The organism is Sphingomonas lacunae (assembly GCF_012979535.1).
Taxonomy (GTDB): Bacteria; Pseudomonadota; Alphaproteobacteria; order Sphingomonadales; family Sphingomonadaceae; genus Sphingopyxis; species Sphingopyxis lacunae.
Window position 1 is genome coordinate 919,339 of sequence record NZ_CP053015.1, and the last position, 449,492, is coordinate 1,368,830.

A 449,492-nucleotide genomic window follows, 5' to 3' on the forward strand; every position below is an offset into this window, starting at 1 on the left:
TCTTTACCATATTGACGCCCGGAAAAGCGCCATTCCTCAAAATTGGCACACCCCCTGCATAGTATCCCATGTTCCTGAGGGTATTCGCCCACATGAAGCGGGTTGGGGCAAAGTCTGGTCCCTTTGATCCCCAACCCGCTTCACCCCGGCCCCTCGGTTCCTTCCCCGGCATCTCCGCAACACCGCAGCGCCAGCGCCTCGCTGCCTGCCCTTTGCTGTCGCGCAAAAAGGGCCGCCGGATCGCTCCGACGGCCCCTGCGAAGCAGATGCTGAGAAGAGGTTCAGCCTTCCTTGCCGAACAGCTGGTGCAATTCGCCAGCCTCGTACATTTCCATCATGATGTCCGAACCGCCGACAAATTCGCCGTTGACATACAGTTGGGGAATGGTCGGCCAGTCAGAAAAATCCTTGATGCCGGCGCGAATGTCCTGGTCCTGCAACACATCGACGCTGCTGTATTCGACGTCCATCCGGTCCAGGATGGCAACAGCGCGGCTGGAAAAGCCGCACTGCGGAAAGAGCGGCGTGCCCTTCATGAACAGGACAACGGGGTTTTCGGTGACGATCTGACTGATACGGTCATGGGTGGACTGGGTCATGAGCGGGGGGCTCCTCTCGATCATTTGGGCCGGTCAATCGGGAACGGCAGTGGTCAGTTGCAGCGCGTGCAGCTCCCCGCCCATCCGGCCGCCCAGCGCGGCATAGACCGCACGCTGCTGCTGGATGCGCGGCTTGCCGCGAAAACTCTCCGAAACGACGCGCGCGGCATAATGATCGCCGTCGCCCGCCAGATCGGTGATGGTCACCTCGGCGTCAGGAATGCCTGCGCGAATCAGCGCGACAATATCGTCAGCCGCCATCGGCACGGGTCAGACGCCCTCGATGAACTGGCGGCGGGCTTCGACACCCTTGGCATCAAGCGCGGCACGCACGGCGGCTTCGTCGATCTCGACACCGGCGCTGAGCAGGTCGCCAAGCAGTTTGCGGATCACATCCTCGTCGCCGGCTTCCTCAAAATCGGCCTGCACCACAGCCTTGGCATAGGCGTCCGATTCCTCGGCCGTCAGGCCCATCTTGTCCGCTGCCCATTCGCCCACCAGACGATTGCGGCGGGCAACGATCCGGAATTGCAGGTCCGCATCGCGGGCAAACTGGTTTTCAAAGGCGCGTTCGCGATCATCGAAGCCGGTCATGGCTCACCCCTTGCTGAAAGTCAGGCGGACGGGCCGGGGACGGCCATCCGTTCGAAGGCGATGTAGGAGCGCGGCGGCGGTGACGCAACCGCAAAGCCGACTTTGGTGGCGTCAGTGGTGGACTGCCCGGACTCCGGGCGTTGACCTGAAGCGCCCAGTCGCGCAATTGGCGAACCATGACCGAAACCGTGCCCCTGACGCTGTTCAACAGCCTTACCCGACAGCTTGAGCCGTTCGAGCCCGTCCATCCGGGCGAAGCGCGCGTCTATACCTGTGGCCCGACCGTCTATAATTACCCGCACATCGGCAATATGCGCGCCTATGTCTTTGCCGACACGCTTGGCAGGGCGCTGTCGTTCAAGGGCTACAAGCTCACCCATGTCATCAACATCACCGATGTCGGCCACCTGACCGACGATGCCGACGCCGGTGAGGACAAGATGGAAAAAATGGCCGCGGCCAAAGCCCAGTCGATCTGGGACATCGCCCGCCATTATACCGAAGCCTATTGGGCCGATGTGAAGGCGCTGGGCATTCGCCAGCCGGCGCACTGGTCGATCGCCACCGACTATGTGCCCCAGATGATCGCCTTTGCCCAAAACATCGCGGACAAACATTGCTACCTGCTCGACAGCGGGCTCTATTTCGACACATCAACCGTGGCCGATTATGGCCGGTTGGCGCGCGCCGCGACCGAAGAGGGCGAAGGCCGGATCGAAGCTGTCGAGGGCAAGCGCCACGCCGCCGATTTCGCCATCTGGCGCACGACCCCGCCGGGCGAAAAGCGCCAGATGGAATGGGACAGCCCATGGGGCAAGGGCGCGCCGGGCTGGCACCTCGAATGCTCGGTGATGAGCAAGGAATTGCTCGGCCTGCCGTTCGACATCCACACCGGCGGCATCGACCATCGCGAAATCCACCACCCCAACGAGATAGCCCAGAATCAGGCGATCACCGGCTGCGGCTCGCTCGACTGCGCCGAACACAGCGGCGCGCGGATGTGGATGCACAATAATTTCCTGATCGACCGGACCGGAAAGATGTCCAAGTCGTCGGGCGAGTTCCTGCGCGTCCAGCTGCTGATCGACAAGGGCTTCCATCCGCTCGCCTACCGCCTGATGTGCCTGCAGGCGCATTACAGGAGCGAGCTGGAATTCAGCTGGGATGGGCTGCAAGCGGCGCTGGTGCGGCTTAAGCGGATGCTGATGGCGCACCGCAAATGGATCGACAAGCTGAAGGAAGGGCGCATGACGCCCGGTGACAGCTGGGAGCGCGATCGGGTGACAAATGCCCTGGTCGCCCGGTTCGATGCGGCTGTTTCCGGCGATCTCAATACGGCTGACGCGCTGACAGTGCTGGAAGAGACACTTGCCCTGAAGGGGACCTCGCCCGAATGCGTGGCAACCGCCGTGACGCACATGGACAGGGTCATGGGCCTTGGCCTCGACCAGCTTGATCGGGCAGCCCTGCGGATCCGGCCAAAAGCCTCCACCATCGCAGAGACCGAGATCGAAGCGGTCCTCACCCGGCGCCAGGAAGCCCGCGCCGCCAAGGATTTCGCCACATCCGACCGGCTGCGCGACGAACTCGGCGCCCAAGGTGTCGAAGTGATGGACGGCGACCCGCTAGGCTGGGATTGGCGGATCGAGGTTTAACCTCTCCGTCACGGGCTGCGCCCGCACCACCTCCCCGATGCAAGTCATTGGGGAGGGCAGTCGCAAGACCGTCCTGCATTGACTCCATGATGGACAGCAGCCTGCTTTCGGTCGACTTCAACGGTCCGACAATCCGTCGCCTTGCGCATCGACCGGCAGCCCGCCCTTCCCCTGCAAATATCCTCCCCATCGACTTGCTATGGGGAGGTGGCAGCCCGCAGGACTGACGGAGGGGCAGCGGTCAGGCGCCATGCCCCGCCGCTTGACAGGCCCCGGCAGATGATGGTTACTCCTCCGTAACCGGGGGGGGGGTGAACGACAGCAACCCTTGGTAACGATCGCAACAATTGGGGGGTCGGCGGAACTGTCGCCGGACGATCCGACCAGAGGGGTTAAGTTCATGGCTGGAGAAAAGAGCAAGATTGTCGCGGCGTTGCTCGCCTTCTTCCTGGGGATGCTCGGCATCCACAAATTTTATCTTGGCAAGACCACGGCCGGTATCATCATGCTGATTTGCGGCACCATCGGCTGGCTCTTGCTCGCGATTCCACCGATGATCATCGGCATCATCGCCTTCATCGAATTCATCATCTACCTCGTCACGCCGGACGATGAGTTCCAGCGCAAATATGTTGAGGGCGACAAGTCCTGGTTCTGAACCGGACCCACCCGATGGTCTGAACCGTCAGATCTGGCACAGGCCCTGCCCGCAGTGCGCGGCGCAGGGCCTTGTTGTCTGGGGCTGGCGCCCATTGCTTACAGGCGTGTCAGTTATTATGCTGGGCCATGTTTGACCGTTTCCTGTGGCTGCTGCTTGCCGCCGTCCATGCCCTGCCGGCTCTAGCCCTTGTCCGCCCGGCCATGATCACCCGACTTTATGGCGTGGCGCCGGCTGACGATCTTTTCCTGATGATCCGGCATCGCGCGGCCCTGTTTCTCGCCATTGTGGTGATTGCCATCTGGGCAGCCGTTGATCTGGCCACGCGCCGCATGGCCGGGGTCGCCATCGCCATCAGCATGCTCAGTTTCCTGTGGCTTTACTGGCAGGCCGGGGCTCCTCCCGGGCTGCGGCTGATTGCGCGGGTTGATCTGGTTGCCCTGCCGGTGCTGATACTTGCCATGTGGCGGGCATTGGCGCAGTGACAGCGGCGACATGCATCTCCCGAAGGTTACTGCCCGATGACCACCCTCGTCGCTTCCGCCATGGCGCGACCCTTTCTCGAACCGCGCTTGCCGGCATGGGTGGTGCCGCGCTGGTTTGCGACGACAGCAGAACTGTTTGACCTTGCTCCCGAAGCGGACATCGGCTGGTTCGATCTCTACAAGAAAAGTGACATGGCCGAAGCCGTCCGACGCGCGGCCAAGCTGAAATGGCTCAACTCCATCTATGCCGGGGTTGATGGCATGCCGCTCGACCTGATGGCCGAACGCGGGGTCATCTACACCAACGGCAGCGGCATCAACGCCATCACCATCGCCGAATATGTCATCATGGGCATGTTGACGATGGCCAAGGGCTATCGGGACGTGGTGCGGGCACAGGACCGGCAGGAATGGCTGCTCGATTCGCCCGGCAAGGCGGAATTGTTCGGATCACGCGCACTGTTGCTTGGCTACGGCGCGATCGGCAAGCTGGTCGAGGAACGGCTGCGGCCCTTTTCAGTGGATGTCACGGTGGTGCGCCGCTCACCCGGGCCGGGGGTGCTCGGGCCCGATGAATGGCGCGCACGGCTGCATGAATTTGACTGGGTGATACTGGCGGTACCGGCCACCCCCGAAACAGACGGCATGATCGGTTCGGCGGAGCTGGCGGCGATGAAACGCTCGGCGGTGATCGTCAACATCGCCCGCGGGACTGTGATTGATCAGGATGCGCTGGTAGCTGCCTTGACCGAAAAGCGGATCGGCGGCGCCTTTCTCGATGTCACCACGCCCGAACCCTTGCCCGCCGGCCACCCCCTGTGGTCGCTCGACAATGCCCATGTCACCATGCACCTGTCGGGCCGGGCGCAGGACAAGATGTTCGCCCGCTCGGTTGACCGGTTCCTTGCCAATCTTGACCGATGGCATTCAGGCGAACAGGTCGAACCACAGGTGGACCTCAAGCTGGGGTATTGATCATGATCGCCGCCAGGGATCGTCGCGACGCCATTCTCGAAACCTTGGCCGATTTTGTGCTACAGCACGGCCTAGACGCGGCGCAGCTGCGGGCCATGGCGCGGGCCTGTGGCACCAGCGACCGGATGCTGCTCTATTATTTCCCGGACAAGGCCAGCCTGCTTGCCGCGGTGCTCGAACGGATCGCGGGGCGCATTACCGAAATGATGAATGCGGTGGCGCCGCCGCACCCCTTGCCGCCGGACAGGCTGCGGGCAAGGCTGGTGCCGCTGCTGCTCGATCCGGCGCAATGGCCATATATGCGCGTATGGCTCGCCATCGCCAGCCGCGCTGCGCATGGCGACCCGCTGTGCCGGACCGTGGGGGAGCAATTGGGGCGCGGATTCCTTGCCTGGGGCAGAGCCCATGTGGACGCCTCCGATGAGGCCGAGCGGGACCGGGAGGCAGGGAAATTTCTCGCGCTGATTGAAGGGCTTGTGCTCTTGAAGGCGCTCGGCCTCGATGATGTGGTGGAGGGGGTGGGGGGCCCCGTTTAGTCACTCTATCTCGCCCTCTACCGGCGCGGCTCAGCGCGCCATCAGCGCCGCATTCCCCCCCGCCGCCGTAACATCGGTGCTGACGGTCTTTTCCTCGGCAAAACGGAGCAGATAGTGCGGTCCGCCCGCCTTTGGCCCGGTACCTGAAAGACCCCGACCGCCAAAGGGCTGTACCCCGACAACTGCGCCGATTTGGTTGCGGTTGACATAGATGTTGCCGACCCGCGCCCGCGCCGCAACATGCGCCGCCACTGCGTCAATCCGGCTGTGCAGACCCAGTGTGAGCCCATAGCCGGTTGCGTTGATCGCATCGATGACCGCGTCGAGCTCATCGCCCTCATAGGTGACGACATGCAGCACCGGCCCGAAAATTTCGCGCCTGAGATCGCTGATCGCATCCAGGCGGATCAGTGTCGGCGCAACGAAATGTCCCACTTCCGCCCTACCTGTCATGCGATGTGCCCGGGCAATAACCCGCCCTGCCGCTTCCGCCTCAGCGACATAGGCGGCGATGGCCTCCCGCGCCTCAGCGTCGATGATCGGCCCGACATCGGTGGCGGGATCAGCCGGATTCCCCACCGCGAGTTCTGCCATCGCTCCGGCGATCATCTCGATCATCGGTTCAGCGACGTCACGCTGGATGATCAGCAGCCGCAGTGCCGAACAGCGCTGTCCCGCGCTCTGGAACGCCGATGCCACCGCGTCACGCGCCACCTGCTCGGGCAGCGCGGTCGAATCGACGATCATCGCATTGATGCCCCCGGTCTCGGCAATCAGCGCAGCGATCGGGCCATCACGATCAGCCAGGGTGCGGTTGATGATACGGGCCACTTCGGTCGAGCCGGTGAAACAGACACCGGCAATGGCCGGGTGGCTGGTCAGTGCCGCACCAATGGTCTCGCCCTGGCCGGGCAGGAAATGGAGCACTTCAGGCGGTACTCCTGCCCTGTGCAGCACCTCCACTGCCGCAGCAGCGATCAGTGGCGTTTGCTCGGCTGGTTTGGCAATGACTGCATTGCCCGCCACCAAGGCGGCACTGACCTGCCCAAGGAAAATGGCCAGCGGAAAATTCCATGGGCTGATGCAGACGAACAGGCCCTTTCCTTCCAGGATGAGTTCGTTGCGTTCACCGGTGGGTCCCGGCAAGCTTGTCGCGCGGCTGAAATGGCGTCGTGCCTCGCAGGCATAGTATCGCAGGAAATCAACCGCTTCGCGGACTTCGGCAATCGCGTCGGTCAAGGTCTTGCCGGCTTCCTCCATCGCCAGCGAAAGGAATCGCGCCTCTTCCGCCTCAATCAGGTCAGCCGCCCGTTCAAGCCTGTCGGCGCGGAAATCTCCGCCCGCCAAGCTCCAGTCCGTCTGTGAAACCAGCGCCGCCTCAACAGCCATATTCACCATCGCGGCATCGCCTTCGATGACCATGCCAACAGGCGCACCGGTTGCGGGATTGAGGACGGGAAGCCGCAGTCCGCTCAGGGCTCTGCCGGAAATAACGGGGGTGGCCAGCCGAATGGATCGGCTGCTGGCGGCCATTGCATCGAATAGTGCCTCGGGCACCCCAGGCTCGCCAAGGTCATGCCCAATGCTGTTGCGCCGATCCGGCAGATAGAGATCAAGCCCTGTCGGCAAGGCTGGACCTGTTGGTCGCGCCGCCGGTTCGCGCGGATCGAGCGCCAGTTCTTCGACGGTGACATGCGGATCGGCAAACTGGTGGACGAAGCTGGAATTGGCTCCGTTTTCCAGAAGCCGCCGGACGAGATAGGCCAGAAGGTCTCGGTGCGTTCCAACCGGCGCATAGACCCGCACCGGTCGCCCGGGCCGAGCAACGCCCATCAGCGCGTCATGCGCACCTTCGCCCATACCGTGCAGTCGCTGCAGTTCATGGTCGGCACTCTGGCCAAACAGGCTGGCGATATACGCTATGGTCATCGCATTATGCGTCGCGAACGCCGGATAGATGCAGTCCTGCAAGCCGTGCAACAGTTGCGCACAGCGCATGTAATTGATGTCGGTATGGTTCTTTTCGGTGAACACCGGGAAGTCTGCCAGACCGGCGACCTGCGCGCGTTTGATCTCGCTGTCCCAATAGGCGCCCTTGACCAGACGAAGAGCCACCTTGACACCGAAAGAGCGGGCAAGCGACCCGACCCATTCGATGACCGCGGTTGCGCGCTTTTGATAGGCTTGGACGACTATGCCCAAGCCAGGCCAGCCGTCAGCGATGCCCTCTTCAATCAGAGACTCAAAAATGTCGAGATGCGGTTCAAGCCGATCGCTCTCTTCAGCGTCGATCATCAAGGGAACATTGGCTTCACGCGCAGCCCGTGCCAAGGAAACGACAACCGGCAACAGCTCTTTGCGGCGCCGATCAGCCTGAAGATACTCATAGCGCGGATGCAGTGCCGACAATTTTATCGAGATGCCGTGATTTGCGTGGGGATCACCCGCCTTTGCACCTGCGCCCAGGGCAAGGATGGCGTCCCCATAAGCCCGGGCGTAGCGGGCCGCATCGGCTGCGGTTCGCGCCGCTTCGCCAAGCATGTCGAACGAAGCCAGGTCGCCACTCTCCCGATTGGCCCGTCGGATAGCCGCCTCAATGTTCTCTCCCATGACAAACTGCTGTCCCAGCAGCTTCATGGCCGCATAGGCCGCCTGTCGGATCACCGGTTCGCCTGACTTGCGGACCATACGCCGCAAAATGGCAGCAGGGGTTGATCGACTACCGATCTGATCAAGCAGCAAGGTCGCAGATCCAAGGCTGAGGCCAAATGCGCTCATCTGGATGAGGAAGGAGCTGCCGTCTCCGTCCTCTTGACCCTCGGTCCAATGGCGGCCCGCAATCTTGTCCCGGATAAGGGCATTTGCTGTGTCGCTGTCTGGCACCCGCAACAGAGCCTCTGCCAAGCACATCAGCACGACACCTTCCTCGGTTGAGAGGCGGTATTTGTTCATCAACGCCCCGACCAACGTATCGCGCTCGCCTTCGGCCTTGGCGACGGTGATGATACGCCGGCCAATGGACTTGACCGTGCCGATATCCGGCCCCGCCGCAGCCAGTGCGGCAAGGTTCGAGGCTACAATGGCGGCTTCATCCTGACGGGCGAGTGAGCGAATGGCGGAGCGAGGTGGCTGAATCATGACTTCCCCTAGCGCAGGGCAGTTGCATTTGAAACCGGCTGCCGGTGCCCACGTCTGTCACATCACAAAAATGGTGAAGGCCAGAGCGGCAAGCAGACTTGCCAAAGTCGCGCCCATGACCGGCATCACCGCTTGCCAGCCCATTTGCATGATGAGATCCATGCGGCTGCGCATGGCAGTCGCCGTGACCGCCAACAAAAGCAGGGCCTTTGACAAGCTCAGCGACCATGTCGTCGCAATTTCCGGCAGGCTGATCATCGAATTGAGCACGACAGTCGTGAGAAATGCTGTGATAAACCAGGGCAGGGCGAGACGGCGCCAAATGGGAAGTCTTGCGCCCGGATCGTCACCGCCGGCGGGAGCAAACGCTAGGGCGACCAGGGCGACAACGGGTGCCAGAAGTGCCACCCGGGCCAATTTGACGATGGTCGCATAGGAACCCCCCTCGTCCGAGAAGGCATAGCCTCCGCCTATCGCCTGCGCGACATCATGAATGGATGCACCGATCAGAAATCCTGCCTGTCGATCCGTCAGATGCAACAGATCGGCGATGATCGGATAAAATGACATGGCGAGCGCGGACGCTACAGAAATGCCGACTAGGGTCAGAGCGAACTGCGCCTGACTCAGCTTTTCTTTTCCCAGCACGCTATACAGCGCGAGTGCTGCTGAAGCTCCGCAAATGGCTGTCGCCCCGCCAGCCAGAACTCCAGATTCAGGCTTTTGGCCTGCAATCTTCGCACCGAGCATACCGCCAGCAAAGGCCAGCAGCATGACAAGGGCAAGGCCTACGAAGGGCAGCAGGCCAAGTGCAGTGATCTGGGCAATGGTCACTTGCGTCCCGAGGATGACAATACCGACGCGCAAAAAAGTCCGTGAAGCAAAATCAAGGCCGCGATGGGTGCGCTGATCCGACGCGACAAAGTTGAGGGAGAGGCCCAGAAGCAAACCCATCAGGATGATGGGCATCCCATAATGTTCCGATAACCAGGCCGCAGCGCAACTGGCTATCACACAAATCGCAAGACCGGGAAGAAGCGGCTGGCCGGGGGCCTTGCTGCCCGATTCCGCCAAGGTCAGCTCACCATAAAGATCGCCCGCATATTGGTTGGGATCATTCGCCAACTTAACCATCTGTGTCGATCAAGGCGTCTGCCTTGCTCCCTTGGAATTTGATACCACGAGCGACGTCCTTCACACAGCCTTCAAAGCGCAACGCTAGCCAATGCGCCTTCATCGCGTCGGATCGACGGCATCAGCAGATGCAGCCACAAGAGGGCGAGCAGATAGGATGCGGAAGCAAAGATGAACAATGGTGCAAAGCCGAGGCCTGCATCAAGCACCCGTCCCGCAATGAGGCTGATGGCCACGCCGCCCATGTTGCCCATGAACGCTCCAAAGGCGGTCACACGCGCGACCTTGGCTGTGGGAACAACATCGGTGATCACGGAAAAGATTGAGAGAGAAAACCCCTGATGGCCGGCCATCACCAATCCCATCATCACCGCCACCGGCCAAAAACTGTCGAGTTGGGCAACCAAGGGCAATGGCGCAACGATCATCGCCGATGCCAGCATGACAGTCTTGCGAACCCGATTAACTGTCCATCCGTTCTCGAGCAGTCGGGTTGAGACCCACCCTGCAAACAAGGCTCCGATACCTGAACCGGCAAATGCAATCGCCAGCGGAACAGCCAATTCCAGCGTAGAGAGGCCGAATTCCTTTCGATAATAATCAGCAAGCCAGAAGTTGATGAACCACCAGGTCATATCGGACAATGCTTTGGCCACGCCGATTGCCCATGTGCGGCGATTTGCCAAAACCGATCCGTAGGCAGCATGTTGAATGTCATCCCCGGCACTGTCCGGAGAACGAGCAGTGGCGGGGACAGTGGCCAATACCGAGCCAACCCCCCGAGCCAGCCACATCCAGAGGAAAAGCGAGAACAAACCGCCAACACCCCCGACAACCAGTGCTCCGCGCCAGCCAAAGAGAAAGGCTAGGGCGGGCACGACGAATGGCAAGACAATGGTGCCGGTACTGGCGACCAATGTTGCCACGCCGAAGGCGAATGAACGGCGATCCGGTTCAAACAATGTGGCAACAGTCTTGATCGTCAGTGGCGTCTGAACCGCTTCTGTCACACCTAGACCCGCTCGAGCAGCCACGACCTGCCACATGGTGGTCGCCCAACCATGGGCGATCGCGGCCGCGCTCCATGCGGAAGCACCCAGTTGCATCGATCGATTGACCCCCAGCCGGTCAACCAGCCAGCCGGTGAAGAGAAAGGCAAAGGCAGCCGAAAATTGCGTGACCGCAGCGAGATCACCGAAATCACTGTCAGTCCAGCCGAAGTCAGCCATCATATCTGGCTTGAGTATCGCAATGACAGGCCGATCCATCGCGTTGAATATGCCTGCAAGGCACAAGGTGGCGAACAACGCCCAACGCAGATTTCGAGATATACCTGTCATCGGCATCTATCCTGAGCGGCAGGGCCGATCATGGCAATCCCCATCCCCTGGCTGCCCGCCCGGAGGCAAGTGCGCAAGGAATGGGGATCGCAGATTTTGCAATCAGCGCATCTTCACACGCAGACCGATGCCGAAATAGCGGTCGGCGTCGCGCGGAATGTGGAGGCGCTGACCTGCACTGGTGTTGAGCAGTACATAGCTGGTGTCACCAATATTGCGGGCCATGAGTGACAGCCGATAATTGTCATCCGCATCGCTGATGCCGATGCTGGCGTTCCAGATTCCATAGCTGTCAATCGGACCGGCATTGCCGAGGTCGGAGAACTGGCTGCCAGTATAGCTGTAGCTGGTGTTGGCATAGAACCGCATGCTGTCACCGATCGGCGTTTCATAGTCCGCGCCAACATTCCAGCTCCATTCCGGTGCCAACGGCAGACGGGTGCCGTTGAGCGCGCTTGGCGCGTTGGTCAGCGGGTTCGGGTTGAAGCGACGCACCTTGGCATCGGCATAGGCGATGCTGCCACGCAGGGTAAAGCCCTCAGCCGCCTCGATAACCGTGTCGACCTCGAAGCCGGTTGATCGCACCTGACCGGCATTGGTCAGGTTTGAAACCAGAACTGGTGGCGTTCCAAGCAGGATGAAATTGTTGGCCTGGAACCCGTCATAGGTCACCTGGAACGCGGTTGCGTTGAACGTCACGATATCGGCGAACTGGCTGCGCAGACCGATTTCATAGCTGTCCGAAGTTTCCTCATCAATCGCGACCGCATTGGTGGGAGCGGTGTGGTTGAAGAAGACGTTGAACGCTGGCCCCTTGTAGCCACGTGTATAGCTGACATAGAGCATCAGGTCATCGCTCGGCTCATATTGTGCCGACACCCGGCCAGACCAGTTGCTATTGTTGCTGTCACCGGTCGACGTGTTAGTGCCATTGCCCGGCGGCGTGGCGGTCGTCAGGCCGCCAGCAGGGTTACCCGACACGCCGGCACCCGTTGCCGGCAATCCGGTCCGGGCATCGACACCCGGCGCACGGGTATGGGTGTAGGACAGCTCATCCTTTGTCCAACGCAGGCCTGCGGTCAGGCTGAACTGGTCGCTGAAGCGATAGGTTGCTTGGGTGAACAGCGCATAGTTGGTGGAATCGACGTCGCTGGTCGACGAGGCGGTCGGGAAAATGGTGTTGTTGGCCGCATCAAACACGGTGGTGTTGCACGGGATGGCTCCGCCCGGCAGCGCCGGCAACGACGACAGGGTGCACTGGATGTTGCTGCGGCGGAACAACTGCGTGTTGTGCGAATACCAGATAAAGGCACCAGCTTGATAGAAGAACGCTTCATTCGGGTCCGAAGCGATACGCGCCTCAAAGCTGTACTGATCGGTGTTGACCGTGCCGCGGTCATGGAGTTCACCGCCGCCGATCACCGCACGCGGCAAAAAGTCACCTTCACGGATTTCGGTGTTTTCCCAGCTACGGTAGCCAGCGACGAGGCTGAGCGTGTGGCTGTCGCTTACGTCAAAGTCGCCAGACGCGGTCAGGCTCCACTGCGTATCCTTCGTCCGGGTTACAAGATTGTGGTTGACGATACGCTGGTCTTCACCACGTGCATTTCCGCCCGGGATGGCAAGCAGAGCATCAAGAGTTGCACCTCGCGAGACACCGGTAACTTCGGCGCAGCAATCATCATTGCCGCGGAAATAATCCGCAATGAAGCGGATTTTCGATGTACCATTGTCGTAATCGACAATAGCGCGCAGGCCATAATGTTCATAGCCGTTGACGTCGGAATTCACAGCGGGGTTGATATTGCGGATGTTACCATCATAGCTGCCGTAGAAGCCGGTCAAACGACCCGAGAGGCTATCGCCCAGCGGACCCGAAAGCGATCCGCGCAAACGATACTCCTGACCTTCGTAAAGCTCTGCACTGGCTTCGGCTTCAAAGGTGTCGGTTCCGCCACGACTGATGATGTTGATCAAACCGGCACTGGCGTTCTTGCCAAACAGTGTGCCCTGCGGGCCGCGCAGAACCTCGAGGCGGTCGATGTCGACGAGATCGATGAAACTCTGGCCAGAGCGGCTAAGCACGACGCCATCGACAACGGTCGACACGCTGGGCTCGGCCGCGACCGAGAAGGTGATGGTGCCAACGCCGCGCATGACAATCGCGCTGTTTGCACTGGTCGTGCCCTTGCGGAACGTCACCGAGGGAACGATGTCACCGATGTTCTCGAGGCTGTTGGTGCCGCTGTCGAGCAGGCGATCACCCGAGACCGCACTGACGGCGATCGGCACATCCTGAAGATTCTGTTCGACGCGGTTGGCTGTGACGATGATGTCACCGCTGTCTTCATCAGACGCCGTCTGGGCGAATGCAGGGGCGGCAATGGCGAGGGCGAGCCCCGACGCGCTGATTGCGAGCAGGCTGCGGCGCAGCCCGGTGGAAATGCGGGTCATGAAAATTCCTCCCTATGGCGCGCCGGAGAGTGCGCGCAATCGCCCGGCCCTGCTTCGTCGCGGCAGGCCATGGCAGCAAAAGTGTTGCGTGAGGCCAGAGCATATGTCAAGCGGTGTCATACGATCTCGACGAGAGGCTCGCCATGAGTGATGCTTTCCCGCAACAGCAGGGAGTCTCAGGTTTCGTGGCGAAAGGGAGTGTCGGAGTGACAGGGCGTTTTGTCGTGGCGGGACCTGAAGATAAGGGCGGCGGGTTTGACCTGTTGCTCGGTGATCGGGTCATCCTACGTCATCGCGTTGAAGCACCCGCGTTCCGTATTGCCAAAGGCAATCCCAGCGTCACGATGGTTCGCGGCAATTTCCGCATGGAGGATGCGCCGAGTGACGAGCGGGCACTTCGGTATATGGTGCTGCCACAGGCGGCGATGACGCGCATCGGCTGGGCAGACGGCATAGCCGGGAATCTGGATAAAGGCTTCGTTTTCCTTTCTGATTCGCCAGACGGGCCGCCATTGCTCGACCTGTTCTTCACTCTCGACATGTCGTTGTTCAATGCCAACGGCCGTGATCCGTCATTTGACCGGATCAGCGTTGACTGGGTTGTTGAACCGAACACCATGGTCTGGGGTGGTGGTGAACAGATGAGCCATCTGGCGCTCAACGGTCGAAACTTTCCGATGTGGACGAGCGAACCGGGGGTTGGCCGGGAGCCTGGCACCGCTTTGACTGATGTGATGAGTGCCGATGGGTCCTTTGCTGGTGGGGATTTTTGGACAACCAACTATCCCCAACCGACCATGATTTTCTCAGGAGGCCATGCCGTACAGATAGAAAACAGCTGCTACACTGAGCTGGACCTGACGAGTGCGGGCCGCGCCACCACCCGTCTTTGGACAGGCAGCGCCGATTTCGCGCTGTTTGTCGGAAGGGACGTTGCAGATTTGGTGGGGCAATTGGCCCGTGACGCTGGACAACGGCCTGCCTTGCCTGACTGGACCGCCGGTGGTGCCATCGTTGGCCTTAAGGATGGCGGGAACAGCTTTGAGCGGCTCGAAAAGATCATTGCGGCGGGCGCGGCGGTGGCCGGCCTGTGGTGCGAGGATTGGGTTGGCATTCGCCAGACGAGCTTTGGCCGCCGCCTGTTCTGGGACTGGCAGTGGAACGCGGCGCGTTATCCGAATTTGCCCGAGCGGATTGCGGAATTGAAGGCACGCGGCATCCGCTTCCTCGGCTATGTGAACCCCTATTTGGCCGTCGATGGCCCGCAATATGCCGAGGCCGAACAGCTGGGCTATCTGGCGCTCAAGCAGGATAGCGACGAGCCTTTTGCGGTCGATTTTGGCGAATTTGGCGCGGGCGTGGTCGATTTCACCAACCCCGCCGCCGCCGCCTGGTTCGCCGAGGAAATTATCGGCAAGCAGATGATCGACTTCGGGCTCGACGGCTGGATGGCCGATTTTGGCGAATATCTGCCGGTCGACTTGAGGTTGCACGATGGCGACCCGATGGAGATGCACAATCGCTGGCCGGTGCTGTGGGCCGAGGTCAACCATCGTGCCGTCGCCTCGCGCGGCAAGACCGGCGAGGTCGTATGGTTCATGCGTGCAGGCTTCACCGGGGTTCAGGCCTATTGCCCACTGCTCTGGGCAGGCGATCAGTCGGTCGATTTTAGCCGCCACGATGGCATTGGCACCGTCATCACCGCAGCTCTTTCCTCGGGTCTCGTCGGCAATGCCTTTTCGCATTCGGATGTTGGCGGTTACACCAGTCTGCATGGCAACATTCGGACTGAGGAGCTGATGATGCGCTGGTATGAACTAGGCGCTTTTTCGCCGGTCATGCGAACTCATGAAGGCAACCGGCCTGACGATAATCTGCAGATCGACTCTACGCCGGATCTGCTCGCCGGCTTTGTCAGGTGGAGCAGGGTACATGAGGCTCTGGCTCCGTGGATACGGCATCTGCGCGACGAAGCGACGACGACGGGATTGCCGGCCCAACGCGCGCTGTTCCTGCATTATCCCGATGACCGAGAAACCTTCATCATACAGGACCAGTATCTCTATGGAGCCGAGCTGATGGTAGCGCCGGTGATTGAGGAAGGCGCGGTGTCGCGTCGGGTGTATCTTCCGGGTGACAGCGCGACAGTCTGGCGGCATGTCTGGTCGGGCGAGGACCGCGGCCCGGGCTGGCATGTAGTAGTAGCGCCAATCGGCGAGCCACCAGTGTTTTACCGGCCAGACACTGCCACAGCACCGCTGTTTGCCAGCCTGAAGCAAGTAAGGGACCGGCAATGAGTGAAAGAGCCAACAGTGAGCGGGCCAATATCCGCGATGTGGCTGCAAGGGCAGGGGTGGCGATCAAGACGGTCAGCCGGGTCCTGAACGACCACCCCTATGTGAGCGCCGATACGCGCGAGAAGGTTGAACGGGCCATGCAGGAGCTGGGGTTCAAACCCAGCGTCGCTGCGCGCATATTGGCCGGGACGAAGTCGAACCAGATTGCCCTAATTTACGACAATCACAGTCCCTATTACATGCACCAGATCCAGTCGGGATGCTGGGACCGCTGTCATGGCGCGGGGGTGCGCTTGCTGGCGCAACCAGTCAACGTCGACGACCCTGATGTCGGCGAGCAGGTGCGTGGCCTGATCACCGAAACCCATGTTGATGGAATCATCCTCTCTTCCCCAGTGACCGACTGCGGGCCTGTGTTGCGCGCTCTTGAGGCAATGAACATTCCTTTTGTTCGCATTTCGCCGGGCACCAACCATGCGCTGACGTCCAGCGTTTTCATGGATGATGCCCAGGCAGCCGATGACATGACCACCCATCTCATCAACCTCGGGCATCGACGGATCGGCTTCATAAAGGGACATCCCAACCATATGGCGTCGGACGAACGGCTGTTCGGATATCGCCGCGCGCTCGATCGGGCAGGGATCAGTTTCGAACCTTCACTCGTGGCACTTGGCCGTTTCGATTTTGACAGCGGCACCGAAGCAGCGACCGCGTTTCTGAGCATGGATCGTCCGCCAACCGCCATTTTTGCCAGCAATGATGATATGGCCGCCGGGGTGCTGGCTGTCGCGCATGACCGTGGGGTAGACGTTCCGGAACAATTGTCGGTGGCCGGTTTCGACGACACCACACTGGCACGCACCGTTTGGCCTCCGCTCACAACTATTCGCCAGCCCGTTTTCGAACTGGCTGACACCGCCGCCCAATTACTGTTGGGTGGCGGTGACATAACCCACAAGCGACTGCCGCACGAGTTGATCGAACGGCGCTCAACCACCCAATGCCCCGCCAAAACACACAGGAATTGACATGAGTTTGTTGCCTTCACCACCGACCACCCGCACACTTGGCAAGAGCGGGATTGCCGTATCGAGCCTCGCTTGGGGCATGTGGCGATTTTCCGGCCAGAGCCTTGAGGCGGCAACTCGCCTAGTCCATAGCGTGCTTGATGCGGGGATCACCCTGTTTGACACGGCTGACATCTATGGTTTTGATGGCAGTGGCGGCTTTGGTGATGCCGAAGTGCTGTTCGGCGAAGTGATGGCGGCTGACCGCAGCATCCGTGAGCAGATTGTGCTGGCGACCAAGGGGGGGATCATGCCACCTCTCCCTTATGACCAGAGCGCCACCTATTTGTCTGGCGCGATCGACGCGTCGCTCAAGCGGTTGGGGGTCGAGCGGGTCGAGCTTTACCAGATTCACCGGCCCGACATCCTGACGCACCCGCAGGAGGTAGCGCGAACGCTGGCGGATGCGGTGGCAGCGGGCAAGATCGCCAGCGTAGGTGTTTCGAACATGACGATAGCGCAGATCGCCGCGTTGCAGACGTTCCTCGGTGACATTGCCATTGTCGCCACCCAGCCGGAAATCTCGCCGGTGCGGATCGACTGTTTTGAAAATGGCGAGATGGATCAGGCAATGATGCAGGGGCTGACGCCGCTCGCCTGGTCGCCGCTGGGCGGTGGACGACTGGCGGCGCCGACGACGGAGCGGGAGCGCGCCGTCGTGGCTGCACTAGAGGGTGAGGTAGAGCGGCAAAACGCCCCTCTGGCTGCGGTGGCTTACAGCTGGTTGATGGCGCATCCTGCTGGAATCATTCCGATAATTGGCACCCAGCGACCCGAGCGCATCGCCGAGGCGGTAGAGGCCTATAAGGTGCGATGGACCCGCGAGAGCTGGTACGCCGTCCTGGTCGCCGCACGCGGCGTGCCATTGCCCTGAAGCCGCCCCCAATCGCTTTTCACCGGAGCCCCCGTTCCCAAGAGTCAGGAAGGCAAAGCCATGACCCAACAATGCGAAATCAGCTGGTTTTCCGCACTGTGTGACGATGATTACGAATTTCTGGGCGTCCCCGACCCCGCGCTCCAGTCAAGCTGGGAGCATTGCCGCAACATCGTGCTGACAGCGGAAAAGTCCGGTTTTGACAATATATTGCTGCCATCGGGCTATCAGCTGGGCGTGGATACAACGATGTTCGCCGCCGCCATTGCCCCCTACCTGCAGCGACTCAAGCTGTTGATGGCGGTGCGCATCGGCGAGGACTGGCCACCTGTGCTGGCCCGCCGGATCGCGACACTGGACCGCATCCTCGGCGCCAATGCCGCCGGCACCGGTGGCAGGCTCAACGTCAACATCATCTCCTCCGACATCCCCGGCGAAGTGATGGAAGGCGGCCCGCGCTATGCCCGCACCATCGAAGCGATGCAGATTGTCCGCCAGCTGTTGAACGGCGAAGCGGTCAGCCACAAGGGTGAGTTCTATGATGTCGAGGTCGCCCCGCCGCGTATGACAACGCTGTCAGGCAAGTGCCCGCCCTTTTACTTCGGTGGCCTGTCCCCGGTGGCGCGTGACGTTGCCGCCGCGGCCGCTGACGTCTATCTGATGTGGCCGGACACGATGGACAATGTGAAGGCGGTGGTCGCCGACATGACAGAACGCGCTGCCGCCAAAGGCCGCACGCTCAAGTTCGGTTACCGCGCCCATGTCATCGTTCGCGAAACCGAGGATGAGGCCCGCGCCTATGCCGACCGGTTGCTCTCGAAACTCGATGCACAGGCCGGCGACGCGATCCGCAACAAGAGCCTGGACGCCCAGAATTTCGGCGTGCAACGACAGGCTGAGCTGCGCAGCGCGGCGGATGGTGACGGCTTTGTCGAGGAAAATCTGTGGACCGGCATAGGCCGGGCCCGGTCAGGCTGCGGCGCCGCGATTGTCGGCAACCCCGATCAGGTGCTGGCCAAGCTGCGCGCCTATCAGGCGGTCGGCATGGAAGCCTTCATCCTGTCCGGTTACCCGCACGCGGCCGAATGCGACCTGTTCGCCCGGCACGTCCTGCCGCACATCGAGCATGGGCCGCTTAATTTCTGAGCGGCCCATCGGCCCACCGCAGGTTCAGGGAATGGCGTAAGTGACCGTCGCCTGTCCGACCAGCCGGTCGGGCGAGGCGGTCCATATCTGCACGTCGCTGACCGAAAGGCGGCGGCCAAGCTTGAGCAGGCGGACATCGGCGTGGATTCGCTCGACCGGGCAGGCGCGCAGGAACTGGTAAGTGAGCGACGAAGTGACCGTCATCGCAACCGGCCCGATATGCGCGAGCGTCATGGCATAGGCAGCCGTATCCGCCAGCGTCATCAGCGTCGGGCCAGAGACGATGCCGCCGGGCCGCAAATTGCCGTCACCCGGCATCAGCGAGAGCCGGGCGCGACCCGGCGAGACACTGTCTATCTTCGCCAGTCCTTCGCGGCCGCCCGGAAACAGCGATTGCAGAAAGGTATTGAGCGCATCGGCATCCATTTGCACTGTTGCCATGTCGGCCATGATCGTTCCGCCCCTTCTCTTGCCAGATTGACCAGCATTCATCGCAGGGACAGGCCGTGGATTGCAACTGACAGGCTTGCCCATTGGCATCGGAGCCGACCAAGGGGCCGGCCTTCGCTTTTTCCTCTTTTCAGCCCCTGTTGTATCGAGATAATACAGCCTCAACATGCGTGACGATGACTTTGATTTGCCGGAAGGCTATGGCGGGACAGGCGCCGGCAACGAGGATGCCGCGGCACGCCGGGCGCGGTTGGCGCAACTGGAAGCCGAAGTGGCCGCATCATCCGCACGCGATGCAACTGTTGGCCAGCATGCCCCTGTTCCACCGTTCAGCACGACCATCAGCCGCGAGCCCGTGCCGCCGAGCCGCTGGCCCTGGACGCGGCGCTGGAAATGGATAGGTCGCGGATCGCTGGGTCTGGCGATTCTGTTGATGCTCACGATCGGTTGGCTGGCGATCACCGCGCCACTGTCCAAATCACTCCAGCCGATTGCCCCTCCACAACTGACGCTGGTTTCGGCCGATGGTCGGCCGATTGCCCGCAATGGTGCGATTGTCGACCGGCCAGTCGATGTGACCAGGTTGCCACCACATGTCATTCACGCCTTTCTGGCGACCGAGGACAGGCGTTTTTATGATCATTGGGGGGTCGATCCGCGCGGTATCGCAAGGGCGTTCTGGACCAACCTGACCACCGGACAGCGTCATGGCGGCAGCACCATTACCCAGCAACTGGCCAAATTCACCTTTTTGACCGCCGACCAGACCTATACCCGCAAGGCGCGGGAAATGCTGATTGCCTGGTGGATGGAAGCATGGCTCACCAAGGACGAGATCCTCTCCCGCTATCTGTCGAACGCCTATTTCGGCGACAATGTTTACGGGCTGCGGGCGGCATCGCTGCATTATTTCTATCGCCAGCCGGAACGACTTACCCTGACCCAGGCGGCGATGCTGGCAGGGCTGGTCAAGGCCCCGTCCCGCCTCGCCCCGACCCGCAACCTGCGCGCGGCGCAGGAACGGGAAAAGGTCGTGCTCGCCGCAATGGTCGAGGCCGGTTACCTGACCGAGGCAGAGCGGCGCGCGGTGCGGCTGGCGCGGACCGACACGCGCGCGCGGTCCAGTTTGCCGACGGGCACCTATTTCGCCGACTGGGCAATGCCACAGGCGCGGGCCACGGTGCAATCGGGCTATGGCGAGGCGCAGGTGACGACGACGCTGGATGCCCGCTTGCAGGATATTGCCCGGCGGGTCACCGCGCGCGGTGACCTGGGCCGGGCCCAAGTGGCGCTGGTCGCCATGCGGCCCAATGGCGAGGTTGTCGCGATGATTGGCGGACGCAATTATCGTGACAGCCCGTTCAACCGGGCAACCCAGGCGCGCAGGCAACCGGGATCGACGTTCAAGCTGGTGGTCTATTATGCCGCCTTGCGGGCAGGCATGACCCCTGAAACCATGGTCGACGACAGCCCGATCACCAACGGCACGTATCGGCCCGCCAACAGTGGCGAGCGCTACCGCGGGATGATCACGCTGCGCGAGGCCTTTGCCCGGTCGAGCAATGTGGCGGCGGTGAGGCTGTACCATCAACTGGGCAGCGACGCGGTCAATGATGCGGCCCGCGATCTGGGCGTTGCCAGTCCCCTGGCAGAGAATGCCAGCGTCGCCCTTGGCAGTTCGGGTGTCACCCTGATCGAGCTGACTGCGGCCTATGCCGCCTTTGCCGGGGGTGAACGACCGGTTGAGCCTCATGCACTGCGGCGCGAGGAGCAAGGTTTTTTCGAGAGGCTTTTCGACGGACGATCAGCCATTGCCAGCGATGAGCGGGAGGCGATGCGCAGCATGTTGCGCGCCGTGGTTGAAGAGGGCACCGGGCGGCGGGCGCGCCTGGCCATTCCGGCCTATGGCAAGACAGGCACATCGCAGGACAATCGCGACGCCTTGTTCATCGGTTTTGCCGCCGAGCTGGTCGTTGGCGTGTGGATCGGCAATGATGACAACAGCCCGCTGCGCCGCATCAATGGCGGCGGGTTGCCCGCCCAGATCTGGCAGGATTTCATGAGCCGGGCTATCCCTGGTGCCGCGCCGCGACGCTCTCCCGATCCGCGCCCCGAGCCGGAAACGCCACAGATATTCGATGATCTGCCGATTGCGATTGGCGAACCGCAACTGACCATTGACCCCGAAAGCGGCGTGGCGGTGGACACGCGCATCGGCGAGATGGGCATCACCATTGACCGGAACGGCGTGTCGATCAGGCCCGGCGGCGGCAACGAACCGCAGGTCCGACCTCCGCCCGGTTCCGCCGGACCGGTCAACGGTTCAGGCGAAAGCCGCCAGCGCTAGCGCCGAGGGACAGGATCAGATGTCGACGACAATCTTGCCGAAATGACTGCCGCTCGCCTGATGACGGAAGGCATCGGCAAGGTCGGCAAGGGGGAAGTGGCGGTCGATCACCGGCCTGATGCCGTTGACATTGATCGCATCGATCATGTCGAGCTGTTGCTGGCGGCTGCCGACGGTGAGGCCCTGCACCCTCAGCTGGCGCGCCATCAGGATGGCGGTGGTGACCGGGCCGGCGAAACCGGCGAGCACCCCGATCAGAGCGATATGGCCACCGATGCGCGTGGCGATCATCGACTGGTCGAGCGTGCCCGATCCGCCGATCTCGACAACATGATCGACGCCCTTGCCGCCCGTCAGCCCCAGTGCGGCAGCCCCCCAAGCGGGATTGTCCTTGTAATTGATCAGCTCATCCGCCCCCATAGCCTTTAACCGGGCGAGTTTTTCGTCGGAGGAGGAGGTGGCGATGACGCGGGCGCCCATCGCCTTGGCAAATTGCAGGGCAAAGATGGATACGCCGCCGGTGCCCTGGATGAGGACGGTGCTGCCCGCCTTAAGCTGGCCATCGACAACCAGCGCCCGCCATGCGGTGAGCCCGGCACAGGTCAAGGTTGCAGCCTCGGCCGCGCTGTAACCGTGCGGGACATGGGTGAAGCTGGTGGCGGCAGCCACCACCTCTTCCCGGGCATAGCCGTCGATACCGTCCCCCGGCACGCCGGTGAAAGCCGTCAGCGGCGGCGTGCCGTCCAGCCATTCGGGAAAGAAGGTCGAGACGACAAGGTCACCGATGGCAAATTCGCTGACTCCTTCGCCAACCGCTACCACTTCACCCGCGCCATCCGACATGGGGATGCGGCCATCGGCGGCCGGGATCATGCCCGTAACAACGGCAAAGTCATGATAGTTGAGCGAGGATGCGCGCAAGCGGACGCGAATCTGCCCCGGTGCCGGCTGGCCCGGATCAGGCAGGTCAACGAGGGTAAGGGTGTCGAGCGAGGCCGGAGCCTTGACCTGAATGGCTTTCATCTGTCTCTCCCGTCTGGTTGGACTGGCTTTGGTCCAACGAGTGACCCAGCAGAGACCGAATGACAAGCGCGATGGGGCGCACCCTGCCATGAACGGCAGGCGGAGCGCCCCCGCTGACTCAGCCGCGCGGGACCATGCGGTAGAGGCGACCCTGACCATTGCGGCTGCCGTCTTCGAGAAGCCACAGGCCTCCCGAGGGATCCTCGGCAATGGCGCGGACGCGGAACTCCAGATTCCAGCGGTTGGCCTGACGGGCATTCTCGCCATCAAGATCGACATGGACCAGGCCGGTGCCGCTGAGGGCCGGGATGAAGGCATCCCCGCGCCAGGCGGCGAAGGTGGCGCCACGATAGATGAGGAGGCCGCCGGGCGAAATCGCCGGGTTCCACCACAGGCGCGGCGCAACGAAGCCATCCCCCGCGCTGTGATCAGGAATATCGCGCCCGTCATAATGATCACCGTTGGACACGGTCGGATAGCCATAGTTGCCGCCACGGGTGGCAATGTTGAGCTCGTCACCGCCGGCTGGGCCCATTTCCATTTCCCACAGGCGGCCATCGGCATCAAAGGCGATGCCGAGCGGATTGCGGTGGCCGAGCGACCAGATCTGGGCCGTCACCCCGCCCTGCGCGGCGAAAGGATTGTCTGATGGCACGGCACCGGCATCGGTCAGGCGAACGACCTTGCCGAGATTTTGTGCCATATCCTGTGCGGGCGTGAACTTCTGACGCTCGCCTGAAGCGATGTAGAGCATGCCATCCGGGCCAAAGGCCATGCGGTGGCCGAAATGGCCATTGCCATCAACCTTGGGCGATTGGCGCCAGATGATCTCCAACCCTTCAAGCGCGGGGGCGGCCAGATCCAGAGACAGGCGGGCACGGGCGACGACCGCGCCCTTGCCACCCTCTCCTTCCTCCGCCCAGCTGAGATAGACGAGGCGGTTGCTGGCAAATTGCGGGTGGAGGACAACGTCGCCCAGCCCGCCCTGACCGGCGTAGGAGACAGGCGGAATACCACTCACCTCAACCGTGCTGCCGTCGAGGCGCCACAGGATCAGCCGGCCAGCCTGTTCGGTGACGAGGGCCGATTGACCATCGGGCAGGAACGTCATGGCCCAAGGATCCTCAAAATCACCGCGCTGTTCGAGGGTGAAGGGCGCATCGGCCAGCGCGGCGGCTTCAAACGGGCCGGCATTTGCGCTGTCGGCCAAGGCGGCGGCGGACGGTTGCTGGGCCTGACAGGCAGTGACCGCGAGACTGGCGGCAGCAAGGCCAAGTGGGGCGAACAAGGCGAAACGGAGCGACATTGGGCATTCTCCCTGGGGGGTGGGGCGGTCCGCGATCAGGCAGGAGCCGGGCGATGAATGACCCGGCTTGCTTGTCATGGCATTTGCGCCTATATCCGCATTGCTTCCTGACATCGCAAGAGGTTCGGCAGCGTCGGCACCAACAGGGACCGGCGACCCTCACCCCTTGCCGTTGCAGGACCAGAATCGCGCAGCAACCCGGAGACCCCATGGCGGATATCGCCACCATCACAGCATTGGTCGAACCCGAGGTGAAGGCTTTGGGCTATGAACTGGTGCGCGTGCGGTTCCAGGGTGGCGAAGACCTGACCTTGCAGATCATGGCCGAGCGCCCGGACACCGGGCAGCTGACCATCACCGACTGCACCGAGATTTCCCACCGCCTGTCCGACCTGTTCGACCAGCTGGAAGGGGAAGGCCGCGACCCGATGGACGAGCCCTATCGTCTGGAGGTCAGCTCACCCGGCATCGACCGCCCGTTGACCCGTGTGCAGGACTTTGCCAACTGGGCCGGGCATGATGCCCGCGTCGTGCTGACCGAAGGCGTGGTGCCGCCGGTCGAGGCCGGCATCGGCGACGGCGCTCGCAAAAACCTGTCCGGCAAGCTGATGCATGTCGACGAATATGCGGCCTCCGAAGATGCCGACGAGGCAGAGAGCGAGTTTTTCATCACCATCGACGACCGCAAGGCGGGTCCGCTGACCTTTCCCTTTGCTGATGTCGTCGATGCCAAACTGATCCTTACCGACAAGCTGATTGCCGCCACCCGTCCGCTCGACACGAGCGGTGCGGACGATGTGGTGGAAGTTGGCGCAGACGAATCCGAAGCAGAGGACTGAGAGACCCATGGCCAACGCCATTTCCGCCAACCGGGCCGAATTGCTCGCCATCGCCAATTCGGTGGCCAGCGAAAAGCTGATCGACAAGGCCATCGTCATCGAAGCGATCGAGGAGGCGATCCAGCGCGCCGCCCGCGCCCGTTTTGGCCAGGAAAATGACATTCGTGCCAAGCTTGACCCGGTGACCGGCGACCTTCGCCTGTGGCGTGTCGTCGAAGTGGTCGATCTGGTCGACGACTATTTCAAGCAGGTCGATGTGACCCGCGCCAATGAGTTGCAGCCGGGTTCCGCGGTGGGCGACTTCATTGTCGACCCCCTGCCCGCCATCGATCTGGGCCGCATCGACGCCCAATCAGCCAAGCAGGTCATTTTCCAGCGCGTCCGCGAAGCCGACCGTGAGCGGCAATATGAGGAATATAAGGACCGCACCGGCGAAGTGATTACCGGCGTGGTCAAATCGGTTGAATTCGGCCACATCATCGTCAATCTGGGCCGCGCCGAAGGCGTCATCCGCCGCGACCAGCAGATCCCGCGCGAAATGGTCCGCATGGGCGACCGCATCCGCGCCATCATCCTGAAGGTCGTGCGCGAAACCCGCGGGCCGCAGATTTTCCTGAGCCGCGCCCACCCCGACTTCATGAAGAAGCTGTTCGCGCAGGAAGTCCCCGAAATCTATGATGGCATCATCGAAATAAAGGCCGCCGCCCGCGATCCGGGCAGCCGCGCCAAGATCGGCGTCATCAGCTATGACGGCAGCATCGATCCGGTCGGCGCCTGCGTCGGCATGAAGGGCAGCCGTGTGCAAGCCGTCGTGCAGGAATTGCAGGGCGAAAAGATCGACATCATCCCGTGGAGCGAAGACACCGCGACCTTTGTCGTCAACGCCCTCCAGCCCGCCACCGTCAGCCGCGTCGTCCTCGATGAGGATGAAGGCCGCATCGAAGTGGTCGTCCCCGACGATCAGCTGAGTCTGGCCATCGGCCGCCGTGGCCAGAATGTCCGCCTCGCCAGCCAGCTGACCGGCCGCGCCATCGACATCATGACCGAGGCCGATTCGAGCGAAAAGCGCCAGCGCGAGTTCCTCGAACGGTCAACCATGTTCCAGGAAGAACTGGACGTTGACGAGACGCTGGCCCAGCTGCTGGTCGCCGAAGGCTTCACCGAGATGGATGAAGTCGCCTTCATCGCACCGGAAGAACTGGCCGCCATCGAAGGGTTCGACGAGGAACTGGCCGAAGAGCTGCAGAGCCGCGCCCAGGAAGCGCTCGAGCGCCGCGAGGCTGCAGCCCGCGAACTGCGCCGTTCGCTGGGCGTCGAGGACGCTCTGGCCGAAATGCCGCACCTCACCGAAGCCATGCTGGTGACGCTGGGCAAGGCAGGCATCAAGACGCTCGATGACCTCGCCGACCTCGCCACCGACGAACTGGTTGCCAAGAAGCGCAGCGAGCCGCGTCGCGGTGGCCGTGAACGGCCCGAGGACAAGGGCGGTGTGCTGGCCGAATATGGCCTGAGCGACGATCAGGGCAACGAGATCATCATGGCCGCGCGGGCCCACTGGTTCGAAGACGAAGACGTCAGCGAATCCAACGGGGAGGCCGCCGATGCGGACCCCGCACAATGACCGCGAGCTGACGCCGACATCCCAGCTCCCCGAAGGGGGAGAGGCCCGGGTTCCGGGTCAGGAAATCCGCGCGCCCAAACCGGTGCGCAAGCCCGCCGCCGATGGTGACGGGCCGGAGCGGCGCTGTATCCTTTCGGGCGAGCATGGATCGCGTGAGGCGCTGATCCGCCTCGCCCTGTCGCCCGATGGCGTGCTGGTGCCCGACATCATGGCGCGAGCACCGGGACGCGGCGCCTGGATCGGCGTTGACCGGGCGGCGCTGGAAGCTGCCATTGCCAAGGGCAAGATCAAGGGCGCTCTCGCCCGCGCATTCAAGGGTGCGCCGGTGAACCTGCCGGCCGATCTTGGCGCGCAGATTGATGCCGCTTTCCACCGCACGCTGATGTCCCAGCTGGGACTGGCAGCAAAGGCCGGCGTCTTGTTGACCGGCGCGGAAAAGGTCGATGTCGCGGCCCGCTCCGGGCAGGTCGCCCTGCTCTGCCACGCCAGTGATGCTGCCGACGATGGCCGCCGCAAGCGCGACCAAAGCTGGCGGGTGGGCGAGGATGCCGAAGGATCGGGTATGACAGGCCGCGTCCTGCCGGTGGACCGCACCGCCCTGTCTGTGGCATTGGGCCGCGACAACGCGGTGCACATCGCCATTATCGACGCCGGATGGGGAGAACGCCTGTCGGCGTTGCTCGACCGCTGGCACCAATTTGCCGGATCGTCTATGGACCCTCAGGGCTCCGATGCGACGACCACCGGAAACGCGTCACCGACCGAAACGGTCGATGGCGGCCATGCTGCTGTTTGAAGGATAGAATCAGGTCAATGAGTACGGATGATCAGGACAAGTCGACCCTCACCCGCAAGCCTTTGGGGCTGAAGCGGACGGTCGAGGCTGGCCAGGTGCAGCAGCAGTTCAGCCATGGACGCAAGAATACTGTCGTCGTCGAGGTTAAGCGCCGCCGGATGATCGGCAAGCCGGGAGAGGCCGAAGCGGCTACGCCCGAACCCACGCCGGCACCGGCCCCGGTCGAAGCGGCGCCCGAGGTGGCGGCTCCCGCTCCCAAGCCGACGCCGGCACCGACCCCTTCACGCGCACCAAGCGATAGTCTGGAATCCCGTCAGGAGCGGCAGGCCCGCCTGCTGCGCGAAGCGGAAGAGGCCCGGCTGGCAGCCCTGGAAGAAGCACGTCGCCGCGAAGAAGCGCAGCGCGCCGCAGCCAGTGAGGAGGAAAAGCGCCGCGCCGAAGAAAAGCGCCGCGCCGAGGAAGAAGCTGCAGCGGCCGCGGCCAAGGCTGCCCCTGTTGTCGCTCCTGAACCCGCTGCTGCGCCAGCCGAAGCGCCGCAGTCGACCGAAACGGTCGCTGAGCCGGCCGATAGCACCGCCGAGGAACCGGCCAAGGACAACGCAGGCGAGAAATTCCCGCCACCGCGGCGCTTTACCCCGGTCGAGTCGCCCAAGCGGCCCGAGCCCAAGGCGCCGGCCCGCGACAAGCGTGTGCCCGACAATCGGCGCCAGTCGGGCAAGTTGACCGTGACCAAGGCCCTGGGCGACGATGAAGGCGCCCGTGCGCGCAGTCTGGCCGCCCTGAAGCGCGCCCGTGAGAAAGAACATCGCCGCAGCTTTGGCGGTTCGTCACAACCGCGCGAGAAGCAAGTGCGCGATGTCGTGGTGCCTGATTTCATCACCGTGCAGGAACTGGCCAACCGCATGGCCGAAAAGGGTGCCGATCTGGTCAAGGCTTTGTTCAAGATGGGCACGCCCGTCACGATCAACGAAACCATCGATCAGGACACCGCAGAACTGTTGGTCACCGAATTTGGCCACAATGTCACGCGTGTGTCCGAAGCCGATGTCGACATCATCACCGACAGCGATGTCGATGCACCCGAAACGCTGAAGGCCCGCCCGCCAGTCATCACTATCATGGGCCATGTCGATCACGGCAAGACCAGCCTGCTCGACGCACTGCGTGGCACCAATGTGGTGTCCGGCGAAGCCGGCGGCATTACCCAGCATATCGGCGCCTATCAGGTGACGACCAAGGATGGGCAACAGCTGACCTTTCTCGACACGCCGGGCCACGCCGCCTTTACCGAAATGCGCGCGCGCGGTGCCAACATTACCGATATCGTCATTCTGGTGGTTGCCGCCAATGACGGCCTGATGCCGCAAACCATCGAAGCCATCCGCCACACCAAGGCGGCAGGCGTGCCGATGATCGTCGCGATCAACAAGATCGACCTCGACAGTGCCAATCCGCAAAAGGTGCGCGAGCGGCTGCTCGAGCATGAAGTTGTGGTCGAAGCGATGGGTGGCGACGTGCAGGACGTCGAAATTTCCGCCCTCAAGCGCCTGAACCTCGACAAGCTGATCGACGCCATCGCCTTGCAGGCGGAAATCATGGAGCTCAAGGCCAATCCCGACCGCAGCGCCGAGGCGACGGTGGTCGAAGCCAAGCTCGACAAGGGTCGTGGCCCGGTGGCGACGGTCCTGGTGCGTCGCGGCACACTCAAGACCGGCGACATTTTTGTCGTCGGTTCGGAGAGTGGCCGCGTGCGCGCGATGATCGACGACAAGGGCAAACAGATCAAGGAAGCCGGCCCGTCGGCCCCGGTCGAAGTCCTCGGTCTGGGCGGTGTGCCGTCCGCCGGTGACACGCTGACCGTGGTCGAAAGCGAGGCCCGCGCCCGCGAAGTCGCCGCTTTCCGTGCCGAACAGGCCCTGCGCAAGCGCACGGCTGTTGCCCCGGCGAGCCTCGAGAACATGTTCTCCGCGCTTGAGAACAAGGCCAGCGTCATCGAATATCCGGTGGTGGTGAAGGCCGATGTGCAGGGCTCGGTCGAGGCGATCGTCAGCGCGCTCAACGCCCTGTCGAACGACGAGATCAAGGTCCGTGTGCTGCATTCAGGCGTCGGCGCGATCACCGAGAGCGATGTGACGCTGGCGTCAGCATCGAACGCACCGCTGATCGGTTTCAACGTCCGTCCCAATGCCAAGGCGCGTGACGTCGCCAAGCAGCGCCAGACGCGACTGAAATATTTCGATGTCATCTATCACCTTACCGAGGATATCGCGAAGGAGATGGCCGGCGAGCTGGGCCCCGAAATCATCGAAACGGTTGTTGGCCGGGCCGAGGTCAAGGACGTCTTCCCGGCGGGCAAGCGCGACAAGGCGGCCGGTCTGCTGGTGCTCGAAGGCATCATCCGCAAGGGACTGCATGCCCGCCTCACGCGGCAGGATGTCATCGTTTCCAAGACGACCATTTCGTCGCTACGCCGGTTCAAGGACGATGTCACCGAAGTGCGCGCGGGGCTCGAGTGCGGTGTCTTGCTGGCGGATACCAACGACATCAAGCCGGGCGACAATCTCGAAGTGTTCGAGGTCGAAGAGCGTGAACGCACGCTCTGAGGCCCTGATCCGCTTGCCGGAATTGCAGCGATGAGTCGCCGTCCTGCCGCGCAGGGCGACGGCCCGTCGGTGCGCGTGCTGCGTGTTGGTGAGGAGGTGCGTCACGCCCTGTCCGCCGTGCTGATGCGCGGCGAGGTGCATGACCCGGTGCTGCAGAGCCATGTCGTCAGCGTCACCGAAGTGCGCATGTCACCCGACCTGAGACATGCCACCGCCTTTGTGAAGCCACTGCTCGGCAAGGATGAGGAGGCGGTGCTGAAGGCGCTGCGCACCAACACCGCCTATCTGCAGCGTGAAGTGGCGCGCTCAGTGAAGCTCAAATTCGCGCCACGCCTCAAATTTCTCGCTGACGAGAGTTTTGACGAGGGCAGCCATATCGACGCCCTGTTGCGGGCGCCCAAGGTCGCGGCTGATCTGGCAAAGGATAACGGGGACTGAAGCGGTGGGTGGCGGTGGCCGCCTGTCCTGCTAAAGACCGCGCATGGCCAAGCTTTATTTCTATTACGCCAGCATGAACGCCGGCAAATCGACAACGCTGTTGCAGGCGGATTTCAACTATCGCGAACGCGGCATGGAAACGATGCTGTGGACTGCCGCGCTCGACGACCGGTATGAGGTCGGCGCGATCACTAGCCGCATCGGACTTAAGGCCGAGGCGCACAAGTTCACGCCCGAAACCGACATCCATGCCGAGGTGTTGGAGGAACATGCGCGGCGGCCGCTCGCCTGCGTGCTGGTCGACGAGGCGCAATTCCTCTCCCGGGCACAGGTGCTGGGGCTGGCGCGACTGGCCGATGAGGCGAACATCCCGGTCGTCACCTATGGGTTGCGCACCGATTTTGCCGCCGAGCTGTTTCCCGGCTCCGCCGCGCTGCTGGGCATTGCCGACGCGCTGGTCGAGCTGAAGGGCGTGTGCGAATGCGGGCGCAAAGCCACCATGAACTTGCGTGTCGATGGCAGTGGCAAGGCAGTACTAGCGGGTGCACAGACCGAAGTCGGCGGCAATGACCGCTATGTCGCGCTGTGCCGCAAGCATTTCATGGAGGCGCGCCGTGCCGCCGGTTGATGATGGTCTCTATGTGCCACTGGGCGATGATGACCTGGAACTGGTGCCGCTCGCCGAAGAGCATCGCGAAGGGTTGCGCGCGGCCTGCGATGCCGATGGCGAGATCTGGCAGATTTATCCGTTCAGCTATGCCGGCGAAGCGTTTGACCGGCAGTTTGACCTGATGCTGTCCCCCGATCGGCCGCGGCGATGCTATGTCGTCATGCTGGCTGGTGAGATTGTCGGCATGACCGCGTGGATCGAGCATGGCGCGCCGGGCCATTCGATTGAGATTGGCAACAGCTACATCATCCCGCGCCTGCGTGGCACCGGCTTCAACCGGCGGGTCAAGACTTTGCTGCTCGACCATGCCTTTGGCCAGGGGCTGGTGCGGGTGGGATTCAAGGTCGACGAGATCAACCAGCGATCACAGGCGGCGGTGCTCAAGCTGGGCTGCACCAAAGAGGGCGTGTTGCGCTCTGAACGCGTCACGTGGACGGGGCGGATGCGGGACACCGGCGTGTTCAGCCTGTTGGCCAGCGAATGGGCCGCGCAAAGGGCCGCTGGCGCGTGAGCGGTGGTGAGCGTGACGGGCCGGCGCTACATGGCTGGATGATCCTCGACAAGCCGCTCGGACTCGGCTCGACGCAGGGTGTGAGCGCGGTGAAGCGGGCGCTGCGAGAGGGTGGCTATGCCAAGTTGAAGGTGGGCCATGGCGGCACCCTCGACCCGCTGGCGACCGGCGTGCTGCCGGTGGCGCTGGGCGAGGCGACCAAGCTTGCCGGGCGGATGCTTGATGCGAGCAAAGTCTATGACTTCACCATCGGTTTTGGCACGCAGACCAGCGGACTCGATGCCGAGGGGGAGATTGTCGCGACCAGCGAGGTGCGCCCGACACTCACCGATGTACAGTCGGTGCTGCCCCGCTTCACCGGGCTGATCGAGCAGGTGCCACCGGTCTATTCCGCGATAAAGATCGACGGGCAGCGGGCCTATGACCGCGCTCGTGCTGGCGAGGATGTGCCGATGGCGGCGCGGGCGGTGACCATTCACACCCTATGCGTCAAAGAGAAAGATGGCCCTTCAGCAAGCCCAGCGCGAGCGGATTTGAATGGTGCGCCACTCGATTCGATCACCCTCACCGCCCATGTCTCCAAGGGCACCTATATCCGCAGTCTGGCCCGCGACATCGCGCTGACGTGCGGGACAGTGGGGCATGTGACGATGCTGCGGCGGGTGCGGGCCGGGCCGTTCGGGCTCGATCAGGCGATTTCGCTGGACAAATTGGCGGATATGGCTAAGGCCCGCAGCCTTGAAGAGGTGATCTTGCCATTGGAGGCAGGGCTGGACGGTATCCCGGCTCTCTCTCTCGCACCCGGCGAGGCAAGGTTGATCCGCCAAGGGCGGACCCTTCCGGGGCAATCCGTGGACGACGGACTTTATCTGGCGATGGACGGTGATGTGCCGGTCGCGCTGGTCACGGTCCATGCCGGCGTGCTGGCAGTCGAACGCGGGTTCAATCTTTAGACTCGATACCGTGAAAGACTGACATGACGATCACCACCGAGAAAAAAGCCGAAGTCATCAAGGACAACGCCCGCGCCGCTAACGACACCGGTTCGCCGGAAGTGCAGGTCGCGATCCTGACGACGCGCATCAACCAGCTGACCGACCACTTCAAGGCCCACCACAAGGACAACCACTCGCGTCGTGGTCTCCTGATGATGGTCAACAAGCGTCGCTCGCTGCTCGACTATCTCAAGCGCAAGGACGTAGCCCGCTATCAGGCGCTCATCGCCAAGCTCGGCCTGCGCAAGTGACGTAAATGCTCGGCTCCCCACTGGGGAGCCGATTTGCATTTGCGTCATCCCCGCGAAGGCGGGGATCCAACTGATGCCATCTCCATCGGCTCTGTCGGGAGATGGGCTCCTGCCTTCGCCGGGGCGCTAACAGTAAAGGGGCTCTCCCGCACACGGCGGGATGGCCAAGGGGCACCAAGCAGCCCCGCACCGCCGCAGGCCGGTTTGCCTGCTCCAAGAAGAGGCCCCGCACGTAATAGGGCGAGCGGGTGATACACATATGACAATGTTCAAGACTGAAACTGTTTCGATAGAATGGGGCGGCAAGACGCTGACCCTCGAAACCGGGCGCATCGCGCGCCAGGCGAATGGCGCGGTTCTCGCCACCTATGGCGAAACCGTGGTGCTGTGCGCCGTGACCGCCGCCAAGTCGGTCAAGGACGGGCAGGATTTCTTCCCGCTCACCGTCCATTATCAGGAAAAATTCTCCGCAGCCGGCCGCATTCCGGGCGGCTTCTTCAAGCGTGAACGCGGCGCAACCGAAAAGGAAACGCTGGTTTCGCGCCTGATCGACCGTCCGATCCGCCCGCTGTTCCCCGAAGGTTTTTACAACGAAATCAACGTCATCGCTCAGGTGATGAGCTATGATGGCGAGACCGAGCCCGACATTCTGGCGATGGTCGCCGCGTCGGCTGCACTGACCATTTCGGGCGTCCCCTTCATGGGCCCGATCGGCGCGGCACGTGTTGGCTTCAAGGATGGCGAATATCAGCTCAACCCGTCGATGGCCGAAGTCGCCGAAGGTCGCCTCGACCTCGTCGTCGCCGCCACCGATGAAGCGGTGATGATGGTCGAATCGGAAGCCAAGGAGCTGACCGAAGAGGAAATGCTCGGCGCGGTGATGTTCGCCCATGCCGAAAGCCGCAAGGTCATTGGCGCGATCATCGATCTGGCTGAAAAGGCCGCGAAGGATCCGTGGGAAATCGACCTCACCGACAATACCGCCGACATCAAGAAGAAGCTGAAGGATCTGGTCGGCGCTGACGTCGCCGCTGCCTACAAGCTGACCGACAAGTCGGCGCGGTCGAATGCGCTCAACGCCGCGCGTGACAAGGCCAAGGCTGCTTTCGCCGACGAAACGCCGCAGACCCAGATGGTCGCGATCAAGACGATGAAGAAGGTGGAAGCCGACATCGTCCGTGGTGCGATCCTGAAGGATGGTCAGCGCATTGACGGTCGCACCACCACACAGATCCGCCCGATCGAGGCGATCTGTGGCTTCCTGCCCCGCACCCATGGTTCGGCGCTGTTCACCCGCGGTGAAACGCAGGCGATCTGCACCACCACGCTGGGCACCAAGGACGCCGAGCAGATGATCGACGGCCTCGACGGCCTGTCCTATTCCAACTTCATGCTGCACTATAACTTCCCGCCCTATTCGGTCGGTGAAGTCGGCCGTTTCGGCGCGCCGGGTCGTCGTGAAGTCGGCCATGGCAAGCTGGCCTGGCGTGCGCTGCACCCGGTGCTGCCGTCGAAGGACGAGTTCCCCTATACCATCCGTATCCTCAGCGACATCACCGAGTCTAACGGATCGTCATCGATGGCGACTGTCTGCGGTGGCTGCCTCAGCATGATGGACGCCGGTGTGCCGATCGCCCGTCCGGTGTCAGGCATCGCCATGGGCCTGATCCTCGAAGGCAAGGATTTCGCGGTTCTCAGCGACATCCTTGGTGACGAAGACCATCTCGGCGACATGGACTTCAAGGTGGCTGGCACCGCTGAAGGCATCACCACGATGCAGATGGACATCAAGATTGCCGGCATCACCGAAGAAATCATGCGCAAGGCGCTGGAACAGGCCAAGGAAGGCCGCCAGCATATCCTCGGCGAGATGGCCAAGGCGCTCGGCGAAGCCCGCACCGAACTGTCGGCCCATGCTCCGCGCATCGAGACGCTGCAGATCGACAAGTCGAAGATCCGCGACGTCATCGGCACCGGCGGCAAGGTCATCCGCGAGATCGTCGCCACCACCGGCGCCAAGGTCGACATTGACGATGAAGGCCTGATCAAGGTGTCTTCGTCCGACCTCAGCCAGATCGAAGCCGCGATCAACTGGATCAAGGGCATTGTCGAGGAAGCCGAAGTCGGCAAAATCTACAATGGCAAGGTCGTCAACATTGTTGATTTCGGTGCGTTCGTGAACTTCATGGGCGGCAAGGACGGTCTCGTCCACGTTTCCGAAATGCGCAACGAGCGCGTCGAAAAGCCGACCGATGTCGTGTCCGAAGGCCAGGAAGTGAAGGTCAAGGTCCTTGAGATCGACCCGCGCGGCAAGGTTCGCCTGTCGATGCGCGTTGTCGATCAGGAAACCGGTGAGGAACTGCCCGACACCCGCCCCCCGCGCGAACCGCGTGAAGGCGGCGACCGTGGCCCTCGTGGCGACCGTGGCGGTCGCGACCGTGACGGTGACCGTGGTGGACGCCGCCGACCGGGCGGTGACCGTGGCGGTGATCGCGATCGCGGTCCGCGTCGTGAACGCAACGATCGCGATGGTGGCAATGGCGGTGGCGAAGGCGACGGCGGTCTGCCGGGCTTCATCACCGGCGAATAAGCCCACAACCACATGGTTGAATAGCATGCGAAGGGGACGGGCAACTGTCCCCTTTTTGCTTGGGCGGCGGCCAACCAAGAGAGCGGGCGCCGCCGCGCTCCTGTCAGTTGGCGACCAATTCCGTGGCCTTGCCAAGATCGACTGACACCAGCCGGCTTACCCCCCGTTCGACCATCGTCACACCAAACAACCGGTGCATGCGTGCCATCGTCACGGCATTGTGGGTGACGATGAGGTAGCGGGTCGCTGTTTCGCTGACCATCCGGTCCAGCAGGTCACAAAAGCGTTCGACATTGGCGTCATCGAGCGGCGCGTCGACTTCATCGAGAACACAAATCGGCGCCGGATTGGTAAGAAAAAGGGCAAATATGAGGGCGACCGCGGTCAGCGCCTGTTCCCCGCCTGACAAAAGGGTGAGCGACGCCAGTTTCTTACCGGGCGGTTGGGCCATGATTTCAAGCCCTGCTTCGAGCGGGTCATCCGAATCGACCAGGGCCAGATGGGCCTGACCGCCGCCAAAGAGGGTTGAGAAAAGGCTGCGAAAATGGCCATCGACCTGCTCAAAGGCTTCCGTCAGCCGCTGCCGCCCCTCGCGGTTCAGATGGCCGATTGACCCGCGCAGGCGATTGACCGCGAGTTGCAATTCCTCTGCCTCGGCAGCAGAGCTGGTCTGCTCGACCTCGAGATCGGCGAGTTCCTGGGCGGCGACAAGGTTGACGGGCCCGATTCGCTCGCGCTCGTGGTTGAGCCGCTCATGCGCCTGGCTTTCATCCTGAGGGCTGCCAACCTCTGCTGCATCAAAGCCTGCCTTTTCTGGCAATAGCGGTGGCGGGCAGGAAAAACGTTCGCCCGATATCCGACCCATTTCAATCCGCCGTTGCTCGGCGTTTTCGGCGCGGGCCATGGCTCCCGCGCGGGCTTCTCTGGCAGCGGCCAGTGCCTCGCGCACCGCTTCAAGCTGCTGATCGGCGACGCGCGCGGCTTCGCCGGCAGCCCGTTCGCCGGCCACTGACTCGGCAACGCGGGCGGCGATCGCGGTAACGGCGGCTGCAGCCTCGGCAATGGCCGTGTCGAGCGCCTCGGGCTTTCCATGAAGGGTGCCGAGTTCAGTGCCGATGTCATTCAGCCGCTCATTCATCGCGGCGATGCGGCGGGCCGCTTCTCCGGCGCGCGCTTTCCAGCCACGCACCTCGGCCTGCGCCTCAATTTGAGCCTCTCGCAGACGGGCGACGTCGCGGTCAAGCAGGGCCAACGCCTCCCGGTCGGCAGCGAGCGACTGGCGCGCGGTGGCGGCATGATCATCGCGTTCACGCAGCCGGGCAGCCGTGGCCTCACCATCAGGCAGCGCTGCCAAGGTGGCAGCGGTAGCTGAATGGGCCGCGCGTGCCTCACCCAGTTCAAACCGCGCGGCATCAGTGCGATCGGCGATATGAGCCGCTGTGGCTGTGTAGCGTTCCAGCGCCGAGTCGGCAGCATCCGCTGCGCGACGGGCGGCGCGGGCGACATGTTCGGCAGTAGCCAAGGCCTGGTGCGCGGCCTGCTGCGCTGCGTCGGCGGCAGCAAGCGATCGTGTCTCTTCTGCCAAGGCAGCAGCGATTTGATCCACCCCTGCGCGAACATGTGGCAGCTGTTTGGAGACGGCGTCACGGCGATTTCTGCGGGCCAATCGTTCGGCGGTAGCGGCTCCATCACCGATCGAGACGAAACCGTCCCAACGGCGCATCTGACCATCGCGGGTGACCAGACGCTGGCCGACCAGCAAAGCTTGCCCTTCATCGCGATCTGCCACACCGATCTGGGCGAGCCGCCGCGCCAGCGCCGGAGGCGCAGTGACATGGTCGGACAAGGCGGTCAGCCCGGCAGGCAAGTGGGGATCGGCGGCCCCGGGAGGATCACCCGCACCTTGCCAGCCGCGTCCTTGCATATCCGCCCCATCAGCCAGCAGTGGGGCAGTGAGGTCTTCACCCAGCGCGGCCGCCAGTGCGGCCTCAAAACCCGGCTCGGCCCGGAGATGGGCAAGCACTTGGTCATCGCTGACCGCAGACGCCTGAAGCGAACGGTCGAGGGCGGCAGCTTCGCTTTCAAGCGCCGAGAGAGCGGCCTTTGCCTCGGCAAGCGCAGCGGCGGCCTCGGCGTGCCGGTCGGCAGCGACAGCCCGAGCGGCCGTAGCGGCTGCCAGTGCGGCATCACAGGATCCGATCGATTCCTGTGCGCGAACCACATCCCGCCCGGCCTGATGAGCGGCGCCGGTCAGCGCATCGCCATCACCAGCGGCGCTAGCTTCCTGCTCCAGTCGCGCCAATTCCGCCTCGATCCTGGCCAGGCGACGGCCCGATTCGGCGTGCGCCGCTTCGGCAATGCGGCGCTCGGCGCTTTCATTGGCGGCTTCGGCCCGCGCCTCGGCAAGCGCCACCTCGGCGTCACGCAGACGATCCGCGCCGGCCATCAGGCGTGCGTCAAGGCCGGGACGCTCCTTTTCGCGCGAGGCAATTTGCCGGGCCGACTGGCGCGCCAAGTCCTCAAGACGTTCGATTGCGGCCGCCCCTTCACGGGCCAGGGCATCCTCAGCCTCCCGGTCGCGTTCAATCCGGGCTTGTTCGGCAGCCAGATCGGCAATGCGACGATCCAGCGTCTGCCGCTCGGCCCGCAACTGCGTCAACCGCGTCGCAGCACCATGCTCGGCCTCACGCTCACTGGTCGCCTGATCGCGCAGGTGGACGAGTGCCGCCATGGCTTCCGCCTGAGCGGCAGATGCGGCTTGCTGGTCGGCGCTGGCGGCTTCTACTCTGGCTTCGGCAGCCTGTGATTCGGCCCGTGCAGCATCCGCAGCGGCAGCCGCATCACGCCACCGGGCGAAGATCATCCGTCCCTCGGCCACACGTATCTGATCGGACAGGCGGGTATAGCGCTCCGCGGCCCGTGCCTGACGCCGCAAAGCTCCGGCACGTTGCTCCATATCGCCGAGAAGGTCTGCCAGTCGGGCGAGATTGGTTTCGGTGGCTCGCAATTTCTGTTCGGCATCTTTGCGACGCACATGCAGACCGGCGATTCCCGCTGCTTCTTCAAGTAATTGGCGCCGTTCCTGCGGCTTGGCAGAAATGATCCCGGCCACCTTGCCCTGGCTGACCAGCGCCGGACTGTGGGCACCGGTGGCGGCATCGGCAAAGATCAGGGCGACATCGCGGGCGCGGACATCCTGCCCGTTGGCGCGATAGGCAGAACCGGCACCCCGTTCAATGCGACGCACCACCTCCAGTGCATCCCCGTCACCAGCAGCGACAAGGCCTGGCAACGGTGCTCCCTCGGTATCACAGACCAGTGCCACTTCGGCGAAATCCCGCGATGGGCGGGTTTCAGTCCCGGCAAAGATGACATCATCCATGCCGCCCGAGCGCATGGATTTCGGACTCGATTCGCCCATGACCCAGCGGATCGCCTCAAGCAGGTTGGATTTGCCACAACCATTGGGGCCAACGACACCGGTCAGCCCCGGCTCGATCCTGAGTTCGGTCGGCTCAACAAAGCTTTTGAAGCCGGTGAGGCGCAAACGGCTGATCCGCATCAGCGGTGCTGCCCGAAAGTCAGTCCAAGGACCACGCCCCGCCCCCCGGCGTCAGATGATCAACGGGCTCCTGCAGCCTGCAACCGCTGACGCAAGCTCGGCCAATCGGCAGTGCCCGCCAGAAGTTCGCCATTGAGCACAAAGCTGGGCGTTCCGCTTATCTCGAACTCCTTGCTGTTGCGTTCGGTCGATTCGGCCCAGTGATTGACCTTGGCGACATCGGTCAGGCAGCGATTGAGCTGATCCGCCGGCAGGCCGCGTGCGGCAAAGAAGGTGTCGATCTTGAGCCCCTGAGCCAGAAAGGCAAAGCGTTCCGCTTCAGGCTGGGCCGAAGCTTGTTGCAACAGATCCTGCGGCGCAGAAGAGAAACCGGCCTGCAACTCTTCCTGCGAGGCATAAAGATTTTCGAGCAGCGGGAAATAGCGGTCGGGCCCGGCACAATTCACACCGCTGGCCAGCACCAGGTCGATTGCATTGAGCATGAAGGGCCGGATTTCCAAGCTGACGCGACCGGAATCGACAAATTCACGCTTCAGCGGTTCTGACCCGGTGCGGGAAAAGTCTGCACAATGGCTGCACGTCGGCGAGACGAATTCAATCAGCTGCAAGGGGGCATCCGGGTTGCCCATGCGCATACCATCCGGCGTTGCCTCGACAACTTGCGACCAGCTCTTGCCCGCGGGAGCGGCAACAGGTTCAATCCTGTCACCACCCGATGTGGTGGTGTCCCCGCCGCCACAGGCGGCCAGCGCCAATGCCAAGGCGGTTGTGCCAGCAACGGCAAGCGAACGAAGCGAAGTAGCAATGGGCATCATGTCATCCTTGGTCAACAAAGACTGTGAGAGAAGGAATAGGCAATAGTCGCTCAGCGCGCCAGTGCCGCGTCGAGCGCAGGGCGCAAGGCCGTCCAGCTATACGCGTTCGGAACCAGCGTCCCGTTAAGCGTGAAGGAGGGCGTCCCCTGAACCCCAACCGTTGCCGCCTGGTTCGACTGATCGATCAGCCGCTGTGCCATGGTCATGTCACTTAGACACTGGTTGATTTGAGCGGGAGTAAAGCCCCGACCCCGCATCCATGTGGTGACGCCACTATCGTCGGCGACACGGCGCAACCGCTGCGCAAGCGGAAGGGCTCCCCATTGTTGCAAGGTCGCCTGCGGCAGGGCCCGGACCCGGTCAAGGATAGCGCTTTGTTGGCCCATCATGGATTCATGGCGGGAAAAAAAGCGGTTCGGCGCACCGCAATTGGTCGCCGCAGCCATCGCCAGGTCAACCGGATCACGAACGACATGGCGCACCTCCACACTGACGGTGCCCCGTGCGACATAGTCACTGCGCAGGACCCGGCCTGCCTCCGCAGAAAAATGTGCACAGTGGGGACAGGTGTAACTGACATATTCAGCCAGGCGGACACGCGCAGACGGGTTGCCGAGGATATGGCTGCCCTGATCCCCGGTGCGAACCATCGCTGTCCATGCCGGTGCTGCCGGAGCAGCTTGTGCCAATAGGGCCTGACTGCCAAAGGAAAGAGCCGCCGTTGTCCCGGCCACCATGATGGCGCCTTGCATCGAGCGGCGACGAAGCAGGGCAAAGATGCTGTTTGCGGACATGGGCATCCCAGTAACTGGCGGGCCATCAGCCCTGATGGAGAATGACGGGCGACTTAGCTGATTTTAGGCAGGGCGTCACGCCTTGCCAGACTGGTCGCCAACCCTTCCAGCACAGCGCGCAATTCGGGATCGGCTATCCCATTGAGAGTAGGGGAAACCGGCACCGTCGGAGCACTTGCACCGGGTTCGACGAGTGGCAGGCGAGCCGTCGGCGCCTTGCGCCGGACCACACCCTGGTTCAGCCGCACGCGGGAGACCGCCGCATAGCCAAAGAAGCGGTTCACCCGTTCGATGATGTCCGGCACCACATGCTGAACCACGGTGGCATGAGCGCTGCCAACAGTTATCGACAAAGTTCCATCCGCTTTCCTGCCTTGCGGAAAGCGGAGCGATTCGGGTGACGTCACCATCGCCAGCTTGGCTCCGACGATTTCCGGCCAGCGTGTAATGATGGAACTTTGCACAAAACCGAATTTGCGAAAGGCCATTTCACCAATGGCCGGCACCAGATCAGCAACACGCCGGGCCTCCCCGCCGCGGGGACGGTCAGGCCGGACGTTGGCCGGAGAAGCCTTGCGCGCCTTTTGGCCGCTGTCAGGAGGAGACGCTTTCGTCATTCTGCCTGCCATGCCATAGCCACCCCATGCCCGTCGAGAGCCAGTCCGCCCAATCCATCGCAGCCCTAAGGTCGGCGTTGTTGCGATGGTATGCTGCCCATGCCCGGTCCCTGCCCTGGCGCGCTCCGCCAGGGACCAACGCCCGCCCCGATGCCTATCGTGTCTGGTTGTCGGAGGTCATGCTGCAGCAAACAACCGTTGCCGCTGTTACGCCCTATTTTGAGCGGTTCACCCGGCGATGGCCGACACTATCCGACTTTGCGGCTGCAGAATCAGCGGACATTCTCGCGGCCTGGGCGGGCTTGGGTTACTACAGCCGGGCGCGCAACCTCGTGGCTTGCGCCAGACAGGTCGTTGACGAACATGGCGGCATGTTCCCGGCCAGCGAAGCGGCTTTGCGCCAATTGCCAGGCATCGGCGACTATACAGCGGCCGCCATCGCCGCCATTGCCTTTGGCGAGGCAGCGGTGCCGGTTGATGCCAATGTCGAGCGGGTTATCGCGCGCCTCTATGCGATTGACGAACCCTTGCCGGGTGCACGCAAGGCCATTGGACAAGCTGCGAGGGAATTGTGGCCCGCAGATGGTGCCGCGGGCGATTTTGCCCAGGCCATGATGGACCTCGGCTCATCCATCTGCACCAACCGCGCACCCGCTTGCCTGACCTGTCCGCTGGTCAGGCAATGCCGCGCCGCGTGTAGCGGCGCGGCAGAGTCCATTCCCGTCAAACCGGCAAAAAGGCCGCGACCCGTTCGCCACGGCGAAGCGCGCTGGATTGAACGCAATGGTGACGTCTGGCTCATCAGACGGCCCGAAAAGGGCATGCTGGGGGGCATGCGGGCGCTACCTGGGGGGGAATGGCTGGATCACGCAGAGACCCCCCCGGCCCCGGACGGAACATTGGGCGTGGTTCGGCACCTCTTCACCCATTTCGAGCTGAATCTGAGGGTCGTGCGCGGTGAAGCATTCTCAGATGCCGTAGGGGAAGGCGAATGGTGGCCCATCTCGCGACTTGACGAGGCAGGCCTGCCGACGCTCTATCGCCGCGCGGCAGAGATCGCAGTGGAGGAGAGACCATGAGCCAGACAGCGCAACTGGAACGGAAAACCACGTTCATTGCGACCCGCAGACAGATGTTCGGCTGGGCACTGGGCGGTGCGGCGCTGGCCGCAACCAGCAGTCCCGCACGGGCTTTCTGGCAATCTACCGAACGCTTTGCCGGGCTGCGTAGCTATATCAATGACTATGTGTCCTCGCGTCGCTTGCCCGGCGCGCTGGCCGCCTTTGCCTTTGGCCAGGGGCCGGTGCAAACCGTCGCCGCCGGAACGCTGGCGATGGAAAGCGACACCAAGGTTGATCTCAACAGCCTGTGGCGCATCTATTCGATGACCAAGCCGATAACCGGCATGGCTGTGATGCAATTGATCGAACAGGGACGCCTGGCGCTCGACCAGCCACTTTACGACCTATTGCCGCGTTTCCGCACGATGCGCGTGCTGACCAGCGCCGATGCGCCGATTGACCAAACGGTCCCTGCCGAGCGGGCAATCACGATGCGGCACCTGCTTACGCATACCGCTGGCCTTGGCTATTCGATCGTCCAGCGGGGCCCGATCAAGGACTATTATGAACAGCATGGCATCGTGCCCGGCCAGGTCAGCCGCCTGTCGATCCCGGGACTTGATCGTGGTCGCCCCGCGCCGAGCCTGGAGGCCTTTGCCGATGCACTGGCCGATGCACCACTGGTCTATCAGCCCGGGACAAGGTGGAGCTATTCGATCTCGCTGGACCTGTTGGGCCGGGTGATAGAGGTTGTCAGCGGAATGCCGTTCGACACCTATCTGAAACAGCAGATTTTCGAACCGCTGGGCATGACCAGCACCGGTTTTCGGGTGCCCCAGACCAATATTCCGCGGCTGTCGACCAATTATGCGCCGGTTGGCGGCATACTCCTGCCGATCGATCCGGCGAGCACAAGCATTTATCTCGACCAACCGGCCTTTCCCTTTGGCGGTGCGGGACTGGTCAGTTCGGCGCATGATTATGACCGTTTCCTAGCCATGCTGATGAATGAAGGCACGCTGGACGGAGAGCGCGTTCTGGCGCCCGAAACGGCGAGACTGGCCATGTCCAACCTGTTACCCGAAGGAATCGATACGCGTGGCACCTTTGCCGACGGCGCCGGTTTTGGTGCCGGGGGCCGGGTTTCACTGCCTTCATCGCCCGATGGCGAGGGCACTTTTGGGTGGGGCGGCGCCGCCGGCACAATCGCCCTGGTCAACAGTCGCCGTCGACTGCGTTTCGCGGGCTATGCCAATTACATGCCGTCCGAAGCCTATGACTTCCAGCGGCGGGTTGCCGAAGTCTTTCTGGCCGATCTGCGCGCTATGGTGGGGGCATGAGCATTCCCGGATTCACCGGCGCTCGCATTGACCGGTGCGACGCCACCCGCAATGACCCCGCCTTGCTGGGCGAAGCCATGGCATCAATGTCGGCCCGGCTGTTGCGGTTGGAAGGTATCGATCCCGTCGATGATGGCGAGGGGCGGCTGGCATGGGGATCGATGGCCGAAGCGGAACCTGATGCGGACCTTTTGTTCCTCGGCAAGCTCGACGGCAAGCCACGCTTTGTCGCGCTGCCCGGTCAAGGATCCGGTCTCAACGCACGATCGCGCAGCTGCATGCGCATCCTGCCTTTTCTGGCCCCGGAAGAGGTCGCCCTTTATGGCGCGGCGCGCAGTCTCGTCGATTGGCATGCCCGGCACCAATTCTGTTCGAACTGCGGGGCCCCCACAAGGGCGGCAAAGGGCGGCTGGCAGCGCAGTTGCAGCAGCTGTGGGGGCGAGCATTTCCCGAGAACCGACCCGGTAGTCATCATGCTTGCTGAACATGGCGACGATGTGCTGGTCGGCCGCCAGCCCATGTTCCCCAAGGGCAATTATTCGGCGCTCGCCGGCTTTGTCGAACCGGGTGAATCCCTCGAAGAGGCGGTTTCCCGCGAGTTATTCGAAGAAGCGGGCATCAGGACATCGTCGGTCCGCTATATTGCGAGCCAACCCTGGCCATTTCCGTCATCATTGATGGTGGGCTGTGTCGCGGTGGCGACCAATCGTGACATCACCCTCGACACAACCGAACTGGAGGATGCGATGTGGGTGAGCAGGGATCAGGTTCTTGCCGCACTCGCGGGCGACCCCGAGTCACCGTTCAAGGTGCCGCCACCCATGGCCATTGCCCATACCTTGTTGACGCGTTGGGCTGCTGGCGCCTGAACAGCGGCACTGGCGGGAAACCAGGTCATCGTCCGGTTGCTATAAGGGTGAACCGGGTCTGGCGACCATCAATGTAGCGCACGCTGTTGCCATCGAAGAAGGCATTCTCCTCGGTCCGGAAGTCAACCCGCTGCCCGCCCCATTCGGGCACTGCGGCATAGGAAGTCAGCTCGATGGACCAGGCGGTGTTGGGACGGACTGGCCCGGCACCCCTGGGGTCAGCGTTTTGATTGTCCCAGAAACCGATGGAAGGCCCGGCGCCGTGGCCATGCAACCCGATGGGGTGGGAATAGATCGACGGATCAAGCCCGGCAGCCAGCGCCTCCGCCCTGGCCAGTGCCAACACTTCATTGCCGCTGCGGCCTGTGGCGAAATGCCGCGTTAGAATATCCTGCACCCGGTTGCTGTTGGCCAACCCTTGCCTGAGCCCGGCAGGCGCGTCAGTCTCTCCAGGCTTCAGAACATAGGCTAGATGCTGTGTGTCGCTGCTCAGCCCGAGATAGGTGATACCGAAATCGGTCCACAGCAGATCGCCGGGCTGGATCACCTCGTCCCCTTCGAGCATGCCGGTCACACCTTGGCGCTGGATACCCACCGAGGGGTGGAACCAGGGATCGAGACCGAGTTGCAGAAGCCGGTCCCGATACCACCACTGCACCTGTTCGGCAGTGGTGACGCCCGGCGTGATGACTGCCGGCGAAAAGGCCTCGGCAATCAGCGCATGCGCCGTGCGCAAGATGGTTGGATACAGGTTCATTTCACCCGGCGTGCGCGTCTCAAGCCAACGGATGGCCAGCCTTTCCCCGCTAACGATCCTCGAACGCAGTTCAGCGGGCAAAACAGCGTTCAGCCGGACATATTGGCTGAGCGTCATGCCGTCAGCGAACTGATAGAGGTCGGAGCTGTTGATGGCGATTCGGGCAGGATCGCGCGCGGCGATGATGTCCGCGACCGCCTGCCACTGATCCGGCTGCTCGGCCGGATTCCATGCAGGTGCAAACAGACCGCCCAGCCCATAGCGGCTGACCGTAAGGCGTTCGATCGGCTGACCATTACCCGGGTCATGAAAGATCAAGATCGTCCGCCGCCGCGCATGCATGTTTTCGGCATCCAGCATCGATGCGACCACCGGCTCCTCAAAATATTCGCGCGCGACGAGCAGCCACAAATCTATGCCTTCTTCGCGCATGATGGCAGGGATGAGGGTGTCAAGCCGCTCCGCCAGGACGCGATTGGCCGTTTCAGCCCGGTCCCGGGCTGAAAGAACAGGAGGAACCGTGGGCGCTGCCTCTTCGGTCTGTGACATTGTGATCGGCGCGGACCCGGCCGCATCCTGGGCCGTCAGGGGCCAGAGGGTCAATGCTGCTGCCACTATCGCCCACTTTGCCATGCTGACCCCGCCAGTTGTAACAAGACACTGACACTGGCCGTTGGCCGCCCCCGGATCAAGCGCAGGCTTTGGCATTCGCACCGATGATCCAACGCCGCACATATATTATATCTTGCTAATATCATTGATATCTAATATTGCTTGATCCTTGCAATGGCGCAAGCCGGGCGGGCGGCCTTCCGCTGCCGGTCGATCAAAACCCAGGCGAGGAGCTCGCATCTCCATGAGCAAAAGTCATGTCAAGGACTGGCCCGACATGGCCAGCAAGATGAACCCAGCAGTGGGCGAGCTGCGTCGCAGCGCGCCAGACACAATGGCCAGCTTTTCGGCGATGGGGAAGGCTGCGCTCGCCCCCGGCGCGCTCGACACCAAGACCAAGGAGTTGATCGCTATGGCCATCTCGGTCGCGGTCCGCTGCGATCCTTGCGTCACTTACCATTCCGCCGCCGCTGTGAAACAGGGTGCATCGCGGGAGGAAGTGGCCGAAGCCATGGCAGTCGCGATGTACATGGGTGCAGGGCCAAGCGTCATGTACGCAGCGCAGGCGTTGGAGGCTTTCGACCAATGGGCCGAACAGGCCTGATCACCGCGCATCAAAGCGACACCGCTTCTTGATGACAATCGGCCAGCGTTGGCTGGCCGAATCCCCTCAAGCTGAAAAGTGGCAGATGGTTGGCGTTTGATGCTGGTCAATGAACTCTGGTCGCGTCTGGTTCACCGGGCAAGCATGGTCATGGCAGAGCCCACATGAAAGTTCCCGGCCACTCGCGAATGCCAAGCATGCGCCGTCAGCTGACCAAGAACCGCGGCTTGGCCTTGGCCTTTCTCGCGTTCGCCCTGCTCATCCGGGCAATGGTTCCCGCAGGCATGATGCCAGTGGCGACGTCGCTTGGCTTGTCCGTACAGATCTGCTCGGGCCAATCACAAGCACTGACACATATTGTTGTGCCCCTGAACCGAGAGGAACAGCACAAGCGGCCTTTATCGGCCCTTGGTGATGGCGGGCCATGTCCATTCGCCGGGCTGAATGCCCATGCCTTTCCGTCAAAGGCCCCGGTTTTTAGGCAGCCCGGACTTCCCATCGCTGCTTTGGGCCTAGTGGCGGACCAATCAACCCTCGCTCTCGACACATTTCGATACCGACTGCCGCCATCACAGGGGCCACCTCTCAGACTTTGACAGTCCGCGGGGCGCACTTGCCCCGCTCCACCCAGAGTCCCTGAATGTCTCAGCGCTGACCAGTCGGGCCAGTTGCTGACGGCACACTGTTCGAGATCCACCATGAGAATTTCACTTTTCGCCGTCGCGGCAGCACTTGGCGCGCCTCTCCCCGTCTATGCGGGGGACCTTGACACCACATCTCCGGAAATGATCGTTGTTACCGCTCCTCGTCTCACGGCAGTCGACGACCGGAAACAAGCAGATGAGGAATTGGTGTCAGGGCCAGACGCCGCTGCCTTCCTTGCCCGGCAACCGGGCATGGATCTGGTCAGCAACGGGCAATTGTCCGGCCAAGTGCAAATGCGCGGCCTGTTCGGCGAGCGCATCTTGCTCAGGATCAATGGCCAAAGATTCGCGACCGGAGGGCCCAATGCGATGGACCCGGCGATGCATTATGCCCCAATGCCATTGCTTGACCGATTCGAGATTGCCCGAGGCATCTCCCCGGTTCGCGATGGCCCCGGATTGGGAGGCGGCATCAATGCCGTCCTCAAACAAATCGGATTTGGCGACGCCGGACCACTTGCTCCCCATGTCGATCTTGCCAGCCAGTATCGCACGGTCGACCAAGGCACCGCGCTGGGCGGTCTTGTCGGGCTATCCAACGACTGGTTGCGCATCGGGGCGACAGCCTCCCGCGAGCAGGGTGATGATGGCCGCTTTCCCGGCGGTCGAATTGCTGCAACCTCATACAACCGGGCGGTATACGGAATTCACGCCGGCGTCCGCGTCGGATCCGGCGAAGTGTCGATCGAATATCGGCGGCAGAATACCGGTCGGTCTGGCAACCCGCCTTTTGCCATGGATATCGTCTATTTCCACACCGACTTCGTGCAGATGGGCTTTACCGGCACCCTTGCGCCGACCATCGAACTGCGCGCCCGTGCCAGCTATACCGCTGTCGATCACCGGATGAACAATTACAGCCTTCGCCCGGCACCAGCCACTGCTGCTCACCGGCAGTCAGATACATATGCCGACACCATGACGGCAGATGCCGCGCTCAGGTTCGGCACGGCCACACGCCATGTGCAAATCGGCATCGATGCAGAGATCATCGACAAGGGCTATATGCTCTACGATCCCCTGCAGCCCGCCTTCTTCATTCATCCGCTCGATGGCGCAACGACCCAGCGGATCGGTGCCTTCGTCGAGTGGCGTACCGCGCTCGGGCCAATAGAAGCAGAAGCAGGCATCAGGCTCGACAATCATCGCGCGAGCACTGGCGATCCACGCTTTGGACCCGGCGTGCCAGTCGGGCCAGTCAATCTCGCGCGCAGCTTTAGTCAGTTGGATCGCCGCTGGTCTGCCAGTAGCGCTGACATCGCTTTGCGATTGTGGTCCGAACAAGACGACTGGACGCCACGTCTGACTTTGGCCCGCAAGACACGCGTCCCCAGTCTCATCGAACGATTCTCCTGGTTGCCGACAGAAGCGAGCGGCGGGCTGGCGGATGGAAACATCTATGTCGGAGACGTCAATCTGAAGCCCGAAACGGCATGGGTCGCCGAAATCGGGACAGACTGGGCGACGAATGGTTTTTATGCGCGTCCGGTCGTCTTTTATCGGCGCATCGACAATTTCATTCAAGGCGTTCCGTATGACTCCACGCCCGGCCTCATCAACACCCCGGTTGAAATGGTAGCGAGCGCAAGCGGTGACAGCACTCCCCTGCGCTTCGCCAATACCGACGCGACCCTCTATGGATTTGATATCGCATTCGGCGCGCACATTGTCGGCCCTTTGCGATTCGATGGAATGTTCAGCCACGTGCGGGGCAAGAGACGGGACATCAAAGACAACCTGTATCGAATGGCACCTGATAACGGCCGCATTTCAGTAAGTTGGGTTGACGACAGTTGGTCGGTTTCTGGCGAAGCCGAATGGGTCTCGACCCAAAGGAAAACTTCCGCAACAAACGGGGAGGCCGCGACTGCAAGCCACCTGCTGGTCCATGCTCATGCCCGTTGGTCACCGACGCCCAATCTTCGACTCGATGTCGGAATCGAGAACATCTTCAACCGGGCCTATGTCGATCACCTGGCAGGTTACAACAGGATAGCTGGCTCGGACGTCGGGATTGGTGAACGCTTGCCCGGCCTAGGTCGGTCCGCCTTCCTCAAGGTGAGCTGGGCAGTCTAGGCATGCTCGCCTGCGCGACATTCGTCCATGACCAAGTGTTGCGTGCATCCAGCGCTTGAAGCCCTGGCCCACAGCCGAAATGACAAGATCATCCCGGCTGTGGGCAGCAGGAGCAGGAAAAAGTCAGGTATTCCTAACCGCTTCGCGGAGACAAGGAGGCCGCATGCACACTATCCGAGCCCGCATGCGGGCCGCTTCCACGCCCTTTCTGGCGTTAGCGAATCGATTTTGGGAATTCGCGCAACTGGTTGGAGGCCCGAGCCGGAATCGAACCGGCGTGCAAGGATTTGCAGTCCTCTGCGTCACCACTCCGCCATCGGGCCTCACCAGTGGTTTGAGATTGGCGCGACTAGCGCAGAGAGCAGGCCATTGCAACCGTCTGTGCGCCGGTTGGGCCGCTATCTGCCGGCTCTGCCGGTAATCACATCCGACCTTTGCATGGAAGCACATGAGTGGGTATGGGCAGATCGATCAGACCCTCGTGGTGTATTATGGTTGCAACACGGAAGCGCCGCTTCTATGTTCGTGCCGAAAGCAGGAAAGTCCGTTCAATGACCGCCGCTTCCGTTCAGGCCGTTTCCACCGACAGCACCGCTTTGCGGCGTGCGATGGTCGACAGCCAGCTGCGCACCAATGAAGTGAATTCGCCGGCCCTGATTGCGGCGATCGTCGCCACCCCGCGCGAAGCCCATGCCCCAGAGACGTCGCGGGCCGGCGCCTATAGCGATCGCGCCCTGCCATTGGGTGGTGGCCGCAGCCTCAATCCTGCCTTGACGACCGCCCGTTTGATCGCCGAACTCGGCAATGTTACGGGTCGTTCGGTCCTGTTGATCGGAGCGGCAACCGGCTATGCCGCTGCCATTCTCGCAAGGCTCGGTGCCCGGGTTACCGCGGTAGAGGAATCAAAAGCCTTGATGGACATGGCGCGGACCGCTCTCGCCGGCATGGCAGGCGTCACCCTCGTCGAAGGGCAACTGTCTGCTGGCGCGCCTGACCTTGCGCCTTTTGATGCGTTGATCATCGACGGAGCGATCGAGCAATTGCCCGCCGCCCTTCTGGGCCAGCTGGCCGAGGGTGCGCCCATCGTCACCGGCATGAATGACGGGGGTGTTACACGGCTTGGGCGGGCGATTTATGCCTCTGCATCACCATCGATTCGCCCGCTGTCCTTCATTGATCTCGAATGTGTTCGGTTACCTGGCTTTGCCCCGCCCGAACGCTTTTCCTTCTGATCGGAACTCCATGCGCATTTCTCCCCGCTCCCTGTTTTTCGCCGGGACAGCCCTGTTGGTATCAGTATCGCCTGTCCGGGCTGAAACGCTGCGCGATGCGCTGATCCGCGCGTATGAGAGCAATCCGACGTTGACTGCCGCCCGATCTGGGCAGCGGGCCAACGACGAGAATGTTCCTATTGCCAGAGCGGAAAGCCTGCCGAGCCTAACGGCGACCGGCAATTATAGCGAAACCTTTGACAACAGTGCCGCCACACTATTCACGCCTGACCGTACGCTGGCCTCGCAGGCCAATCTTTCAGTACCCCTTTATGCCGGTGGCGTGATCCGCAACACGATCAGGGCAGCCGAGACCAGGGTCGAGTCAGGCCAGGCGCTGCTTCGGGGCACCGAAGCCAGCGTGTTCAGTCAGGTGGTGGGCGCCTATATGGATGTCCTGCGTGACGAGGCGGTTGTCGCCCTCAACCGTAACAATGTCGAAGTTCTCGGCGTGAATTTGCAAGCCACACGCGACCGGTTTGACATTGGTGACCTGACGCGGACCGACGTGGCGCAGTCGGAAGCAAGGCTAGCCCTTGCCCAAAGCCAGTTGCAGGCCGCCGAGGCACGACTGATTGCCAGCCGCGAAGCCTATGTCAGACTGGTAGGTAATCCGCCCGGAGAACTAGCGGCGCCGCCACCTCTCCCCGGCTTGCCGTCCACTGTGGATGCGGCGGTCGAAGTCGCCCTGGCAGACAATCCGGATTTGGAAGCGGCGAGGATAGACGCAGAAGCCAGCGGTTATGATGTCCGCGCGGCCCGGGGAACCCGCTTGCCGCGGGTTACACTGACGGGGACGGGCGGATACACTGACTTTCCCGGTAGCACCAATCTGGCTGCCATTCATTCGGCCAGCGCCGGCCTCAATGTTTCTATCCCCCTGTTTCAGGGCGGCCGCCCGGCAGCGCGGGTCAGGCAGGCCCAGGCGCGGGAAAGCCAGTCTTTCGAGCGGTTGATCGGAACCGAACGGAATGTCATCGCCCAGACGCGGTCGGCCTTTGCAAGCTGGCAAGCGGCGAATGCCGTGGCCGAATCCAGTCTTGTCGCTGTCAGCGCCAGCCGATTGAGCCTCGAAGGTGTTCGGGCGGAAAATAGTGTCGGCACACGGACCATTCTCGATATTCTCAACGCGGAACAGGAGTTGCTGAACGCTCAAGTGCAGTTGGTAACGGCTCGACGCGATGCCTATGTCGCCGGCTTCACGCTTCTGGCCAGCATGGGCAGGGCTGAAGCCGAGGATTTGGGTCTGGATGGTGGCGCCCTTTATGATCCTGATGCCAATTACGAGCGTGTCAGATCCATCATCGGTGATTGGAGCGATGATCCCGCCCCTGAACCGGTCGCCACACGAACCAATGGTGTCGGGGCACAAACGGCAACTGTTGCTGAAACCGACACGCCGCAACTGGCACAGTAGGTTTCGCTCGCTTGCAAGCCGTGCAAGAATCGATTTCGTCGCCGTCAAGACTTGACCAGAGCGTGCCAAACAGGGACAAGGCCGCGACCAAACCACGCTTGGCTTGCGGTGGGGGCAGTCAACGGGGAAGTCAGTTCAATGGGTGATATGTCTCGTGAACCGTCGATGGAGGAAATACTCTCCTCGATCCGACGTGTCATTTCCCGGGATGAATCGGCGCGCGCCACGGGTGGGTTACGGCATGCACATGCCACACAATCTGATACTGACGACCTGACCGGCGACGGCGAAGAAGCTCAGGACGATGTCCTTGAACTGACCGAAATGAGTGGTGTTGACATGGCAAGGCGGCCTTCTGCCAGTACCAATGAAGACAAGGCAGGCGCGGCCGCTTTCGACAGCGCTGATCTGGTCTCTCCGACATCTGCGGCTGCCTCGCGGCAATCGATAGATGCCCTGGCCGCCGTTTTGGCAGGCGGTCGCGAAACAGTTGCTCCTGCGTCGGCCATGGCGAATGGGGATGTAACGGTGCAGGCAATGGTAGAGGCCGCCCTTCGTCCGATGCTGAAGCAGTGGCTTGATGCCAATCTTCCTTCCATTGTCGAACGAATCGTCGCCACGGAAATCGCCCGGATCACGGGAAGCCGCTGACGAACGGAATCTTGGCCTTTCGGCCTTGACCAGACAGGGTGTGGCGCCCAGTTGGCAGCCATGCCGCTTCATCTCACCAGAGTTGCCTTTGGCTGCAGCAGTTTGGCCGTGCTCGAGTCGCGGCTCCATGTTGCTGACCATGAAGCACGACTGACGACCCGTTACCGCCCAAAACAGGCGGACGAAGTGATTGGCGGATCACTGTACTGGATCATTGGGCACCAGCTGGTGGCTCGCAGCCCAATTCTGCGCTTTGATGATGCTGAGGCCGGCCGGACCCATATTGTGGTTGAACCACGCTGTATTGCTGTCGTTCCACGGCCCCGCCGGGCCCATCAGGGTTGGCGGTACCTTCATGAACAGGATGCGCCACCGGATTTGACTGCATCCCAACCGAATGACGCGGCCATGCCCGAGTCATTGCGGCAGGAATTGGCCATTCTGGGTCTGTTGTGAAGCCCGGATCATTCGGGTCAGGATGAGCCGGAGCCCGCCATCTGCGCGCGCGCAGCGCCTTCAACCTTGGCACGGTCGGCCAATGTGAGTGTCGAGCTGGCCTTGGCCAGAATCTTGCCGGCACCGTCAACCAGTCGGCCTTCGAAGAAGCAGTTTGAACGCCCCCGCTTTTCCACCCAGGCCTCGGCGAATACTGGTCCCGGCCGCGTAGGCGCAAAAAAGCTGACCTTTATCTCCAGGGTCATGGGCACAACATCTGGGCCAGACATGGCAATTGCCGCATGCGCCATGGCAGCATCCACCCAGCCAGTGACAAAACCGCCCTGCACCACCCCACCCGAGTGGCACATGTGCGTGCCGGCAAGATATTCGATCCGCGCACGGCCCGCAGGGTCCATTTCGATGACCCTTACCAGTCCCAGGGCTTGGGACAATTCATCAGCGGCAGGTCTGATCGACATTGGTGGCGGGCCCTTCCCTTGTTGCGAGGCCACAGGCGTTAGCGGGCTGGTGACGCCTTGGTCAATTGACCGTGGGGGGAAGAAGGTCCCGGCGTGGCTGATCGGTGGCTTGACATGGCGTCGGTGAGGCGCGAAGCGGGGAGCGACGGGCGGGTGTAGCTCAATGGTAGAGCAGAAGCTTCCCAAGCTTACGACGAGGGTTCGATTCCCTTCACCCGCTCCAAGGTTTTCCGCCATTTTGGCCGGTGTGTTAGTCGCCTGTTCCGACTTTATTCTTGTCGGAATTCCGACTCGGTGGCGTATTTTCCATGCGGGCGACGATGGCGCGGGCGGCCATTTTGGTGGTGCGGGGCATATAGACTTCGAGGATCTTCTTGATCGTTTCGAGCTTGTGCCCGGTGATCGCGGCGATCAGCGGATCCTCCAGCCCCAGCTCGCCCAGGCGGACGACGCAGGTGCGGCGCAGGTCGCGGAATTGCAGGGTGGCCAGCGTCTTTGCCAGATCTGTCTGGCCGGCCTGTTCGGTGGTGGCGATCGCGGCGGTGCGGACGGCGGCGAAATCCCGGATGAAATGGCGTTCGCTGTAGGGCAGGCCGGTGCGATCATTGATAATCAGGTTGGCGACGGCGACAGCGCCGGGGCGCTTGGCGCGTTCAGCATTGGCGGCAATCACCGCCTCGACGCGGCGGCGCATGTCGCCGGCGACGGGCACGCCGACCCAGCGGCTGGTCTTGCCCTGCCGAATCGAGAAGCCCATGACCTGCCCCGCGTTCGGCCCGTCATCATGCGACAGGGCGGCGGCCGTCGCGGGATCCAGCCCGAGAACCTCCCGCCACTGGTTGCTGGTGAGTTTCAGCAGGTCGGCCTCCCGCTGGCCGATGCATTCGGCCAGGTGCAGGGCGAAGGCGATGGCCGGTCGACCAAGGGCGATCGCAGCCGCGTCAAAGGCGGCGATGGCGTCGGCTTCCCATATCTGGTGCCGGGGCGGCGGTGCGGCCAGCCCGAATTCCACAAAGGGATTGTCGGCCATCAGCTCCTGTCGCTTGGCCCATGCGCACACCTCCCGCCCGACCTTCAGCGTTTTGAACGCGGGATCGGCCGACAGGTTTTTGACCAGCGCATCGCGCAGCACGCGGACGCGGGCGCGCGTGATGTAGATGGTCGGTTTATCCCCAGCCCATTGATCGAGCCGATCGAGCGCGACCTTGTTGACGCGCTGGGTGCTCTTGGCCTTGCGGGGCAGCTCCTCTGCCCGGTAGCGGGCGATGATGCTGCCAAAGGTGCGCGGCGCGGTGAAGCGGCTGACGGCACGCGGCCGCGCCCCGCCCATGCGCCATTGCTCTATCTCGGCATTGCGCGCCTCGGCCGCCTTGACCGCTGCCGCGAGATCCGTGCCCAGCGGCAGCGCCGTCCATTTGGCCCGCCGTTCGGCGGCGTTGGGTTCCCAGAAAAAGCGGATGCCGCTGGCGCAGGGTTTGGCCCGCAGGCCCTTGACCGAGAGTTTCATGATTCGGCCCTCGGAGTGAAGAGCGGGCACGCCCGGGCGTTGAGCGCTGCGGCATATGAGCTGGCCGGATCAAAGAGGGCAATGTTCATCGGCATACCCTCTGGATAGCGAAGCCAGAAACCACCAAAGGCGGGCAGGACCGGCGTTGCGGTGCATCGCCAGAAGTCCCCGCCCGCCCCGTTCAATTCCGGCGCGGCAACCCGGTTTGAGCAGTGAGGGCAGGTCCGGCCAGCCGGAGCATTTGCTGCTGACAGGCTGGTATCATATGAAAAATCGGTCATGCCTCTGTCCCCAGATGATCGGCGATGATGCGCACGAGGGCGCCGACGCGTTGGCGGTGGGCGATCAGTTCGGTGCGGACATCGGCCAGCAGTGATTCGCGGCAGCGGCGTTTGCCCGCAGCGAGGGCGTAGATGGTGCGTTCCCCGATATCGAGTTTCTCCGCCAGCGCGCGATAGCCGATCAGCTCCGCCGCCGCGCGGACGAGGGCGGCACGTTCGATTTCCTGTGGGGTCAAAACGGAATCAGCGGCCATGGGCCTGTTCCTCCTGGTCTGGTGAGGGGCGCGCCGGCCAATTGCCAGCGCGCCGGGGATGGTGCGCCCGACCGGGCGCGGTGTCAATCGCGGCGAGGGTGATAGTGGGTGGGTGTGCGCTCGATCGCCATGGGCTGTTCAAAGCCCTGTCGCGGATAGACCCATTGGCCATCGAGCCATGCGGCGCGGTAGAGCGTCGCCTGATCATCCATGACGATGTAGTTGCGGCCGTCCTGGGCGGCGGGCTCGATCGGCAGGAAGGTGAGGCCGTTGCGGGTGACGGTGCAGGCGCTGCAAATGTCCGGCCCGGTCCAGTGGCACGCCTCCCCATTGGTGACGCAGGCCCGCTGTTCGGTGCAGCCGCAGAAGCGGCAGGCGCGGATGGGGGTGGTGTCAGTCATTTGAGGGATTCCGCTTTTCGCGTGCAAGTCTGGCGCGCTCCTTGCCGGTGGTTGATCGGTAAGAGCTCGGTTTCCCGGTCGGCCCGCCGAAAAGGACGGTAACCGGGATATTGTCCCTGTTCGGGCGTGACGAATTGTCAGTCATGGGGTTGTCTCCGCGTTGGCGGCAGAGCCATGCTTCAACAGATTGCTTGCTGCCTCGCTGCGCTCCTGGATCAGAGTGACCAGTTCATCCCAACCGTTTCCGGAAAAACTGATGCCCCAGCATGCAGTGGCGTGTTCCGCGTCAAGGGAGCAGAAATCAAATGACGCCTCCTCAAATCGTCCGTCAGCTGTATCGAGCGGAGCAAATTCCTCGCGTGGTTCGGGCAGGTCGTCTCCCTCCGCGCTTGCAGTGACATAAGCTTGGAGCCGAATGCCGCCGAGACGGGATGCGGCCAGCAGCTCAAGCACAAGATCATGGATCGGCTGTTCAATGGCAGGGCCAAAGGTGCCCAAGATGGAAATGAGACAGACCGGCTCTTTGACGCCAATACCTTCGGCGCTTTCATAGGCGTAGGGCAGTGCGCTATGCAGGAAGTTGAAGACTTGCTGCCAAGTGTCATCGCCGACAGCATCGGCGCGACAATAGAAACCCATGATGTCTCCCGAATCCATGTTAAAGTAAATCGGGTTCCACCCTGTTATGGGTTTTTCACTCGCATTGCCTGCCCAGATCGGAAAATTTGCCTCTTCCAATACAGCGGCTTCGGCATTGTGTTCTGCCAGTGTGATGTTGGCAAAGTTGCCAAACATAGAGCGGGTATAGCGCCGGGTCCACAGGCGGAATTGTTCAGCAATAGCCTGCACTCTGGGACAGACATCTTGGGGTGCGGATGTCAGGATGGATGTGTCAGTCATGATCGACCTTTCCGGTGGATTTTTGGATGATGATGGTCAGCGCACCCTGGTCGGTTTCGACGGTGCCGCTGTGTTGGATGATGAAGGATCCGTTTTCTTCCGAGCTGCCGACAAATCTGGCTTTGCTGTGCAAGTCTTGGGCGATGGCTTCGAGCTTGTCCCAGAGGCGATGCTTGACCAGGACGACGGTGGCAGGGCGCTGATAGACGGCCATCCATGCGCCGCCGAAGATCGCACCGCAGGCGTACCAATTGAGCATCTGAAACAGGTCGTGGATCACGGCGGGCATGGCGAAATCAGACCGCGACGATTTCGGTGTGCGGCACATAGGGGAAGGTGACATAGACCCGGCTGTCTTGCGACGTGTACCGGCCTGTCGCATCCTCAAAGACCTTGCCCTCGATGTCATAGGCGCGGCCGTCGGGATCCTTGAAAACGCGGCTGCACCGCCTGTTCTGCCATCGGCCGCCCCCCAAATCGTTCCATTCATGATCGGCGCCGGTCAACGGCGAAAAGGGCTCAAAGCGCAACGCGGCATTGATGTAGTGAAGGGCGTAGCTGGCGCTACCGCCGCTGTGTCCTTCGGCGCTGAACATGGCCACCATATCCAGCACATGTTCGCCCATTTGCCGCTGCATCTCGCAGTCGCCGGGGAAAGACAGCGCCCATTCATCTCGTGCATGTAGTAGGCTGTTGCAGTCGCGTTGCGACCAGCGGATCAAGCGACGGCCAAGCCGAGCGGCGAGTTCGTTGATCCGCCACCCATATCGCCAATTTAATCTTGAGAGCATGGTTCACCTCAAATGTGGGTCGGAAAATTAAACAGGGGCGGCGGTGAACCCACTTCGACCGCCGCCCCTGCTGTGCGTCAGGCTGCTTTGGCGGCGGGGGATTCAGCGTCGCTGGCGCGGCCTGCCGGACAGGGTTGGCACGAGAGCAGGTAGCGGATGCCATCCATGGTGGTGGCGATGGGATCCGGCATGTCGGATTCGATGCTGCGGACATAGCGAAGCTTGATCTTTGAACCATCGGCGGTGCGGCCGTCGATCGTGATGCCTTCGCCCGAACGGCGGGCGGTCCAGTCGTGGATGCTATTCATGCTGCTTGCTCCTGTTGCGGTGGAAAATTGTGGTCCGGCCTTTCCCGCTCGCAGGCGAGCGCGGCATCGGTGAGGGGCATCATCAGTCGGCTTCCAGCATTTCGGCCGAGGCGCTGAACGTGATCGATGGGGGTTGGCGATCAGAGCAATGTGGGCGGATGTCGAGCACGCAAAAGGTGGGAAATTCAAGGGCGAACAGGCCGTCGGCGGTTGCCTCGTTAATGGTCAGGAACCATTCGCCCTTCTTGTTCGCCTTGGCAGTGAAGCGACCTGCGGTGGCGTCCACGGCGATCCTGATCTTGCCGGCATCGGTGCCTATGCCGAACAGGACCGAACAGAGCAGCTGTTGCCCATGCAGGGCCATGTCCTTGGCCAGTTTCTTGCCGATATCGATACGGATGTAGCGCACGAATTTCTGTGGCTCATTGCCCCGCACCTTCAAGCCCAGCCGCTGCGCGGTGACGCGGACGCCGTCGATCGGGACCGCCTTGGCTTTCGGGGTGACGGTTGGTCCGACATAATCCAGTGCTTCAAACGGCATTGCTTTTCTCCTGACGGGTGGCGCGCAGGGCGTCGAGGACGTCCATGGCGGCGATGGTGAGGGCGGCGGACTTGGCCAGCCGGGCGTAGATGACGTGAATGTCGCGATCAGTGAGCGCATCGATGCTGCCGATGGTCTGATCCAGTGCCATTTGCTGATGATCCCGCGCGGCGTCGGCCATGCGGCGGGCGGCGCGCAAGGTGGCGCCATGCGCCATGTCGATCAGCCGGTGCGCCCCGGCCTGCACATCCTGATCGAGCGTGTGGCCATGGGCCTGTTGCTGATCGAGCCGGACGCGAATGACCGATTCAAAGGCGCGGGTGAAGATGGCCAGCGGCTGGCCGGCAGGGTGGTGCTGGGCGGTCATGCGTCGATGTTCCGCTGCTCAACGTCAAAGCTGATCGCGGTGACCCATGGGTTGGCTTGCCATGCACCTCGCCCATGGATGCTGTTCCAGAGGGTGGCGTAGCTCTTGATCGGGTTTCGGACCCAAATGCGGCCTTGCTCGACGGAATAGTCCATCCAGTACCCGTCAGGGACGACGCCGCTGCCATTACTGGAGCTTTTCACCCCCTCGGCAATGGCGTCCGCTTCGCTGATGTCCTGCAACCGCTGCACCCGAACATCGGTGACGGTGAGGGTCAAGCGGCTGGCCCAGCGGGGCATGTAGATGGCGGGGCGAACTTTTCCGTGCTGGTCGCAGTTGTCGCGCTCGTCGGCTTCATGCCAGACACGCGTTGCATCAATTGCGCTTGGCTGTTCTGCATCCCATCGCCGGTGGGTGCGCCAAGTTTCCTTGACCCAAAGGCGGTCGCCGATGGCGTAGGGCAGCGGCAAATCGGACTGGCGATGATCGCACCAGCAGCCATCGGCGCGGCGAAAGTGCCAGTCATAACCAGGTGTGTCGCTTGGCCCGAATTCACTGAATTGCTTGTGACGGCGGAGCTTCAACATCCGCCGTGTCTGGGTCTTGCTGCCTTCAATCAGGGCGCGGACCATGGGGGCGGAGAAGAGGATGGGGCGGTCAGTCATGCGATGCCTGCCTTTTGCAGCCAGAGGTCGAAGGTGGCTTCGACACAGGTCTTGGCGCCTTCGATCGTCCGGACGCTGATCCATTCGATGGCCTGCCGGTTGAGGGTGAAGAGCCAGCGCGGCGAGTTCTTCTTTCCGCCGGTGGCCATGGCGCGCCCGATCTCGACCTCGCCCATGTAGAGCACCTCGATATCGCCTTCGGTGCGCCATTCGGTTGCGGGGCGGCTCATGCTGCACCTCCGGGCAAACCACCGTGATGCTGGTTGCAGCTGCACAGTGGCGTTGCGCCGGAGGGTGGGGCGCAGCCATCCATTTCGATCACATCGACCGGCGGGCACATTTTGCCGTCGCTGCATTGATGCCAGCCGGCGGCGAGCAGGCGGCGGATGCCTTCCTGTTCATCGACCTGTTGTGCGGTGAGAATGGCATGTGCGGTCATTTTTTCCTCCGTTGCAGCCAGGTGCGCCAGGCCAGCGCGACGTCGGCAAAGGTGGTGCCAGTGATGATGACGATGGAGGCGACGGCCGCGCCGATGAACAGCAGGCCGGAGAGCAGCGAGCCCAGGGCAATGGCGGCGGGGGTCATGCGCGGCCCGCCCCACGTTCCGCTGCGCCGGGGTTCGCCAGAATATCGTTCAGCAAATCCCTTTGCTCAGGTGGAATTACGCACAATGTTGAGCTTCCATCTTTGCGATGAACGCCAATGACCATGCACAATCCGTAAGTCGGAATTTCAGTTTCACTGACCACGAGACCTTGAAAGCCGACCGGCAATGTGGAAACTGCGCCTTCGGATTCAGCAACAATGCCCGTAACGGCGCGCATCATTGGCGCGACGAAGATATCTGTATCACTCATGCCGCAGTCCTCCCGGCAGAAAGGGGCGGGCGATCGGTATGGGGGACCGGATCGCCCGCCAGTGGGCCGTCGCCTCCGGGGGCCAGAGCAATGGGGTCGCGGTTGGCCCAAGCGACGGGTAAGGTGAGGCTGGTGAAGCTGTAGTGTTGGTGCAGGATGGTGCGGACGCGGGCGACATAGTCGGCCAGTCCGGCGCGTTCGAGCATGGCGAAGTCTGCCAGTGTGAAGGCGATGCCAAAGGCGCGTTCGATGCCGATATCAAAATTGACCAGATCGGTTTCGATGATGCCGGGGAAGCTGCCGAGCGGGCGGTACCAGTCTTCCTCTGTCACCAGAACCGGGCAGCGCAGGCCGAAGTTTTCGCGCAGCAGCTGGTGCAGGCGCGCGGTGATGAAGTCGGGCCTTTCCCGCTCGCAGGCGAGCGCGGTGTTTTCTGGCCTTTCCCGCTCGCAGGCGAGCGCGGTGTTTTCTGGCCTTTCCCGCTCGCAGGCGAGTGCGGTGTTTTCTGGCCTTTCCCGCTCGCAGGCGAGCGCGGTGTTTTCTGGCCTTTCCCGCTCGCAGGCGAGCGCGGCGGGATCTATGACGGTGGGACTGGCGGTCATGACAGGATCCATCGTTGAAAGGTGAGGCTGGCGGGGGTGGTGAATGGCAACCGCCCCCGCCAGAGGTTGGCCGCGAGAGGGGAGCGGCCAGCCATTTCCATCCCGCCCGAGAGACAAGACGGCGGATTCATGATCAGTGGGCCATGGCCCAGAGGCAGCCGGCAGCGCTCATGATACCCGACAGGGCCAGCGCGGCGACGATGCGCCAGCGTTCGGCCGCGCTGGCGTCGCGATCAGCGAGCGGGGCGAGGCGGCGGGTCATGGAATGATCCTCCAATCGCGGGAAAAGGTGCGCCGGGGGCGGGTGAGGTCGCGCCAGATGCTGCGGCCGCACAGGACAAGCAGGACGGCCCAGAGGGCGGCGCTGATCCAGGGCAGGGCGGCGGTCATGACCGGCCCCCCTTGATGGTGCGCAGGCCGATGGCGGCGGCGCGGGCATCCAGATCCTCCGCAGCGGCGCGTTCGGCGCGGGCGGTGGTGCCGCCGCCCTGTGGCAGCTGGACATCAAACCAGTAATCGACCGCAGCGGCGGGCCAGCGGCTTTTGACGCGGGGCATGGTGTCGACCGTGTCGCCATGTTGCAGCGGCAGCGGTGCCGGGAAGCCATGGCCATCGATCAGTTTGGCGACATAGGAGAGGAGCCAGCGGGTCGAGCGGTCCATCTGGCCCAGCCGGACCTGAATGTCCGACAGGGAATAAGTGAATTGCGGCAGCGCAAGGCCGGGAAGCGGCCTGAGCTGGGGAGTGGAATGTGCGTGTGCCATCAGGGCCTCCGTTGCTGTACGGCCCTTTTGTTCGCAAATCGCTTACAAGGTCAAGAGAAAAAATTCTCGTTTCGCTTACTTATGCAAACACAAGCAGAACAGATTTGCGACGAGTTGCACGAAAAAGCGGGAGTTTTGGCCAAAAAGCCGTGCGCAGAGCGCGAACGGCTGGTGCTGCCGGCGATGATGCCTGGCAAAATCGGGTCGTCGCGAAAGAGCAACGTTTCGTCTGGCTGGGGTGCGCCTGGCGCGGGTCAGCCGGTGCGGCGGGTCGGTTCAAAATGACCAAAACCGCTCAACGCCTCAGTCACGCGCAAGACATTGTCGCGCTGTTCGGGCGGGGCATTGCGGTAATTCGCCAATAGACGCCGTTCATCGGCGGTGAGTTGCAACGGATTGTCTGCCGACGACAGTAAATCGGCGGGCGTTACACCGAGAGCATCGGCAATCCGCCGCATCCATTCGGTATCGAGGCGTGGTTTTCCTCTTTCAAGGCCGCTGATCTGAACTTTTGAACAGCCGACAGCTTCGGCCAGCCGGTCCTGCGACCAGCCCCGGCCAAGCCGGATTTCACGAATGCGATTGGGATATTCCGCCATAATGGCGAATAATAGGACATCGGCGCTCATGCCGCTAATCATGGACTGCTAACGCCCCCTTGTCAAAATGTAAGCATTTCACTTACAAGGGGGGCATGCAGAACAGAGCCGGACAGTTGATGCGGGCATGGCGCGGCGAGCGATCGCTGGCCGAGGTGGCGCATCTGGTACCATCATCGCGCGTCGCCTGGCTGGACTGGGAACGCGGTGCGCGGATCCCCAACCGACGGATGATGCCCCGGGTGTGCGCCGTGGTGCCGGGGCTGGAGCCCGGCCATTTCCACGAACCGGCGTGGCAAGAGGCGGCCTGAGCGGTGCCGGCGCGCACGGACGAGCTGATCGGCCATGGGCTGGTGCCGAGCGAGGCGCGGGTGATGGACCTGTGGGACAAGGGCCTGTCCAACCGCGATATCGCGCGGCAGCTGGGCATGGCGCTGTCGACCGTGCGGCAGATCACCAAAATCTATCACACGCCAGAGGATGGGCAGGCGGCGCGCGACGCGGCGATGGCCAATATCCGGTTCATTGACCGGATGCGCGCCATTTACCCCTGGCGGTTCGGCACGGCGACACTGGACGATGATGGCGCCGGCGAGGGGTTGGTTGCGTGAGCATCCCCATGGCCGTGTCCGAAATCGAGGCGATGCTGAAAGACCGGGTCGAGCAGCTGGCGCGCGAGCTGTTGCCGGGCGGGCGCAAGGACGGCAAGGAATGGTGCGTCGGATCCATCCATGGCGAAAAGGGCCAGAGCCTGCGCGTGTCGTTGCGCGGATCCAAGCAGGGATGGTGGCGCGACTTTGCCGCCGGTGAGGGTGGCGACTGCCTGAAACTGATCGCCGCCGTGCTGTTTCGCGGTGACCTGGGCAAGGCGGTGCAATGGGCCAAGAGCTGGCTGGGCATCGACCATGTCGATGCGCCGTCGATCGAGCGGTTCCGCATCGAGGCGGCGGCGTTCCGCGAGGCCAAGGCGGCCGAGGCCGAAAAGGAACGGCGCAACCGGGCGGCGTCGGCGCGATCGCGCTGGCAGCAGGCGGTGCCGATCCCCGGCACGCTGGCCGAAACCTATTTGCTGAACCGGGCGATCGACCTGCGGCGGCTGGGCCGCGCGCCGGGGTCGCTGCGGTTTCACCCCCGGCTGATGTACGGATATCAGGGGCCGGAAGCGCCGGCGATGGTCGCGTGCTGCACGCTGTTGTCGGGCGAGCATGTCGCGACGCACCGCACCTGGTTGAAGCGCGATGGCAGCGGCAAGGCCGGGGCCGACGAGATTGGCTGTGATGCCGAGGGCAGGCCGAATGACCCGAAAAAGGTGATGGGCCTGTATGCCGGGGCGCATATCCCGCTGTGGAAGGGGACGCACCGCGCGCCATTGCGCGACGTGCCCAAGGGCACCGACATTTATGCCAGCGAGGGCATAGAGGATGGCCTGACCGCCGCCTGTGCCGACCCGTCGCAGCGGGTCATCTGTTTCATATCGCTGTCGAACCTGGGCGAGCTGGAGCTGCCGCCGCAGATGGGGCGGTTGATCATCCTGGCGCAAAATGACCCGAAGGGCAGCCCGGCAGACAAGCAGCTGAACCGGGCGATCGCGGCGCACCGCGCCAAGGGGCGGACGGTGCTGATCGCGCCGCCGCCACCGGGATTCAAGGACCTTAACGATCTGGTGCGGGGCATCCGCAGTGATGAAGCCCGGGGAGGGAAAGCCGCATGAGTGATTTGTCTTTGGTCGCGGCCGCGCTGGACCGGGCGCATGAACCCGGCATCGATGTTCCCCCCGCCGAAAGCGGCGGCGATGGCGACGGCGACCGGGGTGCGCGCAAGGGCAAGTGGCTGCCCGAGGGATGCCCGGTGACGGCGCTGGGTACCGAAGGCGGCATGTTCTATTTCCTGACGACGCTGGGCGAGCTGCGCGGCCTGACGGCCGACAAGGTGGCCAACAAGCATATCCTGGGCATGTTCGCCCCCGATTGTGATTATCTGTTTGACCAATGGCCGCGCAAGAAAATGGTCAAGCGCAAGGACGAGCATGGCGACGAGGTCGAGGAATGGATCGTCACCGGCTGGCGCACCGATGATGTGTCGATGCTGTTGATGGATGCGGCGGCAACCCGGGGCGTGTGGAACGCCCAGGAGCGGGTGCGCGGCCGTGGTGCCTGGACGGCCGATGACGGCAGCCTGATCCTGCATCTGGGCACCCATGTCCTGATGCATGGCCGGTGGCTGAAACCGGGGATGTATGAGGGAAAGGTCTATCCCGCCGCGCCGGCGCTGCCCAAGCCGCACCCCGACCCGGTTTCCATCGACGAGCTGGGCCCTGGGCATCAGATGCTGAATTATTTTCGGACATGGAATTGGGCGCGGCCATCGCTGGACCCGATATTGTTGCTGGGCTGGATTGTCGCAGCGCGCATGGGCGCGGCCATCGAGTGGCGGCCGATGGCGTGGATCACCGGGGACAAGGCGACCGGCAAATCGACCCTGCAAAAGCTGGTCAAATGGACGTTTGACGGCGCGCTGTTGCAGACAACCGACGCGACCGAGGCGGGCATTCGCCAGATATTGGGGCAGCAGAGCCTGCCGGTCGCAGTGGACGAGGCCGAGGCGAGCGAGGACAACCGCAAATTGCAGGCGCTGCTCAACCTGGCGCGACAGGCGGCGAGCGGCGGCATTGTGGCGCGTGGCGGGCAGGACCACCAAGGTCACCAGTTCCAGGCGACGAGCGCGTTCCTGTTCAGTTCCATCTATACCCCGCCGATGTTGCCGCAGGACCGCAGCCGCATGGCCTTGCTCGAGCTGGGCGAATTGCAGGCGGGGCAGCGCAGCAAAACCGAGTTCACCATGCCGGTGTTCCGTGAGCTGGGCGCGCAAATATCCCGCGTGATTGCCGACCGGTGGCACGAGTGGCCCAAGATATTGGAAGCCTATCGCGACGCATTGATCGATGAAGGCGGGCAGGGCGGCCGCGCGGCCGACCAGTTCGGCACATTGTTGGCTGCGGCGCACCTGGTCATCGAGGACGGGCTGCCCCATGCCGAATCGCTGCGCAGCTGGGGCGCGATGCTGAACGTGTCGGTGATGGCCGAGACGGCAGGCGCGGAAGATGACAAGATGTCGTGCCTGCAACATCTTATGACCTATCCGGTCATGCTGGAACGTGGCGGCACGCAGCGGCTGGTTTCCGAATGGCTGTTGCAGGCGACGAGCGGCCTGAAACCCGGCGAGTTGCCCGGTGACGAAGTGGTGCGGCAGCGGGCGGCGGCCGAGGCGCTGGCCCGGATCGGCGTGCGGGTCGCCAGCAATCTGAAAGGCATGACGCCGGGCCGGCACTATCTGGCGGTCGCCAGCCGGCATCAGGGGCTTGCCCGGATCTATGAGGGCACGCACTGGCAAGGCCGATCGGGTGCCGAGGGCGTCTGGGCGCAGGCATTGAAGCGCATATCCGGCGCCATGGCCAATTACACCATCAAGATGGCCGGCACGACGATGAAAGCCACGCTGGTGCCGCTGGAAGTGGCGATCGAGCAAGACGCCGACGAATGGGCGCGGGCCGACCGGGAGCTGGTGGAGTGAGCCAGCCAGTTTGCAGATGCGGCTGGAAGGGGCCGAGGCAGCGCGGCCGTTGCTGCCCGGAGTGCAAGGCAACGCCGCTGGAAATGCAGGCGTGGGTAAACCGCCAAGACAAAGCAAATCTGTCGGCGCGAGCCAAAGCTGAACGTGTTGGCCTGTTTCATGATTGCGGCCATGAGGTCGGCCATTGGGTGGAGCGATCGCCCCTATGCCCGGATTGCGAGCGGCAAAGCTTGCGGCCTGAGCGCATTCCCGCCGTGTTGACCATCACCATCCGCGACAGCGGCAAGGTGCACCGCTTTGCCATCCCCAATGGCATGGTGCCGGCGAGATTGCGCAGCCCTGGCCGTCGGCGACGGGCAGGCCGGGCATGACGGCGGCCACACAAGCAAAGGGCCCCGGCATTGCTGCCGAGGCCCCGAACCCGTGGCGGGTGACGCGATCAGAGCAATGTGGGCTCAAACAGGGGCAGGCCGATGACGTCGCTGCTGTGCCGGCCCGCGTCGCCCATCGGGCGCAGCGGTGCGGCGGCGCGCAGGGCGATCAGCTGCGATTCCTTGGCCGTCGGTCGCATGGCTGCCATGCTCTTTTCCGCTTCGCGCTTGGCATGCGCCAGTTCGCCCCTGATGCGATATTCATGGGCGCCGGTGCCGCGTTCAAGCCAGCTCCAAAAGCCGCCCGTGCTCCAAGACAGAGCGCCGATGACTTCGCCGGCGCTGTTGTAGGCGACGTGATGCGTTGCCGTGTGCCGTTGCCAATGATGAGCGAGATCAACCATGATTGCGCGTCCTTTCTGACGATCGCCCCGGCCCGTTGCCAGCGGCTAGTTTGTGCAGATAGTCTGCACAAACTGACTTGTCAAGCGGGTGGTGCACCAGCGGGGTGGCGGACGCGCCATGCGGCGTCGGCGCTTTCGGTTTGGACGAGACGCCATGCGGCGTCTCGCGGCCAGCGGCAGGCGATAGCCTGGCGCGGTACGGCCGCGTCCTTCTGCTCTCTCCTTCGCCCTGGCGCCGATCGATCAGCGGCCGCGCCCCGGCCCCTGCCGCCTCGATCCTTTCCCCCTCTTTATTTTTTTGACTTGCACCCCCGCCCCTTTGCGGCAAATAAGGGGTGCAGCGGCGTTGATCGCCCGACAAACGGGCCGGGGGGTAACCCGGTAACCGCATCGGTAACCGGACAGGTAACCGACAACCATCTGAAATTGCAGGACAATTGCGCCGGTTACCACGGTTACCGCCTTCGCGCGCGTGTAATACACATGCGCACACGCGCACGCGCACGCACGTATAGGGATACAAACATACAGGTAACCTCGGTAACTTGTATAAATATCCATCTAAATCAGGGCTTTAGCAGTTACCGAAAGCGGTTACCGGGCGGTTACCGCCTGTGGCGACCGGTAACCGGGCGCACCTTTCGATCAGCCAAAACGGCTGAAATCCGCCATTTTCAATAAAATAGAGGGAAAAAGCAGTGTCGGGGACGGGCGGTGTGGAGAAATTTTCGGGCGACGCGATGCGCGAGCTGCGGGACGAGTTCGAGGCCGTCCAGGCGGCGTCGGCCGGCGAGCAGGTGGCGCTGCCGATCGACCTGACCGAGAGCGATGCGCACCATGCGCTGCCCGACGCCAGCGAGATCGTCGCGATCCAGATGGAGCTGGGCTGTGACGTCGGCGAGGCGGTGCGCGAGCATCGGCGGCGCGGGCGCGGTGGCAGGCCAAAGGGGGCCAAGAATCGCAGGACCGAGGAATTCAGCCGCTACATCCTGCAATTCGGGCCGCATCCGGGGGTCACGCTGGCGCGGATACAGGGGCGACCAACCGAAGTGCTGGCAAAGGAGCTGGGCTGCTCGATGGAAGCGGCCATGGGGATGCAGATCCGCGCGGCGGCGGAGTTGTTGCCCTATGTCGAGGGCAAGAAGCCGGTCGAGGTCAACATGCACCACGGCGGGCACATGTCGCTCGTCCTGGAGCAGGGCGGGGCGATGGACGGCGGCCTGATCGAGGGCGCGGCGATCGAGCCGATGCTGGCATTCGCACCGATGCCCGACGATGGGGTAGAAATGGCGGAAAAGCGTGGGTTTGACGAGGCAGAAGAAGGGCATTCGGAATGACATTGTCGGAACGCTGGGCGCAATGCCTTGCAAAATCTCGCTTTTTGGCGGGGAGTCGTAAGCTTTCGCAGCTTCACGGCCTCGCCGCCCTGGTCGGTTTGCAACCGACCCCCCCGGCCCCCCCCAGCCGGTCGATCCCAATCCCTCTCCGGGTCGCGCACGCGCGGTTCGGAATTTTTTGCCGGCCCTTCGGGCCCGCCCCGACCCTCTTGACCGGTTCAGGAGCCGCGAAATTTCGTCGGCCTGTAGTGGGGTCGGGGATATGAGCGGGGTCGAGCGGGTCATGAAACCGGTAGGGCCGGTTGCAGGGGCGTTCATGGAAAGCCGCGCGGTGATCGCCGGCATCATGGGGCCGGTGGGCGCGGGCAAGACAGTGGCGAGCATCGCCCATTGTGTCAAGCTGGCCAGCTGGCAAAATGCCGTATGGGATCCCCAGCGCGGCTGCCACGTCAAGAAATGCCGGATCGCCGTGGTGCGCGACACCTATCCGAACCTTGACCGCACGGTGATCAAGAGCTGGCACCAATGGTTTCCGGCGACGATGGGCAAATGGAGCTGGGGTAGCCCCAGAACGCATAATTTCACGATGACCGCCGGGACCAAGGGCCTGCGGGGTTACCATGAAATCGACATGGAGATGATCTTTACCGCCATCGGCGAGCACGCGGTCGAGGATGTGCTGCGCGGGCTTGAGCTGACCGGCCTGTGGTTCAACGAGGCCGACCTGCTGCCGCGATCGGCGGTTGACGTCGGTATCGGCCGTATCGGCCGGTACCCATCGGCGATCGAGGGTGGTTGTGCCGTGTCGCAGATCTTTTGCGATTTCAACGCGCCCGACGAGGACAATTGGGCCTATGACCTGTTTGTCGACCAGAGCATCGATCCTGAGATTCGCCAACAGATCGAGGAGGAAATCGGCCAGGATCAACCGCTGATCGCTTTTTACCGGCAGCCCGGCGCGCGGGAAAAAGGTGCAGAGAATCTGCACAACCTGCCCAAAGGATACTATGCAAAACAATTAGTTGGGATGCGCGCCGATAAAATTCGCCGTTTGATCGACAATCAGTTTGGTGCGGTCAAATCGGGTATGCCGGTCTATCCCGAGTGGAATGACAGTCTGCATGTGGTCGACAAGCTGGCCCCGGTGCGCGGCCTGCCGCTGCGGATCGGGATGGATGCCGGCCTGACGCCAGCGGCGGTGATAGGCCAGCGCAACGCGCTTGGCCAGACACTGGTGCTGGCCGAACTGGCGGTGTTCATCGATGAGGAAGACGGTTCGCTGGGCAGCATTGGCCCCACGGCGTTCGGCGAGGCATTGGCTGACCTGTTGCAAAGCCGGTTTCCGGGGTTCCCGGTGGAGTGGGCGGCGGTCGATCCTGCGGCGGCGGCGGGGACGGATGGCAGCGGTAACGAGCTCAACTGGTTGCAGATTGCCGCCAAGGCGTCGGGCCTGCGGATCAGGCCTGCCCCGGTGCCGAACAATTCGCTGGATGTCCGGTTGGAAGCGGTGCGCAAGCCGCTGTCGCGGCTGGTTGAGGCCGGTCGGCCGGGCCTGTTGGTGTCGTCGGAATGCAAGGTATTAAGGCGCGGCTTCAACAGCGGCTATGTGTTCCGCCGAACCGCCCTGGCTGGCGGCGATGGCCGATATGAGAACAAGCCGGTGAAGAACCAATACAGTCACGTCCATGACGCCTTGCAGTATCTGATGGTGACCAGCGGCGAAGGCCGCATGGCCGCCGCTGCGGCTGATGGCGGGCGGCGAGGTTCGGGCCCGCGCGTCCAAGTTGTCGGCGAGTACAACCCTTTTGCGTGAGGATGATCCGATGAAGGCTCTCGGAAAAGTCGGAAAGGCGCTGGTTTCCCCGCTGGGTGCGGCGGTTGGCGTGTTCAAAAAGCCCAAGATTCCGGCGCCGACGCCGGTGGCGACCCGCGACAATGTGCGCATGTCCCAGATTGCCGAGGACCGGATGCTGAAACGGCGCGGTGGCCTGGCTGACCTGTTCACCGGTGCCACTGGTGCCGAACCTGCCCCGGTCGGGGCGAAAGCCCTGTTGGGGCAGTGATGGAGACGATGATGGCAAAAACCACGACAGAAGCCCCGGCCAGCGAAGGGCTGGGCGGCCCGGGCCTGACAGACCTGGCGACCGATCCGGCAGCGGCGCCCTCCACCGATCCGGCGCCTGTTGACGAGCCGACCCCGCTGGAAACGGCGGTGGCGGCGGCGGACGCTGCGCCGGCAGATCCTGCTGCCGATCCGGCAGTGGCATCCGCTGAGGCCGAAGCCGAAGCCAAGGGTGCGGCTGACGAGGCGGCAAAGGCCAAGGGTTTTGCCAATGCGCAAGCCGAAGCGGATGCCAAGGCCGCTGCCGAGACGGGGGACAAAAAGGCGGCAAAGCCGCGCCAGCGCAAGCCCAAGGCCCCGGTTGCAGCTGACTTGCCCGAGCTGGCTGACTGGCTGGCATCCGGCCATGGCGAGCTGTCGATCGGCTTTGGCGATGTTGCCGCGCCAGCGGCATCGATGCCGTCAACGCCGGTGGCAGGAATGACCCGTCGCGGCGGCCGATTTGTTACCGATGGTGCGGTTGTGCCGCGCACGGCACGGCTGCCGGGTGCGCTGTCGGTAACCCATGCCTGGCTGATCGATGGCACCACGCCGATCGCGCGGTGCGAGCTGGGCGCGGCCATGACCCTGCAACCCAATGTGCAGGTCGAGTTCAAGGCCGGATCGCTGGCCTTTTCCTGATCCTGACCCACGTCAAAGGAGATTCCCATGGCTGCAACGGAGCAGGTTGACGACATCCTGCATCGATTTTCCGAGATGGAAAGCGCCCGGCAGCCGTGGGAATCGGCCTGGCGCGAAATTGATGAGCGGATCAACCCGCTGGGCCAAGGCGGGTTTTCGACCAAATCGCAAGGGGGTGTGCGTGGTGTCGATATTTTTGACCATACGGCCAGCGAGGGGCTGAACCGTTTTCAGGCCGCCTATACCGGCATGATCATCCCGCGCGGCGAACGCTATCACCAGCTGATCACGACAGATTCGGCGCTGAACGATTTGCCGGCAGCCCAGCGGTGGCTGGAAGAAGCAAACGACAAGCTGTTTGCCATGCGGTACGCGCCCATGGCCGGGTTTGACCCGGAAGCCGGCATGAATATCCGTTCGCTGGGTAGCTATGGCTGTGGCCCGCTGTGGATCGATCATTGGGTTGGCCGCGGCATTTTCTACAAATGCCTGCACATGTCCGAGGTCTATATTGCCGAGGATTTCCGGGGGCGGGTTGATACTGTGGCCCGCAAGTTCAAGCAGACGGTGCGCCAGTTCCTGCAACAGTTCGGCAGAGACAATCTGCCGCCGTCGATCGCCAAGGCGGTCGAGGGCAATGAGTTGTCACGCGAGTTTGACGTGCTGCATGTCGTGCGGCCGCGCGCCGATGTCGATCCCGAGCGGCTCGATTTCCGGCGCCTGTCGATCGAAAGCCTGTATGTGCTGATGGCCGACAAGGTCATCGTGCGCGAGGGCGGATATTCGTCAATGCCGATCACGGTATCGCGCTATGTCACCGGCCCGCGCGAGATCTATGGCCGGTCGCCGGCGCTGCAAGTGCTGGGCACCATCCGCACCGCGAACGAGATCATGAAAACGCTGCTGCGACAGGCGCACAAGGCGGTCGATCCGCCGCTGTTGCTGCCGGAAGATGGCGTGCTGACGCGGGTAGGAACAATGCCCGGCGGCGCCAATGTCGGCGGCCTTGACTTCAACGGCCGCCCAATGGTGGTTCCGTTGCAGACAGGCGGGCAGCTGGGCATCGGCATGGACATGCTCAACAATGAGCGCGAAGTCGTGCGCGATGCGTTCCTGGAAAAGGTCTGGTCGCTGATCCTTGACCGCAAGGACCGCATGACGGCAACCGAAGTGCTGGAAATCAGCCGCATGCAAGGCATGTTGCTGGCCCCGATGGCCAGCCGGCAGGAAGCCGAATGGCTTGGCCCGCAAATCGAGCGCGAGCTCGATATCGGCATGTCGTCAGGCTATATCCCGCCGATGCCGCCCGAGATGCGCGAAGCCGGCGCGCGGGTGAAAGTGATCTATGACAACCCATTGTCGCGGGCGGCCAAGGCCGAGGAAGCCATTGGCTTTTCGCGCTATATCGAGACACTGATTCCGTTGGCCAATATCGTCGGCGAAGAGGTGTTCGACGTGATCGACACTGAAGCCGCCCCGCGCGAGTTGGGAAGAGCGTTGGCCGTGCAGCAGAAGTATATGGCACCGCCAGATGCGGTTGCAGCCAAGCGCGAAGATCGCGCACAGCGAAAGGCGCAAGAGTCTGTCTTGGCCGCGCTGCCTGCCGCCGCTGGCGCGGTGAAGGATCTGGCATCGGCGCGAGCACAGGAAACCGCCTATGCCGGATGAAAGCCATCTGTCGGTCATTGAGCGGGTGCAGCGATGGTGGAATGCCCGCCGGGCGCACCATTACCGTGAAACCTTTCTGGGCCCGGACGGCACGCCGCATGTCCATGCCCGCAAGGTGCTGGCCGACCTGAACCGTTTTTGCCGGGTCAACAGCAGCACATTTGACCCAGATCCCCGCACGCACGCGCTGCTCGAAGGGCGGCGCGAAGTGGCGCTGAGGATCCTCGCGTTCCTGAATATCGATAGCGCGGATATCGCGCCCTATGTGGAGGTGCAAAATGAGTGAAGCTGTTGCTGGCGGCGATGCCGTCGTGGCGCCCCCGGCTGATGCCGGGGCTGGTGGTGCTGATGCGGGCGGCGCGGCCGCACTGTTGTCCGGTGGCGGCGACGGTGCTCCGCCTCCCGATGGTGGGTCGGGTAATGGCGGCGGCGGCGATCCCTGGTATGCCGGCCTGCCGGACGAGGACCGCAGCTGGGCGGAAAAGAAGGGTTTTGCCGACCTGCCCGCCGCGCTGAAATCCTATCGCGAGCTGGAAGGGCGCTATCTGTCGGGCGACAAGCTGGTCGTGCCGAAGGAAGGTGACCCGCAAGAGGTGTTCGATCGCTATTATGCGGCGATCGGGCGGCCCGAAGCGCCGGACAAATATGAGTTCAAGGCCCCCGACGGTCACGAGCTGGACGCCGACCTGACGGGCCGGATCGGCAAAAAGGCGTTCGAGGCGGGTGTGCCGCAAGCGATGCTGGCCCCCTTGGTCGATGAATTCAACGCCTATGTCCTGGAGCAACAGCAGACCGCCGAAGCGGCCCGGATTGCGGCCAAGAATGAGGGGGTTGCCGAGGTTCGCCGCGAATGGGGTGACAATTTCGACAGCCGGATTGCCCAGGCCAATCAGGCGATGCGAATGCTCGAACTGACGCCGGACGACATTGGCGCGCTGGAGGACGCATGGGGTACCCCGCGCGTGCTGCGGTTGATGCACAAGCTGGGCGCCGGCATGGGCGAGGATGCCCTGATCGGCGGCGGTGCGGCGCAACGGTTTTCGCTCAGCCCCGCCGAGGCGCGAGCCGAGCGTGAGCGACTGGAATCCGACCCGGATCATATCAAGCGATACATGTCTGGCGACAAGGCGTCGCGCGAGCGGATGGCGATGCTCAACCAGATCATTGCGGCCGACGAGGAGCGCCGTCGCAACGGCTGAGGCGGGTGGTGGAAAGCTCGTCCCCGGTTGGGGAAATGTGGGCCGGCAGCATTGGTATTAATGGGGGCGGGTCCGCAGGGATATACCGCCCCCTTGTCTGACAAGCCCAAGGTTTCCCGATGTGGCCCGGACTCGTCGCCCCGCAGACAGGGGTCGCCCAAGCGGGCGTTACCGCCAGAAAGGCCCGGCCCCCGGCTGACAAGCCCTTCGCTCTGATGAACGAACCCATCCCAGTGAAGGAATTGACCCATGTCCCAGTTTGTTACCGCGACCCATCGCGAAACCTATGGCAGCAACATGCGCATGGCGCTGCAACAGCGCGTGCCGAAGCTGCTTTCGGCGATCACCACGCGCACCGTATCGGGCGAAATGCACAAGATCGAGGACGTTGTCGGCGCGGTCAATGTGCAGCGCAAGCAGACGCGCCATGCCAACACCACCTATAACGACACGCCGCACGACGGCCGCTGGCTCGGGATGCCCGAACCGATTTTCTATGCCGACCTGGTCGACAAGGAAGACAAGCTGGCGTCGGGCATCGACATCGAGGGCGGTTATACCAAGGCCGGCGCCATGGCGATCGCACGCGGCACCGATGACGCGATCATTGGCGGGTTTTTCAACCCGGCGCAGACCGGCAAGAAGGGCACGATCCTGACGCCGTTCGATACCAGCAACATCGTGCCCTATACCGAGGGCGCAACCGACGGCATGAACGTCGAGAAGCTGGCCGCTGCCCGCGAGATCCTGATCGGCAATGATGTCGATATCGACATGGACGAGCTGTATGTCGCCCTGACATCCAAGCAGGAACGCCAGCTGTTCAGCGATGTCACCGCTACGTCGCGCGATTTTGGCGCGACCGGCATGGAGATCCGCGAGGGCAAGCTGTCGCGCCTGATGGGTTTCAACCTGATCGTCATCGAATTGCAGAGCCCGCGCTTCACCAATGCCAGCCTTACCGTCGATGGCAGCAGTCGGCGCAAGAACCCGTTCTGGGCCAAGAGCTGCATGTTTGGCGGCATGTGGGAAGAAAGCTTCACCAGCGTCGATCAGCTGCCGACGAAGCATTTTTCCGCCCAGGTCTATGCCCGTCGCCAGTTCGATGCCTGCCGCACCGACGAGGGTGGCGTGGGCTACATCGAAAACGTCGAATGATGATTTGCGGGCGGGTGGGGTGACCCACCCGCCTGACCGCATCGATCCCGCGATCCTGCCCGCTGTTGCCGGCAAAAGAGGAACAACATCATGCCACAGACATTTTCCCGTGAAACCAATGGCAAGCTGGATACTGCCGGCCTGTCACTGCTCGATGGCCGCACCTATCGCGCCAAGGTCAAGTCGATCCGCGCCACCATCGATTATGATGGCCAAGCGTCGGGCGACACGATTGTCCTGGGCGAGCTGCCGGTCGGCGCCACCTTTCTCTATGGCGTCCTCATCGCGTCGGCGACCGCCGGTGCATCGGCGACCATCGCGATCGGCACTGCCGCCGCCGCTGGCAAATACCGGACGGCCGCAACCTTTACCGCCGCGAACACGCCGACGATGTTTGGCAATGCCGCAGCGGTCGATGATGACCTGCTGGCCGCCGCCGAGCGCGTCATTGCGACGGTCGGCACGGCCGCCCTGCCGAACAGTGCCGATTTCCTGATCGTCGAACTGTTCTACGCTGACGCCAGCTGATGATTGCCGTCCGGCGCCCGAGACGCCGGACAGCAAGGACGTGCCCGGTGGCGATGCACCTTCCCCACCGGGCCGTTTTCTCCCTTTCCCTGCCCCGATATGAGCGGATGACGCCATGGTTGACCGTGTAGCTGTTTCCAATCTGGCCCTGTCGATCATCGGGGAAGATGACCAGCTGGTTGATCCGCTGGATGATACCAAGGCCGCCCGTACGATCGCCGCTGTGTGGGATGCTGTCCGCGACGAGGTGTTGCGCAAGCATCCGTGGAATTTCGCCATCCGCCGGACGATGCTGACCGCTGTCGATGGCTATGCGCCGGTCAATGATTTCACCCATTTGTACACCCTGCCGCCCGATTGCCTGCGGGTGCTGGACGTGGCGATCGGCGGCACGCTGACCCGCGACTATGCGATCGAGGCGCAGGGGCTGTTGTCCTATGGACCCGGCCCTGTCGGCCTGCGCTATGTGTCGCGGGTCGAAAATGCCGCCTTGTGGGACAGTTGCTTTGTCCGGGCATTCGCCTGCCGTCTGGCCTGGCAGATCAGTGAGCGGATCACCGGCGATCTGAACCGCAAGGCGGCCATTGACCGGGATTACCGACTGGCGCTGGCCGAGGCCAAGGCGGTTGACGGCCGCGAGAACCCGCCCGAACCGGCCATGGACAGCAGCTGGATCACGTCGCGCATCACCGGCCCGTCCGGCATCGGCGAGGGCAGTGGCTGGTGAGCGGTACGAATGTCATCCAGGCCAGTTTCAACGGCGGCGCGCTGTCGCGCCGGCTGCAATCGCGTGTCGACACACAGATTTACGGCACGGCGGTTGCCGAGCTGACCAACATGATCCCGACAGTCGAGGGGCCGCTGATCAAGCGCCCCGGCACGCGCTGGCGGGCAGAAGCGCCGGCCAGCGCAAGCTGGTTGAGCCCGTTCGTGTTCAATGCGACGCAAGCCTATGTGCTCGTCTGGAGCGATCAGCTCGTCCATTTCATGACCAATGACGCGGTGTTGCTGGACGAGAGCGACAATCCGGTCGAGGTCGAGGTGCCGTACAGCGAGATCGAGGCGACGCAGGTGTCGCAGATCCAAAGCAATGATGTGCTGCGGCTGGCGCATGAGAATCACCCCCCGGCCAAGCTGATCCGCACCGGCGCGGCAACATTCACCTATGCCCCGCTGGCGCTGAAAGTGGAGCCGTTTGCCACGCCTAACAGCAATGAGGCGGTGTTTGTCTATGCTGATGACGTGACCGGCACGGTCACGCTGAACGCGATTGGTGGCGATGTTTGGCAGGCAGGCCATGTGGGTGCTCAATTTCGTATTGAAGCCGAGGATTTCAGCGATATCGAGGCATGGCAGCCCGGCATTGACGGCATTACCATCGGCACGTTGCGGCGATCAGAGGGCAAGGTGTATCGGGCCGAAACCAGCGGGCGCACCGGCAATGAGCAGCCGCTGCACACACGCGGGGCCGAATGGGACGGATCAAGCGGCACGGACATCAACAGCAAGGGCCCCTATGGCGTCCGCTGGGCCTATGTTCATGACCGGTTCGGCATTGTGCGAATCACCGGATTCACGTCGGCAACAGAGGTCACGGCCGAGGTTGTCCGCCGCATTCCGTCAAGCGTGACGACAACCGGCAGCTATCGCTGGTCGCATGGCTGGATGTCCGACGCGGCGGGATGGCCGCACCTGGTCACCATCTATCGCGGGCGGTTGTGCCTGTTCAAAGCCAATGAATTCGCCGGCAGCGTGCTGGGCGATTATGAGGATTTCAGCGAGTATAACGAGGATGCCGAGCGATCCGAGGATATGGGGTTCCGGCGCCTGATCGATGCGCCCGACAGGCCCCTGTGGTGCCAGGTCGATGGCGACGCCCTGTTGATCGGCACGAGCCGGGGGGAGTTTTCGATCACCCCGCAAAACACGTCCGAGATTTTCTCTGGCGGCAACATGCAGATCAAGCCGAACAGCTGGCATGGCAGCGAGGCGGCCGACACGGTGCAGACCGCGACTGAAACCATTTTCATCCAGCGCGGCGGCCACAAGATCCGCGCGGCGCGTTATGCCATCGAACAAGACCGTCGCACGGCGCGCAACCTGTTGCTTTATGCCCGGCAGATGGGTCGGCCGAAGCTGACGCAGCTGGCCTATCAGGCCGAGACAGAGGAATTGCTGTGGGCGCTGCGCAGCGACGGGACGGTTGCAGTGCACAGTTACAACCCCGACCAGGATGTCAAGGGATGGGCCATGGGCCTGTCGATCGAAGGGGCGGCAGTGCGTTCCATCTGTGTTATCCCGTCAACCGACGGCAGCCGCGATGACCTGTGGCTGCTTGTCGATCGCGGCGGGACCATCAGCGTCGAGCAGCTGGCCGAATGGTGGGACGAGGATGCCGGTTTGACGCCGGCGGACAGTTACCATCTGGACAGCGGCGTCAGCCATGTGGGCGCCCCGGTGAGCAGCATCGGCGGCCTGCTGCATCTGGCCGGCGAGACTGTCGCCATTTTGGCCGATGGCGCCATTCAACCGCCGCAGGTGGTGGCAAACGACGGGACGGTGACCATCAGCCCGGCAGCATCCAAGGTTCATGTCGGGAAGCTGTACACTGCCCGGATGACGACGCTGTCGCCCGATGTGCCTATGCGCGACGGCACGAGCCAGGGGCGGCGCCGTCGCCTGAATCGCCTCATTGCCCGCCTGATCGACAGTTTCCGGGTGTTCGGCGGTGACAAGGGTGGCAAGCTGGATGAGCTGACCGATCGGCCGAACAGTGCCCTGATGGGCAGCGGCCCCGGCCTGTTCAGCGGCACGGTGACCCGCAGCGTTGGCGGCGGGTGGAATAGCGATGGGCAGGCCACGCTGGAATCACGCACGCCCTTCCCCTGGATATTGTCGGCGATCATCGCGCGGATCGAGCTGGGGGATCAGTGATGGCGCGGATCCGTGCATTCCAGCCAACCGATGCGGTGGCCATCCATTTGCAGCAAAGCCAGATTGGCCAGATGGGCGCGTTCGAGCCGGTGCGCAACCTGCGCTATGGCATGGAACTGGACCTGATGGGGCCGGCCTGGACAGCCGTTGACGATGCCGGCGAGATATTGATGTGCGCCGGGCTGGGCGAAGTGTTTCCCGCTGTGCAAGTGACGGCATGGGCGCTGATCGGCAAGCTGGGCGTGCACCAGCTGAGCGTGATGCGAGAGATGCGCCGGATCCTCGACAGTCAGCCCTTTGTCCGCATTGAGGCGCTGGCCCGGGCCGCCGTGCCATCCGAGGGGCAGTTTCTGCGGCTGGCAGGGTTCCGGCTGGTTGCCCGGCTGGCCAAGTGGGGGCCGCTGTCCGAAGATTATGAGCTGTATGAGAGGGTGCGATAATGGCGCAGCTAGCGGTTCCGATGATGGCAGCGGGCGGTATCGTCAAAGCCGTTGGTGGCGTGCGCGCCGGTCTGTTCAACCAGGCGGTTGCCCAGACGCAGGCTGATGAAGCCCTGGCAATCGGCAATGCCGAAGCCATGCAGGTGCGCGATGCCGCGCGGGCGACGATGGTCAACCAGTTGGGCAGCATGGCCGAAAGCGGCTTTGCGATTGGTGAAGGAACGGCGCTGACCGTGCTGGAGCAAAGCCTGTTGAACCGCGAGGTCGATGTCATGCAGGCCCGCCGCAACGCCGCCGGCAAGGCGGCTGGGCTGCGTGCACAAGGCAGGATGGCGATGGAGCAGGGCCTGTTCGGCGCGGCGGCGGAGCTGATCGGCGCGGCAGGTGCCATTGGCAATTACCGGGCGGACTATGCGGCGGCACGCGGACCTGTTGCGCCACGTGGATCGAACCAACCCGGATCAAGCAGCGGCGGCCGTGGTGGCCCGAGCAGCGGAAAGGGGCAGTAGATCATGGCCAGCGTCTATCGTCCCCAGATTGCCCCGCAGATGACGAGCGGGGCCCTGCCCACGGCCAATCCCGACAGTTTCGGTGCCGGCATCGGCGATGCCATTGCCGGTATCGGCATGGACATTGGCCAGCGCGCGGTGCGCGAAGCCCGGATGGAAGCCGAGCGCAAGCGCGACATCGATGTCAGTCAGGCGATGGCAGGTCTGGCAACACTGCGCGGGGAATTGGACGCGGCCGACAATGAAGCGCGGATGACAGCCCGCGCAGGCGCCCCCGGCCATGCGGCGGCGATGGGCCAGTTGTTTGACGAGCGGGCCGCAGCATTGCTGGACAGCATCGGCGACCCGGACGTGCGTGCCCGCTTTGCTCCGCAAATTGCGGCGGCGCGGGCAAGTTTTGTCAGTGAGGCGGATGCCTTTGAACGGGGTCAAACGGTACGGGCAACGGTGGACAATGTGGGCGTGGCCGGCAATGCCTTTGCCAATCGCGCAGCGCGGGCGGCGACGCCCGAAGCATTGCAGACGGAAATTGACGGATTCACCGCATCAATCAATGCCCTGTCGCTTGATGGCCGGACCAAGGCCGAATTGACGCGGCAGTACCGGCAACAGGCGGTGGCGGGATGGGTCGGCAACCGCCCGCCCGAACAGATTGGCCCCTTGCTCGCCAGTGGGGCATTTGATGCCGAGCTGACGCCGCAACAGCAGGACGCGCTGCGCAATGGCGCGGATGTCGAGATCCGCCGTCGCGAGCTGGCCGCCCAGGCCGAGGCCCGTGCAGCGGCGGCGGCGGCCAAGGAGGAGATCGACCAGCTGCAACGCGAGGCGGCCGACGGCATCCCGATTGATCCGGCACGGCTTGACCGGGCCCGCGCGAACGCCGCGACCTATGGATTCACCGGCGATGCCTATGACATGGCGAAGCTGGCAGTAAAGGACGCGCTCAACCGGGAGTTCCGTTCGGCGACGCCATTGCAGATCGAGCAGCGTCTGCGCGCCCTGAACGGACAGATTGCCCAAGCTGGCGAGCGGGCCGAACCGGCCTGGATCATTGCGCGCGACCATTTGCAGTCCATGTTGGGTGCCCGGACAACACAGGTGGACAATGATCCGCAAGCCTTTGGCGCGGCGCTGGGCATCCAGTATGAACCGATCGACCTATCGAATCGAAGCAGTGTCGGCCGACGGGTGGCGGCAGCCAGAGCGACAGCCGAGGCAACAGGCAGGCCACCGGTCTATCTGTCGCCGCAGGAGGTGACCCAGATACAGGCCGACATGGACACGCCGACAGGGCGCCGGCAGGCGCTGGCGACGGCACAGGCGTTCATGGGTGTGGATCCGCAGGCGGTGCGACAAGTAGCGACGCAGTTGGCGCCGAATGATGAGTTGTTCATTCATGCGGCGGGCCTGCCCGGACAGGTCGGTGGGCAAGTCCTGGAAGGGCGTAGTCTAATCGGCAACAGCTATACCGCGCCGCGTGCGCTGGATGCCGGGTTGCAGCAGGCGATCGGGGCGGCCATGGCACTGATGCCGCCGCAATCGCGCAACAATGTGCTGGCGGCCGCGCGATCGCTCTATGCCTATCATGCCAGCCGGGACAATGTGCCGGATACGGCGGAATCGCGGGTGGATCCTGCCCGCGCGCTGCGCATGTTGCACCTTGCGACCGGCGCGACGACGCGCAGCGATGGCCAGCGGCAGGGTGGCATCGGCAATTGGGAAGGGCAGCCGGTCCTGCTCAATCCCCGGCTGACGCAGCGCGAGTTTGAAAGCCGCATGGCATCGCTCCGCACGACAGGGCTGTTCATGCGCGACGGTACGGAAATCAGCGGTGAGATGTTGAGGACCAACTATCTGCCGGTCATGCAGGCGGATGGCCGCTATCGCTTCCGCGACCGGCGGGGCGGCTTTGCCGTCCTGCAAAATGGCCGGGTCGGTGCGATTGACCTGCAAAGGCTTGGCCGGTGAGTGGCGGCGGTGTCTTTGGCATTTATGCCCCCGAACCGGAAGCGCCCGTAACCGCGAGCGAGGGGCCGGATTCGGGCTTTCTTGAAACGATTGGCGCGGCGTTCCGGCTGGGTGTTGATGAGCAGGTGCTGGTGCAGGATGGCCGGCTGGCCGAACGCTATGTCGGACTGGTGCGTGACCTGCAAGCATTGGGCGTTCCCCGTGACCGGCTGTGGAAGCCGCAGGAAATCGACATTTCTGCCCGCATGGGCAATGGCCCGACGCCCGCCGGCATGGAAGAAATTGACCGGGATGCTGTGTGGCGCGAGATTGCGGCGGCGCGGGCGCGCGGTCATCGCGGCTTTGCCAGTCTGCCGGCGACGCGCGACGAGTTTGACCGTGCCATCCTGACCCGGAACGGAGAACGGGCACGCGACCAAGGCATTGTCGATCGCGGTGGCTTCCTGCCCAATCTGATCGGATCGGCGGGATCATCCTTTACAGACCCGGTCAACCTGCTGACGCTGCCGATCGGCGGCGGCGGCAAGACATTGTTGCAGATATTTGCCCGCGAGGCGTTGGCCAACAGCGCGGTCGAGCTGTTGCAGACGCCGATGTTCATGCAAGGCCGTGCCAATCTGGGCGAGGATGTCACCGCCAGCGATGTCGCCCGTAACGTCGGCGCGGCTGCGCTGTTTGGCGGCACAGTGGGCGTAGGCGGCAGGGTTCTGGCCGATGCCGCAATGACCGCGACAGCCCCACTGGCGCGGGCATGGAATGAGCGGGGCAGTGTTGACCAGCAGATTGCGCGTGCGCTGTCTGGCGCGGTGGTGGACGAGAATAGCTGGCGCGGTGTGCGCCTGTCGCAGGATCTGTTTGACGGACTGTCTGACATGGACCTGGCCGAGGGTGTCCGCGTGGCGCGCGACGGTGTGCTGACGCCGACCGAGCGGGCGGCTGTGGCGGTGATCGAGCGGCAGGCCGAGATTGACACGGTCAACCCCTATCAGGGACCCAATGCGGCCGATGCCCATGCCGAACGGCTGGGTGATGCCATCAGCCGCGTGCTGAACGACCTGCCGGCGATCGATTATGAGGCGGCCGCGCGTGCGGGATTGCCGCAGGTGTCGGGCGAGCTGGCGACTGCGTCACCGATGCCTAGCGCCCCTGGCCGAGCAGCAGCGGCGGGTGAGGTCACGTCCGTAGGTGGTGACGCCTGGCGTGTTGTCAAAAACCGGATTGGCCATTTTGAAAGCGGCAATGGCCGCGCCTATAACAACGGCACTGGATCTAATGCTGCCGGCATATATCAGTTTATGCCCGACACATGGGTCGGCCTGTATCGCCGCCGGTTTGGCAATGACGGTCGAACCCGCGCGCAGATTTTGGAGTTGCGGCGTAGTCCGCAAATGCAAGAGCAGCTGATGGATGATGCCGGCGCAGGTTACATGCGCAATTTGGCCAGTTGGGGATTTCCAGCGACGCCAGCAAACCTGTATTTGCATCATCATTTCAGTCCCGCCAGTGCCCGTGCCATATTGGCATCACCGCGCGGCCGAACATTAGAATCGATTTTTCTCGAGGCCGAAGGCGGGCGGATGACTCGCCTGATCTTTGATCAGAATCCCCATTTGCGCCGCACCATGACCGCTGGTGACATATTGGACGAAATGGCGCGCCGGACCAGCGCAAGGCCCGGAAGGGCGCCACGCCGACCGGCAGCAGAGACGGCGCCGCCACCATCGAGTAATCCGGTTGCTGATACCGGCGTAACCACAGAAGCCTTGCGGGCCGAGGCGACGGTGCTGAACCAGCAGGCGATGATGTTGCCCGACATGAGCACGCTGACGACAGCGCGGTTTCGCCCTGACGAAGTGGATGTCGATGCCGAGCTGATGCAGTTCAAAGGCGGTGGCGATGCCTTTGGCGTCACTGAGCGGCTGCAAGGGGTCGAAACCTGGAATCCGGTGCTGGCCGGTCGCACCATTGTCTGGGAAGCCGAAGATGGGCGCCGCCTTATCGCTGATGGCCATCAGCGGCTGGGCCTTGCCCGGCGCATTGCCGCTGCTGATCCCGGCCAAAACCCGATGATTGACGCGATCGTGATGCGCGAGGCTGACGGCTGGGACGCGCAGAGCGTGCGGACCTGGGCGGCGTTGAAGAACATTGCCGAGGGCAGTGGCACGCCGGTTGACGCGGCCAAGGTGTTTCGTGCCATGGGGCCCGACGCGGCCGCCCGCTATCTGCCGCCGCGATCGGCGCTGGTGCGCGATGCTGGCGGTCTGGCACGGCTGGGTGACGAAGCCTTTGGCGCGGTGGTCAATGAGCTGGTTGACCCTGCCCATGCGGCGATTGTCGGCCGCGCGGTCAATGACCCGGGCACACAGGCGGCGCTGGTCAACCTGTTGATCCGTCTGCAACCGCGCACGCTGGGCGAGGCCGATGGCATTGTGCAGCAGGGCATTGCCGCCGGTTTCACGCGCGAAACGCAGGCCGACATGTTCGGCACGCTGGATTCGACCGTATCGCTGATGGTCGAGCGGTCGCGTGTGCTCGATCGCGGCCTTGCCGAATTGCGCAAGATGCGCCAGATTTTCACCACGGCGGCAAACAATGCCGAGACATTGGGCACGGCGGGCAACCGCATCGATGTGACCCGGAGCGCGCAGGAGGCGCTGGACAATGCGACAGCCGTTGACATCATCGCCCGCCTCGCCTGGCGCGCCGGTCCGGTCAAGGACGCCATCGACCGGGGGGCAAGAGCCCTTGCCGACGGCCAGCGGCAATCCGACGTCGTCCGCCAGTTCGTCCGCGATGTCCGGGCCATCGATGTCAACGAGCTTGTCCGGCGCGGAGCCGAAGTGGAAGGACCCGGCGTTGACGCGATCGATGGTGTCAATGCTGATGCAATCGGACGCGGAAGCGATGTTGCGGGAGAGGATGCTGGCATACCGCCGCAGTCAGGCTATTCCGACCAGCCCGACCTGAACGACAATGCCTGGCCGAGCCGTGCCGAGATAGAGGCGGCGGGCCAGACCGGTTTTGCCCTGTTTGACGAGCCGACGCTGCGGCCGTTTGATGATGCGGCCGAAGGGCCCGGCCCGCGTGCCCAGGTGGACAGCATTGACCATGACCTGAAGGCGCTGGCCGACGAGCTGGCGCAGGACGGCCCGGACATGTTCGCCCTGGATGATGGCGACCCGCGCCCGCTGGCCGACATTTTCGACGAGTTTGACCGTGACGCGGCCGCCATCGAGGCGGTGCGCGGATGCCTGTGAAGGGTAAGCCATGAGCCTTGATGTCTGTATTCCCGACCTGGTCGCCAAGGGGCAGCTGACGCAGGAGCAGGCTGACGAGCTGACCGGCCTGTATGGCGAGCTGAAGCGCAATTACCGCCGCCAGTTTGGCGATCAGACCGCTGCCGGCATGGCGACGCAGGAGACGCTTCGGGCGATGGAGCAGGCCGCCGCGCTGAAAAAGCGGCGGACGCTGTTGCAGGTGCAGGCCCAGCGGCAGGCATGGCTCAACATGCAAAGCTATGGCACTGGTGCGGGCGGCTTGCGCGTGCTGGATCCCGACCGGCCCGGCCATATGGGCGAGGCGGCCGACGCATTGCTGGCCCGGCGCGAATATGCGCCCTATGCCAATGTCGAGTATCAGGCGGTGGCGATCAAGGGGCAGGCCCATGCGACTCTGGCCGGATTTCTGGCCCGTCACCGCCGTGACATCATTGGCCGGGTGCAGGACAAGGCCGGGCTGGACGACATTGTGCGGGCGCTGTTTGGCGAGACGGTCGAGAATGCCAATGCGCGCGAGCTGGCCGACGCGGTGCGCGAGACGTTCGAGATGCTGCGGCTGCGGCGCAACGCGGCGGGGGGCAATACCGGCAAGCTTGACAATTATGGCCTGCCCCAGAGCCATGACAGCCAGGCCATATCCGATGCCGGCTATGCTGTCTGGCGCGACGAAATCTGGCCCCGGCTGGACCGGCAACGGATGATCGACGAGCGGACCAATGCGCCGTTCAGCGATGAGGCGTTGGAGCTGGCGCTGCGCGATGTCTATGAGACGATCAGCAGCGACGGCATCAGCAAGATGACCCCCGGTGCGTTCACGCGGGGCAGTCTGGCCGGACAGCGCGACCACAGCCGGTTCCTGCATTTCAAATCGGCCGATGACTGGATGGCCTATGCCAACCGCTTTGGCGGCAAGGGATCCCCGTTCGACACGATCATGGGCCATATCGAGCATATGAGCCGCGAGATCGCCGCGATGGAAATGCTGGGCCCGAACCCGGCGCAGACGGTGCGGTGGCTGGGCGACATGCTGCAAAAGGATGCGATCGCCAAGGGCGGCAGCAAGGCGCGGCGAGAGGCTGCCCGGCGCGCGGGTGACCGGGTGCAGCGGTTTTATGACGAGTTCATCGGCACCAATCGCCGCCCCGACAGTGAGACGCTGGCGCTGGGGTTTGGCGCGTTGCGGGCATGGCAGGTGGCGACCAAGCTGGGCAGTGCCGTGCTGTCGACAACGAGCGACCAGGCGACGCAGATCCTTGCCCGCCGATTCAACGGCCTGCCGGTGGCACGCATGATCCGCACACAGGCCGGCCTGTTGAACCCGGCCAGCGATGCCGACCGGCAATTTGCGGTCCGCGCCATGCTGACATGGGAGGGTGCGGCACAGATAGCGGCGGCCCAGGCGCGCATGACCGGCGAGGAAATCACCGGCGATATCGCCCGTCGCACGGCGGAAGGCGTGTTGCGCGCCAGTGGCCTGAACGCGATGACCGATGGCGGCCGCTGGGCATTCGGCATGGATTTCCTGTCCACCATCACCGGCAACCGGCATCTGCGATTTGCCGAGCTCGATCCCGATTTTCGCGGCAGTTTCGAGCGGCATGGCCTGACGGCGAGCCAGTGGGACGCGCTGCGCGCCACGCCGATCGAGAACCACAAGGGGGCCGAATGGATCCTGCCGGGGAACATTGGCGACCAGAAGGTGCGCGACGCCGTGCTGCGCATGATCATGGCTGAAACCGACATGGCGGTGCCGGTGGCAACGCTGCGCACGCGGGCGGCGTTCAACAGCACGTTGCAGCGCGGCACATGGGTCGGTGAGGCTGGCCGGACCATGCTGCAATTCAAGGCGTTTCCCATCACCCTGATGTGGCAGCAGATTGGCCGCATCATGGCGCAGCAGGGTTTTTCCCGCGCGACCTATGCGGCCAACATGATGATCCTGACGACATTGGCCGGGGCCGCCGCGATCCAGCTGAAAGAGGTGAGCAAGGGGCGCGACCCGCGCGAAGTGTATGACCCTGATGATCCGCAGGCGACAGCGTCATTCTGGGCTGCGGCATCGCTGCAAGGCGGCGGGTGGGGCATAGTCGGCGATTTCCTGAAAAGCTCCACCAACCGGTTCGGATTCGATGTCATGACGACCGTGGCCGGTCCATCGGCGCAGACGATCAACAATGTCGGCAACCTGTTGCTGACGCAGCCGGTCAAATATCTGATGGACGATGTGCCGGGCGATGGCAGCGGGGATGCCAACCCGGGCCGGGCGGCGGTCAGGATCCTGAAAAGCGAAACGCCGGGCGGCAGCCTGTGGTATGCGCGGCTGGCATTCGAGCGGATCATCCTCGACAATCTTTCGCGCTGGGCCGACCCCAATCATGAAGATGGTTTCCGCCGTCTGGGCCAGCAGGCCGAGGATATGGGCACCGAATATTTCTGGGCCCCGGGCGCTGGTATTAATGAGGCGCGGGCGCCTGATGTAACGGGCATTGTGGCCAGCGAGGAGCCATAGCAGCCGACGGATTTACCGATGACCGTGCCCGTTTCCGAGCCCATCGCAACCTATAGCGGCGATGGAACGGCCAACCCGCTGAGTTTCCCGCACCGGTTCTTGACAGTCGGCGACCTGAGGGTGACGGCCATCGCCGCCGATGGCGGCGAGACGGTGCTGACCATAAACATCCATTACACGGTGACCGGCGCCGACAATCCGGCAGGCGGCACAGTGACCCCATTGGCAGTTCGGCCGAGCGGTACGAGCTGGCGGATCGAGCGCGTTACACCGATCGAGCAACCAACCGATTATGTCAGCGGCAATGCCTTTCCCGCCGAAAGCCATGAGCGGGCGCTGGACCGGCTTGCCATGATTGCGCAGGATCAAGCGCGCGATGTGGCTGATATTGCCGCGCGTGCGCCGATGGTGGCATTTGGCGAAACCGCGCCAGCCATCGGTGAGATCAGCGATGGGCAGTTGCTGGGGCAGGTTGCCGGCAAGCTGGTCGGCATTAACGCCGATGTGTCGGGCGCGGCGCAATATGTTGCGGATGCAGCCGAACAGGCGGGCATAGCGACGGATCAGGCAGACTTGTCGTTGATCCGTGCCGCTGCGGCGCTTGGCGGGCAGGAGGCAGCCGAGGACGCGGCGGCGCTGGCCGAGCAGCAGGTTGACCTGGCCGAGATACAGGCTGACCGCGCGGCATCGGTGGCGTTGGTCAATGGCTGCTATCCGAACGCCTATGCCGCCGCCGTGCCGCGCGGTGTCACCGCGCTCGCCTTTGTTGGTGGCTCTGGCTACACCAATGGCACCCATGCGTTGGTGGCCAGTGGTGGGCCGACTGATTTTGCTGGAACGATCACGGTGGCGGGTGGCGCGATCACCGCCGCGACGATCCTCAATCCCGGCCTGTCAACCAGCGGCACCGCGCCAACGCTGACATTCCCGGCGGCGGGGGCTGGCACTGGCGGTTCGGTCACGGCGACGGTCGGTTATCGGGTGCCGCTGGGTGAAACCTATTGGGCCGCCGACGCCAGCGGGCGGGTGGCCAATCAATGGCGCAACACGGCGGGCAGCCCGGTACCGGTGACAAGCGGCGGGGTGCAGCATTCGCATTCGCTGCGACCGATGGTCGAGGAAGCGCTGATTGCGCACACGCCGTTGCTCAATTCGGCCATATTGTCCACGCGGCCCGAGCTGCGCCGCCTCAAGCGGTTGTGGATGCTGGACAACAGCAAGGAATATGCGGTGCAGTGGTTCGACCGGCAGACCGGCTTGCTGCGCTGTCGCTTTGCCGAAGTGGCGGACCCGACCAAGGTTTATTATGCGCACCTGTTCGGCGGCAACCCCAACCCTTCGACCGATCCCGGCCTGAACGGCGGTGTCGGCAAAGTGCTGGTCAATGTCATTGGGCCGACTGCCGGGGTGATCGCCGGGCAGGCGTTGATCGATCTGGACGATGGTGCCAACTATGGCCCGCCATCGATCCTGACGCTATCCACCACGCGGTTGGACCCCAACGCGCTGGGCTTTACCGCGTTTGAGCAGCAAGCCATCCTGACGGTGATGAACAGCGGCAAGCCGCCGGACTATGGCGTTTTTCAGCCGAAGGCGACGGTGACGGCGCTCAACGAATTCATCACCTGGATTGGTTGTGACCATGTGCCCGCGTCCTCTCGGGAAAGCCTGTATGTCAGTCAGGTGATTTTGCAGCGGCCCGGCGCTTCAACGACATGGACCGCGCGGCTGACCGTATCGTGCGAGCGCATGGGTGTGATCGTCGGCACGTTCTACACTTCGATTGAGAGCGCGACGAACCCGTTTCTGGCCGGGGGGTATTTCCCCACCAACCTGTCCCGCATGACTTTGCGCATCGCCAGTCTGACCGGTCCCGCCGTCAACAGCGGCATCGAAGTGCATTTGCGGCTGGACTGGACGAAGATGTCGGGCTTGGCGAACCTGACCTATACCAGCTATTCGCAGACAGGCATCCACCCGCGCAACGTCCGCACCCCGCGCACGGTGCGCGCCGAGGCTCGGGCCAGCACGGTTGAGCCCTATCGCACCATCTTTTGGGGCACCGGGCTGGACCCTGTGACGCCAAACGTGTCGGGCCTGACCGGCTATCCCAGCTTGTTGGCGGCGGTGCAGGCGCAGATGTTCCCCGGCACAACCTATGACATCTCCAATTTTGAGATGTTCCAGATGATCGCGCCGGGTGCGCCGATCCTGTTCCAATGCGTGGTTGACGGTCATGTCGAGGACATCACCTATCGCAATGTGCCGGGGCGCGGCCTGATTTCCGACCTGATTATCCCGCATGGGGCGATCATCCGGGGTCTTGGCATGGGCAACACGGTGCTGCGCACTGACGGAGGCAGCGATGTTCGCCCGGTGTGGGAGCGCATTTTCAGTTCCGAGGTTGAGGACTTGACCATCTATAACCGCAATGCAGGCGGTTATGTTGAGCATAACGATAATCAGTCTGAGCGGTCGAAGGCATCTGGCGTCGGTGAAAAAATCCAGAATTTTGCCATCACGCAAATTGCGCGGCGGGTCGAGTTCAAGACCGATAATGCCACACAGTCCGGCGTTGGTATGGGCATTTCGTCCGATCAGCTGGGTCGATACGAGGAATGCGTTTTCAAGCGCACTGTCTCGTCAACGCTGCCGTTTTTCTACAGCCATGGCAGCGTGACGACGAGTAACCCGACGCGAAAAGGGCGGCTCGAATTCATCAACTGCCGCGATGAAAGCCACCCCGATTGCCTTAACTCCATCGCGACGGCGGCGAACGCCGGGCAGGACACTTTGCCGCACGAGCTGCTGGTTTCCGGCGGCACGCTGCGCGCGATCACGCTGGCGAGCAACTGGCGGAGGATTGGCGGATGAGTGAGCGCCGCACGCTGACTGATGCTGACGTCGCCGCCATCGCTGATGCGTTGGAAACCAAGCTGGAGAGCCGTTTCTATGCCAACCTGGGCAAAGGCGTGTGGGCCATTGTCTGGAAAGTGATCATTGCCGCTTTGTTGTTCATCGCGGCCTATGGCGCGGTCAAGGGCGGGGTTATGCCACCAACGGAGGTGAAGCAGTGAAGCGCGCCATTACCCTGATCGCTGTGCATTGCACCGCCACGGTCGAGGGCCGGCCCTTTACCGTCGAAAGCATCCGGTCGATGCACAAGGCACAGGGCTGGTCTGACATCGGCTATCACTGGCTGATCGGCATTAACGGCGAGGTGTGGGCTGGCCGCCCGGAAGCGGTGCAGGGCAGCCATATCAAGGGTCATAACCGGGACAGCATCGGCATTTGCTATGTCGGCGGAATCGGTCGTGACGGCAAGGCGAAGGATACGCGGACTCCTGCACAGCTGGCCGCGCTCAAAACCCTGTTGGAGATGAAGCGCGCGGAAAATCCGGCTGCGAAAATCCGTGGCCACCGGGATATGTCGCCCGACGCGGACGGCGATGGCAAGGTGGAGCCGCATGAGTGGCTGAAAATGTGCCCCTGCTTTGACGTGGTTTCGTGGTGCAAGGCCCAAGGGATTGATCCCCTATGACACCGCCGCGCCCCGAATGGCGCGTGTGGCTCTATGGCCTTGCCTGGCTGGGCGGCGGCGTCGCCGCCTTTGGGCTGGCGATATGGCTGATCGTGCTGATCCGATGGGACTGGCCCGCCGCCACGGCGGCCCAGCGGCTCGACATCCTTGGCAAGGGGCTGTTCGCCGCGTTGGGCATTGTCGCCCTGGTCGCCTTTGGCCTGACCATGCGGGCGGCCATCCGCAATTTCAAACTGACCGGCGCCATGGGATCGGCCGAGGCGCACAGTTCGGCAGAGGATGACCGATGACGCTGCGCCTGCGCCCGACCCCTCCATCGCCGCAGCGGCTGGCGCGGCGGCAAGCGTTGGTCACCAATGCGGCCGTGGTCCAATCAGCATCGATCGCATCGGTCGCGACGGCCGATGTCGGCGAGCTGCAAGAGGTGATCGCGGCACAAGCCGAAACCATCGCCACCATCAACGAACGGCTGGACAACGCCGACATTCCATAGGAGCCCGCCATGGACCTGCTTGCCCTTGCCCGCCGATTGACCTGGCCGTTCCTTGCCGCGCTGATCCTGCTCGGTCTGGTCGCTGTCACCTTTCAGCAATGCTCAAAGGCCCGGCAGGCAAGCAGTGCGGCCGCTGTGGCGCAAAGTCAGGCAGGGGCGACTTCCGCGTCAGGGCGCGACGCCGTTACCACTGTCGGACGCACTGAGCGCCATTCTGACACTATCGACCAAATGCACCGGGAGAATGCCCATGTCATCCAATCGTCGCCGGGCGCTGATGCGCCTGTGGATCCTGCCCTGTCTGGCGCTGCCCGTCGCGGCCTGTGTCGGTACGCCGCCAATCGTGGCAAGCCCGAGTGCGTGCAGCTCGCTCCTGCCGCCGGAGTGGCAAGCGGGCGTTGAGGGTGCGCCGCTGCCGGCAGGCGAGACGATCGGCGAGTGGATCAGCTATGCCGACGCGCAGACGGGGCAGCTCGACAAGGCCAATGATCGCTATGTCGCGGCGACGGGCATCATCAGCCGTTGCGAAGAACGCGACCGGCAGGCCATCGAGCGCAACCGTCGGCGGTGGTGGCAGATCCTTTGATCATTGAAGTGCCTTCCCAGGAATGGTACATGCTGAACATCCCTAGAGGTGGGAACCGCCACCCCACGCACCCGCAAGGGTAGAGGCTTCGAGCCGAGAGATCGCGGATGGCATCGCGCTAGGGACTGTCCACTGTCTTTGTCAGGGGATCTCGGAAAATCCCGTCGAGCGATCGGCGGGGTTTTTCGTTTCATCTGCGGCCGCGCCACACGGCGATCGCCAGAATCACAATGACCAGGAGCAGAACCGCGCCGTCGATCAGCAGCAGCTGGTGCTGATCGGCAAAGGTGGGCGGGCCTTCGCTGATTGTGACCGGCCCCTCTGGTTCGGGCGCGTATCCATCAAACACGTTGGGGGGCGTGCCGATAGCTAAAGGGGGTTGCTCTTCAACAGGTATCGTGGCCATTACGCATTGTACCGCATTCCGACAAAATGCGGAAGCTGATGCAATTTCGGACTGTTTTTGGAAAGCTAAGTTATTGAAAAATCATAATAGCTTGCAGCTTCCCAAGCTTACGACGAGGGTTCGATTCCCTTCACCCGCTCCAGCTTGGGCAATGGTCGTTCCGACCGGCAGATAGAGGGCGAGTTAGAGTGACCTTGCGCCCTCTGCACCCCCTCCCTTTTTTGACTGGAAAGCAGACAATACAGGCTGGAATTGCACAGAGACTTTCAGGCGCGCCGGGATATTTTACGCGCCACAATAAATGCTTGCTGTGACTCTTTTTGCTCTAATATCTCCTGATTCTCTGGCGTCGCGGGCAGCGTCGAGCGATAAGCGATGAGCAAACGACCGCATGCCATCCTGTTCATTGTTGCGACCATTTTTGTCGACGCGATCGGCTTTGGCATCATCATGCCGGTGCTGCCACAGCTGGTGATGGATGTGGCGAACAAGCCGTTGGACGAGGCCATCAGCATCGGCGCCTGGATCGGCTTTGCCATGGCGCTGGCGAGCTTTTTCGCCGCACCCATCCTGGGCAACCTGTCCGATGCCTATGGCCGCCGCCGCGTGCTGCTGATCGCGCTGGGCGGTCTCGCGCTCGATTATCTGTTGCTGACGGTCGTACAGACATTGCCATGGCTGTTCATCGCCCGGATCATCTCGGGCGTGGTCGGCGGCAGCTATGCCGCAGCGCAGGCGGCGATTGCCGACATCACCGCGCCCGAAGAGCGCGCCCGCAACTTCGGCTTTGTCGGCGCGGCGTTCGGCGTCGGCTTCATCGCCGGACCGGTGATCGGCGGCCTGCTCGGCGAGATGGGCCCGCGCGCGCCCTTTATCGCCGCCGCGATCCTCGCCGGGCTCAATTTCCTCTATGGCCTGACGCTGTTCCCCGAGACGCTGCCGCCCGAGCGCCGCCGCCCGTTCGACTGGCGCCGCGCCAACCCGCTCGGCGCGCTCAACACCGCGCGCGCCGTGCCGGGCGTGATGGCCGTGGTGGTGATCCTGACGCTGTGGCAGGTCGCCAGCCTGGTCTATCCGTTGACCTGGACCTGGTATGCGATCGCCCGCTTTGACTGGACCCCGGGCATCATCGGCGCGAGTCTGGCGGGGGTTGGCGTGGTACTGGCGCTGAGCCAGATTTTCCTGACCGGCAGGGCCGTGGCGACACTGGGCGAGCGCAACGCCGCATCGGTCGGCCTGGTCGGCGCGTCAGGATGCTTCCTCGCCTATGCCTTTGCCACACAGGGGTGGATGGCGGTCGCCGTCACCCCCTTCCTCGCGATCGGCGCGCTGGTGCAGCCCAGCCTGATGGCGATGCTGTCCCGCCGGGCGTCCGCCGACACACAAGGGGAAATGCAGGGCGTTGCGTCGATGGCAATGGGCGTGGGCTCGCTGGTCGCACCGCTGTTGCTGACCGGCACGATGGCCCGCTTTACCGGCCCGGATGCCCCGGTCGATTTTCCCGGCGCGGCCTTCATCGTCTCGACAGGCTTTGCGCTGGCGGCGCTGGTGCTGCTACGCCAGCTGCCCAAGGCGAGCCCGGCCTGACCGCCGCCGGCCGGCTCAGATACCGCCGGGGGTCGACTCATAGCCGAGCGCGGCGAGGCCGGTGGCGATGGCGGTGCTGCATGCCTGTGCCGCGTCGGCATCGGTCGAGCGGGTGACGAAATTGGCACCGACACGCCCCTCACGGAAGAAGGGATAGCTGCCGATGGCGCAGCCGTCATGCGCCTTTTCGGTCGAGCGGAGCAGGTCCGACACTTCGCTTTCCGCCACCCAGGCGCCGAGCGTGATCGAGACCACCGGCTTGCCGCCCTGAAGCGTGCCGGTCAGCGCGTCGAGCATGCCGGCGGTGATGTGCGGTACGCCGGCCATGACGAAGATATTGCCGAGCCGGATGCCCGGCGCGCCCGACATCTTGTTGGGGATGAGGTCCGCCCCGTCTGGCACACGGGCCATGCGCAGCCGTGCCTCGGTCACGCCGCCCCGCGTTTCATAATAGCGGGTGAGGATGGCGACGGCATCGGGATGATGGACCACGCCGACGCCGAGCGCGGCGGCAATGGCATCCACGGTGATGTCATCATGCGTCGGGCCAATGCCGCCGGTGGTGAAGAGATAATCATTGCGGGCGCGCAATATGTTCACCGCCTCGATGATCGCCTCCTGATCATCGGCGACGACGCGCACTTCGGCGAGGCGGATGCCCTGCACATTGAGCCAGGCCGCGATCTGCGCGACATTCTTGTCCTGCGTACGGCCCGAAAGGATCTCGTCGCCGATCACCACCAGAGCGGCGGTCCAGATTTTTTCCTGCGTCATGATGCCTGCCATAGCCGAGCGCGCAGGCATGGCAAACTGTCGCGTTTGCCATTATATCCCCCTCCATGATCGATTATGTCACCGTTTCATCCGCCGACACACCCGTCCGTGACGGAGCCATCCGCCTGCATGGGCCCGAGGGCTTTGAGGGGATGCGCAAGGCGGGGCGGCTGGCGGCGGCGGCGCTGGACCATATTGTCCCGCTGGTCGTGCCGGGTGCGGTGACGCAGGTGATTGATGATGCGGTGCGCGATTTTGTGCTGGCGGCAGGCGCGCTGCCCGCGACGGTCGGTTACCGCGGCTATGCCCATTCGAGCTGCATTTCGATCAACCATGTCGTGTGCCACGGCATCCCGTCGGAAAAGGCGCTGAAGGATGGCGACATTGTCAACATCGACATCACGGTGATTGTCGATGGCTGGCATGGCGACACCAGCCGCATGTTCCTGGTCGGTGATGTGCCGTTGAAGGCGCGGCGGCTGGTCGATGTGACCTATGAGTGCCTGATGATCGGCATCGAGCAGGCCAAGCCCGGCAATACGGTGGGTGACATTGGCCATGCCATCCAGAGCCATGCCGAGAAGCAGCGTTATGGCGTGGTCCGCGATTTTTGCGGTCATGGTCTGGGCCGGTTGTTCCATGACGCGCCCGAGATTGTCCATGTCGGGCGGCCGGGGCATGGGCCCGAACTGCGCCCCGGCATGTTTTTCACCATCGAGCCGATGATCAACCTCGGCAAGCCGGGGGTGAAGGTGCTCGACGACGGTTGGACGGCAGTGACCCGCGACCGGTCGCTATCGGCCCAGTTCGAGCATAGCATCGGCATCACCGAAACGGGCTGTGAGATCTTCACCAAAAGCCCGGCTGGCCTCGACAAGCCGCCCTATCAGGGCTGAATTTCCGGGCAGCGGCCTGCCTGAAAAACGGGCAGCATTTTGGGCGCTTGCCCGATTTTCTTGCAGCGGCCTCGGGGTGCCGGAGCGAAGTGCGGCGGGATTCGCGGGACTCCGCCCTGTGGGCAAAGTGGCACAGTTCCTGCATCCAACCGGACACACACCTCATCCTGCGCCAGTGGCGGGCATTTGCCCCGTGCCGGCGGCAGCGTGGGAACTGATCATCACGTCGACCGACATTTGCGGGGGATGCATGAAAAAGATCGAAGCCATCATCAAGCCGTTCAAGCTGGATGAAGTGAAGGAAGCGCTGCACGAAGTCGGCGTATCCGGCATCACCGTGACCGAGGCCAAGGGATTCGGCCGGCAAAAGGGCCACACCGAACTGTATCGCGGCGCCGAATATGTCGTCGACTTTCTGCCCAAGGTGAAGCTGGAAGTGGTGGTTGATGATGTGATGGCCGAACGCGTGGTGGAAGCCATTGCCAACGCCGCGCAGACCGGCCGCATCGGCGACGGCAAGATTTTCGTCATGCCTGTCGAGACCGCCCTTCGCATCCGCACCGGCGAGCGGGACAACGACGCCATCTGATCCCTTTTTCACGAAATTGATGGTCGTCATTCCGCCCCGGGGCGGGCGGGACCACAATAGACCAACCCAAACGCCCAATGGCCCAACCGCCACAGGCACTGCAGACGAGGACTCACACCCATGGCCAACACGCCGAAAGACATTGTCGCGATGATCAAGGACAAGGAGATCGAATGGGTCGATCTCCGCTTCACCGACCCCAAGGGCAAGTGGCAGCACCTGACCATGACCGCCGCGCTGATCGATGAAGACCAGCTGGAAGACGGCCTGATGTTCGACGGTTCGTCGATCGACGGGTGGAAGGCGATCAACGAATCGGACATGATCCTCAAGCCCGACCTCGATGCCATCCACATGGACCCGTTCAGCGCGACGCCGATGCTCGTGGTCTTCTGTGATATTGTCGAACCGTCGACCGGCGAACTTTATGCCCGCGACCCGCGTTCGACCGCCAAGCGCGCCGAAGCCTATGTCAAGGCAACTGGCATCGGCGACACCATCTATGTCGGCCCCGAAGCCGAATTCTTCATGTTTGACGATGTCCGTTTCGAAAATGGCTATGCCGGTTCGGGCTACACCATCGACGATGTCGAGCTGCCGACCAACACCGGCCGCAGCTATGATTCGGGCAATATGGGCCACCGCCCGCGCGCCAAGGGCGGTTATTTCCCGGTCGCCCCGGTGGACAGCGCCGTCGACATCCGCGCCGAGATGACCTCGACCATGCGCGAAATGGGCCTCAACATGGACAAGCACCACCATGAGGTGGCCGCTGCCCAGCACGAACTCGGCCTGACCTTTGACACGCTGGTCAAGACCGCCGACAATATGCAGATCTACAAATATGTCGTGCACCAGGTTGCCCATGCCTATGGCAAGACCGCGACCTTCATGCCCAAGCCGATCAAGGACGATAACGGCAGCGGCATGCACACCCACATGTCGATCTGGAAGGGCAAGGAGCCGTTGTTCGCCGGCAATGGCTATGCTGGCCTCTCTGACCTGTGCCTCTATTTCATCGGCGGCGTCATCAAGCACGCCAAGGCGCTGAACGCCTTCACCAACCCGACCACCAACAGCTACAAGCGCCTGGTGCCGGGCTTTGAAGCCCCCGTTCTGCTGGCCTATTCGTCGCGCAACCGCTCGGCATCGTGCCGCATCCCCTATGGTGCGGGCACCAAGTCGAAGCGCGTCGAGTTCCGTTTCCCTGACGCGATGGCCAACCCCTACCTGTGCTATTCGGCGCTGCTGATGGCGGGCCTCGACGGGATCCAGAACAAGATCCACCCCGGCGACGCGATGGACAAGAACCTCTATGACCTGCCGCCCGAAGAACTGAGCCAGGTGCCGACGGTCTGCGCCTCCTTGCGCGAAGCGCTGGATTCGCTGTCGGCCGACCATGACTTCCTGCTCAAGGGCGACGTGTTCACCAAGGACCAGATCGAAGCCTATATCGAGCTGAAGTGGAGCGAAGTGCACCGCTGGGAAATGACCCCCAGCCCGGTCGAATTCGACATGTATTACAGCTGGTAACAGCGACGCCCGGGCAGCCGTCCGGAGCGGGAAGAGAGGGGGTCGCGAGGAAGCTCGCGGCCCCCTTTCGCTTGGGAAGGGGAATCTTGCCCAGGATCGGCACGCAGAGGCGGCAGGTGCTTGCACCCTGCCATGGCGCTGCTAGGCTGGCGTCATGAAGAGATTTGCCCTGACCATCGCCCTGTTCGCCGCAACCATGCCCTTTGCGGCGGCGCCGTCACCAGTGTTGGCCGCTCCATCGTCCGCAGAGCGCCGCATGGCGGACTTTGTCGCCAGCGATGCCCCGCGCGGTGAGGCGTTGCTCGAACGGCTGGTCAACCAGAACAGCGGCACCCTGAATCTGGAGGGCGTGCGCGCCGCTGGCGACATGGTCCGTCCCGAATTTGAGGCGCTGGGCTTTGCCGTCAGCTGGATCGACATGGCCGAGACCGGTCGCGCCGGTCATCTGGTCGCCACGCATCGCGGCAATGGCCGTGGCAAGCGCATCCTGCTGATCGGGCATCTCGACACGGTGTTTGAACCGGGCAACCCGTTCCAGACCTATCGTCGGGAAGGCAACCGGGCGATCGGACCCGGCGTCGGCGATGACAAGGGCGGTGTGGTGGTCATCATCCAGGCGCTGCGCGCGATGCAGGCGGCCGGGACGTTGCGGGGTGCCGACATCATGGTCGTGCTGACTGGCGACGAGGAACGGACCGGTGACCCGTTACCCATTGCCCGGCGTGACCTGATCGCCGCCGGCGAGTGGGCGGATGTCGCGCTGGAATATGAAAATCTGGCGACCAGCGGCGAGGGCGAAACGCTGGCCGAATATGGCACGGTGGCCCGCCGCAGTTCAGGCAGCTGGGAAATCCGCACGACCGGCGAGACTGGCCATTCGAGCGGGATTTTTTCGGAACGGCAGGGGTATGGCGCAGCCTATGAACTGGTGCGCATTCTTGACGCCTTCCGGCGCGAACTGCCCGAAGCCAATCTGACCTATAATGTCGGTGTTATGGCGGGCGGCACACCGGCGAGCATCGATGCCGCCGGGGAGACAGTAAGCGCCACCGGCAAGACCAATATCATAGCCTCGACGGCCATTGCCCGGGGCGACATCCGCACGCTGACCGTGGAACAGGACGAGCGCGTGCGCGCCGCGATGCGGGCCATCGTCGGCCAGCACCTGCCGGGCACGACTGCCACAATCAGCTTTGATGAAAGCTACCCGCCGATGGCGCCCACTCCCGGCAACCGCGCACTGCTCGAGCGACTGAACGCGGTCAACCGGGATCTGGGCCTGCCGGTGATGGCGGAATATGACCCGGCACGGCGGGGAGCGGCCGATTCCAGCTTTGTCGCGGCTCTCGCCGACACGATGGGTGGCTTGGGCGCAGCAGGTGGCCTGGCTCATGCCGATGGCGAGTGGATCGACCTTGAAAGCCTGCCACGCCAGGCGCTGCGCTCCGCCGCGCTGATCAGCCGCCTGTCCCGCGAGCCCAGGTGAACGGGAAAGCCCGCTCGTTTCACCTCGTGCTTCCGCCAGCTTGTCTCTCCATCCGGGCTGGATAGGGTTGCATCCTGAAACGGGAAACCCCATGCCTGTGGGGGAAGGATTCATCCTGTCAGGAGAGAGAGCATGCGCGAAATTTTGCAGCATTATATCGACGGCCAATGGGTCGACAGCGAGGGCGGTGCCCGTCGCGAAGTGATCAATCCCGCGACCGAGGAAGCCTGTGCGGTCATTTCGGTCGGTACGCAGGCCGATGTCGACAAGGCGGTCGCCGCTGCCCGGCGGGCCTACAAGACATTCAGCCAGACGACACGCGAGGAGCGGTTGGCGCTGCTGGGCCGGATTGTCGAGGAATATAAGAAGCGCGGTGCTGATCTGGCCGTCGCCATGGCCGAGGAAATGGGCGCACCCGTCTCCTTTGCCGGAACCGCACAGGTCGGCGCCGGCATCGGCGGTTTCCTGAGCACCATCGCCGCGCTCAAGGATTTCAACTTCATGGAAGACGGCCCCGGCTACAAGGTCGCCTATGAGCCGATCGGCGTTGTGGGCATGATCACGCCGTGGAACTGGCCGCTCAACCAGATCGCGCTCAAGGTCGCGCCAGCTTTGGCAGCGGGCAACACGATGGTGCTCAAACCGTCGGAAGAATGCCCGACCAACGCCAAGATCTTTGCCGAGATCCTCGATGCTGCCGGTGTCCCGCCGGGCGTGTTCAACCTGGTGCAGGGTGATGGCCCGACCACCGGCAACGCCATTTCGAGCCACCCGGACATTGAGATGGTCAGCTTCACCGGATCGACCCGCGCCGGCATCGCCGTCGCCATCGCCGCCGCGCCGACGGTCAAGCGCGTCCATCAGGAACTGGGCGGCAAGTCACCCAACCTCGTCCTGCCCGATGCCGATTTCGCCACCCAGCTGGCGCCGGTTGCGATGGGTCCCCTGGTCAACACCGGCCAGTCCTGCATCAGCCCGACCAAGGTGCTGGTCGCCAAGGAACGCGAAGCGGAAGCGGTCGCTTTTTATACGTCCATGTATTCGGCAACCAAGGTTGGCGATCCGATGGCCGAAGGCGGTCACCTCGGCCCGCTGGTCAACAAGGCGCAATATGACAAGGTGCGCGAGCTGATCCAGTCGGCCATTGACGAGGGCGCCAAGCTTGAGACCGGCGGCACCGACCTGCCGGCCGAAGTCAATCGCGGTTTCTTTGTCCAGCCGACCGTCTTTTCGGGCGTCACGCCCGACATGCGCATTGCCAAGGAGGAGATCTTTGGCCCCGTCGCGACCATCATGACCTATGATGACCTCGAACAGGGCATTGAGCTGGCCAATGCCACCGAATATGGCCTGTCCGCTGCGATCACCGGTGACCCGGAAAAGGCAGCGCCGGTCGCCGCCAAGCTGCGTGCCGGCATGGTAGCGATCAACAACTGGGGCCCGACACCGGGTGCGCCGTTCGGAGGCTACAAGCAGTCAGGCAATGGCCGCGAGGGCGGCCTCGCCGGCCTCAAGGACTTCATGGAAATGAAGGCGATCAGCGGCATTCCCGCCTGATCCAAAGGCTCAACGGAACAAGAAAGCCGGGGCAGCGATGCTCCGGCTTTTTTGATTGGCTTTCCCGCCGGCAGGCCGGCGCGGCCTCTTGTTAGCCTTTCCCGCCGGCAAGCCGGCGCGGCCTCTTGTTAGCCTTTCCCGCCGGCAAGCCGGCGCGGCTATCGGGTCAGCAAAAACACCGCATGTTCGGCGCGGAAATTGGCGGCGGCGGGGCTGATTGGCTTGTCGCCGTTGAGAAACCAGCTTTTTTCGACCTTTATGCCGCGTTCGGCAACGAGAGCGCGGAAATCATCGACTGTGACGTGGTGGATGTTGGGCGTTTCATACCACGCGATGGGCAGCAGCCGCGTCACCGGCATCCGGCCACCCCACAGCAGGCTCAATCGCACGCGCCAATGGGCGAAGTTGGGGAAGGAAACAAAGGCGCGTTTGCCGATGCGCAGCAATTCCTCGACCACCAAGTCGGGCCGCATGGTCGTCTGCAAGGTCTGGCTGAGGATGGCGTAATCAAAGGCATCGTCGGGATAGAAGGCGAGGTCAGTGTTGGCATCACCCTGGATCACCGGCAGGCCGCGCGCCATGCAGGCGGCAACACTGTCGCGATCAAGCTCCATGCCGCGCGCATCGACGTGCCTGTCATGACGCAATGCCTGCATCAGTTCGCCATGGCCGCAGCCGACGTCAAGAACGCGACTGCCCCGCGCGACTTCGGCAGCAATGACGGCAAGGTCGGGCCGCAGTGCGGTCATTGCCCACCGCCTTTCACAAATCCGTCAATCACCCGGTCGAGGCCCGGTGTATCCATCAAAAAGGCATCATGGCCAAAGGGACTGGTCAGTTCGACAAAGCTGACCGGCGCGCCCGCCGCATTGAGCGCGTGGACGATCACCTTGGATTCCGCGGTGGGATAGAGCCAGTCAGTGTCGAAACTGACGAGGCAAAAACGGGTCCTGGTGCCGGTGAAGGCATGCGCCAGCACGCCGCCATGATCCTCTGCCAGATCCCAATAATCCATGGCGCGGGTGATATAGAGATAGGAGTTGGCATCGAACCGGTCAGTGAAGCTGATCCCCTGATGCCGCAGATAGCTTTCGATCTGGAAATCGGCGTCAAAGCCAAAAGTCTTGGCGTCACGGTTTTGCAACTGGCGGCCGAATTTTTCGGTCAGCCCCTGTTCGGACATATAGGTGATGTGCGCCGCCATGCGCGCAACGGCGAGGCCGGCATCGGGCGATTGGCCGTCGGCGTAATAATCGCCGCCACGCCATTGCGGATCGGCCATGATCGCCTGACGCCCAACCTCGTGAAAAGCGATATTCTGGGCGCTGTGGCGGGCGGTCGAGGCGATGATCATCGCCGCCTGCACCCGGTCGGGATAAGTCGCCGCCCAACTAAGTGTCAGCATCCCGCCCATGGACCCGCCAATGACGGCATAGAGCCGTTCAATGCCCATCTGATCGAGCAGCATGGCCTGCGCCCGCACCATGTCGCGGATGGTGATGACCGGAAAGCGCATTCCCCAGTGGCCACCATCGGGGGCCATGGTTGATGGACCCGACGAACCCATGCAGCTGCCGATGACATTGGGACAGATGACACAGAAACGGTCGGTATCAATCGGCTTGCCCGGACCGACCATGTCCATCCACCAGCCCGGTTTGCCGGTGATCGGGTGCGGACTGGCAACATGCTGGTCCATCGTCAGCGCATGACAGATGAGTATGGCGTTCGACCGGTCGGCATTGAGCTCGCCATAGCTTTCATAGGCGATTTCGACCGGCGCAAGGCTCTGTCCGCCGTCGAGCGCCAGGGGGCCAGGAAGCCGGATATGCCGGTTAAGACCAAAAAGCGGATTTGCAGTCATTGTTTGGGGGGCTAGGGGCCAATGGCCCACCTTGTCAACGCGGGCAATCAAGCGTAGCGGGGAAAAGATGACCGTTTCAAATGAAACCAGTTCGGTGCCGGTGCCCAAGCCATGGGTGATGGGCATCGCCCCCTATGTGCCCGGCCGCGCCACCGGCGATGATGGCCGCCCGCTCGCCAAGCTGAGCGCCAATGAAAATCCGCTGGGCTGCAGTGCGAAGGCACGCGAGGCCTTTGTCGCCGAGGCGGACATGTCACGCTATCCCGATCCCGGAGCGACCCTGTTGCGTGAGGCTCTGGCAGCTGAATATGACCTTGATCCCGCACGGATCCTTTACGGCACCGGTTCGGACGAGCTGCTTCACCTCGCCGCCGGGGCCTTTGCCGCGCATGGCGACGAAGTCGTCTATGTCCGCTATGGCTTTGCCGTCTATGATATTGCCGCCCGCCGGGTAGGGGCGACACCGGTGATTGCGCCGGACAAGGATTATGGCACCGATGTCGATGCCATACTGTCGGTCGTCACTCCGCGGACGAAGATCGTCTATCTCGCCAACCCCAACAATCCGACGAGCACGCTGGTCAGCCGCGACGAAATCGCCCGGCTGCACGCCGCCCTGCCCAAGGATTGCCTGTTCGTGCTCGACCAGGCCTATTCCGAATATCTTGAGCCGGAACAGGATGATGGCGGACTTGAGCTGGCGAAAAGCCAAGACAATGTTTTTGTCACACGCACCTTTTCCAAGATTTACGGCCTTGCCGCAGAGCGTATTGGCTGGGGCTATGGCAGCGCGGCGATGATCGACGCGATGCACCGCATCCGTGCGCCATTCAACGTCACGACAGCAGGTCAGAAAGCGGCGATTGCCGCGCTGCACGACCATGAATTTGTGGCCATGAGCCGGGCGCACAACGCCAAATGGCGGACATGGCTGGCTGAAGAAGTGGCAGCGCTGGGCAATCATGGCCTGCGCGCTGTGCCATCCGCCACCAATTTCCTGCTGATCCTGTTCGAAGGCGATGTCACCGCCGAGCGGGCCTATAAGGGACTGATGGAAGCGGGGTATATCACCCGCTGGCTGCCCGGACAGGGCCTGCCCAACGCACTGCGCATCACCATCGGCACCGAAGAGGACACGCGCGGGGTGGCTGCGGCGCTGCGGACACTGGTCGCCGGCGCCTGAACGGCCTGCTAGCGGCGTACCTGATCAAGCAGCACGCCGGCCCGTCTGACAAACTCCTCGACCACTTCGGGGGCATAGGGATTCAACGTCTGGATGGCGGTGAACAATTCGAAACTGTCGTTGCCGATCAGGCCGGTGAGATCGAGCAGATGCTGATAGGTCTGGGTCTTGAGCATTTCATCGGGAATCCGCATCTGCGCGAGGCTGCGTCCGATGAGGTGGGTTAGCGCCTGGACATAGGCCATTTCCCGGTCGTGCTCTTCCGCCGAAGTGATACGGACGCGCAAGCCGAGCGCCTCGCCCAGCGCCGCCACCTTGAGATGGCGATCCCCGCGGATCGGGCAAATGACCAATTGCCGTCCCTCCAGCCCGCGCACCGCACTTTGCGGCCCGAACAGGGGGTGCGTCGCGACGATATGCGCGCTGTCGGGAATATGCCGACTGAGCCACTCACTGGGCAGCATCTTCACCGACGCGACATCGATGACCGTCGCGCCGGGACGAACATGGCGACCAACATCGGCCAGTACCTGTTCCATCGCCTGAACCGGCACAGCGACAAGGATGATGTCGGATGCCGCCGCATCCTTGAGCGATTGGGGCGCAAAGCCCGCGCTGCGCACCTCTGCTTCGGCCACTTGCACATCATGCACGCCAATCGCGAAGCGACCGGCCAATTGGGAGGCGGCAAGCCGGCCAAATGCGCCAAAGCCGATGATCGCAAGCTGTTTCATGTGCCCGCGCCTATTGTCGCAGGGCGGGGAAGTCCACCCTAAAGCGGGCGGTTGAGGGCATTGATGGCACGATGGGCCAGCGCCTCTGCCTCTTCGCGCGCCAATCCGGGCGGAATGACCGGGCCGACGCGATAGGTGATGACCCCGGGATAACGGCGCCAGCCCCGCTTTAGCCGGCCGCTATCAAGCGCCACCGGATAGACGGGCAGGCCAAGCAATTTGTAGATGCCGGCAAAGCCTGAATGGATCGGCGGCTGTTCGCCATGCGGCACCCGTGTGCCCTCAGGGAAAAGGACCAGAGGCCGCCCCTGTGCCATGGCACCAAGGGCGGCCTTGCGCATCGCACGCAGGGCGCTGGCGCCGGCCGTCCTTTCAATCGAGATCAGCCCGTAGACATGGGCAAGCCGCCCCCACAACGGTATGTTGAACAATTCCTGCTTGGCAAAGACCACCGGCCGGACAAGCAGCATCGGCATGTCGATCGTTTCAAACTGGTCTTCATGCTTGAACAGGAAAAAGGCCGGACCTGCCGGCAGATCTCCTTCGACCCGGACCCTTTGGCCGAGCAGTACCCTGGCGCAATAGCGGTTCCACCCGGCCCAACTGCGGACAATCGCGACAAAGCCATCGCGGGAGAAGGGCGCCACCAGTGCCGCAAAGGATACCAGCAAAGCCGATCCGCCATAAAAGAATGGCATCCAGACCAAGGTTCGAACGGCAGCAAGCACATGCTTCATCGGTCAAATCCCGAGCAGCGCGCCGATACTGCGCAGGATCAGCTTGTGATACTCCACCCACAAGGTGCGGAACGATGGACGCGACGGGACTGCATCGGAAACAATGACAACTTCAGCCGGCAAGGATTGTTCAAGCTCGAAGCGGGCACGGCGCATGTGCCAATCGGTCGTTACCAGCCGGATCGAACGATAGCCTCGCCGCTCGACCCAGCGGGCGACTTCCTGACCATTGGACCGTGTGTCCACCGCCTCCCGACCGAGCGCAACGCAGCAGTCGAACAAGGCGACCGGGCGCCGATAGGTGGCCGCAAGATCCACCGGGCGGACATCGAGGCCCACACCAGAGATCAATACGCGCTTGGCCTGCCCTGCTTCGAGCAAATCCAGAGCGCGGCTGATCCGGTGCGGACCGCCCGTGAAAACCACGATGCCGTCAGTCCGCCAGTCCCCCAATGGCTGGGGCAGGAACATGGAAAACCACACGAAGCCGAGCAACCAGATCAGCGCCAGGGCCGAAATGAGACGGCGAATCATGGCATTCGCCTCAATGCACGCAAGACCGCGATGCGGGCCGTCACCACCGCGACAGCCAGAACCAGCGGCGGCACCAGCAACAGCCACAGGAAGTGGAGCGGCGCCGGGGCATCGCCCACCAGGCCCGAGACCACCCCCTGCATCTGCCAGGCGACACCCAGAACAATGGCCAGGGCGAACACGCCGCCCAGCGCCACGCCCGCGAGCACATCGCGGGCCGTGCGTCGTTGAAAAAGCCGGGCTATCTGGACATCGGTGGCACCAACCATGTGGAGCACATCAATCGTCGGCCGTTGGGCGGCAAGGGCGGCGCGGGCCGAGACCATGGCCACAGCGGCGGCGGCCAGCACCAACAGCAGGGCGATGATAGCCGCAATACCACCTATCAGCCGGATGAGACCAGCGACAGGGCCCAGCCAGTCGGCGTGGGCGATGACCCGGGCAGCCGGCACTGACTGGCTAACCACCGAACGCAACCGGGCCAGGCCTGCACCGCTGTCTCCCGGAACCAGATCGACATCAACAAGCGCCGGGAGGGGTAACCCGGTTTCGCTGACCCCTTCACCAAGCCATTGGCTGGCCATGCCCGCGAGTTCGGATTCGGGAACCGTGCGCAAATCCATGACATAGGGTTGATCACGCACGGCATTGCGGACAGCCGCCACCGCCGCGCGCCGCGCCGTGACATCAGGTTCGACAATCTGGATCGTGGCGCGGCCACTGATCTGCCCTGACAGGGATGCCGCAGCCGGTGCCAGAGTCAGCGCAGCAGCAAGCCCGAGCATGGCAAGACAAGTCATCACCGCGACAATCCAAGGCATTGGCCCGCCAATGTCACGGTTCGACAGAACCCCCGACAAGCCAACCATGCGGCTGACCCGATATTTGGTGGGCCGGTTCATACCAGAGGTCCATCAGGGACGAGGCGCGACGCAGGCGGAAAACGCAGAGCCCCGGTAGGATCGGCCAGCCGGCCCTTGGTCACTCGCATCATCTGGGCACCCGGCACACGGTTCATCAGATGGATGTCGTGGGTGGCAACCACCACCGTCGTACCCATCCGGTTTAGCCCTTCAAACAACTGCAACAGACGAACCGCCATATCGGGATCGACGTTGCCGGTCGGTTCGTCGGCCACCAGCAGTTCAGGCCGGGCAATGACCGCGCGGGCAATGGCAACCCGTTGCTGTTCCCCCCCGGACAAGGTCGATGGCAGGGCATGGGCCCGAGCCGTCAGATCAACCCAGTCAAGCATTTCATTGACCGGTCCGATCAGGTCCGGTTCGGAAACCCCCGCAACGCGCAGGGGCAAGGCGACATTGTCAAAGGCGGAGAGATGCGGGACGAGGCGGAAATCCTGGAACACCACGCCAATGCGTCGGCGAAAGCCGGGCAAGCGGTTGCGCGGCAACGTCACCATATCCGACCCAAAAAGTGTTACCAAGCCGCGGGACGGGCGCAGGGCCAGATATAATAGCTTGAGCAAGGTGGTTTTGCCCGCACCTGACGGGCCAGCGATGAAATAGAAGCCACCCTTGGCCAGACTGAAGCTGATGTCCGACAGGGTTTCGGCACCCGTGCCATAGCGCAGTCCCACATTGTCGAACCGCACGATTTCCGATGATGTCGTGCGCGTGGTTGCTGTCACAGCCCGTTCCCGGCCCGACACGGACAAGCGCCTGTGGCATCTGGTCCGGCAGACAGGCCCTTTTTCACCGGATGGCCACCCCGGCACCCGTTTCCGTCGCCACGAATGGCCTTTTGCGGGACATTTCGCAAGAGGACATGCAGCGTGATGCGGCAGTGCTTGCTTAGGGCGGGCAAGGCAGCTTAGAGCATGGGCATGATACTGAGCTGTCCTGCCTGCCACACCCGCTATGTCGTGCCAGACAGCGCCATCGGTCCCACCGGCCGGTCGGTGCGATGCGCCTCCTGCGGCCATAAATGGTTCCAGGCGCCCGCTGGCGTGAATCTGGACGAGGATCGCGCCCCTGAACCGGTCGCGACAGCGCATGAAAGTCGCCCGCTCGATGAGGTGGCGGAGGCCAGGACAGAACCGCGAATCACCCCCGCGCCTTCAGAACAAGATATTGATAAACAACCTGAAATAAGAAAATCGTCGGAACCGGCGCCGCGCCGCGACTTTGACGAATTGCCGCCACCACCCTTTGGCCCCGGATCAGACCGCAGCGACAATCCGTCTGAGTCAGGCGATCAGCCATTGGGCAATGGCCTGTCAGACCGCCGCAAGCCCAGCCGCAACCCGGCCCGCCGCTGGACGATGATTGCCATCCTGTTTGCCCTGCTGGTCAGCGCAGCCGGTGGCGCGATTGCCTGGTTCGGGCTGCCGGACTGGGCAGATGACTGGCTGGTCGGCAGCGCCGCCGACCAACCTGACCTGATCATCGAGCTGCCGGTCGAGGATCAGGTGCACCGGACCCTGCCCGATGGCACCATTTATTTCGCCATCAAAGGCAGCGTGGTCAACCCGACAGACCGGCCGCAACGGGTGCCGCCGATCAAGGCGGAATTGCGCGATGCGAGTGGTGCGATTGTCTTTGACTGGATCATCAATCCACCGGTCGATGTGTTGCCGCCCGGTGAGCGCGTCGGTTTTGACGGCGCCAAAACGGACATTCCGCGCAGGGCCGTATTGCTGACAGCAAGCTGGGCGTCCCCGCGCTGAACCGCCGTGTCCTTTCGGCACAGCGCGGTTGATCACGAGCCATGAAAAGCTTGGCATAGGGCAGTCTTCCCCTTGCGCCCCCGTCCCCGCTTTGCTAACCGCTCCCGCCTGCCCCGCCGTTCGTGCGGGCGCTGTTCCCTTGGCTGCGGTCGTGGCGGAATTGGTAGACGCGCAACGTTGAGGTCGTTGTGGGCGAAAGCCCGTGGAAGTTCGAGTCTTCTCGACCGCACCAGAGGAACAAGGAAGGGCCGGCCAAACCGGCCCTTTTCTTTTGCCTGAATCACAAGGGCGAAGGCCATGCCGCCCGCTGGCTCATCGGGCTGATGTACTCGGTGCCGAATCGGCCTGTGGCGTTCCCTCTGCCGGCGGTGCGCGCGCCAGTTGCGAACGGGCATTGACCGACAGCGGTGGCAGGCGGACACGCTGATGATCCCGATCAAGCCGAAGAGTCGCCAGAGTCGGCACGAGGCCAAGAGCCTGGGCCGAAAGGTCGGCAATGCGCAGCGTATAGTTCCCATATGGCACTGATTCAAATAGGAAAAACCCATCGAAATCGGTGCGCGTCGTGGCGCGGACATGGCCGCTTGCATCGACGACTTCGAGATCAACGCCCTCTATGCCAGCGCCGCCGGCACGGATCAGGACGCCTTCCACCTCTCCCGCCGATACCAGCGGCAGCGCGAGGCTGGTAAAAACACCGGGGCGCGGCGTGACCACGATGCCAGGCACGGCCGGGCGAACCAGCGGATTGCCGATAGATGTTTCATCTATGCCAATGACAACCGGCCGGAACGGCGTCAGTTCACCAACGATAGTCTGTCCATCGGCCCCGGTTGGCGCATCGGCAATAGCGCTGCCAGCCGTCAGCACAACGCCTTCGGCCAGCCGCTCTCCCGCCTGGCGCAAACCATCGCCATTATCGTCATAAAAAACGGTTGCCAGAGCCTGACCTTCGGTCGCGAGTCGTTCCCGGGACACGCGGATGCCACCGCCGCGCGGATCCGGCCCAATGCCAAAGGTCAGGGTAACCCCGGCGCCATAAGAGCCGTCGCTGGCCGCTTCGGCAAAAGTTGTGAGCGAAAGGCGGTCAAAGCGGCGGGTATAGCCGATGCCGAAGCGGGCGCGACTGGCGGCGGCCTCATAACCCAGCTCGACACGCCAGTCCGACCGCTCAGACTGGCTCCATTCGGTGACAATCGCCACCCTATCCTGACCCGATGAGCCGGCGACACCAAGCTGTGCCTCTCCTCGCACGCGGAATTTGCCGATTCGAGCGTTGGCGAGGAGCGTGGCGACCACATCATCAGCATCCCCTGCACCTACAACCGCTCCGCCACGACCCGCTGCGACGCTGTGCAGCCAGTCGAGCTGGCCGGTCAGCGAAATATGGCGCCAGTTGGCCGAGACACGGGCGGAGGCTTCCATTCGGTTTTGCCCATCCACACGCTCAAGATACCGCGCTTCGAGATGAAGCGGAACAATAGTCGATGCGCCAAGACGAACCGACTGGTCCCAGGAGAGGCTGTGAATACCGGTGACGCCCAGTGCAACCCGATCCGAACGATAGCCCTGGCCAGCCATGATTGATTCGGCTTGAAAAAAGCTGTTGCCCCACTGCCCGAGCCAGAACAGTCTTGCCGCCCGACCACCGCCAGACTGATAGCTGCCCGACAATTCGACCAGACTTGAGGCAAAGGAGCGACGGACACTGGCATCAACCATGGTGTACCGCCGATCATCGATCATCAGCGTGGTCCCCCAGGCACCGATCGACGTTCGGCGGTTAAGGCCGCGTTCGATCCCGAATGTCCCGCGCCATCCACGCCGATAAGGGCGCCGGTCCCCGGTAAGGCGGATAAGATCACGTTCTTCCTGGAGAATTCCGGCCCAATAATAGCTTTGCTGGGGCGGAATGGCATCAACCCCGACCGGGATGGAGTGGATCTCCCGCCGCACCTGACCTTGTGGACCATACAGCACGATTTCAAAGCGGTTCATGCCGTACATCAGGCGGACATCGACGAATTCGTAGCGGCCGTTGGCATCAGGCGAGGCAAAGCCCAGCAACTGGCCATTGCGATACAGTTCGGCTTCCCAACCATCAGGCAAGTCACCACGAAACGTGGTGCGGTCAAAGCTTTCCGGCAAATCCAGCGGACGGTTGGTGACGATGGCACCGCGCCCGGTCACAGTCTGTGTCGCAAGCGGGCTGGTAAAGCTGCTGACGTCCCCAGCCGCGACATGGGTAGCGGCAAGCGGCCCGAGCAATTCGCCCGACGGATCCGAGCGATACGCCCGGACACGCAGGCTTTGCGGCCGCGCCGCATTGTCGGTCGCGAAGCGTGCGTCGACCGATGCGCCGAGCAATTCCCCGCTGGCAAACAGTTCAAACCGGGTCTGGCGGGTCGTACGGCCAATCCGGGCATCATGAACACTGGTCGCCGAAGCGGCAATGTCCACAGAGGGCAACTCCACAATGCGATAGGGCCGACGCGCCTGAGGCAGATCGGCAAGGCTGAACTGAGCCTGTGGGCGGATCGCCGCAGCACGTGCACGCCGCTGGGCGGCGAGCTCGAACGGCAGGGGTTGATCGGATTCGAGCCGGATGATCGAGTTCGACAGGTCGGTGGCCAGGGTGACACCAAGCCATTCGCCCAATTTGTCCGGATCAACGCACCAGCCCTCTGGCGTATCGACGATGGTGCCGGGCTGCAGCACCTCACTGCGGCTGGCGATGGTTGCCCGGCCATCTTCCCGATCGATCAGAAGCGTGCGCCGTTCGTCAAAGGCCCAGCCAGTTGCGCGGCGCAACTGGCGATCAAGCCGGATCGGCAGATCAAGCGCCAGAATCAGGTCGCCAAGATCGACACAGGTCCGATCGCCATTCGAATAGCCGCGGACACCGTTACCCAATGTGTACCGGCTGGTGCGCACCTCAAACAACCATTGTTCGTCAGGATCGGGGCGCCAATCCGCCGTTTGGGCCTGTGCCGCAGATACGCCAAGGCTGCCAGGGACAAGCCCCAGCAGCATCGGAAGCGCCAGCATTGCGGCGAGGAGGCTGCGGATCATCTGCATGGCGACTGGCCGACCCGATGAGGCTGGCCACTGGTCCGTCGCGCCGTTTCAGATCAGAGCACAGCCTCGACTTCGGCAAGTGTCGCGCCACCCACATCCCGATCCTCTATGTAGCGGACGATCACCGGGCCGCGCATGACCGCAGCCTGTTCGGGACTCAACGGCAATGCCAATGTACGCTGGTCACGTTCGGTATAGACGGCGACACCGCGCGCCTGCATCAACACCTCGCCGCTGCCCTGCCGCAGCACCTGTATCTCCCCATAGACCGAGCGATTGCCCTGGCGGCTGATTTCCAGTTCGAGCGTCGGATTGGGTTCGCCGGCAACGATCCGCGGATTGGCAAGGCCGGCCGTCGCCTGCAGCGTTCCCTGGCGGATGATGACGGGGATGGTCACACCATAGATGGGGGTCAGGCTGATCGAAACGCCGCGTTGCGGGTCCCCTTCGGAAGCGACAACCGGACGTGCTTCCGGCACGGCACGGAACAACAGATGGGCCCGATATTCGCCATCAGCCAAACCCTCCGGCGCCCGCGCACCAAGACGGATGGTCTGCGGCTGATTGGGCGGCAGAGTGACCCGCCGCGGGCTGTAAAAGAGCATGTCGAGCGTGGCCCGTTCCTGCGGTGTCGCATTGTCGAGCGGAATGTCTTCCAGACTGCCGTCGGCGCGCATCCGTCGCAGTTCGAGGGAAATGCGATAGGTCGCCGGCGCGCTGCCGATATTGTTGAGCACCACCTCGGCACCGCGCGGCCCATCCAGAACGATGCGGGTCGGGGCCACGAGCAGGTCTCCGGCTGCGCCGGCAGGCGCAGTCAGGCCGGCCATCACCAAAAGGGCGGCGAAGGGCGCGGAAATGCGCCGGAAAATCGCTGAAAACATGAATTGATCCTCTGCTGGTCCCGGCCAGGTCAATGCCCCGGCCCTCATCGCTTGAACGCTAGGCCGATCATGGTTTCCAATTTGCTAACCATGGCCCGGCAAGCGCCGGATTCCCGCCAAACAACGCGCTTTTCATCAGCGTCAAACGAACAGGGGGCACCGGATTGTACCGGGCCCCCTGCGTGCGCCGCTCCCTAAGGGCGGAAATGACTGCCGCAGGCCTGCTGACCTGCGGGCCGGCGATTATTGGTAATCGACCGAAACGTTGAAGGTGCCGGTGTAGGAACCGTCAGCCTGGTTGGCATCAACGCCAAGCGAACCACCAACGGTGAACGAGCCGTTGACCGCGCCAGCGGCCAGGGTCAGCGTCGAGGCGCTGCGCGTCAGGGACGCCGTCATGGTGTCGGTGCCGTTCGACAGCGACACGCTGTTGTCGCCCGAGATGGTGACAACCGAGGCAACCGTGCCGGTGATGTTGAAATTGGCGGCCGAAACGGTGCCAGTGCAGGTCATGCCGGCGCCGCAGGTGCGTGCACCAGCCGTCGAAACGTCAAGGTTGGCAGCCGATGTGCCGGCGACAACCGTTCCGAAATCCAGGTCGCTGGTGTTGGCGACCGTGATCTGCTTGAGAACAGCTGCACGTGCCGTAGCCGAAGCATTGGCCGGAGCAGCCTGGGCGGCACCAGCCGACAAACCGAAGGCAGCGATGAGAGCGCCAGCGACGGCGCGATGCATGAACTTGCTCATAGATATTTTGGTCCCTGATTAGCCGAGACATTCGGCTTCCTAGATGCCCGACTCCCCGGTCGACCATGTATCTAGTTAGGACCAAGGCTGTTCAGGAAATGCTGATGACCATGGTTAACGTAACGAAACGGATTTTTCCCGTTTTATTTCAATTGATTGGGGCGAATCCAGTTTAGATGGGTTCACCACTGAGCCGCTGACACAGCATGTCCAGCTGTTCAAGACTGCTGTACTCCAGGCTCAAGGTCCCGCCACCGCGGCCCTGCTCGTGGGTGATTCGCACCCTGACCCCGATAAGGTCGGCCAGATGCGATTCGAGAGCTGCTATATCGGCATCCGGCATGCTGCCCGTTGCCAGAGTGCCGGTTGCGCGGCCCCCGCCCGGCCTGCCATCCGCCCGGTTACGGCGCGCAGCGCGAACCAGCGCTTCGACCTTGCGCACGGAAAGACCCTGGGCAACCGCCTTCCGGGCCAAAGCCTCGGCATCCTCATGACCGATCATGGCCCGTGCATGCCCCATGCCGAGTTGCCCTGTGGCGACCAGCGCGCGCACTGATTCGGGGAGATCAAGCAAACGCAGCAGGTTGGCGATGTGGCTGCGCGACTTGCCGGTCATGCTACCGATGGCTTCCTGACTATGGCCGAGCTGATCGCGGAGCCGGGCATAGGCCTCGGCCTCTTCTATCGCGGTCAGTTCCTGTCGCTGGATATTCTCCACCAGGGCGATAGTGAACGTGTCGTTGTCGTCCAGATCACGGACGATGGCGGGAATCTGGTGAAGACCAGCCCGCTGTGACGCACGCCAGCGGCGTTCGCCCGCAACAAGTTGCCAACCACGCCCGGATGGCGCCGGACGCACCACAATCGGCTGGACAAGGCCTTTGGTGCGAATCGAGGCTGCAAGTTCATCAAGCGCCGCGTCATCGAAATGCCGTCGCGGCTGATCGGGATGCGGACGGACATCAGCGATAGGCAACAAGGCAAGGCCATCACGGACAGCGCCGCCATTGCCGGCCGCGCCGCCAACAGCCACCGGCACCGCACTATCAGCCTGGACATCGCCCAGCAGGGCCGACAAGCCGCGGCCCAGGCCAGCGGGTCGTTTTGCCTTGGTCGCAGGTGTCAACGGGTTGCTGTTTTCCTGTGTCATCGGCTCGAAACTTCCTTATGCCGCCTGTCGCAACGATGGCAGCCGGGCGATCACTTCCCGTGCCAGTGCAATATAGGCCACCGAACCCGAGCAGCGATGATCATACACCAAAGCTGGCAAGCCATGACTCGGTGCCTCGGAAAGACGGACATTGCGCGGAATGACGCTGTCAAAGACGACCGGCCCAAGACATTCACGGACATCAGCGGAAACCTGATCAGTCAGGCGATTGCGGCGGTCAAACATTGTCAAGGCCACACCCAGGATCGCCAAATCAGGATTGAAGCGTGCCCGTATCCGTTCAACCGTCTGTAACAACTGACTTAATCCTTCGAGCGCAAAAAACTCGCACTGGAGCGGCACCAGCAATGAATTGGCGGCCGTCAGCGCATTAAGGGTGAGGAGGCCAAGCGACGGCGGACAATCGATCAGACAAATGTCCCATTGGCCGGCCGGCACATCGTCGAGCGCCCGATCAAGCCGATGCGTGCGATCCTCCACAGAGACAAGCTCAACTTCCGATCCCGAAAGGTCAACAGTCGCGGGAATGATATCAAGCCGGGGGATGCGGGTTGGCTGGGCTGCGTCCACCACCGAAGATTCACCGGCAAGAATGTCATAGGTCGTGACGTCACGCGACGTGGTGGCAATGCCGAGACCAGTGGAAGCGTTACCTTGCGGATCCAGATCGATCAGCAACGTCCGCCAACCCGTGGCCGCCAGCGCGGTGGCGAGGTTGATCGCCGTCGTTGTCTTGCCGACTCCACCCTTCTGATTGGCGATTGCGATGCGAATCATGCGCCTGTCCACCCCTGCTCGATGGTACCCGGACCGAATCAGTCCGAAACAATGCCCTGCCCAACCAGAATGCCAGCTTCGGCATCGGTCACACTGGGTTCCACGTGAAACAATCTTTGCCACGCGGGCGCGATGCTTGAAAGCTCATTTACTGCATTTCGACCTTTTGGCAGCAACCAACGCGTGTTTTTTCCGGCCAAATGGACAGAATTGGCCAACAGCTTTGACAAAGGCGCGAACGCCCGGGCCGAGATCACGTCATGGCCAGCGGGTGCGACCTGCTCGACTCGCCCCTCGATGACGTTGACATTGGTCAGGCCAAGCTCGCTGACACAGTCCCGCAAAAAGTCACATCGCAATCGACGCGATTCAACCAACCGGACCGACCAACCTTGCAAGAGTATGGCGATGACCAGACCAGGCAAGCCGGGGCCGCTACCCAGATCAATCCAGCGACCCTCGCGCCGCAGTGGAAACAGGGTCAATAGTTGGGCGCTGTCGGCTATGTGCCGCACCCACATGGTCTCACCAACCGTCGAGGCTGCAACGAGATTCTGGCTGGCATTGGCGATTCGCAGCCGTTCGACAAATTGGTCGAGAGTCGCCATCGTTTCACGTGAAACAGATGGCAGTGCTGCCAACCAGGTCCGGGCCTCAGCCTCGTTCGCCAACACCATCAGGCAGCGCTCCGGCGCCGGCTGTGAACCATGATCGCCGTCAAAGCCGCAGGTGTCACTCCCTGAATCCGGCTGGCCTGACCAAGGGTTTCTGGCTGGGCAGCGCTGAGTCGCTCAACCATCTCGTTGGAAAGCCCGCCGATCGCGCCATAGTCGAGAGCCGGATCAAGGTGGATGGCTTCATTGGCTGCCAACGCTCGCAACTCTGCCTCATGCCGAGCGACATAGGGCGCATAGCGCGCATCTTCGACCAGTTCGGCACGGATTGCAGGTGGTAAAACCGATAGCTCTGCATCAACGGCAGCCAGTCGGTCAAAGGCTGTGGCATCGAGAGCCGCCGCCCATTCGGCAAAACTCCGCTTTACCCCATCAGGCGGGAGAGGGAGGTCAGCGCCGCGCAGCCCGGCTGTGCCGACCTGACGCGCCAGGGCTGCCCTGCCCTGCTTGCGCTGACCCTGGCGGATCTCCACGCCTTCGGCCCGGGATTCCGACAACAAGCCATGATCCGCTGCCACGCCTGACAGGCGGCTTTCGCCATTATCGGCTCGCAGCCGGAGGCGATGTTCGGCGCGGGCCGTCAACATCCGATAGGGTTCCGTCACACCCTGAAGCACCAGATCGTCAATCATCACGCCGATGTAACTTTGCCAGCGTTCGAGGATCAGCGGCGCCCGACCCGCCACTCTGAGCGCAGCATTGGCTCCGGCAATCAGACCCTGTGCCGCGGCTTCCTCATAACCCGTGGTGCCGTTGATCTGGCCAGCGCAGAACAGCCCGGGAATCGCGCTCACCATCAACGTCCGGTCAAGGGCTCGTGGATCGATATGATCATACTCAACCGCATAGCCGGGCACTTCCATCACAACGTGTGACAATCCCGGCATTGTCCGGAGCATGGCCAGCTGCACATCAGCAGGAAGCGACGTGGAAATGCCATTGGGATAGACAAGATGTGTATCCAGACCTTCCGGTTCCAGAAAAACCTGATGGGACTCACGGTCGGCAAAGCGGTGAATTTTGTCCTCGATTGAGGGGCAATATCGTGGACCCCTTGCCCCGATAGCGCCTGAGAACAGCGGAGATCGATGCAGATTGGACCGGATAATATCATGTGATTCGGTAGTGGTGCGGCTGATGAAACAGCTGAGCTGCGGCAAAAGGCGCCCGGCCGTCGCGGCGGACATGGTCCAGTCACCCCCATCGCTCGGCTGTTCGGGAAGACTGGCCCAGTCGATGGTGCGCCCGTCCAGGCGGGGGGGCGTACCCGTCTTGAGGCGGGCCATCGGCAAGCGGGCTTCACGCAACTGAGCCGCAAGTCGACTGGCGCCCGCTTCACCTATGCGACCGCCTTCGATGATGTCCTCTCCACGGAACAGGCGGCCGCCAAGGAAAGTGCCTGTGGCCAGCACCACCGCATGCGCCGACAGATGTCTGCCATCGGCAAGGTCGACACCAGCGACAGCACCATCCGGGCCCTCGACCAAGGCAGCAGCTTCGCCGGCGATGACGGTCAGCCTCTCCTGGGCGACCACCAGCCGGCGCACTTCGGCACCAAAGCGCGTGCGATCAGCCTGAACCCTGGGGCCCTGAACCGCTGCTCCCTTGGAGGCATTAAGCATGCGGTGATGGATGGCTCCGGCATCAGCTGCGCGGGCGATGATGCCGTCAAAGGCATCAACTTCGCGCACCAGATGACCCTTGCCGAGTCCGCCGATCGCAGGATTGCAGGACATGGCACCAATCATGGCCGGATCAAAACTGACCAAGCCCACAGTGAGACCCTCACGCGCGCCCGCCCGAGCAGCCGCACAGGCCGCCTCAACCCCGGCATGACCGCCGCCTATTATGATGATGTCATAGTGCACGAGCGGGCCTTAGCCCAATTGCGCGGTCCGGCCTAGACGGAAGGCAAGACAGAGGCTGATTCGCACGCAGAGTTGACCTCCCGTCAGAGACGCGCCGTCCTGTTTCACGTGGAACACTATTGTCGGTGGCTCGTCTATTTCCCGATGCAGAAACGTCCAAACAGGGCATCGAGCATGGCCTCCGTTCCTGCCCTGCCGGTGATTCGGTCTATCGCCACCCGGGCTGCCCTGAGGTTTTCGGCAATCAACAGGAGATCAGGCGGCGTGGTGGCTAGCGCCGCAGCTGCATCGGCAAGAGCTGCTGCCTGACGCTGGTTGATCGCAACCTCTCCGTCGCCCGGCAGCAATGTGCGGGCTGATTCAACCAGCCATTGGTGCAATGCGTCCAACCCCTGCCCCGTCCTTGCCGATACAATGACATCGGCGGCGCAGCTGCGGTCGGCCCAATCAGCTATCGCTTCGGCACGGTCGGCTTGCGCTGCCACACGACACAGGCCGGGGTGCGTCGGGGCTTCCGCTGGATTGCCCAGCCAGAGCAAGAGATCGGCGCAGTCAATCCAAGCCCGTGCCCGTGCCATGCCCTCAGCTTCGACAAGATCGCCTGTGCCTTCGTGCAGCCCGGCCGTATCGGCAATACGGAAGGGCATACCCGACAGAGCCAAAGGCACTTCTATGATGTCCCGTGTTGTGCCTGCCATCGGAGAGACAATCGCGGCATCACGCCCTGCCAAAGCATTGATCAAGGTCGACTTGCCGGCATTGGGCGGGCCGGCGATGGCAACTCTGATTCCATCGTGCAGACGTTCTGCCCGTGGTCGGGCCAACCAACCCATCCATTCAGCATGCAAGGCGGCAATACCTGACTGCAACCCTGCAATATCGACAGCATCAGCACCGACATCATCCTCATCGGCAAAATCGAGCAATGCCTCCACCCTGGCCGAGAGCATCAGCAACTGCTCCTGCCAACCGGCAACGGCGCGTGACAAGGCACCACCCGCCACCGCGATAGCGGCCCGCCTCTGTCCCTCTGTCTCGGCGGTCAGCAAATCGCCAAGCCCTTCGGCCTCTGCAAGGTCGATCACGCCATTGGCCAAGGCGCGGCGGGTAAACTCCCCCGGTTGGGCCGGGCGAAGATGCTGAACGAGGCCAAGCGCGGATTCGACAGCGCGGACAATGGCGCGACCACCGTGAAGATGCAGCTCGGCCAAATCCTCACCCGTGGCGGTAGCCGGTCCGGGAAACCAGAGCATCAGGGCTCGATCAAGCAACTGACCATCCAAAGGATGTCGAAGCGTCGTCAGCGATGCCCGGCGCGCGGCGGGCAGCCGGCCGGCGAGCGCTCTCAACGCCTCCCCTGCCCCCGGACCACTTATACGGATAACCGCAATCGCAGCAGGCGGCAGCCCACTGGAGAGGGCAAAGATGGTATCGTTCGTCATGGCACTTTGGCGCGTCGCTCGAATCAGCTTTTGCCAGCCTTGCCAGCCGCGCCCTTTGTTCCACCACCGGTCAGCGTGCTGCCAATCTGGCCGAACAACTGCTGGGCTATGCCCAAGCCAACATCCCCCATATTCGACCAGCCCTTCATCATCTCGCTCACCAAATCTGGCGTCACACCCTGCTCGACAAGCGTCTTCATCCGTTCGAGATAGATGTCATGGAGCGGCGAAACATCGGGAAGGCCAAGAAAGGCGCGCGCCTCGACCGGTGTGCAATCGACGGTGATCTTTATCTTCATCGCGCATCTCCCCGCGCTTGAGCCGGTGCCCTGTCGCCTGTTAGACTGGCGCATGACTTATGCACCGCATCACGCCACGCTGGCAACGCCGATCGGTCCGGTGACGATCAGTGGTGATTCGCATGCCGTCCATGGCATCCGGATTGGCCATCAGGGTGAGGCAGTGACAGATTTGGTCGACGCGCCGCATGGCAGCCCGGTCGCTGAGGCAATGCGGCAGATCAAGGACTATTTCGCCGGCGTCCGTCAGGGCTTTGACCTGCCGCTGGTATCGTTGGTCAGCGCGAGGGGTGAAGCCTTGCGCCAGGCGATTGCCGCCATCCCCTATGGCGAGACGATGAGCTATGGCGCGCTGGCCAACAGCATCGACAGCGCCGCCCGGGCAGTCGGCGGTGCCTGTCGGCGCAATCCCTATCCGATCATCATCCCCTGCCACCGGGTCACATCGAGCAACGGCGCCCCCGAACATTACAGCGGCGGTGACGGGCCGACGACCAAGGCCTGGCTGATCGCGCATGAGCGACGCCATGCCGTCATAAAAACAAGTAATTGAAACAAGAGAGGAAAATCATGACCACCAATGCCAAAGTCGGAGAAATGGGCGTCTATGTCGCCGCTCCCAAGGGTGAAGCCAAAGCGGCAATCATCGTTGTCCCCGAGATTTTCGGAGTGAACCCCGGCATCGTCAAGAAATGCCAGAAGCTGGCTGCCGAAGGTTATCTCGCGGTGGCGCCGGAAATTTTCTGGCGCTTTGCCGCCGGGGTCGAGCTCAATCCCGACGTCGAATCCGAGCTTCAGCAGGCATTTGGCTATTTCCAGCAATATGATGCCAATGACGGTGTGATCGACATTGAGGCAACGATCAAGGCGATCCGCGCGGGCATCGCTGGCCATGCACCGGTCAGCAAGGTCGGGCTGGTCGGATACTGTCTGGGTGGCAAGCTCGCCTATCTGGCGGCAGCGCGCACCGATATTGACGCCTCGGTCGGCTATTATGCGGTCGGTGTTCCGGACATGCTGAACGAAAGCCATGCCATCGCCAATCCGCTGGCGCTGCACATCGCGGGAGCGGACGGCTTTGTCCCTCCCGAGGCGCAGGCGGCGATGCACGCCGGGCTTGATGGCCATGCCAAGGTGACGCTGTTCGATTATCCGGGGCTCGACCATGGCTTTGCCACCGAAGAGGGTGACCGGCGCCATGAAGAAGGTGCGACTCTGGCTGACAGCCGCACCGCCGCCTTTTTCCGCGAGCATCTGGCATGAGTGGCGCGCAGCTAGGCCGCGAACGCTGGCATGCCTATTTCAGCGGGGGCAAGGATCCCGCCGACCTCAGGGCAATGCTGGCCGAGGATGCGGTGTTCCACTCGCCCGTGGTGCACAGCCCACAAGCCGGGCGCGACAAGGTGTTCATGTATCTCGACGCCGCGAGTGAAGTGCTCGGCGGCGAACCGAGCTTCACCTATGTCCGTGAACTGGTCGACGGCGACCATCTGATGATGGAATTCACCGCGATGATCGATGGCATTCACATCAACGGCATCGACCTCGTTACCTTTGATTCCGACGGAATGGTCAAGGATTTCAAGGTGATGGTCCGTCCGCTCAAGGCGGTGAACATGCTGTGGGAAAAGATGGGAGCCCAGCTCGCCAAGGCGGGGTGATGTCACCTGGACGGCTTTGAAACAGGAAAGGGCCGGGATCGCTCCCGGCCCATTTTCTGTGACGCACGAGGATGGCTCAGCTGAACAAGGTGCCGATACCAACAGCCGGATCAACCCAGCCTTCGTAGATCATCTTGGCCGCGACATAGACGATGACGGCAAGGCCGATGTAGGCAATCCAGCGATAACGCTCGATATATTTGGCGATGATGTTGGCGGCGACGCCCATCAGCGCGACGGCAAAAATCAGGCCAACGATCATGATACCGGGGTGCTCGCGTGCAGCCCCTGCGACAGCGAGGACGTTGTCGAGGCTCATCGACACGTCGGCAACGGCAACGGCCCAGGCGGCGCCGGCAAAGCTCTTGGCCGGGCGAAGGCCGGAGTGCTCGTCGCCCTGGACCTCCGGCGAACCTGGCGATTCAGTGGTGTGGCGCAGTTCCCGCCACATTTTCCAAGCCACCCAGAACAGCAACACGCCGCCAACGAAGATCAGGCCGACGATTGCCATCAGCTGCGTGACGACGAGGGCAAAGGCAATACGCAGGACAAGAGCGGCAAGGACACCAATTATGATGACCTTGCGCCGCTGCTCCGCAGGCAGCCCTGCGGCAAGAGCACCAACAACGATCGCATTGTCCCCGGCGAGCACCAGGTCGATCAACAGCACCTGGACAAATGCGGCGAGTGCCGAAGGAGAGGTGATGTTCGAGAAATCGGCAACAATATGCTGCCACATCTGCGCCGGGCCACCGAGATCGGCCGAAACGGATGTCAGCATGGGCAAGAGATCGATCATGTCAGTATCGCGTCCTTGAAATAGGTGACGCCGGGCAGGACGTCATAATAAGGGTGGAGCAGAGCCCGCCACTCCTGGTATCGGTCCGAACCCCTGAAACCGATGCGGTGATCATCTATGGAGTCCCATCGAACCAGCAGAAGATAGGTTCCCGGCTGGTCGGCCGAGGGGCGAAGTTCGAGACCGCAAAAGCCCGGAGAGGCGGCGATGAAGGGGCGGGCGCGAACGAAATCGGCTTCGAAATCCGCGACCCGCCCGGGTGCCACCTGCAAGAGTGCCTGTTCGACGATCATCGCCCCATCCCCCGATGGCGAACGACGGCCTGTGGCCGGTTACTGGTTCATGCTTTCGAAGAAATCCTCGTTGGTCTTGGAATTCTTCATCTTGTCGAGCAAAAACTCCATCGCGTCGACGGTGCCCATCTGCATGAGGATGCGGCGCAGCACCCACATCTTGCTGAGCTTGTTCTTCTCGACCAGCAGCTCTTCCTTGCGGGTGCCGGACTTGCCGACATCAAGAGCCGGGAAGATGCGCTTGTCAGCAACCTTGCGGTCGAGGACGATTTCGCTGTTGCCGGTGCCCTTGAACTCTTCGAAGATGACTTCGTCCATCTTGGAGCCGGTATCGATCAGCGCGGTGGCGATGATCGACAGCGATCCGCCTTCCTCGATATTGCGCGCGGCGCCAAAGAAGCGCTTGGGACGCTGCAAGGCGTTGGCATCGACACCGCCGGTCAGCACCTTGCCCGATGAGGGGACAACGGTGTTGTAGGCGCGGCCCAGACGGGTGATCGAGTCGAGCAGGATAACGACATCCTTCTTGTGCTCGACGAGGCGTTTGGCCTTTTCGATCACCATTTCAGCGACCTGCACGTGGCGCGAGGCGGGTTCGTCAAAGGTGGACGAGACGACCTCACCCTTGACGCTGCGCTGCATGTCGGTGACTTCCTCCGGCCGTTCATCGACCAGCAGGACGATCAGGAACACCTCCGGGTGATTGTCGGTGATCGCCTTGGCAATGTTTTGCAACAGTACGGTCTTGCCGGTGCGCGGCGGCGCGACGATCAGGGCGCGCTGGCCCTTGCCCTGCGGGCTGACCAGATCGATGACGCGGGCCGACATGTCCTTTTGCGTCGGGTCGATCGTATCGAGGGTTAGCTTCTCATCGGGATAGAGCGGCGTGAGATTGTCGAAATTGACGCGGTGACGGACGGCTTCGGGATTATCGAAATTGACGCTGATCAGCTTGGTCAGGGCAAAATAGCGCTCGCCATCCTTGGGCGCCCGGATCTCCCCTTCAACAGTGTCACCTGTGCGCAGGCCATAGCGGCGGACCTGGTTGGGGCTGACATAAATGTCATCCGGACCAGCGAGATAATTGGCTTCGGCACTGCGCAGGAAGCCGAAACCGTCGGAGAGCACCTCGATAGTGCCCGAACCAATGATTTCCTCCCCATCCTCGGCCATCGCCTTGAGGATCGAGAACATGATGTCCTGCTTGCGCAGGGTCGAAGCACCCTCGACGCCCAGCTCTTCGGCCATTTCGACCAGCTCGGCGGGGGTTTTCTTCTTCAGGTCTTGCAAATGCATGATGGTGGTTCCGGTGGGAAATGGCGCGGCGGCAACAAAATGGAGCAGGTGCCGATGCGATGGGGAATCGCTACAACGCGCAAAAGCGGGAAAAATGACGCGACCTGCTGCCGCGACATACCCTGCCAATTAGGTATTGCGCACGAACCTGTCAATCAGCCGGGGACCAGACGAGTGCGTCCCGCGTTCAGAAGGGTTTGACAAAGACCAGTATGACAATGGCGATGGTGGCCAGCCCTGGTACCTCGTTGAGCAGGCGCAGCTTTTTTCCGCTCAGCCGATGCTCACCACGGCGCAATGCCTTCATATAGCCGATGACCCAGCCATGATAGGCTGACAGGCCGATGACCAGTGCCAGCTTGACCAGAAACCACCCGTCCAGCCAGAATCCACCATGAGCGGCCAACACCATGCCGAATACCCACACCAGGACAATCGAAGGGTTGAGAATGATCGACCGCAGCTTGTTCTCCCGATCGATCCAGCGGTCGATTTCCGGTGATCCCGGCTCGCATTCCTGATGATAGACGAAAAAGCGCGGCATCATGAACAAGGCGGCCATCAGGAAAATGACGAAGATGACGTGCAGCGCCAAGACCCAAAGATAGGCACCGCCAAGAAATCCGATCCAGTTTTCAAGCATGGCTTATGCCGCTCCGACGCCATTGCTGCCTTCATCCAGCCGTACACGCCGCACCAGTTGCTCGACATGGGCAATCGGCGTGTCGGGCAAAATGCCGTGACCGAGGTTGAAGATATGTGGCCGCGTCGGGAAAGCGGCGCGGATGGCATCGATCCGGGCGTTCAGCGCGTCTCCACCAGCAATCAGCAGCAATGGATCAAGATTGCCCTGGACCACCATCTTTTCCGGCAGGACGGCATTGGCCCACACCGGATCCACGGTTTCATCAAGGCCGATGACGTCAGGTTGCACACCCAGAGCATAAGCCAGCAGCTTGGCACCGGCACCCTTGGGAAAGCCTATCACCGGCACGCCCGGGCAGGATGCGCGAACCCGGTCAACAATCGCCCGGTTGGGGGCAATGACCCAGCGTTCAAATTCATCGGGCGCCAGACTGCCGGCCCAGCTGTCAAACAGTTGCACCGCATCAACGCCCGCCTCAACCTGTTTGATCAGATAATCGGCAGTGGCATCAACGATGGCATCAATCAGCGCGGCGAAACGGTCGCGCTGCGTATAGGCCATCCGCCGGGCGGCGCCATGATCCTTGGAGCCTTGCCCATCAACCATATAGGTGGCGACTGTCCAGGGACTGCCCGCAAAGCCCAGCAGGGCCCGTCCTGACGGCATCGACTGTTTGAGCAGGCGGATGGTTGCATAGACAGGCTCCAGCCGCTCAGGGGCCGGTGTGAGCGTCTCCAGCGCGGTTTCGGCGAGGCGGGGAGCGAGACGGGGGCCTTCGCCTGCCTCGAACCACAAATCCTGACCCATCGCATGCGGGATGACGAGGATGTCGGAGAAAAGAATAGCGGCGTCAAAATCAAAGCGGCGCAAAGGTTGCAGCGTCACCTCGCAGGCCGCTTGGCTGTCATGCACCAGTTCGAGAAAGCCGCCCTTTTCGGCCCGCAGTTCACGATACTCCGGCAGATAGCGCCCGGCCTGGCGCATCAGCCACATGGGTGGTGGCGTGACACGCTCACCCCGAAGGACGGTCAGCATGGCGTCGTCGCGCAGGGCAGGCGGGCAATCCATCATAATATAAAGAGACTCTTGATTGATGATGATAGTTGGGCCGTGGATTGCGGGGGCATAGTCCCCCCTGCCCGAATTGCCAACAGGCCGGTGGAATCGACTCGCGGGTTCATGACGAGTCGCGGAATCTGTCCCGACTATCCACAGGCTGTGGATGATCGGCAGATATGGTGGACCATCCTGTGGACAGAATCGGTGCGGCTGTGGGGCAATGGCGATACCCGCTTTCATCCCTTGAATTATCCACAGCTTGCCCACAAAGATCGGGCATCAGGGCATGGCTGCCCGGTAAGCGGGACCCGTCATTGAAACTGCACCTTCACCTGTTATCCGATTCTACCGGTGAAACGCTGGAGAATATCGCCAAGGCGGCACTGGCCCAGTTTGATGATGTTTCGGTCACCCGCCATTTCTGGCCGATGGTCAGGTCGGCGGCCCATCTGGAGCGTATATTGGGTGAAGTGGCGGACAATCCTGGTCTGGTGCTGTTTACCCTGGTCAATCGCGAATTGCGCGCGGAACTGGAACGCCGCTGTGCTGCATTGGGCTTGCCGGTGGTTGCCGCGCTTGATGCGGTGACGGATTCGCTTGAACGGATGCTGGGTCAGCAGGCCAAGGCGCGGCCTGGACGCCAGCATATGCTTGATGCGGCTTATTATGCCCGGGTCGAGGCCATTCATTACACCATGGCGCATGATGACGGGATCGCGTGGGAAGATTGGGAAGAGGCCGATATTGTGCTGGCCGGCGTCTCCCGCTCATCGAAGACGCCGACATCCATCTATCTCGCCAATCGCGGATACAAGACCGCCAACATCCCGATTGTCCCGGAATCGCCGCCACCGCCTATCCTCTATGGACTTCAAAATCCGTTGATCGTCGGCCTGACCACCAGTGCCGACCGATTGGTTGCGGTGCGGCGCAACCGGCTCTCCGCACTGGGGGAGGACCGGGCGACCGCCTATGCTGATGAGGAAGCGGTCAAGACCGAACTTGCCTATGCCCGGCGGATGTTTGCTGACAATGACTGGCCGGTGATTGATGTTACCCGCCGGTCGATCGAGGAAACTGCCGCGGCGATCATCAAATTGTGTGAGGACCGTCGCGGCGAGCGCCGCGCCAACGGTCATGAACCGTCATGACTGGTCCGCTGATCCTCGCTTCCCAGAGTTTCAGCCGCCGGGCGATGCTGGATGCGGCTGGCGTCAGCTATGACGCCTGTCCTGCCCATGTTGACGAAGATGCTGTGAAACAGGCGTTGCTCCGGGAAGGACAGCCGGCCCGCGCGGTGGCCGATGCCTTGGCCGAGCTCAAGGCCCTGAAAATATCCCTGGCCGATCCCACTGCACTGGTGATCGGCAGTGACAGCGTCGTGTCGGTTGACGGGCGCCTGTTCGACAAACCGGTCAGCCGCGCCAATGCCGCCGAGCATTTACGTGCCTTTTCGGGCAAGACCATGCTGTTGACCAGCGCGGTTGTGCTGGCTGAGGGGGGGCAACCGGTCTGGCGGCATGTGGGCGAGGCCAGGTTGGACGTCTGGCCGCTGAGCGAGTCTTTCATTGACGCCTATCTTGACGCTGAATGGCCGGCCATCGCCGGCTGTGTGGGCTGTTTCCGTATCGAAGGACCGGGGGTCCAGCTTTTCTCGGCCTTGCATGGCGACTATTTCACCATATTGGGCATGCCTTTGCTGCCGTTGCTCGGCCAGCTTCGCCAGATGGGACATATGCCCGCATGAACCAGTTGGACATCGCAACACCTGAAACGCCCGCACCGGGCGGTCGCTATGCCGAAGTCATTGGCGATCCCATTGCCCAGTCGAAATCGCCGCTGATCCATGGCTTCTGGCTCGACAAGCTGGGTCTGGAGGGGAGCTATCGGCGGTGCCATGTTCGCGCTGACCAGCTGGGCGACTATGTTGCGCGCCGCAGTGCCGACCCGGACTGGCGCGGATGCAATGTCACTGTTCCCCACAAGCTGGCCGTACTCGATCACGTCCTTGATCCTGGCGGCGTTGGCGACAGCATCGGTGCGGCCAATACATTGTTCAGGAGTGAAGGCGGGGCGTTGCACGCCACGAACACCGATGCGGCGGGTTTTTTTGCGCCGATTGCCGACGTCGATTGGGCAGACAAGCCGGTTGTGGTCATCGGCGCGGGGGGTGCCGCGCGGGCGGTGCTGTTTGCGCTCGCGCGCATGGGTGCAGGTCCCGTGACGATCCTCAACCGCAATGTCCTGAAAGCCAGCGCCTTGCTGGCGGCGATGGGGCTGAAGGGTAAGGCACTGCCTTTGGGTTCGCGGATTCCGCCGGCGGCCCTGCTGGTCAATGCCTCTTCGCTGGGCATGGTCGGCCAGGATCCGCTGGAGATTGACCTTGCGCCCTTGCCCGCTGACGCGATGGTCTATGATCTGGTGTACGCCCCGCTGGTCACCGATCTGCTTGCCCAGGCCGAAGACCGGGGGCTCGTGACTGTTGACGGGCTTGAAATGCTGGTCGGGCAGGCGGCAACCGCCTTTGAGCTGTTCTTTGGCGTCGAGGCGCCGCGCCAGCATGATGGCGAATTGCGCGAAAGGTTGATGGCATGAGCGCGCCACCCTCCCCGGTTGACCATGGCCGGCCGCTCCTGGTCGGGCTGACCGGATCCATCGGCATGGGCAAATCGACCGTAGCGGCGATGATGCGTGACGAAGGGGTGGCAGTGTTTGACGCCGACGCCGAAGTCCACCGTTTGCAGGCGCCCGGCGGCGCCATGCTGCCGTTGATTGAAGCGGCCTTTCCCGGCACCACCGGGCCGGCCGGGCTTGACCGGGCCGCCTTGGGTGCACGGGTGTTCGGCGATGATGAGGCGTTACGCACGCTCGAACGGATCGTCCATCCGGCGGTGGCCGAGAGTCAGGCGGAATTCATGGCGCGTCACAGGCATGATCCGCTGGTGGTTCTGGACATTCCGCTTCTGTTCGAAAAAGGTGGTTTTTCGGCGGTTGACCGCATCATCGTGGTCTCCGCGCCAGCCGATGTCCAGCGTGAAAGGGTGCTTGCCCGGCCCGGCATGACGGTCGAAAAGTTCGAGGATATTGTCGCTCGCCAGACGCCCGACGCCGACAAAAGGGCGCGGGCGGATCATGTCATCGATACCAGCGCCACACTGGACGAAACACGGGCCCAGTTGCGTCATGTCCTCGCTTGCCTAAGGGCCGAGAGGGGCGCATAGTTTGCCCAGACCATGCGCGAGATAGTGTTCGATACCGAGACGACAGGGCTCAATGCCGGAGGGGGAGACCGCCTCGTAGAGATAGGCTGTGTCGAACTGGTCAACCGGGTTGAGACTGGTCGCGTTTTCCACGCCTATTTCAATCCCGAACGGCCGATGCCGCCCGAAGCCCAGGCGGTTCACGGCCTTTCTGACGCTTTTCTGGCTGACAAGCCGCTGTTCGCCGATGTCGTGGACGAACTGCTCGAATTTCTTGGCACCGACGCCAAGCTTGTGGCGCACAATGCCATGTTCGATTTCGGCTTTGTCGATGCTGAACTGGTCCGGCTCAAACGCTTGCCGCTCGACCGGACCCGGATGATCGACACGGTGGCGATGGCGCGACGGATGCATCCCGGCGCCAAACACAGTCTCGACGCGCTGTGCACCCGCTATGGCATCGACCGCAGCCATCGCGTCAAGCATGGCGCGTTGCTCGATGCCGAATTGCTTGCGCAACTTTACGTGGAAATGACCGGCGGTCGTCAGATCGGCCTTGAGCTGGGCGCGCAGTCGGCAACCCCGGACAGCAGTCCCATGGCGGCGGTGGGGCGGGCGATGGCTGACCGCAAAAGTTTCCGACCGCCCAGGCCCCATGCCGCCACGAATGAGGAACTGGCCCGTCACGGCGCCTTTATTGCCTCCATCAAGGGCGCGCTTTGGGACGATCGGCCCTAGACCAAGACCATAAGAAACCAGGGAGACAGAAGAGGGGAATTGAAGCGTTACCAACCGAACCATCCAGCAGACGACATAGAAAAGGAGAAATATCATGGAAATCCGTGTTTCGGGTCATCAGATCGAAACGGGCGAGGCCCTGCAAACCCATGTCGCTGACCGGATGAACGCCATTGCCGACAAATATTTCTCCCGCGCCATTTCGGCCCACGCGACCTTTGGCCGCGGCCCGCATGACTCGATCACCTGCGATATTATTTCCCACGTCATGCAGGGAGTGGTGCTCAAGGGGCATGGCCAGGCCCAGGACGCGCATGTCAGTTTTGAATCGGCAGCCGAAAAGATAGAAAAGCAGCTGCGTCGTTACATGCGTCGGCTCAAGGACAAGGGCGCGGCCAACGCTGCCGGCAACGGTGCCGACGCACCCACGCTCGACGATCTTGATCTGGATGCGGGTTACACCGTGTTCGAGGCGACCGAGGCAGAGGAAGAGGGGGGTGATGCCCCGGCTATCATTGCCGAAACACGGGTTGATATCCCGACCGCCAGTGTTTCGGATGCCGTGATGATGCTCGACTTGCGCAACACCACCGCGCTTTTGTTCGTCAACGCCCGAACAGGCGCCCACAACATGGTCTATCGCCGTCCGGACAACATGATCGGATGGGTAGAACCGAAGCGCAACTGACGCTGTCTTGTCGCCAGTGGTGATGGCGTTTCCTTGCCGTCACGTCATCACTACTGGATATTTGCTTCCGGCGCGGCTATGGGCCCGCCAGTCTCCCCTTGCCGGATGGCCGCGCGGCCTGAGCCTTGATCATCAGCCCAGGGTCGTTTCACGCTGTCATCCCATGATATTGCGAACCCGATGAACCGATTGACCAACCTCGTCTACCCTGCGACCGTAAGGGCGCAATTGCAGGTAGAATCCAAAAGGGCATTCTTTCCCCTGGCTGGCGCTATTGCCGCTACCGCGCTAGGCCTTGACGCCAGCGAAGTGACCGAAGCCCTTCTCGAACGCGAACGGCTTGGCTCGACGGCCTTTGGCCGGGGCATGGCCCTGCCGCATGCCAGGATTCCCGGCCTTTCCGGAGTACGCGGACTGTTTCTCCAGTTCAGCCGTCCGGTTGATTTTGACGCCATTGATGCTTTGCCGGTCGATCTCGCCTTCGTGCTTTTGTCGCCAGTGGATGCTGGCGCTGATCATCTCAAGGCGCTCGCCCAAGTTTCTCGTTTCCTGCGTGATGATGCTACGGTTTCACGGTTGCGAGGGGCCCGGTCGTCGGAAGCCGTCTACGCGATACTGACCGGGGAAGAGGCGCGTGACGCGGCCTGACCGGTCATGAGCGGTGCCGATGCAATGGCTGCTACGTCAGGAGAAGACGTCCATTTCCGGGCGCTTGAGTCCCTTTATGCCGCCGCGCCGATCAATCGCAGCTTTCCATCAAGGCTGGAGATCATCCGTGCCGGCGAGGCGCGCATCCTGTTTGATGTTCAGCCCGAACATTTTCACGCCGCCGGTGCCTTGCATGGCACCGCCTATTTCAAAATGCTCGATGACGCCGCATTTTATGCCGCCAACAGCCTTGTGCCAGACCGCTTTCTGCTGACGACCGCGTTCAACCTGCTGTTTACCCGGCCGCTGCGGTCCGGGCCGGTGACCGCCCATGGTCGATGGATCAGCGGCCGACGCCGTGTCTATGTTGCCGAAGCCAGTCTGACCGATGCCGAGGGTGAGGAAGTCGCACGGGGAACGGGTACCTTCATGCGCTCCAACTATGCGCTGTCCGGTCTGCCCGGCTACAGCATGGCGGCAGACTGATCCGCTGTGACGTATGCCCCGCCGCCCCGGCTGACCAGCGCCATGCTGGTTTCGGCGATGATCAGGCGGGTACAGGCAGCCGGGGGATTTGCCGCGATCATCCAGCGCGGCGATGATCAGGCCGGTGCCATATGGGTAGAATGTGCCGACCGCGGACAGACGCAACTGCTGCTCGAACGAACCACCGGCTTTGACGGCACGGATCAGTGGCGCGTGGCCGATCCGGACCCTGCCGTTGATGCGGAGCGCTATCGTGAGCGGATGGAACGCCGGCGACGGAGTGACCCCGACCTGTGGGTAGTTGAACTTGATATCGCGGATGCGGCTCGCTTCGCCGCCGAAACGATTGGCGCGGCTTGACCTTTGCGGTCAGCGCGGCCAAGGGCTCTTTCCGTAAACGTCAACGCGCAGGTTACCCGTGTCACCGGCATCGTCCTCCGGACAGGCCGTGTGTCGGTTCCCATCCAGGGCACCACCGGGAAAACACGCAGACGGACGGCGCGGCGAGTCGGAATGGCTGTCTTGGGCAGCATGTGCCCGGCTCTCTCCGCGACCATCCGCCCATTTGGTCGAACACGTGAGTCGTATTTTCCAGGCCGCCTCGGTGCTGGCCATTGGCGCAACCGCGCTGCTTGCTGCTCTTGTCTCTGTGCCTGTTCTGGCCGGCGATGTAGCCCCTGCCCCTGTTGCGGAGCCTGCTGCTGATATCACTGCCGATGCAGCTGACGCAGCAATGACTCCTCCTTCAATTCCCTTTCCTCCCGCTTCGTCCGAGACACAGCTTGTCATCCGTCATGACAGCCTGGCTGCGCTGGTTGCCGCGACCCCGCATCGCGAACCCGAAGACAATGATCTGCGCTGTCTCGCAACCGGTGTTTACTTCGAATCCCGCGGCGAGCCGCTCGACGGACAGTTGGCTGTCGCCAACGTTATCCTCAACCGCGCCAGCAGCGGCCGTTTTGCCAGCAGCGCCTGTGCCGTGCTGACTCAGCCCGGCCAATTCTCCTTTGTCCGTCGCGGTGTCATCCCGTCGCCGTCAACGTCTGCCGCCTGGCGCGCCGCCGTCGCCGTTGCCCGCATTGCCCGCGAGGAACAGTGGCACAGCCCCGCCCCTGGTGCGCTTTTCTTTCACGCCCGCCACGTTTCCCCTGGTTGGGCACGGCCGGTTGTGGCCCGGCTGGGGAACCACATATTCTACCGTTGACAGGCTGGCCAATCAGCAAGGGTCTTGCTTTGTTCCCTGCTGCGGCTAGACTTTCCTGATGACGGGCTTGCTTGATATTTCCCGCGCGGATGATGTGGCCCGCGGTCTGTCGCGGCTGTTTCACCGCCGGTCCCTCACGGTTTTGTGCGAAGTGCCGCTGCCCAATGGCCGCCGGGCAGATATGGTGGCGATTGATGGCAGGGGCCAGATCAGCATCGTCGAGATAAAGGTGTCGAGGGCCGACCTCTTGGCCGACAGCAAATGGCCGGATTATCTGGACTGGTGTGACCGTTTTTACTGGGCGCTGTCGCCCGCGCTGGATCCGGGGCTGATAGCGGGGCCGGCCTGGCAGCCGCAGCGTTGCGGCCTGATCATTGCCGACCGTTATGATGCCACTGTCCTGCGTGAAGCCGCCGCCTGCGCCCTGGCACCTGCACGGAGGCGCAGTGAATTGCTGCGTATCGGCCGGTTGGCAATGCGCCGGCTGATGGTCAGCCTTGATCCCGATCTGGCCGTCCATGCCGGCGAACAGGATATTGGCTTGTAAAGGGAGATACCAGCGTGTCCCGAAGCTGTCAGCGCGGGCCCTGGACTGGTCCCTGGATAACAATGCCGGTGGTGTTTGATGTGCGCGGCGCATTGATTGCCGCCAGAACAGCGGCGGAGCGCCGATCTTCGCTGGCATAATCGCGTGGCGACTTGCCTGCCAGATTATCGGTAATGTCCGCATCGGCGCCAAGATCCATCAACAGCCTGACCATCGCCACATCGCGACGATGGACGGCGGCGTGGAGGGCGGTTTCGCCGCCGCCATTGGCGTGGTTGACGCGGGCGCCGCGTTCAATGAGCGCGCGAGCTCCCGCCACATAGCCGGCCTGCACCGCAGAGATCAGGGGCGTCACACCCTGACGGTCGGCAATATTGGCATCGGCACCGCGGCCGAGCAGATAGTTCATCCAGCCGATATCCTGCCGACCCACGGCAATGAGCAGCGGCGTTTCCCCGCTGGTTATGTCCCGCGTGTTGACCAATTGCGGTGTTGCGTCGATCAGTTCGCGCGCCTTGGCCAGGTCGCGGTCGCGCACCGCTTCAAGCAGACGATAGGCCGGAGATCCCTGAGCGGTGACGGCAACTGGACCAGCCAGTGAAGCTGCCGTCATGCCACCAAACAGCAAGGCAAAGGCGAGACGGCGGGACAGATGGCGATGCATGTGACGAGCGAACCCCAATTCTATGCCCTTTTGCGCGCAGGGCGGGATAACAGGACAAGCGGACAACGACCGGTCGCACCGCTGTTGATTTTCCATCCGTGCCGACGCAAGGCTGAGCCTGTCATGAACAGCACTCCTCATATCGCGCGCTCGCTTGCCCTTGCAAGCCTGATGCTGACCGGAACCATGTTGACTGGCTGCAGTGGTCAGCCCCCCGTGGAACCTGCACCATTGGAAGGCGCCGCCATCGGCGGCAGTTTCTCCCTGACCGACCAGACCGGACGGACAGTGACCGATGCCGATTTCAACGGCCGCTATCGGCTGATCTATTTCGGTTACAGCTTTTGCCCTGATGTCTGCCCGGTTGACCTCAACTGGCTGATGCTGGGGCTCAAGCAGTTTGAACGAAGCGAACCCGCCCGGGCAGCCAAGATTGCGCCGATCATGATCACCGTTGATCCGGAACGCGATACACCAGAGGTGATGGCCGCCTATGTCAGGCAATTTCACCCACGGCTTACCGGCCTGACCGGTTCGCTCGACCAAATTCAACAGGTTGCCCGTAAATATGCGGTATCCTTTCAGAAACAGCCCGGTGTCACGCCGGGCGCCTATCTCGTCGCCCATGTCCAGATTGCCTATCTCATGGGTCCTGACGGGAAACCCGTGGCCTTGATCCCCGTTGATCAGATTGGCACCACCGAGGTCAATGAAGGTTCGCCCGACAAGGTCGCTGCCGAACTGGCCCGCTGGGTCCGCTGACCGGCGTGGCCAGTGAGCCGCCATTCTGGGAACGCCCGCTGTCCAGCCTGACCCGGGACCAATGGGAGGGGTTATGCGACGGGTGCGGCAAATGTTGCCTGCACAAGCTGGAAGATGAGGATAGTCATCCCGACGAGGTGCGGATTTACCCGACCAATGTCGCCTGCAAGCTGCTCGACCGGGACAGTGGCCGTTGCACCGATTATCGCAACAGGCGCAAATATGTTCCGGACTGCCTGCAACTCACCGCTTCGAGGGTTGATGATCTGCCCTGGCTGCCGCTGACCTGTGCCTACCGGTTGCGGGCGCAGGGCCGGCCGCTGCCTGACTGGCACTATCTTGTCTGTGGTGATCGGGAAGCCGTGCACCGGGCGGGGCAGTCCGTGCGCGGCTGGACGATCAGTGAAATTGATGCAGGACCGCTCGATCACCATATTGTTGACCGCCCGGTCTGAACGATGGGGTTGCTGGACCGCTTGTTGTCGCCGCGTCAGCCTGGGGCCCGCCGCGTGCCCCAAATGGCACCCTCCGGGCGGATGGTAGCGTCGTCGACCAGCGACTTTTTCATCACATTCGGTGAAGAAAGGTTGCTGGTCAGGGTCAGGCGCCATCCACGGGCCCGCCGGTTAAGGCTGCGCTATGATGCGGCACTGGGTGAACTCAAACTGGTGATTCCGCCCCGCGCTGGATTGGGTGATGCTCGGCGCTGGGTGGAAGGGCAATCAGCCTGGATCGAACGGCAGCGGGCGATCCGACCGCAGGGGGAACCCGTCCAGCAGGGAAGCGTCCTGCCCTGGCGCGGAGGCACGCTGACCGTCTGTTGGTCCGCGCAATCCCCTCGAACGCCACGTATCGATGGTGACAGGTTGTGCCTCGGAGGTCCGCAATCAGCCATTGGCCGCCGCATCAGGCGCTGGATGGAACAGGAAGCCAGGCAAGAATTTGCCGCGGCCAGCCAGGCAATGGCTGATCGTGCCGGCCTGAAACTGTCGGCGGTAAGCGTTGGCGATCCACGCAGCCGGTGGGGCAGTTGCACATCGACCGGGCGTATCCGCTATAACTGGCGGCTGGTCATGGCGCCTGATCATGTGCGGCTGGCGATTGTTGCGCACGAAGTGGCGCATCTGGCGCATCTCAATCATGGACCGGCCTTTTATGATCTCGTCCACAGCTTGTGCGGGGATGCGCACGACCGCTCACGCGAGTGGCTCAGGCATCACGGATCGGATCTTCACCGCTGGCGGTTTGACGGGGTTTGAGCGGGCGGGTGGGGGCCTACGGCCCGCCTTGACCCGATCCCCGCTGGCCGGTGGCACGATTGCCATTGTCACCACCGCTGCCAGTGACTTCGTCGATCCAGCGTCGGTCCAACCGCGGCTTGTCTGCAGTGTCCGGGCCGGGGCCATCTCCAGGTGTATCTCTCGGCTGAGGGCCCGGTTGAGCGGGATCCAGCTCGATTGGCTGGCCGTTCTCGTCGACAAACTGCGCTTCGAGTGACGGGTCGCCATAATAAGCTTCCTCGTCACTTTCGAGCTGCCACTGGGGGAGCTCCACTTGCGTGGTGAACTCCTCAACCGGACGGTTGGCCACCGCGACACGCATGAAATCAGCGAAAGCGCGGGCAGGCGCGGCGCCGCCCTGTAATCCCGTGACCGGCCGGGCATCATCACGCCCCATCCACACACCTGTGGTCAGCCCGCTCGAAAAACCGAGGAACCAGCCATCCTTGTTGCTGCTGGTTGTACCGGTCTTGCCGGCAACCGGGCGACCGATCTGGGCCGCCCGACCGGTGCCAGTGTTGACGGCGGTCTGTAACAGATCGGTGATTCCGGCGGCCACCCAGGCATCGACCAGTATGTTTTGCGGTGGCGGCGCACGCTCATACAAGGTGCGGCCCTCGGCAGTGGATACTTTGGTGATCCCGTAAGGCTGGATCGACTTGCCCCCGGCCGATACGGCGGCAAAGGCGGCGGTCAGGTCGATGACCCGGACATCCGCGGTCCCCAGCACCATCGATGGCTGCGTGTTCAGTTCGGAGGTGATACCAAAGCGGCGGGCCATGTTGGCTACGGTCGAATAGCCTATCGAATCACCCAATTTGGCAGCTACCGTGTTCACCGAATAGGCAAAGGCGGTGCGCAGATCGATCGTGCCGGAAAAACGGCCATTGCTGTTTCGCGGGGTCCAGCCATTGATCGTCACCGGCTCGTCGACGACCTCGTCATCGACCTTGTAGCCGGACTCGAGCGCCGCCATGTACACGAACAATTTCCACGCGGAGCCGGGCTGACGCTCTGCCTTGGTTGCGCGATTGTAATTGGAACTCACATAATCGCGCCCACCGACCATCGCACGCACCGCACCATCGCGATCAAGGGCCACCAGCGCGGCTTGGGCCCCTTCGGGGGTGTTGGACTGGATAGAGGCCGTGGCGGTGCGCTGCATATCAAGATCAAGCGTTGTCCATACGTCGAGCGGCTCAACACTCTCGTCGATCAATGCATCCAGTTGCGGGATGGCCCAATCGGTGAAGTAACGGGCGCTGTTCTGGTTGGGTTCAGAGGCCAGCCGCACTTCGGCAGGCGCCGCTGAGGCGCGCTGCGCCGGGGTGATCACACCGGCATCCACCATCACGTCCAGAACAACATTGGCCCGACCAACCGCCGCCTGGGCATCGGCTGTCGGTGAATAGCGGGACGGCGCCTTGACCAGGCCGGCGATGATGGCCGCTTCTGACAGGCTCAATTCTTCGGCACCATGGCCAAAGAAGGTACGTGAAGCCGCATCCACGCCATAGCTGCCGCCGCCGAAATAGACCTTGTTCAGATAAAGTTCGAGGATTTCGTCCTTTGAGAACTTCCACTCTAGGGCCATGGCGAGAATGGCTTCGCGGGCTTTGCGGGCCATCGAATAATTGTTCGACAGAAAGACGTTGCGGGCCAATTGCTGGCTGATGGTCGATGCGCCCTGCAAGCGACGACCGGTGCCGCGCCGTTCAAAGGCGACCTTGACGGATCGGGCAAGGCCAATCGGGTCAACGCCAAAATGGTAGCGGAAGCGGCGGTCTTCGACCGCGACCATGGCATCGCGCATCACGGCCGGCGTTTCAGACACTTTCAGCCAGCGACCGTAATTGGGGCCGATCGAGACGATAACCGTGCCGTTGACGTCGCGAAGCCGGATGGTCTGCGCGGTGGGGGAGCGGCGAAGCTCCTCGAAGCTCGGCAGGTTCCTGACCGCTGCTGCCACGGCGACAGCGACGCCCAGCGCAACCAGCAATGCCAGAATCAGACCATAAGTGATGGTCTTGCCAAGGATGCGCCGAAACCGGCCTTGCGTCGGCTCAGGCGCCGATGACCTTGATGAGCGTGCCATGCGGACGCCTGATTAAATCGCCGAGGGCGCGGCGACAAGCGGTTTCACCGGCGTCTCTCCGCCATGGCACCGGTCGTGGCGTCTCAGCGCGACGAGTCCGCATCGCGATCCTCAAAGCCCAGTGCGACGCTGTTCATGCAAAAACGCAGGCCGGTGGGATTGGGGCCATCGGGGAAGACATGGCCAAGATGGCCGTCGCAGCGCGCGCAGCGCACCTCGTCACGGATCATGCCATGGCTGGTATCGCGATGAATGGTAACGACATCTTCAGACAGGGCGGCCCAGAAGCTCGGCCAGCCGGAACCGCTTTCATATTTGGTTTCGCTGTCAAACAGGGCGGCGCCGCAACCCGCGCAGACATAATGGCCATCGCCCTTGTGCAGGTTGAAATGGCCGGCAAAGGCGCGTTCGGTGCCATGCTGGCGCAGCACATGATATTGCTCAGGGGTCAGGCGTGCACGCCATTCGTCGTCGGTGAGGTCGAGTTTGTCCATGACGCTATCATGGCCTTGAATCCCCGGCCTTTCAAGCGTTGCCAGGCACCCGGGTGCCGCGCGCCAGCACCCCGGTCAACATCGGCAGCTGTTGCAGCAGGGCAACTCCGGCACCGTTCCAGCGAGGATGTTCGGCCAGTGCCCAGATAATCCGGGCCAGCGTCATGGGCGGGGCGAGTCGGCGCGCCATGCGCCGTTGCCAATCGGCAGACCTGTCCCCCTGACGCCATGAGGCCACGGCCGACGACGCTGTGGACAGGGCGATACCCATGCCCTCCCCCGCCAGTGACGGGATCACCGCCGCCTGATCGCCCAGATGCCACAGGCCATCGGGTCCGCTCGAACGGCGCCAGCCATAGGGAATGGCGGCAATGGCATCAATCGGCCCGACCGGATCGGCAGCCGCCAACCGCTCACCCAGGGGGCCATTGGACGCACCCCATTGGGCTATCAGCACCTCGGGCTTTCCTCCTGCTTCGCTGAGCCGGGATTTGTGGACGGCCAGACACAGGTTGGCCGTGCCATCTTCTTGCCGAACCAATCCGGCATAACCACGGTCAAACAGGAACAGCTCGACCGCCTCACCCACCAACATCGCTATCTGCCTGGTTGCGCTGAGACGCAGGCGCAGGCCCACAACAGGGTCGGCCGCCACTTTGGCGGGAGGATGTCGTTGATGGCCCGCCACGCCATATTTGCCATGAGCGACGAACAGATCAGCCGGCTTCAGTGTGGCACCGTCCGACAACATCACCGCATCCGGGCCATAGGTGCGAACACTGATGCCCCGCTCGACCGAGGCACCGGCCGCCAGCGCCTGGTCAAGCAAGGCCGTATCCAGCGCCCGGCGGGAGAGGCCCATACCGCGCTGGGGCAGGGGCGCGCGGGCCATCCGCCGGCCGGCAAACAGGCGGACTTCATTGACCGGCTGACCGCCAAGCAGTTGTGGTGACAGCCCGAGCCGTTCGAGTGCGGCCAACGATTGCCAGGACAGGAAGCCTCCGCAAATGGCGTCCCCGATCTCGCGGTTACGTTCGATGATCAGTGGTCTTTGGCCGGCGCGGGCCAGGTCGATGGCCGCCGCGGCGCCGGCAATCCCGCTGCCAATGATCAACAGGGGCAACGTCCCCGTCATCGGCGGATGCGCTCGACACACAGCCGCCATGGGAACCAGCGCCGGACCCGCGCTTCCCGGATTCCGGCTTGCGCCAGGATCGACTGCCATTCGCCAACCCGGAAACTGCGCGCGATCGACAGTTGCCCGTCGCGCCGGACGATCGGGTCCACCCACAGCAGGCTGGCAAGCAGGGGATAGCCGACAAAGGGCAGGCGCTGGCGATGGAGATCGTTGATCAGCCAGCCTAATCGCGCTTCGCCTTCCATGAAATGGAGGAAGCAAAGCCGCTCCGCTTCGGTCATGTGGTGGGTCACCAGACTTGAAATCACTATGTCCCAGCCTTGCCCGGCGAGTGCCTGATAATCGCCGGTAACCCACCGGATCGGCAGGTGCGGATCGCTGGCCGCGCGGGCCGCCATTTCGCTGCGCGGGTTCAGATCGACGCCGACCAGATCGACTGGCCGGCCATGCACGCGGGCCATTGCCGCGATGGCGCGCAGCATGTCGCCCTGCCCGAAACCGACGTCAAGCAACCGTAGCGGCCTGGTGTCATCGGCAGTCAGGTTCATGATATGTTTGATGAAAATCAGGGTCGGGCGCTGGGCCATTGTTACAAGATTGATTCTTGCCAGATCATTCAGGACCCGGACATAGCGTTCATCAGGCAGGTCGAGCGCGTCCATTTCCTCTTCGCGGATCACAGGCCTGTCCAACGCGGTGAAGGGGTTCACGGGATGAAGTCCAGCCGTATCGCTTCGGCTGCCAGTCCCGGCCCGAACGCCAGTGCCAGCCCCGGCCCGCTGGCCGCGTCCCGCCGCAGCCGCTCGATGACAAACAGGACAGTTGCCGATGACATATTGCCGCATTCGGCCAGCACAGCGCGGCTTGCGGCCAGAGCCTGTGGCGGCAAGGCCAACGCCCGTTCAACGGCGTCCAGAATGGATCGTCCGCCGGCGTGGATGGCAAGGTGCGTTGGCGCGTCGTTGCCAAACAGCGCGGTCTGGGTCGATCCGTCGTGCAGGGCTGCCTCTATGCGGGCCGGGACTTCGCCCGACAGCCGCATGACAAAACCCTGCTCGCCAATGTCCCAGCGAATCAACTCGTCCGACTGTGGCAAGGCGAGGCTGATGCCGTCTCCCAACATCACACCGGGGCCGGATCGCCCGTCGATGATCCCCGCTGCGGCACCATCGCTGAATTGCAACATTGCCAGCAAGGGTTCGATCGCGTCCGTATCTTCCAGATGCAACGTTGACAGCTCGACACTGACCATCAGCACCACAGCATCAGGTTGGGAGCGCACGATATGGCGTGCCGCACGCAGCGCGGTGACGCCCGCATAACAGCCCATGAAGCCGATCAGCAGTCGTTCGACAGACGGCGCCAGATGCAAATGCCGGGCGATGATCTGGTCAATGCCGGGCGCGACAAAACCGGTACAGCTGGCGACCACGATATGCGTCACCTCGGCGGGATCAAAGTTCAGTTTCTCAATGGCTTGCATCGCCAGTTCGGGTGCCAGCCGGGCATAGAGAGCCATGCGTTCGGATGTCCCGGGTGCATGTTTGCCGGCATAGAATCCTTCGTGATCGACCGGCGACCCGCCGTTCTTTCCGGGAGGCAGCACCGACCAGCGATGATCAATGGCTGACCGGTCGGCCATGCGTTCAAACAGACGCCGGGTGCGCGGGTCGGCAATCCGGTTGGCAGCCCAGCGAATGAACGCATGATGGATGTCCTGGCTCGGGCGGGCACAGGCCAGCGCGCGCAGCCTCGCTGTCCCGCTCATCGCTTGCAACTATAGGAAATGGCGGACAATATACCCTTCCTTTACCATGTCGGCGCCAGATGGAACCATGGTGACATACCGTCCCTTTGCCCTTGTGCTGCTGGCACTTGGCTTGCTTGCGGCCCTTTCTCCCTCGGAGATTTCGGCGCAATGCCTGCTGTGCACTGACAGGGACACTGGTAGCACGGTCACGGACAACAGGGCCAGCAATGATGAGGATCGCATCCCGCTGAGGGTCACCGTCGTTGCGGATCTTGATTTCCCGCTGCTGGTCAGTGACGGTCGAGGCGGCAGCATAACGCTCGATCCTTCTTCCGGGCAAAGCCGGGCTGACGGTACGGTTTCGACCATGGGCGGTTCGGGATTTTCCGGCCGGGCCGTCGTCGAGGGGTCACCCGGCCGCACCATCCGTATCGATTTGCCGCAAGAGGTGCGGCTCAGTTCGACAGGCGGCGGTGAGGTGCGGATCACGAATATTGTCAGTTCCCTGCCCCCCCGTGCGCGGCTGGGCCCGGACGGCAGGCTGGAATTCTCATTCGGCGGGCGGCTTGAGCTCGATGGCCGGGCCGATGGCGACTTTCGCGGACGTATTCCGATCACCGTCAGCTATGAATAGCGTTGTGTAGCCAGTCAGCGTGCACTCGCCGCGGCCCGCGCAATATCCGTCAAGGCGTGGCGAAGCAGCAGGGTTTCTGCATTCATCGGCGCCTTGAGTTCACGTTCCAGCTGGTGCAACCGTTCGATGAGCCGGGCGAGGCGGGGACTGTCCCATTTGCCTAGCTGGCGGGTAATGCCTTCCTTTTCTTTCCAGAAAATGGCCTTGCCCTGCGCCTCGACCACCTGCCGCGGTGACTGCCCTGCATCGACCTGACTGCGTAAACGGGCGAGCAGGTGGGCGCGTGTCGCAAGAGACCGGACCAGCCGGATATCCGCGACGCCGGTTGCCGCCAGGGTGATGAAGAGATCAGGCAGATCCGCCACCTTGCCTTCAAACAGCAGATTGACGGCGGCGCCCACATCCTCCTCTGGCAGGTCGGCGCCGATCGCCCGCCAGGCCTCGATGCCCACCTCGACACGCCCACCGGGTTGCGCATCGACAAACAGGGCCAGCTTGGTAACTTCCTGAGCCATCAGGCCCTGGTCACCACCTGTTGCCGAGGCAATTGCCCGCGCCACGTCGCGGGACAGCAGCATCCCCTGTTCCGTTGCCAGCTCTTCGGCAATCCGGCCTGCCTCATCGGCGCTCGGGGCATAAGCGATGACAGCGATGGCGGCCGGGTCCTTTTCCGCCAGCTTGACCAGCCTTGATTTGGCGGTCAGCGATCCGCCGATCACCACCACCGGATTGCCGGCTGCAGGCGCGGCCAGCAGATTTTCGATTGCCGGCAGCACATCATCCCCACCACCGGAAAAGAGGGTGACGCAAATCCAGCGCTGTCCGCCGAACATGCTGATCGATGCCGCCTCATCCGCCAGCAGCGCGGGATCATCCTTTAGCTTGGCCGGGGTGAAATCGATTCGCTCCGCCTCCTTGCCGACGGCCCGGGCGATGGTTGCCATTAGCGAGCGGGACAACGACTCGTCGGGTCCAGCCAATACATAGAGGCGGATGGCGGGGTTGAGCGTTGCCAGCGTTCGCGCCGCGCCCTGCGCCTTGAGCAGCATCAGTTGGCGGCAGGCTGGGCCGCGCGATTGCGGGCATAGACAGCGACGCGGGCGACTATCTGGTCAGCCACCGCCTCTGATAAACGCTCCAGCGCGGTGCGCTCGGCGGCGATGGTGGCATATTCGCTTCCCACCACATCCAGGCCGGTGTCCGATCCGGCGGTATCGTCGATCAACGTTGAACCATTGCTGGTATCAACCAATTGCCAGCGGGCACGCAACGTCCGCCGTTCCCGCGTTACCGAATCGTCGGCGCGCACGCCAAAGCCGGCAATCTCGTCACTCAGCCGCACATCGATGCGATAGCGGGTCGCCGTTCCATCGCCCGCCGCGCGCAGCCTGTCGCGCAGCGCGCCGCGCACCAGCCAGCCGGCCTCTCCCTCGATCGGGGCGACCGACACCGACGAAAGGGTGCTGCCGACAGCGCCGCCGGTGCCGCCCGCATAAAGCGGCTGCAATCCGCAGCCGGCCAGCAGCGGCGCGGCAAGCAGCGAAAGGGTGAGGGCGGCGGAGCGTATCATGCGACGATATTGACCAGCCTGCCGGGAACGACAATCACTCTTTTCACCGCAGCCCCGTCAAGCGCCCGCTGGACATTCGCCGATGCCAGCGCCAACGCCTCAAGGTCAGCCTGGGCAATATCCTTCGCGACAGTAAGCGTATCGCGCAATTTGCCCATCACCTGCACCGCGACCGTTACTTCATCATCGACCAGCAGTGCCGGGTCGGCCACTGGCCAAGCGGCGTCGGCAATCAACCCGTCCTCACCCCACCGCGCCCAGATTTCCTCGGCAATATGCGGCAACATTGGCGACACCAGCAGCACAATCGTGCGTGCCGCATCGTCCCGGCTGGCACCGGCTTTGGCCTTTTCAATGGCATTGGCCAGCGCGTAGAGCCGCGCGACCGCCTTGTTGAAGGCGAGCGCGTCGATGTCGGTAGTGACGCCGGCAATCGTCTTGTGGGTCAGCTTGTCGAGCGCGATGTCGCGCTCACCGCCGGTCCGCTCGGCCGTGGCAAGGCGCCACAGCCGCTGGACGAAGCGCCAGCATCCCTCAATTCCACTCTCCGACCATTCAAGGTCGCGCTCGGGCGGCGAGTCCGACAGCATGAACCAGCGCACCGCATCGGCGCCATATTGGTCGATGATGCCATCGGGATCGACGACATTCTTCTTGGACTTCGACATCTTGATGACCCGACCGACGTCGACCGGTTGGCCGTCGCTGCGCAAGGTGGCACCATGGCCGGTGCGCTCCACCTCTTCGGGGGTGAACCACAGCGGGGCAATGCCCTCACCCTGATCACGACTATAGGTTTCGTGGGTCACCATGCCTTGCGTGAACAGGTTGGCGAACGGCTCCTTCACATCGATCAGGCCGATATGCGCCAGCGCCCGTGTCCAGAACCGGGCATAGAGCAGGTGCAAAATCGCATGCTCGATACCGCCGATATATTGGCCGACCGGCAACCAGCGGCGGATTTCCTCCGGGTCGAACGGCTTGTCCTTGGGCTGGCTGGCAAAGCGCAGGAAATACCAGCTCGAATCGACAAAGGTGTCGAGCGTGTCGGTCTCGCGTCGTGCTGCCGCACCGCAGGACGGACAGTCGACATGTTTCCAGGCCGGATGCCGGTCGAGCGGATTGCCCGGCACGTCAAATGTCACATCCTCAGGGAGGGTTACCGGCAACTGGTCCTTGGGTACCGGTACCACGCCGCAGGCATCGCAATGGATCACCGGAATGGGTGTGCCCCAATAACGTTGCCTGCTGACGCCCCAGTCGCGCAGACGCCAGACGGTCTTGCCCTCACCCCAGCCTTCCTGCTCGGCCTTGGCAACCACGGCCGATTTGGCGCTGGCAATGTCCATGCCATCGAGGAAGTGCGAGTTCACGATGCGGCCGGGACCGGTATAGGCTTCATCGCCGATGAAATGCGGGTCGGTCTCGTCCCCGTCGGCGACGACGCGGATCACCGGCAGATCATATTTGCGGGCGAAATCAATGTCGCGCTGGTCATGGGCCGGGCAACCAAAGATGGCGCCCGTACCATAGTCCATCAGCACATAATTGACGACCCACACCGGCAGGTGCCAGTCTGGATCCAGCGGATGCTCGACGCTGAGCCCGGTATTGAAGCCCAGCTTTTCGGCCGTGTCGAGTTCAGCCTGCGCCGTGCCACTGGCGCGGCAGGTGGTTATGAACTCGGCGAGTTCGGGCGCATTCGCCGCAAGCTGCTCGGCAAGCGGATGATCGGGCGCAATGGCGACAAAGCTGGCACCGAACAGCGTGTCGGGCCGGGTGGTGAAAACAGCGATGCTGTCTTGCGACGCCGGGAATTTGAACCGGAACTCCAGCCCCTGCGACTTGCCGATCCAGTTTTCCTGCATCAGCTTGACCTTGTCGGGCCACTGGTCGAGCGTACCGAGGCCATCGAGCAGTTCGTCGGCAAAATCGGTGATCTTGAGGAACCACTGGCTCAGCTTGCGCCGTTCAACCGTCGCGCCCGAACGCCAGCCCTTGCCATCGATCACCTGTTCATTGGCCAGCACGGTCATGTCGACCGGGTCCCAATTGACGAAGCTTTCCTTGCGGGTCACGAGCCCCGCCGCCATCAGGTCGAGAAACAGCGCCTGTTCATGGCCATAATAGTCGGGTTCACAGGTGGCGAGCTCCCGGCTCCAGTCGATCGACAGGCCCAGCCGCTTCAGCTGCGCCTTCATCGCTGCAATATTGCTCCGGGTCCAGCCACCGGGATGGACGCCCTTTTCCATCGCGGCATTTTCGGCCGGCATGCCGAATGCATCCCATCCCATCGGGTGCAACACGGCGTGTCCGGTCATGCCCTTGTAGCGGGCAATCACATCGCCCATCGTATAGTTGCGGACATGGCCCATATGGATGCGGCCGGATGGATAGGGAAACATTTCCAGCACATAGGCTGCTGGCCGGTCCGGGAAGCGATCAGCGCGGAAGGACTGTTCTTTTTCCCAAGTGGCCTGCCATTTGCCATCGGCGGCGAGCGGGTTGAACCGCTGGTCGGTCATGTCATTCTTCCCATGCTTTGTCCGGTGCATTGCGGCATGGGGCCCTTGTCCCGGCCGGTCACCGTGCATCTGCTTCGTTCAAATGGGTCGGGCCAGTCGGGCAATGGACCGGCACATGGCCTGATCCACGCCCACTGGCCCGTTGAAGTCACCTGATGCACCCGTCAGGCCGGGCGCAACACACCAGGTTCACTCCCCGGCGATCGCCGTACGGCGCAGGTCGCGAGCCTTGGTAAGGATGATTTCCTCGATCCGTTGCACTGTGGCTGCCTGCAACGGCGCGTCGACCCAGTTTCCAGCCTGGGCCACCTGGCGCGAACCCGACACGCGCAGCGCATCGGCACGCAAGTCACGGTCGAGGATGGCAACCGTCAGCTTGACGCGCTCGCCCGGATTCTGCGGATTGGCGTACCAGTCGGTGACGATCACGCCGCCATTGGCATCGGCTTGCAGCAGTGGTGCAAAGGACAGGGCGTCGAGGCTGGCGCGCCACAGATAGGCGTTGACGCCAATTGTCGTAACATTGGATGCGGCGAGGTCGGCGCGCGGACGCTCCTGCCCACCGCCGCAGCCGGCAAGAGCCAGCGCAGCGGCAAGCGGGGCGGCCATCGCAAGGCGCCGCAGCGCGGCTGTACGACGGGAAAGCACGGATTGGGGCAGAATGGGCATGGCTTCGGCTGTCTTCCTTCAGCACGATGGTCCGGACAGGCAGGGCGCGGGTGCACCCGGCGCACAGCCGGTCGGTCAGGGGCTTCTAGCGAGCCTGCGGGCTGGCCGCAAGCCGCGCGGAGCCGGGCACCTTGGGCCTGGCACCGGCAATGCTTTGCACCGAAGCGGTACGCCGGCAACAAGTTGCCGGGGAAACCACTGTGCATAACATGCAACACATGCACTAAATCCATGCGTCAGTGCTGGCATTCCGTTGTGGAATGGTGATATGACGGTGTCCCGACAGGAGAGAATGACCGGTCATGATGTCCGATCGCACCTTTGCCGCCCTTGGCCTGACTGCCCTCGTCGCAGTCGGTCTTGCAGCGACTCCTGCGATCAGCGCTATCAGCCACAGCGCTACCGACCGTGCAGAGGCCTTGTCCGCGCTGGTGGGGCGCTTCACGCCTGCAACCGGCGACCCTGTTCTGCTTCAGAGATACGCCAATCTGCCGGATGAAGCGCGCCGCAATTTCCGGTTCACGCCTGCCATGTCGCGCAGCGAGAATCGCGCTGTAACGCTGGTCGTGCGCGCCCGGCCGACGACGATGACGAGCGCTGCCGCATCCTCGACCGGCGAATCGGCCCGCCCGGCCCAGCCTATTGCCATCGCTCCGGTCACCTACCGACTCGGCTCGGCGGTGGGATACACATCGTTCGCCAGTTCAACGGCTTCGCGCGAATCGGTTGATATTGCGACTCTGCCGCAGGCGCGTCAGCCGGTCGATCCGACAATTCGCCCGTCGCGCTTTGGCGCTGACATGCGACTCGACAGCCGCTCGCTGCCCGGCGCCTCAGAGCGTGCGCTGGATCCTGATCGCGCCTATTCGGTTGATGTGACTGGCAGCTATCGCCTGTCGCGCAATGTCGATCTGACGGCTGGTGTCCGCCTCCAGCGTGAGAATGACCGTCTCGCGCCTCTGACCGATCAGCGTCAGGACAGCCAGGCTGTCTATGTCGGAACCCAGTTCCGCTTCTGATTTTCAGGCAAGTCCCGACACAGTGTCGAACGGGATGATGTCCGTGCGGACCTGACTCACGCCGGATCGACCTGCCAGCCATCGATCGCCGCCCATCCATTGGCGCCATGGCGGCGCAGGGTCCGGTGTGACCGGGCTGTCATCCCGCCCAGCGCGATGACGTGGGTATCCTTGCGCAGCCGGGCTGCCAGGCGGGCAAAGCCCCGCACGCCCAATGTCACCGCGCCCGGATGGGACCGGGTCGCCCACACCGGGGAAATAAGGCACAGGCTGACCTTGGTCCTGAGTGCTCGGGCTGCCTGGCGTTCATCATGCACGGGCATTGATTCGATGCCGTTTCGACACGGCTGCGGCAGCCGCGTCACAGCACCGCCGCGATGACGACCGTCAAAGCCCGCCGCCCGGGCATCGGCGATCAGCAGCACATGCCGCTTGGCCCGTCCTGCCCGGCGGATGCTGCGGATCAGGGCCGCCCGGCCATCGGCCTCCATCGCATAGGGGCGGACAATCACGCCGGACCGTGGTGGCATGGCCGCAACGATACGCGGCATCGCTGATCCCAGCCGCCGGTCGGTCATCAGCCAGCAGAACGGCATCGGCGTTCGACGCCGGACAGGCTGGTCAGCGGAGGCAAGCGGGGACTGGCGCGGCAGCATGGCCCTTTCTATAGCGCCAGACCATGACTGCACCAGCCACGCCTACCGCGAACGTGACCGACCCGGCACGCGTCCGTCTCGAAACGATCAGCAGCGGCATTGCCCGCGCCTGTGCCGATGCGCGTCGATCTCCAGCTGATATTACCCTCATCGCCGTTTCCAAGACGCAAGCGGCTGACTCGATCATGCCGCTGATCGAGGCAGGTCATCGCGTCTTTGGAGAAAATCGAGTCCAGGAAACAGCTTCCAAATGGCCACCTTTGCGCGAACTGGTACCGGATCTCGAACTTCATCTGGTCGGCCAGTTACAGAGTAACAAGGCAGAAGAGGCGGTGCGGCTGTTCGATGTCATCCATTCGCTGGACCGGCCCAGCCTGCTCCATGCCCTCGCACGTGCGATGGACAAGGTCGGCCGGCACCTGCCCTGCTTCATTCAGGTCAACCTTGCCGGGGAAGAACAGAAGGGCGGTTGTGCGCCGGCTGAACTACCCGCCTTGCTCGACGCCGCCCGTCTCGCCAATGTGCCGGTGATTGGCTTGATGACCGTTCCGCCGGTCGATCGCGAGCCCGCACCATGGTTTGCCCTGCTCGCGAAGATCGCCGATGACCATGGTCTTGCCGGTCTGTCGATGGGCATGTCGGATGATTATCCGACAGCCGTGCGCATTGGCGCCACGCATATCCGGGTTGGCACAGCCCTGTTCGGGCAGCGCAACTGATCGTCCGGTAACGTCCATGAAAAAGGGCCCGCCTTGGCGAGCCCTTTTCCTTTTTGCCGTCGATGGGTCACCGGTTGCCCGGCGACCGACCCGATCAGAAGCGCGTACGGACCGTCAGGCCATAGGTGCGCGGTTCGGCGAGGAACATCGAGAAGATCTGGCGACCACCCGGATATTGCGGATCGACGAACGGAGCCGCGGTCGCACCAGCCTGGAACGGCGTGTTGAACGCCACCTGAGCATAATCGACGTTGAACAGGTTCTGGGCCCACAGCTCGACCGACCAGCGATCGTCCGGACCACGCAGGCCGACGCGTGCGTTGATCACGGTGAACGCATCCTGTTCCTTTTGCGGGAACAGGTCAGACCCGGTGTTGAAGTCGCTGGTCATGCGGCCATCGATATAGACCAGACCCGAAAGTCCGCTCGAACCGATTTCCGGGGTCCAGGTGATGGAACCCGTGGTCACCAGTTCCGGCGCGTTCGACAGATTGTCGCCCGGCAGCTTGCGCAGGGCCGGATCGAGCGGTGCACCGTTGCCGGTACCCACCAGATTGTTGCGATAGCTGGTGTTGGCATAGGTCAGGCCGGCGGCGACGCGGAAGTTGCGGGCCGGGACCAGCGAGGCCTCGACTTCAACGCCCTGCGAACGGACACCATAAGTGACGTCGCCAGCGGCACAAGCACCGGTGGCGGCGCTGGTGTCGCGGTCAGCACCGCCCAGGTTGGTGGCGCAACCATTGACATTCTGCACCAGGAAGACGGTGCCGTTGAAGGTGTTCAGCTGGAAGTCGCTGAAGTCCTGACGGAAGCCAGTGACGGTCAGGCTGAACGGACCGGTCGAATATTTGGCACCGATTTCATAGGCATCGACGGTTTCGGCATCGAATTCCAGATTGCGGACCAGATTCTGGGCGCCGCCCACCGAAGCGAAGCTGGCGATCGGCGACTTGAGGGCCGAACGGTCAAGGTTGAAACCGCCCGCCTTGTAGCCATGCGAATAGCTCGCATAGACCATCAGGTCGTCGGTCGGACGCCACGACAGGTTGAACGTGCCACTGAACTCGTCTTCGGTGCGACGGTTGTTGATCGTCACGCCGTTGAGTTCGGCGGTCGAGTTGCCCTGGCAGGACAGGCCGATGATGCCGCCGGCCAGAGCCGCGAGACCGGGATTGGTCAGGAAGCCCGACAGCGCCGCCTGGTTGGCGGTGCAAACGGTGTTGTCATTGCCAAAGCGCGCATCCAGCGTCTTGCGCTCGCTGGTGTAACGCAGGCCCAGCGTCACGTCGAACGTGTCGGTCACGTGGAAGATATTGTGCGTGAACAGGGCCCAGTTGCGGCTGTTCTGTTCATAGCGGTCAATCGTCGAACCGACATTGCTCATGCCGTCAAGCCGCGTCAGGCTGGCCAGAATGGCCGGGGCCGCCGCGCCAAAGGCACCAGTGATGGTGGCCTGGCCAACGCCCGGGATGATGCACGACGGGCTGGTCGGCGAATAGAGGCCGTTGAGGCCGCTGCCCGAAATCAGGCGGCACGCGGCAAAGCGGCCATATTCGCTGCCGAAGCGCAGATTGTCCTGAAGCGTCAGGTCTTCATTGGCGAAATAGCCGCCGATCAACCAATCGAGCTTGCCGTCAAAGGCTTCGCCCTTCAGGCGCAGTTCCTGGCTGAACGTCTGGAACTGGCGGAACGCATCATCGCTCGGTGCACGATAGAGGATATCGACCGCGCTATAGTCCACGTCGCCGCCCTGACCGCTCTTGTAGTCGCGATAGGCGGTGATCGACGTCAGCGTCACGCCGCCGAACTCGATATTGGCCTCGAGGCTGACACCGCCGTCGGTGGTTTCACCGGCAAAGCTGCGGCCGCGGGTCACCCAGATGTCACGGCTGTAGCCCTGGTTGAAGCCCGAGAGCGGCTGGCCAAGATCACGCAACACGTTGATGATGTTGTTGCCGGTCGTCGAATTGAGCGGCGTCGCGACATTGTTGAGGTTGCCGATGTAGGGATTGACCGACTGGTCGACATAAACGGCGCCGCAGCAGCTTTCGGTGCGGCGGGTATAGTCACCGATCAGGCGGAAGCTCAGCGTGTCAGACGGTTCGAACAGGAACTGGCCGCGCACGAAGAAGCGGTCGCGGTCATTGACGTCAGTGCCGTTGCGCACATCGTTGAGGAAGCCGTCACGCTGGACATAGACGCCGTCAAGACGGGCGGCGAGGGTTTCGCTCAGCGGGCCGGTGATCGATCCGGCCAGGCGGATGAAGTCATAATTGCCATAGGTGGCTTCGAAATTGCCACCAAGCTGGAATTCGGGCTTCTTCGAGAAGATGCTGATGACGCCGGCCGACGCGTTGCGGCCACCCAGCGTGCCCTGCGGACCACGCAGCACTTCGACACGGTCGATTTCGCCCAGTTCGTTGAGGCCGATGCCCGAACGCGAACGATAGACGCCATCGATGATGACCGCGACCGAGCTTTCCAGGCCGGGGTTGTCACCCACGGTGCCGATACCGCGGATACGGGCCGAACCATTGGCTTCCGAACCCGTCGACGAGACGAGCAGCGACGGGGCCACCTGGTTCAGCTGGCGGATGTCATTGGCGCCGCTGTTCTGCAGCGTGACGGCCGAAACGGCCGAAACGGCGACCGGAACGTCTGAAAGCAGCTGGGCGCGGCCCTGCGCGACGACGACGATGTCGCCCGTGTTTTCCGCTTCTTCGCTGGTCGCTTCATCCTGCGGGTTGGCATCCTGCGCCATGGCGGGGCTCGCAATGGCGGCAACGCTCGCAGACAGGAGCAGCGCGCCGAACAGGGCGCGCGACTGGGGGGTACGCATGGGACTCTCCTCATCCTCAAAAATGCCGGACACAGGCACGCTGGGTGGCCGTTTCCGATCAAACCGCTTTTATGAAAAATCGCCGGAAACTGCCAATGCCGACTGGCCTTGCCTGCCCCGATTTGCCGGGGTGTGCGGCATCCATGCCACAGTTGACAGCTTGACTGCCGCATCATCCGGACGTCTGGCGCCGACTCCGGATGGGTCTGTCTGGCCTGTCATCGGCCAGCGGCACCCGCAATAGCCGATGCCGGGTGGCCACCAAAGCCTCGCCACCCTGCGGAAACAGCGCCATAATTGCCGGCGAACGCACGTCCAGCCCGCCGGTCAGGGCACCAAAGGCTGGCAGGATGATGCGGTTCGACCCGATGACCGCACACGGGCGGGACATGGTCCGCATCGCCGTGGCAATCCGCACCTTGGGATGAAAATGACCGGACAGTTCGGGCATTGGCTCGTCCGGTCTTGCCTCATGCCTCAGGATCAGCCCGTTCACATCGGCTTCCTCCATCCGATCCCCAGGCATGGTGGCGGCGGCATCATGGTTGCCTGCAATCCAGACCAGCCGCCGCCCGCGGGCGATGGCATCGATCAACCCCCGGGATTCGGCGTCCAGCCGCTCTGGACCGACCGCGTCGTGAAAATTATCCCCCAATGCCCAAAGTTCGCGGGCGTCACAGGAATCGGCGATCGCCGCCAGCCGGGTCAGGGTGGCCCGGCTGTCGAACGGCGGCAGCATTTGTCCGGTGGCGGCAAACCAGCTCGCTTTTTCCAGGTGCAGGTCGGCCACCAGCAATGCACGGCGTGAAGGCCAGAACAGCGCCCGCTCGGGCAGCAGGCGAAACTGCTGGCCGGCAAATTCGAACAAGGACATGGGCGTGCTCATAAGCGCCGGCGGCAACCGCCGGCAAGGGGGGGGGCAGCGGTTTGCCAGTCAGCGCGCTGGCACCAGTCCGCGCAGATCGAGCGGCTGGCTTCGCGATCTTGCGCGCGCGCCACCGGGCAGGTCAAACGTCACCCGGCGATTGGCAAAATCGACCCCGACCCGGTCGAACATCTGCAAACTGTCCATGCCGAGCAACAATGCCGGTCGCTCCTCGAGGCCGAGCACCGCAAAGACCGGGGAGTCGGCATAGGCCACCGGCACATTGTTGAGGTCGATGCCGGCGATGCTGATCACGTCGATACTGCCCATTTCCACCGCCAGCTGTGCCCCGGTGACGCTGGTCAGTTGCCCGTCGGTCAACCGGTTGCCGCGGCGCCCGGCCTGCACCAGACGCCTCAGGGCCCGGTTGCCGACGCTGGACTGCCCGCCGGTATCAATCACCAGATCGACCCTGCGCCCGTTATAGGTCGCGCTCGACAGGATCATGCGCCCGGCTTCACGCCGGGCCGTCACGACAATGGCGTCGCTGTCAAATTCCGGTTGGCGCTCACGCCTCCGGGTCCGCTGCGATTCCAGTATGTCGATCTGCCTGGTGGTGAAATCGATCACCAGCCGGTGGTTTTCCAGGCTGTCGATACCGATCAGGCCCGGCCCGCCGATGGCCGCCTGACCAAAGGCCGGCACAATCAGGCTACCGAGCTGAAGATGGTTGAGGTGAACCGAATCGATATGGAACAGATCGGCCATGGTGGCTTCGGCAATGCCGACGACCCGCGCCTGTCCCGCACTGGCCAGACCCAGCCGCGCGGCCAGCTCGCGCGAGACCACAGTGCGCTCCGCGCCAGTGTCGACGATGAAGCCGAATGGCCCCTGCCCCCCGACCCGGACCGGCAAGGTCAGCCGGTTATAGCGGTCCTCCCGCATCATCTCCACTAGCAGCGGCGCCTCTGCCGTCGTTTCCAGCGGATCTGCCGGTGCATGGACATGCGGCGGCGAATTGGCGAACGAGGCGGCCGGCGCCAACAGGCTGGCGATCATCGCCAGGGCAAGGCCTCGCAAGCGGAACCGCGATATGGCGTCTGCCATCATTGCTCTCCTCGGCGTGCCGGCCATTCTGGTCCGCGCGGGAGTGCGCGTCGGCCGGCTTCACCGTCTGAGGGACAATCTAGGGTCGCGAAGGACAAGCGGCAAGCGGGACGACAAGGCGATTGGCCAACGGTTCAACGGCGTGCCGCTGTCGCCTCCACCTGCCGCATCACCCGCAGGATATTGCCGCTCCAGATCTTGCCGACATCCTCTTCGCTATAGCCCCGTGCCAACAGGGCGGCGGTGATGCGCGGCAGGGCGGCGACATCATCCAGCCCGGCAACGCCGCCGCCGCCATCCCAGTCGGCACCAATCCCGCAGTGGTCGACGCCGACAACCTCCAGACAATGGAACAAAGCCCGCATGAACAGGTCGAAATCGCCCTCATTGACCCGCTCGGTCCGGTCAAGCGAAGCCCAGTCCGCCGCCAGCCTGCGCTGCTGCTCCGGGGTCAGATGTTCAATGTCGTCAAACTGGTCATACAGCGGCGCGCGTGCCGCGCTGTTGTTGAATCGGGAGAGAAAGACGCTGTTGATGTGGATCACCCCGCCCTGTGCAGCGACTTCGCGCGCCAGTGCGTCATCAACATTGCGGCGATGGTCAAAAATCGCCTTGAACCCGGAATGGGAGAGGATCACCGGTGTGGAGGAAAGCGCCATCATCTCCCGCAACGCCGCGTCGGACGAATGGCTGCCGTCAATCACCATGCCCAGCCGGTTCATCTCGGCCACCCACTGCCGCCCGAGCGGTGAGAGGCCGCCCCAGCGGTTCTGCCCGGTCGCACTGTCGGCAAACTGGTTGTCGCGACTGTGGACCGGTCCGGCCATGCGCACGCCCCGCGCATACCAGTCGGCCAGTCCCGCGACGGATTCGCCCAGCGGATAGCTGTTTTCAATGCTGATGTAGCTGATCCGCCGGCCGGTTGCGGCAATCCGCGCGGCATCGTCCGCCCTTGTGGCCAATGTCATCGCTTCGCGCTGTTCGCGCAATATCCGCTCAACCGATGCCAGGCGGCTCTCGGCATGGCGGGCCGCGGCGGCATAGCCTGCGGCATCGACCGGCCCTTGCGAGGTATAGACGACGAAAAATCCGCCATCGAGGCCGCCTTCACGCATGCGCGGAATATCGACATGGGTCAGGTGGCTGGCAAATGTCTGCCGTTCGGCAATCGACCAACCCGGCCGATTGAAATGCATGGGCGTGTCGAGATGTGTGTCGAGCGCCAGCACCCGCTCATGGACCGCCGCCGGGTCGTTGGACAGGGGGGTCGGCGCGGGTGACGTGGCTGGCGCACAGGCGGCCATGGTCAGAAGGGCGGGCAGGATCAGCGCGGGCAACGCATGGCGGGTCAGACGTGTCATGCCGGACAGCCTAATGCAGCCCGGCGCAGGGTGCAAATCCCCTAAGCCATCGCCCGCTCGACCAGTGCGGCCTCCATGTCGAGCAACGCCTCTTCGGTCGCTTCGGTGCTGACACCTTCGCGGCCGATGATGGTCAGGACCGGGACGGCAAGCGGACTGAGGCGCGACAGTTGCTCATGCACCATCGTCGGCCCGGCACGTTCGATGAGGTCACCCAATCGTCCGACATCGGTCAATCGCGCCCGGGCATCGGCCCAAGCCGCCTCGATCAGCAGATGGTCGGGCTGGTAGCGCATCAGCACGTCAAAGATGAGGTCGGTGGAAAAGGTGACCTGACGCCCGGTCTTGCGCTGGCCAGGATGCTGGCGCTCGATCAGCCCGCCGATCACCGCCACTTCCCGGAACGCGCGTTTGAGCAGATGCGATTGTTCGACCCATTCGACAAATTCGTCGGCCATGATTGTCGCGGTCAACAGCTCGGCCGGCCGCTCGACCGGCTTCACGCTCCAGATTGCGAGGGCATAATCGGTCGCCTGAAAACCGAGCGGTTGCAGCCCGGCCCGCTCCATCCGCTTGGTCAGCAGCATGCCCAGCGCCTGATGCGCATTCCACCCCTCGAACGGGTAGAGCAGCCAGTAGTGACGCCCTTCATGGGGGAAGGTTTCGACCAGCAGCTGGTCGGGGCGCGGCAGGCGGCTTTTCCACATCTGCATGCGCAGCCATTCGGCGACATCATCGGGAAAACCGCGCCACTCATCGGGGTCGGCAATCATCCGCCGTACCCGCTCGGCAAGATTGGTGGTCAGTGCCATGCGCGCGCCCATATAGGCGGGAATGCGCGCCGATTTGCTGGTTGCCCGGACCAAGAGGTCGCTATCCCTGATTCCTTCCACTTCCAGCGCGATGCCCGCGAACTGGAATGTGTCGCCCGGGACCAGGGTCGAGGCGAAATATTCCTCTACCGTGCCCAGCTTGCGGCCATTTTTGAAGCGGACGGTGAGCGCCGGTGCCTCGACGATGATGCCGGCATTCAACCGGTGCTGTTGGACAAATTTCGGCCCGGCGATGCGCCACTGTCCCGGCCCCGCCGGCGCCAGGCGGCGGAACCGGTCATAGGCCTTGAGCGCATAACCGCCATCGCGGACGAACCCCAGCGTCCGGTCGAACGTCGCCCGGTCGAGTGTGGCATAGGGCAGGGCGCTGCGCACTTCGGCGAACAGCGCGTCCTCGTTGAACGGCCCGCTGCACGCCACCGCGGTGATATGCTGCGCCAGCACGTCGAGGCTGCCGGGGCGGAATAGATCGGCGTCGCGTTCCCCCGCCTCGATCGCATCGAGCGCGGCGCGGGTTTCGAGCCATTCAAAGCGGTTACCCGGCACCACCATCGCCCTGGACGGTTCGTCGAGCCGGTGATTGGCCCGGCCGATGCGCTGGATCAGCCGGCTTGCGCCCTTGGGGGCCCCCATCTGGATGACGCAGTCGACATTGCCCCAATCAAGCCCGAGGTCGAGGCTTGCCGTCGCCACCAGCGCCCGGATGCGCCCGTCGGCCATCGCCTCCTCGACCTTGCGCCGGGCCTCAAGGCTCAGGCTGCCATGGTGGATGCCGATGGGCAGACCCTTGTCATTGGCCTTCCACAGCTCCGAAAAGATCAGTTCGGCTAGGCCGCGCGTGTTGACGAAGACGATGGTCGTCCCATGCGCCTCGATCGCCTCCATCACTGCGGGTATCGCATATTTGCCCGAATGGCCCGACCAGGGAACCCGGCCTTCGGGCAGCAGGATGCCGATTTCGGGATCGGCCCCCGCCTCGCCCACGACCAGCCGCACCGCTTCAATATCCCCACCAGGCGCAAGCCAGCCTCGCCAGTTGTCGGGATCTGCAACTGTGGCGGACAGGGCGACCCGGCGCAGCGCAGGGCGCATGGCCTGCAATCGCGCCATGCATAATTGCAACAAGTCGCCGCGCTTGCCGGTACCGAATGCGTGAACCTCGTCGATGACTATGCAGGCAAGGCCCGAAAAAAGGTGCGCCGCATCCTCATGGCTCAACATCAGGCTCAGCGATTCAGGTGTCGTCAGCAAAATGTCGGGCGGGTTGCTTTTTTGTCGCGCCCTTCGGTCTGCCGGCGTGTCGCCAGTGCGCGTTTCGACCCGGATGGACAGGCCCATTTCCTCGATCGGCATCAACAAGTTGCGCCGAACATCGGTGGCCAGCGCCTTGAGCGGGCTGATGTAGAGCGTGTGGACCCGCCCGCTGCCTCCGCCCCGATGTAGTTCGATCAGGCTAGGCAGGAATCCCGCGAGCGTCTTGCCCGCCCCGGTTGCTGCGACCAACAGGGCATGACGGCCAGTCGCGCCCGCCTCGATCATCCCGCGCTGATGTGCGCGCAGGCGCCAGCCGCGCCGGACCAGCCAGTCGGCGAAGACCGGCGGCAGCAGGTCATGGTCACCGGATTCGACCGATGGCTGGGGCAGGGTGGATTCGCCGCTCACAGCCGCCATATAGGCAAGATGGACGCGCTTGCTCAGCCCCTCTCTCCGTCACGGCTCGGCCGCTGGATCGAACCGCGCCGCCAGGGCATCTATGTTCCTGCCGCCGATGTCTGGATTGACCCGTCCATTCCTGTCCCTCGTGCGCTCGTCACCCACGGCCATGCCGATCATGCCCGTGGCGGCCATGGCGCGGTTTGGGCAACACCGGAAACGCTGGCGATCATGGCGGTCCGCTATGGGGATCAGGTCGCCGGGCACAGCCAGCCGATCCGTTATGGCCAACCACTTGGTCTCGGCGGTGGCGTCACGGCTTCCTTCCATCCTGCCGGCCATGTGCTCGGCTCGGCCCAGATATGCCTTGAAAAGGATGGGGAGCGGATTGTCGTTTCGGGCGATTACAAGCGGCGTGCCGACCCGACCTGCACCCCTTTTGAAGTTGTTCCCTGTGACGTCTTCATCACCGAGGCGACCTTTGGCCTGCCCGTCTTCCGCCATCCGCCGACTCAGGACGAGGTTGCCAAATTGCTGGCCGCCCGTGCCGCCAATCCTGACCGCTGCATCCTTGTTGGCGCCTATGCGCTCGGCAAGGCGCAGCGGCTGATTGGCGAGTTGCGTGCCGGCGGATATGGCCGCGCGCTGTTTCTTCATGGTGCACTGGTTCGCCTGTGTGACCTCTACCGCGAACATGGCGTGGATCTCGGCGAGTTGCGCCTGGTGTCAGAGGTGAAAAAGGCGGATCTTGCCGGAGAAATCATCCTCGCTCCGCCCTCTGCACTGGCCGACCGCTGGTCGCGCAGCCTGCCCGACCCAGTCACCGCCATGGCGTCAGGCTGGATGCGGGTGCGTGGCCGGGCGCGGCAACGCAATGTCGAACTGCCGCTGATCCTCTCCGATCATGCCGATTGGGACGAACTGCTCGATACCATCCGCGATGTCGGTCCGCGCGAAGTCTGGGTCACCCACGGGCGCGAGGAGGCGCTGGTGCACTGGTGCCAGACGCACCAGATCAGGGCCCGCGCGCTCCACCTCGCCCATTATGACGATGAGGATGACTGATCCCTATGGGGCTGGCGGCGCAGGTTGAGGCGCCACCCGCCGGGCTGATGTTATCCGCACCGGCTCGGCAAGCATCTGTCCGCGCATCACGCCTTCGCCTGCATTGGGGTCGGTTGGCAGCGCCATGATCGCGCGGATCAGGTCCATCCCCTCGACCACCCGGCCGAATGCCGCAAAGCCATCAGGGTCTCCGCCGCTGCCCGCCGGCTGCGCGTCCAGACTGACCAGATCTCCGACTGTGATAAAGAAATCTCCGGTGCCGGTGCCGGGGGCCAGCCGGGCCAGGCTTATTGCGCCATCCGTGTGTGACAGGCCGGTCTGGCTGGTGGGTTCATGGGCCACCGGGCGAAGCGTACGTTGCGGCATCCCCCGCGTGCCCATCTGCACCAGCCCATAGCCCTGCCCCAGGTTCATCGCCCGATAAAATGTCGTGCCGTCCAGTCGGCGCTGGTCGACATAGCGTAGGAAATTGGCGGTGGTCAGAGGCGCGCGCTGTGTTTCCAGTTCGATGATGATGGTCCCCAGGCTGGTGGTCAGCGCCACTCTGGGCAGGCTGGGCGCGGGCGTCGGCGCGGCAGGCTGAGCTAGCGGCGGCGCGGGCGGCGGCGTGCCTGTCTGTGCCGACACAGGGGATGCGCTCAGCAGCATGAAGGTCGAAAGGGCGGTGAGCGGGAATCGCATGGTCATGCCGACAGGATTAGCCCGCCGCACCTGAACCGCAAGTTTCTCCTGCGCCCTGCCTATCCAGCCAGTGCCTTGGCCCGCCGCCGCTGCACGCTCGACCCGATGCCCATGGCCTCCCGATACTTGGCCACGGTCCGCCGGGCGATGTCGCACCCTTCCTTGCCGAGCAGTTCGACCAGCGTGTCGTCAGACAATATCGCCTTGGCGCTTTCTCCGTCGATCAGTGCCTTGATCCTGCTCTTGATCGCCTCGGCGGACATGCCGCCTTCGCCATCGGCCGAGGCGATGCCGCTGGAGAAGAAATATTTCAGCTCATACATGCCGCGCGAGCAGGACAGATATTTGTTGCTGGTCACCCGGCTGACGGTCGATTCGTGCATGGAAATCGCCTCGGCCACCTGCCGCAGCGTCAGCGGTTTGAGCGCCGATACCCCATGCAGGAAAAACCCCTCCTGCTGTTTGACGATTTCGCGCGCGACCTTGATGATCGTCTGTTGGCGTTGGTCGAGCGCCTTCACCAGCCAGTTGGCGCTGGCCAGGCAATCCGCCAGCCAGGCTTTGCCGTCCCTGGCGCCGGGGCCCTTGCCTGCACCCGCCGCCAGTTCGGCATAATATTGCCGGTTGACCAGAACGCGGGGCAATGTCGCATTGTTGATTTCGATCGCCCAGCCTTCGCTGGTCTGGCGGACGAACAGGTCGGGGACCACCGGCGTCGCATCCGATGCTGCAAAACGCAGGCCAGGCTTTGGGTCGTAGCCGCGCAGCTCGCGGATCATGTCGGCCCAATCTTCCTCATCCACCCCGCACATCCGGCGCAGTTGTGCCGACTGGCCCTTGGCCAGCATGTCGAGATTGTCGATCAAGCGCGCCATTGCAGGGTCATAACGGTCGGCCTCGCGCGCCTGTATGGCAATACATTCGGACAGCGACCGTGCGCCCACACCTGCCGGGTCAAAATGCTGCACTGTGCCCAAAACGCTTTCAACATGCCCGCGCCCCACCTCCAGCCGCAGCGCCAGCTCATTGAGGTCGGCATCCAGATATCCTGAATCCTCGACGGATTCGATCAGCGCGACGGCAATGGCATGGTCGATGCCGGACAGGCTCTGGCCCGCCTGTGCCAGCAAATGATCCCGTAATGTCGTCTCGGCACAACGGAAACTGTCAAAATCAATCGCTTCGCCGGCCTCGCCTGCCCCCGCTTCGCCAATGCCGGAAAAACCCGGGCCTTCGGCATTGTCCGGACCTTCCGCGGCCGCCACCGGTTCCCATGCCGAATCAGCGGGCGAATCATGGTGGAATGTTTCGCTGCTGAAATCGACGTCCAGCTCTCCCGGCGCGGCGCCCATGCCACTTTCGAACAGGCGGTCGGTGGCTTCGGCGCGGTCGCTGGTCGGCGTTGCACTTGTCTCACCGCTCTCGCCGCTGTCGAGCAGAGGATTTTTGGCGAGTTCCTCGGCCAAAACCCCTTCCAGTTCGAGGTTGGACAGCGCCAACAGCTTGATCGCCTGCTGCAATTGAGGCGTCATCACCAGCGATTGCGTCTGTCTCAGATCGAGGCGGGGAGCCAGCGCCATGGTCTGCCCTAGAGCGAAAAGCCTTCGCCGAGATACAATCGGCGGACATCGGGATCGGCAACAAGTTCCTGTGGACTGCCGGCAAACAGCACCGACCCGCCATAGATGATGCACGCACGATCAACGATATCGAGTGTTTCGCGCACATTATGGTCGGTGATCAACACGCCGATGTCCCGGGTTTTCAACTCCTTCACCAGATCCCGAATGTCGGAAATGGAAATGGGGTCGATACCGGCGAATGGCTCATCGAGCAGCATGATCGATGGGTCAGCAGCCAGGGCCCTGGCAATTTCGCAGCGCCGCCGCTCGCCACCCGAAAGCGCCATGGCCGGGGAGGTGCGCAGCCGGGTCAGCCCGAACTCGTCGAGCAGCTGGTCAAGCCGTGCAGCCCGCGCATTCTTGTCCGGTTCGACCAGTTCAAGAACCGCGGCAATATTCTGTTCGACTGTCATGCCGCGGAAAATCGAGGTTTCCTGGGGCAAATAGCCCAGGCCAAGAATCGCGCGGCGGTACATCGGCAGCGGCGTAATGTCCGACCCGTCGAGCATGATGCGGCCCGAATCGGGTTTGACCAGGCCCATGATTGAATAAAAACAGGTGGTCTTGCCCGCGCCATTGGGGCCGAGCAGGCCGACGACCTCACCCCGCGCCACCGAGAGCGAAACGTCAGACAGCACCGATCGCTTGTCATAGCTTTTGGCCAGGGAAACGACAGAAAGCCCCCGTCCCGGGATCGCCGAACCGGCGGTGGAATCTGGCTGGCCCTTGGGGGCTTCAGGGTCGGCGAGTGCGGTCATGGGCCATCCAATTGCAACGGCAGTGGTTATCAAATGCTCACTGACGGCAAGCATTGGGTCCAATTTGGCAGGATGCTTGCATGGAAACAAGCTGGACCGGCGCAAATCGTCGCTTTTCGGCGATCTGTCGCCCGTCGGCCAGTCCGGTTCCGCCGGTCAGTTGCGTTCCGGCACCGTAAAGCGGCCGGTGACTCGCCCGCCATTGTCGCCGGCGGTCCCTGCTCCGACCGTATCACTGGCAACGCCTCGAGCGTCCCCGTCAACCGTCGCCCGTCCGCTTGTCAGGTCGATTACCAGCCGTCCGCCAGACAGGCGGTTGCCGCCCTGGTTGAGTTCGACGCCGCCCACCAGGGTGATCAGCCGACGGTCGAGATCATAGACGGCCGCATTGCCGCGTGCGCTGTCCGCGCCTTTGGTTACGGTCACGCCCCCGACCGCGTCGATGCGGTTGACATCGACGCCGCTGCTGTCGGCATAGGCGACGGTCATCCGCTGCGCGGTCAGGGTCAGGCCGGCCTGACGGACAACGACATTGCCAGCGATGACAATGCGGTCCGCGCGCGATTGCACCTCGATCGAATCCGCTGCGAAATCCACCGGCGCCGCGCTGTTGTGATTGATCAGCGCCTGCGCTGCGGCCTTGTCGCCCCAGGAACCTGCGGTGATCACACCCGCCATCAGGACAAAGCCGGTCACCCCGCTGGCCAGCATGGTGGTGAACTGGCCGCGAAACAGCCTCGACATCATCGTTTCTCCGGTCGGGCGCCTCAACGGACGACCCCTTGGTTGATCCGCAGCCGGGCGTTGCCGCTCAACCGGACGGTGCGTCCGACCAGATCGGCACTGATCCGGTCGGCGCTGAAATTGCCTATCGGCAACTGGCCGGTCACCGGTTCCCCACTGCTCAGCCTGCGGGTGGTCAGGTCAATGGAGACACTGCCGGTCTCCAGCCGATACCCATCGGCGGCAGTAAAGGCCATCCGGCCATCGACCATCACCATCTCGCGTGTCGGGTCATAGCGGCCTGCGGTCGCGGTGAGCCGTGCCGGACCGTCGTCCATCATGATGTCGCCGATCAGCCCGCGCATTCGAACCACCGGATCCGCGGAGCTTCGCTGTACTGCGCTGACGGCCGACAAGTTGAACGGGCGGCCCAGCTTGTCGGTGCCGCGATAGCGCGCTTCCTTGACCTCGATTCGCTGGTCGGTGACCTCGATCCTGTTCTTCGCGAGCAGGAAGCTGATTTCGCCTCGATGACTGAACGGCGCGAACAGCAAGACCGCTGCCAGAGCGCCTACCGCCAGCGGCAGGCCGATCTGCAATGCGCGCACCAACCGGTCATGCGAACTGCCGACCGCTGCCCACAGGCGGCGCTTGTTGCGTTCGGCGTCGGCCAGCTGGGACATGGGTCAGCCCGCCTCAGCCATGCGCAAAAATGTCGATGTCCGGCCAGCCGGCCAGGTCGATCCGCGCGCGCATCGGCAGGAAGTCGAAACAGGCCTGCGCCATGGCGGTCCGGCCCTCGCGGGCCAGCCGCACGTCAAACGCTTCTTTCAGGGCATGCAGATAGCGCACGTCGCTGGCGGCATAGTCGCGTTGCGCCTCGCTGATCTCGGGCGCCCCCCAATCGCTGGACTGCTGCTGCTTGGACAATTCCTGGCCCAGCATTTCGCGGCACAATTCCTTCAGACCGTGGCGGTCGGTATAGGTCCGCACCAGTCTGGAGGCGATCTTGGTGCAATAGACCGGCCCGGCCTCGACGCCCAGATATCGTTCGATCGACGCCAGGTCGAACCGCGCGAAATGATAGATTTTCAGTCGAGCCGGGTCGGCCAGCACGGCTTTCAGATTGGGGGCGGCAAAATCACTGTCCGGCGCGAATCGCACCAGATGCTGGTCCGGACCGCCATCGCTGATCTGGACCAAGCACAAACGATCACGACCGGGCATCAGCCCCATCGTTTCGGTATCAACAGCGACAGGTCCGGGGGCGAGCACGCCCTGCGGCAGGTCTTCTTCATGGAAATGCACGGTCATGACCGGCCCTTAGGCCAAGTGGGCCCGCGCCTCAATGCCCGATCATGGGGCAATGACAGGCCGTTGCGTTGGCGCAACAACTGGCCATCACCTGTTGCCCCCGCGCTTTTTTGTTAGCTGTTGCATATTTTTGGGTTATGGTGGGGTGGGCATGGAAGTAATTTCCTGACTCGTGGCGCCGCATACTGGTCCGTTCGGGGTGGTCTGCCAGTTTAGCAGGACGGAATTTGAGTGTTGATTGGCGCATGAGTTTTGATCGGGAACGCCGCGGTGGTGGCGGCAATGGCAGCAAGCGTGGCGGACGTGGCCGGCGCGACGACTTCGGACAGGATTTCTACGGCGGTGGCGGTTTTGGCGAACCCCCGCGCGGCGGTGGCTTTGGCGACCGCGACCGTGGCTTTGGCGGCGGCGATCGTGGCGGCTTCGGCGGTGGTGATCGTGGCGGTGGCTTCGGCGGAGGACGCCCCGGCGGCGGTGGCTTCGGTGGCGGCGACCGTGGCGGTTTTGGCGGCGGTGATCGTGGCGGCGGTGGCGGTTTCAGCCGCGGCCCGCGCCCGCAGATGCCGGCCCAGGTTGTTGGCGAAGGCACTGGCGTCGTAAAGTTCTTCAACAAGGACAAGGGCTTCGGTTTCGTCGCCCGTGACGATGGCGGTGAGGACGTGTTCGTTCATATCAGCGCTGTGGAACAGGCCGGTCTCGAAGGCCTCGCTTCGGGTCAGACGCTGGCCTTTACCCTGGTTGATCGCAATGGTCGCATCTCGGCCATTGATCTCAAGATCACCGGTGAACAGCTTCCGCTCGACGCCCCTGCCGAACGGCCGCAGCGCGCCCGTCGCCAGCTGACCGGCGAACGCGCATCGGGTGAGGTGAAGTTCTTCAACGGGTCAAAAGGCTTCGGCTTTATCAAGCGTGACGATGGCGGGGCGGATTGCTTCGTCCACATCAGCGCGGTTGAACGCGCCGGCATTCACAGCCTCAACGAGGGCGACCGGCTCGAATTTGACATCGAAGTCGATGATCGCGGCAAGTATAGCGCGGTCAATCTCGCTGCGTCGAACTGACACGGCCTGATCAATTCACAAAAGGCCCGGGCGCTCAGCAAGCGTCCGGGCCTTTTTGATTGGGCCGTGCTGGCCCTGCTTGACCGGGAAACGCCCCGGCACCCGCTTTTGCGGGGCCGGGGCCCGTCTCACATCAATGGGCATGCCCTTCCTGGCCGTCCGTCGCTGCATCGGCCGCGGTTTCGGGCGGCGCGTCGGCCGCGATCAGCGTGTAATGGCCCGTATCGCTCGACAACGGGCTGACGCGGATCAATATGGTTCCCGTCGTCTTGAACTTGACGCGCAGGCGGCTGTTGAGCCCGTCATCCTCGCCACCGCCATCATCGTTGGATGACATGACGGCAAAGCCCAGCGGTGAATCCACCCCGGCTTCGAGGAAGGCATCAAACTCTTCCGAATCAAGACTCAGCAACACTTCCTGCCCGGCGGTGCCGCTGAAGGAATAGAGGTGGTAGGGGCGCGACGACTCGATGATGGACGTCCCCATTTCGCTGTCAAAGCCCTCACCCCACATCGGTTCCACTGCTTCTTCGATCACCGCGTCATTGGCGGTGAGTTCGCCCTCGACCTTTTGGCCCAGCGCAAGGGTGATGGGTGCCGGCGGCGGCGGCAGCGCTGGCAGTGCGGTCAGCGTCAGGTTGAACTTGCCAACGCCGGTGTCTCCCAGCGACCGGGCGCGGATCACATAGGTGCCCGTTTCGGGCAGGCGGGCGACAAGCCTGCTGTTGAGGCCGTCCTCAGCGCCGGCACCGTCGTCGTTGGAGCCCATCGGGACAAAGGTGCAGCCATCCATCTTGCCAATCTCGACCATGGAATCGAAATCATCGGCGCTCTGGGTGATCTGGACGCGTTGGCCGGCTTGCCCCTGGAAGCGATAGCTGCGCACTTCCGGTCCGTCAGGTGTGCAATTGGTACTGGTCGATGCGGCCGCAAGCGTCCCTTCGACCGACTGGCCAAATGTGATGGTGGCCGGCGCTGCGGTGCGGCCGCGCTGGGCCATGGCGGGGGAGGCGATGGCAATGGCTGCCACGCCGAGGGCGAGAAATGTCCTGGTACCGATCATGCTGAGTCCCCTGTCTTCTGACCGGATGGCAAAACGCCAGGCTTGGGCCGGTCGTCCCCTTTGCTAAGGCCATAATCCTTGCTGCACCCTGACTGACAGCAGATGCCTGTGCGGGATAGTAAAAAATTCCCGGTTGGTGTCGCGCGGGTCCGCTCAGCCGGTGCCAGGCCCGTCGATCATCGCCATCAATGTCGCGACATGGTCGGCTTCTGCCGCAGGCTTGTCCCGCCGGATGCGGGCAATGCGGGGAAAACGCATGGCCAGGCCGGATTTGTGCCGTCGCGACGCGTGGATCGAATCAAAGGCCACCTCCAGCACCAGCGAGCGGTCCACTTCGCGCACCGGTCCATAGCGGGCGACCGTATGGTCCCGCACATATTTGTCGAGCCAGCGCAGTTCCTCGTCGGTGAAACCCGAATAGGCCTTGCCCACCGGCAGCAAGTCGCCGTCCGACCCGGGATCCCCCGACCAGCAACCGAAGGTGAAGTCGCTGTAATAGCTGGACCGCTTGCCGCTGCCGCGCTGGGCGTACATCAATACGCAATCGGCGCGCAGCGGATCGCGCTTCCATTTGTACCACAGGCCAACGCGCCGTCCCGGCACATAAGGCGAATCCCGCCGTTTCAGCATAACGCCCTCGATGGCCGAATCGCGGGCCCCGTCGCGGATTGCCGACAGCGCGTCAAAATCCGCCGCCTCTATGATCGCCGACAGGTCAAACCGGTGAGGGGGCAGTTCGGCCATCAACGCTTCCAGCCTGTCCCGCCGCCGATGCCAGGGCAGCGCACGCAAATCGTCGCCCTGATGATCGAGCACATCATAAAGGCGGACAAAAGCGGGGGAATCGCGCAGCATGGCCGCGCTTACACTCTTGCGGCCAAGCCGCTGCTGCAAGGCATTGAAACTGGCCGCGCCCCCTGCGCTGCCGCCCTGCACCTCGCCGCGCACCAGCAATTCCCCGTCGAGCACGGCGTCGATGGCGAAGTCGCCAGCCACATCGGGAAAGGCGGCGGTAATGTCATCGCCGCCCCGGCTGTAGAGCCGCGTCTCCCCGCCACAATGGACCAGCTGCACCCTGATGCCATCCCATTTCCATTCGGCGACATATTCGGAAAGATCCACGCTGCCGTCTTCCAGCGGATGGGCCAGCATGAAGGGGCGGAATGTCGGACGTCCGCGCAGGTCAGGGGCCCCACCGCGGCCCTCGGCCCAGTCAAACAGTTCGGCATAGGGCGGTGCCAGCCCGTGCCAGACCTGTTCAATGGCATCGACCTCCAGCCCGAATGCCTCCGCCACCGCTGTGCGCGCCAGCCGCCCCGATACGCCGACGCGCAAGGCCCCGGTGGCCAGTTTGAGCAGGGCAAAGCGGCCACCACTGTCGAGTCGGTCGAGCATGGCTGCCAGCACAGCCGGCCCCTCGCCACGTTTGAGCGCGGCCAGCCGTTCAACAGTCGCGGAGAGGGACAAGGTCTCCTCCTCCGGGACTGTCTCGCCAGGCTCAGGCCACATCAGCGCCACCGTTTCGGCTGTGTCGCCGACATAATCGCGGCTCATGCGGAACAACAGCGGGTCGACGCGTTCCTCGATCATCGCGCGAATGGACGCCGGCTTGACGGCGGGCAGGTTGACCTCCCCTGTCAGCGCCGCCAGCGCCCAGCCCCGGTCGGGATCCGCCGTCCCCTTCAGATAATCGCCGATCAGCCGCAACTTGGCGTTGCGGGACCGTGTATAGGTCAGGCGGTCAATCAGCTCGGCAAAGGCGCGCATACGCCTGTCCTAACAGAAATTGGCGGCTGATGGTCCCCTTTCGCGGCTTCAGCCGATCAGATCCCACAGCGCCCATCCACCCAGCAGGGCGAACAGCACGGCCGTCGCCGTCCGCATCCAGTGGAGCGGCACCAGCCGTGTCATCCGTTCGCCCAGGAACACGGCCGGCACATTGGCCAGCATCATCCCCAATGTCGTGCCGATCGCGACCAGCAGCACATCCTGATATTGCGCGCCGAGCGCGACGGTGGCGATCTGTGTCTTGTCACCCATTTCGGCAGCGAAAAAGGCGATGGTGGTGGTCAGGAACGCACCCCGCGCCGTCCCGTTGACGCCGGTGTCCGCCTCGTCAATCTTGTCGGGGATCAGCGTCCAGGCCGCCATGGCCAGAAAGCCGATCGCCACAGCAAAGCGGAACCACCATCCTTCGAGCAGACCCGCCACTGCCGATCCGGCCCAGGCCGCCAACGCGTGATTGACGATGGTGGCGGCAAATATGCCGGCAATGATTGGCATGGGTTGGCGGAAACGCACCGCCAACAGGATGGCGAGCAGCATCGTCTTGTCGCCGATTTCGGCAAAGGTGACGAGCAGGGTGGAGGCAAGCACGATCGACATGAGCAGATTCCCGGCCGGGCGGATTTGACACGATAACGATCAACCCACCCCGCCCGGCATGGCGGAGGGCCGTCGTCATCGGTCTCGCCCGACAGGTCATGGTGACCCGCCTGATTGCGCCATGGCCTCTCGGCCAAGCATGTTGACGCACATCACCGCAATGTTGCGGTCGGCTACTCCCCGGTAGACAGATGGGCCGCTAGGCCAGCACTCGTGCCGGGTCAAGCCTTGCGGCCTCTCCCTACAGCCGTCCCAATGCCGACAGGGCAACGATCAGGCCGATCAGCAGGAACAGCACACCGGCCACCCAGCGGATCCGCTGGATAGCCTTCACGCTCAACAAGCCGGGCGGCATCATCATGGCCGCCAGCGCCGAGGCCCCAAGCCCTGCCACGCCGCCAAAGCCGGCGAGCGCCGCATCGCCCGTGCGCGCGGCAGTAGCCAATATGATGAAGGGTGCGCTGTCGCCGATCAGGGCGGCGAGCAACAGGATGGTGGCAGTCACAGGCCCTTTCGCCCCGGCCAGCATTTTGTCGCTGGCTGCCTTTGTCGGCCAGCACAGACCCGCTCCGGCTGACAATATCGCCAGCGCAAGGAACAGCAGCATGCCGGGCCCGCGAATCTGCAGGGCCATCTGACCGCCAAATATGGCCGACGCAGCCACCGCGACCAGCGTCGAGACCGCCAGCGCGCTCCCCAGCTGTACGGCCGGCAGCCGTCCCGCCATGCCATGCGCCAGCATCCACCAGCGCCCGCCAATGGCACCGATGGCACTGGCCAGCAGGCAAATCATGATTGCGTCCATGGTGGTGCGGTGCTCCGCTCTGGCCGTCGTCGTGCCTCAGTGGCCGACGCGCAGCGCGACCGACGCCAGCAAGGCCGCTTGTGCCGGTGAACGCATCGGCTCCAATGTCACCGCATCGTCCATGGCATCGAGCCAGATCAGCAATGTCGCCGGTGCCGTATCGCGGCCGAGCGCTGATTCGAGCCGTCCGGCGAGACTGGCTACCGTCGCAAAGCCATAGGTGCTGGCTATTGTCCGGATGGTGTCGACACCTTCGACCAGTTCGACGCGGCTGAGCCGACCCTTGTCGCGGGCCAGGGACGCGATTCGCCCGTGCAGTTCCTGCCTTATCCGGCTGGCCCTTGCCTCGGTCATCGCCATAGCCTGTCTCCCGCCTGCTGGGGCCCGCTGGTTGCTCACCGGCCCGGTTGGCGGGCGCTGTGCCCCTGGCTGCAACGCCCGCCGTCCGGTCCCTGTTGATCCCTGCATCATGCGCCCGCATGGTTAAGGGCGCGCTAATGGCGTGCGGCGAGCGGTATGTCGGCGACTCTGCGCTTGACAAGGCGCCGCTTTTTGCCCAATTGCGCCGCGACATGCGGGCGGCTTCGCGGCTGCCCTTTTTCTTTTGATATCGACTGGACAGGATACGGGTCATGGCAAAGCCGACCACCGTCAAGATCAAGCTTGTCAGCACCGCTGACACCGGCTTTTTCTATGTGACCAAGAAGAACCCGCGCACCAAGACCGAGAAGCTCTCCTTCTCGAAGTACGATCCCGTCGTGCGCAAGCATGTCGAGTTCAAGGAAGCCAAGATCAAGTGATCCATGCCGGGGCGGCAGTGCTGCCTTGAGCGTCACTTGATTCGCATGCTGCCAGATGGCGCAGAATCGCACCGGCGATCCTGCGCCTTCTTCGCGTGCGGTGCTGATGCCAATTGGGGGTGGGCATGTCGGGCAAGGCGGTAATTTTCGATGTCGGGCGGGTGCTGTTCCACTGGGACCTGCGCCACCTGTTCGGGCAGCTGATAGCCGATCCGGCCGAGCTTGAATGGTTCGTCACCCACGTGATCAGCCCCGAATGGCATTTCCAGCATGATGCCGGGCGCGATCTTGATTCGATGCTGGCCGAGCGCATTGCCGAATTCCCCGGTCACGCCCCGCTGATCCATGCCTATCGCGCCCGCTTCAACGAGACGATTCCCGGACCGGTCGAGGGGATGCACGATCTGGTGCACGACCTGCACCAGGTGGGCGTGCCGCTGTACATCATCAGCAATTTCGGCGCCGAATTCTGGGACGCGTTCCGTCCCACCCAGCCGATCTTCGACCTGTTCGACGATCTGCTGATCTCCGGGCGGGAGAAACTGATCAAGCCCGACCCCGCCATCTACCGGCTGGCGCTCGACCGCTTCGGTCTGACACCTGAGCAGGCGCTGTTCATCGATGATGTGCCCGCCAATATTGCCGGGGCGCAGAGTGTCGGCATTGCCGGCCATGTCTTTCGTGATGCCGATGGTGCGCGCGACTGGTTGCGTGGCTTTGGCCTCCCCTAGGTGCTGCCGCCGGGTTTATTCCACGCCCAGCTCGGTCAGGATGAACGCCATTTCCTCGGCATCCTCCTTCAATGATTCGAACCGGCCCGATTTGCCGCCATGCCCCGCGCCCATGTTGGTCTTGAGGATCAGTGTGGCGTCATTGGTGCGCGTCGCGCGCAGCTTCGCCACCCATTTCGCCGGCTCCCAATAGGTGACGCGCGGGTCGTTGAGGCCGGCGGTGACCATCAGCGGCGGATAGGCCTGGGCTGACACCTGATCATAGGGGCTGTAGCTGGCGATCAGGTCATAGGCGGCGACATCCTCGATCGGATTGCCCCATTCGGGCCATTCGCCCGGCGTCAGTGGCAGGCTGGCGTCGAGCATGGTGTTGAGCACATCGACGAACGGCACATGCGCGACCGCCGCGCCCCACAGTTGTGGTGCCATGTTGATCGCGGCGCCGACCAGCTCGCCACCGGCGCTGCCGCCGGCAATCGAGATGCGCCCCGGCCGCGTCACGCCCCGGTCCACCAGCGCCTCGGCAATGTCGATGAAGTCGTGGAAGGTATTGGTCCGCTGGGTCAGCTTGCCTGACTGGTACCAGTGACGGCCCAGATCATCGCCGCCGCGGATATGGGCGATGGCATAGACAAAACCCCGGTCGAGCAGGCTGAGCCGGTTGGTCGAGAAACCGGGCGGGATGGCAATGCCATAGGCGCCATAGCCATAGAGGTGGAGCGGCCGGTCTTGTGGCAGGGCGCCCTCGGCTTCGCCCGCCCGCTTCCAGACGAGGCTGACCGGGACAGCGGTGCCATCGCGCGCGGTGACCATCAACCGGGTGGTCGCATAGAGGCTGGCCTCATAGCCCGAGGGCACCTCCTGCACCTTGCGCACGGTCAGGCTGCGGGCCTTGACGTCATAGTCATAGACGGTGCCGGGGGTGACCATCGATTCATAGCCGAGCCGCAACGTGCCGGTGCACCATTCGGGATTTTCGCTGAGGCCCGCGTCATAGCTGGCTTCGGGGAAGGCGATGCGCTCGACGCGGGCGGGGTCATCATAATAGCGGACCTCGATCTGATCGAGGCCATCCTCGCGCCCCTCGACGACATAGAAGTCGGCAAAGGTCGTCACGTCGGTCATGTAGAATCGGTCCGACCCCTCAATGAGGCCGGTCCACTTGCCCGGATCGGCGAGCGGCGCGGTGGCGAGGCGGAAATTGGGGTGGCTATCGTTGGTGTGGATGAACAGCGTCTCGCCATGATCCTCCACCGCATATTCGACGCCCTTGCGCCGCGCGGCGACGAGGATCGGCTCGGCCAAAGGATTGTCGGCAGGCAGCAGCCGCACCTCGCTTGTCTCATGGTCGCCGGTGGTGATCACGAGGAACCGCTCGGACTGGGTCACCCCAACATCGACGCGGAACCCCTCATCGGCCTCGCGGAACAGCTCGATATCCTCGGCAGGATCGCTGCCCACCCAGTGCAGGCGCGCATTGTCGGTCCGCCACTGCGCATTGGCAAGACCATAGAGTAGCCCGCGCGAATCGGCCGTCCAGGCAAGTGAGGACAGCGTGCTGGGGATGGTGTCGGGTAACAGATCACCGCTGGCGAGGTCGCGCAGATGGACGGTAAAGCGCTCCGACCCGTCGGTGTCGGTCGAATAGGCGAGGGTGCGGCCATCGGGGCTGACGGCAAAGGCCCCCAGCCGGAAATAGTCATGCCCCTCGGCCAGCGCAGGCTCGTCAAGGATGCACTCATGCCCCGACCCCTCGGGCGCATCGGCCGGACGGCGCCACCAGGTGCGATATTGCGCGCCCTCGGCAAATTCGCGCCAGTAAAGCCAGTCGCCCTCACGCGCCGGGACTGATCGGTCCTCTTCCTTGATGCGCCCTTTCAGCTCTTCATACAGCCGGTCGAGCAGCGGCTGGTGCGGTGCCATATGCGCCTCAAACCAGCGGTTCTCCGCCTCCAGATGCGCCAGCACCTCGGTATCCTTGACCTCGGGATAGCCGGGATCACGCAGCCAGGCATAATCATCGCTGAGCGTGCGGCCATGGTGGCTGGCGCTGTGCGGCTTGCGGGCGGCGATGGGGGCAGAGGCGGGGGCGGAAGCGGGCGTCGTTTCGGTCATGCTTGCCATGTAGGCGATTGGCCGACAGAAGGAAGGGGAAAGCGGGAGGCAGGGGACCGGATGATGCGCAGGATAGGGATTGGGCTGGCCTCGGCCTTGCTTGCCAGCGTGACGACTGTGGCACAGGCGCAGGATAGCCTGCCTTCCGCGCCCGTGGCGCCCCCTGCCTCACCGGCCCCGCCCTGTGCCGGAGCGATCATCCGTGCCGTCGATGGCACTGTCCATTGCCTCACCTTCGAAACCCGGCCGATGATCCGCCTCGCAGGATCGGCCCAGCGCTGGGTTGCCGGCGCGTTGCTTGACTGGATCCGCTGGCCAAGGGCGCTCAATGCCCCGGCAGACTGGATCAGCGAGAGCGAGCCGGCTGTGCAGCAATGGCTGGCCGACCCGGCCCGGCGCAGCCGTGGGATTACCTATCTGCTCGACGTGGGTCCCGACGGTGGCGTGCGCGGCTGCACCATCCAGCGCCACACAGGCTTTGCCGAAGCACCCTCACCAGCCCACGCCAGCCTGTGCGACACCTTGCGGCGCACGGTGCGGCTTCGCCACGCGCTGGATGCCAATGGCCAGCCTGTTGCCTCGGCCTTCGAGGTCACGGTCGATTTTGCCATGGCGATGGTTCAGGCGGGCGGGCCGCCGCAGCCCCTGATCACCGAACTGCAACTGTCGCCGGCCCCGCCCCCACCCCCGCCGGCGGTGCCGCAATGGCCACCGTCATGGGCCCAGTTGCCAACTGCGGTGACCATCCCCCTCGCTCAAGGCGGAACGACGGCCTTTGCACCCCACACGCCGGGGTGGACGGGCGTGCTGGTCACCTCGGGCCCGGATGGGGTGCGCTCATGCCAGATCGTTCGCCCCTCCGCCGATCCCCGTTTCGACCGGCGTGCCTGTCAGGCCGCTTCGCGGCGCGGTGCCCTGAGCTATGACTGGCCGACCAGCGGGCGGGTGTATCCGATGCGCACCCCGATTCACTTTGTGCCGGTCGATGGACGGCCCCACGCCATCATGCCGGTTGCCCGGGGTGTTGTCGGCGCCGCTATCCCTTCCGAAGTCCTGCAAATGCTGGCGGATCGTGCTGCCGCCGCCGCGACCGGACAACCCGCGCCGGATCTCGCTGCCCTGCGCCTGTCGGCCGGCTTTGACCGGACGGGCCGCGCCACCCGCTGCGAAGTGGTGGAAACGAGCGGCAATGATGCCGCTGATGTGGCGGCCTGCACGGCCTTGCGTTCGGCGCAAGGCATCCTGCCCGGCCATGACATTTTTGGCTGGCCGGTCGAGAGCACGACCTATGGCCTGTCGCTGGCCCGCGCAGCCCCCTAGCGAGGGCGGGGCGCTGGTCCTATAGTGCGGCCATGACTGAACAAAGTGATACGCTGCTGAGCGCCGCCGCCCGTCCCGACCACCCCGCCCATGCGCGCACCGCCGCGTTGAGGGCCGAGCTGGCAAAGGCCGGGATTGACGGCTTTGTCGTGCCGATCTCCGACGAGCATATGAGCGAATATGTCGGCGCCTATGCGCAGCGACTATGCTGGCTGACCGGCTTCAATGGCTCGGCCGGGACGGCGGTGGTGCTGACCGATCCGGCCAAGGGCGCCGCCATCGCCATTGATGGCCGCTATGAACTGCAGGTGCGCGATCAGGTGCCAGCGGGGCTCTATGACTATGTCGACACCCCCGGAAAGACGCTGTCGGGCTGGCTCGCCGGCCACGCGGGTGAGGGCGCGCGGATCGGCTATGACGCCTGGCTGCATGGCGAACAGTGGGTCAAGGCGATGAGCGACGCGCTGAAGCCCGTCGGCGCCACCATGGTGCCGGTCGACTCCAACCCGGTCGATGCCGTCTGGACCGACCGTCCGCGGCCGAGCGATGCCCCGCTGCGGGTTCAGCCCGATGTCGTGGCCGGACAGGGTTCTGCCGACAAGCGGGCCAAGGTTGGCGAGTGGCTGAAGGAGAAAAAACTCGACGCCACGGTCATCACCGCGCTCGATTCGGTGGCATGGCTGTTCAACGTGCGCGGGGCGGATGTCAGCCGCACACCGGTGCCGCTGTCCTTCGCGATTGTTCATGCCGACGGCACGGCGCAGCTGTTCGTCGATGATGTGAAGCTGCCGCCCGAGGTGAAAGCGCATCTTGGCAATGCCGTGCGCGTCGCCCCCTATGGTGAGATCATCCACGGGCTCGACGCACTGGCCGGCAAGAAGGTCGCGGTCGATCCTGAACGCACGGTGCAGGCGATCATCGCCCGGCTGGAGGCGGCGGGCGCCCAGATTGAACGGCTCCGTGACCCGACGATCCTGCCCAAGGCGGTGAAGAATAGTGTCGAACTCGACGGCATGCGCGCCGCGCACGTCCGCGACGGCGGTGCGCTCAGCCGCTTCCTGCGCTGGGCGTCGCTGGAAGCACCCAAGGGCGGGATCGACGAGATCAAGGCGGCCACCCAGCTGGAGGCGTTCCGCCGCGAAACCGGCGAACTGATCGACCTGTCCTTTGACTCCATTTCGGGCGCCGGGCCCAATGGCGCGCTGATGCATTATCGCGTCAGCGAGGAGACCAACCGGCCACTCGAGAATGGATCGCTCTATCTGATCGATTCGGGCGGCCAATATATTGACGGTACGACCGACGTGACGCGCACCATCGCCATCGGCACGCCGAGTGAGGAAATGCGCCGCCGCTTCACCCAGGTGCTTAAGGGGCATATCGCGCTGGCCACTGCCGTTTTCCCGGCAGGCACGCGGGGCAGCCAGCTCGACACGCTGGCACGCATGCACCTGTGGGCCGATGGGGTCGATTATGCCCATGGCACCGGCCATGGCGTCGGCCAGTTCCTGTCGGTCCATGAAGGGCCGCAGCGGATCGGCAAGTCGGCCGGCGGGCAGGCGGGAACCGAGGAAGTGCTGCAGGCCGGCATGGTCCTGTCGAACGAGCCAGGTTATTACAAGCCCGGCCATTATGGCATCCGCATCGAAAATCTGGTCATCGTCGTCGAGCGCGAGGTCGCCGGGGCAGAGCACAGGATGCTGGGCTTTGAAACCATCACCTTTGCCCCCATCGACCGCAACCTGATCGACCTTGAGATGCTGTCGGGCCCTGAACAGCGTTGGGTCGATACCTATCATGCCGAAGTGCTGACCAGGGTCGGACCGTTGGTCAATGCGGAGGAGCGCGCCTGGCTCGAAGCGGTCTGCGCGCCGCTTGGCAGCGCCTGAGCGGAACCCGCTGCTGATGAACCGTAATTGGTGGCAGGTCCCGGAAGACCGCTTTGCCAGCCACACGCCGACGCGTGTGCGCTATAATGAGATCGACCATCAGGGGATCGTCTTCAACGGCAATTACCTGATCTATGCTGACATTGGCGTGACCGAATTGTTCCGGGCGCTGGGTGAAGGGACGCCCGGCCCCTTCTTCGCGCAATATGGCACCGACATTGTCATGGTGAATGCGGAGATTGACTATCACGCCTCGGCGCGGCTCGACGAAATGATCGTCGTCGCGGCGCGGGTGGCGCGCTTTGGCAGGACCAGCTTCACCATCCATGTCGGCCTGTTCCGCGATGACGGGCAGGGCGGGCGGGAAAGGCTCACCGACATGGCGCTGACCTACGCCCATGTCGAACAGGATCTGTCCAAGGCGGTGCCGCTGCCCGCCAGCTTCATTGCCGATGTCCGTTCCTTCCAGCCTGACCCGCCCGAACAGGCGGCCGCCAGGGGATAGGGCCTGTCGCCAGGCCCTGTGGCTGGCATGCCCTTGGCCACCAGAACCGCTCTACTCTTCCCGCGCGATAGACAAAAAAAGGGCCGCCCGGAGGCAGCCCTTAAGGAGGATTGGGAGAGAGTGCCTCGAAAGGCACCCCCTTTATGGGTAGGCGCGGCTTATGCTGCAACTGCGAAAGGAACAAGGAGGGTTGCATTTTTTGCAACCATCTGGCCAATGGCAAGGGTCAGTGGCCTGCCTGTGCTGTACGATCAACGCCGCTCAGCGCCAGCTGCCGGTCAATCTCGGTAACCAGCCGCTGCAGGCCTGCCTCATCGCCAGCCTCCGCCCGCGCAACCAGCACATCCTGGGTGTTGGATGCACGCAATAACCACCAGCCATCGGCGGTCATGACGCGTGCACCATCGGTGCGGTCAACCTTCGCGCCATCGGCAGACAGGCGATCAAGCACTTCATCGATCACCGCGAACTTGCGGCTCTCGTCGACCTGGAACCGCAGTTCGGGGGTGTTGACCATCGGCTGCATGGCGCCACGGGACTGGGTGACAGAACGCCCCAATTTCCCCACGGATTCAATTAGCTGCACTGCAGCATAAAGGGCGTCGTCAAAGCCGTAATATTTGTGGGCAAAAAAGATGTGGCCGCTCATCTCGCCTGCCAGCGGGGAGTGCACCTCTTTCATCTTCGCCTTGATCAGGCTGTGGCCGGTCTTCCACATCAGCGGCGTGCCACCCAGCGCCTCGACCTTGTCGAACAGGGATTGGCTGGCCTTCACATCGGCAATGATGGTCGCCCCCGGTGCCTCTTTCAGCACCATTTCGGCGTAAATCTGCAGCAACTGGTCGCCCCAGATGATGCGGCCTTCACCGTCAATCGCACCGATCCGGTCGCCATCACCATCAAAGGCAACACCGAAATCGAGTCGGTTGTCGGCGACAAGCTTGCGCAGGTCGACCAGATTCTTCTCCTCGGTCGGATCGGGATGGTGGTTGGGAAAATGCCCGTCAACGTCAGTATAGAGCGTCAAATGCTCCCCCGGCAGGCGCGCGACGAGCGCTTCTACCACCGGCCCGGCGGCTCCATTGCCGGCATCCCATCCGATTCGCAGCGGCGGGCCACTGAAGCCCTGCACCAGCCGGTCGACATAGGCATCGAACACCGCGACCTGTTCGACCTGCCCGGATCCGCTGTCCCAGTCGCCCGCCGCTGCCATGCTGCCGATTGTCCGGATCTGCTCACCATAAAAAGGTGCGCCATGCGCCACGAATTTGAAGCCGTTATAGTCGGGGGGATTATGGCTGCCGGTTATCTGTATGCCGCCATCGGCTGACAGGTGGTATGTCGCAAAATAGAGCATCGGCGTCGCCGACGGGCCTATGGCCAGCACGGTGCAACCGGTGGAAACCAGCCCGGCGGTCAGGGCCTCGGCCAGCATCGGTGACGACAGGCGCCCATCATAACCCACGGCCACCCGGCTGCCACCGGCGCGGCGGATCATCGTGCCGAAACTGCGGCCAATGGCATTGGCATCGGCGGCGCTCAGGGTCTGGTCGATAATGCCGCGAATGTCATATTCACGCAGCATGGTCGGGTCGAATTCATGGGTCATGGTCGCTGGTCCTGCTGAATTGGCCGAAATCAAACGGCGCGGTCTGTCGTCGCCTGACGACGGGAGGCGATGGCCGCGGTGTCGGGCAGCGCCAGTCCGGCCAGCATCTCCCGCAATTCCTGCCTGGCGGCAATGTGGCTGGTGCCCAGTTCACCCAGCTGCCCCTTGTCGAGCAAGGTCAGGCCGGCGGGGAAAAGTTCGCGAAAGATGACGCGTTCGGACAGGCCGGGGACAATGCGGAAACCGACCCGCCGCGACAATTCGCTCATCGCGTCGCCGACCCGGCGCTTGTTGCGCGCTTCCAGGTGCTGGATGCGGTTGCGCAAAACGACCCAGTCGATCGTGCCGCCGTCAATCTGCGCACGGGTCTTGCGCGCGTTCCAGATCAGCTCGGCATAAAAACTTGGGCGGGCGAGGCGGAAACTTTCTGCATCGACCTGGCCGATCAGGTCGAAATCGACGAAACTGTCGTTCATCGGCGTGACCAGCGTGTGCGCCAGCGTGGCCATATATCGCGCCAGCGTATCGTCACGGCCCGGTGTGTCGACCACCAGGAAATCGACGCCGTCGATCAGCTCTAGCACCTTTTCCTGCAACGCTTCCACCGGCGCGTCGCCCAGCACGCCGAATCGCGGGATAGGCAGCTGGGCATTGCGCCGCTGAGCGGTGTTGGTGCGATTCTCGAGATAGCGGTAAAAGGTGCGCTGGCGATGGTCGAGGTCGAGCCCGGCCACCCGTGCGCCCATGGATGCCAGCGCCACGGCGACATGCACGGCACAGGTCGATTTGCCGGTGCCGCCCTTTTCATTCGCAAAGACAATGATGTGTGGATTGGATGACACAGTCTGCCCGGTCTCTCACATTAGGGGCTGGCGCGGCCAGCAATGCGGTTGCTACTGGCACGGCTCTAATCACAGGGACGGCACCATGCAAACCATCCGTACGCTCGGCGCGTTGCGCGCCGCCACTGCAGCCTGGCGCAAGGCGGGCGAGCGAATCGCGCTGGTGCCGACCATGGGCGCGCTTCACGACGGCCATATGACGCTGGTGCGCGAGGCCCGGCGCCTCGCGGATCGGGTAATTGTCTCGATCTTCGTCAACCCGATGCAGTTCGGTCCCAATGAGGATCTGGATGCCTACCCCCGGCGAGAGGCGGCCGATGCGGCCTTGCTGGTTGCCGAATCGGTTGATCTGTTGTGGGCGCCCGATGCTGCGGTGATGTATCCACAGGGCCATGCCTCCCGAATCAGCGTCGCCGGGCTCGATGCGCCGCTGTGTGGTGCCGCGCGCCCCGGCCATTTCGACGGGGTCTCCACCGTCGTCGCCAAATTGTTCAACCAGACGGCCCCCGATCTCGCCCTGTTCGGTGAAAAGGACTGGCAACAGCTTGCCATCATCCGTCGCATGGCGCTGGATCTCGATTTTGATCTGGACATCGTCGGTGTCCCGACCGTGCGGGAGGCCGACGGCCTCGCCCTGTCGTCCCGCAACGCCTATCTGACCGCAGAGGAACGGGCGGCCGCTTCGGCCCTGCCGCGGACCATGGCCCAGGCGGCCACCGCGATCAGTGGTGGCGAATCGGTGGCCGCCGCCCTCGACACTGCCCGTCAAGCACTGCTCGCGGCCGGCTTTGCCAGCGTCGATTATCTCGAACTGCGCGATGCCGACTCTCTCGCGGCGCTTGATTCACCGTGCGACACTGCCCGCCTGTTCGTCGCCGCGCGGCTCGGCAAGGCCCGTCTGATCGACAATATTCCATTGAATTGACACAGCTTTGGACAATTTATTGATCTGGTAACGAACGCGTTAACCATTTGTTGACCCTGTTGGGGTGAATTTCCGTTCCGGAGCAAACACGCTCCGTAATGGGGAAGACCAATGGGAACCAAACTTTCAACCGCCAGCCAGCTGTTCGACAGTCATCTCGCCGCCGCCTCGCGGGGCAGCGCCGAAGCCTATTTCGAACTGGGCGTCGCCTATTCGACCGGCACCGACGGTTGCGAAGTCAACATGATCGAGGCGCATAAATGGTTCAACCTTGCCGCCCTGTCGGGTGTGCGTGAAGGCGGCCTGTTGCGCGCCGAAGTCGCTGCCGAGATGGACCGCGAGGAAATCGCCGAAGCCCAGCGCCAGGCCCGCGCCTGGATCGCGGCGATGAGCGGCAACAACCTGCGCAGCGCCGCCTGACCCAATCGCCGGTCAGCCGTCGCCGCGCCTGAACGGTGCATGCCCGGCCAGCCACTGGCTCTCCTGCTCGACCGCCGCGATCTCCCGCTCGAGGAAATCAGCCACTGCCGCACGAAAACCGGGGTGCGGAATGAAATGCGCCGACCAGGTCGGCACCGGTTCATACCCTCTGGCCAGCTTGTGCTGCCCCTGCGCCCCCGCCTCGACCCGTCCGAGGCCGCGTGCCAGCGCAAAATCGATCGCCTGATAATAGCATAGCTCGAAATGCAGGCAGGGGATGTCGGCCAGGCACCCCCAATAGCGCCCATACAGCGCATCCGTCCCGATCAGGTTGAGCGCCGCCGCCACCGGCCTCCCCGTGTCGCGTTCATGCGCGACCACCAACAGCACCCGGTCCGCCATCCGTTCGCCCAAAAGGGCAAAGGCCTCGCGCGTCCAATAGGGCGTGCCCCATTTGCGCGCGCCAGTGTCCTGGTAACAGGCCCACATCACGTCCCAATGCTCGGGCCGGATGGCATCGCCGGTCAGCGCCTCGATGCGCACCGCCGCCTGCGCCGTGGCGCGTTCCTTGCGCAGATCCTTGCGCTTGCGTGAGGACAGGGCGGCGAGAAAGCCGTCGAAATCGCCATAGCCGCGGTCAAACCAGTGGAACTGGCTGTCGCGCCGGATCAGCCAGCCGGCCGCGCGGAACGCGTCAAGCTGATCCTCTGTTACAAAGGTCGCATGGGCTGACGACAGGCCATTTTGCGTCACCACCGCTTCCAGCGCGCCGATCAGTGCCGGGACATGCGCCGCGTCACGGGTCAGCAGCCGCCGCCCCGGCACCGGGGTAAAAGGCACCGCCACCTGCAATTTCGGATAATAATCGCCGCCCGCCCGCCGCCAGGCATCAGCCCAGCCATGGTCGAACACATATTCGCCCTGGCTGTGTGCCTTGAGATAGGCCGGCGCAGCGGCCGCCAGCCTCCCGTCCGGCCCGTCGATACAGACAGGCGCGCTTTGCCAGCCCGTCCCCGGCCCGACGCTGCCCGATTCCTCAAGCAGCGTCAGAAAGGCATGGCTCAGAAACGGATCGTCACCGCCGGCCAGCGAATCCCACGCGTCGGCCGGCACAGCGGCCACACCGGAGGCTATGCGGGCAATGACGGGGTCGGATTCGGCCATGGAGTCGATATGGGCCCTGCCACTGCGGCGCGAAAGGGGTGTCAGTCCCTGATCGCGATCACCGCGTCCACCTCAACCGCCGCACCGCGCGGCAGGGCGGGCACGCCAACGGCACTGCGCGCATGGCGACCGGCATCACCAAAGGCCAGCAACATCAGCTCCGACGCGCCATTGGCGACGAGCGGCTGATCGGTGAAATCGGGGGTAGAGGTAACGAACACGCCCAGCTTCACGATCCGCTCGACGCGCGAAAGGTCGCCCAGCGCTGCCTTCATCTGGGCAATCAGCATCAGGCCGCACAGCTCCGCCGCTGCCTTGCCTGCCTCGACATCCATTGTCTCGCCCACCCGGCCGGTGACAACCGCGCCATCCTTGAAGCTGACCTGACCCGAGATGTGGAGCAGCTTGCCGACCTGCACCGTCGGCACATAGGCGGCGATCGGCGCAGCGGCCTGGGGAATGGCATGGCCGGCTTCGGCCAGCCGGGCTTCGGGTGTCTGGGTCATGATGGTCTCCTGAAAGGGGTGAACGGGTCAGGCAGGGTCGGCGGCTGGCTCGTGGCGGGCAATGGCGGGGGCCGGAACGGCCTCGGTCAAGCGGTCGAACAACCAGCTTTCGGCGCTCGCCCAATCGTCGATCCGGGCGTGGGCGCGCTTGGCGGTGGGAATCTTGGGGGCAATCACCGGTTCGCCGACCATGTGCAACCGCCACACATCGGGGATGACCGACGCCACCGAACTGTGATGCTGCGGCAAATCGTCGATGAATATGGTGACGCTCGGCTGCATTTCGGCGATCAGCGCCGCGACAGGCTCGCCCTTGGGGCCGCGATTGCCGATGACACGGTGGTTGAGCCCGATGTCGGCAAGCTGGGCGATGCGGCGGTCCTGATGGTCCGGGCCGACATTGGTGAGGATGACGATGTCGGCTATGCCGGCCAGCCGGTTCATAGCCTCGACCGCGCCTGCGATTGCCGTCTGGCGGTGCATCTCGTGGCGGAAAAAACCGTCGAGCAGCGGCCATACTTCGGCCGCCTCCAGCGGGGTGCCACAGGCACGGCGCTTCAGCGCATTGCCGAATGTCGCATCTTCCAGTTTGAACTCAATGTCATGGTCATCGGCGAGCCAGGCACCGAATGGCACGACCATGTGCATGAGCACTTCGTCACAATCACTGATGATCAGGGGACGGGGCATGGATTATCCTGTCAGTCGGCCCGCCGCCGCGGCTAGCGTGGCAGGGGCAAGGGAAAGGGCATCGGCACAGGCGATCAGGTCGGGCTCATGGTCGGCGAGAAATTGCCCCACCGCAGCCAATATTGCCGGTTCGGTAGCCCGTGCCCGCAATTCGCCGACATCAATGCCGGTCAGCGCCAGGAAACGGTGCGCCCGGTCATCCTCCGCGCACACCCAGGCCAGCGCGCCGAGCAGCACCACGGACGCGTCCGTCTCACTCGTCTTGCCCCTGTCATCCGACAGCATGATGGCGGTTCACCCAATCTGTTTGTTTCCCGTCCGTCCTTGGCCTATGAGGCGCCCGTGGGCAAGGGTGTGGGGACCCGCCTGACTGTGCAGGGAGCGGGAAAGCATATGGGCGGCGGCAAAACGGTGCTGGTGGTCGAGGATAATGAACTCAACCTGCGGCTGTTCTGCGATTTGTTGACTGCCCATGGCTATGGCGCCGAGCCGGTGCGCGACGGGCGCGATGTCATGGCCCGCGCCACGGCCGTGCGCCCGCATCTCATCATCATGGACATCCAGTTGCCGCATGTCAGCGGCATGGACCTGATTGCCGCGGTAAAGGCTGATCCTTTGCTCAATGCGACGCCGATCCTTGCCGTTACCGCCTATGCCGGGCGGGATGATGAACAACGCATCCGCGACGCCGGGGCCGAAGCCTATATCTCCAAACCCATTTCGGTCATCCGCTTCATAGAGGCTGTCAGCGCGCTGATCTGAACTGGCGCTTCATTGTGCGTCGGGGCCGACCGACCTCACCCGTTCCCAAACCGTGACAGTTCAGGCGAACGTCCACGTCAAAACCGCCCCCGGGTTACCCCGACGGCGGTTGAAACCTCACCACATCGACGGGGCCGTGGCCCCGGCCCGTCAGCCCTGGCGGGCCTTGAAACGGCGGTTGGTCTTGTTGATCACATAGGTGCGGCCGCGACGACGGATCACGCGGTTGTCCCGGTGCCGGTCCTTGAGCGACTTCAGGCTGTTGCGGATCTTCATGTCTCTGGCTTTCGCTTGAAAAACTTGTTGATGTGCCTCCTGCGGCCGGCGATTGCGGTCACCCATGCGCGACAACAGGATATTGGCGAAGGCGCGCCACTATGGCCTGGGCCCGGCAAAGTCAACCGGACTCTGGCCTGCATGGCCATGAACATGTGTTTTTGCCGGTTCCGCCGTTCATTGCCGGGCCAGCTGTAAAGCCTTAGGTTGCTCCTGCGCCGCCCGGCTGGCGGATCGCACCGGTTCAGAAAGAAAGTCGCCATGCGTAGCACCGCCTTTTTCACCCTGCCCTTGCTGGCTGCCACACTTGGCGGCTGTGCGACCGCCCTGCCACCGATCGAAGCGACCCGGTTTCACCGTGTTGATTCGCCGGCAATCGCGCCCGGCACCTATGTCTTTGTTGCCCAGGGCAATGCGGCTGGTGATGCTGCCGGTGACGCGGGTTCCGGTCTGGCCAGCAGGGGCTATGAAATTGCCGTGGCGCGCCAGCTTGATCGGCTCGGCCTGCGGAATGGCGGCGCCGCTGCCTCCGATCAGGCCGACTATCAGGTCAGCCTGCGCGTCTCGCGTGACCGGGGACCGGCTGATGCCTCGGCCAATGGCACCGGAGTCAGCGTCGGGGTCGGGGGCGGGACCGGCGGCTATCATTCGGGGGTTGGTGTCGGGGTCGGGCTCGATCTGACGCGGTTGCTCGCCGACCGGCGCGATGTGGTGACCACGCGGCTGGCGGTGCAAATCACCCGTCGCGGAGATTCGCTCCCCCTGTGGGAAGGGCGGGCGCAAAGCGTTGCCCGGGCCGGCTCACCGGCGGCCCAGGCAGACCTTGATGCGGACAAATTGGCGACCGCGCTGTTCCGGGACTTCCCCGGTCGCTCCGGGGAAACTATCACTGTCCCATGACCATCCACATCAGTTCAGCCTTTGACTCGGGCAATATCGTCGTTGACGCCATTGCCGGTCACACTGCCACCCTGTCGATCCGCAAGGATCAGGACAGTGACTTTTACCAATGGTTCCATTTCCGGCTGGTCGCACCGGCAGGGGAAACGGTGACCTTGCGCATCACCGGCCTTGCCGGTTCGGCCTATCCGGATGGCTGGCCTGGCTATCGCGCCCGGGTCAGCACCGACCGGCAGGATTGGCGGCTGGCTGATACCAGCTATGATGCCACAGAGGATGGTGGAACGCTGACCATCCGCTACGATAGCGACGGGGCGCCTGCCTGGTTCGCCTATTTCGCGCCCTATTCGATGGAACGCCATCATGATCTGGTGGCAGAGGCGGCCTCGGCGCCCGGCGTCACCTATCGCCTGCTCGGCCACAGCCTTGATGGCCAGCCGATCGACTGCCTCGAACTGGGGGAGGGGGACCGGCAGGTCTGGCTCTACGCGCGCCAGCATCCCGGGGAATCGATGGCCGAATGGTGGATGGAGGGTGCGCTCGCCATGCTCACCGACGAATCGGACCCGCATGCCCGGCTGCTGCGGCAGAAATGCCGCTTCCACATCGTCCCCAACATGAATCCCGATGGCTCGCGGCGCGGGCATTTGCGCACCAATGCGGTCGGCATCAATCTCAACCGCGAATGGGCGACGCCGAGCAACGACAAGAGCCCCGAAGTGCTGTGCGTGCGCAATGCGATGGATGAAAGCGGCGTCGACATTGCCATGGACATCCACGGGGATGAGGCGATCCCGGCCGTGTTCATCGCCGGCTATGAGGGTATTCCGGGCCTGATCGACGCGCATCGGGCGCGCTTGCACCGCTACACACAGCGGCTGGCGGCGCGTACGCCTGATTTTCAGACCGCAAAAGGCTATCCCGTTTCGCCGCCGGGTACCGGTAATCTCGCCATGTCGACTAACCAGCTCGCGCACCGCTTTGGCGCGATGGCGCTGACGCTCGAAATGCCGTTCAAGGACCATGACGATCTGGCCGATCCGCGCGCCGGTTGGAGCCCCGAACGCTCGATGCAGCTCGCCCGCGATTGCCTTGCGACATTGGCGGAGCTGATCGACGAGGTGTGAAGGGGGCTAGCGCAAGGGGATGGGGCAAATGCGCATCATCGAAGACGATCTTTCAGGGGCGGCGATCCGCGCCCTGCTCGACGTGCATTTTGCCGGCATGCTCGCCAACTCCCCGCCGGACAGCTGCCATTTTCTCGACGTCGAGGGGCTGAAGGCACCGGGCGTCACCTTCTGGTCGATCTGGGATGGCGATGACCTCGCCGGCATGGGAGCCCTCAAAAGGCATGATGCCGTGCTGGGGGAGGTCAAGTCGATGCGAACGCATGACGCTTTCCAGCGGCGCGGGGTGGGCGCGGCGATGCTCACCCACATTGTCGCCACGGCGCGGGCCGAAGGGCTTGGGCAGCTCAGTCTCGAAACCGGCTCATCGCCCGCCTTCGATGCCGCCCACGCCCTCTACCAGCGTTTCGGCTTCTCTTATTGCGAACCGTTCGCGGATTATCGGCCCGATCCGTTCAGTCGCTTCATGACATTGAAACTGGGCGATTAAATTTTGGGTGGACTCGCGAATACCCACTCTAACTGGCCGTACACTTCACCCCGCCCTTGCGCCCTGCCCGCCCCCGCCCTAATCGCCGCGGCACATCCCCGAAACGGAGTCCCGCCATGCCCCAGCTTGTCCTCATCCGCCACGGCCAGTCGCAGTGGAATCTGGAAAACCGCTTCACCGGCTGGTGGGATGTCGACGTCACCGAAAAGGGCGTCGAGGAAGCCCGCGCCGCCGGCCGCCTGATGCGCGACAAGGGTCTCGATTTCGATTGCTGCTTCACCAGCCTGCAAACCCGCGCCATCAAGACGCTGAACCTCGCGCTGGAGGAAATGGGCCGCTTATGGCTGCCGGTCGAAAAGGACTGGCGCCTCAATGAACGCCACTATGGCGGACTTACCGGCCTCGACAAGGCAGAGACCGCAGCCAAGCATGGCGACGATCAGGTAAAGATCTGGCGCCGCAGCTTCGACATCCCGCCGCCGCCGCTTGAACCGGGCAGCGCATTCGATCTCAGCAAGGACCGCCGCTATGCCGGCATCGCCATCCCATCGACCGAAAGCCTCAAGGACACGATCGCCCGGGTCCTGCCCTATTGGCAAAGCCGCATCGTCCCGGAACTGCAGGCCGGCAAGCGCGTGCTGATCTCCGCCCATGGCAACAGTCTGCGCGCGCTGGTCAAGCATCTCTCGAACATCGCCGATGCCGACATCACCGGCCTCGAGATCCCCACAGGGCAGCCAATTGTTTATGACCTCGCCAACGACCTGTCGGCCAATGACCGCTATTATCTGTCGGAACGCTGACCGGGCTAAAAGGTGCCGCTGATGGTCAGCACGCCGATCAGGTGAATGCGACGGGTCTGAATCTCGCTGAAATCAATAGGCCCGTCGCGCCGGTCAACATAGAAATCCCGGCGGATATAATCCTCGCCGTTGAGCACATTGCGCAGGCCCAGCCGAACCGTGAAGCCGGCGACATTCTTATGCTCGACAAACACTGTCGCGATCGGTTGATCGAGATATGTTTCAAACAGCTGGTCGAGTCGAAACGTCCGGGCTTTCAACTCTTCGGATAGGGATCCGCCCCATGCGATGTCGGTTCCGGGGATGTCGTGCCTGATATCGACGCTCCAGCGTCTCACCAGATCCTGGCTGATCCGCCGGAAGGTGCCGGTAATGGGATCGCGGACACGCGAGTCGCGAAATTCGCTGCTGGCGTTGATCCGTCCGCCCCGCCACCCGATCGTGTCCAGCAGCAATGTCCCCCGCGCGATCATTCCCCATCGCCGCGCTGTCGGCAGATTGCCGATACTCTCTTCGGTGGCATTGACCGGAATGCGGTCAACAATGTCACTGATCGCTTCGCCATAGCCACCAAGGGTGACTGAACCTGCGCTGCCGAACGATCTGACCAGTTGGCCTTCGAAGCGCCAACTTTGCTCAGGTACCAACGCAGTGTTGCCGGCATTGGTTACCCCATTGATCAGGTCAACGGCGGCACTGAAATCGAGAAAGTCGAGTTGGCCCACCTGTCGTTCGAGGCTCGCGTTGAACGTCAGGCGCGGACTCATTGTCCACGACAGGGTAGCTGAACCCTTCGGCCGCCAGAACTGCCGAGACAGTCCGCCGGCACCCGTTTGCCGTATTTCGCTAAACTCCGCGCCAATCAGCGTTTGCAGGGAAACGTGCTCATTCAGCCGCCAACCGCGAGTCAGTGAGATGTTGCTGCGCCATTCGTCGACAAAGATATTGCCACCGCGAAGAATGGTCCGCGAATAGCTGCCATCGGGACGCAAGGTTCCGACAGCAGAAGAAACCTCCAGAAAATTATAGGCACCCTCGAACGCGGCTTGCCACTTTTCTTCGTCCTCGCCCCAAACAAATTCGGCACGCAGAACGCTCTCGCCGTCGCGGGCTGTCCGTTCATAAAGGGTCCCGGTCGCCACTGCACCCAGCAGTGACTGGCGCGCGCGCGAGGTCGCCATAAGTGGCCCATGGGCGTAGCGCTGCAACCCTATAAGCTTGAGTCGGCCCGGGCCGACCGGAAATTCGTAATCTGCTCCAGCTTCGACGTTCCAGCTATTGTCGGTTTGACGAAATGTCTCCTCGACCAAGGGCTCGGGGGGCAGCGGCGTGGCGATGCCATCGAAAGCAACTCTGAAATCATAACGCTCTGCCGACAGGCTTGCGTTGAAAACCGATCCTGCTGCAGACTCCCGGTGAATGGTTCCTGCCAACCTCGGGCTGTCGATGAAGAACACATCGCGCTGCCAGCGAGACAAAAGCAGCTGGCCATTGCCGTCGAGGACCAGTTCGGGGCCTTGGCCACCGCGCCGGGACGCGTCATTGTTTGACAGGCTGAGTGTGAAGTCAGTCGTTCCCAGCCGACCGCTTGCCGACATGGATGCGCTCGTCCATTGATCCGGGATATTCCGGCGGTTCTGCAGCTCCCAGCGAAATTGTACACTGATTTGCTGGTTTCGGACGATCACATTGGCCACTCGGCCACTCAATCCGGGAATGCCGAGTCGCGCTCCGTCTGTGACCTCGATTCTTTCAACGGCATCGGCCGCGATCTGGCCCAGTGTTGTGCGGGCGTCATTGCTCTTTCCCGCGACCCGCTGGCCGTTAATCAGGACATTTTGGCTGGCCTCTCCAAGTCCCCGATCATCTCTCGTTTCCGAAAGAGAGAAATCTGGGATCTTGTCGACAATATCCAGAGCAGTGCGAGGGGCAAAACGCGCAAATTCTGAAGGCAAATAGACTATGGTGTCGGCCGTTCCGACACTGGCAGCCGCACTGTCGGAGTGTTGCGCCGAAGCACCAACCGGGTCCAGAACGGACAGAAACGCAACGCCAGCGATACAGGGGGTGCTTCGCGCTTTTGTCCAGAACGTCATGATGCTCTCATAGGCGCCCAAAGGTTACCGTCAAATAATCGACAACATGCTGTGAGCACTTATTCAGTCCATTGTGGCGCAATTGACACGAATAGTTTCGTCAATCGCGCAACAGGTCATTGATTGCAGTCTTGGCTCGAGTTTGAGCATCGACCCGTTTTACGATAACCGCGCATGACAGGGCCGGGCCGGCACTCCCATCCGGCAGAGGCTTGCCGGGGATCGAACCCGGAACGACAACCGAGTAAGCTGGCACGCGACCGATGAAGACTTCTCCAGTCGTCCGGTCAATGATTTTGCTGGTCGATGAAATGAATACGCCCATGGCCAGAACAGCACCGCGTTCCACCCGGACTCCTTCCACCACTTCCGATCGGGCGCCAATGAAACAGTCATCTTCGATGATTACTGGCTCGGCTTGCAGGGGCTCCAAAACGCCGCCGATGCCCACACCTCCCGAAAGATGGACGTTGGCACCTATTTGTGCGCAGCTGCCGACGGTAGCCCAAGTGTCGACCATCGTGTTCTCGCCAACATGTGCGCCGATGTTGACAAAACTCGGCATCAGGACAACCCCTTTGCCGATATGGGCACCCTGCCGCACGATGGCGCCGGGCACTGCGCGAAAGCCCGCGGCACGAAACTGTTGATCAGTCCAATGGCTGAATTTGGAAGGAACCTTGTCGAACCAGTTAGCGTGATCCGGGCCTTCTATGACCCGATTGTCGTTAAGCCGGAATGACAGTAGGACGGCCTTCTTAAGCCATTGGTGGACCTGCCAGGAACCGTCTTCCCGTGCCTCTGCGACCCTCGCCCTGCCGGAATCCAGAAGCGCGAGCGCTTCCGCCACAGCTGCGCGCACCGGGCCGGACGTGGAAGGATTGATGGCAGCTCGATCCTCCCAAGCGGCTTCAACAATGGCCTTGATATCCTCGCTCATCATCTTTCCTCGTTCTCATTAAGGCCGCAAACGCTCAGCAGCCGGTGATGGCACGGAGCCAGTCATGCAGGTTGTTGATGTGGTGATCGACATGGGCCGGATCATGGTCCCTGTTGCCAGCCTCGCTTCCGTTATCGAGCCAGACTGTCGTGATACCCAAAGCATGAGCAGGTCGCAGATTTCGGGACATGTCGTCGACAAACAATGTGTTCGTCGGCTGCATATCAGGGATAAGCCGAAACAGATGCCCATAGGCGTCCTGTTCGGGTTTGGGCGAATAGTCAGTTGCCCTGATGTCGACAATAGATTGGAAGAGGTCATCAATGCCGATTCGCGTCAATATTCGCGTAGCGTAACTGGCGTCGGCATTTGTGAAGATGTGGCGTGACCCCGGGAGTTTTGACAGCGTTTCGCGCAAAACAGCGTCAGGTTCGAGATTTGCCAAGTCAATGTCATGAACAAATTCAAGGAAGTCATCGGCAGCCACACCATGATGACGCATCATTCCTGCCAGAGTGGTGCCATGATCATGAAAATAGCGCTTTTGGATTGTCCGGGCCTCTGTGGCGTCGCATCCGACAATTTGCATGATGAAGGCGCCCATCCGCACGTCAATCTGCGCGAAAATTCCAAGCTTGGGTGAATACAGCGTGTTGTCGAGATCAAAGATCCAGCAGTCGATATGCTGCGACAGCAGGCTGACGTCGAGAAGCGATGGCATCGGCGGCTTTAGTCATGAAAATGCTTGCGCTGCAAGCCTCTGCTAACCCTTTGTTGACAGGCTGTGGTCCATCGCATGGCCGGGGATCAAGTGTGCCGATCATCTCGGCAGAGGCATGGCAGGACATGGGCATGACAGCCAGATTCAGGCCCAATGGGCAGGAGAGGCGGCGCTTTTTCAATGGCACCTTGCCAATAGGCGCCTTGTTGCTCGGTGGTTGCGGCGGTGCTGGCCAAACGGCGCCCTCCGTTATCGCGGCTCCGCCGCCCCCAGCCGTGTCGACGCCCGCTCCGACGCCGACGCCGCCTTCCGTGCCGGTCGAAAATTTCAATACCCAGGAGTATCTCCGGTCTGATGGCGCGAATTATCATGACGCCAGTATCGCTTGGGGCCGCGGTGTCAGTGGTGCAGGCGTGACAGTGGCGATCATTGACTCAGGCATTGATGCCGACAGTCCCGAGTTTGCCGGGCGCTTGCATCCCATGTCTGCAGATGTTGCCGGCGGCGCGAGAGGTTTTGATGATGTCGGCAGTGACGGGCATGGGACCAATGTTGCACAGTTACTCTTGGGGGCGAGAAATGATCGAGGCACTGTCGGCATAGCCTGGGGCGCCACATTGCTGGCTTTGCGCGCCGATCGGCCGGGCAGCTGTCTGGATGGTAGTGCGTCTGGACGCGACCGCGGATGCCGCTTTTCTGACGTAGCAATCGCAGCCGGCCTGGACCGCGCCGTTTCGGCCGGCACGCGGATAGTCAATATTTCGCTTGGTGGAGGGGCGCCCACATCGGTCCTTCTCGATGCCGTTGACAGGGCTACGGCTGCAGGGGTGCTCATTATTGTGTCCGCGGGCAATAATGGCGAGAGCACTGATCCGGCAGTTGACCCGTCCAATCCCGACCCGTTTGCCAGAGCCGTGCTGCAAGCGGGTAACGGACTGGTCATTGTCGCAGGCGCGAACAGTGAAACGGGCGCAATCTCCAGTTTCTCCAATCGTGCCGGCGCCAGTGCTTCAAACTATCTTCTCGCGCTGGGGGACCGGCTGTGTTGTGATTATGACAATGGCGATCTGCGCCGGGAGGTGACGACCGATGGCAGCTTTGTCTTTGTGGTCAGTGGCACATCCTATTCGGCCCCGCAGATTGCCGGCGCTGCTACGCTGCTGGCCCAGGCCTTTCCCAATCTCAGCGGCAAGCAGATTGTCGATCTTTTGTTGACTACGGCCACGGATGTCGGGCCGCTTGGAACCGACAGTGTTAACGGGCGCGGTATCCTCAATATTCCCAGGGCCTTTGCCCCACAGGGTGCGACGACATTGGCGGGCACATCAATTGCTCTTCCGGCAGACAGGCTGCTTGGCGGTTATTCCGGAGCCATGGGTGATGCGGCCGTGCGTGACGCTGCGCCTGCCGTGATGCTCGACGGATATCAGAGAGCGTATGAACTCCATCTCAATCGCCTAATGGCCATGCCGATGAATGGCCGACCTGCCTTGTTTCCCGCTCTGGCTGCAAGGGGTCGCGATTTTTCCGCCGGCGGTTCCGCTGTCGCCTTTTCCGTTTCGGTGGATCCTGGGCGCGGCCATGCTGATCTGATGCCGCTTCACGTTGGTCCCGACCAACGCCACGAAGCGCGCCTGCTCGCTGGCAGCATGATCATGCGCCTGTCTTCCGTGGCCAGCGTTGGCCTCTCGGCCAATCGGAGCGTCGATGCGCTGACTGCCATGATGGGCGGGCGCGATGGTAACGCCTTTGTCGTGGCCGATCCCGCCTACTCTGCCCGTCTCCTGGGCTTCCGCAGTGTCACTGGCTCGGCAGTGCGCGTTGCGGTGGCGCCGGGATCGACACTCGCCGTGTCGGCGGAACAGGGCGACGTGGATGCTTTGCTGCGCGCCAGGCGACAGCATGATCCGGCGATGCTGGATCGGCAGTCACGCTATGCCTTGTGGTCGTTTGGCGTGGATCGAACTGTTGTGGTCGGGTCCTCACAATGGGAAGGGCGGCTGACGGCCACGATGCTGACGGAGAACGCCAGTTTGCTTGGCGCTCGCTGGTCGGCGCTTTTGGGTGGCGCCGGTGCGCGGAGCGTGCTGATCGATGGCCATGCAAGGGTGGAACTGGGTCAGCGCTCGCGCATCGACCTGCAATGGCGCGAAGGGTGGACCCATGCGCGCTCGGCGGGTCTGGTCGCGGGAAGTTCGCCGATCCGCACCCGTGCGTGGGCGCTGGATGTCGCGCAACGGGACCTGTTGGTCGCTGGCGACCATTTGGCGCTGCGGGTGGCGCAGCCTCTCCGCGTTGAGGCCGGCGGCTTGTTGCTCGATGTGCCGACCGGCTATGATTATGCGACATTGATGGCCACCCACGGGCGCGTCACTATGCCACTGGCGCCGGTCGGGCGGGAGCATGTTGTCGAAGCCGCGTGGACGGTTCCTGCCTGGGGCGGTGTGCTGACACTGAACGGATTCTGGCGCGACGAGCCGGGGCATGTTCAGGCGGCGGGCGACGATCTGGGCGCAGCGGTTCGGTTTGCGCTGGGCTTTTGATGTTTTGACAGGCGGTGACGGCTTTGCCACTCTGGTCGCGACAGCGGGCAGGTAGATGGCGAGGTAGAGCGGCTATTCGGCTCCGCAGCAGCCTCTACCAGACCCTGCCGAATGAGGGTGAGGGGGAAGCCATGCCGAGTGTAAGTGCCAGACTTTTTGGGAGTTTTTTGCGGCTTACGGGCTATGTCAGCAAGAATTTCAACGGCGGCCCGGATATGCCCAAGGTGATCGCGGCGGCGCGGGCCCTGCCTGTGCCATCACCGACCGCCAAACACCGTTCCCGCATTGATGTGCGCGAAGAGAATTTCAACGGCCTGCCGATGTTTCACCTGTCACCCAGGGGCGGGGCGACGCCCAAGGGGCATATGCTGTTCTGGCATGGCGGCGGCTATGTTTTTGCCATCAGCCCCTTCCACTGGAATGCCCTGGTCAACATTGTCGAACGGCACGGCGTGGCAATCACTGTGCCCTATTATCCGCTCGCCCCTGAACATGATGCGCTGGAAACGACGGCTCATGCCATGGCGGTCTATCGGCACTATCTGGATCAGGTGCCAGGTCCGTTCGTCATGGGCGGCGATTCGGCGGGTGGCGGCCTGACGGCAGTGACAGCGATGGCGGCGCGCGACGCCGGCCTGCGCTTGCCTGCCGCGCTCAGCCTGATCTGTCCCTGGCTCGATGCCGAGGCGCCCCATGCCGAACAGGCCGAAATAGAGAAGCGTGACGCCATTTTGCGCATCCGCGGCATTCGTGACGCCGGCAAGCTCTATGCCCGCGATCTGCCGCCGAGCGATCCGCGCGTTTCCCCGATCCACGGCAATTGGGACGGATTGCCGCCGATGCAGGTGTTTGCCGGGGGCGATGACATATTGGTCATGGATTCGCGCAGCCTCAAGGCGAAGCTGCCCGGTATCAGCCTCGACGAGCGCGCCGGTATGATCCACGATTGGCCGATCTTCTTTTTCCCCGAGGCGAAACAGGCACAGGATGCCATCGGCGCCCATGTCGCTGCCGCCCGCTAGGGGGACGGCAAGCGGCAGGCCCGGTTTCGACCGCAACCATTGACGGCGGGCGCGTCTGGCGCTAGGGGCGCGCTCGTCCGAAAGACTTGGGGTCGCTGGTTTGTCCGGCGGATTCGCGGATTTCGGGCAAACACATATTGCCTGAACACTGTTTGAATCGGTGATCGGTCCGGGGGCGTTCGCGCCATCCGGCACTTTTCGCGTTCATGGGACAAGCGTCCGATGGGCAAGCCGCTGATGCAGAGTAACCAGCTATTAGGTGAAGACTTCATGCCTACGATTAACCAGCTTGTCCGCAAGGGCCGGGTTTTGCAGAAGACGAAATCCAAGGTCCCGGCGATGGAAGCGAACCCGCAAAAGCGCGGCGTTTGCACCCGCGTTTACACGACGACCCCGAAGAAGCCGAACTCGGCTCTCCGCAAGGTGGCCAAGGTCCGTCTGACCAACAGCCGCGAGGTCATCACCTACATCCCCGGCGAAGGCCACAACCTGCAGGAGCACAGCGTCGTGCTCATCCGCGGCGGCCGTGTGCGCGACCTTCCGGGCGTGCGCTACCATGTGCTGCGCGGCGTGCTCGACACGCAGGGCGTCAAGGACCGCAAGCAGAGCCGTTCGAAGTACGGCGCGAAGCGTCCCAAGTAATCGGCCGGGATAAGGAGACCTACCATGGCACGTCGTCGTCGTCCCGAACGTCGGGAAATTCTGCCGGATCCCCGTTTCGGGGATGTGGTTCTGACCAAATTCATGAACAGCGTGATGTATGACGGCAAGAAAGCCGTCGCTGAAGCCATCGTCTATGGCGCGCTGGAAACCGTTGAAGCCAAGGCGAAGAAGGAGCCGCTCGGCGTGTTCCATGACGCGCTGAACAATGTGAAGCCGGGCATTGAAGTGCGCAGCCGCCGCGTCGGTGGTGCGACCTATCAGGTGCCGGTCGAAGTCCGCCATGAGCGGGCTCAGGCCCTGGCCATCCGCTGGCTGATCACCGCCGCGCGCAACCGCAGCGAGCCGACCATGGCCGGCCGTCTGTCGGGCGAAATCCTCGACGCTTCGAACAACCGCGGCAACGCCGTCAAGAAGCGCGAAGATACGCACCGCATGGCCGAAGCCAACCGCGCCTTCAGCCACTATCGCTGGTAAGCGCGTTCCGGTTTTCCCCTTCCGCCACAATGACTGTCACCGGATTGTCATGACTGGCTGGAAGGGGCGACCGAACCCCTTCATTCGCACCGCCGCCCCCGGCACAGCACCGGACCGGCACAGGAGTAAAGACCATGGCCCGCAGCCATCCGCTCGAGAGATATCGCAATTTCGGTATCATGGCGCACATTGACGCCGGCAAGACCACGACGACCGAGCGCATCCTCTATTACACCGGCAAGTCCTACAAGATCGGCGAAGTGCACGATGGTGCCGCGACGATGGACTGGATGGAGCAGGAGCAGGAGCGCGGCATCACCATCACCTCCGCCGCCACCACCTGTCTGTGGAAGGCCGAAGAAGGCAATGGTCCCGAGCATCGGCTGAACATCATCGACACGCCGGGACACGTCGACTTCACCATTGAAGTCGAGCGTTCGTTGCGCGTGCTCGACGGTGCTGTCGCCGCCTTTGATGGCGTCGCCGGCGTTGAGCCGCAGTCGGAAACCGTGTGGCGCCAGGCGGACAAGTACAAGGTTCCGCGGATGTGCTTCATCAACAAGCTCGACCGCACCGGTGCCAATTTCTATTATTGCGTCCAGACGATCATCGACCGTCTCGGCGCTACCCCGGCTGTCCTCTATTTGCCGATCGGCGCCGAAGGCGACTTCAAGGGCCTGGTCGATCTGGTCAACCAGCGCGGAATCATCTGGAAGGATGAAAGCCTGGGCGCCGAATTCGAATATACCGAAATCCCCGACGACCTGAAGGACAAGGCCGCCGAATATCGCGAAAAGCTGATCGAGCTTGCCGTCGAGCAGGACGATGACGCGATGGAAGCCTATCTCGAAGGCAATGAGCCCGACGTCCCGACGCTCAAGGCGCTGATCCGCAAGGGCACGCTGAAGCAGGCGTTCGTTCCGGTGCTGTGCGGTTCGGCGTTCAAGAACAAGGGCGTTCAGCCGCTGCTCGACGCGGTCGTTGACTATCTGCCGTCGCCGCTCGACATTGAGGACGTGCAGGGCGTCAACCCCGACACGGACCAGCCGGACAGCCGTGCGACCGCCGATGATGCGCCGTTCAGCGCGCTGGCGTTCAAGATCATGAACGACCCGTTCGTCGGTTCGCTCACCTTCGTCCGCATCTATTCGGGCACGCTGACCAAGGGCAGCTACCTGAACTCGGTGAAGGGCAAGAAGGAAAAGATCGGCCGCATGCTGCTGATGCATTCCAACAACCGCGAAGACATTGAAGAGGCCAATGCCGGCGACATCGTCGCGCTCGCGGGTCTGAAGGAAACGACGACCGGTGACACGCTGTGCGCCGAACGGGCACCGATCATCCTTGAGCGCATGGAATTCCCCGAGCCGGTCATCGAACTGTCGGTGGAACCCAAGACCAAGGCTGACCAGGAAAAGATGGGCATCGCGCTCAACCGCCTGTCGGCCGAGGATCCCTCGTTCCGCGTTTCGACCGATCACGAATCGGGTCAGACGATCATCAAAGGCATGGGCGAACTGCACCTCGACATCATCGTCGACCGCATGCGTCGCGAGTTCAAGGTCGAAGCCAATGTCGGTGCGCCGCAGGTGGCGTATCGTGAAACGCTGGCCAAGCCGGTCGATGTCGACTTCACCCACAAGAAGCAGTCGGGCGGCACCGGCCAGTTCGGTCGCGTCAAGCTGAAGGTCCAGCCGGGTGAGCGCGGTTCGGGCATCACCTTTGTCGATGAAGTCAAGGGCGGCAATATTCCCAAGGAATATATCCCCTCGGTTGAAAAGGGCATGCGCGAAACGGCCGAAAACGGCCATCTCGTCGGCTTCCCGATCATCGACTTCCAGATCACGCTGTATGACGGCGCCTATCACGACGTCGACTCGTCGGCACTGGCGTTCGAAATCACCGGCCGTGGTGCGATGCGCGAAGTGGCATCCAAGGCTGGCATCAAGCTTCTCGAACCGGTGATGAAGGTCGAGGTGGTGACGCCAGAGGAATATATGGGTGACGTGATTGGCGACTTGAACAGCCGTCGCGGCATGATCCAGGGCACTGACAGCCGGGGCAACGCCCAGGTCGTCGAAGCCATGGTGCCGCTGGCCAACATGTTCGGTTACGTCAACCAGCTGCGTTCCTTCACCCAGGGCCGGGCGAACTACTCGATGCAGTTCTCCCACTATGAGGAAGTTCCGCAGAACGTCGCCGACGAGGTCAAGGCGAAGCTTGCCTGATCGGACAAGAGTGATTAAGGGCGGCGCCTGATTCAGACAGGCGCTCGTCCGACTGATGAAACAACCCTTCGTTTTTGAGGAAGTGAACAATGGCCAAGGCTAAATTTGAGCGGACGAAGCCGCACTGCAACATTGGTACCATCGGTCACGTCGACCATGGCAAGACCTCGCTGACCGCTGCGATCACCAAGGTGCTCGCCGAAACCGGTGGCGCCACCTTCGTTGACTATGCCAACATCGACAAGGCTCCCGAAGAGCGTGAACGCGGCATCACCATTTCGACCGCCCACGTCGAATATGAAACCGAAGCGCGCCACTATGCGCACGTCGACTGCCCGGGTCACGCTGACTATGTGAAGAACATGATCACCGGTGCTGCCCAGATGGACGGCGCGATTCTCGTCGTTTCGGCCACCGACGGCCCGATGCCGCAGACCAAGGAGCACATCCTGCTCGCCAAGCAGGTCGGCGTGCCGACCATGGTCGTCTTCATGAACAAGGTTGACCTGGTCGACGACCCCGAAATCCTCGAGCTGGTCGAGCTGGAAATCCGTGAAGAACTGTCGAAGCGCGATTTCGACGGCGACAATATTCCGATCATCAAGGGTTCGGCCGTGGCTGCCCTCGATGGTTCGAACGACACCATCGGTCGTGAAGCCATTCTCGAACTGATGCGCGCTGTCGACACCTGGATCCCGCAGCCGGAGCGTCCGATCGATCAGCCGTTCCTGATGCCGATCGAAGACGTGTTCTCGATCTCGGGCCGTGGTACCGTTGTCACCGGCCGTGTCGAAACCGGCGTCATCAACGTTGGTGAAGAAGTCGAAATCGTCGGCATCAAGGACACCGTCAAGACGACCTGCACCGGCGTCGAAATGTTCCGCAAGCTGCTCGACCGCGGTGAAGCCGGCGACAACATCGGCGCGCTGCTGCGTGGCACCAAGCGTGAAGACGTTGAGCGTGGCCAGGTTCTCGCCAAGCCGGGTTCGATCACCCCGCACACCGAGTTCTCGGCCGAAGTCTATGTCCTGTCGAAGGACGAAGGCGGCCGTCACACGCCGTTCTTCAACAACTACCGCCCGCAGTTCTACTTCCGCACGACCGACGTGACGGGCGAAGTGATCCTGCCGGAAGGCACCGAAATGATCATGCCTGGCGACAATGTCACCATCGGCGTGAAGCTGATCGCTCCGATCGCCATGGACCAGGGTCTGCGCTTCGCCATCCGCGAAGGTGGCCGGACCGTCGGCGCAGGGGTTGTCGGCACGATCACGAAGTAATATAGGCACGCCAACGCCGCCCGGGTCAGGTGATTCGGGCGGCTTGGTATTTTGCCAAACAGTTGGAATTGACGGGGTGTCCCGCAGCAGGCTTCGGCCTCTTCGGGTGGCCCCGTTCGGCTCTTTCGCATCGGTAAACGGGATTATTTGGGTAACACCATGGACACGCAGAATATCCGCATTCGCCTCAAGGCCTTCGACCATCGCGTCCTTGACCAGGCCACCAACGAAATTGCGGAAACCGCCCGCCGCACCGGCGCGCTGATTCGCGGTCCGATCCCTCTGCCGACGCGCATTGAAAAGTTCACCGTGAACCGCGGCCCGCATGTCGACAAGAAGTCGCGCGAGCAGTTTGAGGTTCGCACCCACAAGCGGCTGCTCGACATCGTGCAGCCGACGCCGCAGACCGTCGATGCGTTGATGAAGCTCGACCTGGCTGCCGGCGTGAACGTCGAAATCCGACTGGCCTGACAGCCGGTCAAACTGCCCGGAGACCGATAGGTTGCCGGTCAGCAAGGGATACCGCCGGATCATCCATAAACGATCCGGGCTGCGTCCCCCGTCTCGCCAGCGCCGCAAGGCTTGGCACTTCAGCCCGGACGGGGCGACGCATGACAATCTGGGCTGGCAAGCCCCCGGCAATGGTGCAGGGGGCCTCTGTAGGAGCAAAGATCATGCGCACTGGCGTGATCGCCAAGAAGGTGGGGATGACCCGGCTGTTCCAAGAGGATGGCCGTCATGTTCCCGTTACCGTTCTGGCCCTTGAAGGGTGCCAGGTCGTCGGTCAGCGTACTGCTGAAACCGATGGCTATGTCGCTCTTCAGCTGGGTGCCGGTTCGGTCAAGGCGAAGAATGTAGCAAAGCCGCAGCGTGGCCAATTCGGCAAGGCCGAAGTCGAGCCAAAGGCGAAGGTTGTCGAATTCCGCGTCGCGGACGACGCCCTTGTCGATGTCGGCACCGAAATTTCCGCAGACCATTTCGTCGCCGGCCAGATGGTCGATGTCAGCGGCACCACGCAGGGCAAGGGCTTTGCCGGTGCCATGAAGCGTTGGGGCTTTGGTGGTATGCGTGCGACGCACGGCGTTTCCATCTCGCACCGTGCCCATGGTTCGACGGGTAACCGCCAGGATCCGGGCCGCGTTTTCAAGAACAAGAAAATGGCCGGTCACATGGGTGCGCGCAACCGCACGCAGCAGAACCTCGAAATCGTCCGCACCGACGCCGAACGTGGCCTCCTCTTCGTCAAGGGCTCGGTCCCTGGCTCGAAGGGAGCATGGCTGCTCGTCCGCGACGCGGTGAAGATCGATCGCCACGCCGAAGCGCCCTATCCGGTCGCCGCCCGCACCGCGCAGGTTGTTGCTCCCGTCGAACCGCAGGTCGAAGCCGCCCCGGCTGCTGACGCCAACGAAGCAACGGAGGCTTGAGCGCCATGAAGATCAAGATTCAGACGCTCGACGGTTCCGCCGCCAAGGGTGACATCGAACTCAACGATGCCATCTTCGGTCTGGAGCCGCGTGCAGACATCCTGCACCGCGTCGTCACCTGGCAGCTCGAAAAGCGCCGTGGTCCGGCCCGTGCCGCCCGCGAGCGCAGCGAAGTTGCCCGCACCGGCAAGAAGTTCGGTCGCCAGAAGGGCGGCGGTACCGCCCGTCACGGCGATCGTCGCGCCCCGATCTTCATCGGTGGTGGCAAGGCGCATGGTCCCCGGGCCCGCACCTTTGGCCATTCGCTGAACAAGAAGGTTCGCGCACTCGGTCTCAAGATGGCGCTCTCGGCCAAGGCCAAGGGTGGTTCGCTGATCGTTGTCGACAATCTCGACGTCGCCAGCGGCAAGACCCAGACTCTGGCCGGCCAGCTCGCCAAGCTCGGCGTCAACCGCGCCCTGTTCATTGACGGTGACGCGACCAACGTCAGCTTTGCCCGCGCATCGGCCAACATCGGTGGCGTCAACCTGCTGCCGGTGATCGGTGCCAACGTCTATGACATCCTGAAGCATGACACGCTGGTGCTGACCCGTGCCGCTGTCGAACAGCTGGAGGTCCGTTGCAATGGCTAAGAAGCAATCAGCAGCGGTCGACACCCGTCACTATGACGTGGTGCTCAGCCCGGTCATCACCGAAAAGTCGACCATGGCGTCGGAACACAACGCTGTTGTCTTCCGCGTCGCCAAGGACGCGACCAAGCCAAGCATCAAGGCAGCGGTCGAAGCCCTGTTCAACGTCAGCGTCACCAAGGTGAACACGCTGATCGTCAAGGGCAAGACCAAGAAGTGGAAGGGTCGTCCCTACACGCGCTCCGATGTCAAGAAGGCCGTCGTGACCCTCAAGGAAGGCGACAGCATCGACGTCACGCAGGGGGTCAATAACTAATGGCACTCAAGCAATATAATCCGACGAGCCCCGGCCGCCGCGGCCTGGTCCTCGTTGACCGCTCTGCCCTGTGGAAGGGCAAGCCGGTCAAGTCGCTGACCGAAGGTAAGCGCAAGACCGGTGGCCGCAACAATCAGGGCCATGTGACCTCGCGCGGGATCGCCGGAGGCCACAAGCAGCGCTATCGTTTCATCGATTTCAAGCGCCGCAAGTGGGACGTGCCCGCGACCGTCGAGCGTCTGGAGTATGACCCCAACCGCAGCGCGTTCATCGCCCTCATCACCTATGAGGACGGCGAACAGTCGTACATCATCGCTCCGCAGCGCCTCGCTGTCGGTGACAAGGTGGTTGCCGGCTCCAAGGTTGACGTGAAGCCTGGCAACGCGATGCTGTTGTCCCAGATTCCGGTCGGCACGATCATCCACAACATCGAGATGAAGCCGGGCAAGGGTGCGCAAATCGCCCGTTCGGCCGGCACCTACGCCCAGCTCGTCGGTCGTGACCGCGGCATGGTGATCGTGCGTCTCGGTTCGGGTGAACAGCGTTACGTCCGCGGCGACTGCATGGGCTCGATCGGTGCCGTGTCGAACCCCGACAACGCCAACACCAATCTCGCCAAGGCCGGTCGCAACCGCTGGCTGGGCAAGCGTCCGCTGACCCGCGGCGTTGCCAAGAACCCGGTCGACCACCCGCACGGCGGTGGTGAAGGCCGGACCTCGGGTGGCCGTCATCCGGTTACCCCGTGGGGCAAGCCGACAAAGGGTGCGCGCACCCGTCACAACAAGTCGACCGACAAGATGATCATCCGGTCGCGTCACGCGAAGAAGAAGAGGTAAGCCATGGCCCGCTCTGTCTGGAAGGGTCCGTTCGTCGAACTCAGCCTTCTCAAGAAGGCCGAGGCTGCTGCCGAAAACGGTGGCCGCACGCCGATCAAGACCTGGTCGCGTCGCTCGACCATTCTCCCCCAGTTCGTTGGTCTGACGTTCAACGTCTACAACGGACGCAAGCATGTCCCCGTCTCTGTGACGGAAGACATGGTCGGCATGAAGCTCGGTGAATTCGCACCGACCCGCTTCTTCCCCGGCCATGCCGCGGACAAGAAGGGCAAGCGCTAATGGGTAAGCCTGCTGCACCCCGCCGCGTTGGCGAAAAGGAAGCTTTGGCTGTCGGCACCACCATCCGTGGCTCGGCCCAGAAGCTCAACCTCGTTGCCGCGCTGATCCGTGGCCGCAAGGCCGAAGACGCGCTCAACGTCCTGACCTTCTCCAAGAAGGGCATGGCGGTTGACGTTCGCAAGGTTCTGGCTTCGGCCATCGCCAATGCGGAAAACAATCACAACCTCGATGTCGACGCGCTGGTCGTCAAGGAAGCCAGCGTTGGCAAGTCGATGACCATGAAGCGTTTCGCAACGCGCGGTCGCGGCAAGTCGACCCGGATCCTGAAGCCTTTCAGCCGCATCCGGATCGTCGTCGAGGAAAGGGAAGAGGCGTAAGATGGGCCACAAATCCAACCCGATCGGCCTGCGTCTCCAGGTCAACCGTACCTGGGACAGCCGCTGGTTCGCCGAACGCGGCGACTATGGCCGCATGCTTCTTGAAGACCTCAAGATCCGCAAGTTCGTGATGAAGACGCTGCCGCAGGCTGCCATTTCCAAGGTGGTCATCGAGCGTCCGGCCAAGCTGTGCCGCATCGCCATCTATGCCGCACGCCCCGGCGTGATCATCGGCAAGAAGGGCGCCGACATCGACAAGCTGAAGAAGCAGCTCCAGGCGATGACCGGCAGCGAAGTCAGCCTCAACATCGTCGAAATCCGCAAGCCGGAAGTCGATTCGAAGTTGGTGGCCCAAGGCATCGCTGATCAGCTCGAACGCCGGGTCGCCTTCCGTCGCGCCATGAAGCGCGCCGTGCAGTCGGCCATGCGTCTTGGCGCCGAAGGCATCCGGATCAACTGCGCCGGCCGTCTTGGCGGCGCGGAAATCGCCCGCACCGAATGGTATCGCGAAGGCCGCGTTCCGCTGCACACCCTGCGCGCGAACGTCGACTATGCCGAAGCCGAAGCCCACACTGCTTATGGCGTGTGCGGAATCAAGGTGTGGATCTTCAAGGGTGAGATCTTCGCCCATGATCCGATGGCCACTGACCGGCTGATGCTTGAGGCGCAGACCTCTGGCGTCCGCCCGGCACGCTGACGCCTTAGGATAGGAACAAGCAGATGCTTCAACCGAAAAAAATGAAGTTCCGCAAGGCGCACAAGGGCCGTATCCACGGCGCTGCCAAGGGCGGTACCGATCTCAACTTTGGCGCCTATGGCCTCAAGGCCCTGGAACCCGAGCGGATCACCTCGCGCCAGATCGAAGCGGCCCGCCGTGCGATCACGCGTCATATCAAGCGTCAGGGACGCTTGTGGATCCGTATCTTCCCGGACGTTCCGGTCAGCTCCAAGCCGGCCGAAGTCCGTATGGGTAAGGGCAAGGGCAGCACCGATTACTGGGCAGCCCGCGTCAAGCCTGGCCGCATCATGTTCGAGCTGGACGGCGTTCCCGGCCCGCTCGCCGCCGAGGCATTCAGCCGCGCGGCCATGAAGCTGCCGATCAAGACCAAGGTCGTGGCCCGTCTGGGCGACACCTCGCACCTCGGAGGCGAATGATCATGGCAAAGGTTACTGACGATCTGCGCCAGAAGAGCGACGACCAGCTGGCCGAAGCCCTGGGCGAATTGAAGCGCGAGGCGTTCAACCTGCGTTTCCAGGCGGCCACCGGCCAGCTTGAGCGCCCGGCGCGTGTGCGTGAAGTGCGTCGCACCATCGCCCGCATCAAGACCCTGCAGACCCAGCGCTCCGCCGCTGGCGCAGCGAACTGAAGGACAGACTGATGCCGAAGCGCATTCTTCAGGGCACTGTGGTGTCCGACAAGGGCGACAAGACCGTGGTGGTCAAGGTGGAGCGCCGGGTGAAGCACCCGCTCTATGCCAAGATCATCCGTCTTTCGAAGAAGTATCACGCCCATGACGAGGGCAACGAGTTTCGCGAAGGCGAGACCGTCCGGATCGAGGAGACCCGGCCGATCTCGAAGCAGAAGACCTGGCGTGTGCTCGACCGTGTCGACACGCACACCAAGCCGAAGGCCGCGGCGGAAGCCTGAGCCCCCTTTCGCGGGAATGTTTTTGGAACTCCCGGACTTGTTCCGGAAAGCCAGTTGAGAAGGAAGCGGATCAATGATCCAGATGCAATCCAACCTCGACGTCGCGGACAACAGTGGCGCGAAGCGCGTCCAGTGCATCAAGGTACTGGGTGGCTCCAAGCGTCGCACCGCCGGCGTCGGCGACATCATCGTGGTGTCGGTCAAGGACGCGAGCCCGCGTGGCCGCGTGAAGAAGGGTGACGTGCACCGTGCCGTCATCGTGCGTACTGCCAAGGACATCCGCCGTCCCGACGGTTCGGTGATCCGGTTCGATTCGAACGCGGCCGTCCTGATCAACAAGAATCAGGAGCCGATCGGCACACGCATCTTTGGCCCGGTGGTCCGCGAACTGCGTGCGCGCGGTGCGATGAAGATCATCAGCCTGGCTCCGGAGGTGTTGTAACCATGGCATCCGCCAAGATCAAAAAGGGTGACACCGTCGTCGTCCTGTCCGGCAAGGACAAGGGCAAGACCGGTGCCGTGACCCAGGTTCTCCCGCGCGAAGGCAAGCTTGTCGTCGCCGGCGTGAACATCGCCACGCGTCATCGCAAGCCGACCCAGACCAACCCGCAGGGTGGCCTGGAGCGCAGCGAAGCCCCGATGGCCATCTCCAAGGTGGCGATCGCCGACCCGAAGACCGGTCAGGCCACGCGCGTCCGTTTCGAAACCCGCGACGGCAAGAAGGTCCGTGTCGCCGTCAAGTCCGGGGAGCTGATCAATGGGTGATCGCTACATTCCGCGCCTCAAGCGCGATTATGACGAGCGCATCGTCAAGGCCATGGTCGAAAAGTTCGGCTACACCAACCCGATGGCGGTTCCCCGCCTCGACAAGATTGTCCTCAACATGGGCGTCGGTGAAGCCACGCAGGACAAGAAAAAGGTCGAGACGGCGGCTGCCGAGCTGGAACTGATCGCTGGCCAGAAGCCGGTCATCACGAAGGCGAAGAAGTCCATCGCGACGTTCAAGCTGCGCGAAGGCATGCCGATCGGCGTCAAGGTCACGCTGCGCCGTGAGCGCATGTATGAATTCCTTGACCGTCTCGTCACCATCGCGATGCCCCGCATCCGCGACTTCCGTGGCCTGAATCCGAAGAGCTTCGACGGTCGTGGCAATTATGCCATGGGCCTGAAAGAGCAGCTGATCTTCCCGGAAATCAGCTACGACAAGATCGAAAAGGTCCGCGGCATGGACATCATCATCGCCACCTCGGCGAAGACCGATGACGAAGCCCGCGAGCTGCTGCGTCTGTTCAACTTCCCCTTCCCCAAGGAAGGTGAAGAGAAGCAGGCCGCCTGAACCCATAACGCGCTGCCCTTCGCCGGGCAGCGGACAAAGGAAAAGTGAACTTAAGTCATGGCGAAACTGAGTTCGATCAACAAGAATGAGAAGCGCAAGCAGCTGGCGAAGAAGTACGCCGGTCGTTACGCGCGGCTGAAGGCTCAGGCAAAGGATGAGTCGCTCGATGAAACCGAGCGCCTGATCGCCCGCCTCAAGATGGCGGAAGTGCCGCGCAACGGTAATCCGACGCGCATCCGCAACCGCTGCGAGCTGACCGGCCGTCCGCGCGCTTACTACCGCAAGTTCCGGCTTTGCCGCGTCCAGTTGCGTGATCTGGCCAACAAGGGCCTGATCCCTGGCGTCGTCAAGTCGAGCTGGTAAGGATCATACGAAATGGCAATGACCGATCCTTTGGGTGATATGCTCACCCGTATCCGTAACGGCCAGCGCGCCAAGATGGACAGCGTGATCACGCCGGCTTCCAAGCTGCGTGCCCGCGTCCTCGACGTGCTGCAGCGCGAAGGCTACATCCGTGGCTATAACGAAGTGCTGCTCGGCCGCTTTGAACAGCACAAGGGCATTCGCATCGAGCTGAAATATTTCGAAGGCGAACCGGCGATCAAGCATGTCGCGCGCATTTCGAAGCCCGGCCGCCGCGTCTATTCCGGCTCGAAGGAACTGCCGCGGGTCAAGGGTGGCCTTGGCATCACCATCGTCTCGACGCCCCGCGGTGTCCTGTCGGATGCCGAAGCCCGCGACGCCAACGTCGGCGGCGAAGTCCTGGCGGAGGTGTTCTGATATGTCACGTATCGGCAAAAGGCCTGTGGCCATCCCCGGTGGCGTGACCGCCACCATCGACAACGGTATGCTTGCTGTGAAGGGCCCGAAGGGTTCGCTCAGCATGCCCCTGGCGGACGACGTCACCTACACGCTCGAGGACGGCGCCATCAGTGTGAAGCCGGCCAACGCCACCAAGCGGGCGCGCTCCTTCTGGGGCATGCAGCGCACGCTGGTGCAGAACCTCGTGACCGGTGTTACCGACGGCTTCACCAAGGTGCTCGAAATCACCGGTGTCGGCTATCGTGCGACGGCCCAGGGCAAGGTGCTCAAGCTGCAGCTCGGATACAGCCACGACGTCAACTTCGACGTGCCGGACGGCATCGAGATCAAGACGCCGGACAACACCACCGTGGAAATCACGGGCATCGACAAGCAGAAGGTCGGGCAGGTTGCTGCCGAAATCCGTCGCTGGCGCAAGCCGGAACCCTATAAGGGCAAGGGCATCAAGTACCGCGGCGAATTCATCTTCCGCAAGGAAGGGAAGAAGAAGTAATGGCACTGAAACGCACATCTTTCGACAAGCGCCGCCAGCGCGTGCGCACCGCCATCCGCAAGCGGGCGGGCGATCGCAAGCGTCTGTCGATCCATCGCTCGGGCCGTCACATCTACGTCCAGCTCATCGACGATGCAGCCGGCGTGACGCTCGCTTCGGCCTCGACGCTCGAAAAGGATGCCCGTGGCACCTCGGGCGCCAATGTCGCGGCGGCTGCCGAAGTCGGCAAGCGCATCGCCGAAGCGGCCAAGGCCGCTGGCGTGACCCGGGTCGTGTTCGACCGTGGGGGCTTCCTGTTCCATGGTCGCGTCAAGGCGCTGGCCGATGCCGCCCGTGAAGGCGGATTGGAGTTCTGAACATGGCTGACGTTACTGAAATCCAGAGCCAGGACGGCGCTCCCGCCGATGCTCCGCGCGGCCGTGGCCGTGGTCGTGGCGGTCAGGGCCAGGGTCGCGAAGGCGGCCGTGGTCGTGGCGACCGTGACCGTCGTCCCCGCAACGCCGAGGAAGAAGGCGGCGAGGAGTTCATCGAGAAGCTGGTCCACATCAACCGCGTCTCCAAGACGGTGAAGGGCGGCAAGCGCTTTGGTTTCGCCGCGCTGGTCGTCGTCGGTGACGGCAAGGGCCGTGCAGGCTTTGGCCATGGCAAGGCCCGCGAAGTGCCGGAAGCCATCTCGAAGGCCACTGCCGCCGCCAAGAAGGCGATGGTTCGCGTGCCGCTCAAGGAAGGCCGCACCCTGCACCATGACGGCGTCGGCCACTTCGGTGCCGGTCTCGTCAACGTGCGTTCGGCCCCTCAGGGCACCGGCATCATCGCCGGTGGTCCGATGCGCGCCGTGTTCGAATCGCTTGGCGTCGCTGACGTCGTGTCGAAGTCGAACGGCACCTCGAACCCCTACAACATGGTCCGCGCCACATTCGAGGCGCTCAAGACCCAGACCAGCCCCAAGGCTGTTGCCCAGCGTCGTGGCAAGAAGGTCGCCGACCTTCTCCGCCGCGGGGCCGGCGTGACTGCCCGTGAAGCTGATGCTGATGCGGCCCTGACGGAGTAATCGAGCCATGGCTGACAAGAAGACCTTCAAGGTGAAGCAGGTCGGTTCTCCGATCCGCCGCCCCAAGTCACAGACTGCCATCCTGATCGGCCTCGGCCTGAACAAGATGCACCGCGTCGTCGAATTGGAAGACACGCCCGCGACGCGCGGCATGGTCGCCAAGGTCGCGCACATGGTGCAGGTCGTCGACTGACATTGACTTTCCCCGGCTATCAGCCGATGGGCGGGGTGAATGGAACGGGGTGGGGCTTATCAGCCGCCACCCTTTTCCCATTTTTTGGCGCGAACAAAGCGAAAGCGAGTGCAAGACATGAAACTGAACGAACTGCGTGACAATGATGGTGCCCGCAAGGGCCGGATGCGCGTCGGACGCGGAATTGGCTCGGGCAAGGGCAAGACCGCCGGTCGCGGTCAAAAGGGTGCCAAGGCGCGCTCGGGTGTTGCCATCAACGGCTTCGAAGGCGGCCAGATGCCGCTCCACATGCGCATTCCGAAGCGCGGCTTCAACAATATCTTCGGCAAGGACTATGCCATCGTCAACCTGGGCATGGTCCAGAAGCTGATTGACGCCGGCAAGCTCGACGCCAAGGCCGTCATTGACCATGCCGCCCTCAAGGCCGCTGGCGTTGCCCGTGGCGGCAAGGACGGCGTCCGTCTGCTCGGCAAGGGTGAGCTGACCACCAAGAAGCTGAACTTCAAGGTTGCCGGCGCCTCGGCTGGCGCGGTTACCGCGGTCGAAGCAGCTGGCGGTTCGGTCGAACTGCCGGCCGCTGCTCCGGCCAGCGAAGGCTGAGTCATTGCGGGCGGGGGCTTGCGTCCCCGCCCGTCCCGCCCCATTTGTCGGGGCACGGGTAGGGGTGGACCTGCGGACTGGCTGATGGCGTGACGACGCAGCCGCCGGCAACAAGCAAGACCCTCCTTTACCCGTCGGAATGTTGCCCTTAACGGGTAACAGCATTGCCCGGTCCAGACATTGCGGCTGCCGGGCCTTATCGAGGCAGTCATCATGGCATCTCGCGCCGATCAAATGGCGATGAATCTGGACCTGAGCAAATTCGGTCAGGCGACCGAATTGAAGAACCGCTTGTGGTTCACGCTCGGTGCGCTCGTCATTTTCCGTTTCCTCAGCTTTGTTCCGCTGCCCGGTGTCGATCCGGTGGCGATGAACCTGCTCTACACCCAAACGGCTTCGGGCGGCATTCTCGACCTGCTCAACACTTTCTCTGGCGGCAGCCTGGAGCGCATGAGCATCATCGCGCTCGGCGTCATGCCCTATATCACCGCCTCCATTGTCGTGCAGCTGGCATCCGCCCTGTCGCCTACCCTTGCCGCTCTGAAGAAAGAGGGTGAGGCGGGACGCAAGAAGCTCAACCAATATACCCGTTACGGCACGGTCTTCCTGACCATCATCCAGGGGTATTTCATCGCCACCAGCCTTGAGGCGCAATCGGCTCAGAACGCGATCCAGGCGGTCATCAATCCCGGCCTCACCTTCCAGATTTCAGCTATTGTCAGCCTGGTGGGCGGCACGCTGTTCCTGATGTGGCTTGGCGAGCAGATTACCAGCCGTGGGATCGGCAATGGCGTTTCGCTGATCATCATGGCCGGCATCGTTGCCACCCTGCCGCGCACCTTGGCCCAGTTGTTTGAACAGGGACGCACCGGTGCGATGAGTGGCATGGTCATTCTGGCCCTGCTGGTTGGCCTGTTTGCCACCATCTGGTTCATCAGTTTCATGGAGCGTTCGCAGCGCCGGGTCCTGGTGCAATATCCCAAGCGCGCCACGGCCCAGGGTATGGCGCAGCAAGAGCGCAGCCACTTGCCGCTCAAGGTCAACACTGCGGGCGTGATCCCGCCGATCTTTGCCTCTTCTCTGTTGCTGATGCCGTTGACGATCACTCAGGCACTGGGCCAGCGGGTCGATGAAAGCACGACCTGGGGCAGCACCCTGTTGACCCTCAACCAACTGTTTGCCCACGGGCAGCCCCTGTACATGTCGCTCTATGCTGTCGGCATCATCTTCTTTGCCTTTTTCTACGTCGCGGTCGTCTTCAATCCTGAGGAAACCGCCGACAATCTGAAGCGGCAGGGTGGATTCATCCCCGGCTACCGTCCGGGCACCGCGACCAGCGACTATCTGGACTATGTGCTCACGCGCATCACCGTCATCGGTGCGGCCTATCTGGCGGTGGTCTGCCTCATCCCTGAATGGGTGACGGCCTCGACCGGTGTCGGTCTGGCGCTTGGTGGCACCAGCCTGCTGATTCTGGTCAACGTCACCATCGACACGGTGTCGCAGATGCAGGGCCATTTGATGGCGCACCAATATGCCGACCTGATCAAGAAGGCTAAGCTCAAGGGCCGCATGCGCTGATCGGCAAAGCCGACAGACAGACGGGCCAGCCAAAAGGGGAAGACAACGCCGATGGCCATCGACATCATCCTGCTCGGCCCGCCGGGGGCCGGCAAGGGCACCCAGGCAACGCGGTTGCAGGACGAGCATGGCATGGTCCAGCTATCGACTGGCGACATGCTGCGTGCAGCCGTCAAGGCGGGCACGCCGATCGGCCTCCAGGCCAAAGCGGTGATGGAAGCAGGCGAACTTGTCTCTGACGAAATCGTCTCCGGCCTGATAGGCGAAAAGCTTGATGAACTGGGGCCGGACACGCCGGTGATCTTTGACGGCTATCCGCGCACCGCAGCCCAGGCCGAATCGCTCGATGTGCTGCTCTCGACCAGGGGGCGCACGCTCGATCATGTGATTGAACTCGACGTCGACGAAGATGCACTGGTCGAACGGATCACTGGCCGTTTCACCTGCGCCAGTTGCGGCGAAGGTTATCACGACCGGTTCAAGCAGCCCGTTGTCGAAGGCACCTGCGACAAATGCGGCAGCCATGAATTCAAGCGTCGGCCCGACGACAATGAGGAAACGGTGCGCACCCGCATGGCGGAATATCGCGCCAAGACGGCGCCGATCCTGCCCATCTATGAAGCGCGCGGCATTGTCTCGCGCGTTGATGGCATGGCCAGCATGGATGCGGTGAACAGCGCCATTGAGGCCATTCTCAAACCGGCCTGATCATGGCACCATCCCCCTTATGCCGGCCGCTACATCAGCCGCCATGCCCAAGAGGATGATGAGGACCATGGCCCAGTTTGTGATCCGGAGCGCCCTGGCCCCTGCTGCGGCGCTGATGCTTGCCATGGTCACCGTGCCTGTGGCAGCCGAAGTCGTCAGCAGCGACGAATATGGCTTTTCCATCCGCATTGAGCGCAGCACCAACGCGGCTCCTGACGCAGCCTTTGCCTTGCTGGCCAACCCCGCCCGCTGGTGGGCGGACACGCACACCTGGAGCGGGGATGCCGATGCGATGAGCATTCAGCCACAGGCGGCGGGTGCCTGTTGGTGCGAACTGTTGCCCAATTTCGGGTCGGTCGAACATGGTCATGTCATCCGTTGGGATCCCGAACATGGCCGTATCCAGTTCCGGGCCGAACTGGGCCCGCTGCAAAACCTCCCGGTCAATGGCAAACTCGAATGGATTGTGACCGCCGCCCCGGACGGCAGCACGCGTGTGGCCATGCGCTATGAAGTGGCAGGCCGTGGCATGGCTGATCCTGATGCGCTTTCCCAGGCGGTCGACCGGGTGCTGACCGAACAGGTTGAGCGGTTTGTCCGCGTCGCCAACGGCGGCAGTGCATCAGACTCCTGAAGCCGAGGCTATCCGGCCCCGAACCCCATCAACTCCGGCAATCTTCGATCACTCGCGCGAGTTCGGGTTGGGTGGGAACGATGATTGGCGCTTGACGAGTGGCCTCGATCAAAAAGCGACCGCGGCTGTAGATAAGCTGGTCCCACAACGGATCCGCCGCCGGGAGGGTGGCGGTCAACATGCGGTGCGCGGTGTCGATGCGGATCGGCAGCGACCGTTCGGCAAAACTGTTGCGGATGTTCAGCATGACCGCCATGTCTGCTGGGATCACGCCTGCCCGCGCCAGGGTGATTTGCCCATTCGTGCAGCTGATGCTGGCCTGAACCGGGCCTGATCCGCTGACGAATCGGGCCATGCTGCCGCGCTGGGAGGATGCATAATGCCATTCACCCGGAGCGACATCAGCGACTGACCAGTCGCCACTGTAGCGATCCACAGTCGGAGGCGTCACGGGAAAGGATGGCGCCGGGGCCGGTGCAGGCGCGGCGACCGGACGGGGCGGTGCCACCGGCGCAGAGGGGCCGACGCAACTGGCCAGCAGCGGGATCAGGGCAAAGGTTGGGAGGAGCCGTATCATGCGCCGGTTATGCCGCCATGAGCCGCGGTCGGCAAGCATTGCTCAAACCGCCGGCAATGCCCAGTCGACGGGTGACACCCCCTGATCCGCAAGCCATTGGTTCGCTTGCGAAAAATGGCGGCAGCCGAGGAAGCCGTTATGCGCTGACAAGGGAGATGGGTGCGCCGCGGTCAGCACCAGATGCCGCTGCCGGTCAACAAAGGCGGCCTTGCGCTGGGCATAGGCGCCCCACAAAAGGAACACGACCGGTTGTTCCCGTTCATTGACGATGCGGATGACGGCATCGGTAAAGCGTTCCCACCCCTTCCCGGCGTGGCTCGCCGCCTGACCGGCCTCAACCGTCAGCACGCTGTTGAGCAGCAGCACGCCCTGCCGGGCCCAATGGTCCAGGAACCCGTGGCACGACCGGGCGATGCCCAGGTCCGCTTCCAGTTCCTTGAAGATGTTGACCAGACTGGGCGGGATGCGGACGTTGGGGCGAACCGAAAAACACAGGCCATGCGCCTGCCCCGGCCCATGATAGGGGTCCTGGCCAAGGATCACGATCCGCACCGCTTCGGGCGGCGTCAGTTCCAGTGCCCGGAACCATTCCCCGCCCCTGGGATAGATGGTCTTCCCGGCCGCCTTTTCCGCAACAAGGAAGGCGCGCAATTGCGCCATATAATCGGCGTCAAATTCGGGTTGCAGCGGCTCGCGCCATTCGGGACGCAGGGCGACAGAGGCGGCGGTGCTCATGCTCTCCGGCCTGCCGGGCGGGCCAGACCAAGTCAAGCGCTGCGGTTCTGTCGTCGCGCACCGCCAGCCGGGCGTAGGCTGCCGAGCCTGCACCAGCCCGCTTCGCCTGGCCGTTGCACCTCCCAGAACAGCCAGCCATTGGTCGCGCTGCCGGTAATCATCCTGGCCGCCTGTGACGGGCTGGTCCGCCGGGAACCACTCTCGCGGTCGAACCAGCGGCCCTCGATAATTTCTGCGAAATACGTCTTTCCCTTGAATGTAGCGCGCAACAGGCTGCCATTGGGCAGCGACACACCCTTCCAGGCCAGTTCCGGCGCGACATGGCCACCCCGCACCCCCTTGCGAGAATGGAGCGCGGCATGATCGGCCATCAGTCGCTCAATCACCTTGTCGAGCGTATCACGCTCATTCTCCAACAGGCCGGTGAGGCGCTGCCAATTCTGAAAACTGATATCAATCTGCATCCGCCCCGCGTCCCCATGTCGCGACTCGATATGCTGTGATTACGCATTTGTTGTTACGATGGCGAGTCGATCAATAGATAAGGAAAGGCGCCCGGCGTTCAGCGAAGCGGGCCAGCCCATCTTCCCAGCCCGCCTCAATTGTGGCGATTGATGTGCCATCGAGCAGGGCTGGACGGACCCATGCCTGGCCAATCAGCCGATCGAAGAAGGGCGGACCGCCTTCAAGGAAGCGGACCTGAGCGGGGTAAAGGCGCAGAAGCGCCGAGATGATCGTCAATCCGGTGCGGACTGGCCGGAAAGCGGAACCCTCGCTGGCCCATATTTCAACCCCTTCACAGGGCTGGCCGGCATATTTGGATGCCGTCGGTGTGAACAGGGCCGGGTCGAACTCGACACCTGCCAGTCCCGCTTGCGCCAGGGCCGCCGCCAGGGCCTCGCCCTTGATGAAGGGAGCGCCGATGGTTTCGAACGGGCGGTCGCTGCCTCTCCCCTCCGACACATTGAGCCCCTCGATCAGCACGGTGCCAGGATAGGTGATGATGGCTGACGGTGAGCGCAGGTTCGGAGAGGGCGGGACAAAGGGCAGCTGGCCGGCAAGGAAGGGTTCGAAACCGTCACTTCGGTTCCAGCCGAGCATCGGCACGATGTGAAGACCGGCACCGATTCCCGCCTCCCGGTTGATCATCCCGGCGAGTTCGCCAAAGGTCAGGCCATGCCGCAGCGGCACATCATGGGCGCCGACAAAGCTGGCGAGCGCCGGATCGAGCATCGGCCCTTCCATCTGCTCTCCGCCGAGCGGATTGGGACGGTCAGCGACGATAACCTGTGTCCCGGTGCTGGCCGCAACACGGAGCAGGGCTGCCAGCGTTGAGCTGTAGGTGAAGGGACGCGCACCGCAGTCCTGAAGATCGACCACCACTGCATCGACCCCGCCAACCAGCGCCGAGTCTGGTTCGCGGCGCGCACCATAGAGACTGTGCACTGCGAGGCCGGTGGCGCTGTCCACCGTGTCTCCGACGGAAGCGCCGGCAGCAGCCCGGCTGTCGAGGCCATGCTCGGGGGACAACAGGAAGGCAAGGCGGTCGCCGGCATGGGCGGCCAACCGATCGACCGCGCGGACCCCATGCCGGTCGACAGCGGCGGCATGGGTCAACAAGGCGATCCGTTTCCCGGCGATATGATCGGCATGGTCCCCGACCAGCCGCTCCAACCCGGTGAGCAAGGGCTGCGGATCGGCACTGGCTGGCGTTGCGGACAGACCCGGGGCGGCCATCGCCGCCACCGCCGCGCCGGCCAGGCCCTGACCGACCTGCCGCCGGGATGGCCTCAGCGCCCCCACTTGGTCTTGCCCTGCTTGCCAAAGCGGCCTTTGCGCGTTCCCGGCTTGCCCTCATTGCTGCGGCCAATGCGCGGCGCGGCGCTCGGCGCAGAGCCGATGCCGAGTTCGTCGGCTTCGAGCTTGCGGATTTCGTCGCGCAAGCGGGCGGCTTCCTCGAATTCGAGGTCACCGGCGGCCTTGCGCATCTTGCCTTCCAGCTCCTCAATGTAGGCGCGCAAATTGTGACCGACGAGGTTGTTGCGGCCGTCCTCCAGGTCGAGGTCGACCTGCACACTGTCGCCCTGGCTGACGTCGGCGACAATGTCGGCAATGCCACGCTTGACCGATTCGGGCGTGATGCCGTGCAGTTCATTATAGGCCTGTTGCCGCGCGCGGCGGCGGTCTGTTTCAGCGATGGCGCGCTCCATGCTGCCGGTCATGCGGTCGGCATAGAGGATGACGCGGCCGTCCACGTTGCGCGCGGCGCGGCCGATGGTCTGGATCAGCGAGGTTTCGGAGCGGAGGAAGCCTTCCTTGTCGGCATCGAGGATGGCGACCAGACCGCATTCGGGGATGTCGAGCCCTTCGCGCAGCAGGTTGATGCCGACCAGCACGTCATAGACACCCATCCTGAGGTCGCGGATCAGTTCGATGCGCTCCAGCGTCTCGACGTCAGAATGCATGTAACGGACCTTGAGTCCCGCCTCGTGCAGATATTCGGTGAGATCCTCGGCCATGCGCTTGGTCAGGGTGGTGACGAGCGTGCGATACCCCTTGGCGGCCGTCGCCCGCGCCTCGGCGATCAGGTCATCGACCTGCTCCTCGATCGGGCGGATGATGACCGGGGGGTCGATGAGGCCGGTCGGGCGGATCACCTGTTCGGCGAACACCCCTTGCGTCCGTTCCATCTCCCAAGGCCCCGGCGTGGCGGAGACAAAGGTCGTCTGCGGGCGCATCGCGTCCCATTCGTTGAAGCGCAGCGGCCGGTTGTCGATGCAGCTCGGCAGGCGAAAGCCATATTCGGCGAGCGTGATCTTTCGTCGGTGGTCTCCGCGCGCCATCGCGCCGATCTGTGGCACCGTCTGGTGGCTTTCATCGACGAACAGCAGCGCGTTTTCGGGCAGATATTCGAACAAGGTCGGCGGCGGCTCCCCCGGCAGGCGACCGGTGAGAAAGCGCGAGTAATTTTCGATCCCGGCGCAACTGCCAGTGGCGGCGATCATCTCGAGATCGAAATTGGTCCGCTGTTCGAGCCGCTGTGCTTCCAGCAGCTTACCCGCTGCCACCAGTTCCTTGAGCCGCTCGGCCAGCTCATGCCTGATCGCCTCGCTCGCCTGTTTCAGCGTCGGACCGGGCGTCACATAGTGGCTGTTGGCATAGACGCGGACGCTGTTGAGGCTGGCGGCCTTCTTGCCGGTCAGCGGGTCGAACTCGGCGATCTCCTCAATCTCGTCGCCAAAGAAGGTGATGCGCCAGGCGCTGTCCTCATAGTGTGACGGGAAGATTTCGAGACTGTCGCCGCGGACGCGGAAATTGCCGCGGGCAAAGGCGGCGTCATTGCGCTTGTATTGCAGCGCGACGAGCTTGCGGATGATCTCCTGCCGGTCGGCGACCTGCCCTTTCTTCAGGTCAAAGATCATCGCCGAATAGGTTTCGACCGAGCCGATGCCATAGAGGCAGGAGACCGATGCGACGATCAGCACATCGTCGCGTTCGAGCAGGGACCGGGTGGCTGAATGGCGCATCCGGTCGATGGCCTCGTTCACGCTCGACTCCTTTTCGATATAGGTGTCGGTGCGCGGCACATAGGCTTCGGGCTGGTAATAGTCGTAGTAGCTGACGAAATATTCGACCGCATTGTCGGGGAAAAAGCTTTTGAACTCGCCATAAAGCTGGGCGGCGAGGATCTTGTTGGGGGCGAGCACCAGCGCGGGGCGCTGCATCGTCTCGATCACCTTGGCCATGGTGAAGGTCTTGCCCGATCCGGTCACGCCCAGCAGCACCTGGTCCTTTTCCCCCGCTTCGGCGGCGGCGACGAGCTCGGCGATGGCGGTCGGCTGGTCGCCCGCCGGCTGATATTCGGATGCCAGCACGAAGGGCTTGCCGCCTTCGGCCTTGGGCGGTCGCGCCGGCCGGTGGGGAACAAAGCCTGCGCCGGTTTCGGGCTCGTCGAGCGTGGTGCGGATTTCGATTGCCATAGCCGCCTATATGGAGGAGCAATCAGCGCATCACAATTGCGACGGCCGCGCCGTTCGCAGGCAAGAGGGACAAACCGATGCGCCACCACGCCCTGAAGCTGAGCGCCGCGCTCATGTTTTTGACCGCCTGTGGGGACAGCGAAACGCCCAAAGCAGATGATCGGGGGGCGGCGGCGACGGCTGCCGCTGCGGCCGAGCTCAAGCAGATTGAGCCGGGGGAGTATGAGAATAGCATCAGCATAACCCGCTTTGAATTGCCGGGGTTGCCGCCCGAAATGCTGGCTGAGGTCCGCAGCCAGATGGAACAGACGATGGCGGTTCAAACCCGGGTCTGTATTTCGCCCGAAGAAGCCTCGGGCGGCCGTGAGGAACGGATGCGCAAGCTGGTGCAGGGCAATGGCGATTGCCGTGTCGAAACAATCAATGTCGATGGCGACGCGATTGAAGGGCGGATGCTCTGCCAGACTGACAGCGGTGCCAATGGTACCATGACCTTTACCGGCACGATGGCGGCTGACCGGTCCGACGTCTCGATCGCCACCGAATTGTCGGAACCCGGACAAACGGCGGGCAGTGCCAAAATCGACATGCGGGTCGTATCGCGCCGGGTTGGCGATTGCGCGGCAGGAGCGGGCATCGCGCCTTGAACGCGGGTGCACCGGCCGCCTCCTGCCGTCCGGCCAGTCTTTGCCTGGCCCAGCTTGCATTGTAGCAAAACCCGGCTAGAGACGTGTCGGTGACCCCGGGCGCGCCCTGAATGACGCCCGGCTACTCAGGGGCCACACATGAACGGCGTCGAAACGCTGCTCTCTCCCGTCATTCTGTTTTTCCTGCTGGGTGCCGTTGCGGCCTTTGTCCGGTCTGACCTGTCAATCCCGGAAGCCATCGCCAAGGGCATGTCGCTCTATCTGATGGCGGCGATCGGCCTGAAGGGCGGAAAGCAGGTAGCCGAAGCCGGCTTTTCCATCGAAATCCTTGTCGCCGCAGGGGTCGGCCTGCTGCTCAGCCTGATGCTGCCGCTGCCCGCCTTTGCCCTGCTGCGCCGGCTGGGCGGGCTCAACCGTACCGATGCCGCCGCCTGTGCCGCCCATTATGGTTCGGTCAGTGTTGTCACCTTTGTGACCGGGGTCGAAGTGCTGACCGCTGCCGGCATGCCCCCCGCCGGCTATATGGTGGCCGTATTGGCGCTGATGGAGACACCCGGCATTGTCGTCGGCCTGCTGCTGGCGCGACAGGCAGGCGGCAGCGCCGTCGCGGGCGCACAGGGGAGTCGGTTGCTGCACGAAACCTTCTTCAACGGATCAGTCATGCTGCTGGTCGGCAGTTTTGTCATCGGCCTTGTCGCACCCAAGGACGCGCTGGCCCAGACCCTGCCCTTCTTTGACGGGCTGTTCCGTGGCGTCCTCTGCCTGTTCCTGCTTGACATGGGGCTCATTGCCGCCCGCCGTTTCCGTGATGCGCGCGCCATGACCTGGCGGGTCGCCGGATTGGCGCTGCTGTTGCCGATCATGAACGGGCTGATTGGCGTGACGCTGGCAACATTGGCTGGCCTTGAGCCTGGTTCCGCCGCCGCGCTCGGCATTCTTGCCGGCAGCGCTTCCTACATCGCCGCGCCGGCGGTGGTACGCATGGCCTTGCCGGAGGCTGACCCCGGCCTCTATCTGGGCATGTCGCTGGCCGTCACCTTTCCGTTCAACATCATTTTTGGCATCAGTCTGTTCAGCCTGTATGCCGTTTGGATCGCCCCATGAGCATCGAGACCATCCGCCGCCGCCGTATCGAAGTGCTGGTTGACGCTCCGCTCGCCCGGCGGGTGGTGGACCATGCGCTGGCGGTGGGCATTGCCGGCTATACGCTGATGCCGACGCTCGAAGGGCAGGGCGGGTCAGGTCATTGGACGGATGACCAACTCAGCGGTGCCCAATCCAAGCTGATGTTCCTGAGCGTCACCAATGCGGCCAAGGCCGACGCCTTTGTCGATCGGATCAGCCCGCTGCTCGACAGTTACGGCCTTGTGCTGCTGCTCAGCGATGTTGATGTGGTGCGCGCCAACAAATTCTGACGATTTGTCCGAAATCACCCGCAATGGAAAAGGGGCGGCGCCGTGCGGCACCGCCCCTTGCTTGTTCCCTTTAAGGCAAGCTTGATCAGTGGGTTGGTGCGGTTTCCGTGCCGCGTGTCTTCCAAAGCGACCAGGCAATGCCGCCAAGGATCAGGCCAAAGGTCACCGCAAGGCTCAGCACCGGCGGGAACTTCTCTCCGCCCAGCAGGAAGTCGGAGATGAAGATTTTGGAACCGATGAAGACGAGCACGGCAGCAAGCGCATATTTCAGATAGTGGAAACGATGCACCATTGCGGCGAGCGCGAAATAGAGCGCCCTGAGGCCGAGCACCGCCATGATGTTGGAGGTGTAGACGATGAACGTATCGGTGGTGATGGCAAAGATTGCCGGCACACTGTCAACCGCAAAGACAAGGTCGACAACGTTGATCACCACCAGCGCCAGGAACAGCGGGGTTGCCGCCAGCACCATCTTGCCGCTCTTGCTGTCCAGCACACGGACAAAGAAATGCTGTTCGTGCAATTCAGGCGTCACGCGCATGATGCGCGAGATGAACTTGACCGCCGGATTCTGGGAGACGTCCATCGGCTTTTCGCTCGACACCATCATCTTGATGCCGGTGGCGATCAGGAACACGGCAAAAAGATAGAGCACCCAATAGAACTGCTCGACCAGGGCCGCGCCGAGCGCGATCATGATGCCGCGCAGAACGATCACGCCGATGATGCCCCACAAAAGCGCGCGATACTGATATTTGGCGGGAATGCCGAATGTGGTGAAGATGAGGCCGATGACGAAGATATTGTCGATCGACAGCGCCTTCTCGATGAAGAAGCCGGTGTAATATTTCATCGTCAGGTCGGTGCCGATGGCGGTGCCATAGTCGGCGGTCTTCTGGAAATAGACCCAGATGCCAAAGGCCAGCGCGATCGTGATGTAGAAGGCCGAAAGCTTGAGCGATTCGCCAATGCCCATCTCGCGGTCTTCCTTGTGGAGGATGCCGAGGTCAAAGGCCGTCAGGGCGACAACTATGCCCAGAAACGCCATCCAGAACCAGACTGGCGTACCCAGCCAGTCGAGCATTAAAAATTCCACCTGTTCAATCCTTGTTATTCTGTGTGACGAGCGAACCGGGCCTCATCCCTGTGCGATCCTGGTGATGGTCACCCTGATCATGATGCCCGGTCGTTATGATTGGGGAATGTGGAATGCCGCCCGCCGGGCTGGCAAGAGGGGGGGGATGGGACCAAACCCGGCGGGCGACACCCCGTCAGCTGCCGCTGCGGGCTGGCCGCTGCCGGGTGATGAAGCGGTGGATCATGTCCTTGATACGGAGCTTGAGCCGCTTCAGTTCATTGATGCGCTGCCAATCGGCCCCGGCGCGCTGCTGCTCCAGGCGCAGCGCATCATCGATGCGGGCATGGCGCTCGATCAATCGGAAAATGCGTGTGGACATGTGCTACTCCTCTTGGATGGTTCAAATCCAATCGGGGCACCGGTCTTGCGGACCGCTCGCGTTTGGGTGCGAGATTGCGGGGGGATGCAGTCGGACCCGCAAGTACCGGTGTTACCCGATACGGTCCGACATCACGCATGTGACAAAGAGGGGGGGGATGCTGTCACACACGCCAGAGGGGCCCGGCCCGCTCGAAGGTTATATTACCGGATCAGTATTATTTCAAGGGGTGATTTCAACAATCAGTGCATTTCTGCCAAAGCGCCGCTAGCATAGACGCATGATCAGTCTCTTTGCCCTTGCCGCTGCTGCGGCGCTGCCAACCAGCGCCGCCGTGAATAGCGCGCCAGCACAAGCTGTTGCGATAGCAGAATCCGCTGCCCCGCCGGCCCCGGCGCCCGAGCCGGCGGCCGCAGTGTTCCTGTCCTTTGACAGCACCGGCGCGCAGCAAACCCGGGTCGCCCGGGGCCTGCTGTATCGTGGATCGGAGCGTCCGGTTGATGCCGACAGTCTGGTCCGGGTCGCGTCCGTCTCCAAACTGGCGGTTGCGCTGGGGGTGATGCGGCTGGTGGACCAGCGTCGGCTCGATCTGGACGCGGATGTGTCCACCTATCTCGGCTGGCAGCTTCGCCACCCGGCGTATCCCGAACGGCCGATCACGCTCGCCATGCTGTTGTCGCACCGTTCGGGCCTTGCCGATTCGATTGATTATGTGCTGCCGCTCGATGCCGATCTCGAGGCTGAGCTGCGACGGCCGGAAGCATGGGAAGCCGCGCGCCGCCCCGGTGGCGGATTTCGCTATGCCAACATCAATTATCCGGTCATCGCCGCAGCCATGGAAGGCGCCACCGGTGAGCGGTTCGACCGGCTGATGCAGCGGCTGGTCTTTCAGCCATTGCGCATCGATGCCTGTTTCAACTGGACGACGTGCAGCGATACGGCGGTATCCCGGGCCGTAACCCTCTATCGCCCGACCGGCGAAGTGGCGCGGGATGATCTGAACGGTCAGCGGCCCGCCTGTCCGGTCGTCCCGGCCCGCGACGGCAGCTGTGATCTCGCCACCTATCGCCTGGCTCGCAATGGCGCGAGCTTTTCGCCTCAGGGCGGCATGCGCATTTCGATGCGCGGCCTCGCCCGGCTCGGCGAAGTGCTGTTGCGCGATGGGGACCGGTTCGTCAGCCGCCGCAGCTTCCACCGCATGACCCGGTTGCAAGCCGTGGCCGAGCCTGAGAGCGAGGGCGGCCTTTACTGTGGCTATGGCCTCGCGGTGCACAGCATCGGGCCGGCACGCGGGGATGCGGCCCGCTGGTGCCGCAGCGATCCGTTCGGCGATGCAACGCCCCAGATCGGCCATGCCGGGGAGGCCTATTCGTTGCGCTCGGGCCTGTTCGTTGATCCGGTGACCGGCACCGGCGTCGCCTGGTTCGTGACCCAGCAACCGGAATTCAACGCGCCGCTGGGGGCACGTTCCATCTATACGGCCGCTGAGGAAGCCATGTTCGCGGAAGCCGGCCTCACCGGTCCGCGCCCGGTCCAGCCCCGTCGCCGCTGAAGCGTACCCGAGGCGCTTACTCGCCCGGCGGCGGCCCTTTCAGCCAGGCGACCGTGCCGACGTTGAGCATCGTATAAATGCCATAGAGCAACAGTGCAGCCATCCAGCTATGCTCTGTCGCCAATGCGGCGGTGAGCAGCAGGATGAACTCGACGACATAGGTCGAATGGCGTCCCAGCGTCCGCCGCATGGCCCCGGTCGCCGCCTCAACCGCCGGATGGCCGCTTTCCAGCATCCAGCGGTGCATCGCAAAATTGGCGACTCCGGCCAGCAATATGGCGATGAGGGCGATGATCATGGCGTCGGCCTATGCCACCAGCGCGTTCAGTCGTCGAGAGGTGGTCACAGCCCACCCCACAGCGCCAGCGCCACCCCGGTGCCGACCAGCACCAGCCCGCCGATCTCGAAGCGCTTGACCCGTTCCTTGAGATAGAGGCGCGAGAAGCCGAGAGTGAAGATCACCTCGACCTGCCCCACCGTGCGGACGAGCGCGACTGGCGCGGTGGCAAAGCCGGTGAACCAGCAGGCCGAGCCGAGCGCCGCCAGTGCGCCGACCTGTGCGGAGACGCGCCATGTCCGCAGGACGGCGGCGATCTGTTCGGGCTCGCGCAGGAGGACATAGCTCCCCTGCATCAGTGTCTGCCCGGCCTGCACCACGACGAGGGTCAGCAGCGCCGCCAGCACCAGATCATCGGTGGCAATGTCCCTCGTCGCCAGCTTGACGAAGATGCTGGTCATGGTGAAGCCAAGACCCGCCCCCAGTCCGCACAGCGCGGCTGGCTGGGCGAGATCGGCGAGGCGCGGCCGCGCTCCCCCGGTTGACAACAGGATCACCCCCGCCACACCCACGCCAATCCCGGCCCAGGTCAGCAGCGCCAGCCGCTCCCCCAGCAGCAGCAGCGAAAGCAAAGCGCCCTGGATTGCCTCGGTCTTGGCATAGGCGGTGCCAGCCACATAATTGCGATAGCCGAACGCCATGAGCAGCAGGTTAGTGCCGATAATCTGGGCAAAGCCCGCCGCCATCGCACAGGCGAGGAAGATCCAGCCGACTGCCGGAAGGCTCTCCCCTCGCCACAACAGGTAGGCGGCAAGCAGGACGATCCCCACCGGCAGGCCATAGAGATAGCGCACCAGCCCGGCGGCGTTGAGCGACAAATCGGCCCGCACCCGTTGCTGCACAGCCGTCCGCCATGCCTGAAACAGCGCCGCGAGTAGCGTGGCGGGGAGCCAGATGGCTGTCATGCGCCGACCGGCGGAATCATTGCGGCGCGTCTGTCCAATAGCCCGCCATCAGCTCTTGTGACCAGGCCGGTTGGCTGATGTCGCCGCGCGGCAGAAATTCCCGCATCACGGGTTTGATGTCGATCACCGGGGTGCCGTCAATCGCATCGAGGCCGGCGACCTCGAGACTGCGCCCGGAAATGCGCAGCAACCGACAGGTCGTCAGCCCGATCCGGTTGGGCCGATTCTTGCCGCGCTGGGCAAAGATGCCGACCATCGGCCAATCGCTGCGACCGCGCGGATGCCGCGCTCCCGTCTCGATCCGCTCTAGCGGCACCCGATCGAACAGGAACAGGATGTCGACATGGCTGAAACCGTCCAACCCGGCGAGCGCTTCCTCGCCATAGCCATCGGCCAGGATAATCGTCGCCCGTTCGGCATCCCAATTATCGTCGACCGTCTCTCTGCGGGTCGAGCGAACGTAAGCAATCGGTCTGATCTGGAATGTGGGCTCGGTCATACTGCTGCTCCTGCTGCTGCGATGGAATCGCTTGTTTCGATCCACTCCCAGCCGCCAAAGCCTGCCTTGTCGAACCCCGGCCCGGAGTTGAGCCGTTCGACCGCGCCGTCGGAGAGGCAGGAAATCCATGCGCCCTGATCGCACCACAGCCACGCCAGCCGCTTGCCGCAGTCCGCAGCCTTCAGCGCCCGCGCCAGCGCGACATGGATATGCGTCGACAGATATTTGCCCGCCGGGGCGTAGCACAGCGTCACCGGCTCGCCATTGACCGTCATGCCGATGGTGCAGGGCGGGTGCGGGCCGGGGCCATTGAGCAGTGTCAGGTCAATCGCCACATCGCGCACGTCGAGCGCGCCGCACGCCAGCCGCACCAGATCGGCAATTTGCCCGCGCAGCACCTCGGCAAATTGTTCGGCATGGCTGTCATGCAGCACGACATTGGTCATGCAGAGTTCGGGATCAAAGCCGGGGTGCCAATAATTGGCCTCGGCCAGCGCGCCGAGCACGGCGGCCTGCGTCACCGGCCCGTCCCAATCGGCCACCCCTTCGAACAGCATGGCCGGGTCGGGGACATCGGGGGCAAAGACACCCTCATCCCCCATCAGCTTGACCACCCGTCGCACCAGCCCTTTGCGCGCCGGGGCCAGCAGCGGCCGGTCGGCTGACGCATGGACGGGCAGCGCCGAAGGCGCCGTGCCGCGCCCACGAACCAGACCGATAAGGTCAGCGATCAAGGCCGGAATTCCAGCGAAGGACCAGACGCCAAAGCCGGCAAAGGCGCCCAGAAAAATGCTCATCAGCAGCCTCGCGCTGTTGCCCGTATCGGGACTGAAGTCGACAAGGAAATAGACCAGCAAGGCGGCGATCAGCCCGGTGACAATCGCCACCCTGCCTGAACCGCTGTGCAGGAACTCCATCATCTCCCTCAAACCCCCGCGAGCAGCCCCTCTTCGGCGATCTTCTTCTTCCACAGCATCGGCGCGGTGACGTGGACATTCTCGCCCTTGCTGTCGACCGCGACGGTCACCGGCATGTCCTTGACGGTGAACTCATAGATGGCTTCCATGCCGAGATCGGCAAAGCCTACGACTTCGGCTTCCTCGATCGCCTTGGCGACGAGATAGGCCGCGCCGCCGACCGCCATCAGATAGGCGCTGTTGTGGTTGGCGATGCTCTGGGTCGCTGCCGGGCCGCGTTCGGCCTTGCCGACCGATGCGAGCAGGCCGAGGTCGAGCATCATGTCGCTGAACTTGTCCATGCGGGTGGCGGTCGTCGGGCCGGCCGGGCCGACCACCTCGTCACCCACCGGATCGACCGGGCCGACATAATAGATGACGCGGTTCTTGAAGCTGACCGGCAATTCCTCGCCCTTGGCCAGCATGTCGGCGATGCGCTTGTGCGCGGCATCGCGCCCGGTCAGCATCTTGCCGTTGAGCAACAGCCGGTCGCCCGGCTTCCAGCTCGCCACCTGTTCGGCGGTCAGCGTGTCGAGATCGACGCGGATCGCCTTGCTGTCGGGCGCCCATTCGACCTTGGGCCATTCGTCGAGGTTGGGCCGCTCGAGATAGGCGGGGCCGCTGCCGTCGAGGGTGAAGTGGGCGTGGCGGGTCGCGGCACAATTGGGGATCATCGCCACCGGCTTGGATGCGGCGTGCGTGGGCCAGTCGAGGATCTTGATGTCGAGGATGGTGGCGAGCCCGCCCAGACCCTGTGCGCCGATGCCCAGCGCATTGACCTTGTCGAACAGCTCGATGCGCAGCTCCTCGATCGGGTTCTGCGGCCCGCGCGTCTTGAGTTCGGCCATGTCGATCGGGGCCATCAGCGATTGCTTGGCGAGCAGCACCGCCTTTTCCGCCGTGCCGCCGATGCCGATGCCCAGCATGCCGGGCGGGCACCAGCCGGCACCCATCTGTGGAACCATTTCGAGCACCCAGTCGACGATCGAATCGCTGGGGTTCATCATCTTGAACTTCGACTTGTTCTCGCTGCCGCCGCCCTTGGCCGCGACGTCGATATGCACCTTGTCGCCCGGCACCATTTCGACATGCATCACCGACGGCGTATTGTCGCGGGTGTTGACCCGGCTGAACGCGGGATCGGCGAGGATCGAGGCGCGCAGCTTGTTTTCGGGGTGGAGATAGGCCTGGCGGACGCCTTCATCGACCACCTGTTGCAAGGAACGCGGCGAATCGAGCCGGCAATCCTGCCCCCACTTCACGAACACGGTGACGATGCCGGTGTCCTGACAGATGGGCCGGTGCCCCTCGGCGCACATGCGGCTGTTGGTCAGGATCTGGGCAATCGCATCCTTCGCCGCCGGTCCCTGCTCCAGCTCATAGGCTTTGCCGAGTGCCCGGATATAATCCATCGGGTGAAAATAGCTGATATACTGCAGCGCGTCGGCGACGCTGGCGATCAGGTCGTCCTCACGGATGGTCACGGTCATGGCAAAGGCCCCCGGTTGGCGGTGGAAGAGTCTGCGCCCGGCCATAGCGGGGGCGGGCGGTGCGTCAATATGCGCATGTTCCCCTGTGCAGGGCAGCAACCTTAACCGCCTCAACGCTTGCCCTCTTCTCCATCTCGCGCCACGCTGGCTGCATGACCAGCCGTCCGACCGATCCCGAACTGGCCCGTTTCCTGCGGGAAGAGCTCGGCGTCGATGCGGAGCCGCTGGCCGCTCCTCAAGCCGGCTGGCAGGTCAACGGCATCGTCCGTGTCTGGCGTCCCGCCGGCACCAGCGCCGGTGAAACGCCATCCGCCTGGTATTTCCTGCCGATCAGCGGAGAGGTGGCTGAGGTGATTCGTGCTGCTACCCGTGGCCGCACCGGTGGTTTCGGGTCGGTCAAGGTCAGCGCAACTATCGGCGCAACCAGCTGGCAAACCTCGATCTTTTCCAGCAAGGATATCGGCGGCTACCTCCTCCCGCTCAAAGCCGCTGTGCGCAAGGCCGAGGGGCTGGAGGAGGGGGCCGCCGTTGAGGCCATGCTCCGTCCTGCCTGACGGGCGGGGCCGGCTTCAATTGTCGTTGGCCGGCAGTGCCGGTGTCGCGCCGGGTGGCAATTGGATCGGTGTGGCGTTGGTCGGTTGGCGCTGTGCTACCGTCCCGTTGCTGTCATTCTTGGGATTGTCCCGCGACAATTGCAGGGCGCGTTCAGCCGCTGCGGCGGTCGTGTTGAGCAGGCTGCGCATGCCCAGATAGCTGCAGATATTGGCATAGCGCATGATCACTGACTGGGCGGTGCCATAATCGCCGGGCAGGGTCGAATCGCTGGCCAGCGTGCGCGCGCGAAAATCGTCCTGCGCCGCCAGCACCAGCGTCCGCACCTGTGCCAGGTCCGGACCGGCGACAAAGGCATCATCATAATTGCGGAAGGTCGAATCGAGCACGCCAAAGCCGGTGGCAATGCCGGTGACAACATCCTGACCCGCATTGGCGAGTCCCAGTACCGCGCTCATCGCCGTGCCGACGTCATTGGTTGTTGACCGGGCAAAGTGGCGGCGGCGTTGCGCCTCGTCGGTCAGGCGGAAATATTCGTCGCAATATATGTCGCTCAGGGCGAAGCCGGCGCCAAGGTAGCGCCGCATGTTGGAAGAGTCGGCCTCGGCCAGCGTGGCGTCGCCTTCCTCCTCACCGCCGTCGGTGGAGATCGCTTCGCGCAGGACAGCATAATTGGCGGCAATGAACGGCGGAACGGCCCTTGCCGCGCTGGCCGATACGCCACTGTTCGGGTCGGAAAGGACCGGTCGCGGATTCTTGTTCGGGTCGATACTGTCGAATCCCCGCCGTATGCCGGTGGCTGTGCCGGTGCAACCCGCCAGACTGGCGGCCAAGACAACGCCCATTACCGATTTCCACATCATGCCGCCCCTTTCCGAATGATTCGGTGGTCCCGCCGCCGGGCGAACTCCTGGCGTCTGTGCCCTGTCCCCCGCATCGGCGGGCAGACCATCCGTTTTCTCTGGGCGATTGCGCGTGACACCGGTCACGCCAAGCGGCTGTTGAGCGCACACCCGTTGCGGTCTCGATCCTGCTGGAAGCCGGGTCCCTCGTCGATGCCGTGTCCCGTTACGCACGATCATTGATTTTTTCGTTTGTGCTGCCGCACGACGGCAATTTTTTTCCGTCCACGGTTCGTTCTCTTGCCTTGGTCCGAAATCGAGGAAAGTCCACGCGTCGCTGCATTGCAACAGGGCCAAATTTGCGACGAGCCGACTCGTCTCAGCGATGAATGGAAGGCTGAACGGCTCGTTAATCTTGTTGCATCCAGATTCGACTGTGGCACTATAGGTGGTGGGTCAGCCGGTGAGGGCACCCTACAGATTGTGTCTGACAGCGCGGTCCGCTATATCGGCAGGCCGAAGGAGGGCGGTTTTATCCCGCTTTTCCGGGCCAACAGGTGCGACCCTCGCCTTCGCTGGAACAAGCGAAATCAGGGGGGATTCCTGATTCGAACAGAGATAGAACATTTGGGGGTGGCGAATCGGCGCGCCTCCCGGCAGACTGGTGTGGGGAACAAGCTGATGGATTTTCGCGATACGCGCGCTGAGGAGACTGGAAACGTGGCAACGCAACTGGATGAACGGCCGGCCAATGCCGGGGATGCCGCGGTCGCCGCAGCCACCGCTACACCCATGTCGTCCAAGACGGTGCAGGAGCGCCGCTTTCCGGTGACCACCGATGAGTCGCGCGATTCGCTGCTGACCGACTTCGGCAAGGAGACGCTGCGCGACCGCTATCTGCTGCCCGGCGAATCCTATCAGGACCTGTTTGCCCGCGTCGCCGCTGCTTATGCCGACGATGCTGATCATGCCCAGCGCCTCTATGATCATATCAGCCGCCTGTGGTTCATGCCGGCTACCCCTGTTCTGTCGAATGGCGGCACCGGGCGCGGCCTGCCGATCAGCTGCTATCTCAACTCGGTGGATGACAGCCTTGAGGCGATTGTCGGCACCTGGAACGAAAATGTCTGGCTCGCCTCGCGCGGTGGCGGCATCGGCACCTATTGGGGCGCGGTGCGCGGCATTGGTGAGCCGGTCGGCCTCAATGGCAAGACCAGCGGCATCATCCCCTTTGTCCGCGTCATGGATTCGCTGACGCTGGCTATTTCGCAGGGCTCGCTGCGCCGTGGTTCGGCCGCCTGCTACATCGACATCCACCACCCGGAGATTGAGGAGTTCCTCGAAATCCGCAAGCCGTCGGGGGATTTCAACCGCAAGGCGCTCAACCTGCACCACGGCGTCCTCATCACCGATGAGTTCATGGAAGCGGTGCGCGATGGCGCCGAATTCAACCTCAAGAGCCCCAAGGACGGCAGCGTCCGTGGTTCGGTCGATGCGCGCAGCCTGTTCCAGAAGCTGGTCGAAACCCGCCTCGCCACCGGTGAGCCCTACATCATCTTCATCGATCAGGTGAACCGGATGATGCCCAAGCACCACCGTGAACTGGGGCTTAAGGTCTCGACCTCGAACCTCTGCTCGGAAATCACCCTGCCGACCGGCCGCGACCATCTCGGCAATGACCGCACGGCGGTGTGCTGCCTGTCGTCGCTCAACATGGAAACCTGGGATCAGTGGAGCGAGGACAAGGGCTTTGTGGAGGATGTCATGCGCTTCCTCGACAATGTGCTGCAGGATTATATCGACCGCGCGCCCGACGAGATGGCCCGCGCCAAATACAGCGCGATGCGCGAACGTTCGGTCGGCCTCGGCGTCATGGGCTTCCACAGCTTCCTCCAGGCGCGCGGCCTGCCGTTCGAAGGGGCGATGGCCAAGGCGTGGAACCTCAAGATCTTCCGCCACATCCGCGAACAGGTCGACACCGCCTCGATGATGCTGGCGCAGGAACGCGGGCCGTGCCCCGACGCTGCCGATCAGGGCGTGATGGAACGGTTCAGCTGCAAGATGGCGATCGCGCCGACCGCGTCGATCAGCATCATCTGCGGCGGCACCAGCGCCTGTATCGAGCCGATCCCGGCCAACATCTACACGCACAAGACGCTGTCGGGCAGCTTCTCGATCCGCAACCCGCACCTTGAGGCGATGCTGATCGACAAGGCCAAGAACAGCGAAGCGGTGTGGAACTCGATCCTCGAACGCGGCGGTTCGGTCCAGCACCTCGACTTCCTCAGCCAGGAGGAAAAGGACACGTTCAAGACCAGCTTCGAGATTGACCAGCGCTGGCTGCTCGAACTCGCGGCGGACCGCACGCCCTATATCGACCAGGCGCAGTCGCTGAACCTGTTCATCCCGGCCGATGTCGAAAAGTGGGATCTGATGATGCTCCACTTCCGCGCCTGGGAATTGGGCATCAAGTCGCTCTATTACCTCCGCTCGAAATCGATCCAGCGCGCCGGTTTCGCCGGCGGGGTGGAAGCGGACAATACGCCCGACGCGCCCAAGTTCGAACTGGCGACGACCACCGATTATGACGAATGTCTGGCCTGCCAGTGATCATCTGCCCCTCCCCTGCGGGGGAGGGTGTCTTTGCGACGAAGTTTTAGGAAAAGCCCATGTCCCTCACCGAAGCCCGCGCCCAGTACAAGCCCTTTGAATATCCCTGGGCCTATGATTTCTGGAAGCGCCAGCAACAGATCCACTGGCTGCCGGAGGAAGTGCCGTTGGGCGAGGATTGCCGCGATTGGGCGCAAAAGCTCTCGGATCATGAGCGCAACCTGCTGACGCAGATTTTCCGCTTTTTCACCCAGGCCGATGTCGAGGTGCAGAATTGCTACCACGAACATTATGGCCGCGTGTTCAAGCCGACCGAAATCAAGATGATGCTGACCGCGTTCAGCAACATGGAAACGGTCCACATCGCCGCCTATTCGCACCTGCTCGACACCATCGGCATGCCCGAAAGCGAATATGGCATGTTCCTTCAGTACAAGGAAATGAAGGACAAGCACGATTATCTCAGCACCTTTGGCGTCGATAATGACGAGGATATCGCCCGCACGCTGGCGATGTTCGGCGGATTTACCGAAGGGCTGCAACTGTTCGCTTCCTTCGCCATGCTGATGAACTTCCCGCGCTTCAACAAGATGAAGGGCATGGGCCAGATCGTCACCTGGTCGATCCGCGACGAAAGCCTGCATTGCGAGGGGATCACCCGCCTGTTCCACGCCTTTGTCAAGGAACGCGATTGCCTGACCCCCGCGGTCCGGGATGACATTCTCGATTGCTGCCAGAAGACCGTGCGGCTCGAAGATGCCTTCATCGACCTCGCCTTTGAACAGGGGCCGGTGCCGGGCATGACGCCCAAGGAAATCAAGCGCTACATCCGCTACATCGCTGATTGGCGCCTCGGCCAGCTCGGTTTCCAGCCGATCTACATGATCGACGAACACCCGCTCCCCTGGCTCGCCCCGTTGCTCAACGGGGTGGAACACGCCAACTTCTTCGAAACCCGCGCCACCGAATATGCCAAGGCCGCCACCCGCGGCGACTGGAACCAGGTGTGGAGCAGCTTCGACCAGCGCCAGAAAGCCAAGGCCGGCGACATCCTCCCCGTTAACGACGACGGCGACGACATGTTCAAGGCCGCAGGAGTGGCGGCGGAGTGATTATTCCTCCGTCCAGACTTCTTTCATAAGCTCGATATGCCGAATCAGATTTGATAAAGCTCGCTCACTCGCGGTTCCGACCAGGCGAAGTTCTGCCGTGCAGTCTTTGGTTAGCGGGATTCGGACCAAATCTATGCTGGACGAACTTTGAACGGAGCCTTGTACGTCAATTGGAGAAGATGCCTCCGGCACCCTAGGTTCATTGATTGCGAGATAAACGTTTTCGTCCGGAGCGCCCGAAGTGCCTAAAACTTCGGTCAGATAAGCATCCGTCTCACGCAATGCGGCTATCGTTTCTTCTGCGCCGGCCTTTGAGAACCCGAGATCTCTGATCAGATACGCCCTGATGGGTTCGTCAGCAGTCGGAATTCGCCCGCTGAAGCGATCGTACAAAGAGCGAAAGACTTCCGGTTTTTTCGAGGCATTTCCAAGAGCAGCCTGCAATTCAAGAGAGTCGTTCGGCTCGAAAATTGTCAAAGCAAGTTCGCTCACCCGAGTTTTATCACCTACGCCATCTATTAATCCGAATTGTCGGATTGAGCCTAATGCAGTAGAACTAGCCCCATTCTTACCAGAGAACCCCATTAATTCTAGTGCAGTTAGGGAATCTATAGAGCTTCTATGAACTGCTTCATAGATCTTCTTTGTATAATCGAGAGATTGTCGCAAAGAATGCTTTGGCGCCCTAGGGCTGCGACTGCGATCGCTAGGAGTTAAGGCCATGTTCCTTACCTCGTTCTAAGTTTCCACAAGAGCAATTTAGTACATTCTCCGTCCGAATGCAACGTACGACAAAGAAGGGTCCATACGGGGAAAAGCCACGTTTTGCGATATTCTTAGCAGGCCGTCTCAGATTGAAGCCCAGCCCATGGAAATTTTAGACGTCAGCGTTCGTTATAATAAACGTCCAATATGGGCCATTTAGAACTTTTCGGTTGACGGCCGCCAGCCACCCAACTATTCTTTGCAATGCAAAAAGGCCAGAGTCGCTCTCGAGCAACTCTGGCCTCCTGAACCGGGAGTCGTTGTAGCGACTTTCCGGTTGGGTTGGGAATAACCCCGCACCCTATCCAAGTGTGGCGTTACTCCTCGATTTGCATTTGTGCAATCGGCAAAGGAGATTTGCCATGACGACGACGACAAAAGCCAAGATTGGCACTCGTGCAGCCACCGGCACCATCTGCCCTGAAAGCGGCGTGTGGAAAGTTGAGGGCACGCCTTCAACGACAGCGCCCATCGCCAAGGGTAACCGCATGCCGCCTTATGGCGGCAAGGCGGTGGTGTGGGTCCTGACGGCCTACGCTTGATCGATTGGGAAGGGGCGGGCCATCGGTTCGCCCCTTTTCATTTGGAGGCGTTCAAATGCACTACTTTTCTTCGACAGCCATTCGGGCTGCGTCATACGATGTGAGCACCCGCGTCCTGAGTCTGCAGTTCACCTCTGCCGTCAAGTGGTATGACTACCCCGGCGTACCACGGCACATCTATCAGGGGCTTCTCGACGCCACGTCAAAGGGAACATATTTCAATCGCTATATTCGGGATCAGTATTCAGTAGCGGTTTGAGATGGGCAGTGCCGGGACACATGGTTGATGAGTTCCGGCTCAACCCAACCACCCCATCCCGCCCTAATCACCGCCGCCATCACGGCATCGCCCGGCCACCTCTCGAACGAAGATGCGCCCTCTCCATCAAACCCCTTTGTGCCTTCGTGTCTTCGTGTGAGTCCAAACAATCTCGCACAAAGCCACAAAGCCACGAAGAGTCAGCGCCGTTCTCCACGCGATCGTGAGGCGCGGGCATCGAGCTCGCGGATCATCGCGTTCACCTGTCGGACAAACCAGTCATCGACCCGGCGGGCACCCGCGCCGGCAGAGCGATATCCCACCACATGGATGCCGACCAGCCTCAGACGACTGCCGTCGCGTTGCCACACCGGTCCGCCGCTGTTGCCGGTGGTGGTGCGGATGAAATAGCTCAGCCGCCCCCTTCGGCTGTCTGCCACAACCGGCCCAGTCGCGGCGTACATTGTCCTTGTGTCGGCAATGCCGGCGCCCGGATAGCCCGCCAGTTCAACCACTGCACCGGCAGGCGGCACATCGCTGGCCAGTTCGACCGGGGTGGAGGTGGGCAGTTCGCGCGGCAGGCGGATCACGCCCAGGTCATGCGAATAGCGGCGCCATCGATAACCATTGGCCGTCGCCCATTCGCGTCCGGTCAGGATGAAATCCGGCGCGCTGTCGCCGATGATGCGACGGCCACAGCGAACCTCAATCCGGGTCACCCTGTTGTAAATGGGGCTGGAGACATTGTGCGCGGCGGTGATGAGGTAACGCCCCCGATACAGCACGGCTGAGCCGCTGCCACCATCCCCGCCCAATCCGACGCGCTCCGTCTGCAGATGACAGACATTGGCATAGGGGTCGTTGGGACCTGCTGCAGCCACCGGCTGTTGCTCAACGGGCCGGCCGGCCGGTGTCACCAGTGATGGGCCAGTGCATCCTGCTGCGGTCAATGCCATCGCGGCGCCAGCCCAAAGCCTGTTCATGCCAATCCCCTTCGCAATTCAACTTTCATCCACAAATAGTCCGGATGGCGGGCGCTGGCGCGTGACAGGTCTCACACTCGCTTGGCCCCTTGGCGTCTTGGCGTGAACCCGTTTCCCGCCTTCGCCTGATCCTACTCCGCCAAACCGGACACAGACCCGCTTTCCTACATCATGCCGCCTGTGAGACCCTCTCGGCATGTCCCCGAACCATGTCTGTCAGCCGGTGCGCGCCGTGCGCCGGGTCCGCTTGCGCGGTCGCCGCGATGGCTTGCGTGGCGGGGCGGGTCACGCCGTCGCCGGGGCGCTGCGTTGCTGTCTCAGGTTGACACCACAGCTCCAATACGGCGCTGAAACCCGCAGGCGTCCGTTGTTTCCCCGCGCTGGAGTGTCAACCAGTGTCAACCGGACGGGCGCCACAGTGGGGCGCATTTTTGTCCCGACGTGGGTGTTACCCTGTGGTACCCTGGGGTCGCACACGCTTCATGGGGCGTGACGTTCCCGGGGTCACCACAACAATGTTTCGGGGTCGGGCATCGGCTCCTGTTTTTGCGCGCGGGTCAGGCTGAACACGCTGCGCACCACCAGTTGCACCATCGCGGCCAGCAACAGCGGAAAACCGATCAGCAGGAACATCAATGGCACCGATATGACCGACAGGATGAACCCGATCCAGAATGTCCGGATCAGATAGGTCATGTGGCTTTCTTCCCAGCTGCCGCGCACCTCGTTGCGCCAGACATAGCCCAGCACCAGCCCGACAATCCCGGTGATGCCGAACAGGAAGGAGGATATATAGAGGATGGCAATGATGGTCGGCTTGTTGACGCTGTTCGCCCCGCCGCTGGTGCCGGGCTGGCCGGATGGATCGGTCATCGCTTTATTCCCCCGCTGGCGCGGCCAGGGCTGCCCTGCCGCTCTGTGCGGGGGGGATCATGCCACCAGCGGTCGCGCCTGACCAGCCCTCCGCCACGTCCCGGCGCCGCTCTCCGCGCCCCGATTTATCGTGCAACGCGGGAACCATCGGCGGACCTGTGCATTGGTGCCGGCATGGGCAGGTGAGAGCATGGTTTTCGCGCGGCCCGCGATCCGCTCACCCGCCTTGCGCGGTCGACCCCCCTCGACTGCCCATCGCCCCGGAAACTGCCCCCCGCCGTTTCCGGGGCGATTTCCGCTGTGCCGTGCCGCCCGCCTCCCATCCTTGCCTCTCCCAACCTTGTTTGGCGGGATTTGACCAATGTCAAAGACGCCGTCCGCCTGCCGTGCGAACCAGCCTTCAACACGCGGTCAGGCAGGCCGCAAGCGCACCAACGGACAGGGGAAAGGCAAGCATATGTCAGAGCATCTCACCCAGGCACCCGTGCTGATCTTTGTCGGCATGATGGCGATTTTCGGCCTCGGCATCACCTATTTGTCGGTTGAGGATGCGTTGCGCAGCCGCAAATGATCGCATCCGGGGCGGGCGCCGTATCGCCTCCCCTCGCCAGACAGGGACAGCCGGGCCCGCATGACCCGGCATCCCCCAACAACTCCTCCACTGCCCGGCCTGATGGCCGGGTTTTTGTTTGTGGCTCGGCTCAGCTCAGCTCAACGACAGGCTGATCTTCTGTTCGTGCTTTTTGCCCATCCACAGCATGGCCCCGACCAGCAACAGCACCGACACGCCTTCGACGATGATGGATTGCCGCACCGACCCGGCAAAGGGATCACCCAGCATCACGCCGAGCAGGCGGCCGCCCAGCGCCAGTCCAAAGGCGGCGATGGGCACCAACAGCACCTTGCCATGTTCGGGCCGCAGCGCCGCCCAACAGGCCGCACCACCCGCCAACAGGAAAAAGGCGGAAAAATCGGCGCGGATCGTGTTCATCGCCGCCGCATCGCCGCTGATGCCAAAGGTGTCGACATAGGTTTGCGGATCGATCAGACCCGAAACACCCATCCAGCCAAAGAAAATTCCCCACAGGGCAACGACCCCGCGCACAATCCAATCCATCATCCCATCTCCCTCAGGCGACCGTTGCCGCTCTTGCGGGGAAGAGGCTAGCATTTTGCCGTCCGGCTGCAAGCCATCCCCGAACGCCGTGCGCGCGAGGGAGTGGGCGTCACATGCGGGCGAGCAATGTCCGCGCCTGTCCGGCCAGTTGGGCGAGCATGGCCGGCGACGGATTGGGATTGGCCCTGGCACGCTCGATGAATGTGCGGAATTGCTGCACCCGTCCGCCATTGCGCGCCAGCCAGTCAGCCATCGCCGCCACCGGATCGCCCCCCAACCGACCGATCAGGTCGAGCCGTATTTGCTGGAAATCCCTGCCGAGCCCTGCGACCAACAGTCGTTCCCACGGGTCACTGGGTGCCATTTGCATGGCAATGCCCTGCGCCCAGTCAAGCCCGGTCGCATGGCCCAGTGTGGTGAATGCTTCGGTAAGCGCTACCGGTTCGGCCCCGATCACGCGGGACAGGGCGACAATGCCGATCGACCCGTCAATCTCAGCCAGATGGACAATGCGGTCTGCCAGATCCGCCGGCGCTCCTGCGGCGATCAACCGGGCAGCAAAACTGCGCGCCTGTTCCAGCCCCTCCGGACGCAACAGGCTGTCGCTTGCCTTGTCGAGCGCCGCGACGCCGGGTGACAGATCAGCGACACAGGCAGCCATGGACCGCTCGGCCACACCATGGCGGATCAGATCGGCCATGTGCGCGCGCAGTTCCACCGCCACTTCGCCAAACAGGTTCAACCGCGTGGCTTCGGCCATGTCGGCACTGTCAATCGCGGCCCAAAGCGCCGGGATGTTGAGCAATTTTTCCGCGACAACAAAGGCCTCGACGACATCGCCAATGCCCACACCTTCTTCCTCGGCCAGTTCAAAAGGATGGATCACGCCCATTCGGTTGATCATCCGGTTGGCGACCTTGGTGGCGACAATCTCGTTGCGCAGCTTGTGCGCCACGATGGCATCGCGATGCGCGCTGACCATGGCCGGCGGGAACGCAGCGAGCAACTCGTCTTCCATCAGCGGGTCCATGCCAATCTGCCGCTCCTCGGCGGCATCCTGCACGGTCAATTTGGCGGTCGACAGAATGACCGCAAGTTCGGGCCGGGTCAGGCCGCGTTGTTCCTGGGCACGGCGCATCAGCTCGTCATTGGCCGCCAGGCCTTCGACCGTGCGATCCAGCCTGCCATCGGCCTCAAATTGCTCTATAAGCCGGATCATGGTCGGCAACGCCTGGGCACCGCCCCGCTCGGCAATCGACAGCGCCAGCGCCTGCAACCGGTTGTCGGCCAGAACCAGTTCCGCCACATCGTCGGTCATGCCGGCCAGCAACAGGTTGCGGCTGTCTTCGGCCAGGCGGCCTTCGCGCACTTCCGTATTGAGCGCGATCTTGATGTTGACTTCATTGTCCGAACAATCGACGCCCGCCGAATTGTCGATGAAATCGGTATTGATCCGTCCTCCGCGGGCGGCAAAGGCAATGCGCGCGGCCTGGGTGATGCCCAGATTGGCGCCTTCCCCGACCACCTTGACCCTCAGCGCCTCGGCATTGACGCGCAACCGGTCATTGGCCGGATCGCCAACTTCGGCATTATTCTGCGCGGCTGCTTTGACATAGGTGCCGATGCCGCCGAACCACAACAGGTCGGCAGGGGCCTGCAATATGGCGGACATTAGCGCCAAGGGTTCCATGCTGTCCGCCTGGATGCCCAGCGCTGCCTGCGCCTCGGCTGATAGCGGAATGCTCTTTTGACTGCGCGGGAACACTCCGCCGCCCGTGCTGATCAGCTGGGGGTCATAATCGGCCCAACTGGAACGAGGCAGGTTGAACAGCCGGGACCGCTCCTGCCAGCTGGCCGCGGCATCAGGGTCGGGATCGATGAAAATGTGGCGATGATCAAAGGCGGCGACCAGCCGGATCGACCGGGACAACAACATCCCGTTGCCGAAGACATCGCCCGACATGTCACCCACGCCGACCACGGTGACCGGGTCGGCCTGCACATTGACGCCCATTTCGAGGAAGTGGCGTTGCACCGACAGCCAGGCACCGCGGGCGGTTATGCCCATGGCCTTGTGATCATAGCCGTTGGATCCGCCGCTGGCAAAGGCATCGCCCAGCCAGAAATCCCGTTCCAGAGCAAGGGCATTGGCCACGTCGCTGAAGGTTGCGGTGCCCTTGTCCGCCGCAACGACGAAATAGGGGTCTTCGCCGTCAAGCACTGTGACGTCGGCCGGGTGGACAACCGTGTCGCCGGACAGATTATCGGTGATCGACAGCAATGTCCGGATGAAGATGCGATAGCATTCGGTTCCCTCAGCAAGCCATGCGTCACGATCCGTCGCCGGATCAGGCAATTGTTTGGGATAGAAACCGCCTTTGGCGCCGGTCGGCACAATGACGGCATTCTTCACCCGCTGCGCCTTCATCAGGCCCAATATTTCCGTGCGGAAGTCGTCGCGCCGGTCCGACCAGCGCAGGCCGCCGCGTGCCACCGGGCCGGCGCGCAGGTGGATGCCCTCGACACGGGGAGAATAGACAAAAATCTCTCTCCAAGGCAGCGGTTTGGGCAAACCGGGCACGCGGGCGCTGTCGAGTTTGAAGGCCAGGGCTTCGCTGGCGGCCGGTGCAAAGGCATTGGTCCGCACCGTGGCCTCGATGAAGGCCAGGATCAGTCGCAAGATGCGGTCATCGTCGATCGCCGCAACTTGATCCAGCCCAGCCATGATAGCGGCATGTGCGACCTCTGCCTCCTTGGCTGAACGGCGCTGCGGATCATGGCGGGCGATGAACAACGCCATCAGGGCGCGGGTCACAACCGGCGCGCCACGCAGCGCCTGGACAAAGGTTGCCAGCCCATAGGTGACACCGGCTTGGCGCAGATAGCGAAAGGCCGCGCGCAGCCAGACAACCGCATCGGGATCAAGGTCGGCGCTGATCACCAACTGGTTGAACGCGTCATTCTCGGCCGCCATTGACAGGACGGCGGCTATCGCCTGTTCGGCAATCGCTTCCCGGGTCGCATCGCCGAAAGGTGAGGGGTTCCCCGTTGCGCTGCCAAGCAGGAAGTCATGGATATGCGAGTGGCCGTCGGTCAGCGCGGTCGGCTGCTCCTCGATCACGGTGAAACCGAAATTTTCAAGTGCCGGCACGACCCGGGACAAGGCAAGCGGGCCTTTGCTGCTATAGACTTTCAGACGGAACGGGCCGTCGGCATCGGTGCATGGGATCAACCTGACACGGATCTGTTGCTGCTCGTTGAGTTCGCGCAGACTCAATATGTCGCGCGCCGCCTCTTCCGGTGCGTGATTGATGCGATAGGCTTGGGGGAAGAGCGGGGCAAAGCGATGGGCGAGGGCCGTCGCCCGGCCTTCGTCGCCCAATGCCGCCAGCGCCTCCTCTATCCCCGGTGCCCAGCCACGGACCATGGCCTCCAGTTCACGATCCAGTTCGTCCAGATCTGGAACCACACCGCCATCGCGCAGGTCGAGCGTATAGCGCAGCAGGGCGGCGCCGCCGTCTTCCATCGCGACGCTCCAGCCAAGCAGCTTCGCTTTCGCCCGTTCGATCAAAAGCGACTGGATCGCCAAGCGCCGGCTGGTCGAAACCTCATCCCGTGGCAGCCAAACAAAGGCGAACAAATGGCGTTGCAACGGCGCTTCGAGCAGATGCAGCTTGGGTCTCGGCCGATCAGCAATCGACATGGCGGCCAGCGCCAGTGACTCAAGCTGGGCCGAATCGGCCGCAACCAGCAGATCATGGGGCAATTGTGTCAGAACATGCGCCAGCGCCTTCCCGGCATGGCCGGCAGGGTCGAAACCGAATTTCTGCATCAGTTCGGCGAGCGCCGTTCGCAGCAGGGGCACGCGCTCAGGCGGCGTCGAGAGGGCGGCGCTGGTCCAAAGGCCGGCGTGGACCGACAAGCCAGCCACCCCGCCTTCTCCATGAATCGGCAGGATGATGAGGTCGATCAACACACGCCGGTGAACCGACGAAATGCGGTTGGATTTGACCATCAGCGGCACACGTCCGCCGCCGGCAAACCAGCCAAGAGCCGCGTCAATGGTGGCGTCGGCCAGCAATGGCGGGCCTTCCGTCCGGCATATCCCCAACGCATCCTGTCCGCGGGCCTTGCCGACATGGCGTTCATGACCCAACTGGGTGAAATTGCGATCGAGAAACCAGCGCAACAGTGCCGATGCCTCACCGTCGCCAATGCGGCTTGCATCATCCTGCATCGCCGCCTGCATTTTCAACCAGTCGCTGACTGCCGCCCTGACATCACGCAGGACATCGTCGATGGCGGTGACCAGATCACGCCGGACGCGCGCGTCCGCGCGTTCAATCTCCATATAGATAAGGGATTCGCGCCGTTCGCCGCTGGCGTCGCGCCCCAATAACTCGATCAGCTTGCCCTCGGCGTCGCGACGCACCGCGACCACCGGGTGAATGATGCTGTCGACGGTCAATCCTGCGGCAGCCACGGCACCTGCGACTGAATCAACCAGAAAGGGCATGTCATCATTGACAATGCCCAAACGCATCCTGCGCGATCCCGCGCTGCCGCTTACGGTTTCCAGTCTGACGGAAGGCTGCCCGCCTTCGCGCTGCATGGCCAGTTCGAGCATGAACCGGGCTGCATCGGTCCAGCCTTCCCGGGTCCGGCCAAGCTCATCATCAGGCAGGGCGCTGTCGATCAGGGCGGATTCAATCGCGCGGGCCAGGGGATTCAGGGGATTATTTGCTGCTGCGCTGTCCGACATGGTGCCTCGGCCTGTTTGCCGCGGGTCGTTTCGTCCGTTCGGTCGTCGGGCCATCCTGCCCATTGGCGCACCGTCGACGAGCCTCTCCCGCTCCTCAGGGTGAAGCCTGTTCTATGCGCCTGTCGGCTCCGGGGCTCAACCCCCCAGTGCGAACTTTTGTACAAAAAAGGGAAATAAAATTACTATCAACTGCAACCGGTTTGGGCCGGATTTCAGTCCAAAAGGGTGCGAGCGGCGCGTTTGAGAGCTCTTTGGGTCAGGGTCTCGGACTGAGGCAATTGGGCAACGACGGACAGGGTGCCGCTCTGTTCGCGTCGAGCCACAAGGACGATGAATTCTCCATCATCGTTGCCGGAGCCCATTGCAACGTCGCCAATTGCTGGCGCAGCGCGAAGGGTGGCGATCATGTCGGCCGTGTCACCTGCCTGCGTGTCTTGGCCCCGGCTGGAACGCCTGATGTCTCTGACCAGCCCTTTCAGGCCGCCCTGATAGGCCGAAAGATAGGCCGGCAGACTGTCCGGCGCTATTTGCTCGCGCGCGGCATGGACTAGCACGGCGGCATATTCGGCCAGCCGTGTCTTGTCGTGTCCGGCGCCAAACACAAGTTTGACGATGGGCGTCATTGGTGAGCGGGTGGAATGCTGCAAACCTGCTTCCTGCAGCAATTCGCGATAATCTTCAGGGGCTGATTGGGTGGCTATGGCAAAGCCCCATGCCCTGCCAATCGCATTATAAAGGGCGGCATGGCCGCGCGCATTGACGTGCGCCGCCGTGTCTGCGCTTTCACGCGCGCTGGCGAGCCAATCGGCGAGGCTGGCATCAGCCGGATCGAACAGTGGCGTGTCCAGAGTGAGCACGTCTTCGTCATTTTCGTCCCCAGTCAAGGGGAGGCTGGTCGCCGCCGGTTCGCCATCCCGCAATGAGGCATTGGGGCTGTCTTCGCGGGAAATGACCATCTGCTTGCGCGGAGCGCGAAGGGGGCCTTCCTCCATCAGCGAGGGCATCAGCGGCCTGTCGCTGTCCGAATCCGGACCATCCGCCCACACTGGCGCGGTTGGCCGATGGTGCACCGGCACATTGGAGGCAGCCTCCATTTCCGCAGCCAGTGCATCGACCAGTTCAGGCTCGGCGGCTTGTTTCCAGTTGATGACACCCAGAATGAAGTCAATTGTGTCGTCATCCGACGAAAAGGGCAGCAAAACGCCGCGATACAGGATGGTTGCCCCACGCGAGTTGACGAACTCGGCTTCGAAACCGATCGGTGCGCGGTTGGCGATGATCTGCAGATAATGGTCGGTCAGCCGCGACAGCAGTGAACGACGCGGGACATCGGCAATATAGTGGATGCTGTCGTCCAGCTCGCATTCGCGTGCCAACGATTCGCCGACGAAGCCGAGGGCCGGGTTTTCGATCCCGCTGGTGAAATCCAGCAGCACCGCATTGGGGCCGAAATCGCCCAAATTATCGAGGTCGAGTGAATCGATCGCGGGAAAGGAGCGGCCGTCGAGGAGCTTGGCCCAAAAGTTGTAAGCGCGCACATGCATGCGCCGTTCGTCTTGGCCGATCATCGGCGGCGCCTCTATCCCCGGCGCATCCGTCGACAATCCGTCACTGTCATAGCCTCTGCGAAGACTGTCCATTTGCCAAGGGTCCCGGGTTGCACTCGACGCGATTATGGACCGTGGCGAGTAAACAGCGGGTTAAGTATGCCGCGACAAAGCGCTCAAATGCTTGGTCAAAGCTGGTGCAGGCAATCGGCCAACTGTTCGGTGTCGGTCGCCGTCTGGTAAAGGCCGAACCCGATGCGCAGCACATCGCCCCGGACATCGGTGACAACATCCATCCCTGCCAGGGCGGCTTGCCATGCGGTCGCATGGGGAGATTGCAGCGCCAGAAAGCGGGCCTGATTATGTCCAAGGCTCGGCGGGTTGAGCAGAGTCGCCCCGGCAAGGGCGCTGGAATCCAGCGATCCCAGCACGGCATCGCGAATTGCCGCGCAATGGGCAGAGATAGCGTCGGTCCCCAACCCGGTCTCAGCCAGCATGTCGCGCACCGCAACAAAGCGGTAGAGGCCCGACGGATCAAAAGTGGCGCCCATGAACCGGGACGCGTCGTTGGCATAGCCCACCATGCCTGGCGGCAGGGACAGATCGTCAAACTCCGCATACCAGCCGGTCAGTAGCGGCCTTGGCACAAATCCCGGGGGGCAATGCATCAGCGCGATGCCTTCACCAGCCATGGCGTATTTGTATCCGCCGGCCAGATAGAAGACGCGGTCATGGATCTGGGACAAATCAGTGTCCAGCGCCATGAAGGAATGATAGCCGTCAATCGCAACCCAAGGCCCCGCTGGATCAGCCAGATCGGCCAGAGCGTCCAGCCCGTCTATCACATGGCCGCTGCCGAACTGGACATGGCTGGCGACCAGGATATCAGGTTCAAATCGTCCTGCGGCTTCGATCAGCCTCGCCGTTGTGCCCGGCCCGGCCGGCACCGTCTCCAGCACAGCCAGACCCGCTTCCACCCAGCGCGCGGCCTGCCTGCGAAAACTGTGGAACTCGCCGTCACTCGCCAACAGGCGGACCGGGCGTTGTCGGGGGCCACGATCCACCGACGCGAACAAGCGGATAAGGAAGTCATGGGTATTGCCGGCAAAGACAATGCTCGAAGGATCGGGCAGGTTCAGTTCGGCGGCAACATGCCTCTGGGCGGCAGGCCATATTTCGCCCATCACCCGGTCCCATTTGTGATCGGCCAGGCGCGCCGCATCCTGCCATGCTGCCATTTGTCCGACATAGCTGGCATCAGGCCACAAATGATGGCTGTGCGCGGCAAAGTGCAGCCGCTCAGGCGCGGCCGCCAGTGTCCTTTGGAACAGGTGTCGCCAATCGCCAGCCGCTGATCCGTTCACAAGGCGGTCCTCAGCGACCAGAGTTCGGGAAAGGCGCGCTTGCCCAGTGTTGACTGGAGATAGGCGACGCCAGCCGTGCCGCCGGTACCCCGCTTGCCCCCCATCACCCGCGATACGGTGAGGACATGGCGGTGACGCCAACTGGCAAGCGCATCATCAATATCGACCAGCTTTTCCGCAAGCTGATAGAGCGCCCACCAACGCCCTGTGTCACGATAGACCTCCACCCAGCCACTTTCCACCTCCGCCATCGGCTCATAGGGTTGCGTCCAGTCCCGGGCGAGCGCCGTCGGCGGCAAGTCAAATCCGGCGCGGGCAAGCGCTCCATTGGCTGCATCCCATAGGCTCGGTCGTGCGGCGGCGGCGGCGGTCAAGGGGCCATGCCGTACCGAATCGCGCACACCCAGCATGACTTCAAGTGCACGGAACTGGTCCGACTGGAAGCCGCTGCTGCCTCCCAGAACATGGCGAAACCTGCTGTAATCGGACGGAGTCATTGTCGTCAGCACGTCCCAGGACATGGTCATCACTGCCTGGATCCGCGATACGCGGGCCAGCGCCTTATAGGCTTCAACCAGTTGGTCCTCGTCGATAAGTCCGATTGCGGTGCCTACTTCCAGTATCGCCTGCTTTAGCCACAATTCCTTGGTCTGATGGATGATGATGAACAGCATTTCGTCATGTTCGTCAGACAGCGGATGTTGTGCCGACAGTAATTGGTCGAGGCCCAGATAACGGCCATAGGTCATTGCCGCATCGCTGGCTTCGGAACGGGTGGGGTCTTTGTCGGTCATGCCGCTGCCTACCCCAAACTGGTTGCAATGGAAACTAGTGTCGTTCAGCCTTCCACAGCGTATCGAGATAGCGGTTGGCTGCGTCGCGCTGCACCGGATCGTCAAAGGCCTCGGCTGGTGGTGGGGCTGCTGCGAAACTGTCAAGCAATACCCACAGTGCAAAGCGCCGTTCGGGCGAGCGCTCCATGCCGAAATCAATGGCCAGCCGTCCAATACCGGCGCTCAGCGTCGTCTCGTCCAGCGTGTCGGGGTCATCGCTATGAAAATAGTGAAGGAGCAGGGCGTCAAGATCCATCATCCAACCATGCGCCCTCTGTCATGCCTTGCGCAAGTCTTGCCGATGCCATGCGGCTGGCGCATGAGGGTCCCCATGCGCAGCATTTCGCTTGAACATCCTGTCCGCCTGTATCTCCTCGACGATGCTGTCGAAGGTGGCGCAGCTATTACCCTCCTCTACGGAACATTGGCCGAGGCGCTGGCAGAGGCCGCACGCCAGCCTGAAGAGGTACAGGCGGGGCTGATCATCCAGACCCAGGATGATGTCGTCGCCTATCTCGACATAGTTGATTGATGACCGGGGCATGCGGAGTGCTTCGCGCCTTGTTTCGATTCGCGGATGAAGCGGCAAGTCCAAGCCTGAAAGTTGAACCGGCACCATGACTCGATCCTATGACGCGATCATCATCGGCGGTGGCCACAATGGCCTTGTCTGCGCCTTTTATCTTGCGCGGGCGGGCTTGAAGGTTCGGGTGCTGGAACGGCGGCATCTGGTGGGTGGCGCGGCCGTGACAGAGGAGTTCCATCCCGGATTCCGCAATTCCACCGCCAGCTACACGGTCAGCCTGCTCTCGCCCAAGGTGATTGCCGACATGGGGCTGATGGACGAGGGGTATCGGGTGATCGAACGGCCGGTGTCAAACTTCCTGCCACAGGCCGATGGCGGATATCTGCTGCTCGGCGGCGGGCTCGAACGGACTCAGGCGGAGTTTCGCAAATTCTCCAAGCATGATGCCGACATCCTGCCGGCTTATTATGACGCGCTGGAAGGCGTTGCCGATGTGCTCCGCGACCTGACGCTGAAGTCCCCACCCAATGTCGGCGATGGATTGCGCCTGTTGGTCGATGGCTTTTCGCAAGGACGGCGATTGACCGGCCTGTCGCTGGAAGCCAAGCGCGACCTGCTCGACCTGTTCACCAAATCGGCCCGCACCTTCCTCGATGGCTGGTTTGACAGCGAGCCGGTCAAGGCTGCGTTCGGTTTCGATGCGGTGGTCGGCAATTATGCCAGCCCGGACACGCCGGGCAGCGCCTATGTCCTGCTCCACCATGTGTTTGGAGAGGTGAATGGCAAGAAGGGCGCGTGGGGCCATAGCGTTGGCGGCATGGGCGCCATTACCCAGGCGATGGCGCGGGTGTGTGGCAGGGCCGGGGTAGAGATCAGCCTTGAGGCCCCTGTCGAGCGGGTTCTGGTCGATGGCGGCAAGGTCGCCGGGGTGCGGCTTGAGTCGGGTACGGAAATCCATGCGCCGATTGTCGCCGCCAATGTCGGTCCGCGCCTGCTCTACGGCCGGATGGTCGATGGCGGCGATCTGCCCGCCGATTTCCGCCGCCGTATCGGCTCCTTCAAGGCGGGATCGGGCACCTTCCGGATGAATGTCGCGCTCAGTGAATTGCCCAACTTTTCCTGCCTGCCCGGCGCGGGGGATCATCATCAATCGGGCATCATCCTCGCCCCGACGCTCGATTATATGGACAGGGCCTTTACCGACGCGAAAGTCCATGGCTGGTCAAGGGCGCCGATTGTCGAAATGCTGATTCCCTCGACGGTGGACGACAGTCTCGCACCGCCGGGCCGGCATGTTGCCAGTCTCTTCTGCCAGCAGTTCGCTCCCGACCTGCCTGATGGTCGCAGCTGGGATGATGAACGTGAGGCCGCAGCAGATACGATTTTTGATACGATCGAGGCTGTGGCTCCGGGGTTCAAGGCGTCGGTTATCGACCGACAGATCCACTCGCCGCTCGACTTGGAACGCAAGTTCGGCCTGATCGGCGGAGACATCATGCATGGCAACATGACGCTTGATCAGCTGTGGTCTGCCCGTCCGATGCTCGGTCACGGCAATTATCGCGGGCCGGTAAAGGGCCTTTACATGTGCGGTGCGGGCACACACCCTGGCGGCGGAGTTACTGGTGCGCCAGGCCACAATGCCGCACGGGAGATTTTGCGGGACCGTTGATCGGCCTTTCATTTCGCGATCACGTCGCTTGATCGGCGCCGGGCATGACGACGGGACGGAAAATCCTGCGATCAGCACTCGCATTGATCGCAGGACGGGCATATGTCTGGTCGGCGGCTGACATTGGCGATACCTTGGGTGAGGCAGTGTCGGTCTGTCAGTAATGCGTGCGGCTCTAGATCGCCCGCGTGCCAACATGATTGCGGGTCCGCCCGCGACAGGGGATTTTTGTGATGACCGTGATCCGAAAGCTTGCCTTTGCGTCGCTCGCCGTCTCGGCGCTTGGCCTTGCCGCTTGCGGCCAGCCGGCGGACAGCGACTCTGCTGCTGATGCGGCATCGTCCGCACCAGCCGATTCCGCGCCTGAAGCGGCGGCTGTCACTTTTGCCAGTCTGACAGGGGATGCCGCTAAGGGTGAGACTGTCTACAATCAGTGCCGGGCCTGCCACTCGGTCGAGCCTGATCGCAATGGCGTCGGTCCCTCGTTGCATGGCGTGGTCGGACGCGTTTCGGGGGCTGTGCCCGGCTATGCCTACAGCGAAGCGAACAAGGCCGGCCATCTGACCTGGACACCCGAAGTGCTGTTTAACTATCTCGAAAATCCGTCGCGAATGGTGCAGGGAACGAAAATGTCGTTCATGCTCCGTGATCCACAACAGCGGGCGGACGTGATCGCCTATCTTGAAACCTTGAAATAAGGGCGGACCGGCGAGGCCGCCCATGGGAGTGACCATGACGGCGGCCTTTTCCTCCATCCCCTTTCCCTTGGCCGGGCGCACGGCTCTGATCACCGGGGCCTCCTCGGGATTGGGTGCGCGCTTTGCTCGGCTCTATGCCGCTGCTGGCGCCAATGTCGTTTTCGGCGCCCGCCGTCTCGACCGGGTGCAAGGGCTCGCGGACGAGATCAATGGCGCGGGGGGACAGGCGCTCGCTCTGGCGCTGGATGTCACTGACGAAGCTTCGATCATCGCCGCCTATGATGCTGCCGAAGGGCGCTTTGGCACGGTCGATACAATCATCGCCAACGCCGGGACCAGTGCGGCCGGGCGTTCGACCGAAGTGTCGGCCGACGACATACGCATGGTCACCGACACCAACTTCACCGGCGTCTACCTTACCGCACGCGAAGGGGCGAAGCGCCTGGTGGCCCGCAATCTTGCGGACCCTGCCTTTCGCGCCCAGGAAAGGGGCCGGATCATCCTGATCGGTTCGATTACCGCCCATCTCACCGCGCAGGGCGATGTCGCCTATGCTGCCGGCAAAGCGGCGGTTGCTCACCTCGGTCGCAATTTCGCCCGGGAATGGGTTCGACAGGGAATCAACGTCAATGTCATCCAGCCAGGATACATCAGCACCGAAATTGCCGGCGACTGGTTCGATACCGCAGGTGGCAAGGCCCAGATCGCAGGTTTTCATCGTCGCCGGATGCAGGATGCGGCTTCGCTTGATCCGATGATGCTCTATCTCGCCTCGGATGCCTCGGCGTCGATAACCGGGGCGGTGATTGATCTCGACGACGGCCAGTCACTCTGACCCTGGCCTTCAACGGGCCGAACAAGCCATCAGTGCGGTCAATCGCTCCGCTAGGACGGCCCCGTCGCCGCGTATGAGCACGCGCTTGATGCGAGAGGCGTCGCCCGCTTCCAACAGGGCAGCGCCCTTTGCGACACCCAGCGTCTTGGCGATAAAGGCCAGCAGTGCCGCATTCGCTGCGCCATCCACAGGTGGTGCGGTAACGGCGACAGCAAGCGCCGGTCCATCAGGAAGTTCGACCACTCCCTTGATCGCGCTGCGCGATGCCTTGGGGTTGGCCTTGACACGGATGCTCAATCCCTCTGGCGTCACCAACCAGGGTACAGGCAGGCTCACAGCGATCGCAGGGCTTCTGCCGGACGCACTGACATCAGCGGGATGGAGCCCACCAGCCCGATGCCGAGTGTTATCACGGCTCCGCCGGCCAGCGTTGACAGCACCACCACCCAATCCGGCGACCATTGAAAGTCGAACACACCGGTGATCACATACCAGGCCGCCAATCCGCCCAACACCAGCGCCACGCTGGCCAGTATGGCAGCGAGCATCGCATATTCGATAAACTGAGCCCCCAGCACCTGCCAGCGCGTGGCACCCAGAGTCTTCATGATGACGCTGTCATAGGCGCGTGACTGCCGCGACGCAGCAATCGCGCCGATCAGCACGGCAATCCCGGCGAGAATGGTGATCGAGGCTGCGGCAAGAATCGCGCTCGACATCTGCTCAAGCAGTCCGGTGACCTGGGTCAGCACTTCTCCCACGGCGATGATGCTGACCGAGGGAAACTGGCTGAGCAATGCCCGGGATACCTTGCCCTCGCGGGCCGGGTCCATGCTGATGGTCGCCGCGAATGTGTGGGGTGCACTGGCCAGCGTGTTGGGGGAGAAGACGAGGATATAGTTGAACCCCATCGTGTCCCAATTGACCTGACGCAGGGACGCAATCTCTGCCTCTATCTCTCGACCCAGCACGCTCACGGTCAAGCTGTCGCCGACCTTCAGGTCGAGCAGATCGGCCGCCTCCTGGTCAAGGCTGACCAATGGCCGCCCCGCATAGTCTTCGGGCCACCATTCGCCATCAGTGATTTCGCTGCCCGGTGGCAGGTCTTTGGCATAGGTCACACCACGCTCACCGCGCAGGAACCAGGCGCCCTCGGGAATCTCGGCAAGATCAGCGACGCGTATATCCTTATAGGCGATGATCGTCCCGCGCAGGGCTGGAACCATTTCAATTTTCGCGTCCGGCGCCTCGCGTTTCACGGCGGCCCGGAATTCAGCCTCCTGGCCGGACGGGACATCCAGCACAAATTGCGTCGGCGCCGTTGCTGGCACTGTTCGTTCAATCTCGCGGTTCAGGCTGGTTTCGATGGCCGCCAGTGTGACAAACAGGGTCAGCGCCAGCCCCAGCGCGATGACCAACGCAGGAGTCTGTGCGCCGGGGCGATAAAGGTTGGCCACCGCCAGCCTCAACAATGGCTTGCGCGGTCGCTTGATCCGTTGTGCGGTCCAGCGCACACCCCATCCCAGCAGGAACAAAAGGCCCAGAACCGCGGCGACCGACGCCAGCACCATCGCCGAGAAAAAGGGCTCACGCGCGGTCAGCAGCGCAACGGCCAATATGCCCGCGACAGAGGCTGCCACGCCTGCCAGCGTCCGCCGGTCGATGCTCCAGCGCCCTTCGACGGTGGCCCGGAAGATGGCTGCGGCCGGCTGGGTCCGTGCACGCGCCAGCGGCGGCAGGGTGAATACCAGCGTGATAAGTACGCCATAGGTCGCCGCGACCAGCAGGGGTAGCGGTTGCAGGGAGAGACCCGGTTGCACCGGCAAAACATCGCCAAGCAGCGCGATAATCGCGGGCGGCAGCAATGCCCCGATCATCAGGCCGGACAGAATGGCCACCCCGGCAATCGCCGCAACCTGCAACAGATAGATGCGCATGATGTCGCCCGATCGCGCACCCAACACCTTGAAGGTGGCGATGCCGCCGCGCTTTCCGCCGAGATAGGAAGATACGCCATTGCTGACGCCAATCCCCGCAATGACCAGCGCGGTCAGGCCGATCAGGCCCAGAAACTGCCCCATGCGTTCAAAGAAGCGATTGGCACCGGGTGCGGCCCGGTCGCGATTCTTGATTTCGACACCGGCGGTCGCCATCGCCTTTTTCAGGGTGTCGGCCTGTTCTGCGGCATCAGCCCCTGCGGGCAATCGCACGCGATATTTGCTGGTGTAAAGGCTGCCCGGCTGGATCAGGCCGGACCGCATAACGCCCTCGACATTGGTCAGCGCGACCGGGCCGAGAGTGAAGCCTTCACCGACCCGGTCAGGCTCATTGCCGATGATACCCGCGATACGATAGGCGGCGTCGCCATAGCGCAGCGTGTCACCCACCGACAGGTCCAGCCGGTCGACCAGCGACTGGCCAACAAGGATCGTTTCGGCGGTCAGCGGGGGCGGTGCGCTGCCATCCTTGAGCGTCAGGCGGCCATAGAGCGGATAGGCACCATCAACCCCTTTCAGCTCGCTCAAAATGGCTGTCGGAGCGCCGTCAACCGCAACATCCTCCGGTCGCTGCGCCATGGCGCGCATCCGGATGGTTGCGCTGGTTGGTCCCAGCGCTCGCAATTGAGCCAATTCCTGTTCGCTCGCCTGACGCTGCGACACAGCGACCTCCAGGTCGCCGCCAAGCAATGTCTGGCCGCGCGCCGCCAACTCGGCAGTGATGCTGGCGGTCAGGCTACCAATGGCCGCCAGCGTGCCGACTCCCAGCAACAAACAGATGAACAACAGCCTCAGACCGCGCAGTCGGGCGTTGAGGTCGCGCCTTGCCAGCGTCCATGCCTGCTGCCAGCTGATGAGCCCTTGTGTGCCGTTCATGCTGCTGCCGCTGCGATGCTGTCGGCAATGATGCGTCCGTCACGCATTTCGACGACGCGGTCACACCGTGCCGCCAGGGCCGGATCATGGGTGATGATCACCAGTGTCGCTTCGCTCGCCTTTTGGCGCTCGAACAACAGGTTGATGATCGAGGCACCGGTTGCTGCGTCGAGGTTGCCAGTCGGCTCATCGGCAAAGATGATTGACGGCCGCCCCGCCATGGCGCGAGCGATGGCCACGCGCTGTTGCTCGCCGCCGGAAAGCTGTGCCGGATAATGGTCGATCCTGTGCCCCAGGCCAACTGCCTCCAGTTCGGTGGCAGCCCTGGCAAAGGCGTCAGCCTGCCCGTCCAGTTCCAGCGGAACCGCGACATTTTCGAGCGCTGTCATCGTCGGCAACAGGTGAAAGCTTTGCAGGACAATGCCGATCCGACCGCGCCGGGCGGTGGCCAGCGCGTCCTCGTCAAGGCTGGTAAAATCGATCCCGGCGACCTGCACCGTGCCGCCGCTGGCCTTTTCCATGCCGGTCAATGTGGCCATCAGGGATGATTTGCCTGAACCCGACGCTCCCAGGATCGCGATGCTGGCACCCCGATCAATGTCGAGGTCCACTCCCTTCAATATCTCGACCGGTGCCTCACGCGTTCCCAGCACCAGCGTGACATTGCGCGCGCTGACGGCGATACTATCTTGATCGGTGGCCGATTGGCTGGTCCCATGCATGGCGAAAGGCGCTTCCTTGATGAAAAACTTCCGGGAAATCGGGTTGGCAGTGTTCACCTGCCTGGCTGTTACTGGCTGTGGAGATGGTGCGCCTGCCGCGACGGACAAGGTCTCGGTAGCGGAAAACACTGTCCAGACTGCAAATGCTGCCGTTGATGCTGATACGCGGCTGGTGGTGGTGTTCGGTGACAGCCTCTACGCCGGCTATGGCCTCGACCGGGAAGAAGGCTTTGCGCCTGAACTGGAAAAGGCACTCAAGGCGCGGGGCCTGACGGTCAGCGTTCACAACGCCGGCGTGTCCGGCGACACGACTGCGGCGGGTCTGGCCCGGCTTGGCTTCGCGCTCGATGGCCTGCCAAAGAAGCCGGACCTCGTCCTCGTCGGCCTTGGCGGGAACGACATGCTGCGCGGGATCGGGCCTGAACAGACCCGCGCCAATCTTGACGCCATCCTTGCCGAACTGGACCGCAGGCAGATACCGGCCATGCTCACCGGCATGCTCGCTGCGCCCAATCTCGGGGCGGATTACAGTGCCGCCTTTAACCCGATCTTCCCCGAACTGGCGCGCAGGCACGACGTGCCGCTGTACCCATTCTTCCTGGAAGGTGTGGTTGGCAATCCGCAACTGATGTTGCCTGACAGCATTCACCCCAATGCCGCCGGGGTTGATGTCGTCATCGGCAAGCTGACCCCGCAGGTCGCGCGAGCGCTTGCCGACTGAGGCGATCAGCCGCCGCCAGCCATATAGGCGTCGAGCGTCTCATGATAATGGCGGATGCGGCTTTCCTGATAGCGGGCCAGCGTCACCCCCGGCTTGCGTGAGGCACGCAGTCCTTTTTGGATACGCATCAGATTGTCGGTGTCCTGATCAGCGACCATCGCGGCTGATCCCAGTTCCGGCGCATCAGACCAGTTCTGGTCCGGGCCGAGCATTGTCATTGTGGCGGGCGCCGGGTGGCTGCCATCGGGCGCCTTGGAGAACAGGAACATGATCTCCATGATCGAGCTTTCCGGATCGTCGCCATTGGGCCTGAACCGATAGGTGATCGGCAATGCCTGTCCACCCCAGGGGACCATGTTGGGGAACAGCATATATTCGATGAGGTCCAGCGATTCCGTATCCGAAAGGTCGGACATGTCGCGGCCGATGGATTTCGATATCCGTTCACGAGCCCGTTGCGCCAGCTTGCCGCGCGCCGTTTCGCCGTCATCAACCTCTATCGGCTTGCCGGCAAAGAAGGGGACATCGCGGCGCATGTCGGCAATTGTCCGTTCAGGCGGCAGATGCGCCATTGCGGGGCTTGGTACACCCTGCACGCTGATCATCCGGCTGGTGTGGCGCATACCCGGCCACACGTCATATTGGGTATTGGTGTCGCCATAATAGCCGAGCACCTGCGGGTGGGCGGAAGCGACATGATAGGCCTCGACAAAGGCCTCCATCGCCAGCTTCCAGTTGCACGGCATGATCTTGGCGACATGCGCCGCCTTGTACCGGTCCTCTAGGTTGAATGCGGCAAAATGATCGGGCAGGTTTTCGAGATAGCTGTCGAGCGGTTCGCACTCGGTATCGAAATTGATGAAGACAAAGCCGCCCCATGTCCCGACCTTGGCTTGGGGCAGGTCCATCGCCGCCTTGTCGACATGCGGGAAATCCCACTGGCCGGGCAGCGCGGTCAACTTGCCCTGCAAATTCCAGGTCCAGCCGTGAAAGGGGCAGCGCAGATGTTTGACGCACCCCCCCTCAGTCCGCAACAATGTGCCCCGATGGAGACAGCTGTTCACATAGGCACGGATCTCGTCGGGCGCGGTGCGGATGACGATCAGCGAATCATGGACGATTTCATAGACGATATGGTCGCCGACATTCGGGATCTCCTCGACCCGGCATGCGAGCTGCCAGCATTTGCGCCAAACCTGTTCAATCTCCCGTTCATGCCAGGACCGGCTGTAATAGCGATCGGCCGATACGTCCTCGGTGGACTGGCCCTTGGCCGGGGACTCTTCCCGCATGACTGCCGGTGCCGGGTTGGTGTCGCCGGCCAGCACCTCCTGCACCGAAGGGCCGGGGCGTCGCGATATCAGGTCCATATTCTCTCCTTTCGCGCGGTTCCGCGCTGCTTGTCATTTGGCCAACACAGTGCGTTCATGCTACCGGCCATGCAATGACCAATCTTGTCCATTCGCCGCTGATGACGCTCAGCCTCACTGTCGATTTCGCCGCCATGCGGATGATCGGCCAGACGCCCGCCGGCCTGCGCCGCATTGCTCCGGTCACCGGCGGCACATTTGTCGGGGAGAGGCTCAACGGCGCAGTTCTCCCCGGCGGAGCCGATTGGGTGATCAACCGGCCCGACGGCGTCATGGTCATCGACGTCCGACTGACGCTGGAGACTGACGACAAGGCACTGATCTACCTCACTTATCAGGGACGCTTCCTCGCCGAACCCGAAGCGATGCAGCGCTTTGCCAAGGGCGCGTTGCTCGACCCCGCCGACTATTCGCTGGCGGTCACCGCGCGAATGGAATGCGGTGCAGCGCAATACAACTGGCTCAACAATGCCATCATCGTCGGCACCGGCCAGCAGACCGCGACTGGCCCACTCTATTCGCTGTTCACGGTGGGCTGAGCCATGGCCAAGGAATCATTCGAGCGGCACCGCCAACCGTGGCGGCCCGATGAAACGCAAAAGCTTCACCAGCTGGCGGCCAAGGGCATGGCGTTGAAGGCCATTGCCAAGGCACTGACCCGTAGCGAGGAATCGGTCAAGGACAAGGCCCGCGCTGACGGGATCTCGATCGCGAAGCTGCGCTGAGGCCGGGCCGCATTCGATGACAGCGCACAGCTTTGACGCCATCATCCTCGGCGCGGGGGCGGCCGGCCTGTTCTGCGCGGCACAGGCGGGGCAGCGCGGCCGGCGGGTGCTGCTGGTCGATCATGCGGATGAACCGGGGAAAAAGATCCTCATCTCGGGTGGCGGGCGCTGCAACTTCACCAACATCAATGCCGGTCCCGCCAACTACCTCTCAGCCAATCCGCATTTCGCCAAGTCGGCATTCAGCCGCTACACTGCCCAGGATTTCATCGATCTGGTCGATGCCCATGGCATCGCCTGGCACGAAAAGACGCTGGGTCAGCTGTTCTGTGACGGATCGGCGAAACAGATTGTCGCGATGCTGATGGCCGAATGCGCAAAGGGCAGCGTCACCCACTGGTTCTCCTCACCAGTTGATACGGTCAGCCATGCCGATGGCCACTTCACCCTTTGCAGCGGTGGTCGCACCGCCACGGCACCGCGCCTTGTCCTCGCGACCGGTGGCCTGTCGATTCCCAAGCTTGGCGCAACCGGGCTTGCCTATGATCTTGCCCGACAGTTTGGGTTAAAGGTGGTGGAACCGCGCCCGGCGTTGGTGCCGTTGACCCTCGGCGGGGACGAGGTGCTCTTCCGGGAATTGTCGGGTGTCGCCGCGCCGGTAGAGGCGCGCGCAGGCAGCGGCAAGGGCCGCGCCCTTTTCCGCGAAGCCGCCCTGTTCACCCATCGCGGTTTATCGGGTCCCGCCATCCTTCAGGTGTCCAGCTATTGGCGCAAGGGTGAACCCATCGCGATCAACTTCCTGCCTGACTCCACCCCCGACTGGTTGCTCGCTGCCAAGCGTGAGCAGCCGCGCACGAGCCTGCGCAAATTGCTTGGCGGAGCCCTCCCGTCGCGTCTGGCCGATGCACTCTGCGACCAGCTGGGTAAAATGTTGCAGTGCGACATTGCGCTCGCCAACTGCACCGATCCTGTGCTAAGAGCGGTCACAGCCCGGATTTCCGACTGGCAATTCCACCCCAATGGCAGCGAAGGCTTTGCCAAGGCGGAAGTGACCGTCGGCGGTATCAGCACCGCCGAGCTGTCCTCGAAAGACATGGAATCGCGGCGTGTGCCGGGGCTCCACGCGATCGGGGAAGCCGTGGACGTCACCGGCTGGCTCGGTGGCTATAACTTTCAATGGGCGTGGGCGAGCGGATGGGCCGCAGGCCAGTCGCTCTGATTCCCTGAAGGTGGTGCAACCGCATGGTTTTGCGGGCGCTTCCTGTTTGCTATTGGAAAAACAATGTCTTTCTCTTCCGTGCCCGCCATCTTGGGTCAGGCCCTCACCGAACGTGGCTATGAAGCGCCGACCCCGGTGCAGGCTGCCGTTATTGAAGCCGAAGCGCATGGCCGCGATCTCATCGTCTCGGCGCAAACCGGCTCGGGCAAGACCGTCGCTTTTGGCCTTGCCATGGCCGACGATCTGCTCGCTGATCCGGCGACGCTGGCGCTTGCGCAAAGCCCGTTGGCGCTGATCATCGCGCCGACCCGCGAATTGGCGCTTCAGGTCAGCCGGGAACTGCTCTGGCTCTATCGCGCCACCGGTGCGCGCATTGCCACCTGCGTCGGCGGCATGGATGCCAGCCGCGAACGGCGGATGCTTGGCCATGGCGCGCACATTGTTGTTGGCACGCCCGGCCGCCTGCGTGACCATCTCGAACGTGGCGCGCTCGACCTGTCGGGGCTCAAGGTCGCCGTGCTCGATGAGGCGGACGAAATGCTCGACATGGGCTTTCGCGACGACCTCGAGGAACTGCTCGATGCCACGCCCGAGGGCCGCCGCACGCTCCTATTCTCGGCCACCATGCCCAAGCCGATCGTGGCCCTTGCCAAGCGGTACCAGCGCGACGCCCTGCGCATCGAAACCCTGGGCCAGGATCGCGGCCATGGCGACATCAGCTATCAGGCAGTGACCGTCGCCCCTGCCGACATTGAACATGCGGTGGTCAACCTGCTGCGTCTGCACGAAGCGGAAACGGCCATGTTGTTCTGCGCCACGCGGGACAATGTCCGCCACCTCCACGCCAGCCTGACCGAGCGGGGTTTCGCGGCTGTAGCCCTGTCGGGTGAACACAGCCAGTCGGAACGCAACCACGCGCTTCAGGCGCTGCGCGACCGTCGCGCGCGGGTCTGTGTGGCTACTGACGTGGCGGCGCGTGGCATTGACCTGCCGACGCTCAGCCTCGTCGTCCATGTCGAAATCCCGCGCGATGCAGAGACGCTGCAACACCGTTCGGGCCGCACCGGCCGCGCGGGCAAAAAGGGCACGGCAGTCATCATTGTCCCCTATCCTCGCCGTCGCCGGGTCGAAATGCTGCTCCGCGATGCCAAGGTCAGCGCCGAATGGATGGGACCGCCAACGCCCGAAGCGATCCGCGAGCAGGACCGCGCGCGCCTCATCGAAACGCTGATGGCGCCGGTTGAGACCGATGAGGAGGATGCCATCCTCGCTGCCCGCCTGCTGGAGCAGAAAACACCCGAAGAAATCGCCGCTGCACTCGTCCATGCCCATCGCGCTTCGCTGCCGCAACCCGAGGAACTGCTGATCGACACTGGCCCCGCCCCGCGCGCCGGCCGTGAAGACCGTGCAGATCGCGGCCCGCGTCCCGGTTTTGAGGACACCGTCTGGTTCCGCATGGATGTCGGTCGCCGCCAGAACGCCGATCCACGCTGGCTGCTGCCGTTGCTTTGCCGTCGCGGCCACATCACCAAGGCAGAGATTGGCGCGATCCGCATCAACCCCACCGATACCTTTGTCGAAATTCCCCGCGCCATTGCTGACCGCTTTGCCGAGGCGCTGCGCCGGACCGAACGTCCTGATGCCGAGGATGAGAGCGGCATTGCCATTGTCCCGGCGCCGCAGGGTCCGGGTCAGGCAGACCGCGGTCCGCCGCGGGGAGGTCCGCGTCCCGGTCCGCGTTCGGGTCCGCATGATGGTCCGCCCCGCCGCAAGCAGCTGGCCCCTCGCGGTGAAGGCCCCCGTAGCGACAACTATCGTGCCGACGGACCCCGTGGTCCCCGCGGCGATGGTCCCCGCGGTGCGTCGCGCCCCGGTGGTCCGGGCCGTCCCGGTGGGAAGGGCCGTTCCTTTCCGCCGCAGGCTGGTGGCCGCCCGCCGTTCAAGGGCAAGCCGCCCAAGCGCTGAAGGTCTGCATGGCTGTCCTGATCTTCGTCGATGCCGATGCCTGTCCGGTCAAGGACGAGGTGTACAAGGTGGCGTGGCGGCATGAGGTGCCGGTCACCCTTGTCGCCAACAGCCATCTGCGCATTCCCGACCATCCACTGATCAGCCGCATCACCGTCAGCGACGGTTTCGATGCGGCGGATGACTGGATTGCAGACCGGGCAGGGCCTGCGACGATCATCATCACCGCCGACATATTGCTGGCGGATCGATGCCTCAAATCGGGAGCGACAGTGCTGGCCCCCAATGGCAAACCCTTCACCGGCAGCGGAATCGGCAATGCTGTCGCCGTCCGGGCGATCATGGCCGACCTGCGAGCCGGGGCGGTGGGCGCTCCGGTCGGCGGTCCGCCGCCGTTCAGCAAGGCTGACCGCTCGCGTTTCCTCTCCGAACTCGACACGGCGTTGGTCCGGCTCAAGCGACTGCATCCGGGCGCGATTTGACGGGTTGGTCCCGCCGATATGGCAGGTCCTGCCAAAAGTGCCAGCTTTGCTTTACGTGCACGTAAAGCGGCTTGACTCGGCTCGCCTCGTCCCCGCTAATCATCGGCGTGACTGATAAAGACGCCTTCGCCCAACGCCTGTCCAACGTCCTGTCGCGGATCACGCCGGGGACCATTACCTCGATGCAGCGCCTGTCGGGCGGCGCGAACATGGAAAGCTGGTCAATCGACTGGACCAGCGGCGATAGCGTCCACGGCTATATCCTGCGCCGCGCGCCCTCGGCAGAGTGGATGGCGGGCCGCCCCTTTGGGCTCGATACCGAAGCGGCGCTGGTCATGGCGGCGCGCGCTGGCGGCGTGCTTGCCCCTGAAGTTGTCACCATCCTCACCCCCGGCGACGATTTGGGTGAGGGCTATGTCATGGTCCGGGTCGAGGCGGATGTGAGCCCCGCCGCCATCCTCGCCAGCGCCTCGCCGACACTGATCGAAGATATTGCCCGCGAACAGGCGCGAATCCACGCCCTGCCGATCGACAGCCTGCCCGCCAATATCCCGCCGATGGATACCGCCGCCGCTCTGGCTGAACTCAAGCGCCGCTTCATCGCCTATGGCGGTGACCGGCCGATCATCGCGCTGGCGATCCGCTGGCTGGAAGATCACCTCCCCGATCCCGCGCCGCCCGCGTTGGTCCATGGCGATCTGCGCATGGGCAACATCATGGCAACGCCACAGGGGCTCGCCGCCGTGCTCGACTGGGAACTGGCCCATATCGGTGACGCGCATGAGGATCTCGCCTATGGCTGCATGACAGTCTGGCGTTTCGGCCAGATCGACAAGCCGGCCTTTGGCCTGTCCGATCTCGAACGCTATTTCGCCGCCTATGAAGCAACTGGCGGTCGCCCTGTCGAGCGCGACCGTTTCCACTTCTGGCTGGTCTATCGCACCCTGTGGTGGGCGCTTGGTTGCCTGCAAATGGGCGAATTCTGGCGCTCGGGATCTGACCCCAGCCTTGAACGCACCGTCATTTCCCGCCGCACCAGCGAGAATGAGCTCGACCTCCTCATGCTGCTCGAAGCCGAGGCGCCCGAGGCCGAGCGCAGTGCGCCCTTGCCGCCGCCCGCAGCTGCCCTGCCGGCACCAACCGGTGAAACCAGCGCATCGGAAATCCTTGGTGCCATCAGCGACTGGATGGCAGCTGACCTCAAGCCCAAGGCGTCTGGCCGCGACAAGTTCATGGTCGTCGTCGCGATGAATGCGCTTGGTATGGTCCGGCGCGAACTCGATCGGCCCGTCACCGTGACCGACAAGGCGCTCGCCAACCAATTGCTTTCCGGTCAAGCCAGCCTTGCCACCCCCGGACTGTTGCCGCGCCTGCGCCGTGCCGCGCTCGACAAGCTGACCAACGATGTCCCCAAATATGCCGCGCTGGCCAAGGCGCGGACGGCGTGGGGCGACACATGACCGATTGATCTGGCGCATGGCGGGCGGGACCTCAACGGGCAATGCCTGCCAGCGACCCAAAGGAGAGAGATGATGGATTTCAACCTGCCAAGCGACCTCGTCGCCTATCTCGCCGAATTGGACGAGTTCATTGCCAATGAGATCAAGCCGCTTGAGGAGCAGGACGACAATATCCGCTTCTTTGACCATCGCCGCGAATGGGCCCGCACTGATTTCGAAAATGGCGGTCTTCCGCGTCACGAATGGGAATTGCTGCTCCGTGAAGCGTCGATCCGGGCTGACAAGGCGGGTCACTGGCGTTTCTCCGCGCCCAAGAAATATGGCGGCAAGGATGGCTCGAACCTGTGGATGGCGGTGATCCGCGACCGCTTCGCCGCCAAGGGGCTGGGCCTCCACAATGACCTGCAGAATGAGCACAGCATTGTCGGCAACTTCCCGTTTGTCGCCATGTTCGAACATTTCGGCACGCCCGAACAACAGGAGGAGTTCATCCTCGGCGGCTTTGCCCGGCAAAAGCGGGTGGCCTTCGGCCTCACCGAGCCACACCACGGCTCGGACGCGACGCATATGGAAACCACGGCCGTGCGTGAGACGCGCGATGGCGTTGATGGCTGGCTGATCAATGGCGAGAAGATGTGGACCACCGGCATGCATGTCGCCACCCACTGCGCCACTTTCTGCCGAACCAGCGGCAAGAATGGCGATGCGCGCGGCATCACCTGCCTGCTAGTCCCCAATCCGACCGAGGGGCTGGTGATCGAGGAATATCTGTGGACGTTCAACATGCCTACCGACCACCCCCGCATCAGTTTCACCAATGTCTGGGTGCCCGACAGCGCGATGCTGGGCCCGGTTGATGGCGGTCTCGCCATCGCCCAGAGCTTTGTCCACCAGAACCGCATTCGTCAGGCGGCCTCCTCGCTCGGCGCTGCGACCTATTGCGTCGAGGAATCGGTGCGCTACGCCCGTGAACGCAAGCCATTCGGAGAGGAACTGGCCCGCAACCAGGGCATCCAGTTCCCGCTGGTCGAGCTTGCCACCCAGTGCGAGATGCTGCGCGCCTTCATCTACAAGACCGCCTGGGAAATGGACCAGATGGAGCATGTCGAGATCGAACGCGCGCTCAGCGACAAGATCAGCATGTGCAACTATTGGGGCAACCGTCTCGTCTGTGAAGCGGCTGACCGTGCGATGCAGGTGCATGGCGGTATCGGCTATTCGCGGCACAAGCCGTTCGAGCACATCTATCGCCACCATCGCCGCTATCGCATCACCGAAGGCGCCGAGGAAATCCAGATGCGCAAGGTCGGCGCCTATCTGTTCGGCTACCTCGGCCCGAGAAAGGCCCTGTTCGCCAAGTGAAGGTGAGGGGGGTGGGCCAACCAGCCCCTTTTCGCTGTCCGCTGCCTCCAACCTGTGACAGGTTGCGCTTCGCTACCGACTCATATGCAATGCCGGTAACGCTTCAGAGCGGGCCGAGTCCGCCGGGCAGTGGAGAGAGAGCATGACCTACGATCTTGTCATCCGTGGCGGCACCATCGTTGATGGCAGCGGCGGCGAACCTTTTGTCGGCGATGTCGCGGTGAATGGCGACCGCATCGTCCAGATTGGCTCGGTCAGTGGCGCCGGCAAGGAAGAGATTGACGCCTCGGGCTGCATTGTCACCCCCGGCTTTGTCGATGTGCACACCCATTATGACGGCCAGGCGACTTGGGACGCGGAAATGGCCCCGTCGAGCTGGCATGGCGTCACCACCGTCATCATGGGCAATTGCGGTGTCGGCTTCGCTCCCGCCCGCCCCGATCGCCACGAATGGCTGATCAGCCTGATGGAGGGGGTTGAGGATATCCCCGGCACGGCGCTGGCTGAAGGTATGACTTGGGACTGGGAAACCTTCCCCGAATATCTCGACGCGCTCGAAAAGCTGCCACGCACGGTCGATGTTGGCACCCATGTCCCGCATGGCGCGGTCCGCGCCTATGTGCTCGGCGACCGTGAGCGCCCCGGCGCGATCCCGACTGATGAGGACATCGCCGAAATGTCGCGCATCGTTGAGGAAGGCGTGCGCGCGGGTGCGCTCGGATTTTCCACCTCGCGGACCGTTCTCCACAAGTCGATCGACGGGGAACTGGTACCCGGCACAACAGCCACCGCCGAGGAGCTGGTGGCCATCGGCCGTGCGATGGGCCGCGTCGGCTATGGCGTGTTCGAAATGGCATCCGACATGCGCCGCGAATGGAATGAATTCGGCTGGATGGGCCAGTTGAGCCGCGAAACCGGACTGCCGGTCACCTTTGCCGCGCTGCAAAGCATCGCCAAGGAATTGCCGCTCGAAGAGCAGATCAGCTCGATGCGCGCTGAAAATGACAATGGCGCCAACATCGTCGCGCAGATCGCCTTGCGCGGCAATGGCATCATCATGGCCTGGCGCGGCACCGTCCACCCCTTCCGCTTCAAGCCGGCCTGGACCGAGATTGAGGGCCTGTCGTGGGATGAGCAATATGCCCGCCTGTGCGATCCCGCCTTCCGCCAGCGGATGATCGAGGAAGAGAATATTTTCCCCGAAAGCGACATCATCGATTTCCTGCAAACCGTCGCGCTTGGCTGGCCGGTCCATTTCGAGATGGACCCGGATTTCAACTATGAACCGACCATGGAGGAAAGCGTCGCCGCCCGTGCCGCCGCTGCCGGTGTCTCGCCCGCCGCCTATGCCTATGACCTCCTCATGAAGGATGAGGGCAAGGGCTTCATCTATTTCCCGATCCTCAACTATCGCGACGGCAACCTCAATTTCCTCGAAGAGCTTCAGGAAAGCGACGATTGCGTCAATTCGCTGTCGGATGGCGGCGCCCATTGCGGCACCATCTGCGATGCCGCTTCGCCGACCTTCATGCTCCAGCACTGGGTGCGTGACCGCAAACGCAAACGCATCACGCTGCAAAATGCCATCAAGCGGCAATGCCGCGACACCGCTGTCCTCTATGGACTGCATGATCGCGGCCTCATCGAACCTGGCCTCTTGGCAGACCTCAACATCATCGACATGAACCGCATCAAGCTGGGCAAGCCATGGCTCGCCTTTGACCTGCCGGCTGGCGGCAAGCGCCTGTTGCAAAAGGCGGATGGCTATGTCGCAACGATCAAGTCGGGCGTCGTCACCTTCCGCGAAGGCGTGATGCAGGGGCCGGTGCCGGGCAAGGTGATCCGTGGTCCCCAGCGCGTCGAGCTGGCGATCGCCGCCGAATGACATGAACCGCTGCCGGTTTCGGGCCATTGCGCCAGGTTGGAGCAATTGCCTGTCCTGGCTGCTGGTCGCGCTTGCCAATGTCCCGGTTCACGGGCAATCAGTCTGGCATGACAGGCTGGGCTGCAGACGGAAAAAATGGGGTTACGTCGCGCCACGCGCTGGCGCTTGGTCGGGTGGGCCGGGCGACGATGCTCTTGTGTTTGCTGCTCGTGCCTGCTGCGCCGGCGATGGCGGCTGCGCCTGGTGCTGCTCCGGACAAGGCTGTTGATGCTGCCCTCATCGAACGGGTGATCCGCGACGGCGACATACAGACCAGCTTTACCGTGCCGCCTAGGCAAAACCCGACTCCGGCCCCGCAATGGTTGACCGACCTGTTCGGCTGGATGTTCGGTGACGGCAATGCCCTGGTAAAGGGTTTGGGCTGGTTACTGGTCGTGCTTGTGGTTCTGGGCGCCCTCTATCTCACTATCCCCTGGGTGCGGGATCTGGTCGATAGTCTGTTCGCCCGATTCCGCCGCAAGGCTGAAGATGATGATGGGGATGATTTTGAATGGCGGCCTGACGAAGGAGGCGCCCGCAATCTGCTTGCCGAGGCCGATCGGTTGGCCGAACAGGGCCGCTATGGGGAGGCCGCGCACCTTGTCCTCGGCCGCAGCCTCGAAGATATTGCCAATCGCCGTCCCGGCTTGCTCAAGCCGGCGCTGACCGCCCGTGCCATTGCCCTGATGGATGAACTGCCTTCACCGGCGCGCACCGCCTTTGGCCGCATTGCCGTGGTGGTTGAGCGCAGCCTCTGGGCGCGCCAGCCGATCGACCGATCCGCTTGGCTGGATGCGCGCGGCGCCTATCAGGATTTCGCTTTTGGTGCCCACTGGCGCGGGGGGACACCATGAGCGCCCAGACCAGTGGCGGTTTCAATGCCCGCATCATCGCCGCCGTCATCATTGCCGGTATTGTTGGCTTTATCGGCTATTGGGCGCTGACTGCCTTTGCCCCGGAACTGGGCTCGGGGCGTGATGGCGCTGCGCATGGCTTGTCCTCATCGGCCGCTGGATACAGCGGCGTCATCGCCCTGCTGAAGGAGGTGGGCGAACCCGTCAGCATTGTTCGCAATGCCGAAGCAGGCGCGCCGAAATCGGGCAATACGCGGTTCGGAGGCTTGCTGGTGCTGACGCCTGACCCCCGCACCAGCCCGGACGCCATTGTCGAGCGTCTGGAAAGGGTTGATGGACCCGTGCTGATCATCCTGCCCAAGCATCGCGTCTTCCCGGACATTCTCCACCGCGGCTGGGCCAGTCGGGCCGGGCTGGTCGAGGCTCCGGAATCGATCCTCAAGATCAGCAACTGGGGCCTTGATCCAAAGACGGACACCCGCTCCTTTTCCGGCGTCAACCGGATGGTTTCCTTGTGGGACGAGGCGCCGTTCCGGCTGGTGATGAACGATGAAGACTTGCGCTCGGTCAGCGGAAAGGGGGTGACCCCCTTGCTCCAGATCGAGGGACAGACCGTGCTCGCGGAGCTTGCTGGCCGGAAAGACCTGTTTGTCCTGGCCGATCCGGATTTCGTCAACAATCGCGCCCTTCGGGATCCTGCGCAGGCCACATCCGCGATTGCCTTGTTGCGCGGCATTGCGGGACCGGGGGAGCCCATTGCCTTTGATGTCGTGCTCAACGGCTATGGCGCGAACAGCAACTCGCTGCTCAGGCTGGCCTTTGTGCCGCCATTCCTCGGCCTGACCCTATGCCTCATCATCGCCGCCTTGCTCGCCCTTTGGCAGGGCTTTGTCCGCTTTGGCCCGCCCTGGCGGGAAGGGCGCAACGTTGCCTTTGGCAAGGCCGGTCTGGTTGCCAACAGTGCCCGCCTTATCGTCCAGGCGCGACGCATCACCAACTTTGCCAGCCGCTATGGCGCGATGGTGCGCGAATCCGCCGCCCGCCGCCTGCATGCGCCACCCGGTCTGACCGGTACCGCGCTCGACCAGTGGCTCGACCGTTTTGCCGATCGCCGCGGCCAGCGTTTCTCAACCCTGCTGGCCCGTCTCGAAACGGCTGGAAACCCTGTGGAAATTGTCCAGTGCGCTGCCGCATTGGGGCAATGGCGAAAGGATGTGCTGCGTGAAAGTGACTGACGTTCAGGCTTTGGGCCAGGCCATATCGGGCGAAGTCGCCAAGGCGGTGGTTGGCCAGCAAGAGCTGGTCAATCGGCTGTTGGTCGCGCTGATGGCGGGAGGGCACGTCTTGCTCGAAGGGCCGCCGGGCACCGCCAAGACGCTGCTGGCCCAATGTTTCGCACGGGCAACCGGACTGCAATTCGGGCGCATCCAGTTCACGCCGGATCTGATGCCCGGGGATATCCTCGGATCGAACCTTTTCAACTTCCAGACTTCGGCCTTCACCCTGACCCGCGGGCCGATCTTCACCGAAATCCTGCTGGCTGACGAAATCAACCGCACCCCGCCCAAAACGCAGGCGGCGTTGCTCCAAGCGATGCAGGAACGGCGTGTGACGCTCGATGGCGAAACCCATCACCTCTCGCCCCGCTTCACCGTTATCGCCACCCAAAACCCGATCGAAAGCCAAGGTGTCTATCCGCTGCCCGAAGCCCAACTCGACCGGTTCCTGTTCAAGCTCGCCGTCGGCTATCCGGACCTGGACGAGGAACGGCGCATCGTTGCAGGGCACGGCAGCCTGTTTGAACGGATCGATGCCGAACGGATGGGCGTTATCGCCGTGTGCAACGGCGATATGTTGGCACAGGCGATTTCGGCGGTATCGACCGTCACCATGGCGTCTGAAATCGTCGATTATATCGTCAGCCTGGTCCGCGCGACGCGTGAATCGCCTGATCTGTCGAGCGGTGCCAGCCCGCGCGCTGCCGCCTTGCTCGCCCGCGCTTCCAATGCCGCTGCAGCACTTGCCGGGCGCGATTATGTGATTCCGGACGATGTCCAGTCGATCGCTGCCGACCTGTTGCGCCATCGCTTGCTGCTCTCCCCTTCGGCGGAAATTGACGGGCGACAGGTGGATGCCATCGTTGCAGATCTGATTGCATCGGTGGAGGCGCCCCGGTGATAGCCCCGACGGGCCGCCTTATCCTGCTGGCCGCCGCTGGTGCGCCCGTGGCGATCCTGCTCGGGTTGGCCCGTCCCGAATGGTGGGTGGCCGCGCCTTTGTGGCTTGGCCTGTGTCTCGCGCTGTTTGCCCTCGATGCGCTGATTTCGGCATCCATCACGCGGACAGGCCTTTCGGTCCGATCGCCCGCGGTGGTGGGCGTGGGGGAGGATGCCATGGTGCGCCTCGCCGTTACCACCGAAGCGGCGGGAGGCGCGCGGCAAGCGCGGGCCGCGCTTGACGTCGACAGCCGCCTGTCGGCTAATGGCCGTATCGAAACACCGCTGCGCCATGCCGAAGATGATCTGCCCGGCGATGTTTCTGCCACTTTGACGCTCACTCCGCGTCGCCGTGGTCGCGCTGGCATCGCGACCGGTTGGGTCAGCTGGCTGGGCCCGCTGGGCCTTGTCCGCAAACAGCGCCGCGTCTCTGTCGATCAGGCCATAGCCGTCGTCCCGTCAATCCGCCCGGTTCGGGAAGAAGGCGCCAAACTCTTTGCCCGCGACGCCATGGTTGGCCAACGGTTGCACGCACGGCTGGGGGAGGGCAGCGAGTTTGAATCGCTCGTCCGCTTCATGCCGGGGCTGGACCGGCGCGCCATCGACTGGAAGCAATCGGCCCGCCACGCTGATCTGCTGGCCAAACAGTTCGAGACGGAACGCGACAATCGCATTGTCTTTGCCGTGGACTGTGGCCGGATGATGAGTGAACCGGTCGTCACGCCCGATGGTCACACGGAACCCCGGCTTGACCGGGCTGTCTCCGCCGCGCTCACGCTTGGCTATGTCGCGCTGCGGCTTGAAGATCGGGTCAGCCTGTTCGCCTTTGCCGGTAAGCCCCGCCTAGCCAGCCGCGAATTTTCCCGCCTGTCGGATTTCGCCGCCCTGCGCCGCGCCGCCGGCGACATCGACTATGGGGCGGAGGAAACCAACTATACCCTCGCTCTCGCCAGCCTCGGCGCCTCGCTCAAACGGCGGGCGATGATTGTCATTTTCACCGAATTTGCCGACGCCAACAGCACCGAACTCATGCTGCGTGCAGCCGAACGCCTTTCCGCCAAGCATCTGCTCCTGTTTGTCGTCATGGCTGACAGCGAATTGGAAAGCATTGCCAACCGTGTACCGGTCACTGCCGAGGACATGGCGGGGGCAACCATCGCCGCCGAACTGTTGCGAGACCGGCAACTGGTGCTTACCCGTCTGCGCCGAATGGGCGCGCTGGTGCTCGAGGCGCCGGCCAGCGGCGTATCGGCGAGCCTGCTCGCCACCTATGTCCGGGTAAAGCGACAGGGCCTGATCTGATGAGGAGCAACTGATGGCCAATCCTGCCCCCATCGCTTATTCGACCGCAGCTTTCCGCAGGGAAAGGGAAGCTGATTGGCAGGCGTTCGAACAGCTGGTGCAGCGTCTCGAAAGTGGATCGATCCGTCGCCTCAGCGATGATGATCTTTTGGCCCTGCCCCGCCATTATCGCGCCACCCTGTCGTCGCTGTCACTGGCGCGTTCGACCAGCCTTGATGTCGCGCTGATCGATTATCTCGAATCGCTCGCCATGCGTGGCTACTTTCTCCTCTACGGCATCCGCGAATCGCGCAGCCACCGGTTCGTCCAATTTTTCCGCACCAGCTGGCCCGCCGCCGTCCGCGCCTTGTGGAAAGAAACGCTGGTGATTGCCCTGCTGCTCGTTCTGGGGGTGGCGGTTTCCTGGTCGCTGGTTGCTCATGACCCGGAATGGTTCCACCGGCTGGTCGGCGAGGATATGGCCCAGGGCCGCGTTCCCGGCGCCAGTGTCGCGACCCTGCGCGACACTGTGTATGGCGAGCCAAAAGGTGGTGGCCTCCATATTTTCGCCGCCTCCCTGTTCACCCACAACAGCCAGGTATCGATCACCGCCTATGCGCTCGGTTTTGCCTTTGGCCTGCCGTCGATGTTCCTGCTGATGTATCAAGGTCTGCCGCTTGGCTCGATGATGGCGGTATTTCATCAGGCCGGACTTGGCCTCGATTTCGCCGCCTGGTTGTCGATCCATGGCACGACAGAATTGTACGCGGCCATTCTGTCCGGCGCCGCCGGTCTCAAGATCGGCAGCGCCTTTGCCTTTCCCGGCCACCGTTCGCGGATGACTGCGGCGGCAGAGGCGGGCAAGGCGACCGGCGCGGTGATGATCGGGGTCATCATCATGCTGTTGTGCGCCGGCTTGCTTGAAGGCTTCGGGCGCCAGCTGATCCAGTCGATGACCCTGCGTTTCGCGATTGGCGGCACCCTTCTCGCCTTCTGGCTCAGCTATTTCTACATCCCCCGCAACCGTCTCGCGCAACAGGCTGGCCCGGCGTGAACGCCCCTGCACACAGCCCGGCTGCTGCGGCGGCCCGCGCCGGCCGTCGCCGGCATGACAAGGTGCGGCACTTCGTCACACCGGAAGGTGTCGATCTCAGTCTTGAAATCGCCAGTGCCGGCCTGCGACTGGTGGCGCTGTGCCTCGACCTTTTGCTGATGCTGGCGGTGTTGATCATGGCCAGCATCATCCTTGGCGTGCTGGGCCTGTCCAGCGGCGAAGACAGTGCCGGTTTTGTCTCGATAATCTGGTTGCTGGGGTTTTTCCTGTTGCGCAATTTCTGGTTCGTCCTGTTCGAACTCGGTCCCCGTGCCGCCACACCGGGCAAGCGCGCGGTCGGAATCCGCGTCGTGGCACGTGATGGCGGACGGCTCACCGTTCCCTCGGTGATGGCGCGCAACCTTGTCCGTGAAGGGGAGATTTTCCTGCCGCTGGCCTTCATTACCCAGTCGATGGCGGAAGACAGTATCAGCCAGGCGATCGCTGTTTTTGGGATGATGTGGACTCTCGGCCTCGGCTTTTTCCTGTTGTTCAACAAGGATCGCATGCGGCTGGGGGATCTTATCGGTGGCACCTGGGTGGTCATGGCCAAGCGCAAGAAAATGGCGGTTGATCTGGCCGAAACCCATGTCGGAACCAGCCCCGGCGCTCCTGTCTTCACGCCTGCCGAATTGTCGGTTTATGGCATATATGAACTGCAAGAGCTGGAACGGGTCCTGCGGCAACGCGATCCACAAACGATGATTGCCGTGTCCGATGCGATCCGCGCCAAGATCGGCCATGCGCATGGCGTGGATGATCAGGTCTTCCTCACTGCCTATTATCGTCAGTTGAAAGCCCGGATGGAGCGTGATCTCCTGTTCGGGAAACGCCGTGAAAACAAATATGAGGAATTGAAATGAGCCTGCCTGGCCCGTCCACCACCGTTACTGCCGCCATGCGCGACCGCCGCTCGGTGCGCGCCTTCACCGATCAGCCGGTCGATCGGGCCCTGCTTCGCACCATCCTCGAAACCGCGCAGCGCGCGCCGTCTGGCGGCAATGTCCAACCCTGGCAGGTTAGCGTGCTGACCGGGGACTCCCTCTCGGCGATGATTGCCGCCGTCGGTGCCCGCCTCGCAATGGGGGCAGCCGGGTCACAGCCCGAATATCAAATCTATCCCGATCCCACGCCCGATCCGTGGATGGCCCGCCGCTATGGCGTTGCCTATGCCATGTATGAATCGCTCGGTATCGCGCGTGAGGACAAGATGGGCCGTGCCATGGCGATGGCCAATAATTTCAAGGCGTTCGGCGCGCCGGTTCTGCTCTTTGTCCATTGCCAGCGCTTCATGGGCCCGCCGCAATGGGCCGACATGGGTATCTGGTTGCAATCAGTGATGCTGCTCTGCCGCGAAGCCGGGCTTGATACCTGCCCCCAGGAAGCCTGGGCCAATTTCGGCCAGACCGTGCGTGACCAGCTGGGGCTGGGGGACGATCAAATCCTCTACACCGGTCTCGCCATCGGTCATGCCGATTGGAGTGCGCCGGTCAATAATTTCCCGGTCGATCGCGCCCCGCTCGACGAAGTGGTCAGCTGGCACGGCTTCTGAGCAAAGGTCGTCATTGCGAGGAGCGCAGCGAAGCGGCAATCCAGTGTTCGCGAAGCTGGCCCTGGATTGCTTCGCTCCGCTCGCAATGACGGGACCTTATTCCCCGATGGTCACGACCAACTTGCCGACCGCCTTGCGGTCACCCAGCGCGGCAATCGCCTCACCACCGCGCGCCAACGGATAGGTGCCGGTAACGCGCGGCTTGATCTGGCCTGCTTCCCACCATGTGAACAGCTGTGCCACCTCTTCCCGGTTGCGCTCGGGTTCACGGGCAACGAAGGCACCCCAGAACACGCCACATACGTCACAGCTTTTCAGCAGTGTCAGGTTCAGCGGCAGGCGGGCAATGCCGGCCGGGAATCCGACTACCAGGAACCGTCCTTCCCATGCGATAGAGCGCAACGCCGGTTCGGAATAATCGCCCCCCACCGCATCATAGATGACGTCCGCGCCATTGGGGCCAACGGCGGCCTTGAACGCTTCGGCCAACGCCTTTGACTGATCCTTGTCGAACGGTTGCTGCGGATAGATGACGACATCATCCGCACCTGCCTCGCGAGCCACAGCGGCCTTTTCCTCCGACGACACGGCGGCGACAACACGCGCGCCCATTGCCTTGCCGATTTCAACAGCGGCGAGGCCGACGCCACCCGCGGCGCCGAGCACCAGCAAGGTTTCCCCGGCCTTGAGGTGACCACGGTCCTTCAGCGCATGGATCGATGTGCCATAGGTCATCAGCATGGCCGATCCTTCGACAAAGCTGATACTGTCCGGTAGGACATAGGTGTTGCTGGCCCGTGTCTTGACCTTCTCGGCCAGCCCGCCATTGCCGCATCCGGCAATCACCCGGTCGCCGACCTTGAGGTGGGTCACGCCCTCGCCCACGGCGGAGACAATACCCGCCACTTCGCCGCCTGGCGCAAAGGGCCGAGCCGGCTTGAACTGATATTTGTCGACAATGATCAGCGTGTCAGGAAAATTGATTGCGCAGGCGGCAACGTCGATCACCACTTCACCTGCATCCGCGACCGGATCGGGCAGTTCACCAATGGACAGCGTCTCGGGTCCACCCGTTGCGGTCGACAACAATGCTTTCATGAACATCAACTCCCCAAATCCATGCCCCCGGATCGTGTCGAAGGGCTGTTCTGTCTGACAGATTCGCCTTGTCCGCCACTCACCGTGCGGATGCAACCACCATATCCGTCAGTCGGGGTGCCAGGTCACTCCGCCGCCGGCACCAGCCAAGGGTGATCGGCTACGCGCTGCGCCTCATAGCCGCTGATCGCCGCATCCTCGCCCAGCGTAAGGCCGATCTCGTCGAGACCTTCCATCAGGCACATCTTGCGGAACGGATCGATGGCGAATTCAAACCGGTCCTGAAACGGCGTCGTCACCACCTGATGTTCCAGGTCGATGGTGATTGGCTGCTCTTTGGCCACCTCGATCAGCCGGTCGACCGCCTCCTGCGGCAGCACCACGGTCAGCAGGCCGTTCTTGAACGCGTTGCCCGAGAATATGTCCGAAAAGCTCGGCGCAATTACCGCGCGGATGCCCAGGTCATTGATCGCCCAGGCGGCATGTTCACGGCTCGATCCACAGCCAAAATTGTCACCGGCAATCAGGATTGGCGATCCGGCATAGGCGGGGTCGTCAAACACATTGCCAGGCTGTGCCCGCACGCTCTCAAACGCGCCCTTGCCCAGCCCCTCACGGCTCACTGTCTTCAGCCATTCTGCCGAGATGATGACGTCGGTATCGACATTCTTCTGGCCCCAAGGGTAGGCGGAACCGGCGATGGTGGAAACCTTGTTCATCAGTTGAGCTCCCGCACATCTGTCAGCCGACCGGTCACGGCCGCCGCTGCCGCCATGGCTGGTGAAACCAGATGCGTCCGCGCCCCCGGGCCCTGCCGGCCTACGAAGTTGCGGTTTGATGTCGATGCGCTGCGTTCGCCCGGCGGGACCTTGTCGGGGTTCATGCCAAGACAGGCCGAACAGCCCGGCTCACGCCATTCGAGCCCCGCCTCGATGAAGATGCGGTCGAGCCCCTCTTCCTCGGCCTGCCGCTTGACGAGGCCCGATCCGGGGACGACGATCGCCCACTTCACATTGGCGGCCTTGGTCCTGCCTTTCAGCACGGCGGCGGCGGCACGCAGGTCCTCGATGCGGCTGTTGGTGCAGCTGCCGATGAAGATGTTCTGTACCTCGACCTCACGCATGGGCGTGCCTGGTGTCAGGCCCATATAGTCCAGGCTCTTGCGCGCCGCGTCCTGCTTGGACGCATCGGCAAAGCTCTCCGGTGCCGGGACCACGCCGGTGATGGGCACGACATCCTCGGGAGACGTGCCCCAGGTCACACTTGGCGCGATATCGGCGGCGTTGAAATGGACGCTCTTGTCGAATGTCGCCCCGGCATCGGTCACCAGACTGCGCCAATAGGCGACGGCTGCTTCCCACGCCTCCCCCTTGGGGGCCAGCGGCCGGCCCTTGAGATAGGCAAAGGTCTTGTCGTCCGGTGCGATCAGGCCGGCGCGGGCGCCCGCCTCGATCGCCATGTTACTGACCGTCAACCTGCCTTCGATGCTCAGCGCCTCGATGGTACTGCCGCGAAATTCGATCACATGGCCAGTGCCGCCGGCGGTACCGATGGCGCCGATCACGTGGAGGATCAGGTCCTTGGCGGTGACGCCCGGACCCAATTCGCCATCGACGCGCACTTCCATCGTCTTGGACGGGGTCAGCCACAGGGTCTGCGTGCCCAGCACATGCTCGACCTCGCTGGTGCCGATACCAAACGCCAGCGCGCCGAGCGCGCCATGAGCCGCCGTGTGGCTGTCGCCACAGACCATCGTCAGGCCGGGCAGGGTGAATCCCTGTTCGGGGCCAACCACATGGACAATGCCCTGCCGCGCGTCGACCGCGTCGATATAGGGCACGCCGAATTCAGCGACATTGGTCTCCAGCGCTGCCAGCTGTGCCGCGCTTTCCGGGTCGGCTATCGGCAGGCGGGCGCCAGCCGCGTCGATCCGCGCGGTCGTCGGCAGATTATGATCAGGCACCGCCAGCGTCAGATCGGGCCGGCGGACCTTCCGGCCATTGGCCTTCAGACCTGCAAAGGCCTGCGGGCTGGTCACTTCATGGACCAGATGCCGGTCAATGAAGATCAGGCAGGTGCCGTCGTCACGGCGCGAGACGACATGGGCGTCCCAGATTTTTTGATACAGTGTTTGTGCTTGGGTCATGGCGAAAATTGCCTAGGCAGGCTTGTCAGCGAAAACAAGCGTCTGTTGATGCTCTTTCGCGATCAAATCTGCCTGTCCGGTCTGCGGTCAATCTGGCCCCGCGCGGCGAAAGCGGCTATGCTGTCGGCATGTCGATACTCAGCATCATCGCGATTGTCCTTGTCACCATTGCCGCGATGGAGGGCGTGGCCTGGTCCAGCCACAAATATATCATGCATGGCTGGGGCTGGGGCTGGCACCGCGATCATCATGAACGGCACGACGGCATGTTTGAAAAGAATGATCTTTACGCCTTGGTTGGTGCCGCGATGAGCATCTCGATGTTTGCCATCGGCAGCCCGATGATCATGGGCTCTGCCGCATGGGAGGCCGGGACGTGGATTGGCCTTGGCATCCTTTTTTACGGTATCCTCTACACGCTGGCGCATGACGGCCTCGTCCATCAACGCTATTTCCGTTGGGTGCCGAAATCGGGCTATGCCAAGCGGCTGGTGCAGGCGCACAAGCTGCATCACGCCACCCAGAGCAAGGAAGGCGGGGTCAGCTTCGGTTTCCTCTTCGCCCGCTCGCCTGATGCGCTCAAGGCCGATCTCAGGCGTCAGGTGGAACAGGGAAAGGCGACCTTGCGGGACGCTGGCTGACCGGGCCAGCCCTGGTCCTCAACGTCGCGGCAGATGGCGACGCTGTCTTTGCCGCCGCAGTCAGTGCCGCGCTCAGCCGCCCGCCTGCTTCAGGCTGAGGTTGTTGCCTTCGGGGTCGTTGAACCAGGCGATCATCGTGCCGCTGCCGGGGTCGGTCCACACGCCATCTGGATCCTGACCAAAGCCTTCATAGATCTCGAACGTGAGGCCCTTGGCCTTCAGTTCGGCGATGGCCGTGCGAATGTCAGTCACATCCCAACCCATGACAGTGTGCGGGCCAGCCACATGATCGGCAATACTGGTCAGCCGCATTTCAGTGCCGGCCAGGTCATAGGTCACCGAATATTCGTCCTCGCCCACCTCATTGAGGCCAAGGGTGCCAGTGTAAAACGCCCTGGCGGTCTCCCGGTTGCCAGTCAGGATGAAGGTAACGGCCTTGGCATTGGTCAGGATGGTCATGGCTGGTCTCCCCGCGCAATGTGCGCGGGCTGCAGCCTATCATGGTTCACGCCTTGCGATAATCGGCAATGATCCGCCCTGCCGCGGCCAGTTCCGCCTCATGGCTGTCCTCGCGCCAGCTTTCCGCCAGCGCTTCATCTTCCCACTGCCGCATCGCGGGCAGGGCCAGCATCATTTCGACCCACGCCTGTCCGGCTTGGCCGACGTCCAGCCCATAGGTGCGTACCCGATAGGCGACGGGAGCAAAAAAGGCATCCACCGCTGTGAACCTCTCCCCGGCAAGGAAAGGGCCGCCAAAGCGCGACAAGCCTTCGCCCCACAATTCGGCCAGCCTGGCAATATCCTTGGCCAGCGCAGCGCCGGGGGTATAGGGTTCAACCCGCACGCCGACATTCATCGTGCAGGCATTGCGCAGGACGGCGAATCCCGCATGCATCTCCGCCGTCGCGCACATTGCCCAGCCCCGTGCATCGACCGCCTCGGGCCACACCGCCGGATAGCGGTCGGCGAGATAGAGGGTGATACCCAGCGAATCCCAGATCGTCCGCTCGCCGTCAATCAGCGCCGGCACCTGGCCGGTGGGGGAAAAGGCACGAAAGGCGTCATAATTGACCGGCGCGGCAAAGGGCTGAACGTCATCGACAAAGGGGATGTCCAGCGTCCTCATCAGCACCCACGGGCGCAGCGACCAGCTCGAATAATTGCGGTTGGCCGTAATCAGTCTGAGCATGGTCCCTGCCTTTCCTCGGGTCGGATTATTTCGCCAGTTCGGCCTCGATAGCCGCGACGATCGCCGCATCATCAGGCGCCAGCGTCGGGGCAAAGCGTGCCACCACGGCGCCGTTGCGGTCGATCAGAAACTTCTCGAAATTCCAAAGCACTTCGGGGTCGGCGGTCGGCGTCATGCCAAACCCGCGCAGCCGCTCGCGAAAGCCGTCGGCATCGCCGGTCTTGCCTGGTACTGCGCTGGTCAGCGCGGCATAGAGCGGATGCTTGCCCTCGCCGGTCACGACGATCTTGGAAAACATCGGAAAGCTGACCGAGAAGTTCGTCCGGCAGAATTCGGCAATCTCGTCATTGCTGCCCGGCTCCTGCGCGCCAAAATCATTGGCGGGAAAGCCCAGAACGGCAAAGCCCTTGTCGGCATAGGTTGCGTGCAGCTTTTCCAGCGCCTCATATTGCGGCGTCAGGCCGCATTTCGACGCGACATTGACCAACAGCCGTACCTTGCCGCCATGGTCGGCAAGGCTGGCCGGCTCGCCGCTTATCGTGTGGAGGGGAATCGCTTCAATCGCGCTGGTCATCGCTTGGCTCCTCGGTTGCAGGCTATCGCTTTGTGCGGGCCTCTTATGCCAATATGGGAAGCCGTGACAGCGAAACGACCTGTCACTCTTTGCCATCCCTCGGGGAAAGCACTCAGGTCACATAATGCGCCGTTGTCTTGGCGGCGATTTCGTCGGCGGTCACACCGGGAGCGATCTCGACCAGCCGGAACGGGCTGTCATGGTCAGGCCGCTGGAACACGGCGAGATCGGTGATGATCATGTCGACGACATTCTTGCCGGTCAGCGGCAACGTGCACGCCGGGATGAACTTGGGGCTGCCGTCCTTGGCGCAATGCTCCATGACGACGATGATCTTCTTGACCCCTGCCACCAGGTCCATCGCACCGCCCATGCCCTTGATCATCTTGCCGGGCACCATCCAGTTGGCGATGTCGCCATTTTCGGCGACCTCCATCGCGCCCAGCACGGTCAGGTCAATATGACCGCCCCGGATCATCGCAAAGCTGGCGGCGCTGTCGAAATAGGCGCTCTGCGGCAGTTCGCTGATCGTCTGCTTGCCAGCATTGATCAGGTCGGCATCCTCTTCGCCCGCATAGGGAAAGGGGCCGATACCCAACATGCCATTTTCCGACTGTAACGTCACTTCGACACCGTCGGGAATATGATTGGCGACCAGCGTCGGGATACCGATGCCCAGATTGACGTAATATCCGTCCTGCAATTCCTTTGCCGCGCGTGCGGCCATCTCGTCTCGGGTCCAGGGCATGATGACCTCTTGTGGCTTGTTCAGGGTTGGGTGGAGACTGGCGCGGCAGCCGCAGCCAGCGGTTGGGGAGCAAGAAACCATCCGGCGCCGATCATGCTGTCGCTCTGGATCGGCAGGTCGGGGTTGCGCAGATAATCGTATAATTCGTCAAAATCGGCCTTGCGGTCGCCGGCAATGGCCAGAATGCAGTGGGTCTCGGCTATGGTCTTTCGCCGTTCCTGCTTGCGTTCACTGACAGTGCGGGTGAGCACGATGGTGTCGGCGCCACTCCTGTCGAGACCGCTGCTGCGCAGCATGCCGGCGATCGCATCGAACCGGTCAAAAGGCTGGCTGGTCATCCAGATGACGGCGATGTCGCGCTGGCGCAGTTGTTCCAGTCCTTCGGACAGCCCGCCAGGGGCCACCACACCGCTGGCCATATCCGCCGTCGCCAGATTCAGGCCAGCGCCTGTGCCATCGTCCAGATCGATGATCACGGCAGGGGGAAGAAACCCGCATGGCAGCATCCGCATCAAGCCGTTGAGCGGCGGACCCGCCAGCATCACGGTTTCCTGTATCTGTCCCGCTTCGCGCCGCTCGGCCTGTTGCAGCGCAAAGCGGATGAAGTCGTCATAGGGCTGGTCGCCGCGCGGCGCATAGACAGGCAAGCGGTTGCGGATCTCGGCGAGCATCGTCTCGATCGGCGCCGCTTCGCCGGGCAGCGCATTGGCGTGTGCGGCCGCTGGCGCGGTTGTTGCAACGGTGGAGGGGACGGCTGGCGGCAACGGCACGGCCATGCCGAGCGGACTGGCGCTGACTGTCCCCATGGCCATCGGTGGTGGAGGCGCCTCGCTGATCGGTGGCGGCAACGTATCTGCCGGGAGTGGCAATGTCGCAGCCGCGGTTCCTGCGCTGGCAGCCGGCGGGTCGGGCAGCACCTCGACGGTTGGCCTGTTCTCGCGGGTCACTTCCTGGCGTGCGACCGCCCCGGCGGCGACCAGCGGCAGGGCCGCCGCGACACAGCCCGACACCAATGGCGCCGCCGCGCCAGCCAAGAGGATGGCGGCCCAACGAGGCATCAGGCTGGCACCTTCTCCCGCGTCGTCCGGAACTCGATCTTCTTGTCATAGGGCGCGCCGACAATCATGCGCTGCACATAGACACCCGGCAGGTGGATGGCGTCGGGATCAAGGCTGCCGACCGGCACAATCTCCTCGACTTCGACAATGCAGACCTTGCCACAGGTCGCCGCCGGCAGGTTGAAATTGCGCGCGGTCTTGCGGAACTGCAAATTGCCGGTCTCGTCCGCCCGCCACGCCTTGACGATGGCGAGGTCGGCAAAGATGCCGCGTTCGAGGATATAATCCTGTCCGTCGAACCGCTTCACTTCCTTGCCGTCGGCCACCAGGGTGCCGACGCCGGTCCTGGTATAAAAACCCGGAATGCCCGCGCCGCCTGCCCGCATCCGCTCGGCCAGCGTCCCTTGCGGGCAGAATTCGACTTCCAGCTCGCCTGCCAGATATTGCCGCTCGAACTCCTTGTTCTCGCCGACATAGGAAGAGATCATCTTTTTGATTTGGCGGGTGCGCAGCAACTTGCCCAAGCCTTCCCCGTCAATGCCGGCATTGTTACTGGCGACGGTCAGCCCCTTGACCCCGCTGGCGACAATCGCGTCAATCAACCGCTCGGGGATTCCGCACAGGCCAAAACCGCCGGCAGCGATCAGCATGTCGTCTTTCAGCAAACCGTCGAGTGCGGCGGCGGCATCGGGGAAGAGCTTTTTCATGGCATGGCCCTCTGTTGGGGATGATCGCATCTTCAATAGGCGGGCTCTGACCATGTCGCAAGGAAAGTTGAACGGCGATTCAACTTTGTCCTGCCAAAGCCAAGCGCGTGAATAGGTCAAAAAAGGGGCCGATTGATCCAAATCATGGGAACCCGCTGAAATCTCGCGCACTCTTCCGTCATTCCGGAGCGAAAGGCCCGGTTCTGGCAGGAGAAAACAGATGCGCTCGATTCTCGTTCACGCCGACGGACACAATGCCAATGAAGGACGGTTGCAGTCCGCACTTGATCTGTGCCGTGCCGTGCAGGGTCATGTCACCTTGCACATCAACACGCCGCTACAGCGTTTTGTCGCCATGGACCCATTCGGCGGGGTCTTCCTTTCGGCCGATGCCATTGCCGACGCCCAGGCGCATGATGCCCAGCTGGTTGATCGTTTCGCCGAACGGCTGGGGCATGAAGATGTCAGCTGGAACATTGAAACCAGCTCGGGCGAACTGGTCGACGGTCTGACCAGCTCGGCCCGGCTCGCTGACCTGATCATCGTTTCGCTGCCTGCCACCGGGGAAACAAGTGCCGGCACCGCCGCCCCGGTCGGGGGCATTGCGGTGTCTGCTCGTTGCCCGGTGCTGGCACTGCCAGCGGCCGCCGCCCGTTTCCCTGTCGAAGGAAAGGTGATGGTTTGCTGGGACGGCGGTCATGAATCCGCCAATGCCTTGCGCGCGGCCATTCCGCTGCTCGCCCTTGCTTCCCGTGTTGATGTCGTCACGGTCACCGAAAAGTCGGATGGATTCCCCTCAACCCAGGCGCTCCGGTACCTGTCGAATTACGGCATTCATGCCGAGCTGCATGAACGTGAGCGGCAACAACTCAGCATCGAAGAGGTTCTCGACAATGCCGCTGCCGAGCTTGGCAGTGACTGGCTTGTGCTTGGGGCCTATGGCCACAGCCGCTTGCGTGAAACCCTGTTCGGCGGCGTCACCCGCTTCTTCATCGAATCGGGTAATCGGCCCTTGCTGCTCGCGCATTGATGCGCCCCGCCGGTCGCCGGCTTCAATCCAGCGGCCAGCCCGGCGTCAGCCCCAGCACCGCGCCAAGGTCGGCCAGCGCCTGTTCGCCGCTGGTTACCTTGATTGCGTGCATTCCCAGTTGTGACGCCGGCTTGCAGTTGATGCCCAGGTCATCGAGATAGATGCATTGCGCTGGCTCCAGGCCCAGAGTCTCGCACATCATCAGGTATATGCGCGGGTCGGGCTTGCGTACGCCGGCCTTGCTCGATTCGATGACATGTTCGAACCGGGCGAAAATCTGCTCCAGCTCGTCGCGTGCATCATGGCTCCGTGCCATGCCCGCGCCATGGCCGGATGGCACATTGTTGGTGATGCAGGCGAGGCGGTAGCCATCGCCCTTGAGCCGGTCGAGTGCCGTCACCATCGCCGGTCGCACCGCCCCGGCCAGCACCGCCAGCACCGCGCTGCCTTCCAGTGCATGGCCCAGCGCCTGGGCTTCCTCGGCAAACATCCGGTCGAATGTCGCCGGGTCGATCTCGGCCCGCTCGAACAGAGCCCATGCATTGCCGTCGGGATTGGCCGCATTGACGCTGCGGATGAAATCCCTTGGCAGCCCCCGCTCCGCCTCCAACCGGTTGAACGCCTCGAACGGGGAGGAGGTGATGACCCCGCCGAAATCGAAAATCACAGCCTTGAACCGGTCTCTCATGCGCGCTTGTCCTTCCGTGCGGGCCTGTCTGCCGCCGGTGCGCCATGGCCTTGCGGCCATGGCTTGTCACCTCTTTGCCCCGTGAAAATCAGTATTGCAGCTTCAGCCCCGGCCGGGCCCAGTCGATCGCCGCCAGCCGCCCGCTGCCGGACAGCGTGACATAGGCGGCCTTCCGGTCAGGCCCGCCCCAACAGATGTTGGTGGTGAAGATATCGTCGGTTTCGACAAATTCGACCAGTTCGCCTTCGGGAGAAATGACCGAAATGCCGCATTCGCCGATCGTCGCGACACAGATGTTGCCGCACTCCTCGACCCCCAGCGAATCAAAGAATTTGTAGCCTGCCGGACGATAGACCGGGATGCCCGGCCCGCCCGGTCCCGCCGCATCATCCACCTTGCCCGGCGCGATGACGTTGAATTTCATCAACCGGCATGTGTAGGTTTCGGCGGCATAAAGGCTCTTGCCGTCAGGAGACAGGCCGACGCCATTGGGGTTGTTCGACGGAAAGATCACTTCTTCAAGGAAGCTGCCATCCGCCTTGGCATAGAAAATGCCCACAATGTCATGCGCCCGCGCCGCATAGTCGACCTTGCCATGGTCGGTGAACCAGAAGCCGCCATGCTCGTCGAACACGATGTCGTTCGGTCCGCGCAACGTACAGCCGAAATCACCGCTTTTGTAGAGGATCTCGACCTCGCCCGTGGCAATGTCGATCCGCTCGATCCGCCCGCCCGAATAGTCCGATGCAATGCCGTGTGGCGCCAGATAGCCGCCCGCCTCGTTCCAGTTGAACCCGCCATTGTTGCAACAATAGAGCTTGCCGTCCGGCCCCATCGCCAGGCCGTTGGGCCCGCCACCGGGCTTGGCCACCACGCTCTTGGTGCCATCGGGTGCGACGCGGGTGATCTGCCCGCGCTCGATTTCGGTCAGGATGACACTGCCATCGGGCATTGCCACCGGCCCTTCGGGAAAACGCAATCCGTCGGTGATGATCCGCATGTTGGCCATAATCAAATCTTCCCTCTCCATTCGTCCTGAGCCTGTCGAAGGACCGTCTTTTCTTGTAGAGACAGCCTAAGTGAAGCCCGTTGCCTCGACAAGCTGACAGGAGTGACTCCCCGATGACCACCGCCTATTCCGCCGATCTTGCCCTGTTCATCGACGGCGCCTGGCAATCGGGTGAGGGGCGCGATGCCCTCCCGGTACTCAATCCCGCGACTGCCCAGACCATCGCCGACCTGCCAAAGGCCAGCGCCGATGATCTTGCGGCCGCGCTTGCCGCCGCCGAACGCGCCTTTCCGCTATGGCGTGCCACCGATGTCGACACACGCGCCACCATCCTGCGCAAGACCGCTGAGCTGTTACGACAGCGCGCCGAAGAGATCGCCGTGATGATGACGATGGAGCAGGGCAAGCCCATCGCCGAATCCCGCAGCGAGGTCGTGGGCAGCGCCCAGCTCTTCGAATGGTGTGCGGAGGAAGCCCGCCGCATGTATGGCCGGACCCTCGTCCGGCCAACAGGGGCGCGCTCAATGGTGCTGCAACAACCGGTCGGACCGGTGGCGTTGTTCACGCCCTGGAACTTCCCGCTCTACCTTATGGCAAAGAAGGTCGCCGCCGCGCTCGCCGTCGGCTGTTCGGTCATTGCCAAGCCGGCGGAGGAAACGCCCGGCTGCACCACCGCGCTGATGCGTTGCCTCGCCGATGCCGGCCTGCCGGCCGGTGTTGCCCAGCTGGTCTTTGGTGATCCGGCGATGATCTCCTCGACGCTGATTGCCTCGCCGGCCATCCGCAAGATCAGCTTCACCGGCTCGACCGTGGTGGGCAAGCATCTGATGCGACTGTGTGCCGACAATGTCACCCAATCGACGATGGAATTGGGCGGCCATGCCCCGGTGCTGATCTTTGCCGATTGTGACCTTGAAAAGACGCTCGATCTCGTCGTGCCGCAAAAATTCCGCAATGCCGGGCAGGTGTGCGTCTCGCCGACCCGCTTCCTCGTCGAAGCGCCGGTCCACGATGCCTTCGTTCGGGGCTTTGCCGAACGAACCGCCGGCGTCACCATCGGCAACGGGCTTGATGCCGCTTCCAAAATGGGTCCGCTCGCCAATGCCCGCCGCCCTGATGCGGTTGCCGCCCTTGTCGAAGATGCCGTGGCCAAGGGCGCGAATCTTGCCGTCGGCGGCGCTCGCGAAAATGGGCCCGGCAATTTCTATCGGCCAACGCTGCTCGCTGGTGTCCCCGATGCTGCCGACATCATGCGCGTCGAACCGTTCGGCCCGGTCGCCGTCACCCGCCCGTTCGAAACTTTTGACGAGGCGATCCACATCGCCAATTCCACCCCCTTCGGCCTTGCCGCTTTTGCTTTCACCGAAAATGGCCGCCGCGCGAATCTGTTGGGGGATGCGCTGGAGGCCGGCATGGTTGGCATCAATGGCTTTGGCATTTCGGTGGCCGATGCACCGTTCGGTGGTGTCAAACAATCCGGCTTTGGCAGCGAAGGCGGCCAGGAAGGTCTCGCCAGCTATTGCGTGACCAAGGCTGTGCACCAGGTCTGACCATCATGGCGCAGCCATCCCTCAGCGTCCCCGCGGGCACCATAATGTTCCGGCCGGACGATCCCTGCAGCGGCTATGTCGTGGTCCGGTCCGGGTCGATCCGCGTGGTGCTCACCGCTGAGAACGGCCGTGAAATCGTCCTTTATCGCGTCCGTCCCGGGGATGTCTGCCTGCAGACGTTCAGCTGCCTGGTCGACCATCGCCATTATTCGGCGGAAGGGATCGCCGAAACCGATCTGGAGGCGGATATCATCCCGCCGCCGGAATTCGATCGTCGGATGGCCGATGACGCGGCCTTCCGTAATCAGCTGTTTGCGGCGGTGGCCCAACGCTTTGCCGATCTGGAACAGTTGGTGGAGGATGTCGCCCTGACCGGCTTTGAAGCGCGACTGGCCCGGCTGTTGCTCAGGCTGGCCGACCCTGCCGGTCGCGTCGAGGCGACTCATGAATCGCTGGCGGCAGAGGCCGGTTCTGGCCGTGCCGTCGTAACGCGCCAGCTCGGTCGCTTTGCCCGCGACGGGCTGGTCAGCATGACCCGCGGCCAGTTGCAGATTCTGGATCGCGCAGCCCTCGAAATTTTATCGCATGAAATGTGACTTGGTCACCGACAGGGGCATCGGCAAAGCCTAGGCAGGGTCAGTCAACATCTGTTGGAAAGGACCTTAGTCATGCCCCGCAACGAAGGAACCATCGACCGCGCCCTGCGCGTCATTCTCGGCCTCGTCCTGATCGCCCTTGTCTTTGTCGGCCCGCAAACCGTCTGGGGCTGGATTGGCGTCGTGCCGCTGCTTACCGGCCTCGTCGGCTTTTGCCCGCTCTATCGGCTGGTCGGTATCAACACCTGCCCGACGCGCTGATCACACAATGTCCTGCTTCCCCTGGCAAGGCAGGGGGCCATCTCCTGTTCTGGCGTTGCCTCAGCGGCGCAAGTGCAAACCGGTCTGACGCCTGCTGATCTGTTCGCTCGGCCGGCGGATACGGCAGGTGATGGGCTCCTGCCTTTGCAGGATTGCAGCATCAGGCCCATAGCCAGCGTGGCTCGCTTGCCCTAGGACGGCAGGCATGGCTCGCGGCAGGCTCTCCGCATGACACCGTTGATCTGGCGCATTGCCGGACTGGCGGCGCTCGCGCTTGGCGCGCTTGGCGCCTTTCTGCCGCTGCTGCCAACGGTCCCGTTGGTTATCCTCGCCGCCTTTTGTTTCGCCAGGGGGCAGCCCGCTTGGGAAGCGCGCTTGGTTGCTGATCCGCGTTTTGGCCCCCACATCCAGCGTTGGCGGGAAAGGGGCGCGGTTAGCCGCAAGGGCAAGGTCGCAGCCACCGTCGCCTTCGCCGTCAGCAGCGCCGTTTCGGTCGTTGCGGCGCCTTGGCCCTGGTTGCTCGCAACGCCCATTGCCGCGGTGGTCTGCCTCAGCTGGTTGTGGACCCGGCCCGAGGCCTAGGTTGCGAGCCTAGTCCTTGAGCCGCATCCGGAAAAAGTCGAGGATCTCGTCGATCGCTTGCCGCGTCGGCTGACCTGCCTCGTCGATCAGGTGCAGTGTCACCACCGAATGCGGATTCTTGTACGGCGTATCCGGATTGGCGGCGCTGTCGGGCAGCACCTTCCCTTCGAACCGGTCGCCCAGCGCCGCGGCAAAGGCGGCAAAGCGTTCGGCGCGGCAGAAAGAATCCCCGTCAAAGCGATAGGCTTTGACCGTCAGATCCTCAGCCACCATCCGCGCCCTGATCGCGGTCATCTCGTCAGCTGATATGTGTGTTCCACCTTTCCGGAACAGCGGCAACGAAGGCTGCGCCATCACCGGCGCCAGCACCGCCGGTTCAAGCATCATCGCCAGGGCGAAATTGCCGGTAAAGCACATGCCGATGGTCCCTACGCCCTTGCCGCCGCATTCGCTGTGGGCCTGTGCCGCCAGCGCCCGCAGCCATTGCGTGATCGGTCCGGCTGCAAGCGCGCGGAACTGACGGCTGACACAGCCCTTCGCAAGCTCCTTGACCGCATAAAGCGCCGTGGGTGGCTCGCCATCCTTGCCGAACAGGTGCGGCATATAGACGGTGAAGCCGGCGTCGCGCACCCATCGGGCAAAGCGTGCCACATGCGGGCTGATTCCGGGCATTTCGGTCATCACCACCACTGCCGGGCCGCTTCCGCCCACATAAACACGCCGAGTTTCGCCCAGCAGCGTCAACACGCGCCGGTCAAAATCCTCCAGCGTGTCGCGCTGATCCAATGGCCGTTGCCCCATGTTGCCGCTCTCCCCGCCCCATTCCGTTGCCTTGTTTCGGTCAGCATGACAGGCGCGCATCTTTCGTCAATCGGCAACAGGCGTTAGGACAGGGGGTATGACCACATCGCTTCATCCCCGCACCGGCGGCCGCCTCCTCGTCGATCAGCTCGTCATCCAGGGGTGTGACCGCATCTTCACCGTTCCCGGTGAGAGCTTTCTCGCCGTCCTCGACGCGCTGCATGATGTGCCTGCCATCGACACCGTCGTCTGCCGTCAGGAAGGGGGCGTGGCCTTCATGGCCTGTGCCGATGGTGCGATGACCGGCCGCCCCGGCATTGCCTTTGTCACGCGCGGTCCCGGCGCGACCAATGCCAGCATTGGTGTTCATGTCGCCATGCAGGATTCGCAGCCGATGATCCTGTTCATCGGCGATGTCGACCGGTCGATGCGCGACCGTGAAGGGTTTCAGGAGGTCGACTTTCAGGCGATGTTTTCGCCCCTGTGCAAATGGGCGGCACGGATCGACAGTGCCGAACGGATTCCCGAATATGTCGCCCGCGCCTATGCCACCGCCATGGCCGGGCGCCCCGGTCCGGTCGTTCTGGCCCTGCCCGAAGACATGTTGCTCGATGAAGTGGCGGTCCGCGACCGGCCCTATGTCACCCCGCCTGAACAGGATCCCGATGGGGAGGCAATGCAGGTGTTCATGGACCTGCTCAAGGATGCGACCGACCCCATCGCCATTGTCGGCGGCGCGGGCTGGAATTTGGGCGCGTCGCACTATTGGTCACAATTCGCTACCCGCGTTGGCTTGCCGACAGCCGCGGCTTTCCGCCGCCAGGATGCGCTCGACAATGATTGCCCGGTCTATGCCGGCAATCTCGGCTATGGGCCCAATCCGAAATTGCTCGATCGCATCCGCTCCGCCGATCTGATCATTGCGGTCGGGGCGCGCTTGGGTGAAGCGACGACGGATGGCTACAGCCTGATCACTCCTGATCATCCCGGCCAGACGCTGGTCCATGTCCATCCTGACCCGGTGGAGCTCAACAGTGTCTATCGCACCGATCTGCCTATCTGTGCCTACCCCTATGAGTTCGCCGAAATGGCGGCGCTGTGGCTCGACGACATCATCCCCTTCGATGCCGGGCGAGCCGCGCATGAGGAATGGCGGGCATGGAATGCCGTCACCCCCTTTGCCGATACGCCGCTGGATCTCGGCCCTTGCGTCGCGGCGATGCAGGCGGCGCTGCCGGCGGATACGATTATCTGCAACGGCGCGGGCAATTATTCGGGCTGGTGGCATCGCCACTGGCGTTACGCGGGGCCGGTCTGCCAGTTGGCACCGACCGCCGGCGCGATGGGCTATGGTGTGCCGGCCGCTATCGCCGCTGCCCGTCGCTGGCCCGACCGCACCGTGGTTGCGCTCGCTGGTGACGGGGACTTCCTGATGAACGGACAGGAACTGGCGACGGCTGTCCAATATGGCGTCAACCTGCTGGTCGTCGTCGTCGACAATGCCTCCTATGGCACCATCCGTATGCACCAGGAGCGGGAATTTCCTCATCGCCTGTCGGCGACGACGTTGGTCAACCCGGATTTCGCGGCGCTCGCAAGGGCTTATGGTGGCTGGGCGACCACGGTGGAACGCACTGACCAGTTCGCTCCGGCGCTTGCAGACGCCATGGCGCAAAAGGGGCTGCGGCTGCTCCATCTCAAGACCGATGTCGAACGCATCAGCAATGCGACAACGATCAGTGCAATGCACGCCAAAAGATCAGGAAAAGCCTGATATTACAGTGACTTGGTAAAATGTAGAGCTGTGCCGGGTCGCTCTAGTTGGGCCTCTACCTCATCCCGGATCAGCCTGAAACAGCCTCGCCCTCGCTGGTCGCCGCATCGGCCTTGCGCGGACGTCCCCGCCGCTTGGGCGCAGGCGCTGCCTCTTCGGCCCCGGCTGCGGCCTCCTTCACCTCGTCCCGCATCGGTTCAACGCCGATCGCCGGCGGCAGCACGGCAATGTCGATACCGACGGCAGCATCATCTTCGCGCTCGGGGCGCTCCCGGCGATTGCGGCGCGGCCGCTCTTCGCGGTCGCTTCGTTCAGCACGTTCCCCGCGCTCGGGCCGTTCCTGACGTTCGGCCCGCTGGCCGTCCTCCTCTGCCCGTTCGTCGCGCTCAGCCCGCTCGCGGCGCGGTTCGCGCTGGCGGTTGTCGCGGTCACGGCCCTCACGATTACCGTCACGCTCGCGTCCTTCGCGTCCACGATCACGGTTGCGGGGCGCCCGGCCGATCTGATCGATCGCGTCCAGCGTGTCATCGCCGTCCTCGGCCTCATTGCCCTGGCCGTCGCTGTCGTCCTGCTGTCGGTCGCCACGCTCCGCGTCACGGTCTTCGTACCGGGCGCGCTGTTCTTCCTGACGCTGGCGTGTGTCAGACAGGACGCGGAAATAATGGTCGGCGAACTGCAGATAATATTCGGTCATCACCCGGTCGCCGGCCAGCTGGGCATCGCGCGCCATGTTGCGATATTTTTCGAGCAGTTGCGCGGCATTGCCACGAGCACGGCTATCGATCCGGTTGCCCTGATCGATATTGCGGTTGCCGCCGCTCATGCCGCCCTGCGGACGTTGGTTGTTGTTACGACCGCGACGGCGCCCGTTCTGACGATTGTTCATCGACACTCATCAATCCTTGAAGAAATTGCTCTGCCTGCCCCGTCTCGCCTCTTGCGCGTGCGGCCTGTTAAGCCCTGTGTTCGCGCTGGGCCTTGAGACCGCAGGCGATGGGCATTGTGCCGCATGGGATCGTGATGCTTGGTGGCCGATCGTCTGTAGGGAGAGCGCTGGGCCAGCTTTTGCGATACCAGCCCTATACGGCTGCTTGCGCAAATCCAAGCAAAAAACGTCAGGGCTGCTGACACAAAATAGCGCGATCCCGTCCAGCCAGATCGCTGCGACATTTAACGCGCAATCCTTCTAGCTCGGCCAATGCACTCACAGCGTCACGTTGGCCGGCGCCAATTTCGACCACGGCCAGCCCGTCGGGAGTCAGCAAGGGCGGGAGCATCGGCAGGATACGCCGGTACTCGTCCAGCCCCTCCGGCCCGGCGAACAGAGCCCCGGCAGGCTCGAAATCGGCCACTTGCCGGTCGAGCATCGTGTCACTCTCGACATAGGGCGGGTTGCACAGGATCAGGTCGAATACGCCGCCCAGCCCGGTCGCCCAATCGCCTGTCCGAAACACCGCGCGGTCGTCCAGTCCCAGAGACGCCGCATTGGCCCGCGCATAGTCGAGCGCCACATCCGATGCATCAATCCCAAGCCCATGTGCCTCGGGCAATTCGCTCAGCACCGCCAGCAACAGCGTCCCCGGCCCGGTACCCAGATCGAGGATGCGCAGCGGCGCTCTCCGCTCAGGAAAATGCGCCAGCGCCGCCTCGATCAAGGTTTCGCTATCTGGCCGGGGTATCAGAACGCCGGGGCCGACAGCCAGACGGATCGTCCAGAAATCCCGATAACCGATGATATAGGCAACTGGTTCATGCGCCATGCGCCGTTCGACCATCGCGGCAAATCCATCGGGTATCGGCAACCTGTCACCGTCCAGCAGCAACCGATCACGCTCAATGCCAAGGGCGTGGGCCATCAAAAGTTCGGCATCGAGCCGCGCGGTGTCACTGACATCGGCCAAACGGGTTGATGCCGCAACGATCGCGGCGCGCACGCTCATTCCTCACCCACTGCCGCTAGCCGTTCAGCCTCATCCTCGGCAATCAGTGCGCCGATCAATTCGTCCATCGCGCCCTCCAGGATTTCCGGCAGGCGGTGCAGGGTCAGGTTGATACGATGATCTGTGACCCGCCCCTGAGGAAAATTATAGGTGCGTATCCGTTCCGATCGGTCACCGGAACCGACCATTGCCTTGCGTTCGCCCGCCCGTTCCGCGGCGATGCTCTCGCGCTGCACTTCATACAGCCGAGCGCGCAGGACCTGCATGGCCTTTTCCTTGTTCTTGTGCTGGCTGCGGCCATCCTGACAGGTTACAACGGTTCCCGAAGGCAAATGGGTGATACGCACAGCGCTGTCGGTCGTATTGACATGCTGACCGCCCGCCCCCGACGCGCGATAGACGTCGATCTTCAAGTCGCCTTCATTGATCTGAACATCAACTTCTGTCGCTTCCGGCAGAACCGCGACCGTTGCCGCGCTCGTATGGATCCGCCCCCCAGCCTCCGTGACCGGAACCCGTTGCACGCGATGCACACCGCTTTCGAACTTCAACCGAGCGAATACACCGCTACCGCTGACGCTAGCGACGACTTCCTTGAAGCCACCCACGTCCGACGCAGACTCGGAAACAATCTCGACCCGCCAGCCCTGGCTTTCCGAATATTTCGAGTACATGCGCAGCAGATCGCCGGCGAACAAGGCTGCTTCGTCTCCGCCGGTGCCAGCGCGGATTTCGAGCATCGCTGACCGTTCATCGGCTGCATCGCGGGGGAGCAGGGCGATCGCCAGCGCATGCTCGGATTCAGCAAGCGCAGCGCGTGTTGCTGCCATTTCGTCCTCGGCCATTGCCTTGAGTTCTGCATCGCTACCGCAAGCCATTTCCTCAAGGGACGCAGCCTCGCTGCGCAGGCGGGCCACTTCGGCCGCAGCCTTCACCACCGGCTCTAACTCAGCATAGTCTTTCGACGCTGCGACGAACGCCGGCCCTTCGAGATTGCCCGAAGCCATTCGTGCTGCGAGCTCCTCATGCCTCGCTGCAATCTGCGCAATGCGTTCGTCCGAGATCCGGGTCATGGGGCCAAGCGTATAGTGAGGCTGATCCGTTCGAACGCGGCCTGAATGTCTGCTGCGAGGTCCGTCTCAGCTTTGATGACCCGCAATCCTTGGGTTTTCACTCCATCTCGGACATCCAGCGAAATCGCGGTCAGGGGGTTCAGTGCCATTGCGCGGCTGTACCGCTTTTTGGCAGACCCCGAAGCAACGAGCTCGGCGGCAAATCCCGCCTGTCGAAGCTGTGCCGCCAGCGCAACAGCCTCGCCGGTGCGCTCATCATTTTCGGACACGACTGCAACTTGCACCGGATTGGTGGGGACTTCCTCCAACAGCATCGCCAGTCGCTCGATCCCGGCGGCCCAGCCCACTGCCGGCGTTGCCGGACCGCCCATCGTTTCGACCAGCCCATCGTAGCGCCCGCCGCCCAATATGGTCGATTGGCTGCCAAGCTTGTCTGCGACCACGCTACCCGCATCAGGCACAAACTCGAACGCGGTGTGGCGGTAATAATCCATGCCGCGCACCAGCCGCGGTGCGGCTACCCATGCCACACCTGCCGCTGCAAGACCTGTCCTGACCTCCTCGTAGAAGCGCCCGGCTTCGTCGGTCAGAAACGTCTCAATTGAGGGTGCAGACTCCGCCGCTGGGCGGTCGCGCGGGTCCTTGCTGTCGAGAATGCGAAGCGGGTTGCGCGCGAGCCGGGCCAGGCTGTCTTCGGAAAGCTCGCCTCGATGCGCTTCGAAATGAGCGACAAGCGCGGCGCGCCATGCTTCACGGCTGACGCTGTCGCCCAGCGTGTTGAGGTGGAGGCTCACCCCCTCGGTGATGCCCAACTCTTTCAGCAGCTGGTCGGCAAAGGCGAGGAGTTCAACGTCGGCGAGCGGGCTTTCACTGCCCAGGACTTCCGCATCGAGCTGGTGGAACTGGCGGTAACGCCCCTTTTGTGGCCGCTCGTACCGGAAAAGGGCTCCATGGGTAGCGACCTTCAGCGGTGCATGTTGTTGCCAGCCGTTGGTAATGTAGGCACGCGCGATTCCCGCTGTGAACTCAGGCCGCAGCGTAACCGAATCGCCGCTGCGGTCTTCAAAGGTGTACATTTCCTTGGAAACGATGTCGGTCGTCTCACCCAATGATCGGGCAAACACTGCGGTGGGCTCGATCACAGGCACTTCTATCCGCTTGAAGCCATAGAGGCGACGGACGCGGTCGAACGTGTCGACGACATGCTGGAAACGGTCCGCCGTCTCACCGATCATGTCTTGGGTGCCGCGAACGGGCTTGGGAGTTTCGATGCGTTTCATGCTGCGGCGCACTAGTGCAAATTTGTCGCGTTCGCCAGTCCATCGACAGTCAGTGCCATGACGTTGATCCGTGCATACTGGACGACCGGCCGCTTGCGCGGCATGGATGATGACAGGATCAACCTGGGGCGTCACCAATCTATCGTCCGGAGACTGTCTTTGCGCCATTCTGCCCGCTTTTTCCTGCTTCCGCTGCTTGCCTTCTCTACGGTTGCCACTGCTCAGACCTCAGCGCCCGCTGCGGCGACGACAGTCACCCGCACAATGCCATCAGCACCGTCGGGTCTGCGGGATGCGCCTTATCCCGGTGTTATCCAGCTTGAAGTTGACGCGACTGATGTTGCCCGCGCCATCTACAGCGTGCGCCAGACGATACCGGTCACCGGTACGGGTCGGCTAACGTTGCGCTATCCTGAATGGCTGCCCGGAAAACATGCTCCGCGCGGTGCCATAGCCGACATTGCTGGGCTCACCTTCACGGCGGGAAACCGCACGCTCACGTGGCGGCGGCAGGCCACCGACGTCTATGCCTTTGATATCGATATACCTTCGGGTGTTCGCCAGATAGAGGCAAGATTCCAGTTCCTTTCGCCGACCCGCAACAGCGAAGGGCGGGTGGTGATGACGCCCGCAATGCTCAACCTTCAGTGGGAACAGGTCTCGCTCTATCCCGCCGGTCACGCGACCCGTGCCATACGCATCCAGCCCACTGTCATCCTGCCACAAGGATGGACCGGTGCCGCAGCGCTCGATGGTCCGCAAGTGAGCGGCAACCGAATTCGCTATGCCGCCACCGACTATGAAACCTTGATTGATTCGCCGATGTTTGCAGGGGCCTATTTCCGTCGCTGGGATTTGGGCAGTAATGTCCGTCTGAACGTTGTGGCTGACGACCCGTCTGCGCTCGAAGCCAGACCAGAACATATTGCCGCGCATATGGCGCTGGTTGAAGAGACGCTTGCACTCTTCGGTGGTCGTCACTTTGACCGGTACGAATTCCTGCTTGCCTTGACCAATGAACTTGGCGGAATTGGCCTTGAACATCATCGCAGCTCGGAGAACAGCAGGGATCCCGACTATTTCACGGGCTGGGATGCCAACGGGTCGGAACGTGGTCTGCTGCCACATGAATTCGTGCATAGTTGGAACGGAAAATATCGCCGTCCAGAACGGCTGTGGACCGCAGACTTCGCCACCCCAATGGATGACAGGTTGCTATGGGTTTATGAGGGGCAAACCAGTTATTGGGACCTGATCCTCGCTGCTCGTTCCGGCTTGCAGTCCCGCGAAATGGTGCTGGCTGAATGGGCCCGCTACGCTGCAATTTACCAATCCCAGCCTGGGCGCTCCTGGCGGAGCTTGGAGGACACAACGCTTGACCCCATCATCGCAGCACGCAAACCGCGGCCATTTCCCTCGGCGACCCGGACCGAAGATTATTACAATGAGGGCTCGCTGATCTGGTTGGAAGCGGACATGTTGATCCGCCAGCAATCGGGCGGTCGAAAGAGCCTTGATGACTTTGCGCGGGCCTTTTTTGGCGTGCGGGATGGCGACCGTGGAGTGCTAACCTACAGTTTTGACGATGTGGTCGATACGTTGAACAGCATTCAGCCTTACGACTGGGCCGGATTCTTTCGCACTCGCGTGATGGAACCGGCTGCTCCCGCGCCGCTGGCTGGCCTAACCCTTGGTGGTTACCAGTTGGTGTACCGGGATACGCCCAACGTCTTCGATGCGGAACGGGCGCGTGAATCCAAGATACTGGACCTTACCTTCTCGCTTGGCGTGGTTGTCAGCAAGGATGGCGATGTCTCATCGGTCCAGTTTGGCGGGCCGATGTTCAACGAGGGCGTTGTCAACGGCACCCGCATCGTCGCAGTCAATGGCATGGCCTATGAAGAGGGGCGCATGCGTGCGGCCGTAACTGCGGCCATGGATGGACGCACGCCGATCAGCCTCTTGGTCGAGCGTGGAGGTCGTTATCGCACCATTACACCGGCATGGACCGGTGGCCTGCGCTACCCTCATCTTGCCCGTGTCGGCAGCGGACCCACTTTGATCGACCGGTTGCTTGATCCGCGTCGACCTGCCAATGCCGCAGCGTCGGTTCCCTGATTTGGCAGGTCCGATCGGGACCAACGGGTAACAACTGTGTAACGGCCCTTGCCATAAGGGAGCCGCACGGCTGCAAGGTCCCGCCGATTCTCTCTCCCCCAACAAAAGGGACATATATGAATATCAACGCCATTCCGGTTGGGAAGGATGTTCCCAACAGCGTCAACGTCATCATCGAGGTCCCAGCAGGCGGCGAACCGGTGAAGTATGAGTTCGACAAGGAATCGGGCGCGCTGTTCGTTGATCGCATTCTCCACACCCCGATGCGCTATCCTGCCAATTATGGCTTCATCCCTCATACGCTTTGTGACGATGGTGATCCGCTCGATGCGCTGGTGATTGCCCGTTCGCCCTTCCTGCCCGGCTGTGTCGTGCGTTGCCGCCCGATTGCCGTCCTGCAATTGGAAGACGAGCATGGCGGGGACGAAAAACTGGTCTGTGTGCCGGATGACAAGACTTTCCCATACTATTCCGATGTGGCGGAGAAGGAGGATCTGCCGGACATCGTCTTTGCCCAGATCGAGCATTTCTTTACCCACTACAAGGATCTCGAGCCTGAAAAGTGGGTCCGCGTCGGCAAATGGGGCGGCGCTGCCGAAGCACGCGACATGGTGCTGAAGGCGATTGAACTCGCCGGCAAGCCAAAGGGCTAAGTCAACTCAGGCTTGGGGCGCTGCATCCTGTGCGGCGCCCCGCAACTCCACGTCAATTCGTGGATAGGGCAGGGTAATGCCATGCGCCCGAAAAGCGTCCCATATCGCCATGAACACTTCGCCCTGAACGTTGCCCAGCCCCGATTCCGGGTCGGCAATCCACAAGCGCAATTCATGATCAACCGCTCGTTCGCCAAAACCGGTGACCCAGACCATCGGTTCAGGTTCTGCCAGCACGCGGGCATTGCCTTTGGCTGCGGCGATAATCAGCGACTGTGCCAGCCTAAGGTCGCTGTCATAGCCCACGGGTACCTTCATCCGCACCCGCACATCAGGGTTCGAGTAGGACCAGTTTTCCACAGGCTGGGTCATCAGCAATTCATTGGGAATCAGGTGCTTTTTGCCGTCGCGCGTGATGACTGAAACGGCGCGCACCCCAATCTTCGCGACTCGGCCGACATTGGCAAAGCCACCGTTGTTGCCGCCTCCTATCGCAGATCCATCACCAACGACTATCACGTCGCCCGGCTTTATGGACCTGTCCATCAACAGGATGATGCCGGCAATCAGATTGCCAACCGTCTTTTGCAGGCCAAAGCCGACCGCGAGGCCCAGCGCTCCGGAAAAGACCGCCAGTGCCGTCAGGTCTATGCCCAGCAAATCAATCCCGGCCAGCGTTGCCACGCCGAACAGGATGATGCCGGTCAGTTTTTCGATCAGCAGTCGCTGCGTCTCGTCAATCTGGTCGTTACGGCGGAGCAGCCATTTGATTGTCCTCAACGTCAATCGAACGGTGAACCACAGCAGCAGCCCAACCAGAATTGCTGAAAGAAAGCCGTAAAGCGACAAGCGATAGGCACCAATATCGATGCCGATCGCGCGGCTGATCTCGGTGGCTTGGGCAATGCCTTCCAACAGGCTGCTGCCTGCTGCACTGGCCACAGCGCCCATCAGACCAGCCCCGCGGTGGCCATTGCCGCCGCCAGATCAGCGATCAAGTCGGCCGGATCCTCCAGTCCGATCGACAGGCGGACCAGCGGTCCGTCTGCCAGCACGCTTTTGCTCCATGGTTCAGCGCTGCGCGGCGGATCACTTGGTACCACCAGGCTTTCATAGCCACCCCAACTATACCCCAGTCCAAACAGGGTCAGTGCATCGACAAAGGTCGTGCGCTGCGCCTTGCTTGCACCCTTCAGGGTAAAGCTGAACAATCCGCTCGTGCCGTTGAAATCGCGTTGCCACAGCGCATGGCCGGGGCAGGATGGCAGTGCAGGATGCAGCACGCGCCCAACAGCCGGCTGTTCAGCCAGCCAACGGGCAACGGTCAGACCATTTTCGCCATGACGTCGCATCCGGACATCAAGTGTTCTGAGCCCGCGCAACATCAGCGCGCATTCATCGGGACCAACAGACAGGCCCAATTGATAGCTGGCCCCGCGCAGTCGGTCCCACAATCCCGGCCCTGTGGTCAGGCTGCCCATCATTGCATCACTGTGCCCACCCACATATTTGGTCAGGCTCATCATTGTTACATCGACCTGTTTGTCGAGCGCGGTGAAGAGCAGAGGTGTGGCCCAGGTGTTGTCGAGCATCGTCCAGATGCCCCGTGCCCTGGCGATGGCCGCTATCGCCGGCACATCCTGCACTTCGAACGTCAGACTGCCGGGGCTCTCGAGGAATATCAGTCGCGTTTCCGGCCGGATCATTGTCTCGATGCCGGCACCGACCGAAGGCGGATAATAGGTGGTTGCGATTCCCATCCGTTTGAGCAGGCCGTCGCACAGCGAGCGGGTGGGGTCATAGACAGAATCGACCATCAGCACATGGTCGCCGGGGGACAGCAACGCCAACATGCCCGCCGCAATGGCTGCCACGCCGGAAGGATAGAGCATTGTTCCGGCCGCACCCGGTTCCATCAGCGTCAACGCGTCGGCCAAGGCCCAGACAGTAGGCGTGCCGCGCCGACCATAGAACAGCTTGTCATGTGTATTGCGTCCACGCGTCTCAAGGTCGGCGACACTGTCATACAGGATCGTCGATGCCCGCCAAATCGGCGGATTGACTATGCCCCCACCCAGCCTCGGGTCACTTGTCCACTCCGCTCTCCGTCCGGCATTGACCAGTAAAGTGGCAGGCTTGGCGGGTTTGTCGGGGTCAGTGCTCATGCCATGGGCATATCACGCACCGGTCGAAAAGCGAATCCGTGTCAGGCGGCGCCGGTCGCCTTGGGCGTATCGGGGTCCGCGCCCCATTCGGTCCAGCTGCCATCATAGAGTGCAACATCTTCCTTGCCGATCAGGTGGGCCGCAAATGCCAGGACAGCCGCTGTCATTCCGCTGCCACAGGTTGTGACCAGTGGTTTGTCCAGATCGATACCCGAAGAAATGAAGGCGGCGCGCAGTTCGTCTGTGCTTTTCCAGGTGCCATCGGCATTGAACAATGTCGAATGCGGCAGACTGCGCGATCCGGGGATGTGGCCGCTGGCCATGCCGGGCCGTACTTCAGCTTCTTCGCCGGTAAAACGTGCAGCCGGGCGGGCGTCGGCCACCTGTTCGGCACCGCTCGCCACATTGGCCAGCATCTGGTCTTTGGTCCGCACCACATTGGCGTCTCGCCACACTGTGAAATGACGGTGGCGCAGGCTGTGGTTGCCTTGCTCGACCGGTCGCCCTTCTGCCTTCCATTTGGCGATACCGCCATCCAGCAACGCAACGTCATGAGCGCCAAAAAGCTTGAGCAACCACCAGGCGCGCGTTGCGCTCTTCAACGGGCTGTCGTCATAGAGGACAATGCGGCTGCCATCGCCGAGGCCAAGGCTTTGCATTCGGCTCGCGAACTTCTCTGCCTTGGGGGCCATATTGTCGATCGGGTCATTGGGGTCGACCAATTCGGCCAGATCCATGAATACGGCGCCCGGGATATGGCCGGCCTCATAATCTGCTCTGGCGTTGCGCTCGCTTCCCGGAAGGAATTTGGTGGCGTCCACGATCCGCAGGTCGGAAGCGCCAAGTTCCTTGGCCAGCCAGGCTGTGGTGACAAGCGGTTCCATATCTGCTCCCGTCGCTACGATGCCCGCCTGATGTGGACGGGCTATTCTGGTCCCGGCTCGTGCCAAGAGGGCGACTATCCTATGCCGCGACCGACTCCTTGGCAAGCAAGGCCGCGATGCTTCTGCACGATTTTTGTTGCGATGCAACACGGAACGATGGCTGAATCGCCACTGATCAGCCACCCTTGAGGGAAAAGGGCGATGCTGGTTCTACTCGGTCTTGCTGATGCCGGTATCGCGCTGACCAAGCGGGTGAAAACTCATCGGGCCTTGATCCAGCCGGAACGGCGCCAGCTTGGCACCTTCGACCCCGGTTTCCCGTCCGACCACATAGGCTCTGGCTGTCTGTCCGTCGAGTAACGCCTCGCCGGGACCATGGTGATAACGCGCGTCAACCGCGACGAGCGGGATGGCCATTGACTTTCCGTCGATGACCAATGGATTGAGCGCATCCAACGGGGCGGCCAATTCCCCTTCAAACCTTATTGTCTCACCGGGCGCTATGGTCTCGATCCGGTGATGTCCGTCCTCGAGCGGCTGTTCATACCAGCTTGCTATACCCTGCGGATGGGCCTGATGCCCTGCGAACAAGCCTACTCTGATATCGACAGTACGCGCCATGGCGTCGCCTTCATTGCGCAGGGTGATGGCATAGCGCAGTCGGAAATTGATCAGTGTCGATTGGGCATTCAACGTTTCGAAATTCTGGCTGATGTTGGCTCGCCGCGCGATTGATGCCTTGCCGCCAGAGTCGGCCACGCTGCCGGATGGTTTCGATTGCGCATTGGACCGGGCATCCGGCTGGCTGCTTTCAGCTGGTCCGGTGTCAGGTGCCATTGATCGCTTGGCAGCGGACTGTGGCAAATCACCATCACCATAACCTTCAACGGGCGAAGTTGATGGTGCGCCTGCTTGCCGCCGCCGGCCGCGCCAAAGCCGCCATCCGCCAAGTGCAAATCCGGCGAGCCCACCCAGAGCTGCCAACGGTAACCACTCGGGTCGCTCGACCCTTTGTGGCTCATCCACTGCAGTTGGTGAAACCGCAGGCGGCACAGTCGTTGGTGTTGCCGGGCCACTGACACTTTCACCGGACGGCTCGACCTGCTCTGGTTCTGCCCGTGCGGCTGTCCTGTCATCGCCAATGGGTTGGGCGGGCTCGCGCTCCGCCGGTGCAGCGCGCCTGGCGGGAGCCGGCGCGGGTGTTGGTGCGGCGGCCGTGCCTCGTTCCTGAACAGGGGTGGGTGCTGGTGTTGGTATCGTCTCTGGGACCGGCGCCATGACCGGGGGAGGCGGTCGTGTACCCCCTGATGGCGGCGGTATCATCCCGTCTGGCGGCCCTTGCACCGGAGCAGGCACGGGTGATGGATTTGGCAAAGCAGGCGCGGCGGCCATCGCACCTGAAACAGGCCCCGTCGCCATACCCAAAATCACCGCTACACAGGTGAATCGCGCCAGCCTCTTGGTTGCCTGCCAGGTCTGCTTCATGGTCCGTCTGCTGATCCGTCGTCATATGTTCTTGTCGGGTCACCTCGCCATGGCAGGTGACAGCGTCGCAGCCAGACGGTAAAGCGCCGCCATGGTCAACCCCCCTTCACCCCGCTACCTCGGCCAATCGAGTGCCTTGCCCGCCAATCCGAGCGAGGCTGAACTTGATTATGTCCCCAATCCGCGTCCGGGTGAACTCTACCTCGTCCGCTTTGTCAGCCCGGAATTCACTTCGCTGTGTCCAGTTACCGGCCAACCCGATTTCGCCCACATCGTCATCGACTATGCGCCGGCGGACAGCATTGTGGAATCAAAGTCGCTGAAACTGTTTCTCGGCAGCTTCCGCAACCACGCCGGCTTTCATGAAGATTGCACCGTTGGCATTGGCCGGCGCCTGTTTGACGAGATGCACCCCCGCTGGTTGAGGATCGGTGGCTATTGGTATCCGCGTGGCGGCATTCCTATTGATGTCTTCTGGCAGTCCGGCACCCCGCCCGATGGCCTCTGGCTGCCCGATCAGGGCGTGGCTGGCTATCGCGGCCGCGGTTGACCTGACCGTCGGTTACACCGAAATCTGCGGTGAACCGAGGATCTCCTGCCTTGCGGCAGGGCGGGCTTACATTATTGTCAGTTCATGGATCAACAGCTGACTTCCGCCGCAACGAGTCATCACCATGCCATCCGTGTCCAGCCATCGGACATTGATTTCATGGGTCATGTCAACAATGCCAATTATCTCACTTGGGTGCAGGATGCGGTTCTGGCCCACTGGCGCAGTATCGCGCCGCCGCAGGCCGTGGCCGAACATCTGTGGGTCGCGCTCAAGCATGAGATTACCTATCGCCGCCCGGCCTTCCTGCATGATGAGGTGATAGCCACCGTCATTCTTGAACGCATCCACGGTACCCGTGCCTTTTACGACACGATTATCCGCCGGGGCGAAGAGGTTTTGGCAGAGGTCAAGTCGAGCTGGTGCTGCGTCTATGCCGAAACCCTCCGTCCGGCCCGCATTGCTCGTGATGTGGCGGCGCGCTTTTTCGGCACGACCGCCACCGATTGATAGCCCTTATCGTTGCCGGATGAAGGCGCGAATGTCGCGCGACAGTTTTGCCCTGTCCTCGTCGCGAATATACATCATGTGGCCTGAATCATAATATTCAAACTGGATCCGATCGCGCGGAAAGCCTGATCGGGTCAGGGCATATTCAGCGGCGAAAAAGGGCGTCGCGAAATCATAATATCCCTGGCCGACAAAGATGCGCAGGCCCGAATTTTCCCGCAGCGCTGTGGAAATATAGGGCGCAACATTCATATAGGTGTCGCTGTCGCGACCAGCATTGAGCCGCCAGTCCCATCCGCGCACGCCGCCGATCGTCACATAGTTGCGGCTAGTCTCATATCCCAATGTTGACCGGGCATAGGCGTTCATCGCCGCCGTGTAGCCGGCATCGATGCCGTAAAAGCTGGGGTCATTGTCCGGCCCTTCCCCAGCGCTGTCTGCATCAACGCCAGTATATCTGGAATCCAGTCGGCCCACAGTCAGCCCGCGGTCGCGCAGCAGCTCCTTGTAGAATCGCTGCGGGGTGATGCGGATGTCGGCGCGGTCCAGCCAGGCTTCGCTGATCCCGGTGTAGCGCGACAACTGCGCACGGACAGTCGCCCGTTGTTCCGGGGGCAGGGCATTGCCCTGCATCAGTGCGGGCAAATAGGTCTGCATTGCCCATTGCCGGGTTTCCGCCGTCAATTGCTCGACCGTGCCGGGATAGTCGATCTTGCCATGGAATTTCGCGGTGGCAGCCATGCTCGGCAGGTTGAGTGCATAACTCACCTCATTGCCCGGGGTGTCGGCCCCTGCGCCAAAGTCGAGCACAGTCGAAATCAACAACACCCCATTCAGGGCAACATCATTATACTGGCCCTCCAGCTGGTTGAGCACCGCTGCCGACCGGGTCGTGCCATAGCTTTCGCCGCCCAGATATTTTGGCGCGTTCCAGCGACCATGTTCGTTCAGCCACAGGCGGATGAACTGGGCAATCGACCTCGCATCCTGTGTCACCCCCCAATATTCCGAAGGGTCTGTACCAGGCATCGCATAGGAAAAACCGGTGCCCACCGGGTCAATGAACACCAGGTCAGTCACGTCCAGAAGGCTGTCCGGGTTTGGCAGCATGGGATAGGGAGGCGCCCCGTCGTCACGGGCGTCAGAGGGAATGCCCACCCGAACTGGACCAAAGGCGCCCATGTGCAGCCACAGCGATCCGGAACCCGGGCCGCCGTTGAACAGGAATGTCACCGGCCGGTTGGGATCATTGCCCTCACGGATATAGCTGGTTGAAAAGATGGCCGCCTTGGGCTTGCCGGCCTCATCGGTCAGGAATGTCTCACCAGTGATCGCCCGATAATCGACCCTGACGCCATTAAAGGTGCCACTGTGCCGCGTGACCGACCGGTTCGGCCGTGGTGCTTCGGTCGTGCCGGGCGCCGTTGTTGTCGCACCGTTTTCGGCTGCCCGGCTCTGCGCTGTAACCGGTTGGCTGGTCGCGATCAGCGCCACCAGGGCGCAAGCAAGGGCAATTCTCGACGTCGGCATGGCTTTCCCCGTTATGATTCAGAGCAGTATCCGCTCGGATTAGACGATCATCGCCGCGGTGCAATGGGCAGCGTCGAGCAATATCAATCGTCTCCCCGGCAGTACCGACTTCATTTGCCCAACAGGCTGCCCAATATGCCGCGCACCAGCGATCGGCCGAGGCTGCCTGCCACCTGCCGTCCGATTGAGCTGGCGGCAGATCGCGCCGCCGATTGGACTATCTTTTCAGTCATTGAGGGCTTGGCAGCCTCACGGGCGGCAGCCCTTTCTGCCCGCTCCCGCTCGCGGGCTTCTGCCGCCTCGGTCCTGAGCCGCTCGCGCTCGCGCTGGGCGGCCAGCTTGGCCTCCTCCTTGGCTCTGGCGGCATCCAGTTTGGCCTGCTCCTCAGCGGCTTCGGCTTCCTCTGCAGCAGCGACAGCGGCCTGAGCCTTGGCCGCCAGCAACTCTTCGGCGGATTCGCGGTCGATGACATGGTCATATTTGTCACCCACCAGGCTGGTTGACCGGATGATCGCCCTCTCACGTTCGTCGAGCGGCCCCACACGGCTCGCGGGCGCCTTGATCAGCGTGCGTTCCACTGGCGACGGGGCGCCATCGGCCATCAGTGTCGACACCAGGGCCTCACCCACCTTGAGCTGGGTAATCACCTCTTCGACATCGACGTTGGGATTGGCGCGGAACGTCTCGGCGGCCGCCTTGATCGCCTTTTGCTCACGCGGTGTAAAGGCCCGCAGGGCGTGTTGCATGCGGTTGCCCAACTGCCCGGCAACGCTGTCGGGAATATCAATCGGGTTCTGCGTAACGAAATAGACACCTACCCCCTTGGATCGGATCAGCCGGACAACCTGCTCCACCTTGTCAAGAAGGGCCGAAGGGGCCTCATCAAACAACAGATGGGCTTCGTCAAAGAAGAACACCAGCTTTGGCTTGTCCGGGTCACCCACTTCGGGGAGGGTTTCGAACAATTCCGCCATGAGCCACAGCAGGAATGTCGCATAAAGTTTGGGACTGGCCATCAACTTGTCAGCGGCGAGGATGTTGATGACCCCGCGTCCCTGATCGTCGCACTGGATCATGTCCATGATGTCGAGCGCGGGTTCGCCAAAGAACTTGTCGCCGCCCTGATCTTCCAATGTCAGCAATTGCCGCTGGATTGCGCCAACGCTGGCCTTGGTGACATTGCCATAGCGGGTGGCGAGGTCCCCTGCATTCTCGGCGCACCAGGCCAGCATCGCCTGCAAATCGCCCAGATCGAGCAACAGCATCTGTTGTTCGTCTGCGATGCGAAAGGCGATCGACAGAACGCCTTCCTGCGTCTCGTTAAGGCCGAGCAACCGGGCGAGAAGCAAGGGCCCCATTTCGGAAATGGTGGTCCGCACGGGATGACCCTGCTCGCCGAACAAGTCCCAAAAGGTGACGGGATTGTCACGATAGGCCCAGTCGCTTTGGCCAATCTCGGCAGCCCGCGCCGCAAAAATCTCGTGCAACTTGCCTGTCGGTGTTCCCGCGAGCGCCATGCCGGACAGGTCGCCCTTCACGTCGGAAACGAAGACCGGGACGCCGATGGCCGAGAAACTCTCTGCCAGACCCTGTAACGTCACCGTCTTGCCGGTTCCGGTCGCACCGGCGATCAGTCCATGCCGATTCGCCCGCCGCAGGTTGATGACCTGTCGTTGCCCGCCTCCTTGGCCGATGAAGATGTCGTTGTTCATAGTCCCTGTATCGGTCATGGTCTTGCTGCTCCCCAGCGCAGTTGTTGCATTGCGACACCAAAAGGGCGGATCGTTGCCGACCCGCCCCGTCAGTCCTGACCCTTGACGCGATTCAAATCAAGCGCGCTTGCGGGCGGTCCTTTGCTGCCGGTCAGTTACCCAGCCGCAGCGGAATATATTGCGGGCGGATGCCACGGCGAACCACCTGCACCAATATGGCGGTCCGTCCCTGGCGCTTCGCTTCGGCAATTGCGTTGGCCAGATCAGCATTGTTGGCAATGGGTCGACCATGGGCATTCAGGATCACATCGCCCCGCTGCAGTCCCTTGGACGCGGCATCGGATGATCCCGAAACAGCTGCAATGACAACGCCCACCGTATTGCTGTCCACGCCAATGGCGCGGGCAATGTCTGGGGTGATGCGCTGCGTCACCAGACCCAACTCGCTGCGGATCAAGGCATCACCGGTTTCGGTCGGCTGTTGCTGCTGGTCAAATTCCTGTTGTGCTTCAGGGTCGAACTGCTGGCCCGTCAGTTCTTCGGCTGACGGGCGAACGGCTACCACCGCCGTCACTGTCATCCGTCGGCCATCGCGCAACAGTTCGATCGGCACACGGGTGCCAGGCCGGATATTGGCAACGATATAGGACAGGTTGTTGTCCGGGGTCACATCCTGACCATTGATCTTGACCACAACGTCACCCGCACGGATCCCGGCGCGATCCGCCGCTCCATCCGGTAGCACCCGGTTGATGAATTCGCCGCGTTCACGGCTTATGCCCAGCGCATTGGCCAGGTCTTCGGTCAGCGGTCCCCGCTCAACGCCCAGATACCCGCGTTGGATGGTTTGGCCGGCAATCAGTTGGCGGACGATGGGTTCGGCAACCTCGGACGGGATGGCAAAACCCAGGCCGATGTTGCCACCGTTGGGGGAGATGATCGCCGAATTGATCCCGATAACCTTGCCCGCCATGTCGAACAGCGGTCCGCCGCTGTTGCCCTGGTTGATCGCGGCGTCGGTCTGGATGTACCGGTCAAAGGCGCCACCTGAGCCGACGCCAGCCGGGCCTACGTTGCGATAGAGGGCAGAAACAATCCCGGCAGTCACCGTGCCGCCAAAGCCCAGTGGGTTACCGATCGCAATCACCCAGTCTCCAACGCGGGCGTTTGTGGAATCGCCAAACGCAACATGCGGCAGGTTGCGAGCCTCTATTTTCAGCACGGCAAGATCGGAGTCGGGATCACGACCGACCAGCCGTGCGACATATTCGGTGCGGTCCGGCATGGTCACGGTAATCTGCTCGACCACCGCGCCCTGGGCGCCAGGTGACACGACATGATTGTTGGTGACGATATAGCCGTCAGCAGAAATGATGAAGCCCGATCCAAGCGATTGGGCACGTCGGGTTTGCGGCTGCCCCTGTCCCTGCCCTTGCCCCTGTCCCTGGCCGCCACCAAAGAAATTCTCGAAGGGCGTTCCTGCAAAGGGATTGCGGGGCAATTGAACACGCTGGGTAGTGGAAATGTTGACCACTGCCGGCTGCAATTGTGCCGTCAGTTCGGCAAAACTGGTGGGGGCGCCGGCCCGCGGCACGATCGCGGTGGAAGAAGTCGCTGGTTCAGAAACCTGCGCGCTGAGCGGCATCTGCGAAGTCAGCGCTAGGGCGGATCCACCCAGCAGCAGGGCCGAAGTTATCGCATAGACGGTACGCACTGGGGATAATCCCTTTCCTTGCAATGGCTCCCGGTAGGCCGACATTGAGGTCGTTCGCCAGACCGGGCCACTGATTAATGCAGATCGATTATGAACTGCTGGCAACAGGGTGAACACCCTGAAACCGCAGTCCGTCCCGACACAATGTGCCGGTCGCCGATTTACTGGCCACCGTCACCGAATTCCGAAAGGTAGCCCTGATTGGGTGGCAGGACAAAGGTGGGCGCTGGCGAGCCTTCACCGTTGAATGTCCGCTCATAGGACTGCATGGCCCGCCAAAAGGCATAGAAGCGCGGGTCTTTGCCATAGGCTTCCGCGGAAATGCGGGCAGCCTCGGCATCTGCGTCGGCCAGGATAAGCCGCGCCTGCTTATAGCCTTCGGCCTGGATCGCCGTCGCTTCCTGCTCGCGGGCGGCGCGCATGCGGGCAAAAACCGAATCGCGAGACTGGTCGGGCAGGTCGGCACGATTGATCCGCACGTCGATGATCTCGACGCCATAGCGCGTGGCGCGGCGGGCGAGTGCTGTCTGGATCTGTTCCATCACCTGCCCACGTTCCGGGCTCAACAGGCTGGCAAATGTCCGCTTGCCCAGCTCGTTGCGCAAGGATGTGCCCAGCAGGGTCGCAAGCTGGGTCTTCAGCGTCTCTTCGTCCCTGATACTTTCGTACATCCGCCGCGGGTCGGTGATACGGAACCGGGCATAGGCATCGACCTGCATCGACAATTGGTCGCTGGACAACACTGGCTGGTTGTCCAGCGTCACCCCCATCACAGTCTTGTCGATCAACTTGATCTGTTCGACAAAAGGAATGCGGGCAACCAGGCCTGCGCCGGTGGCGCCAAAGCGTTCACGAGGTGACCAAGGATTCACTTCCCGCTCGATCTGACCATAACGAAGGATCAGGCCTTGCTTCGTCTCGGGCACGACGGTGAAAGTCATGCTCGCTATCACGGCCAACGCCAGCAGGGACAGGGCGATGCGCACCGGGTGGCGCGTCACATAATCAACCATACCCATTATCGTCTTCCCGAATTGGCTGCGTCTTCGGCTGCCGGCGCCGCACGGCGTACTTCGGGCAGCTGCATGTAGGGGGTTACGCCACGGCTATCGACGACCGTCTTTTCGCCGCGTGCCAGAATGCGTTCCATGGTTTCATAATAGATACGCCGCCGTGTGACCTCGGGGGCGAGCCGATATTCCGCGTACACCTTGTCAAATGATGCCGCTTCCGCTTCTGCGGTTTGGCGTACCTGTTCCGCCCGCCCGCGTGCCTGCTCGGCCTGTGTTGCCGCTTCCTGTTTGGCGACATTCACCTTGTCAAACGCGTCCTTCACCTCCTGCGGCGGTGCTGAATCGCGAATGTTGATCGCTTCCACGCGCACGCCGGCACCATAACCGTCCAATATGGCCTGCAACCGCTGCTGCACCTGCAATTCTATGTCACCTTTGCCAGTAGTGATCGCCTGCTGCAGGGTGAAATTGGCGATGGTAGCGCGCATCGCGCTCTCCGCTGCCGACCGGATGGCACCGGTCGTGTCGTCGAGCTGAAACAGGAAATGGGCGGGCTGTTTCACGCTCCAGCGGACCGTGTACGTCAGATTTATGATGTTGGCATCGCCAGTCAGCATCAGGTTCTGACCATCACCCGACGGAATATCGGTCGTCTGACTGGTACGGACCGGGACCTTGATCAACCGTTCGAATGGCGCCGGATAGGTGAAGTTGATGCCCGGGCCCACAGTGCGGGAATAGCTGCCCAACCGGACGATGACGCCATCTTCCTGACGGTCCAGCTGATGGACGCTGGTGAACAGAACCCACAGGGCCAACAATCCGCCACCGATCGCAAGCCACAATGTCTTGCCCTGAGGCAGGCCTGGCAGTTGTGGCCCGAATGGACCCCTGCGAAGCATGTCGTCGAACCCGCGTGGGCGCTTCGGTCCGCCGCCGCCACTGCCGCCGTTGCCGCCATGACTGGGTGGAAGCCAGGGCGAACCCTTATCCTCCCGACCGCCGCTGCCACCAGCGCCGCCGTCCTCTCCGGAACCGCTACCCCATGGGCTGTTACTGCTCATTGCCGACGGATGCATGGCCGCCGGTCCCTCGCTTGACCGTGTCATAAGCCATTTATAGGGACGCTTGCGGCGAAAAACAGTGGCATTGCCGAATTCGGTCTATAACAGCGCAAATATGACATCCGAAACGCACAGCAATGATGAACTGCGCACCCGCATAGAGGAGCGCGCCAAGGGGCTTTCCGGCGGGCGATCGGGCGGGGTTCGCCTCCAGGATGGCATCGTGACCGTCGCGCTCGATGTCAGCGGGCTCGATGCTCCGGTCCGCGAAGATCTGTCGGCGCAGCTTCGCGATGGCCTTTTGCTGTTACCTGAAGTCACCGATGTGCGCGTGGCCATGACAGCACAGCGAAAGGCGCGCACTATCATCGCGGTCGGCAGCGGCAAGGGCGGTGTCGGCAAATCGACCCTCGCCACCAATATCGCCATTGCCCTGTCAAGGCTGGGCCGCAAGGTCGGCATGGTCGACGCTGACATCTACGGCCCTTCGCAGCCCCGCCTGCTGGGTCGCGAAGACACAAGGCCCGAGGCGCAGGGCGACAAGCTCGTGCCGGTCATGAGCCCGCACGGTATCCCGTTCCTGTCCATGGGGCAGCTTGCCAAGCCGGGTCAGGCGATTGCCTGGCGCGGTCCCATGGCCGGACGGGCGCTCGAACAATTGACCGACGCGCATTGGGGCGATGTCGACCTGCTGATTGTCGACCTTCCTCCCGGCACTGGCGATATCCAGCTGTCGATGTTGCAAAAGTTCAAACCTGCCGGTGCAGTGATCGTCTCGACGCCACAGGATCTGGCCCTGATCGACGCCGCTCGCGCCATCACCCTGTTCCGCGATGCGGGTGTGCCGGTGATTGGCATGGTTGAAAATATGGCCGGTTATGCCTGCCCTCACTGCGGGGAGGTTAGCGATCCGTTTGGTAACGGCGGCGCGGAAAGCGAGGCCGCCGCTCTCGACATGCCCTTCCTTGGCCGGGTCCCCCTGGACCGGTCGATCCGACTCGGAAGCGATGCCGGCGTGCCTCCGGTAGCGCAGGGCGGATCTTTGGCCGAGCCCTTTACCGCCATAGCCGCCCGTATCGATGGCTGGATCACCAGTCAAAGCGCGGGAGGATAGGGCATGCCGTTGAGCCGCGACGAAGATATGCGCGCATTGCTCACCGGTGTCCGCCGTATCGCCATGATCGGCGCCTCCATCAAGCCCGACCGGCCCAGTCATGGTGTCATGCGCTTCCTGCTTGATCATGGCTGGCAGGTCATTCCGGTCAATCCCGGCCTGACTGGTCAGACTATCCTCGGCCAGCCGGTCGTTGCCTCCCTGTCCGACATCGACACCCCGGTCGATATGGTGGATATCTTTCGCAGCAGCGAAGCAGCGGGGGAGGCTGTTGACGCCGCGATTGCCCATGGTGCCCGTGCCGTGTGGCTGCAACTCGGGGTGATCGATCCTGCCGCGGCAGCGCGCGCCGAATCGGCAGGACTGGCGGTGGTGATGGATCGCTGCCCCAAGATTGAGGTCCGCCGCCTCGGGATCAGCGGGCCGGCATGAGCCGCTATTCCGACCTGCGCGAATCGATCGGCCGGGGCAGTTGGCTCCCCCGCCCTGACCGGCGCACCCTGCTGATCGGCGGCGGGGCAGCCGTCGGCCTGGCTGTCGCCTGGGCCGTGTGGCCACGCGCGCCCGGCCTCGCGATCAATGCCGCGCCGGGTGAACAGATACTCGGGCCCTATCTCAAGATCGGCATGGATGGCCGTGTCACTGTTCTCGTGCCCCAGCTGGAAATGGGTCAGGGCAGTTTCACCCTGATCGCGCAGGTGGTGGCCGACGAGCTGGGTGCAGACTGGCGGACTGTCGCCGTGGAGCCCGCCCCGCTCAGCGGCATCTACGCCAACGATCTCCTGCTGGAAGAAGATGCACAGATGGCAATGCCTCGCCGCCTTGTGCCTGAAGCGGTCTCTGCGATGGGTGGCTGGCGAAGGACAATGCTGGCGGCGGATGCGCGTGCCATGCTCACCGGTGGCTCGACAGTGTTGCGTCAGTATGAGCAGCCGGCGCGAGAGGCGGCGGCCGTTGCCCGTGCCCTGTTGCAAATGGCGGCGGCAGACCGGTGGGACGTGTCTTGGGACGAATGTGACGCGGCCGATGGTTTTGTGACAAACCGCAACCGCAAACTGCGTTTTGGTGATCTTGCAGAGGCTGCCGCCCTCCTTGACCCGCCGGAATGGCCGCCACTGCGGGCACCCGGAACAGGTGCTTTGTTCGGCGAATCCCCCCCTCGGCTTGACCTGCCCTCAAAGATCGACGGCTCGTTCAGCTTTGCTGGTGACATCCGTCTGCACGATATGGCCTATGCAGCTATCCGTCAGGGGCCGATCGGGGATACGCGGGTCAAACGTTATGACCGAAAGGCACCGCGGGCGGTGATGGGTTATCTTGGCGCTGTACGGCATGAGCGTTGGATCGCAGCTGTTGCGACCAATAGCTGGGCGGCGCAACGGGCGCTCAACGCCATGAACCCGCGGTTCACCACTGACGGACAGCGGGGTGATTCCGCAGTGGCGGATCGGCGGCTCAAGGCGGCCTTTGCCGAATATGATGGATCGCGCTTGGTGGACGAAGGGTCGGTCAGTGATGCCTTTGCCGGTCGTCCTGTGCTCACTGCCGAATTTCTCGTAGCCCCGGCGCTGCATGGCACAATGGAAACCCGCACCGCGACAGCGGCCTGGGAAGATGGTCGAGTGCAGCTTTGGGTTGCCAGCCAGGCCCCCGGCGTTTGCCGGGCGATGGTGGCCAGGGCTCTCGGTATTGGCGAGGGCGATGTGGTCCTTTTCCAGATGCCGGCTGGGGGCAGCTTTGATGCTGCCTTTGAACATGATGTCGCCGTTCAGGCAGCCATTATTTCCCGCGCGATGAAGCGACCGATCCAGCTTGTCTGGTCCAGAACAGAAGACATCATGCGCGATCTGCCGCGCGCTCCCGCCCGCGCCCGGCTCAGCGCGACACTGTCCTCGGGTACCACAATCGACGGTTGGCACGCGGCCATTGCCACCCCGTCCAGTCGACACGAATGGCATGGCCGCCTCGACGGGCTCAGCCCGCAACACGCGATGGAAGAGGCCGCTGGCAAGGCAGATGCTGCGGCGATTAACGGCGCCAGACCGCCCTATCTCATCCCCAATGTCGCGATCGACCATTTGCCCGTCAACACGGCAATCCCGTCAGGTCAATGGCGTGCCAATGCTGATAGCTATACCGCCTTCTTTACCGAAGCCTTTGTCGACGAACTGGCCCGTGCCGCCGGTACTGATCCTTTTGGTTTTCGTATCGCCATGCTGGGCGAGCAGCCTGAACTCGCCCGCTGCCTGCAACGCGCGTCCGAAATTGGCGGCTGGTCGGGGGGAGAGGCCGGCTCGGGCCAGGGCCTCGCTTGCCTGTCGATGCGTGGCAGCCATATTGCCCTGATGGCGGTGGCCCGTCCCGGGGCTTCCGGTCTGGTTGTCGAACGAATCGTCGCCGCTGCGGATGTCGGCCGCGTACTTAATCCCGCCATTGTCCGGCAACAGATAGAAAGTGGCATCGTCTTTGGTCTGGCGGCGGCTGTCGGGGCCACGACCCGCTATCGGCGCGGTCTGGCCAATGCGCGCACTCTGCGGGACATCGGCCTTCCCAATCTGGGCCAGATGCCCGCCATCACCGTCGAATTGCTGCCCAGCAACCGTGCGCCCGGCGGCTTTGAAGAAATTGGCGTTCCCGGTGTCGCGCCGGCCATTGCCAATGCCCTGTTCACCGTGACCGGTCAGCGACTGCGCCGGCTACCCCTGAGTGTCAAACCCATCCCATGACTCACACTTCAGATTTTCCTTCGGCCCCCGCTGGTGCCAACGGCCCCATGCTGCCTGCGGGCCATCCGGCGGTACAATCCCCCAAAATTGGTGTGTTGATCACCAATCTCGGGACGCCTGATGCACCCGAAACCGGTGCCGTTCGGCGCTATCTTGCCCAATTTCTGTCAGACCGGCGTGTTGTGGAAATCCCGCCCTTGCTCTGGCAACCGATCCTGAGAGGGATCATCCTCAATGTGCGCCCGGCCAAATCCGCCGCTGCCTATCGCGAAGTCTGGGGCCCGGATGGATCGCCGCTGGCCAGCATTACCAAGGCGCAAGCCCGCGCGCTTCAGGCGCGGATGGGGGAACAGTTGGTGGTCGATTATGCGATGCGTTATGGTAATCCGGGTATCGGAGAGAAAATTGCCTGGCTGAAGGCACATGGCTGTGAACGCATTCTGCTCGCACCGCTTTATCCGCAATATTGCGGCGCGACGACAGCCACAGCCAATGATGCCGCCTTTGCCGAACTGGCGAAGATGCGGTGGCAACCGGCCATCCGGACATTGCCTCCCTATTATGATGACCCGGCCTATATCGATGCCCTCGTGATTGAGGTCCGGCGTCATCTGGCCGCGCTTGATTTCGAACCTGAGCGGCTGCTTGCCAGCTTCCACGGGATGCCTCAACGAACCCTTGATCTGGGCGACCCCTATCATTGCCACTGCCGGAAAACGGCAAGGCTCCTCGCAGAAGCCCTGGGTCGGCCGGTTGATGTAGCGTTCCAGTCACGTTTTGGCCGGGCCAAATGGCTGGAACCCGCGACCGACGATACGCTCGAACAGCTTGCCCGTGACGGCGTCAGGCGCATTGCGGTTGTCTCGCCCGGCTTTTCCGCCGATTGCCTCGAAACGCTGGAAGAAATCGCCATTCGCGGACGCGAACAGTTTCTGGAAGCCGGCGGCAGCCATTTTTCCTATCTGCCATGCCTCAATGACAGTGATGCCGGCATGGATATGCTGGAAAAACTGGTACGGCGCGAAGTGTCGGGATGGTTTGCAGGCTGACCGGCAGACCTTCCGGGGCCGGCCGGTCAGATCAACCCATTGTCAACCAGTCGCGCCGGCCAACCGCTGCTGTTGTGCCGCTGCCAGCCAGCCAAGATCTATGGCCGCGTCAAACGCAAGACCGCACTTCTGTTCGGACCACCAGGCACAGCGGACATTGAGAACAGGTCCGTCCTGGATGGCCAGTTGCCCTGTTGTTCCAGGCGGAATGTACCCGGCCATCTCGATCATCGCCCCGGTTTCGGAAATGTTGCGCATACGCACCATCACCGGTTTGCCATCGATCATCAACTGGGCGCGTCGCAGAACGGTCAGGCGCGGTGCGCGGCTTACCTTGTGGCCAACCTTGTTGGCGGCGTTGCCGTCCAGACCCATCTTGTTGATCAGTTCGCTGACTTCCAATGGTGGCCCGTAATAGAAACCTTGAATGTGCGAGCAGCCAAGTCGGCGGATCAGTTCGATTTCGTCCTCGGTCTCCGCGCCTTCGGCTGTGGTTTCCATGCCCAGCGCCTCGGCCAGGGTGACAATCGACCTGATGATCGCCGCATTCTGATTGTCGCCACGCGTTGCACCGCGGACAAAGCTCTGGTCGATCTTGATCTTGTTGAGCGGCGCGCGCTGCAAATAGCCCAACGATGAGTAACCGGTGCCAAAATCATCGAGGGCAAGGCGCACGCCAATACGTTTCAGCGTTTCGAACTGGCGTTCGGCGTTGCTGCCTTCGGCCATGAAAACGCCTTCGGTGATCTCCAGTTCCAACCGTTGCGGGGCCAGGCCGGTTTGCGCCAGCACCTGTGCCACCAGATTGGGGAAGGCCGGATTGGCAAACTGGGTCGGTGACACATTCACTGCAACACGCGCTGGTATGGCCCATCGCGCGGCTTCTTCGCAGGCCTTGCGCAACACCCATTCGCCGACCCGTTCGATCAGGCTCGACTCTTCGGCTATGGGGATGAACTCGCCGGGCGAGATCGGCCCGTGCAGTGGGTGATTCCACCGAAGCAAGGCCTCGAAGCCGGTCACACGTTCGCCTTTGCAGGAAACCACCGGTTGATAGACCAGACGCAACCCGTCGCGTTCGACCGCTTCGGTCAGATCCTGTTCCAGCATATGGCGCCGGTCAGCGGCGGCATGCATGATCGGCTCATAGAAGCGGTGGACCCCGCGACCAGCAGCCTTGGCTGCATAGAGCGACAAGTCGGCATTGCGCGTCAGTTCCTCGTCATTGCGCCCGTCGTCAGGGGCAATGGCGATGCCCACCGAGGCACCGATCGACACCTGGTTGCGCTCGATCAGATAGGGCCGGGACACGGATTCAATCAGTGCCTTGGCCAAGGCCTCGATCTGTGACCGGCTCGACTTGCCCGGCAATACAACCTTGAACTCGTCGCCGCCCAGGCGGCCAACATGGCCATGGGATCCGATGACGTTGGTCAGGCGCTGCGACACCTGTTTCAGCAAGGCGTCTCCGGCCGGGTGGCCAAGCGTATCGTTGACATTCTTGAACCGGTCGAGGTCGATCAGGAACAGGGCCGCCGGGCGAGTGACGCCGCCCTGACCCAACAGCGCCTGTCGCAACAGGTTGCCGATTTCGGCGCGGTTGGCGAGGCCCGTCAATGCGTCAAATCGTGCCAGGCGTGCGACTTCTGCCTCGGACCGGCGGATTTCGGTCAGATCGGTGCCTGTGCCGATGAATCCGCGCAGCTGGTTGAACCGGTCATAGACGGGACGACCGGAAACCGACCACCAGCGCTCGTCATTGCTGGCAGCGCGAATCGACAGGTCGGAAAAGGCGGTCTGGGTCGATAGCAGGAAGGGAATTGTCCGTTCGCCGACCGTGGCGCTGTTGCCGTCCTTGGCTTCCGCAGCGATGCTGGCAAGCGGTCGTCCGACCATGTCCTCCGGGCGCTTGCCCAGCGCCGTCGCGATTCGCGCTGACAGATAGAGGATGCGGCCGCGCCGGTCGGTTTCCCAGAACCAGGCGGACCCACTGTTCTCCAGCTCGTCGAGCAGGCGGGCGGGCCGGCTTGCTTCGAGTTCCGCTTTCCACAGGGATCGCGATTGGCTGAAATCCGAGCGGGCCGATGCAATGGCAACCAGCAGGGTGCACAATTCCATCGGCATCAGGATGATCAATGCCAGCGAGGATTGCAGCGAAATCACCACCATCGCGATCAATGCGGTGGTAAAGGTCAGCATCGTCACCGGCAGCCGCGCCAGTGCCCCCATGATGACAAAGCCGGACGCGCAGATGAAAAGCAGCTGGGCCGCAGAATAGGAATCGCTTGTCGATATGGCGATGGCCAGGCGGCCACAGCCTGCACCCAGCGCGGCACTGACCAGGGCCAGCGCGATGATTCGCAGGTGTGGTTGAATCCGACGGACCGGGCCGACATAGAATATGACAAAGGGGATGATGGCCAGGACAGCCATGGCGATCAGCGTGATCATGCCGCCCGCTTGACTGGCAATCCAGCTCATCGTTGGCGCCACGCTAAGCACCGATGCCATCACAATAACGGGCCAAAGCCTGGCAAAACTGGCAATTCTTGTGTCGAGTGCCTCGCTGTCAAAAGCGACGTTGCTCGGAGCGATGCCGAGTTGCACGGACAGGCCGGCGGAGCGTTGCCGCCCGCCTCGTTCCTCGGCGTGATCGTCTGAAAGATGGAGCCTGGTCTTCATAGCTGGGGGCCTTGTGCCACCAAATTCCAAAGCAAGGCTTAATGACGACTTCACTCTTCCTATTTTCTTTGTGGTTCCGTGCCTTGACTCGACCCTCCTTACGTTCCCGGCAACTTGCATGGCCTCATCCCCATGCTACGAAAAGTGGCTCTAACTGATCGTCTAATTGCAGCGGAGTCAGGCATGACCAGAACAGCCATCGTCACTGGAGGAACTCGCGGAATCGGCGAGGCCATCTCCCTGGCGCTGCAACAGGCGGGGATGTCCGTTGCTGCGAACTATGCGGGCAATGACGAAAAGGCAGCAGCTTTCAGCCAGCGGACCGGAATTCCGGTCTACCGCTGGGATGTCGGTGATTATACCGCTTGCCAGGAAGGCTGCGAACAAGTCGCCGCCGATCTCGGGCCCGTTGACATTCTCGTCAACAACGCGGGCATCACCCGTGACGCGACTCTGCAACGCATGTCGCTCGACATGTGGGAAGATGTCATCCGCATCAATCTAGGCGGCTGCTTCAACATGGCGAAAGCCGTCTTTGGCGGCATGAGGGACCGCGGCTGGGGCCGAATTGTCAACATTGGTTCAATCAATGGCCAAGGCGGGCAATATGGTCAGGTCAATTATGCTGCGGCAAAGTCAGGCATTCACGGGTTCACCAAAGCTCTGGCTCAGGAAGGTGCAAAATTCGGCGTAACGGTCAACGCACTTGCGCCTGGCTATATCGATACGGATATGGTTGCAGCAGTTCCGGAAACGGTGCTGGAGAAAATTGTGGCGAAAATACCCGTTGGCCGACTGGGCAAAGCAGAAGAAATTGCCCGCGGCGTTGCATTTCTCTGCTCTGAAGATGCCGGGTTTCTGACCGGATCAACCCTGTCGATCAATGGCGGTCAGCATATGTATTGAAGGACGAAAGATGGGGCTCAGGGGTGGGTGACGGTGTGCCGGAAACAACCAGACAAATTTTCCAGCCTGCTGCCAAATTTAGCGTGACAATTGCCGGTCATGCCACTTCATTACGAATTGAGCCGCTATTCTGGCGTGCATTGGTTAGAGAAGCCGAAAGACTGAACTTGCCAACCAATGCGCTAGTAGCCCGAATAGATGCCGAGCGATTAGCGCAAGCGCCGTCGCCCAACCTCGCCAGCGCGATCCGGCAGTGGCTGTTTAGCCGGGCAATGACTCTTACCCAAGATCAATAGAATCCGGGAGCAACAATTTGGGGTGCCTGTTGCCAAGCACCCCAACTGATATCTCCAGCGTGTAAGATCACGCAATGGGTCCAATATCTTCCGGTTCAAACCGGAGGAATGGTGTCACCCGCTTGGTCTTTGCCGGGGCGGAAAAAGGCCTCGGCCAGAATCGACAACATTATTGCGCTCCCTTTTTTGGTTGCGCGCTAATGTTAATCTGTTGCTAACCAAATGGCAACTCCGTCACTGTCTCCTGATGAAACAAAGAAAACACACTTAAACATATGTTCACCTAGTTCCGGCAATCAGGCACTATGTTGCCTCCGTTCCGACCGTCTAAATCGCAGCAGCCTTCCAATTCGGCAGGTCCTGAGGCCTATGCGCGCGGGGAGGTCGGCCGCGGATTGCTCGGGGGCGAGTTTAGACTGGATTACCAGCCCAAATTGCATGCCCGCCGTGGCGTTATCGATAGTGTGGAAGCACTGGTTCGTTGGGACCACCCGCGCCTAGGGATGATGCTTCCTGACCGATTTATCGAGCAATGCGAATCGTCGGGTACCATCAACCAACTGACACTTTGGACCATTGAGCGTGCCATTGAGGATCAGCTCGAAATGCGGCGCCAGGGCATCTCACTCAGGGTGTTTGTCAATCTTTCCGCTCAGTTGTTGACTGAAGAGCGAACAGTTGCCGCTTTGTGCTCGCTGGCAATGGGGCCAGGAGTGGACATTGGCATCGAAGTAACGGAAAGTTCGGTCATAGCCGATCCCGAGATTGCCTTTGCCAACATCCGACGGTTGCGCGAAGCTGGCCTGTGCATTGCAATTGATGATTACGGAGCCGGCCTGTCATCGCTCACCTATCTCAAACGGATCGAGGCTGATGAACTCAAGATAGACAAGAGCTTCGTGACCTCCCTTGGGACTAGTCACCGTGACCCCTTGATCGTCCGATCAACAATCGACCTCGCTCACGCACTAGGTATGTCCGTTACCGCAGAAGGTGTCGAGACGCCTGCCGCACATGCGCTGCTCACTGTCATGGGTTGCGACATGATGCAGGGCTATTTGATTGGTCGCCCAATGGCACCGCAAGCTCTCATTCGCTATTTGGCCACGTTCAACCCTGCTTCCATTGCTGTCCCACCTGATAGCAGAGCTCTACGCGACAGTAAAATTTGGAAGCGTGCATGACACGCAGAGATTTCTGGCGCGGGTGTCTGTTTTTTTTGCTGACATTTGCTGCGTTGCCGTCGTCAGCTGAGGGCATTGGCCGAGACTATTTGACTGAAATGTCTTTGCCATTGGCAACTAATCCTGAAATTGCAGATTCTCACAGTCGGGAGCGGATCAGGAGTTTAACCGGGGATTACCGAGCCGCTAATGGTGACGCATTGGCTGAAGCGTTGTGGGTCAATGCCAATGCCAAGTTTCGCTTGGGACAAACCGATGAAGCTCGGGAATTGCTGGCAAGGGTTGAGCGGATGGCGCGGAGCGAGGGCGCTTCAAGCCGAATGCTTGCTTACGTTCAATTGCTGCGCGGAGCGATGGACCGATCCGCAGGTAACCTAGGTTCCGCGCTTCAATTTTATAGGCAAGCTCAGCAGCGATTCATCGCCCTTTCAGATGATCGAGGGCATGCCTTGGCTTTACAGTCGTTGGGCGAGTTATATGCTGCGGTGGGCGACAGCGAGAACGCCATAAATTACCTGAAGATGGCTCAAGAGACTTATGAGGGCGATCCCGCGTTTCTGATGAGTCTTTATAACAATCAGGGCGTGGCCTACCAAAATGGGGAGAGGCACGTAGAGGCTATCTCAAGTTTTCTGAAAGCGATTGAGTCTGCCGAGGAAATTGGGTCGCCGAGCGTAATAACACGTATCAGGCTGAACATCACTATGTCAGCCCTATGGTCTGGTCAACTCAATCTTGCACGCGCAACTTTAGATGATATCGGGCGGCCTGCCGCATACTCAAATGTAGCGCAGCGATCCGACATTTTCGCTTTCCAGGCATTTCTGGCTCTAAAAGAGGGCCGGCTGCGGCAAGCTCGAGAGTTAATTGATCAGGCACTATCGGGCATTGACAGCGGCACAACCACATCGAGCTTTGGCAAAGTCCACGTTATCGCTCACGAAATTTATGCGCGGATAGGCGACAGTCGCCGCGCGCTTGAACAGTTGGAAGCGGTTCGTCGCTTGGACCAAAGTGACGCTCAGATTACGGCGTCGAACCGCGCTGCGGTTATCGCAGCGCAGTTCCAATTTGCCGCCCAAGATGCGCGCATTGCTCGACTGAAGGCTCAGCAGCGCCAAAAGGCAATCGAGTATCAGCGCAACGTGGCTCTCGTTTCAGTGTTCGGGAGCCTTGTGGCCCTGTCATTGTTGTTTGCCTTGCTCATTTTGGCGATTCGCAGCCGCAACCGGGCGCGCCGCGACCGAGCGGACCTGGCTGTAGCGAACGGTCACCTGCAACGGGCCCTTGCTGCCAAGGCTGAATTCCTCGCTTCCACCAGTCACGAACTTCGCACGCCGCTCAACGGGATTTTGGGCATGACCCAGATCATGCTGGCCGACTCAAACTTGTCGGATCGGCTGCGCAATCAGGTCGACCTGGTGCATGATGCTGGCACTACGATGCGCACGTTGGTCGATGACATTCTGGATGTTGCCAAGATCGAGCATGGCAGTTTCATCATCACGCCGCGACCAACGGACGTGGTGTCGCTAGCAGCGCGAGTCATCCGGTTGTTCGAGGCGCAATCGCTGGAACGAGGGATTGTCCTGCACCTTGATGCTGACACTATGCCTGAAGGCCGACTGTTGGTTGATCCTGATCGGATGACGCAGATATTGTTCAACCTTGTGGGCAACGCCCTGAAGTTCACGCACGAGGGGTCCGTGCGTGTCGAGTTGTCGCGCATTGAGGATGATGGCGGGCAGCGGTTGCTGTTGAGTGTTGTCGACCAAGGGGTCGGGATTGCGCCCGAATGGCATGAGGCGATTTTCGACATGTTCCGTCAGGTTGATGGGACGCGGACGCGCCAGTTTGGAGGCACCGGCTTGGGCCTGGCGATTTGCCGGCAACTGGCGCGGGCGATGGACGGGGACATCGGCGTCGAGAGCGTTGTTGGCGAGGGGTCGCGCTTCACTGTGTCGCTGCCGTGGCAGGAAGTAGAGGCCGAGGTAGAGCCACTATTCGTACCCGGGCTGGGGGGTGAGTCGAGCGGGGAATTGGTACGCGATGAGGACATTATCGTCGTCGCGCCGGACCCGCTGCGGGCTGCGTTGCTGGCGGCAATGGTGCGCCATGCCGGCCTCACAGCAGTGATCATTGACGCGCCGGAACAAATCGCCATGCTGGCGAGTGATCCGGGCAAACTATGCCTTGTGGATGTCCGGGCCATGGCCAAGTTGGTCGAAGCGTGTAACCAAAGCGGGACCAACCCGTTGGCGCGCATGATAATTGCTGGTCAAGGGGACGAGGTCGTGCCTGAACAGATCGCTGCACAGTCGGTGCAGGTGGAATTCGCCCGCAATTCGGTCGCCGCCGCGATCCGCGCTGCCGCCGCCGAGCGCGAAACCAATGGTCAGGGTAATTGCAGCTTGCATCAAGGCCTTACAAGGGCCAACGCGGATGCTGGGGCCAATCGGAACAAGCGTCGGTCACGCGCCATGAGCGGGATGTAATGCGAATTTTGTTCATAGAAGATGACGCGATGAACCGTCGTGTTGTCCGCGACATGCTGCACGTTGCCGGCCTGCCACTGGCCGAGGCGGATGGCGGTCGCGCCGGCATAGCCCGGTTGGAACGCGAAGAGTTCGACATTGTCCTGCTCGACCTGCGCATGCCGGAAATGGACGGATTTGATGTGATCCGTGCCCTGCGGGGACGCAGCGATCATCTGCGTAACATTCCCATCATCGTGGTGACCGCCGATGCCTCACCGGGCCTTGAGGAGGAATGCCTCGAAACAGGGGCTGATGCGGTCCTGTTCAAGCCGATTGCCATGCAATCGCTGTTTGACAGCATTGCCGCCCTGTTCGTTGATCGCAGCGATCCCGACCAGCCGCTGGCTTGATCGACGACCTTGTCGTCCAGCTGATAGTGCGCCGGAAGCGGCCCCTACTCCACCGGATCGAGCGGTCTTGGCCGCTTGTTGTCATCAAGGGCGACAAAGGTGAAGACGCCGCTCGTCACCGGCACATCGACTTCTCCCCGATTGCGGGTGGCCACTACATCGATGCGGATGGCGAGCGATGTGCGCCCGCGCCGTTCGACCGAGGCATAGACCGAGATCAGGTCCTGAAGCAGGATTGGCGCGATAAAGGCCATCGATTCAATGGCAACGGTCGCGCAGGGACCATTGGCAATGCGCGAGGCGACAATACCACCGGCAATATCCATTTGGGACAGCACCCATCCGCCAAAGATATGGCCGTTATTGTTGATGTCCCCCGGCCGGGGCACGACCCTGAGTATGGGGTCCCGCCCGTCATGGACGAGGTTGGGCACGGCCGGTGCCGGCGGGTTGCCGCTCATGGTTTGTTGCGTTCCTCTTCCAGCCGGTCCTCGATCGCCTCGTCATGACCGGTACCGGAGGAGAGGAAGACAAGGCCCATCAGTGCCGCACCCAGCATGACCGAAAGGAACACGCCGCCCGCCGCCGCGATATAGAGGTGCACGCTGGCGTCGGGGTTCCGCATGTGGAGGATGATGATGGCGATAACCGTGGCAACGGATGCGGCACTGGCCATCCACCACATCAGCCGCCGATAGCGTCGCCAAGCATAGCCGGAGACATCCGGATCATCGAGATTCGAGGGCAGGGTCATGCCTGTCCTCATAGGCCCGGAGCGGGCGAAGGAGCAAGCGCCCTGCCTTCGTTTGCGCCCGGCAACAGGGGATTTTGCCATGTCCGCGCATCATGTTAGCCTGTCAGTGGCAAGGCGACAGCATTGCCGCCCGCAAAAGGCTCCAGCGCAGCAGGGAGACAGGCACAATGACGATACGGGCGATTTTGGCGGGCCGGAACGGCCCCGTTCACACGGCAGAGGGCAGCGAATCGGTGACAGCGGTGGTGTGTCGCCTGACCGAACAGCGAATCGGCGCGGTGCCGGTGATGGACGGTGAGCGGGTGATCGGCATTTTTTCCGAACGTGATGTTATCCACTGCCTCAACGCGCATGGCGGCGATGCCCTCGGCCTGCTGGTCCGCGATGTCATGACAGCGCCGGCTATCACCATCGACGCGGACACGCCGATCCTCGGCGCCCTGTCGCTGATGACCCGCCGGCGTATCCGCCACCTGCCGGTGGTCGCGGGCGACGCGCTGGTCGGGTTCATCTCAATCGGGGATCTGGTGAAATACCGGATCGAATCAATCGAGGCCGAAGCCGCGGCGATGCGGGATTATATTGCGGGGAGTTAGCGCCCGTCCTTTTGTTGAGCGATCGTTGGTCCCGCAACCCTGTGGGGGATATGGCATAGCGTTACCGGCAGCCCGGCCAGTTTCCGGTCTACTCTCTATCAGCGTCGATTCTGCCGTTGCCAGGCGCGGATGCGTGTTGCGATATTGGCCCTGATGCTGGCGTAGAACAGACCAATCTCATGATAGTGCAAAACGCCGCCGCCGAGCGCGTCGAGCCCCAGTGAAGGGTCACGGTCAACAAGCAGAAAGCCGCTGTCGCAGCGCGCGCCGGCCAAACCACGGCGAAGCGGCTGCATAGCCCCTTCGCCCGGTGCTCCGGGCACCGATCCCGGATTGGCGGAGGGCGCCACGGCGACAGTGTCCCGCCGCCAGCTGAGCGGATTGACGCACAGCGGCGTCCGTCCTTCGTCCGTGCCGTAACGAGCAGCATAGCGAGCCCCGGAAAAGCGATGGAACACTGTCAGGTCAGCGTCCGCTGTCATGGCATTCCATGCCAGCACGCAGCCGGTTTGCGCAGGTGCGCTGCAGGGTAGCAGGTGCGGATAGGTTCGCCCGAAATCGCCCTCCGTCAGGTCCAACCCGATGACATAGGCAGCGACCATGCGGTGCGCGGCCGGCTGGCCGTCGATGCGGTCGATCAGCAACCTGCGGGCCATTTCCGCCCCCTGGCTATGGCCGGCGATGATGAAGGGCCGGCCATGATTGTCGTTCGCCATATAATGGTCAAAGGCGCGCAGCACATCCGAATAGGCCAGCGCATAGGCGCGACCACCATCACCGGTCATCATCCGGTCGGCTGTCGCAAGGAAGGAGGCCTGACGGTAACGCGGGGCAAAGATGCGGCAACAGCCGTTGAATACACCGGCCTGCCGGGCGATGACACTGGCGTCGGTCCAGCGATTGACCCCGACATCGGCGATATCCTGATTCCAGCGATCAGGGCTGCGGAATGTCGTCGGGTGGATGTAGAAGACATCGGCATCGGGACGGCGCGCGGGGCGACTGGCGTTGACCGGGCGCGAAACACTGGCTCCTGGCGCTCCGGGTCGCGCCGCCCAACTGGTCGGCACGGCATAATCAGGGGCAGGGGGCGCAGGCTGGTCAGCAAAAGCCGGTGGCGATGGTAGAGGGGCGTTCTGGGCTGACAAGGGTGCCGCGCCCAGCAACAGGGCGAAGGCGGCAAGGCGAAGTGTCGTCACGGGCATGGCGGGCTCCCCAGCGCGGGCAGGTTCATCCCGCCTTCAGCCATGCAAACAGAATTGGCGGACGGCCTGCAACCGCCATGTCATACTATCCGCTGGGTGGACGGGCGGCCCTGACCATTGGCGAACAGGGCTTTGTCGGTAACAATGGCATCATGACGCATATCGCAGATCGAAGGACCATAGTTCTTGGCAGCCTGTCGCTTGCCGGCATCTCGCTTGTCACGGCCCGGGCCGGACGGGCCTCGCAGGTCGCGACAGGGCAGGGACAGGCATCAACCGGTTTGACCAGTGAACTGGTGCTGGCCGACGGCCGTCCTGTCACCATCTGGTCGTGGCTTCCCACGCATCGGCGTCCCCGCGCGACCATCCTCTTTTCCCATGGTGCCGCATCGGCACCGTGGAAATATGAGCATTTGATCCAGCATTGGGTTGCTGCCGGCTATATGGTCCACGCGCCATTGCACGTTGATTCAACCGACCACCCCGAGCGTGACCGCTTTTCGCCCGCCGCAAGTTGGCCAGCGAGGATTGCCGACATGCGGGCGCTGGCCGAGCACCATGGGCGAGAGCGCTATGTTGCCGCCGGACACAGCTATGGCGGGTTGATGGCGCTGGCGCTGGGCGGGGCCGCGCCAACAGTGCCACCCGGCATTGCAACGCCCTTGCGTGATCCACGGGTGCAGGCCGTTGTCGCCTTCTCTCCGCCCGCACCCATCCCCGGCTTTGTCGATGCCGCGGCCTTTGCGCCGCTGGCGGTGCCCGCCCTGATCCAGACCGGTACCGACGACATGCCACCGGGAACCAGCGACTGGCGCGGCCATCTCGTCGCATGGGAAGCCCCTGCCGCAGGTGGCAACCGCTATGCCCTCGTGCTCGACGGGGTTGATCATTATTTCAAGGGGGCCATCTGCCGCCCGGAATTGCCCGGTCCGCCGCAACTGGCCGAACTGGCGCAGGCTGCCGCAATTTCCATTGAACTGATCGAGGGCTTTGCCCGCAACCGCCGCCGGGCCCGCCGTGCGCTTGATGCACGGATGAGCGCCAGCGGACCGGTGCAATTGCTGCGCCGCTGAGCGCGGTCAGTTGACCGCGATCTCGGCGATTGTTTCGCGATACTTGTCCTCGCTGTCGGCGGCAGCCGCTTCGGATGCCTCTTTGCGAGCCAGATAGAAGAGCCTTTCGAGGAAATCCTGGCGCCACGCCTCGCGCGCTTCTAGCGCTGCTGGATCAAGCACAAGTGCATCAATGCCAGGCGCGAGATCGATGCCATGGGCTTTTGCCACCCGCTCGCCCGCATCAATGCGGTCGTGCAGGACGTTAATCTCATTGGCGAGAACCATGACCATGGACATCAACTGGTCTATCCCGTCATTCGGAAAGAATTGCGGGCGCTTGCCCTTGGCGTCCTTGATGACGTGCGGACGATCCTGTGCCGGGTTCATCATGCAGCCTCCGCCTGGGCGACCGGCTTTTGCGCGATCAGTACTTCCCAACCACCGCCAGGGGCGAATTCGCCCGCGGTGAACTCACGGTCGGCCACGGCTTCGGTCGTTGCCGCATCATAGCCATCTCCGCCATTGCCGGCGAATTCCATCACCGCCATTGGCGCGGTATCAAACCGGATGCTGTCGTGCCGGAATCCCGCCTTTTTGGCCATGGCGATCTGGTCCATGTCCCGCATCGCGCCCCAAAAGGGTTCGTTATTGTACCAGGTCTCATTGTCGAGAATGAACTGGGTGAACGGATCCATCAGGTCAAATGGCGGCAGGTCGGCGTGGATCATCAATCCGCCGGGCGCGAGCAGGCGGGACGATTCCTCGAACACGCGCGGCATCGCCTTGCCGCTGGTTTCGTGCAGCAGGATGTGGCTGACAACCAGATCGAAATAGCCATCCTCGAAACGCGTTTCCTCGGCGTTCATCTGGGCAAAGTTGACTTCGCGATCAAGCGCAACGGCCCGGGCGTGGGCATAGCGGACCACCGGCGCGCCTACATCGATGCCCCATACTTCGGCATCCGGGAAATATTCCTTGTAGGGCAGGGTCGAATGGCCGACCGTGCACCCCATGTCGAGAATGCGGCGCGGCTTGAAATCGGGCATGTTGCGCCGAAGGTAATTGCACACTGAACGGCCCATGTCGTCATTATGAGGACCGCCATAACCCATGGCATAGAGGTGGACACCCCGGTCATAGAGGATACCGGCAGCGACGTCGTCCTTCGTCACCTCGCTGCAATAGCCACCGGGCATGCAGTGGATGTCGATAGCGGAAACATAACGCGGCGGGACAAAGCCCTCCGGAATATCGAGCTTCGCGGGCGTGCTCGCGGACAGCGCCTTTGCCCGTTCGATCAATTCGGGCAGCTCGCGCTCGACGCTGATGTTGGTGGTTTCCCAGATCAGCTCCTGCGCGATCCTGTTGATCGCGGCATAGAGCTGGAAATAGCTGTCCTTGACCATGCCGTGGCGGATGTCACTGCGATCCTGCGGCGCACGGCCGTGTTCGCGTTCAAAGGCGCGGGCAACGCGCTGGCGATACACGGGTTGCAGGCCCGGCAGCAACCGCTGCTGGATGAATCCTTTGAGGCTTTTGGCAAACTCCTGCCGCGACGCTTCATCATGCGTCAGGGTCGGCAGCATGTCGTGGTGGCCTTGCTGAAACGTATTGAGCATAGTGTCAGTCTCCGAGTGGGGGGAACTCGACCTAAATGATATAGGCGGCAGGCCGCACTGCACAACCGGCGGGGGCGCTATCCAAAAGGCGGATAGTCAGTCCAAGGCCGCTACGCCTTGACCTGCGGTCGGTCATCCTCAAGTCAACCGGGTCTTGCACATGGCCATCCATGTGATTTGTCCCGCCTGAGGAGACCAAAATGGACGATTCGAAATCCGGCCTGTCGCGGCGCGAAAGCCTCGGACTTGGTGCCAGCGTCTTGGCCACAGCCGCCACCAGCGGGCTTTTTGCGACGGAGGCGGGCGCCACATCTCGCCGACACTCGTCCAGCCGCGGAATCGATTTTGTCAGCCGCATCGACTTTGCCAATCCGCAATGGAACCGCGACACCTATGCCCGTATCGATGGGGAGCTTGACGTAACCAAGCAGAAAGTCAGCCGCATAACCGGCAAGGTCTATGGCGTCCGGGACAATGAAAAAGTCCGCCCGCTGTTCAAGATGGACGGTTTTTCCGTGGTGCGCACCTTGCGCCTGCCGGATGGCAATTGGCGCCGGGTCCTCAAGGAAGTCGTCTTCTATCGCGATCTCGCCACGGGCCGGATCATGGAAAGCTGGCGCAACCCCTACACCGACGAGGATGTGCGGGTGGTGCCAATCGCCAATGATCCGTTCAACTATGACATTCGCGACACCAAGCCGCAGCCGCCCAGCTACGGCGGGTTGAACCGTGACACGCGCCCGCCGGAGCCGTTCCTGCTCGACTGGAGCGAGGGACCGGACGGCACATTGATCCTCGAGACCGGCATCGACCTCTTCTACCCGGCCGCCCTGCAGCCCAGCCAGTGGCCCCGCGAATCTGCCGGCACGTTCAACCGGGTTTCCGAACATTTCCTGTTCTTCGTCAAACGGGCAGACATTGAGAACCGCCGTCTCACCGCATTGCCGGTGACCGGCAGCTGGTCGCGCATCACGCCATGGCTGCCATGGATGCTGATGGGCCAGGCCCCGGGGTTCATCAACTATTTCGCCAGCTTTGCCACCATGACCAATGGTATCGCCGACTTGCCTGACGATCTGGTTGCTGCGGCACGCGCCATCAATCCCGGCTACCTCGAAGCGCCGACCGAGGATTATGGCCCTTCGCTTTCCAGTCTTGAACATTATGCGCGTGAACAACGACCGGCCCCTGTTCCGGCGGGCTGGTCACCCCCGCAGCCCCCACCTCCGCCGCAGTTGCCACCCATGCCGCCGCGGGGTGGATGACCGTGACGGGCGAGACACTGGTGGCTGCTGTCAAGCCGCAGGGGCGCGGGCAGGGCCACCGGCTCGCCTATGTCGGCTATGGCGTCGGGCAGATCGCGGGGCAGGTGTTCCGCGATGTGCCGTCGCTGCTGCTTCTCTTCTTTTTGTCAACGGTGGTGGGCATTGATGTCGGCATCGCCGGCGCAGCCATCTTTGTCCCCAAATTTGTCTTTGGCATTGGCAGTGACATGGTTGTCGGCATCCTTTCGGATCGCTGGAAGGCGCGGATCGCCCGCCGCTGGTGGTTGCTCATCGGGGCTGTGCTGGCCCCGTTGGCAATGATCCTGCTCTTTCACGTGCCCGAGGGCAGTGACGCGCTGCGCATCAGCTATGTTGTCGTCGCGTTCAGTCTCTACATGGGCGTTTTCGCCAGCTTTTCCGTGCCCTATCTGGCCATGGCCGGGGAAATGGCGTCCACATCAACCGACAGAACCCTGTTGATGGCCTGGCGACTGGTCTTTACCGCCATCGGCGTGCTGGTCGCCGGCGCACTGGCACCGACACTGGTCGAACGCTTTGGCGGCGGTCAGGAAGGCTATGAAAGCATGGCGATAGTGCTGGCCGTGCTCTGTCCCATCTCGCTGCTGATCGCCTTTTTCAGTACCGCCCGGATGTCCGAAGCGCCGGTCGCTGAGACACTCAATGTCCGCATCGCCGGCATGACCGTCCGGCAAGTCGCGGCGGTGCTTTGGCGGCCCCGTTTCAGGACATTGTTCACCGCCAATCTGCTGCAACTGATCGGCAGTGGCATGGGGTATGCCGCGCTGATGTACTTCCTCAGCTACAATATGGGTCGGACCGATGCCCTCACTGTTGTCGGGCTCATCGTGCTCGCCGCATGCGCTGGCATCATCGTCGCCCAGCCAATGTGGGTTTGGGTGGCCGGACGTTTTGGCAAGGTCCAGGGCTATGTTGCCGGTTCGATCATTTATTCGCTGAGCTATCTGGTATGGATGGTCAGCGCGGATGCCGGTGTCGGCTTTGCGGTCTTTTTGTCCTTTGCTGCGGCGATTGGCAATTCAGGCTGGGCCATGACCAGCTTTTCGATGCTTGCCGACATTTCGGGGGAGGATGAAAGCAATGCAGGTCTTTATTCGGCTGCTTGGGTAGCGGCCGACAAGATAGCCTTTGCGCTTGGCGGAACGTTGCTGATTGGCCTCACCCTCTCGGCCTTTGGTTTTGATACACAGGCCGCCATGAGCGGCGCACCGCAAAGCGAGACGGCCTTGCTGGGTGTCGCCATTGCCTTTGGCCTGATCCCGCCGCTGCTTAATCTCAGTGGAGCCCTGCTGCTCGGGCTGTGGAGCCGGCGTAATCCGGCATGACGGCAAAGGCTGTGGCTGACATATCCAACCGGCGGCATTAATGTCCACCAGTCGGATAATCTGCCAGCTTTCCTACAGGCGGCATCAGTCTGCGACATAGTCCGTCGGCAGGCCATGGTGCGATTCATCCGCAAAAGCGGAGTTTTTTGCCGTCAGGGGAGTATCAGGCGATGAAGGGTGTGCCGATCCAGTCATTCAGTCGGGCCATTTCCGCGCTAAAGGCGATCAACCGTCATGGGTCGATGACGATGATGGAGATCAGCCGCGCGGCTGGCGTTCCCTATCCCACCGCCCACCGCATTGTGCAGACGTTGATGTATGAAGGGCTGGTTGAGCAGGAACCTGCCCGCAAGCGATACCGGCCGACAGCGCTCGTTCAATCGCTTTCAAGCGGTTATCAGCAGGACGGCATGCTGGTCGAAATCGCCCGGCCCGAGATTGTCGCCCTGACCAAGAAGGTCGGCTGGCCGGTTTCCATCGCCATCCGGGTCGGAAAGAACATGATGCTGCGGGACAGCACCCATGCCAACACCTCACTTACTTTCTCACAATATTATCCCGGCTTCACACTGCCACTGCTCGACAGTGCCTCTGGCAAGCTGTCTATGGCCTATGCCGATGATGATGAACGCGAACAGATTTTGAAATGGATGCGTGCCGATCAGGACATTGATCCGGACTATCTTGCAGAAGCCGAGATGGCGCTGAACCCGGAAGGAATTCGGGCCAAAGGCTATGCCGTGCAAGGCCGCAACTATTTCAATCACACGCCGGGCAAAACATCATCGATCGCCGTTCCGATTTTCAACAAGGGGCGGTTCGAGGCGGCAATGACACTCGTCTATTTCGTCTCGGCCATGTCGCTCAACAAGGCACTCGAAACGTATCTGCCTGAAATGTTGGCGACAGCGCAAAACATCACCGCCGGCCTGGCCCGGCACAAGCCGGACGCCAATCTCTCTGCGGCCTGATGGCCGGTTTGATGACTGGGCTGTCCGGTGGCGCCACGGCCTACAAGCGTGCGGTCACCGCCTTGGTCTCCAGATAGTTGGACAGACCTTCGGTACCGAATTCGCGACCCCAGCCGGATTGGCCATACCCGCCGAATGGTACATTGCTTCCCACGGCGCCATGGCAGTTGATCGACACATGGCCTGAGCGGATGCGTGATACCAGCCGGTGGGCGGTCGACAGATCCTGTGTCCAGACACTGCCTGACAGGCCATAGGGCGAATCGTTGGCAAGGCGAGCGATGGTATCGACATCGTCGCTGTCAAACTTCATCACCGCCATGACCGGGCCGAAAATCTCGTCTCGGACAATCGCCATGTCGGGCGTGCAATCGGCAAAGATGGTGGGTTCGACAAAGGTTCCTGGCCGGTCGAGCCGCTGTCCCCCGGTGACCAGCCGCGCACCTTCGGACAGGCCGCGCTCAATGTAGCCCATCACTTTGCCACAGTGGATTTCGGAAACCATCGGGCCGATCATGCTGGCCGGGTCGAGACCATGACCGACGGTCAGCATCTTGGAAAAGGCTGCCAGTCCTTCGACCAGCTGGTCATGGATCGCGGCATGGGCAAAGATGCGCGTCCCCGCCATGCAATTCTGGCCGCCGAGGAAATAGGTCGCCATGCCGACACCGGGAATGGCCAGGTCCATGTCGACATCGGGCATGACGACGACCGGCGATTTGCCGCCTAGTTCGAGTGTCACTTTCTTGAGATTGCCCAGTGCGGCCTGGACAATGGCTCGACCGGTTGCGGTCGAGCCGGTGAAGGCGATCTTGTCCACATTGGGATGAGCCGCCAGGCGCGCCCCCACCTTACTGCCCAGACCATTGACGATGTTGACAACCCCGTCTGGCAAGCCGGCCTCGCAGACCAGCCGGCCCAGCAGCAGGGCGGTCAATGGCGTTTCTTCCGAAGGCTTCATCACCACGGTGCAGCCCGCTGCAAGCGCCGGTGCCAGCTTGAGAATGGCCATGGACATTGGCACGTTCCAGGGGATTATCTGGGCGGCCACGCCTACCGGCTCTCGCACCGTATAGGTCAGGGCTTCGGCCTGGTCGGCAACCCACGTCGGCGGTGCAAGCGTCGACCCCTCGATCTGCCAGGCAAGGCCGGCATAATAATCGAGCATCTCGACGCAATTACTGACCGTCAGCCTGGCGATCATCTGGGGCATGCCATTGTCGATGATCTCAAGCTGGGTGAACAGTTCCGCATTGCTCTCGATCAGGGCGGCAAGCCGACGCAAGGCTGCTGCCCTGACCTTGGGCGAGGTGCGACCCCAGCCGCCTTCAAAAGCATTGCGCGCCGCCGCTACCGCGCGATCAGCATCCGCTGCACCACCCACGGCAAAGCGTGCCACTGTCAGCCCGGTAGCAGGATCGCGGCTCTCCAGTGTCTCACCCTCGGTACCGTCAGACCATTGGCCATTGATCAGCAGTTGGTGCCGCTCGCCGAGAAAGGCCCGGGTTTCGTCGAGGATCGGGTGACCGTCAAACGGCTTGCCATCGGGGTGCATCAATCGATCCTCTTCTCAAACCGGAACGGTGCAGCAATCATATTCAAACAGCCCCAGAGTCTCCTCATTGCGCAGTTTGCTGAGTCCGAACAGGTCGGTGTCTTCCCCCTGCATCCGGTCGGCATTGGCGTTTGATTCAAGCTGGATGAAACTGGTCCGTTCGTGCCGGGCGCCGACATAGCGGGTGAGGCCGGTGGCAATGCTGTCGCTGTCGGCAAGCGCACGGGCCAGCACCACAGCATCCTCTATGGCACAGGCCGCCCCCTGACCGAGGAACGGGGTCATGCCATGCGCGGCATCGCCGAGCAGTGTGACACAATCGTCGATCACCCAGCGGTCGAGCGGGGTGCGGGCGTTGATAGCCCATTTGAAATGCGGAACAGCTTCCGCAGCGGCGATCATTGCCATGCAGTCGGGCGACCAGCCGGCGTAGGTGGTGGCAAGGTCCCCCGGCGCGCAAGGGATGGTCCAGCCATCCTCTTCCCACCCTGACTGGCGGGCAAAGAACACCAGGTTGAGCATCGACCCGCCGCGCACCGGATAGCGGGTGATCATCCGTCCCGGCCCTATGTGGATGCCCGGATAATCGGTCACCTCCCGTAGTGCGTCATCCACCTTTACTGTCGCACGCCAGGCGACATGGCCGGTAAAGTGCGGAGGCTTCGTCTCAAACCGCTGGCGGATGACGGATTTGACCCCGTCGGAGCCGACCAGCAGATCAGCTTCGACACGTTCACCATTGGCAAGGATCGCGGTCGCCCTCTCGCTACCAACCACCGCCGCGCCGGGGCGCAGGGTCACACCGGCATCGCGCGCGGCATCGACAAGGATGGCGTGCAGGTCGGCGCGATGGATGTAGACATAGGGAGCACCATATTGCTCCCGCGCATTGGCGCGTTCCATGGTGAACAGCGCACGATCATCCTGCCAGTGCTGGATGCGCTGACGATGAGGCTCGACCCCGGCGCTGGCCACCCGCTCCATCACGCCAATGAAGTCCATGCCGCGCATCGCATTGGGCGCCAGCGTCACGCCTGCCCCCACCTCGCCAAACTCCGGCGCGGCTTCGAGCAGCGTGACGGCATAGCCGGCCTGCGCCAGTGCCGTGGCCGCCGTGGTGCCGCCGATGCCGCCTCCGGCGATGGTAATGCGCTGCCCGCTCATGCGAGTTGCCCTGGAATATGACTCTCATGATTGGCGAGATACCAGTCGGCAATCTCCTCCCGCGTCGCCCACCACACGCCGGGCAGCGACTGGGCATGTTCGATGAACTCGCGGATGGCGCGGATCCGGTGTGCCCGGCCCGAGACGTGCGGGTGCAGGCCGATGTTCATGATCCGGCCGGTCGTGGCCCCTTCTTCATACAGGACGTCCAGTTCCTCGATCAGCGCCTGAGCGAACTGGTCGGTTGTGTAATTTTTGCGGGTGATGAAGGTGAAATCATTGATCTCGTTGGAATAGGGCACAGAGACAATCGGCCCGCTCGGTGTCTTGAGCAGATAGGGCTGATCGTCATTCATGATGTCGCAGTAAAAGGTGCAGCCTTGCTCGGCGAGAATGTCCGCGGTTTGCATTGTCCCGCGCAGGGATGAGGACAGCCAGCCTTTGGACTTGCGCCCGGTGTGTTTCTCAAACTCGGCGAGCGAGGCGAGGATGATCTCCCGCTCGCGCGCCGGGTCATGGGCGAAATTTGTCAGCAACTCGCCCTGTTCCCAATTGTGGGTGAGCAATTCCCAACCGCGCTCCAGCACCGCATCGGTCATCGCCTTGCGCCGCTGGAAAGTGACGGCATTGGTGGTGCAGCTGGCCTTCGCGCCCAGCGTGTCGAACAATTCGAACAGGCGCCAGATGCCGACACGCTGGCCATATTCGCGCCATGTGAAGTTGGGGAAATCGGCGACATTGCCGGGCAAGACGTCCGGCAGGATGGCCGGGCCGCCGGCATAATAGGGCTTGTCGGTGTCCTTGGTCAGGTCCCAGGTTTCGAGGTTGAAGGTGATGAGCAGCGCCACCCGCGCGCCACCGGGCCATTTTAGCGGCTGGCGCTGTGGCAGCGGGATATAGTCATACTCCATCGTCGGGCCTCGTCAGTCTGGGCAAAAGGGGAAAGGCGACATGGCGATCACAGGCCGAGCACGCCGGGGTTCATCAGGCCGCGCGGGTCGAGCTGCGCCTTGATCGCGCGGAGCAATGCCGCTTGGGCAGGATCGAGCCGGTCCCGATAGGGATAGGCGCGGCCGATCTGGAAATGTGCCGCGCCAAAGCGGCCGAACAGGTCGATCACAGCTGATTTGAACTGTTCGGCATAGGCGCGGTTGTCTGTCGATTCGGGATAGGCCGGCAATGCGGCCAGTGTCGCCTCGTCGAGCGTGGCCCGGTGATAGGGCGTGCGCGCATCTGGCCAATAAAGGGCAATCTCATAGAGGATGCCGGTCGAGCCGACGCTGCTGAACATGGTGCCGACAACCAGCCCATGCGCCTGCATTTCCGCCTGTCGATCGGCGAGAAACGCGGTGAAGGCTTCATGGAAGGGCAGCACCTGATCGTGTTGGAGTATGCCGTGGAAGGGCACCCAGCGCTCACCCTTTGGGCCCAATATGTTGGTCAACGGGGCAAAGGGCATGGCACGCACAAAGGCCGGGACGGTATTCGCAATCTCGATCCCGATGGGCCGGGCGATAGCGCGGAGCCGCCCTGCCTTGGCCTGGACTTCTTGGTCATCGACCCCTTCGACAATGAAATGGGCCATGTAATTGGCCGCCGTCAGCGCGCCTTCCCCGGCCACGGCCATGCTGGCAAGTTGCCGGAGTCCGGCGAAGAAGCCGGGAGCCGAGCGCATGATGTCGCGGGCGATGCCTACCCGTGCACCAATGCCCTGCTGCTTGCCGATCTGCCCTTGCGACAGCACCAGATCAACGCCGAAATGCTCATCATCCAGCTGTTCGAGCGAGGCATTGCTGACCATCGCGTGATAGCCGCCGAGCGTTTCAAAGGCGAAGGATAGCGCCTCGAAGGCGGGCTGCGCCTTGAGCAACGGCAGGATCAGAGCCGCCTTGAAACCCAGCGCACCGCAGTCGCCAGTGAACAGGCCGGTCATGTCCGGGCCAAAGCTGCGGGTCGCGCGCGATGGCGAGCTGTGCATCAATGTGCCGTCGGCCAGCACCACTTCAATATCAACAACCGAACCGGCCGATATGCCGTGGCGTCCACTGCCGTGACTGATCGTGTTCTGGCTGACGCTGCCGCCGATCGTGGCGGCAATGCCGGAAAAGGGGCCCCAAAAGGGCGTGCGCAGGCCGAACGGATCGAGCGCGGCCTTGAGCGCCGCCCAGGTCGTGCCTGCACCGACCCGGACGACCGCATTGGCGGCGTCCACCTCGACAAAATCGAGCGCGCCGAGATCGAACAGGACATGCCCGCCGCCGGGCAACAAATAGCCATCGGTATAGGAGGCGCCGCCGCCACGCGGCACCATCGCCACGCCAGCAGCGGTACAGGCGCGAACCGCGGCTTGCAGTGCAGGAATGTCCGCAGGGCGGACAACTGCAAGCGGCTCACCGCCCGAGGCATAGACATCGTGACTGGCGAGAAGCCGATCAGCTTCGCCATCTAGCAGCGCCCCGGCGCCGACTGCCGCGACCAGCGCATCGCGCAACCCCGCTGCAGCTGGCGCTTTGGTCACGGTTGTTGTCACCTTTGGGTCCCCTTGTCGGCCAAATCTGAACTGACCTTATGCTCACCACAGCGCTCCGGCAAACGGGACGGGGCAGGCGGAAACTATCCACCCTGCGGCTGGCTCTGGCAGCATCGGCTGACTGCGGGCAATATCCAACCATAGTCACCGCGTTGCAAAAGGAAGGCTGGATCATGACCCTTACCCGCCCGTCGCTCTCACAAGCCGCCCACCAGTTTCTTGACCGGCAGCAGCGGGGCAGCCGGTTGCTGATCGGCGGTGCATGGGTGGAAGCTGGCGGTGGCGAGCCGATTGCTACTCTCGATCCGGCGACTGGCGAGACGCTGGCGCTGATCGGGCGCGCCGGACTTACGGACGTTGATGCCGCTGTCGCTGCTGCCCGCACCGCATTGCCGGGGTGGTCAGCGACCGTGCCAGTGGAACGCGCCCGCATCCTGTGGGCCATCGCAGACATCCTCGACAAGCATATCGACGAATTGGCCGAGCTGGAGACGCTCGATCAGGGCAAGCCGCTGTTCGTCGGACGCTGGGCCGAAATTCCCGGAGCGGTCAACCAGTTCCGGTTTTTCGCGGGACAGGCGATGACAATCGAGGGGAACACCATCGAATCCTCGATCAACTACCAGCCCGCCGGCAAGCAGGTGACCAGCTGGACCCGCCGCGAACCGGTCGGCGTTGTCGCCGCCATAGTGCCGTGGAATTCGCCGCTGGTGTTGACCGCGATGAAGCTCGCCCCGGCCATTGCTGCTGGTTGCACCGTGGTGCTCAAACCTGCCGAGGACACATCGCTGACCGCCATTCGCCTGGCCGAACTGATGCAGGAAGCGGGATTGCCGGCTGGGGTGCTGAATCTGGTCACGGGTCTCGGCAGCGAAACCGGTGCGGCGCTGGCGGCCCATGGCGATGTCGACAAGGTCGCCTTCACCGGATCAACCGCGACCGGCCGCGCCATCCTCGATGCCGCCAAGGGCAACCTCAAGCGGGTGACGCTTGAATTGGGTGGCAAGTCGCCGGTCATCGTCATGCCTGACGCCAATCTCGACCTGGCCATCCCCGGTGTCGCCAATGCGATCTTCTTCAATGGTGGACAGGTGTGCGTGGCGGGGTCGCGCCTTTATGCGCATCGCTCGATCCATGACCAACTGGTTGAAGGCGTCGCCGCTTACGCCAAAGGGCTGAAACTGGGTCACGGCCTCGACCAGACGACCCAGATGGGCCCGCTGGTCAACGCGGGGCAGGCTGCGAAGGTCGCTGCCTATGTCAGCGATGCGGCCAGCGCGGGGGCTCAGGTGATCACTGGCGGCGAACGCTCCGGCCCGGCCAACACTTTTGTCGCGCCTGCTGTGGTCACAGGTGTGACACCCGACATGGCGATTGTCCGCGAGGAGATTTTTGGCCCCGTTCTCGTCGCGCAAGCCTTTGATGATGTCGATGAGGTCATCGCCGCCGCCAATGACAGCGATTATGGGCTTGCCGCCAGCATCTGGACCGAGGGTCTGTCCAACGCGCACCGCATCGCCAATGCGATGAAGGCGGGCACCGTCTGGATCAACTGCCATTCGATGTACGACGCCAGCCTGCCAATAGGCGGCGTCAAGCAATCGGGCTGGGGCCGCGATTCCGGCCGTCTCGCGATGGACAATTATCTCGATTGGAAGACCGTGTGCGCGGTCTTCTGATCCGGCCTGAAAGGCAGCGTCATGTTCTACGAGGATTTTCACAACGGCCTGTCGCGCCGGTCCTTTTTTGGCGGCGCGGCTGCCATGGCCGGCCTTGCGACGACGGCAACCATTGCCTCGACAGCTGCACAGGCAACGCCCGGAATGAGAGGCCCCATCCGCCCGCTCGACGTGACGGACGCGCGTGACAATCTCTATGGCTTTGCCAAGATGTGGGGGACGATCGGCGACCGGGCCGTGCTGTCCGGCTATCAGGGCGTCCAATATGCCATCGTCGGCAGCGAGAGGGCCAAGCCGCTGTTCGGCTATTGCGGCTTTGGCAACATCCGCAACGTGATCCAGCCGGATGGTTCGATCAAGGTGATGGGCAAGGAATGCGGCTATTTCACCGATCTGGCGTCGGGTGAGATCATCGATGTGTGGGACAATCCCTGGACGGGAGAGCGCTGTGACGTCTTTGCTTTCCTCAACGATCAGTTCCGCGGTTCGCTGGGCCTGACACGCAAGGTGTTCCGTGTCGGCGATGGCGAGACTGTCAACAACGACCATGGCAATGCCCGCCCCGACGAGCCGTTCCGCCTTCCTTGGCAGGCGATTGGCGACCAATATCTGCTCGGCTGGGACTATGCCCATGAATATAGCAACCCGGTAACACCCGAAGGCTGGCCAAAGGCGTCGACCGGGCCGCGCGTCAATCCATCCGAGCATTTCACCCTTTTCACCCCGCGCGCCGAAATTGATGACCGGTCTGTGGTATCGGCCCGCTATCATGCCGGCTTCATGCGACAGGCCCCATGGTGGCCGTGGATGAAGATGGGACAGAGCGGCGTCCATGGCGTGCTGATGGGCCGGATGCACAGTTACAAGATCACTGGCGGGATGGATGATGTGCCGCCTTCTGTTCGCCGACGGGTCGAACGCGACCGGCCCGACCTGTTCGAGGAACCGGTGGACGGCCCGGACCTTGGCGTCATCGGGACGCTGGAACGCTATGCCGAGGATGTGCCGCCCGAAACGCCGGGCTATGTGCGCCCGCCCGCGACAGGACGATAGACAGTCCCGGTCAGCGGCGGCGCAGGCCGTCGATCAACAGGTTGGGCAGGTAGGCATTGTCCCATTCGGGACTGCGCGGCGGGTTTGCCCCCATGCGCAGGATGATCAACCGATGAGCGGGAGAGATATGGACCGTCTGGCTGGCATTGCCATCAAAGAGGTACAGGCCGGGATCGCGATAAGGGGCACTGTGCAGCACTTGCGGGCCAGGAGCGCCCGGTGCCCCAAAGCCGCGTCTTTCCTGCCAGGGACTGCCCAGCCAGACGCCAAGCCCATAGTGCCGGTTTTCGGGGGTCCCGCGAAGCATCTCGGCCACATAGCCGCGGGACAACAGGCGGCGATTGCCCACCCGGCCATCATTGATCAGCAGAATGGCCATGCGCAGCCAATCCTGGGCGGGCAGCATCAGGCAGCAGCCCGAATGGGCAAGGCCTCCGGCCCGGTTGATCCAAATCTCCCCGCCTTGCGCGCCGATAGGCCGCAGCACCTCGCGCCCGATGAAATCGGCATAGCGTCGGCCGGTAGCTCGCTCGATGACCAGCGCGACCAGCTCGCTCGGTGCGTTGGCATAGCCATAGCGGGTGCCGGGGCTATGGGTAAGCGGATAGTGCTCGACAATGTAACGCCCATGGTCGAGACCCAGAAAAGCCTGATTCCATGGGTGATTCGGGTCAGGGCTGAACCCTTGGTCGAGCAGGCCCGACCGCATGTCGAGCAGGTGGCGGATGCGCATAGTGGCCCGATCCGTCCCGCGCCATTCGTGGATGAAATCCGCCACAGGTTGGTCGAGTGAGCGGATATGCCCTAGGACGATGGCTCGTCCCACGGCGATCGCGGTCAGTGGTTTTGACAGCGACTTGGACGGCAGCAGCGTGTTGGCCCGGGTGCCGCCGAAATATTGTTCGCTTTCCAGGCGTCCGTCGCGCCAGACGATGAAGGCGGTTGACCGGTTGGCTTCTGCATAGCGGACGGCCGATTCAAGCGCGGTGGCATCAATGCGGCTTTCTCCCGGACGGACCTGGGCAATCGGCCGGTAGCGGCGCACCCCCGTCACAGGCTCGACTGGTTCATAAGCGAAATTGGTCGGATCGCGCATGAAGCGCTCGAACCGCTCGCGATAGACACTCGCGTCATCCTGCTGCGCTGCCGATACGCCGGGGCTGGCAAGCAAGGCCAAAGCCGCAAGACGTGTGAGTCCGCGCAACCAGCGCTGCATTACAGCCGCCCCATCACATCCAGTGCGGCAATTTCGCCGGTTTCCATGGCCGATTCCATCCCCGGTTCCATGCGGCGGAGATGCTCGCCAGCGAAGTGGATGCGGCCATGCGGCAGGCCCATGTCCTTGGCGAAATGCCTGACCTGCCCCGCGCAGAAGACATGCTTGTTGCCGCCGACGAAGGGATTGGCTTCCCAGCTATAATCAAACAGCGGCTGGAGCGCGCCACGGATGGAGGGCCGCGCTGCCTCCATTTCGGCAAGGATCAATGCCAGTTGCGCCTCACGCGGCATGGCGTGAATGCGGGTCGCGCCGTCGCCATTGAGCCAGACGGTGTAGCTGCCATGCTCTCCGCCGCGATTGGCAATGTGGAATCCGCGCTCATAAAGACGGTCACTCCACAGTGATGGAGGCAGCCCATCCTCTTCCCAGAATTTCCGCAAAACACGGAAATGGAACTGGGTCGTCGCCGAATAGGCGGCGCCCTGCACCGCGTCAGCCTGCACCGCAGGCAGGCCGGGGTTGAACCGGATGTGGCGCACGGCAGAAAATGGTGCCGCCATCACCATGAATTTGCTGCGAATGCGTGTTCCGTCGAACAGGCGGGCTTCAACCTCTACGTCGGTCTGATCCACCTGCACGACTGGCGCGTTAAGCCTAACCATCCCGCGCAGCGACGCGGCCATGGCCCGGGGGAGCATGTCCGATCCACCCTCGATGAAGGCGCTCAGATTGGCATTGTTGCTGTTGTTGCCATATTGCGGCCGGGTAGGATCGCGAAAACCCTCAACCTTGATGCGGGCCATGTCCCGGAAAATGCTCATCGCCGAAATCGCGGCGAGGCTCGGCCCGTTCAGATCAACATCGGCAAGCCGGATAGCAGCTTCTGACACGCCCCGGCCGCGCATATATTCGGAGGCCGAGACGTCGAGCGGGAAATGCGCCTCGTTGAGCCAGTCAGCAGGGTCCTCGAACGGCAACCAGTCAAAAAAGAACCGGTTCTGGATCAGGAACGGCAAGATTTCGCGCTCATTGCCACGCGTCAGATTCTTGTCTGATGCGGACCAGTTGGCGGGGAGGATCATGTCGCCGCCAATGTCGAGGACAAAGGGCGATGAACGGGGTGCGTTGGTGTTCAGACCGACATTGAGCCTACCGCAGGCATCACGCACCCTGCCGTAAAGCGGGCCAACCTCGCTGCCCCCCAGTTCGGCAACATAGCCATCGGCACGGCCAGTGCGCAGGCGGCCACCCACCCGGTCGGATGCCTCGACCAAGGCCACACGGAACCCCTGCTGTTCAAGCAATTCAGCAGCATGAAGGCCGGCGAGACCGGCGCCGACGACCAGCACATCATACACTTCGGGTGCGCCGCCACGCGCCGACCGGGCGCTGCTCTGCGTGGCAAAGCCGGGTGTTGCCGCCATCGCCGAGGCCGCGCCCGCAGCAGCAAGGAACGAACGGCGGGAGAAGCGGGAGTGGCCAGATGTCATCGTCATGTCCCCTAGATTGCGCACCGCCATGCTAGGAGCAAGCGGCACATCCGAGGTGGAATGGCAAAGGCCTGTCCGCCCAATGGATAGTCAGCCGCCAACCTGCACAGAGCCACTGGCGAGCAGTCGCTCAATGTCGGCATCGGCAAAGCCAATACCGGCCAAAACCAACCGGCTGTCCGCGCCGGGCTGCGGCAGGGCGGCGGCTGCGGCCGGTCGCCCATCACCCATCATCAGCGGGAGGGTAGGCAGCCGCGTCTCCCGCCCGTCTGCCAACGTTACAGGTTCAAGCCCGTCTGATGCCGCCAGATGCGGGTCATCGAACATGTCCTCCGGCCGGCCGATCGGCGCAAAGGGCAGGCCACTGCCTTCCAGCCTGGCGATGACTTCGTCACGGGTGAAACCGGCGATCAGGTCGCGGATGCGCGGCATCAGGCGCTCACGCGCCTGCACGCGGTCATTGTTCCGCCGCAGGCCCTCGTCGGCCCAAAGGTCATCGAGACCGAACAGCGCGCAGAATTTCTCCCACAGCGGGTCGGAGACAACGCCGATGAACAGTGGTTCGTCCTTGGTCTCAAAGACATCATAGATGGCCCAGGCCGAGATGCGCGCCGGCATCGGGGCGGCTGCGCTGCCGGTAACAGCGAATTGCGCCATGTGCTGGCCGACCAGATAGACGGTCGTCTCGAACAGCGAGGCGATGACCTTTTGCCCCAGCCCCGTCCGGTGCCGTTCCTCGATCGCGGCAAGGATGCCGATGACACCGAACATGCCGCCGGTCACATCGATCACGCTTGCCCCGGCACGTAGCGGGCGTCCGGGCGGGCCGGTCATATAGGCGAGACCGCCCATCATCTGCGCCACTTCATCGAGCGCGGTGCGATCCTCATAGGGACCGGGCAGAAAGCCCTTCTCCGAACAATAGATCAGGCGCGGATTGGCCGCGCTGAGCACATCATATCCCAGCCCAAGCCGGTCGAGCGCGCCGGGACGGAAATTTTCGACGAGGATGTCGGCCCGCTCACACAGCGCCCGCGCCACTGCCATGCCATCGGCCGATTTGAGATCGAGGCAGATCGACTGCTTGTGCCGGTTGTACATGGCAAAATAGCCCGCGCCGGAACCCAGCAAGCGCCGGGTCTGGTCTCCGCCGATCGGCTCGACGCGCACCACTTCGGCGCCGAGACTGGCGAGGATGTGGCCCACCGTTGGCCCCATGACCATATGGGTGAATTCGACAATCTTGAGGCCTGCCAGCGGCGTGGGAGAGGTCATGTATCTGATCCTGAACGATAATCGAGGGGCAATCCGGCATCGGGGGTGAAACCGTAGAGCGGTTCGCCGGGCAGGGCATTGGCGATGATCCCGCGCACGGCCATCAGCCGGTCGAGATTTATGCCGGTCTCATAACCCATGGCAGCGAGCATGAAGACAAGGTCTTCGGTGACAATATTGCCCGATGCGCCGGGCGCGAACGGGCAACCACCGAGCCCGCCGAGCGAGGCATCAAGCGTGGTGATCCCCTCATCCAGCCCAGCCAGTGCATTGGCGAGGCCCAGCCCGCGCGTGTTATGCAGGTGCAGCGTCGTCAGCAGTCCCGGCCCGACCGCTGCGGTCACTGCGCGCACCAATCGCCGTACCTTGGCCGGATCTGCATAGCCGGTGGTGTCAGACAGGCTCAGCTCTTCTGCCCCGGCTTCCACCGCCGCCACGGCGAGCCGCACCACCCTATCCTCGTGCACAGCGCCTTCCATTGTGCAACCGAAGGCGGTCGATAGCCCGACCGCACAATGCACACCGCCTGCCTTGGCCACTGTTGCCACCTCGGCGATTTCAACCAGCATCTCGGCATGGGTCTTGCGGACATTCTTGATGCTGTGGGTTTCCGACATGGAAAAGGGGATGGACAGGCCATGCACTCCCGCCTCGACTGCCCGCGCCGCGCCCTTCGCATTGGGCACCAACGCGACGACATTAAGGCCCGGCAGCGTCCGGGCAAAAGCAACCAGTTCGGCGGTGTCCGCCATTTGCGGCAGCAGTGAAGGCGGGACAAAGCTGCCGACCTCAATCTCGGGTACACCGGCCTCTGCTTCGGCCTTGATCCATGCTTTTTTGGCCTCAAGCGGCATGACCCTGTCGATCGATTGCAGCCCGTCGCGCGGGCCCACCTCGCTGATGGTGATAAAGGTCACACCGGTTTCTCCAGATAGGCCCATGGCCGGGACTCGCGATCGGCATGGCGCCACGCCTCGATGGCATCGCGGTTGAGCAAGGTAAGGTCGATTGCATCGAGTCCGCCCAAGAGCATCGCCTTCGCCTCACCGCCGATGGCAAAGGACCAGCCTTCCCCGCCGTAGCTCACCATCTGCGCGGCGAGATCAATGTGCACCGATTGCCCCGCCAGTCGGGAAATCACTGCCTTGTCGAGTACCACCGGCAACAGGCCGTTGCGCACGCAATTATTGTAAAAGATCGGGGCGAAGCTCTCTGCCATCACGCAGCGGATACCATATTCGGCAAGCGCCCAGACCGCATGCTCGCGGCTCGACCCGCAGCCGAAATTGGCGCCGGCAGCAAGGATGGTAGCCCCGGCAAAGTCAGGCTGGTTGAGTACAAAGGCCGGATCACCAACCCGCGCATCGGCATCGAGATAGCGCCAGGGGGCGAACAGCCCGTCCTTGAGGCCGGTCTTGCCGGTTGAACGCATTTCGCGCGAGGGAATGATCGCGTCGGTATCGACATTGTCGCGCAGCAACGGCGCAGCGATGCCGCTGTGGTGAGTGAAGGGGGTCATGGCGCGCTGATCCTTCCCGCCAGCGCGCTCGCCGCGACGACTTCGGGACTGGCGATATGGGTGCGGATACCTGGGCCTTGCCGCCCCTCGAAATTGCGGTTGGTCGAGGAGATCACCCGGCTGCCCTCGGGGAAGCGTTCGCCGCCCACAAAGAAGCACATGGAACAGCCGCTTTCGCGCCATTCGAAACCGGCGTTGGTGAATATCCGATCAAGGCCCTCGGCCTCCGCCGCGCGCTTGACCGCACTTGAGCCCGGCACGACCAGTGCCACCTTGATCCGCGGCGCGATCCGCTTGCCGGCAAGGATGGCGGCGGCGCGGCGCAAATCACTCAGCCGCGCATTGGTGCAACTGCCGATGAAGGCGACATCGACTGGCACCCCGGCAATCGCCTGTCCCGCGCCAAGGCCGATGTAATCGAGCGCCCGCCTGTCAGCATCATCGGGGACCCGGCCGGATAGCGGAATCGATTGACCCGGCGAGGTACCCCAACTGACCATCGGTTCGATGGCCGAAGCGTCGATGACAATTTCCCGGTCAAACCGCGCGCCGTCATCCGAAACCAGATCCGACCAGTCAGGGAGGGGTTCGGGCGCATAACGGCGACCGCTGAGATAGGCGCAAGTCACATCGTCCGGCGCGATGATGCCGGTGAAGGCGGCAAATTCTGTCGCCATGTTGCACAGCGTCATGCGCGCTTCCATGTCAAGGCTGCGCACCGCCTCCCCGGCGAATTCCAAGACATGTCCTGCGCCGCCACCCGCCCCTTCACGGGCGAGCAGCGTCAGGATCATGTCCTTCGCAGTGATGCCGGGCCGCAGAGTGCCTGTGAAGGTCACACGCATCCTCTTTGGCTTTTCGACCCGCAGCGTGCCGGTGGCCATGGCATGTTCGGCCTCGCTGCTGCCGATGCCCCAGGCAAGCGCGCCGAAGGCGCCTTGCGTGCAGGTGTGGCTATCGGGCGCGATCAGTGTCAAGCCGGGCAAGACAATGCCCAGTTCGGGCGAGATGACATGGGTGATGCCTTGCCGGGGATCATCGACATCAAACAGCGTGATCCCTGCTGCCCGCGCCGCCTCACGCGTTTCGCTGATGAAAGCTTGTCCGCCCGGCATCAGAGTCTGGTCGCTGCGTCCCGTCCGCGTATCGACGATATGGTCCATCACGGCAAAGACGTGTGCCGGGTCAACCACCGTTCTGCCCGCCGCCGCCAACGACTTGAGCGCCGAGGCACCCGTGCGCTCATGCAGGAACAACCGGTCAATCGCGATCAGGCTGCTGCTGCCGTCGAGATCGAGGATGCAATGCTGGTCCCACAGCTTGTCGAACAGAGTTCGTGGGCCGCTCATGCGATACCTCCGGCCTGCCGGGCAAGATGCAGTGCCTGCGCCGCCGTGCCAGCCCGGATCAGCGCCAGATGCTCCGCCGCCAGCCGCTCCGGCGCCATTGCCGCCGGGTCAATTGGCCGGGCATGGGCGATGTTGACAGCATAATGCGGGGCAAAAACGTGGCTGGCCCTGACATTGGCCCATGCCGTAACCAGATGATGGCCATAGCGGTCAGGTGTCAGGTCGGGGAAGAGCAGCACCGCCTCGCCACAGGGGAGCGCTTCGTGCGAAACAGCCTTCGCGCCTAGGTGTGCCGCCGCCGCGTCGATCACTACTTGCCAAGCGGCCCAGTCGGTCGGCGGTTCGCCCGGCCACGGGTCAGACAAGCCGTGGCCGGGCAAATCAATCATGACCCCGTCTTCGGAGAGCAGATCGAGCGAGCACCCCGGCCCGTGCAGGTGGAGCACATCCCCCTGCCCACGCCAGTGAATCAGGCCATCGAACCTACCCGCCTGCACAGCGATGAACCCGCGATGCCGATCCTCGGCGAGATCCGCCGCTGGTGCCGGATGGTGCGACAGAAAGTCTGCGCAGACTGCAAAGTGGGCGTCACGCGTCGGCTGCTCCGCCGCTTCCCAGCCGTCGGGCAGCGGAGGGAATCGGGCGATATGCGCGGTCATCGGATCGCCGGCATAGCTGGCGATCAGGGCAGGCGGCACGTCGCTGCCGGCAGCGGGCACGTCATAAACCGCGGTCAGCGCTGCCCGATAGCCGTCGCGATAGGCATCGCCTGCCGCCAGCAGGTCCATCACCATATCCTGCACCGCCATCGGATCGGCATGGGCCAGCGACATGCGTCGGCGATCATCAGGCATGTACCAGGGGAAATACCAGCTCTGTTCAAGCAAGCGGTTCCACGCCCAGACGAGATGCTCGCCATAGGGCATTGGCTTGAAAGACGGCAGATAAGCCTCACCCACGTCGGCGAGCTCTTCAGGCCTGAAGCAGGGATAGCCACCCACGGCCAGGGCAACGAAACGCTCCGGATGGCGGCGCATGGCGTTCATCAGGAAAATGCCGCCCGAATGAAAGCCATAGGCAGCAATGCCGCTCAGGCCGACCGCTTTGGCAAAGTCGAGCACCGCGTCGGCATAGTCTTCAGTTGTTGGCGCGCGGAATGAAAAGGGGTCAGATTGTCCGAAGCCCGGACTATCGGGTGCAAGACAGGTGAATTGCCGCCCCCATTGCCGCATCACCGCCTCATATTCCCTCGAGGAGCGCGGGCTCTGGTGCACCAGCAGCACCGGCGGACCCTCGCCGCAGCGGCGATAATGTACCCGGCGCCCCTTGACGGTGAGATAGTGACGCGTGATCCGCATGGGCAAAGTTGTCCGGACAAATTTGGCTCGACAGCCGCATAGCCGCTGGGCACTATGCGGACAAGTCAGGGGGAACAGATGCATGACTTTGGTGGGCACGAAAATGATCAGCGACGGAAAGACCGCCAGACAGATATTTGAAGAGCTGATGGCCAACCCGGCCCGCCGAAAATTCGGCTTTGGCGAGAAGCTGGCGATCATCAATGTCGATTTCCAGCAGGCCTATACGCGCACCGACCTGTTCCCCACCGCCTATGAAACCGATCCGCGACAGATCGAGCATGCCAACACCATCTCCCGCCTTGCCCGGGCCTGCGGGATGCCCGTGGTGTGGTCGCGCGTAGGCTATATGGACAATGCCGATGACGCTGGCGTCTGGGGCACCCGCACCAACACGCCCGACAGCTTGCAGAATATCAAATATGGCTCAGACCGGCACGCCTTTGATCCGCGCTGCGAGATCCAACCGCATGACCTCCAATATACCAAGCGCATGCCGAGCGCCTTCTTTGAAACGCCGCTGGCCAGTTTCCTGATCTGGCACCGGGTCGACACGGTCGTCGTCACCGGTGGCAGCACATCTGGCTGTGTCCGGGCCACGGCGGTCGATGCGCTCAGCCATGGCTATCGCACCATCGTCCCCATCGAAACCTGTGCCGACAAGCATGAGAGTTATCATTTCGCCAATCTGACCGACTTGCAGATCAAATATGCGGATGTCGAACCGGTGCAGGTGGTGATCGATTGGCTGGAGGCGCGGGCATGATCGAGGGCGCCGCCGACCCCGGGCTTTATGATTTCGCGCCGTATCGCGCCCGGCCCAAGATCACCTGGCCCGGTGGCAAGACGGTCGCCGTCTGGGTCGCGCCCAATCTGGAATATTACGAGATTGATCCGCCCAACCACCCACAGCGCAAGGCGTGGGCGCGGCCGCATCCGGATGTCGTCGGCTATGCCCATCGTGACCACAGCAACCGCGTCTCGCACTGGCGCATGGCCGAGGTGATGAGCAAGCATGGCTTCCCCGGATCAGTCAGTCTCTCGGTCGCGCTGTGCCAGCATCACCCCGAAGTGGTGGCCGATGCCAATGCGCGCGGCTGGGAGTTCTTCAGCCACGGCATTTACAACACACGCTACGCCTATGCCATGGACGAGACTCAGGAACGCGCCATCATCGAGGACAGCATCCGCACCGTGCGCGACGCGACCGGCCAGACGATCCGTGGCTGGCTGGCTCCCGCCCTGACCCACACGCCGCGCACACTCGATCTGATCGCCGAATATGGCCTCGATTATACATGCGACCTCTATCACGACGATCAGGCACAGCCCGTGAAGGTTGGAAAGGGCAGCCTCGTCTCGATCCCTTACAGCCTGGAGGTCAACGACCATTATGGCTTCTTCATCTATAACATGAGCCCGCGCGAATACGCCGACACGCTGATCCGCCAGTTTGAGCGGCTGGCGGCGGAGGGCGAACAATCGGGGACCGTCATGTGCATCCCCTTGCACGCCTATCTGATTGGGCAGCCCCACCGCATCGGCCCGTTTGAGGAAGCCTTGCGCCACATTGCCGCCGATGGCCGGGCATGGATCGCCCGCGCTGGAGACATAGTCGACGCATGGAAGGGGCAGCAGCCATGACTCTCGACCCCGCCTATCTTGATTATCCCCGCCGCCGTCACGGCTATGACCATGATCTCTACCCCTGGTCGGCACTGCATGAGCGTACGCCAGTGCAATGGCCGGGCGGCAAGAGCGTGGCCGTCTGGCTGTGCGTCAGCCTCGAATGGTTCCCGATCACGCCGAGCGACACGCCATTCCGCGCGCCCGGCCACATGCAGACCGCCTATCCCGATTTTCGCCACTATACCGCACGCGATTATGGCACGCGCATCGGGGCTTATCGTCTGCTCGACGCCTTCGCCAAAGCAGGGGTGCGCGCCAGTTTCGCCACCAATGCGGCGATTGCCGAACGCTATCCTGCACTGGTCGCGGATATCCTGGCTGCGGGGCATGAGATCATCGCCCATTCGACCGATATGAACGGCACCATCGCCGGCACCCTGCCGGTCGACGAGGAGCGGGCTCTGATTGCGGAGTCGCTCGACCGCATGGAAGCGGCCAGCGGCATGCGACCGCAGGGCTGGCTGTCGATCGCCCGCTCGCAAAGCTTTGCCACGGCGGATCTGCTGTGCGACGCGGGGCTCCGCTATACGTGCGACTGGGTCAATGACGAACTGCCCTATCGCTTTAGCAACGGCCTGATCAACCTGCCGCTCAACCATGAACTAAGTGACCGGCAGATCATCACCGTGCAGCAGCAATCAGTCGACAGCTATGCCCAATCGATGATCGACGCCTTCGACTGGCTAGCAGGCGAAGCAACGCACTTCGGCGGCAGAATGCTGCCGCTGCACCTGACGCCCTATATCATCGGCCTGCCATACCGGATTGCCGCCTTTGAACAGCTGATCACTGCGCTGGTGGCGCGGCCCGAGGCATGGTTTGCAACGGGCGGAGAGATTGTCGACAGCTGGGCGGAACAAAACCTGGCGTGACGGTTATCGCTTTAGCTCAACCAGCTCATACCATGTCATCATGTATCCGCCGACACCGCCCTTGAGGAAAATGCCGTCCTCATCGTCGGTGACCCACAGCTCATAGGGCGGATGGGCACCGTCCATGCCGCTGCTGCCATCGTCGATGAACTGGAATTTGCGCGCGGCAAAGGTGCCCGCCGCGACCGTCACTGTCTCCCGCCCCAAATATTGGGCGTCAATCTTGATCTGAGCGATTTGCGGCGGAGTTGCGCCACGATGATCGGGCGATGGCAAATAGCAATTGAGCTTACGCACCTGCCCTTCCTCCCAATCGAGGTTGGCCAGCATATAGCCGTCCGACACAATCGGATGCGTGCCAAAGCCATCAACCGGCAGTTCGGCCTCAACCCGCTGACTTAGCCGGCCGAGCGAGGGGCTGAAACTCTCGCACTCGACCGTCTTGCCATCGAACCGCAACCAGCCTGATCCCATGAAGGCATCGCCCACCGTCAGCCGGACATGCAGATCCATCGGCTGGCCATGTTCATCGAGCGAATAGATGATGTCGCGCATCACCGTCGGCTCGGGCTCTTCAATCTCGCAATGCGCGCGCAAGCTGACCTTGCCGTCGCTGTGACGGGTGAACATGAAGCTTTCGAAACCGCGGACGCGGCCCTCCATCCCCGGCTTGCGGCTGGTGTAGAGTAACCGCCCTTCGATCAATCTGTGCTTCATTGACCCACTCTCCTGTTCCCGCCGTCATAGGGGCTGGAATTGACATGCCAAGCCGCGCGGGCGCCAAGCATCTGCTCTGCGGATAAGGGGAGGAACCAATGCATTTCGCCGAACTCGATATCATGCGCTGGGTGCACATCATCTGCATGGTTTATTGGCTGGGTGGCGAATGGGGCGTGTTCCAGACCAGCTACAACATCACCAATCTGTCGCTAAGTCTTGAGGAGCGCCGCCGCCACCTCGAAACCGCCTATCGGATCGACATTCTGGCGCGTACCGGCATCGTCCTGCTGCTGCCGCTTGGTCTGCATATGGGTGTGATTTACGGCTTCATCCCGTTGCTCGAAGGGCATCTGACATGGATGTGGCTCTTCTTTGCCGTCTGGCTTGGAATGACCTGGACCGCCTTCTTCCGCCGCGAAACCGATATCGGGATTGCCGTTACCCTGTGGGAAGAACGTCTGCGCTATCCGCTGATCCTGGCCATCGCCACAGTCGCAGTCATGTCATTCTATGGCACGGGACCGATCCAGTCGGGTGAAGGCCTGTTCTGGTATCCGGCCAAGATGGCGCTCTATGCCTTCACCCTGTGCATCGGCCTGTTCCTGCGCCTTGTCATGCGGCGCTGGACCACGCGGTTCCGCAAGCTCGCCATGGGTCCCGATGCGGCTGAGGAGGCGGCGCTTCAGCGTGAGATCGTCCAGGCGCGCATTGCCGCCTATGTCTACTGGATCACCATTGCCGGTATCTGCTTCCTTGGGGCGACCAAGCCCTTCTGACAGTCAGATCCCGGACAACCCGGCGGAGCTGAAATGTTCCGCCATCTCTCTCCAAGCAAGCACCAACTCAAAAGGGGCGGTCACCAGCCGGTGCCGCCCCTCTTTTTGGTGTGATGCAAAATCTGGTGCCGCGTCATTTCTCCATTTCGCGCACCACCTCGTCGATGGTCGGTTCGTCGAGTGCCATAGCTTCGACCTCCTGCTGTGGCCCGCGCATGATCCGCGCGATATACTCGCGGATTATCCGATTGCGTTCGAGCCCCGTCTCGAGATCGGGCGCATAGCGTTCGATGTCCTCGCGGGAAATCGTCCCCTTGGCCTCGAGCAACCGCTCGACTGTGTCGAGCCGCTCGCGGATTACCGACACTTCGCCGACCAGCGCCATAAGCATCGACAACAGTCGTTCGTCATGGCGGTTGCCCAGGAACTCGGGCCGCTTGCCCTTGGGCTTTGCGCCTGACCGGGCGATCCAGTCGATAACGTTGCTCATGACCGTGCCTCCGGTTTCCACGCGCCATAGGCGTTCCATATGGCGGCGCGGCCGTAATCCTCCTGCGCGCCTGATGGCGCGGGCGGAAAGATCGTCTCGTCGACCACCGCTTTCACACCGATGGTGAACTGCGCGTCCTGGGGCAGACCGGCAGCGGCCATCACCTGCTTCATGTCGAGACCGTGCATGGCGGACCAATAGGGCTCGTTGTTGTTGAAGGCGTCCCAATCGCGCATGAACTGTTCGAACAGGGGCATCGCGTCTGAATATTCGGGCTGCTCGATATGGAGCATCAGGCCGCCGGGCTTCAGCACCCGCGATCCTTCGGCGATGATCCGCGGTAGTGACTGGTTTGACAGTTCGTGCAGGAACATGGTCGTTTGCACCCAGTCGAAACTGCCATCGGCGAATTCGGACAGATCCTCGGCATCCACCTGACGGAAGATGATATTCTTGACCCCCAGCGCCTGTGCGCGGGCATGTCCGTAGCGCAGTGACGGCGCCGCCACGTCAATGGCGATCACTTCGGCATCGGGATAGGCCTGTGCCAGCGGCACCGCATTGTGACCAATGGTGCAGCCGATATCGAGGATGCGTTTGGGCTGCCAGTCGGGCCGTGTCGCCTTGGCCCAAGCCGCGACTGCCTGACCGCCGCCATCGTTGAGCGCACCCAGCGCCCCGCCGGTCGTAGCGAACAGGCCGCTGTCATAATTGGCCCCGGCCGAGACGTCACCCGGCCGCTCCTCGCCATAATAGGAACCGGGCATACAGTGGATGTCGACTGCCGTCTGATAGGAAGGGATCGTCACCGACGGGTCGAGTTGCAGCGTATTGCGCCCCTCATTGAGTTCACGCGCCTTGGCGTCGAGCGCGTCTAACTGCCGCAACACGGTTGCGCGTCCATTCTGCTGGCGCATTTCCATAGAATTGCGCTTCATTGCCGACCAGAAGCCATGCCAGGGGTCGCGGTTCATCGCCGCCCGCACCTCATGCCGGTCAGCTGGTTCGCGGCCATGCTCAGCGACAAAGGCGGGCAGAACCCGCCGCTCATAGGCGAGCTTGTTGCCACCGCCGAGGTCACCCGACAGATAGCGGTTCAGATTGGCGAGAAAATTGAACCGGGCGGCTTCATCATGACGCACATCGGGGAACATTTCATGCCGGGTTACTGCCGTATAGGGCGGCGGCACATCGGGCTTGCTCATCGCGCATCCTTTCCATCACATCATATCATAGCCTGCCAAGGGTAGAATAGCGGCGTTGCCCCGGCTGTGCTGGGGCGGGCGTCGTTTCTGTTCGCAGGGTGATAAGCCCGAACGTCGGCCTACAGCCCCAGAGCGCCCGGGTTCATCCGCCCTTCGGGGTCAAAATGTGCCTTGATCGCCTCGATTGCCGCCCAGCGGTCCGGGCCGCTGCGATCCTTGAGCGGATAGGTGCGACCGACCTGGAAATGCACGCCTCCCATCTGACCCACGACATCTATGACACCCGCTCGGAGCCGTTCCACCAGTGCCCGTGCTTCCGGGTTGGCGGGATAGCGGTTGAGCTTGGCAAGATGTGCCGGCTCGATCGACTGTTCATGCAGGCCCCACAATTCGTCCGGCCAATAGAAGCAAGGCTCGATGATGAAGCCGGTCGTGCCGAACGTCAGGAACATATAGCCGGCGCCAACACCCAGCGCGTCCATCTCTGCTGCATGAGTCTCGAACAGGGCAGTCAGTGCCTCGATCATCGAGGGCGCCTTGGAATGGCGGACGATGCCGTGCACCGGCAACCAGCGCCCGCCATCCGGTCCGGCCATCGAATTGACTGGCACAAAAGGATTGGCGCGGAGGATCTTCGGGATTGTATTTTCCACCACCCGACCATTGTTGGCGCGAACGATCCCTTCGATCCGGCGCATGTCCTCATCCGCCGCCGCCTGAATGCGCCCTTCGACAAGACAGTGGATGGAGAATTTGGCGTCGTCGAGGAAGGATCGTCCTGCGGCGACAACCTTTGCCCCTTCCTTGATCCCTTTCCAGAAGCCGCCTTGCGACTTCATCATGGTAACGAGGCTCTTGGCATCGCTGGTCAGGCTGTCGCGCCGCATCCTGAGCGATTGCAGATAAGGGTCAAAGCCAAAGCTTTCGCTGGCGAGCCCCGAGCGAGCGATCTCGCTCATCGCCGCGCAATAATCCGCAGGTGTATCAAACGCAAAGCTGCCATAGGCAAAAGCCTCGGCCTCGCGGATCAGCGGCATGGTGACATGCGCCTTGATACCCAGCGCGCCGGCATCGCCGGTGAACAGGCCGGTCAGGTCAGGGCCGAAAACGCGGGCAAAGTCGCAGCCGGTTTCCATCACCGTGCCATCGGCCAGCACCACCGTCAGGCTGATGACATTCTGGCTGAACGGGCCGTGGTTGGCGCCCCAAAAGGTCCCATTCTGTCCCATGCCGCCACCGACGCTAGCCTTGATCCCTGACATGGTGCCCCAGGCAGGTGTCCGCAGGCCGTGCGGTTTCAACGCCTCGTAGAGCGCGTGCCATGTAATGCCAGCCTCGACTGTCACCGTCATGTCGGTGGAGTTTATCTCCAACACCCGGTTCATGCCGCTCATGTCGATAGCCAGAGCATCGGGACGGTCGGCGACATAGCCACCGGTATAGCTCATGCCGCCGCCGCGCGGGACAAGCACCAGTCCCTGAGCTGCGGCCGCCTTCACACCTTGCGTGAGTTCATCGATATTGGACGGCCGCAACACGCCTGCGGGAGCCGCCCCGCGAACGAACACATCATGCGACATGGCGTCGCGTCGCGCTTGATCGGTCGTCACCGTCCCGGCGGCGAAGGTGTCAGTCTTCATTGTGGCTCCATTTCAGGCGGTCATACCCGCCCATCAGCAGCAGCAACGCCCCGCCGGTCACAAACATCAGAGCAGCACCGGCCAGCATGGGATCGTAACTGCCGGCGGTGTCGCGAACGATGCCGTAAAGCACAGGCGAAAGCGCCGTCATGGTGGCGAAAGGCATGTAGAGAAAACCGTATATCCGCCCGAACTGGGCCATGCCGAAATAGCGCGCAGCCAGGAAGGCAATGAGGTCGCTTTCAGCCCCGGCTGCAAAGCCCAGCAGGAAAGCCGCGAGGGCAATCATGGCAAAATCACTTCCTGTTCCGAGCAAAAGGTAACAGGCCAGCGCAGGAAGACACAGGACAGGGAAACCAACGCCCGGTCCCCAGAAGCGGTCAAGCAATGCCCCGACGATCAATCGTCCGGACAACAGGCCAAGGCCGACGATTCCCATGATGCCGGCCGCATCGCCAATGCCGAGGCCATGGTCCTTGATGATCGCCGGCATATGCGTGTGCGCACCGCCATAGGCCAGGCTGATCAACAGGATCGACACCCAGAGCAACCAGAACTGCCGCGTCCGCATGGCCTTGCCCAGCGTCATGCCGGCAACAGACCCATCGGCTCCCGCGCTGATCTGTGGCGGCATTTCGTCGGCACGCGGTTCGCGAAACAGGGCGAGAACCGCGGGCACAGCAATGAGGATCGGCAACAGGGCGACTGCAGGAAAGATCATCCGCCAGCCGCCAAATTCGATGGCCGCAACGGCGATGCGCGGCACGACTATGGCTGCGGCGCTGGTTCCGAGCATCATGATCCCCAACGCAAGCCCGCGATTGCGAACGAACCACAGGCCGATGGCCCTGCTCCAGGAGACAGGTGTCGATCCGATGGCGACCAGGCCGATCAGAAACCAGATGCCATAGAAAAAGGCCAATTGTCCTGGCATCAGATAGAAACTGGCAAAAATCACTGCAAAAGCTATCAGCGAAGAGATGCCGACCCGCTTCACCCCATACCGGTCACACATTGCGCCATAAAAGGGAGCCAGCAGCGCGGCAGTCAGGCCATAGATGGTGACGCCAATGCTGATTTGGGTCTTGCTCCAGCCAAATTCGGCATTGAGCGGATCGAACAAGAACCCCAGTACATTGACCGGTAGCGGGGAGGCCCCGCACATGGTGCCGAGAAACGCCGCCAGCAGCGTTTTCCAGCCCAGGGAAAATTCGGATCGCGATCCCGCCGGACCTGGCACGGCCGCCGCTTCATTTGATCGACTGGCGGTCATCACGCTGCCCTCCCCCTTGCAAGTTGTCCGGACAAATTTCATTCGCAAGAGTGAAGTGTCAAGGTGAAAGGTCAAGGCGCAAAGGCCGACTCGCCACCCTGCGGACAGGAAAGGAAAGCCCGGTGCCCGGTCCCGCTGTTGTGCAGAGCATGTTGTTCGTTCCCGGATCGCGCCCCGAACGGCTCGACAAGGCAATGGCCGCTGGCGCCGACAGTGTCTGTATCGACCTTGAGGACGCTGTCCCGGCGGATGGCAAGGAGACGGCAAGGGCTGCTGCGCTTGCCGCCATTGGCCGCCCCGGCCTTGCCATCCGTATCAACGGCGTTGCCACCCGGGCCGGCATTGCCGACCTGCTCGCCCTCGCCGAAGCACCAGCGCGCCCGGCGCACATCTATGTGCCGATGGTCGAAAGCCCCGCCGAGCTGAAGATCATCCGCTCGGTGCTGGCCGATGACAGTGTCGGCCTGATCCCGCTGATCGAAACCGTTGAGGGGCTCGACAATGCTCCCGCCATCGCAGCCGATCCCTCAGTCGAGATGGTCATGTTCGGTGGCGGGGACTTCTCCGCCCAACTCGGTGTCGCGCTTGAATGGGAGCCACTGCTGCTTGCGCGACAGCGCCTCGTCATGGCCTGCGCCGCGGCCAACAAGCCGGCGATGGACGTGCCCTTTATCAAGCTCGATGATGCCGATGGCCTGGCTGAGGAAACCCGCCGCGCCAAGGCCATCGGATTTTCGGCCAAGGCGGCAATCCACCCGGCCCAGCTTGACGGCATCCACAGCATCTTCCGCCCGACACTCGCCCAAGTGGCCGAGGCCGAGGAAGCCATCGCTGCTTTTGCTGCCGCCGGGGGTGCGGCCATCCGCTTCAACGGTCGCATGCTCGAGGCGCCGATCGTGCGCCGTTACCAACAGATTTTGGCAATGAAGGACAAAGCCCATGCGTGATGGTGTGATCGAAGTCGGGCCGCAACGGTACCGCGAAACCTATGGCCGCTATTTCGAGGAAATGATCGTCGGCGACATTTATGAGCATCGTCCCGGCCGGACGATCACCGAGGCGGACAATACCTGGTTCACCCTGCTGACAATGAACCAGCACCCCAGCCATTTTGACGCCGAGTTCGCGCGCAAGACGGAATTCGGCAAATGTATCGTCGCCTCGCCGCTGACCGTCGCGATCATGACCGGGCAGAGCGTGTCGGACGTCAGCCAAAAGGCTGTCGCCAATCTCGGCTGGAAGGAAATCCGCCTGCTCAAGCCGGTCTTCGTCGGCGACACCCTCTATTCGGAATCCGAAGTGCTGGAAAAGCGGGAGAGCGAGAAGCGCCCGCAGCAGGGCATCGTCACAATCGCGACGCGCGGGCTCAACCAGCATGGCGATGTCGTGTGCGATTTCACCCGTGTGATGCTGATCTGGAAAAAGGGCTTCGGCCCGATGGACGAGTAAGGATATAAATCATGGCAGAACCCAGCACCGCCCGTCCGGCGATGGATCCGGACGAAGAAGCCGCCCTGCTCGACGGCATCCAGAGATGGATGGACAAGGAAGTCCGTCCGGTGGTCATGAAACATGACCATGGCGACATCTGGCCTGCTGAGTTGGTCGCGCAAATGGCTGAGATGGGCCTGTTTGGTGCAACAATCGACACCGAATATGGCGGGCTGGGACTGCCGGCACAGACCTATGCGAAGATTGTCATGCTCATTTCCTCCTACTGGATGGCGCTGACCGGCATTTTCAATTCGCACCTGATCATGGCCTGCGCCGTCGAACGCTTTGGCACGCCCGAGCAAAAGGCGCTGTGGCTGCCGAAATTCGCCAGTGGCGAAGTGCGCGGCGGCCTTGCCCTGACCGAACCCAATGCCGGTACTGATTTGCAAGCAATCCGCACGACGGCGGTCCGCGATGGCGACGATTATGTCATCAACGGCACCAAGACGTGGATCTCCAACTCGATCAACGGCAGCTGTTTTGCCATGTTGGTCAAGACCGACCCGAAGGCCGACCCGCGCTACAAGGGAATGAGCCTTTTTATCGCTCCCAAGGGCGAGGGGCTGAGTGTCGGCAAGAAGTTCGACAAGCTCGGCTACAAGGCGATCGATAGCGCCGAACTGGTGATGGACAATTACCGTCTGCCCGCCGCCAACCTGATCGGTGGTGTCGAGGGCCAGGGCTTTTTCCAGGCGACCGGTGGTCTGGAACTGGGGCGCATCAACGTCGCCGCGCGCGGTGTTGGCATCGCCGAGGGCTCACTGCGCCTCGCCACCGAATATGCCCAAGTCCGCCAGACCATGGGTAAGCCTATCTCCGAGCATCAGGCGATTCAGCTCAAGATTGGCGAAATGGTGACCCGTGCGGCCGCCTCACGACTGCTCACGCTGGAGGCCGCCAAGGCCTATGACCGGGGTGAGCGCTGTGACATGGAAGCCGGGATGGCGAAATATTTCGCGTCAGAGTCGGCAGTGACCAACAGCCAGGAGGCGATGCGCATCTATGGTGGCTACAGCTATTCCAAGGAATATGACATCGAACGCTATTATCGCGACGCGATGCTGATGTGCATTGGTGAGGGGACCAACGAAATGCAGCGAATGATCATCTCCAAGCAATGGGTCAAACGGAACCCCGCATGAGCCAACGCCCTCTCCCCCTTGCCGGTTACCGGATCATCAGCGCCGAGCAATATGGCGCCGGCCCCTATGGTACGCAGTTCCTTGCGCAGCTGGGCGCCGACGTCATCAAGATCGAGCCGCCGCACAAGAGCGGCACGGGCGGTGGGGACACCGCCCGTGCGGTCGGCCCGCATTTTCTGAGGGAAGGCGAGAGCCATTACTTCCACGCCTTCAACCTCAACAAGCGCTCGCTGACCCTCGATCTCAACAGCAGCGAAGGGCAGGCGGTGCTGCACCGACTGGTCGCCACCGCCGATGCGGTGGTCAACAATTTGCGCGGCGATCTCCCCGCCCGTCTGGGTCTTACCTACGCCGCGCTCAGCGGGTTTAACCCCGCTATCGTTTGCGCCCATCTCTCGGCCTATGGTCGGGACAATGAAAGGGCCAAATGGCCGGGCTACGACTATCTGATGCAGGCGGAAGCCGGCTTCTGCTCGCTGACCGGCGATCCGGATGGCGAGCCTCAGCGCTTTGGCCTGTCGATGGTCGATTATATGACCGGTACCCAAATGGCGGTCGGCGTGCTCGCCGCGCTGCTCGATGCACAGCGCAGCGGACTGGGGCGCGACATTGATTGCGACCTCCTCTCCACCGCTGTTCACCAGATGACCTATCCGGCAGTCTGGTATCTCAACGAAGGCAGCGAAACCGGTCGCACCCCGCGCTCGGCCCACCCGACGGCAACGCCGAGCCAAATGGTCAAAGCGCAGGACGGCTGGATGTTCGTCATGTGCCAGCTACCCAAATTCTGGGACATATTGGTCGAGCGCGTCGGCCACCCCGCGCTCAAGGATGAGCGGTTCGCCACCAACCCCGGTCGCCTCGCCCATCGCGGCACGCTGACCGACGCGCTCGACGCCATCTTCGGCGAGCATCCCGTTGCCCATTGGCTGGCGCTGCTGCAAGGTCATGTCCCGGTCGCGCCGGTGCATGACATCGCCCAGGCGATGGACAATCCCTGGCTCGACACCATTGGCATGATCGACACCGTCAGCCACCCCGACCGGGCAAATCTCCGCGTCCTCGCCAGCCCGATCAAGGTCGATGGTCAACGCGTGCCAAGCCGCGCCGGGCCACTGCTTGGCGCCGATGCCGATGATGTGCTCGGCGAACTCGGCTATGATGCCGACGCCATCGCCACCCTGCGCCAACAGGATGTCATCTGATGGGCAAGCTGAGCGGCGTCCGGGTCGTTGACCTGTCTGTCTTCCTCCCCGGACCGGCGATGACCATGATGATGGCCGATCAGGGCGCCGAGGTGTGGAAGGTCGAGACCGCCGGCGGTGATCCGGCGCGCGCCATGGAGCCGATGGAGGCTGGCCAGTCAGTCTGGTTCCGTAACCTCAACCGGGGCAAGAAAAGCATTGTCCTCGACCTCAAGAGCGAGGAGGGCAAGGCCCGCCTGTGGCAATTGATCGATGAGGCTGATGTCTTTGTCGAAGGATTCCGTCCCGGCGTCATGACCCGGCTCGGCTTTGACTATGCCGCCGTCTCCGCCCGCAATCCGCGCATCATCTATTGCTCGATTTCCGCATTCGGCCAGACCGGCGAGATGGCGCACCATCCGGCGCATGACATGGCGGTACAGGCGCTCGCCGGTTTCCTCTCGGTAAATGACGGGCCGGATGGCACCCCCGTCGTCCCCGGTGTTCCTTCGGCCGACATGGCCGCCGGCCTCACCGCCCTCTCTGCGACACTCATGGCGCTGATCGGCCGGGAGCGGACGGGCAAGGGTGATTACATCGACTGCGCCATGTTCGACGCGATGCTGCCCTGGTGCGCGCATATCGCCGGCAGCGCGATTGCCGGCGGCCCCTCACCGCGTTCGGCCAGCCAGCGCTCGCTCGGCGGCGCCGCCTTCTATCAGGTCTATGCCACTGCCGATGACCGCCATGTCGTCCTCGGCGGCCGGGAAGAAAAATTCATCATCAACCTGCTCACCGCCCTTGACCGGGCGGACCTTATCGCCGTCGCCAATCGTCCGGCAGGCGAACAGGGCGAGTTGATCGCCTTTCTCCGCGCCACCTTTGCCAGCAAGACCCAATCCGAATGGATCGACTGGTTTGCTGACAAGGATGTTGCCTTTTCCCCTGTGCTCGACTTTGCCGAGGCACTGGCCCAGCCGCATGTCGCCGAGCGCGGCCTGCTGGTCGAGCATGATGGCGCTCATCAGATTGGCCCAGCCATCCGTTATGCCGGGGAAAGTTGGTCACCTGCCAGCGCACCGCCACTGGGCAGCGACTGCTGACACCATGCCGCGCGCCACCGCCTCAGCCATCGACCTCGATATGCATGGCATAGGCAAAGCGGTCGCCGGGGTGATAGCTCACCGACACTTCGATGATGCCGCCATCGCCATCGCGAAAACTGCGGATGATGCGCAGCGCCGGGTCACGCCGCGTCATGCCAAGCGCCTTGGCCACAGCGGCCGGCGGACTGACCGCCTGAATATCCTGCGTCACCTGCGCCACCCTGATCCCGCTCAGCGCTTCCAACTGGCCGAAAATGGTGTCGACATTGGGCGCAACCTGCCCGACGATATCGCGCATCCGCTCATGCACATAAGCGTCGGTAAAGGCGATGGGCAGAGCATCGCCGCTGACCAGACGCAGCCCCTGGAATCGGAACCAGCGCCCTCCCTGCACAAGGCCGATCTGTTCGGCAATTGCGGCAGGCAGCGCCCCCTCCCCGGCGGGCCGGAAACTCGAGGTGGAATTGCGCGCATATTGCAGGATTTCGCCCACATTCGACAGCGGCTGGTGCAGCGTGCCGCCGCGGGCCGACGGGCTCTGGATCACAGTGCCCGATCCGCGCCGCCGGGCAATCAGCCCCTCTGTCTGCAAGGCGCGCAACGCCTCGCGCACCGTGTGACGACTGACGGCAAAGCGGGCGCACAATTGCCCCTCGGTCGGAAAGGTCGAGGCAGCAAAGCGCCCCGCCAAAATCTCGGCGCGCAATTCATCGGCCAGTTCGCGGTAGCGGGGTTTGCGGACCAATCCTTGCCTTCCTCTCTGTCGCTGCATCGGCCCTACAACCAAAGCAGCGGGCCTGCCAAGCAAAGGCCGAGCGCCTGCCCGCAGGGTGGCCACTAATGCCGGTCGCTCCCGACAGCGCAACGGCTCGGCTTGTCGCCTTCGCCAGCGACCCGCACAGCTTGCCGCCCGCAGTCCGCGCCGATGCGCTGCGATTGCTTGCCGATACGCTGGCGGTGGGTATCGCCGGATCGACTGCGCCGGGGATGGACGGCGTACTCGCCGTCGCGCGCGGCTGGGGTGCGGGCGATGAGGCCCGCCTGCTGGGCCGCTCCGATCGTCTGCCCGCGACCAGCGCCGCCTATGTCAATTGCTTCGCTATCCACGCGCTTGAATGGGACGCGGTGCATGAAGGGGCGGTGGTCCATGCAATGACTGCCGTCACCGCCGCGCTGATGGCGGCGATTGACCGGCGCGGCGGCTGTGATCCTGACGAGGCGCTGACCGCGCTCGCTGTCGGCGTGGACATTGCCTGCGGTCTTGGCCTCGCCGCGACGAGCGCGCTCAGCTTCTTCCGTCCGGCGATCACCGGCATCTATGGCGCTGCCGTCGCCGTCGCCCGCATCGAGGGCCTGCCGCCCGAACGCTTCGCCGATGTCCTTGGCCTCGCCCACGCCCATGCGGCGGGGACGATGCAGGCGCATACGGAGGGGTCGATTGCCCTGCCGCTGCAATTTGCCGCCGCCGCCCGCTCGGCGATCCATGCGGTTGACTTGGTCAAGGCCGGCCTTGGTGGCGCGCATGATGTATTCGACGGGCCTTTCGGCCATTTCACCCTGTTCGACCGGGGAAGCCTGTCGACCTACACTGATGGTATCGGCAGCCGCTGGCTGATCAGCGAAATCAGCACCAAGCCCTTTCCCTCGGGTCGCGCCAGCCATGCTGTTGTCGGCACCCTCGCCGAGTTTCATGGGCAGGCAGTGACAGCGGTCGAGGCGCATGTGCCACCGCTGATCCGTCACCTTGTCGGTCGCCCGCCTGTCGCCGCGCCGACCCCCGCCTATGCGCGCCTTTGCCTGCCCCTACTGGCCGCTTTCGTGCTCGACGATGGTACGATTGACCCACGCCGTTTCACCACCGAAGCGCTGGCCGACCCGGCATTGGCCGAGCGCGCTCGCATCCTGACGCTGGTCGATGACGGCAATGTCGATCCCAATGCCCTGTCACCCCAGCGGCTGGTCATCACTCTCGCCTCGGGCGAGACAGTCGAGCGCCATGTCCCTGCCACGCTCGGCGCACCTGGCCATCCGCTGACCCCGGAGCAGGCCGCAGTCAAGCGCCGCCTTGCCCTGTCACTCGCCGCCGAACCACTCGACAGCTCGGCCGCCAGCCGCTTGGCCGACGACCCCCTCTTCTTTCTCACGGTGCCCCAATGACCTTCCCCACCTGGTTCGAGTCCTTTGATATCAAGGCGATGCTGGCCGATTACCCGGTAGGGGACGCCTTCACCCGTCGCTACACCGGTATGTCGCGCGATGAGCTGTTCGCCCTGCAGAACGATCGTTTTCTCACCGTCATGGCACGTGGCTGGCAAATTCCTTTCTACCAGCGACTGTGGGGTGCACAGGGCATCGAACCCGGCGACATCCGCAGCCTTGCCGACATTGCCAAGCTGCCGACCTATGACAAGTCCGACCTGATGGCCTCGATTGCCGCGCACCCGCCCTATGGCGATTTTCACGGGATGGGCGGAGCGGACCGTCCGCCGCAGGTGCTGCAAACGACATCGGGTACTACGGGCCGTCCGCAGACGCTCTTGTTCGGTCCCAAGGGGCGCGAGGTGACCAACCTGCTGGTTGGCCGCATGTATCGCTGGATCGGCGTCAACCACAGCGATGTTGTCCATTCGGTCTATGGCCATGGCATGATCAACGGCGGCCATTATATCCGCGAGGCCGTCACCCATTTCACCAACGCCCTGTTTCTCTCCGCCGGGACCGGGATCGAAACCCGCTCGGTCAATCAGGTCAATCTGATGGCCGATTTCGGCGCTACGGTGATGGTCGGCTTTGTCGATTACATTCGCAAGCTGAGTGAGGTTGCCCGCGCCGAAGGACTGGCCGAGCGCATTCCGCTGCGGATGATCATCGGCCACCTTGGGACCGAGGACCGGTCAATGACGGAAAAAGCCTGGCCTGGGGCCAAAGCCTATGACTGGTATGGCATCGCCGATACGGGCAGTGTCGCCGGTGAAGGGCCAGACCGTGACGGACTCTATGTCTGGGAGGACGCCCATTATCTCGAACTGCTCGACATCGCCACGGGCCAGCCGGTCGCACCGGGCGAGACCGGCGACATGGTCGTAACCTGCCTGTTCAAGGACGACATCTGCCCGGTGATCCGCTTCAATTCGCATGATGTGACGCGGCGGCTTGCCGGGACCAATTCGACCGGCATGGTGTTCGACCGTATCGCCGGTTTCTGCGGGCGCAGCGACAACATGGTCAAACTGCGCGGCATCAACCTGTTTCCCCATGCGGTTGGAGCGTTGATAGAGAACCGCCCTGACCTGACCGGTGAATATGTCTGCCGCCTGACCCGCGGTGCTTCGGGACGCGAGGATATGCTGGTCATGATTGAAAGCCGGGGGGGCAGCAATGCCGTCGCACTCGCCGCATTGCTGCGGCAGGGCCTCGGCGTCGAAGTCGGAGTCGAACTGGTTCCCCCCGGTGGCACGGCCGCGCTGACCCAGATCGACATGCGGCAAAAGCCATTGCGGCTGATTGATGAGCGGGCCGCCTCAGCTTGATCGACCTCGCCGCCCTCAAGGCCGCCGATGCCGCAACCCGTGCCTTTGTCGATTGGGACGAAGAAATAAACGATCGCGCACATGTGGCCGGACCGCTTTCCGGGCTGACGGTCGGCATCAAGGCGAACATCGCTGTCGCCGGCCTGCCCTGGACCGGCGGCATGGGCCTTTATCGCGGACGCATTGCCAAGCAGGACGCCGATGTCGTCGCCCGGCTGCGTACCGCCGGGGCAACCATCCTCGGCACGCTCAACATGCATGAGGCCGCGCTCGGCGCGACAACCGACAATCCCTTCTACGGCCAGACGCAGAACCCGCACCGCATCAGCTACACTCCGGGTGGCTCGTCGGGCGGCAGCGGAGCGGCAGTGGCCGCTGGCCTCTGCGACATCGCCCTCGGCACCGATACGCTTGGCTCCATCCGCATTCCGGCAGCCTATTGCGGCGTCTATGGGCTCAAACCAACGCATGGCGTGCTGAGTCAGGACGGGCTGATTTGCCTCGAACCTTCGTTCGACGTGATCGGTCCGCTGGCGGCTTCGCTGGCGATGGTGGAGGCGGGCTGGCAGGTGTTGGGGGGTGCTGCGGACACGGATGCTCGCCCACTTACCCGTCTGCTCTTGCTCGACGAGCTCGGCGGTGTGGCGGTCGAACCGGCGGTCAATCATGGCTATAGCCGCGCTATCATCGCGCTGGACGTTGAGTCGCAAAGTGTGACCCTTGATGATACCCCCGCCAGCATCCGCGAGGCCGGACTCGGCTCCTGCATCGCCTGGCTGTCCGCCGAACTCGGCGAGGCCGCACGGGGCGACCGCATCTCGCCGGCTCTTGCCGGAACCCTCAAACGTGCTGACCGGCTCCCTCCGCGCCTCGACGTCATCGCCCGCGCCAAGGCGCAACTGGTCGATGGGCTGGGCGATGATGGCCTGTTGCTTCTGCCAACCGCGCCGCAGACCGCCTTTGCCCATGGCCAGCGTCCGCCCGCCAACCAGGCCGATTTCACCGCGCTCGCCAGTATCGCCGGCCTGCCCGCGATCAGCCTGCCTGCCGGATGGAGCGATGATGGCATGCCGGTCGGAGTCCAGCTCATCGGCCCCGCAGGTAGTGAGGCCGCTCTGTTCGCCGTGGCCCGCCGGCTCGATGCAGAACTCAACGCTTATGGCCGCCCGCCACAGTTCGGCATCAATATGTGAAAGAGTGAGAGAGAAGGGGAACCATCATGCGCATCATCGTCCTGTTCAATCTGAAAGCCGGTGCAGACCGCGCCGCTTATGAAGCCTGGGCCACCGGCACCGACATTCCCGGCGTCAACGCGCTCGGCTCGGTGAAAAGCTTCTCCGTCCATCGCGCCACCGGCCTGTTCGGCTCGGATGCGCCCTCACCCTATGCTTATGTCGAGGTGATCGACATTCACGGCATGGATGGTTTCGTTGCCGATGTCTCGAACCCCGAGTTCCAGCAAGTCGCGGCAGCATTCGGCGATTTCGCTGACAATCCGCAGTTCATCCTGACAGAGGACCTGTGATGCGCTTTGCCCGCAAAACTATCGTCGTCACCGGCTCGGGCAAGAACAAGGGGCTGGGCCAGGGCATCTTGCAGCGCTTCGCCGATGAAGGAGCCAATTGTGTGGTTTCCGACATTTGCATTGATGATGAAGCCGAGGCTGTCGCTGGCGAATTGCGTGGACGGGGCGCACAGGTTGCCGCCATAGCCTGCGACGTTTCCCAAGCTGACCAATGCGAGGCGCTGGTCGCTGGCGCGGTCGATGCCTTTGGCGGGGTGGACATCTTCGTCAACAACGCCGGGATCGGCTTTATGATGAAACCCATGTTGGAAGTGGATCCCGCAGACTGGGCAAAGGTCATCGCCGTCAATCTTTCTGGTGCCTTCTACGGCACACAGGCGGCGGCGCGGGCGATGATCGCGGCGGGCAAGGGCGGGCGCATCATCAACATCGCCAGCCAGGCGGCGAAGACCGGTTTTCCCCACCTGCCCGCCTATGTCAGCTCCAAACATGGCATGATCGGCCTGACCCGCGCCTCCGCCATCGAACTCGGCGCGCATGGCATCACGGTCAACGCCGTCTGCCCGAACCATGTCACCACCGGACTTGGTGCAATGCAGAACGACTATTTCTCGAAACTGCTCGGCTTTGACAGTGTCGAGGCCTATCTCGCCAATATGAGCGCGAAAAACCCCATGGGCCGCCCCGGCCTGCCCAGCGACACTGCCGCCGCCTGTGCCTGGCTGGCGAGCGATGATGCCTTTTATGTGACTGGCGAGGCGATCAACGTCAGCGGCGGCGAGGAAATGCACTGATGCAGGAAGAACGGATCGACTGGCCGGGCGGCGCGCGCATGGCGCTGTCGATTGTCGTCAATGTTGAGGAAGGCAGCGAACAATCGGTCGCCCGTGGAGACAAGGGGATGGAGCCGGTCGACGAGCTCGGGATCCACATCAAGGCGCCGATCCGCAATTATGGCAATGAATCCAACTATCTCTACGGCATCAAGGCTGGCGCCCCGCGCGTCGTCAAGCTGCTGCGGCAGTTCGGCTTTGCCGCCAGCTGGACGGTGGCGGCACAAAGCCTCGAAAACCACCCCGAGATTGCTGCTGCCATCACTCACCTTGGCCATGAGCCGGTCAGCCACGGCTGGCGCTGGGTCCATCAGTTCAAGATGGACGAGGACACCGAGCGCGCCTTCATTCGCAAGGCGGTGGAGAGCATCACCCGCACCTGCGGTGTCCGTCCTTATGGCTGGCTGTCGCGTTACATGCTCACCGACAACACCCGCCGCCTGCTGATCGAGGAAGGCTTCACCTATCACATGGATGATTACAGCGGCGACGTGCCCTACTGGGACCGCGACTCCGTGCCCGGCCAGCCCATCGTGATTGTCCCCTATCAGGTCGACAACAACGACATGAAGATGTGGACCGACCCGGCCCTGTCCCCCGCCGACTGGCTCGACTATGCCACGCGCAATTTCGACCAGATTTATCGCGAAGGCGTGGAAGGGAACCCGAAGATGATGAGCCTTGGCCTGCACCTGCGCATCATTGGCCGACCGGGGCGCATATGGGCGCTGGAGGAATTTTTCCGCCATGTCGCCGCACATGATGGCGTGTGGGTTGCCACGCGTCAGGCGATTGCCGAGCATTTCGCCGCGACGGTGCCAGCATGACGCTGCGCCTCGAACGCGACGGCGCCATCGCTCGCCTGCTGATCGACCGGGCGGACAAGCGCAACGCCTTCTCCATCGATATGTGGCAGGCGCTGCCCGGCCTGCTTGATGAGGCAGCGGCCGATCCCGCCGTGCGCTTGCTGATCGTCCAGTCTGCCAACGACGGCGCTTTCTGCGCCGGAGCCGACATCGCCGAATTGCTGGCCAACAAGGATGATGCCGGATGGCGCGCGGCCAATCAGGCAGCCATCAACCGGGCGCAATATGAACTCACCCGCTTCCCTCTGCCGACCATCGCCCGGGTTGAGGGCGATTGCATTGGCGGCGGCTGCGGCCTTGCCCTCGCCTGTGACATGCGCGTCGCTGGCGACCGGGCACGTTTCGGCATCACCCCGGCCAAGCTGGGCCTCGTCTATCCGCTCCACGATGTGAAGCTGCTGGTCGATCTCGTCGGCCCAGGGCAAGCCCGCCGCCTCTTGTTCAGCGGGATGCTGGTCGATGCTGCCGAGGCCCACCGCATCGGCCTCGCCGAGCTGCACCTCGACGGGATGGACGCGCTGGTCGCCGCGATCCTCGTCGCCTCGCGCCACTCAACCCGGGCGATCAAGGGCTTTGTCCGCAGCGTGCTCGACGGCCAGTCCGCCGACGATGCCGAGTCCTTGCGCATCTTCGCCGAAGCGTTCGAGGGTGAGGATTTCCAGGAGGGCACCAGCGCCTTCGTCGCCAAACGCCCGCCGCAGTTCCGCTGAGGGAGGCGGCGCATGACCCCGTTCCAGAGCCACGGCCGCGTCATCGCCGGTACCGTCACCGTCCCGTCGCTCGACGCGGCGCTGACCCTCTACCGCGACCTGTTCGGCCTTATTGAGGTCGAACGCCGCCCCGTCCCCGCCGATCTTGCCGCCAGTTGGGGCTGCCCGGCCAATGCCGGCGCGCCTTCCGCCCTGTTACAACCGGCCAGCGGCGCGCCCTGCTTCATCCGGCTGGTCGAACAACCGGTGCCCGACGCCTTTGTCCCGACCACCAGTTTCGGCTGGGCGAGCTATGAGATCAGCGTCCAGAATGTCTTCGACTGGGCTGACCGCATTGCCGCAGCCGGTGCCGGCGTTTCCATCATCGGCCCGCCAAAAGAAATCCCCAGCCTGCCTTTCTTCGTCGCGATGCAGATGCATGGACCGGGCAAGGAAATGCTCTATTTCAACGAAGTGCGGATGGATACGCCGACCACCGACCTGCCCAAGGCACAGTCTCCGGTCGACCATATCTTCATCACCATCCTCGCCGCGCATGACCGCGCCGCCTCGGTCGCTTGGTATCGCGACATCATCGGGCTCGACGAGGCCGACAGCTACACATTGAATTACACGATGATCAACAAGGCGTTCGGCCTGCCCGACGGCACCCAGTCAAGCCTGACGATGATGCAGGCCGGCCGCATGCCGATCTTCGAGATTGACGATTACCCCGCCCAAGCCACCACCCGCCCCTGCGACCCCGGCCACCTGCCCCCCGGCAATGCGCTGGTGACTATGGCCGTCCGCTCGTTCGAAGGCCTTGCGGTCGAATGGGTCAACCCGCCCATGCGGCGCGATGGCGCTCTGTATGAAGGTCGCTTGACCGCCACCGTGCGCGGGCCTTCTGGCGAATTACTCGAGCTAGTCGAGATGGAGCAGGGCTAAAGCGTCGTCAGAGGCTTCGCCGCTTTTCGTGTTTTAATCGACTGTTGACGGCTGTGGTGTTACAGAAGCCCGGCGAGAGTGGGGGCTCGAGCAGGCGATACTCCCTATGTCCGTGCGTGACAGATTGATTGGTTGGGCCGAGACTGCGGCAAGGGCAGTCGGCTATGACAAGACCCATATAACCCGGACCATTCCCTATCGCGCGGTCGATGCCTTTTTCGACACGCTCGACTGCGGCGCGATGGACGCGCTTGAGGTTTCTGCCGGTTGGAAATGGCGGCAGCGTGGCTGGGGCAGTTTCACCGAAATGAACTGGCCTGAGCATGACATTTGCCGGGACCGGCTCGACCGCCAGTTCGATGTGATCATCGCCGACAATGTGTTCGAGCATCTGCGTTATCCCGGCCGGGCGGCGGACAATGTGCGGGCGATGCTGAAACCCGGCGGCTGGTTCATCAACATCACCCCCTTCATGATCCGCCACCACCCCATCCCCATTGACTGTACCCGCTGGACGCAGACGGGGATGCTCCATTTCCTGGAGGAGCATGGATTTGACCCCGATGGCATCATGACTGGCGGCTGGGGTAATGCCGCAGCGGTGAAGGCCAATCTGTTCCGCTGGGGGAGAACCGGCTGGCGGCGGCGCTTGCCCAATGATGACCGTTTCCCGGTGACCATCTGGGCCATAGCGAAAGGGTGAGGGCGATGATGACACCGCGTCGCTGCATCGCCGTTCTCGCCCATAATGAAGAAGCGCGGATTGGCCGCTGTCTGGCTAGCCTGTTGCCTCTTCGCGAGGGCGACCATCTCCATATCATCGTCAACGGATCAAGCGATGGCACAGCGGACATTGCGCGGGCGATGGCTGAACGGCACAAGGGGGTGACCGTCCATGACTGGCAGCAGGGTGGAAAGTCGCGCAGCTGGAGCCGCTTTGTGCACGACGAGTTGCGCGAGGTTTCGCCAGTTCACATTTTCATTGATGGTGATGCTGAAGTGTTGCCGGGCACCCTGCATGCGCTGGAAGTAACGTTGCTGACCCGGTCGGGAGTCAATGCTGTTGCCGGTGTGCCCGGCAATGGCCGTCGGGCGCTGACCTATCGCCGATCTCTGGCGGCGCGGCATGGCCTGTTTGGTGACCTGTACGCCCTGTCGGGGGATTTTGTCGCGCGGATGCGGGCCAGAAACATTCGCCTGCCCGACGATTGCATTGGCGATGACGGGCTGATCGGCGCGCTGGCCAAGATTGACCTCGGCACCTTGGCCGAGTGGCGCAATGAACGGGTGGAGGTGGCGCAGGATGCGATTTTCCTGTGTGAACCGGTCAGCCTGTTCAATCCGCAGACCTGGCGTCTGCAATATCGGCGGATGATCAATTACAGCCAACGCCACTATCAGAATCTTTTGATCAGCAGCTTGCTGGAAAGCGGCGGCGCGACGGCTCTGCCTCGGGAGTTGACGCCATTGTACAAGGCGGCGCTGGGCGATTGGCGCCCGCGCCTGGGTGTTGCAGGCTGGTTTGACCGGCTGGCGTTGAGGCGGATGGCTGAGGTCGCCAAATAGGGCCGGCCCTTTAGCTCAAGCAGCGGATTTGCGTCCCCTTATTTGGGCAATGGCATCGCCGAGCAGGGTAGGGGCCAAAAGCTTGAGACCGGCAAGATAGGCCAAGCCACCGGTTCCAACCAGCACGGCCAGGTGGGCTGGCGCCCATAGCTGGAGCGGGCGCAATAGCCATTGATCGACCGCCAGCACCACCGCACCCATCGTCAGCGCCGCGCCAGCAACAGGGGCGAGGGCCATCGCCAGATCACGGATCGGCACATTGATCAGCCGCCGACTGAACAGCATCGTCATCATGAGCAGCGCCGGAGCGGCGATCAGCCAGACCGCCGCCATGCTGTGGATGCCGGTGCGTGAGGCGATGAAGAAGCACAGGAAGAAGATTGCCGCTCCCGCCATCGCTGAACGCATCGGCACATCTGGTCGACCAAGAGCGTTGAGAGCAGGAGCGAACATGATCTGCAGGGTCATGAACGGCATGGCGAGCGCCACCAGCGTGACCAGGGGGGCAATCTCCAGCCACTTTGGCCCAAACAGGGTGGCGACCAGGGGCTCTGCAGTGACCGCCATGCCGATATAGGCGGGCAACACCACCAACATCACCAGCCGGGCAGCCTTGAGGAAGGCCCAGCGCATGCCGACCGGATCCTTTTGCAGCTGTGCATAGGCCGGAAAGGCGACCTCGTTCAGCGGCGGCACGAACTTGGCCATGATAATCTGCGCCAGAAAGAGCGATTCCGAATAAAGGCCGATGTCATGCGGTTCGAACCGGCGGCCGGCGATGAAAATGTCCGACTGGGTCTGCACCAACCAGAACAGCTGGGTAAACAGCACCGTCGTGCCAAAGCTGACGATGCCACCGCATCCGCGGAAATTGAATGTCGGCATCACCAAGGACCGCGCCATGAAGGTCAGGCCGATAGCGCGAACCCAGAACATGGCGATCGGCGCAAACACCAATGTCCAGACGCCATGACCACGCCATGCGAGGGTTAGCGCCAACGCGGCCCCGACAGCAGCGGAGGTCAAGTTGACGATGGCCTGTTTGCGAAATTCCAGCTTCCGGCCCATCAGCACTTCAGGCAAGGCGATGAACGGCGTTGACATATATATAACGGCCTGCACACGCAGCATGTCCGCAATCATCGGCTGCTGATAATAGTCGGCCACCAGCGGGGCAGCGATCCATTGCAGGACTGCGAGACTGCCGTTCATCAGCAGCAACAGACCGAATGCCTGCCGGATGCGAAAGTTGTCGACGGTTTCCGACTGGATCAGGGCGCTGGCAAATCCATAGCCGTTAAGGAAGGACATGAAGGCCATGACCACCGCACTCATGGCAAACAAACCATAGTCGCCTGGTTCGAGCAGTCGAATGACGACCAGAGTCGACCCCCAGGTGATGGCTTGGGCAACTATCTGACTGCCGGACCGCCAGATGACAGCCTGCCGCACGCGTGCGCCGAGCCCGTTCATCCCGCCATCACTGGGCGGATCTGATGGTTTTGTGGGCGATTCTGTGCGCGAAAGACTGGATTCGACGTTGTTCATTCCATTCCCCTAGCATGTCTTTGTTGACGAAAGCCTGTCAGCTCGCAACACAAACCACGGATTTCTGCCATTTTCTCAAGCCTCCCGAAAAAGCCGCAACAAAATTGCAAAAAGCTGTTGACCCGAATCGCGAGCGCCCTTAGAGGCCTGTTCACCGGACGGCGCTGCCACGCAGCAAACGCCCGGTCGCCAAAATCGACGGACACGCCGAAACCCGGTAGCGATACAGGGAAGAGGTTCTTGTCCGCCGCGATTTTTTCGGTGAAGCTCTTTGACATTGTGATTTTGTATGAAGGGACATGTGGGCGGCGGCCCCGGGTCTTGCAGCTTCAAGGTGCAAGTAACTCGGTCAAAAAGCCAAGCCTGTCTGCATGTCTTTTACGTTCCATAACGTGAGGCATCCTTCAAAAGATGCCTCGACATTTTGTGCAGGCAGGCTCCTTGAAATGAGCTTGCCGATCGGGGTCTATTCCACCTCGATCGTCAGGAACATCAAACTTGAGAGTTTGATCCTGGCTCAGAACGAACGCTGGCGGCATGCCTAACACATGCAAGTCGAACGAGACCTTCGGGTCTAGTGGCGCACGGGTGCGTAACGCGTGGGAATCTACCCTTGGGTTCGGAATAACTCAGAGAAATTTGAGCTAATACCGGATGATGTCGAAAGACCAAAGATTTATCGCCCAAGGATGAGCCCGCGTAGGATTAGCTAGTTGGTGAGGTAAAGGCTCACCAAGGCGACGATCCTTAGCTGGTCTGAGAGGATGATCAGCCACACTGGGACTGAGACACGGCCCAGACTCCTACGGGAGGCAGCAGTGGGGAATATTGGACAATGGGCGAAAGCCTGATCCAGCAATGCCGCGTGAGTGATGAAGGCCTTAGGGTTGTAAAGCTCTTTTACCCGGGATGATAATGACAGTACCGGGAGAATAAGCCCCGGCTAACTCCGTGCCAGCAGCCGCGGTAATACGGAGGGGGCTAGCGTTGTTCGGAATTACTGGGCGTAAAGCGCGCGTAGGCGGCTATTCAAGTCAGAGGTGAAAGCCCGGAGCTCAACTCCGGAATTGCCTTTGAAACTAGATAGCTTGAATCACGGAGAGGTCAGTGGAATTCCGAGTGTAGAGGTGAAATTCGTAGATATTCGGAAGAACACCAGTGGCGAAGGCGACTGACTGGACGTGTATTGACGCTGAGGTGCGAAAGCGTGGGGAGCAAACAGGATTAGATACCCTGGTAGTCCACGCCGTAAACGATGATAACTAGCTGTCCGGGCACTTGGTGCTTGGGTGGCGCAGCTAACGCATTAAGTTATCCGCCTGGGGAGTACGGCCGCAAGGTTAAAACTCAAAGGAATTGACGGGGGCCTGCACAAGCGGTGGAGCATGTGGTTTAATTCGAAGCAACGCGCAGAACCTTACCAGCGTTTGACATGGCTAGTATGATTTCCAGAGATGGATTTCTTCAGTTCGGCTGGCTAGCACACAGGTGCTGCATGGCTGTCGTCAGCTCGTGTCGTGAGATGTTGGGTTAAGTCCCGCAACGAGCGCAACCCTCATCCTTAGTTGCCATCATTCAGTTGGGCACTCCAAGGAAACTGCCGGTGATAAGCCGGAGGAAGGTGGGGATGACGTCAAGTCCTCATGGCCCTTACACGCTGGGCTACACACGTGCTACAATGGCGACTACAGTGGGCTGCAAACCTGCGAGGGTGAGCTAATCTCCAAAAGTCGTCTCAGTTCGGATCGTTCTCTGCAACTCGAGAGCGTGAAGGCGGAATCGCTAGTAATCGCGGATCAGCATGCCGCGGTGAATACGTTCCCAGGCCTTGTACACACCGCCCGTCACACCATGGGAGTTGGTTTCACCCGAAGGCAGTGCTCTAACCCGCAAGGGAGGAAGCTGACCACGGTGGGATCAGCGACTGGGGTGAAGTCGTAACAAGGTAGCCGTAGGGGAACCTGCGGCTGGATCACCTCCTTTCTAAGGATTTCGACTGAAAGCGCCGATCTTCGGACCGGAAGAGCTTCTATCGAATTCTAAGAACATTGCCGCCGTCCTCATGTCCCTTCATCTTGGATTGCAACTGTCTTCGGATGGTTGCCAGCCTGGGCAGGCCCTACTTGTCCGCGCCAAGCGTGGCCCTTTCGGGTCGGCTATTGGCGCGACGGTTTGGGGCCGGTAGCTCAGGTGGTTAGAGCGCACGCCTGATAAGCGTGAGGTCGGAGGTTCAACTCCTCCCCGGCCCACCATCGCAAGACATGGTAGGGGGCCTTAGCTCAGCTGGGAGAGCACCTGCTTTGCAAGCAGGGGGTCATCGGTTCGATCCCGATAGGCTCCACCAGTCTTTTGAAATCCAAGATGAAACGGAAACGGTTCCGTCAGCTTCGGCTGATGGTTGGTGCGCCAGACGCTGGCGCGCTTCATACAAGTCTTTGACATTGTGAATGGTAGCAATCGATGCCGTGATGGCCGATCGCACGGGGCATGAAGCCTGGCACTCTCCTTGGAGGGTTGTCGACTTCGCCTCTTCGGTCATCACATATATGGCTGAGAAAATTGTGCCGCATTGCCAGGGTGGTTCTGCACCGGTCTCCGGACCGTTCTTCGCAGGGTTGCCGTTGGTGGTGTGGACTCTCAAGCGTGAGGTAAGGGCATTTGGTGGATGCCTTGGCATGCAGAGGCGATGAAGGACGTGGCACGCTGCGATAAGCGTGGGGGAGCCGTGAGCAGGCTTTGATCCCGCGATTTCCGAATGGGGAAACCCACCCTCACCATTTCTCTTCGATACTGCTTCGGCAGTGGCGGAGTGAGGTGGATAGGGTATCACTAAGCTGAATACATAGGCTTTGGTGAAGCGAACCCGGGGAACTGAAACATCTCAGTACCCGGAGGAAAGGACATCAACAGAGACTCCCGTAGTAGTGGCGAGCGAACCGGGACCAGGCCAGTGCCTTCATTTCAACTAGCAGAACAGTCTGGAAAGGCTGACCATAGCGGGTGACAGTCCCGTATGCGAAAGTGATGATGAAGGACTTGAGTAGGGCGGGGCACGTGAAACCCTGTCTGAACGTAGGGGGACCACCCTCTAAGCCTAAGTACTCCTGCATGACCGATAGCGAACAAGTACCGTGAGGGAAAGGTGAAAAGCACCCCGATGAGGGGAGTGAAACAGTACCTGAAACCGAATGCCTACAAGCAGTCGGAGCATCCTTGTGATGTGACGGCGTACCTCTTGTATAATGGGTCAGTGACTTAATGTATCGAGCAAGCTTAAGCCGTTAGGTGTAGGCGCAGCGAAAGCGAGTCTGAATAGGGCGACTGAGTTCGATGTATTAGACCCGAAACCCGGTGATCTAGGCATGACCAGGTTGAAGGTGGGGTAACACCCACTGGAGGACCGAACCGATCAATGTTGAAAAATTGTCGGATGAGTTGTGTTTAGGGGTGAAAGGCCAATCAAACCGGGAAATAGCTGGTTCTCCGCGAAATCTATTGAGGTAGAGCGTCGGATGAATACCGTGGGGGGTAGAGCACTGGATGGATGCGGGGGACGCGAGTCCTACCAATTCTAACCAAACTCCGAATACCCATGAGTACTATCCGGCAGACAGACGGCGGGTGCTAAGGTCCGTCGTCGAGAGGGAAACAGCCCTGACCTACAGCTAAGGTCCCCAAGTCACGTCTAAGTGGGAAAGCATGTGGGATTTCCAAAACAACCAGGAGGTTGGCTTAGAAGCAGCCATCCTTTAAAGAAAGCGTAACAGCTCACTGGTCTAAATAAGAGATCCTGCGGCGAAAATGTAACGGGGCTCAAGACGTGCACCGAAGCTTAGGGTGTGCATTTATGCACGCGGTAGCGGAGCGTTCCGTAAGTCAGTGAAGCGGTCTGGTAATGGGCCGTGGAGATATCGGAAGTGCGAATGCTGACATGAGTAGCGATAAACAGGGTGAGATGCCCTGTCGCCGAAATCCCAAGGGTTCCTGCTTAAAGCTAATCTGAGCAGGGTGAGTCGGATCCTAAGGCGAGGCCGAAGGGCGTAGTCGATGGTAATACGGTTAATATTCCGTAACCTGGAGGTGTGTGACGGATCGCGTATGTTGTCTGGTCTTATTGGATTGATCAGGCTTCGAAGCGGTTCCAGGAAATAGCCCCTCCGTATAGTCCGTACCCTAAACCGACACAGGTGGGATGGTAGAGTATACCAAGGCGCTTGAGAGAAGTCTCCTGAAGGAACTCGGCAAATTGCCTCCGTACCTTCGGAAGAAGGAGGCCCCACATTTGGGCAACCATTTGTGGGGGGCACAGGCCAGGGGGTAGCGACTGTTTAGCAAAAACACAGCACTCTGCTAAGTCGGCTTCAAGACGACGTATAGGGTGTGACGCCTGCCCGGTGCTGGAAGGTTAAGAGGAGGGGTGCAAGCTCTGAATTGAAGCCCCAGTAAACGGCGGCCGTAACTATAACGGTCCTAAGGTAGCGAAATTCCTTGTCGGGTAAGTTCCGACCTGCACGAATGGCGTAACGACTTCCCCACTGTCTCCAGGAGATGCTCAGCGAAATTGAATTCTCCGTGAAGATGCGGAGTACCCGCGGTTAGACGGAAAGACCCCGTGCACCTTTACTGCAGCTTCAGAGTGGCATTAGGAAAGAATTGTGTAGGATAGGTGGGAGGCTTTGAAGCCGGGGCGCCAGCCCTGGTGGAGCCATTGGTGAAATACCACCCTGTTGTTTTCTGATGTCTAACCTGCATCCCTGAACCGGGATGAGGGACCCTCTGTGGCGGGTAGTTTGACTGGGGCGGTCGCCTCCCAAAGAGTAACGGAGGCGCGCGATGGTAGGCTCAGGACGGTTGGAAACCGTCTGCAAGAGTGCAATGGCATAAGCCTGCCTGACTGCGAGACTGACGAGTCGAGCAGAGACGAAAGTCGGTCATAGTGATCCGGTGGTCCCGAGTGGAAGGGCCATCGCTCAACGGATAAAAGGTACGCCGGGGATAACAGGCTGATGATTCCCAAGAGCTCATATCGACGGAATCGTTTGGCACCTCGATGTCGGCTCATCACATCCTGGGGCTGGAGCAGGTCCCAAGGGTTTGGCTGTTCGCCAATTAAAGTGGTACGTGAGCTGGGTTCAGAACGTCGCGAGACAGTTTGGTCCCTATCTGCCGTGGGCGTCGAAGATTGAGAGGAGTTGACCCTAGTACGAGAGGACCGGGTTGAACATACCTCTGGTGTACCTGTCGTCACGCCAGTGGCGCAGCAGGGTAGCTATGTATGGACGGGATAACCGCTGAAAGCATCTAAGCGGGAAGCCTCCCTCAAGATAAGTCTTCATCGAGCCGTGATAGACCATCACGTTGATAGGCCGGATGTGGAAGTGTGGTAACACATGGAGCTAACCGGTCCTAATTGCTCTTTCGCGCATTGAGAGTCCCGCCATCAACGGCAGTCCTGCATTGGACAGCCTTTGGTGCGGCACATATCAGCCAACCAACAGGTATCGATTGCACATCATCTCCCGAACGCACGGAAGCCTCTGGTTTCCCAGTCGCGCCGGCTCCATTGCTTGGTGACCATAGCGTCAGTGACCCACCCGATCCCATCTCGAACTCGGCCGTGAAACCTGACAGCGCCGATGGTACTACCGCTTAAGCGTTGGAAGAGTAGGTCGTCGCCAGGCATTGCAGCCGGCGCGCGCGTGAGGATTTGATGCGACCATTCACATGCCAAGGGGCGCGATCCGTACGGGTCCCGCCCCTTTGGTGTTTTTGCCGCTCTCGGGCGGCTGATATTGGCGCGGGGTGGAGCAGCCCGGTAGCTCGTCAGGCTCATAACCTGAAGGTCGCAGGTTCAAATCCTGCCCCCGCAACCAATAATCCCTTTGAAAAGCCGCCTTCGGGCGGCTTTTTCTGTTTGGCCAACCGCGGCCCGTCAACTGTCGCTCGCAAATGGACATGCTCACGCCCCACGTTTGGCGTTGCAGCCAGATCAGGTGCTGCCTTGGCATGAATCAACCTGTCGGAGCGTCCAGCAACCCGGCAGCCGTGAGCCGTTCCACGATGATCGGCACCAGCTTTTCCGGGATGTCGGGCATCGGCGGATGACTGGTGAATGTGCGCGAATCCGAATGGACCTGTTCACCCTGCCGGATGACAAAGCCTTCATAGCCCTTGTCGGCGACGTCCTGGCAAATCTGTGTGTAGGTGTTGAGCCCGCCCGCATAGGGCATGAACATCCTTGGTTTGCCAGGAACATTTGCGCCCATGTACCAGCTGTTGGCTTGTGGCAGCAGGCTCGGCGTCACGGCCTCGGCGACATGGCGTACCCAAGCCGCTTCGGCTTCCTCGCTGGCTTCGATGCTGGTCTGCTGGCGCTGATGCAACACTGTCAGACAATCAGCGATCCACTCGACATGCTGTTCGATCGAATTGATCATGTTGGTCAGCACGGACGGGCTGCCCGGCCCGGTGATGGTGAACATGTTGGGGAATCCGGCCACCATCAGTCCCAGATAGGTCCGCGGTCCCTCGGCCCAGTGATCCTGAATGCGCCGCCCGCCGGCGCCGCGAATATCGATGCGGTCAATCGCCCCTGTCATCGCGTCAAAACCGGTCGCCAGCACAACGGCATCAAATGTGTAATTCCGAACTTCGGTCTGGATGCCGGTTGAATCAAACGCCACCAGCGGTTCGCTGCGCAAATTCACAAGCTCGACATTCGGGCGGTTGAAAGTGGCATAATAGCCGGTGTCGACACAGGGCCGCTTCGTGCCGAACGGGTGATCCTTTGGCGTCAGCAAGTCAGCCACTGCCGGGTCCTTCACCTGCTCACGGATCTTGCTGGCGACAAAGTCCTGGACCATCCGGTTTGCTTCGGGATCGATGGATGTATCGGCGAAGGCGCCGAGAATGCGAAAGCCACCCCATGCCCAGCGCCGCTCCAGTTCAGCGCGAACTTCCTCGGGCGGGGTATCGGTGGCCAGCGCCTCGCTCGCCTCATTCTGGAAACCGCCAATAGTGTCCTTTGACGCCGCGCGATAGGCTCGCGGATCTTTGGCCCAGGCTTCAAGGTCAGCCTCAGGGATCGGTCCATTATGGGCAGGCATGGAATAGTTGGGCGTGCGTTGGAATACTGTCAGCCGCTCGGCCTGTTCGGCGATGATCGGGATTGACTGGATCGCCGATGATCCGGTGCCGATGATGCCGACGCGCATGCCCGAGAAATCGACGCCCTCATGTGGCCAGCGCGATGTGCGATAGACCGCGCCGCCGAAACTCTCGATACCGGGGAAGGTCACCTCTGTCGGGATCGAGAGGCACCCCGTAGCGAGGATCAGGTGGCGGCAGGCGATCGTCTCACCGCCATCTGTCGTTACCCGCCATTCCTGCCCGGTTTCATCCCAATGGGCCGTTGCCACCCGCGTGTTGAGCAGGATATCGCGTTTCAGATCAAAGCGCTCGGCCACATGTTCGGCATAGCGCAGCAATTCGGGCTGTGGCGCATAGCGTTCCGACCAGCGCCATTCGCGCTCAAGACCTTCGTCAAACCCAAAGCTGTATTCGAGGCTCTGGATGTCGACCCGCGCGCCTGGGTAGCGGTTCCAGTACCAGGTGCCGCCCACGCCCGCGCCGGCCTCTACCACCTTGGCATCCAGTCCGGCGCTTCGCAATTTGTGCAGCATGTACATGCCGGCGAAGCCCGCGCCGACGATCAACGCATCGAGGCGTGATGCCGCGGTGACAGATGCTGTGGTGGCCGATGTCGCCATGATATTATCCTTGTGCAACGTGGAAAGCCGTTGCTTTCCTCTCCCTGCTCCCGAGTCTGTCAGACTTCGCCGGACGTGGCAATTTGTCACGACAAGCAGGTTGGCGGGCCGCACCCGCTGGGTGCGTAATTTTATTACAAACCCCTTGGAGCGCCTCGCGAAGACGGTTATCGGTGTTGGCGAGGAGACAGTGCATGCTCGATTTCGCCCTGGGTGAAAGCGCCGACATGATCCGTGAGACGGTCAGTCGCTTTGCTACCGACAAGATTGCACCGCTGGCCAAGCGGATAGACGCAGACGATTGGTTTCCGCGCGATGAATTATGGTCGGCCATGGGGGATCTGGGTCTCCACGGCATTACGGTCGAGGAGGAATGGGGCGGTCTGGGCCTTGGCTATCTCGACCATGTTGTCGCGGTGGAAGAAGTGTCGCGGGCATCGGCATCGATCGGCCTCTCCTATGGCGCCCATTCCAACCTGTGCATCAACCAGATCCGCCGCTGGGGCAATGACGAGCAGAAGGCCCGCTATCTGCCAAAACTGATTTCGGGTGAGCATGTCGGCTCGCTCGCCATGTCCGAAGCAGGCGCCGGCTCTGATGTCGTCTCGATGAAGCTGCAGGCGCGCGAATTTGACGATGGCTATGTGCTCAACGGCACCAAATTTTGGATCACGAATGCGCCCTACGCCGACACGCTGGTCGTTTATGCCAAGACCGCGCCAGATGCCGGTTCGCGGGGTATCACCGCATTCCTGATCGAAAAGGGTGATGCCGGATTCAGCATCGGGCAAAAGATTGACAAGGTCGGCATGCGCGGTTCGCCCACCGCAGAGCTCGTCTTCAGCGACTGTTTTGTACCAGTCGAAAGGGTAATGGGTCCGCTGCATGGGGGCGTTGGCGTGCTCATGTCGGGTCTCGATTATGAACGGGTGGTCTTGGCCGGGTTGCAGCTCGGCATCATGCAGGCCTGCCTCGACGTGGTCCTGCCCTATGTCCGGGAACGCAAACAGTTCGGCCAGCCGATCGGCTCCTTCCAACTGATGCAGGGCAAAGTTGCCGACATGGTCGTCGCGCTCAACTCTGCCCGGGCCTATGTCTATGCTGTGGCAAAGGCCTGTGACGCCGGTCAGACAACCCGTCATGATGCGGCGGGCGCGATCCTGCTCGCCTCCGAAAATGCGGTGAAGGTCGCCAATGAGGCGGTGCAGGCGCTGGGGGGAGCTGGCTATACCCGTGACTGGCCGGTTGAACGCTATATGCGCGACGCGAAGCTGCTCGACATTGGCGCCGGCACCAACGAGGTTCGGCGGATGCTGATCGGTCGCGAAGTGATCGGGGCCGGTGGCTGATGAGCGCGGCAGGGGACCAGACCGGCCGACAGCAAGGCGGCTTTCTCGGCTTCGTCGAACGGGTCGGCAATCTACTGCCCGATCCGACAATCATCTTCATCTGGTTGATCGGCGCGCTGATGCTGCTGTCGGCGCTGGGGGCCTGGCTCGGCTGGTCGGCATCGATTGCCTATCCGGGCGACAAGGCACCTGACTTTGCCACGCTGGAAAATGGCGTGCTGACCTATACGGCCTCCAGCCTGTTTTCAGAAGGCAACATCAGCCGCCTGTTCACTGACATGCCCAAAACCTTTGCCAGTTTTGCGCCGCTCGGTCTGGTGCTGACGATCATGATGGGTGCAGCGGTGGCGGAGCGTTCCGGCCTGTTTGCCGCGCTGATCCGCCTGTCGCTCAGCCGGACGCGGGCATCCCTGCTGACGCCGCTGGTGGCGATCATCGGCATGGTGTCGCACCACGCCTCCGATGCCGCCTATGTCGTGTTCATTCCACTGGCGGCCATCATGTTCGCCGTCTCGGGGCGCCATCCGCTGGCCGGACTTGCCGCCGCCTTTGCCGCCGTGTCGGGGGGCTATGCCGGCAATGTTGTGCCGGGGCAGATTGATGTGCTGCTGTTCAGTTTCACCCAAGAGGCCGCGCGGATCATTGATCCCGCATGGACGATGAACCCGCTCGGCAACTGGTATTTTATTGCCGCGATCGTTGTCCTGTTCACGCCTGCCATCTGGTATCTGACCGACCGGGTGATCGAACCACGCCTGGGCCGCTGGGGTGGCGTGGCGGACGAGGAATTACAGGCCGAACTGGCGCGCAATGATGTGACGGCGGACGAACGGCGCGGCCTGCGCCATGCGGGACTGCTGGCATTGCTGCTTGTCGCCGGCTTTGCCGCGCTCGCCGTCGTCCCCGGTTACACGCCGCTGATCAATGATGAGGCGACCGGTACGGCCCGCTTGCAGCCACTTTACGCCGCGCTGATCGCCTTTTTCTTCCTGCTGTTCCTCTCCACCGGCGCGATCTTTGGCCGGGCGGCGGGAACGGTACGTTCAGCCGGTGATGTGATGGAGATGATGCAGCATGGGGTGCGAACAATGGCCCCCTATCTCGTTTTCGTCTTTTTTGCCGCGCACTTTGTCGCCATGTTCAACTGGTCAGGCATCGGCCCGATCATCGCCATCAATGGCGCCGAAAGTCTGAAGGCAATGGACTTGCCGGCACCGGTCTTGCTTGTCAGCGTATTGTTGCTTTCGTCCTTCCTTGATCTGTTTATCGGGTCGGCGAGCGCCAAGTGGAGTGTGCTGTCGCCGGTTGTCGTGCCAATGTTCATGCTGCTCGGCATCAGCCCGGAAATGACCACCGCAGCTTATCGCATGGGCGACAGCTACACCAACATCATGACCCCGCTGATGAGCTATTTCCCGCTGATTCTCGCCTTTGCCCGGCGTTGGGACAGGTCGATCGGTGTGGGTTCGCTGCTGGCGCTGATGCTGCCCTATGCATTGACCTTCATGGCATTGGGCATCAGCATGACCATTGCCTGGGTGGCGCTGGACCTTCCGCTGGGCCCTGGTGCGCAAGTACATATTGCGATGATGACAGAAAGTGGACGATGAGCGCCCCCATCCTTTCGACCAACCATAATGCTGATGACCCGCAAGCACGGCAGAGGTCTGTGCACAACCGTGCGCTGCGTGACGAGCTGTGGGCAAGGGTGGCCGAAGCGGCGCTGGGTGGCCCGGAAAAGGCGCGCGAACGCCATACCGCGCGGGGCAAATTGCTGCCGCGAGAGCGGGTTGAGCGGTTGCTTGATCCGGGCTCGCCCTTTCTCGAACTAGGCCAGCTCGCCGCCAACGGCCTTTATGGCGAGGATATTCCGGGGGCTGGCCTGATCTGCGGCATCGGCCGCGTCTCTGGCCGCCAGTGCATGATCGTCTGCAACGATGCGACGGTGAAGGGTGGCACCTATTATCCGATGACGGTGAAGAAGCATCTCCGCGCGCAGGAGATTGCGCTCGAGAACCGGTTGCCGTGTATCTATCTGGTCGATTCGGGTGGGGCCAACCTGCCGCATCAGGACGAGGTGTTCCCCGACCGCGAGCATTTCGGCCGGATCTTTTTCAACCAGGCCAATATGTCGGCGCGGGGAATCCCTCAGATTGCCTGTGTCATGGGCAGTTGCACCGCCGGCGGTGCCTATGTCCCCGCCATGTCTGACGAGACGGTGATCGTCCGCAATCAGGGCACGATCTTCCTCGCCGGCCCGCCGCTGGTGAAGGCCGCGACGGGCGAGGAAATCAGCGCCGAGGATCTGGGCGGCGGGGATTTGCATGCGCGAAAATCGGGCGTGGTCGATCATCTGGCGGAAAATGACGAACATGCGCTGACTATCGTGCGCGACATAGTTTCGCATCTCGGACCTCCCCGTTCCGGGGAGGTGAACCGTTTGGCGCAGCCGAACGGTGGAGGGGTTAGGGAGCCACGCCCACCCAAATACGACCCTGAAGAGCTATACGACATCATCCCTGACGATGTCCGCGCCCCCTATGATGTGCATGAAGTCATCGCGCGGATCGTCGACGGCAGCGAATTCCACGAATTCAAGGCGCTTTATGGCAGCACCTTGGTGTGCGGATTTGCCCATATCTGGGGGATGCCAGTCGCGATCCTCGCCAACAATGGCGTGCTGTTCAGCGAAAGCGCGCAAAAGGGCGCCCACTTCATTGAGTTGGCACAGCAGCGCAAAATCCCGCTGTTGTTCCTGCAGAACATCTCGGGCTTCATGGTCGGCGGCAAATATGAGGCGGAGGGGATCGCCAAGCATGGAGCAAAACTGGTCACTGCGGTTGCCACCGCGACCGTGCCCAAGATTACCGTGCTGATCGGCGGCAGCTTTGGCGCGGGCAATTATGGCATGTGCGGCCGGGCCTATAGCCCGCGTTTCCTGTTCACCTGGCCCAATGCGCGGATCAGCGTGATGGGCGGCGAACAGGCGGCGAGCGTGCTGGCGACGGTGCATCGCGATGCGGAGAAATGGACGCCAGAAGAAGCCGAAACCTTCAAGGCCCCGATCCGCCAGAAATACGAGGATGAGGGCAACCCCTATTACGCGACAGCGCGGTTGTGGGATGATGGCATCATCGACCCGGCGCAGACCCGCGATGTGCTGGGGCTGGCGCTGGCGGCGACGCTGAACGCGCCGGTCGAAGACCGTGGCTTCGGCGTGTTTAGGATGTGAAGACGATGATCACCTCCCTCCTCATCGCCAATCGCGGCGAAATCGCCTGCCGGATCATCCGCACCGCGCGAGCCATGGGCATTCGTACTGTCGCGGTCTATTCGGATGCCGATGCCAAGGCGCTGCATGTGCGGCAGGCGGATGAGGCGGTGCATATCGGACCTTCTCCGGCGCGCGAATCCTATCTGGTGGGCGAGAAGATCATCGCTGCCGCCAAGGCGACCGGCGCGGAGGCGATTCATCCGGGTTATGGGTTTCTCTCCGAAAATGCCGAGTTCGCGCAGGCGGTGATCGACGCTGGCCTGATCTGGGTCGGGCCGCGCCCTGCCAGCATCACTGCGATGGGGCTGAAGGATGCGGCCAAGAAATTGATGGCCGAGGCCGGCGTGCCGGTCACCCCCGGCTATATGGGCGAGAATCAGGAGGCTGCCTATCTAGCTGATAAAGCAGGGGAAATTGGCTATCCCGTCCTTATCAAGGCGGTCGCCGGCGGCGGCGGCAAGGGGATGCGCAAGGTGGATGCGGCGGCGGACTTCGCCGACGCGCTCGCCTCTTGCCAGCGCGAGGCCGCAAGTTCATTCGGCAACGATCATGTGCTGATCGAGAAATATATCCAGCGCCCGCGCCATATTGAGGTGCAGGTGTTCGGCGACATGCATGGCAATATCGTCCACCTGTTCGAACGCGATTGCTCGCTGCAACGCCGCCACCAGAAGGTGATTGAGGAAGCCCCCGCGCCGGGCATGGACGAGGCGACCCGCGAGCAACTGTGCGCCGCCGCCGTCCGCGCGGCCAAGGCGGTCGATTATGTCGGCGCGGGCACGATCGAATTCATTGCCGACGCGTCCGAAGGCCTGCGCGCCGACCGCATCTGGTTCATGGAAATGAACACGCGGTTGCAGGTCGAACATCCGGTGACGGAGGAGATCACCGGGGTCGACCTCGTCGAATGGCAACTCCGCGTGGCGAGCGGCGAACCGTTGCCGCTGCGCCAAGACCAGCTGGCCATCAACGGTTGGGCGATGGAAGCGCGGCTCTATGCCGAGGATCCGGCGACTGGCTTTTTGCCCGCGACGGGCATCATTGCCAACTTCAACGTCAAATCGAGCGGCTGGGTCCGGGTCGATACAGGCGTGTCCGATGGCAGCGAGGTGTCGCCCTTCTACGATCCGATGATCGCCAAGGTCATAGCCACAGGCAGCGACCGCGAGGAAGCGCGAACCGCCTTGCGTAACGAACTGGAGCGGTCAAGCACCTGGCCGCTAACCAACAATGCCGCCTTCCTCTACAGGCTTGCAGATCACCCGGCCTTCGCCGCTGAAGAGGTGCATACAGGGTTTATCGCCGACCATCTCGACGGGTTGATCGTTGAGGCGGTTCCGGACCAATCTCTGATTGATGCCGCAGCAACCTCGCTCGCGGCAGCGGAACGATGGGGCGATGCCGCCGGGTTCCGCCTCAATGGGCCGCGCCAGTTGACCGCACGCGTCCGCGAAGGAAGCCGGCTGTTCGTCGGAGCGATCGGCGAATGGGCCGAGCATGGCGCGGTGAGGCACTGGACGCGGGGTGACGGCATTTTGGCGGTCGATCAGGGCGCGAGCTTCTGGTTCACGCGCGATGAACCACGCGGATCGGCGGCAGGGGGTGTCCACGACGGCGCCATCCTCTCCCCCATGCCGGGCCGCATCATCGCGGTCGATGTGGCGGCGGGGCAGGCGGTGACCAAGGGGCAAAAGCTTGTCACGCTCGAAGCGATGAAGATGGAACACAGCTTGACCGCGCCGTTCGACGGCGTCGTGGCCGAACTGAACGCCACCGTCGGTGGGCAGGTGCAGGTTGAGGCGCTGCTGGTCCGGATTCAGGCGACGGAGTAGGATCTGACATGGCAGGCAAATATTTCGAGGAATGGACCATCGGCGAGACGATGGCGCATGAGATCCGCCGGACGGTGACCGAGACTGACAATCTGTTATTCTCGACCATGACGCACAATCCGCAGCCGCTGCACATCGACCTTGAGGCGGCGAAGGCGAGCGAATTTGGCCAGATCCTCGTCAATGGCACCTTCACCTTTGCGCTGATGGTCGGTCTCAGCGTCGGCGACACGACGCTGGGCACGCTGGTCGCCAACCTGGGTTATGACAAGCTTGTCATGCCCAAGCCGGTGTTCATCGGGGACACGATGCGGGCGACCAGCGAGGTGATCGGCCTCAAGGAGTCGGCGTCGCGGCCCAATGCCGGTATCGTCACCTTCCGACACGAATTGTGGAACCAGCGCGATGAATGCGTCTGCCGCTGCGAACGCTCGGCGCTCATTAAACGCCGGCAAGCCTAAAGCGTCTCGATCCGGTCCAGCAGCGCGGCGGATTCAGCGCGGATGATCGCCTGTTTGCGCTCGTCCATCCGGTCCCAGGTGCGCACCATCTGGGCCATGCGCGGGTGTTTGCGGAAGCGGTCGCCGTGGCGGGCGATGAAATCCCAATAGAGCAGGTTGAACGGACAGGCCTTGGCCCCCGTCTTGGCGCTGACCGAATAGGCGCAACTGCCGCAATAGTCCGACATGCGGTCAATATAGGCGCCGCTCGCCGCATAGGGTTTGGAGGCGAGCAGGCCGCCGTCGGCATATTGGCTCATGCCCACGGTATTGGGCAGTTCGACCCATTCATAGGCGTCGATGTAGACGGCCAAATACCATTGGTGCAGCTCGTGCGGATCGACACCGGCGAGCAAGGCAAAGGTGCCGGTGACCATCAGCCGCTGGATGTGATGGGCATAGGCGTGGTCGCGCGTCTGTTCGACGGCGGCGCGGACACAGGCCATGCGGGTTTTGGCTGACCAGTAAAAGCCGGGCAGCGGGCGGCGTGCATCGAGCGCGTTGCGATGGGCATAGTCCGGGCCTTCGCGCCAATAGATGCCGCGGACATATTCGCGCCAGCCAATGATCTGGCGGATGAAGCCCTCAACCGCGTTCAACGGCGCGCGCCCGGCGTGATATTCAACCTCGACCGCGCGGCACATCGCCAGCGGATCGAGCAGGCCGCAGTTGAGGTAGGCCGACACGACGGCGTGATAGAGGAAGGGCTCACCCTTGAGCATCGCATCCTGAAAATCGCCGAAGCGAGGCAGGGCAACCTTGAGGAAATGGCGGAACGAGGCTTCGGCCTGCTCCGCGGTGACCGCGTACCAGAAATCATCAAGGCTGCCGAAATTGTCGGGGAAGCGTGCGGCGACGAGGGCGACGACCTCCTGCGTTATCGTGTCGGGCGCATGACGCAACGGGCGTGGCATGAACAGGTCGGCGCTGGCCGGTTTGCGATTGTCGGCGTCGAAATTCCACTGCCCGCCTTCGGGTTCATCACCGCGCATGAGGAGGCCGGTCTTGCGGCGCATCTCGCGATAGAAATATTCCATACGCAGCGATTTGCGCCCCTCGGCCCAGGTGGCGAATTCCTCATGGCTGGCGATAAAGCGGGGGTCGGGCAGGATGGTGACGGAGATGCCGAAGCGATGCTGCCAGCCGTCCATCTCCTGTTTCAGCCGCCATTCGCCTGCCTCGGTAACGGTCAGCAATTGCGCGCGATGACGGACGATGGCGCGTTCCACCTCTCCCGCCAGCGAACCGCTGTTGCCCGGATCATCGAGCGTCACATAGTCGACGCGCCAACCGGCCTCGCGCAATTCCTCGGCGAAATGGCGCATGGCGGAAAAGAGGAAGGCGATCTTGCGGCGATGGTGCGGCACATAGGTCGCTTCCCCCAATACTTCCGCGATGAGGATGACGGTATCGGCCGGATCAGCGCCATCCAGTGCGCTGATTGAAGGGCTGAGCTGGTCGCCGAGAAGGAGAATGAGCCGGGTCATGCCCGGCGGCTGTGGCGGCAGGTAGCCCGCTTTGCAAGCTGCCTGCCGCGTCAGACGGGGGTCAGCGCCTCAGATGCTGGTCGAGAAAGCGCACATAGGCTTCCGAGGCAGCGATGTTATTTTCGCGGCGGAGGAAGCCATGGCCTTCGTCAGGGAACAGCAGATATTCAACCGGCACATTATTGGCGCGGACGGCGGCGACCAGTTCGTCGCTTTCGACCTGCAGCACGCGGGGATCATTGGCACCCTGCACCACCAACAGCGGCCGGCGGATATTGGCCGCGTGGAATAGCGGGGAGATGGCGCGGTGCCGTTCGGCATCAGTCGCGGGATCGCCCATCTCGTCAAACAGGGCGGTGCGCTGTGCTCCCCACCAGGCGGGGATGGATTGCAGAGTGCGCGTCCAGTTGGTCACGCCAAAGATGTTGATGCCAGCGTCAAAGGTAGTCGGATGGAAAGCCAGCGCCGCAGCGGTCATATAGCCGCCATAGCTCCCTCCCATCACTGCTACCCGATCCGAAATCCAGTCCTGCCCGGCCAGCCAGTCGCGCGCAGCGGTCACATCGCGCAGGTCGACATCACCATGGCGCTTGTCGTCCATGTGGAAGAAAGTCTTGCCATAGCCCGACGAGCCACGGTTGTTGATCGCGTAAACCGCATAGCCGTGGTTGACGAGATGCTGGACCATCGAGCTGTAGCCGCGACGGCTCTGACCGCCGGGACCGCCATGGACGAGGACGATGGCCGGCACCGGATTGGTCGCGCTCGCTTCATGCGGGCGATAGAGAATGCCGGGGATTTGGAGCCCGTCATAGGAAGCAAAGCGGGCCACGCTCGCCTCAACCAGGCGCGCCTCGTCGATCGCCGGGTTGAGCGCATGGGTCAGGCGGCGGGCCTGGCCGTCGGCGAGGTTGGCGACGAAAATGTCGCGCGGGCTGGTGTCGCTATTGACTGTGAACGCGACCGAGCTTTCGTCGGCGTTGAACTGAACACCTCCCAGATCGCCCGCCGGGACTCCGCGCAGTGCCACCGGCTGGCCGGTACGGGTATCGATGATGCTGAGCGCGGTCGATCCATCAGCGTTGAGGGCCTGTATCCGGTACCGGCCGGAACGCGACTGATCAACAAAGGCGACATCCCAGTCGGCCTGGACCAGCGGCGCGCGTTCGCCACTGGCCAGATCATAGGTCCAGGCCTGGGCAAACTCACCATGTTCATCGGTTGCATAGACCAGTGCCCGGCCATCGGGGGTGAATCCATAGGCGCCATGGTTGACATTGGCATCAGGGCTGGTGGCAATCAAACGTGGCGCTGAATCCGATGCCGCTTCGGCAAGATAGAGGTCGCTGTCCGCTGCGCTCAGCTGTTGTTGCAGGGCTATGTGCTGCCCATCAGGGGAAACGGCGACTGGAAAGACACTGCCGCTGTTGCGGAAGATCATCCGCCGCTCATAGCTCGTCGCGTCATAGGCATAGACGTCGAAGGCAGCCGGATCACGCTCATTGGTGGCGATGAAGAAGGTCGCGCCATCACGGCTCCAGCCAGCGAACTGAGCCTTCAGCCGATCGCCAGGGGTCAGGTCACGGACGGTGCCGTCGGCGGCGCGGACATAGATGTGGTCAAGTTCGTTCCCACCGCTGTCGCCTTCGAACAGGATACGCTCATCCCGCGGGAAAAAGGAGACAGCAAAGCGGCCGTCGGTGGTCGAACTGGTCAGTGCCACTGGTTCACCGCCGCCAACAGGCATGGCATAAACGTTGAAGGTTCCGGACTTGTTGCTTGAAATCAGCAAATGCGTGCCGTCCGGCGAAAAGGCATGGCCACCGCCGCCAATGCTGTAACTGGTCGTTTCGAAAAATTGCGCAGCGGTATAGCGGACCGGAGCTGCTGCGGTCTCTGCAGCCGCCGCCGGGGCGGCCGGGCTGGACTGTGCGGCGGCGGGAACGGCGAGAGCGCCAAGCGCGCAGGCAATCAACAGGCGATGGGACAAACGGGTCATCACAGGCTCCTCAGGAACTGTATCATATGAACAATACAGTGGCCTGCGGTGCCTGTGCTGTCAAGCGGTGTTGACCCAATTACATTTCGACCATTTCAAAGTCGATTTTGCCCGATCCGCACTGCGGGCAAATCCAGTCTTCGGGAATGTCGGCCCAGCGGGTTCCAGGGGCCAGGCCCTCGTCAGGATCGCCCGCTTCCTCATCATAGATGTAGCCGCAGTTGAGACACTGCCAAACCTTATATGCTTCGTCGGCCATGGCCCACTCCCTTGATCGTCAGCCTGTTTGTTCCCCATCACACCGGATGGGCGCGAAGGTCAATTGACAGTATAGCGAACCGGCACATGCTTGGGACCGCAGACAAAGCTTGAGCGGGTGCGCTCGGGCGTGCCGTCAAGCTCGACCGATCCGAGCAGCGGCAACAGTTCCTCCCACAGCACGCGCATTTCCATCCGGGCGAGATGCTGTCCCAGGCAGACGTGCGGGCCATAGCCAAAGGCAACATGGCGGTTGGGCTTGCGGTCAATCGAGAATTCGAAGGGATTGTCGAACACATCCTCGTCGCGGTTGGCCGATTGATAGGGCAGCATCAACCACTCGCCAGCCTTGATCTGTTGCCCGCGAAACTCGGTGTCTTCGACGGCGGTGCGCATGAAATGCTTGACCGGCGTGACCCAGCGGATGCTCTCCTCGGTAAAGGCACCGATCAGCTCAGGCTCGGCCTTCAGCCGGGCGAACAGTTCAGGCCGTTCGGCCAGGGCCCACAGTGCACCTGCGGTAGTGTTTGAGGTAGTGTCATGCCCCGCCGTCGCGGCGATGATGTAATAGCCCATGATCTGTCGATGGTTGAGATATTCGCCGTCGATAGTCGCATTGGCGATCAGGCTGTTGACCGCCGCATCATCAGGGTTGGCGCGAAACTTCTTGGTGACCTCGGCGAAATAGGCTTCCAGATCGGCATTGGTCTTGAGCAGGCCTTGCAGCGCCTCCTCGGCGGTCACTTCCTTTTTGTCGCGGTTCATTTCCGGGTCGGAGGCACCGAACAATTCCTGCGTCAGCTTGAGGAGATAGGGTTCATCTTCCTGCGGGACGCCAAGCACGCTCATGATCACGCGCAGTGGGTACCAAAAGGCAATATCCTCCGCAAAGTCACAGGCGCCACCCTTGTCGAGCATCTGCTGGACATAACCCTTGGCGATACGACGGACATCATCTTCCAGACCGCGCACCTTTTGCGGGGTCATGGCCGGAAAGACGATCCCGCGAAGCGCCTTGTGCTCGGCTCCGTCAACCGCGACGAGGCTCCGGATCAGGTTGGACTCTCCGCCGGTCAGGAATTTGACCACGCCCTCGGTCGCCTTGGGCGAAATGGTCGATGATCGCGGGCTGTTCTGGAATAGACTGGCCTGCTTTTCGATTTCCATGACATCGGCGTGGCGGCTGACCACCCAGAAATTGTCATATTCGCTCGCCTGGGCCTTGGCGAATGGGCTGTCGCGACGGATCGCCTTGAACGCTTCATCAACCGCATCGCCATTCTGATAGGCCAGCGGGTCAACAATGATGTTCGAAAGGTCGGGGGAAATGGTGGCGGTCATGACAGTCTCTCTCAGCAGGTCCGGTGAGCCGGATCGGGGGGTGGGCGGGCGTTCTGTTTTATCTTCTGACAATCCGCATGCTGTTACACATTTGCTATACAGTCAACAAATAAGTTGCTACAGCTGTTGCCAATGACAGCCTCCGGTTCGCCCTCTTCCCCCCGCACAGCGCGGAGCAAGCGCCTGCCGCGTCATGCTGCCCGGGCTCCGGCAAAGGTCACCGGCCCGGCGCGTCGCCGCAGCCAAGCCGAACGGTCGGATGAGAGCGAGATACGGCTGCTCGAAGCCGCTGCCCGGGTCATTGAAGGCGAAGGCTTTGCCGCCGCGACATTCGACCGGATTGGTGAACTTGCCGGCTACAGCCGCGGCCTCGCCAGTGCCAAATTCGGGTCAAAGGACGGGCTGGTCCGGGCGGTCATCGCCTTTGTCCAGCGGCGACTCGAAGCGCGAACAACTGCTGCGCTTGCCATGTTGGACAGGCCTGACGCGACCGAACTGATCCTGAGCTGGACAGACACACTGCTGGAAGTGGTGCAGACGGACGAACTGGTGCGCGCCTATTTTGTCATGATGGCGGTGGCGGTCGGCAACCGGGCGGATAATCGCCCGGCCTTTCTCGATGCCCATGAGCAGGTTCGCGTGCGTTTGCGTGACCTTATCGAGGCAGGGCAGGCATCAGGGACCATTTCCGCAAAGGTTGACGCGGATGCCACTGCGCTCAGCATCGGCAGTCTGCAACTGGGCATTGCGGTGGAACTGCTGTTGGATCCGACGCTCGACATTGGGCGAATGCGGGCAACCGCGCGACAGGCGGTTCGAGGCATGCTGGGCATCTGACTGATATTTTGCTATGTACCAAGAGTAACGTTTTTGATTCCGGTTTGTCCTGTTTTTGGGAGAGTTTGTCATGCGCACCCTTATCTTTGTCGATGAAGCCAATTTCCAGAAGGGCGCTCGCGCCGCCAATTATCGCCCCGACATTGTCGGCCTGAAGAATTGGCTGAGTGATCGTGGCCGTCGCCAGATTGTTGAAATGGTTGTCTATCTGGGCCTCCCACCGGAAAGGCGGGCCGAGGACATGCCTGAAAATTGGCAGCGGGCCTATGACAGCAAGCATCGGTTGCGCATGGCTCTGGAAAATCATGGCATCATGGTGGTCGCCTGGCGGGGCAAGCAACTCTTCGGCTATGATCCGCCCCGATTTGCTGCCAACATCGACATGCTGATGGCAATGGATGCACTTGAATTTGCCATTGATGCGCGACCGGATGTGGTTGTGCTGGTCACCGGCGATGGAGATTTCTCCTATCTTGCAAACAAGTTGCGCCGCCGGGGAATCAGGGTTGAGGCAGCCGCTCTGGCATCAACCCTGTCTGCCGAACTCAAGCGCGCGGTGCACCAGGTGATAGATCTCAGGGAGTTTTTCCGTGATCAGCAGCCAGAGCCGGCTGGGGCCGAAGACGAACCCTATGATGACGATGATGACTGGGACGACGACGATGATTGGGATGAGGAAGAGGATTGATCCTCTTCGCATCGGCCTGGCCTAGCTACCAATCCTGCATTTGTGCATCGGCAAAACCGGCGTATAGCAGTGGCTGCGCCCAATGCCGGGTTGCGCCATCAGAGAAGCACCATGTCCGACGAATTCTACCGCATGAAGCGCCTGCCGCCCTATGTCATCGCTGAAGTGAATGCGATGCGGGCCGCCGCGCGGGCCGCGGGTGAGGACATCATCGATTTGGGCATGGGCAACCCTGATCTGCCACCGCCGCCGCATGTCATCGACAAGCTGTGCGAGGTGGCCCGCGATCCCAAGGCACATGGCTATTCTGCATCAAAGGGCATTCCCGGCCTCCGCCGCGCGCAGGCCAATTATTATGGTCGCCGTTTTGGTGTAACCGTCGATCCCGAAAGCGAGGTCGTGGTCACGCTCGGTTCCAAGGAAGGGCTTGCCAACCTAGCCCAGGCGATCACCGCGCCGGGCGATGTCGTGCTGGCGCCCAACCCCAGCTATCCCATTCACACCTTTGGGTTCATCATCGCCGGCGCCACCATACGCGCCGTCCCGACGACGCCTGACGAACGCTATTTCGAGAGCCTCGAACGCGCGGTCCGCTTCACCGTGCCAAAGCCGAGCGTGCTGATCGTCAACTATCCGTCGAACCCGACTGCCGAAGTCGTGGACCTCGCCTTTTACGAGCGCGTGGTTGCCTTCGCCAAGGAACATGGCCTGTGGGTCCTCTCCGACCTCGCCTATTCCGAACTCTATTATGACGGCAATCCGACGCCCTCGATCCTGCAGGTGCCGGGAGCCAAGGATGTTGCGATCGAATTCACCTCACTGTCGAAAAGCTATTCGATGGCCGGCTGGCGCATCGGCTTTGCGGTGGGCAACAAGACGCTGATCGCCGCGCTGACCCGGGTCAAATCCTATCTCGATTATGGTGCCTTCACGCCCATCCAGGCGGCGGCGGTGGCGGCTCTCAACGGCCCGCAGGACATTGTCGAACAGAACCGCCAGCTGTACCAGAAAAGGCGTGACGTGCTGGTCGAAAGCTTTGGCAAGGCCGGCTGGGAGATTCCGGTGCCCAAGGCGTCGATGTTCTGTTGGGCGCCCCTGCCGCCCGCGTTTCGCGAAATGGGCAGCCTTGAATTCTCCAAGCAAATGCTGACCGAGGCCGGCGTCGCCGTCGCCGCTGGTGTCGGCTATGGCGAGGAAGGCGAAGGCTATGTCCGCATCGCCATGGTCGAGAATGAGCAGCGAATCCGCCAGGCGGCGCGCAACATCAAGCAGTGGTTCCGGTCAAAAGGCGTCAACAGCGCCGGGGCATCCGCCGACGCCGCATGACCAACGGTTCCGCGAAGACGCCAAAGGGCCCTGTAGCAGTCTATGGCACTTTGCGTCCCGGTGGGCGGGCCTATGCCGCGTTTCATCTTGCCGAACGCACCCGATTCCTCGGGCCGTGTCGCATAGCTGGTCGCATCGTTGATCTGGGAGGGTACCCCGGCCTCCTGCCGCCGTCGGAAAAATCATCAACCCAGGTGGCCGCCGATCTGCTTGAGGTGCTCGATCCTGCGCTTTGGTCAGAGCTCGATCATTATGAGGGGCCCGATTACGCGCGTGAAACCGTCAGGCTGGCAGAGCCTGATTGCATGGCCAATGTCTGGATCTGGCGCCATGACGCAGGCGATGCACCACCGGTTCCGGACAATGACTGGACGCTGCGCCAATCAGAAGAGATAGACCCGGCGGATGATCCCGCAAGCCGCGATAGCAGCAGGGGCCGCTGCTGATGATCGCCGAAACCATCCAGCTCAGCCTGGTTCCGGCTTTTTTGCTGGTGGCGACGGGGAGCTTCCTCAATGTTGTAACCGGCCGGCTGGCGAGGGTGGTCGACCGCGCACGAGACCTGCAACAGCGCTATGGTGATACCGAGGGGCTGGAACATGAACGGGTGGTGCGCGAATTGCGGCGGCTCGACCGGCGCATGGGCGTGATCAACTGGTCGATTGCGTTGTGCGTTGGCTGCGCCATCGTCGTCTGCATCATGGTGGCAATGCTGTTTGCCGTCGGTAATGGCCGTGACGATCTGGCGACGGCAGTGGCTGCCGCCTTCATCCTCGCCATGCTGTTGCTCACAGCTGGATTGATCGCCTTTCTTGTCGAAGTCCGCCTCGCCATTCAGACCATCCACGTGCCCCTTGAGATGCTGGAACGCGAAGGCGCAGAGAAAATCAGGCGTGGTCTCCTGCCGCGCATATATTGAATGGATAACGGGGCGGGTGTGGCACGGGCAGGCTTAGGCCGCCTGGCGCCAGCGGCCGATCAATGTTCCCTTTGCCCCTCGCCGGTCATGGTCGAACCGCATGGCGGGCCAGCGTTGGCGCCATCGGCGGACGACCAGCCGCTCGCCGGGACGGGCCGCATCGTCGAGCAGGATCATGGCCTTGTCGGACAGGCGTGGAAAAAGGCTTTCCGCCGCGCCACGCACCAGCGGATGCAGCGCCCATGGAGCCCCATCTATAACCAGAAGGTCGATTGCGGCTGGCACATCTTCAAGCTGATACCATAACCCCGGCCAATCACCCGGCGGCGTGCCCAATGGCGCATGGCGCATGTCTGCGGCAAGGCCATGACCGGCAAGCCAGCTGCCGGTTGCAGCTGTGAAATTGGCATGCTGGTCATAGCTGATCAGTGGGCCACCGCCGTGCAGCGAGAGCGATTTGGCGATGATCAGGCTGCTCGCCCCGCATCCCAGTTCGACTACCACCTGTGGGCGCAGTACTTCGACGGCGTCAGCAATGTGCATCAGGAAACGGGTATCGGCTTTCCAGCTGCCAAGGTTGGGCAGGGCGTCTTCTGACAGGCCGAGGCGCTGCAACAGTGCGGCTTTCTCTGTTCGGCTTCCGCCACGCAACGATCTCAACAGCCACGGCCACTGGATCGCGCCAAAGGCAATGGTCTCGATCCTGTCGCGCAACGAACGCGACAAGATGCCGTCGTCTCTAGACAACAGACTGGTGGTTTCTCAGCTCGTCATGCGGCGACCTCTCTTTCCGACCCCGTATCACATGTGGCGGGACGCGATGTGACCGGTGCCGATCCCTCCACTCCGTCTGTCGCATTTGTCGGGCGGTCTGCTCGCAGACTTTGACAAGTCGGTCGCCGCGCGGCTTTATGGGGGGACAAGAATAAGTGGAGAGAGACACCGTGGCCTACCCCCCAACAGCCACCAGTGGCGTTGCCGCGCCGACTACACCTATGCCAGCCGCGCGGGCCATGCTTTGGGTCCTGTTGCTGGTTTATATCCTCAACTTCCTCGACCGGCAGATTCTCAACATATTGGCGGAACCCATCAAGGCCGAGCTCGGGCTCAGCGATACGCAGCTAGGCCTGCTTGCCGGTCCGGCCTTCGCCGTCTTTTACGCTGTCCTCGGCATTCCCATCGCCCGCTATGCCGACAGGGCCTCCACCAACCGGGTGACACTGATTTCCGTATCTCTCGCCGTCTGGTCATTGATGACCGCATTGTGCGGCTTCGTCGGCAATTTCTGGCAGTTGCTAATGGCCCGCATTGGTGTCGGCGTGGGCGAGGCGGGATGCACCCCATCCGCCCACTCGCTGATCGCTGATTCTGTGCCAGCGGAGCGCCGGTCCTCGGCCATCGCCTTTTTCGGCCTTGGCGTGCCGATCGGCAGCCTGCTCGGCCTGATCATCGGTGGGACCGTCAACGATCTTTACGGCTGGCGAGCCGCTCTTTGGCTGGTCGGAGCGCCCGGCCTGCTGCTCGCGCTCGTCGTGCCGCTGCTAATCAAGGAACCGCGCAGCCCCGCGTCGCGAGCCGCCGCGCGAGAAGCCGAACGTTCACCCGATCCGTCGGCGCCTGCCAGGCAATCGGTCGCTTCGGCCATCCGGGAGGCTTTTTCGTCAAAGGCCTTTACCTGGTTGTTCATTGCGGCGTCTGTCACGGCTTTTCTTTCCTATGGAAAGGGATTGTGGACGATCAGCTTCTTCATCCGCAGCCATGGCCTGTCGACTACCCAGGCCGGCCTGTCGATGGCAATCGCACTCGGTGTCGCGGGGATCATCGGCACTTGGTTGGGGGGCAAGATCGCTGACGTCTATGGCACCAAGGACAAACGCCACCTGCTAACCTTCCCGGCCTATGGCATGGCCATTGCCGCGCCGATCCTGTTCCTCGGTTACACGGTGGAAAGTTGGCAGATCGCGGTGCTGTTGCTCATCGTGCCAACCATTCTCAACGCTGCCTATTATGGCCCCGCCTATGCCTGTGTGCAGGGGCTCGTGCGTCCCGAACTTCGGTCAGTGGCTGCGTCAATGGTCGTTTTTGGCCAGAACCTAATCGGTCTTGGTGCCGGGCCGCTCGCTTTTGGCATGTTATCCGACTATCTCCAGCCTGTGGCCGGACAGGAAAGTGTCCGCTGGGTCCTCTATGGCGCTGCCTGGCTGGGCCTGATCCCGGCCTTCTTCTTCTGGCGTGCCAGTTTGCTGCTCGGCAAGGAGATGAAGAGCGGCTGATCCAGGGCCGCGATCCCCCTGCCTCAATCGGTGAAGGGGTCGCGGATCAGGATGGTGTCCTCGCGTTCGGGACTGGTCGAAACGAGAGCGATCGGCGTTTCGATCAACTCCTGCACGCGCTGGATATATTTGATCGCCTGCGCCGGCAGGTCGGCATAGCTGCGCGCACCTGCGGTTGTTTCCTGCCAGCCGGGCATCTCCTCATAGATGGGCTCGACGGCGGCCTGATCAGCCGCATGGCTGGGGTAATAGTCGAGCACCTGTCCACGCAGGCGATAGCCGGTGCAGATGCGGATCGTCTCGAACCCATCGAGCACGTCAAGCTTGGTCAGCGCGATGCCGGTCACGCCCGATACGGCACAGGCCTGTCGCACCAGCACGGCATCAAACCAGCCACAGCGGCGCTTGCGTCCGGTGACAGTGCCAAATTCATGGCCGCGCTCGCCGAGCCGCTGACCGATTTCGTCGTCCAGTTCGGTCGGGAACGGACCTGAACCGACGCGGGTCGTATAAGCCTTGGCGATGCCCAGCACGAAGCCGATGGCGCTGGGGCCAAGGCCCGACCCGCTGGCCGCTGTGCCCGAAACGGTGTTCGAGCTGGTGACGAAGGGATAGGTGCCATGGTCAATGTCGAGCAGCACGCCCTGTGCGCCCTCGAACAGGATGCGGGCACCGGCCTTGCGCACCTGATTCAGGCGCTTCCACACCGGCTGCGCATATTGAAGGACAAAGTCGGCAATCCCGCCAAGGTCGGCGAGCAGCTTGGCCCGGTCGATCGGCGGCTGACCAAATCCGGCGCGTAGCGCGTCATGGTGCGCGCACAGCCTGTCGATCTGCGGGTCGAGCTGGTCGAGATGAGCAAGGTCACAGACGCGGATGGCCCGGCGGCCAACCTTGTCCTCATACGCCGGGCCAATGCCGCGCCCTGTCGTGCCGATCTTGCCACTGCCAGCCGCCGCCTCTCGCAGACCGTCAAGGTCGCGATGGAAGGGGAGGATCAGCGGGCAATTGTCGGCGATGGCAAAATTGTCCGGGGTGATGACGACGCCCTGACCGCGCAGCTTTTCCACTTCGGCCTGCAAGGCCCAAGGGTCGAGCACGACGCCATTGCCGATGATCGACAGTGTGCCGGTGACGATGCCGGAGGGGAGCAGCGAGAGTTTATACACATTTTCGCCCACCACCAGCGTATGGCCGGCATTGTGACCGCCCTGGAAACGGACAACGGCATCGGCGCGGCTGGCCAGCCAGTCGACAATCTTGCCCTTGCCCTCGTCACCCCATTGGGCGCCGATCACCGCGACATTTGCCATGGATATGCTCCTCCACCCCGCCAAGGTGGATCCTCAACACGCCCTTCGACAGGACTCGGCGTGGGGATGGTTCGTTGGGGCCAAAGGGTGCCCCGGCTGTTGCTGCGCGGATAGTGGGATGGCCCGGTTGGGTCAAGTCGGGACAGGACGAAGCGGAAGACAATCATGGCAAAGACTTTCAATCTTGTGCGACATTTGGACTTTAGCCCTGATGCTCGATTGACGCGTAACGACCAGCGAGGACCACCATGCTCACCCTGTCGCTTGCCCTGATGTTTGCCACTCCAGGATTTGCCGCGGCCGAACCGGCGCAGCCGGCAGCACAGTTGCAACGACGTTCAGGACGCCTTGGTGGCATGCTCGCGCGGCGACGTGGCGGCGATTCAGAGGCGGGAGCCGGTACTACGGCCCTGCCTCCTGGTTCCACGCTGATCCGCTATGGCAACAGTGAGGCGCAACGCATCCGCTTCTGGCCGGCTCCTGGCGGCGCAGGCACGGGAAGCCGCCGCCCTCCGCTGGCCATCTATGTCCACGGTGGTGGCTGGCAGCATGGCGCACCGGAGATGGTGGCCGAAAAACCTGCGTGGTTTGCGGCACATGGATGGGCCTTTGCCTCTGTCGGCTACCGATTGCTGCCCGAAGCCCCGGTCGAGGAGCAGGCTGCTGACATCGGACGGGCAATTGTCCGGTTGCGCAGTGAGGCTGCCGAGCACGGTTTTGACCCCGATCGCATCCTGTTGCTCGGTCACAGCGCCGGGGCGCACCTTTCGGCTCTGGTGGGTACTGACCCGCGCTATGCAGGTTCGGGCTTTGCAGCAATCCGCGGGGTCATCCCGATAGATGGGGCCGCTTATGATGTGGTACAGCAGATGCAGGAAGGCGGTCGATTCATGATGCGGCGCACCTATGTCCCCGCCTTTGGCACAGATCCTGTTCGCCAGCGCGCCTTGTCTCCCACCACCCATTCGGGCGGCCAGGATGCACCCGACTGGCTGATCCTGTTTGATAGCGGCCGCGATGACGCTGTCAGCCAGTCTGCACGGCTGGCCGGTGGGTTGGAGCGAGCGGGCGCACGCGTCCAGCAGCAGGGCATCCACTTTGACGACCGGAGCGTGATGCAACGACACCGCCGCATGAATGTCGAATTCGGCACGCCGGGCTATGCGGGCAATGCGTCGGTAGAGGCCTTTATGCGGCGCATCGAGGGACGGTGATCAGAGACTGACCGCTGCTCCACCTGCCAGCTTGTGGGTACAGCCCAGCGCTTGCGGGTCATCGCTGTCGGCGAGGGCGGCGATGGTCACCCAGCCTTCGCTGCGCAGACGAGCCGCCGCTGAGACATCATGGCCGATCGGCAGGAACAGCGCCCTCGCCTCGTTCACCTCGACACCCAGTCCCGCACCGATCAATGGATCGGGATAGAGCGAGAATCCGACCGCCGGTTCAATGCGGCCATCAGGGTGCGTGATGGCATAGCTGCCGCCACGGCCAATGGTTACCGCATGACCGGCGACGAAGATCGAAAAACCGATCCAGCTTTGATATTCAAAACCATGTCGTTCGGTCGGGTCAAGCGTGACGGTGACCCGGTCCCCAACGCTCGCCGCGAGCGCCTCCAGCGCGGCAATGCGGCTGGCCAGGACCCCGCCGGCATCGATGGCGCGCAGCCTGTCAAGCGCCTTGGGGAAGGGGCCGGTAGCGGCAATCAGCGGAAGATACGCCTGTGCCCCCAATCCGGCCAGCGCGCCGGCATCCTTAGCGTCCAGTTCTGCCTTGACTGCTTCAATCGCATCGGCATCCAGCGGAAAGGCTGTGGCCGCAAGAGTGTCCACCAGATCGGGCAATGTCAGGTCGACCGTAATGCCCGTGACACCGGCGGCGATCAGCGCGTCGACGGCCACCGTCAGTACTTCGGTAACAGCGGAGAGACTGTCATTGCCGATCAGTTCGGCGCCGACCTGCATCATTTCCCGGTCGGGCCAGAGGGTCGTCGCGGTCAGTTTCACCACTTGCCCGGCATAGGACAGGCGAAGCGGGCGTGCTGCAGACGACAGGCGCGAAGTGGCAATGCGACCGACCTGCCGCGTGATGTCCGGACGAATGGCGAGCGTGCGGCGCGATACGGGATCAGTGAAGCGCAACAGGTCGCGTGAGGCGGGGTCGTGCGCGTCTCCGGCCAGTGTTTCGCGAAACTCGGCGATCGGCGGAGCGATCCGGCGATAGCCATGGCCGGCCATCGCGTCGATCAGTGCGCGGGTCACGCGTGAAGCGGCCTCGGCCTCTTCGGGTAGCCGGTCACGCAGGCCTTCGGGCAACAGCTTCGGAGTCGTTCGGGTCATGTCGCGACTGCCTTAATCCAGCAGAATAGCAATGCAAACCATGGCGTGCCCGCACCCCGGAGCGGGAGAGTGGGTGCGGGGGCACGCCATGGAACGGCCTTGCGCGGATCGCTGATGGCCGCGCGGCCGGTTTTGCGGTCCGTTCAGAAACGCAGCGCCTTCACCTTCTTCACACCGTCGAGTTGACAGATTGACCAAAGAACCGGTTCGGGCACCGCGCCATCAACCGACAGCAACAGCACGGCCTCGCCGCCGGCATCGCGGCGACCCAGGTGGAACGTGCCGATATTGACGTCGGCCTGACCCAGTGCGGAACCCAACCGGCCGATGAAACCCGGCGCGTCGACGTTGACGACGAACAACATGTCGCCATCGAGATCGGCTTCGACCTTGATGCCATGAATCTCGACAAGGCGCGGCTCGCCTTTGCCGAAAATGGTGCCGGCTACAGAACGCGAACCGTCCGCGGTCGTCACGGTGATGCGCAACAGCGTCGCATACACGCCTTCACGGTCATGGCGCACCTCGCGGACGTCAAGCCCGCGTTCCTTGGCGAGGAACGGTGCGTTGACCATGTTCACCGTGTCAGAATAAACGCGCATCAGTCCGGCGAGGACAGCGGCAACAATCGGCTTCTGGTTGAGCTGGGCCGCGGCGCCTTCGGTTTCGATGGCGACGCTGGTGATGGCATCGCCTTCCAGTTGGCCGACCAGACGGCCGAGCTTTTCCGCCAGCGCCATATAGGGCTTGAGCTTCGGCGCTTCCTCGGCTGACAGGCTCGGCACATTCAGCGCGTTGGTGATGCCGCCATTGACCAGATAATCGGACAACTGCTCCGCGACCTGGATCGCGACATTGACCTGCGCCTCGTCGGTCGATGCGCCGAGGTGCGGGGTGCAGATGAAGTTGGGCGTGCCGAACAGCGGCGAAGCCTTGGCCGGTTCCTCGACAAACACGTCGAGCGCAGCCCCAGCGACATGGCCGCTGTCGAGCGCGTCCTTGAGCGCCGCTTCGTCGATCAGGCCGCCGCGCGCACAATTGATGATGCGCACGCCCTTCTTCGCCTTGGCGAGATTTTCGCGGGACAGGATGTTACGGGTCTGTTCGGTCAGCGGGGTGTGCAGCGTTATGAAATCCGCCTTGCCCAGCAGCGTGTCGAGATCAGCCTTTTCAATGCCCAGTTCAACGGCGCGTTCGGCGGACAAGAAGGGGTCATAGGCGACCACCTTCATCTTCAGGCCGAGCGCGCGGTCGGCAACAATTGAACCGATGTTGCCAGCCCCGATCAGGCCGAGCGTCTTGCCGGTCAGCTCGACGCCCATGAAGCCGTTCTTGGGCCACAGCCCTTCCTGGGTCTGGGCATTGGCTTCGGGGATTTGCCGGGCGAGGGCGAACATCATGGCGATGGCATGTTCGGCGGTGGTGATCGAGTTGCCGAATGGCGTATTCATCACGATCACGCCCTTGGCCGAGGCATAGGGGATGTCGACATTGTCGACGCCGATGCCGGCGCGGCCGATGACCTTGAGGTTGGTGGCGGCGTCGAGGATCGCCTTGGTCACCTTGGTCGAAGAACGGATGGCGAGGCCATCATAGGCGCCGATCATCGCGGCCAGTTCTTCCGGCGTCTTGCCGGTGATGACATCGACTTCGCAGCCGCGCTCGCGAAACACCTCGGCGGCGCGGGGGTCCATCTTGTCGGAAATCAGGATTTTGGGCTTGGTCATGGCTTTTTCCTCGTTATTCCCGCGAAGGCGGGAATCCATCCGGCCACATCGCGGTTTGGGAAATGTCAGGTGATGGCTCCCCGCCTTCGCGGGGATGACCGGATCAATATTCAGGCAGCCTTCAGCGAAGCCCAGGCCCAGTCGAGCCAGGGTCCGAGCGCTTCGATGTCGGCCGTGTCGACGGTCGCGCCGCACCAGATGCGCAGTCCCGGCGGGGCATCGCGGTATCCGGCGATGTCATAGGCGGCGCCCTCCTTTTCGAGGAGGCCGGCAAAGGCCTTGATGAAATCGGCGTCCGCCCCTTCGACCGTCAGGCAGACGCTGGTGGTCGAGCGGGTGGCCGGATCAGCGGCGAGATGGCCGAGCCAGGAGCGGGCGCTGACAATCGCGTCAAGCGCAGCGGCATTGGCATTGCTGCGGGCCTTCAGCCCCTGCAAGCCGCCGACCGCCTTGGCCCATTCCAGCGCGAAGATGACGTCTTCGACAGCCAGCATCGACGGCGTATTGATTGTTTCGCCCTTGAACACGCCTTCGGCCAGCTTGCCCTTGCTCATCAGGCGGAACACCTTGGGCAGTGGCCAGGCCGGGGTGTGGTTTTCCAGCCGCTCAACCGCGCGCGGCCCGAGGATGATGACGCCATGCGCACCTTCGCCGCCCAGCACCTTCTGCCAGGAAAAGGTCGTCACATCGAGCTTGTCCCACGGCATGTCATAGGCAAACACCGCGCTGGTCGCGTCGTTGAAGGTCAGGCCTTCGCGGTCGTCGGCGATCCAGTCGCCATTGGGAACGCGCACGCCCGACGTGGTGCCGTTCCAGGTGAAGACGACATCGTTTGAGAAATCGACCGCCGACAGGTCAGGCAGTTCGCCATAGGGCGCGCCCAGCACGGTGGCGTTGAGCTTGAGCTGTTTGTTGACGTCGGTCACCCAGCCTTCGCCAAAGCTTTCCCACGCCAGCATGGTGACGGCGCGCGCGCCAAGCATCGTCCAAAGCGCCATTTCGACGGCGCCGGTGTCCGATCCGGGAACAATGCCGATGCGGTGTGTGTCGGGCACCTGCAGCACGTCGCGCATCAGATCGATGGCCAGTTGCAGGCGCGTCTTGCCGATCTTGGCGCGGTGTGACCGGCCCAGTGATTCGGTGGCGAGCTTTTCAAGGGACCAGCCCGGCGGCTTGGCGCAGGGACCGGAAGAAAAAAATGGCCGTGCGGGCAGCGCCGCAGGCTTCACAGCATCAGTCATGTCTTCTCTCCTTGCAGAGAGCTCGCGCACCGTTGGGGGAGCGTGGCCCGTCGCCGCGTCTAGGGGCACGCGGCGGGAAGTCAAGCAAATGTGATGCACTGCACCAAAGACCCTCGCGCAAGTGACAGGAAAAATCATGCCAATCCGGTTGTTTATGGTTGCCAGTGATTAACCATCCTTTCACCAGCCATAGGTAGAACCAAGGGGATGAACCGCGTCTTTCGCCTTTTTCCGCTTGCTCTTGCGCTGTTGGTCAGCGCCTGCGTTGGCGGTGGGCCGGAACGGCGTGGCGATGGCCCGCCATCGACCAGCCGGCCGACGGCTTCGCGACCGGCCTTGCCCGCGCCTGCGCCTGCCACCCGCGCCTGCTTCGCCCAGCTCAATGAAACGGGTGTGCGCTTCACTCCCTTGCCCGATCAGGACTTCGGCGGCGGCTGCAGCGCCCGCGGCAGTTTGCGGCTCAACGACATCGGCACCCAGACAACCAATCTTGGCGTGATGACCTGTCCGCTCGCCCGCAACTTTGTTGCCTGGGTCAATCATGCGGTAAAACCGGCCGGACGTCAGATTTATGGCCAGGATGTCGTGCGGGTTGAAACCTTTGGCACCTATAGTTGCCGCAATATCTATGGTGGACGCTCGGGTCGCTTGTCGCAACATGCCTTTGCCAATGCGATCGATGTTTCCGGCTTTGTCCTTGCCGATGGTCGCCGGGTGACAGTGCTCGATGGCTGGAACGGTGATTCGCGCGCTCGACAGTTTCTCAGGCTGCTGCATGCTTCGGCCTGTCGCCGGTTCGGCACCGTTCTGGGGCCGGACTATAATGCGCCTCATGCCAATCACTTCCACTTCGACATGAGCGGCGAAGGCTATTGTCGCTGAAGCATTGGTGCCGGCTTTCTTGTGACCTTTACAGATTCTCGTTAGACTCCCGCCAATGACAGACCAGAAACCCAATGGTTCGCGCTTCCATCATGCGCGCGAAGACGCCCGTTTTGCCACGCAAAACCTCCCCACACCCCAGACAGAAAGCCCGGCGTATAGACTGGCCTTTCAGGACACGGATTTCCTGCTGCGCGAGGATTTGCGCCCGGTCCGTTTCCAGCTCGAACTGCTCAAGCCCGAACTGCTGCTGGATGAGGCGAACATTGCCTCGATGCTCGTCATCTATGGCTCGGCCCGTATTCCCTCCCCCGACCATGCCGATGCGCTGGTCGCGGCCGCTAAGACGCCCGAAGAGTGCCGGGTCGCCGAACGGCTCGCGGCCAAGGCACCCTATTATCGCGAGGCCAAGCGGCTCGCGGCGCGGGCCAGCGCGGTGCCCCGTGATGCGCAGGGTAGGCGGCATTTTGTTGTCTGCTCTGGTGGCGGTCCCTCTATCATGGAAGCCGCCAACCGGGGTGCCCATGAATGTGGCAAGGAATCGGTCGGCCTCAATATCGTCCTGCCGCATGAGCAGGCGCCCAACCAATATGTCACCCCGTCACTCAGCTTCCAGTTCCACTATTTCGCTTTGCGGAAGATGCACTTCCTGCTGCGCGCCCGCGCCGTTTGCGTCTTTCCAGGCGGCTTCGGGACGTTTGACGAGACGTTTGAATTGCTCACCCTCGTCCAGACCGGCAAGATGAAGGCGATGCCTATCGTGTTGTTCGGCAAGGAATTTTGGAACCGGGTGGTCGATTTCGATGCGCTGGCCGACGAAGGGGTCATCAACCGTCGTGATATCGACCTGTTCAAATTTGTCGAAACCGCCGAGGAAGCCTGGGCGCACATCTGTGATTTCTGGAAGGATGATCCGCTTGGTGCGCTGGCCCGCAGTGAGCCTGACCAACGGCCCGAATGCTGGGACTGGGCGCCGGACGCCGACTGAGCCGGTCGTGTCCCGCCCAAACAAAAAAGGCACCGGATCGCTCCGGTGCCTTTTTGTTTGGTTCAGCGTTCGCTTAGCTGGCGGCAGGGGCCGCAGCGGCAGCAGCATCAGCCGGCGCAGCAGCTGCGTCGCCCTCAGCAGGGGCCGCCGCCGCGTCGCCTTCAGCCGGAGCCGCATCAGCAGCAGGCGCCGCAGGCAGCGGGATATTTGAACCCTGCGCGTTCAGATAAACCATCAGATTGGCCCGATCTTCAGCGCTCGAAAGCCCGGCGAACGACATTTTGGTGCCATCGGCAAACCGGCGCGGGCTAGCCAGCCAGGCATCCATATTGGACCAGTCCCAGTTTCCGCCATGGGTCTTGAGCGCGTCGGAATAGGCAAAGCTCGGCACATGGGCACCTATTGCCGTGCCCATGACGCCATAGAGGTTCGGGCCAATGCCATTGGCGCCGCCCGCATTGATCGTGTGGCAAGCGGCGCACTTGCCGAACACCGCTTCACCCTTGGCTGCATCGGCAGTCTGCAACAGCGTTTCGATGGCCGGGCCAGCTGCCGCGCCACCGGCGGCCCCACCGGCACCTTCAACGGCATAGCCTGCCTTTTCAGGCGCATGGGGAGCAAAAAACTTCGTACTGACGCTGGTCAGCCCCAAAGCGACGATGCCGGCACCCAGCACCCAGCCAAAGATCGTGTTGTTGCGGTTGTCCATCGCCCCGGAACCATCCTGAAATTTGAGCGGCACACGGTGCACGCCAGAAACGCGCAGTCGTGGCGACCCCATGTGGAATCTGCGGCTCCCCTTAATCGCGGCATGGCGTGGGCGCAAGCGGGGAGTCGGTGCTTTTGCATTGGCAGTGCTTGCGCCATCGTTCCGGCTTGTCTAATCGCGCCAGCCCATGGGCAGCTATTCACCTTCGGCTCAACGCCTCGTCGATCAGATGGTTGCCGCCGCCGCTGCGGCTCCGGCCCGCGCCTTTGCCTTTCAGGGGGCGCCGGGCGCCAACAGCGATATAGCCGTGCGCCAATATGACGCCGACGCCCTGCCGCTGCCCTGCTACAGTTTCGAGGACGCGATTGACGCGGTCCAGTCCGGCGCGGCGCTCAGGGCGATGATCCCGATCGAAAATTCGCTGCATGGCCGGGTGGCCGATATCCATTTCCTGTTGCCCGAATCGGGCCTGCACATCGTCGGCGAGCATTTCCTGCCGATCCGCTATGGCCTGATGAGCCGCGATCTTGCGCCGGTGACGCGGGCGATGAGCCATGTTCAGGCGCTGGGCCAATGCCGCCACTGGCTGCGCGCGCGGGGCATTTCCCCGGTCAATTACATCGATACGGCCGGTGCCGCCGCCGTCGTCGCCGACAGTGACGAAGCGGGCCTCGCCGCCATTGCCCCGCCTCTTGCCGCCGAACTCTATGGCCTGACGCTGCATGAAACCGGCATCGAGGATGCGGACCATAACATGACCCGCTTTGTCGTTCTGGCCAAGGAAGCGATTGACCCGCCCCGCGACGGCCCGGTGATGACGACCCTGGTGTTCGAGGTGAAGAATGTTCCCGCCGCGCTTTACAAGGCGCTCGGCGGCTTCGCCACCAATGGCGTCAACATGACCAAGCTCGAAAGTTACCAGTCGGGCGGCAGCTTTGCCGCCACCGAATTTTACGCTGACATCGAAGGCGCACCGGGTGATGCCAACATCGACCGCGCGCTCGCGGAACTGGCCTTCCACTGCAACAGCGTCCGTCTCCTCGGCAGCTATCGACAGGCCCGCAAACGGGGGTGACTCATTTCGGCCCCATTTGTCGAATATTAACCATGACAATGCGAGGAACGTGCCATGGAACTATTCACGATCGGCTATGAAAGAGCATCTGTATGTGATTTCCTCGTGACGCTGCAACGCGTTGGTATCGAGCAAGTAATTGATATCCGCGAACTGCCACAGTCACGCCGTAAGGGCTTTTCTAAGAACCAGCTTGCTGGACACTTGGAAGGCGCAGGCATCATTTATCGCCACTTCCGTCAGCTTGGAGACCCGAAGCACGGCAGAGAGGCAGCTAAGGCTGGGCTATTTGACGAATTTAAAGCCATTTATAATGCACACTTAGATTTAAATGCATCGCTGTCAGCGTTGAAAGATGTTGCTAGTCTAGCCTTTGAAAAAAAGTCTGTTTTGCTGTGCTATGAGCGTGACGCTCGGTATTGCCATCGAAAAATCGTTGCAGACCGCCTTTCTGTTCTTTATTCGTTCCGAGTTAACCACTTGGGCGTAAGGGAGGGAATAGGTGAAGCCGATTCATCCAGGCAAGGTCGGTCAGAGTTCGCTCGAGCATCGATCTGACGAGGCCTATGTCATCGTAAAGGCGGCCCCTAGAGCGAGCCGAACTCACGGTGAAACGGTATGTACTGCTGCATTGACGAGAGACGGCGATTGGGTTCGATTGTATCCAGTTTCCTTTCGGTATCTGGATGATTCGAGAAAATTTTCCCGCTGGAATAAAATAAAGTACCGTTGGCGGGCGCCTAAAGCCAGTCAAGATCAGCGACATGAATCTCGCAGAGTAGATCATGATTCAATTGAGATAATTGGCAACCTTCCTCCAAAGGAGAGGAATGCTTTCATTCAAAGAGTGGCAGTGCGTTCGTTGGATGAGCAGGCAAAATTAGGCAAAAGTCTGGCTTTGCTTTCTTGTCAAATTATTGATTTTGTTTGCGAACCTCGCTCGCGAGACGAGCTTCAGAAGCAAGAGATGATTTACAGCAATCTACGATCCCAAGGCGATCTATTCGCATCCAGTGAAGTGCCACGTGAAACCTGTTCCCATCAATTCCGATACCACTTTCGCGACAACGACGGTGAGCACTGGGGTACGTGCCAAGATTGGGAAACCGAAGCCACTTTTCTGCGTCGACGCAGCGAGACAAATGAACAGCAGGCTTTAGAGTGGATGCGCTGGAAATTCGGGGAAGATTACCCATCGCGGGGAATGGCATTAGCGATGGGCACCCATCGCTTGCGAGACTGGCAATGGCTAATCAATGGCGTGATACGCATGACCGAGGAAGACCAGTTGAACCTGCTTTAAAAATGCCGCTGGGTTAGCAACCGCCAACCTCCTCAGTGCGCCGCGCCCCAGTTCGCGCCTGTTCCCACCTCGACGTCGAGCGGCACGCTCAGCGTCACGGCAGGTTCGGCGGCGTGGCTCATCACCCGCCTGATCACCGGGATGGCGGCGTCCACCAACCCCTCGGGGGCTTCGAACACCAGTTCGTCATGCACCTGCAACAGCATCCTGACCGATGACAGGCCGGCATCAGCCAGGGCACCATCCATCCGCACCATCGCGCGCTTGATGATGTCGGCGCTGGTCCCCTGGATCGGCGCGTTGATCGCGGCGCGCTCCGCCCCCTGCCGCTCGCCCTGATTCTTGCTGTTGATGCGCGGGAACCAGGTCTTCCGCCCGAACAATGTCTCGGTGTAGCCACGCTCGCGCGCGCCTTCGAGCGTGCGCTGCATATAGTCGCTGATGCCGGGGAATCGCTCGAAATAGCGGCTGATGATCGCCTGCGCCTCATCGTTCGAAATCTCCATCCGGCTGGCGAGGCCATAGCGGGATATGCCATACAGGATGGCGAAATTGACCGTCTTGGCCTTGGCGCGCGTGTCGCGGGTCACCTCGCCGAACAATTCCTCCGCTGTCAGGCTGTGAATATCCGCCCCTTCGGCAAAGGCGGCTTTGAGTTGCGGCACATCGGCCATGTGCGCCGCCAGACGCAGTTCGATCTGGCTATAGTCGGCGGCGATCAGGACATTGCCCGGCGCCGCCACAAAGGCTTCACGAATCTGCCGACCTGTCTCGCTGCGGATCGGTATGTTCTGCAAATTGGGATCGGTTGAGGACAGGCGCCCGGTTTGCGCGCCGACCAGGCTGTAACTGGTGTGGACACGCCCGGTCACCCGGTTGATCTGGTCCTGCAAGGCGTCGCTATAGGTGGATTTGAGCTTGGCAACCTGACGCCACTCGAGGATCATCCGGGCAATCGGCACGCCATCGCGTTCGAGCCGTTCGAGCTCGCTCTGGTCGGTGGACCAGTCGCCGGACTTGCCCTTGCGCCCTCCCTTCAGGCCGAGCTTGTCGAACAGCACTTCACCCAGTTGCTTGGGGCTGCCGATGGTGAAGGGGCCGCCCGCCTCGGCATGGATCGCCGCTTCCAGCCGCGCCATGTCCTGCGAAAATGTCCCGGACAGGCGCGACAGTGTTTCCCGGTCAACCAATATGCCGCGCCGCTCCATCGCGGTGACGGCGGCGACCAGCGGCCGATCGACCATCTCATAGACTTTCGTGCCGCCCTCCTGCCAAAGCCGATGGCGCAGCAACATCCACAGCCTTAGCGCGACCTCAGCATCCTCGGCGGCATATTCCGTGGCGCGGTCCAATGGCACTTCGGCAAAGCTGATCTGCGACTTGCCCGTCCCGCATACCTCCTTGAAGGCGATGCACTGATGCTCAAGGTGCAGCTTGGCCAGTTCGTCAAGCCCATGGCCATGTTGCCCGGCATCGAGCGCAAAGGACAGCAGCAGCGTGTCGTCGAGCGGCGTGATGGTCAGGCCATGCTGCGCCAGCACCGCCATGTCATATTTGAGGTTGTGGCCGATCTTGAGCACCGCATCATCGGCGAACAGCGGCTTCAACCGGGCCAGCGTGACGTCCATCGGCAATTGCTCTGGCTTCTCTGAGAGCAGGTCATGCCCGCCGTGACCGAGCGGGATGTAACAGCCATTGCCCGGCGCGGTGGACAGCGACACGCCGACCAACCCGCCGGTGATGGCGTCGAGGCTGTCGGTCTCGGTATCGATCGCGACATGGCCGATGGCCCGGGCCTCAGCGATCCAGCGGTCGAGCGCGTCGAGTGTCGTCACCGTCTCATAGCGGCTGCGGTCAATCGCCGGATGCTCGGGCAGGGCAGGCGCGGCCGGAGCGGTAGAGCCATTGCCCTTGGGTTGCCAGGCCTCACCCAGCACTCCGCCGCCCATCGCCGCCGCCCGGTTGGGACCCGCGCCTGCCGCCGGAGCGGGCGCATCGCCGCCGATCCGCGCCGCCATGCTCTTGAACCCGTGCAGCAACAGGAAATCGCGCAGCGGTTCGGTCGGGATGCCGTCGAGCCGCAATTCCTCGAGCGGTTGCGGCAGCGGACATTCGCGATGCAACTCGACCAGCTGGCGGGACAGGCGCGCCATGTCGGCATGCTCGATCAGATTGTCGCGCAGCTTGGACGGCTTCATCGTCTCGGCCCCGGCCAGCGCCGCTTCCAGTGAGCCATATTCCTGAATCAGCTTGGTCGCCGTCTTCGGTCCCACACCGCGCACGCCCGGCACATTGTCGACACTGTCGCCCATCAGCGCCAGCACATCGCCGACCAACTCGGGGCCGACGCCGAACTTCTCGAACACCGCCTCACGGCCCATGCGGACATTCTTCATCGTGTCGAGCATGTCGACATGCGGCTCGTCACCCTTGGGATCGGGCGTGACCAGCTGCATCAGATCCTTGTCGGAGGAAACGATCGTCACGTCCCATCCCGCCGCCTGCGCCGCGACGGTGTAGCTGGCGATCAGGTCGTCGGCCTCATAGCCCTCCATCTCGATGCATGGCAGAGAAAAGGCGCGGGTGGCATCGCGGATCAGCGGGAATTGCGGGCGCAAATCCTCTGGCGGCTCGGGCCGGTTGGCCTTGTACTGGTCGTAGAGGCTGTTGCGGAATGACTGGCTGCTGTGGTCGAGGATCACGGCCAGATGCGTCGGCCCCTCAGCCTTGTCGAGCCCGTCGGCCAGCTTCCACAGCATCGCCGTATAGCCATAGACCGCGCCGACCGGCACCCCCTGCGGGTTGGTCAGCGGCGGCAGCCGGTGATAGGCGCGAAAGATGTAGCTGGAGCCGTCGACGAGATAGAGGTGATTGCGAGCCATAGCGCAGGGGATAGCAGCGGGCGGCGCATGTGGCGAGGGGGTGACGGCTTGACCGTCTCTCGGCTTTGGTGGCGGGACGGAGTTGGCCCCTGTCCCGCCGCAGCTGGATCAGGCCGACGCGCTTGACCTCGCACCGACCCGCGCGAACCATGCGCTCAGGTTCTTGAACTCCGGATTGAGCGGCTGGCCCACCGCATTGCCGAATGTCTGGAAACAGAAGAGCAGGATATCGGCCATGCCGAAGGTGTCGCCGCCGATATACTCCTGTCCCGCCATCCGTGCATCGAGCCACGCCAGCCGGTTCTGCGCCATCGCCTTCAGGCCCGGCGCGGCCTCGGGCACGCAATGCACCCGGTCCTTGAACATCGGCAGGCCCTCGGCAAAGCGGAAGCCATTGCCCATCGGTTCACAGACGTTGAGGTCAACCCAGCGCGTCCAGCGGCGCGATTGCGCCCGCGCTTCGGGCGTCGCGCCCAACAGGCGCTCGCCCGGCTGCGTCTCGTCGAGATATTCACAGATGGCGAGAATTTCGCTGATCACGCTGCCATCGTCGAGCAGCAGCGCCGGCGTCTGCCCGGCCGGATTGACCTTGAGGAACTCGCCCTTCCGATTCTCGCCGCTGGGCAGGTCGACCATCTCGGTCGGCAGGTTGATGCCGCGCTCGGCCATGAACATCCGCACGACATGCGGGTTGGGGCCAATGCTGTTGTAAAATTTCATGGAAACCTCTCCTGCATCGCTGGTCTAGTGTTTTCACCCTACGCCTCGGCGATGGTCGCTCGCTTGTCAACGGCAGAGCGGCTGTTTCGCGCCCCAGCCTTGACTTTTCCCGCCTCTCCCCGCCATGGCCGTGGCCATGAGCCAGATGATCACAATCACCCTTCCCGACGGCAGCGTGCGCGAAGTCGCCGCCGGCACCACGCCCGGAGACATTGCCGCCTCCATCGGCCCCGGCCTTGCCAAGGCCGCACTCGCCGCGCGCGTCGATGGCGAACTGGTCGACATTTTCCGGCCACTGATGGCTGACGCCCAGCTTGCGCTGGTCACCGCGCGCGACGAGGCTGACGCGCTTGATCTCGCCCGGCACGACTATGCGCACATCATGGCCGAGGCGGTGCAGAACCTTTTTCCCGGCACGCAGATCACCTTTGGCCCGTCGACCGACGATGGCTTTTACTATGACTTTGCCGCTCCGGCAGAGCGCGGTGCCTTTACCGAGGATGACCTGCCCGCCATCGAGGGTGAGATGCGCCGCATCATCGCCGCTGACCAGCCGCTGCGCCGCGAAATTTGGAGCCGCGCCGACCTGATCGCCCGCTGGACCGAACAGGGTGAGAGCTTCAAGGCCGAATGGGCTGCTGAACTGCCCGAGGGTGAGGAACTGACCGTCTATTGGTCGGGCGACAAGTGGATGGACATGTGCCGTGGCCCGCACCTGGCCTCGACCGGCAAGCTTGATCCCGCCGCCTTCAAGCTGATGCGCGTCTCGGGCGCCTATTGGCGTGGTGACCAGAAGAATGCGCAGCTGACGCGCATCTATGGCACCGGCTGGCTCAACAAGAAGCAGCTCGACGCCCATCTCACCCGGCTCGAGGAAGCCGCCAAGCGTGACCATCGCCGCCTCGGCGCGGAGATGGACCTGTTCCACCTCCAGCAGGAAGCGCATGGCAGCGTCTTCTGGCACCCCAAGGGTTATCGCGTCTGGCGCGAGCTGGAGGCCTATATGCGCCGCGCCATCGACGGTGCGGGCTATCGCGAGGTCAAGACGCCGCAGGTGATGGACGCCCGCCAGTGGGAACAGTCGGGCCACTGGGGCAAATATCGCGAGAACATGTTCGTCATCCCCGACGAAGTGCCCAACACCGAAGATGACGGACCGGTCATCAGCGGCGAGGCCGACTGGATGGCCTTGAAGCCGATGAACTGCCCGGCGCACGTCCTGATCTTCCGTCAGGGGATCAAGAGCTACCGCGACCTGCCGCTGCGCTTCTACGAAAATGGCTGCTGCCACCGTAACGAGCCGCATGGCGCGCTGCACGGCCTGATGCGCGTCCGCCAGTTCACCCAGGATGATGCCCACATCTTCTGCCGCGAAGACCAGATCGTCGACGAGGTGCAGGCCTTCTGCAAACTCGCCGACCGCATCTATCAGGATTTCGGCTTCACCTATGCGATCAAGTTGGCGCTGCGTCCGGCTAACCGCTTCGGCACGGAGGAAATGTGGGACAAGGCCGAGGCCGAGCTGCGCGATGCCGTCCATCGCGCCGGTCTCGCGTCGGAGCAATATGGCTGGGAAGAATTGCCGGGTGAGGGCGCTTTCTATGCGCCCAAGCTTGAATGGCATCTGACCGACGCGATCGGCCGCACATGGCAGGTCGGCACCATCCAGTCCGACCGCGTCCTGCCCGAACGGCTCGACGCCACCTATGTGGCAGAGGATGGCGGCAAGCACCGACCGGTCATGCTGCACCGCGCGATCTTCGGTAGCTACGAACGCTTCATCGGCATCCTGATTGAGCATTTCGCCGGCCGCTTCCCGGTCTGGCTCGCGCCCGTTCAGGCGGTGGTTGCCACCATCGTCTCCGACGCCGATGACTATGCCAATGACGTTGTCGCCAAGCTCGAAGCCGCCGGCATCCGGGTGGAAAGCGACCTCAGGAACGAAAAGATCAACTACAAGGTCCGCGAACACAGCCTCGCCAAGGTCCCGCACCTGCTGGTCGTCGGCAAGCGCGAGGCCGAAGAAGGCAAGGTCGCCATCCGCACCTTGGGTCAGGAGGGTCAGCGCATCATGACCCTTGATGATGCTATTGCGATGCTGCGCGAAGAGGCCACCCCGCCGGACCTGCGGGTTAATTGAGGAAAAACAGTGTGCGTACGTTGATTTTACCTGTTGCTGTCACCTTCAGTGCACTGACGCTGACGGCGTGCTCACAGTCCGAAGATGTCCCTTCAGAAGCCGCCAATGTCCATGGCGATTCCCATGGCACTTCATCAGAAGGGACCCCGCCTGATCGTTCGGCGATGAACGAAGCGCAACTGGCCTATGCCGAAGCCAACGACCGCATGCACAGCGCGATGGGCAGCAACATTCCCGCCGATGCGGATGTCGCTTTCATCCAGGGGATGATCCCGCATCATCAGGGGGCGATTGATATGGCCCGCATCGTTCTGGCCCATGGCAAGGACGCGGAGGCCCGGGCATTGGCCCAGAGCATCATCACCGCACAGGAATCGGAAATTGCCCAGATGCGCCGCTGGCTGGAGAAAAAGGGAGAGGCTGTCGCGCCCCCGGCAACTGACGCCCCCGCCCCCGCGGCTCCGGTTGATCACAGCAAGATGGGTCATTGACGGCCATGGGGTCTGAGGCTTTGTCAGGCTTGCGGCCCCGGTCTTGACGGCCCTGATCGCCACCCACCTCGGCCTGACCCCCGCAGCCTTCGCTCTCGTCGCACTGATGACCTTTGGGGCGGCGCTGATCCGTGGGCTGACCGGCTTTGGCATGGCGATCATCCTTGTGCCCTTGCTCGGGCTCGTCATTCCGCCGGTTGTCGCGGTGACATTGGCGATATTTCTGCAATTGCTGATCGGCCCCGTTGGCCTGCCGACCATATTGGCCGATGCGGACAGGAAAAGTGCGCTCAGCCTTGCCGGGGTGGCCATGTTGACGACGCCACTGGGCATAATGTTGCTGGCTGCGTTACCGGTCGAAAGCGCCCGCATTGTTCTGGCTGCCATCGCCATTGGCGCCTTCCTGCTGGTACTGCTGCCGCCGCACGCCGATGGACGCAGGCCCGGTGGTCTGGCGACGCTGCTCACCGGCCTTGCCTCGGGCGTACTGACCGGATTTGCCGCCATGCCGGGGCCACCGGTCGTGCCTTACTATCTCAGGCAACAGATTGAACCAAAGGTTGCCCGCGCCTCGATGATGCTGGTCTTTTTCGGCACCGCCATCGCCGGCAGCATCGCCTCGGTGGTGATGGACGTGGCGAACTGGCGAGAGGTCTGGCTGGCGCTCGCCCTGTTCGTGCCGATGTGGCTGGGCAATTGGGCGGGCGGCAAGGCGTTCGGGCGCATCCCCCCACTATGGTGGCGCAGCGCCGTCGCCATCATCCTTGGCATCGCCGGCGTCTCGGCGGTGCTGCGCGCCTTTTAGCCGAAGCCAAAGGCCGCAAGTGCGGCCCGCGCGATTCCTTCGCCCTTTTCCTGCACGAAATGCCCGCCGTCAGCGACTTCCATCGGCGGCGGACAACCGCGAATGTCAGCCCTTAGCCGCGCCATAACCTCCGGACCGAGCACCGGGTCGGTCATGCCGACCGCCATGAAGGCAGGCCCGCTCCATTCACTCCGCCACCAGTCGCGCGCTGCCCGCGCCAAATCTACCCCGGCCATGCCGGGATCGGTCATCACCAGTTCGGGGAAGTGCCGCACCCCTGCCTTGTAGCGTGCACCGGGGAAGGGCGCGGCATAGGCGGCGGCCTCGGCCGCGCTCATGTCGGGCTGCGACCGGCGCATCAGGCCCGCGATGTCGAGGTCGGGCTGACTGCGGTTGAACGTCCGCCAGCTGTCAAAGCCGTCGCTGACCGGCTCGCCGACCGGGATGGTGGTGTTCATCACCAGCAGGCGGGTGAAGCGTTCGGGCATGGCCGGCGGGATCGTCAGTCCGATGATGCCTCCCCAGTCCTGGCACACCAGCAGGATGTTGGAGAGGTCGAGCCGCTCGATCAGCGCCATCAGCATGCCGCGATGAAAGGCGACCGTATAAACATCCTCGTGAACCGGCTTGTCCGACCGGCCAAAGCCGAGAAGGTCGGGTGCGATCACGCGAAGTCCGGCCTCCGCAAAGACCGGGATCATCTTGCGATAGAGATAGCTCCACGTCGGCTGGCCATGCAGGCACAGCGCCGTCACCGCCGCATCACGTGGCCCCTCGTCAAGATAATGGACACGCAAGCCCGCATAGCCGGGCAGGTCGTCAAGATACTGCGGCGCAAAGGCATAGCCGGGCAGACCGGCGAAACGCTCGTCGGGAGTGCGCAGTGCCTCCATCAGTATCGGCTCAATTCGACCATCAGATGCTTGTAGCCGTGGACAAAGCTCGCCGGGACACGCTCGGGCTCGCCCACCGGATTGGTGCGCAGGCGGCGCTTGGCCATTTCCTCGAACAGCGTCACCAGTTGCAGTTCGGCGATGCGCGCGCCGACACAGCGGTGGATGCCATAGCCGAACGACAGGTGCCGTCGTGCATTTTCCCGGTCGATGATGATACGGTCGGCGTCGGCAAAGACTGTCTCGTCGCGATTGGCAGAGATGTACCACAGTGCGACCATGTCATCCTTCTTCATCCGGACACCATCGATTTCGGTATCCTGTGTGACGGTGCGCCGCATGTAGGACAGCGGTGTCTGCCAGCGGATGATTTCCTGCACCGCATTGGGTATCAGCGCCGGATTGGCTTCCAGCCGCGCCCGTTCCTCGGGGAATTGCGCCAGCCCCCAGGCATAGGCCGACATCGAATTGCGCGTCGTGTCATTGCCCCCGACGATCAGCAGGATCAGGTTGCCGATGAATTCGATGGGGTCCATCTCCTTCATCGAGTCGGACTGGAGCATCACTGACACCAAGTCCTTGCCAGGATTGGTCATGCGCTCCTGCCACAGCGCGCCAAAGGCGGTCGCCATTTCGTCCATATGGGTGTGAAAACGCTCCCACCCGCCCGGGCCGATCGCGGTGTCGACATCGCCACCGACGTCGGACCACAGTGTCAATTTGTGACGCTCCTCCCAGGGGAAGGCAAAAATCTTGGCGAGCATCCCTGTGGTCAGTTCGATCGATACCGTCTCAACCCAATCGAAAGGCTCGCCAATGGGCAGGCTGTCGAGCAATGCGCCGGTCCGTGCCTGTGCTTCGGCCTTCATCGCCGCCACTTCGCTCGGGCCGAATGCCGGGGCGACTGTCTTGCGCTGGCCGGTGTGGTGCGGCGGGTCCATTGAAATGAACTGCGGCAGCCGCTTTTCGCCGGGGCGCATGCTGTTCGGCTGCATCGACAGGGTGATGCCGCCCTTTTCCCAGCTCGACGAGAAAATCTCCGGTTTGCCCTCAATCTCCACAATGTGGCGATAACTCGACACCGCCCAATAGGGGCCGAACTTCGATTCCGGCACATATTGGATCGGCGCCTTGGCCCGCAACGTGCGGAACGGCTCCTGCCATCGATCCTCGGTATAAAGGGCGGTGTCGGTGACATCGATCTGCGCGATGGCCGATGGGCTGCGGTCGGCTGCATCGATCATGGCTCTCTCCCGTTGCGTCGCTTGTCTGCGCGGTTCAGGCCAGTCTGGCCCGCTCATCCCCCAACAGCAAGGCCTTCATGTCACCCCCGGTGCGATGCAGGTGCCAGGTCACATAGATTGACAGGAACAGCATCCCGCCATTGAACGCCAGCACGGCCAACAACAGTCCTGCCGGGCGGAACTGGTGACGCCACGCCACCCAGACGGCCGACAGCATCAGCATCATCATGAAGTCGAGATTGAACTGCCCTGGCCAGCCCATCGCCGCCATGTCGCCAAAAAAAGTCGGGAAGAGATTCCAGCCATGATTGCTGATGGTCACGGCGGTATAGCCGATCAGCACGATCAGGCAGGCGATCAGGAACAGGCGGAACGGGATCATGGCGTTTCTCCTCAATGGTTTGTTCTGAAGGTCGGGTCTGCGGCGAGGCGGCGGTCCTCAAGCCAGAGCAGGCGGGCGAGCATCGCCGACAGGCCGATGCAGCCGGTGCACACTATGACAATCAGCCATGGCCAGGGCCGCATATGCACCGCCCGCGCGCGTGGCAGGATCAGGGTCCAGCCGATACCGATGGCGATCAGCAGGTCGAACCAGATCTGGTTGCCCCATGCACCGCGCTGATGCTCGGCCCAGAATCCGGTCACGCCCCCTGCAACCAATGCATGGACAGTCCACCCCGCAAAGCAGCACGCCAGCATCGCGGGCCAGACCCATTGATGACCGGATCGCCGGCCATCACGCAGGGCTTTCCTAACCATCACAACGGCCAAGGCCGCGGCAGCAATGGCCGGGAGTGAGGCATAAACGGAAGCGGACAAGGTCATCACGCAGGCCTATGTAGCAATCGCTACAGGGCTAGCATGGCGTAGCAAATGCTACAAGGGGGGTGTCAAACTCCCGCCAACCACTCGTCACACGCCGCCACCGCCACCGGCAGCAGGTCGGGTCGCTCGACATAATAATGGTCGGCGCCGACCACATCGACATAGGTTTTGCGATCATGTCCCACTGCGTCGAACAGGCGGCGGGCGTGGCTGGGCGTGCAGGCGAGGTCGGCTGTATTGTTGATGACCAGAACCGGGCAAGTGATGCGCGCAGCATTGCCCAGGCCGGTTGCGTTGGTGTCCTCATAACTCCACTGCGACAGCCAGGACCTGAGCGTGGTAAAGCGCGCCAGCCCCACCGGCCCGTCATTGGCGATGCGAGGGGTCCCGAGGTAGCATTCATACGGGCGGCGGTCGCTCGGGTCCTGCGTCGGGTCGGTCCAGCGGACATCGGCCATGGTGCCGTGGACGACAAAGGCTCGCTCCGCATTGGGCGTGTCGCTGGCGCGGATTGCGGCCAGCTCATCCTTGACCCATGCCGTGATGCGCCGGTTGCGTGCAATCTGCGCCGCACGGAACCGCTCGACAAAGGCAGCGTCATAGGGGGGCTGCACGGGACAGGCAGGATCATAGATGTTGAGCGCCGGGTCCCGCTCAAACGGCCTTGCCTCATCGCTGATGCTGGGGTCCATCCATTCGGTCAGCGTCACCGCCCTGCTAATGTGTGCGGCAAGCAGCATGATGCCATCGGCTTTCGGGAACGTCATCGCGGTGAGGTCATAGGCATCACCCGCCGGCGTGTGTGTCAGTGTCGGTCGCTCGGCCTGATCCTGATAGAAAAGCGACAGTGATCCGCCGCCCGACCAGCCACCAAGGATGATCGATTCATAACCGAACCGCGTTTTGGCATCCCTGATCGCCGCGCCCAGGTCGGCGACGCACTTCTCCATGATCAGCGCGCTGTCATTTCCCCGGTAGCGCGGATTGACATAGAGGACGTCATGCCCCGCCTTGGCCAGCGCGGTGACCAAAGGCAGGAAGCTGCCGCCGCCAACCGGGTGCGAAAAGACGATGGCCCGCCGCGCCTTGTTCCCTTCGGGCGCGATGCGCATGCATTCGACAAAGACGCTGCCTCCCGCGCCACCATAAACGTCCTTGAACGCGGACATTTCCTTGTAGACCACGGCATAGGGTTCGCGGACGATACGGCTCATTGCTGTCTCTCCCATCGCGCAGGGCCTGACCTGTCACGTCTCACCCTTGCTTCTGCCGTCCGCCCGTCTAGCCTGCAAGCTGACGGAGAGAGCAGGGATATTCGCCATGAGCCACAGCGTTGCACCGACCGGCATCCACCACATCGCGATCATGACCGCCGACATGAAGGGGCAGATCGCCTTCTTTTCCGACGTGCTTGGCGCGCGGCTGGTGGCGATCTTCGACATGCACGGCGTGCCCGGCGGGCTGCACGCCTTTCTCCACCTCGCCGATGATTGCCAATTCTCGCTCGTGCAGCTGCCGGCGGTGGCTGACATCGCCATCGAGCTCGGCCGCACCCATGCCGGCTCGGGCTCGGGCGTCAGCGCCCCCGGCACGATGCAGCACCTCGCTTTCAAGGTGGACAGCCGCGAGGCGCTGCTCGCCATGCGGGATCGCATCCGTTCGCGCGGCGTCAATGTGTTCGGGCCCATTGACCATGGCATGTGCCAGTCGATCTATTTCGCTGGACCCGAGCAACTCGCCCTCGAAGTCGCCTGGAGCGATGCAGCGATTGATCCCGCCCGCTGGATTGATCCCGCCGTATGCGCCAAGGCGGGGATCAGCGCAGAGGAGGCGAAACGCTTTGCCAATCCCGCGCCCTATGCGGGGGAAGCTGGCATGGTGCCGCAGCCGCCCTATGATCCGGCCAAGCCGCATCAGGCGATACCCGATCCGATCTATCAGCACATACTCAAGGCCCCCGACGAGGTCATATGGGCCACTGCGTCACACGCAGAGCCGCCGGTTCCCGCCTGAGCGCCCTCCAAGGGTTGCACGTTGCAGCCCCGCCACATGGCGCGCGCAAAAGCGTCACTATGACCCTAGCGGGTGCTTTCCCCGCGCAACCAAATGGTTTACAGCGGCCTCTCGCAAAGTTTCGCAACGACTGGAGTCACGACTATACCACCGCCCACCATGCGCCCCCGGCTGGCGCCTCCTCCGCCCCGCAGCGGACCTCGCTTCAACCATTTCATCACCGTCCCCCGGGTCCGCGTCATCGATGATGAAGGCGAAAACCTCGGTGTCATGCTGACGGCGGAAGCCATTGAAGCCGCAGCCGAAGTAGGTCTTGATCTGGTAGAGGTTTCACCCAACGCCGATCCGCCGGTGTGCAAATTCCTCGACGTGGGCAAGTTCAAGTACGAGGCGCAGAAAAAGGCGAATATCGCCCGCAAGTCGCAAAAGACGCAGGAGATCAAGGAGATCAAGATGCGTCCGAATATCGACGACCACGACTTTGATACCAAGATGAAGAAGGTCGTCGACTTCCTCAAGGAGGGCGACAAGGTCAAGCTCACCATGCGCTTCCGCGGTCGCGAAATGAGCCACCTCGAACTGGGCCTTGCCGTGCTCAAGCGCGTCGCCGAACAGACCGAGGAAATCGCCAAGATCGAGGCGCATCCCCGCACCGAGGGACGCCAGATGCTGATGGTGCTGGCTCCGAAATGAGCTTGAGGGCAGGCCCCGAACAACCGGGCCTGCCCCTCACTGATCGGCGGGCCTTGCTCGCTACCCTTTCCGCGACATTGCTGATCGCTGGCTGCTCCCGACCAGCCCTCTGGTCCGGTGGCGCACCGGCCGACCTTGACCAATGGTCACGCCATCTCGTCGCGCTCAAGGATCAGCTGCGCAGCGGCAGCATTGATGTCCTTGCATGGCAAAGTCAGGTTGAGCGGCTCAATGGTGAAGTCCCGGTCGAGGAACTGGTCCGCTATCTCGACGCTGACCGCCTGACTGCCGCCTTTGCGTATGACTCGGCCTTTGCCGAAACCGCTGATCCGGTGCTGGGCCCGGAGATTGTCGGTGCGGCGGGAATGCGCGGATGGTTTGTCCGGATTTTCGGGATGCGTCAGGGTGGGGCGATTATCCCGCATGTCCATAATGGCATGGTGTCGTCGCATCTGGTGATCAGCGGCAGCTTTCACGCACGCACCCATGACCGGGTGGAGGATTTGCCCGACACTGTGCGACTACGCCCAACCCGCGATGGCTTGCTGACGCAGGGAGAGGTTATCTCGATGTCTGACCGGCGCGACAATCAGCATTGGCTGGTGGCGCAACAGGACCGGTCGATGACCTTCGATGTCGGCATCGTCAATGTGGCTCCAAGCTGGCGCTATGGCCATGAGGCCAACGAGTATCACATGATCTTCGTTGATCCGACTGTCATGCCCGAGCGCGATGGCACCATCCTCGCGCCGATCATCAGCTTTGATCAGGCTGGAGAGAAATTTGCTGCTGGCTAAGGTTCAATCGGCCCAGTCGGCCTGATACAACCTCGGATACATCGCCCGGAAATTGGCCAGCTTGGGTGCGTCCCACTGGCGAATATAGCTGTCGTCTGGGTTGAGCTCCATGAAGTCGAGATGCTCAGGCTCAGCCCGATAGAAAATGCGAGGTGTTTCGATCCGTGTGACGATTGGCTTCTCCCAGAATCGCCCCGCGCGAAGTTGCGCCAAATAGGCCTCAGCCACTCGCTGTTGGGTGTCATTGGCCGGGACGATGGCATTGCGATACTGTCGGCCGGCATCCGGTCCCTGACGATTGAGCTGGGTAGGGTTGGTCACAACCGAGAAAAAGATACGCAGTAACGTGCCATAGCTAACTATGCGCGGATCATAGGTGATGCGCACCGCTTCCGCATGGTTGGTGAGACCTTCCGTCACCGCGTCATAATGGCCGTCGGCCGCAGTTCCGCCATGATAGCCGGCGTCGACGCGGATCACGCCGCGTACATGGCTGAACACCCCCTCCACGCCCCAGAAGCAGCCGCCGGCTAGGATGGTCGTCGCGACGACGCGATTGTCAGGCGGATCAAGCGTGGGGGCGGGGACAGGAACTGGCTTCTCTGAAGAAACAGCAGGCACACAGGCGCTGGTGCCCATCAGCACAACGGCAGAAAAAGCAGGGAGTGCCCAGCGAACCGGGCGAGAGCTCATCGTGTCTGATGGGTCGACGCTATTGGCGTATCAGCCTGCGCAGGGTCCGGTTGGGTCAGCATCAGACCGGCGCCCGCGACAAGAAAGCCAGCGATCAGCAGGCGGGCGGTTTCAGTGCGGAGCATGCGGATAAGGGCCATGGGAGAGACCTGTCGGCTGGTGTTCTTGTTCGTCTGTTGCCGGTCTATCCGCAGGCCTGACCCAGGGCAGTGACACCGCGCACAACCGATAAACCGTTCTTGCCCCGCCCTTTATGAGCGTTTGGTGAACGTTTCCGCGCCGTTTCTACTTCAGGTCGGCGCAAGCCACCTGAATGCGACGACATGCCTCTTTCAAGAGATCAATCGAAGTCGCATAGCTGATGCGAAACGCCGGAGAGAGGCCAAAGGCACTGCCGGGAACCGCCGCAACCCGCGCTGCCGACACAAAATAATCGATCAACGCCGAATCACTGTCGATCACCGTGCCGTCCGGCGCGGTCTTGCCGATGCAGCCGCTGGCGTCGGGATAGACGTAGAATGCGCCTTCAGGGGTTGGACAAGACAGGCCCGGTGCGTCGTTGAGCATGGCAACGACCACGTCACGGCGGCCCTTGAAGGCTTCGTTGCGTTCCTCAAGGAAACCCTGTGGGCCGTTGAGCGCCGCTGTCGCAGCTGCCTGCGCGATCGAACAGGGGTTCGACGTCGACTGCGATTGCAGCTTGGCCATCGCCTTGATGATCCAGGCCGGGCCGCCGGCATAGCCGATACGCCAGCCGGTCATCGCATAGGATTTGGAACAGCCGTTGACCGTCAACGTGCGGTCATACAGGCCCGGACACACTTCGGCGATCGTCGCGAACGGCGTGTCGGCGTACCAGACATGCTCATACATGTCGTCGGTCAGGATCAGCACATGCGGGTGACGGCGCAGCACCTCGCCCAATGCTCCCAGTTCCGTCGCGCTATAGGCCGCGCCGGTCGGGTTCGACGGACTGTTGAGGATCACCCAGCGCGTCTTGGGCGTGATGGCCGCTTCGAGCTGCTCGGGGGTGATCTTGTAATTTTGCGCGGCACCGGCGGGGACGAACACCGACGTGCCCCCGGCATAGGCGACAATGTCGGGGTAGCTCACCCAATAGGGCGCCGGGATGATCACCTCGTCACCGGCATCGACCGTCGCGCACAGCGCGTTGAACAGCACATGCTTGCCGCCGACGCCGACGATGATCTGGTCGGTCGCATAGGTCAGCTTGTTGTCGCGCAGGAACTTGCCGGCGATCGCCGCCTTCAGCTCGGGCGTGCCACCGACATCGGTATATTTGGTCTGGCCGTTGCGGATAGCCGCAATCGCCGCTTCCTTGACGAAATCGGGCGTGTCGAAATCGGGCTCGCCCGCCGACAGTCCGATGATGTCAACTCCGGCACGCTTCAGCTCGCCGACGCGCTGGGTCATCGCCAACGTGGCAGAAGGCTGGATGCGGTTCACGGCTGTGGCAATGCGTGTCATGGCTGTTCCCTGGGGCAAGTCACCGCCATGGGATGATGCTGCAATGCAGCGACGGTGAACGCGCGCGCCTTAGCCGTGGCATGGCAATGGTGCAACCGTGCTCCGGCGCATTCTGACAACAAAATTGCGCGGATCAGGCCAGCCGCGCCGCCATCAACCCGCGAAGCGCATTGCCGATGAGAAATCCGTCGGCCAGATCATCAATGGTCAGCTCCGATTCGCGGGCCTTTTTCCCGGCGATCAGCTCAGTTCGCAGCACTCCAGGCAACAACCCCAGTGTCAGCGGCGGGGTCAACAGAACTCCGTCGCGTTCCACAAAGATGTTGGTGAAACTGCCTTCTGTCAGCCGGCCCTTGTCATCGGTGAACAGCACCTCAAACGTACCGCTTGCCTTGCGCGGTTCGTCGTAAAAAGCGCGGTCGCTCGTCTTGTGGCGCAGGCGAATGTCCGCCGCATCGACCGGCAGGGGGCTCACCGCGACCGCTACTGGACCCTGCGGTGTCTCGGGCATCGGTTCGACCAGCACCGCGACATGGCCATCCCGGCTCAGTCGCAACCGGATGCGCGCCGCTTCGCGCTGGCGAAATGTAGCATGCTGCAGCATGTTGCGGATGCCATGACGGTCAAAGGCAAAGCCGAATGTTCGGGCACTGTTGCCCAGCCTTTCCATATGACCATCGATCCGCAAGACTCCGTCAAGCGGGTCGAACGCCATCGTCTCGATCAGGTCAAACGTCGCTGACGCCACGCGAATATATTCCCCCTTGGCCAGGCATTCCTGCCACTCGGCGTCTGCCTTGCTGTCCGCCACCACGCCTGAGCCGAGCCCGACTGTGGCGCAGCCCGCGCCATCGCGCAAGGCAAGGGTGCGGATCGCGACATTGAAAGCCGCCTCGCCTTCACCGGAATCGCCCGGACCGACAAAGCCGATCGAACCGGTATAGGCGCCGCGCGGTTCGCTCTCCAGCCGGTCGATCACTTCCATCGCGCTGATTTTCGGCGCCCCGGTGATTGATCCGCACGGGAATGTTCGCGCCAGCACGTCAGCCAGCCCGGTCTCCGGGGCCAGTTCGGCGGCAATGTCCGAAACCATTTGGTGGATCGTCGGATAGCTCTCGATGCGGAACAGTGACGGGACCGTCACGCTGCCCGGCAAGGCAACGCGCGACAGATCGTTGCGCAACAGGTCGACGATCATCAGATTTTCGGCGCGCTGTTTGGGATCGGCGGCCAGTTCGGCCACTGCGGCCTTGTCGGCGGCCGGGTCATTTTGCCGCGCGGCCGTGCCCTTCATTGGCCGGGCCATTACCATGCGGCCCTTGATCGACAGGAACAGTTCGGGGGATTGCGACAGCAACCAATGGCTGCCGGTAAAGACCACGCCGCCATAGCCGGCGCGTGCCTTGGATCGCAGCCGGGCATAGGCGGCCAGCGGTGCGCCATGCACAGCCACGCTCGCGGCAAAGGTCAGATTGGCCTGATAAATGTCGCCGGCGCGGATATGGTCCAGCACCTGCTCCAATGCCTTGCGATAGGCCGCCCAATCCATCCGCGGGTTCGGTGCGCTCAATGCTGCGCCCGCCGGGTCGGGCAACAGTGCGGGGACATGCTCGGCAGCGATGCGTTCACACCGGTCAAAGCGTGCGAACCAGCCCAGCGGCCAGCCATCGGGCAGAGGCGCAGCCCTGTCTGCGAGTCGCGGTTCAATGGCATGGCCCGCCTCATAGGCAATGTAGCCTGCGGCATGGGCACCGCTCTCGTGCCAGGCGCCAATCCGTTCCAGCAGTGCAGGCACCTCGTCCGGGCGTCTGGCAACGGTGATCTCAGCCGGCCTGGTCAACAGGCGTGCCGGTGCTGCGCCATGGGTCCGCGCGTCATCCAACAGCACAAAGGGTGCCTTGCCATCGGTCAATCTGGTCACGTGGGGCCCGTTCGCTGGCAGGGGGTCAGCGGGTGCGCATCACTCTCAGGGAACCACGGCCTTCGACTGTGGCGACATAGCTGCCCAAGATGCCCCGCCGGATGGTGACGGCAGCGCCGGCAACCGGTGCCCGGCCCCGGTGGGGTTCAATCTGCACCCATTGCTGGCCATTCTCCAGCACGAGCAGTCGTCGCCCAGTCGTATCGCCACCGATGCTGGTGATCCGCGATTCGATGAACGTTATGCCTTCTTCCTCAACCTGTGCCTCATCCGCACTGTCTTCATCGCCACTGCCACCAAACAGGTTGCCCAGGTTCGGCAGACTCAGGCCAAAAAGGCCCCGTCGTGCCTGGCGCACCTGCTCGCGGTCAACAATGCGGACGTCATTGTTGGTCTGCGCCGTCTCCAGCGCCGCCACCTCGCGGTCGAAACAGGCCAGGCGTTCGGTCGCGTCACTGATCGCGCGGCAGGCGTAGACGCGGGTGACAATGCCGCCCGATGCCGCTGCCTCCTGCGCTGCCACCGGACTGGCGACCAACGCGCCGCCTGTCGCCAGGGTCAGCAATCCGCCGCTCATCGCAAAGTCTCGCATTGCCCTCTTCTGCATGATTGCCTCTCGCCTCTCTCGCCATGCCGGCGTCGATGGTTGCGTTGCTCTGGCCTGCATCCTAGACGCTGCGCATCATGGCTGGCAACCGGCGCGATCCCGCGCTGTCGATGCCGCCGCTGCAGGAGCATTGTGACAATGGCCGAGATGGCACGCTTTGATTGGGCAGACCCTTTCTTCCTCGATGATCAGCTGACCGACGATGAAAGGATGATCCGCGACGCCGCCCACGCCTTTGCGCAGGATGTGCTGCAACCGCGCGTCACCAAATCCTTCGCGGATGAAGTTGATGATCCCGCCCTCTTCCCGCTGATGGGCGAACAGGGCCTGCTCGGCGCAACCGTCCCGGTCGAATATGGCGGCGCCGGAGCCTCCTATGTCGCCTATGGCCTGATCGCGCGGGAGATTGAGCGCGTCGACTCGGGCTATCGCTCGATGGCCTCTGTCCAGTCGTCGCTCGTCATGTATCCGATCCACGCCTATGGCTCGGAGGAACAGCGGCGCAAATATCTCCCCGGCCTTGCTGCCGGTACGCTGATCGGCTGCTTTGGCCTGACCGAACCCGATGCCGGTTCAGACCCCGGCGGCATGACCACCCGCGCCCGCAAGGTCGACGGCGGCTATATCCTCTCCGGCGCCAAGACGTGGATCTCCAATGCGCCCTTCGCTGATGTCTTCGTCGTCTGGGCCAAGTCCGACGCGCATGGCGGCGCGATCCGTGGCTTTGTCCTCGAAAAGGGCATGAAGGGCCTTTCCGCACCCAAGATCGAGGGCAAGCTCTCCCTGCGCGCCTCGACCACCGGCATGATCCTGATGGATGATGTCGAAGTCGGCGAAGATGCGCTCCTCCCCAACGTGGAGGGATTGAAGGGTCCGTTCGGTTGCCTCAACCGCGCCCGCTACGGCATCAGCTGGGGCGCGATGGGTGCCGCCGAATTCTGCCTCCACGCCGCCCGCCAATATGGCCTTGACCGCAAGCAGTTCGGCCGCCCGCTCGCCGCCACCCAGCTATGGCAGAAAAAGCTCGCCGACATGATGAGCGACATCGCGCTGGGGCTTCAGGCCAGCTTGCGCGTCGGCCGGTTGATGGACGAGGGCAAATTCGCGCCAGAGATGATCAGCATCGTCAAGCGCAACAATGTCGGCAAGGCGCTCGACATCGCCCGCGCCGCGCGCGACATGCACGGCGGCAACGGCATCTCCCTCGAATATCAGGTGATCCGCCACATGGTGAACCTCGAAACGGTCAACACCTATGAAGGCGCGCATGACGTCCACGCCCTCATCCTCGGACGCGCCATAACCGGCATCGCCGCCTTCTGATGCCTGCCTTCTGATGAGCGACGCAGCCCCGCCCAAAGCCGTCCGGGAAGCACCACTCAAGGGCGTGCGCGTCCTTGAACTGGCGCGCATCCTCGCCGGGCCCTGGGCGGGGCAGTTGCTCGCCGATCTCGGCGCCGAAGTCATCAAGGTCGAAAGCCCGGCGGGCGATGATACCCGCACCTGGGGCCCACCCTTTGATGCCGACGGCACGGCGGCCTATTATCACGCGACCAATCGCGGCAAGGCGTCGATCATCGCCGATTTCACCAAGCCCGAGGATATAGCCCGCGTCCGCGCCCTGGCGGCCGAGGCCGATGTCCTCATCGAAAATTTCAAGCTCGGCGGCCTCGCCAAATATGGGCTTGATTACGCCAGCCTTTCGGCGCTCAATCCCGGCCTCGTCTATTGCTCGATCACCGGTTTCGGGCAGGACGGCCCCTATGCCCCGCGCCCCGGCTATGACTTTGTCGTGCAGGGGATGGGCGGCATCATGGACCTCACCGGGGATCCGGCGGGGGAGCCGCAGAAAATCGGCGTCGCCTTCGCTGATGTCTTCACCGGCCTCTATGCCACCGTCGCCATCCAGTCGGCGCTGCTGATGCGGGCACGGACCGGCACCGGCCAGCATATCGACATGGCGTTGCTAGATGTGATGACCGGCGTCCTCGCCAATCAGGCGATGAACGCGCTGTTCGGCGCCCATCCCACCCGCATGGGCAATGCCCACCCCAATGTCGCGCCCTATGCCGCCTTCCCGGTCAGTGATGGCTGGTTCATCCTCGCCGTCGGCAATGACAGCCAGTTCAAAAGCTGCTGCGACGTGCTCGCCATTCCGCAAGTGCGCGACGATCCGCGCTTTGCCAGCAACAGCGGTCGCATCACCCATCGTGAGGCGCTGACCCCGCTGATCGCCGCCGCGACCAGCCGGTGGAAACGGGAGGATCTGCTTGCCGCGTTCGAGGGTGCCAATGTCCCCGCAGGGCCGATCAACAGCGTCAATCAGGCGCTCGCCGACCCGCAGGTCACCCATCGCGGCATGGTCATCGACGTGACCCGGCCTGATGGCACCAGCTTCCCCGGCGTTCGCGCCCCGATACGCTTTTCCGATGCCAGCCTCGCCCTTGGGCGTGCCGCCCCGGCGCTTGGCGGCGATAATGCCACAGTGACAGGATTTCGTCCGCGCGACCCTGTCAGATGATTGCCCTTGGGCAATTCTATGGCATAAGTAGAGAATGCTGTCGCAAAAGACCCGCTATACCATTCGTGCGCTTCAGCATCTCGCCGATCATTATGGTGAGGGGCCGGTTCCGCTTGCCTCGATTGTCGCGGCCCAGAATATCCCCGCCAAATTCCTCACCGTTATCCTTTCGGAAATGGCCCGCGCCGGTATTGTCGCGACCCAGCGTGGCCGCGACGGCGGCTATTGGCTTGGTGTGCCTCCGGTCGATGTGCGCTATGGCGACATCGTCCGCTTGACCCGCGGCAGCCTCGCCCTCGTGCCCTGCGCCAGCCGCTTTGCGTCGGAAACCTGCAAGAATTGCCTGCCCGAAGCCGATTGCCGCTTGCGCAAACTCATGCTCATCGTGCGCGATGAAACCGCCGCCGTGCTCGACAGGTTGACGCTGGCTGACAAGATCGAGGTCGACGAGCTGTGATCCCCTCTCCCGCGGACGGGAGAGGGATGCGAAGACTTGGTGAGCGAAGCGACGCTGGGTGAGGGTGGTTAGCTCACGCCTCCAGCGCCAGCAGGGCAAAACTCGCCAGCCAATGCTCGCCCATATAATCGCCTGCAATGTGTGGCATAGCCGCGTCGAGATGCCGCTCCGCCGCCGCGCCGAACAAGGGTGAAGCCCCGTCTCCCAGCGCCCGCGCAATCTCCCGCCAGCACCAGGCGCGGGAGAGGTTGAGCCCGTCGAGATGGGCGATCTTGCCGTCGCTCCGATCAGAAACAAAGGCAGGGGTGAACAGCGTTTCGGGTCGCCCCGCCGCCGCATCAGGCAAAAATGCGTCGAACCACGCGGAAAAGCCGCCGCGCTCCATCGCCCGGCCCATCAGCATCGCCTCGGTCAGCGCGGAGGAGAGGAATTCATCGCCCCCCGGCTCCCACGCCTGACAGCCGCGATCCTCTCCAAACCACTCCAGCGCGCGCCGCCCGATCAGGGCTGCCAGCGCTACATCATGGGTCCGCGCCCAGTCGAGCGCCAGCGCACAGGCAAAGCTTGAATTGAAATGCGTCCCCACCCGGATCGGATAGGTCATCTTGGTCAGATACTCGCCCAGCCGCCGCGCCAGCAATCGCGCCAGCGGCTCCAGCGCCTTACCCCATGGCGCGTCGTGACGCGCCAGCTCGCCATGCAGCGTCAACAGCCATGCCCAGCCATAGGGCCGCGATGCCCCCGCGCCGAATGGCCGCTCAAACCAGGCAATCTCCCCCGCCACCTTCTCCGGCACCAGCATTGCATCGGCCCGTGCCCGTGCCACTGCCGCTTCCGGCAGGTCGGGGAACAGTCGCGCACAGCGCATCACCTGCCACCAGCCATGCACACAGCTGTGCCAATCGAAACTGCCGTGGAAAATCGGGTTATGCTCAACCGGCGGTCGCGCATCCTCTGGTCCGGTCAGCACCAGATCCATCTTGTAGGGGTACTGCCGGGTCAAATGCCCGCCCGTCAGCGTCATGAACCGCGCCGCCATGCTGGCATCGAGTGTGTGGGTCATCGGCGATCCTGTTCCTTGAACAATCCTTCTCCCGCAAGCGGGAGAGGAAACCATCAAAAAGCGAGCCACCAGATCAGCCCGATATTCACCACCAACAGCGGCAAGGCCGTGCCAATCTGCGCCTTGATTACCCCGTTGCGGTCCTTCAGCTCCAGCAGCGCTGCGGGTACGATGTTGAAATTGGCCGCCATCGGCGTCATCAGCGTGCCGCAGAAACCGGCGAGCATGCCGATGGCACAGATGATCGCCGGGTCACCGCCATGCTCGCGGATCAACAGGGGCAGGGCGACGCCAGCGAACATCACCGGGAATGCGGCAAAGGCATTGCCCATCACCATCGTGAACAACGCCATGCCCAAGCCAAAGGCCAGAACCGCGCCGAACAGGCTGCCTTCGGGGATCATCCCGCCAACCAGCTCGCCTACCACATCCCCGACGCCGGCCAGCGCGAATACTGCGCCCAGACTGGCCAGCATCTGCGGCAAAATCGCCGCCCAACCGACGCTGTCGGCAAGGCCACGCCCCCGCTCGAACGGCTGCAGCGGGGAAGGCTTCAACCAAACAATGCCGATCAGCAGGGCCAGCACCACCCCCAGCGTCAGCGCAACCAGCGTCACCTGCTTGGCATCGAACAGGACCGGCATTTCCTTGAAGGCAAAGGTGCCGATCAGTGCCGTCAAGGGGATGACAAGCGCCAGGAGGAACAGGCGGTTGCCATGGCGTGCCGCGCCTGCCGCCCGCTCCGCCACATCGTCGCTTGCCGGACCCCGGCCCATCTGGCCGGTCCCGGCAATCGCCACCAGTGCCAACACCAACAGGCCATTGCCCAGATCACCCAGCTGGTCGCCCGCAAACATCGACACGGCCAGCAGGCCCCAGAATGCGGCGTTGCCAAACCGCTTGGGGTTGCTCGCATCGCGGATGCCGAGCGCGGCGAACAGGGTGAAGACCAGCCCGGCGGCGGTGTAGATGAACGGCAGGCCGATCATGGCTCGATGCTCCCTGCCGTCCGCGCCCGGACACGGCGGTCATGCCACCACAATCTTGCCCCATGAATGGCAAAGGCGGCAATTGCCGTCGGAATTGCCCATACCGACAGGTCGAACGGATCGACGATGATGCCAGCGCTTTCCAAAATTCCTTTCATCAGCAGGATGGAGCCGATGGCGATGAAGATATCCTCGCCAAAGAACAGGCCGATATTGTCGGTCCCGGCGGACATGGCTTTGACCTTTTCGCGTTCGGCCTCGCTGACATCGGGCTCCGCCATCTCTGCTGCCGCTTCGGCCATTGGTGCGACCAGCGGACGCACTGTCTGGGCATGACCGGCAATGGAGGTCAGCCCCATGGCAGAGGTGACCTGCCGGATCAGCAGATAGCCGGTCAGCAACCGCCCGACCGTAGCCCCCTTCATCGCCCCGATCAGGCCCTTGGCCCGTTCTTGCAGACCATGCGCCTCCAACAGACCGACCACCGGCAGGACGATCCAGATAACGCTGATGTAGCGCGTGTCATTGAACGCCTTGCCAAAGGCCGCGATGATTGCCAGCGGATCAAGCCCCGCCGCCACCCCCGTCACCAGCGCCGCCGCCACCACAACCAACAACGGATTGAAGCGCAGGACAAAGCCCAGCACAATCACGCCAATCCCGGCCAAAACCCACATGACTAAAATCCTCCCCCTTGGGGGAGGGGGACCAGCGCAGCTGGTGGAGGGGCACTGTCGCCAATCTCCAACCTTGGTCGCAATCGCGCCTGCCCCTCCACCATCCCGCGGATGGTCCCCCTCCCCGTATCGGGGAGGATCACGTCACCCCGCATCGCCATATCCCCCGCCTCCCGGCGTTAAAATCTCGAACACATCGCCGGCCCCGACCTGGACACTCGCCGTCGCCGGCAGTTCCTCAACCCGGCCATCGGCGCGGATCACCCTGTTGATGCCCGGTGCGCCGTCATCACCGCCGTCCAGACCGAACGGGGCCACCTTGCGCCGGTTGGCGAGCATGCCTGCCTGCATCGCTTCAAGGAACCGGACCCGTCGCACGACACCGTCGCCGCCTGTGTGCCGGCCCCTGCCGCCCGATCCGCGCCGGATTGAAAACTCTTCCAGCAGCACAGGAAAGCGGCTTTCCAGCACTTCCGGGTCGGTCAGGCGGCTGTTGGTCATGTGTGTTTGCACCGCTGACGCCCCGTCAAAGTCCGGCCCGGCCCCCGCTCCGCCCGCAATCGTCTCATAATATTGGTGGGTGGCATTGCCGAAGGTGAAATTGTTCATCGTCCCCTGGCTTGCCGCCATCGCGCCAAAGGCACCGAACAGGGCATCGGTCACGACCTGGCTGGTCTCGACATTGCCGGCTACAACCGCTGCCGGGAACGCGGGCCGCAGCATTGATCCCTCAGGCACGATCAGCGTCACCGGCGCCATGCACCCGTCATTCATCGGGATCGGCTCGTCGATCATCGTCCGCAGCACATAAAGGACGGCGGCGCGCACCACCGGCAGCGGTGCGTTGAAATTGTCGGGCAGGGTAGCGCTTGTTCCGGTGAAGTCGATGGTCACGCTGCGGGCTTCACGGTCGACCGTTACCTTGACCCGGACCTCGGCACCATTGTCCATCGCATAGTTGAACGCGCCATCATCGAGCCGCGCGACCAGCCGCCGCACCGCTTCCTCCGCCTGGGCCTGGCCGTGGCGCATATAGGCGCTGATGGTGTCGGCCCCATAAAGCGCGGCGACCCGGTTGAGCTCCGCCGCGCCCCGGGCACAGCTCGCCACCTGCGCGGTCAGGTCGGCGATGTTGAGCGCCGGGTTGCGCGACGGCCAGCGTCCGCCCTCCAGCAGCGCCCGCACCTCATCCTCGCAGAAGCGCCCCTCATCGACAATCGGCACATTGTCAAAGAGGATTCCTTCTTCTTCTACCGAGCGGCTGTCCGGCGGCATGGAACCGGGAGAAATCCCCCCGATATCAGCATGATGGCCGCGTGCGGCGACATACCAGCGGGGGCCGTTTTGTCGCTCTAACTCGCCCTCTACAAACACCGGCATGATCACCGTCATGTCGGGCAAATGCGTCCCCCCGTCATAGGGGGCATTCAGCGCATACACATCCCCCGGCCGCATCCCCCGCCCGTCGATCGGCAAGCCGTCAGCCCCCGTCCCCCGCCGCTTGAGGATGGTCCTGACGCTCTCGCCCATCGATCCCAGATGTACCGGCATGTGCGGCGCATTGGCGACCAGCCGCCCCTCGCCGTCAAACAGTGCACAGGAAAAATCCAGCCGCTCGCGAATATTGACCGATGTCGCGCTACGTTGCAGCGCCCCGCCCATCTCCTCGGCAATCGCCATGAACAGCCCGTTGAAAATCTCGAGACGTACGGGGTCAACCGTCTCCGCATCGCCCGCCAGCATCGCCCCGTCGCGCGGCGTTATCCGCCTCATACGCAATGTGCCGTCGATTTCGACCTGCACTCGCCAGCCCGGCTCGACCATCGTTGTCGCCAGCGCATCAACGATGAGGCATGGGCCCTCTGCCGAAAATCCCGCTGCCAGCCGCGCCCTGTCGTAGAGCGGGACCACATGCTCCGCCCCGCCGCACCACAGCCTTGCCGTCTCAACCGGCCCGTCGCTGCTCGGCGGCAAGGGAAGCGAGAGACCAGCCATTGCCGCATCATCGCCTGCCATCGCCTCACACCGTATGCGATCAACCACCAGAGTCGCCGTCGGCGCATAGCCGAACTGCTTTCTGAAGGCTGAAGCAAATCCGGCAGCCAATGCCTCAGGTGAGGCAAAGGGCAGTTCTACACATGCCTCGCTTCCTTCGGTCCGGACAAAAAGCAATGTTGAGACGCTGACCGCCATGCCGAGTGTATCGGCGGTCAACCGTTCTGCCACGTCCGCCTCGAGCCGTTCGCGCACGGAATCGATGCTGACCATGGCCTCCCGCGTCAACGGGACCGCCAGTGTTTCCTCCGCAATCAGGCTTTCCCGCGCCAGACCCATGCCATACGCCGACAGAACGCCCGCCAGCGGGTGAATCAACACCTCATCCATTGCCAATGCGTCCGCTACCAGACAGGCATGCTGCCCGCCTGCCCCGCCAAAACAGGCGAGGGCGTAACGGCTCAGGTCATGGCCGCGCGCCACCGAAATCTGTTTGATGGCGTTGGCCATATTCGCCACGGCAATAGTCAGGAATCCCTCTGCCAGTGATTCAGGCGTGACGGAATGGCCGGTCGTCGCGGCTACCTCCGTAGCCATCATCCCGAACCGATCTCGCACCACATCAGTATCGATGGGTTGGTCGCCACCCGGCCCGAACATCTTTGGAAAATGGTCCGGCCGTATCTTGCCGAGCAGGACGTTGCAGTCTGTCACGGTCAACGGCCCGCCCCTGCGATAGGCAGCAGGCCCCGGCACAGCGCCGGCGCTTTCAGGCCCGACCAGCAGACGATGGCCATCGAAACGGCAGATTGAGCCACCCCCGGCCGCTACCGTGTGGATCCGCAACATCGGCGCCCGGATGCGCGCGCCTGCCACCATTGTCTCATTGTCGCGTTCGAATGAGCCCGCATAATGGCTGACGTCGGTTGATGTACCGCCCATGTCAAAGCCGATCACCCGCATGGCTCCCACAGCTTCCGCAGTGCGCGCCATCCCGACAATTCCGCCGGCCGGGCCGGACAGGATCGCATCCTTGCCCTGGAATCGGGCATGGTCGGCCAGCCCGCCATTCGACTGCATGAATTTTGGAGCCGACGCCGGGCCAAGGGAATTCCTGAACTGGTCAATATAACGTCGCAGTATCGGGGACAGGTAAGCGTCGACTAATGTCGTGTCGCCGCGGCCGACAAATTTGATCAGGGCGCTTGTTTCGTGGCTTACCGAAATCTGATCAAAACCGATGTCGCGGGCAATTGCCGCCAGTCGCTGTTCGTGGCGATGATGCCGATATCCATGCATCAGGACAATTGCGACACTCTTGATCCCCAGGGCAAACGCCGCCGCCATGGCAGAGCCCGCTGTTTCTTCGTCGAGTGGGATCAGCACCTCGCCCTGCGCCGTCACCCGTTCGTCAATCTCGATCACCCGATCGAATGGCGGGTGAGGCAGGTGGATGGCCCGGGCAAAAATATCTGGCCGATCCTGATAGCCGATGGTCAGCGCATCGCCGAATCCTCGGCTGGTGACCAAAAGTACCGCCTCACCTTTTCGCTCCAGCAATGCGTTGGTGGCCACTGTCGTGCCCATCCGGACATCGCATGGTGGTAATGGGCCAGTCGTCACGCCAGTCAGATGGCGTATCGCCGCAACGGCGGCATCCTCCTGGCGTGAGGGGTCTTCAGACAATAGTTTGGCGGTAGTCAGCGATCCATCGGGTCGGCGTGCGACAACGTCGGTGAAGGTCCCGCCCCTGTCGATCCAGAAACGCCAAGTCTGCTCTTTGCTCATCCTGCCCTGATAAGCTGCTCGCCCTGCCTGTCCAGAGGCTGGCGGCGCCGCCTGGTTCAGGGCTCCAGCTCAATGTCCCAATACAGCCAGTCCAGCCAGCTTTGGTGCAGATAATTGGGCGGGAATTTGCGGCCATTGTGCTGCAGTTGCCAATTGGTCGGGCGATAGGGGGCTTCCATGATGTGCATGCGCGCCTGCTGCGGGGTTCGTCCGCCCTTCCTCAGATTGCACGGCGAACACGCCGTGGTAACATTTTCCCAGCTGGTTCTGCCGCCAAGCCGTCTTGGCACTACATGGTCAAAGGTCAGTTCCTTGCCCGATCCACAATATTGGCACTGGAAATGGTCGCGCAGGAACAGGTTGAACCTGGTGAAGGCGGGATATTCGGATGGCTTCACATATTGCCGCAGAGCGATGACGCTGGGCAGGCGCATGGTCTGGTTGGGCGAATGGATTTCCCGTTCATAGCTGTCGATGATGTCGACCCGGTCGAGGAACACTGCCTTGATCGCGGTCTGCCATGGCCACAGGCTCAAAGGATAATAGGATAACGGTGTGTAATCGGCGTTCAGTACCAGTGCCGGGCATTGGTCCGGATGGCGTGTCAGGTCAGGATGGAACATCCCTGTGCAGCCTTCTCGTTCGTCACGACACGGCCTATGCCTCCAGCGCGTGACAACGCCTTTACACCCCAAGCTGATTCCTGACGTCAAGGGGTCAAATGCTCCCGTGGCACAAAATATGGTGTCTCTTGCCATGGTCAGGATACATCATGCTTGCCCTTGGCCGCTGAGCCGATAGACCGCTCGCTTATGGCAACCACTCGCTTCGCACCCTCGCCAACAGGTCAATTGCACCTTGGCCATGGCTATTCGGCGCTGGTTGCGCATGATCAGGCCCGCCTGACCGGCGGCAGCTATTTGTTGCGCATTGACGATCTCGACGCCAGCCGTGTGCGCGATGTCTATCGGTCCGGGATCGATGACGACCTTGCCTGGCTAGGCATTGTTCCCGATGCACCGCCACTCGTCCAATCGCAGCGGTTGCCGGCCTATGCTGAATTCCTCTCACGGTTAAAGGGCGCCGGACTGGCCTATCCCTGCTTCTGCACCCGCTCCGAAATAACCGCACAGATTGCCGCAAGTGTGGCCGCGCCCCATGGGCCGGATGGCCCTGTCTATCCGGGCACGTGCCGAGGGATCGCCGCTTCGGTGGCGGTGATGAGGATCTCGTCAGGGGAGCCGCATTGCTGGCGACTCGACATGACAGAAGCGCTTGCCCGCGTCGGTGGACCGCTCAAGTGGCGCGATGTGATCAAGGGGGTCGTGGTCGCCGATCCTGCACCCTTTGGCGATATTGTTCTGGCCAGACGGGACGCACCGGCTGCCTATCATCTCGCCTCGACGATTGATGATGCATATCAGGGCATCACGCTGGTGGTGCGTGGCGCTGATCTGTTCGCCGCAACACATGTTCATCGCTTGCTCCAGGCGTTGCTTGAGCTGCCGACCCCGGCTTATCATCATCATGCTCTGATTGCCGGTCCGGATGGACGCCGACTGGCCAAGCGGGATGATGCGGCCAGCATTGCGTCGCTACGGCAAGGCGGTACGGACCCTGTCGAGCTGATTGAAGCGCTCAGGTCGGGGCAACTTCCCCTTGGATATGGCTGGTTGAACGCCTAGATAGGCTCCAACCAGACAGGATAGACACCATGAGCTACGCCATCATCATTGCCATTATCGTCGCTGCCGGCTTTGTGCTCTACAGCTTGGTGCGTGGCCTCATCTACTTTGCCCAGACCAGCGACAACATGGCCAATGGAACCGGGCCCAGCCATGGCCACCTGATGCAGAACAAGATGATGTTTGCCCGTGTCAAATGGCAGGCTATTACCATCCTGTTGCTGGTGATTATCGGCGCGATGGCCGCAGCGGGTTGAATCAGCGGTTGATCACAGCGTGGTAAAGCTCAACAAAATATACACGCGCACCGGGGATGATGGAACGTCGGGGCTGGTAGATGGTTCGCGCCTGCCAAAGGCGGATGCCCTTTTTGCCGCCATGGGCGATGTGGATGAAGCCAACAGCCTGATCGGGCTGGCGATAGTTGCCCTCGATCAGGGCAGTGGCTTGGCGAGGCAGTTGACGGTCATACAGAATGACCTTTTTGACTTGGGCGCCGATCTCGCCACGCCGGGCGCAGAAGGGCAGGATCCATTTGCCCCGGGCGAAATGACATTGCGCATCATTCCGGCGCAGGTTGAACGCCTGGAACGCGAAATCGACTTTATGAATGAGCAGTTGTCGCCGCTTACGAGCTTCATTCTGCCGGGCGGCAGCGAAGCGGCGGCGCGCCTGCATGTCGCCCGTGCCACCACGCGCCGCGCCGAACGCAGCGCGGTCAGCGCCTGTGCTGGCAGAGCGCTCAATCCAGCGGCACTCGCTTATCTCAACCGCTTGTCAGACTGGCTGTTCGTGGCTGCCCGACATGTCAATGCTTATGGCTCGGGCGATGTTCTGTGGGTTCCCGGCGCCTCGCGCGGGGATTGATCGGGCAGTAGTTACTGTTGCGCGCACGGCTTTGCTGCGGCAAGGGCGCTCCTCTGCCGTAAGGGCATGGTAGCGGGAGCATGACAGGTGAAGACAATCGGTGTGATTGGCGCGGGACAGATGGGCGCCGGCATTGCCCAAGTGTCGGCGCAGGCTGGCTATCGGGTGCTTTTGTCCGACATGTCGGTCGAACTGGTTGAAAAGGCCAAGGTCGGCATTGGCAAGCTGCTCGCTCGTAATGTCGCCAAGGGCAAGATGTTGCCCGAAGAGGTCGATACCGTGCTCGGCCGCATCACCCCCGCTGCTGACCATTCCGATTTTGCGCCTTGTGACCTGATCATCGAAGCTGCTTCCGAACGCGAATCGACCAAGCGCGCGATTTTCGAAAGCGTTGGCAAGCATGTCGGCCCGGAAACGCTGCTCGCCACCAACACCAGCTCGATCCCGATCACCCGCCTCGCGCAGTCCGTGCCCGATCCCGCCCGCTTCATGGGGGTCCACTTCTTCAATCCCGTGCCCGTCATGGGCCTCATTGAACTGATCCGTGGCCTCGCCACCGTCGATGCCACTGTGGATGCCATCGAAATCTATGGCCGCAGCCTTGGCAAGAACATCATCCATGCCGATGATGCCCCCGGCTTTATCGTCAACCGCATCCTGATGCCGATGATCAATGAAGCCTGCTTCGCGCTGGGTGAGGGCGTCGCCAATATCGCCGATATCGACATGGGCTGCCGCATCGGTCTCAACCACCCGATGGGTCCGCTGACGCTCGCCGACTTCATCGGTCTCGACACCTGCCTCGACATCTGCCGCGTCCTTCACGAAGGCACCGGCGACCAGAAATTCCGTCCCGCCCCGCTGCTGATCAAATATGTCGAAGCCGGTTGGCTCGGCAAAAAGACCGGCCGCGGCTTTTACGACTGGACCGGCCCGGAACCGGTACCGACGCGGTAACCCGACACGGGGCGTACCCACCACATTTGACTGTCGACAGCGTCACAATGCTACCTCATCCTCGGGCCAACCATTCAGAGGATGACAGCCATGCACGTCGGCACCCCGCGCCCCTTCACCATCGACATTCCGCAAAGTCAGCTTGATGATCTCAAGGCCCGCCTTGCCCTGACCCGTTGGCCGGAAAAGGAGACGGTCGATGACTGGGACCAGGGCGTACCGCTCGCCTACGCACAGGAACTCGCCAGCTATTGGGCCAGCGACTATGACTGGCGGCGCTGCGAGGCGCGGCTCAATGCGCTGCCCAACTATCTGGTCGAGGTGGATGGTCTCGACATCCACATCATCCATGTCCGCTCGTCCAATCCCGATGCACGGCCCTTGCTGCTGACGCATGGCTGGCCCGGTTCGGTGCTCGAATTCCTCGATGTCATCGAACCACTCAGCGCCGACTATCACCTCATCATCCCGGCGCTCCCCGGATACGGATTCTCGGGCAAACCAACCGAAGCCAAGTGGAGCGTTGAGCATATCGCCACCGCTTGGGACGCGCTCATGCGCAGCCTCGGCTATGACCGCTATTTCGCCCAGGGCGGTGATTGGGGCAGTGCCGTCACATCTGCCATCGGTGCACAAAATCTCGGCGCCTGTGCCGGCATCCACGTCAACATGGTCGTTGTGCCGCCGACGCCCGAGATGCTCGCCGGAGCGACGCCCGAAGAACTCGCCGGCCTCGCCCGTGCCGGCTGGTACCAAGCCAAGGACAATGGCTATTCAACCCAGCAAGCCACCCGCCCGCAGACCCTCGGCTATGCGCTGGCTGATTCCCCGGTGGGGCAGCTGTGCTGGATCGTCGAGAAATTCCACGGCTGGACGGATTGCGGCCACCAGCCCGGCGGCCAGTCGATCGGCGGCCATCCGGAAAAGGCGATTTCGCGCGATCATATGCTCGATAATGTCATGCTCTACTGGCTGACCAACAGCGCCGCCTCGTCCGCCCGCCTCTACTGGCACAGCTTCCGCAGCTTCAGCGGTGGGCAGATCACCATCCCGACCGGATGCAGCATCTTCCCCAACGAGATTTTCAAGGTCTCGCGCCGCTGGGCCGCGACCCGATACACCAACATCGTCCATTGGGGCGAATTGGAAAAGGGCGGCCACTTCGCCGCCTTCGAACAGCCAGAGCTGTTCGTCAGCGAAGTCAAAGCGGCCCTTGCGGGAATGAGCCTTTGATCACGTAACTGGCGGTGGCCTCGCGGACATCTTGCTTTCAGCATCCGCCGCCAGTCTGGATGCTTTCAATCAGGCGCTCGGTGCCTATCACTGTGGTTGTCACCACCGCGTTACCTTGGCACCGCGAAGCACCGGCCGCATAACTATAGCCCACTTGCGCATGGTCATTGTCGATGGGCCTGATGGACTCTATCCGCAGCGGTTCGCGCAAGGTGCCATAAAAGCGACTGAGATTCGCCGCACGAAAGGCGGCTCTGGACCGCTTTTCTGGCACAATGAGCTGATTGGCACTCACCCCGTCACCTCGGCTCAATGCGTCGTAAAAGGCATAAGCCAAGGTGCGGGCGTTGGCTGCGGTGGTGGGGTGCCCGTCATCGTCCTCGGGCACATTGCCGAGGATCATGCCGTCAACTGCAGGTGGAACGGTTGGACTGATCGGCATCGGCACCGCGGCGGCTGACCGGGTTCCGTTGCCAGGAGCCAGAGCAGATAGGATGGCTTCGGTCAGCCTCTCTTGACCTTTAGCCGTGTACACAGGCGAGCGCTGTTCGTCCGAAAACTGAACCGAGTAGAGAATGTCGGCCGAAAGGCGTGTTGCGCCGCCAAATCGATCAGCCAAGGCAGGCGGGATGTCCAGCTTCAGAGTGGCCGAGCAGTCGACCCGATGAATGTCGCGCCGGACCGCATTGGCGACGGCGCGGTGCAACGTGGCAGTCAAATTTGGTTCAATATCGGCCGGAGAATCAGCTTCCCCAGCCGCGCCTTCACGCGCCTGAGCGAACAATAGCGCCTTCAATCCAGCCGTTGTTTCAGGGGCCCAACACACGTCATCGCTTATCGCTCCTGACCCCGTGATGCTGCATCCGGCGATGAACAAAACCGCGGAAGAACACCCAAAGAGCACACAAATCCTGTTGCCCATACTGACAATGCTTCCCGCTGTTGCGTCAACGAATGTGAGTTTCGATGAAACAATCTCGGTTTGCAATGACTGGAACGCTTTTCACGCAACGGAAAGCTCAATTGCCTTACCAACCGGCACCGCCGTCCAGGCCTCGGTCAGTGTGGCAATGCGCTCCCGCACTGCCGCAATGTCGGCCTCATCCACCGGCAACATCGGGCACCCCCGCGCTTCGCAGGTCACGCGATACAGGTCGATCATCTCGGCGGCGGGAGTCGTTCCGCCCGACCAGCCGTCGCCCTGCATCACTTCGACCAGCCGCTCGACGCCGTCGCTTTCCGCTTCGGCGGCCATACGGAACGATGCGGTCTCGCCCCCGGCCACGCGCCCGATAAAGCCACGCAGCCTAAGCGTGTCCTCGACCGCATAGTGCACCATGTCATGCGGGATGATACCCTGTTTCGGGCAGTCGATCCGCTCGACCGCCCCGTCCGGCCGGACGACCTCCATCAGGTCATATTTGCCGTTGCCCTTGGTGAAGCGCAGCCGCACGCCGCTGCTCACAGGCTGAGCATCAGCCCGGCCAGCGCCGCCGACATCAGATTGGCAAGGCTGCCGGCGATCAGCGCCTTGATTCCCAGTCGCGCGATCATCGGGCGCTGGTTGGGGGCGAGATTGCCGGTGACTGCCATCTGGATCGCAATCGAGCTGAAATTGGCAAAGCCGCACAGCGAAAAGATGATGATCGCGACGGTTGCCGGGTGCAGCCCGGCCTGCACCTTGCCCAGTTCGATAAAGGCAACAAATTCGTTGAGCACCATTTTGGTGCCGAACAATCCACCAGCGATTTCGGCCTCATGCCATGGGATGTTCAGCATATACATCACCGGCTGGAACAAGGTGCCGAGCAGCGACTGGAAGCTCAGGCTGGTGAGCCATTCGCTGACCCCGGTTGAAAAGGGCATGCCCCAATAGGCGGCAGTGTTGGCAATCCCTGATCCAATCCCGCCCAATATGCCATTGGCCAGGGCGACCAGCGCGACAAAGGCCAGCACCATGGCGCCGACGGCCACGGCCAGTTTCACTCCGGTCTGCGCGCCTTGGGCAGCGGCCATGATGACATTGGCCGGGGGTTCCTCGTCATGGCTGGCGACAGCCAGTTCGACCGGTTCTATGCCGATGTCCTTGGGGTCGTCGGGCATGATGATCTTGGCCATCAAAATGCCGCCCGGTGCCGACATGAAACTCGCCGCCAGCAGATAGGGCAACAGATGCTCGCCGATTGTGCTGGCATAGGCGCCCAATATGGTGCCGGCAACGCCAGCCATGCCGACGGTCATCAGCAGGAACAGCTGCGGCGCGGTCAGTCCGGCCAGATAGGGCCGGATGACCAGCGGGCTTTCGCTTTGACCCACAAAGATGTTGGCTGCGGCGCCGAGGGACTCGATGCGTGTTATGCCCGTCACCGCCTTGATGGCGCCGCCCACCCAGCGGATGACGAACTGCATGATGCCGAGATAATAGAGCACCGAGATCAGCGAAGCGAAAAAGATGATCACCGGCAATGCGGCAATCGCGAAACTGGTGGCGCCCATGTCCGGCCCGGCCAGCGGGCCAAAGATGAAGTCGGTACCCGCTTTGGCATAGCCGAGCAGGTTGGAAACGCCACGGCTCATTCCCTCAATGACCGCGCGGCCCCACGATGTGTAAAGGACAAGAAAGGCGATCCCGGCCTGCAAGCCAAAGGCTGCTCCGACCACCCGCAGGCGAATCCATTGGCGATTGGAAGACAGAAGGACGGCGATGCCGAGGATCAGGGCGATGCCTGCCAGGCCGATCAGCAATTTCTCGATCATGTGTGTATGCGTTCCCCCGGGGCCCGTCAGGCCGACTGTCTTTCGTTTCAGGTCATAGCCGCGCAATGCGCCCGGTCAAAAGCGAAATTGCGCGAACGCCCTGCACGCTGCCGATGTGGAACCGACCTGCTCTTTCCCCTCGTGTCAAAATCCGCTAACCGCCCGTCATGGCGGAACAACACAGCACCCCTTCCCGACAGGCGACGCCGCTGACGCGCTCGCTTTTCCTCATCAGCATCATCTATGGCGGCATGGTCTGTGTCGCGGGTGTGCTTGGCAACAAACAGGTTTCGATTGGGCCGCTGGCGGTGGAGGCGGGCATCTTTGCCTTTCTTCTGCTCGTCATCATGTCGAGCGCAGTGGCAGAATTGCACGGGGAAAAAACCGCACAGAAACTGGTGCGCTATGGCTTCGTGCCCTTGCTGCTGTCCATGGCCTTGGCATTGATTGTCTGGGCGCTGCCCGCTTCACCCAAGATGTTGCCGGAAAATCGTGATGCCATCCAGTTGGTTCTCTTTTCCAATCTTCGTATCTGGCTCGCCGGTATCATTGCCTATGGGACATCGCAGACCCTCAATGTGATGATTTTCGCCCGGTTGCGCGGTGACGGGGTCGGTCGCCATGTCTGGCTCAGGGGCGCCGTGGCTGCGGTGCTCAGCCAGATTGTTGACACATTCCTGTTCGTGACCATCGCTTTTTATGGTGAGTTCCCCATCACCGATCTCCTGCTGGGGCAGATGTTGGCAAAGGTGGTGCTTTCAGCACTTCTGGTGCCGTTGCTCGTTTCGGCATGTGTCGCCTGGGGCAGGAGGATTGACGCATGACCACTCCCGATCCCGCCGTTGCCCTCAAGGCGGCTACCCTCACAGAAGCGCTGCCTTATCTTCAGCGTTACGCCGGCAAGACCTTCGTCATAAAATATGGCGGTCATGCGATGGGCGATCCCGATGCCGCGCGTGATTTCGCGCGCGATGTGGTGCTGTTGAAGCAGGTCGGCATCAACCCTGTGGTTGTCCATGGCGGCGGTCCACAGATCGGCCAGATGCTGGAAAAGCTCGGAGTGAAATCCAGTTTTGTCGATGGCCTGCGGGTCACTGATGCGGAAACCGCGCGGATAGCCGAAATGGTTTTGTGCGGTGGCATAAACAAGGAAATCGTCGGCTGGATCGGCCAGGCTGGCGGTCGTGCCGTGGGCCTGTCCGGCAAGGACGGCAATCTCGTCGTCGCGACCAGGATGCACCGCAAAAAACGCGACCCGGAAAGTAATATCGAAAAGGTCGTCGATCTCGGATTTGTCGGCGATCCGCAAAGGGTGGACCGGACCATCATCGACACACAGCTCGCTGCCGGCCTCATCCCGGTGATTGCGCCGATCGCTATTGGCGATGATGGCCATACCTACAATATCAATGCCGACACTATGGCGGGTGCCATTGCCGGTTCGCTGGGTGCAGCGCGGTTGTTCCTTCTCACCGATGTGCCTGGCGTACTCGACAAGGCGGGCAATCTGGTGCCCGAGTTGACGCCCCACATCATCGCCCGGTTCAAGGCGGACGGGACCATCCACGGCGGTATGCTGCCCAAAATTGATACGTGCACCCATGCGGTTGCCGCCGGGGCGGAGGCTGCGGTCATCCTTGACGGTCGCGTGCCGCACGCCATGTTGCTGGAAATCTTCACCGAAGCGGGGGCGGGCACACTTGTCCGCCGCCAGAGCTGATCTTTCGACGAGTCGCCAACAAGGACCAAGCCCCCATGACGCCGGCCCTCATGCTGATTGAAATTCTCGACATCCTGCTCACGGTTGTGCGCTGGATCATTATCATCCAAGCGATCATGTCCTGGCTGCTTGCCTTCAATGTCATCAATCGCACCAGCGATTTTGTGACGACCCTTTGGATGACTCTCGAACGGCTGACCGAGCCACTCTATCGTCCGATCCGCAAGATCATGCCTGATTTTGGCGCGCTTGACCTGACGCCGATGGTCGCGCTGATCATCGTCATCATTTTGCAAAGCGTGGTGTTGCCGCGCATCGCCTTGTCGCTGATTGGCCTGTGAGCACTGCCCGCCTCATCGACGGCAAGGGTTTTGCCGAAGGGCTGCGGGGCCGGATTGCCGACAAGGTACGGGCTTTTGCGTCTGAAACCGGTCGTGTTCCGGGCCTCGCGGTCATCCTTGTCGGCGACGACCCGGCCAGCCGCGTCTATGTCGCCAACAAGGGCAAGCAGACCGTAGAGGTCGGCATGGCCAGCTTTGAACACCGCCTGCCCGCCGACACCGCTCAGAATGATCTGATCGCTCTGGTCCAACGGCTCAATGCCGATCCGGCGGTTGATGGTATCTTGTGCCAATTGCCGTTGCCAAAACATCTCGACGAACTCGCGGTCATCGCCGCGATTGATCCTGACAAGGATGTCGACGGCCTGCATGTCGTCAGCGCCGGCCGTCTTGCCAGCGGTCTCCCCGGGCTCGTCAGCTGCACGCCCTTGGGCTGCATGATGCTGATCCGCGATGTGCTGGGCGATGATCTGTCGGGCAAGAGCGCTGTCGTCATCGGCCGTTCGATCCTCGTCGGCAAGCCAGTGGCGCAGCTGCTGCTCGCTGCCAACTGCACCGTGACCATCGCTCACAGTCGTACGCGGGATCTGCCGTCGGTCGTGCGCGGTGCCGACATTGTCGTTGCCGCTGTCGGCCGACCGGAAATGGTCAAGGCTGACTGGATCAAACCCGGCGCGACCGTAATCGATGTCGGCATCAACCGCGTCCCCGCTCCGGAAAAGGGTGAGGGCAAGACGCGGTTGGTCGGTGATGTCGCCTTTGCCGAATGCAGCGATGTGGCCGGCGCGATCACGCCCGTTCCCGGCGGCGTCGGTCCGATGACCATCGCCTGCCTGCTCTACAACACCCTGATTGCTGCCCACCGCCGCGAAGGTCTCGCGGAACCGGAGGGGTTGTGATTGGACGGGCCGCCCTGTTGGTTGGCCTTGGCCTGTTGTTCAGTGGATCCGCCGCCATGGCCCAGCAGGGCCCACCGCCGCCACCGACTGACTTTCAGGCGCTCATGGACGCGTGGGACTCTCCCGAGGAAGATGCCCAGATTGCTGCCCAGGCCGCGGATGCGGTTTTGGCGGCTGAAGCGCGCTTTGCGGAATTGGCCAGGACGATTGGCCAGTGGCGCGCCTTTCATGCCACTGCCCATGTCGATGCCCGCATGTTTGTTCCCCAGGAAGTGCATGCCGTCAGCTGGCTTGCCGACCGGCCCGATCCACCGGTTGCGGTGAGCTGGCAACCACAAGCCGTCTATACCAGTTGCAACGGCCGGGCCGCTGTGACGACCGGCGGTTGGCACCATCCAGCGGACGGTGTTGGCTATTTCACCACCGTCTGGCAGCAAAGTCACAGCGACGGTTGGCGGTGGGTCGTCGATCATGGTGACCGGTTGCAAACGGCCAGGCCCACACCGGCTGAGGTGACGCGGCGTGCCGCATCCTGCGCCAATTTTCTGGCCCGCTCCACCGCTGCCCGACATTTGTATAGTTCCATGACCCGGCGCACATGGTTTTCGGATGACTCCTCGTTAGTCGTCGAATGGCAGGTCGGCGCGATGGGTGAGCGGGAGCTCTGGGTTCGAATGTGGAATGGCACTGACTATGTCGAGGTCATTCACGATGTGGTGGGTGCATCCGACCGATGATCGACCTTTTCATTTCTGCCTTTGTCACACTGTTCGTCATCATCGACCCGCCGGGGTGCGCGCCGATCTATGCCAGCCTGACAACCGGGGCCAATCCGCAACAGCGCCGCAACATGGCGATTCGCGCAACGCTGATTGCCGGTGCCATCCTGCTGTTCTTTGCCCTGTTTGGCGAAGTGTTGCTGGGGGCACTCCACATAGATCTCGACAGTTTCCGGATTGCAGGTGGCATCATGCTGTTTGTCATCGCGCTCGATATGGTGTTCGAAAAGCGCACCGAACGGCGGGAAAAGCGGGCTGAGGAAATACTCGCCACACCACAGGTGGAGGATGTCTCCGTTTTTCCCATGGCTATGCCGATGATTGCCGGGCCGGGGTCTATCGCCTCGGTGATGCTGCTGGTCAGCCAGAATGAAGGGCTCGACCGTGCGATGGTGATTTTCGGCGCGCTGTTCGCCGTACTGGCACTGACACTGGCTGCCCTGCTGGCGGCTGGCCCGATCATGCGCGTGTTGGGTGCAAAGACGGAGGCGGTGATTACCCGCCTGCTCGGTGTGCTGCTGGCGGCTCTCGCCGCGCAATTTGTCATTGACGGGCTGAGGGCGAGTTTTCCAACGCTGGCCTGAATTGAAAGGGGCGCTTACCGTCACCGGCAGCGCCCCTCTTCCGTTTCAGCAAATGCGAATGCTCAACCAGCCGCGTTAACGTCGTTCTGGGTCACCGGTGCGATGCGGATTTCAACCCGCCGGTTGCAACGATAGCCTTCCTCGCTGGTTTCCGGGCACTTTAGCGCCGTTTCGCCATAGCCGCGTGCCGCAATTCGCGCCGTTTGCACGCCCCGGCTCGACAAATAGCTCGACACCGCATTGGCCCGCCGTTCGGACAGGCCCTGATTATAGACTTCGGACCCGCGCGAATCGGTGTGGCCGTAAATGTCGATATAGGTGCTGGGGTAGTCGCGCAGCGTCGTGGCAACCTGATCGAGCGTCGACTGGAACTGCGGTTGTACCGTGGCGCTGTCATAATCAAAGGTCACGTCACCGGGCATGTTCAGCACCAGCTGGTCCCCCTGCCTGTCGACAGTGATACCCGTGCCTGCTGTTTGTTCGCGTAGCCGGCGTTCCTGCCGGTCCATATAGGCACCTACTCCGGCCCCTGCCACGGCGCCTATGCCAGCGCCAACGATCCGTTCGGTCCGGTCCCGCTTGCCACCGACCAGATCGCCCAACAGATACCCGGCGCCAGCGCCAAGCACCCCGCCGATGGCAGCCCGCGATATGGTCCGATTTCCGGTTTCGGGGTCGGTGACGCAGCCGGTGGAGCTCAACGCGATCACCGCCGTGCCGAGGGCGATGCCTGCCAATTTCAATCTGTGCATCTGTCTATCCTTCACATTGACAAGACAAGTGTCCGCTTGCCTGCGCACATCGCTTGCCGGACATAATTCCCGAGCCCGGCCATTGTTCCGTTGCATGTCCGAACCAATGCTGAACGGCTGCGCCATGGCCGGTTCACCACTGTCCCTTGTCGAAAGCCGTCACAGGGCCGTATATGGGTCCTCGGTCGCCCTGTTCAGGGGAAGGCTTTGGTCCAGCACAGGCGGAAGAGTTGAACGGATTTCCTTGGGGCGACGTCGCCATCATCCTAGCGCTGGTGGTCGTCAATGGTTTGCTTTCCATGTCGGAACTGGCGATTGTCTCAGCACGTCGTCCCCGGCTCGAGGCCATGGTTCGCCGCGGCAAGTCCGGCGCACAGGCCGCGATAGACCTTGCGGCTGATCCTGGCCGATTCCTGTCGACAGTCCAGATTGGCATCACGCTTGTCGGTATCATCGCCGGGGCCTATTCCGGCGCCAGTCTGGGTGCGCCGGTGGCCTTGCGGATGGAAGCATGGTTGGGCGTGAAGCCTGACATTGCGGAAACTCTGGCCTGGGTCATCGTCATTTCGATCACCACCTATCTCTCACTGGTTGTGGGTGAACTGGTGCCCAAACAATTCGCTTTGCGCTCACCCGAACCGATTGCCGCACTGGTCGCCAAGCCGATGCAGTGGATCGCCCGCCTGACCGCGCCGCTCGTCTGGCTGCTTGATGGCAGCAGCTCGCTGATCTTTGCCGCCATCGGCCTGAACCGCGAAAGCGACAACAAGGTCACGGCGGAGGAACTGCATCTTGTGGTTGCCGAAGCCAGCCGCTCTGGCGTGATCGAGGAAAGTGAACGGGCGATCATTTCCGGTGTCGTGCGGCTCGCTGACCGCCCGGTACGTGAAGTGATGACTCCGCGCACCGACGTTGACTGGATTGATGCCGATGCCGATGCCGACGCGATCCGCGAACGGTTGATGGCGACCCCGCACACGCGCCTTCCGGTGGGTGCCGGTGCGGTTGAGGACCTGATCGGGGTCGTCCAGGCGCGCGACATTGCAGTCGCCCTTTTCCGCGGCGAGAGCATTGATCTGCGTCGTCTGGTCCGCCGCGCGACGGTGGTGCCTGATCAGCTTGATGCGATGGATGCGCTCGAAGCCTTGCGGGTATCAGAAGTGCCCATGCTGTTCGTCCATGACGAATATGGCCATTTCGAAGGGCTGGTTACACCGGCTGACCTTTTGTCTGCCATTGCCGGCGAATTTGCGTCCGATCAGGATATTGGCAACGATCCGCAACTGGTTGAGCGAGAGGACGGCTCATTGCTCGTTTCGGGCTCAATGCCTGCAGATGCGCTGGCCGATCGGCTTGGCATCTCTCTCGATGAAGATCGCGATTACGCGACCGTCGCCGGCCACGCCCTGTACCTTCTGAAACATCTCCCGACCGTCGGGGAGAGTTTTGTCGATCAGGGCTGGCGTTTCGAAATCGTTGACATGGACGGACGCAAGATTGACAAGCTGCTGGTCAGCGAAGCCGCCGAGGATTGAAGGCGAGCAGCCCCTGCACCGCCCCTTCCCTTATTTGTTTTCACTGCCCACCGCGCCAAACCGCGCGGCAAAGCCGGCATGGTCACCCCGGGCCAGATACCCCGCCTGCTCGACCCAATTGTCACGCGTGATGCGGCCCTTGAACGAACCCAGATATTGATCGACTTCGGCAATGTCGGCATCGCTCCATGCGGCAATCTGGTCAAACCGGCTGATGCCAAGTCCGGCTAGCAGCGTCTTCAACTTGGGGCCGACCCCCTTGATCAGCGACAGGTCATCGGCCTCGCCAACGGCAGGGGCAATCTTGGGTTTGGCGGCGCTCTCACCAGCAGTTGCTGCCGTCACGGCCGGTGTTTCCGCCACAGGCGCCACAAACTTCACCGGCTCGGCAACATCGATCACCGGCTTGACCGGTTCCAGCGGCGATGGCGCCGCAGCCGTGGGCTTGCCGATTTTCCCTGCCGGCTCGTCAATATCGGGAAGGTCGCTGGGCGCCGATCTGGTCGGCAGCCATATCCATGCAGCCGTAACAATGCCGATCAGCAGCGCGATCAGGCACAGATACCAATAGTCAATGGCCCAGTTGATCATGTCACACTTCCTTGTCGTCGCCGTATCGCGCCATTGCCCCGCCGTGTTCCAGCGTCAATGGAAAAGCGGCGGCCTGACGGTTCAGGCCTCGCGCCGGCCCCACAACAGCCAGCCGATGATGACCCCCAAAAGGTAAAGGCCGAGCAGGACCAGCAACGATTCGATGAACAGGTTCATGGCTCAATTCCCCGTGGCAGCGGTTGGCGCATTGCTCGCCACCTTGAAGTCGATCCGGCGGTTGGCGGAATCAGCCGCAGCTCCCCGACCCGGTTGCACCGGTTGGCTGGAGCCATAGCCCTGGGCTACAAGGCGCTGAGCCGGAACGCCCTTGCCGGTCAGAGCGGCAACAATAGCGTTGGCGCGAGCCAGCGACAGGACCTGATTGCTGACGGGATTGCCGGAGGCGTCGGTATGGCCCGCTACCTCGACAACCACGCCCTCGCACGGCGCCAGTGCAGTGGCCAAGGCGTCGATCAGCGATTGCGACTCCGCCTTGATGGTCGCGGCACCGCTGTCAAACTGGATGGCCTTGCCGGCGACCACACTGTCCACCTGTCCCTGACAGGCGTTGACCTCGGCCACGGTGGCTGCTGACTCGGCCTTCGCGTCGGTCGCCAACGGTACGGCCGACCTCGCATCGGCCCAGTGCGCGTCCTTCATCCCCGGCACCGCGCGCACGGCCGCCAACAGCCGGTTCCGCGTCGCTTCGTCGGCCTCGCCGGACAGTATCGCTACACGGTTGAGCGCCGGCTCGCGCTCCATGGTCAGATTGATTGTGCCACCGCCCGCATTGCCCAATGCCGTCTTGGCCCGGCTTTCCAGCCGTTCGACAAAGCCAGCGCCGCTGCCCAGGCCACTGTGCGCCGCCATGGCCAACAGCGACGTGGCCACACCGCCGATGACGAATTTGATCAAGCCGTTCATGTTGCCCCCCATAGGCGTTTTTCTGGCGAAGCCTCGCCACCAGACGCCGCATGATAGGACTTCGGTCCCCGGGGTGGCAATCGTCCCTTCGCCGGACGGGTCAAGCCGTTCCGTTCTCGCGTGCCACTTCGCGCCAGCCAATGTCCCGGCGGCAAAAACCGTCAGCAAAATCGACAGCATCCACAGCGG

General features: G+C 62.6%; 455 protein-coding genes, 6 tRNA genes, 3 rRNA genes and 1 riboswitch (1 of these 465 running past the window's edge). Of the genes, 254 read left to right on the forward strand and 210 right to left on the reverse strand.

From position 1 onward, the window contains the following. Positions 1–281: 281 nt before the first annotated feature. The 3 genes from grxD to GV829_RS04250 are packed head-to-tail and all read right to left on the reverse strand — an operon-like array spanning position 282 to position 1,193. A complete protein-coding gene (gene grxD / locus GV829_RS04240; protein ID WP_169944136.1) occupies positions 282–599 on the reverse strand; it encodes a Grx4 family monothiol glutaredoxin in 318 nt (105 codons plus the stop codon). A gap of 33 nt (positions 600–632) precedes the next feature. Then, the gene (locus GV829_RS04245) at positions 633–866 is read right to left on the reverse strand and encodes a BolA family protein (RefSeq protein WP_169944138.1); all 234 of its coding nucleotides are present in this window, start codon (positions 864–866) and stop codon (positions 633–635) included. Positions 867–869: 3 nt separating this feature from the next. Next, positions 870–1,193: a DUF1476 domain-containing protein gene (locus GV829_RS04250; protein WP_169944140.1), complete on the reverse strand. Its 324-nt coding sequence runs from the start codon at positions 1,191–1,193 to the stop codon at positions 870–872. Between the two features lie 176 nt (positions 1,194–1,369). Here GV829_RS04250 and cysS point away from each other — a divergent pair, with 176 nt between their 5' ends. From cysS to GV829_RS04275, 5 genes are all read left to right on the forward strand, one after another. Beyond that, positions 1,370–2,848 carry a cysteine--tRNA ligase gene (gene cysS, locus GV829_RS04255; protein WP_169944142.1) on the forward strand — a complete coding sequence of 493 codons (1,479 nt, stop codon included), beginning with the start codon at positions 1,370–1,372 and terminating at the stop codon, positions 2,846–2,848. A 400-nt stretch (positions 2,849–3,248) separates the two neighbouring features. Then, entirely contained in the window at positions 3,249–3,506 is a 258-nt protein-coding gene (locus GV829_RS04260) for a TM2 domain-containing protein (RefSeq protein WP_169944144.1), read from the forward strand. Between the two features lie 128 nt (positions 3,507–3,634). Further along, positions 3,635–3,991, forward strand: a complete 357-nt coding sequence (locus GV829_RS04265; protein ID WP_169944146.1) for a hypothetical protein — start codon at positions 3,635–3,637, stop codon at positions 3,989–3,991. Positions 3,992–4,027: 36 nt separating this feature from the next. Then, positions 4,028–4,966: a D-2-hydroxyacid dehydrogenase gene (locus GV829_RS04270; RefSeq protein WP_169944148.1), complete on the forward strand. Its 939-nt coding sequence runs from the start codon at positions 4,028–4,030 to the stop codon at positions 4,964–4,966. 2 nt (positions 4,967–4,968) lie between these two features. Next, complete coding sequence (locus GV829_RS04275) at positions 4,969–5,502, forward strand: TetR/AcrR family transcriptional regulator (protein ID WP_169944151.1); 534 nt, start codon at positions 4,969–4,971, stop codon at positions 5,500–5,502. Positions 5,503–5,532: 30 nt separating this feature from the next. Here GV829_RS04275 and putA read toward each other — a convergent pair whose 3' ends face one another. The 4 genes from putA to GV829_RS04295 form a co-directional block, all read right to left on the reverse strand. Beyond that, on the reverse strand, positions 5,533–8,640 hold the full coding sequence (gene putA, locus GV829_RS04280; protein WP_169944153.1) for a bifunctional proline dehydrogenase/L-glutamate gamma-semialdehyde dehydrogenase PutA: 3,108 nt from the start codon (positions 8,638–8,640) through the stop codon (positions 5,533–5,535). A gap of 57 nt (positions 8,641–8,697) precedes the next feature. Continuing rightward, positions 8,698–9,774, reverse strand: coding sequence for a YeiH family protein (locus GV829_RS04285; protein WP_169944155.1), 1,077 nt, complete (start codon positions 9,772–9,774; stop codon positions 8,698–8,700). A gap of 71 nt (positions 9,775–9,845) precedes the next feature. Continuing rightward, entirely contained in the window at positions 9,846–11,114 is a 1,269-nt protein-coding gene (locus GV829_RS04290) for an MFS transporter (RefSeq protein WP_169944158.1), read from the reverse strand. A 102-nt stretch (positions 11,115–11,216) separates the two neighbouring features. Continuing rightward, the gene (locus GV829_RS04295; RefSeq protein WP_169944160.1) at positions 11,217–13,568 is read right to left on the reverse strand and encodes a TonB-dependent receptor; all 2,352 of its coding nucleotides are present in this window, start codon (positions 13,566–13,568) and stop codon (positions 11,217–11,219) included. Between the two features lie 206 nt (positions 13,569–13,774). On the opposite strand from GV829_RS04295, the gene GV829_RS04300 reads away from it, so the two are divergent. Genes GV829_RS04300 through GV829_RS04315 form a run of 4 tightly spaced genes read left to right on the forward strand, consistent with a single transcriptional unit; the run spans position 13,775 to position 18,955 of the window. After that, positions 13,775–15,865 carry an alpha-glucosidase gene (locus tag GV829_RS04300; RefSeq protein ID WP_246203039.1) on the forward strand — a complete coding sequence of 697 codons (2,091 nt, stop codon included), beginning with the start codon at positions 13,775–13,777 and terminating at the stop codon, positions 15,863–15,865. After that, positions 15,862–16,896 (forward strand): LacI family DNA-binding transcriptional regulator, encoded by a 1,035-nt coding sequence (locus tag GV829_RS04305; protein WP_169944164.1) that lies wholly within the window; start codon positions 15,862–15,864, stop codon positions 16,894–16,896. The genes GV829_RS04300 and GV829_RS04305 overlap by 4 nt, the downstream gene beginning before the upstream one ends. A 1-nt stretch (position 16,897) precedes the next feature. Next, positions 16,898–17,809 (forward strand): aldo/keto reductase, encoded by a 912-nt coding sequence (locus GV829_RS04310; protein WP_169944166.1) that lies wholly within the window; start codon positions 16,898–16,900, stop codon positions 17,807–17,809. Positions 17,810–17,869: 60 nt separating this feature from the next. Further along, positions 17,870–18,955: an LLM class flavin-dependent oxidoreductase gene (locus GV829_RS04315; protein ID WP_169944168.1), complete on the forward strand. Its 1,086-nt coding sequence runs from the start codon at positions 17,870–17,872 to the stop codon at positions 18,953–18,955. Positions 18,956–18,979: 24 nt separating this feature from the next. On the opposite strand, the gene GV829_RS04320 is transcribed toward GV829_RS04315, so the two are convergent. Next, positions 18,980–19,405, reverse strand: a complete 426-nt coding sequence (locus tag GV829_RS04320) for a PaaI family thioesterase (RefSeq protein ID WP_169944170.1) — start codon at positions 19,403–19,405, stop codon at positions 18,980–18,982. Between the two features lie 166 nt (positions 19,406–19,571). On the opposite strand from GV829_RS04320, the gene GV829_RS04325 reads away from it, so the two are divergent. After that, positions 19,572–21,752, forward strand: a complete 2,181-nt coding sequence (locus GV829_RS04325) for a transglycosylase domain-containing protein (protein ID WP_169944172.1) — start codon at positions 19,572–19,574, stop codon at positions 21,750–21,752. A gap of 15 nt (positions 21,753–21,767) precedes the next feature. Here GV829_RS04325 and GV829_RS04330 read toward each other — a convergent pair whose 3' ends face one another. Then, positions 21,768–22,775, reverse strand: coding sequence for a zinc-dependent alcohol dehydrogenase family protein (locus GV829_RS04330; protein WP_169944174.1), 1,008 nt, complete (start codon positions 22,773–22,775; stop codon positions 21,768–21,770). A gap of 118 nt (positions 22,776–22,893) precedes the next feature. Then, a complete protein-coding gene (locus GV829_RS04335; RefSeq protein WP_169944176.1) occupies positions 22,894–24,081 on the reverse strand; it encodes a PQQ-dependent sugar dehydrogenase in 1,188 nt (395 codons plus the stop codon). A gap of 209 nt (positions 24,082–24,290) precedes the next feature. On the opposite strand from GV829_RS04335, the gene GV829_RS04340 reads away from it, so the two are divergent. The 10 genes from GV829_RS04340 (at position 24,291) to pnp (ending at position 35,395) form a co-directional block, all read left to right on the forward strand. Then, entirely contained in the window at positions 24,291–24,920 is a 630-nt protein-coding gene (locus GV829_RS04340) for an LSm family protein (RefSeq protein WP_169944178.1), read from the forward strand. 7 nt (positions 24,921–24,927) lie between these two features. Then, entirely contained in the window at positions 24,928–26,541 is a 1,614-nt protein-coding gene (gene nusA / locus GV829_RS04345) for a transcription termination factor NusA (RefSeq protein ID WP_169944180.1), read from the forward strand. After that, on the forward strand, positions 26,522–27,337 hold the full coding sequence (locus GV829_RS04350) for a DUF448 domain-containing protein (RefSeq protein WP_169944182.1): 816 nt from the start codon (positions 26,522–26,524) through the stop codon (positions 27,335–27,337). Before nusA ends, GV829_RS04350 begins: the two co-directional genes overlap by 20 nt. Positions 27,338–27,354: 17 nt before the next feature. After that, the gene (infB, locus tag GV829_RS04355; protein WP_169944184.1) at positions 27,355–29,940 is read left to right on the forward strand and encodes a translation initiation factor IF-2; all 2,586 of its coding nucleotides are present in this window, start codon (positions 27,355–27,357) and stop codon (positions 29,938–29,940) included. 30 nt (positions 29,941–29,970) lie between these two features. Continuing rightward, positions 29,971–30,378 (forward strand): 30S ribosome-binding factor RbfA, encoded by a 408-nt coding sequence (rbfA, locus tag GV829_RS04360; RefSeq protein ID WP_169944186.1) that lies wholly within the window; start codon positions 29,971–29,973, stop codon positions 30,376–30,378. A gap of 43 nt (positions 30,379–30,421) precedes the next feature. Beyond that, a complete protein-coding gene (locus tag GV829_RS04365; RefSeq protein WP_169944188.1) occupies positions 30,422–31,006 on the forward strand; it encodes a thymidine kinase in 585 nt (194 codons plus the stop codon). Next, a complete protein-coding gene (locus tag GV829_RS04370) occupies positions 30,993–31,559 on the forward strand; it encodes a GNAT family N-acetyltransferase (RefSeq protein WP_246203040.1) in 567 nt (188 codons plus the stop codon). Before GV829_RS04365 ends, GV829_RS04370 begins: the two co-directional genes overlap by 14 nt. Beyond that, a complete protein-coding gene (truB, locus tag GV829_RS04375) occupies positions 31,529–32,512 on the forward strand; it encodes a tRNA pseudouridine(55) synthase TruB (RefSeq protein WP_169944190.1) in 984 nt (327 codons plus the stop codon). The genes GV829_RS04370 and truB overlap by 31 nt, the downstream gene beginning before the upstream one ends. 23 nt (positions 32,513–32,535) lie before the next feature. After that, the gene (gene rpsO, locus GV829_RS04380; protein ID WP_169944192.1) at positions 32,536–32,805 is read left to right on the forward strand and encodes a 30S ribosomal protein S15; all 270 of its coding nucleotides are present in this window, start codon (positions 32,536–32,538) and stop codon (positions 32,803–32,805) included. A 265-nt stretch (positions 32,806–33,070) separates the two neighbouring features. Further along, a complete protein-coding gene (gene pnp / locus GV829_RS04385; protein ID WP_169947957.1) occupies positions 33,071–35,395 on the forward strand; it encodes a polyribonucleotide nucleotidyltransferase in 2,325 nt (774 codons plus the stop codon). Between the two features lie 103 nt (positions 35,396–35,498). On the opposite strand, the gene smc is transcribed toward pnp, so the two are convergent. From smc to GV829_RS04405, 4 genes are read right to left on the reverse strand one after another with little or no spacing between them, the layout of a single operon-like run. Then, positions 35,499–38,957, reverse strand: coding sequence for a chromosome segregation protein SMC (gene smc, locus GV829_RS04390; RefSeq protein WP_169944195.1), 3,459 nt, complete (start codon positions 38,955–38,957; stop codon positions 35,499–35,501). A gap of 59 nt (positions 38,958–39,016) precedes the next feature. Continuing rightward, positions 39,017–39,772 carry a thioredoxin domain-containing protein gene (locus GV829_RS04395; RefSeq protein ID WP_169944197.1) on the reverse strand — a complete coding sequence of 252 codons (756 nt, stop codon included), beginning with the start codon at positions 39,770–39,772 and terminating at the stop codon, positions 39,017–39,019. A 50-nt stretch (positions 39,773–39,822) separates the two neighbouring features. Further along, positions 39,823–40,566 carry a DsbA family protein gene (locus GV829_RS04400; protein ID WP_169944199.1) on the reverse strand — a complete coding sequence of 248 codons (744 nt, stop codon included), beginning with the start codon at positions 40,564–40,566 and terminating at the stop codon, positions 39,823–39,825. A 53-nt stretch (positions 40,567–40,619) separates the two neighbouring features. After that, positions 40,620–41,183 carry a DUF721 domain-containing protein gene (locus GV829_RS04405; protein ID WP_169944201.1) on the reverse strand — a complete coding sequence of 188 codons (564 nt, stop codon included), beginning with the start codon at positions 41,181–41,183 and terminating at the stop codon, positions 40,620–40,622. 26 nt (positions 41,184–41,209) lie between these two features. Between GV829_RS04405 and GV829_RS04410 the strand changes: the two genes are divergently transcribed. Genes GV829_RS04410 through nudC form a run of 3 tightly spaced genes read left to right on the forward strand, consistent with a single transcriptional unit; the run spans position 41,210 to position 44,453 of the window. Continuing rightward, positions 41,210–42,262 carry an A/G-specific adenine glycosylase gene (locus tag GV829_RS04410; protein WP_169944203.1) on the forward strand — a complete coding sequence of 351 codons (1,053 nt, stop codon included), beginning with the start codon at positions 41,210–41,212 and terminating at the stop codon, positions 42,260–42,262. Next, positions 42,259–43,584, forward strand: a complete 1,326-nt coding sequence (locus GV829_RS04415; protein WP_169944206.1) for a serine hydrolase domain-containing protein — start codon at positions 42,259–42,261, stop codon at positions 43,582–43,584. The genes GV829_RS04410 and GV829_RS04415 overlap by 4 nt, the downstream gene beginning before the upstream one ends. After that, entirely contained in the window at positions 43,581–44,453 is an 873-nt protein-coding gene (gene nudC / locus GV829_RS04420; protein WP_169944209.1) for an NAD(+) diphosphatase, read from the forward strand. The genes GV829_RS04415 and nudC overlap by 4 nt, the downstream gene beginning before the upstream one ends. 25 nt (positions 44,454–44,478) lie before the next feature. Here nudC and GV829_RS04425 read toward each other — a convergent pair whose 3' ends face one another. Continuing rightward, positions 44,479–45,843 carry a M24 family metallopeptidase gene (locus tag GV829_RS04425; protein WP_246203042.1) on the reverse strand — a complete coding sequence of 455 codons (1,365 nt, stop codon included), beginning with the start codon at positions 45,841–45,843 and terminating at the stop codon, positions 44,479–44,481. A 223-nt stretch (positions 45,844–46,066) separates the two neighbouring features. On the opposite strand from GV829_RS04425, the gene GV829_RS04430 reads away from it, so the two are divergent. After that, positions 46,067–46,426 (forward strand): carboxymuconolactone decarboxylase family protein, encoded by a 360-nt coding sequence (locus GV829_RS04430; protein WP_169944211.1) that lies wholly within the window; start codon positions 46,067–46,069, stop codon positions 46,424–46,426. A gap of 698 nt (positions 46,427–47,124) precedes the next feature. Beyond that, positions 47,125–49,206: a TonB-dependent receptor gene (locus GV829_RS04435; RefSeq protein WP_169944215.1), complete on the forward strand. Its 2,082-nt coding sequence runs from the start codon at positions 47,125–47,127 to the stop codon at positions 49,204–49,206. A 249-nt stretch (positions 49,207–49,455) separates the two neighbouring features. Here the strand turns inward: GV829_RS04435 and GV829_RS04440 are convergent. After that, positions 49,456–49,529, reverse strand: a tRNA-Cys gene (locus GV829_RS04440). A gap of 228 nt (positions 49,530–49,757) precedes the next feature. Here GV829_RS04440 and GV829_RS04445 point away from each other — a divergent pair. The 4 genes from GV829_RS04445 (at position 49,758) to GV829_RS04460 (ending at position 53,001) form a co-directional block, all read left to right on the forward strand. Beyond that, positions 49,758–50,438, forward strand: coding sequence for a protein-L-isoaspartate O-methyltransferase family protein (locus GV829_RS04445; protein ID WP_169944219.1), 681 nt, complete (start codon positions 49,758–49,760; stop codon positions 50,436–50,438). 10 nt (positions 50,439–50,448) lie between these two features. After that, the gene (locus tag GV829_RS04450; RefSeq protein ID WP_169944222.1) at positions 50,449–51,894 is read left to right on the forward strand and encodes a TolC family outer membrane protein; all 1,446 of its coding nucleotides are present in this window, start codon (positions 50,449–50,451) and stop codon (positions 51,892–51,894) included. A gap of 138 nt (positions 51,895–52,032) precedes the next feature. After that, on the forward strand, positions 52,033–52,545 hold the full coding sequence (locus GV829_RS14350) for a DUF2497 domain-containing protein (RefSeq protein WP_169944225.1): 513 nt from the start codon (positions 52,033–52,035) through the stop codon (positions 52,543–52,545). Between the two features lie 60 nt (positions 52,546–52,605). Beyond that, a complete protein-coding gene (locus GV829_RS04460; protein ID WP_169944228.1) occupies positions 52,606–53,001 on the forward strand; it encodes a DUF1489 family protein in 396 nt (131 codons plus the stop codon). 17 nt (positions 53,002–53,018) lie between these two features. Here the strand turns inward: GV829_RS04460 and GV829_RS04465 are convergent, their stop codons facing one another. Further along, on the reverse strand, positions 53,019–53,462 hold the full coding sequence (locus GV829_RS04465; RefSeq protein WP_169944232.1) for a PaaI family thioesterase: 444 nt from the start codon (positions 53,460–53,462) through the stop codon (positions 53,019–53,021). A gap of 149 nt (positions 53,463–53,611) precedes the next feature. Here GV829_RS04465 and GV829_RS04470 point away from each other — a divergent pair. Continuing rightward, positions 53,612–53,685, forward strand: a tRNA-Gly gene (locus GV829_RS04470). 27 nt (positions 53,686–53,712) lie between these two features. Here the strand turns inward: GV829_RS04470 and GV829_RS04475 are convergent. From GV829_RS04475 to GV829_RS04560, 20 genes are all read right to left on the reverse strand, one after another. Continuing rightward, on the reverse strand, positions 53,713–54,969 hold the full coding sequence (locus tag GV829_RS04475) for a site-specific integrase (protein WP_169944236.1): 1,257 nt from the start codon (positions 54,967–54,969) through the stop codon (positions 53,713–53,715). Beyond that, a complete protein-coding gene (locus GV829_RS04480) occupies positions 54,966–55,250 on the reverse strand; it encodes a hypothetical protein (protein WP_169944239.1) in 285 nt (94 codons plus the stop codon). Before GV829_RS04480 ends, GV829_RS04475 begins: the two co-directional genes overlap by 4 nt. Beyond that, positions 55,247–55,504, reverse strand: a complete 258-nt coding sequence (locus tag GV829_RS04485; RefSeq protein WP_169944242.1) for a hypothetical protein — start codon at positions 55,502–55,504, stop codon at positions 55,247–55,249. Before GV829_RS04485 ends, GV829_RS04480 begins: the two co-directional genes overlap by 4 nt. Positions 55,505–55,587: 83 nt before the next feature. Then, a complete protein-coding gene (locus tag GV829_RS04490; RefSeq protein WP_169944245.1) occupies positions 55,588–55,905 on the reverse strand; it encodes a hypothetical protein in 318 nt (105 codons plus the stop codon). Positions 55,906–56,046: 141 nt separating this feature from the next. After that, positions 56,047–56,805 carry a hypothetical protein gene (locus GV829_RS04495; RefSeq protein WP_169944247.1) on the reverse strand — a complete coding sequence of 253 codons (759 nt, stop codon included), beginning with the start codon at positions 56,803–56,805 and terminating at the stop codon, positions 56,047–56,049. Beyond that, entirely contained in the window at positions 56,798–57,094 is a 297-nt protein-coding gene (locus tag GV829_RS04500; RefSeq protein ID WP_169944250.1) for a hypothetical protein, read from the reverse strand. Before GV829_RS04500 ends, GV829_RS04495 begins: the two co-directional genes overlap by 8 nt. 7 nt (positions 57,095–57,101) lie before the next feature. Continuing rightward, entirely contained in the window at positions 57,102–57,596 is a 495-nt protein-coding gene (locus GV829_RS04505) for a hypothetical protein (RefSeq protein ID WP_169944252.1), read from the reverse strand. 77 nt (positions 57,597–57,673) lie between these two features. After that, positions 57,674–57,904 (reverse strand): hypothetical protein, encoded by a 231-nt coding sequence (locus GV829_RS04510; RefSeq protein WP_169944254.1) that lies wholly within the window; start codon positions 57,902–57,904, stop codon positions 57,674–57,676. 82 nt (positions 57,905–57,986) lie between these two features. Continuing rightward, positions 57,987–58,445 carry a hypothetical protein gene (locus GV829_RS04515; protein ID WP_169944256.1) on the reverse strand — a complete coding sequence of 153 codons (459 nt, stop codon included), beginning with the start codon at positions 58,443–58,445 and terminating at the stop codon, positions 57,987–57,989. Continuing rightward, positions 58,435–58,812, reverse strand: coding sequence for a hypothetical protein (locus GV829_RS04520; RefSeq protein ID WP_169944258.1), 378 nt, complete (start codon positions 58,810–58,812; stop codon positions 58,435–58,437). Before GV829_RS04520 ends, GV829_RS04515 begins: the two co-directional genes overlap by 11 nt. Beyond that, a complete protein-coding gene (locus tag GV829_RS04525; protein WP_169944259.1) occupies positions 58,809–59,477 on the reverse strand; it encodes a hypothetical protein in 669 nt (222 codons plus the stop codon). Before GV829_RS04525 ends, GV829_RS04520 begins: the two co-directional genes overlap by 4 nt. Then, positions 59,474–59,707 carry a hypothetical protein gene (locus GV829_RS04530; RefSeq protein ID WP_169944261.1) on the reverse strand — a complete coding sequence of 78 codons (234 nt, stop codon included), beginning with the start codon at positions 59,705–59,707 and terminating at the stop codon, positions 59,474–59,476. Before GV829_RS04530 ends, GV829_RS04525 begins: the two co-directional genes overlap by 4 nt. Then, entirely contained in the window at positions 59,704–59,916 is a 213-nt protein-coding gene (locus GV829_RS04535) for a hypothetical protein (RefSeq protein ID WP_169944263.1), read from the reverse strand. The genes GV829_RS04530 and GV829_RS04535 overlap by 4 nt, the downstream gene beginning before the upstream one ends. Then, positions 59,913–60,062: a hypothetical protein gene (locus tag GV829_RS04540; RefSeq protein WP_169944265.1), complete on the reverse strand. Its 150-nt coding sequence runs from the start codon at positions 60,060–60,062 to the stop codon at positions 59,913–59,915. Before GV829_RS04540 ends, GV829_RS04535 begins: the two co-directional genes overlap by 4 nt. Then, positions 60,059–60,334, reverse strand: coding sequence for a hypothetical protein (locus GV829_RS04545; RefSeq protein ID WP_169944267.1), 276 nt, complete (start codon positions 60,332–60,334; stop codon positions 60,059–60,061). The genes GV829_RS04540 and GV829_RS04545 overlap by 4 nt, the downstream gene beginning before the upstream one ends. After that, positions 60,331–60,936, reverse strand: coding sequence for a hypothetical protein (locus GV829_RS04550; protein ID WP_169944269.1), 606 nt, complete (start codon positions 60,934–60,936; stop codon positions 60,331–60,333). The genes GV829_RS04545 and GV829_RS04550 overlap by 4 nt, the downstream gene beginning before the upstream one ends. Before the next feature lie 133 nt (positions 60,937–61,069). Next, complete coding sequence (locus GV829_RS14355; protein ID WP_281356177.1) at positions 61,070–61,198, reverse strand: hypothetical protein; 129 nt, start codon at positions 61,196–61,198, stop codon at positions 61,070–61,072. After that, positions 61,195–61,326, reverse strand: a complete 132-nt coding sequence (locus GV829_RS14360; RefSeq protein ID WP_281356178.1) for a hypothetical protein — start codon at positions 61,324–61,326, stop codon at positions 61,195–61,197. Before GV829_RS14360 ends, GV829_RS14355 begins: the two co-directional genes overlap by 4 nt. After that, positions 61,323–61,700 carry a hypothetical protein gene (locus GV829_RS04555; RefSeq protein WP_169944271.1) on the reverse strand — a complete coding sequence of 126 codons (378 nt, stop codon included), beginning with the start codon at positions 61,698–61,700 and terminating at the stop codon, positions 61,323–61,325. Before GV829_RS04555 ends, GV829_RS14360 begins: the two co-directional genes overlap by 4 nt. A 254-nt stretch (positions 61,701–61,954) precedes the next feature. Further along, positions 61,955–62,329, reverse strand: a complete 375-nt coding sequence (locus tag GV829_RS04560) for a helix-turn-helix domain-containing protein (RefSeq protein ID WP_169944273.1) — start codon at positions 62,327–62,329, stop codon at positions 61,955–61,957. Between the two features lie 65 nt (positions 62,330–62,394). Here GV829_RS04560 and GV829_RS04565 point away from each other — a divergent pair, with 65 nt between their 5' ends. The 5 genes from GV829_RS04565 to GV829_RS04585 all read left to right on the forward strand — a co-directional run bounded on the left by GV829_RS04565 (position 62,395) and on the right by GV829_RS04585 (position 66,240). Next, on the forward strand, positions 62,395–62,610 hold the full coding sequence (locus GV829_RS04565) for a hypothetical protein (protein ID WP_169944274.1): 216 nt from the start codon (positions 62,395–62,397) through the stop codon (positions 62,608–62,610). A 3-nt stretch (positions 62,611–62,613) separates the two neighbouring features. Then, on the forward strand, positions 62,614–62,910 hold the full coding sequence (locus tag GV829_RS04570; RefSeq protein WP_169944276.1) for a helix-turn-helix domain-containing protein: 297 nt from the start codon (positions 62,614–62,616) through the stop codon (positions 62,908–62,910). Next, positions 62,907–64,010, forward strand: a complete 1,104-nt coding sequence (locus GV829_RS04575) for a DUF7146 domain-containing protein (protein WP_169944278.1) — start codon at positions 62,907–62,909, stop codon at positions 64,008–64,010. The genes GV829_RS04570 and GV829_RS04575 overlap by 4 nt, the downstream gene beginning before the upstream one ends. After that, the gene (locus GV829_RS04580; RefSeq protein ID WP_169944280.1) at positions 64,007–65,869 is read left to right on the forward strand and encodes a hypothetical protein; all 1,863 of its coding nucleotides are present in this window, start codon (positions 64,007–64,009) and stop codon (positions 65,867–65,869) included. Before GV829_RS04575 ends, GV829_RS04580 begins: the two co-directional genes overlap by 4 nt. A 230-nt stretch (positions 65,870–66,099) precedes the next feature. Next, a complete protein-coding gene (locus GV829_RS04585) occupies positions 66,100–66,240 on the forward strand; it encodes a hypothetical protein (protein ID WP_169944282.1) in 141 nt (46 codons plus the stop codon). 68 nt (positions 66,241–66,308) lie between these two features. On the opposite strand, the gene GV829_RS04590 is transcribed toward GV829_RS04585, so the two are convergent. After that, complete coding sequence (locus GV829_RS04590; protein WP_169944284.1) at positions 66,309–66,644, reverse strand: hypothetical protein; 336 nt, start codon at positions 66,642–66,644, stop codon at positions 66,309–66,311. A 698-nt stretch (positions 66,645–67,342) separates the two neighbouring features. Between GV829_RS04590 and GV829_RS04595 the strand changes: the two genes are divergently transcribed. From GV829_RS04595 to GV829_RS04700, 22 genes are all read left to right on the forward strand, one after another. Beyond that, positions 67,343–67,981, forward strand: a complete 639-nt coding sequence (locus tag GV829_RS04595) for a hypothetical protein (protein WP_169944287.1) — start codon at positions 67,343–67,345, stop codon at positions 67,979–67,981. Between the two features lie 262 nt (positions 67,982–68,243). After that, positions 68,244–69,794, forward strand: a complete 1,551-nt coding sequence (locus GV829_RS04600; RefSeq protein ID WP_169944289.1) for a hypothetical protein — start codon at positions 68,244–68,246, stop codon at positions 69,792–69,794. Between the two features lie 10 nt (positions 69,795–69,804). Continuing rightward, positions 69,805–70,044, forward strand: coding sequence for a hypothetical protein (locus GV829_RS04605; RefSeq protein ID WP_169944291.1), 240 nt, complete (start codon positions 69,805–69,807; stop codon positions 70,042–70,044). Positions 70,045–70,052: 8 nt separating this feature from the next. Next, a complete protein-coding gene (locus tag GV829_RS04610) occupies positions 70,053–70,724 on the forward strand; it encodes a hypothetical protein (RefSeq protein ID WP_169944293.1) in 672 nt (223 codons plus the stop codon). A gap of 27 nt (positions 70,725–70,751) precedes the next feature. After that, positions 70,752–72,392, forward strand: coding sequence for a portal protein (locus GV829_RS04615; RefSeq protein WP_169944295.1), 1,641 nt, complete (start codon positions 70,752–70,754; stop codon positions 72,390–72,392). After that, positions 72,382–72,678, forward strand: coding sequence for a Bbp19 family protein (locus GV829_RS04620; protein ID WP_169944297.1), 297 nt, complete (start codon positions 72,382–72,384; stop codon positions 72,676–72,678). Before GV829_RS04615 ends, GV829_RS04620 begins: the two co-directional genes overlap by 11 nt. Beyond that, a complete protein-coding gene (locus GV829_RS04625; RefSeq protein ID WP_169944299.1) occupies positions 72,671–73,591 on the forward strand; it encodes a hypothetical protein in 921 nt (306 codons plus the stop codon). Before GV829_RS04620 ends, GV829_RS04625 begins: the two co-directional genes overlap by 8 nt. A gap of 249 nt (positions 73,592–73,840) precedes the next feature. After that, positions 73,841–74,749, forward strand: coding sequence for a phage capsid protein (locus tag GV829_RS04630; RefSeq protein ID WP_169944301.1), 909 nt, complete (start codon positions 73,841–73,843; stop codon positions 74,747–74,749). 90 nt (positions 74,750–74,839) lie between these two features. Further along, positions 74,840–75,277: a hypothetical protein gene (locus GV829_RS04635; RefSeq protein WP_169944303.1), complete on the forward strand. Its 438-nt coding sequence runs from the start codon at positions 74,840–74,842 to the stop codon at positions 75,275–75,277. A 115-nt stretch (positions 75,278–75,392) separates the two neighbouring features. Continuing rightward, positions 75,393–76,004: a phage connector family protein gene (locus tag GV829_RS04640; protein ID WP_169944305.1), complete on the forward strand. Its 612-nt coding sequence runs from the start codon at positions 75,393–75,395 to the stop codon at positions 76,002–76,004. Then, positions 76,001–78,211: a phage tail protein gene (locus tag GV829_RS04645; RefSeq protein WP_169944307.1), complete on the forward strand. Its 2,211-nt coding sequence runs from the start codon at positions 76,001–76,003 to the stop codon at positions 78,209–78,211. The genes GV829_RS04640 and GV829_RS04645 overlap by 4 nt, the downstream gene beginning before the upstream one ends. After that, positions 78,211–78,651, forward strand: coding sequence for a hypothetical protein (locus GV829_RS04650; protein WP_169944309.1), 441 nt, complete (start codon positions 78,211–78,213; stop codon positions 78,649–78,651). The genes GV829_RS04645 and GV829_RS04650 overlap by 1 nt, the downstream gene beginning before the upstream one ends. Further along, on the forward strand, positions 78,651–79,160 hold the full coding sequence (locus tag GV829_RS04655; RefSeq protein ID WP_169944311.1) for a hypothetical protein: 510 nt from the start codon (positions 78,651–78,653) through the stop codon (positions 79,158–79,160). Before GV829_RS04650 ends, GV829_RS04655 begins: the two co-directional genes overlap by 1 nt. Before the next feature lie 3 nt (positions 79,161–79,163). Next, positions 79,164–81,128 (forward strand): hypothetical protein, encoded by a 1,965-nt coding sequence (locus GV829_RS04660; RefSeq protein ID WP_169944313.1) that lies wholly within the window; start codon positions 79,164–79,166, stop codon positions 81,126–81,128. Further along, the gene (locus tag GV829_RS04665) at positions 81,125–84,385 is read left to right on the forward strand and encodes a lytic transglycosylase domain-containing protein (protein WP_169944315.1); all 3,261 of its coding nucleotides are present in this window, start codon (positions 81,125–81,127) and stop codon (positions 84,383–84,385) included. The genes GV829_RS04660 and GV829_RS04665 overlap by 4 nt, the downstream gene beginning before the upstream one ends. 10 nt (positions 84,386–84,395) lie before the next feature. Beyond that, entirely contained in the window at positions 84,396–86,915 is a 2,520-nt protein-coding gene (locus tag GV829_RS04670) for a hypothetical protein (RefSeq protein ID WP_169944317.1), read from the forward strand. A gap of 18 nt (positions 86,916–86,933) precedes the next feature. After that, complete coding sequence (locus tag GV829_RS04675) at positions 86,934–89,789, forward strand: hypothetical protein (protein ID WP_169944319.1); 2,856 nt, start codon at positions 86,934–86,936, stop codon at positions 89,787–89,789. Further along, positions 89,786–89,992: a hypothetical protein gene (locus GV829_RS04680; RefSeq protein ID WP_169944321.1), complete on the forward strand. Its 207-nt coding sequence runs from the start codon at positions 89,786–89,788 to the stop codon at positions 89,990–89,992. The genes GV829_RS04675 and GV829_RS04680 overlap by 4 nt, the downstream gene beginning before the upstream one ends. Further along, on the forward strand, positions 89,989–90,456 hold the full coding sequence (locus GV829_RS04685; RefSeq protein ID WP_169944323.1) for an N-acetylmuramoyl-L-alanine amidase: 468 nt from the start codon (positions 89,989–89,991) through the stop codon (positions 90,454–90,456). The genes GV829_RS04680 and GV829_RS04685 overlap by 4 nt, the downstream gene beginning before the upstream one ends. Continuing rightward, complete coding sequence (locus GV829_RS04690; RefSeq protein ID WP_169944326.1) at positions 90,453–90,746, forward strand: hypothetical protein; 294 nt, start codon at positions 90,453–90,455, stop codon at positions 90,744–90,746. The genes GV829_RS04685 and GV829_RS04690 overlap by 4 nt, the downstream gene beginning before the upstream one ends. Next, positions 90,743–90,949 (forward strand): hypothetical protein, encoded by a 207-nt coding sequence (locus GV829_RS04695; protein WP_169944328.1) that lies wholly within the window; start codon positions 90,743–90,745, stop codon positions 90,947–90,949. Before GV829_RS04690 ends, GV829_RS04695 begins: the two co-directional genes overlap by 4 nt. Positions 90,950–91,199: 250 nt before the next feature. Then, positions 91,200–91,535 carry a hypothetical protein gene (locus tag GV829_RS04700; protein WP_169944330.1) on the forward strand — a complete coding sequence of 112 codons (336 nt, stop codon included), beginning with the start codon at positions 91,200–91,202 and terminating at the stop codon, positions 91,533–91,535. A 190-nt stretch (positions 91,536–91,725) separates the two neighbouring features. Here the strand turns inward: GV829_RS04700 and GV829_RS04705 are convergent, their stop codons facing one another. Beyond that, positions 91,726–91,941 (reverse strand): hypothetical protein, encoded by a 216-nt coding sequence (locus GV829_RS04705; protein WP_169944333.1) that lies wholly within the window; start codon positions 91,939–91,941, stop codon positions 91,726–91,728. Positions 91,942–92,316: 375 nt separating this feature from the next. Here GV829_RS04705 and GV829_RS04710 point away from each other — a divergent pair, with 375 nt between their 5' ends. Then, a complete protein-coding gene (locus tag GV829_RS04710) occupies positions 92,317–93,528 on the forward strand; it encodes an MFS transporter (RefSeq protein WP_169944335.1) in 1,212 nt (403 codons plus the stop codon). Positions 93,529–93,543: 15 nt separating this feature from the next. Here the strand turns inward: GV829_RS04710 and GV829_RS04715 are convergent, their stop codons facing one another. Beyond that, on the reverse strand, positions 93,544–94,302 hold the full coding sequence (locus GV829_RS04715; RefSeq protein ID WP_169944337.1) for a competence/damage-inducible protein A: 759 nt from the start codon (positions 94,300–94,302) through the stop codon (positions 93,544–93,546). Between the two features lie 65 nt (positions 94,303–94,367). Between GV829_RS04715 and map the strand changes: the two genes are divergently transcribed. The 5 genes from map (at position 94,368) to GV829_RS04740 (ending at position 100,363) form a co-directional block, all read left to right on the forward strand. Then, positions 94,368–95,198 (forward strand): type I methionyl aminopeptidase, encoded by an 831-nt coding sequence (map, locus tag GV829_RS04720; protein WP_169944339.1) that lies wholly within the window; start codon positions 94,368–94,370, stop codon positions 95,196–95,198. A gap of 250 nt (positions 95,199–95,448) precedes the next feature. Next, positions 95,449–95,787, forward strand: a complete 339-nt coding sequence (locus GV829_RS04725) for a P-II family nitrogen regulator (protein ID WP_169944341.1) — start codon at positions 95,449–95,451, stop codon at positions 95,785–95,787. A gap of 120 nt (positions 95,788–95,907) precedes the next feature. Beyond that, complete coding sequence (gene glnA / locus GV829_RS04730; protein ID WP_169944343.1) at positions 95,908–97,320, forward strand: type I glutamate--ammonia ligase; 1,413 nt, start codon at positions 95,908–95,910, stop codon at positions 97,318–97,320. Between the two features lie 154 nt (positions 97,321–97,474). Next, the gene (locus GV829_RS04735) at positions 97,475–98,806 is read left to right on the forward strand and encodes a M20/M25/M40 family metallo-hydrolase (protein ID WP_169944345.1); all 1,332 of its coding nucleotides are present in this window, start codon (positions 97,475–97,477) and stop codon (positions 98,804–98,806) included. A gap of 132 nt (positions 98,807–98,938) precedes the next feature. Further along, complete coding sequence (locus GV829_RS04740) at positions 98,939–100,363, forward strand: aldehyde dehydrogenase family protein (RefSeq protein WP_169944347.1); 1,425 nt, start codon at positions 98,939–98,941, stop codon at positions 100,361–100,363. A gap of 158 nt (positions 100,364–100,521) precedes the next feature. On the opposite strand, the gene metW is transcribed toward GV829_RS04740, so the two are convergent. Further along, a complete protein-coding gene (gene metW, locus GV829_RS04745; RefSeq protein ID WP_169944349.1) occupies positions 100,522–101,112 on the reverse strand; it encodes a methionine biosynthesis protein MetW in 591 nt (196 codons plus the stop codon). After that, complete coding sequence (gene metX, locus GV829_RS04750; RefSeq protein WP_169944351.1) at positions 101,109–102,227, reverse strand: homoserine O-acetyltransferase MetX; 1,119 nt, start codon at positions 102,225–102,227, stop codon at positions 101,109–101,111. The genes metW and metX overlap by 4 nt, the downstream gene beginning before the upstream one ends. A gap of 67 nt (positions 102,228–102,294) precedes the next feature. Between metX and hisC the strand changes: the two genes are divergently transcribed. Beyond that, complete coding sequence (gene hisC / locus GV829_RS04755; RefSeq protein ID WP_169944353.1) at positions 102,295–103,410, forward strand: histidinol-phosphate transaminase; 1,116 nt, start codon at positions 102,295–102,297, stop codon at positions 103,408–103,410. A gap of 8 nt (positions 103,411–103,418) precedes the next feature. On the opposite strand, the gene GV829_RS04760 is transcribed toward hisC, so the two are convergent. From GV829_RS04760 to ftsE, 5 genes are read right to left on the reverse strand one after another with little or no spacing between them, the layout of a single operon-like run. Beyond that, positions 103,419–104,144 carry a prephenate dehydrogenase gene (locus tag GV829_RS04760; RefSeq protein ID WP_169944355.1) on the reverse strand — a complete coding sequence of 242 codons (726 nt, stop codon included), beginning with the start codon at positions 104,142–104,144 and terminating at the stop codon, positions 103,419–103,421. Positions 104,145–104,182: 38 nt separating this feature from the next. Next, on the reverse strand, positions 104,183–104,872 hold the full coding sequence (locus GV829_RS04765) for a lysophospholipid acyltransferase family protein (protein WP_169947960.1): 690 nt from the start codon (positions 104,870–104,872) through the stop codon (positions 104,183–104,185). Between the two features lie 12 nt (positions 104,873–104,884). Next, a complete protein-coding gene (locus GV829_RS04770; protein ID WP_169944357.1) occupies positions 104,885–105,415 on the reverse strand; it encodes a YdcF family protein in 531 nt (176 codons plus the stop codon). After that, positions 105,412–106,317 (reverse strand): cell division protein FtsX, encoded by a 906-nt coding sequence (locus GV829_RS04775; protein ID WP_169944361.1) that lies wholly within the window; start codon positions 106,315–106,317, stop codon positions 105,412–105,414. Before GV829_RS04775 ends, GV829_RS04770 begins: the two co-directional genes overlap by 4 nt. Next, positions 106,314–107,063 carry a cell division ATP-binding protein FtsE gene (ftsE, locus tag GV829_RS04780; RefSeq protein ID WP_246203044.1) on the reverse strand — a complete coding sequence of 250 codons (750 nt, stop codon included), beginning with the start codon at positions 107,061–107,063 and terminating at the stop codon, positions 106,314–106,316. Before ftsE ends, GV829_RS04775 begins: the two co-directional genes overlap by 4 nt. Positions 107,064–107,258: 195 nt before the next feature. On the opposite strand from ftsE, the gene GV829_RS04785 reads away from it, so the two are divergent. Further along, complete coding sequence (locus GV829_RS04785; protein WP_169944367.1) at positions 107,259–108,101, forward strand: zinc-ribbon domain-containing protein; 843 nt, start codon at positions 107,259–107,261, stop codon at positions 108,099–108,101. A gap of 145 nt (positions 108,102–108,246) precedes the next feature. After that, positions 108,247–108,333, forward strand: a tRNA-Leu gene (locus tag GV829_RS04790). 80 nt (positions 108,334–108,413) lie between these two features. Here GV829_RS04790 and GV829_RS04795 read toward each other — a convergent pair. The 9 genes from GV829_RS04795 to GV829_RS04835 form a co-directional block, all read right to left on the reverse strand. After that, a complete protein-coding gene (locus tag GV829_RS04795; protein ID WP_169944371.1) occupies positions 108,414–111,173 on the reverse strand; it encodes a carboxypeptidase-like regulatory domain-containing protein in 2,760 nt (919 codons plus the stop codon). Between the two features lie 59 nt (positions 111,174–111,232). Beyond that, entirely contained in the window at positions 111,233–112,063 is an 831-nt protein-coding gene (locus tag GV829_RS04800) for a fimbrial biogenesis chaperone (protein ID WP_246203045.1), read from the reverse strand. A 243-nt stretch (positions 112,064–112,306) separates the two neighbouring features. Next, on the reverse strand, positions 112,307–112,810 hold the full coding sequence (locus tag GV829_RS04805) for a DUF4402 domain-containing protein (RefSeq protein WP_169944374.1): 504 nt from the start codon (positions 112,808–112,810) through the stop codon (positions 112,307–112,309). A gap of 172 nt (positions 112,811–112,982) precedes the next feature. Beyond that, positions 112,983–113,960, reverse strand: coding sequence for a ParB/RepB/Spo0J family partition protein (locus tag GV829_RS04810; protein ID WP_169944378.1), 978 nt, complete (start codon positions 113,958–113,960; stop codon positions 112,983–112,985). 15 nt (positions 113,961–113,975) lie between these two features. Next, positions 113,976–114,758, reverse strand: a complete 783-nt coding sequence (locus tag GV829_RS04815; protein ID WP_169944382.1) for a ParA family protein — start codon at positions 114,756–114,758, stop codon at positions 113,976–113,978. 38 nt (positions 114,759–114,796) lie between these two features. Further along, a complete protein-coding gene (rsmG, locus tag GV829_RS04820) occupies positions 114,797–115,435 on the reverse strand; it encodes a 16S rRNA (guanine(527)-N(7))-methyltransferase RsmG (RefSeq protein WP_169944385.1) in 639 nt (212 codons plus the stop codon). Then, positions 115,435–117,300 (reverse strand): tRNA uridine-5-carboxymethylaminomethyl(34) synthesis enzyme MnmG, encoded by a 1,866-nt coding sequence (mnmG, locus tag GV829_RS04825; protein WP_246203047.1) that lies wholly within the window; start codon positions 117,298–117,300, stop codon positions 115,435–115,437. The genes rsmG and mnmG overlap by 1 nt, the downstream gene beginning before the upstream one ends. A 134-nt stretch (positions 117,301–117,434) precedes the next feature. After that, a complete protein-coding gene (mnmE, locus tag GV829_RS04830) occupies positions 117,435–118,742 on the reverse strand; it encodes a tRNA uridine-5-carboxymethylaminomethyl(34) synthesis GTPase MnmE (protein ID WP_169944388.1) in 1,308 nt (435 codons plus the stop codon). 23 nt (positions 118,743–118,765) lie between these two features. Next, entirely contained in the window at positions 118,766–119,041 is a 276-nt protein-coding gene (locus GV829_RS04835; RefSeq protein ID WP_169944392.1) for a DUF6489 family protein, read from the reverse strand. A gap of 52 nt (positions 119,042–119,093) precedes the next feature. On the opposite strand from GV829_RS04835, the gene GV829_RS04840 reads away from it, so the two are divergent. From GV829_RS04840 to GV829_RS04850, 3 genes are read left to right on the forward strand one after another with little or no spacing between them, the layout of a single operon-like run. Beyond that, the gene (locus GV829_RS04840; protein ID WP_169944394.1) at positions 119,094–119,594 is read left to right on the forward strand and encodes a methylated-DNA--[protein]-cysteine S-methyltransferase; all 501 of its coding nucleotides are present in this window, start codon (positions 119,094–119,096) and stop codon (positions 119,592–119,594) included. A gap of 17 nt (positions 119,595–119,611) precedes the next feature. Beyond that, positions 119,612–120,304 (forward strand): dienelactone hydrolase family protein, encoded by a 693-nt coding sequence (locus tag GV829_RS04845; RefSeq protein ID WP_169944396.1) that lies wholly within the window; start codon positions 119,612–119,614, stop codon positions 120,302–120,304. Further along, complete coding sequence (locus GV829_RS04850; RefSeq protein WP_169944399.1) at positions 120,301–120,702, forward strand: nuclear transport factor 2 family protein; 402 nt, start codon at positions 120,301–120,303, stop codon at positions 120,700–120,702. The genes GV829_RS04845 and GV829_RS04850 overlap by 4 nt, the downstream gene beginning before the upstream one ends. A 76-nt stretch (positions 120,703–120,778) precedes the next feature. Here GV829_RS04850 and GV829_RS04855 read toward each other — a convergent pair whose 3' ends face one another. The 5 genes from GV829_RS04855 to hemE all read right to left on the reverse strand — a co-directional run bounded on the left by GV829_RS04855 (position 120,779) and on the right by hemE (position 124,771). Further along, positions 120,779–121,501 (reverse strand): TerC family protein, encoded by a 723-nt coding sequence (locus GV829_RS04855; RefSeq protein ID WP_169944401.1) that lies wholly within the window; start codon positions 121,499–121,501, stop codon positions 120,779–120,781. After that, positions 121,498–121,794, reverse strand: a complete 297-nt coding sequence (locus GV829_RS04860; RefSeq protein WP_169944403.1) for an antibiotic biosynthesis monooxygenase family protein — start codon at positions 121,792–121,794, stop codon at positions 121,498–121,500. Before GV829_RS04860 ends, GV829_RS04855 begins: the two co-directional genes overlap by 4 nt. A gap of 39 nt (positions 121,795–121,833) precedes the next feature. Beyond that, on the reverse strand, positions 121,834–123,090 hold the full coding sequence (gene rho / locus GV829_RS04865) for a transcription termination factor Rho (RefSeq protein WP_169944406.1): 1,257 nt from the start codon (positions 123,088–123,090) through the stop codon (positions 121,834–121,836). Between the two features lie 187 nt (positions 123,091–123,277). Further along, entirely contained in the window at positions 123,278–123,718 is a 441-nt protein-coding gene (locus GV829_RS04870) for a CopD family protein (protein ID WP_169947966.1), read from the reverse strand. A gap of 18 nt (positions 123,719–123,736) precedes the next feature. Then, positions 123,737–124,771: a uroporphyrinogen decarboxylase gene (hemE, locus tag GV829_RS04875; protein WP_246203049.1), complete on the reverse strand. Its 1,035-nt coding sequence runs from the start codon at positions 124,769–124,771 to the stop codon at positions 123,737–123,739. Between the two features lie 144 nt (positions 124,772–124,915). Here hemE and GV829_RS14295 point away from each other — a divergent pair, with 144 nt between their 5' ends. From GV829_RS14295 to GV829_RS04930, 12 genes are all read left to right on the forward strand, one after another. After that, positions 124,916–125,113, forward strand: a complete 198-nt coding sequence (locus GV829_RS14295) for a hypothetical protein (protein WP_246203051.1) — start codon at positions 124,916–124,918, stop codon at positions 125,111–125,113. Next, complete coding sequence (locus tag GV829_RS04880; protein WP_246203053.1) at positions 125,110–125,946, forward strand: pyruvate, water dikinase regulatory protein; 837 nt, start codon at positions 125,110–125,112, stop codon at positions 125,944–125,946. Before GV829_RS14295 ends, GV829_RS04880 begins: the two co-directional genes overlap by 4 nt. Beyond that, positions 125,943–126,542, forward strand: coding sequence for a Maf family protein (locus GV829_RS04885; RefSeq protein WP_169944411.1), 600 nt, complete (start codon positions 125,943–125,945; stop codon positions 126,540–126,542). Before GV829_RS04880 ends, GV829_RS04885 begins: the two co-directional genes overlap by 4 nt. Further along, the gene (locus GV829_RS04890) at positions 126,539–127,390 is read left to right on the forward strand and encodes a shikimate dehydrogenase family protein (RefSeq protein WP_169944413.1); all 852 of its coding nucleotides are present in this window, start codon (positions 126,539–126,541) and stop codon (positions 127,388–127,390) included. The genes GV829_RS04885 and GV829_RS04890 overlap by 4 nt, the downstream gene beginning before the upstream one ends. After that, positions 127,387–128,016, forward strand: a complete 630-nt coding sequence (coaE, locus tag GV829_RS04895; protein ID WP_169944415.1) for a dephospho-CoA kinase — start codon at positions 127,387–127,389, stop codon at positions 128,014–128,016. Before GV829_RS04890 ends, coaE begins: the two co-directional genes overlap by 4 nt. A gap of 12 nt (positions 128,017–128,028) precedes the next feature. Then, positions 128,029–128,733, forward strand: a complete 705-nt coding sequence (gene dnaQ / locus GV829_RS04900) for a DNA polymerase III subunit epsilon (protein WP_169944418.1) — start codon at positions 128,029–128,031, stop codon at positions 128,731–128,733. A 94-nt stretch (positions 128,734–128,827) separates the two neighbouring features. Beyond that, positions 128,828–129,421 carry a ribosome hibernation-promoting factor, HPF/YfiA family gene (hpf, locus tag GV829_RS04905; protein WP_169944420.1) on the forward strand — a complete coding sequence of 198 codons (594 nt, stop codon included), beginning with the start codon at positions 128,828–128,830 and terminating at the stop codon, positions 129,419–129,421. Positions 129,422–129,601: 180 nt separating this feature from the next. Next, positions 129,602–130,069: a PTS sugar transporter subunit IIA gene (locus GV829_RS04910; protein WP_169944423.1), complete on the forward strand. Its 468-nt coding sequence runs from the start codon at positions 129,602–129,604 to the stop codon at positions 130,067–130,069. A gap of 6 nt (positions 130,070–130,075) precedes the next feature. After that, positions 130,076–130,555, forward strand: coding sequence for a PaaI family thioesterase (locus GV829_RS04915; RefSeq protein ID WP_169944425.1), 480 nt, complete (start codon positions 130,076–130,078; stop codon positions 130,553–130,555). A 6-nt stretch (positions 130,556–130,561) separates the two neighbouring features. Then, positions 130,562–130,915 carry a DUF1491 family protein gene (locus GV829_RS04920; RefSeq protein WP_246203054.1) on the forward strand — a complete coding sequence of 118 codons (354 nt, stop codon included), beginning with the start codon at positions 130,562–130,564 and terminating at the stop codon, positions 130,913–130,915. 217 nt (positions 130,916–131,132) lie between these two features. Continuing rightward, positions 131,133–131,759 carry a cell wall hydrolase gene (locus tag GV829_RS04925; RefSeq protein ID WP_246203056.1) on the forward strand — a complete coding sequence of 209 codons (627 nt, stop codon included), beginning with the start codon at positions 131,133–131,135 and terminating at the stop codon, positions 131,757–131,759. Between the two features lie 58 nt (positions 131,760–131,817). Next, entirely contained in the window at positions 131,818–132,306 is a 489-nt protein-coding gene (locus GV829_RS04930) for an MmcB family DNA repair protein (protein ID WP_169944427.1), read from the forward strand. Positions 132,307–132,334: 28 nt separating this feature from the next. Here the strand turns inward: GV829_RS04930 and GV829_RS04935 are convergent, their stop codons facing one another. Beyond that, complete coding sequence (locus tag GV829_RS04935; RefSeq protein ID WP_169944428.1) at positions 132,335–132,970, reverse strand: ankyrin repeat domain-containing protein; 636 nt, start codon at positions 132,968–132,970, stop codon at positions 132,335–132,337. Positions 132,971–133,093: 123 nt separating this feature from the next. On the opposite strand from GV829_RS04935, the gene GV829_RS04940 reads away from it, so the two are divergent. The 3 genes from GV829_RS04940 to GV829_RS04950 all read left to right on the forward strand — a co-directional run bounded on the left by GV829_RS04940 (position 133,094) and on the right by GV829_RS04950 (position 134,991). Beyond that, a complete protein-coding gene (locus tag GV829_RS04940; protein ID WP_169944430.1) occupies positions 133,094–133,732 on the forward strand; it encodes an SCO family protein in 639 nt (212 codons plus the stop codon). Beyond that, complete coding sequence (locus GV829_RS04945) at positions 133,729–134,187, forward strand: YcgN family cysteine cluster protein (protein ID WP_169947973.1); 459 nt, start codon at positions 133,729–133,731, stop codon at positions 134,185–134,187. Before GV829_RS04940 ends, GV829_RS04945 begins: the two co-directional genes overlap by 4 nt. Positions 134,188–134,250: 63 nt before the next feature. Further along, on the forward strand, positions 134,251–134,991 hold the full coding sequence (locus GV829_RS04950; RefSeq protein WP_246203058.1) for a M48 family metallopeptidase: 741 nt from the start codon (positions 134,251–134,253) through the stop codon (positions 134,989–134,991). Positions 134,992–135,007: 16 nt separating this feature from the next. On the opposite strand, the gene GV829_RS04955 is transcribed toward GV829_RS04950, so the two are convergent. From GV829_RS04955 to GV829_RS04975, 5 genes are all read right to left on the reverse strand, one after another. Continuing rightward, positions 135,008–137,107 carry a transglycosylase domain-containing protein gene (locus GV829_RS04955; RefSeq protein WP_169944432.1) on the reverse strand — a complete coding sequence of 700 codons (2,100 nt, stop codon included), beginning with the start codon at positions 137,105–137,107 and terminating at the stop codon, positions 135,008–135,010. An 83-nt stretch (positions 137,108–137,190) separates the two neighbouring features. Beyond that, complete coding sequence (gene msrB / locus GV829_RS04960) at positions 137,191–137,601, reverse strand: peptide-methionine (R)-S-oxide reductase MsrB (RefSeq protein ID WP_169944435.1); 411 nt, start codon at positions 137,599–137,601, stop codon at positions 137,191–137,193. Positions 137,602–137,632: 31 nt separating this feature from the next. After that, positions 137,633–138,736, reverse strand: coding sequence for an FAD-dependent monooxygenase (locus tag GV829_RS04965; protein ID WP_169944437.1), 1,104 nt, complete (start codon positions 138,734–138,736; stop codon positions 137,633–137,635). Next, a complete protein-coding gene (locus GV829_RS04970; protein WP_169947977.1) occupies positions 138,733–139,401 on the reverse strand; it encodes a methyltransferase domain-containing protein in 669 nt (222 codons plus the stop codon). Before GV829_RS04970 ends, GV829_RS04965 begins: the two co-directional genes overlap by 4 nt. Positions 139,402–139,445: 44 nt before the next feature. Beyond that, complete coding sequence (locus tag GV829_RS04975) at positions 139,446–140,507, reverse strand: type III polyketide synthase (protein ID WP_169944439.1); 1,062 nt, start codon at positions 140,505–140,507, stop codon at positions 139,446–139,448. A gap of 67 nt (positions 140,508–140,574) precedes the next feature. Between GV829_RS04975 and GV829_RS04980 the strand changes: the two genes are divergently transcribed. Beyond that, positions 140,575–141,123: a DUF4402 domain-containing protein gene (locus tag GV829_RS04980; protein ID WP_169944441.1), complete on the forward strand. Its 549-nt coding sequence runs from the start codon at positions 140,575–140,577 to the stop codon at positions 141,121–141,123. Positions 141,124–141,137: 14 nt separating this feature from the next. Here GV829_RS04980 and holA read toward each other — a convergent pair whose 3' ends face one another. The 4 genes from holA to GV829_RS05000 all read right to left on the reverse strand — a co-directional run bounded on the left by holA (position 141,138) and on the right by GV829_RS05000 (position 145,827). Beyond that, positions 141,138–142,172 carry a DNA polymerase III subunit delta gene (gene holA / locus GV829_RS04985; RefSeq protein ID WP_169944443.1) on the reverse strand — a complete coding sequence of 345 codons (1,035 nt, stop codon included), beginning with the start codon at positions 142,170–142,172 and terminating at the stop codon, positions 141,138–141,140. After that, positions 142,172–142,693, reverse strand: coding sequence for an LPS assembly lipoprotein LptE (lptE, locus tag GV829_RS04990; RefSeq protein WP_169944446.1), 522 nt, complete (start codon positions 142,691–142,693; stop codon positions 142,172–142,174). The genes holA and lptE overlap by 1 nt, the downstream gene beginning before the upstream one ends. Next, a complete protein-coding gene (gene leuS, locus GV829_RS04995; protein WP_169944448.1) occupies positions 142,690–145,218 on the reverse strand; it encodes a leucine--tRNA ligase in 2,529 nt (842 codons plus the stop codon). The genes lptE and leuS overlap by 4 nt, the downstream gene beginning before the upstream one ends. A gap of 189 nt (positions 145,219–145,407) precedes the next feature. Beyond that, the gene (locus tag GV829_RS05000; RefSeq protein ID WP_246203060.1) at positions 145,408–145,827 is read right to left on the reverse strand and encodes a DUF3576 domain-containing protein; all 420 of its coding nucleotides are present in this window, start codon (positions 145,825–145,827) and stop codon (positions 145,408–145,410) included. Between the two features lie 362 nt (positions 145,828–146,189). Between GV829_RS05000 and GV829_RS05005 the strand changes: the two genes are divergently transcribed. Further along, a complete protein-coding gene (locus tag GV829_RS05005; RefSeq protein WP_169944452.1) occupies positions 146,190–146,906 on the forward strand; it encodes a hypothetical protein in 717 nt (238 codons plus the stop codon). Between the two features lie 56 nt (positions 146,907–146,962). On the opposite strand, the gene GV829_RS05010 is transcribed toward GV829_RS05005, so the two are convergent. Beyond that, positions 146,963–147,502 carry a thiamine phosphate synthase gene (locus GV829_RS05010; RefSeq protein WP_169944454.1) on the reverse strand — a complete coding sequence of 180 codons (540 nt, stop codon included), beginning with the start codon at positions 147,500–147,502 and terminating at the stop codon, positions 146,963–146,965. 83 nt (positions 147,503–147,585) lie between these two features. Here GV829_RS05010 and GV829_RS05015 point away from each other — a divergent pair, with 83 nt between their 5' ends. After that, positions 147,586–148,281 carry a YggS family pyridoxal phosphate-dependent enzyme gene (locus tag GV829_RS05015; protein WP_169944456.1) on the forward strand — a complete coding sequence of 232 codons (696 nt, stop codon included), beginning with the start codon at positions 147,586–147,588 and terminating at the stop codon, positions 148,279–148,281. 94 nt (positions 148,282–148,375) lie between these two features. Here GV829_RS05015 and GV829_RS05020 read toward each other — a convergent pair whose 3' ends face one another. From GV829_RS05020 to GV829_RS05040, 5 genes are all read right to left on the reverse strand, one after another. Continuing rightward, positions 148,376–151,120 carry a TonB-dependent receptor gene (locus GV829_RS05020; RefSeq protein ID WP_169944458.1) on the reverse strand — a complete coding sequence of 915 codons (2,745 nt, stop codon included), beginning with the start codon at positions 151,118–151,120 and terminating at the stop codon, positions 148,376–148,378. Positions 151,121–151,292: 172 nt separating this feature from the next. After that, the gene (gene pdeM / locus GV829_RS05025) at positions 151,293–151,994 is read right to left on the reverse strand and encodes a ligase-associated DNA damage response endonuclease PdeM (RefSeq protein WP_169944460.1); all 702 of its coding nucleotides are present in this window, start codon (positions 151,992–151,994) and stop codon (positions 151,293–151,295) included. Positions 151,995–152,054: 60 nt separating this feature from the next. After that, the gene (locus tag GV829_RS05030; RefSeq protein ID WP_169944462.1) at positions 152,055–153,095 is read right to left on the reverse strand and encodes an aspartyl protease family protein; all 1,041 of its coding nucleotides are present in this window, start codon (positions 153,093–153,095) and stop codon (positions 152,055–152,057) included. Positions 153,096–153,226: 131 nt separating this feature from the next. Beyond that, on the reverse strand, positions 153,227–154,453 hold the full coding sequence (locus GV829_RS05035; RefSeq protein ID WP_169944464.1) for a dipeptidase: 1,227 nt from the start codon (positions 154,451–154,453) through the stop codon (positions 153,227–153,229). Between the two features lie 41 nt (positions 154,454–154,494). Further along, positions 154,495–156,948, reverse strand: coding sequence for a ligase-associated DNA damage response DEXH box helicase (locus tag GV829_RS05040; RefSeq protein ID WP_425505440.1), 2,454 nt, complete (start codon positions 156,946–156,948; stop codon positions 154,495–154,497). Positions 156,949–156,966: 18 nt separating this feature from the next. Here GV829_RS05040 and GV829_RS05045 point away from each other — a divergent pair, with 18 nt between their 5' ends. Continuing rightward, a complete protein-coding gene (locus tag GV829_RS05045; RefSeq protein ID WP_169944470.1) occupies positions 156,967–158,004 on the forward strand; it encodes a ligase-associated DNA damage response exonuclease in 1,038 nt (345 codons plus the stop codon). Between the two features lie 3 nt (positions 158,005–158,007). Here GV829_RS05045 and GV829_RS05050 read toward each other — a convergent pair whose 3' ends face one another. The 6 genes from GV829_RS05050 to GV829_RS05075 all read right to left on the reverse strand — a co-directional run bounded on the left by GV829_RS05050 (position 158,008) and on the right by GV829_RS05075 (position 163,102). Continuing rightward, positions 158,008–158,685, reverse strand: coding sequence for a peptidylprolyl isomerase (locus GV829_RS05050; protein WP_425505460.1), 678 nt, complete (start codon positions 158,683–158,685; stop codon positions 158,008–158,010). Positions 158,686–158,744: 59 nt separating this feature from the next. Continuing rightward, positions 158,745–160,265, reverse strand: a complete 1,521-nt coding sequence (rpoN, locus tag GV829_RS05055; RefSeq protein WP_169944472.1) for an RNA polymerase factor sigma-54 — start codon at positions 160,263–160,265, stop codon at positions 158,745–158,747. Positions 160,266–160,273: 8 nt separating this feature from the next. Next, positions 160,274–161,065: an LPS export ABC transporter ATP-binding protein gene (lptB, locus tag GV829_RS05060; protein WP_169944475.1), complete on the reverse strand. Its 792-nt coding sequence runs from the start codon at positions 161,063–161,065 to the stop codon at positions 160,274–160,276. Between the two features lie 156 nt (positions 161,066–161,221). Further along, entirely contained in the window at positions 161,222–161,776 is a 555-nt protein-coding gene (locus GV829_RS05065) for an LptA/OstA family protein (RefSeq protein WP_425505461.1), read from the reverse strand. Between the two features lie 56 nt (positions 161,777–161,832). Continuing rightward, on the reverse strand, positions 161,833–162,471 hold the full coding sequence (lptC, locus tag GV829_RS05070; protein WP_169944478.1) for an LPS export ABC transporter periplasmic protein LptC: 639 nt from the start codon (positions 162,469–162,471) through the stop codon (positions 161,833–161,835). A gap of 13 nt (positions 162,472–162,484) precedes the next feature. After that, a complete protein-coding gene (locus GV829_RS05075; protein ID WP_169944480.1) occupies positions 162,485–163,102 on the reverse strand; it encodes a ribonuclease D in 618 nt (205 codons plus the stop codon). Positions 163,103–163,347: 245 nt separating this feature from the next. Between GV829_RS05075 and GV829_RS14365 the strand changes: the two genes are divergently transcribed. Continuing rightward, positions 163,348–164,163 carry a cold-shock protein gene (locus GV829_RS14365; protein WP_169944483.1) on the forward strand — a complete coding sequence of 272 codons (816 nt, stop codon included), beginning with the start codon at positions 163,348–163,350 and terminating at the stop codon, positions 164,161–164,163. Positions 164,164–164,296: 133 nt separating this feature from the next. On the opposite strand, the gene GV829_RS05085 is transcribed toward GV829_RS14365, so the two are convergent. From GV829_RS05085 to GV829_RS05105, 5 genes are all read right to left on the reverse strand, one after another. Further along, positions 164,297–165,226 (reverse strand): hypothetical protein, encoded by a 930-nt coding sequence (locus GV829_RS05085; protein ID WP_169944486.1) that lies wholly within the window; start codon positions 165,224–165,226, stop codon positions 164,297–164,299. A gap of 153 nt (positions 165,227–165,379) precedes the next feature. Next, on the reverse strand, positions 165,380–166,993 hold the full coding sequence (locus tag GV829_RS05090; protein ID WP_169944488.1) for a cisplatin damage response ATP-dependent DNA ligase: 1,614 nt from the start codon (positions 166,991–166,993) through the stop codon (positions 165,380–165,382). Between the two features lie 48 nt (positions 166,994–167,041). Further along, on the reverse strand, positions 167,042–167,611 hold the full coding sequence (locus GV829_RS05095; RefSeq protein ID WP_169944490.1) for a TMEM165/GDT1 family protein: 570 nt from the start codon (positions 167,609–167,611) through the stop codon (positions 167,042–167,044). Positions 167,612–167,627: 16 nt separating this feature from the next. Next, a riboswitch (yybP-ykoY riboswitch) is annotated at positions 167,628–167,806 on the reverse strand. Between the two features lie 46 nt (positions 167,807–167,852). Then, positions 167,853–168,416, reverse strand: coding sequence for a TMEM165/GDT1 family protein (locus GV829_RS05100; RefSeq protein ID WP_169944492.1), 564 nt, complete (start codon positions 168,414–168,416; stop codon positions 167,853–167,855). A gap of 36 nt (positions 168,417–168,452) precedes the next feature. Beyond that, positions 168,453–168,776 carry a hypothetical protein gene (locus tag GV829_RS05105; protein ID WP_169944494.1) on the reverse strand — a complete coding sequence of 108 codons (324 nt, stop codon included), beginning with the start codon at positions 168,774–168,776 and terminating at the stop codon, positions 168,453–168,455. 272 nt (positions 168,777–169,048) lie between these two features. Between GV829_RS05105 and rpmG the strand changes: the two genes are divergently transcribed. Further along, positions 169,049–169,216, forward strand: a complete 168-nt coding sequence (gene rpmG, locus GV829_RS05110) for a 50S ribosomal protein L33 (RefSeq protein ID WP_017977469.1) — start codon at positions 169,049–169,051, stop codon at positions 169,214–169,216. Positions 169,217–169,341: 125 nt separating this feature from the next. Further along, the gene (locus GV829_RS05115) at positions 169,342–169,947 is read left to right on the forward strand and encodes an HAD family hydrolase (protein WP_169944496.1); all 606 of its coding nucleotides are present in this window, start codon (positions 169,342–169,344) and stop codon (positions 169,945–169,947) included. Positions 169,948–169,962: 15 nt separating this feature from the next. Here the strand turns inward: GV829_RS05115 and GV829_RS05120 are convergent, their stop codons facing one another. Next, on the reverse strand, positions 169,963–172,071 hold the full coding sequence (locus GV829_RS05120) for a S9 family peptidase (RefSeq protein ID WP_246203064.1): 2,109 nt from the start codon (positions 172,069–172,071) through the stop codon (positions 169,963–169,965). Positions 172,072–172,122: 51 nt separating this feature from the next. On the opposite strand from GV829_RS05120, the gene GV829_RS05125 reads away from it, so the two are divergent. From GV829_RS05125 to GV829_RS05135, 3 genes are read left to right on the forward strand one after another with little or no spacing between them, the layout of a single operon-like run. Then, the gene (locus tag GV829_RS05125; protein WP_169944498.1) at positions 172,123–173,382 is read left to right on the forward strand and encodes an energy transducer TonB family protein; all 1,260 of its coding nucleotides are present in this window, start codon (positions 172,123–172,125) and stop codon (positions 173,380–173,382) included. A gap of 32 nt (positions 173,383–173,414) precedes the next feature. Further along, entirely contained in the window at positions 173,415–175,271 is a 1,857-nt protein-coding gene (locus GV829_RS05130; protein ID WP_169944500.1) for an aminopeptidase P family protein, read from the forward strand. A gap of 16 nt (positions 175,272–175,287) precedes the next feature. After that, a complete protein-coding gene (locus GV829_RS05135; RefSeq protein ID WP_169944502.1) occupies positions 175,288–175,776 on the forward strand; it encodes an acyl-CoA thioesterase in 489 nt (162 codons plus the stop codon). Between the two features lie 226 nt (positions 175,777–176,002). Here GV829_RS05135 and pgmG read toward each other — a convergent pair whose 3' ends face one another. Beyond that, complete coding sequence (gene pgmG / locus GV829_RS05140) at positions 176,003–177,385, reverse strand: phosphoglucomutase/phosphomannomutase PgmG (protein WP_169944505.1); 1,383 nt, start codon at positions 177,383–177,385, stop codon at positions 176,003–176,005. A 29-nt stretch (positions 177,386–177,414) separates the two neighbouring features. Further along, positions 177,415–178,227: a division plane positioning ATPase MipZ gene (locus tag GV829_RS05145; protein ID WP_169944507.1), complete on the reverse strand. Its 813-nt coding sequence runs from the start codon at positions 178,225–178,227 to the stop codon at positions 177,415–177,417. Between the two features lie 85 nt (positions 178,228–178,312). Between GV829_RS05145 and panC the strand changes: the two genes are divergently transcribed. Then, the gene (gene panC, locus GV829_RS05150) at positions 178,313–179,152 is read left to right on the forward strand and encodes a pantoate--beta-alanine ligase (protein WP_169944509.1); all 840 of its coding nucleotides are present in this window, start codon (positions 178,313–178,315) and stop codon (positions 179,150–179,152) included. A 111-nt stretch (positions 179,153–179,263) separates the two neighbouring features. Beyond that, positions 179,264–179,572, forward strand: a complete 309-nt coding sequence (locus GV829_RS05155) for an SEL1-like repeat protein (RefSeq protein WP_169944511.1) — start codon at positions 179,264–179,266, stop codon at positions 179,570–179,572. A 12-nt stretch (positions 179,573–179,584) separates the two neighbouring features. Here the strand turns inward: GV829_RS05155 and GV829_RS05160 are convergent, their stop codons facing one another. The 4 genes from GV829_RS05160 to GV829_RS05175 are packed head-to-tail and all read right to left on the reverse strand — an operon-like array spanning position 179,585 to position 182,217. Then, a complete protein-coding gene (locus GV829_RS05160) occupies positions 179,585–180,736 on the reverse strand; it encodes a GNAT family N-acetyltransferase (RefSeq protein ID WP_169944514.1) in 1,152 nt (383 codons plus the stop codon). Between the two features lie 41 nt (positions 180,737–180,777). Beyond that, on the reverse strand, positions 180,778–181,242 hold the full coding sequence (locus tag GV829_RS05165; protein ID WP_169944516.1) for a RidA family protein: 465 nt from the start codon (positions 181,240–181,242) through the stop codon (positions 180,778–180,780). A gap of 27 nt (positions 181,243–181,269) precedes the next feature. After that, positions 181,270–181,932 carry an HAD family hydrolase gene (locus GV829_RS05170; RefSeq protein WP_169944517.1) on the reverse strand — a complete coding sequence of 221 codons (663 nt, stop codon included), beginning with the start codon at positions 181,930–181,932 and terminating at the stop codon, positions 181,270–181,272. 3 nt (positions 181,933–181,935) lie between these two features. Next, a complete protein-coding gene (locus GV829_RS05175; protein ID WP_169944519.1) occupies positions 181,936–182,217 on the reverse strand; it encodes a DUF3572 family protein in 282 nt (93 codons plus the stop codon). Positions 182,218–182,325: 108 nt separating this feature from the next. On the opposite strand from GV829_RS05175, the gene GV829_RS05180 reads away from it, so the two are divergent. Further along, entirely contained in the window at positions 182,326–182,694 is a 369-nt protein-coding gene (locus tag GV829_RS05180) for a response regulator (RefSeq protein ID WP_169947986.1), read from the forward strand. Between the two features lie 150 nt (positions 182,695–182,844). On the opposite strand, the gene ykgO is transcribed toward GV829_RS05180, so the two are convergent. Beyond that, entirely contained in the window at positions 182,845–182,970 is a 126-nt protein-coding gene (gene ykgO, locus GV829_RS05185) for a type B 50S ribosomal protein L36 (RefSeq protein WP_003046794.1), read from the reverse strand. Positions 182,971–183,231: 261 nt separating this feature from the next. On the opposite strand from ykgO, the gene GV829_RS05190 reads away from it, so the two are divergent. The 4 genes from GV829_RS05190 (at position 183,232) to gpmA (ending at position 186,290) form a co-directional block, all read left to right on the forward strand. Then, on the forward strand, positions 183,232–183,870 hold the full coding sequence (locus tag GV829_RS05190) for a DUF4136 domain-containing protein (protein WP_169944521.1): 639 nt from the start codon (positions 183,232–183,234) through the stop codon (positions 183,868–183,870). Next, positions 183,867–184,997 (forward strand): M14 family metallopeptidase, encoded by a 1,131-nt coding sequence (locus tag GV829_RS05195; protein ID WP_169944523.1) that lies wholly within the window; start codon positions 183,867–183,869, stop codon positions 184,995–184,997. Before GV829_RS05190 ends, GV829_RS05195 begins: the two co-directional genes overlap by 4 nt. Positions 184,998–185,025: 28 nt before the next feature. Next, positions 185,026–185,487: a GNAT family N-acetyltransferase gene (locus tag GV829_RS05200; RefSeq protein WP_425505441.1), complete on the forward strand. Its 462-nt coding sequence runs from the start codon at positions 185,026–185,028 to the stop codon at positions 185,485–185,487. A gap of 116 nt (positions 185,488–185,603) precedes the next feature. After that, positions 185,604–186,290: a 2,3-diphosphoglycerate-dependent phosphoglycerate mutase gene (gene gpmA, locus GV829_RS05205; RefSeq protein WP_169944527.1), complete on the forward strand. Its 687-nt coding sequence runs from the start codon at positions 185,604–185,606 to the stop codon at positions 186,288–186,290. Positions 186,291–186,295: 5 nt separating this feature from the next. Here gpmA and GV829_RS05210 read toward each other — a convergent pair whose 3' ends face one another. Then, positions 186,296–187,888 carry a TonB-dependent receptor gene (locus tag GV829_RS05210; RefSeq protein ID WP_169944529.1) on the reverse strand — a complete coding sequence of 531 codons (1,593 nt, stop codon included), beginning with the start codon at positions 187,886–187,888 and terminating at the stop codon, positions 186,296–186,298. A gap of 15 nt (positions 187,889–187,903) precedes the next feature. Here GV829_RS05210 and GV829_RS05215 point away from each other — a divergent pair, with 15 nt between their 5' ends. Then, positions 187,904–188,239 (forward strand): hypothetical protein, encoded by a 336-nt coding sequence (locus GV829_RS05215; RefSeq protein ID WP_169944531.1) that lies wholly within the window; start codon positions 187,904–187,906, stop codon positions 188,237–188,239. A 247-nt stretch (positions 188,240–188,486) separates the two neighbouring features. Here the strand turns inward: GV829_RS05215 and dapD are convergent, their stop codons facing one another. Together dapD and GV829_RS05225 are read right to left on the reverse strand one after the other, a co-directional pair. Continuing rightward, positions 188,487–189,326 carry a 2,3,4,5-tetrahydropyridine-2,6-dicarboxylate N-succinyltransferase gene (gene dapD / locus GV829_RS05220; RefSeq protein WP_169947988.1) on the reverse strand — a complete coding sequence of 280 codons (840 nt, stop codon included), beginning with the start codon at positions 189,324–189,326 and terminating at the stop codon, positions 188,487–188,489. A gap of 34 nt (positions 189,327–189,360) precedes the next feature. Continuing rightward, entirely contained in the window at positions 189,361–190,047 is a 687-nt protein-coding gene (locus GV829_RS05225) for a pyrimidine 5'-nucleotidase (RefSeq protein WP_169944533.1), read from the reverse strand. A 131-nt stretch (positions 190,048–190,178) separates the two neighbouring features. Here GV829_RS05225 and GV829_RS05230 point away from each other — a divergent pair, with 131 nt between their 5' ends. From GV829_RS05230 to GV829_RS05375, 30 genes are all read left to right on the forward strand, one after another. After that, entirely contained in the window at positions 190,179–192,590 is a 2,412-nt protein-coding gene (locus tag GV829_RS05230; RefSeq protein WP_169944535.1) for a S8 family peptidase, read from the forward strand. Between the two features lie 131 nt (positions 192,591–192,721). After that, positions 192,722–193,612, forward strand: a complete 891-nt coding sequence (locus GV829_RS05235) for an alpha/beta hydrolase fold domain-containing protein (protein WP_169944537.1) — start codon at positions 192,722–192,724, stop codon at positions 193,610–193,612. A gap of 270 nt (positions 193,613–193,882) precedes the next feature. Then, a complete protein-coding gene (gene rpsL / locus GV829_RS05240) occupies positions 193,883–194,254 on the forward strand; it encodes a 30S ribosomal protein S12 (protein ID WP_169947990.1) in 372 nt (123 codons plus the stop codon). Positions 194,255–194,278: 24 nt separating this feature from the next. Further along, a complete protein-coding gene (gene rpsG, locus GV829_RS05245; protein WP_169944540.1) occupies positions 194,279–194,749 on the forward strand; it encodes a 30S ribosomal protein S7 in 471 nt (156 codons plus the stop codon). A gap of 134 nt (positions 194,750–194,883) precedes the next feature. Beyond that, positions 194,884–196,977, forward strand: coding sequence for an elongation factor G (gene fusA, locus GV829_RS05250; RefSeq protein ID WP_169944542.1), 2,094 nt, complete (start codon positions 194,884–194,886; stop codon positions 196,975–196,977). Between the two features lie 89 nt (positions 196,978–197,066). Then, the gene (gene tuf / locus GV829_RS05255; RefSeq protein WP_169944545.1) at positions 197,067–198,257 is read left to right on the forward strand and encodes an elongation factor Tu; all 1,191 of its coding nucleotides are present in this window, start codon (positions 197,067–197,069) and stop codon (positions 198,255–198,257) included. A gap of 159 nt (positions 198,258–198,416) precedes the next feature. After that, on the forward strand, positions 198,417–198,728 hold the full coding sequence (gene rpsJ / locus GV829_RS05260) for a 30S ribosomal protein S10 (RefSeq protein ID WP_169944547.1): 312 nt from the start codon (positions 198,417–198,419) through the stop codon (positions 198,726–198,728). 203 nt (positions 198,729–198,931) lie between these two features. Next, complete coding sequence (gene rplC, locus GV829_RS05265; protein ID WP_169947992.1) at positions 198,932–199,681, forward strand: 50S ribosomal protein L3; 750 nt, start codon at positions 198,932–198,934, stop codon at positions 199,679–199,681. 5 nt (positions 199,682–199,686) lie between these two features. Then, a complete protein-coding gene (gene rplD / locus GV829_RS05270; protein WP_169944550.1) occupies positions 199,687–200,313 on the forward strand; it encodes a 50S ribosomal protein L4 in 627 nt (208 codons plus the stop codon). Then, a complete protein-coding gene (locus GV829_RS05275) occupies positions 200,306–200,626 on the forward strand; it encodes a 50S ribosomal protein L23 (RefSeq protein WP_169944552.1) in 321 nt (106 codons plus the stop codon). Before rplD ends, GV829_RS05275 begins: the two co-directional genes overlap by 8 nt. Beyond that, positions 200,626–201,462, forward strand: coding sequence for a 50S ribosomal protein L2 (gene rplB / locus GV829_RS05280; protein WP_169944555.1), 837 nt, complete (start codon positions 200,626–200,628; stop codon positions 201,460–201,462). Before GV829_RS05275 ends, rplB begins: the two co-directional genes overlap by 1 nt. A gap of 3 nt (positions 201,463–201,465) precedes the next feature. After that, on the forward strand, positions 201,466–201,741 hold the full coding sequence (rpsS, locus tag GV829_RS05285; protein WP_169944558.1) for a 30S ribosomal protein S19: 276 nt from the start codon (positions 201,466–201,468) through the stop codon (positions 201,739–201,741). Next, complete coding sequence (gene rplV / locus GV829_RS05290; RefSeq protein WP_169944563.1) at positions 201,741–202,118, forward strand: 50S ribosomal protein L22; 378 nt, start codon at positions 201,741–201,743, stop codon at positions 202,116–202,118. The genes rpsS and rplV overlap by 1 nt, the downstream gene beginning before the upstream one ends. A 1-nt stretch (position 202,119) precedes the next feature. After that, positions 202,120–202,815 (forward strand): 30S ribosomal protein S3, encoded by a 696-nt coding sequence (gene rpsC, locus GV829_RS05295; RefSeq protein WP_169944566.1) that lies wholly within the window; start codon positions 202,120–202,122, stop codon positions 202,813–202,815. A gap of 23 nt (positions 202,816–202,838) precedes the next feature. Further along, entirely contained in the window at positions 202,839–203,273 is a 435-nt protein-coding gene (gene rplP / locus GV829_RS05300; RefSeq protein WP_169944578.1) for a 50S ribosomal protein L16, read from the forward strand. A gap of 2 nt (positions 203,274–203,275) precedes the next feature. Further along, the gene (gene rpmC / locus GV829_RS05305; protein ID WP_169944581.1) at positions 203,276–203,485 is read left to right on the forward strand and encodes a 50S ribosomal protein L29; all 210 of its coding nucleotides are present in this window, start codon (positions 203,276–203,278) and stop codon (positions 203,483–203,485) included. An 11-nt stretch (positions 203,486–203,496) separates the two neighbouring features. Next, positions 203,497–203,766, forward strand: a complete 270-nt coding sequence (gene rpsQ / locus GV829_RS05310; protein ID WP_169944593.1) for a 30S ribosomal protein S17 — start codon at positions 203,497–203,499, stop codon at positions 203,764–203,766. Positions 203,767–203,839: 73 nt separating this feature from the next. Beyond that, positions 203,840–204,208, forward strand: a complete 369-nt coding sequence (gene rplN / locus GV829_RS05315) for a 50S ribosomal protein L14 (protein ID WP_169944596.1) — start codon at positions 203,840–203,842, stop codon at positions 204,206–204,208. A gap of 2 nt (positions 204,209–204,210) precedes the next feature. Then, on the forward strand, positions 204,211–204,531 hold the full coding sequence (gene rplX, locus GV829_RS05320) for a 50S ribosomal protein L24 (RefSeq protein WP_169944598.1): 321 nt from the start codon (positions 204,211–204,213) through the stop codon (positions 204,529–204,531). Then, positions 204,524–205,102: a 50S ribosomal protein L5 gene (gene rplE / locus GV829_RS05325; RefSeq protein WP_169944600.1), complete on the forward strand. Its 579-nt coding sequence runs from the start codon at positions 204,524–204,526 to the stop codon at positions 205,100–205,102. Before rplX ends, rplE begins: the two co-directional genes overlap by 8 nt. Before the next feature lie 57 nt (positions 205,103–205,159). Next, positions 205,160–205,465, forward strand: coding sequence for a 30S ribosomal protein S14 (gene rpsN, locus GV829_RS05330; RefSeq protein WP_169944610.1), 306 nt, complete (start codon positions 205,160–205,162; stop codon positions 205,463–205,465). 12 nt (positions 205,466–205,477) lie between these two features. Further along, positions 205,478–205,882 carry a 30S ribosomal protein S8 gene (rpsH, locus tag GV829_RS05335; protein WP_169944612.1) on the forward strand — a complete coding sequence of 135 codons (405 nt, stop codon included), beginning with the start codon at positions 205,478–205,480 and terminating at the stop codon, positions 205,880–205,882. Position 205,883: 1 nt separating this feature from the next. Then, on the forward strand, positions 205,884–206,417 hold the full coding sequence (rplF, locus tag GV829_RS05340; RefSeq protein ID WP_169944614.1) for a 50S ribosomal protein L6: 534 nt from the start codon (positions 205,884–205,886) through the stop codon (positions 206,415–206,417). Further along, positions 206,417–206,773 (forward strand): 50S ribosomal protein L18, encoded by a 357-nt coding sequence (gene rplR / locus GV829_RS05345; RefSeq protein WP_169944616.1) that lies wholly within the window; start codon positions 206,417–206,419, stop codon positions 206,771–206,773. The genes rplF and rplR overlap by 1 nt, the downstream gene beginning before the upstream one ends. A gap of 2 nt (positions 206,774–206,775) precedes the next feature. Beyond that, positions 206,776–207,468, forward strand: coding sequence for a 30S ribosomal protein S5 (gene rpsE, locus GV829_RS05350; protein WP_169944619.1), 693 nt, complete (start codon positions 206,776–206,778; stop codon positions 207,466–207,468). 7 nt (positions 207,469–207,475) lie between these two features. After that, positions 207,476–207,661 (forward strand): 50S ribosomal protein L30, encoded by a 186-nt coding sequence (rpmD, locus tag GV829_RS05355; protein ID WP_169944621.1) that lies wholly within the window; start codon positions 207,476–207,478, stop codon positions 207,659–207,661. A 117-nt stretch (positions 207,662–207,778) separates the two neighbouring features. Further along, positions 207,779–208,261: a 50S ribosomal protein L15 gene (rplO, locus tag GV829_RS05360; protein ID WP_169944623.1), complete on the forward strand. Its 483-nt coding sequence runs from the start codon at positions 207,779–207,781 to the stop codon at positions 208,259–208,261. 213 nt (positions 208,262–208,474) lie between these two features. Beyond that, entirely contained in the window at positions 208,475–209,842 is a 1,368-nt protein-coding gene (gene secY / locus GV829_RS05365) for a preprotein translocase subunit SecY (RefSeq protein WP_169944625.1), read from the forward strand. A gap of 51 nt (positions 209,843–209,893) precedes the next feature. Continuing rightward, entirely contained in the window at positions 209,894–210,550 is a 657-nt protein-coding gene (locus GV829_RS05370; protein WP_169944627.1) for an adenylate kinase, read from the forward strand. Positions 210,551–210,617: 67 nt separating this feature from the next. Next, positions 210,618–211,184, forward strand: a complete 567-nt coding sequence (locus GV829_RS05375; protein ID WP_169944629.1) for an SRPBCC family protein — start codon at positions 210,618–210,620, stop codon at positions 211,182–211,184. A 28-nt stretch (positions 211,185–211,212) separates the two neighbouring features. On the opposite strand, the gene GV829_RS05380 is transcribed toward GV829_RS05375, so the two are convergent. The 5 genes from GV829_RS05380 to uvrB all read right to left on the reverse strand — a co-directional run bounded on the left by GV829_RS05380 (position 211,213) and on the right by uvrB (position 216,476). Next, the gene (locus GV829_RS05380; RefSeq protein ID WP_169944631.1) at positions 211,213–211,761 is read right to left on the reverse strand and encodes a hypothetical protein; all 549 of its coding nucleotides are present in this window, start codon (positions 211,759–211,761) and stop codon (positions 211,213–211,215) included. 42 nt (positions 211,762–211,803) lie between these two features. After that, entirely contained in the window at positions 211,804–212,496 is a 693-nt protein-coding gene (gene ung, locus GV829_RS05385; RefSeq protein WP_169944634.1) for a uracil-DNA glycosylase, read from the reverse strand. Between the two features lie 32 nt (positions 212,497–212,528). Next, entirely contained in the window at positions 212,529–212,960 is a 432-nt protein-coding gene (locus GV829_RS05390; RefSeq protein WP_169944635.1) for a DUF4357 domain-containing protein, read from the reverse strand. A gap of 70 nt (positions 212,961–213,030) precedes the next feature. Further along, positions 213,031–214,299 (reverse strand): exo-beta-N-acetylmuramidase NamZ family protein, encoded by a 1,269-nt coding sequence (locus tag GV829_RS05395; RefSeq protein ID WP_169944637.1) that lies wholly within the window; start codon positions 214,297–214,299, stop codon positions 213,031–213,033. Further along, on the reverse strand, positions 214,287–216,476 hold the full coding sequence (gene uvrB / locus GV829_RS05400; protein WP_169944640.1) for an excinuclease ABC subunit UvrB: 2,190 nt from the start codon (positions 216,474–216,476) through the stop codon (positions 214,287–214,289). Before uvrB ends, GV829_RS05395 begins: the two co-directional genes overlap by 13 nt. Before the next feature lie 77 nt (positions 216,477–216,553). Here uvrB and GV829_RS05405 point away from each other — a divergent pair, with 77 nt between their 5' ends. The 3 genes from GV829_RS05405 to GV829_RS05415 all read left to right on the forward strand — a co-directional run bounded on the left by GV829_RS05405 (position 216,554) and on the right by GV829_RS05415 (position 218,538). Then, a complete protein-coding gene (locus tag GV829_RS05405; protein WP_169944643.1) occupies positions 216,554–217,123 on the forward strand; it encodes a DUF3617 domain-containing protein in 570 nt (189 codons plus the stop codon). A 138-nt stretch (positions 217,124–217,261) separates the two neighbouring features. Beyond that, entirely contained in the window at positions 217,262–218,227 is a 966-nt protein-coding gene (locus tag GV829_RS05410; RefSeq protein ID WP_169944645.1) for a sodium-dependent bicarbonate transport family permease, read from the forward strand. Next, the gene (locus tag GV829_RS05415) at positions 218,224–218,538 is read left to right on the forward strand and encodes a P-II family nitrogen regulator (protein WP_246203066.1); all 315 of its coding nucleotides are present in this window, start codon (positions 218,224–218,226) and stop codon (positions 218,536–218,538) included. The genes GV829_RS05410 and GV829_RS05415 overlap by 4 nt, the downstream gene beginning before the upstream one ends. Before the next feature lie 85 nt (positions 218,539–218,623). Here GV829_RS05415 and GV829_RS05420 read toward each other — a convergent pair whose 3' ends face one another. Both GV829_RS05420 and GV829_RS05425 read right to left on the reverse strand, forming a co-directional pair. Continuing rightward, positions 218,624–219,634, reverse strand: coding sequence for a TerC family protein (locus GV829_RS05420; protein ID WP_169944647.1), 1,011 nt, complete (start codon positions 219,632–219,634; stop codon positions 218,624–218,626). A gap of 175 nt (positions 219,635–219,809) precedes the next feature. Beyond that, on the reverse strand, positions 219,810–219,995 hold the full coding sequence (locus GV829_RS05425; RefSeq protein WP_169944650.1) for an HP1242/YdcH family protein: 186 nt from the start codon (positions 219,993–219,995) through the stop codon (positions 219,810–219,812). Between the two features lie 280 nt (positions 219,996–220,275). On the opposite strand from GV829_RS05425, the gene GV829_RS05430 reads away from it, so the two are divergent. After that, complete coding sequence (locus GV829_RS05430; protein WP_169944652.1) at positions 220,276–221,547, forward strand: serine hydrolase domain-containing protein; 1,272 nt, start codon at positions 220,276–220,278, stop codon at positions 221,545–221,547. Between the two features lie 16 nt (positions 221,548–221,563). Here GV829_RS05430 and GV829_RS05435 read toward each other — a convergent pair whose 3' ends face one another. From GV829_RS05435 to GV829_RS05455, 5 genes are read right to left on the reverse strand one after another with little or no spacing between them, the layout of a single operon-like run. Beyond that, a complete protein-coding gene (locus GV829_RS05435) occupies positions 221,564–221,845 on the reverse strand; it encodes a hypothetical protein (RefSeq protein ID WP_169944654.1) in 282 nt (93 codons plus the stop codon). 44 nt (positions 221,846–221,889) lie between these two features. Further along, a complete protein-coding gene (locus GV829_RS05440) occupies positions 221,890–222,789 on the reverse strand; it encodes an EamA family transporter (protein ID WP_169944656.1) in 900 nt (299 codons plus the stop codon). 16 nt (positions 222,790–222,805) lie between these two features. Next, positions 222,806–223,288: an SAM-dependent methyltransferase gene (locus GV829_RS05445; RefSeq protein ID WP_169944658.1), complete on the reverse strand. Its 483-nt coding sequence runs from the start codon at positions 223,286–223,288 to the stop codon at positions 222,806–222,808. Further along, the gene (locus GV829_RS05450; protein WP_169944660.1) at positions 223,285–224,208 is read right to left on the reverse strand and encodes a hypothetical protein; all 924 of its coding nucleotides are present in this window, start codon (positions 224,206–224,208) and stop codon (positions 223,285–223,287) included. The genes GV829_RS05445 and GV829_RS05450 overlap by 4 nt, the downstream gene beginning before the upstream one ends. Positions 224,209–224,213: 5 nt before the next feature. Continuing rightward, entirely contained in the window at positions 224,214–225,734 is a 1,521-nt protein-coding gene (locus GV829_RS05455) for a fumarate hydratase (RefSeq protein ID WP_169944662.1), read from the reverse strand. Between the two features lie 152 nt (positions 225,735–225,886). Between GV829_RS05455 and GV829_RS05460 the strand changes: the two genes are divergently transcribed. After that, entirely contained in the window at positions 225,887–226,288 is a 402-nt protein-coding gene (locus GV829_RS05460) for a DUF1905 domain-containing protein (RefSeq protein WP_169944664.1), read from the forward strand. Between the two features lie 15 nt (positions 226,289–226,303). On the opposite strand, the gene GV829_RS05465 is transcribed toward GV829_RS05460, so the two are convergent. Further along, positions 226,304–227,149: a hypothetical protein gene (locus tag GV829_RS05465; protein ID WP_169944666.1), complete on the reverse strand. Its 846-nt coding sequence runs from the start codon at positions 227,147–227,149 to the stop codon at positions 226,304–226,306. A gap of 660 nt (positions 227,150–227,809) precedes the next feature. On the opposite strand from GV829_RS05465, the gene GV829_RS05470 reads away from it, so the two are divergent. Next, positions 227,810–229,738 carry a ribonucleoside-diphosphate reductase subunit alpha gene (locus GV829_RS05470; RefSeq protein ID WP_169944668.1) on the forward strand — a complete coding sequence of 643 codons (1,929 nt, stop codon included), beginning with the start codon at positions 227,810–227,812 and terminating at the stop codon, positions 229,736–229,738. Between the two features lie 59 nt (positions 229,739–229,797). Beyond that, complete coding sequence (locus tag GV829_RS05475; RefSeq protein ID WP_169944670.1) at positions 229,798–230,850, forward strand: ribonucleotide-diphosphate reductase subunit beta; 1,053 nt, start codon at positions 229,798–229,800, stop codon at positions 230,848–230,850. Here the strand turns inward: GV829_RS05475 and GV829_RS05480 are convergent, their stop codons facing one another. Next, positions 230,851–231,342 carry a hypothetical protein gene (locus tag GV829_RS05480; protein WP_169944672.1) on the reverse strand — a complete coding sequence of 164 codons (492 nt, stop codon included), beginning with the start codon at positions 231,340–231,342 and terminating at the stop codon, positions 230,851–230,853. A 635-nt stretch (positions 231,343–231,977) separates the two neighbouring features. Here GV829_RS05480 and GV829_RS05485 point away from each other — a divergent pair. Together GV829_RS05485 and GV829_RS14435 are read left to right on the forward strand one after the other, a co-directional pair. Further along, positions 231,978–232,157: a hypothetical protein gene (locus GV829_RS05485; RefSeq protein ID WP_169944674.1), complete on the forward strand. Its 180-nt coding sequence runs from the start codon at positions 231,978–231,980 to the stop codon at positions 232,155–232,157. 55 nt (positions 232,158–232,212) lie between these two features. Beyond that, positions 232,213–232,416 carry a KTSC domain-containing protein gene (locus GV829_RS14435; protein ID WP_169944676.1) on the forward strand — a complete coding sequence of 68 codons (204 nt, stop codon included), beginning with the start codon at positions 232,213–232,215 and terminating at the stop codon, positions 232,414–232,416. 200 nt (positions 232,417–232,616) lie between these two features. Here GV829_RS14435 and GV829_RS05495 read toward each other — a convergent pair whose 3' ends face one another. Then, positions 232,617–233,399 (reverse strand): trypsin-like serine peptidase, encoded by a 783-nt coding sequence (locus GV829_RS05495; protein ID WP_169944678.1) that lies wholly within the window; start codon positions 233,397–233,399, stop codon positions 232,617–232,619. Between the two features lie 504 nt (positions 233,400–233,903). Continuing rightward, positions 233,904–234,272, reverse strand: coding sequence for a DUF4870 family protein (locus GV829_RS05500; RefSeq protein ID WP_169944680.1), 369 nt, complete (start codon positions 234,270–234,272; stop codon positions 233,904–233,906). Positions 234,273–234,633: 361 nt separating this feature from the next. Here GV829_RS05500 and GV829_RS05505 point away from each other — a divergent pair, with 361 nt between their 5' ends. After that, entirely contained in the window at positions 234,634–234,843 is a 210-nt protein-coding gene (locus GV829_RS05505; RefSeq protein WP_169944684.1) for a hypothetical protein, read from the forward strand. Positions 234,844–234,978: 135 nt separating this feature from the next. On the opposite strand, the gene GV829_RS05510 is transcribed toward GV829_RS05505, so the two are convergent. The 6 genes from GV829_RS05510 to GV829_RS05535 form a co-directional block, all read right to left on the reverse strand. After that, complete coding sequence (locus GV829_RS05510; RefSeq protein ID WP_169944688.1) at positions 234,979–235,392, reverse strand: DUF4345 family protein; 414 nt, start codon at positions 235,390–235,392, stop codon at positions 234,979–234,981. Positions 235,393–235,498: 106 nt separating this feature from the next. Continuing rightward, on the reverse strand, positions 235,499–240,151 hold the full coding sequence (locus tag GV829_RS05515) for an NAD-glutamate dehydrogenase (RefSeq protein WP_169944699.1): 4,653 nt from the start codon (positions 240,149–240,151) through the stop codon (positions 235,499–235,501). A 212-nt stretch (positions 240,152–240,363) separates the two neighbouring features. Then, a complete protein-coding gene (locus tag GV829_RS05520; protein ID WP_169944703.1) occupies positions 240,364–241,791 on the reverse strand; it encodes a PAS domain-containing protein in 1,428 nt (475 codons plus the stop codon). A 95-nt stretch (positions 241,792–241,886) separates the two neighbouring features. Beyond that, positions 241,887–243,062 (reverse strand): aminotransferase class V-fold PLP-dependent enzyme, encoded by a 1,176-nt coding sequence (locus GV829_RS05525; RefSeq protein ID WP_169944706.1) that lies wholly within the window; start codon positions 243,060–243,062, stop codon positions 241,887–241,889. Further along, positions 243,059–243,856, reverse strand: a complete 798-nt coding sequence (locus tag GV829_RS05530) for a tryptophan 2,3-dioxygenase (RefSeq protein WP_169944709.1) — start codon at positions 243,854–243,856, stop codon at positions 243,059–243,061. The genes GV829_RS05525 and GV829_RS05530 overlap by 4 nt, the downstream gene beginning before the upstream one ends. A gap of 34 nt (positions 243,857–243,890) precedes the next feature. Further along, positions 243,891–244,154 (reverse strand): hypothetical protein, encoded by a 264-nt coding sequence (locus GV829_RS05535; RefSeq protein ID WP_246203068.1) that lies wholly within the window; start codon positions 244,152–244,154, stop codon positions 243,891–243,893. 72 nt (positions 244,155–244,226) lie between these two features. Here GV829_RS05535 and GV829_RS05540 point away from each other — a divergent pair, with 72 nt between their 5' ends. The 4 genes from GV829_RS05540 (at position 244,227) to GV829_RS05555 (ending at position 247,626) form a co-directional block, all read left to right on the forward strand. Beyond that, positions 244,227–244,427, forward strand: a complete 201-nt coding sequence (locus GV829_RS05540; RefSeq protein WP_169944711.1) for a hypothetical protein — start codon at positions 244,227–244,229, stop codon at positions 244,425–244,427. Between the two features lie 85 nt (positions 244,428–244,512). Further along, positions 244,513–246,093, forward strand: coding sequence for a phytoene desaturase family protein (locus tag GV829_RS05545; RefSeq protein WP_169944713.1), 1,581 nt, complete (start codon positions 244,513–244,515; stop codon positions 246,091–246,093). A 233-nt stretch (positions 246,094–246,326) separates the two neighbouring features. Next, complete coding sequence (locus GV829_RS05550) at positions 246,327–246,791, forward strand: c-type cytochrome (protein ID WP_169944715.1); 465 nt, start codon at positions 246,327–246,329, stop codon at positions 246,789–246,791. Between the two features lie 34 nt (positions 246,792–246,825). Next, positions 246,826–247,626 carry an SDR family NAD(P)-dependent oxidoreductase gene (locus GV829_RS05555; protein ID WP_169947998.1) on the forward strand — a complete coding sequence of 267 codons (801 nt, stop codon included), beginning with the start codon at positions 246,826–246,828 and terminating at the stop codon, positions 247,624–247,626. 9 nt (positions 247,627–247,635) lie between these two features. Here GV829_RS05555 and GV829_RS05560 read toward each other — a convergent pair whose 3' ends face one another. The 3 genes from GV829_RS05560 to GV829_RS05570 are packed head-to-tail and all read right to left on the reverse strand — an operon-like array spanning position 247,636 to position 251,221. Then, complete coding sequence (locus GV829_RS05560) at positions 247,636–247,962, reverse strand: DUF167 domain-containing protein (RefSeq protein ID WP_246203070.1); 327 nt, start codon at positions 247,960–247,962, stop codon at positions 247,636–247,638. Beyond that, positions 247,959–250,499 (reverse strand): ABC transporter permease, encoded by a 2,541-nt coding sequence (locus tag GV829_RS05565; protein WP_169944717.1) that lies wholly within the window; start codon positions 250,497–250,499, stop codon positions 247,959–247,961. The genes GV829_RS05560 and GV829_RS05565 overlap by 4 nt, the downstream gene beginning before the upstream one ends. Further along, the gene (locus GV829_RS05570; RefSeq protein WP_169944719.1) at positions 250,496–251,221 is read right to left on the reverse strand and encodes an ABC transporter ATP-binding protein; all 726 of its coding nucleotides are present in this window, start codon (positions 251,219–251,221) and stop codon (positions 250,496–250,498) included. The genes GV829_RS05565 and GV829_RS05570 overlap by 4 nt, the downstream gene beginning before the upstream one ends. A gap of 19 nt (positions 251,222–251,240) precedes the next feature. Here GV829_RS05570 and GV829_RS05575 point away from each other — a divergent pair, with 19 nt between their 5' ends. Next, complete coding sequence (locus tag GV829_RS05575) at positions 251,241–251,942, forward strand: arylesterase (protein ID WP_169944721.1); 702 nt, start codon at positions 251,241–251,243, stop codon at positions 251,940–251,942. 5 nt (positions 251,943–251,947) lie between these two features. On the opposite strand, the gene GV829_RS05580 is transcribed toward GV829_RS05575, so the two are convergent. Then, entirely contained in the window at positions 251,948–253,312 is a 1,365-nt protein-coding gene (locus GV829_RS05580; protein WP_169944723.1) for an aromatic ring-hydroxylating oxygenase subunit alpha, read from the reverse strand. Between the two features lie 74 nt (positions 253,313–253,386). Here GV829_RS05580 and GV829_RS05585 point away from each other — a divergent pair, with 74 nt between their 5' ends. The 15 genes from GV829_RS05585 to GV829_RS05655 all read left to right on the forward strand — a co-directional run bounded on the left by GV829_RS05585 (position 253,387) and on the right by GV829_RS05655 (position 269,445). Further along, entirely contained in the window at positions 253,387–253,851 is a 465-nt protein-coding gene (locus GV829_RS05585; RefSeq protein WP_169944725.1) for a DUF3237 domain-containing protein, read from the forward strand. A gap of 3 nt (positions 253,852–253,854) precedes the next feature. Beyond that, positions 253,855–254,037 (forward strand): hypothetical protein, encoded by a 183-nt coding sequence (locus GV829_RS05590; protein WP_169944727.1) that lies wholly within the window; start codon positions 253,855–253,857, stop codon positions 254,035–254,037. Between the two features lie 16 nt (positions 254,038–254,053). After that, entirely contained in the window at positions 254,054–255,256 is a 1,203-nt protein-coding gene (locus GV829_RS05595) for a BaiN/RdsA family NAD(P)/FAD-dependent oxidoreductase (protein ID WP_169944729.1), read from the forward strand. Positions 255,257–255,319: 63 nt separating this feature from the next. Next, positions 255,320–257,221, forward strand: a complete 1,902-nt coding sequence (locus tag GV829_RS05600; protein WP_169944731.1) for a DEAD/DEAH box helicase — start codon at positions 255,320–255,322, stop codon at positions 257,219–257,221. Positions 257,222–257,229: 8 nt separating this feature from the next. Further along, on the forward strand, positions 257,230–257,703 hold the full coding sequence (locus GV829_RS05605; RefSeq protein WP_169944733.1) for a YaiI/YqxD family protein: 474 nt from the start codon (positions 257,230–257,232) through the stop codon (positions 257,701–257,703). Between the two features lie 107 nt (positions 257,704–257,810). Then, positions 257,811–259,163, forward strand: a complete 1,353-nt coding sequence (locus GV829_RS05610; RefSeq protein WP_246203072.1) for a phosphotransferase family protein — start codon at positions 257,811–257,813, stop codon at positions 259,161–259,163. 72 nt (positions 259,164–259,235) lie between these two features. Next, the gene (locus tag GV829_RS05615; RefSeq protein ID WP_169948004.1) at positions 259,236–260,525 is read left to right on the forward strand and encodes an acyl-CoA dehydrogenase family protein; all 1,290 of its coding nucleotides are present in this window, start codon (positions 259,236–259,238) and stop codon (positions 260,523–260,525) included. A gap of 142 nt (positions 260,526–260,667) precedes the next feature. Next, positions 260,668–262,410 (forward strand): N-acyl-D-amino-acid deacylase family protein, encoded by a 1,743-nt coding sequence (locus tag GV829_RS05620; protein ID WP_169944736.1) that lies wholly within the window; start codon positions 260,668–260,670, stop codon positions 262,408–262,410. 107 nt (positions 262,411–262,517) lie between these two features. Beyond that, on the forward strand, positions 262,518–263,303 hold the full coding sequence (locus GV829_RS05625; protein ID WP_169944738.1) for a DUF4129 domain-containing protein: 786 nt from the start codon (positions 262,518–262,520) through the stop codon (positions 263,301–263,303). Next, entirely contained in the window at positions 263,300–264,538 is a 1,239-nt protein-coding gene (locus GV829_RS05630; RefSeq protein WP_169944741.1) for a DUF4350 domain-containing protein, read from the forward strand. Before GV829_RS05625 ends, GV829_RS05630 begins: the two co-directional genes overlap by 4 nt. Beyond that, on the forward strand, positions 264,516–265,481 hold the full coding sequence (locus GV829_RS05635) for an AAA family ATPase (RefSeq protein ID WP_169944743.1): 966 nt from the start codon (positions 264,516–264,518) through the stop codon (positions 265,479–265,481). Before GV829_RS05630 ends, GV829_RS05635 begins: the two co-directional genes overlap by 23 nt. Continuing rightward, the gene (locus GV829_RS05640) at positions 265,478–266,821 is read left to right on the forward strand and encodes a DUF58 domain-containing protein (protein WP_169944746.1); all 1,344 of its coding nucleotides are present in this window, start codon (positions 265,478–265,480) and stop codon (positions 266,819–266,821) included. Before GV829_RS05635 ends, GV829_RS05640 begins: the two co-directional genes overlap by 4 nt. A 13-nt stretch (positions 266,822–266,834) precedes the next feature. After that, the gene (locus GV829_RS05645) at positions 266,835–267,854 is read left to right on the forward strand and encodes a stage II sporulation protein M (RefSeq protein ID WP_169944749.1); all 1,020 of its coding nucleotides are present in this window, start codon (positions 266,835–266,837) and stop codon (positions 267,852–267,854) included. Continuing rightward, the gene (locus GV829_RS05650; RefSeq protein ID WP_169944751.1) at positions 267,851–268,756 is read left to right on the forward strand and encodes an RDD family protein; all 906 of its coding nucleotides are present in this window, start codon (positions 267,851–267,853) and stop codon (positions 268,754–268,756) included. Before GV829_RS05645 ends, GV829_RS05650 begins: the two co-directional genes overlap by 4 nt. Further along, positions 268,753–269,445: a nitroreductase gene (locus GV829_RS05655; protein WP_169944753.1), complete on the forward strand. Its 693-nt coding sequence runs from the start codon at positions 268,753–268,755 to the stop codon at positions 269,443–269,445. Before GV829_RS05650 ends, GV829_RS05655 begins: the two co-directional genes overlap by 4 nt. Positions 269,446–269,541: 96 nt before the next feature. Here the strand turns inward: GV829_RS05655 and GV829_RS05660 are convergent, their stop codons facing one another. The 3 genes from GV829_RS05660 to leuC all read right to left on the reverse strand — a co-directional run bounded on the left by GV829_RS05660 (position 269,542) and on the right by leuC (position 272,689). Next, positions 269,542–270,543, reverse strand: a complete 1,002-nt coding sequence (locus GV829_RS05660) for an NADPH:quinone oxidoreductase family protein (RefSeq protein WP_169944755.1) — start codon at positions 270,541–270,543, stop codon at positions 269,542–269,544. Between the two features lie 125 nt (positions 270,544–270,668). Further along, positions 270,669–271,262 carry a 3-isopropylmalate dehydratase small subunit gene (leuD, locus tag GV829_RS05665; RefSeq protein WP_169944758.1) on the reverse strand — a complete coding sequence of 198 codons (594 nt, stop codon included), beginning with the start codon at positions 271,260–271,262 and terminating at the stop codon, positions 270,669–270,671. Beyond that, positions 271,262–272,689 (reverse strand): 3-isopropylmalate dehydratase large subunit, encoded by a 1,428-nt coding sequence (gene leuC / locus GV829_RS05670; RefSeq protein WP_169944760.1) that lies wholly within the window; start codon positions 272,687–272,689, stop codon positions 271,262–271,264. Before leuC ends, leuD (GV829_RS05665) begins: the two co-directional genes overlap by 1 nt. A 128-nt stretch (positions 272,690–272,817) precedes the next feature. Here leuC and GV829_RS05675 point away from each other — a divergent pair, with 128 nt between their 5' ends. Further along, positions 272,818–273,330, forward strand: a complete 513-nt coding sequence (locus GV829_RS05675; RefSeq protein ID WP_169944763.1) for a sterol desaturase family protein — start codon at positions 272,818–272,820, stop codon at positions 273,328–273,330. 72 nt (positions 273,331–273,402) lie between these two features. Here GV829_RS05675 and GV829_RS05680 read toward each other — a convergent pair whose 3' ends face one another. The 6 genes from GV829_RS05680 to GV829_RS05705 all read right to left on the reverse strand — a co-directional run bounded on the left by GV829_RS05680 (position 273,403) and on the right by GV829_RS05705 (position 277,606). Then, the gene (locus GV829_RS05680) at positions 273,403–273,789 is read right to left on the reverse strand and encodes a VOC family protein (RefSeq protein WP_169944765.1); all 387 of its coding nucleotides are present in this window, start codon (positions 273,787–273,789) and stop codon (positions 273,403–273,405) included. A 46-nt stretch (positions 273,790–273,835) separates the two neighbouring features. Beyond that, positions 273,836–274,519, reverse strand: a complete 684-nt coding sequence (locus GV829_RS05685) for a glutathione S-transferase family protein (protein ID WP_169944767.1) — start codon at positions 274,517–274,519, stop codon at positions 273,836–273,838. 25 nt (positions 274,520–274,544) lie between these two features. Continuing rightward, on the reverse strand, positions 274,545–275,093 hold the full coding sequence (locus GV829_RS05690) for a glutathione peroxidase (protein WP_169944769.1): 549 nt from the start codon (positions 275,091–275,093) through the stop codon (positions 274,545–274,547). A 112-nt stretch (positions 275,094–275,205) separates the two neighbouring features. Then, the gene (locus GV829_RS05695) at positions 275,206–275,841 is read right to left on the reverse strand and encodes a CoA transferase subunit B (RefSeq protein WP_169944771.1); all 636 of its coding nucleotides are present in this window, start codon (positions 275,839–275,841) and stop codon (positions 275,206–275,208) included. 20 nt (positions 275,842–275,861) lie between these two features. After that, positions 275,862–276,899, reverse strand: a complete 1,038-nt coding sequence (locus tag GV829_RS05700) for a hypothetical protein (RefSeq protein ID WP_169944773.1) — start codon at positions 276,897–276,899, stop codon at positions 275,862–275,864. Next, the gene (locus GV829_RS05705; RefSeq protein WP_169944775.1) at positions 276,899–277,606 is read right to left on the reverse strand and encodes a CoA transferase subunit A; all 708 of its coding nucleotides are present in this window, start codon (positions 277,604–277,606) and stop codon (positions 276,899–276,901) included. Before GV829_RS05705 ends, GV829_RS05700 begins: the two co-directional genes overlap by 1 nt. A 220-nt stretch (positions 277,607–277,826) precedes the next feature. Between GV829_RS05705 and GV829_RS05710 the strand changes: the two genes are divergently transcribed. Next, a complete protein-coding gene (locus GV829_RS05710) occupies positions 277,827–278,636 on the forward strand; it encodes a universal stress protein (RefSeq protein WP_169944777.1) in 810 nt (269 codons plus the stop codon). A 22-nt stretch (positions 278,637–278,658) separates the two neighbouring features. Here GV829_RS05710 and GV829_RS05715 read toward each other — a convergent pair whose 3' ends face one another. Beyond that, positions 278,659–279,324 carry an HAD-IA family hydrolase gene (locus tag GV829_RS05715; protein ID WP_169944779.1) on the reverse strand — a complete coding sequence of 222 codons (666 nt, stop codon included), beginning with the start codon at positions 279,322–279,324 and terminating at the stop codon, positions 278,659–278,661. A gap of 88 nt (positions 279,325–279,412) precedes the next feature. Beyond that, positions 279,413–280,324, reverse strand: a complete 912-nt coding sequence (locus tag GV829_RS05720; protein WP_425505445.1) for an SMP-30/gluconolactonase/LRE family protein — start codon at positions 280,322–280,324, stop codon at positions 279,413–279,415. 122 nt (positions 280,325–280,446) lie between these two features. Here GV829_RS05720 and GV829_RS05725 point away from each other — a divergent pair, with 122 nt between their 5' ends. The 4 genes from GV829_RS05725 (at position 280,447) to GV829_RS05740 (ending at position 283,322) form a co-directional block, all read left to right on the forward strand. Continuing rightward, positions 280,447–281,883, forward strand: a complete 1,437-nt coding sequence (locus GV829_RS05725) for an NAD-dependent succinate-semialdehyde dehydrogenase (RefSeq protein WP_169944783.1) — start codon at positions 280,447–280,449, stop codon at positions 281,881–281,883. A 5-nt stretch (positions 281,884–281,888) separates the two neighbouring features. Beyond that, positions 281,889–282,479 carry a Crp/Fnr family transcriptional regulator gene (locus tag GV829_RS05730; protein WP_169944785.1) on the forward strand — a complete coding sequence of 197 codons (591 nt, stop codon included), beginning with the start codon at positions 281,889–281,891 and terminating at the stop codon, positions 282,477–282,479. A 72-nt stretch (positions 282,480–282,551) separates the two neighbouring features. Continuing rightward, positions 282,552–282,740, forward strand: a complete 189-nt coding sequence (locus GV829_RS05735; protein ID WP_169944787.1) for a YgaP family membrane protein — start codon at positions 282,552–282,554, stop codon at positions 282,738–282,740. A gap of 228 nt (positions 282,741–282,968) precedes the next feature. Then, the gene (locus GV829_RS05740) at positions 282,969–283,322 is read left to right on the forward strand and encodes a YbaN family protein (protein ID WP_169944789.1); all 354 of its coding nucleotides are present in this window, start codon (positions 282,969–282,971) and stop codon (positions 283,320–283,322) included. Between the two features lie 9 nt (positions 283,323–283,331). Here GV829_RS05740 and GV829_RS05745 read toward each other — a convergent pair whose 3' ends face one another. Further along, positions 283,332–284,183, reverse strand: coding sequence for a dienelactone hydrolase family protein (locus GV829_RS05745; RefSeq protein ID WP_246203074.1), 852 nt, complete (start codon positions 284,181–284,183; stop codon positions 283,332–283,334). 37 nt (positions 284,184–284,220) lie between these two features. Here GV829_RS05745 and GV829_RS05750 point away from each other — a divergent pair, with 37 nt between their 5' ends. Further along, positions 284,221–285,897, forward strand: a complete 1,677-nt coding sequence (locus GV829_RS05750; protein WP_169944791.1) for a thiamine pyrophosphate-binding protein — start codon at positions 284,221–284,223, stop codon at positions 285,895–285,897. Positions 285,898–285,967: 70 nt separating this feature from the next. On the opposite strand, the gene GV829_RS05755 is transcribed toward GV829_RS05750, so the two are convergent. The 4 genes from GV829_RS05755 to hisS form a co-directional block, all read right to left on the reverse strand. After that, positions 285,968–286,783 carry a DUF4167 domain-containing protein gene (locus GV829_RS05755; RefSeq protein WP_169944793.1) on the reverse strand — a complete coding sequence of 272 codons (816 nt, stop codon included), beginning with the start codon at positions 286,781–286,783 and terminating at the stop codon, positions 285,968–285,970. A 229-nt stretch (positions 286,784–287,012) separates the two neighbouring features. Next, complete coding sequence (gene prmC, locus GV829_RS05760; RefSeq protein ID WP_169944795.1) at positions 287,013–287,837, reverse strand: peptide chain release factor N(5)-glutamine methyltransferase; 825 nt, start codon at positions 287,835–287,837, stop codon at positions 287,013–287,015. Next, entirely contained in the window at positions 287,834–288,910 is a 1,077-nt protein-coding gene (prfA, locus tag GV829_RS05765; protein ID WP_169944797.1) for a peptide chain release factor 1, read from the reverse strand. Before prfA ends, prmC begins: the two co-directional genes overlap by 4 nt. Further along, positions 288,907–290,190 (reverse strand): histidine--tRNA ligase, encoded by a 1,284-nt coding sequence (hisS, locus tag GV829_RS05770; RefSeq protein WP_169944799.1) that lies wholly within the window; start codon positions 290,188–290,190, stop codon positions 288,907–288,909. The genes prfA and hisS overlap by 4 nt, the downstream gene beginning before the upstream one ends. Before the next feature lie 57 nt (positions 290,191–290,247). On the opposite strand from hisS, the gene GV829_RS05775 reads away from it, so the two are divergent. Together GV829_RS05775 and ppa are read left to right on the forward strand one after the other, a co-directional pair. Next, a complete protein-coding gene (locus GV829_RS05775; RefSeq protein ID WP_246203075.1) occupies positions 290,248–292,308 on the forward strand; it encodes a M61 family metallopeptidase in 2,061 nt (686 codons plus the stop codon). A gap of 116 nt (positions 292,309–292,424) precedes the next feature. After that, positions 292,425–292,961, forward strand: a complete 537-nt coding sequence (gene ppa, locus GV829_RS05780; RefSeq protein WP_169944802.1) for an inorganic diphosphatase — start codon at positions 292,425–292,427, stop codon at positions 292,959–292,961. A 6-nt stretch (positions 292,962–292,967) separates the two neighbouring features. On the opposite strand, the gene GV829_RS05785 is transcribed toward ppa, so the two are convergent. From GV829_RS05785 to GV829_RS05800, 4 genes are all read right to left on the reverse strand, one after another. Further along, positions 292,968–293,912, reverse strand: coding sequence for a mechanosensitive ion channel family protein (locus GV829_RS05785; RefSeq protein WP_169944804.1), 945 nt, complete (start codon positions 293,910–293,912; stop codon positions 292,968–292,970). Continuing rightward, on the reverse strand, positions 293,912–295,126 hold the full coding sequence (gene metC / locus GV829_RS05790; protein WP_169944806.1) for a cystathionine beta-lyase: 1,215 nt from the start codon (positions 295,124–295,126) through the stop codon (positions 293,912–293,914). Before metC ends, GV829_RS05785 begins: the two co-directional genes overlap by 1 nt. A 41-nt stretch (positions 295,127–295,167) precedes the next feature. Next, the gene (gene sseA / locus GV829_RS05795) at positions 295,168–296,010 is read right to left on the reverse strand and encodes a 3-mercaptopyruvate sulfurtransferase (protein ID WP_169944808.1); all 843 of its coding nucleotides are present in this window, start codon (positions 296,008–296,010) and stop codon (positions 295,168–295,170) included. 210 nt (positions 296,011–296,220) lie between these two features. Continuing rightward, positions 296,221–296,847, reverse strand: a complete 627-nt coding sequence (locus tag GV829_RS05800) for a hypothetical protein (protein ID WP_169944810.1) — start codon at positions 296,845–296,847, stop codon at positions 296,221–296,223. A 439-nt stretch (positions 296,848–297,286) separates the two neighbouring features. Here GV829_RS05800 and GV829_RS05805 point away from each other — a divergent pair, with 439 nt between their 5' ends. The 3 genes from GV829_RS05805 (at position 297,287) to GV829_RS05815 (ending at position 298,555) form a co-directional block, all read left to right on the forward strand. Further along, the gene (locus tag GV829_RS05805; protein WP_169944812.1) at positions 297,287–297,577 is read left to right on the forward strand and encodes a hypothetical protein; all 291 of its coding nucleotides are present in this window, start codon (positions 297,287–297,289) and stop codon (positions 297,575–297,577) included. A gap of 9 nt (positions 297,578–297,586) precedes the next feature. Further along, entirely contained in the window at positions 297,587–298,045 is a 459-nt protein-coding gene (queF, locus tag GV829_RS05810) for a preQ(1) synthase (RefSeq protein ID WP_169944814.1), read from the forward strand. 84 nt (positions 298,046–298,129) lie between these two features. Beyond that, positions 298,130–298,555: an acyl-CoA thioesterase gene (locus GV829_RS05815; RefSeq protein ID WP_169944816.1), complete on the forward strand. Its 426-nt coding sequence runs from the start codon at positions 298,130–298,132 to the stop codon at positions 298,553–298,555. 6 nt (positions 298,556–298,561) lie between these two features. On the opposite strand, the gene GV829_RS05820 is transcribed toward GV829_RS05815, so the two are convergent. From GV829_RS05820 to hflK, 5 genes are all read right to left on the reverse strand, one after another. Further along, the gene (locus GV829_RS05820; protein ID WP_169944818.1) at positions 298,562–300,085 is read right to left on the reverse strand and encodes a S10 family peptidase; all 1,524 of its coding nucleotides are present in this window, start codon (positions 300,083–300,085) and stop codon (positions 298,562–298,564) included. Between the two features lie 110 nt (positions 300,086–300,195). Continuing rightward, on the reverse strand, positions 300,196–301,833 hold the full coding sequence (locus tag GV829_RS05825) for a helicase HerA-like domain-containing protein (protein ID WP_281356194.1): 1,638 nt from the start codon (positions 301,831–301,833) through the stop codon (positions 300,196–300,198). 115 nt (positions 301,834–301,948) lie between these two features. Then, on the reverse strand, positions 301,949–303,511 hold the full coding sequence (locus GV829_RS05830) for a trypsin-like peptidase domain-containing protein (RefSeq protein WP_169944822.1): 1,563 nt from the start codon (positions 303,509–303,511) through the stop codon (positions 301,949–301,951). 161 nt (positions 303,512–303,672) lie between these two features. Further along, positions 303,673–304,530 carry a protease modulator HflC gene (gene hflC, locus GV829_RS05835; protein WP_169944824.1) on the reverse strand — a complete coding sequence of 286 codons (858 nt, stop codon included), beginning with the start codon at positions 304,528–304,530 and terminating at the stop codon, positions 303,673–303,675. Then, the gene (gene hflK, locus GV829_RS05840) at positions 304,530–305,588 is read right to left on the reverse strand and encodes a protease modulator HflK (RefSeq protein WP_169944826.1); all 1,059 of its coding nucleotides are present in this window, start codon (positions 305,586–305,588) and stop codon (positions 304,530–304,532) included. Before hflK ends, hflC begins: the two co-directional genes overlap by 1 nt. 115 nt (positions 305,589–305,703) lie before the next feature. On the opposite strand from hflK, the gene GV829_RS05845 reads away from it, so the two are divergent. Genes GV829_RS05845 through hemH form a run of 4 tightly spaced genes read left to right on the forward strand, consistent with a single transcriptional unit; the run spans position 305,704 to position 310,477 of the window. Beyond that, complete coding sequence (locus tag GV829_RS05845) at positions 305,704–306,702, forward strand: Mrp/NBP35 family ATP-binding protein (protein ID WP_169944828.1); 999 nt, start codon at positions 305,704–305,706, stop codon at positions 306,700–306,702. A gap of 3 nt (positions 306,703–306,705) precedes the next feature. Further along, the gene (locus GV829_RS05850) at positions 306,706–307,134 is read left to right on the forward strand and encodes a CoA-binding protein (protein WP_169944830.1); all 429 of its coding nucleotides are present in this window, start codon (positions 306,706–306,708) and stop codon (positions 307,132–307,134) included. Beyond that, entirely contained in the window at positions 307,131–309,428 is a 2,298-nt protein-coding gene (locus GV829_RS05855; protein ID WP_169944832.1) for a xanthine dehydrogenase family protein molybdopterin-binding subunit, read from the forward strand. The genes GV829_RS05850 and GV829_RS05855 overlap by 4 nt, the downstream gene beginning before the upstream one ends. A gap of 47 nt (positions 309,429–309,475) precedes the next feature. Next, complete coding sequence (hemH, locus tag GV829_RS05860) at positions 309,476–310,477, forward strand: ferrochelatase (RefSeq protein ID WP_169948010.1); 1,002 nt, start codon at positions 309,476–309,478, stop codon at positions 310,475–310,477. Between the two features lie 42 nt (positions 310,478–310,519). Here the strand turns inward: hemH and GV829_RS05865 are convergent, their stop codons facing one another. Further along, a complete protein-coding gene (locus GV829_RS05865) occupies positions 310,520–313,159 on the reverse strand; it encodes an EAL domain-containing protein (RefSeq protein ID WP_169944834.1) in 2,640 nt (879 codons plus the stop codon). Between the two features lie 183 nt (positions 313,160–313,342). Here GV829_RS05865 and phbB point away from each other — a divergent pair, with 183 nt between their 5' ends. From phbB to GV829_RS05890, 5 genes are all read left to right on the forward strand, one after another. Next, positions 313,343–314,065, forward strand: a complete 723-nt coding sequence (gene phbB / locus GV829_RS05870) for an acetoacetyl-CoA reductase (protein ID WP_169948012.1) — start codon at positions 313,343–313,345, stop codon at positions 314,063–314,065. Between the two features lie 83 nt (positions 314,066–314,148). Beyond that, positions 314,149–314,361, forward strand: a complete 213-nt coding sequence (locus tag GV829_RS05875) for a ribbon-helix-helix domain-containing protein (RefSeq protein WP_425505446.1) — start codon at positions 314,149–314,151, stop codon at positions 314,359–314,361. A gap of 305 nt (positions 314,362–314,666) precedes the next feature. Then, positions 314,667–315,545 (forward strand): EAL domain-containing protein, encoded by an 879-nt coding sequence (locus GV829_RS05880; protein WP_169944839.1) that lies wholly within the window; start codon positions 314,667–314,669, stop codon positions 315,543–315,545. Continuing rightward, entirely contained in the window at positions 315,542–318,040 is a 2,499-nt protein-coding gene (locus GV829_RS05885) for a tetratricopeptide repeat-containing sensor histidine kinase (RefSeq protein WP_169944841.1), read from the forward strand. Before GV829_RS05880 ends, GV829_RS05885 begins: the two co-directional genes overlap by 4 nt. Next, on the forward strand, positions 318,040–318,432 hold the full coding sequence (locus GV829_RS05890) for a response regulator (RefSeq protein ID WP_169944843.1): 393 nt from the start codon (positions 318,040–318,042) through the stop codon (positions 318,430–318,432). Before GV829_RS05885 ends, GV829_RS05890 begins: the two co-directional genes overlap by 1 nt. Positions 318,433–318,476: 44 nt before the next feature. Here the strand turns inward: GV829_RS05890 and GV829_RS05895 are convergent, their stop codons facing one another. Further along, the gene (locus GV829_RS05895) at positions 318,477–318,893 is read right to left on the reverse strand and encodes an acyl-CoA thioesterase (RefSeq protein WP_169944845.1); all 417 of its coding nucleotides are present in this window, start codon (positions 318,891–318,893) and stop codon (positions 318,477–318,479) included. Then, positions 318,890–319,186: a hypothetical protein gene (locus tag GV829_RS05900; protein WP_169944847.1), complete on the reverse strand. Its 297-nt coding sequence runs from the start codon at positions 319,184–319,186 to the stop codon at positions 318,890–318,892. The genes GV829_RS05895 and GV829_RS05900 overlap by 4 nt, the downstream gene beginning before the upstream one ends. Before the next feature lie 167 nt (positions 319,187–319,353). Here GV829_RS05900 and GV829_RS05905 point away from each other — a divergent pair, with 167 nt between their 5' ends. Further along, positions 319,354–319,782, forward strand: a complete 429-nt coding sequence (locus GV829_RS05905; protein ID WP_169944849.1) for a CBS domain-containing protein — start codon at positions 319,354–319,356, stop codon at positions 319,780–319,782. Positions 319,783–319,880: 98 nt separating this feature from the next. Here the strand turns inward: GV829_RS05905 and GV829_RS05910 are convergent, their stop codons facing one another. Next, complete coding sequence (locus tag GV829_RS05910) at positions 319,881–320,987, reverse strand: DUF3089 domain-containing protein (protein WP_169944851.1); 1,107 nt, start codon at positions 320,985–320,987, stop codon at positions 319,881–319,883. A 77-nt stretch (positions 320,988–321,064) separates the two neighbouring features. On the opposite strand from GV829_RS05910, the gene GV829_RS05915 reads away from it, so the two are divergent. Continuing rightward, on the forward strand, positions 321,065–322,060 hold the full coding sequence (locus tag GV829_RS05915; protein WP_246203078.1) for an alpha/beta hydrolase family protein: 996 nt from the start codon (positions 321,065–321,067) through the stop codon (positions 322,058–322,060). Between the two features lie 6 nt (positions 322,061–322,066). Here GV829_RS05915 and GV829_RS05920 read toward each other — a convergent pair whose 3' ends face one another. Then, complete coding sequence (locus tag GV829_RS05920; RefSeq protein WP_246203080.1) at positions 322,067–322,432, reverse strand: hypothetical protein; 366 nt, start codon at positions 322,430–322,432, stop codon at positions 322,067–322,069. Further along, positions 322,429–323,661 (reverse strand): class I SAM-dependent methyltransferase, encoded by a 1,233-nt coding sequence (locus GV829_RS05925; RefSeq protein WP_169944853.1) that lies wholly within the window; start codon positions 323,659–323,661, stop codon positions 322,429–322,431. Before GV829_RS05925 ends, GV829_RS05920 begins: the two co-directional genes overlap by 4 nt. 200 nt (positions 323,662–323,861) lie before the next feature. Between GV829_RS05925 and GV829_RS05930 the strand changes: the two genes are divergently transcribed. The 3 genes from GV829_RS05930 to GV829_RS05940 all read left to right on the forward strand — a co-directional run bounded on the left by GV829_RS05930 (position 323,862) and on the right by GV829_RS05940 (position 327,261). Continuing rightward, positions 323,862–324,926, forward strand: a complete 1,065-nt coding sequence (locus GV829_RS05930) for a DUF1838 family protein (protein ID WP_169944855.1) — start codon at positions 323,862–323,864, stop codon at positions 324,924–324,926. Beyond that, positions 324,923–326,290 carry an MFS transporter gene (locus GV829_RS05935; RefSeq protein ID WP_169944858.1) on the forward strand — a complete coding sequence of 456 codons (1,368 nt, stop codon included), beginning with the start codon at positions 324,923–324,925 and terminating at the stop codon, positions 326,288–326,290. The genes GV829_RS05930 and GV829_RS05935 overlap by 4 nt, the downstream gene beginning before the upstream one ends. A gap of 170 nt (positions 326,291–326,460) precedes the next feature. After that, positions 326,461–327,261 (forward strand): IclR family transcriptional regulator, encoded by an 801-nt coding sequence (locus GV829_RS05940; protein WP_169944860.1) that lies wholly within the window; start codon positions 326,461–326,463, stop codon positions 327,259–327,261. A 40-nt stretch (positions 327,262–327,301) separates the two neighbouring features. On the opposite strand, the gene GV829_RS05945 is transcribed toward GV829_RS05940, so the two are convergent. The 4 genes from GV829_RS05945 to GV829_RS05960 are packed head-to-tail and all read right to left on the reverse strand — an operon-like array spanning position 327,302 to position 332,498. After that, the gene (locus GV829_RS05945) at positions 327,302–328,816 is read right to left on the reverse strand and encodes an aldehyde dehydrogenase family protein (protein ID WP_169948018.1); all 1,515 of its coding nucleotides are present in this window, start codon (positions 328,814–328,816) and stop codon (positions 327,302–327,304) included. Between the two features lie 15 nt (positions 328,817–328,831). Continuing rightward, positions 328,832–329,980 carry an FAD-dependent monooxygenase gene (locus tag GV829_RS05950; RefSeq protein ID WP_169944863.1) on the reverse strand — a complete coding sequence of 383 codons (1,149 nt, stop codon included), beginning with the start codon at positions 329,978–329,980 and terminating at the stop codon, positions 328,832–328,834. After that, positions 329,977–330,891, reverse strand: coding sequence for a polysaccharide deacetylase family protein (locus GV829_RS05955; protein ID WP_169944865.1), 915 nt, complete (start codon positions 330,889–330,891; stop codon positions 329,977–329,979). The genes GV829_RS05950 and GV829_RS05955 overlap by 4 nt, the downstream gene beginning before the upstream one ends. Before the next feature lie 47 nt (positions 330,892–330,938). After that, a complete protein-coding gene (locus GV829_RS05960; RefSeq protein ID WP_169944867.1) occupies positions 330,939–332,498 on the reverse strand; it encodes an FAD-binding oxidoreductase in 1,560 nt (519 codons plus the stop codon). 185 nt (positions 332,499–332,683) lie between these two features. Between GV829_RS05960 and GV829_RS05965 the strand changes: the two genes are divergently transcribed. Further along, complete coding sequence (locus GV829_RS05965; protein ID WP_169944869.1) at positions 332,684–334,189, forward strand: aldehyde dehydrogenase family protein; 1,506 nt, start codon at positions 332,684–332,686, stop codon at positions 334,187–334,189. A gap of 21 nt (positions 334,190–334,210) precedes the next feature. Next, positions 334,211–335,242, forward strand: coding sequence for a DUF1838 family protein (locus tag GV829_RS05970; protein ID WP_169944872.1), 1,032 nt, complete (start codon positions 334,211–334,213; stop codon positions 335,240–335,242). A gap of 10 nt (positions 335,243–335,252) precedes the next feature. Here the strand turns inward: GV829_RS05970 and GV829_RS05975 are convergent, their stop codons facing one another. The 7 genes from GV829_RS05975 to GV829_RS06005 form a co-directional block, all read right to left on the reverse strand. Beyond that, positions 335,253–336,458 carry a serine hydrolase domain-containing protein gene (locus GV829_RS05975; RefSeq protein WP_169944875.1) on the reverse strand — a complete coding sequence of 402 codons (1,206 nt, stop codon included), beginning with the start codon at positions 336,456–336,458 and terminating at the stop codon, positions 335,253–335,255. After that, positions 336,458–337,957 carry a flavin monoamine oxidase family protein gene (locus tag GV829_RS05980; RefSeq protein WP_169944877.1) on the reverse strand — a complete coding sequence of 500 codons (1,500 nt, stop codon included), beginning with the start codon at positions 337,955–337,957 and terminating at the stop codon, positions 336,458–336,460. The genes GV829_RS05975 and GV829_RS05980 overlap by 1 nt, the downstream gene beginning before the upstream one ends. Positions 337,958–338,041: 84 nt before the next feature. Then, positions 338,042–339,226, reverse strand: coding sequence for a CaiB/BaiF CoA transferase family protein (locus tag GV829_RS05985; RefSeq protein ID WP_169944880.1), 1,185 nt, complete (start codon positions 339,224–339,226; stop codon positions 338,042–338,044). Then, positions 339,223–340,167, reverse strand: a complete 945-nt coding sequence (locus tag GV829_RS05990; RefSeq protein WP_169944883.1) for a hydroxymethylglutaryl-CoA lyase — start codon at positions 340,165–340,167, stop codon at positions 339,223–339,225. Before GV829_RS05990 ends, GV829_RS05985 begins: the two co-directional genes overlap by 4 nt. Next, positions 340,140–340,745, reverse strand: coding sequence for a 3-isopropylmalate dehydratase small subunit (gene leuD, locus GV829_RS05995; RefSeq protein WP_169944884.1), 606 nt, complete (start codon positions 340,743–340,745; stop codon positions 340,140–340,142). Before leuD (GV829_RS05995) ends, GV829_RS05990 begins: the two co-directional genes overlap by 28 nt. Next, positions 340,742–342,094: a 3-isopropylmalate dehydratase large subunit gene (locus GV829_RS06000; protein ID WP_169944885.1), complete on the reverse strand. Its 1,353-nt coding sequence runs from the start codon at positions 342,092–342,094 to the stop codon at positions 340,742–340,744. Before GV829_RS06000 ends, leuD (GV829_RS05995) begins: the two co-directional genes overlap by 4 nt. Next, positions 342,091–343,452 (reverse strand): alpha/beta hydrolase, encoded by a 1,362-nt coding sequence (locus GV829_RS06005; RefSeq protein ID WP_169944886.1) that lies wholly within the window; start codon positions 343,450–343,452, stop codon positions 342,091–342,093. The genes GV829_RS06000 and GV829_RS06005 overlap by 4 nt, the downstream gene beginning before the upstream one ends. A gap of 82 nt (positions 343,453–343,534) precedes the next feature. On the opposite strand from GV829_RS06005, the gene GV829_RS06010 reads away from it, so the two are divergent. Genes GV829_RS06010 through GV829_RS06020 form a run of 3 tightly spaced genes read left to right on the forward strand, consistent with a single transcriptional unit; the run spans position 343,535 to position 346,013 of the window. Then, a complete protein-coding gene (locus tag GV829_RS06010) occupies positions 343,535–344,218 on the forward strand; it encodes an isochorismatase family protein (RefSeq protein WP_169944887.1) in 684 nt (227 codons plus the stop codon). Next, the gene (locus tag GV829_RS06015; protein WP_169944888.1) at positions 344,215–345,096 is read left to right on the forward strand and encodes a polysaccharide deacetylase family protein; all 882 of its coding nucleotides are present in this window, start codon (positions 344,215–344,217) and stop codon (positions 345,094–345,096) included. Before GV829_RS06010 ends, GV829_RS06015 begins: the two co-directional genes overlap by 4 nt. After that, positions 345,093–346,013, forward strand: a complete 921-nt coding sequence (locus tag GV829_RS06020; RefSeq protein WP_169944889.1) for a polysaccharide deacetylase family protein — start codon at positions 345,093–345,095, stop codon at positions 346,011–346,013. The genes GV829_RS06015 and GV829_RS06020 overlap by 4 nt, the downstream gene beginning before the upstream one ends. A 3-nt stretch (positions 346,014–346,016) precedes the next feature. On the opposite strand, the gene GV829_RS06025 is transcribed toward GV829_RS06020, so the two are convergent. Next, positions 346,017–346,730, reverse strand: a complete 714-nt coding sequence (locus GV829_RS06025) for a DUF3108 domain-containing protein (protein ID WP_169944890.1) — start codon at positions 346,728–346,730, stop codon at positions 346,017–346,019. A 98-nt stretch (positions 346,731–346,828) separates the two neighbouring features. On the opposite strand from GV829_RS06025, the gene GV829_RS06030 reads away from it, so the two are divergent. Further along, positions 346,829–347,509: a hypothetical protein gene (locus tag GV829_RS06030; RefSeq protein WP_169944891.1), complete on the forward strand. Its 681-nt coding sequence runs from the start codon at positions 346,829–346,831 to the stop codon at positions 347,507–347,509. 133 nt (positions 347,510–347,642) lie between these two features. On the opposite strand, the gene GV829_RS06035 is transcribed toward GV829_RS06030, so the two are convergent. From GV829_RS06035 to GV829_RS06050, 4 genes are all read right to left on the reverse strand, one after another. After that, positions 347,643–347,999 (reverse strand): hypothetical protein, encoded by a 357-nt coding sequence (locus GV829_RS06035; protein ID WP_169944892.1) that lies wholly within the window; start codon positions 347,997–347,999, stop codon positions 347,643–347,645. Then, positions 347,996–349,204 (reverse strand): class I SAM-dependent methyltransferase, encoded by a 1,209-nt coding sequence (locus GV829_RS06040; protein ID WP_169944893.1) that lies wholly within the window; start codon positions 349,202–349,204, stop codon positions 347,996–347,998. Before GV829_RS06040 ends, GV829_RS06035 begins: the two co-directional genes overlap by 4 nt. A 119-nt stretch (positions 349,205–349,323) precedes the next feature. Then, entirely contained in the window at positions 349,324–350,844 is a 1,521-nt protein-coding gene (locus tag GV829_RS06045; protein WP_169944894.1) for an FAD-binding oxidoreductase, read from the reverse strand. Next, positions 350,834–352,117 (reverse strand): MFS transporter, encoded by a 1,284-nt coding sequence (locus GV829_RS06050; protein ID WP_169944895.1) that lies wholly within the window; start codon positions 352,115–352,117, stop codon positions 350,834–350,836. The genes GV829_RS06045 and GV829_RS06050 overlap by 11 nt, the downstream gene beginning before the upstream one ends. A 122-nt stretch (positions 352,118–352,239) precedes the next feature. Between GV829_RS06050 and GV829_RS06055 the strand changes: the two genes are divergently transcribed. From GV829_RS06055 to GV829_RS06075, 5 genes are read left to right on the forward strand one after another with little or no spacing between them, the layout of a single operon-like run. Further along, the gene (locus GV829_RS06055; protein WP_246203082.1) at positions 352,240–353,064 is read left to right on the forward strand and encodes an HpcH/HpaI aldolase/citrate lyase family protein; all 825 of its coding nucleotides are present in this window, start codon (positions 352,240–352,242) and stop codon (positions 353,062–353,064) included. Continuing rightward, positions 353,057–353,566 (forward strand): MaoC family dehydratase, encoded by a 510-nt coding sequence (locus GV829_RS06060; protein WP_169944898.1) that lies wholly within the window; start codon positions 353,057–353,059, stop codon positions 353,564–353,566. Before GV829_RS06055 ends, GV829_RS06060 begins: the two co-directional genes overlap by 8 nt. An 11-nt stretch (positions 353,567–353,577) precedes the next feature. Next, positions 353,578–354,753: an acyl-CoA dehydrogenase family protein gene (locus GV829_RS06065; protein WP_169944904.1), complete on the forward strand. Its 1,176-nt coding sequence runs from the start codon at positions 353,578–353,580 to the stop codon at positions 354,751–354,753. Further along, on the forward strand, positions 354,750–355,958 hold the full coding sequence (locus tag GV829_RS06070) for a CaiB/BaiF CoA transferase family protein (RefSeq protein WP_169944906.1): 1,209 nt from the start codon (positions 354,750–354,752) through the stop codon (positions 355,956–355,958). Before GV829_RS06065 ends, GV829_RS06070 begins: the two co-directional genes overlap by 4 nt. Then, on the forward strand, positions 355,958–357,040 hold the full coding sequence (locus GV829_RS06075; protein WP_169944908.1) for a CaiB/BaiF CoA transferase family protein: 1,083 nt from the start codon (positions 355,958–355,960) through the stop codon (positions 357,038–357,040). The genes GV829_RS06070 and GV829_RS06075 overlap by 1 nt, the downstream gene beginning before the upstream one ends. A gap of 22 nt (positions 357,041–357,062) precedes the next feature. On the opposite strand, the gene GV829_RS06080 is transcribed toward GV829_RS06075, so the two are convergent. After that, a complete protein-coding gene (locus GV829_RS06080) occupies positions 357,063–357,788 on the reverse strand; it encodes a GntR family transcriptional regulator (RefSeq protein WP_246203084.1) in 726 nt (241 codons plus the stop codon). A gap of 95 nt (positions 357,789–357,883) precedes the next feature. On the opposite strand from GV829_RS06080, the gene GV829_RS06085 reads away from it, so the two are divergent. The 10 genes from GV829_RS06085 to GV829_RS06130 all read left to right on the forward strand — a co-directional run bounded on the left by GV829_RS06085 (position 357,884) and on the right by GV829_RS06130 (position 367,000). After that, positions 357,884–359,200, forward strand: a complete 1,317-nt coding sequence (locus tag GV829_RS06085; RefSeq protein WP_169944912.1) for an MmgE/PrpD family protein — start codon at positions 357,884–357,886, stop codon at positions 359,198–359,200. Next, complete coding sequence (locus tag GV829_RS06090) at positions 359,197–360,573, forward strand: phenylacetate--CoA ligase family protein (RefSeq protein WP_169944914.1); 1,377 nt, start codon at positions 359,197–359,199, stop codon at positions 360,571–360,573. The genes GV829_RS06085 and GV829_RS06090 overlap by 4 nt, the downstream gene beginning before the upstream one ends. Next, entirely contained in the window at positions 360,570–361,766 is a 1,197-nt protein-coding gene (locus GV829_RS06095) for an amidase (RefSeq protein WP_169944916.1), read from the forward strand. Before GV829_RS06090 ends, GV829_RS06095 begins: the two co-directional genes overlap by 4 nt. A 26-nt stretch (positions 361,767–361,792) precedes the next feature. Further along, complete coding sequence (locus tag GV829_RS06100) at positions 361,793–362,098, forward strand: REDY-like protein HapK (protein ID WP_169944917.1); 306 nt, start codon at positions 361,793–361,795, stop codon at positions 362,096–362,098. Continuing rightward, positions 362,098–362,892, forward strand: coding sequence for an SDR family NAD(P)-dependent oxidoreductase (locus GV829_RS06105; protein ID WP_169944919.1), 795 nt, complete (start codon positions 362,098–362,100; stop codon positions 362,890–362,892). The genes GV829_RS06100 and GV829_RS06105 overlap by 1 nt, the downstream gene beginning before the upstream one ends. Beyond that, on the forward strand, positions 362,892–363,758 hold the full coding sequence (locus GV829_RS06110) for a polysaccharide deacetylase family protein (RefSeq protein WP_169944921.1): 867 nt from the start codon (positions 362,892–362,894) through the stop codon (positions 363,756–363,758). Before GV829_RS06105 ends, GV829_RS06110 begins: the two co-directional genes overlap by 1 nt. Further along, positions 363,755–364,507, forward strand: coding sequence for an enoyl-CoA hydratase/isomerase family protein (locus GV829_RS06115; protein ID WP_169944923.1), 753 nt, complete (start codon positions 363,755–363,757; stop codon positions 364,505–364,507). The genes GV829_RS06110 and GV829_RS06115 overlap by 4 nt, the downstream gene beginning before the upstream one ends. A 12-nt stretch (positions 364,508–364,519) precedes the next feature. Then, positions 364,520–365,434, forward strand: a complete 915-nt coding sequence (locus GV829_RS06120; protein WP_169944925.1) for a VOC family protein — start codon at positions 364,520–364,522, stop codon at positions 365,432–365,434. Between the two features lie 112 nt (positions 365,435–365,546). After that, positions 365,547–366,137, forward strand: coding sequence for a class I SAM-dependent methyltransferase (locus GV829_RS06125; protein WP_169944927.1), 591 nt, complete (start codon positions 365,547–365,549; stop codon positions 366,135–366,137). 5 nt (positions 366,138–366,142) lie between these two features. Further along, a complete protein-coding gene (locus GV829_RS06130) occupies positions 366,143–367,000 on the forward strand; it encodes a glycosyltransferase family A protein (protein WP_343042862.1) in 858 nt (285 codons plus the stop codon). A gap of 15 nt (positions 367,001–367,015) precedes the next feature. Here the strand turns inward: GV829_RS06130 and GV829_RS06135 are convergent, their stop codons facing one another. Both GV829_RS06135 and GV829_RS06140 read right to left on the reverse strand, forming a co-directional pair. Continuing rightward, positions 367,016–368,548: a lipopolysaccharide biosynthesis protein gene (locus GV829_RS06135; protein ID WP_246203085.1), complete on the reverse strand. Its 1,533-nt coding sequence runs from the start codon at positions 368,546–368,548 to the stop codon at positions 367,016–367,018. After that, positions 368,545–368,826: a hypothetical protein gene (locus GV829_RS06140; RefSeq protein WP_169944929.1), complete on the reverse strand. Its 282-nt coding sequence runs from the start codon at positions 368,824–368,826 to the stop codon at positions 368,545–368,547. Before GV829_RS06140 ends, GV829_RS06135 begins: the two co-directional genes overlap by 4 nt. A 216-nt stretch (positions 368,827–369,042) precedes the next feature. On the opposite strand from GV829_RS06140, the gene GV829_RS06145 reads away from it, so the two are divergent. From GV829_RS06145 to GV829_RS06170, 6 genes are all read left to right on the forward strand, one after another. Next, positions 369,043–370,531: ribosomal RNA gene (locus GV829_RS06145) — 16S ribosomal RNA — on the forward strand. Positions 370,532–370,723: 192 nt separating this feature from the next. Continuing rightward, a tRNA-Ile gene (locus GV829_RS06150) sits at positions 370,724–370,800 on the forward strand. 16 nt (positions 370,801–370,816) lie between these two features. Beyond that, a tRNA-Ala gene (locus GV829_RS06155) sits at positions 370,817–370,892 on the forward strand. Positions 370,893–371,186: 294 nt separating this feature from the next. Beyond that, positions 371,187–373,977: ribosomal RNA gene (locus GV829_RS06160) — 23S ribosomal RNA — on the forward strand. 137 nt (positions 373,978–374,114) lie between these two features. Further along, a 5S ribosomal RNA gene (gene rrf, locus GV829_RS06165) occupies positions 374,115–374,229 on the forward strand. The 16S, 23S and 5S rRNA genes sit together here with 3 tRNA genes alongside, the layout of an rRNA operon. A gap of 115 nt (positions 374,230–374,344) precedes the next feature. Further along, a tRNA-Met gene (locus GV829_RS06170) sits at positions 374,345–374,421 on the forward strand. 138 nt (positions 374,422–374,559) lie between these two features. Here GV829_RS06170 and GV829_RS06175 read toward each other — a convergent pair. Then, entirely contained in the window at positions 374,560–376,317 is a 1,758-nt protein-coding gene (locus tag GV829_RS06175; RefSeq protein ID WP_169944931.1) for a flavin-containing monooxygenase, read from the reverse strand. Between the two features lie 194 nt (positions 376,318–376,511). Here GV829_RS06175 and GV829_RS06180 point away from each other — a divergent pair, with 194 nt between their 5' ends. The 5 genes from GV829_RS06180 to GV829_RS06200 are packed head-to-tail and all read left to right on the forward strand — an operon-like array spanning position 376,512 to position 383,233. Continuing rightward, positions 376,512–377,666: an isovaleryl-CoA dehydrogenase gene (locus GV829_RS06180; RefSeq protein WP_169944933.1), complete on the forward strand. Its 1,155-nt coding sequence runs from the start codon at positions 376,512–376,514 to the stop codon at positions 377,664–377,666. After that, complete coding sequence (locus GV829_RS06185; RefSeq protein WP_169944935.1) at positions 377,666–379,276, forward strand: AbgT family transporter; 1,611 nt, start codon at positions 377,666–377,668, stop codon at positions 379,274–379,276. Before GV829_RS06180 ends, GV829_RS06185 begins: the two co-directional genes overlap by 1 nt. After that, a complete protein-coding gene (locus tag GV829_RS06190) occupies positions 379,273–380,898 on the forward strand; it encodes a carboxyl transferase domain-containing protein (protein ID WP_169944937.1) in 1,626 nt (541 codons plus the stop codon). Before GV829_RS06185 ends, GV829_RS06190 begins: the two co-directional genes overlap by 4 nt. Before the next feature lie 5 nt (positions 380,899–380,903). Continuing rightward, on the forward strand, positions 380,904–382,772 hold the full coding sequence (locus tag GV829_RS06195) for an acetyl/propionyl/methylcrotonyl-CoA carboxylase subunit alpha (protein ID WP_169944939.1): 1,869 nt from the start codon (positions 380,904–380,906) through the stop codon (positions 382,770–382,772). 8 nt (positions 382,773–382,780) lie between these two features. Beyond that, a complete protein-coding gene (locus GV829_RS06200; protein WP_169944941.1) occupies positions 382,781–383,233 on the forward strand; it encodes a MaoC family dehydratase in 453 nt (150 codons plus the stop codon). Here the strand turns inward: GV829_RS06200 and GV829_RS06205 are convergent. The 4 genes from GV829_RS06205 to GV829_RS06220 all read right to left on the reverse strand — a co-directional run bounded on the left by GV829_RS06205 (position 383,230) and on the right by GV829_RS06220 (position 388,357). Then, positions 383,230–384,759, reverse strand: a complete 1,530-nt coding sequence (locus GV829_RS06205; RefSeq protein ID WP_169944943.1) for a cryptochrome/photolyase family protein — start codon at positions 384,757–384,759, stop codon at positions 383,230–383,232. The genes GV829_RS06200 and GV829_RS06205 overlap by 4 nt on opposite strands. A gap of 61 nt (positions 384,760–384,820) precedes the next feature. Continuing rightward, the gene (locus GV829_RS06210; protein WP_169944945.1) at positions 384,821–386,758 is read right to left on the reverse strand and encodes a S9 family peptidase; all 1,938 of its coding nucleotides are present in this window, start codon (positions 386,756–386,758) and stop codon (positions 384,821–384,823) included. Between the two features lie 79 nt (positions 386,759–386,837). Then, a complete protein-coding gene (locus GV829_RS06215) occupies positions 386,838–387,017 on the reverse strand; it encodes a rubredoxin (protein ID WP_169944947.1) in 180 nt (59 codons plus the stop codon). Between the two features lie 59 nt (positions 387,018–387,076). After that, entirely contained in the window at positions 387,077–388,357 is a 1,281-nt protein-coding gene (locus tag GV829_RS06220) for a cytochrome P450 (RefSeq protein ID WP_169944949.1), read from the reverse strand. 132 nt (positions 388,358–388,489) lie between these two features. Between GV829_RS06220 and GV829_RS06225 the strand changes: the two genes are divergently transcribed. The 5 genes from GV829_RS06225 (at position 388,490) to GV829_RS06245 (ending at position 392,127) form a co-directional block, all read left to right on the forward strand. Then, entirely contained in the window at positions 388,490–389,194 is a 705-nt protein-coding gene (locus GV829_RS06225) for a TetR/AcrR family transcriptional regulator (protein WP_246203104.1), read from the forward strand. A 70-nt stretch (positions 389,195–389,264) separates the two neighbouring features. Further along, positions 389,265–389,882: an NYN domain-containing protein gene (locus GV829_RS06230; RefSeq protein WP_169944953.1), complete on the forward strand. Its 618-nt coding sequence runs from the start codon at positions 389,265–389,267 to the stop codon at positions 389,880–389,882. A 111-nt stretch (positions 389,883–389,993) separates the two neighbouring features. After that, a complete protein-coding gene (locus tag GV829_RS06235; RefSeq protein ID WP_169944955.1) occupies positions 389,994–391,208 on the forward strand; it encodes an LL-diaminopimelate aminotransferase in 1,215 nt (404 codons plus the stop codon). After that, positions 391,205–391,654 (forward strand): gamma-glutamylcyclotransferase family protein, encoded by a 450-nt coding sequence (locus GV829_RS06240; protein WP_169944957.1) that lies wholly within the window; start codon positions 391,205–391,207, stop codon positions 391,652–391,654. Before GV829_RS06235 ends, GV829_RS06240 begins: the two co-directional genes overlap by 4 nt. Then, positions 391,654–392,127, forward strand: coding sequence for a DUF2721 domain-containing protein (locus GV829_RS06245; RefSeq protein ID WP_169944959.1), 474 nt, complete (start codon positions 391,654–391,656; stop codon positions 392,125–392,127). Before GV829_RS06240 ends, GV829_RS06245 begins: the two co-directional genes overlap by 1 nt. Before the next feature lie 33 nt (positions 392,128–392,160). Here GV829_RS06245 and GV829_RS06250 read toward each other — a convergent pair whose 3' ends face one another. Then, a complete protein-coding gene (locus tag GV829_RS06250; RefSeq protein WP_246203087.1) occupies positions 392,161–392,874 on the reverse strand; it encodes a class I SAM-dependent methyltransferase in 714 nt (237 codons plus the stop codon). A gap of 197 nt (positions 392,875–393,071) precedes the next feature. On the opposite strand from GV829_RS06250, the gene GV829_RS06255 reads away from it, so the two are divergent. Beyond that, complete coding sequence (locus GV829_RS06255) at positions 393,072–394,400, forward strand: spinster family MFS transporter (protein WP_343042864.1); 1,329 nt, start codon at positions 393,072–393,074, stop codon at positions 394,398–394,400. Positions 394,401–394,423: 23 nt separating this feature from the next. Here GV829_RS06255 and GV829_RS06260 read toward each other — a convergent pair whose 3' ends face one another. Continuing rightward, a complete protein-coding gene (locus GV829_RS06260; protein WP_169944961.1) occupies positions 394,424–395,713 on the reverse strand; it encodes an adenylosuccinate synthase in 1,290 nt (429 codons plus the stop codon). A gap of 248 nt (positions 395,714–395,961) precedes the next feature. Between GV829_RS06260 and GV829_RS06265 the strand changes: the two genes are divergently transcribed. Further along, the gene (locus GV829_RS06265; protein WP_169944963.1) at positions 395,962–396,927 is read left to right on the forward strand and encodes an alpha/beta hydrolase; all 966 of its coding nucleotides are present in this window, start codon (positions 395,962–395,964) and stop codon (positions 396,925–396,927) included. Here the strand turns inward: GV829_RS06265 and GV829_RS06270 are convergent, their stop codons facing one another. The 3 genes from GV829_RS06270 to GV829_RS06280 all read right to left on the reverse strand — a co-directional run bounded on the left by GV829_RS06270 (position 396,928) and on the right by GV829_RS06280 (position 401,020). Next, the gene (locus GV829_RS06270; RefSeq protein WP_169944965.1) at positions 396,928–398,052 is read right to left on the reverse strand and encodes an ATP phosphoribosyltransferase regulatory subunit; all 1,125 of its coding nucleotides are present in this window, start codon (positions 398,050–398,052) and stop codon (positions 396,928–396,930) included. A gap of 143 nt (positions 398,053–398,195) precedes the next feature. Further along, positions 398,196–399,779, reverse strand: a complete 1,584-nt coding sequence (serA, locus tag GV829_RS06275) for a phosphoglycerate dehydrogenase (RefSeq protein ID WP_169944966.1) — start codon at positions 399,777–399,779, stop codon at positions 398,196–398,198. Between the two features lie 110 nt (positions 399,780–399,889). Continuing rightward, the gene (locus GV829_RS06280; RefSeq protein WP_169944967.1) at positions 399,890–401,020 is read right to left on the reverse strand and encodes a phosphoserine transaminase; all 1,131 of its coding nucleotides are present in this window, start codon (positions 401,018–401,020) and stop codon (positions 399,890–399,892) included. A 207-nt stretch (positions 401,021–401,227) separates the two neighbouring features. Here GV829_RS06280 and GV829_RS06285 point away from each other — a divergent pair, with 207 nt between their 5' ends. Both GV829_RS06285 and GV829_RS06290 read left to right on the forward strand, forming a co-directional pair. Further along, on the forward strand, positions 401,228–401,902 hold the full coding sequence (locus tag GV829_RS06285; RefSeq protein ID WP_169944968.1) for an extensin-like domain-containing protein: 675 nt from the start codon (positions 401,228–401,230) through the stop codon (positions 401,900–401,902). A 55-nt stretch (positions 401,903–401,957) separates the two neighbouring features. Then, positions 401,958–402,890, forward strand: a complete 933-nt coding sequence (locus tag GV829_RS06290; RefSeq protein WP_169944969.1) for an LOG family protein — start codon at positions 401,958–401,960, stop codon at positions 402,888–402,890. A gap of 73 nt (positions 402,891–402,963) precedes the next feature. Here the strand turns inward: GV829_RS06290 and GV829_RS06295 are convergent, their stop codons facing one another. Then, entirely contained in the window at positions 402,964–403,599 is a 636-nt protein-coding gene (locus GV829_RS06295; RefSeq protein WP_169948028.1) for a c-type cytochrome, read from the reverse strand. Between the two features lie 187 nt (positions 403,600–403,786). Here GV829_RS06295 and GV829_RS06300 point away from each other — a divergent pair, with 187 nt between their 5' ends. The 3 genes from GV829_RS06300 to GV829_RS06310 all read left to right on the forward strand — a co-directional run bounded on the left by GV829_RS06300 (position 403,787) and on the right by GV829_RS06310 (position 405,977). Then, positions 403,787–404,674 carry a prephenate dehydratase gene (locus GV829_RS06300; protein ID WP_169944970.1) on the forward strand — a complete coding sequence of 296 codons (888 nt, stop codon included), beginning with the start codon at positions 403,787–403,789 and terminating at the stop codon, positions 404,672–404,674. Between the two features lie 54 nt (positions 404,675–404,728). Next, entirely contained in the window at positions 404,729–405,232 is a 504-nt protein-coding gene (locus GV829_RS06305; RefSeq protein WP_169944971.1) for a DUF488 domain-containing protein, read from the forward strand. 289 nt (positions 405,233–405,521) lie between these two features. Beyond that, on the forward strand, positions 405,522–405,977 hold the full coding sequence (locus GV829_RS06310) for a hypothetical protein (protein ID WP_169944972.1): 456 nt from the start codon (positions 405,522–405,524) through the stop codon (positions 405,975–405,977). 32 nt (positions 405,978–406,009) lie between these two features. Here GV829_RS06310 and polA read toward each other — a convergent pair whose 3' ends face one another. Beyond that, entirely contained in the window at positions 406,010–408,859 is a 2,850-nt protein-coding gene (gene polA, locus GV829_RS06315) for a DNA polymerase I (RefSeq protein WP_169944974.1), read from the reverse strand. A gap of 108 nt (positions 408,860–408,967) precedes the next feature. After that, positions 408,968–409,579: a glutathione S-transferase family protein gene (locus tag GV829_RS06320; RefSeq protein WP_169944976.1), complete on the reverse strand. Its 612-nt coding sequence runs from the start codon at positions 409,577–409,579 to the stop codon at positions 408,968–408,970. 136 nt (positions 409,580–409,715) lie between these two features. Between GV829_RS06320 and thrS the strand changes: the two genes are divergently transcribed. The 3 genes from thrS to GV829_RS06335 are packed head-to-tail and all read left to right on the forward strand — an operon-like array spanning position 409,716 to position 413,015. Further along, entirely contained in the window at positions 409,716–411,719 is a 2,004-nt protein-coding gene (gene thrS, locus GV829_RS06325; protein ID WP_169944979.1) for a threonine--tRNA ligase, read from the forward strand. Between the two features lie 11 nt (positions 411,720–411,730). After that, positions 411,731–412,210 carry a CopM family metallochaperone gene (gene copM, locus GV829_RS06330; RefSeq protein ID WP_246203089.1) on the forward strand — a complete coding sequence of 160 codons (480 nt, stop codon included), beginning with the start codon at positions 411,731–411,733 and terminating at the stop codon, positions 412,208–412,210. Between the two features lie 43 nt (positions 412,211–412,253). After that, positions 412,254–413,015 (forward strand): sulfite exporter TauE/SafE family protein, encoded by a 762-nt coding sequence (locus GV829_RS06335; protein ID WP_169944981.1) that lies wholly within the window; start codon positions 412,254–412,256, stop codon positions 413,013–413,015. Here GV829_RS06335 and GV829_RS06340 read toward each other — a convergent pair. The 5 genes from GV829_RS06340 to GV829_RS06360 form a co-directional block, all read right to left on the reverse strand. Further along, on the reverse strand, positions 413,012–413,908 hold the full coding sequence (locus GV829_RS06340) for a haloalkane dehalogenase (RefSeq protein WP_169944984.1): 897 nt from the start codon (positions 413,906–413,908) through the stop codon (positions 413,012–413,014). The two genes, GV829_RS06335 and GV829_RS06340, sit on opposite strands and share 4 nt — an antisense overlap. After that, positions 413,908–415,152 carry a cytochrome P450 gene (locus GV829_RS06345; protein ID WP_169944986.1) on the reverse strand — a complete coding sequence of 415 codons (1,245 nt, stop codon included), beginning with the start codon at positions 415,150–415,152 and terminating at the stop codon, positions 413,908–413,910. Before GV829_RS06345 ends, GV829_RS06340 begins: the two co-directional genes overlap by 1 nt. Before the next feature lie 34 nt (positions 415,153–415,186). Further along, positions 415,187–415,534, reverse strand: a complete 348-nt coding sequence (locus GV829_RS06350) for a hypothetical protein (protein ID WP_169944989.1) — start codon at positions 415,532–415,534, stop codon at positions 415,187–415,189. An 11-nt stretch (positions 415,535–415,545) separates the two neighbouring features. Continuing rightward, positions 415,546–415,977 carry a hypothetical protein gene (locus GV829_RS06355; RefSeq protein ID WP_169944991.1) on the reverse strand — a complete coding sequence of 144 codons (432 nt, stop codon included), beginning with the start codon at positions 415,975–415,977 and terminating at the stop codon, positions 415,546–415,548. 65 nt (positions 415,978–416,042) lie between these two features. Next, positions 416,043–417,191: an alpha/beta hydrolase family protein gene (locus tag GV829_RS06360; protein ID WP_169944994.1), complete on the reverse strand. Its 1,149-nt coding sequence runs from the start codon at positions 417,189–417,191 to the stop codon at positions 416,043–416,045. Positions 417,192–417,297: 106 nt separating this feature from the next. Here GV829_RS06360 and GV829_RS06365 point away from each other — a divergent pair, with 106 nt between their 5' ends. From GV829_RS06365 to GV829_RS06375, 3 genes are all read left to right on the forward strand, one after another. Continuing rightward, positions 417,298–417,990, forward strand: a complete 693-nt coding sequence (locus tag GV829_RS06365; protein WP_169944996.1) for a VOC family protein — start codon at positions 417,298–417,300, stop codon at positions 417,988–417,990. A 159-nt stretch (positions 417,991–418,149) separates the two neighbouring features. Next, a complete protein-coding gene (gene infC / locus GV829_RS06370; protein WP_169944999.1) occupies positions 418,150–418,683 on the forward strand; it encodes a translation initiation factor IF-3 in 534 nt (177 codons plus the stop codon). Next, complete coding sequence (locus tag GV829_RS06375) at positions 418,680–419,480, forward strand: cupin domain-containing protein (RefSeq protein ID WP_169945001.1); 801 nt, start codon at positions 418,680–418,682, stop codon at positions 419,478–419,480. The genes infC and GV829_RS06375 overlap by 4 nt, the downstream gene beginning before the upstream one ends. Positions 419,481–419,483: 3 nt before the next feature. Here GV829_RS06375 and msrA read toward each other — a convergent pair whose 3' ends face one another. The 5 genes from msrA to GV829_RS06395 form a co-directional block, all read right to left on the reverse strand. Next, a complete protein-coding gene (msrA, locus tag GV829_RS06380) occupies positions 419,484–420,173 on the reverse strand; it encodes a peptide-methionine (S)-S-oxide reductase MsrA (protein WP_169945004.1) in 690 nt (229 codons plus the stop codon). Then, entirely contained in the window at positions 420,170–420,298 is a 129-nt protein-coding gene (locus tag GV829_RS14370; protein ID WP_281356189.1) for a hypothetical protein, read from the reverse strand. The genes msrA and GV829_RS14370 overlap by 4 nt, the downstream gene beginning before the upstream one ends. Before the next feature lie 160 nt (positions 420,299–420,458). Then, positions 420,459–421,661, reverse strand: a complete 1,203-nt coding sequence (locus GV829_RS06385; protein WP_169945006.1) for a pyridoxal phosphate-dependent aminotransferase — start codon at positions 421,659–421,661, stop codon at positions 420,459–420,461. Positions 421,662–421,794: 133 nt separating this feature from the next. Continuing rightward, a complete protein-coding gene (gene pabB, locus GV829_RS06390) occupies positions 421,795–423,582 on the reverse strand; it encodes an aminodeoxychorismate synthase component I (RefSeq protein WP_169945008.1) in 1,788 nt (595 codons plus the stop codon). A 25-nt stretch (positions 423,583–423,607) separates the two neighbouring features. Then, positions 423,608–424,189, reverse strand: a complete 582-nt coding sequence (locus GV829_RS06395) for a hypothetical protein (RefSeq protein ID WP_169945010.1) — start codon at positions 424,187–424,189, stop codon at positions 423,608–423,610. Between GV829_RS06395 and GV829_RS06400 the strand changes: the two genes are divergently transcribed. The 4 genes from GV829_RS06400 to GV829_RS06415 are packed head-to-tail and all read left to right on the forward strand — an operon-like array spanning position 424,188 to position 427,167. Next, complete coding sequence (locus GV829_RS06400) at positions 424,188–424,325, forward strand: hypothetical protein (RefSeq protein WP_169945012.1); 138 nt, start codon at positions 424,188–424,190, stop codon at positions 424,323–424,325. The genes GV829_RS06395 and GV829_RS06400 overlap by 2 nt on opposite strands. Positions 424,326–424,327: 2 nt before the next feature. Next, a complete protein-coding gene (locus tag GV829_RS06405; protein ID WP_169945014.1) occupies positions 424,328–425,512 on the forward strand; it encodes an acyl-CoA dehydrogenase in 1,185 nt (394 codons plus the stop codon). A gap of 13 nt (positions 425,513–425,525) precedes the next feature. After that, positions 425,526–426,710 (forward strand): CaiB/BaiF CoA transferase family protein, encoded by a 1,185-nt coding sequence (locus GV829_RS06410; RefSeq protein ID WP_169945016.1) that lies wholly within the window; start codon positions 425,526–425,528, stop codon positions 426,708–426,710. 34 nt (positions 426,711–426,744) lie between these two features. Continuing rightward, entirely contained in the window at positions 426,745–427,167 is a 423-nt protein-coding gene (locus GV829_RS06415) for an RrF2 family transcriptional regulator (protein ID WP_169945018.1), read from the forward strand. 73 nt (positions 427,168–427,240) lie between these two features. Here GV829_RS06415 and GV829_RS06420 read toward each other — a convergent pair whose 3' ends face one another. The 5 genes from GV829_RS06420 to GV829_RS06440 form a co-directional block, all read right to left on the reverse strand. Further along, positions 427,241–428,230 carry a DUF2891 domain-containing protein gene (locus GV829_RS06420; RefSeq protein WP_169945020.1) on the reverse strand — a complete coding sequence of 330 codons (990 nt, stop codon included), beginning with the start codon at positions 428,228–428,230 and terminating at the stop codon, positions 427,241–427,243. Positions 428,231–428,283: 53 nt separating this feature from the next. Then, positions 428,284–429,219 carry a DUF979 domain-containing protein gene (locus tag GV829_RS06425; RefSeq protein ID WP_169945022.1) on the reverse strand — a complete coding sequence of 312 codons (936 nt, stop codon included), beginning with the start codon at positions 429,217–429,219 and terminating at the stop codon, positions 428,284–428,286. Beyond that, positions 429,216–429,896, reverse strand: coding sequence for a DUF969 domain-containing protein (locus GV829_RS06430; RefSeq protein WP_169945025.1), 681 nt, complete (start codon positions 429,894–429,896; stop codon positions 429,216–429,218). The genes GV829_RS06425 and GV829_RS06430 overlap by 4 nt, the downstream gene beginning before the upstream one ends. Positions 429,897–430,040: 144 nt before the next feature. Next, the gene (locus tag GV829_RS06435) at positions 430,041–433,679 is read right to left on the reverse strand and encodes a hydantoinase B/oxoprolinase family protein (RefSeq protein WP_169945027.1); all 3,639 of its coding nucleotides are present in this window, start codon (positions 433,677–433,679) and stop codon (positions 430,041–430,043) included. Positions 433,680–433,735: 56 nt separating this feature from the next. Continuing rightward, positions 433,736–434,302: an HNH endonuclease gene (locus tag GV829_RS06440; RefSeq protein ID WP_169945029.1), complete on the reverse strand. Its 567-nt coding sequence runs from the start codon at positions 434,300–434,302 to the stop codon at positions 433,736–433,738. A gap of 189 nt (positions 434,303–434,491) precedes the next feature. Between GV829_RS06440 and gluQRS the strand changes: the two genes are divergently transcribed. The 5 genes from gluQRS (at position 434,492) to GV829_RS06465 (ending at position 438,421) form a co-directional block, all read left to right on the forward strand. After that, positions 434,492–435,364, forward strand: a complete 873-nt coding sequence (gene gluQRS, locus GV829_RS06445; RefSeq protein WP_169945031.1) for a tRNA glutamyl-Q(34) synthetase GluQRS — start codon at positions 434,492–434,494, stop codon at positions 435,362–435,364. Positions 435,365–435,393: 29 nt separating this feature from the next. Continuing rightward, positions 435,394–435,621: an HIG1 domain-containing protein gene (locus GV829_RS06450; protein WP_169945033.1), complete on the forward strand. Its 228-nt coding sequence runs from the start codon at positions 435,394–435,396 to the stop codon at positions 435,619–435,621. A 19-nt stretch (positions 435,622–435,640) separates the two neighbouring features. Further along, on the forward strand, positions 435,641–436,231 hold the full coding sequence (locus tag GV829_RS06455; protein ID WP_169945035.1) for a cob(I)yrinic acid a,c-diamide adenosyltransferase: 591 nt from the start codon (positions 435,641–435,643) through the stop codon (positions 436,229–436,231). A gap of 87 nt (positions 436,232–436,318) precedes the next feature. After that, on the forward strand, positions 436,319–437,188 hold the full coding sequence (locus tag GV829_RS06460) for a 3-hydroxyacyl-CoA dehydrogenase NAD-binding domain-containing protein (RefSeq protein ID WP_169945037.1): 870 nt from the start codon (positions 436,319–436,321) through the stop codon (positions 437,186–437,188). Positions 437,189–437,278: 90 nt separating this feature from the next. Further along, entirely contained in the window at positions 437,279–438,421 is a 1,143-nt protein-coding gene (locus GV829_RS06465; protein WP_169945039.1) for an epoxide hydrolase family protein, read from the forward strand. A 37-nt stretch (positions 438,422–438,458) separates the two neighbouring features. Here the strand turns inward: GV829_RS06465 and GV829_RS06470 are convergent, their stop codons facing one another. The 3 genes from GV829_RS06470 to GV829_RS06480 form a co-directional block, all read right to left on the reverse strand. Next, positions 438,459–439,139 carry a hypothetical protein gene (locus GV829_RS06470; protein ID WP_169945043.1) on the reverse strand — a complete coding sequence of 227 codons (681 nt, stop codon included), beginning with the start codon at positions 439,137–439,139 and terminating at the stop codon, positions 438,459–438,461. 285 nt (positions 439,140–439,424) lie between these two features. Further along, positions 439,425–439,886: a hypothetical protein gene (locus tag GV829_RS06475; RefSeq protein ID WP_212612153.1), complete on the reverse strand. Its 462-nt coding sequence runs from the start codon at positions 439,884–439,886 to the stop codon at positions 439,425–439,427. Further along, positions 439,883–441,178: a NupC/NupG family nucleoside CNT transporter gene (locus tag GV829_RS06480; protein WP_169945047.1), complete on the reverse strand. Its 1,296-nt coding sequence runs from the start codon at positions 441,176–441,178 to the stop codon at positions 439,883–439,885. The genes GV829_RS06475 and GV829_RS06480 overlap by 4 nt, the downstream gene beginning before the upstream one ends. 167 nt (positions 441,179–441,345) lie before the next feature. Between GV829_RS06480 and GV829_RS06485 the strand changes: the two genes are divergently transcribed. From GV829_RS06485 to GV829_RS06510, 6 genes are read left to right on the forward strand one after another with little or no spacing between them, the layout of a single operon-like run. Further along, the gene (locus tag GV829_RS06485) at positions 441,346–442,002 is read left to right on the forward strand and encodes a queuosine precursor transporter (protein WP_169945051.1); all 657 of its coding nucleotides are present in this window, start codon (positions 441,346–441,348) and stop codon (positions 442,000–442,002) included. Next, complete coding sequence (gene argB / locus GV829_RS06490) at positions 441,999–442,898, forward strand: acetylglutamate kinase (protein WP_169945055.1); 900 nt, start codon at positions 441,999–442,001, stop codon at positions 442,896–442,898. Before GV829_RS06485 ends, argB begins: the two co-directional genes overlap by 4 nt. A 35-nt stretch (positions 442,899–442,933) precedes the next feature. Next, entirely contained in the window at positions 442,934–443,239 is a 306-nt protein-coding gene (locus GV829_RS06495; RefSeq protein WP_246203091.1) for a YggT family protein, read from the forward strand. Then, complete coding sequence (gene folD, locus GV829_RS06500; protein WP_169945058.1) at positions 443,236–444,138, forward strand: bifunctional methylenetetrahydrofolate dehydrogenase/methenyltetrahydrofolate cyclohydrolase FolD; 903 nt, start codon at positions 443,236–443,238, stop codon at positions 444,136–444,138. The genes GV829_RS06495 and folD overlap by 4 nt, the downstream gene beginning before the upstream one ends. A gap of 56 nt (positions 444,139–444,194) precedes the next feature. After that, positions 444,195–444,875, forward strand: coding sequence for a hypothetical protein (locus GV829_RS06505; protein ID WP_169945062.1), 681 nt, complete (start codon positions 444,195–444,197; stop codon positions 444,873–444,875). After that, entirely contained in the window at positions 444,872–445,501 is a 630-nt protein-coding gene (locus tag GV829_RS06510; protein ID WP_169945065.1) for a MarC family protein, read from the forward strand. The genes GV829_RS06505 and GV829_RS06510 overlap by 4 nt, the downstream gene beginning before the upstream one ends. Before the next feature lie 62 nt (positions 445,502–445,563). On the opposite strand, the gene GV829_RS06515 is transcribed toward GV829_RS06510, so the two are convergent. Further along, positions 445,564–446,253 carry a YiaD family glycine zipper/OmpA-like lipoprotein gene (locus tag GV829_RS06515; RefSeq protein ID WP_169945067.1) on the reverse strand — a complete coding sequence of 230 codons (690 nt, stop codon included), beginning with the start codon at positions 446,251–446,253 and terminating at the stop codon, positions 445,564–445,566. Between the two features lie 299 nt (positions 446,254–446,552). Here GV829_RS06515 and GV829_RS06520 point away from each other — a divergent pair, with 299 nt between their 5' ends. Beyond that, complete coding sequence (locus GV829_RS06520; protein ID WP_246203106.1) at positions 446,553–447,788, forward strand: hemolysin family protein; 1,236 nt, start codon at positions 446,553–446,555, stop codon at positions 447,786–447,788. Positions 447,789–447,818: 30 nt separating this feature from the next. On the opposite strand, the gene GV829_RS06525 is transcribed toward GV829_RS06520, so the two are convergent. From GV829_RS06525 to purD, 3 genes are all read right to left on the reverse strand, one after another. After that, positions 447,819–448,379 carry a hypothetical protein gene (locus GV829_RS06525; RefSeq protein WP_169945074.1) on the reverse strand — a complete coding sequence of 187 codons (561 nt, stop codon included), beginning with the start codon at positions 448,377–448,379 and terminating at the stop codon, positions 447,819–447,821. A 180-nt stretch (positions 448,380–448,559) separates the two neighbouring features. Further along, positions 448,560–449,303 carry an OmpA family protein gene (locus tag GV829_RS06530; RefSeq protein WP_169945076.1) on the reverse strand — a complete coding sequence of 248 codons (744 nt, stop codon included), beginning with the start codon at positions 449,301–449,303 and terminating at the stop codon, positions 448,560–448,562. A 100-nt stretch (positions 449,304–449,403) separates the two neighbouring features. Continuing rightward, on the reverse strand, positions 449,404–449,492 hold the 3' portion of the coding sequence (gene purD, locus GV829_RS06535) for a phosphoribosylamine--glycine ligase (protein WP_169945078.1). Its footprint extends 1,189 nt past the window's final position; the window shows 89 of its 1,278 coding nt (coding positions 1,190–1,278); its start codon lies off the right edge, out of view; the stop codon is at positions 449,404–449,406.

What these genes read in the sequence shown, in the direction of transcription:
- grxD (WP_169944136.1), bottom strand. Translation starts at nt 599, where the DNA reads ATGACCCAGTCCACCCATGACCGTATCAGTCAGATCGTCACCGAAAAC.
- GV829_RS04250 (WP_169944140.1), bottom strand. Translation starts at nt 1,193, where the DNA reads ATGACCGGCTTCGATGATCGCGAACGCGCCTTTGAAAACCAGTTTGCC.
- cysS (WP_169944142.1), top strand. Translation starts at nt 1,370, where the DNA reads ATGACCGAAACCGTGCCCCTGACGCTGTTCAACAGCCTTACCCGACAG.
- GV829_RS04260 (WP_169944144.1), top strand. Translation starts at nt 3,249, where the DNA reads ATGGCTGGAGAAAAGAGCAAGATTGTCGCGGCGTTGCTCGCCTTCTTC.
- GV829_RS04265 (WP_169944146.1), top strand. Translation starts at nt 3,635, where the DNA reads ATGTTTGACCGTTTCCTGTGGCTGCTGCTTGCCGCCGTCCATGCCCTG.
- GV829_RS04270 (WP_169944148.1), top strand. Translation starts at nt 4,028, where the DNA reads ATGACCACCCTCGTCGCTTCCGCCATGGCGCGACCCTTTCTCGAACCG.
- GV829_RS04275 (WP_169944151.1), top strand. Translation starts at nt 4,969, where the DNA reads ATGATCGCCGCCAGGGATCGTCGCGACGCCATTCTCGAAACCTTGGCC.
- putA (WP_169944153.1), bottom strand. Translation starts at nt 8,640, where the DNA reads ATGATTCAGCCACCTCGCTCCGCCATTCGCTCACTCGCCCGTCAGGAT.
- GV829_RS04285 (WP_169944155.1), bottom strand. Translation starts at nt 9,774, where the DNA reads ATGGTTAAGTTGGCGAATGATCCCAACCAATATGCGGGCGATCTTTAT.
- GV829_RS04290 (WP_169944158.1), bottom strand. Translation starts at nt 11,114, where the DNA reads ATGACAGGTATATCTCGAAATCTGCGTTGGGCGTTGTTCGCCACCTTG.
- GV829_RS04295 (WP_169944160.1), bottom strand. Translation starts at nt 13,568, where the DNA reads ATGACCCGCATTTCCACCGGGCTGCGCCGCAGCCTGCTCGCAATCAGC.
- GV829_RS04305 (WP_169944164.1), top strand. Translation starts at nt 15,862, where the DNA reads ATGAGTGAAAGAGCCAACAGTGAGCGGGCCAATATCCGCGATGTGGCT.
- GV829_RS04310 (WP_169944166.1), top strand. Translation starts at nt 16,898, where the DNA reads ATGAGTTTGTTGCCTTCACCACCGACCACCCGCACACTTGGCAAGAGC.
- GV829_RS04315 (WP_169944168.1), top strand. Translation starts at nt 17,870, where the DNA reads ATGACCCAACAATGCGAAATCAGCTGGTTTTCCGCACTGTGTGACGAT.
- GV829_RS04320 (WP_169944170.1), bottom strand. Translation starts at nt 19,405, where the DNA reads ATGGCCGACATGGCAACAGTGCAAATGGATGCCGATGCGCTCAATACC.
- GV829_RS04325 (WP_169944172.1), top strand. Translation starts at nt 19,572, where the DNA reads ATGCGTGACGATGACTTTGATTTGCCGGAAGGCTATGGCGGGACAGGC.
- GV829_RS04330 (WP_169944174.1), bottom strand. Translation starts at nt 22,775, where the DNA reads ATGAAAGCCATTCAGGTCAAGGCTCCGGCCTCGCTCGACACCCTTACC.
- GV829_RS04335 (WP_169944176.1), bottom strand. Translation starts at nt 24,081, where the DNA reads ATGTCGCTCCGTTTCGCCTTGTTCGCCCCACTTGGCCTTGCTGCCGCC.
- GV829_RS04340 (WP_169944178.1), top strand. Translation starts at nt 24,291, where the DNA reads ATGGCGGATATCGCCACCATCACAGCATTGGTCGAACCCGAGGTGAAG.
- nusA (WP_169944180.1), top strand. Translation starts at nt 24,928, where the DNA reads ATGGCCAACGCCATTTCCGCCAACCGGGCCGAATTGCTCGCCATCGCC.
- GV829_RS04350 (WP_169944182.1), top strand. Translation starts at nt 26,522, where the DNA reads ATGCGGACCCCGCACAATGACCGCGAGCTGACGCCGACATCCCAGCTC.
- infB (WP_169944184.1), top strand. Translation starts at nt 27,355, where the DNA reads ATGAGTACGGATGATCAGGACAAGTCGACCCTCACCCGCAAGCCTTTG.
- rbfA (WP_169944186.1), top strand. Translation starts at nt 29,971, where the DNA reads ATGAGTCGCCGTCCTGCCGCGCAGGGCGACGGCCCGTCGGTGCGCGTG.
- GV829_RS04365 (WP_169944188.1), top strand. Translation starts at nt 30,422, where the DNA reads ATGGCCAAGCTTTATTTCTATTACGCCAGCATGAACGCCGGCAAATCG.
- truB (WP_169944190.1), top strand. Translation starts at nt 31,529, where the DNA reads ATGGGCCGCGCAAAGGGCCGCTGGCGCGTGAGCGGTGGTGAGCGTGAC.
- rpsO (WP_169944192.1), top strand. Translation starts at nt 32,536, where the DNA reads ATGACGATCACCACCGAGAAAAAAGCCGAAGTCATCAAGGACAACGCC.
- pnp (WP_169947957.1), top strand. Translation starts at nt 33,071, where the DNA reads ATGTTCAAGACTGAAACTGTTTCGATAGAATGGGGCGGCAAGACGCTG.
- smc (WP_169944195.1), bottom strand. Translation starts at nt 38,957, where the DNA reads ATGCGGATCAGCCGTTTGCGCCTCACCGGCTTCAAAAGCTTTGTTGAG.
- GV829_RS04395 (WP_169944197.1), bottom strand. Translation starts at nt 39,772, where the DNA reads ATGATGCCCATTGCTACTTCGCTTCGTTCGCTTGCCGTTGCTGGCACA.
- GV829_RS04400 (WP_169944199.1), bottom strand. Translation starts at nt 40,566, where the DNA reads ATGTCCGCAAACAGCATCTTTGCCCTGCTTCGTCGCCGCTCGATGCAA.
- GV829_RS04405 (WP_169944201.1), bottom strand. Translation starts at nt 41,183, where the DNA reads ATGACGAAAGCGTCTCCTCCTGACAGCGGCCAAAAGGCGCGCAAGGCT.
- GV829_RS04410 (WP_169944203.1), top strand. Translation starts at nt 41,210, where the DNA reads ATGCCCGTCGAGAGCCAGTCCGCCCAATCCATCGCAGCCCTAAGGTCG.
- GV829_RS04415 (WP_169944206.1), top strand. Translation starts at nt 42,259, where the DNA reads ATGAGCCAGACAGCGCAACTGGAACGGAAAACCACGTTCATTGCGACC.
- nudC (WP_169944209.1), top strand. Translation starts at nt 43,581, where the DNA reads ATGAGCATTCCCGGATTCACCGGCGCTCGCATTGACCGGTGCGACGCC.
- GV829_RS04425 (WP_246203042.1), bottom strand. Translation starts at nt 45,843, where the DNA reads ATGGCAAAGTGGGCGATAGTGGCAGCAGCATTGACCCTCTGGCCCCTG.
- GV829_RS04430 (WP_169944211.1), top strand. Translation starts at nt 46,067, where the DNA reads ATGAGCAAAAGTCATGTCAAGGACTGGCCCGACATGGCCAGCAAGATG.
- GV829_RS04435 (WP_169944215.1), top strand. Translation starts at nt 47,125, where the DNA reads ATGAGAATTTCACTTTTCGCCGTCGCGGCAGCACTTGGCGCGCCTCTC.
- GV829_RS04445 (WP_169944219.1), top strand. Translation starts at nt 49,758, where the DNA reads ATGACCGCCGCTTCCGTTCAGGCCGTTTCCACCGACAGCACCGCTTTG.
- GV829_RS04450 (WP_169944222.1), top strand. Translation starts at nt 50,449, where the DNA reads ATGCGCATTTCTCCCCGCTCCCTGTTTTTCGCCGGGACAGCCCTGTTG.
- GV829_RS14350 (WP_169944225.1), top strand. Translation starts at nt 52,033, where the DNA reads ATGGGTGATATGTCTCGTGAACCGTCGATGGAGGAAATACTCTCCTCG.
- GV829_RS04460 (WP_169944228.1), top strand. Translation starts at nt 52,606, where the DNA reads ATGCCGCTTCATCTCACCAGAGTTGCCTTTGGCTGCAGCAGTTTGGCC.
- GV829_RS04465 (WP_169944232.1), bottom strand. Translation starts at nt 53,462, where the DNA reads ATGTCGATCAGACCTGCCGCTGATGAATTGTCCCAAGCCCTGGGACTG.
- GV829_RS04475 (WP_169944236.1), bottom strand. Translation starts at nt 54,969, where the DNA reads ATGAAACTCTCGGTCAAGGGCCTGCGGGCCAAACCCTGCGCCAGCGGC.
- GV829_RS04480 (WP_169944239.1), bottom strand. Translation starts at nt 55,250, where the DNA reads ATGACCGATTTTTCATATGATACCAGCCTGTCAGCAGCAAATGCTCCG.
- GV829_RS04485 (WP_169944242.1), bottom strand. Translation starts at nt 55,504, where the DNA reads ATGGCCGCTGATTCCGTTTTGACCCCACAGGAAATCGAACGTGCCGCC.
- GV829_RS04490 (WP_169944245.1), bottom strand. Translation starts at nt 55,905, where the DNA reads ATGACTGACACCACCCCCATCCGCGCCTGCCGCTTCTGCGGCTGCACC.
- GV829_RS04495 (WP_169944247.1), bottom strand. Translation starts at nt 56,805, where the DNA reads ATGACTGACACATCCATCCTGACATCCGCACCCCAAGATGTCTGTCCC.
- GV829_RS04500 (WP_169944250.1), bottom strand. Translation starts at nt 57,094, where the DNA reads ATGCCCGCCGTGATCCACGACCTGTTTCAGATGCTCAATTGGTACGCC.
- GV829_RS04505 (WP_169944252.1), bottom strand. Translation starts at nt 57,596, where the DNA reads ATGCTCTCAAGATTAAATTGGCGATATGGGTGGCGGATCAACGAACTC.
- GV829_RS04510 (WP_169944254.1), bottom strand. Translation starts at nt 57,904, where the DNA reads ATGAATAGCATCCACGACTGGACCGCCCGCCGTTCGGGCGAAGGCATC.
- GV829_RS04515 (WP_169944256.1), bottom strand. Translation starts at nt 58,445, where the DNA reads ATGCCGTTTGAAGCACTGGATTATGTCGGACCAACCGTCACCCCGAAA.
- GV829_RS04520 (WP_169944258.1), bottom strand. Translation starts at nt 58,812, where the DNA reads ATGACCGCCCAGCACCACCCTGCCGGCCAGCCGCTGGCCATCTTCACC.
- GV829_RS04525 (WP_169944259.1), bottom strand. Translation starts at nt 59,477, where the DNA reads ATGACTGACCGCCCCATCCTCTTCTCCGCCCCCATGGTCCGCGCCCTG.
- GV829_RS04530 (WP_169944261.1), bottom strand. Translation starts at nt 59,707, where the DNA reads ATGAGCCGCCCCGCAACCGAATGGCGCACCGAAGGCGATATCGAGGTG.
- GV829_RS04535 (WP_169944263.1), bottom strand. Translation starts at nt 59,916, where the DNA reads ATGACCGCACATGCCATTCTCACCGCACAACAGGTCGATGAACAGGAA.
- GV829_RS04540 (WP_169944265.1), bottom strand. Translation starts at nt 60,062, where the DNA reads ATGACCCCCGCCGCCATTGCCCTGGGCTCGCTGCTCTCCGGCCTGCTG.
- GV829_RS04545 (WP_169944267.1), bottom strand. Translation starts at nt 60,334, where the DNA reads ATGAGTGATACAGATATCTTCGTCGCGCCAATGATGCGCGCCGTTACG.
- GV829_RS04550 (WP_169944269.1), bottom strand. Translation starts at nt 60,936, where the DNA reads ATGACCGCCAGTCCCACCGTCATAGATCCCGCCGCGCTCGCCTGCGAG.
- GV829_RS14355 (WP_281356177.1), bottom strand. Translation starts at nt 61,198, where the DNA reads ATGACCCGCCGCCTCGCCCCGCTCGCTGATCGCGACGCCAGCGCGGCC.
- GV829_RS14360 (WP_281356178.1), bottom strand. Translation starts at nt 61,326, where the DNA reads ATGACCGCCGCCCTGCCCTGGATCAGCGCCGCCCTCTGGGCCGTCCTG.
- GV829_RS04555 (WP_169944271.1), bottom strand. Translation starts at nt 61,700, where the DNA reads ATGGCACACGCACATTCCACTCCCCAGCTCAGGCCGCTTCCCGGCCTT.
- GV829_RS04560 (WP_169944273.1), bottom strand. Translation starts at nt 62,329, where the DNA reads ATGAGCGCCGATGTCCTATTATTCGCCATTATGGCGGAATATCCCAAT.
- GV829_RS04565 (WP_169944274.1), top strand. Translation starts at nt 62,395, where the DNA reads ATGCAGAACAGAGCCGGACAGTTGATGCGGGCATGGCGCGGCGAGCGA.
- GV829_RS04580 (WP_169944280.1), top strand. Translation starts at nt 64,007, where the DNA reads ATGAGTGATTTGTCTTTGGTCGCGGCCGCGCTGGACCGGGCGCATGAA.
- GV829_RS04590 (WP_169944284.1), bottom strand. Translation starts at nt 66,644, where the DNA reads ATGGTTGATCTCGCTCATCATTGGCAACGGCACACGGCAACGCATCAC.
- GV829_RS04600 (WP_169944289.1), top strand. Translation starts at nt 68,244, where the DNA reads ATGAGCGGGGTCGAGCGGGTCATGAAACCGGTAGGGCCGGTTGCAGGG.
- GV829_RS04605 (WP_169944291.1), top strand. Translation starts at nt 69,805, where the DNA reads ATGAAGGCTCTCGGAAAAGTCGGAAAGGCGCTGGTTTCCCCGCTGGGT.
- GV829_RS04610 (WP_169944293.1), top strand. Translation starts at nt 70,053, where the DNA reads ATGATGGCAAAAACCACGACAGAAGCCCCGGCCAGCGAAGGGCTGGGC.
- GV829_RS04615 (WP_169944295.1), top strand. Translation starts at nt 70,752, where the DNA reads ATGGCTGCAACGGAGCAGGTTGACGACATCCTGCATCGATTTTCCGAG.
- GV829_RS04620 (WP_169944297.1), top strand. Translation starts at nt 72,382, where the DNA reads ATGCCGGATGAAAGCCATCTGTCGGTCATTGAGCGGGTGCAGCGATGG.
- GV829_RS04625 (WP_169944299.1), top strand. Translation starts at nt 72,671, where the DNA reads ATGAGTGAAGCTGTTGCTGGCGGCGATGCCGTCGTGGCGCCCCCGGCT.
- GV829_RS04630 (WP_169944301.1), top strand. Translation starts at nt 73,841, where the DNA reads ATGTCCCAGTTTGTTACCGCGACCCATCGCGAAACCTATGGCAGCAAC.
- GV829_RS04635 (WP_169944303.1), top strand. Translation starts at nt 74,840, where the DNA reads ATGCCACAGACATTTTCCCGTGAAACCAATGGCAAGCTGGATACTGCC.
- GV829_RS04640 (WP_169944305.1), top strand. Translation starts at nt 75,393, where the DNA reads ATGGTTGACCGTGTAGCTGTTTCCAATCTGGCCCTGTCGATCATCGGG.
- GV829_RS04650 (WP_169944309.1), top strand. Translation starts at nt 78,211, where the DNA reads ATGGCGCGGATCCGTGCATTCCAGCCAACCGATGCGGTGGCCATCCAT.
- GV829_RS04655 (WP_169944311.1), top strand. Translation starts at nt 78,651, where the DNA reads ATGGCGCAGCTAGCGGTTCCGATGATGGCAGCGGGCGGTATCGTCAAA.
- GV829_RS04660 (WP_169944313.1), top strand. Translation starts at nt 79,164, where the DNA reads ATGGCCAGCGTCTATCGTCCCCAGATTGCCCCGCAGATGACGAGCGGG.
- GV829_RS04670 (WP_169944317.1), top strand. Translation starts at nt 84,396, where the DNA reads ATGAGCCTTGATGTCTGTATTCCCGACCTGGTCGCCAAGGGGCAGCTG.
- GV829_RS04675 (WP_169944319.1), top strand. Translation starts at nt 86,934, where the DNA reads ATGACCGTGCCCGTTTCCGAGCCCATCGCAACCTATAGCGGCGATGGA.
- GV829_RS04680 (WP_169944321.1), top strand. Translation starts at nt 89,786, where the DNA reads ATGAGTGAGCGCCGCACGCTGACTGATGCTGACGTCGCCGCCATCGCT.
- GV829_RS04690 (WP_169944326.1), top strand. Translation starts at nt 90,453, where the DNA reads ATGACACCGCCGCGCCCCGAATGGCGCGTGTGGCTCTATGGCCTTGCC.
- GV829_RS04695 (WP_169944328.1), top strand. Translation starts at nt 90,743, where the DNA reads ATGACGCTGCGCCTGCGCCCGACCCCTCCATCGCCGCAGCGGCTGGCG.
- GV829_RS04700 (WP_169944330.1), top strand. Translation starts at nt 91,200, where the DNA reads ATGTCATCCAATCGTCGCCGGGCGCTGATGCGCCTGTGGATCCTGCCC.
- GV829_RS04705 (WP_169944333.1), bottom strand. Translation starts at nt 91,941, where the DNA reads ATGGCCACGATACCTGTTGAAGAGCAACCCCCTTTAGCTATCGGCACG.
- GV829_RS04710 (WP_169944335.1), top strand. Translation starts at nt 92,317, where the DNA reads ATGAGCAAACGACCGCATGCCATCCTGTTCATTGTTGCGACCATTTTT.
- GV829_RS04715 (WP_169944337.1), bottom strand. Translation starts at nt 94,302, where the DNA reads ATGACGCAGGAAAAAATCTGGACCGCCGCTCTGGTGGTGATCGGCGAC.
- map (WP_169944339.1), top strand. Translation starts at nt 94,368, where the DNA reads ATGATCGATTATGTCACCGTTTCATCCGCCGACACACCCGTCCGTGAC.
- GV829_RS04725 (WP_169944341.1), top strand. Translation starts at nt 95,449, where the DNA reads ATGAAAAAGATCGAAGCCATCATCAAGCCGTTCAAGCTGGATGAAGTG.
- glnA (WP_169944343.1), top strand. Translation starts at nt 95,908, where the DNA reads ATGGCCAACACGCCGAAAGACATTGTCGCGATGATCAAGGACAAGGAG.
- GV829_RS04735 (WP_169944345.1), top strand. Translation starts at nt 97,475, where the DNA reads ATGAAGAGATTTGCCCTGACCATCGCCCTGTTCGCCGCAACCATGCCC.
- GV829_RS04740 (WP_169944347.1), top strand. Translation starts at nt 98,939, where the DNA reads ATGCGCGAAATTTTGCAGCATTATATCGACGGCCAATGGGTCGACAGC.
- metW (WP_169944349.1), bottom strand. Translation starts at nt 101,112, where the DNA reads ATGACCGCACTGCGGCCCGACCTTGCCGTCATTGCTGCCGAAGTCGCG.
- metX (WP_169944351.1), bottom strand. Translation starts at nt 102,227, where the DNA reads ATGACTGCAAATCCGCTTTTTGGTCTTAACCGGCATATCCGGCTTCCT.
- hisC (WP_169944353.1), top strand. Translation starts at nt 102,295, where the DNA reads ATGACCGTTTCAAATGAAACCAGTTCGGTGCCGGTGCCCAAGCCATGG.
- GV829_RS04760 (WP_169944355.1), bottom strand. Translation starts at nt 104,144, where the DNA reads ATGAAACAGCTTGCGATCATCGGCTTTGGCGCATTTGGCCGGCTTGCC.
- GV829_RS04770 (WP_169944357.1), bottom strand. Translation starts at nt 105,415, where the DNA reads ATGATTCGCCGTCTCATTTCGGCCCTGGCGCTGATCTGGTTGCTCGGC.
- GV829_RS04775 (WP_169944361.1), bottom strand. Translation starts at nt 106,317, where the DNA reads ATGAACCGGCCCACCAAATATCGGGTCAGCCGCATGGTTGGCTTGTCG.
- GV829_RS04785 (WP_169944367.1), top strand. Translation starts at nt 107,259, where the DNA reads ATGATACTGAGCTGTCCTGCCTGCCACACCCGCTATGTCGTGCCAGAC.
- GV829_RS04795 (WP_169944371.1), bottom strand. Translation starts at nt 111,173, where the DNA reads ATGATCCGCAGCCTCCTCGCCGCAATGCTGGCGCTTCCGATGCTGCTG.
- GV829_RS04800 (WP_246203045.1), bottom strand. Translation starts at nt 112,063, where the DNA reads ATGTTTTCAGCGATTTTCCGGCGCATTTCCGCGCCCTTCGCCGCCCTT.
- GV829_RS04805 (WP_169944374.1), bottom strand. Translation starts at nt 112,810, where the DNA reads ATGAGCAAGTTCATGCATCGCGCCGTCGCTGGCGCTCTCATCGCTGCC.
- GV829_RS04810 (WP_169944378.1), bottom strand. Translation starts at nt 113,960, where the DNA reads ATGACACAGGAAAACAGCAACCCGTTGACACCTGCGACCAAGGCAAAA.
- GV829_RS04815 (WP_169944382.1), bottom strand. Translation starts at nt 114,758, where the DNA reads ATGATTCGCATCGCAATCGCCAATCAGAAGGGTGGAGTCGGCAAGACA.
- rsmG (WP_169944385.1), bottom strand. Translation starts at nt 115,435, where the DNA reads ATGGTGTTGGCGAACGAGGCTGAGGCCCGGACCTGGTTGGCAGCACTG.
- mnmE (WP_169944388.1), bottom strand. Translation starts at nt 118,742, where the DNA reads ATGACGAACGATACCATCTTTGCCCTCTCCAGTGGGCTGCCGCCTGCT.
- GV829_RS04835 (WP_169944392.1), bottom strand. Translation starts at nt 119,041, where the DNA reads ATGAAGATAAAGATCACCGTCGATTGCACACCGGTCGAGGCGCGCGCC.
- GV829_RS04840 (WP_169944394.1), top strand. Translation starts at nt 119,094, where the DNA reads ATGACTTATGCACCGCATCACGCCACGCTGGCAACGCCGATCGGTCCG.
- GV829_RS04845 (WP_169944396.1), top strand. Translation starts at nt 119,612, where the DNA reads ATGACCACCAATGCCAAAGTCGGAGAAATGGGCGTCTATGTCGCCGCT.
- GV829_RS04850 (WP_169944399.1), top strand. Translation starts at nt 120,301, where the DNA reads ATGAGTGGCGCGCAGCTAGGCCGCGAACGCTGGCATGCCTATTTCAGC.
- GV829_RS04855 (WP_169944401.1), bottom strand. Translation starts at nt 121,501, where the DNA reads ATGATCGATCTCTTGCCCATGCTGACATCCGTTTCGGCCGATCTCGGT.
- GV829_RS04860 (WP_169944403.1), bottom strand. Translation starts at nt 121,794, where the DNA reads ATGATCGTCGAACAGGCACTCTTGCAGGTGGCACCCGGGCGGGTCGCG.
- rho (WP_169944406.1), bottom strand. Translation starts at nt 123,090, where the DNA reads ATGCATTTGCAAGACCTGAAGAAGAAAACCCCCGCCGAGCTGGTCGAA.
- hemE (WP_246203049.1), bottom strand. Translation starts at nt 124,771, where the DNA reads ATGCTGACCGTCCTTCGGGGTGAGCGTGTCACGCCACCACCCATGTGG.
- GV829_RS14295 (WP_246203051.1), top strand. Translation starts at nt 124,916, where the DNA reads ATGACGAGTCGCGGAATCTGTCCCGACTATCCACAGGCTGTGGATGAT.
- GV829_RS04885 (WP_169944411.1), top strand. Translation starts at nt 125,943, where the DNA reads ATGACTGGTCCGCTGATCCTCGCTTCCCAGAGTTTCAGCCGCCGGGCG.
- GV829_RS04890 (WP_169944413.1), top strand. Translation starts at nt 126,539, where the DNA reads ATGAACCAGTTGGACATCGCAACACCTGAAACGCCCGCACCGGGCGGT.
- coaE (WP_169944415.1), top strand. Translation starts at nt 127,387, where the DNA reads ATGAGCGCGCCACCCTCCCCGGTTGACCATGGCCGGCCGCTCCTGGTC.
- dnaQ (WP_169944418.1), top strand. Translation starts at nt 128,029, where the DNA reads ATGCGCGAGATAGTGTTCGATACCGAGACGACAGGGCTCAATGCCGGA.
- hpf (WP_169944420.1), top strand. Translation starts at nt 128,828, where the DNA reads ATGGAAATCCGTGTTTCGGGTCATCAGATCGAAACGGGCGAGGCCCTG.
- GV829_RS04910 (WP_169944423.1), top strand. Translation starts at nt 129,602, where the DNA reads ATGAACCGATTGACCAACCTCGTCTACCCTGCGACCGTAAGGGCGCAA.
- GV829_RS04915 (WP_169944425.1), top strand. Translation starts at nt 130,076, where the DNA reads ATGAGCGGTGCCGATGCAATGGCTGCTACGTCAGGAGAAGACGTCCAT.
- GV829_RS04930 (WP_169944427.1), top strand. Translation starts at nt 131,818, where the DNA reads ATGACGGGCTTGCTTGATATTTCCCGCGCGGATGATGTGGCCCGCGGT.
- GV829_RS04935 (WP_169944428.1), bottom strand. Translation starts at nt 132,970, where the DNA reads ATGCATCGCCATCTGTCCCGCCGTCTCGCCTTTGCCTTGCTGTTTGGT.
- GV829_RS04940 (WP_169944430.1), top strand. Translation starts at nt 133,094, where the DNA reads ATGAACAGCACTCCTCATATCGCGCGCTCGCTTGCCCTTGCAAGCCTG.
- GV829_RS04950 (WP_246203058.1), top strand. Translation starts at nt 134,251, where the DNA reads ATGGCACCCTCCGGGCGGATGGTAGCGTCGTCGACCAGCGACTTTTTC.
- GV829_RS04955 (WP_169944432.1), bottom strand. Translation starts at nt 137,107, where the DNA reads ATGGCACGCTCATCAAGGTCATCGGCGCCTGAGCCGACGCAAGGCCGG.
- msrB (WP_169944435.1), bottom strand. Translation starts at nt 137,601, where the DNA reads ATGGACAAACTCGACCTCACCGACGACGAATGGCGTGCACGCCTGACC.
- GV829_RS04965 (WP_169944437.1), bottom strand. Translation starts at nt 138,736, where the DNA reads ATGACGGGGACGTTGCCCCTGTTGATCATTGGCAGCGGGATTGCCGGC.
- GV829_RS04970 (WP_169947977.1), bottom strand. Translation starts at nt 139,401, where the DNA reads ATGGACGCGCTCGACCTGCCTGATGAACGCTATGTCCGGGTCCTGAAT.
- GV829_RS04975 (WP_169944439.1), bottom strand. Translation starts at nt 140,507, where the DNA reads ATGAGCGGGACAGCGAGGCTGCGCGCGCTGGCCTGTGCCCGCCCGAGC.
- GV829_RS04980 (WP_169944441.1), top strand. Translation starts at nt 140,575, where the DNA reads ATGGTGACATACCGTCCCTTTGCCCTTGTGCTGCTGGCACTTGGCTTG.
- holA (WP_169944443.1), bottom strand. Translation starts at nt 142,172, where the DNA reads ATGCTGCTCAAGGCGCAGGGCGCGGCGCGAACGCTGGCAACGCTCAAC.
- lptE (WP_169944446.1), bottom strand. Translation starts at nt 142,693, where the DNA reads ATGATACGCTCCGCCGCCCTCACCCTTTCGCTGCTTGCCGCGCCGCTG.
- leuS (WP_169944448.1), bottom strand. Translation starts at nt 145,218, where the DNA reads ATGACCGACCAGCGGTTCAACCCGCTCGCCGCCGATGGCAAATGGCAG.
- GV829_RS05000 (WP_246203060.1), bottom strand. Translation starts at nt 145,827, where the DNA reads ATGGCCGCCCCGCTTGCCGCTGCGCTGGCTCTTGCCGGCTGCGGCGGT.
- GV829_RS05005 (WP_169944452.1), top strand. Translation starts at nt 146,190, where the DNA reads ATGATGTCCGATCGCACCTTTGCCGCCCTTGGCCTGACTGCCCTCGTC.
- GV829_RS05010 (WP_169944454.1), bottom strand. Translation starts at nt 147,502, where the DNA reads ATGCCGTTCTGCTGGCTGATGACCGACCGGCGGCTGGGATCAGCGATG.
- GV829_RS05015 (WP_169944456.1), top strand. Translation starts at nt 147,586, where the DNA reads ATGACTGCACCAGCCACGCCTACCGCGAACGTGACCGACCCGGCACGC.
- GV829_RS05020 (WP_169944458.1), bottom strand. Translation starts at nt 151,120, where the DNA reads ATGCGTACCCCCCAGTCGCGCGCCCTGTTCGGCGCGCTGCTCCTGTCT.
- pdeM (WP_169944460.1), bottom strand. Translation starts at nt 151,994, where the DNA reads ATGTCCTTGTTCGAATTTGCCGGCCAGCAGTTTCGCCTGCTGCCCGAG.
- GV829_RS05030 (WP_169944462.1), bottom strand. Translation starts at nt 153,095, where the DNA reads ATGATGGCAGACGCCATATCGCGGTTCCGCTTGCGAGGCCTTGCCCTG.
- GV829_RS05035 (WP_169944464.1), bottom strand. Translation starts at nt 154,453, where the DNA reads ATGACACGTCTGACCCGCCATGCGTTGCCCGCGCTGATCCTGCCCGCC.
- GV829_RS05045 (WP_169944470.1), top strand. Translation starts at nt 156,967, where the DNA reads ATGGACGCGCTTGCTCAGCCCCTCTCTCCGTCACGGCTCGGCCGCTGG.
- GV829_RS05050 (WP_425505460.1), bottom strand. Translation starts at nt 158,685, where the DNA reads ATGCGATTCCCGCTCACCGCCCTTTCGACCTTCATGCTGCTGAGCGCA.
- rpoN (WP_169944472.1), bottom strand. Translation starts at nt 160,265, where the DNA reads ATGGCGCTGGCTCCCCGCCTCGATCTGAGACAGACGCAATCGCTGGTG.
- lptB (WP_169944475.1), bottom strand. Translation starts at nt 161,065, where the DNA reads ATGACCGCACTCGCCGACCCTGAAGCCCCCAAGGGCCAGCCAGATTCC.
- GV829_RS05065 (WP_425505461.1), bottom strand. Translation starts at nt 161,776, where the DNA reads ATGCTGGCCAGCGGGGTGACCGGCTTTGTCCTGATGGCGGGTGTGATC.
- lptC (WP_169944478.1), bottom strand. Translation starts at nt 162,471, where the DNA reads ATGTCCCAGCTGGCCGACGCCGAACGCAACAAGCGCCGCCTGTGGGCA.
- GV829_RS05075 (WP_169944480.1), bottom strand. Translation starts at nt 163,102, where the DNA reads ATGACCGTGCATTTCCATGAAGAAGACCTGCCGCAGGGCGTGCTCGCC.
- GV829_RS14365 (WP_169944483.1), top strand. Translation starts at nt 163,348, where the DNA reads ATGAGTTTTGATCGGGAACGCCGCGGTGGTGGCGGCAATGGCAGCAAG.
- GV829_RS05085 (WP_169944486.1), bottom strand. Translation starts at nt 165,226, where the DNA reads ATGATCGGTACCAGGACATTTCTCGCCCTCGGCGTGGCAGCCATTGCC.
- GV829_RS05090 (WP_169944488.1), bottom strand. Translation starts at nt 166,993, where the DNA reads ATGCGCGCCTTTGCCGAGCTGATTGACCGCCTGACCTATACACGGTCC.
- GV829_RS05095 (WP_169944490.1), bottom strand. Translation starts at nt 167,611, where the DNA reads ATGTCGATCGTGCTTGCCTCCACCCTGCTCGTCACCTTTGCCGAAATC.
- GV829_RS05100 (WP_169944492.1), bottom strand. Translation starts at nt 168,416, where the DNA reads ATGGACGCAATCATGATTTGCCTGCTGGCCAGTGCCATCGGTGCCATT.
- GV829_RS05105 (WP_169944494.1), bottom strand. Translation starts at nt 168,776, where the DNA reads ATGGCGATGACCGAGGCAAGGGCCAGCCGGATAAGGCAGGAACTGCAC.
- rpmG (WP_017977469.1), top strand. Translation starts at nt 169,049, where the DNA reads ATGGCAAAGCCGACCACCGTCAAGATCAAGCTTGTCAGCACCGCTGAC.
- GV829_RS05115 (WP_169944496.1), top strand. Translation starts at nt 169,342, where the DNA reads ATGTCGGGCAAGGCGGTAATTTTCGATGTCGGGCGGGTGCTGTTCCAC.
- GV829_RS05120 (WP_246203064.1), bottom strand. Translation starts at nt 172,071, where the DNA reads ATGGCAAGCATGACCGAAACGACGCCCGCTTCCGCCCCCGCCTCTGCC.
- GV829_RS05125 (WP_169944498.1), top strand. Translation starts at nt 172,123, where the DNA reads ATGATGCGCAGGATAGGGATTGGGCTGGCCTCGGCCTTGCTTGCCAGC.
- GV829_RS05130 (WP_169944500.1), top strand. Translation starts at nt 173,415, where the DNA reads ATGACTGAACAAAGTGATACGCTGCTGAGCGCCGCCGCCCGTCCCGAC.
- GV829_RS05135 (WP_169944502.1), top strand. Translation starts at nt 175,288, where the DNA reads ATGAACCGTAATTGGTGGCAGGTCCCGGAAGACCGCTTTGCCAGCCAC.
- pgmG (WP_169944505.1), bottom strand. Translation starts at nt 177,385, where the DNA reads ATGACCCATGAATTCGACCCGACCATGCTGCGTGAATATGACATTCGC.
- panC (WP_169944509.1), top strand. Translation starts at nt 178,313, where the DNA reads ATGCAAACCATCCGTACGCTCGGCGCGTTGCGCGCCGCCACTGCAGCC.
- GV829_RS05155 (WP_169944511.1), top strand. Translation starts at nt 179,264, where the DNA reads ATGGGAACCAAACTTTCAACCGCCAGCCAGCTGTTCGACAGTCATCTC.
- GV829_RS05160 (WP_169944514.1), bottom strand. Translation starts at nt 180,736, where the DNA reads ATGGCCGAATCCGACCCCGTCATTGCCCGCATAGCCTCCGGTGTGGCC.
- GV829_RS05165 (WP_169944516.1), bottom strand. Translation starts at nt 181,242, where the DNA reads ATGACCCAGACACCCGAAGCCCGGCTGGCCGAAGCCGGCCATGCCATT.
- GV829_RS05170 (WP_169944517.1), bottom strand. Translation starts at nt 181,932, where the DNA reads ATGCCCCGTCCCCTGATCATCAGTGATTGTGACGAAGTGCTCATGCAC.
- GV829_RS05175 (WP_169944519.1), bottom strand. Translation starts at nt 182,217, where the DNA reads ATGCTGTCGGATGACAGGGGCAAGACGAGTGAGACGGACGCGTCCGTG.
- GV829_RS05180 (WP_169947986.1), top strand. Translation starts at nt 182,326, where the DNA reads ATGGGCGGCGGCAAAACGGTGCTGGTGGTCGAGGATAATGAACTCAAC.
- ykgO (WP_003046794.1), bottom strand. Translation starts at nt 182,970, where the DNA reads ATGAAGATCCGCAACAGCCTGAAGTCGCTCAAGGACCGGCACCGGGAC.
- GV829_RS05190 (WP_169944521.1), top strand. Translation starts at nt 183,232, where the DNA reads ATGCGTAGCACCGCCTTTTTCACCCTGCCCTTGCTGGCTGCCACACTT.
- GV829_RS05195 (WP_169944523.1), top strand. Translation starts at nt 183,867, where the DNA reads ATGACCATCCACATCAGTTCAGCCTTTGACTCGGGCAATATCGTCGTT.
- GV829_RS05200 (WP_425505441.1), top strand. Translation starts at nt 185,026, where the DNA reads ATGCGCATCATCGAAGACGATCTTTCAGGGGCGGCGATCCGCGCCCTG.
- gpmA (WP_169944527.1), top strand. Translation starts at nt 185,604, where the DNA reads ATGCCCCAGCTTGTCCTCATCCGCCACGGCCAGTCGCAGTGGAATCTG.
- GV829_RS05210 (WP_169944529.1), bottom strand. Translation starts at nt 187,888, where the DNA reads ATGTCGGCAAGCGGTCGGCTGGGAACGACTGACTTCACACTCAGCCTG.
- dapD (WP_169947988.1), bottom strand. Translation starts at nt 189,326, where the DNA reads ATGAGCGAGGATATCAAGGCCATTGTTGAAGCCGCTTGGGAGGATCGA.
- GV829_RS05225 (WP_169944533.1), bottom strand. Translation starts at nt 190,047, where the DNA reads ATGCCATCGCTTCTCGACGTCAGCCTGCTGTCGCAGCATATCGACTGC.
- GV829_RS05230 (WP_169944535.1), top strand. Translation starts at nt 190,179, where the DNA reads ATGACAGCCAGATTCAGGCCCAATGGGCAGGAGAGGCGGCGCTTTTTC.
- GV829_RS05235 (WP_169944537.1), top strand. Translation starts at nt 192,722, where the DNA reads ATGCCGAGTGTAAGTGCCAGACTTTTTGGGAGTTTTTTGCGGCTTACG.
- rpsL (WP_169947990.1), top strand. Translation starts at nt 193,883, where the DNA reads ATGCCTACGATTAACCAGCTTGTCCGCAAGGGCCGGGTTTTGCAGAAG.
- rpsG (WP_169944540.1), top strand. Translation starts at nt 194,279, where the DNA reads ATGGCACGTCGTCGTCGTCCCGAACGTCGGGAAATTCTGCCGGATCCC.
- fusA (WP_169944542.1), top strand. Translation starts at nt 194,884, where the DNA reads ATGGCCCGCAGCCATCCGCTCGAGAGATATCGCAATTTCGGTATCATG.
- tuf (WP_169944545.1), top strand. Translation starts at nt 197,067, where the DNA reads ATGGCCAAGGCTAAATTTGAGCGGACGAAGCCGCACTGCAACATTGGT.
- rpsJ (WP_169944547.1), top strand. Translation starts at nt 198,417, where the DNA reads ATGGACACGCAGAATATCCGCATTCGCCTCAAGGCCTTCGACCATCGC.
- rplC (WP_169947992.1), top strand. Translation starts at nt 198,932, where the DNA reads ATGCGCACTGGCGTGATCGCCAAGAAGGTGGGGATGACCCGGCTGTTC.
- rplD (WP_169944550.1), top strand. Translation starts at nt 199,687, where the DNA reads ATGAAGATCAAGATTCAGACGCTCGACGGTTCCGCCGCCAAGGGTGAC.
- GV829_RS05275 (WP_169944552.1), top strand. Translation starts at nt 200,306, where the DNA reads ATGGCTAAGAAGCAATCAGCAGCGGTCGACACCCGTCACTATGACGTG.
- rplB (WP_169944555.1), top strand. Translation starts at nt 200,626, where the DNA reads ATGGCACTCAAGCAATATAATCCGACGAGCCCCGGCCGCCGCGGCCTG.
- rpsS (WP_169944558.1), top strand. Translation starts at nt 201,466, where the DNA reads ATGGCCCGCTCTGTCTGGAAGGGTCCGTTCGTCGAACTCAGCCTTCTC.
- rplV (WP_169944563.1), top strand. Translation starts at nt 201,741, where the DNA reads ATGGGTAAGCCTGCTGCACCCCGCCGCGTTGGCGAAAAGGAAGCTTTG.
- rpsC (WP_169944566.1), top strand. Translation starts at nt 202,120, where the DNA reads ATGGGCCACAAATCCAACCCGATCGGCCTGCGTCTCCAGGTCAACCGT.
- rplP (WP_169944578.1), top strand. Translation starts at nt 202,839, where the DNA reads ATGCTTCAACCGAAAAAAATGAAGTTCCGCAAGGCGCACAAGGGCCGT.
- rpmC (WP_169944581.1), top strand. Translation starts at nt 203,276, where the DNA reads ATGGCAAAGGTTACTGACGATCTGCGCCAGAAGAGCGACGACCAGCTG.
- rpsQ (WP_169944593.1), top strand. Translation starts at nt 203,497, where the DNA reads ATGCCGAAGCGCATTCTTCAGGGCACTGTGGTGTCCGACAAGGGCGAC.
- rplN (WP_169944596.1), top strand. Translation starts at nt 203,840, where the DNA reads ATGATCCAGATGCAATCCAACCTCGACGTCGCGGACAACAGTGGCGCG.
- rplX (WP_169944598.1), top strand. Translation starts at nt 204,211, where the DNA reads ATGGCATCCGCCAAGATCAAAAAGGGTGACACCGTCGTCGTCCTGTCC.
- rplE (WP_169944600.1), top strand. Translation starts at nt 204,524, where the DNA reads ATGGGTGATCGCTACATTCCGCGCCTCAAGCGCGATTATGACGAGCGC.
- rpsN (WP_169944610.1), top strand. Translation starts at nt 205,160, where the DNA reads ATGGCGAAACTGAGTTCGATCAACAAGAATGAGAAGCGCAAGCAGCTG.
- rpsH (WP_169944612.1), top strand. Translation starts at nt 205,478, where the DNA reads ATGGCAATGACCGATCCTTTGGGTGATATGCTCACCCGTATCCGTAAC.
- rplF (WP_169944614.1), top strand. Translation starts at nt 205,884, where the DNA reads ATGTCACGTATCGGCAAAAGGCCTGTGGCCATCCCCGGTGGCGTGACC.
- rplR (WP_169944616.1), top strand. Translation starts at nt 206,417, where the DNA reads ATGGCACTGAAACGCACATCTTTCGACAAGCGCCGCCAGCGCGTGCGC.
- rpsE (WP_169944619.1), top strand. Translation starts at nt 206,776, where the DNA reads ATGGCTGACGTTACTGAAATCCAGAGCCAGGACGGCGCTCCCGCCGAT.
- rpmD (WP_169944621.1), top strand. Translation starts at nt 207,476, where the DNA reads ATGGCTGACAAGAAGACCTTCAAGGTGAAGCAGGTCGGTTCTCCGATC.
- rplO (WP_169944623.1), top strand. Translation starts at nt 207,779, where the DNA reads ATGAAACTGAACGAACTGCGTGACAATGATGGTGCCCGCAAGGGCCGG.
- secY (WP_169944625.1), top strand. Translation starts at nt 208,475, where the DNA reads ATGGCATCTCGCGCCGATCAAATGGCGATGAATCTGGACCTGAGCAAA.
- GV829_RS05370 (WP_169944627.1), top strand. Translation starts at nt 209,894, where the DNA reads ATGGCCATCGACATCATCCTGCTCGGCCCGCCGGGGGCCGGCAAGGGC.
- GV829_RS05375 (WP_169944629.1), top strand. Translation starts at nt 210,618, where the DNA reads ATGGCCCAGTTTGTGATCCGGAGCGCCCTGGCCCCTGCTGCGGCGCTG.
- GV829_RS05380 (WP_169944631.1), bottom strand. Translation starts at nt 211,761, where the DNA reads ATGATACGGCTCCTCCCAACCTTTGCCCTGATCCCGCTGCTGGCCAGT.
- ung (WP_169944634.1), bottom strand. Translation starts at nt 212,496, where the DNA reads ATGAGCACCGCCGCCTCTGTCGCCCTGCGTCCCGAATGGCGCGAGCCG.
- GV829_RS05390 (WP_169944635.1), bottom strand. Translation starts at nt 212,960, where the DNA reads ATGCAGATTGATATCAGTTTTCAGAATTGGCAGCGCCTCACCGGCCTG.
- uvrB (WP_169944640.1), bottom strand. Translation starts at nt 216,476, where the DNA reads ATGGCAATCGAAATCCGCACCACGCTCGACGAGCCCGAAACCGGCGCA.
- GV829_RS05405 (WP_169944643.1), top strand. Translation starts at nt 216,554, where the DNA reads ATGCGCCACCACGCCCTGAAGCTGAGCGCCGCGCTCATGTTTTTGACC.
- GV829_RS05410 (WP_169944645.1), top strand. Translation starts at nt 217,262, where the DNA reads ATGAACGGCGTCGAAACGCTGCTCTCTCCCGTCATTCTGTTTTTCCTG.
- GV829_RS05415 (WP_246203066.1), top strand. Translation starts at nt 218,224, where the DNA reads ATGAGCATCGAGACCATCCGCCGCCGCCGTATCGAAGTGCTGGTTGAC.
- GV829_RS05425 (WP_169944650.1), bottom strand. Translation starts at nt 219,995, where the DNA reads ATGTCCACACGCATTTTCCGATTGATCGAGCGCCATGCCCGCATCGAT.
- GV829_RS05430 (WP_169944652.1), top strand. Translation starts at nt 220,276, where the DNA reads ATGATCAGTCTCTTTGCCCTTGCCGCTGCTGCGGCGCTGCCAACCAGC.
- GV829_RS05435 (WP_169944654.1), bottom strand. Translation starts at nt 221,845, where the DNA reads ATGATCATCGCCCTCATCGCCATATTGCTGGCCGGAGTCGCCAATTTT.
- GV829_RS05440 (WP_169944656.1), bottom strand. Translation starts at nt 222,789, where the DNA reads ATGACAGCCATCTGGCTCCCCGCCACGCTACTCGCGGCGCTGTTTCAG.
- GV829_RS05445 (WP_169944658.1), bottom strand. Translation starts at nt 223,288, where the DNA reads ATGACCGAGCCCACATTCCAGATCAGACCGATTGCTTACGTTCGCTCG.
- GV829_RS05450 (WP_169944660.1), bottom strand. Translation starts at nt 224,208, where the DNA reads ATGATGGAGTTCCTGCACAGCGGTTCAGGCAGGGTGGCGATTGTCACC.
- GV829_RS05455 (WP_169944662.1), bottom strand. Translation starts at nt 225,734, where the DNA reads ATGACCGTGACCATCCGTGAGGACGACCTGATCGCCAGCGTCGCCGAC.
- GV829_RS05460 (WP_169944664.1), top strand. Translation starts at nt 225,887, where the DNA reads ATGACCAGCCGTCCGACCGATCCCGAACTGGCCCGTTTCCTGCGGGAA.
- GV829_RS05465 (WP_169944666.1), bottom strand. Translation starts at nt 227,149, where the DNA reads ATGATGTGGAAATCGGTAATGGGCGTTGTCTTGGCCGCCAGTCTGGCG.
- GV829_RS05470 (WP_169944668.1), top strand. Translation starts at nt 227,810, where the DNA reads ATGGATTTTCGCGATACGCGCGCTGAGGAGACTGGAAACGTGGCAACG.
- GV829_RS05475 (WP_169944670.1), top strand. Translation starts at nt 229,798, where the DNA reads ATGTCCCTCACCGAAGCCCGCGCCCAGTACAAGCCCTTTGAATATCCC.
- GV829_RS05485 (WP_169944674.1), top strand. Translation starts at nt 231,978, where the DNA reads ATGACGACGACGACAAAAGCCAAGATTGGCACTCGTGCAGCCACCGGC.
- GV829_RS14435 (WP_169944676.1), top strand. Translation starts at nt 232,213, where the DNA reads ATGCACTACTTTTCTTCGACAGCCATTCGGGCTGCGTCATACGATGTG.
- GV829_RS05495 (WP_169944678.1), bottom strand. Translation starts at nt 233,399, where the DNA reads ATGAACAGGCTTTGGGCTGGCGCCGCGATGGCATTGACCGCAGCAGGA.
- GV829_RS05500 (WP_169944680.1), bottom strand. Translation starts at nt 234,272, where the DNA reads ATGACCGATCCATCCGGCCAGCCCGGCACCAGCGGCGGGGCGAACAGC.
- GV829_RS05505 (WP_169944684.1), top strand. Translation starts at nt 234,634, where the DNA reads ATGTCAAAGACGCCGTCCGCCTGCCGTGCGAACCAGCCTTCAACACGC.
- GV829_RS05510 (WP_169944688.1), bottom strand. Translation starts at nt 235,392, where the DNA reads ATGATGGATTGGATTGTGCGCGGGGTCGTTGCCCTGTGGGGAATTTTC.
- GV829_RS05515 (WP_169944699.1), bottom strand. Translation starts at nt 240,151, where the DNA reads ATGTCGGACAGCGCAGCAGCAAATAATCCCCTGAATCCCCTGGCCCGC.
- GV829_RS05520 (WP_169944703.1), bottom strand. Translation starts at nt 241,791, where the DNA reads ATGGACAGTCTTCGCAGAGGCTATGACAGTGACGGATTGTCGACGGAT.
- GV829_RS05530 (WP_169944709.1), bottom strand. Translation starts at nt 243,856, where the DNA reads ATGACCGACAAAGACCCCACCCGTTCCGAAGCCAGCGATGCGGCAATG.
- GV829_RS05535 (WP_246203068.1), bottom strand. Translation starts at nt 244,154, where the DNA reads ATGATGGATCTTGACGCCCTGCTCCTTCACTATTTTCATAGCGATGAC.
- GV829_RS05540 (WP_169944711.1), top strand. Translation starts at nt 244,227, where the DNA reads ATGCGCAGCATTTCGCTTGAACATCCTGTCCGCCTGTATCTCCTCGAC.
- GV829_RS05545 (WP_169944713.1), top strand. Translation starts at nt 244,513, where the DNA reads ATGACTCGATCCTATGACGCGATCATCATCGGCGGTGGCCACAATGGC.
- GV829_RS05550 (WP_169944715.1), top strand. Translation starts at nt 246,327, where the DNA reads ATGACCGTGATCCGAAAGCTTGCCTTTGCGTCGCTCGCCGTCTCGGCG.
- GV829_RS05555 (WP_169947998.1), top strand. Translation starts at nt 246,826, where the DNA reads ATGACGGCGGCCTTTTCCTCCATCCCCTTTCCCTTGGCCGGGCGCACG.
- GV829_RS05565 (WP_169944717.1), bottom strand. Translation starts at nt 250,499, where the DNA reads ATGAACGGCACACAAGGGCTCATCAGCTGGCAGCAGGCATGGACGCTG.
- GV829_RS05570 (WP_169944719.1), bottom strand. Translation starts at nt 251,221, where the DNA reads ATGCATGGGACCAGCCAATCGGCCACCGATCAAGATAGTATCGCCGTC.
- GV829_RS05575 (WP_169944721.1), top strand. Translation starts at nt 251,241, where the DNA reads ATGAAAAACTTCCGGGAAATCGGGTTGGCAGTGTTCACCTGCCTGGCT.
- GV829_RS05580 (WP_169944723.1), bottom strand. Translation starts at nt 253,312, where the DNA reads ATGGACCTGATATCGCGACGCCCCGGCCCTTCGGTGCAGGAGGTGCTG.
- GV829_RS05585 (WP_169944725.1), top strand. Translation starts at nt 253,387, where the DNA reads ATGACCAATCTTGTCCATTCGCCGCTGATGACGCTCAGCCTCACTGTC.
- GV829_RS05590 (WP_169944727.1), top strand. Translation starts at nt 253,855, where the DNA reads ATGGCCAAGGAATCATTCGAGCGGCACCGCCAACCGTGGCGGCCCGAT.
- GV829_RS05595 (WP_169944729.1), top strand. Translation starts at nt 254,054, where the DNA reads ATGACAGCGCACAGCTTTGACGCCATCATCCTCGGCGCGGGGGCGGCC.
- GV829_RS05600 (WP_169944731.1), top strand. Translation starts at nt 255,320, where the DNA reads ATGTCTTTCTCTTCCGTGCCCGCCATCTTGGGTCAGGCCCTCACCGAA.
- GV829_RS05605 (WP_169944733.1), top strand. Translation starts at nt 257,230, where the DNA reads ATGGCTGTCCTGATCTTCGTCGATGCCGATGCCTGTCCGGTCAAGGAC.
- GV829_RS05615 (WP_169948004.1), top strand. Translation starts at nt 259,236, where the DNA reads ATGGATTTCAACCTGCCAAGCGACCTCGTCGCCTATCTCGCCGAATTG.
- GV829_RS05620 (WP_169944736.1), top strand. Translation starts at nt 260,668, where the DNA reads ATGACCTACGATCTTGTCATCCGTGGCGGCACCATCGTTGATGGCAGC.
- GV829_RS05625 (WP_169944738.1), top strand. Translation starts at nt 262,518, where the DNA reads ATGACAGGCTGGGCTGCAGACGGAAAAAATGGGGTTACGTCGCGCCAC.
- GV829_RS05630 (WP_169944741.1), top strand. Translation starts at nt 263,300, where the DNA reads ATGAGCGCCCAGACCAGTGGCGGTTTCAATGCCCGCATCATCGCCGCC.
- GV829_RS05635 (WP_169944743.1), top strand. Translation starts at nt 264,516, where the DNA reads ATGTGCTGCGTGAAAGTGACTGACGTTCAGGCTTTGGGCCAGGCCATA.
- GV829_RS05645 (WP_169944749.1), top strand. Translation starts at nt 266,835, where the DNA reads ATGGCCAATCCTGCCCCCATCGCTTATTCGACCGCAGCTTTCCGCAGG.
- GV829_RS05655 (WP_169944753.1), top strand. Translation starts at nt 268,753, where the DNA reads ATGAGCCTGCCTGGCCCGTCCACCACCGTTACTGCCGCCATGCGCGAC.
- GV829_RS05660 (WP_169944755.1), bottom strand. Translation starts at nt 270,543, where the DNA reads ATGAAAGCATTGTTGTCGACCGCAACGGGTGGACCCGAGACGCTGTCC.
- leuD (WP_169944758.1), bottom strand. Translation starts at nt 271,262, where the DNA reads ATGAACAAGGTTTCCACCATCGCCGGTTCCGCCTACCCTTGGGGCCAG.
- leuC (WP_169944760.1), bottom strand. Translation starts at nt 272,689, where the DNA reads ATGACCCAAGCACAAACACTGTATCAAAAAATCTGGGACGCCCATGTC.
- GV829_RS05675 (WP_169944763.1), top strand. Translation starts at nt 272,818, where the DNA reads ATGTCGATACTCAGCATCATCGCGATTGTCCTTGTCACCATTGCCGCG.
- GV829_RS05680 (WP_169944765.1), bottom strand. Translation starts at nt 273,789, where the DNA reads ATGACCATCCTGACCAATGCCAAGGCCGTTACCTTCATCCTGACTGGC.
- GV829_RS05685 (WP_169944767.1), bottom strand. Translation starts at nt 274,519, where the DNA reads ATGCTCAGACTGATTACGGCCAACCGCAATTATTCGAGCTGGTCGCTG.
- GV829_RS05690 (WP_169944769.1), bottom strand. Translation starts at nt 275,093, where the DNA reads ATGACCAGCGCGATTGAAGCGATTCCCCTCCACACGATAAGCGGCGAG.
- GV829_RS05695 (WP_169944771.1), bottom strand. Translation starts at nt 275,841, where the DNA reads ATGCCCTGGACCCGAGACGAGATGGCCGCACGCGCGGCAAAGGAATTG.
- GV829_RS05700 (WP_169944773.1), bottom strand. Translation starts at nt 276,899, where the DNA reads ATGCCTCGTTGGGCCGCCATCCTCTTGGCTGGCGCGGCGGCGCCATTG.
- GV829_RS05705 (WP_169944775.1), bottom strand. Translation starts at nt 277,606, where the DNA reads ATGAAAAAGCTCTTCCCCGATGCCGCCGCCGCACTCGACGGTTTGCTG.
- GV829_RS05710 (WP_169944777.1), top strand. Translation starts at nt 277,827, where the DNA reads ATGCGCTCGATTCTCGTTCACGCCGACGGACACAATGCCAATGAAGGA.
- GV829_RS05715 (WP_169944779.1), bottom strand. Translation starts at nt 279,324, where the DNA reads ATGAGAGACCGGTTCAAGGCTGTGATTTTCGATTTCGGCGGGGTCATC.
- GV829_RS05720 (WP_425505445.1), bottom strand. Translation starts at nt 280,324, where the DNA reads ATGCGGATCATCACCGACGGATTGCGTTTTCCCGAAGGGCCGGTGGCA.
- GV829_RS05725 (WP_169944783.1), top strand. Translation starts at nt 280,447, where the DNA reads ATGACCACCGCCTATTCCGCCGATCTTGCCCTGTTCATCGACGGCGCC.
- GV829_RS05730 (WP_169944785.1), top strand. Translation starts at nt 281,889, where the DNA reads ATGGCGCAGCCATCCCTCAGCGTCCCCGCGGGCACCATAATGTTCCGG.
- GV829_RS05735 (WP_169944787.1), top strand. Translation starts at nt 282,552, where the DNA reads ATGCCCCGCAACGAAGGAACCATCGACCGCGCCCTGCGCGTCATTCTC.
- GV829_RS05740 (WP_169944789.1), top strand. Translation starts at nt 282,969, where the DNA reads ATGACACCGTTGATCTGGCGCATTGCCGGACTGGCGGCGCTCGCGCTT.
- GV829_RS05745 (WP_246203074.1), bottom strand. Translation starts at nt 284,183, where the DNA reads ATGCGCGCCTGTCATGCTGACCGAAACAAGGCAACGGAATGGGGCGGG.
- GV829_RS05750 (WP_169944791.1), top strand. Translation starts at nt 284,221, where the DNA reads ATGACCACATCGCTTCATCCCCGCACCGGCGGCCGCCTCCTCGTCGAT.
- GV829_RS05755 (WP_169944793.1), bottom strand. Translation starts at nt 286,783, where the DNA reads ATGAACAATCGTCAGAACGGGCGCCGTCGCGGTCGTAACAACAACCAA.
- prmC (WP_169944795.1), bottom strand. Translation starts at nt 287,837, where the DNA reads ATGAGCGTGCGCGCCGCGATCGTTGCGGCATCAACCCGTTTGGCCGAT.
- prfA (WP_169944797.1), bottom strand. Translation starts at nt 288,910, where the DNA reads ATGACCCGGATCTCGGACGAACGCATTGCGCAGATTGCAGCGAGGCAT.
- hisS (WP_169944799.1), bottom strand. Translation starts at nt 290,190, where the DNA reads ATGAAACGCATCGAAACTCCCAAGCCCGTTCGCGGCACCCAAGACATG.
- GV829_RS05775 (WP_246203075.1), top strand. Translation starts at nt 290,248, where the DNA reads ATGACGTTGATCCGTGCATACTGGACGACCGGCCGCTTGCGCGGCATG.
- ppa (WP_169944802.1), top strand. Translation starts at nt 292,425, where the DNA reads ATGAATATCAACGCCATTCCGGTTGGGAAGGATGTTCCCAACAGCGTC.
- GV829_RS05785 (WP_169944804.1), bottom strand. Translation starts at nt 293,912, where the DNA reads ATGGGCGCTGTGGCCAGTGCAGCAGGCAGCAGCCTGTTGGAAGGCATT.
- metC (WP_169944806.1), bottom strand. Translation starts at nt 295,126, where the DNA reads ATGAGCACTGACCCCGACAAACCCGCCAAGCCTGCCACTTTACTGGTC.
- sseA (WP_169944808.1), bottom strand. Translation starts at nt 296,010, where the DNA reads ATGGAACCGCTTGTCACCACAGCCTGGCTGGCCAAGGAACTTGGCGCT.
- GV829_RS05800 (WP_169944810.1), bottom strand. Translation starts at nt 296,847, where the DNA reads ATGGCACCTGACACCGGACCAGCTGAAAGCAGCCAGCCGGATGCCCGG.
- GV829_RS05805 (WP_169944812.1), top strand. Translation starts at nt 297,287, where the DNA reads ATGACCGGGGGAGGCGGTCGTGTACCCCCTGATGGCGGCGGTATCATC.
- queF (WP_169944814.1), top strand. Translation starts at nt 297,587, where the DNA reads ATGGTCAACCCCCCTTCACCCCGCTACCTCGGCCAATCGAGTGCCTTG.
- GV829_RS05815 (WP_169944816.1), top strand. Translation starts at nt 298,130, where the DNA reads ATGGATCAACAGCTGACTTCCGCCGCAACGAGTCATCACCATGCCATC.
- GV829_RS05820 (WP_169944818.1), bottom strand. Translation starts at nt 300,085, where the DNA reads ATGCCGACGTCGAGAATTGCCCTTGCTTGCGCCCTGGTGGCGCTGATC.
- hflC (WP_169944824.1), bottom strand. Translation starts at nt 304,530, where the DNA reads ATGGGTATGGTTGATTATGTGACGCGCCACCCGGTGCGCATCGCCCTG.
- hflK (WP_169944826.1), bottom strand. Translation starts at nt 305,588, where the DNA reads ATGAGCAGTAACAGCCCATGGGGTAGCGGTTCCGGAGAGGACGGCGGC.
- GV829_RS05845 (WP_169944828.1), top strand. Translation starts at nt 305,704, where the DNA reads ATGACATCCGAAACGCACAGCAATGATGAACTGCGCACCCGCATAGAG.
- GV829_RS05850 (WP_169944830.1), top strand. Translation starts at nt 306,706, where the DNA reads ATGCCGTTGAGCCGCGACGAAGATATGCGCGCATTGCTCACCGGTGTC.
- GV829_RS05855 (WP_169944832.1), top strand. Translation starts at nt 307,131, where the DNA reads ATGAGCCGCTATTCCGACCTGCGCGAATCGATCGGCCGGGGCAGTTGG.
- hemH (WP_169948010.1), top strand. Translation starts at nt 309,476, where the DNA reads ATGCTGCCTGCGGGCCATCCGGCGGTACAATCCCCCAAAATTGGTGTG.
- GV829_RS05865 (WP_169944834.1), bottom strand. Translation starts at nt 313,159, where the DNA reads ATGAAGACCAGGCTCCATCTTTCAGACGATCACGCCGAGGAACGAGGC.
- phbB (WP_169948012.1), top strand. Translation starts at nt 313,343, where the DNA reads ATGACCAGAACAGCCATCGTCACTGGAGGAACTCGCGGAATCGGCGAG.
- GV829_RS05880 (WP_169944839.1), top strand. Translation starts at nt 314,667, where the DNA reads ATGTTGCCTCCGTTCCGACCGTCTAAATCGCAGCAGCCTTCCAATTCG.
- GV829_RS05885 (WP_169944841.1), top strand. Translation starts at nt 315,542, where the DNA reads ATGACACGCAGAGATTTCTGGCGCGGGTGTCTGTTTTTTTTGCTGACA.
- GV829_RS05890 (WP_169944843.1), top strand. Translation starts at nt 318,040, where the DNA reads ATGCGAATTTTGTTCATAGAAGATGACGCGATGAACCGTCGTGTTGTC.
- GV829_RS05895 (WP_169944845.1), bottom strand. Translation starts at nt 318,893, where the DNA reads ATGAGCGGCAACCCGCCGGCACCGGCCGTGCCCAACCTCGTCCATGAC.
- GV829_RS05900 (WP_169944847.1), bottom strand. Translation starts at nt 319,186, where the DNA reads ATGACCCTGCCCTCGAATCTCGATGATCCGGATGTCTCCGGCTATGCT.
- GV829_RS05905 (WP_169944849.1), top strand. Translation starts at nt 319,354, where the DNA reads ATGACGATACGGGCGATTTTGGCGGGCCGGAACGGCCCCGTTCACACG.
- GV829_RS05910 (WP_169944851.1), bottom strand. Translation starts at nt 320,987, where the DNA reads ATGCCCGTGACGACACTTCGCCTTGCCGCCTTCGCCCTGTTGCTGGGC.
- GV829_RS05915 (WP_246203078.1), top strand. Translation starts at nt 321,065, where the DNA reads ATGTCATACTATCCGCTGGGTGGACGGGCGGCCCTGACCATTGGCGAA.
- GV829_RS05920 (WP_246203080.1), bottom strand. Translation starts at nt 322,432, where the DNA reads ATGATGAACCCGGCACAGGATCGTCCGCACGTCATCAAGGACGCCAAG.
- GV829_RS05925 (WP_169944853.1), bottom strand. Translation starts at nt 323,661, where the DNA reads ATGCTCAATACGTTTCAGCAAGGCCACCACGACATGCTGCCGACCCTG.
- GV829_RS05930 (WP_169944855.1), top strand. Translation starts at nt 323,862, where the DNA reads ATGGACGATTCGAAATCCGGCCTGTCGCGGCGCGAAAGCCTCGGACTT.
- GV829_RS05935 (WP_169944858.1), top strand. Translation starts at nt 324,923, where the DNA reads ATGACCGTGACGGGCGAGACACTGGTGGCTGCTGTCAAGCCGCAGGGG.
- GV829_RS05940 (WP_169944860.1), top strand. Translation starts at nt 326,461, where the DNA reads ATGAAGGGTGTGCCGATCCAGTCATTCAGTCGGGCCATTTCCGCGCTA.
- GV829_RS05945 (WP_169948018.1), bottom strand. Translation starts at nt 328,816, where the DNA reads ATGCACCCCGATGGCAAGCCGTTTGACGGTCACCCGATCCTCGACGAA.
- GV829_RS05950 (WP_169944863.1), bottom strand. Translation starts at nt 329,980, where the DNA reads ATGAGCGGGCAGCGCATTACCATCGCCGGAGGCGGCATCGGCGGCACC.
- GV829_RS05955 (WP_169944865.1), bottom strand. Translation starts at nt 330,891, where the DNA reads ATGGAGTATGACTATATCCCGCTGCCACAGCGCCAGCCGCTAAAATGG.
- GV829_RS05965 (WP_169944869.1), top strand. Translation starts at nt 332,684, where the DNA reads ATGACCCTTACCCGCCCGTCGCTCTCACAAGCCGCCCACCAGTTTCTT.
- GV829_RS05970 (WP_169944872.1), top strand. Translation starts at nt 334,211, where the DNA reads ATGTTCTACGAGGATTTTCACAACGGCCTGTCGCGCCGGTCCTTTTTT.
- GV829_RS05975 (WP_169944875.1), bottom strand. Translation starts at nt 336,458, where the DNA reads ATGCAGCGCTGGTTGCGCGGACTCACACGTCTTGCGGCTTTGGCCTTG.
- GV829_RS05980 (WP_169944877.1), bottom strand. Translation starts at nt 337,957, where the DNA reads ATGACGATGACATCTGGCCACTCCCGCTTCTCCCGCCGTTCGTTCCTT.
- GV829_RS05985 (WP_169944880.1), bottom strand. Translation starts at nt 339,226, where the DNA reads ATGACCTCTCCCACGCCGCTGGCAGGCCTCAAGATTGTCGAATTCACC.
- GV829_RS05990 (WP_169944883.1), bottom strand. Translation starts at nt 340,167, where the DNA reads ATGGGCCTATCTGGAGAAACCGGTGTGACCTTTATCACCATCAGCGAG.
- leuD (WP_169944884.1), bottom strand. Translation starts at nt 340,745, where the DNA reads ATGACCCCCTTCACTCACCACAGCGGCATCGCTGCGCCGTTGCTGCGC.
- GV829_RS06000 (WP_169944885.1), bottom strand. Translation starts at nt 342,094, where the DNA reads ATGAGCGGCCCACGAACTCTGTTCGACAAGCTGTGGGACCAGCATTGC.
- GV829_RS06005 (WP_169944886.1), bottom strand. Translation starts at nt 343,452, where the DNA reads ATGCGGATCACGCGTCACTATCTCACCGTCAAGGGGCGCCGGGTACAT.
- GV829_RS06010 (WP_169944887.1), top strand. Translation starts at nt 343,535, where the DNA reads ATGACTTTGGTGGGCACGAAAATGATCAGCGACGGAAAGACCGCCAGA.
- GV829_RS06015 (WP_169944888.1), top strand. Translation starts at nt 344,215, where the DNA reads ATGATCGAGGGCGCCGCCGACCCCGGGCTTTATGATTTCGCGCCGTAT.
- GV829_RS06020 (WP_169944889.1), top strand. Translation starts at nt 345,093, where the DNA reads ATGACTCTCGACCCCGCCTATCTTGATTATCCCCGCCGCCGTCACGGC.
- GV829_RS06025 (WP_169944890.1), bottom strand. Translation starts at nt 346,730, where the DNA reads ATGAAGCACAGATTGATCGAAGGGCGGTTACTCTACACCAGCCGCAAG.
- GV829_RS06030 (WP_169944891.1), top strand. Translation starts at nt 346,829, where the DNA reads ATGCATTTCGCCGAACTCGATATCATGCGCTGGGTGCACATCATCTGC.
- GV829_RS06035 (WP_169944892.1), bottom strand. Translation starts at nt 347,999, where the DNA reads ATGAGCAACGTTATCGACTGGATCGCCCGGTCAGGCGCAAAGCCCAAG.
- GV829_RS06040 (WP_169944893.1), bottom strand. Translation starts at nt 349,204, where the DNA reads ATGAGCAAGCCCGATGTGCCGCCGCCCTATACGGCAGTAACCCGGCAT.
- GV829_RS06045 (WP_169944894.1), bottom strand. Translation starts at nt 350,844, where the DNA reads ATGAAGACTGACACCTTCGCCGCCGGGACGGTGACGACCGATCAAGCG.
- GV829_RS06050 (WP_169944895.1), bottom strand. Translation starts at nt 352,117, where the DNA reads ATGACCGCCAGTCGATCAAATGAAGCGGCGGCCGTGCCAGGTCCGGCG.
- GV829_RS06060 (WP_169944898.1), top strand. Translation starts at nt 353,057, where the DNA reads ATGCGTGATGGTGTGATCGAAGTCGGGCCGCAACGGTACCGCGAAACC.
- GV829_RS06065 (WP_169944904.1), top strand. Translation starts at nt 353,578, where the DNA reads ATGGCAGAACCCAGCACCGCCCGTCCGGCGATGGATCCGGACGAAGAA.
- GV829_RS06070 (WP_169944906.1), top strand. Translation starts at nt 354,750, where the DNA reads ATGAGCCAACGCCCTCTCCCCCTTGCCGGTTACCGGATCATCAGCGCC.
- GV829_RS06075 (WP_169944908.1), top strand. Translation starts at nt 355,958, where the DNA reads ATGGGCAAGCTGAGCGGCGTCCGGGTCGTTGACCTGTCTGTCTTCCTC.
- GV829_RS06085 (WP_169944912.1), top strand. Translation starts at nt 357,884, where the DNA reads ATGCCGGTCGCTCCCGACAGCGCAACGGCTCGGCTTGTCGCCTTCGCC.
- GV829_RS06090 (WP_169944914.1), top strand. Translation starts at nt 359,197, where the DNA reads ATGACCTTCCCCACCTGGTTCGAGTCCTTTGATATCAAGGCGATGCTG.
- GV829_RS06100 (WP_169944917.1), top strand. Translation starts at nt 361,793, where the DNA reads ATGCGCATCATCGTCCTGTTCAATCTGAAAGCCGGTGCAGACCGCGCC.
- GV829_RS06105 (WP_169944919.1), top strand. Translation starts at nt 362,098, where the DNA reads ATGCGCTTTGCCCGCAAAACTATCGTCGTCACCGGCTCGGGCAAGAAC.
- GV829_RS06110 (WP_169944921.1), top strand. Translation starts at nt 362,892, where the DNA reads ATGCAGGAAGAACGGATCGACTGGCCGGGCGGCGCGCGCATGGCGCTG.
- GV829_RS06115 (WP_169944923.1), top strand. Translation starts at nt 363,755, where the DNA reads ATGACGCTGCGCCTCGAACGCGACGGCGCCATCGCTCGCCTGCTGATC.
- GV829_RS06120 (WP_169944925.1), top strand. Translation starts at nt 364,520, where the DNA reads ATGACCCCGTTCCAGAGCCACGGCCGCGTCATCGCCGGTACCGTCACC.
- GV829_RS06130 (WP_343042862.1), top strand. Translation starts at nt 366,143, where the DNA reads ATGATGACACCGCGTCGCTGCATCGCCGTTCTCGCCCATAATGAAGAA.
- GV829_RS06135 (WP_246203085.1), bottom strand. Translation starts at nt 368,548, where the DNA reads ATGAACAACGTCGAATCCAGTCTTTCGCGCACAGAATCGCCCACAAAA.
- GV829_RS06140 (WP_169944929.1), bottom strand. Translation starts at nt 368,826, where the DNA reads ATGTCAAAGAGCTTCACCGAAAAAATCGCGGCGGACAAGAACCTCTTC.
- GV829_RS06175 (WP_169944931.1), bottom strand. Translation starts at nt 376,317, where the DNA reads ATGGCGACATCGGCCACCACAGCATCTGTCACCGCGGCATCACGCCTC.
- GV829_RS06180 (WP_169944933.1), top strand. Translation starts at nt 376,512, where the DNA reads ATGCTCGATTTCGCCCTGGGTGAAAGCGCCGACATGATCCGTGAGACG.
- GV829_RS06185 (WP_169944935.1), top strand. Translation starts at nt 377,666, where the DNA reads ATGAGCGCGGCAGGGGACCAGACCGGCCGACAGCAAGGCGGCTTTCTC.
- GV829_RS06190 (WP_169944937.1), top strand. Translation starts at nt 379,273, where the DNA reads ATGAGCGCCCCCATCCTTTCGACCAACCATAATGCTGATGACCCGCAA.
- GV829_RS06195 (WP_169944939.1), top strand. Translation starts at nt 380,904, where the DNA reads ATGATCACCTCCCTCCTCATCGCCAATCGCGGCGAAATCGCCTGCCGG.
- GV829_RS06200 (WP_169944941.1), top strand. Translation starts at nt 382,781, where the DNA reads ATGGCAGGCAAATATTTCGAGGAATGGACCATCGGCGAGACGATGGCG.
- GV829_RS06205 (WP_169944943.1), bottom strand. Translation starts at nt 384,759, where the DNA reads ATGACCCGGCTCATTCTCCTTCTCGGCGACCAGCTCAGCCCTTCAATC.
- GV829_RS06210 (WP_169944945.1), bottom strand. Translation starts at nt 386,758, where the DNA reads ATGACCCGTTTGTCCCATCGCCTGTTGATTGCCTGCGCGCTTGGCGCT.
- GV829_RS06215 (WP_169944947.1), bottom strand. Translation starts at nt 387,017, where the DNA reads ATGGCCGACGAAGCATATAAGGTTTGGCAGTGTCTCAACTGCGGCTAC.
- GV829_RS06220 (WP_169944949.1), bottom strand. Translation starts at nt 388,357, where the DNA reads ATGACCGCCACCATTTCCCCCGACCTTTCGAACATCATTGTTGACCCG.
- GV829_RS06225 (WP_246203104.1), top strand. Translation starts at nt 388,490, where the DNA reads ATGACAGCCTCCGGTTCGCCCTCTTCCCCCCGCACAGCGCGGAGCAAG.
- GV829_RS06230 (WP_169944953.1), top strand. Translation starts at nt 389,265, where the DNA reads ATGCGCACCCTTATCTTTGTCGATGAAGCCAATTTCCAGAAGGGCGCT.
- GV829_RS06235 (WP_169944955.1), top strand. Translation starts at nt 389,994, where the DNA reads ATGTCCGACGAATTCTACCGCATGAAGCGCCTGCCGCCCTATGTCATC.
- GV829_RS06240 (WP_169944957.1), top strand. Translation starts at nt 391,205, where the DNA reads ATGACCAACGGTTCCGCGAAGACGCCAAAGGGCCCTGTAGCAGTCTAT.
- GV829_RS06245 (WP_169944959.1), top strand. Translation starts at nt 391,654, where the DNA reads ATGATCGCCGAAACCATCCAGCTCAGCCTGGTTCCGGCTTTTTTGCTG.
- GV829_RS06260 (WP_169944961.1), bottom strand. Translation starts at nt 395,713, where the DNA reads ATGGCAAATGTCGCGGTGATCGGCGCCCAATGGGGTGACGAGGGCAAG.
- GV829_RS06265 (WP_169944963.1), top strand. Translation starts at nt 395,962, where the DNA reads ATGCTCACCCTGTCGCTTGCCCTGATGTTTGCCACTCCAGGATTTGCC.
- GV829_RS06270 (WP_169944965.1), bottom strand. Translation starts at nt 398,052, where the DNA reads ATGACCCGAACGACTCCGAAGCTGTTGCCCGAAGGCCTGCGTGACCGG.
- serA (WP_169944966.1), bottom strand. Translation starts at nt 399,779, where the DNA reads ATGACCAAGCCCAAAATCCTGATTTCCGACAAGATGGACCCCCGCGCC.
- GV829_RS06280 (WP_169944967.1), bottom strand. Translation starts at nt 401,020, where the DNA reads ATGACTGATGCTGTGAAGCCTGCGGCGCTGCCCGCACGGCCATTTTTT.
- GV829_RS06285 (WP_169944968.1), top strand. Translation starts at nt 401,228, where the DNA reads ATGAACCGCGTCTTTCGCCTTTTTCCGCTTGCTCTTGCGCTGTTGGTC.
- GV829_RS06290 (WP_169944969.1), top strand. Translation starts at nt 401,958, where the DNA reads ATGACAGACCAGAAACCCAATGGTTCGCGCTTCCATCATGCGCGCGAA.
- GV829_RS06295 (WP_169948028.1), bottom strand. Translation starts at nt 403,599, where the DNA reads ATGGACAACCGCAACAACACGATCTTTGGCTGGGTGCTGGGTGCCGGC.
- GV829_RS06300 (WP_169944970.1), top strand. Translation starts at nt 403,787, where the DNA reads ATGGGCAGCTATTCACCTTCGGCTCAACGCCTCGTCGATCAGATGGTT.
- GV829_RS06305 (WP_169944971.1), top strand. Translation starts at nt 404,729, where the DNA reads ATGGAACTATTCACGATCGGCTATGAAAGAGCATCTGTATGTGATTTC.
- polA (WP_169944974.1), bottom strand. Translation starts at nt 408,859, where the DNA reads ATGGCTCGCAATCACCTCTATCTCGTCGACGGCTCCAGCTACATCTTT.
- GV829_RS06320 (WP_169944976.1), bottom strand. Translation starts at nt 409,579, where the DNA reads ATGAAATTTTACAACAGCATTGGCCCCAACCCGCATGTCGTGCGGATG.
- thrS (WP_169944979.1), top strand. Translation starts at nt 409,716, where the DNA reads ATGAGCCAGATGATCACAATCACCCTTCCCGACGGCAGCGTGCGCGAA.
- GV829_RS06340 (WP_169944984.1), bottom strand. Translation starts at nt 413,908, where the DNA reads ATGGAGGCACTGCGCACTCCCGACGAGCGTTTCGCCGGTCTGCCCGGC.
- GV829_RS06345 (WP_169944986.1), bottom strand. Translation starts at nt 415,152, where the DNA reads ATGATCGATGCAGCCGACCGCAGCCCATCGGCCATCGCGCAGATCGAT.
- GV829_RS06350 (WP_169944989.1), bottom strand. Translation starts at nt 415,534, where the DNA reads ATGATCCCGTTCCGCCTGTTCCTGATCGCCTGCCTGATCGTGCTGATC.
- GV829_RS06355 (WP_169944991.1), bottom strand. Translation starts at nt 415,977, where the DNA reads ATGACCTTGTCCGCTTCCGTTTATGCCTCACTCCCGGCCATTGCTGCC.
- GV829_RS06360 (WP_169944994.1), bottom strand. Translation starts at nt 417,191, where the DNA reads ATGAGCCGTATCGTCCGCGAACCCTATGCCGTGGTCTACAAGGAAATG.
- GV829_RS06365 (WP_169944996.1), top strand. Translation starts at nt 417,298, where the DNA reads ATGAGCCACAGCGTTGCACCGACCGGCATCCACCACATCGCGATCATG.
- infC (WP_169944999.1), top strand. Translation starts at nt 418,150, where the DNA reads ATGCGCCCCCGGCTGGCGCCTCCTCCGCCCCGCAGCGGACCTCGCTTC.
- GV829_RS06375 (WP_169945001.1), top strand. Translation starts at nt 418,680, where the DNA reads ATGAGCTTGAGGGCAGGCCCCGAACAACCGGGCCTGCCCCTCACTGAT.
- msrA (WP_169945004.1), bottom strand. Translation starts at nt 420,173, where the DNA reads ATGAGCTCTCGCCCGGTTCGCTGGGCACTCCCTGCTTTTTCTGCCGTT.
- GV829_RS14370 (WP_281356189.1), bottom strand. Translation starts at nt 420,298, where the DNA reads ATGCTCCGCACTGAAACCGCCCGCCTGCTGATCGCTGGCTTTCTTGTC.
- GV829_RS06385 (WP_169945006.1), bottom strand. Translation starts at nt 421,661, where the DNA reads ATGACACGCATTGCCACAGCCGTGAACCGCATCCAGCCTTCTGCCACG.
- GV829_RS06400 (WP_169945012.1), top strand. Translation starts at nt 424,188, where the DNA reads ATGATTGCCTCTCGCCTCTCTCGCCATGCCGGCGTCGATGGTTGCGTT.
- GV829_RS06395 (WP_169945010.1), bottom strand. Translation starts at nt 424,189, where the DNA reads ATGCAGAAGAGGGCAATGCGAGACTTTGCGATGAGCGGCGGATTGCTG.
- GV829_RS06405 (WP_169945014.1), top strand. Translation starts at nt 424,328, where the DNA reads ATGGCCGAGATGGCACGCTTTGATTGGGCAGACCCTTTCTTCCTCGAT.
- GV829_RS06410 (WP_169945016.1), top strand. Translation starts at nt 425,526, where the DNA reads ATGAGCGACGCAGCCCCGCCCAAAGCCGTCCGGGAAGCACCACTCAAG.
- GV829_RS06415 (WP_169945018.1), top strand. Translation starts at nt 426,745, where the DNA reads ATGCTGTCGCAAAAGACCCGCTATACCATTCGTGCGCTTCAGCATCTC.
- GV829_RS06420 (WP_169945020.1), bottom strand. Translation starts at nt 428,230, where the DNA reads ATGACCCACACACTCGATGCCAGCATGGCGGCGCGGTTCATGACGCTG.
- GV829_RS06425 (WP_169945022.1), bottom strand. Translation starts at nt 429,219, where the DNA reads ATGATCGGCCTGCCGTTCATCTACACCGCCGCCGGGCTGGTCTTCACC.
- GV829_RS06430 (WP_169945025.1), bottom strand. Translation starts at nt 429,896, where the DNA reads ATGTGGGTTTTGGCCGGGATTGGCGTGATTGTGCTGGGCTTTGTCCTG.
- GV829_RS06435 (WP_169945027.1), bottom strand. Translation starts at nt 433,679, where the DNA reads ATGAGCAAAGAGCAGACTTGGCGTTTCTGGATCGACAGGGGCGGGACC.
- GV829_RS06440 (WP_169945029.1), bottom strand. Translation starts at nt 434,302, where the DNA reads ATGTTCCATCCTGACCTGACACGCCATCCGGACCAATGCCCGGCACTG.
- gluQRS (WP_169945031.1), top strand. Translation starts at nt 434,492, where the DNA reads ATGGCAACCACTCGCTTCGCACCCTCGCCAACAGGTCAATTGCACCTT.
- GV829_RS06450 (WP_169945033.1), top strand. Translation starts at nt 435,394, where the DNA reads ATGAGCTACGCCATCATCATTGCCATTATCGTCGCTGCCGGCTTTGTG.
- GV829_RS06465 (WP_169945039.1), top strand. Translation starts at nt 437,279, where the DNA reads ATGCACGTCGGCACCCCGCGCCCCTTCACCATCGACATTCCGCAAAGT.
- GV829_RS06480 (WP_169945047.1), bottom strand. Translation starts at nt 441,178, where the DNA reads ATGATCGAGAAATTGCTGATCGGCCTGGCAGGCATCGCCCTGATCCTC.
- GV829_RS06485 (WP_169945051.1), top strand. Translation starts at nt 441,346, where the DNA reads ATGGCGGAACAACACAGCACCCCTTCCCGACAGGCGACGCCGCTGACG.
- argB (WP_169945055.1), top strand. Translation starts at nt 441,999, where the DNA reads ATGACCACTCCCGATCCCGCCGTTGCCCTCAAGGCGGCTACCCTCACA.
- GV829_RS06495 (WP_246203091.1), top strand. Translation starts at nt 442,934, where the DNA reads ATGACGCCGGCCCTCATGCTGATTGAAATTCTCGACATCCTGCTCACG.
- GV829_RS06505 (WP_169945062.1), top strand. Translation starts at nt 444,195, where the DNA reads ATGGCCCAGCAGGGCCCACCGCCGCCACCGACTGACTTTCAGGCGCTC.
- GV829_RS06510 (WP_169945065.1), top strand. Translation starts at nt 444,872, where the DNA reads ATGATCGACCTTTTCATTTCTGCCTTTGTCACACTGTTCGTCATCATC.
- GV829_RS06515 (WP_169945067.1), bottom strand. Translation starts at nt 446,253, where the DNA reads ATGCACAGATTGAAATTGGCAGGCATCGCCCTCGGCACGGCGGTGATC.
- GV829_RS06520 (WP_246203106.1), top strand. Translation starts at nt 446,553, where the DNA reads ATGTCGGAACTGGCGATTGTCTCAGCACGTCGTCCCCGGCTCGAGGCC.
- GV829_RS06525 (WP_169945074.1), bottom strand. Translation starts at nt 448,379, where the DNA reads ATGATCAACTGGGCCATTGACTATTGGTATCTGTGCCTGATCGCGCTG.
- GV829_RS06530 (WP_169945076.1), bottom strand. Translation starts at nt 449,303, where the DNA reads ATGAACGGCTTGATCAAATTCGTCATCGGCGGTGTGGCCACGTCGCTG.